Genomic DNA, 461,373 nt, shown 5'->3' with positions numbered 1-461,373 from the left:
GGGGCACGGTAGGGCGTCCGCAGACCGGCGCGGCCGAACTCCGGCTCCGGCAACGCCGCGCGATCGATCTTGCCGTTGGGGGTGAGCGGGAACGCGGTCAGGAACACGAACGCCGACGGCACCATGTACTCGGGCAGGCTGTCCCGCAGGAAGGCGGCGACCTCCGCGGGCGCCGGCGCCTCGGCACAGGCGAGGTGGGCGACCAGCCGGGTGTCCCCCGCGTGCTCGCGGGCGGTGACCACCGCGGTGCTCACCGCGGGGTGGGCGGTGAGCGCCTGCTCGATCTCCCCGAGCTCGATGCGGAAGCCGCGGACCTTCACCTGGAAGTCGATGCGGCCGAGGAATTCGATGCTGCCGTCACCGCGTCGGCGCACCAGGTCGCCGGTGCGGTAGAGCCGCTCCCCCAGGCCGTTCGGGGCCGGGTGGGCGACGAAGCGATCGGCGGTCAGCTCCGGCCGGTTCAGGTAGCCGCGGGCCAGCCCGGCGCCGCCGATGTGCAGCTCGCCCGGCACGCCCGTGGGCACCGGCTGTCCGCGCCGGTCGAGGACGAGCAGCTCGGTGTTCGCGATCGGCTCGCCGAGGGAGATCGGCCCGGTGTCGATCCGGGAGACCGCCGACCAGATGGTGGTCTCGGTGGGGCCGTACATGTTCCAGAGTTCCGCGCCCAGGGGGAGGAGCCGGCCTGCGAGACTCGGCGGCAGTGCCTCGCCGCCGCACAGCATCCGCAGGTGCGGCCGGCCCGCCCAGCCCGACTCGGCGAGCATCCGCCAGGTCGCGGGGGTGGCCTGCATGAGCGTCGCTCCGACGGCGTCGAGCGCCTCCGCCAGCGCCGGGCCGTCGGCGGCGACGTCCCGCGGGACCACCACCACGCACGCGCCGGCCACCAGGGGCAGCAGGAGCTCCAGGACGGAGATGTCGAACGAGAGGCTGGTGACGGCGAGGAGGACGTCGTCGCGGGCGATACCCGGGCGCTCCTGCATGGAACGCAGGAAGTTGGCGAGAGCACCGTGGGTGATCTGCACACCCTTCGGCCTGCCGGTCGAGCCCGAGGTGTAGATCACGTACGCGAGTTCGCCGGGGCCGACCTGCTCGCCGGGCGCGTCGGTCGGCTCGTCGGCGAGCTCCTCGCCCAGCTCGTCGAGGCAGAGCACGGTGGCAGCCCCGGCCGGCACGTGCTCGACCACGCTGCGCTGGGTGAGCACCACCGGGGCCCGCGAGTCCTCGATCATGAACTCCAGGCGTGAGCGGGGGTAGACCGGGTCGAGGGGCAGGTAGGCACCGCCGGCCTTGTGCACAGCCAGCAGGGCGACCACCATCTCGGGCGAGCGCTCCAGGCAGAGAGCGACCAGCACGTCCCTGCCCACCCCGAGGCGGCGCAGCCGGTGGGCGAGCTGGTTGGCACGCCGGTCCAGCTCCGCGTAGGACAGGTCGTGGTCCGCGAAGCGGACCGCCTCGGAGGTGGGCGCTTCCTGTGCCCGGCGAGCGAACCGCAGGTGAGCGAGGTCGCCCTCGGGCCAGGTGCGGCGGGTGTCGCCGCCCGGCGCCAGCAACGACCGCCGCTCCTCGTCGCCGAGCAGCGGCAGCGCCCCGATGGGCCGGTCCGGGTCGGCCACGGCCTCCCGCGCCAGCCGGCACAGGTGGTCCGCCAGCCGGGCGACGGTCGCCTCGTCGAAGAGGTCGCTGTTGTACTCGAACAGTCCGCTCAGGCCGCCCTCGTCCTCGACGAGCTGCAACTCCAGGTCGAACCGGGCCGTGCGGCTGCGGACAGTGACGCGGGAGAACTCGAGCCCCGCCACGTGCAGGGTGGGCAGCGGCTGGGTCTGGTAGGCGAAGCTGATCTGGACGATCGGCGGCCGGCCGAGATCGCGCGGTGGCTTCAGCTCCTCCACCAGCTTCTCGAACGGCACCTCCTGGTGTGCGTAGGCGCCGAGGCAGGCGTCACGCACCCGCTCCAGCAGTTCGCCGAAGGTCGGGTCACCGGAGAGATCGGTGCGGACGGGCAGGGTGTTGACGAAGAAGCCGATGAGCCGTTCCAGTCCGGCCCGCTCACGGCCTGCGACCGGGATGCCGACGACCACGTCGTCCTGTCCGGCGTAGCGGTGCAGCAGCACCTGGAACAGCGCGAGGAGAACCATGAACGGTGTGGCGTCGCGTTGCCGGCCGACGGCGGCCAGGTCGCGTACCAGCCGGCCAGGCAGGTCGAAGTGCCACGAGCCGCCGCGGAAGGACTGCACCGAAGGACGCGGGTGGTCCGGCGGCAGCTCCAGCACCGGCGGGGCTCCGGCGAGGCGCTCCTTCCAGTAGAGCAGTGCTCCGGCCGATGCCTCCGGCTGCGCGTTCCGCCGCTCCCACAGGGCGACGTCCCCGTACTGGATCTCCAGCGGGGGCAGCGGGGAGGGACGGCCCTCGGCGAAGGCCGCGTAGAGCTCGGCGAACTCCGCGAAGAGCACGGTCACCGACCAGCCGTCCGAGACGATGTGGTGCAGGACCACGACGAGGAGGTACTCGTCGTCGGCCGTCCGCAGCAGCCGCATCCGCAGCAGCGGCCCGGCCGTCAGGTCGAACGGTGCCGAGATCTCGGCTGCGATCCGCTCCGTGCAGGCCGCCTCGCGCTCCGCCGCGGGCAGTGCGCGCAGGTCCTCCTCCGGCATCTCCACCGCCATGCGCGGCGCCACCACCTGCACCGGGGTGTCGTCGCGTTCGGCGAAGGTGGTGCGCAGCGACTCGTGCCGGTGGACCAGCTCGGTGACGGCGGCGCGCAGCAGGCTGCGATCGAGGGCACCGCGCACGCGTACGGCCGCGGGCACCACGTACGCCGTTGTGCCGGGCGTGAGCCGTTCCAGGAACCACAACCGCTGCTGCATGGCGGAGAGCGGATAGACCTTCTCCCGCGGCTGTGCCTCCAGCCGCTTCACGAGGAGTTCGCGCTGCTCGGGTGAGAGACTCGCCAGCCGTTCACGCAGGCTCGCCATCAGCGTCCCTCCTCGAGCAGCGCGCGGGCCTCGGCCTCGGGCAGGCGCTCCAGCTCGGCGAGGAGCGCGTCGGTGTCGTCGGCCGGCGCCTGCGCGGTGCCGGTCTCCGCGTCGTCCAGCTGCTCCAGGACCTGCTCCGCCACCCGCCGGACCGATGCGCCCTTGAGCAGCGCGACGAGCGGCAGGGTGACCCCGAGCTGCTTCCGGATCTGGACCCGCAGGCCTGTGGCCATCAGCGAGTCCAGGCCCAGGTCGAGCAGAGGCTGGTCGAGCCCCACCTCGACGGTGGCGGCGCCGAGGCGGCGGCGCGGGCCGCTGCCGGACCCCAGGGCCGCCCCGACGCCGCGGGCGAGATGGCCGGCGAGGATGTCGAAGCGCTCGTCCTCCTTCAATGCCAGCAGCGCCTCGCGGGTGAGCAGCGAACCGTCGGCGGCGGACGCGGCCGTACTCTCCCCTGCGACCGGCGTCTCCTGCCGGCCGGCCTCGTCACCGACCGTCGTGGCCACGGTGGTCGCCGGCGCGTCGTACCAGTGGCGCGTCCGGACGAAGGGCGAGGTGGGCACCGGCACCCGCGTACGCGAGTAGCCCCGGTCGAACCCGGCCCAGTCGACGTCGGTGCCGTGCTCGTACAGCTCGGCGAGGGTGGACAGGACGGTACGCCAGTCGTCCTCGCCGGCCCTCAGACTCGGCGCGGTGAACAGCTCGTCGCCGGGCTGTTCCACCCGTATCCGGTCGACGAGGGCGGCGTCCGGGCCGATCTCGACGAAGCGGGTGTACCCGAGGCTTCTCAGCGTCGACACGGCGTCTGCGAACCGGACCGGCCGGTGGATCTGCCGGCACCAGTGCTCGGCATCGGGGGCCTCGTCCCACGGCCAGAGCGCTCCGTCCAGGCCCGAGACGAACGGGATGCGCGGCGGCAACTGGGTGATCTCGCCGGCGACCTGACGCAGCGGCGCGAGGTCCGCCTCGGCCGGCGGTGAGTCGGGCGGGAACTGCAGGCGGGCCCGCTGCGTCACGAGCCGCAGCGCGTCCTCAAGGCTCATCACCCCGGCCGTGCAGGCGGCCACGATCTCGCCCGGGCCGTGCCCGAACACCGCGGCCGGCCGCACGCCCCACGTGCGCCACAGCTCGGTGAGCGCGTACTGCACGGCGAAGAGCGCCGGCTGCGCCAAGGTGGGCCGGCCCAGGTGCGCCGCGCCCGGATCCTCGGCGAACAGGACGTCGAGGAGCGGAACCTCCAAGTCGGCCCGGAGCAGTTCGTGACAGCGGTCCAGTGCCTCCCGGAAGGCCGGCGCGCTCTCGTACAGGGCGTGGGCCATGCCGGGACGCTCGGTGCCCGCACCGCTGTAGAGGAACGCCACCTCGGGCTCGCGCCCGTCGGCGGAGACGGCCCGGTTCGGCGCGGAGCGGTCCAGGACGCCGACGAGCTCCGCGTCGAGTTCGGCCGCCGACCTGCCCACCACCGCCAGGCGGTGCGGGAAGTGGGACCGCCCGGTGTTGGCGGAGTAGCAGTGGTCCGCGACCGGCACCGGAGCCGTGCGCCCCAGCCGGTCGCGGTGCCGCTCCACGAGCAGGCGCAGTCCGGCCTCGCTGCGGGCGGAGAGGGAGAGAACGTTCAGCGGCCGGCGCTCGTCCGCGGTGGCCGGCGCCCGGCCGGGGCCCTCCTCGACGAGGAGGTGCACGTTGGTCCCGCTCAGGCCGAAAGCGCTGACGCCGGCGATACGGCGGCCGTCCCGCGGGGTCCACTCGGTCAGCTCGGTCGGGATGGCGAAGGGGGGCCGGTCGACCGCGATGTGCGGATTGAGGCGCTCGAAGTGCAGGTGCGGCGGGATCGAGCGGTGACGCAGCGCCAGGACCACCTTGATCAGTCCCGCGATCCCGGCGGCCGCCTCGAGATGACCGAAGTTGGTCTTCACCGAGCCGAGGTGCCACTCGCCGCCCGGTGCCGCCGGGTAGACGTCGGCCAGCGCCTCCACCTCGATGGGGTCGCCGAGAGTGGTGCCGGTGCCGTGCGCCTCGACGTACGACACCTGCCCGGCCTCGACACCGCTCGACTCCAGGGCGCGGCGCAGCAGCTCGCGTTGGGACAGCACGTTGGGGGCGGTGAGGCCGGTGCTGCGGCCGTCCTGGTTGACCGCACCGCCGCGGATGACGGCGAGGACCTCGTCGCCGGCGGCGACGGCGTCGGAGAGGCGCTTCAGGACCACCATCCCGCAGCCCTCGCCGCGGACGAAGCCGTTCGCCCCGGCGTCGAAGGTCCGGCACCGCCCGTCCGGCGACATCATGCCGAACTGCGAGAAGCCGACGGTGGCCAGCGGCGAGAGGATGACGTTCACGCCGCCCGCGAGGGCCATGTCGCACTCGCCGGTCCGCAGGCTCTGGCAGGCGAGGTGAACGGCGAACAGCGAGGAGGAGCAGGCGGTGTCGACCGACACCGCCGGGCCACGCAGGTCCAGCAGGTACGCGAGGCGGCCCGAGACGATGCTGTGCGAGTTGCCGGTCACCGCGTACGGCGTCAGGTCCTCGGGGCGGGAGAACCGCTGGATCCCGTAGTCACTGCCGATCACGCCGACGAACACACCGGTCCGGCTCCCCGCCAGGTCGGCGTACCCGGCGTTCTCCAGCGCATCCCAGGCCACCTCCAGCACCAGGCGCTGCTGCGGGTCCATCGCCTCGGCCTCGCGCGGTGAGATGCCGAAGAAGGCGGCGTCGAACTCGTCGATCCGGTCGAGGAAGCCGCCCCACTTCGTGGTCATCTTCCCGGGGCGGCCCACCTCGGGGTGGTAGAAGGCGTCGGTGTCCCAGCGGTCGGCCGGAACCTCGCGGATGGCGTCTACGCCACCGGCGAGCAGCCGCCAGTACGAGTCGGCATCGTGCACGCCACCCGGGAAGCGGCAGCCGACGCTCACCACCGCGATGGGCTCGGTGCGTCCGCGGCGTGCCGCCTCCAGCTCGCGCTGGAGCCGGTCGATGGCGACGAGCGCCCGCTTCAGCGTGGGGGACGACTTGGTGTCGGCCGGCTGGCTCATCTCAGGCCCTTTCTTCGACAGCGTCATGTCGGCCTCCCTCGAGGGATTCCAGTCGTTGCAGGAGAAGCGCCTCGACGTCGTCGTCGCTGAGCGCCTCGACGTCGAGCGCCGGCTCGGCGGCCTCGGGCGGTGCGGCGGGAGGGCCGTCGGCGGCGGCCGCGTCGAGCGGGATCCCCATGCGCTCGGCGAGGAAGGGCGCGAGCGCGTCGATGGTCGGGTAGCGCCAGGCGAGCGTGGCCGGCAGGGCGACCTCGACGGCGGCCTCCAGGCCCTTCCTGACCTCCAGGGCCATCAGCGAGTCGAGGCCCATGCTGGTGAACGGCACGGTGGCGTCGACGCGGGCCGGGTCGAGCCTCAGCACGCGGCCGACCTCCCGCCGGCACCGGTCGACGAGGACGCCGCGGCGCCGTCGTCCCGGCTCCACCGCGAGCAGCGCCCGGCGCAGCTCACCCGTCCGGCTCTCACCCGCCGCCGGAGCGAGCCCGCCCGGCCGGAGGGCCCGCTGCGCTTCGGGCAGGTCGTCGAAGAGCGGACGGGGGCGTGCCGCGGCGTAGGCGGGAGCGAACAGCGACCAGTCCATGTCGGCGACGACGGTGGTGGTCTCGTCCCGGCCCAGTGCGCGGTCCAGCGCCACGAGGGCCGGGCCGGCCTCCATGAGCCGCAGTCCGCGGCGCGCCAGCTCGTGCTCGTGCTCGTCGTGTGCCCGCCCGGCCCACGGGCCCCACTGCATCGAGGTGGCCGTCAGCCCCAGGCCGCGACGGTGCTCGGCAAGCGCGTCCAGATAGGCGTTGGCGGCGGAGTAGGCACACTGGCGCCCGCTCCCCCACACCCCTGTGATCGAGGAGAAGAGCACGAAGGCGTCGAGCGGGCGGCGCAGGAGATCGTGCAGGTGCAGGGCGCCCGCGTCCTTGCCCGCGACCACCTGGGCCAGCTCGGCGGTGGTGGTGTCGGCGAGCGGCTTCACCAGCGAGACGTCGCCGGCGACGTGGAACACGGCACGGACCGGGTCACCGTCCGCCTCCAGCCCGCCCAGCAGCGCGGCGAGGGCGTCTCGGTCGGCCGCGTCACAGGCGGCCAGCGTGACCCGGGCGCCCAGCCCGGTGAGCTCCGCCTCGAGGTCCGCGGCGCCCGGGGCGGCGGGACCCCGCCGGCTGGCGAGTACGAGATGTTCCGCGCCCCGCCGCGCCAGCCGCGCGCCAGCCGGACGCCGAGGGCGCCCGTGCCGCCGGTGACGAGAACGGTCCCCTCGGGCCGGTACGCCGGGGGCTCGGAGTCGTCGGACGGCGCCCGTACCAGCCGCCGGGCGAGGAGGCCGGCGGGCCGCAGCGCGATCTGGTCCTCGTGGTCCGGGTTGCTCAGGGCGACGGCCAGCCGGTCGCCCGCGGCCTCGTCGAGCGGACCTTGGACGTCGACGAGTCCACCCCAGCGCTCCGGATGCTCCAGGCCCACCACCCGGCCCAGTCCCCAGGCGAGCGCCTGCACCGGGTGGGTGACCGGGTCGTCCGGGCCGGTGCCGACGGCGCCGCGGGTGAGGAGCCACAGCGGCGCGCTCACGCCGATGTCGCCCAGCGCCTGCACCAGCGCCAGGGTCAGGGCGGCCCCGCGTGCCAGCCCGGGTTGACCGGGCACCGGCGTCTCGTCCAGGGCGAGCAGCGACACCACTGCGCGCAGGGCGGGCTCGCGCCAGGCCGGGCCGTCGAGCGCCGCGGCGAGCGCCGCACGGTCGGCGTCCGCGGCGACGGCGATCTCGGCGACCGTGCCGCCCCGCGCGGCGATCGCCGCGCGCAACCATCCGGTCAGCTCGTCCGGGACCGGCCGGTCCGGGGCCACGACCAGCCAGGTGCCGGGCAGCGCGGCCGTGGCCATACCGGCCTGCGGGGTCCAGGCGACCCGATAGCGCCAGGCGGCGGCGGTCTCCCGGTCGAGGCTCTCCCGGTGCCAGGCCGAGAGCGCGGGGAGCACGGCGGCGAGGGCGTCGCGCTGAGCGGCGCCGGCGATTCCCAGCACACCGCTGAGCGCCTCCGCGTCGCCGCGCTCGACGCTCTGCCAGAGCGCCTCCTCGGCGCCGGAGCGCGGCGGAGCCGTCCCCTCCAGGGGGCCGGTCCGGCCCGCGGCCGGTGCTTCCTCGATGCCGGGGAGCCAGCAACGTTCACGCTGCCAGGGGTACGCGGGGAGCCGCACCACCGGCGGTACGGCTCCGTACAGACGCGTCCAGTCGACCGGGAAGCCGGCGCAGTACAGCCAGCCGAGCTCGCCGAGCAGAGCGGCGCGGCCGGGACGGTCACGGTGCAGCGACGCCACGGCCACGCCCTGCGAGCCCCGGGTCTCGAGCTTCTCGGTGAGCGCGCCGACCAGCATGGGATGGCCGGAGATCTCCACGAAGACGTCGTGCCCGGCGTCGAGGAGGGTGTCGACGGCCTGGTCGAGCAGCACCGGCCGGCGCAGGTTGGTCGCCCAGTACCCGGCGTCCAGCTCCGTGCCCTCGATCGCCCGTCCGGTGACGCTGGAGACGACGGTACGGTCCGTCGGGCGCGGCGTGAGACCGGCGACCGCATCCCGCAACTCGCCCTGCAACGGCTCCATCTGGGGGCTGTGCGATGCGTAGTCGACCGACTCGAGGACCCGGCAGAACACCCCTTCCTCGTCGAGGGTGGCGGCGAGGCGTTCGATCGCCGTGGTCTCGCCCGAGATGACGGTCGACGTCGGGCTGTTGCTCGCGGCGACCGAGACGGATCCGTGGTCCAGCCGGTCCAGGATCCGTTGCGTCTCGTCGAACGTGGCGCCGACGACGGCCATCTTGCCCCGGCCGATCACGGTGCGGATCACCCGGCCACGGTGCAGGGCCACGCGGAGTGCGTCGTCGAGGTCGAGCGCGCCGGAGACGTGCGCGGCCGCGATCTCCCCCACGCTGTGTCCCACCACCGCATCCGGCTCGACGCCCCATGACCGCCACAGGGCGGCGAGGGCGATCTGCAGCGCACAGGTGGCGGGCTGCACCACGCCGGGGTCCGCGAGCCGGGAGCGCTCCGGCGCCATGGTGAGCTGATCGATCAACGACCACTCGACGTGCTGCCGGAGCGAGGCGTCGCAACGCTCCAGGGCCTCGCGGAACACCGGCTCCTGGTCGAGCAGCTCCGCGGTCAGTGGCCACCAGCGAGGTCCCTGACCGGAGAAGACGAACGCCACCCGGGAACGGCGGCCCGTGCTCCGGCCGCTCCGGGCCACGCCGGGGTGGTCCTCGCCGCGCACGAACGCGGCCAGGCCGTCACGGAGTTCGGCCGCCGATCGGCCGACGCAGGTCAGTCGCTGCGCGTGGTGGGTCCGGCGCACCGCGGCCGCGGCGCAGTACTCCGCCACGGTGGCTTCGGCGCCCGGTGCGTCCAGCTGAGCCATGTGCCGGGCGGCGAGCTCGCGCAGGGCCTGCTCGGTCGGGGCGGAGACGGTGAGCAGGTGGGCCCGGTCGCCGAAACGGTTCGACTGCGGCGCGACCGACGGCGGGGCCTCCTGCAGAACCAGGTGGGCGTTGGTGCCGCCGAAGCCGAAGGCGCTCACCCCGGCCAGGGCGGGACCGTCCCCGGCCGGCCAGGGCTGCGCGGTGTCGGCCACCCGCAGCGCCAGCTCCTCGAAGGGGATGTGCGGGTTGGCCTCGTGGAAGTGCAGGCTCGCCGGGATCCGGCGGTGGCGCAGCATCAGGGCGACCTTGATCAGACCCGCGACGCCCGCCGCGGCCTCCAGATGACCGAGGTTCGACTTGACCGAGCCCACCAGGCAGGGCTGGGCGCGGTCGCGGCGCGCGGAGACCACGGCCGCGAGCGCCTTCGCCTCGATGGGGTCGCCGAGCAGCGTGCCGGTGCCGTGCGCCTCGACGTAGTGGACATCCTCCGGCGCGACGCCCGCCCGGGCGTACGCGGTGTGCAGGACCGCTTCCTGGGCGCGCGGGTTGGGCGCCATGAGGCCGTTGGTCCTGCCGTCCTGGTTCACCGCGCCGCCGCGGATGACGGCGTACATGGGATCCCCGTCGCGCAGCGCCGCGGACAGCGGCTTCAGCACCACCACACCGGCACCCTCGGCGCGGACGTAACCGTCGGCGCGCGAGTCGAACGTCTTGCAGCGCCCGTCGCGGGCCATCGCTCCGGCCTTGGCGAAGTTGATCGCCAGCGCCGGGGAGAGGATGAGGTTCACGCCGCCCGCGAGGGCGAGCGTGCAGTCGCCCTGCGCGATGCTCGCACAGGCCTGCTGCACGGCGACCAGGGAGGACGAGCAGGCCGTGTCGATCGCCAGGCTCGGCCCGCGCAGGTCGAACAGGTAGGAGAGGCGGTTCGCGGCGATGCTGAGCGCGTTGCCGGTGCCGGTGTGCGCATCGATCTGGTCGAGCCGCTGGTACTGCAGGTGACCGTAGTCGTTGGTGGCGACGCCCATGAACACGCCGGTGGCCGAGCCGGCCAGGCGCTCCGGCACGATGCCCGCGTCCTCCAGGGCCTCCCAGGCGACCTCGGCGAGCAGCCGCTGCTGAGGGTCCATGCGGGCGGCCTCACGCGGGGAGATCCCGAAGAAGGTCGCGTCGAAGCGGTCGACGTCCCGGAGGAACCCGCCCCACCGGGTGGTGGTCTTCCCGGGCACGGTGGGGTCCTCGTCGAAGAAGTCCTCGGCCTTCCAGCGGTCGGCGGGCACCTCCGTCACCGCGTCCCGGCCCTCGCCGAGCAGTTGCCAGAACTCGTCCGGCCCGTCGGCACCGCCGGGAAGGCGGCAGCCGATACCGATGACGGCGACCGGTTCGGTGCCGTCGCCGCCCGCGGCCGGGGTGGGCAGCGGCGCGGCGGCCTCGGCGCCGTCCGCCAGGAAGGCCGCCAGGGCCTCGACCGTCGGGTATTCCCAGGCCAGCGTGGCCGGAAGCGAGCGTCCGGACCACCGCTCCAGTTCGCCGATCATCCCGACCAGCTCCACGGACTGCAACCCGTAGCCGGCGAGCGGCATCCGGGGGTCGAGGCTTTCGGGGGCGACGCGCAGACGCCCGGCGAGCTCCTCGAGGAGGCGCTTCTCATACGTCGCGCGAAGCTCGCCGTTCGCCCGGGTGGCCGGCGCGCCGCGCACCTCGGGGGAGTCGGCGGGGGCCGAGGGAGCGCTCCACCGCCCGACCGCGTCGAGCGTACCGGCGAGGTACGCCTCCTTGCAGGCGTAGCGCTGCAGTTTGCCGCTCGACGTCTTCGGGATGCTCCCCGGCGTGACCAGCACGATGTCGTGTACCTGTAGGCCGTGATGTTCGGCGACCGCCGCCCGGACGGCCGTGAATATCTCCTCGGCCGCGGCGCCGGCGGCGCCCCGCACGGCCTGCACCACGACGAGTTCCTCCGCCTCGCCCGAGTCCACCGAGAACGCGATGCCGGCGCCACGGCGCAGGGCCGGGTGCGCCTCCTCAACGGTGCGCTCGATGTCGTGCGGGTAGTGGTTCTTGCCGGCGATGATGATCAGGTCCTTGATCCGGCCGGTGACGTACAGCTCGCCGTCGTGCAGGAAGCCTAGGTCGCCGGTGCGCAGGAACGGCCCTTCGCCGCCGGCGAGGCGGGCCTCCAGCCGCTCGGCGCTCTCCTCGGGACGGCCCCGGAATCCCCGCGCGATGCTGGGACCGGCGACCCAGATCTCGCCGACCTCCCCGTCCGGCAGCGGGGTACGCGCGTCCGGCGCGACGATCACCAGCCGATGTCCGGAAATGATCTGTCCGCAGCTGACCAGGGTCCGGGTGCCCGCACCGGGCTCGGCGGGCTCTGCACGGTTCTGTTCCAGCAGGTCGGCACGTACCCGCAGCAGGGGCGGTTCGGTGGTGCACGCGCCGCCGGCGACGAGCAGCGACGCCTCCGCCATCCCGTAGCAGGGATAGAACGCCGAGCGGCGGAACCCGTTGGGCGCGAAGGAGCGGGCGAACCGCTCCAGCGTCTCCGCGCGTACCGGCTCGGCGCCGGAGAAGGCCACCTGCCAGTTGCTGAGGTCGAGGCCGGCGCGCTCCTCCTCGGAGATCTTCGATACGCAGAGGTCGTAGCCGAAGTTCGGGCCGCCGCTGTGGGTGGCCTTGAAGTCGGAGACGGCGCGGAGCCAGCGGGCGGGCCGCTTGAGGAAGGCCAGCGGCGACATGAACGTCACCGGGTATCCCCGGTAGGCCGGCTCCAGCAGGCCGCCGATGAGTCCCATGTCGTGGTAGGGCGGCAGCCAGACGACACAGCTCGGCTCGGCGCCGTCGAACATGTGCTGGTCGATGGCCGCCAGGTTGGCGAGCAGGTTGTCGTGACTGAGCATCACGCCCTTGGGGCTCCCCGTGGAGCCGGACGTGTACTGCAGGAAGGCGAGATCCTGCCCGCGCACGCCCGGCCGGCGCCAGTCCGCCGCCCCCGCCTCGTCGACCTCGTCCACCGCCAGCCACGGCAGCGCCGCCATCTCCGGTGCCAGCTCCGCGATCTGACCCGCCATCGCCGCCGCGGCGGCGGGCGCCAGCACCACCGACGGCGCGGCGTCCTGGACCACGCCCAGCAACCGGCGAAGCATCCGGGGGACGACGCCGGAATCCGGCGGATAGGCCGGCACCGCCACCACTCCCGCATAGAGGCAGCCGAAGAAGGCCGCCACGTAGTCGATGCCCGGGGGGCAGAGGATCAGAGCCCGGTCACCGACCGCCGCGCGTTCACTCAGCGCCACCGCGACGGCGCGCGCACGCCGGTCGAGCACCGCGCCGGTGAGCAGCTCGGCCTGGTCCTCCCCATCGACCAGGAACCGGTAGAACGGTTCCTCGGCGCGCCCCAGCAGGACGGCGCCGAAGCGGTCGATGAGCGTCTGGTTGGAGGAAGCCCCCGTCATGTCCATATCTCCACCTCATGCGGCGTAGGTCCTGCCTTGGAATCAGGCCGTGGGAAGGCGGCCGAGCCCGGAACACACCCGGCTCGCCGCGCGGCGGCCGGCGCACCGGCCCGGGTCCTCAGTCGGGTCCTCAGGCGAGCGAGGCCCCCCACTGTTCGGCGCGGTCCACTTCGCCGTCGGCCAGCGGACCCTGAGTCGAGGTGACGAGGAAGCTCGAGCGCTCGACCACGCTGACGGAGCGCCGGCGAAGTCGCTTCTCGATCGCCTTCGCCGCGGATCCGCAGAAGAACCCCGTGCCGGTGACGGTGTCGAATGCCGCCACGCGGCATCCCGGGTCACCCGGAAGCGCCTCGAGCCACTCCGCCACACCGGTGGCGGGCACCTGGCCGCCCTTCTCCCGGGCCTGCCGCCGCGAGGCCGGTGAGGGAAGCCCCATGTTGTGTGTGGCAGCGCCCAGGATCAGCAGGTCGACACCATCGAGCGCCGGTCCGAAGCCCGCGGCGGCGACGGTCACGGTCGCGTTGCGGGACCGCAGGCCCGTGGCGATCGCCTCGGCGACCCGCGAGGTGTTGCCGAAGTAGGACTCGGTGATCACCAGAACGTTCATGTTGGCTCCTCAGGGCGGACCGCCGCCGGGTTGCCCGCCCGGCACACGGCACGGTCCGCAGGTGTACGAAAGTCAGGAGGCCGGCCGAGATGTTCGACGGCGTCGGCCCATGGGTTCATCGATCCCCCGGAAAAAACGAAAATCCTCGCGCTGAAAGAGTCACTGCCGCATCGGCAGCTAATCCTGAAAAGGCGCCAGTACGAACATGCACTTAGGACATTACGTTCGTGTGCGGGCTGGTCAGATGTACTTGACGGATAGTCTCGATGTCCGGTGGAAGTGTCAACGCCTCGTTTGTTGACCCCGGATCCCTTGGTCACCTACTGGGCTTGCCTCAATTCGTCGGCGAGGCCGGGTCGGGACCTGCCCCCCTATGTCCGAATTCCACCCGAATTCTATCCGTGAGAGAAATTTGGCGAGTTGAGGGTGAGCGATGGGGGGTGGACGGGATAGCAATTATTGCGCCATAAACTCGCGATTTCCAAGAGCGGACCGCACCTGCATCATTCGGAACTTCCCGCAAGTGCCATCCGGCTCTCATCGTGTTCAACCGTCCAGCTTGGCCGGTTGAACACCCAAGGAACCCGGCTCACTTGGGGTTCCTCGGCGCCTGTGGCCCCGCCGGCGACCGCCGCCCGCAGCCGCTCTTGCAGGATCGGGCGACCCGATGTTCTTATCGAGGTGCGCCGCCAGGCCCGCCGCCCAATAGCACTTCATTTCCCTCGCGTTCTCCCGGGCCGGGGCAGTCCTGTACCACTGGCGTGCGGACGTGAGGAGGACCCGTGCCGGAAGACCTCGGACGGGCAAGCCGTGAGTTGATTCACCCTCACATAACGAAAGATGCTGCCAAGTTGTGCAATCTTGTCAGCATGCATGCAATCGAAGCGGAAGCTCTCTGTAAGAGGTTCGGGCGCACGCAGGCCCTGGACGGCCTTGATCTCACCGTGCGGCAAGGCGAGGTGCACGGGTTCCTCGGGCCGAATGGCGCGGGAAAGAGCACCACAATCCGCGCACTGCTGGGTCAGATCAAGCCGGATTCGGGCCGCGCCACAATCTTCGGGCTGGACTGCCGGAGCCAGTCCGTGCAGGCGCACCGGCGCCTCACCTACGTGCCCGGCGACGTGGCTCTCTGGCCGGGGCTCAGTGGCGGCAGCTGCATCGACATCCTCGGCCGGCTGCAGGGTGGCCTCGACCCGAAGCGGCGCGACGCCCTCGTCGAGCGGTTCGAGCTGGACCCCACCAAACGGACCAGGACGTACTCCAAGGGCAACCGGCAGAAGGTCGCCCTGATCGCGGCGCTGAGCGTTGACGCGGACCTCTACCTCTTCGACGAGCCGACCTCCGGGCTCGACCCGCTGATGGAGGACGTGTTCCAGCAGTGCGTCCGGGAGTTGAAGGACGCCGGCCGCACCGTCCTGCTGAGCAGCCACATCCTGTCCGAGGTGGAGGCCCTCTGCGACCGGGTCAGCATCGTCCGGCGCGGCGTGGTGGTCCGCGAGGGTACGCTGGCCGACCTGCGCAGCCACACGCTGACGACGGTGACCGCCATAACCGGGACCGCCGTGACGCGGCTGGCCGACCTGGACGGCATCGTGGACCTCACCGCCGAACAGCAGCCGGACGGCGTGCACACCCGCTTCCGGGTCGGCCCCGCCGCGCTGGCAAGCGCGGTCGGACACGTTGCCGCGGCCGACCCGACGGCCCTCACCGTGGAACCGCCGAGCCTGGACGAGCTGTTCCTGACGAACTACCGCACCGATACGGTGGCCGACCAGGGGGCCCCGGCATGACGGGATACTGGCGCCTGCTCGCCCTCAGCCTGCGCACCGCGCCGGCCCAGATCCTCGGCTGGGCCCTGGCCGTCTCCGCGCTCGTTGCCAGCAGCGCGTCCACCATCAGCGACAACTACACCGAGCAGGCGGACCGGGCCGCCTACGCGGCCACCTACGTCGGCACGCAGAGCAGCGCCGCTCTTCAGGGCCGCGGCTACAACTTGGAAACCCTGGGCGGCATCCTGGCCAACGAGATGGGTTACCTGACCCTCATCATGCTGCCGCTGATCGGCCTGCACCTGGCAATCCGCTTCACCCGCAGCGTCGAGGACACCGGCCGGCTCGACATTCTGACCGCGGGGTCGGTCCACCGGCTCGCCCCGGCCGCCGCCGGGCTGACCGCCGCCGCCCTCACCGCCGTCCTGACCTTCCTCCTCAGTGCCGCCGCGCTGGTCACGCTCGACTATCCGGTCGCCGGATCGCTGCGGTACGCGGGCGGCCTCGGTGCGCTCATGCTGGCCTTCACCGGCATCGGCGCCCTGGTGGCCCAGTGCTGCCGGGACGCGCGCACCTCATACGTCCTCGCCGTCGCGTGCTGGATGGTCAGCTACCTGGCCCGTGCCGTGGTGGACGCCCGCGGCGTCGATCTGACCTGGGTGAATCCGGAGTCCTGGCTGTCGGAGATCCATCCGTTCGCGGACCGGCCGCCGCTGTGGCCGTGGCTTGCCATCGCAGCGACGGCTGCGGTCTCGTTCACAGCCGCCGGCGTGGTGGCCACTCGTCGCGACCAAGGTGCCGGGCTCATCCCACCGCGCCCCGGACCAGCCACAGCGCCGTCCTGGATGACGAAACCGCTGCATCTGCTGATCCGGCTCACGCGCGGGAGCTGTCTCGGCTGGACCATCGGTGGGGGCCTTTTCGCCTTTTCCTTCGGATACCTGACCAAGCAGATAAGCGTCCTGAGCGCGCTCTCCGGCGCCACACGGGACGACAACATCGACGCCGCTCTGTCGCTCTTCGTCCAGATGAACGCGGTGCTCGCGGCCGCGGCTGCGATCCAGCTCACCCAGTGGCTGGCCACCGAGGAGACTGCCGGACGTGTGGGGTACGCCCTCGCGAGCCCGGTGAGCAGGCGACGTTGGTGGGGAGCCTCCGCTTCGCTGGTAACCGCCTGGTCGGTCATCCTGCTGATCTGCATGGGCGTCTGCACAGGTCTCGGACTCGCGGCCGGACTCGGAGACGTCGGCTATCTCGATGACGGCCTGCCGGCCACACTCGCCTACACGCCGGCGGTGCTGCTCCTGGCGGTGACCGCTGTGACACTGCAGTCGGTGAACCCCCGCACGGTCAGCGTCATGTGGCTCGCCGTCGGCTGGGGCATCGTCGTGTGCCTACGTGCGGACCTGCTCGACCTCCCGGAGTGGGCACGGCGGCTGTCTCCGCTGCATTGGGTGGGTGCCGTTCCTCGAGACGACTGGGACCGGCCTGCCGCGCTGGTCATGGCACTCCTGGCGCTCGCCCTGGCAGCAGCTGCCGTTCTCGCCTTTCAACGCAGAGATCTGCGGGCCGGCTGAGCCCGGTCAATCCTCCAGAAAGGAAGTTCTACCGCATGGAGACGGACAGCAACTGCGCCGTAGTCGGAAGCGGTCTCTTCGGCATCCAGGCCGTCCGCGAGCTCACGCGCCGAGGGATCTCTGTCGACTGGTACTCATCGGATCCCGAACCGGGTGGAATCTGGCAGCCCATGCCGTGGGGCAAGACCCGCGAAAGCACTGAGCTGGTGAATCCGGGATGGTGCATCGCCCCCGAATTCAGAACGAAGCCGACGGTGACGGTCCAGGAGTTTCGTGCTCTCCTGAAGTCCTGGTCCGACGAGAGAACCAACCTCCAGCGCAGACGTTTCCTCACCCGCGTCGACAGTGTCGTGGAGCACGACTCACACGTGCGCGTCACCACCCCTGACAGCGAGACATCGTACGCGTTCGTCGTCGTTGCGACGGGTCGCTACGGGGCGCCGCGCATCCCGGACGAGTGGAGGGACAACTGCTACCACGCCTCCAGCCTGCAGGACCTGTCGTGCATCCAACCCCACGAGTCGGTCCTCGTGATCGGCGGTGGACAGAGCGGGGTGGAGCTCTGCGAGGAGATCATCGAGGATCGGCCCGACATACGACTGTCGTGGTGCACCGGGCGCAAGGTGAGGCTGATATCCCGGCACTCCCCCCTCGCCATGCTGGGGACGTGCGTGCGATATTCCACGAAGGATGAAGCGCCTCGCGGATTCGTGATCACCAAGAGCCCCTCCATGGTCTCGACCCGCTGCAAAATCACGCCGACCCGTGTCCTCCAGGTCGATGGAGGTCGAGTTGAGTTCTCCGACGGGAGTATTCAAAAATTCGACCGCATCATCGCTGCGACCGGGTACGCGTCGCCGGTCGGCTTCGACTTCCCTGCCCCGAATCCGGGCAGGACCAAGGGCATGCGTCTTTCCCCGCGCAGTCGAATCGCCTCCCTGAACCACGACGGCGACGGCTGCGGGGGCGCGTCGATGACCTGTGCCCGCAAGCAGGCAGCTGCGGCTGCCCGGCTCTACGCGGACTTGGGATCCCCGGAGAAGTCGCCGGCGTGACCGGAAGCCGCTCCAGCCTGGAGTGACCCCCAGGGTGGCAGAGCGGAAGAACTGTCCCGAAGAGTTCAAGCGGGACGCGGTGGCCCTGGCGCGATCCTCGAAGGAAGGCCCGCGCCCAGGCGGCCGACGGCGGAGGAGATGCCGGCACGACTCCCGCCGAGAAGGAGGAGCTCGAACATCTGCGGCAGGAAGAAGCCGACGCGGAAGAGGAGTTGCTCCACCGCATTCGGGAGATTCACACCGACTCTCGAGGGGCCTACGGCGCACGACGGATCACCCTGAAGCTGCATCACCAAGGCCACGCCGTGAACCACAAACGTGCCCTGCTGGGAGAATTCAACCGGGAGCGGCTCCACTCGACGATCGGCCACATCACCCCGTACCAGGCGAGGACCCGCTGACACAAAGCGGAAGTGTTCGGGACCTGAGGGGGCACTTCAACCACCGCCCTGCCCGTATGCGTCCCCCGTCGCATACCGGTGGGGCGGTTCCCCTGTGGTCGCGACGTCCCTCAGCCGGCCCGAGCGGCGTCGAAGTCGACGAGCAGTGCTTCGAGGGCGAAGTCGATGCGTGACGCCGTATCACGCCGCTCGTCAACACCCGCACCATCGCCGGAAGCATCGCGTCCGGCCTCGCCGAGCCGCTCGGCGCCGGTGCCGTCACCATGGCCGCGGCGAGCGAGCACCCGGCGAACTCGACCCGGACATCACGCTGTTGCTGGTGGGTGCCCCCGCCCATGAATACTCGCTGCCGAAGCGGGGAACGCCTGCGCAGGCCGCCGCCAAGGGCGCGACCGGGCTGGACGGCATCGGGGTCCGTGAGTGGATCGCCCACGTCACGCCGCGGGCCGAGCGGCCGTCGGCGAGGAGACCCGGGCCCGGACCTGGGGGCCGCACGGGCGGCATCGCTGCACCCCTGACCCGCCGGCACGGGCACAGGCCGTCCGCAGTCGACCGTTTTCGGGTGCCGCTCGTCCCATCTCCCCGGCTCCTCCCCCACCTGACTTCCCTCGCCGCGCTCGGCCACTCTGCCCTCAGGACGCGCCAGGGCAAGGGATGTCGTTGGTTTTAAGCCATAAAACACTATGTCTCAAACGTTGACCTTTGTTCGAATAGGCAGGTCAGCGACGCATAGAGAAGATACACAGTATCTCAAACTTCAAATGCGCTTTACTTGAATCGCCTCACAAGTTGTTGCAAGCCCTCAGGGAGGCTTGTAATCTCACGCCCGGCGGTTTCCGGACAAGGCGTCGGTCCCATCACCGCATCGGCAGTCGCATCGGCACCACAGCCACTGAAGTCCTCAACACCCGCTGAACCACCGGCACATGCCACCGAGGTAGTCATCGGCGTCGGATCGCACCCGGGATGACACTGAGCAGCCGAATACGGGGGGAACGTCAATGATTGCTGTCCACTTCGAGCCACCGCTGCGTGCCCGCACCACGCGTGAACCGAGCACCCCGCCCCGGGAACGGGGCCGGCACCCGGACCTCCCCGCGGTCACCACCGTGCCGATCGCGCTGCTGCTGCCCGCGGACTCGCCCCGCCTGTCGGGTGAGAACCTGGAGCACGCCCACACGCTGGCGGCCTCGGAGCAGGAACTGCCGCCCATCATCGTGCACCGCCAGACCATGCGCGTCATCGACGGGATGCACCGGCTCCGGGTGGCCGTGCTGCGCGGGCAGCCGGAGATCCGGGTCCGCTTCTTCGAGGGGTCCGCGGCCGACGCCTTCGTGCTGGCGGTGAAGTCGAACGTCGGACACGGTCTGCCGCTGACGCTGACCGAACGGGTGAGTGCCGCCGAGCGCATCATCGCCTCCCACGCCCAGTGGTCCGACCGTGTCATCGCCTCGGCGACCGGGCTCTCGGCCACGACCGTGGGGGGACTGCGGCGCCGCAGAAGCGAGACGGGCACGGCCCCCGCCTCCCGCATCGGCCGGGACGGCAGGGTCCGCCCGCTCAGCACGGCGGAAGGGCGCCGGACCGCGGGCAGACTGATCGCCGCGTCGCCCGACGCACCGTTAAGGGAGATTGCGAAGCAGGCGAACCTCTCGCTGGGAACCGTGCGCGATGTGCGCAACAGGGTCCTGCGGGGCGAGGACCCGGTACCCGCCCCCCGCCGGGCGGCGTCGAGGCAGCGGACGCGGCCACCGGCGCAGAACTCGGTGCCCCGGCTTCCCGGGGCGATCGGTGAGAAGGAGCAGCCTCGCGTTGCTGGGCCGGACGCGCCGTCGAACCCGTCGGCCGCGAAGGCTCCCGGCGGCGGCCCACAGGCAGATCTGACCGCGGTCTTCAAGAACCTGTGCGGAGACCCGTCCCTTCGCTACACGGAGACGGGGCGACTGCTGCTGCGGATGCTGGAGACGCAGATCGCCGGCGTACGGCGCTGGGACGAGATCGCGGAATCCGTCCCCTCCCACCGGGCCGCGATGGTGTCCGCCGCAGCCACGGAATGTGCCAGCGCCTGGCAGAAACTCGCGCGGAAGATCTCACAGCAATCTCCTGCATGAACAGCGAACCCCGCGCCGCATTTATTTTCGCCGAGCCGGACAATCAAGAAAATCTTGATCATGGCATATAAGAGTCGGTAGCATCTGAGACCGGTCCAGCCATGGCATGCCCATTCTTTCTTCAACTCGCGAGACTGCCATTTGGGGTATCGCATGCCTTCACACGAAGCCACTGCACGCAGCTCGACCTTACCTTCCGATTCTTCCGAATCCATGGGATCCTCGGAATCCTCCGAATCCGGACCACAAATGTGGCGTGGCCTGGTGCGACTGTCCAAGATCGGAGTGATCCAGCACTACTTCGGCCTGTTTCTCGCCTGGCTCCTGCTGAACCGAGCAGCTCTGGAACGCCCCGGGACGACCCCGGCGATGCTCCTGTTCCTGCTGGGCTCGGCCGCGATCGTGGCCTGCGCCTGCGCCGCGGACGACGTGGTCGGCTACCGCAACGGCAGCGACGCCATCAACTACCAGGAGGGCGAAACCCTCCGGGACATCCGCAAGAAGCCCCTGCTCAGCGGTGCTGTGACGGAGCGGCAGGCGATCGGCTTCGCCATCTCGGCAGGGGCCGCAGCCCTGCTCGCCGGCGCCCTGGCCTTCTGGGTGCTCCGCTGGCAGGCACCCGCCGAGGCCTACGTCATCTATGCCGCCGGTTTCTTCTTCAGTGTGCAGTACTCGGTCGGAATGAAGGTGAGCTACCGGCGGGGCGGCGGGGAAACCCTGCTGTGTCTGTCGACGGCCGCGGGGCTGCTCGCCCCGTTCCTCGCGGTGAACCGGGAATGGACCCGGGCCGCGGTCATCCAGTCCCTGCTGCTCGGCCTGTGGCTGGTCATGGTCAGCAGCTACTCGAACATGAACGACGCCGAGGGCGACCGGTCGGTCGGCCGCAAGACCCTGGCGGTCACCGCCACTCCGACCGTGATAACCGCCATGCAGATGGTGCTTTTCCTGACGTCCACATCCCTGCTGATCTGGATATCCCTCGGCGACCTGCCCCGGTGGACCCTGCTCGCGAGTCTGCCGACTATCGCCCTGCATGGCGCGCAATTGTTCCACGGGCCTCACAAGAAGAATTGGCTCCGGGCTCGCAACCTGGGGCTCATCGCCTACAATTTCGGCTTCGCGGGCCTCGCCTTACCGATGCTGTTCAGTTGAGCGGGGGGAAGAATTCACATGGAATTGAAAGTACCCGAAAAGACAGCAGTAGCGGAAGATCTTGCCAGGCTGCCCGCCCTGTACGACGGCTGCTTCCATGAGATCGCCTGCGCCTCGCGGTCGTCCATCTCCCGGACCGGACTGCGCGGTCTGCGGAAGCTGGATCAGTTCAACGAGGAAGCGGTCGAGGCGCGCAAGGACATCCATGGCGTACTGCGGTCCTGGGCCTGCGTGGCCGCCGAACGGCACGGCATGGCCCTCCCGGAGAGCAGCGTCGGCGCGCTCGTGGCCTTCCTCGTGTCCCACCTCGACTGGCTGACGAGCTTTGCGGCCGCACCGGAGTTCGCCGCGGAAGTCGCCGGCCTGTGCTCCCGGGCCGAGCAGGTCACCAGACGTGCCGCCGCCACCCCCCTGCAGCACGATCTGGGTCGTTGCGTCGAGACGGCTTGCGACGGCCGGCTCACCGCCCGCGCGGTCGCCGGCCGTTCGGCCGCCTCGACGATCGGATGCGACCGCGGACACACCTGGCGGCCGCAGGAGTGGCTGACGTTGTCGGCCCGCCTCAGTGAGCGGGAGACGTCGTGAGCGGGCCCCCGAGACGCCGCCGCGTCAACACCGAACTGGCGGCGCTCGCCGCGGGGGTCTCGCCCGCGACGATCCGTCAGTGGGTCCGGCGCGGCAAACTGACCCGTTACGGCTCACCCAGCCGGGCCGAGTTCGATATCGCGGAGTTGCTTGCGGTTACGCGGCGCGGCAAGGGGTGATGTCGGCTCTGTTGTCCGGTGGGCGTTGGCTTGCCTTGCCGGTGCTGGGGGCTGCCGCCCCCAGACCCCCGCTTCGGCCCTTGAGGGGCACTGCACGGAGATCGGGGTGTGTCCGCCGACGGGCACGCTGCCGACCTCGATCCGCCGCGAGGCGCGCCGCACGGCCGGCCCGATCGGTACGGACGGCATGCCGAGACGCACCGGCGGCGCCATGCGAGAGACCGTGCTCATGAAAGCCCCCTGTGGGTCGCCGTGATGTCGCGGGCGATGTCAGCCGCGGTGACTCCCGACTCCTCGAGCACCTCGCCCCGTGTTCCGTGCTCGAAGAAGCGCTGGTCGAGGCCGAAGTGCCGCACCGGCACCTGCACGCCGGCCGCTTTCAGCGCCTGGGCCACGGCCGAACCGGCCCCGCCGATACGGCCGTTGTCCTCGACCGTGACCACGAGGTCATGACGTGCGGCGAGCGCGCACAGCCCCTCGGCCACCGGCTTCACCCAGCGCGGATCGACGACCGTCACCCGGATTCCGTCCTGGGCGGCCCGCTCGGCCGCCGCCAGGCAGAGGCCGGCCACCGCGCCGACCGAGACGATCAGGACGTCGGAGTCCCCGGCCGGGCGTGCGAGCACGTCCATCCCGTTCTCCACGCAGACCGCTTCGTGATCGGCGGACACCGCTCCCTTCGGGAAGCGGACCACCGTGGGCGCGTCCCTGACGGCCACGGCCTCGCGGAGCAGCCCGCGCAGCCTCGCGCCGTCCCGTGGCGCCGCGATGCGCAGCCCCGGCACCACCTGGAGGATCGACAGGTCCCACATGCCGTTGTGGCTGGCTCCGTCGCTGCCCGTGGCACCAGCCCGGTCCAGTACGAAGGTCACCCCGCACCGGTGCAGCGCCACATCCAGCAGTACTTGGTCGAAGGCCCGGTTGAGGAACGTCGCGTAGAGCGCGACCACGGGGTGCATCCCGCCCAGGGCGAGTCCCGCCGCGGAGGTCACGGCGTGCTGTTCGGCGATGCCGACGTCGAAGGTGCGCTCGGGGTATGCCTCGGCGAAGCCGGCCAGGCCCACCGGCCGCAGCATCGCCGCCGTGATCGCGACCACGTCGGGCCGCTCGGCGCCCACCTTCACGAGTTCGTCGGAGAAGACGGAGGTCCAGGATTCGACGGGGGGCTTCGCCAGCGCGGCGGCGGCGTCGACCGCGTGGAAGCGGTCGGCCTCGTGCTCCTCGGCGGGCCGGTGTCCCCGGCCCTTCTCCGTGATGCAGTGCACGATGACGGGGCTGCCGAATCTCTTGGCCCGCCGCAGCGCGGCCTCGACGGCCGCGAGGTCGTGCCCGTCCACCGGGCCGATGTACTTCAGTCCCAGGTCCTCGAAGAGGCACTGCGGAGCCATCAGGTCCTTGAGCCCCTTCTTGAGCCCGTGCAGCGCGGAGTACAGCAGCCCGCCCACGGCCGGAGTCCGTCCGAGTCCGTCCTTGCCCCACTCGAGGACCCGCTCGTACCGCTGCGTCGTGCGCAGCGCCGTCAGGTGGTCGGCCAGGCCGCCGCGTGTCCTCGCGTAGGAGCGGCCGTTGTCGTTGACCACGACGACCAGCGGGAAGTCCTTGATCAGTGCGATGTTGTTGAGTGCCTCCCAGGCCATGCCTCCGGTGAGCGCCCCGTCGCCCACGACGGCCACGACGCTGCGGTCCGTCTCGCCGCTGAGCCGGTACGCCTTCGCCAGGCCGTCGGCGTACGAGAGTGCCGTCGAGGCATGGGAGTTCTCGATGATGTCGTGCGGCGACTCCTGTTGGGAGGGGTAGCCCGACAGGCCTCCCCTGCTGCGGAGCCGGCCGAAGTCCTGACGCCCTGTCAGGAGCTTGTGGATGTACGCCTGGTGGCCGGTGTCCCAGAGCAGGCGGTCGTGGGGGGAGTCGAAGACGCGGTGGAGGGCGATCGTCAGTTCGACGACGCCGAGGTTGGGCCCGAGATGGCCACCGGTGCGGGACACGTGGCACACCAGGAAGTCGCGTATCTCCCGGGCGAGAGCCGGCAGCCGCTCGGGAGGGAGTGCCCTGACGTCGGCCGGCCCCTCGATCGTGTCGAGCAGTGCGTGCTCGTACGGATGCGTCATGAGCGCCGCCTACCTGTCCCGGAAGGCGACCATGTGGGCCATGGCGCCGAGTTGCTCCCGCCAGGCATCGTCGAGTGCCGCCTCGGCGAGGGCCCCGCGCCCCTTCTGCACCAACTGGCCGATGTGGTCCTCGATGTCGGCGCGGACCCCGGACTCGACCAGCACGCGGCGCAGTTGTTCGGAGCCGTGCTCGTCGTCGAGGAACAGGTCACGCACGCGTGCGTCGCGCTCCATGGCCAATCCCATGAGGAGCGTCATCTTGTGGCGCTCGAAGTCGAGGCCCGCCGGTTTCCCGGTCACCTCGCTCTCGCCGAAGGCGTCGATGAGGTCGTCGCGCAGCTGGAACGCCTCGCCGACCGTGACGCCGTACTCCTGGAACGGTGCGGCGAGATCGGGCCGGCCGGCCAGCCGGGCGCCGACGGCCAGTGGCCGGTGGATGGTGTAGTGACCGGACTTGGCCACGGCGATCCAGCGGGCCAGCTGGGGGTCGGCCGAGAACTCGGCGGCGGCGAGGACGTCCATGTACTGGCCGATGATCAGCTCGGTGCGCAGTTCGCACCAGATGTCGCGGACGGTCGCCGGGGCCTCGGCCATGATCCGGTCGGAGTAGATCAGCGCCAGGTCGCCCGCGAGGATCGCGACGTTCTCCCCGTACCGCTCCGCCGCGCCCTGCCACCCGCGCTCACGGTGTTCGTCCCGGTGGCGCACATGGGCCGTCGGCTCGCCCCGCCGCTGGTCGGACTGGTCCATGACGTCGTCGTGGATGAGCGCGCAGGCGTGCAGCACCTCGAGTGCCACCGCGGCCGAGACGACCCCGTCGTATCCTTCGGGGCCGCCCTCGCCGGCGAGGTAGCCGGCGATGCAGAACGCGGGCCGCAGCCGCTTGCCGCCCGCCTGGACGAGCGCCGCGATGGCGTCGATGGGCACGCGGGCCCGCGGGCTGACCCTCGCCCAGATCTCCGCCTCGGCGGACAGGAAGTCGTGAAGCCGCCGCTCCGTTGCGGCGAGCAGGTGGTCGAGGGCCTCGCGCTGGGTGCCGGAGAGCCTGGATCCGCCCTGTTGCGCGGGCGCGTTGGTGGTCATGTGACACTCCTGTGGGTGGATTCCGCGGCGGCGCTCGGCCGAACGCTCGCGTGGTAGCGGGTGAGGACGCGGTTCACCAGTGCTGCCGCCGAACCGAGGTAGGCCTCGGGGGCCATGAGCACCCGTACCTCCCGCTCGGTGACGGCGGCGGGCCAATCGGGGTCGGCGGGCAGCGCGGCGCCGAAGGGCGTGCCGTCCGTCGTGCCGTGCAGGGCGACCCGGGCGATCAGCTTCTTCGCGCGGGTCCTGCCGAGATGGGGGGCAAGCGCGGCGTTGAGCCGCTCCGAGACGATGGCGCCGTCGCTCAGGGCGAGGTTGCGCCGCATGGTCCCGGGGTGGACGTGCCATCCCCGGGCGAGTTCATGTGCCGTCTCGACCAGGCCGGCGACGGTGCGCAGGCACTCGCGCAGCGGCTGCCGCTCCGCGTGCCAGGCGCCCGGGGCGCGTTCGTCCTCGTGCAGCAGGCACTGGTGCACCGTGGCGGCGAGGCCGGGCAGTTGCCGGGCCGCGGCGATCACCATGGTGGCCGGCAACGGGTTCCGCTTCTGGGGCATCGCGGACGACACGCCGCGTCCCTCGGCGGCCGGCTCGGTGACCTCGGCGAACTCGGTGCGGGACAGGGTCTGTACGTCCAGGCCGAACTTGCCGATCGCCCCGCCGACGTAGGGCCGCGGTCGCCGCGATGTCGGCGACCGGGGTGCGCAGCGCGTGCCACGGCACGTCCGGCGCGCCGAGCCGCAGCTCCGCGGCGAACCCGCCGAGCAGTTCCGCGCCGTGGTCGACGGCCGCCGCGTCGCCCGCGGCCGGCGCGGCGTACTCCTGGTAGGAGGCGAGCGTGCCTGCGGCGCCGCCGAGTTGGTGAACTGCCGTACCAGCTCGACCACCTGGTTCGCGGCGCCCCGGGCGGCCCTGGCCGGCTGTGCCACGTCCAGCCGCTCGGCGCGCGCCGCGTCGGTGATCGGGCCGAGCGCAGCAACGGGTACGACATCCAGCCGTACCTGTGCGCGGGTGAGGGCGACCTCGGTGTCCGGCATGGCCTGCGGCCACGCCTCGTGCGTGACCGGCGCCGCGCCCCGCCGCGACCAGCCGGGCCCACTCGTACAGCGTCGGCCCGGCCACCAAGGGCACCTCGCACTCGACGCTGGGATCCGGGCAGCGGTGCGTTCGCCAGGAGCCGTTCCACGGCGCACATGCCGCGCGGCCCGGCTCCCACGACGCAGATCTCGGCCGAGTCCGCCATGGTCAGAACTCGCTGATTTCCTCGTCGACCTTGATCCCGACGTGGCGGCCCGGCTCCGTGACCCGGCCGAGCAGCAGGGTGCCGGGGACCACCTCGGTGAGGTTCAGCGGCTTGCCCTCGGCGCTCATCACCCGTACGTGCCAGTCGTCCTGGAGGAAGGCGTTGACCGTGACGTCGCCGTAGCGGGCCTCGACCAGCCGCAGCGGGCGCAGTTCGACCTTGATCCGCCCGACCATCGCCTCGCGGAACCGGCCGTCGGTGTTGACGGCGTAGCACTTCTCACCAGCCGCGAGATCGGTGATGTAGGCCGTGGTCCCGGTCCCGAAGACGTACGAGTGCACCGCACCGGCGTTGACCCGGAAGGGCCGCAGATTCATGTACGGCAGGTAGTGCACCTCGGCGCAGACGAAGATGCCGCCGGACGAGGTGGAGCCGATGACCATGCCTTCGTCGTCGTCGAACAGGTGGGTGGTGTCGATGCAGCCGCGGTAGCCCATGCCGACCGGCTCGGAGCGGACGACCTCGAGCGGTACGAGGTCGAGCTGTGCGTGCCGCTCCGCCCGCAGTACGGCGGCGACCTTGTCCAGGTCCGCGAGGTGCCCGGCGCCGACGACGAGCCCGGCCGGTCCGGTCTCCAGCACCCCGGCCACGCTCGCGGTCTCGGCGCTGGTCAGCAGCTGCTTGTAGACCTGTGTCCGGGTGCCCTGCGCGCGGGCCAGGAGGAGCTCCAGCGGGATGTTGGTCTCGTCGGCGAAGGCCGCCACCAGGAAGTCGGCGGTCCCGCAGAGCGAGGCCGCCTCGTTCATGGTGTCGCCGTCGGTGATCTCGCAGCGCACACCGACCGCCCGGTTGCCGGCGGCGGCGCGCACGCCGTCGAGCTCCTGCGGGGAGGCTGCGATCAGCGTCTGGACGCGGTCGTCGTCGAGGCGGCCGGCCTCCTCGGCGGTGACGAGGGACGCGACGGCGATCCGGGCCAGCGGCTCCCAGCCGTCGAGCTGGTCGGGACGCACGAGTACGCCGCTCGCGTCCGAGGTCCGTATGAGAGCGAGGGCGACGTCCGTGGCGCCGCCCTTCATCAGTGTGACATCGGCCCAGAGTCTGGTGTCCATCTTCGCGTCCTGCCTTTCGCTGACGGTGACGGGGAGGTGCCGGCGGCCCGCTGCGGGGGCGGCGTCCGGGCACGACAACGCGTTCCGGCGCCGGCCGCGGCGGGCCGGCGCCGGAACGCGCAGGGTGTATTGGTGAGTTGTACGAGCGAGGTGTGCGAGCGGGCCGCTACCGGACGCCGGCGTACGGCGGGGCACCGGGTGAGCGCGGCGCGTCGGGGGCCTGCGACGACTCGTGGAGGCCGAACCTCACGTGCACTCGCCGCAGGAAGCCCGGCGCCCACCAGGTGGCCTTGCCGCCGAGCCGCATGAGCGCGGGGAGCAGGGCGCCGCGGATCAGGGTGGCGTCCATCAGCACGGCGAGCGGGAGTCCGACGCCGTATGCCTTGACGTAGGAGATGCCGGAGACGGTGAAGCCGAGGAAGACGATGGAGATCAGTACGGCGGCTGCCGTGACCATGCGTCCGATGCGTTCGAGTCCCTGGGCCACCGCGGTGGTTCCGGAGCCGGTGCGGACGTACTCCTCGCGGATCCGGGCCAGCATGAACACCTGGTAGTCCATGGCCAGTCCGAAGGAGAGCGCGAACAGGACGACCGGGATCGTCGAGGCGATGCTGCCGGTGACGGTGACGTCGCCGAGCAGCGACACGAGGTGGCCGTCCTGGAAGATCCAGACCAGCGCGCCGAAGGTGGCGGTGAGGCTCAGAGCGCTGAGTGCCAGGGCCAGGAACGGCAGCATCACGCTCCCGGTGAGCAGGAACAGCAGGACGACCATGGCCACCATCACCGCGCCGAGGGCGTAGGGCAGCCGGTCGAGCAGGGTGTCGGTGGTGTCGATGCTGTCCGCCGCCATGCCGCCGACGAGTGCCTTGAACGGCGCGTGCTGCGCCCGTACGTCATGGACCAGTTGCTGGGCTGCGTCCGGGTCGCCCGATGCGGGGACCACCGAGAGACAGCTGCCGTCGTCCAGGGCGAAACGTCCGTGCGCCGGGGTCCTGGCGACGGCCTGTGCGCCCTTGACGTAGCTGCCGGTCGGGCCGTCCACGCGGGCGACCCCGGGCAGCTTCGACAGGGCGGCGGCGTACCCGGGAAGGTCCTTGTCGCTGTCGGTGACGTCGGGCAGGACGACCTGCGCGGCGTTCTGCTCCGCGCTGTCGAACTCGGTCCTGATGATCGTGGCGACCTGCCGTGCCTCGGAGGACGCGGGCATGGAGCGTTCGTCGGGCATACCCACCTCGACGCCCAGGAAGGGCGCCCCCAGCAGCAGGAGGAAGGCGATCACCACGGTGGCGACGGGCACCGGGCGGCGCATGACGAAGGTGGCGAGGCGGTGCCAGAAGCCGTGCTCGACCTCCCGCCCGGCGCGTGCGTCCCGGCGCCTGCCGAAGACGCGTCCCTTCTCCACCCGCGGGCCGAGCGTCAGGAGCAGCGCCGGCAGCACGGTGAGCGCGCCCAGGGCCGAGAGCAGGGCCGTCACCATGCCCCCGATCCCCATGGACCGGACCGCCTCCAGGGGGAAGAACAGCAGTCCGACGAGGACCAGGGCAATGGTGACCGCGGAGAAGAGGACCGTACGCCCCGCCGTGTTCATGGTGGTGCGGATGGCCTGTTCGGGTGACGCCCCGTCCCGCAGTTCCTCGCGGTGGCGGTTGACGATCAGCAGGCTGTAGTCGATCGCGAGCCCGAGACCGAACAGGGTGACGACGCTGACCACGAAGACGGAGAGGTCGGTGAGGTTGGCCATCACCCACAGCACGCCGAAGCCGAGCATCATCGACACCACGGCCACGGCCAGCGGCAGACAGGCGGCGACGATGCTGCCGAAGACCAGCACGAGGACGATCATCGTCAGGGGGAAGGCTATGGTCTCCCCCTTGGTGCCGTCCTCCTGGCTGATCTCGGTGGTCTCCTTCTGGAACATCGCGTAGCCGCCGACCCTGACGTCCAGGCCGTCGTGGGTTCCCTCGTACCGCGGGGCCAGTTCGTCGAGCAGCTTGGGCACGGACGTCTCGTCGCCGCGGATCGTCGCCCCGACCAGCGCCTTGTCGCCCTTCTCACTGCGCAGTTGGGGAGGGCGTCCCGCCGTCCAGTAGGAGGTGACGTTGATGACGTCCTTCTCCTTGGCGAGCCGTTCGGTGAGTCGGCTGCCCGCCTCCGCGGCGGCGGGGGCGTCCACACCGGCCGGGCCGACGGTGACGACGAGGGTGAGATTGGGCTGCCCCTGGCCGTTCTTCTCCAGGATGCGGGTCGCCTGCCCGGACTCCGATCCCTTGTTCGTCAGCCCTCCTGCCGTCAACCTCCCGAACAGGGTCGCGCTGGCCGCGCCCCCGAGGAGCGTGAACAGCAGGGCGACGACGAGCACCGACCTGCTCCGCCGTAGGACGAGCTCGGACAGGTACTTCATCATGGTGGCGGTCTTCCTCTTCCTGTGTTGCTTTCTCTGTTTCTTCTCGGTGGCACGAGGCGGTGGCACAAGGCGCCGAGCAGCGCGCGGTGACGCCCCCGGTCAGGCGACGGCCGGGGCGGTCGACGGCTCGTGGACGACCGGATCCGTCACAGGCGGCCTGTTGAGCGCCCAGGGAGACTGGCCCTCGGCCCGAATCTGCCGGAAGACCATCCGGACGTAGGTCAGGTCCAGCACGAGAATGATGACGAACCAGAACAGCACGAGGGCGCGGCTCGGGAAGATGATGAGCACGTTCAGGCCGGCGAGGAAGGACCCCAGCGTCTTGCAGACGGCGATGTGCACCGACTGGCCGGCGGACGACCGGCGCTGTCTGAGGGTGATGATGAAGGACGCGCTGAGACCCACGTTGAGGGCCACACCGCTGTACATGCCGAGCACGTCACGGAATTCATAGGCCATCAGGTAGTGCTGCACCGCGCAGTAGCCGCAGATCCCCCAGAACAGCCGCTGGAAGTTCCGCTCCGTCAGCTTGGGGAAGTCCTTCTTCCCGTACTTCATCACCTGGTACACGATGATGATGTCGAAGAAGAACCAGATGAAATTGGCCGGACGCTGCGCGGGCTCCTGGTCGATGACGAAGGAATGCACGAACTCCCAGGAGAAGTTGATCGCGACCACGACCGTGGGGATTCCGGTGCGCTTGTCCACATAGGCCCGGTGGATGGCAAGGCAGTAGGCGAGGAACCAGAACAGCGCGATCCCCACGACGATGGCCCAGAACCAGCCGTTCCTGAAGTCCCTCGGCTCCGAGGCCGAGGGAGCGACGGAGGGGAGGTCGACGAGTGCCGGCGGCAGCCAGTTCACGGCACACCTGCTTTCCAGTCTTGTCGGTTCATGTCCATTTCCCGCTGCCGACAGTCGCGTTCGTGCCGAGAACCTGCTCACGCAGTACGGCCCTGCGGACCTTCCAGGTGGCCGTCCTCGGGACCTCTTCCCAGGGCACGACGCGCGGCTCCGCGAGTTCCGGCAGCCCGGTGACGGCACGCTGCCATTCCTCCGGGTCCAACCGGTTTCCGCGCATGCACAGAACGGGGACGGGAGCCTGTCCCGGAACACCGAGAATGGTGACGTCCGAGGCGTTGTCGAGCCGCTCCAGCAACGTGCTCTCCAGCTCTATGCAGCTGATGCCCGGGATCATGTCCACCTCCCGGTCGAGCAGGCGGACCCGCCCGAGTCCCACCCGCTCGCCGAGGTCACCGCTGTTCCACCACCGGCCGTTGAGCTTGGCTCGATAGCGGTCGTCCTCCCCCAGGTAGCTCAGGCACCGCGCCTTCGTGGAGACCATGATCATCCCCGGCTTGCCCCGTGGCTGCCGACGGCCGGTCTCGGGGTCGACCACCTTCAGCCGCAGCAGCATCGGCCAGCCCAGGTTGGTCGCCTCCGGACGGCCGGCGCGCACCGTGCGGCGGGTGAACAGGTTGGCGACGATGCCGGTGATCTCGGACTGGCCGAGGCCCCAACCCCAGGTGGGGAACCGGCCGGCCGAGGCGCTGAGGAACTTGCGGACGGTCCGCGGGTGCACCGCGTCGAAGGTGCTCACGTACAGCCGCGTCTGGGCGAACAACTCCGGCCGTTCGTCCACCAGTTGCTCCCAGTACTGGAACACGTTGGGGAACGCCTCGATGGAGGTGGGCCGGTGTTCCTCCAGGATGCTCTCCATGTTGGCCACGAGCGGGTCCGAGACGGCCACCAGTTTGCGCGGTGCCATCTTGAGCTGGGACGCCGTCCACGCCATGACCCGGATGTGCGCGAAGGAGACCGCCGCGGCCACCACGTCGCCGCGGCGGGTGGTGAGAAACGGAAGCCGGTAGCGCTCCATCCGTGGGGGAAACCTGCCGATGGCCGTGTTCGCCGTGTGCAGCACGAGTTTGGGCACTCCGGTCGTGCCGGACGTGTGCGTGGCGACCATGGGATCGTCGTCGCCGCCGAGCCGCACGGGCGCCGTCGCCCCGCCGCGCAGCTCGTCCAGCGGCACCGCGGTGCCGGTGCCGCTGCCCTCCGGCCCGACGCGGACGATCCGCACGCTCCGGTCGGCGAGTTCGACCCCGGCCTCGACGGCCCGGGAGAGCAGACCAGGACCCGTGATCAGGAGCCGCGGGGCGGCCCGCTCCACCATGGTGCGCACTGCCTCCGGCGAGTTGGCCGCTGCGACCATGACGGGAACGGCGCCGATCCTGGCCGCACCCGCCGCCAGCAGAACCATGTCGAAGTGGTTCTCCTTGGCCACGACGACCCGGTCGCCCTGCCGCAGACCGCCGACGTGCAGACAGTCCGAGAGCTCCCGCACCGTCGCCGCGAGCGCGGGCCCGTCGTGGACGAGGCCCGCCTCGGGTGCGATGTCGAACGGCCGGTCGAGGTGCAGCACGCTCTGGGCGGACCGCTCGGCATGCCACTCGAAGATCCGGCCGAGATGGAAGTACGACGTGGTACGCCGCTTCATGCCCGGTCGCCCTCAGCCTTCACCATGGACGATCGCCCGCAGGTCGGCGGTGGCGCGCACGGGATCGGCGGCCCCGAACATACGGCGGCCGACGCACAGGCCCGCGACGCCGGCGCCCATCGCGGCCTTCGCGGACTCGCAGAACTCGTCCCAGCCGCTGTCCGCCTGACCGCCCGCCAGCACGACCGGCGCGGGCACGGTGGCCGCCAGTTCCGCCACATGCTCGTCGCCCGGATGAGCCGCCTTGACGATGTCCGCGCCCAGTTCGGCCGCGATGCGCGCCGCGTGCAGCACGGCGGGACCGGGGTCGGGCGCCTCGGTGCGCACGTACGTCATCGCCAGCAGCGGTATGCCCAGCCGGTCGCAGTCTGCGGCGAGCGAGCCGAGATCGGCGAGCGCTGCGCGGTCCTCGGCCGAGCCACCGCCCAGCGTGACGTGGGCGGAGAGGGCGTCGGCCCCCAGCGCGAGCGCCGCCTCCGGGGCACAGACCCGCGTCTTCAGCTCCGATCGCGGGCTCAGCGCCGTGGCGCCCGAGAGATGGACGACGAGCGCGGTCCCGCGCTGCACGGGCATGCAGCGGGCGGCGGAGCCACGGTGACTGACCACGCCGTCGGCGCCGCCCGCCACGGCCGCGTCCATGACGGAACCCATGTCCGTCAGACCGCCGATGGCACCGAGCGTCAGGGAATGGTCGACGGCGACCAGCAGGGTCTTGCCGTCCTCCCCGAGGAGCCGGCGAAGTCGGCGTTCTTTTCCAGTCACCATCCGGTGCTCCTTCAACTCACGGTGGATTTCGGGCACATGAAGAAGCCCCCGGGCACATGCACGGGGGCACTTCGAAACTGAGGGTGGATCAGCGGCGGCCTCGTCGGCGCGGAGGGCGAAGCGGGCGACGCCGCCCGGAGATCGTCTTCGTCGGCACAAGGCGCCGGGCACACCCGCTTTCGGGCACGGGAGACGTGCGGCAAGCGTGACACACGAGGGTCACCCCGCCCCAGCCCTCTCTGATGTGGCCTACATCACATACACCTATGGGCCGAACGGCTCTGGCAGCGCAAGGCCGAAACGCGTTGCATGGGGGCCGCCAGACCTCAGTGGCACCGACCCTGTGCGGCGGACGAGTACCGCCGTGCGCGAAGGACATCCGCTCATGACGCATCGGCTACCTCCCGAGCCGCGCCGCACCGTAGAACTGGCCCCCGACGAAGCCCTGCGCCTGCTCAGCAGCGTCCCCCTGGGCCGCATCGTCCTACCGATCGACTTCCCGCAGCGGGCGCTGCCCGCCGTACGCCCCGTCGACCACATCCTCGACGACGGCGACATCATCGTCTGCGCCCGCAACGGCGCCGCCCTCACCGCCCCCACGGAGCAGGCGGACTCCCAAGGCGTCGCCGTCGCCTACCATGCCGACGAGATCGACCACAACACCGGCCTGCGGTGGAGCGTCGTCGCCACCGGCCACTGCCACCTCGTCACGGACCCGGAGCAGGTGGCGCGTTACCGCGCGGCACTGCGCCCGCAGTCGGCCCACGGCCCGGACCACCTCGTACGCATCCACCCCGACCTGGTCACCGGCATCCGACGGGCGGTGAGCGACTAGGGCCTTGTCCCACGAGGCTCCGGCCTCGGACGACCACTGCGACAAAGCCGCAGGTCAGCCACTCTTCGCCGCAGGCTCAAGGATCGCCGTGCACTCCACATGATGCGTCATCGGAAGAATGTCGGCCTGAACGGAAACCAGAAAAGCCCTGGTCACAGCCGTCTTCTCGGCTCATGGCCCTTCGTGCAGACGCCCAGAGCGTCACACGGGCGTCAAGGCCGGGAGTCCGTCCCGCTCAGGGCTGAGCAGGACGGCGGCAACCAGCTCACCCGGGGATCCGCCCCCGCTCGCTCCCACAGCACCCCGCATCCACCCCGCATCCACCCCGAGGGACGTCTCGGGCACGGACGCCGAGGTCCTCGCGCTGTACCGGGAGAAGTTCCGCCGCCGTCTGCCGGAGTCGCTGGACGACCCGGCGATCCGCCACCGCTCGGTCCGAACGCCGGCTCGCACATCATGACCCTCCCGACGGGCTGACGGGGAGCTGCCGACCTGCCGGGCCGCGTGGGCGTACGGCGAGGTTTTCGGCGATGGCGCGCAGGGGGTCGTCGCCGCCGGAGCCTCCGGGGTCTTGAGCACCAGCGGGGTGCCGGCGTCGCCCGCTTCGCGGAGGCGGGGGTCGAGAGGTACCTGGCCGAGGAGGGGGACGTAAGTGCCGACCTTGCGGGAGAGCGAGCCGGCGACTGTCTGGCCGCCTCCGGAGCCGAAGGGTTCGGCCCGTGACCCGTCCGGCATCAGGAGCCAGGACATGTTCTCCACGACGCCGGCCACTCGCTGGCCCGTCTGCAGGGCGATGGCGCCGGCCCGCTCGGCGACCTCGGCAGCGGCGGGCTGCGGGGTGGTCACCACCAAGAGCTCCGCGCGCGGAAGCAGTTGGGCGACCGAGATCGCGATATCGCCGGTGCCCTGCGGCAGGTCGAGGAGGAGGACGTCCAGGTCGCCCCAGTAGACGTCGGCGAGGAACTGCCGCAGCGCGCGGTGCAGCATCGGGCCACGCCAGACCACGGGTGCGTTGCCCGGGGTGACATTCCGATGGAGATCACCTTCACGCCGTTGACCCGTGGCGGCGTGATCATCTTCTCGACCTGGGTGGGATTGGCCCAGGCGCCCAGCATCCGCGGGACCGAATGACCGTGGATGTCGGCGTCCAGACGCCCACCGACAGCCCGCGGTCGGCCGTCGCCGCGGCCAGGTTCACCGTGCGGGCGCGCCAGGCGCCGATGAGCCAGAAGCGGCAAGATCACTGATGGGTCCGGCCGCCGCAAGGTGACAACCCGTCAGAACGAGCGTCATCTCAGCGTCGAGACGACCTGCCGCCGTCCGCGCCGAGACGGAAAGCATCTACCCGCCATCCCGGCGCGAGTCAGGAAAACGGGGGGCAGCGTCACTCGTGTTCGGCGCGGCCGAACAACAGAACGTAGCCGGAGGGGAGTTGATGCAGGATGCGGGTGAGGAGGTCGGGGCCGGCCAGGGCTGCGACGACACAGAGGACGGATCCGGTGTCCCAGCGGGTGGTGCCCAGGGTGGCGCCGGTGCGGGCGGCGAGGTCTTTGACGAAGGCCCAGCCGGTCAGGGGCTGGGTGTCGGGGATCTGCGCGGTGAGGATCGTTGCGGCTTCGAAGGGGAGGCGGGCGGCGAGGTCGACGCGTTCGTCGCCCGTCAGCTGGCGTCCGAGTCCTGCGAGGACCAGGCGGACGGCTTCCTCGGCTCTTTCCCGGGTGGGGTAGGCGCCTTCGTAGCGGACCTTCTCCAGCAGCTGCTCGTACGTCATCACGGGTGTGTGCTGGAGTGGTGCACGCCGGTCGGTCATCACTGGGGTCGTTTGCCCTTTCTGTCGCCGGAGGTCGTGGTGCCTGTGCGAGGGCACCGGGGTGTGGGTGGTCAGGCGGGCTGGGGGTGACCGAAGAGGAGGTCGTAGCCGGCGGGGAGCTGGAGCAGGATCTGGCCCAGCAGGTCGTCGCCGACCGCGTCGGCGACCGTGCTGAGGACGGCGCTGACGTCCCAGGCGGCGGTCTGCTCGGTGGCCCCTTCGATCCAGGCGGCGGTCGCGCGCAGGAACCGCTCCGGCGGCAGGGGCTCTCTGCTCTGCAGCGGGTTGAGGAGGATCAGGGCGAAGTCTTCCGGCAGCCGCGCGGCCAGCTCGGCGCGGACCTCGCCGACCAGGCGCGCGCCGAGCAGGGCGAGCACCACGCGGGCCGCGCGTTCTGCTTCTGACAGGCTGTCGTACTCGCCGCGTTCCCTGACATGTTCCAGGAACGCTTCTTGTCGCAGGGGCACGTTCATCGCCGCCCTTCTTCGAGTCCGTCCCGTGGGGTGCGGAGGACGGGGTGAGGGGGAGATCAGGTGCCCGTCCTCCGCCGGCGTTCGGCCCGGATCGTTCGGCTCAGCCGGAGATCTCCTTGCGGTCGGATCCCGAGCCGATGGAGATCTTGCGGGGCTTGGCGCGCTCGGCGATCGGGATGCGCAGGGTGAGCACGCCTGCGTCGTAGTCGGCCTTGATCTGCTCGGTGTCCAGCGTGTCCGCGAGCACGATCTGGCGGGAGAAGACGCCCAGCGGCCGCTCGGAGAGTTCCATCTGCACGTCGTCGCCCTTGGCCACGGGGCGGCGTTCGGCCTTGACGGTCAGCATGTTGCGTTCGACGTCGATGTCGATCGCGTCCGCGCTGACGCCGGGGAGGTCGAAGGCCACCACGTACTCGTGCCCCTCGCGGTACGCGTCCATCGCCATCGCGGACGGCCGCGACCAGGTGCCCGGGCCCATCAGCTGCTGAGCCAGCCGGTCGAGCTCACGGAAGGGGTCGGTGCGCATCAACATCGAAAACACCTCCAGAAGGTTCGGGCAGTTGCTGCCAATGCGCCTCACTGAAACCGTTGTAACATGTCATCCGATGGATGACAAACAAGAGCGTCGTCGGAAAGATGACAGTCTGAGGGAGGTGCACGTGACAGCAGCCGACCAGCCAACTTCTTCCAGCACCGGCGCGCAGAACCCGGCATCGCTTCTGGCCGCCGCGGCGGCCCTGCACGCCATAGACGACGCCCTGCGCGCCGCCCGGCACGAGGCCCCCGGCTCCCCCGATGTCCCCGGCGTCGGCCCTGAGCAGGCCCTGGCCTCCCTGCTACTGCTGCGGCAGGTGCGCGAGCAGCTCGCCGGATGGGAAACCGGCCTGATCGAAACCGCTCGCCACGCAGGCGCCAGCTGGGCCGACCTCGCGCACCCCCTCGGCGTCGCCAGCCGCCAGGCCGCCGAGCGCCGCTACCTGCGGGGCCCCCGGCCCCGCAGGCACCACCGGCGAACAACGCGTCCAGGCCACCCGCGAACATCGCGCCGCCGAACGCAGCGCCGCCACCTGGGCCCGCCGCAACGCCGCCGACCTGCGCCGCATCGCCGGCCAGATCACCGCCCTCACCGACCTTCCGGCTGCCGCGCGTTCCCCGCTCAGGCGGCTGAACGCGGCCCTCGCCGACGACGACCCCGCCGCCCTCATCCGCCCCCTGGGCGCCACCCGCCCCCACCTGGCCACCACCCACCCCGGCCTCGCCGCCCGGCTCGACGCCCTCACGGACGCCGCCAGAGCCACAGATGCCGCCCCCGACTGACATCCGATGTACAGCTCCATGTGCGACGTCGGAACTCACGCGGCAGGCTCCTGTCGACTGGCCGTCGCCTGCCGCTCTCCAAGAGATCAACTTCAGCAAGCCATGGTTGCCCCTTGGCGGCGCTGTCACCGTGGCAGGCGGGCATGGATGGTTTTGCCTCGCCCGGGGCCAGGAGTGACGGTCGCCTCGCTGGTGAGGCGGCGGACCGTGGGCCACCCGAACCCGCCGGCGCCACCGCCCAGGTCGGGGCCACATTCCCGCGGGGGTGACGGGTTGAGGTCGGTGACGGCGACGTGCACCGCGTCGACGGTGGCGCCGAGTCGGAGGGTGTGCGGCCGCCGCCGTGGCGCAGGGCGTTGGTGGCGAGTCCGGAGACCATGAGAGCGAGGGTTTCCGCCGTCTCGGAGGCCGGAGGCGGATTCAGGCCTTCGACGCCCTGCGTGCGTGTCGTCTCCATGTCGGTCATGCGCTGTCACCCTGCCCTGGATCGGTTGTGCTTCTCGGCTCGGCGCGTGCCCGCCGAGCCGGGAGGCAACGCCGTGACAGCACTCTTTCGGGTGTAAGTGCGGCAGGACTCCACTCGTGACACTTGGAGTAAATCTGTCGTGGCAGCAGTAGACATTGGTTCGTCGCGGAGTTACCGTTGTGTTGTACCCAGGAAGTCCAAGAGGGCACGGCAGGTACGAACTGCCGTGCAAGCAGGACGCGGCCCGCAGAGGCCGCGAGCGGTACCAGCGGTATCCAGCAGTACAACCGAGTAACCGAGGTAAAGGAGCGAGACGCCATCAGGATCGCCCGGGCGAGGAAGGAAGTCCGCCCGGGTATCGCAGGCCCCGGATTGGAAGGTGGTCCCCGGTCACGCATTCACGATCCCCGCAGCCCCGCCCTCCCAGGCGGAACCTGCGGACACAAAAGTCCGGCACAGTCAGCCGGTAGATGGTGTTGAAAGCTCGGGGCCCGGGTGCCACTACGGCACCCGGGCCCCCCGACGCGTCCGCCGAAAGAAGAGGTTTATGCCCCCTGCCGCATCCCGTCCCGTCGACAACCTCGACGACGACGACTACCCGGCCTACACCATGGGCCGAGCCGCCGAGATACTCGGCACCACCCCCGCCTTCCTCCGCTCCCTCGGTGAACACCGCCTGATCACCCCCCTGCGCTCCGAAGGCGGCCACCGCCGCTACTCCCGCTACCAGCTGCGCATCGCCGCCCGCGCCCGCGAACTCGTCGACCAGGGCACCCCCATCGAGGCCGCCTGCCGCATCGTCGTCCTTGAAGACCAGCTCGAAGAAGCCCAGCGCATCAACGAGCAACTGCGCACACAAGGCCGCGAGAACCGATCGAAGCCCTCAACCTGACAGGACGCCTTGTCCGAGTTGGACACCGACCGCCGGCGGGCGAGGCCGCCATCACAGGTCTGCACAGTCAAAAACCGGCAGTGGGCGGGCAGGGACCGAAGCCCCTCGATCGAGGCAACGGGGCCTTCCCCACCGAGTAGGAGCCTGCCGGACGCGCGATGTGGGCTCCCTGCAGGTGCAGAGTTGGTGTGATCAGCGGTGGCAGGCAGTGGGCTGCTCGGACCAGATGGTCTTGCGGTTCTGGCCATGGCGGCAGCCCCAGCGCTCGGCGAGTTGGGCGACGAGGAACAGGCCGCGTCCGCCCTCGTCGGTGGTGCGGGCGCGGCGCAGGCGGGGCTGGGCGCCGCTGGAGTCGGTGACCTCGTAGACGAGAACGTCGTGACGGATCAGTCGAAGCTCGCCGGCGGACGACCGTAGCGGATCGCGTTGGTGACCAGTTCACTGACGATGAGTTCGGTCGGGAAGAGGAGGTCGCCCAACCCCCACGCGGCGAGTTGGCCGGTCGCCCATGCTCTGGCATCCGATACAGCGGCCGGATCGTCCGGGATCCGCCGGCGCGCGGGTGTCCTCGGCCGGTACGGCGCGGGTAAGGGCCGGCAGCAGGGTCGCGTCGTCACGCGGTGCTTCGTCCACCAGAGCGTCCAGGAGGGCCCTGCCGGTCTCGTCCAGGGCGCGGTCCGGGCGGCAGGACGTGGTGAGCGCGTCGGTCAGCCGATGGAGCCCGTCGTCCACGTCGTGCGGGCCCCGGTGGACCAGGCCGTCGGTGTAGAGCGCGAGGACGCTGCCCGGCTTAGCTCGATCACCGTGGTCTCGTACGGCATGCCGCAGACGGTGAGGGGTGGCCCCGGGAGAAGGCCGACGGCTTCGGCTCTCCCGTCGGGCCGGACGAGCACGGGCGGCGGGTGCCCGGCACTGGCCATGGCGCAGCGCCGGGTGACCGGATCGTAGATCGCATAAAGGCAGGTGGCAGCCATGACGTCATGGCTGCCGGGAGGTGCTTCCGCCGCGAGACGCTGGACCAGGTCGGCCATGCGGGTGCAGCCGGACCGACGCCGCCCTGGCCTGGCGCCTGGGGATGCCAAAGCCGTCAGCATCGGCCGACCCGGCGACGACCGAGGAGACCAGGCGGTGCGACGGCTGGTGCCGACTCGTAGGCTGCCGACATGAGCGAGATCAAGACCCCGACGCCCCGCGACGCCTTCGAGCTGCTGCTGGCCGGTAACCAGCGCTTCGTGGCCGGCACCCCAGAGCACCCGAACCAGGACGCCGCTCGCCGCGCCGAGACCGCACCGTCCCAGCAGCCCTTCGCCGTGCTGTTCGGGTGTTCCGACTCCCGGCTGGCCGCCGAGATCATCTTCGACCGAGGTCTGGGCGACCTGTTCGTGGTGCGCACCGCTGGCCACGTCATGGGCCCGGAGGTGCTGGGCAGCATCGAGTTCGGCGTGGAGGTGCTGGGCTGCCCGCTGGTCGTGATCCTCGGGCACGACTCGTGCGGCGCGGTCGGCGCGGCGTGCGCCGCGCTGGAGGACGGCGTGACGCCGGCCGGGTACGTCCGGGACGTCGTCGAGCGAGTGACCCCCAGCGTGCTGGCCGCCCGGGCCGCCGGACGGGTCGAGCCGGAGGAGATCCTCGCCGAGCACATAAGGCACACCGCCGACCTGCTGCTGGACCGCTCCCGGGTCCTCGCCGACAAGGTCGCCGCCGGCCAGACCGCTGTGGTGGGCCTGCGCTACCGCCTGGCCGACGGCAGTGCCCGACTCGTCGCCGTTCGCGGCCTCGACGCGGCTGTGCCCACGGCGTCCTGACCGCCGCGACGCGGCCCCTCAGCGTGATCTGCCGTGGTCGGCCGTCAGGAGACGGGAGGCACAGCGCGGGTCGGGGGTCCCAGGTCTCCGTACAGGGCGGCGTGGAGTGCAGCCGCGAGTTCGCGGGCTCGGTCTTCGCTCCGCACGCCGTGCATCATGAAGTAGATCGGTCCGGCTTAGGCGTCCAGGTCGACCTCACGGTTTTCGACCAGGCAGGTGATCGCGGCCCGGACCGCATCGTTCACGGCATCGTCGACAGCGTGGCCGGAGCCAGCAGTGAGCGTGTCTGCCTTCACGGTCCACCGCTGCCGTCTTTCGGATTCGATGGCGACGAACACAGCCTGCTGCCATGGCCGTCCGGTACACGTCGTGGAAGGCGTCGGTGCCGGTGGCGTCCGGAATGAGGTGGGCGGGGCAAGGAATGGGCAGCAGCTGCACGAGGGCATTGTGCACAGAGGAGCAGATCAATCGCGTCCGGTGACGCGAGAGGTCCAATGTCGGTGCTGGTCACGCGGCGAGCCGGGGCCCCGCGGCGCGGCGCAGCCGGTTGGCGATCGCCAGTCCCAGCCCCTCCTCCACCGGCAAGGAGGCGACGATGAGATTGCACCCCCGCCGGTCGAGTTCGCGCAGGAACCCGTACAGCTCGCGCGCGTAGTCGGCCAGGGACGCTGGGACATCCACCACGGCGTGCGCCTTCACCGGGGTGTCGGCGAGCAACGGGGGAAGAAGGACGCCGACCTGGTGCCCTTGCTCCTGCGCGAGCCGCGCTTCGTCGACGACCTTCTCCGGCTCGACCAGGACGACCCGCGCAGACGGCGCGTAGTGCGACGGGTGCTGACCCGGCACCCGGATATGGCTCATGGACGGGACCTCGATCGGATGTCCCAGCACCGCTTCGAGGTCCTCGCGGGTCACTCCGCCGGGCCGGAGGACGGCCGGGGTCGCACCCGTGACGTCGACGATGGTCGACTCGACGCCGACGCCACAGGGACCGCCGTCCAGGACGAAGTCGACGGCATCGCCGAGCTCCGCCCGGACGTGGCCGGCCGTGGTGGGGCTCACCGAGCCGAAGCGATTGGCGGACGGGGCCGTGACACCGCCGTCGAAGGCCGACAGCAGCGCGAGGGCAACGGGGTGGTCGGGCACACGCACGGCCACCGTCTCCAGGCCACCCGTGGCTTCCAGGGGCACCCGCCGACCACGCCGCAGGACCAGCGTGAGCGGCCCCGGCCAGAAGTGCTCGGCCAGCAGGCGCGCCGTCGCGGGCACGTCCTGGACCCAGTCGTCCAGGTGCTGGGCGCCGCCGATGTGGACGATCAGCGGATGGGAGGGTGGACGTCCCTTGACCTGGAAGATTCGCGAGACGGCAGCGGGGTCTTCGGCGTTGGCGCCCAGTCCGTAGACGGTTTCGGTTGGGAGGGCCACCAGGCCGCCGGCGCGCAGCACACCGGCCGCCTTCTCGATGTCACTGGTTCTTGCCATCACCCTCGAAATCCTCTCACCGTTCCGCTCTCCCACGTTCCGCGGTCTCGTCGGCGCATAACGACCAGACCACGGCTCTCGGCACCCCGTGAGAAGCTCGGCAGAACGCTGCGGCCAGGGTTCCCGCCCCAGTGATCAATCTCGGGGTCGACCACGGTTGGCTGTCATTCCCATGCGGGAGTCTGGGGCTCCAGCGATCGAACACAACGACTTGCCACTGGAACGGGACGAACGTGGCCGCTGGGAAGCGGCCGCCCTGCTGGTGCGATGGCGGTGCGGCCACGGCATAGTCGGACCGCCAGACGAAGCCTCCACTGTTCGCTCGCCGTGCACTGATGACCAACACCGCACTCACCGGTGCGACCTGGGTTCGGGCACGATGACCGCCTCAGGGCGCCCGGCCCCGCCTGGTCGAGGGCGGCACGGCCGGCCATGAAGGCGCCGAGGGCGTGCCCTTGTCACCGAAGCGCCCTTGAGGCCCGCGGACGCGGTGAAGTCGATACGGGCGCCAGGCGCTGGCGGACCAGGGCGGCAGAAGATCACTCAATGCGTCCGACCGCAAGGTGACAGCCCATCAGCAGGAGCGTCATCTCAGCGTCGAGGCGACCTGCCGCCGTCGGCGCCAAAGGTGATCATTCACACGTCGCCCCGGCACGATGTTAAGAAACGCCAGGTCAGCGTCGTTCGTGAGGCATACGAAGCGCTTCACGTCATGCACTTCGGAAAACAGGTCGAGCAGAATCGGCCGCACCTGAGGAACCCAAGTAAGCCGCAGGTCAAAGACCCCTCTGGGCAGGCTCAAGAATCGCCACGCACTCCACGTGCGACGTCATCGGAAACAGATCGAACGCCCGCAGCGTCCGCACCCGGTACCCGCCCTGGCGGAAGTAGCCGAGGTCCCGGGCCAGGGCCGCCGGATCGCAGGCCACATACGCGATGCGGCGGGCGCCGAGTGAGGTCAGGTGGGTGACCGTCTGGCGGCCGGCCCCGGCGCGCGGGGGGTCGAGGACGATCAGGTCGACCTCGGTGATGCCGGTGCGGGGCAGGACGGACTCGACCTTGCCCTGTTCGATGCGGACCCGGGGGAAGTCGGCGAGATTGTGGCGGGCGTCCTCGACGGCGCGCTTGCCGGACTCGATGCCGAGGACCGCGCCCTTCTCGCCGAGGCGGTCCGCGAGGGCGCTGGCGAACAGGCCGACACCGCAGTAGAGGTCCAGGGCCATCTCGCCCTTGCGCGGGAGCAGACCCTGCATGACCGCCGTCACCAGGGTGTCCGCCGCCTTCGGGTGGACCTGCCAGAAGCCGCCGCTGCCGACGCGGTGGGTGCGGCCGTCGGCGCGTTCGCGGACGAAGGGGCGGCCGTGGACGCGGTGCACGCCGCCGTCCTTCTCGCCGATCCGCATGACCGAGACGGGCTTGTCGAGCTCGACGATCGGGAGGCGGGCGCCCGGCCGCGGCGTCAGGATCACCTGGCGGTCCTGCGAGCCCGTCGCCGCGATCGCCTCGATCGACTCCATGCCGGTCCAGTCGCGCTTCTCGATGCCCAGCTCGGTCACACCGGCCGCCGCGATCATGCAGTGGTCGATGCGCTCCACCTCGTGCGAGCGGTGGCGGCGCAGACCCGCGTGGCCTTCGGCGTCGACGGCGTACTGGACACGGGTGCGCCACTGGGGCACCTCGCCCGCCGGCAGCTTGTCGCCCTCGGCGGGCATCACCGTGCCGTCCCAGCCCGCCTCCTCGGGCGTGAGGCCCGCGAGCCGCCGCAGCTGCTCGGCGATGACCTCGCCCTTGAGGCGGCGCTGGGCGCCGGGCTTGGCGTGCTGCCAGTCGCAGCCGCCGCAGCGCCCGGGGCCGGCGTAGGGGCAGGGGGCCTCGATACGGTCCTTCGAGGCATCCAGCACCTCGACCGCGTCCGCCCGCAGATACCGGGCGCCCTCCTCGCCCTCCGTCACCCGGGCCACGACCCGCTCGCCCGGCAGCGCGTGCCGGACGAACAGCACCTGGCCCTCGGACGTACGGGCGATGCAGTGGCCGCCGTGGGCGACGGCGCCGACCTCGACCTCGTACTCCGCCCCCACGAGCGATGCCACCTGCGACTTCTTCGGTTCTGCCTGCATGGTGGGGTGACTCCAGATCGGGGGCGTACAACAGCCCACCAGTCTACGTCGTCACCCGCACCACTCAGTTCCCGGCGGTCGGCTCCTTCGGCCGCTGCTGGGCGGGACCGCGGCGCACCGCACCCGGCGCGTTCCACTCCTGGCGCTTACGGGCCCGGATCTTGGCGGCCTCGGAGGACTCCAGCTGGTACGGCACCGAGGTGACCATGACGCCCGGGGTGAACAGGAGACGGCCCTTGAGCCGCAGGGCGCTCTGGTTGTGCAGCAGATGCTCGTACCAGTGGCCGACCACGTACTCCGGGATGATCACCGAGACCGCGTCGCGCGGGGACTCCGCGCGCAGGCCCTTGACGTACTCGATGATCGGGCGCGTGATCTCGCGGTACGGCGAGTCGAGCACCTTCAGGGGCACGTCGATGCCGCGCCGCTCCCACTCCTCGCGCAGCGCCTTCGTCTCCGCCGGGTCGACGTTGACGGTGAGCGCCTCCAGAGTGTCGGAGCGCATCAGCTTGGCGTAGGCCAGGGCGCGCAGGGTGGGGCGGTGGATCTTGGAGATGAGGACGACGGAGTGGACGCGGGAGGGCCGCACGCTGTCGTCGCTCGGGCCCTCGGGGGCGGCGATCTCATCGGACACACGGTCGTAGTGGCGGCGGATCGCGGTCATCGTCGCGTAGAAGATGACCATGCCCAGCAGGGCCACCCAGGCGCCGTGCGTGAACTTGGTGACGAGGACGACGACCAGGACCAGGCCGGTGAAGAAGGCACCGAAGGTGTTGATCGCGCGGGAGCGGACCATGTGGCGGCGCTTCGCCTGGTCCTTCTCGACGGCGAGGTGGCGGTTCCAGTGCCGGACCATGCCCGTCTGGCTGAGGGTGAAGGACACGAACACGCCGACGATGTACAGCTGGATCAGCCGGGTCGAGTCGGCGCCGTAGATCACGACCAGCAGGGCCGCCGCGCCCGCGAGCAGCACGATGCCGTTGGAGAAGGCGAGGCGGTCGCCTCGGGTGTGCAGCTGGCGCGGGAGGTAGCGGTCCTGGGCGAGGATCGAGCCGAGGAGCGGGAAGCCGTTGTACGCGGTGTTCGCCGCCAGGAACAGCACCAGGGCGGTGGCGGCCGCGAGCAGGATGAACAGGAAGCTGCCCTTGCCGAACACGGCCTCGGCGACCTGGGAGATCACCGGGTTCTGGACATAGCCGGAACCGATCGGGACGCCGTTGTGGATCAGGTCGCCGGCCGGGTTCTCGGCCATGCGGACCTTGGTCGACATGGCGAGGGCGATGATGCCGCAGAACATGGTCACGGCCAGCAGGCCCATCATCGCGAGCGTGGTCGCCGCGTTCTTGGACTTGGGCTTGCGGAAGGCGGGAACGCCGTTGGAGATCGCCTCGACGCCGGTGAGCGCGGCACAGCCGGAGGAGAAGGCGCGCAGCAGCAGGAAGACGAGGGCGAAGCCCGCCAGGCCCTGGTGCTCCGCCTTGATGTGGTAGTCGGCGGTCGGCGCGCGCATGGTGTCGCCGAGCACCAGGCCGCGGAACGCGCCCCACGCGATCATGATGAAGACGCCGCCGACGAACACATACGTCGGGATCGCGAAGAGCTTGCCCGACTCCTTCACACCGCGCAGGTTCATCAGCGTCAGCAGCACGATCACCGCGCACGCGCAGAGTACCTTGTGCTGGACGACGAAGGGCACCGCGGAGCCCAGGTTCTCGATGCCGGAGGCGATGGAGACGGCGACGGTGAGGACGTAGTCGACGAGCAGCGCGCTGGCGACGGTGAGGCCCGCCTTGGGCCCGAGGTTGGTCGTGGCCACCTCGTAGTCGCCGCCGCCGCTCGGGTAGGCGTGGACGTTCTGCCGGTACGAGGCGACCACGGTGAACATCAGCACGACGACCGCGACCGCGATCCAGGGGCTGAAGTGGTACGCCGACACGCCCGCGATGGACAGGACCAGCAGCACCTCTCCCGGGGCGTAGGCCACGGAGGACAGCGGGTCGGAGGCGAAGACGGGGAGTGCGATGCGCTTGGGCAGGAGCGTTTCGCCCAGCCGGTCGCTGCGCAGAGCGCGCCCGATCAGGATCCGTTTGGGCACGTCGGTCAGTTTGGACACGACAGAGAATGCTAAGCCTTCGAACTGGCTGTCGCCCACCCGCGTCCACCGATCTGCCTCAGCGCGTCCACCGATCTGCCTCAAGAGTGAAAACAGCCACGACTGGAACTGCGGATTCCATGGCCGGGGCGATCACCGTGTCTAGATGACAGACGCCGCCTGTCGCCGACCCCGGAGGTCCCATGCCCACGATCGCAGAGCTCATCGGTGCCGCGTCCGCCGTCGTCGGCCTCGGAATCCTCACCCTGTGCAGCGTGCGCAGCATCACTCGGCGCCGGGCGGTCCGGCGGCCGTCCGGGTGTCCGGCCGAGTCCCGCTTCTGAACCCGGGTCCGGACCCGGACCCGGACCCGGCTCCGCGCGCCGGGCGGTCGGCCGGGCCCTCACCCGCGCGGTCCAGGCTCCCTGGAGGCACCGGCCGGGCTGTCGGTCCGTGCCGTTACGGTGGACTTGGGCACACACGGGCAGCGATCCGTACCCGCGGGGGATCACTGAGGCGATTCCCCGGCATGATGTTGCCCGGTGGACCGCGAAACAGGTCCCCCGACCCGTTGCCCCGGCGAGCCGAGAGAAGGATATGAGCACTGCGTTCACGCAAGTCAGCGGCCTACCGAGGAGTGCGGGGTAAAGACCGTGCACATCGTCATCATGGGCTGCGGAAGAGTGGGCTCCGCTCTTGCCCAGACCCTGGAACAACAGGGCCACACGGTCGCCGTGATCGACCAGGACCCCACGGCCTTCCGTCGGCTGGGCCCGGGATTCGGCGGGCGCCGGGTCACCGGCGTCGGCTTCGACCAGGACACCCTGCGCGAGGCCGGCATCGAGGAGGCGGGCGCCTTCGCCGCCGTCTCCAGCGGCGACAACTCGAACATCATCTCCGCGCGCGTGGCCCGCGAGATGTTCGGTGTGGAGAACGTCGCGGCCCGTATCTACGACCCCCGCCGCGCGGAGGTCTACCAGCGCCTGGGCATCCCCACCGTGGCGACGGTCCGCTGGACCGCCGACCAGATGCTGCGCAGGCTGCTGCCCTCCGGGGCGGAGCCGCTGTGGCGCGACCCCACCGGCGGCGTCCAGCTCGCCGAGGTGCACGCCTCCGCGAAGTGGGTCGGCCACAAGATCAGCAAGCTGCAGGAGGAGACGGGCGTCCGCGTGGCGTTCCTGACCCGCCTCGGCGAGGCCATCCTGCCCACCTCGCAGACGGTGCTGCAGGAGGGCGACCTCGTGCACGTGATGATGCGGACGGACGACGTCGAGAAGGTCGAGGCGGCGTTCGCCGGGGGCCCCGAAGAGGAGGGCGGTCACTGATGAGGGTCGCCATTGCCGGTGCCGGCGCGGTCGGCCGTTCGATCGCCGGCGAACTGCTGGAGAACGGCCACGAGGTCCTGCTCATCGACAAGGCGCCGACCGCCATCTCGGTCGAGCGCGTCCCGCAGGCGGAGTGGCTGCTGGCCGACGCCTGTGAGATCACGTCCCTGGACGAGGCGGCGCTCCAGCGCTGCAACGTGGTGATCGCCGCGACCGGCGACGACAAGGTCAACCTGGTCGTCTCCCTGCTCGCGAAGACGGAGTACGGCGTCCCGCGTGTCGTGGCCCGGGTGAACAACCCCAAGAACGAGTGGCTGTTCAACGAGTCCTGGGGTGTCGATGTCGCCGTCTCCACGCCGCGTCTGATGTCCGCCCTGGTCGAGGAGGCGGTGAGCGTCGGCGATCTGGTCCGCCTGCTGCGCTTCAGCCACGGCGACGCCAACCTCGTGGAGCTGACCCTGCCGGAGGAGTCGGCCCTGGCCGGCACCCAGGTCGGCGACGTCGAGTGGCCCGAGGACACCTCGCTGGTCACGATCATCCGCGGCACCCGCGTCCTCACCCCTTCCAGGGACGACTCCCTGGAAGCGGGCGACGAACTCCTCTTCGTGGCCGCACAGGCCCGGGAGGAGCAGTTGGAGGACCTGCTGTCGGTCCGGCGGGAGAACGGCTGACAACGGCTGGGGTTCGAGGGGTACCACGACGGGGGCGCCCGGAGATCGATCTCCGGGCGCCCCCGTCGTCGTATGCGAAGTACGTGAACTCCGTGGGGTGGGCGAACTGTGCGGAACTACCCGTCCCGGCGGTGTCGTCCGCCCGTCGTCTCGCCCCGCTCCGCCGTCAGTGCCGCCCTGCGCTCCTCCTCGGCCTTCTCCTCCGCCTCCATCTCCGCGAAGACATCGATCGGCGCGGGCGCCTTCGCCAGGAAGACCCAGGTCAGCCAGACGGCGAGCAGGAAGGGCGGGATCTTGAGGGCGACCAGGACCCAGCCGAGCTGAGCGGTGTTCGCCCACCAGTAGAGCGGGAAGAGGATCGCGCACTTGGCGAGCAGGATCAGGCCCCAGGCCCAACTCGCCTTGGCGTAGGCCTTCTTGCGGCCGGGGTTGCGGGTGCGCCAGGAGAGGTTCTCCTTGAAGACCGGGCCGAGGATCAGCCCGATCAGGGGAACGCCCGCGAGGGTCGTGATGATGTACGCCAGCGCCAGGCCCAGCGTGTAGAGCATGCCGGGGAGGTAGAAGTCCTTGGCGTTGCCGGTGAACATCGCGAAGACCACACCGAAGGCGACGCCGAAGACACCGCTGAAGGCGTGCTTGACGGTGTCCTTCATCGCCAGCCGGACCACGACCAGGACGAGCGACACGGCCAGCGCGGCGATCGCGGACCAGTGCAGATCCTTGTTGATCGTGAAGATCGTGACGAAGAGAAGGCCGGGCAGGACCGTCTCGACCATGCCCCGGACACCGCCGAACGCCTCGAACAGCGCGGCCTCGGTGACCGCCCGGGCCTCGTCCTGCTGAGTGGTGTCTTCGGTCGGCTTGTCGAGTGACGTCACGGGCTACTCCCGTCCGAGGGGTCTCAGTTCGTACTTGGGGTTGAACAACACGCGGCGGCCCCGGCTCATCGAGATCCGGCCCGACGCGATCAGCTTGCGCCCCGGTTCTATCCCCACGATGGAGCGCCTGCCGAGCCACACCACGTCCAGGGCGGCGGAGCCGTCGAACAGCTCGGCCTCCAGGGCCGGCACTCCGGCGCGCGGCCGCAGGGTGACCGTGCGCAAGGTACCAGTAACCGTGACGATCTGCCGGTCGTGGCAATCGCCGATCCGGATACAGCCCGCGATGTCGGCGTCCTCCCGCAGCTCCTCGGACTCCAGGTCCTCCTGGGACGAGGAAAGCCGGTCGAGCATGCGCCGGAACCGGCCCACCGGCTTTTCGGAACGAGGAACAGCACTCATATCTGAAGCGTACCGGTGAGCACTGACGGCCACGCACCCGCGGCCCCGCGCCCCGGACCCGCGCCGCCCCGGCTCAACCGATACTCCCCGGCCGCCCCGCGGCTCACCTCTCGAACCGATACCCCATCCCCGGCACCGTGACGCTGCATTCCCCCGGGGCACAACCCCCGGGACCCCCGGCCGCCCCGCAGCTCACCTTTCAAACCGATACCCCATCCCCGGCTCCGTGATGAAGTGCTTGGGGTGCGAGGGGTCCGCCTCCAGCTTGCGGCGCAGCTGGGCCATGTACACGCGCAGATAGTTGGACTCGGTCCCGTACGACGGCCCCCACACCTCCTGCAGCAGCTGCTTCTGGCTGACCAGGCGGCCGGTGTTGTGCACCAGCACCTCCAGGAGATGCCACTCGGTCGGAGTCAGCCGTACGTCCTTCCCGGCCCGGTTGACCTTCTTCGCGACCAGGTCGACCGTGAACCCCTCGGTCTCCACCAGCACGTCGTCCTCACCGCCCCCGGCGACCGGTTCGGCCCGGCGCACGGCGGCCCGCAGCCGGGCCAGCAGTTCGTCCATACCGAAGGGCTTGGTCACGTAGTCGTCGGCACCGGCGTCGAGCGCCTCGACCTTCTCGTCCGAGGTGTGCCGGGCCGACAGGACCAGGATCGGCACCCGGGTCCAGCCGCGCAGGCCCCTGATCACCTCGACGCCGTCCATGTCGGGCAGGCCCAGGTCCAGGACCACCGCGTCGGGGTGGCGGGAGGCGGCGAGTTCGAGGGCGGTGCGGCCGTCGGCGGCCGCGTCCACCTCGTACTGGCGTGCCTTGAGGTTGATCACGAGGGCGCGCACGATCTGCGGCTCGTCGTCGACCACGAGCACCCGGGTCATGTGACCTGCCTTTCCGGTGGTACGGGAGTGAGCTGTCCGGTACGGGATCCGGCCGCACGCAGGCTCAGGACCATGGTGAGACCGCCGCCGGGCGTGTCCTCGGCGTCGAGGGTGCCGCCCATGGCCTCGGCGAAGCCGCGCGCGACCGCCAGGCCGAGGCCGACCCCGGCCCCGCGCGGGGCGTCGCCGTAGCGCTGGAAGGGTTCGAAGATGCGCTCCTTGGCCGAGTCCGGGACGCCGGGCCCCCGGTCCACGACGCGCACCTCGACCCGGTCGGCGATGGCGCTGCCGGAGACGAGCACGGGCCGGTCCGGCGGGCTGTACTTGACGGCGTTCTCCACCAGGTTGGCCACCGCGCGCTCGAGGAGCCCGGCGTCGACGGCGACCATCGCCAGGCTCTCGGGGATGTCCAGGTCCACGCTGCCCTCCGGTACGCCGCCCAGCGCCATCGGCACGACCTCGTCGAGGTCTATCTCGCGGATGATCGGGGTGACCGTCCCGGTCTGCAGCCGGGACATGTCGAGCAGGTTGCCCACCAGGTGGTCGAGCCGGTCGGCGCCCTCCTCGATGCCCTCCAGGAGCTCCGCCTGGTCCTCCTCGGACCAGGCCACGTCGTCGGAGCGCAGCGAGGAGACGGCCGCCTTGATACCGGCCAGGGGCGTACGGAGGTCGTGGCTGACGGCGGCCAGCAGTGCCGTGCGGATGCGGTTGCCCTCGGCCAGCGTGCGGGCCCGGTCGGCCTCCTCCTGGAGGCGCCTGCGGTCCAGCGCGACGGCGGCCTGCGCGGCGAAGGCGGCCAGCACCCTGCGGTCCTCGGCGGGCAGCACCCGGCCGGTCAGCGCGAGTGCCAGGTGGTCCCCGACCGGCATGTCGACGTCGGCGTCCTCCGGCCGCTCCAACGTGGGCCCGAATCCGGCGCGGCCGGCGCAGGTCCAGGGCTCGGTCTCGCCGGCCCGCTCCAGCAGGGCCGCCGACTCCATCCCGAAGGTCTCCCGGACCCGCTCCAGCAGTTCCTCCAAGCTGGTCTCGCCGCGCAGCACATTGCCGGCCAGGAAGGAGAGGATCTCCGACTCGGCGCGCAGCCGGGCCGCCTGATGGGTACGCCGGGCCGCGAGGTCGACCACCGACGCGACGGACACCGCGACCCCGAAGAAGATCACTATGGCGACGATGTTCTTCGGGTCGGCGATCGTCAGCCGGTGCAGCGGCGGTGTGTAGAAGTAGTTCAGCAGCAGTGATCCGAAGGCCGCCGAGGCCAGGGCCGGCAGGAGCCCGCCGAGCAGGGCCGCCGCGACCGTGAGGGTCAAGAACAGGAGCATGTCGTTGGCGAGGCCGAGGTTGACGGTGGTCAGCAGCACCGCCATGACGGCGGGGCCCGCCAGTCCCACGGCCCAGCCCCAGATGATCCGGGCGCGCCCGAGCCGTGCGCCCCGGGCCACGGGCAGTCCGCGGCCCTTGGCCACCTCTCCGTGGGTGACGATGTGGACGTCGAGGTCGGGTCCGGACTCGCGGGCGACCGTGGCGCCGACGCCGGGCCCGAAGACGTACTGCCAGGCCTTGCGGCGCGAGGAGCCGAGAACTATCTGGGTGGCGTTGACCCCGCGCGCGAAGTCGAGCAGGGCGGTGGGTATGTCGTCGCCGACGACGTGGTGGAAAGTGCCACCGAGGTCCTCGACGAGGGTGCGCTGGACGGCAAGTTCCTTCGGGGAGGCCGAGGTCAGGCCGTCGCTGCGGGCTATGTAGACGGCGAGCACCTCGCCGCCGGCGCCCTTCTCGGCGAGGCGGGCGGCCCGGCGGATCAGCGTGCGCCCCTCGGGGCCTCCGGTCAGGCCGACGACGATCCGCTCCCGGGAGCCCCAGATCGCCGAGACCTGGTGCTCGCTGCGGTACTGCTTGAGGTACTCGTCGACCCGGTCGGCCACCCACAGCAGCGCCAGCTCGCGCAGCGCGGTCAGGTTGCCCGGCCGGAAGTAGTTGGACAGGGCCGCGTCGACCTTGTCGGGCTGGTAGATGTTGCCGTGCGCCATCCGCCGGCGCAGCGCCTGCGGCGACATGTCGACAAGTTCGATCTGGTCCGTCCGCCGTACGACCTCGTCCGGCACGGTCTCCCGCTGCGGTACACCCGTGATCGACTCGACGACATCACCGAGCGACTCCAGGTGCTGGATGTTGACGGTCGAGATCACGTCGATGCCGGCGGCGAGCAGTTCCTCGACGTCCTGCCAGCGCTTGGCGTTGCGCGAGCCCGGGACGTTGGTGTGGGCGAGTTCGTCCACCAGGGCGACGGCGGGCGCGCGGCGCAGGACGGCGTCGACGTCCATCTCGGTGAAGACGGCGCCGCGGTACTCCAGCTCCCTGCGCGGGATCTGCTCCAGGCCGTGCAGCATCACCTCGGTGCGCGGCCGACCGTAGTGCTCCACGAAGGCCACCACACAGTCGGTGCCCCGCTCGACACGCCGGTGCGCCTCGGACAGCATCGCGTAGGTCTTGCCCACGCCCGGTGCCGCGCCGAGGTAGATCCGAAGCTTGCCGCGTGCCATGGCCCCATTGTCTTCCGGTTACTGCCGCATACGCAGCGTCGACCTTACGGCCAACAATCCCGGCCAATGGGGCACGGGGCCCGGCAGCGGGCATCTTTGACGCAACCCTGACGGGCTGCCCTGATGCGCGCTCAGTGCTCGACGATCTCCCCATCGCCCGGTTCCAGCGCCCGGTCGGCGCTGCTGCCGGCCGCCGGACAGCTCGCCGGGCCGCTGGGCAGGACGTTCTCGACGCGCACGATGGTCTTGGTGACCACCTGACTCATGTCGCCTCCCCCGTGGACGGGCGCCGGTATCACCGCCGGACGCCCGGCCGTTCAACGGGTTCGCCGGAGGGGCTGTCAGCCGGGGTTGTCTCCGTGGGTGAGGGTCTCCCAGGCAACGAAGAGGTTGTTGCTGCCCGCCGGGCGGTTGTTGAGGGTCAGCGCCTGGGTGTCGGTCATGGCGATGCCTAGACGGTTGTGCAGGGCGTTGTAGCCGACCTCGGTGACCGGCCCGAGCCCGAGCTTGAGCGACCCGCCGCACAGCCAGCTGGGGGCGGCCGTGCCCAGCTGGTACTTGGACTGGAACCCGAGCGCCTGCCGCAGCCGCTCGCCGACGTCGGTGCCGTACAGGTCCTGGCCCTGGATCCGGCTGGTCTCGGCGATGTGCGAGATCGCGGAGATGCCGTAGCCGGTGTGCACGAAGTCCCGGCAGGTCTCCTGGGTGAGCCCGGTGACGAAGGTGGACTGGCCCTGCCAGTAGGCGACGATCTTGGCGGTGGTGTCGAGGTGCTGGCTGGGCACGGTCTTCGGCACGGAGCCGTCGGAGGACAGATAGACGTAGGCGGCCGCGCGGGTGCGGAACTTGGCCATGGCCATGTCGTACGACGTCTTGTCGTCCAGGAAGACGGAGATGCCGACGGCGGCCTCCATCATCGACAGCTCCCAGTTGCCGTTGGAGTTGGAGCCCTTGATGAGGACCGGGAGGTAGACGTTGCGGAGCATGGTCGCGAAGCGGCCCTGGTTGGCCCAGCCGCCCGTGTAGGTGTACTTGATGATCTCGGCGGCCTTGGGCCAGGAGGAGCCCGCCCAGCCGGTCTGCAGGGGCGCGTTGCTGTTGGTGTGACGGGTGATCGTGCCCGACCAGGCGTCCATGATCTGGATGGCCTTCTGGGCGTAGCGGGCGTCCCGGGTGATGTACCAGGCGAGGGCGTCGGTGTACGCGGCGACCGCGTCCTCGCGCTCGTCGGTACAGCCGTGGTCGGGGTTGGAGTAGGAGCCGCACTCCACGGTGGCGCGGGGTTTCGGGGTGCGGTTCAGGTCGGCGTACTTGCTGGCCAGCATCCGGTCGTAAGCGCCCTTCCAGGGCTGGGCACCGGCCAGGACCTTGTCGCGGGCGAAGTCCAACTGACCCTTGGAGACGGTGACTCCGGGATGGACGAAGGTGCTGGGGGCGGTAGGGGCGGAGCGGGCGGCGGGTGCCATTAAGCCGCCCAGCAGCAGGGAGGCCACAACTGCGGGCAGTGCGGTTCGACGCACGGGGACTCCGTTCTCATACATGAACATGGGGCGCCTTCATGAACACAGGCGCTGGCCGGAGACCGTAGGTACAGACCATTCACCCGTCAAGGGGTCACGCATACGAAAGGACCGCACCCGACATCGGAATACGGCCCTGAATGCCTCAGCCGAGCCCGGCACCCAGGTCCAGTCGCCCGCGGGACGGGCCCAGCAGCGTCAGGGCCCCCGCCCGAGCACAGCCGACGCGAAGAGCTCGGGGGAGCGCGCAGGGCGTCGCGGGGCAGACGGGAGCCTGGCGACGGCAGGCGAAAGGGCCGCACCCGACTCGGGGTACGGCCCCTGAACCGCCAAGCCGAGCGCAGCGCCTAGCAGACCTCGGTGATCTCCGGGCCGCGCTGCAGCCGACCCATGTCACGCGGGCACGGCCCTGAACCGCTCAGCCGCGCGCAGCGCCCACGTCCTGGCGTCTGACTCACGTCGTCGACCGCCGGGTCGACGGGAGTTTGACGACGGCACGCCAAAGGGCCGCACCCGGCACCGGGGTACGGCCCCTGAACCGCCAAGCCGAGCGCAGCGCCTAGCGGACCTCGGTGATCTCCGGGCCGCGCTGGAGCTGGCCCATGCCGCCGGAGAAGCGTGAGGACTCCTCCTGCTGGACACCCTCGGGGACCATCTGGGCGTCGTTCGGCAGCTTGAGGACGATCGGGTCGCGGGGCGCCATCGGCCCCTCGCCGCGGACCACGACCGTGTCCCGGAAGATCTGCTCGAGCAGACCGGCCGCCTGCGGCTGCACCGCGCCCTGGCCGGAGATCACACCGCGCAGGAACCAGCGCGGGCCGTCCACACCCACGAACCGCACGACCTGGAAGCCACCCGTGCCGTCGGGCAGCTGCACCGGCACCTGGGCGCGCAGCTCCCAGCCCAGCGGACCCTCGACCTCGTCCACGATGCCGCCCTGCTGGGTGATGCCGGTCGCGATCTCCTCGCGCACCTCGCCCCAGATGCCCTCGCGCTTGGGCGCGGCGAAGGCCTGCAGCTGGACCGCGCTGTCGCGCAGCACGACCGTCGCCGCGACGATCGCGTCGCCCGCGACCTCGACCCGCAGCTCCATGCCCTCGACGCCGGGCACGAGCAGACCGCCGAGGTCCACCCGCCCCTCGCCCGGGTCACGCACCTCGGAGTCGTCCCACGGCCCGTCGGGCCGGGGCTTCGGCTCCAGGCGTACGCGCTCGCGCTCGCCCTCTTCCTCGTCCGCCTCGGTGTCGACGTTGTCGACGACCTGCTCGGCCTCGCCGGCCGCGTCCTCGGCGGCACCCTTCTTGTTGCGACGTCCGAACACGTCACTGTCCTTCCCGGTCGGATACGGCCGAAGCGTATCGATTCCCACCCGTCTGACCGCCTTCGACGGTCTGACCGTTTGTGCCGCTCACGTCGCCCACCGCGGCATGACCGCCGGTGGACCCGAAGCCCCCCTCGGCCCGTGCAGAACCGGGAAGCTCCGCGACCTCCTGGAAGCGGACCCTCTCGACCTGCTGGACGACCAGTTGGGCAATCCGGTCGAAGCGCTCGAACCGCACGGACTCGCGCGGGTCGAGATTCACCACGATCACCTTGATCTCCCCACGGTACCCGGCATCCACCGTCCCCGGGGCATTCACGAGGGCGACACCGCAGCGGGCCGCGAGACCGGATCGGGGGTGCACGAACGCCGCGTACCCCTCCGGGAGGGCGACAGACACTCCCGTGGGCAGGACGGCCCGCTCCCCCGGCTTCAAGTCGCAGCCCTGAGTCGTCCGCAGGTCGGCTCCCGCGTCACCGGGGTGCTCGTACACCGGAAGCGGTACGTCGGGGGCGACGCGGCGGATCAGCACGCTCAGGGGTTCACGGCTCACGGATTCACGGCTCACGGATTCACGGCTCACGGATTCACGGCTCACGGGTTCACCTCGAAGGCACGAGCGCGCCGGATCTGGTCCGGGTCGCTCATGGCCGCCTGGATCTCCTCCTCGCGGCCGTTCTTGACGAAGTGATCGACGTCGACCTCGATGAAGAGGGCGTCGGCGCGGACGGCGACGGGCCCGTCCGGGCCGCCGATCCGGCCGGTGCCCGTGGAGTAGATCTTCCGCCCGGCGACGGCGGTCACCTCGGCCTCCAGATGCAGCGTCGTCCCCACCGGCACGGGCCGCACGAAGTCCGTCTCCAGCCGACCGGTGACGGCGATGGTCCGCAGCAGCCAGTTGAGCGAACCGAGGGTCTCGTCGAGGGCGGTGGCCAGCACCCCGCCGTGCGCGAGGCCGGGCGCGCCCTGGTGGGCGGGCTGCACCGTGAACTCGGCCGTGAGGGACACGCCCTCGCCGGCCCGCGCCTCCAGATGCAGTCCGTGCGACTGCCCGTGGCCACAGCCGAAACACTGTTCGTAATGCGCGCCGAGCGGCTCACCGGGCGCGGGGGCATCGGGGTGCCGCACCGGCTTCACGGCATCGGCGGGAGGCTTGAGACCTGCGGAACTACCACTCACAGGCGCAGACCTTACCCGCGCGTCGGCGGTACCCGGACACCGTGCCAAGCTTGGCTCCATGCAGCTCTCCGCCAGCCCCTACGAAGAACGCCTCACCGCCCCCCGCTCCTGGTGGCTGATCAGCTTCCTGGTCGGGGTCTCGTTCGCCCTGATCCTGCTCCCGTTCGGCCCGTTGCCGGCACTGGGCGGCCTGGCGGGCGGCACGGCGGCGGCCGCGGTGGTCGCCAGCTCGTACGGCTCGCTCCGTATCCGTGTCGTGGGCGACTCCCTGATCGCCGGCGAGGCCAAGATCCCGGTGTCGGCCCTGGGCAAGTCGGAGATCCTGGACCCGGAGGAGGCCCGTGCCTGGCGCACGTACAAGGCCGACACCCGCGCCTTCCTCCTCCTGCGCGCCTACATCCCCGGGGCCCTGCGGGTCGAGGTCACCGACCCGGACGACCCGACGCCGTACCTGTACCTGTCCACACGGGAGCCGGAGCGCCTGGCGGCGGCCATCGAGGCGGCACGCGGGGAAACGACGGCGTAGGCCTCCCACGGAGGCGTGTGGCAGGAGGTGGCGGGGCGGGGCGCACAACGGTGGGACTGGGCGCCCGGCACGGCGGGACAGGGCGCTCAGCGCCCCAGTTCCTTGGTGATGTCCCCCATCGTCAGCGGATGCTCAGGCGCCTCCAGCGGGGGCAGTTCGGCCAGGGCCTCCCACGGGACCTGGACCTTGCGCAGGTCCGCACGGATCCGTGCCGCGAGTCTCCTGGTGTCCCTACGGTTCATGACCGCACCGACCGCCGCGCCGACCATGAACGGCATCAGATTGGGCAGGTCGCGCACCATCCGCTTCATGATCTGCTGACGCAGCTCACGCTTCATCTGGCCGCCGAGGGCGCGGTCGTACGTCGACGGCCTCAGCATCTGGATCCCGCGCTCCCCCGACCAGGAGGACAGATACGCGGTACTGCGGTCCTTGAGGCTGCCCGGCGGCCGTACGCCGTAGACCTCGTGCAGCTCGGCGATGAGCTTCAGCTCGATCGCCGCGACCCCGGTGATCTCCGCGGCCAGCTCGGTCGGCATGGCGGGCGGCACCGGAAGCATCGCCGCGGCCCCGATCCCGGCCCCGACGGTCGAGGTCCCGTAGGCCGCGCCCGCCACGAGCCTGTCCGCCAGTTCCTCGGGTCCGAGGCCCGGGAACTGTCTGCGCAGCGTGGCGAGGTCACGTACGGGAATCCGCGGGGCGATCTCGATGATCCGGTCCGCGAGGTACCCAAGGCCCGCCTTGGCGCGGCTGCCGCCCTTACGGGCGCCTTCCCGGGCCATCTCCCAGGCCTTGTCCCGGATGACCGCGACCCGCCGCCTCGCGACGGGCGCGGGCACCTCGGCCGACGCCGGGAGGTCACCCCGGTCGGCCACCGGTTCGAGCGAGGCTCCCTTGCCGGATGAGCCCCGCTCGTCGTCACGCGCACCGATCGGGCCGTCGGACGGCCCCTGGTCCGCTCCCGTCGGACGGAAGCGGCGCTTCCTGGGAGGGGTCGAGCCAGTCACGGCCGACCCGTCCTCAGTCGCAGTCGCGGCAGATCGGCTGACCGTTCTTCTCCCTGGCCAGCTGGCTGCGGTGATGCACCAGGAAACAGCTCATGCAGGTGAACTCGTCCTGCTGCTTCGGCAGCACCCGGACGGCCAGCTCCTCGTTCGAGAGGTCGGCGCCGGGCAGCTCAAGACCTTCGGCGGCCTCGAACTCGTCGACGTCCACCGCGGAGGTCGACTTGTCGTTCCTCCTGGCCTTCAGCTCTTCGAGACTGTCCGAGTCGACGTCGTCGTCGGTCTTGCGTGGAGTGTCGTAATCGGTTGCCATGTCGCTCTCCCCCTCTGGGTGTCTGCGGTGTCTCCAGCGCACGTAACGCGTGAGAGGCCGGACTTGTGCCCGACCCGAGGCGGAGATTTTGCCTCACATCAAGGTCTGTTACTCAATCGACACCCAACCGGACTCCTCAAGAGTGATCGGCTTGGATGGCGATGGGGACCGTACACGGTCCTGATGCCGCACCTCAAAGGCGTCTCACCGTGTACTTCCCGTGATCAAGACCCCTGAAAACCCGGATTTTCCCGGCTTTCTGCCCACAGTCATGATCACGGAGAGTAGATGGCCTGAAAACCGCTCATGTGATCGATCACACACGGGGAAGCCCGTCCCGTCTCGCGAGAATTCCGCGCAAAGCGAACACCCCCGCGTGTGTCGAGATGCGACAAGTTGTGGATCACACCGGCAAAGTGACCCGCATCACGAGCCCGCCCCCCTCGCGCGGCTGCGCCGCGATGTGGCCGCCGTGGGCGCGCGCCACGGACCGCGCGATCGACAGGCCGAGGCCGACACCCTTGTCGCTGCCCGTACGCTCCGTACGGAGCCGTCTGAAGGGCTCGAAGAGGTTGTCGATCTCGTACGCCGGCACGACCGGCCCGGTGTTCGACACCGTCAGCACCGCCTGCTCGTGCTGGATCTCGGTGGTGACCTCCACCCAGCCGTCCTCGGGGACGTTGTAGCGCACCGCGTTCTGCACCAGGTTCAGGGCGATCCGCTCCAGCAGGACTCCGTTGCCCTGGACGACCGCGGGCTTGCGCTCGCCCTCGATCCGCACGCCCTTGGCCTCCGCCTCGGCATGCACTTGGTCGACGGCCTGCGAGGCGACCTCGGCGAGGTCGACGGGCTTGCGCTCGATGATCTGGTTGTCGCTGCGGGCGAGCAGCAGCAGACCCTCCACGAGCTGCTCGCTGCGCTCGTTGGTCGCCAGCAGCGTCTTCCCGAGCTGCTGCAGCTCCACGGGCGCGTTCGGGTCGGACAGGTGCACTTCCAGGAGCGTGCGGTTGATCGCGAGCGGGGTCCGCAGCTCGTGCGAGGCGTTCCCGACGAAGCGCTGCTGGGCGGTGAAGGCGCGCTGCAGCCGCTCCAGCATGTCGTCGAAGGTGTCCGCGAGCTCCTTCAGCTCGTCGTCCGGGCCGTCCAGCTCGATCCTGCGGGACAGGTCCGAGCCGGCCACCGCGCGGGCGGTGCGGGTGATCCGGCCGAGCGGGGAGAGCACCCGGCCGGCCATCGCATAGCCGAACGCGAAGGCGATGATGGCGAGGCCCAGCAGGGCCAGCAGGGAGCGGCTGAGCAGGTTGTCCAGGGCCGCCTGGCGCTGGTCTTCGGCGCATCGGCTGATCGCGCCGTTGAAGTCCGCCAGCTGCAGGGTGTTGGTGATCGCGGGACAGTTGTCGCTGGAGACCTGCAGCTTCTGGAAGCTGACGATCTTGAACAGAGGCGCGTTCCCGGTGGTGATGGCCTGCGCGGCCAGCAGATAGATGATCGACAGCAGCAGGATGCCGGCGATCAGGAACATGCCGCCGTACAGCAGCGTGAGCCGTATGCGGATGGTCGGGCGCAGCCAGGGGAACGGGGGCTGCGGCCGCCGGGGGTCCCAGGTGGGTTTCGGTGGCGCCTGCGGGGGCGCGGGTGCGGCTGCCATGGCGGATCAGATCCGGTAGCCGGAGCCGGGGACGGTCACGATGACGGGCGGCTCACCCAGCTTGCGGCGCAGAGTCATGACCGTCACACGCACCACGTTGGTGAACGGGTCGGTGTTCTCGTCCCAGGCCTTCTCCAGGAGCTGCTCCGCGGAGACGACCGCGCCCTCGCTGCGCATCAGCACCTCCAGGACCGCGAACTCCTTGGGCGCCAGCTGGACCTCCTTGCCCTCGCGGAAGACCTCGCGGCGGTTGGGGTCGAGCTTGATGCCGGCACGCTCCAGGACGGGCGGCAGCGGGACGCTGGTGCGCCGGCCGAGCGCACGCACGCGCGCGATGAGCTCGCTGAACGCGAAGGGCTTGGGCAGATAGTCGTCGGCGCCGATCTCCAGGCCCTCGACGCGGTCGCTGACGTCGCCGGACGCGGTCAGCATGAGCACGCGCGTGGGCATGCCGAGCTCCACGATCTTGCGGCAGACGTCGTCACCGTGCACGAGGGGGAGGTCGCGGTCGAGGACGACCACGTCGTAGTCGTTGACGCCGATGCGCTCCAGGGCGGCCGCACCGTCGTACACGACGTCGACGGCCATGGCCTCCCGGCGCAGTCCGGTGGCCACCGCATCGGCGAGCAGTTGCTCGTCCTCGACGACGAGTACGCGCACGTCGCTTGTCCTTCCTGTGTCCACCCGCGTAGCGCTCCGTGAGCGCACGCGGGCAGGGGGCTTCGTGGGGTGTGACTCCATCCTGCCCTTTTCGGCCATAAGTCGGCTGTAAGACGGGGGCGCCGGCCGGAGGGATCGGGCCGGGCGGACGGGAATGCGAGATTTTCTCCTCCGGTTGAGGTTTCCGCGGAAGGGAGTGGGGGGAGGACGGCTTTACACCCCACGATCACGCTCTGCATGTGCCGCAACACCATGCGGTACATCGCGATCCGCTTTTCCGTGGAGCGGGCGTGGGTGTCCGGCACCGTCGCCGCCCAGCAGGGCAGCGCTGGGCACCCGCAGGAGACGTGATCGTCCCTTCCGAACGGCACACCCCCGTGCCACCGACCCACGACCCAGGACGAGGGGGCGCAGCATGGACGCATTCACCGCAGGACTTCTGCAGCGCATAAAGGCGACCGAGTCCGACCTCACGCGGGCTCGTGACGAGGGCGACGACTTCCTCGTCGAGGTGGAGCAGGCAGAGCTCGACGACCTGCACCGCCTCGCCGCCGAACACGGTGTGGAGGTCAGCGCCTAGCGTCTGATCGCGCGTATGCACGACAACGGGACCCCCGGCGAATCCAGCGCCGGGGGTCTCCTTTTTTGGCTCGTCCGCCTGCGGGGGCGCCAAAGCCGGTGACGAGAGGGCGATCGTGCTCAGCCCTTCGGGTCTCCGCGCTCCCCCAAGCTCTCAACTTCGTTCGAGCAGGGGACCCCATGCCCTCTCGACACCGGCGCGCCCCCTACGGCTCTCTCGCGGCCGACGCGTTGGGGCAGTGGGCGTTGGTGGGCCCGTGCCGTGGGCTGCCGTGGGCAGCCATGGGCCCTCCGTCGCCGGGGCCCCACCGGGAGCCGCCACAGTGGGCCCTCGCCCTGCGTGCCCCGTCGGCGAACGGGCCGTCCGACCCAGTCGGGTGAGCGGGCGGCTCAGTCGTGCCAGGCGCCGAAGTCCTCCAGGAGGCGCTGGAGGGGTTCGAAGACGCCGGGTGTGCCCGCGACCGTCAGATCGCGTGCGGGGCGCTCTCCGGGGCGTCCGCCCGTCAGCGCGCCCGCCTCCCGGGCGATCAGGTCGCCCGCGGCGAAGTCCCAGGCGTTCAGCCCGCGCTCGTAGTAGCCGTCGAGGCGGCCCGCGGCCACGTCGCACAGGTCGACCGCGGCCGAGCCGCTGCGCCGGATGTCGCGCAGCAGCGGGATCAGCCTCGCGGCGACCTCGGCCTGGTGGGCGCGGACCTCGGAGACGTAGTTGAAGCCGGTGGACACCAGGGCCTGCTCCAGGGGCGGCGCGGGGCGGCAGGACAGGCCGCGCTCGCCGTCCCAGGTGCCGGTGGCCCAGGCGCCGGCGCCGCGCACCGCGTGGTACGTCTCGCCGCGCATCGGGGCGGCGACGACCCCGACGACGGTCTCCCCGTCCTGCTCCGCCGCGATCGAGACCGCCCAGGTGGGCAGACCGTAGAGGTAGTTGACCGTGCCGTCGAGCGGGTCGATCACCCAGCGGATGCCGCTCGTGCCCTCGATGGAGGCGCCCTCCTCGCCGAGGAAGCCGTCGTCGGGGCGGTGGTCGGCGATCAGGTCGGTGATCAGCTTCTCCGCCGCGATGTCCATCTCGGTGACGATGTCGATCGGGCTGGACTTGGTGGCGGCGACCGCGAGGTCGGCCGGGCGGCCGTCCCGCAGCAGCGCGCCGCGCGGCGGCGGCGGCCTCCTGCGCCAGCCGCAGCAGGTCGGAATGCGGGGCGTCGGTCACGGGGCTCCTCATGCGTAGGGGCTGTCGGCGCCCGCGGCGGCGGGGCGGGGGGTGCGGGCCGGGCAGCAGCCGACCGGGCAGAGGTTGTGGCTCGCGCCGAGCGTACCCAGGGCGCACGGCGTGACCTCCTGCCCCTTCTCCGCGGCGGCGCGCTCCAGGATCAGCTCGCGGACGGCCGCGGCGAACCGCGGGTCGGCGCCGACGGTGGCCGAGCGGCGCACCGGCAGGCCCAGTTCGTCGGCCTTGGCCTTCGCCTCGGTGTCGAGGTCGTACACGACCTCCATGTGGTCGGAGACGAAGCCGATGGGGGCCATGACGACGGCCGGCACCCCGGCTCCGTGCAGCTCCTCCAGGTGGTCACAGATGTCGGGCTCGAGCCACGGGATGTGCGGGGCGCCGGAGCGGGACTGGTAGACGAGCCGCCAGGGGTGGTCGACGCCGGTGTGCTCGCGGACGGCCTCGGCGATCAGCTCTGCCACGTCCAGGTGCTGTTCGACGTACGCGCCGCCCTCGCCGTGGTCCTCGACCCGGCCGGAGGTGTCCGCGGCGGAGGTGGGGATCGAGTGGGTCGTGAACGCGATGTGGGCACCGTCCCGGACGTCGTCGGGAAGGTCGGCGAGGGACTCGAGCACCCCGTCGATCATGGGCTGCACGAAGCCCGGGTGGTTGAAGTAGTGCCGCAGCTTGTCGACCTCGGGCAGCTCCAGGCCCTCGGACTCCAGCACGGCCAGCGAGTCGGCGAGGTTCTCGCGGTACTGGCGGCAGCCCGAGTAGGAGGCGTAGGCGCTGGTGGCCAGGACCAGGATGCGGCGGCGGCCGTCGGCGGCCGTCTCGCGCAGGGTGTCCGTCAGATAGGGGGCCCAGTTGCGGTTGCCCCAGTAGACGGGCAGGTCCAGGCCGTGCTCCGCGAAGTCCTTGCGGAGGGCGTCCAGCAGGGCGCGGTTCTGGTCGTTGATGGGGCTGGCCCCGCCGAACAGGAAGTAGTGCTGCCCGACTTCCTTGAGGCGTTCCTTGGGGATGCCGCGCCCGCGCGTCACGTTCTCCAGGAACGGGACCACGTCGTCCGGGCCTTCCGGGCCGCCGAAGGAGAGCAGGAGCAGGGCGTCGTAGGGGGTGGCATCGAGCGCGTCTGGCATGGATCCGATCCTGCCACCCGGCACTGACAGGCGGGAAACAGCGGGGTGACGAGTGCGGTTCGGGGCGGTGCGTCAGGCTCGCCTGACCCGTAAGCTGTAACGACTCTCTTCACACCTTACGGAGCCCCGCGTGCCCAGCCCTTATCGCGCTCTGTTCGACGCTCCAGGCACCAAGGCCTTCTCCGCCGCGGGCTTCGTCGGCAGGATGCCGCTGTCGATGATGGGCATCGGCGTGGTCACGATGATCTCCCAGCTCACCGGGCGGTACGGGCTCGCGGGGGCGCTGTCGGCCACCATCGCGCTGGCCGCGGCGGCGGTCGGGCCGCAGGTCTCGCGGCTGGTGGACCGGTACGGGCAGCGCCGGGTGCTGCGCCCGGCGACGCTGGTCGCGCTCGCGGCGGCGGCCGGGCTGCTGGTCGCCGCGCACTACGGGTGGCCGGACCGGGTGTTGTTCGTCTGTGCCGCGGGGATCGGCTCCGTGCCGAGCCTGGGCGCGATGATCCGGTCCCGCTGGGCGGCCCTGTACCGGGGCACCCCGAAGCTGCACACCGCCTACTCGTTCGAGTCCGTGGTGGACGAGGTCTGCTTCGTCTTCGGACCGATCGTCTCCATCGGACTGTCCACGGCCTGGTTCCCGGAGGCGGGGCCGCTGCTGGCCGGCTGTTTCCTGGCCGCCGGTGTCTTCTGGCTGACGGCCCAGCGCGCCACCGAACCGGAGCCGCACCCGCGCGAGCACCACGGCGGGGGTTCGGCGCTGAGCTCCGCGGGGCTCCAGGTGCTGGTGGCCACTTTCGTGGCCACGGGGGCGATCTTCGGGGCGGTCGACGTGGTCACCGTGGCCTTCGCCGACGAGCACGGCCACAAGGCCGCCGCGAGCGTCGTCCTGGCGCTGTACGCGGCGGGTTCCTGCCTGGCCGGGGCCGTGTTCGGGCTGCTGCGCTTCGCGGGGGCGCCCGAACGCCGGTGGCTGCTGGGCATATGCGCGATGGCCGTGAGTATGATCCCCCTCCTACTGGTCGGAAACTTGCCGCTTCTGGCCGTGGCGCTGTTCGTTGCGGGCCTGTCCATCGCGCCGACGATGATCACGGCGATGTCCCTCATCGAAGAGCACGTACCTCGCGCGAAGCTCACCGAGGGGATGACCTGGGTGAGCACCGGCCTCGCGGTCGGGGTCGCCGTCGGTTCCTCCGTGGCCGGCTGGGTGATCGACGCGTTCGGCGCACGCGCCGGGTACGGGGTTCCGGCCGTGTCCGGAGCCGTCGCGGTCGCGGTCGGTTTCCTCGGGTACCGCCGGCTCAGCAGGCCGGCCGCGGGTCGGGGAGGCACCGTTGAGCACCGCAGCGAGCGGGAAGAACGGCACGTGGCGTAACTGGGGCGGCAATGTCGCCGCCCGTCCGGCCAGAGAGGTGACGCCCGCCTCCGTGGAGGAGCTGGCCGCGGCCGTGCGCCGGGCCGCCGAGGACGGCCTGAAGGTGAAGGCCGTCGGCACCGGGCACTCCTTCACCTCCATCGCGGCCACCGACGGCGTGTTGATCCGCCCTCAACTGTTGACCGGCATCCGCACCATCGACCGTGAGGCCATGACCGTCACGGTCGGGGCCGGCACCCCGCTCAAGAGACTCAACATGGCTCTGGCGCGCGAGGGTCTGTCGCTCACCAACATGGGCGACATCATGGAGCAGACCGTCTCCGGGGCCACCAGTACCGGCACCCACGGAACCGGCCGCGACTCCGCCTCCATCGCCGCCCAGATCAAGGGCCTGGAGCTGGTCACGGCCGACGGCTCGGTGCTCAGTTGCTCGGAGAAGGGGACCGAAGAAGAACGCGCCGTTTTCGCGGCCGCCCGAATAGGCCTGGGCGCCCTGGGCATCGTCACCGCGATCACCTTCGCCGTGGAGCCGCTCTTCCTGCTGACGGCCCGCGAGGAACCGATGTCCTTCGACCGGGTGCTCGCCGAGTTCGACGAACTCTGGGCCGAGAACGAGCACTTCGAGTTCTACTGGTTTCCGCACACCGACAACACCAACACGAAGCGCAACAACCGCAGCGCGGGCCCGGAGAAGCCGGTGGGGCAGCTGGCCGGGTGGTTCGAGGACGAGTTCCTCTCCAATGGCGTGTTCCAGGTGGCCCAGTGGGTCGGCCGGGCGGCGCCCGCCGCGATCCCGACGATCGCCCAGGTCTCCAGCAAGGCCCTGTCCGCACGCACCTACACGGACATCCCGTACAAAGTCTACACATCGCCGCGCCGGGTGCGGTTCGTGGAGATGGAGTTCGCCGTCCCGCGCGAGGCGGTGGTGGACGCGCTGCGGGAACTCAGGGCGATGGTCGACCGTTCACCCCTCAGGATCAGCTTCCCGGTGGAGGTCCGCACCGCGCCCGCCGACGACATCACCCTGTCCACCGCCTCCGGCCGGGACAGCGCCTACATCGCCGTCCACATGTTCAAGGGCACGCCCTATCAGGCGTACTTCACCGCCGCCGAGCGCATCTTCACCGCGCACGAGGGCCGGCCGCACTGGGGCAAGGTGCACACCCGGGACGCCGAGTACTTCGCCGAGGTCTACCCGCGCTTCGGCGAGTTCACCGCCCTCAGGGAGCGGCTCGACCCGGAACGACTGTTCCAGAACGACTACTTGCGGCGGGTTTTGGGAGCGTAGGGAGGCTTACGAGGGCATACGCCCGGAACCATTGATTCCGCTTGCGGTAATTGTGTGGAACATGTCCCGTTCATGATCGGGAAAATCCGCTTGCGCACGACCAAGTCCCGTCCCTTGCCAGAAGTTGGGCGGCGCGCCAATCCACGCACGTGGCCCGAATGGAGTACTGTTGCGAGCCTTGGGCCGGGCCTCCCGTCAGGGTGTCCGCGGCCCTGCAGGACCGCCGGGAGGGGGCTAGTTGCACAGGGTGACGGAGTTGGTCACTTAGCGTTGCGAATAGGTAACCGTGCCATAACGGCGGTCCAGGGCCCGTGCCCGACACGCCAGGCAACTCGGCAAGGTTGTGGCAGGCTGCACCCGGGCAGGCCACACTCGACTAGCGGAAGCAGCGACGCACGTGACGTCGGCAGGCACCACCCGGGAGGTCCCCATGCCCGAACTGCGTGTCGTGGCCGTCTCGAATGACGGCACACGGCTGGTGCTCAAGGCTGCCGACTCCACGGAGTACACGCTTCCGATCGACGAGCGGCTGCGCGCCGCCGTGCGCGGCGACCGGCCCCGCCTCGGCCAGATCGAGATCGAGGTCGAGAGCCATCTGCGCCCCCGCGACATCCAGGCGCGTATACGTGCGGGCGCGACCGCGGAAGAGGTCGCGCAGCTCGCCGGCATCCCCGTGGACCGCGTACGGCGGTTCGAGGGCCCGGTGCTCGCCGAGCGCGCCTTCATGGCGGAGCGGGCCCGCAAGACCCCGGTGCGCAGACCCGGCGAGAACTCCGGTCCCATGCTGGGCGAGGCCGTCCAGGAACGACTGCTGCTGCGCGGCGCCGAGAAGGACACCGTGCAGTGGGACTCGTGGCGCCGCGACGACGGCACCTGGGAGGTCCTGCTGGTCTACCGGGTCGCGGGCGAACCCCACTCGGCGAGCTGGACGTACGACCCGCCCCGGCGGCTCGTGCAGGCCGTCGACGACGAGGCACGCTCGCTGATCGGCGAGTCCGACGACCTCGCCGTACCGGAGCCGAGCTTTCCGTTCGTACCGCGCATCGCCCGGCTGCCCCGCGATCGCCCGCTGGACCGTTCCGTGGACCGCGAGCGGCCGAGTCTGCCGGCGCAGGCGTCCGAGCCCGCCGAGGAGAGCGCGGGCGAACGGGACTCGCTGACCAGCCTGTTGGAGGCGGTGCCGAGCTTCCGGGGCGACATGGTGGTCCCGGAGCGCCCGGCGGAGGTGCCGGAGGAGCCCGTCACCGAGCCCGAGGCGGAGGAGCCTCCCGCCCCCGCGGCCTCGGCCGGATCCGCCTACGCGGACGTCCTCATGCCGCGCTCCGTCGGCAGCCACCGCGACCGTCTCATCGGCGCCACCGACCGCCAGGCCGAGGCCGACGGCGTCCGCCCCGGCCGCCGGGCGGCCGTCCCCAGCTGGGACGAGATCGTCTTCGGGACGCGCCGCAAGAAGCAGGAGTAGCCGGTCGAGCAGCAGGAGTTGGCCGGTCTCGTACGACCGCGCACAGAAGGGGCCCCGCTCGCGAGCGGGGCCCCTTCTCCTGCCGCTACCGGAGGTCAGGTTCTTCTGCCGCTACTGGGGGTCGGGCCCCACGGCCACCGGCCGGGACGGATCCGAGGACCACTCCGACCAGGAACCCGCGTACAGCGCCGCGTCAATGCCCGCGACGGCGAGCGCCAGGACCTCGTGCGCCCCCGAGACACCCGAGCCGCAGTACACGCCGACCTCGGCGTCCTCGGACGCCCCGAGGGACTTGAAGCGGGTCCGCAACTCCTCCGCGGGCAGGAACCGCCCGTCCGCCGTCACGTTCTCGGTCGTCGGCGCGGACACGGCCCCCGGGATGTGCCCGCCGACCCGGTCGATCGGCTCCACGTCGCCCCGGTACCGCTCCCCCGCCCGTGCGTCGAGCAGCACACCGGAGCGGGCCAGCGCGGCGGCGCCGTCCGCGTCCAGCAGCCCGACGGCGCCCGGCGCGGGCACGAAGTCGCCCTCGGCGGGCGTGGACACGTCCGTCGACAGCGGCCCCTCCCAGGCGGGCAGTCCGCCGTCCAGGACCCGCACATCCGGATGCCCCGTCCAGCGCAGCAGCCACCAGGCACGGGCCGCGGCCCAGCCCTGACCGCCGTCGTACACAACCACCGGCCTGCCGGTGGTCACACCCGCCCGGCGCATGACGGCGCCGAAACCGGCCGTGTCCGGCAGCGGATGCCGGCCATTTCTGCCCGGGGGCGAGGCGAGTTCCCGGTCCAGGTCGACGAAGACCGCGCCGGGGATGTGCCCGGCCTCGTACTCGGCCCGGCCGTCGAAGGCCGGCGCTCCCGCCGCCTTGGCCAGGCTGAGCTGCCAGCGGACGTCGAGCAGCACCGGCGGGTTGTCCCCGGTCAAGTCGTGCGCGAGCCGCGTTGCGGTGATGATGGCTTTCATGGCCTCCATCCTTACGTCAGGGGTGGCCGCATCGTCCAGGTCCGACTACTGTGCTCGGCCGGACAGGCTCGATCACCAGGCGTACGGGATCGGGCACATGCTGTGCAGCTGATGGACACCCGGCGGCAATCACCCGGAAACGGGAGAGAAAAGGCAGAGCAGGCATCCTCGCGGCGGCGCCGCACGGCGACGGCGCGGCCGCGACGCGTGGTGTCACGGAGGGTGCGAGCATCGGCACGGGGCGTGCGCGTGACTGCGGCACACCGATCCGGAGAGCGGAAGCGACACGGCCACCGCGAGGGGCCGGGGAGAGAGTGACGATGACCGAGGCACGGGGGTCGGCGGGCCCGAACGGCACGCGAACTCGGCGCGAGCCCGGCACGCCCTGCTGGGTGACCCTGATGGCACACGGGCTGGCCGCGACCGAGGAGTTCTACGGAGCTCTGTTCGGCTGGGAGTTCGAGCCCGGTCCCCAGCAGCTCGGCCCCTATGTGCGGGCTCTGCTCGACGGGCAGGAGGTGGCGGGCATCGGTCAGCTGCCGCCGGACCGCCATCTGCCGATCGCCTGGACGCCGTACCTCTCCTCGGACGACGTGGACCAGATGGCCGAAACGGTACGGCTGTGCGGCGGCACCGTGGGCGTGGGCCCCCTGGACATGGCCGAGGCGGGTCGGCTGCTGATCGCCTCCGACCCCTCGGGGGCGGTGTTCGGCATCTGGCAGGCGGCGGAGCACCACGGCATGGCCGTCTCCGGTGTGCCGGGCACGCCCTCCTGGAACGAGTTGCTCACCTTCGAGACGGCGAGCGTCGCCAAGTTCTACAAGACGGTGTTCGGCTTCCAGGAGGAGGCGGTGGTGTCCGCCGGCTTCGACTATGTGACGCTGCACGTCGGTGGCCGCCCGGTGGCCGGCATCCACGGCGTCGGCAACGCGCTGCCCCGTGACCGGGGCCCGCACTGGCTGACGTACTTCGAGGTCGCCGACACCGACGAGACGCTGCACCGGGTCGCCGAACTGGGTGGCCAGGTCCTGAAGCCGGCCCATGACACCGAGCACGGCAGGGTGGCGACGGTGGCGGACCCGGAGGGCGCGGTCTTCTCCGTGGTCCAGAGCCCGCGCTGAGCCCCGGCGGGGCGCCTCAGTCCGTCGGGACCGGCAGGACGTCCGGGGACAGTGCCGCCGCACGCGCCGTCGCGGCCGTCATACGGCGCCGGTGGTGCCGGCGGCACAGCACCTCGTAGCCGACCTCGTCCATGGACTGGTTGACGTCGCCGACGACCACCTGGGCACCCTCGACGACCATTTCGCCGCCGACCGTGCGCGCGTTGTGGGTGGCACGGGCTCCGCACCAGCACAGGGCCTCGACCTGGAGGACCTCGACCCGGTCGGCGAGTTCCACCAGCCGCTGGGAGCCGGGGAACAGCTTGGAGCGGAAGTCGGTCGTGATGCCGAAGGCATAGACGTCGACGGCCAGGTCGTCGACGACGCGCGCCAGTTGGTCTATCTGCTCCGGGGCGAGGAACTGCGCCTCGTCGGCGATCACGTAGTCCGCGCGGCGGCCCTGGGAGAGATGGTCGACGAGGTACGCGTACAGGTCCTGGCCGTCCCCGACCTCCACCGCGTCGGTGACCAGGCCCAGACGGGAGGACAGCTTGCCCTCACCGGCCCGGTCGTCGCGCGTGAAGATCATGCCGACGAGACCGCGCGCGGAGCGGTTGTGCTCGATCTGGAGAGCCAGCGTCGACTTCCCGCAGTCCATCGTTCCGGAGAAGAACACCAGCTCGGGCATGGGGAGTTGAGCACCTTTCAGCGAGGCGAGGACGGGCGGGGCGACGACGGGCGGGACGGCGGGCGGTGCTTCGAAAGCGAACTTCGAGCTTCAGGAGCGTACTTCGAGCAGGGGCACCAACTGCTCGGCAGGGGTCATCGAACCGTGGTTGCCGATCAGCGCCGACTCCTTCGGCTCCCGCTCGGAGGCGATGATCAGGACGTCGTCGTGCGCGGCCGCGACCACATCGCCGATCCGTGCGTACACCCGGTCGTCGATCCGGGGGCCGAACCAGCCCGCCGCGATCGCCTCGTCCCGCGAGGCCACCCAGAACTGCTCGCCGAGCACCTCGCGCCAGCAGGTGAGGACGTCGTCCTCGGCGCCCGGCAGCGCGTAGACGTGGCGGGCGCGGCCCTCGCCGCCCAGCAGGGCGACCCCGGCGCGCAGTTCCCAGTCCTCGTCGAAGTCGATGCGGTGCTGCTCGTCCGAGGGCACGTCGACCATGCCGTGGTCGGCGGTGACGTACAGCGCGGTGCGCGGCGGGAGCTGCTCGGCCAGCCGCTGGACGAGGCGGTCGACGTACATGAGCTGGCCACGCCAGGTGTCGGAGGCGACGCCGTAGCGGTGCCCGGCGCCGTCCAGCTCGGCGTAGTACGTGTAGACCAGGGAGCGGTCGGCGGCGGCCAGTTGCTCGGCCGCGATGTCCATGCGGTCCTCGCCGGTCAGCCGTCCGTGGAACGCTCCGCCGCTGAGCGCGATCCTGGTCAGCGGGGTGTTCTGGAAGGCGGGGGACGACACCTGGGCGGCGTGCACGCCCGCCTCGTGGGCCAGCTGGAAGACGGTGGGGTACGGCTGCCAGGCACGCGGGTCGGTGTACGGCTGCCAGCGGAGCTGGTTCATCAGCTCACCGGTCTGCGGGTTCCGGGCCGAGTAGCCGGGCAGGCCGTGCGCGCCGGGCGGCAGGCCCGTGCCGACGGAGGCCAGCGAGGTCGCGGTGGTCGCCGGGTAGCCGGCGGTGATCGGGCGTCCCGTACCCCCGCGTGAACTCGCGAGCAGCGAGGTCATGAAGGGGGCCTCGTCCGGGTGGGCCCGCAACTGCTCCCAGCCGAGCCCGTCGATCAGGAAGACACAGTTGCGGTCGGCCGCGGTCAGTTCCCGGATCCCGGCGGTCATACCCGGTACGGCCATACCGGCGGCCAGGGTGGGCAGGAGGTCGGCGAGCGAGCCGCTGCCGTACTCGGGGAGCGGCGCGGTGCCGAGGGCCAGGGGTTCCGGGTGGTCCCAGGCGGTGGAATCAGGAGGTGTGGGCGCGGAGCGCCCTCGATCATGGGCGGCGGGGGGAGACGGGTGGGCCATCAGCTTGTGATGTCCGCTGTCGCTTCGGAGACGGCCTGCGCGAAGGTGAGTGCCTGGCGCACCGTCTCCGGGCCGTCCCCGGCCTCGCTGACGCGCAGGCTCAGGTCGTCCGCCGTCGAGTTGCCCGTGTAGCCGTGGTCGGCCTCGCAGTTGGGGTCGCCGCAGGCGGCGGGCTCCAGGTCGATGCGGGAGACGGCACCCCAGCCGATGGTCAGCACGACCTCGCGGGGCAGCGTGCCCGGCGCGTACTGCTCCGGGTTGGCGACCACCCGGCTGACCACGACGGACGAGATCCGGCCGAGCTTCACGGACTCCGTGGACGTCGTGGCGTACGGCGTCGGGGAGGTGCTGTCGGCGGCCTGCTCGTCGGTGTGGCTGACGATGAAGCGGTTGCCGGTGAGGACGAGGACGGTCACATGCCGCCGCACCTCGTTCTGGTCGAACGTCGTCTCCTGGTGGACCAGGTACGACCGGATGGGCTCGCCGCCCACAGCGGCCTCCACCGCCTCGGCCACGAGGGCCGGGTAGTAGCCGCTGCGCTCGATCGCCGCGCGCAGCCCCTGGGTCGTCGTACTGGTCTTGGCCATGACGTCCATCCTAATCCGTGGGCAAGGGGGGTCCGGGCCAGTCGTGGGCGGCCGGGGCGGCATGGGCACCCGCGCGCGGGTGCCGGAGGACGAGCCCGGGCCGGATGTCGAGCCGTTCCGCGGCGATCAGGCAGGTGACGGGCTCACTGCCGTCGGCGTCCGCTTCGAACGCGACCACCAGGGGCGGTGTTTCGCCGAGCGTCCGCACGAGACGTGCCGTCTCCTCGGTGGTGGGCGGGCGGAAGACGGGGTCCTGGAAGCCGAGCGGACAGGACACGAGGGCCGGGGCGACGAAGACCAGCTCCAGGCCGTGGTGGTAGGTGAGGTCGTGACCGGCGGCCAGGCGCAGCTGCCCGGCGTCCCAGACGATCACTTCCCAGTCCCACCAGCTGCCGTCGGGCAGCTCCCGTCCGGCGATCTCCATGCGGTACCCCCTCCCCGCTCAGTAGGCCGGCAGCGTGCGCGGGCCGAGGTCGTCACGGGCGGGCGGCGGCGCGAGCCGCAGGGTGGCGCCGAGGACGCTCACCCCGTGCGGGGCGACGACGACCGGCTCCAGGGTCACGGCGACGACCTCCGGGTGGTCGTCGACCAGTCGGGAGACGCGCAGCAGCAGCTCCTCCAGGGCGGGTGTGTCGACCGGGGTCGACCCGCGCCAGCCGAACAGCAGCGGCGCGGTCCTGATCGACCGCACCAGCGAGGTCGCCTCCCGGTCGGTGACCGGGACCAGCCGGTGGGCCATGTCGCCGAGCAGCTGGGAGGCGGCTCCGGCGAGCCCGAAGGACAGCACGGCCCCGGCCGCCGGGTCGATCACGGCCCGTACGACGGTGTCGACGCCCCGGGGTGCCATCGCCTGTACGACCGGCCGCAGCCCCTCCGGCTTCCCGAACAGCTCTGTCAACTCGGCGTACGCCCGTCGCAGTTGCTCCTCGTCCGCCAGATCGAGCCGGACGCCGCCCAGGTCGGCGCGGTGGCGCAGATGGGGGGCGGTGGCCTTGAGGGCGACCGGGTAGCCGAGGGTCCGGGCGGCCTCGGCGGCGGTGTCGGGGGTGGGGGCGGGCAGTGCGCGGCGGACGTGGATGCCGTACTTCCCGAGCAGCTCGCAGGTGTCCTCCGAGCCGAGCGTGAGTCCCTGTCCGCGCTCGAGCAGCCCGCCGATCAGCTCCGCGGCGCCCTTCTCGTCGATGTCGTCGTACTCGGGGACCCGGCCCGGATCGGCGGTCTCGCGGCGCCACTGCGCGTACTTCACGGCTTCGGCGAGGGCCCGGGCGGCCCGCTCCGCGGCGGGGTAGGCGGGGATCAGGCGGGAGCCGTCCGGGGCGGCGTCCGCCGGAACCGGTGCGGCGCCGGGGGACGGCTGTGCCGCTCCCGCGCCGGGCGTGCGTTCCGTGGGGCGGTTCGGTGCCGTACTGGCCGCGGCCGACAGCGCCTCCGCGAGCCCGCCGAGCTCCACGTGCACGACGAGCGCCGGTTTGGAAGGCGCGGCAGCGGCGGCGGACCGCAGTGCCTCGGCCAGCTCCGCGTCCCCGGGTGACCCCTCCCCGATGGCCGGGATGGCCGTGACGACCACCGCGTCGCACGAGTCATCGGCCAGCGCCTGGGACAGGGCCCGCCGGAAGTCCTCCGCGGTGGCGCCCGTCGTCAGGTCCAGGGGTCGCTGCGGCCGCAGCCCCTCGGAGAGGCACGCGTCGTACGTCAGCTGTCCCAGGGACTCGGAGTTCCCCAGGATCGCCACCCGCGGCCCGCCGGGCAGGGGCTGCCGGGCGAGCAGCAGCCCCGCGTCGACCAGTTCGGTGATCGTGCCGACCCGGATCACCCCGGCCTGCCGCAGCAGCGCGGAGACGGTCTCGTGCGACAACTGCGTGGCCCGGACCGCATGGCCCTGTGGAGCGGACCCGGCCCCCTGCACCACGACCAGCGGCTTGGCGGCGGCCGTCCGCCGGGCGAGGCGGGTGAACTTGCGCGGGTTGCCGATGGATTCCAGGTACATGAGGACGACGTCGGTGTCGGGGTCGTCGTACCAGTACTGGATGACGTCGTTGCCGGAGACGTCGGCGCGGTTGCCGGACGCGACGAAGGTGGACACGCCCGTGACCCCGGTGACCCCGCCGCCGCGCCGGTGCAGCCGGGACAGCAGCGCGATGCCGATCGCCCCGGACTGGGCGAAGAGCCCGATCCGGCCGGGGCGGGGCAGCTCCGGTGCCAGGGACGCGTTGAGCCGCACCTCCTCGGAGGTGTTGATGATCCCGAAGGCGTTGGGCCCGATGATGCGCATGCCGTACGCGCGCGCGTGCCGGACGAGTTCACGCTGCCGCTCACGGCCCTCGGGTCCGCTCTCCGCGTATCCGGCGGAGAGTACGACGAGCCCCTGCACGCCGTGTTCCCCGCACTCGGCGACCACCTCGGGCACGCGCTCGGCCGGTACGGCGACGACCGCGAGGTCGACGGGGCCGTCGATGTCCCGCACCGAGCGGTGGGCGGGCACGCCGTCGATCTCCTTCAACTCGTCCGGGAAGGCCTTGTTCACGGCGTGCAGGCGGCCGGTGAACCCGGCGTCCCGGATGTTGCCGAGGACGCCGCGGCCCACCCCGCCCGGCGTGCGTCCGACGCCGACGACCGCGACGGAGCCGGGCGCGAGGAGCCGCCGTACGGACCGCGCCTCCGCGCGCTGCTCCCGCGCGCGCTGCACGGCGAGCGAGCGGTTCGTGGGTTCGAGGTCGAATTCCAGGCGTACGACGCCGTCCTCGAAGCTGCGTTTCTGGGTGTAGCCGGCGTCCGTGAACACCTTGATCATCTTGGAGTTGGCGGGCAGCACCTCGGCGGCGAACCGGCGGATGCCGCGCTCGCGCGCGACGGCCGCGATGTGTTCGAGGAGGGCGGAGGCGACTCCGCGCCCCTGGTGCGCGTCCTGCACGAGGAAGGCGACCTCGGCCTCGTCGGCGGGGGCGGAGGCGGGCATGCCGCCGGCACCAATGCGGTCATAGCGTACGGTTGCGATGAACTCGCCGCCGATGGTGGCCGCGAGTCCCACCCTGTCCACAAAGTCGTGGTGCGTGAAGCGGTGGACGTCCTTGGCGGACAGTCGTGGGTACGGCGCGAAGAAGCGGTAGTACTTCGACTCGTCCGAGACCTGCTCGTAGAAACTGACCAGGCGGTCGGCGTCATCAACGGTGATGGGCCTGATGCGCGCGGTACCCCCGTCGCGCAGCACTACGTCCGCCTCCCAGTGAGTGGGGTACTCGTGCCGGTCCTGCCGGCCCGCCGAGGTCTGCATGGGCCCCAGAGTACGGCTCGCGTCGGACAACGGCGCGAGGCAGTCTGTGGAGGACGGAAGTCGGATCGAGGCCGAGGTCCGACGTCATCTCCGGAGCGGAGCACAGGCCCGCTCCGGGCATGCTTCACGATATGGGAAACTGGTCTAGACAACCCTGAAACAGTGAAGGGCAGCATCACATGGCTGAGCGCCGCGTCAACGTCGGCTGGGCCGAGGGCCTCCATGCCCGCCCCGCCTCCATCTTCGTCCGGGCCGCCACGGCCTCCGGCATCCCCGTGACGATCGCCAAGGCCGACGGCAACCCCGTCAACGCGGCCTCCATGCTGGCCGTCCTCGGGCTGGGCGCCCAGGGCGGCGAGGAGATCGTTCTCGCTTCCGACGCCGAGGGCGCGGACGCCGCCCTCGACCGTCTCGCGAAGCTCGTCGCCGAGGGCCTCGAGGAACTGCCCGAGACCGTCTGAGCCACCGCGCCGAACGCCGGAGCCGCGTCTGCCCTTTCGGGCGGCGCGGCTTCGCCGTATTCGCACGGAAATTCCGGACGCACGGAAATCAGGGCAGCACGCACAGAAATCAGGGCAGCGGAAATACACCTCCGCCGAATACCCTTCTTTGTATACGGCGCTCGTGTTAATGCCGCAGGCCCGACATGTTTACGGCATGTTGCGAAGTCCTCACACGGTCCGAACGGTCCCCGCCGCCGGGAAAGCGCAATCGGTGCGCGGATGTCGCGCGCTCGGTGTGCAGTGCCGTGATCGCCCGCGCGCGCTCGCCGTCGCCGCGCGCCACCGCGTCCACGATGGCGCCGTGCTCCGTCCAGGACTCCACCGGGTCGGCGGGCGCCTCCACCGTGTACATCCAGGCGATCTTGTGCCGCAGCTGGGTCAGCATCGAGGTCAGCGCGTGACTGCCGCAGGCCTGCGCGAGCGTCTCGTGGAACCAGCCGCCCAGGGAGCGCAGATCCTCGCTGTTGCCCCGCCTGGCTCGCTCCTGGCCCAGCCTCACCAGGCCGCGCAACACCTTGAGATGGGCCTCGGTGCGCCGCTGCGCGGCCCGGGAGGCGCCGAGCGGCTCCAGCAGCATGCGCATCTCCAGCAGATCGGCGGCCTCCTGCTCGGTCGGTTCGGCGACGCACGCGCCCGCGTGCCGCCGGGTCACCACGAAGCCCTCGGCCTCCAGGGTGCGCAGTGCCTCGCGGACGGGGACGCGCGAGACGCCGTAGCGGCGCGCGAGGAGTTCCTCGGTGAGCCGGCCGCCGCGCTCGTAGACACCGGCGACGATGTCGTCCCTGATCGCCGTGCATACCGAGCTCGCCGGAATACGCATGACCGACCTCCGCTTTAATCCCCGTGAAACGTCGCCGCTTGACGTGTGTTCCGTGACTCTATTGCAATCAACGGGAATTTCCGATGGCGTGCCGGAATCCATGGATATTTTTTGGACAGCCAGGCGGCCGAAACGGCGAAAGCCCCGGCTCGGGGAGCCGGGGCTTCGGGAAGCGGTGCGCCGTGCCGTCAGACGTTCACGCCGTGCTTGCGGAGGTAGGCGAGGGGGTCGACGTCCGAGCCGTACTCCGGGGTCGTCCGGGCCTCGAAGTGGAGGTGCGGCCCGGTGACGTTGCCGGTCGCGCCGGAGAGGCCTATCTGCTGGCCGGGCAGGACCTTCTGGCCCACGGAGACGCCGATGGACGACAGATGGCCGTACTGGGTGTACATGCCGTCCGCCATCCGGATCACGATCTGGTTGCCGTACGATCCGCCCCAGCCGGTCGACACGACCGTGCCGGAGCCCACCGCGTGCACGCTGGTGCCGCTGGAAGCGTGGAAGTCGATGCCGGTGTGGGAGCCGGAGGACCACAGGGATCCGCCGGTCTTGTAGCCGGTGGAGACATACGAGTTCGCGATCGGTGTCACGAAGGCGTTGAGCCGCTTGCGCTCGGCCTCGCGGGCGGCGCGCGCCTTGGCCTCGCGCTCCTTCTCCGCCAGCGCGACGGCCTTCTTGCGCGCGGCCTCCTCGGCCGCCTTCTGCTCGGCGGCCTGCTCCTGGGCCGCGGCCTGGGCGTCGATCTGCTCGGCGACCGAGTCGCCCATGGTGATGACCGGCGTGAGACCGGTGTCCGCGGGGGCGGGCTCGGCGGCGAGGGCCGGGGAGGCCGCGAGGGTGCCGATGGCACCGGTGGTGGTGAGGGCCGCGACGCCCGCCGCGCGGGCGGTGGTGCGATGCATCCGGCCGGGACGGCGGTGCTTCCCGGTGGCGCGCGTGAACGCCATGTAGTGGCTGGTCCTTTCCTTCCCTCTCGCCTACCGGGTTAGCTGACGGGTTCGGAGCAGGAAGGTCTCCTACGGACCCCCTCGCGGCACGCGCGGGTGTCCGATTCACCCCAGGGACTGCGTGGGTCCCCGGCTCCCCTGGCTCGCGCCGTACGGGGACTCGGCGATGACTGTCCGGTGCCGCGGGTGCGGCGCACTGCCCGACGAACAGCCTGGACGACGCTATGCGGGCGGTCTTTCGATCCCCAAACCGATCACTGTTTTTGTAGCGCATCCCACAGGGCAGACAGGCAACCTCCACCCCAATTCGGACATCTTGGGGAAAGGTCCGTGGGGTCCTGACGGCCCGTCGGCCGTCAGGACCCCACGCGCAGGACCCACGCGCGCGTGCCCCTACTCGGCGGAGACGACGGTGACTTCGCCGATGCCGAGAGCCTCGACCGGCTCCTTGATCTGGGCGGCGTCGCCCACCAGGACCGTCACCAGACGGTCCACCGGGAAGGCGTTGACCGCCGCGGCGGTGGCCTCCACGGTGCCGGTGGCGGCGAGCTGCCGGTACAGCGTCGCCTGGTAGTCGTCCGGCAGATACTGCTCGACCTGGTCGGCCAGCGTGCTCGCCACGGCTGCCGCGGTCTCGTACTTCAGCGGCGCGACCCCCACGAGGTTCTGCACGGCGACGTCGCGCTCGGCGTCGGTGAGGCCCTCCTCGGCGAGCTTGCGCAGCACCGCCCACAGGTCCTGCAGCGCGGGACCGGTGTTCGGGGTGTCCACCGAGCCACTGATGGCGAGCATCGAGGCACCCGTGCCGTCCGGGGCGGACCTGAGGACCTGCCCGAACGAGCGCACACCGTAGGTGTAGCCCTTCTCCTCGCGCAGGACGCGGTCCAGACGGGAGGTGAGGGTGCCGCCGAGGCAGTACGTGCCGAGCACCTGGGCGGCCCACACGCGGTCGTGCCGGTCCGCGCCGACCCGGCCGATGAGCAGCTGCGTCTGGACGGCTCCGGGTCGATCCACGATGACGACCCGGCCGGTGTCGTCGGCGGTCACCGGCGGCACGGGCCGCGGCTGCGCCGAGGAGCCGCTCCAGGCGCCCAGGGTCTCGCCGAGCAGCGCGTCCAGGTCGATGCCGGTGAGGTCGCCGACGACCACGGCGGTGGCCGTGGCGGGCCGCACGTGCCGGTCGTAGAAGCCGCGGACGGCCGCCGCGTCGATCTTCTCGACCGTCTCCTCGGTGCCCTGGCGCGGGCGCGACATGCGCGCGGTCGCCGGGAACAGCTCCTTCGAGAGCTCCTTGGCGGCACGGCGGGAGGGGTTCGCCAGCTCGTGCGGGATCTCGTCGAGGCGGTTGCGCACCAGCCGCTCCACCTCGCTCTCGTCGAACGCGGGTGCCCTGAGGGCGTCGGCGAGCAGGCCCAGCGCCTTGCCGAGGCGGGAGACGGGGACCTCCAGGCTCAGCCGGACGCCCGGGTGGTCGGCGTGCGCGTCCAGGGTCGCGCCGCAGCGCTCCAGCTCGGCGGCGAACTCCTCGGCGGAGTGCTTGTCGGTGCCTTCGGAGAAGGCGCGCGCCATGATCGTGGCGACGCCGTCGAAACCGGCCGGCTCGGCGTCCAGCGGCGCGTCCAGCAGCACCTCGACGGCGACGACCTGCTGGCCGGGGCGCTGGCAGCGCAGAACGGTCAGGCCGTTCTCCAGCGCGCCACGCTCGGGGGCCGGGAAGGCCCACGGCTTCGCCTCGCCCGCACGGGGCTGGGGGTGGAACTCCATCGCGGCGAGCTCGGTCACTTGGCCGCCTCCTCGTCCTCGTTCTGGTCGGCGGTGGACGCTTCCACGGTGGCTTCCGACTCCGGGTCCTCGGGGAAGTCCTCGTCCTGGGTGTGCTCCGCGGACTCGGCGGAGAGCGGCTCGTAGACGAGCACCGCGCGGTTGTCCGGGCGCAGGCGGGCCTTGGCCACCTCCTGGACCTCCTGCGGCGTCACCTCCAGGACGCGCTGGACGGCGGTCAGGGCGAGCTGCGGGTCGCCGAACAGGACCGCGAACCTGCACAACTCGTCGGCGCGGCCCGCGACCGTGCCGAGCCGGTCCAGCCACTCGCGCTCCAACTGGGCCTGGGCGCGCTCCATTTCCTCGGGGGTGGGACCCTCCTGAGCGAAGCGGGCGAGCTCCTCGTCGATGGCGGTCTCGATGACCGGCACCTCGACGTCACCGGAGGTCTTCACGTCCAGCCAGCCCAGCGAGGGCGCCCCGGCCAGCCGCAGCAGACCGAACCCGGCCGCCACGGCCGTACGGTCGCGGCGCACGAGCCGGTTGTACAGGCGGGAGGACTCGCCGCCGCCCAGGACGGTGAGCGCCAGGTCGGCGGCGTCCGACGCGCGCGTGCCGTCCTGCGGGAGCCGGTAGGCGGCCATCAGCGCGCGGGCCGGGACCTCCTCCACGACGACCTCGCGCAGCTGCTCGCCGATGACCTCCGGCAGCGAGCCGTCGCGGGGCTCGGGCTTGCCGTCGTGCGAGGGGATCGAGCCGAAGTACTTCTCGATCCAGGCCAGGGTCTGCTGCGGGTCGATGTCGCCGACCACGGAGAGCACCGCGTTGTTCGGCGCGTAGTACGTCCGGAAGAACCGGCGCGCGTCCTCCAGCGTGGCCGCGTCCAGGTCGGCCATCGAACCGATCGGCGTGTGGTGGTACGGGTGGCCCTCCGGGTAGGCGAGGGCGGTCAGCTTCTCGAAGGCGGTGCCGTACGGCACGTTGTCGTAGCGCTGCCGGCGCTCGTTCTTGACGACGTCCCGCTGGTTTTCCATGGACTCGTCGTCGAGGGCGGCCAGCAGCGAGCCCATGCGGTCGGCCTCCAGCCAGAGGGCGAGCTCCAGCTGGTGGGCGGGCATGGTCTCGAAGTAGTTGGTGCGCTCGAAGCTGGTGGTGCCGTTGAGCGAGCCGCCGGCGCCCTGCACGAGTTCGAAGTGGCCGTTGCCCTTGACCTGCGCGGAGCCCTGGAACATCAGATGCTCGAAAAGGTGAGCCAGGCCCGTACGGCCCTTGACTTCGTGGCGGGAGCCGACGTCGTACCAGAGGCACACCGCCGCGACCGGGGTCAGGTGGTCCTCGGAGAGCACCACGCGCAGACCGTTGGCCAGGCGGTGCTCGGTCGCTGTCAGGCCCCCGGAGCCTGCCTCGGCCTTGGTCGTGTGACCCATGGGCATGTACGTCCCTTCGATCGCGGACGCGGTCGTGAAACCGCGGCGTTCCTGCCGGTCCTGCCACTGTATGCAAGCGACCGGAGCCTCGGTGAAGTTCCCGCCGGACGTACGCCCACAGCGGATCGCGTAGCCTGCGGGAGTCGTGCCGCGGGGCGGCTCCTCCGGCGCCGCGCGCCACCGGGAAGGGCCACCGGCACCGGGTCCTGGCCCGGCTTGTCAGTACCGCGGTCCACAATGGTCCGATCAGACCCGTTCACGCTTCAGAAAGAGTGAGCCGAAGGGGTGCGTCGACACCGACGTGAGCGACCCGTAGGCGAGCGACCAGAAAAGAGGAGCCGGCAGCGATGGCCCGCCGCAGCACGAAGACCCCGCCGCCCGACGACTCGTACGAGGAGAAGATCCTCGACATCGACGTCGTGGACGAGATGCAGGGCTCCTACCTCGAATACGCGTATTCGGTCATCTACTCGCGTGCCCTGCCGGACGCCCGTGACGGCCTCAAGCCGGTGCACCGCCGGATCGTCTACCAGATGAACGAGATGGGCCTGCGCCCCGACCGCGGCTATGTGAAGTGCGCGCGTGTCGTCGGCGACGTGATGGGCAAGCTCCACCCGCACGGCGACGCGTCGATCTACGACGCCCTGGTGCGCATGGCCCAGCCGTTCTCCATGCGCGTCCCGCTGGTCGACGGACACGGCAACTTCGGCTCGCTGGGCAACGACGACCCGCCGGCCGCCATGCGGTACACCGAGTGCCGGATGGCCGAGGCCACGAGCCTGATGACCGAGTCGATCGACGAGGACACGGTCGACTTCGCCCCCAACTACGACGGCCAGGAGCAGGAACCGGTCGCCCTGCCCGCCGCCTTCCCGAACCTGCTGGTGAACGGCGCTTCGGGCATCGCGGTCGGCATGGCCACGAACATGCCGCCGCACAACCTCGCCGAGGTCGTCGCGGCCGCCCGGCATCTGATCCGCCACCCGAACGCGGACCTGGACACGCTGATGAAGTACGTCCCGGGACCCGACCTGCCCACGGGCGGCCGGATCGTCGGCCTCTCCGGGGTCCGGGACGCGTACGAGACGGGCCGCGGCACGTTCAAGATCCGCGCCACGGTGGCGGTGGAGAGCGTGACGGCGCGCCGTATGGGCCTCGTCGTCACCGAGCTGCCCTTCACGGTCGGCCCGGAGAAGGTCATCACCAAGATCAAGGACCTGGTCAACGCGAAGAAGCTGCAGGGCATCGCGGACGTCAAGGACCTCACGGACCGCGCGCACGGCCTGCGTCTGGTCATCGAGATCAAGAACGGCTTCGTGCCGGAGGCGGTCCTGGAGCAGCTCTACAAGCTGACGGCGATGGAAGAGTCCTTCGGCATCAACAACGTGGCCCTGGTGGACGGCCAGCCGCTCACGCTGGGCCTCAAGGAGCTCCTCGAGGTCTATCTCGACCACCGCTTCGACGTGGTGCGCCGCCGCTCGGAGTACCGCCGCGGCAAGCGCCGCGACCGGCTGCACCTGGTGGAGGGCCTGCTCACCGCCCTCGTCGACATCGACGAGGTCATCCGTCTGATCCGCTCCAGCGAGAACAGCGCGCAGGCGAAGGAGCGCCTGATGGAGCGCTTCTCGCTGTCGCAGATCCAGACCCAGTACATCCTCGACACGCCGCTGCGCCGCCTCACCAAGTACGACCGCATCGAGCTGGAGGCGGAGAAGGACCGGCTCAACGCGGAGATCGCCGAGCTGACCCGGATCCTGGAGTCGGACGCCGAGCTGCGCAAGCTGGTCTCCGCCGAACTGGCCCAGGTGGCCAAGAAGTTCGGCACCGAGAGGCGTACGGTCCTGCTGGAGTCGTCGGGCGCCCCGGCGGCGGCCGTGCCGCTGCAGGTGGCGGACGACCCGTGCCGGGTGCTCCTGTCGTCGACGGGTCTGCTGGCCCGTACCGCGAACGGCGAGCCCTTCGCGCGGGACGCCGAGGCCAGACGCACCAAGCACGACGTGATCGTCTCGGCGGTGCCGGCCACGGCGCGCGGCGAAGTGGGCGTGGTGACGTCGGCGGGCCGTCTGCTGCGGCTGAACGTGGTCGACCTCCCGCAACTGCCTGAGACGGTGGCGGCGCCGAACCTCTCCGGAGGGGCACCCATCGCGGAGTTCGTCTCCCTGGAGGACGACGAGACGGTGGTCTGCCTGACCACGCTCGACGAGTCGTCCCCGGGCCTCGCGCTCGGCACGGCACAGGGTGTCGTCAAGCGTGTGGTGCCCGACTACCCGTCCAACAAGGACGAGTTGGAGGTCATCACGCTCAAGGAGGGCGACCGGATCGTCGGCGCGGTGGAGCTGCGCACCGGCGAGGAGGACCTGGTGTTCATCACGGACGACGCGCAACTGCTGCGCTACCAGGCGTCCCAGGTCCGTCCCCAGGGCCGGCCGGCGGGCGGTATGGCGGGCATCAAGCTCGCCGAGGGCGTGAAGGTGATCTCCTTCACGGCGGTCGACCCGGCGGTGGACGCGGTGGTCTTCACCGTCGCGGGCTCGCGCGGCACGCTGGACGACTCGGTCCAGACGACCGCCAAGCTGACCCCGTTCGACCAGTACCCGCGCAAGGGCCGTGCCACCGGCGGTGTGCGCTGCCAGCGGTTCCTGAAGGGCGAGGACTGCCTGTCGGTGGCCTGGGCGGGCGCGTCCCCGGCGCGGGCGGCACAGAAGACCGGCACCCCGGTCGAGCTCCCGGAGATCGACCCGCGCCGGGACGGCTCGGGCACGTCGCTGGCGAAGACCGTGTCGGTGGTGGCGGGTCCGGTCTTCTGACCGGCCGGTCCGGTCTGTCAACCCGCCGGTCGGGTCTGCCGACTAGACCGGTGGGGCCTCTTCTTCGGGGTCCCGTACGTAGCGCAGGACGCTCCACATGCCGTGCACGTCGGCGTGTGGAGCGTCGTTCCCGCACGCCTGCAGTTCCTTGGCGAGGGTGGCGGTGTCGATGCCGGAGCCGATCAGGACGAGCTGGGTGAGGCGTGCGTCGGCGGACGTCCATGGCTGCGGGTAGAAGCGCAGGAACCGCCCGACGGCGTGGACGGCGTAGCGGTTCAGGGCGTCGTGGGGCCCGAAGTCGACGTACCCCTTGATGCGGTAGAGCCCTTCGGGCCGGCCGTCGAGGAACTCCATCAGCCGACGGGGGTCGAGGGGGACCTCGGAGACGAACGGCAGGCTGTCGTACGCCGTGTGCGGATGCCCGGCGTGCTCGGCGTCGCTGTCGTGGTCGTGGAGGTCGTCGAAGGACAGCTGCCCGACGCGCTCCTCGCTCGGCCTGCAGTCGAAGAGGAACTCCGGGTCGATGCGTCCATAGGTGGCGGGGACGACGGCGGCACGGTCGGTCAGCGAGCCGACGAGGCCGAGGACACGCTCGGCATCGGCCGCCCGGTCGAGCTTGTTGACCACGACCAGGTCGGCGAGGGCGAGGTGCCGGTCGATCTCGGGGTGCCGCTCCCGGGTGGCGTCGAACTCGGCCGCGTCGACGACCTCGACGAGTCCGCCGTACACGATCCCGGGATGCTCGCTGGCGAGCACCATCCGCACGAGCTCCTGGGGTTCGGCGAGTCCGCTGGCCTCGATGACGATGACGTCGATGCCGGCCGACGGGTTCGCGAGCCGCTCCAGATACAGATCCAGTTCGCTCGCGTCGACGGCGCAGCACAGGCATCCGTTGCCCAGGGAGACCGTCGAGTCGCCGAGTGCGCCGGCCACGGCCATCGCGTCGATCTCGATGGCCCCGAAGTCGTTGACGATCGCCCCGATGCGGCTGCCTCCGCTGCGGTGCAGGAGATGATTGAGCAGCGTGGTCTTCCCCGAGCCCAGGAATCCGGCCAGTACGACGACCGGGATCTGCTGCGGACCTCGGCTGTGCCCCACTCTGCGACCTCTCTCACGCGGACGCGTGCACCGGCCCTCGGCCCGGCGCACGAACGACGATGGAATGCCGACCCAGGATACGAGCGGGAAGAAACACCGCGAAGTGAACGATTGTTAGCACCTCTCGCGGGGCAGACGATGGGCAGGCGCCGGAGTGTGCGACCCTTGCTTCCCTCCGTGCGCCTCCTCTCCGCCTCCCCGCCGATCAGAGCCGCTCGGCACACTCTGGGAGACGGCAAGCGCCGCCCACCGCTCGCCGGTCCCCTCCAGTCGACCCGCACCCCGACGACCGGCGGACGGCCGCCTGATTCGGGGGTTGACATGGCCACACAGAGTTCAGGGATAGGGAGGATCGTTTCGGCTGCCAAAGCAAAGCTTGCAGCCGTCACCGACTCCATCGGCACGCGGAGGTTACGTCACCGCAGAAGGGCCGCTCTCACTCAACAACACCGGCTCCACTTCGACTTGATGTGCAAGGCCATGGACGATCCCGCCCTGGCCGCGGTGCTCGACACCTACGAAACCGACATTCCGCTGGACAAGCAGCGCCAGTTCCTCTTCGCGAACGCGCTCTACATCAACGCCCTGTACTTCCATCGGATCGAGGCCCTGTCCAAGGCGGAGCTCTACGGACACCTGCGGATCATGTGTCAGAACAGAGTCTTCCGTGAGTACTGGGAGGCGACCCGCCACCACAGGAAGAGCCTGCCCGAAACGTCGGAGGAGTTCCTTCTGGGCCGGATGATGGACGACCTCATCCAGGAACTCGCCGATTCCGACACGGACGAGTGGTGGGTTGTGGGCGAACCCCCCAGTGACCCGTCCTGATCGCACCGGTCCCTGCTTCACCCCTTCCCGGGGGATCCGTCAAGAGGCAGCGACCGAACTTCACTCGACTGCCTTGTCGCAACTCGGCCCCCGCGAGCACCAAAGTCGCTATCTTGTCGCTTGCCCTCTCCGGGCACTCCGATCCGGGCACTCCGACGAACACCCCTGCGCTCGGAGACAGATCGCTCCGACGCACACACCTGCCCGGAGACCGCCAAGCTCGGAGGAGACCTACTTACTCTGAGCCACAAGGCGGGTATCTCCCTGTGAAGATCGTGCGACGTGTCGGGGCCTCGCCTCGCGAGCGTGGCAGCACCACCGGTCAGTCATGCCCCGACATCTTCGAACTCAGTAACGGCGACTTCGCCGTCATTGGGCGAGAAGCCACCGCGGAACTCGACCCCGAGCTCCCTCCGGACGCCGCACGTGCCGACTATGAGCGCATCGTCGTCATCACACGCGAGACCTTGGTACGGGCCAAGAACGAGATTCCCGACGCCTGACAACGCCTGGCACAGTACAACGAGTTCTGCCGAGCACGGCACAACGAGTTCTTTCGCCACCGCCCTCGGTTGCCAGGTACGGCACTTGACTGGTCACGGCGGTCATCCCGATCGCCTTGGTGTGCCTGGCCTCCGTTGCCGTCACGAAGGCTGGTGCAAAGCCCCTCGTTCCGTCGCTACTGGCTCCTCTCCCGTCGGACAGCGTCGAAGGACGCTTGTTCCGGCTCTTCGACCGGGCCGTCAGTGAAACACGGACCGGAGATTCACCACCTGCCTGACTGCCGCTCGTGTCATCCCACCGTGGGCACCGCCGCCGGCTCCGGGCCCACATACCGGGCAACCGGACGGATGATCTTCGAATCCTGGGCCTGCTCCAGGATGTTGGCGCTCCAGCCCACCACGCGGGCCGCGGCAAACGTGGGGGTGAACATCTCGCGCGGCAGGCCGCACAGTTCCATGACCACGCCCGCGTAGAACTCGACGTTCGTGTGCAGTTCGCGTCCGGGCTTCAGCTCGGCGAGGATCGCCTCCACCTGGCGCTCGACCTCGACGGCGAAGTCGACGCGCGGGCCGCCGAACCCCCGGGCGATGTCCCGGAGCATCCGCGAACGGGGGTCCTCCGTGCGGTAGACGGCATGCCCGAAGCCCATGATGCGGTCACCGGCGAGAACGCGTCCCCTGATCCAGGAGTCGATCCGGTCCGGGGCCCCTATCGCGTCCAGGGTGTCCAGCGCGCGGCTGGGCGCACCTCCGTGCCGCGGCCCGGACAGCGCACCCACCGCTCCCACGAGACACGCCGCCACATCCGCGCCCGTCGACGCGATGACCCGGGCCGTGAAGGTTGACGCGTTGAAGCCGTGATCAATGGTTGAGATCAGGTACTGCTCGATCGCCCGGGCCCGCCGGGCATCCGGCTCCACACCCGTGAGCATGTAGAGGTAGTTGGCCGCGTACGACAGGTCTTCGCGCGGCTCCACCGGGTCGAGCCCCTGCCCGAGCCGGTACAGCGCGGTGAGCAGGGTCGGTACGGCCGCGCAGGCGGCGAGGGTGTCCGCGCGGCGCCGGTCCGCGTCGATGTCGTACACCGGCCGGAATCCCTTCGCCGCGCCCAGCAGCGACAGTGCCGTGCGCAGCCCGGCCAGCGGGCCGGACGTGCGGCTCGCGGCGGCGACGGCGGGCAGGGCAGCCCGGACCTCGTCGGGCAGGCGCCGCAGCCACGCGGTCCGGGCGGTGAAGGCGGTGCGCCGCTCGGCGTCCGGCAGTTCGCCGTGGACCAGGAGATGCCAGACGTCCTCGAAGCCGCGGGTCCGCGCGAGTTCGACGGCCGAGTACTGGCGGTAGTGGTAGAAGCCCTCGATCCCCCGGACGTCGCCGATCTCGGTGTCGGTGACGACGACGCCCGCGAGTCCGCGCGGGACGTCGACGAGGGTGGCCGCGGCCCTGTTGATGGACATGGTTCTCCTCCCTGGACTTGATTCAACTGTCAATGCTTGACTATTGCTCTGTCAATATTGATCCAGTCAATATATCGGGAGGCGGCTACGGTGATCCCCATGCGCGATCAAGAACCGGCTTCCGGCCGCCCCGGGCGGAGGCTGAGTACCAAGGAGACCGCCGAAGCGCTCGGTGTGAAGCCGGAGACCGTGTACGCGTATGTGAGCCGCGGTCAGCTCAGTAGCAGGCGCGAGCCCGGCGGCCGCGGCAGCACCTTCGACGCCAAGGAGGTGGAGGCCCTCGTCCGGCGCAACAGGCGGGAGAGCAGCGTGCGTTCGGGTTCCGGCGGTGAACTGTCCGTACGCACCCGCATCACACTGATCGACAAGGACCGGTACTTCTTCCGGGGCGTGGACGCCACCCGGCTCGCCGCCGACCACTCCTACGAGGAGGTCGCCGAGTGGCTGTGGACCGGGCGGATGCGCGCCGGCGTGACCTTCACCGCGCCAAAGGCCGTCGTCGCCGTCGTCCGCCGCGCCGTGGACGCCCTGCCCGAGCACACGGCACCCACCGACCGGCTGCGGGTCGCGGCGATCGCCGCGGCGGCGGAGGACCCGCTGCGCTTCGACCTGTCCGAGGAGTCCGTGCTCGGCACCGCGCGCGTCCTGATCCCCACGCTGGTCGCCGCCCTGCCGCCCCAGCCGTACGCCCACCACCACGACGACGGTCCGCTGGCCCACCGGCTGTGGGGCAGGCTGACCGGGCTCGAGGCCGACGAGGCGTCACTGCGCGCCCTGGACACGGCACTCGCCCTGCTCGTCGACCACGACCTGGCCGCCTCGACGCTCGCGGTGCGGGTCGCCGCCTCGGCCCGCGCCCACGCGTACGCCGCCGTCTCGGCCGGACTCGGCGTGATCGAGGGCCCGTTGCACGGCGCGGCCAGCGGACTCGCCCACCGGATGCTGCAGGACGTGCTCGAACGGGGCACCGCGGTCCCGGTGATCGCGGACGAACTGCGCGCCGGCCGCCGCATCCCCGGACTCGGCCACCGGCTCTACGCGGGCGAGGACCCACGCGCGCGTGCCCTGTTCGCCCTCCTGGAGCGGGTCCCGCGCGCGGAACCCGCCCTGCTCGCGGCCCGCGACGTCGTCGCCACCACCGCCCGCCACACCACGCTGCACGCGAATGTCGACCTGGCCCTCGCCGTACTCACCGTGTCCTCGGGCATGCCCGCCACGGCAGGCGAGACGATCTTCGCCGTGGCCCGGACAGCGGGCTGGATCGCCCACGCCCTGGAGGAGTACGGGGAACGCCCCTTGCGCATGCGGCCCAGCGGACACTACGTGGGACCGAGACCACCTCAACCGCTGCCTGAGTAGGACACCAGCCCGGCTGGAAGTCGCTCCGAGGAAAGTCAGGTTAGGCTCACCTCTGTGAGTAGGTGTGCGACCGTCTCCAGGAGCCTCGAAGAGCCCGTTTCCGGCACCGCGGCCACTGCGACGACATGGCTGCTGCTGGAACAGCCCGGTCCCTGGGGTGCCAAAGCGCTCGCTTCGAGCCACCTGGACCCCGCACTGGGACGCGCGCTGGAGGCAGCCACCGAGGGAACCGGCGTACGGATCGCGCTGATCCGGCGTCCCGGACGCCACGCCGACCTCGGCAGGACCGCCATGCGGCAGGTCTACGCCGCCCACACCGTTCCCGGGAACACCTGGCTGCGCAGCGCCACGACCTGCGACCCGGAACAGCTGCGCGCCCTCGACTTCACCGCCCTCGGCGCGGGTGACCACCGTTCGTTCGACGTGGCACTGCGCGCCCAGGCGTACCCGGACGGCCCGCTGGCGCTCGTCTGCACCAACGGCAAGCGCGACCGCTGCTGCGCCCTTCTGGGCCGCCCGCTCGCGGCCGAGCTCGCCGCGTCCGGTGTGCGCGGCACCTGGGAGGTCACCCATCTGGGTGGTCATCGTTTCTCGCCGACCGTGCTCGTGCTGCCGTACGGCTACGCCTACGGCAGGGCCGAGGCGCACGCCGTCAAAGAGGTCATGCACGGCGCGCGGGAGGGCCGTGTCGTCGTCGAGGGCTGCCGCGGGTGCTCGGCCTGGGAACGTCCCGGCCAGGCGGCCGAACTGGCCGTGCGCACGGCCGCCGACGAGTACACGGCGGGCACGCTGAGCGTCGTACGGACAGAAGGCGGGGCGCAGCGCTGGGAGGTGACCGTGGCCCATGCCGACGGGCGCCGGTGGCGCGTCACCGTGGCCCAGGGCGCCTCGCTGCCGCCCCGGCCGGAGAGCTGCGGGGCGTCGGTGCTCGGTACCCCGGCCCGGATGGACGTGGTGGCGGTGCACGAGCTGACCACGACGGCCCTGGCGAGCTGACGGCCCGGGGCGAGGCCCACCCGGATCTCCCACGATCCGGTCAAGAGATCCACGCCACACCCCCTACGGCAGGGCGCGCCCGTCCACGCACCGTCGTGGGTATGAGCCCCACTCCCCCCGCAGCCGTCTGCGCCGGTCTGCCGCGGCGGGTGTTCTCCCAGGTGCTGCTGATGCAGGTGGCGATCGCCGCGGGAGTCGCCGTGCTCGCGACCGGGCTGTTCCTGGCGCCGCTGAGCAAGCAGCTCGACAACGAGGCCATGCGTCGTGCGCTGGCGATCGCGCAGACCACCGCGCAGAATCCGCAGGTCGCGACGGACCTCCAGAACTCTCCGCCGACCGCCGACGGCCCGGTGCAGCGGGAGGCGGAACGCATCCGGCACATCACCCACGCCGAGTACATCGCGGTCATGGACCTGCGGGGCAACCGCTGGTCGCACACGAACCCGCGGCAGATCGGTCTGAAGGTCTCGACCGACCCGGAGGATGCCCTGGCCGGCAAGCAGGTCATGGAGATCGACACCGGCACCCTGGGCCGCTCCGCCCGCGGCAATGTGCCCCTGTACGACGCCGACCACCGGATCGTCGGGGCGGTCTCGGTGGGCATCGCGTACGACAGCGTGCGGGCCCGGCTGATCAGCTCGACCCCGGGCTGCTCGCCTATGCGGGCGGCGCGCTCGCGGTCGGCGCGCTGGCCGCCTGGCTGATCTCCCGCCGGGTCCAACGGCAGACCCGGGACCTGGCCTTCTCGGACATCTCGGCGCTGCTCGCGGAGCGCGAGGCGATGCTGCGCGGTATCCGAGAAGGTGTCGTCGCCATAGACCGCACCGGCCGCATACGTCTGCTCAACGACGAGGCGCGGCGGCCGCTGGGCATAGGTGACGAGGCCGTCGACCGGACGCCGGACGACGCGCTGGGCGAGGGCCGTACGACGGACGTCCTGACCGGCCGGGTGACCGGCACCGACCTGCTCACGGTCCGAGGCCAGCGGGTTCCCGGCTTCCGGGTGGCCGCCCGCGCACAGCGCCACTCAGGCCCTGGCCAGCGTGGAACGCGGTGGCATCGACCTGGTGCTGCTCGACCACTGTCTGCCGGACCGGACCGGCCTCGAACTCGTCCACCTGATGCGGGAACAGGGCCATGGCCCCGACGTCATCATGATCACGGCGGCCAGCGATGTGACGACAGTGCAGAAGGCGATGCGGCTGGGAGCCCTGCGCTATCTGGTCAAGCCGTTCACCTTCGCCGCCCTGCGCACCCGCCTGGACTCCTACGCCGCCCTGCGCCGCACCGTCGACCTGGTCGGCGGCCGGGGCCTGACCGGGCAGGAGCAGGTCGACCGCATCTTCGGCGCGCTGCGGACCACGCCCGCGCCGAGCGCGCCCGGCCTGCCCAGCGGTCAGTCCGAGCCCACCACGGACCTCATCTGCGGCGTCCTGCACCGCGCCGGCCACCCGCTGTCCGCCCACGAGGTCGCCGCCGAGACCGGCCTGAGCCGCTCCACCGCCCAGCGCTACCTCCGCCACCTGGAACAGGCGGGCCGGCTCCGCCTGTCCCTGAAGTACGGCGACGCGGGACGCCCCGAGCACCGGTACGCATGGGTGGCACCGTGACGTGTCGTCGCCCGGGCGCACGGATGTCTCCGCGGCGGATCACCGCCCTGGCACGCGGGCCGCACTACACGGCCCCCGCTCCGGTCAGCGACCGCACCTCGGTCTCCGCGTGCTTGGCCTCGTCCGGGACCTCGGCCGAGGTGACCGTCCCCAGCCAGCCCGCGAGGAAGCCCAGCGGGATGGAGACGATGCCGGGGTTCTGCAACGGGAAGTACTGGAAGTCGACGGCCGGGAACAGCGAATCCGGGCTGCCGGACACCACCGGGGACAGCAGGACGAGCCCCAGGGCCGGAACAAGCCCTCCGTAGACGGCCCATGCCGCGCCGCGTGTGGTGAAGGCACGCCAGAACAGCGAGTAGAGCAGCACCGGCAGATTCGCCGACGCGGCCACGGCGAAGGCCAGGCCCACCAGGAAGGCCACGTTGAGGTCTCGGGCCAGCAGGCCCAGCCCGATCGCGACCACACCGATACCGACCGCCGCGACCCGGGCCACCGCCACCTCGCTGCGCGGCCGGCCACCCCCGCGCCGCAGGGAGGCATACAGGTCGTGGGCCACCGACGCGGAGGAGGCGAGGGTGATCCCGGCGACCACGGCGAGGATCGTGGCGAAGGCGACGGCCGCCACGACCGCGAAAAGCACCGTTCCGCCCGTGGAGTCGGCGCCGCCGCCCAGGTTGAGCGCCAGCAGCGGAACCGCCGTGTTCCCGGCCGCGTTCGAGCCGCTCACAGCCTTCGGCCCGACGATCGCGGCCGCCCCGAAGCCGAGCACGATGGTCATCAGGTAGAACCCGCCGATCAGCCCGATCGCCCACACCACCGAACGGCGCGCGGCCCGCGCGGTCGGCACGGTGTAGAACCGGGACAGGATGTGCGGCAGTCCGGCCGTGCCCAGCACCAGTGCGAGGCCCAGGCTGACGAAGTCGAATCGTGCCGTCCAGTCCCCGCCGTACTTGAGGCCGGGCGCCAGGAACGCGTCCCCGTGACCGCTGCGCTCGGCGGCCGTGAGCAGCAGTCGGTCGACGTCACCGTGGAACCGCAGCAGGACCAGCACGGTCAGCGCGATCGTCCCGCCGAGCAGCAGAACAGCCTTCACGATCTGAATCCACGTCGTGGCCCGCATCCCTCCCAACGACACATAGATCACCATGAGCGCACCGACCCCGATGACGGTCCACGCCTGCGCCGCCTCGCCGCTGCGCCCGAGCAGCAGCGCGACCAGGCTGCCCGCCCCCACCATTTGCGCCACCAAATAGAGAACGGACACGGTGACCGAGGACGTTCCCACCGCGATCCGCACCGGACGCTCGTTCATCCGCGCGGCCACCACGTCGGCCAGCGTGAACCGTCCGCAGTTGCGCACCAGTTCGGCGACCAGGAACAACACCACCAACCAGGCCACCAGGAAGCCCACCACGTACAGCAGTCCGTCGTAGCCGAACAGGGCGATGAGACCGGTGACTCCGAGGAACGAGGCGGCCGACATGTAATCGCCTGCAATGGCAAAACCATTCTCCATAGGGGAGAAGAGCCGCCCGCCGGCATAGAACTCTTCGGCGGAACCCCGCCGGTTACGGCTCACCCACGTGGTGATCGCCAGCGTGATCGCCACAAATCCGCTGAACAGCAGCAGTGCCAGCGTCTGGTGATGGCTCGTCATGAAGCACCACCGCGCACACCACGCGTCAACTCCTGTGTGTCCCAGCGCAGATCAAGCGCCGCCCGGTCCCTGTGCAACCGCGCATGCCGGGTGTAGGCCCAGGTGAGGAGGAAGGTGGTGACGAACTGCCCGAGTCCCGCGAGTATCGCCACGTTCACCGCGCCCACCACGGGCCTGGCCATGAACCCGGGCGCCGTCGTCGCCGTGACCACGTACCCCACGTACCAGGAGAAGAAGACCGCGACCCCGGGCACCACGAACCTGCGGTACCGACTGCGCACTTCCTGGAAGGCCGCGCTGCGCTGCACCTCCAGGTACACGTCGCGCGCCCGAAAGGCCACCCGCTCCTGCCCTTCGCGCGCGGCCGGCACCACCGGAGTGGGCACGCCCGTACCGTCCAGCTCGCCCCAGCCGGAGGCCAGTGCGTCGTACCAGGGGTCTTCATATCCCACGTTGCGGGAAGCCGGGCCATGGTCTTCGTGATTCCCGGCCGAACTCTCGGGGCCGCCTCCGCCTTCACGGGGACGGCCGTTGCTTGACTGCATGCCCAAGGATGGACAGATCGGGAAGATCCCTGACTCTTCTTCCCCCGGCTCTCACCCCATCAGGTGACTCAACCGGCCGGTGGACGCACCAGTCCCTTTCCGTACGCGTAACGCACCGCCTGGGCACGGTCCTTGAGCCCGGTCTTGGCGAAGAGGTTGTTGATGTGGGTCTTCACGGTCGCCGTGGAGACGTGCAGCCTGCGGGCGATCTCCTGGTTGGTGAGACCCTCGGCGATCAGCACCAGCACCTCGGTCTCCCGCGCCGTCAGTCCGTCGGGCGCCTCGGCGCGCTCCGGTCTCGGCTCGGGCTCCGACAGCCGCTCCAGCAGGCGCCGTTGGACACTCGGCGACAGCCCGGCGTCACCCGAGAGCACGCTCTCCACGGCCCGCACGATCTCGTCGCCGCCCGCGTCCTTGGTCAGGTAACCGCGAGCCCCCGCTCTGAGCGCGGGGAACAGCGACTCGTCGTCTGCGTACGTGGTGAGCACCACGACCTGGGTCCCGGGGTGCTCCGCCCGGATCCGCCGGGTTGCCTCGACACCGTCGCAGCGGGGCATCCGCAGGTCCATCAGGACGACGTCCGGGGCGAGTTCGGCCACCAGCTTCACCGCCTCCTCACCGTCGCACGCGGCCCCGACGACCTCGACGCCCGGCAGCAGCCCGAGCAGCATCACGATGCCCTCCCGGACCACGGTCTGGTCGTCCGCCACGACCACCCGCGCGGGCCTCCTGCCTGCCTCCTCCGTCATACGGGCACCTTCAATGTCACCGCGAACCCCTCCTCGTCCGGCCCGGCCTCCAGCGACCCGCCCAGCAGCTCGGCACGCTCCCGCATGCCCAGCAGACCGTACCCGGCGCCCGACCCGGTGAGTTCGCCCGCCGCACCGCCCGAGTCCCGCACGTCCAGGGTCACTTCACGGTCGCTGTAGTCCAGCCACACCCGGACCTTGGCGCCGTGGGCATGCTTGCGCACGTTCGTCAGCGCCTCCTGGGCGACCCTGCGCACGGCCTGGGACGCCTCCGCGGGCAACGGTCTGCGCTCACCCGTGACGGTGACCTCGGCGCCGTCGGCCGCGCTGACGAGCTCGCCGAGGAAGTCCTCCAGCGGGGTCAGGTCACCGCGCAGCGCGGAGAGTGCCTGCCGGGTCTCGGCGAGACCGTCCCGGGCCATCCCCCGCGCCGCCACCACCCGTTCCAGGATCTGCTCCCGGTCGGCGCCCCGCTCGATCAGCAGGCGGGCCGCCTCCAGGTGCACGAGCTGCGCCGAAAGGCTGTGCGCGAGCACGTCATGGATCTCCCGCGCGATCCTGGCCCGCTCCGCCAGCGCCGCCGACTCCGCCTCGGCCACCCGGGCGGCACGCTCCTGCGCGAGCAGACGCTGGGCGTTGCCACGCGCTTCGGCGTCGAGGCGCAGGACATAGCCGGCGAGGGCCATGCCCGCGACGGTGGCGGCGGTGGTCAGCCAGACGTCGTTGTTGAAGGCCGAGTACGAGGCGAGGGCGACGGAGGTCACCGGCAGAGCGGCGGCGAGTGGCAGTCGCTCCAGGGCGGAGATGCCGCACCCGCACCAGATCACCAGGGCGGGCGCCTTGAAGCCCGTGGCCTGCGCCGCTACCGCGATGCCCAGCAGCACTCCGATGAGGGCCAGGGAGGGCAGGAGCCGGTGCGCGTACGTCGTGCGGAAGAAGGCCCAGGAGACGACTGCGGCCACTATGACGGCCACGGTGGCGGCGACCGCGCCCAGGACATGGACGTGACGAGCGTCGAAGGCTTCCCAGAGGAGTATGGCGAGCACCAGGAGCCGCACGGCCCAGGCGAGCATCCTCCGGGGCCGGGAGATACCCGTGCGACCGAGCGCCTCGCGGGACGGCCAGCGCGTCCAGGCGTTCTCCGTCATACACTCTCCTTCCACGCCGGCCCGGCCACGCCGTCACCGTACGCCGCGGCCTGTGCGACGGGTGTCCTCAGCGACTGCGCACGCCAGGCCAGGATCCCGGAGCGGACCAGCAGGGTGCCCGCGAGTGCGACCATGAGCGCGGAGGTGTCCTGGCGCACGCCGATCACGGCGCCGAGCGCGAAGAGTCCGACGCGCGCACCGATGCCCACGGCCCAGACGAGCACGCTCGCCTTGGTGCTCTTGGTCCAGACGACGCCGTCCGGCTCCTCCCACACACGGGTGGTCCAGGCCCAGCCGACGCCGGTGGCCAGGCCTATGAGCACCTCGGCGGCGAGCAGCAGAGCGGATCCGGTGCGGTGCTGGGCGCCGAGTATGCCGGGCCCGCGCAGCGCGAGGACCGCGAGGATCACGGGCACGACCCACCATCGCCGGTCGGTGTCGATCGGACGGGCACGGAACTGCCGTACGACCACCAGCGCGACAACGGCCGCGATCACCAACGCGTTGACGAGCCCGGACATCAGAGCCTCCGTGAGCGGGAAGGGGATGCCGGCAGCGAGTCCTGCCGACGCCTTCGACGCTACGGAAATTCGCAGGTCAGCAGATCGGAGCGGGGGTGGATCGTGGGTGGATCCCCGCGGGCGGGCCTCATCCACCTACGGGTGGAGATGCGCCGAAGCCGCACGAGTACCGCGAGGCCGCACGAGTACCGCGAGGCCGCACGAGTACCGCGAGGCCGCACGAGTACCGCGCAGTGAGGCGAGCCCCGTTGGACCAGGCCAGCCTCGCGGAACCAGGCGAGTGCCGGCAGAGCCCGGCGAGTACCGCCGAGTCACCCACCTGGGCCGGTCAGGCGACCGGCCCAGGCCCGGCGCAGCCGCTACGCGTCGATCCGCGACCGGTCCAGCGTCGCCGCCGAGCTGGAGATGAACTCCTTGCGGGGCGCGACGTCGTTGCCCATCAGCAGATCGAAGACCTGTTCGGCGGCCTCCAGGTCGGAGAGGTTGATCCGGCGCAGGGTGCGGTGGCGCGGGTCCATCGTGGTCTCGGCCAGCTGGTCCGCGTCCATCTCGCCCAGACCCTTGTAGCGCTGGATGGAGTCCTTGTACCGGACGCCCTTGCTCTGGAACTCCATGAGCTTGTCGCGCAGCTCACGGTCCGAGTAGGTGTAGACGTACTTGTCCTGGCCCTTCTTCGGCTGGACGAGCTCGATGCGATGCAGCGGCGGCACCGCGGCGAAGACACGGCCGGCCTCGACCATGGGCCGCATGTAGCGCTGGAACAGCGTCAGCAGCAGGCAGCGGATGTGGGAGCCGTCGACATCGGCGTCCGTCATCATGATGATCTTGCCGTACCGGGCCGCGTCGAGGTCGAAGGTCCGGCCCGAGCCCGCCCCTATGACCTGGATGATCGCGCCGCACTCGGCGTTCTTCAGCATGTCCGTCACGGACGACTTCTGGACGTTGAGGATCTTGCCGCGGATCGGCAGGAGCGCCTGGAACTCGGAGTTCCGGGCCAGCTTCGCCGTGCCGAGCGCGGAGTCTCCCTCGACGATGAACAGCTCGCTGCGCTCGACGTCGTCGCTGCGGCAGTCGGCGAGCTTGGCGGGCAGGGACGAGGACTCCAGGGCCGTCTTGCGGCGCTGCGCGTCCTTGTGCTGGCGGGCCGCGATGCGCGTACGGGCGGCGGCGACCACCTTCTCCATGACGACCCGGGCCTGGGCGGCCGCGTCGCGCTTGGTGGAGGTCAGGAAGGCCTTGAGCTCCTTGGTGATCACGTTGTTCACGATCCGGCGGGCGGCCGACGTACCGAGGACCTCCTTGGTCTGGCCCTCGAACTGCGGCTCCGCGAGACGGACGGTGACGACCGCGGTGAGCCCCTCCAGGGCGTCGTCCTTGACGATGTCGTCCTCGGCGACGCGCAGCAGCTTCTTGGCGCGCAGCACCTCGTTCATCGTTTCCTTGACGGCCTGCTCGAACCCGGCGACGTGGGTGCCGCCCTTGGGAGTGGCGATGATGTTGACGAACGACCTGAGGGTCGCGTCGTAGCCGGTCCCCCAGCGCAGCGCGACGTCGACGCCGAGCTCGCGCGTGACTTCGGTGGGCGTCATCTGGCCGTGGTCGTCCAGGACCGGGACGGTCTCCTTGAAGGTGCCCTGTCCGGTGAAGCGGAGGACGTCGCAGACCGGCTTGTCGGTCGCCAGGTACTCGCAGAACTCGCTGATGCCGCCGTCGAAACGGAAGGATTCCTCGCCCTTGCTGCCGCCCTCGCCCAGGCCGTACTCGTCACGGACGACGATGGTGAGGCCGGGCACGAGGAACGCGGTCTGGCGGGCGCGCTGGTGCAGCGTCTCCAGGGCGAGCTTCGCGTCCTTGAGGAAGATCTGGCGGTCGGCCCAGTAGCGCACGCGCGTGCCGGTGCGGGTCTTGGGGATCCTCTTGGCCTTGGCCAGGCCGCTCTTGGCCTCGAACTTGGCATCCGGGCCGTCCTTCGCGAAGACGCCCGGGACACCCCGGCGGAAGCTGATGGCGTGGGTGTGGCCGCCGCGGTCCACCTCGACGTCGAGACGGGCGGACAGCGCGTTGACCACGGAGGCACCGACGCCGTGCAGACCGCCGGAGGCCGCGTACGAGCCACCGCCGAACTTGCCGCCGGCGTGCAGCTTGGTCATGACGACCTCGACTCCGGACATGCCGGTCTTGGGCTCGACGTCCACGGGAATGCCGCGGCCGTTGTCCCGCACTTCCACGGAGCCGTCGTCGTGGAGGATCACCTCGATGTGGTCGCAGTAGCCACCGAGGGCCTCGTCCACGGAGTTGTCGATGATCTCCCACAGGCAGTGCATGAGGCCGCGGCTGTCGGTTGATCCGATGTACATACCGGGGCGCTTGCGCACGGCCTCGAGGCCCTCAAGGACGAGCAGGTGCCGCGCGGTGTAGTTGGAACCGTCCCGGTCTGCTCCTGCCAGCAACGCTGTGGACGGCACGGACTTATCGGCGGTCACGCGGTTCGCTCCTCGCTGAATTTCAGTTGGGCCCCTTCTGGGTAAGGGCCCGGCTTCGGTCGCCGCTCAGAGGGTACCGAGGCCTGGTAGAGCCGTTGTAACGCCACCCTCACTCTGAACTCAGACTAGTCCAGAGTCGCATGCATGTTCGATCCCTCGATGGAGTGAAGTACATATCACGTTCCCTTCGAGGCATGAACCATTTAGGCTCCGGGCACGTCCTCATGAACAACCGGCAACCCAGCCGGGGGACCCAAACCGATAGACAGCGCGAACCCGTAAGCACACAAGACACGCAATACGGCACATTCGCCGCCAACCGGCAGCAGACAGCCGCCCCGGAAAGATTTTTTCGAGGAAAAGCCACGAGCGGGAACGTTTTCGGGCTGGTTGGATGTTGACCCTGGTACGACAGCTCGTCGAGCTAGAGAAGAGGCGACGTGACTACTGTTCTGACCCCCGCGAGCCCCCTGACGGCCGCCGATCGCTGCGACCGCTGTGGCGCCCAGGCCTACCTGCGCGTAGTCCTGCTCAGCGGCGGTGAACTGCTCTTTTGCGCCCACCACGGCCGCAAGTTCGAGCCGGAACTCAAGAAGATCGCCGCTGAGATACAGGACGAGACGGAGCGGCTGACGTCCGTTCCGGCATCCGTCTCCGAAGAAGAGCGCTGACCTCTCGCATCCACGACGAGCCAGCCCCGGCACTGGCCGGTGTTCGGGCGGTCGCTCCCCCAAGGAGCGACCGCCCGTCCTCGTCCCCACGGCGTCTCAGGCCCCCCGGTGCGCCTTCGGCGACCCGCTCCCGCCGACCTGGCCCAGCGTCCGCACGACCTCGGACACGCGGGTGTAGACCCCCGGGCTCCCCGCGCGGCCACAGCCGTCCCCCCAGGAGACGAGCCCGATCAGCCGCCCATTGGCGACCAGCGGGCCCCCGCTGTCACCCTGGCAGGCGTCGGGGCCGCCCTGTGTCTGCCCCGCGCACAGCATGGAGCCGGCCTGGTACGTGCCTTCCTCGCTGCCGGGATAGGCCTCCTTGCACAGCTCGTCGGGCAGCACGCGCACGCGTGCGGCATGTAGTTGCCTCGTGTAGTCGCCCGTGCCCGTCGTATCGCCCCATCCGGTGACCATGGCGCTCGTTCCGGGCGTGTAGGCGGCGTCACCCGCGGCCGCCATGGCGATGACCGAGCTCTGCGGCAGGGGCTTGGCAAGGGTGAGCACGGCGAAGTCTCCGGAATTGCCGACCGGGTCGTAGTGCGGATTGATCCGGACCGAGCGCACGGCGATCTCCTCGCCCCGGCCCGACAAGAGGTCCGTACGGCCGGCGATGACCCTGAGATCGCGCGCCTCGTCCGGCGGGCCGCCCAGGACGTCCTCGCCCAGGCAGTGGGCGGCGCTCAGCACAGTGCTGCGGTCGATCGCCACGCCGCCGCAGAACTGTCCCGCACGCATACCCCCGAACCGGTCACGGCTGGACAGCGCGACCGTCCAGGGAACCTGGGACACATCGACAGGGAAGCCACCTACAACAATGCTGTCCGCGGCGACCGGGGCCGCGGACACCAGCGGTATTGCGGCCGCGGCAGCCGCCATGACCAGCGGCTGGACCAGTGCCCGCGCAAACGTACGACGCATGCTCGCTCCTCACTCAGGGTGCTCTCGGAACACCCAGAGTCGTCCAGAGCGCCGCACCGCGCAGCGCGACGGCCCGGCCCCCCACGGGGAGACCAGGCCGTCGAGGTCGTACGAGGGTGACCTAGTCGAGGTAGTCGCGCAGCACCTGGGAACGCGACGGGTGGCGCAGCTTCGACATGGTCTTGGACTCGATCTGGCGGATCCGCTCACGCGTCACGCCATACACCTTGCCGATCTCGTCGAGGGTCTTCGGCTGACCGTCGGTGAGACCGAAACGCATGGACACGACGCCCGCCTCGCGCTCGGACAGGGTGTCGAGGACGGAGTGCAGCTGCTCCTGGAGGAGCGTGAAGCTGACCGCGTCGGCCGGGACGACGGCCTCGGAGTCCTCGATGAGGTCACCGAACTCGCTGTCGCCGTCCTCGCCCAGCGGGGTGTGCAGCGAGATGGGCTCGCGGCCGTACTTCTGGACCTCGATGACCTTCTCCGGGGTCATGTCGAGCTCCTTGGCCAGCTCCTCCGGGGTGGGCTCGCGACCCAGGTCCTGGAGCATCTGGCGCTGCACGCGCGCGAGCTTGTTGATGACCTCGACCATGTGCACCGGGATACGGATGGTGCGGGCCTGGTCGGCCATCGCGCGGGTGATGGCCTGACGGATCCACCAGGTGGCGTACGTGGAGAACTTGTAGCCCTTGGTGTAGTCGAACTTCTCGACCGCGCGGATCAGACCGAGGTTGCCCTCCTGGATGAGGTCCAGGAATAGCATGCCGCGGCCGGTGTAGCGCTTGGCCAGAGAGACCACCAGACGGAGGTTGGCCTCCAGGAGGTGGTTCTTGGCGCGGCGGCCGTCCTCCGCGATGATCTCCAGCTCGCGCTTGAGCTTCGGCGCGAGCTTGTCGGCGTTCGCCAGCTTGTCCTCGGCGAACAGACCGGCCTCGATGCGCTTGGCGAGCTCGACCTCCTGCTCGGCGTTGAGCAGGGGGACCTTGCCGATCTGCTTGAGGTAGTCCTTGACCGGGTCGGCGGTGGCGCCGGCCGCGGCGACCTGCTGCGCGGGCGCGTCGTCCTCGTCCTCGTCGGACAGCACGAAGCCCGCGCTCTCGGTGCCCTCGGGCTCCTCGGTGCCCTTGGCGTCCTCGAGCACCTCTTCCTCGATGAGCTCGCCGTCGTCCTTCTTGGCGGTGGTCTTCTTGGCCGCCGTCTTCTTGGCGACGGTCTTCTTCGCGACAGCCTTCTTGGCGGTCGTCTTCTTGGCAGCGGCCTTCTTGGCGGGTGCGGCTTCCTCGGCGGGGTCGACGGCGGCAGGTTCGGCGGGCGCGACCGGGGCAGCCGTGCTGGCGGTGGCCTTCCTGGTGGTCACCGTCTTCGCCGCGACTGTCTTGGTGGCGGTGCGCTTGGCCGGACTCTTCGCTGCGACGCTCTTTCGGGTGCGCTTGGGCTCCGCGGCACTGACCATCAGCGTCACACCCTCTTCCTCGAGGATCTGGTTGAGGCTGCGCAGTACGTTCTTCCACTGAGTGGCCGGAATCTGGTCAGCTTCGAAGGCCCGACGCACGTCATCGCCGGCGATCTGCCCCTCAGCCTTTCCCCGCTCGATGAGCGCCATGACAGAGACGGATTCGGCAATCTCCGGCGGGAGCGTACGGGATGTGCTGGCCGACACGAACAACCTCTCGGAACGTTGGAAAACGGCTTCCGGCCCCGTCCAAACGGACTGGAGCCGACCGCCGGCTTGGGGATGGGCCGACGGCGCGGGCGGGGGCCGGGAAGACTCACAGCGCCATGAACGGCGTCCATATTCCCTCCGCGGCTGTCACCTCTTAAGTCATCGCGCTGATCCCGTGAGCGTTACGTCCAATCTGCGTGGCCCGAGTCACACCGCGTAACCACTCAAAAACGGTCAGACACGGGCAGAGGATGTCACCGATGCCCTTGACCGGGGCCGCTCCGACGCATATGCCACCTCGTCGCACCGCCGGACCCCGCCGGACTTCTGAGGGTCCGGCGGGGTCCGGCGGCAGACGGGTTCCGGGGCCCGGCGCAGCCACAAGAACGCGGCACTCACCGACCGCACCGCCCGCGGGGCGGGCTCAGTGTTCGCGTGGCGCGGGCACCACGCGCTCCACCTCGGGATGAACGGTCAGCAGTTGCCGCATGGCCGCCTCGGCCGCCGCGCCGTCGCCGGTGCCCAGGGCGTCGACGATCCGCGCGTGCTGGGCCAGGGACCCCTCGTTCGGCCGATCGCAACCGGTGACTGGGCCGCCGGAGACCTGCAGGGCGGCCGACACGATGCCGGAGAGGTGCTCCAGCATGCGGTTGCCCGCGATCTGGATGAGCAGCGTGTGGAACTCGGAGTCGGCGCGGGAGAAGGTGAGTGCGTCACCCTGTCCCATGGCGTGGCTCATGATCTCGACCATGTCGGAGAGGCGCTGCTGGACGTCCTCGCGCCCGTGCCCGGCGGCGAGGCGCGCGGCGAGCGGCTCGATCGTCCAGCGCAGCTCGCTCAGCTCGCGCCGCTGGTCGTCGCGCTGCGGCCCGAAGGCCCGCCACTCGATGATGTCCGGGTCGAGAAGGTTCCAGTCGCTGACGGGACGCACGCGCGTGCCGACGTTCGGGCGGGCGCTGACCAGGCCCTTGGCCTCCAGGACCCGGAGGGACTCGCGGACTACGGTGCGGGAGACCTCGAAGCGCTGGCCGATCTCCTCCGGGACGAGCGGGCGGTCCGCGCCCAGGTCGCCCGAGACGATCATCTGGCCCAGTTGCTGAACGAGTTGGCCGTGCAGTCCGCGTCCGCGGCTGCCCGCGGCACGCCGGCCCACCCGGCCCAGCTCGGGTTCCGCACCGTCCCAGACAGGCGCTCCGACGCGGTCGGTGGCGGGGGCCTCCGCGTAGGGGTAGCGGTCGAGTTCGCCCGGGCCGACCAGACCGGAGTCTGCGGGGCGGGCGGCGGTCATCATGGTGTGCGCAAGGGTACTCACGGATCCTTTGTCGGCGCCGTCTCCAACTCCCTTGAGGTCTTTGGTGAAAAGCACACGAAAGGGTGATCGCTCACCCCGTCGCAATTGACGCCTTATCGGAAAGAAATGGGCGTTCTCCGGGAGGTTGTGTGCACGGGCGGACCCGAAGCGTACGGAGGTCGTCATCGGACCCTGCTCCGCAGGGTCGTCAGCACATACGCGCAGAGCAGGGCGGTCAGCGACAACGTGAGGGCGCCGCCCACGGGTTGGACGAGCACCCGGGCCGCCACGGTCAGATATCGCTCCCCCCCGAACGGCCACTGCAGCAGGAACACCTCCCGCATCCGTCCGGGAAACCCCGCCGCCATCCGCACCGCGGGCCCCTGCAGCACCTTCTGCACCAGGGGCACGACCACGACGGGCACGGCGAGCACCGCGGCGAGCCCGGCCGCGGTGGACCGGAAGACACCCGCGGCCAGCACTCCGGCCCAGGCACACCCGATCACGAGTCCGAACCAACTCGCGGTCGCCGAAAGCCAGTCGGCGGGAACCTGCGTGAGCTCCCGGCCGTATACGAGATAGAGCGACTCGGCGTCGCAGCCCACGGTGAGGAAGGCCAGCATCAGCGCCGTGGCACCGGAGACGACGAGTTTCGCGGTGAGCAGGCCCAGCCGACGGGGCACGGTGCCGCGGTCGGCCGCCAGGGCGGGATGACGGAACTCGTCACCGAAGGCCAGCGCGCCGAGCAGCCCCGCACCGAGCGCCGCGGGCGGCAGGGGCAGCTCCTCGGGCCACGCCGCGAACAGCCGAGCCTGCGTGGTGTGGCCGAGTCGGGCCAGCAGTACGGCGGTGAGCGCGGACACCACGAGCACGGCACCGCAGGTAACGAAGCCCGTGCCGATGCCGGCGGCCCGGCGGAGTTCGTAGCGGAGGGGGCGGAGGGGGCTGGGGGCGGGGCGGACGGAGATGGGGGGCGGGAGGGGGGACGGATCACCGGGAGCGAGGGAGTCGGCGGGGCGTGAGTGACCGGTCCGGAGCCGGGTTCCGGACGCGTGGTGGCGATGCGCGGCAGTGGTGGACGGGGCGCTGTCGTCGGTTACCTCCACATCGGCGGTGCGCACGCCGCTAACCTGGGGCTGCTCGCTCTCGGCGGCGGAGACCGGGGCGGCGGGAGGCCCTGCGGGTACTGCGGCCGGCGGAGCGGGCGGACCGGGGTCGGACCGCGACTGATGCGGCACGTTGGGCTCGTCGAGGGTCTGCGGTTGGCTCAGTTCAGGGAGGTCGTCGAGGATCTGCGACCGGTCGGTGGCGGCTGCGTCGCCGGGCTTTTCCGGTCGGTCTGCGGCGGCGGGATCATCAGGCGTCTTCGGCCCATGTGCCGCAGCCGGACCGTCCGACGTCGTCGTCTGATCCGTCGTCACCGCACGGCCGAACGCCTTGGGCCCATCCGCCGCCCCCGGGCCGCCAACCTGCTCCGTCTGCTCCACGGCCGGCGCGCCGCCGGGAGTCCTCGCCTGTTCGGCGGTCGCCGGCTCGTCGGCGGCTGCCGGACTGTTCGCCTCCGCCGATCCGTCGGCCGGGTGGGATCCGTCAGCCGTCGGCACTCCGGCCCCGGGGCCCATGTCACCCGTCTCGTCCGCGAGTTGATGGACGAGGATGCCGTGGCGGAACGCGGCCTCGCCCACGTCGGCGGTCGTACTGCCGTACACGGAGAGGCGGTTGCCGCCCTCGTGCACGACCTCGACGGAGCGCCGGGCAGTGCGGGCCTCCTTGGTGAGTACGGCGGCCAGGCGGGCGGCATGCGGGCTGCGGACGGCCACGCGGGGGCGTAGGCGGGTGCGGCCGAACTCCGCCGCCTCCTGGTCGGCGACGAGCCTTCCGCCCTCCAGGGTGACGACTTGGTCGGCGGTGCGCGCGGCTTCCTTGGGGTCGGCCGTGGCGAACAGGACCGTGCCGCCCTGGCTCGCGTGCGCCCGAAGCATGCCGTGCAGCCACCGGGCCTCGCGGGCCGACAGCCCGCGCGCGGGGTCGTCCAGCACGAGGGTGTGCGGATCGGACAGCAGGACGCAGGCCAGACCGAGCCGGCGGTCCATGCCCCGGGACAGTGTGCCCAGGCGCTCCTCGCGCAGGCCTGCGAGGCCGACCACTTCGAGGACCTCGTCGGCGCGCCGGGCGGGGACCCCCGCCGCGGCGCACAGCATGCGCAGGTGCCCCCGGACCGAGCGGGCCGGATGCCCGGGCACATCGCCGAGGAGGACGCCGACTTCGCGTGAGGGGTGGGTGATGCGGTGCAGAGGCCGGCCCCTGAAGCAGGTGATCCCGCGGCCCTGTTGGAGTTCGAGCATCAACCGGAGTGCCGTCGTCTTGCCCGCGCCCGATGCCCCGAGGAGCGCGGTGACACGGCCTGCGCACGCCTCGAACGAGACGTCGTCGACGGCGGGCGGGTTCGCCTTGCGGGGGTTGCTGGTCAGTCCGAAGGCCTGGATCACCTGAAGCAAGATAGCGCGCTTCGTCCAATATTTCGGGTATCACCCCATCCACCCGCCGGAGCCGCCGGTCCGGTCTCCGTCGCCGCGGTGTCAGACCTCCGGGCGCAGCATCGGGGGGTTGAGCAGTGTGGCGCCGCCCGCGCGGAAAAGCTGGGCCGGGCGGCCGCCCTGGCGTGTGGTCGTACCACCGGCGGGGACGAGGAATCCAGGAGTGCCGGTCACCTTGCGGTGGAAGTTGCGCGGGTCGAGGGCCACGCCCCAGACGGCCTCGTACACACGGCGCAGCTCTCCGACGGTGAACTCGGGCGGGCAGAACGCGGTGGCCAGCGACGAGTACTCGATCTTGGAACGGGCCCGCTCGACCCCGTCGGCCAGGATCTGGGCGTGGTCGAAGGCGAGCGGCGCCACCGGCTCGCCGTCACGGCCGTATCCGCCCTGCTGGAGCAGTTCCTCCACCGGTGCCCAGCGCGCGTTGCTGGCGTCGCCTCCCGCCCGGGGTGCCGGCAGGTCGGGGGCGAGGGCGAGGTGCGCGACGCTGACCACTCGCATGCGCGGGTCCCGCTTGGGGTCGCCGTAGGTGGCGAGCTGCTCGAGGTGGGCGCCGCCGCCCTGGACGGGGGCGGAAGGGTCGTGGGCGTGCAGCCCCGTCTCCTCGGCCAGCTCGCGGGCCGCGGCCTGCGCCAGGTCCTCGTCCGCCCGTACGAAGCCGCCGGGCAGCGCCCAGCGCCCCTGGAACGGCGGCTCACCCCTGCGCACCGCCAGCGCGCACAGGGCATGGCGGCGCACGGTCAGCACGACCAGGTCCACGGTGACGGCAAAGGGCGGAAACGCTGACGGGTCGTAGGGCATGCGGCGATCATAGTCGTCTGCCTGACGATAAACACTCCCTTCTTGAGCCGCATCGACGGCTGATCCACTTCCGTCCGGCACGGGAGCCACGAGTCTGCTCGCGCGCTTCGCACGGGTCGTGTCGTACGACGTCACAGTCCCAACTGCAGGCCCTCCGCCGCCTCCTCGACCATGGCGAGTCCGAGTCGGCTGACCCGTACGGCGAACGGGGCCCCGGCGATCCGCAGCCCCGTGAAGCCGATCTCGCCCAGGGGCACACTCCGCACGGGGCGCAGCGTGATCGTCCGGGCCGGGGCATCGGGGCGGATACCCGCGAGCGCGGTGAGCAGCAGGACCCCGGAGGCCGCCGCCACGGCCGCCGGACGACAGGCCGCCGGGTGGGGAACGGGTGCGCTCCCCTCGCAGCGCTGCTCGCCCGCGTACATCTCGGGCAACCGGTGGCCGAAGCGCTCGGCAGCCGCCAGGACACCGCGCAGCAGGCCGCACGCCTCCTGCTCATGGCCCGCGGCGGCCAGTCCGGCGACGGCGAGCGCCGTCTCGTGGACGCGTACGGCCCCGGTCCGGTGGCCGAACGGGTTGTGTCCCGCCTCCTTCGTGCCCAGTCCGCGCAGCCCCCAGCCCGAGTCCAGCGCGGGGCCGCCGAGCAGCCGGGCGAGCTGGTCGGTCTGCGCTCTGTCGAGCAGACCGGGCGCCAGTTCTCCAGCACCGAGCAGACCGGTGTCGAGGAGGTGGGCGCTGGTGGCGCCGAGGTGCGGGAGCAGGCGTCCGTCCGGGGCACGGGCCGCCGCCGGACGACCACCGCCACGGTCCTCGAACCAGAAGTCGCTTTGGAACGCCGTCCGAAGTTGCCCCGCCCACTGGCGTAGTTCGGTGCCGCCGGGTCTGCCATACGCCTCCAGGAGATCGGCGCCGAGCAGTGCCGCGCGATGGGCGTGGGCCTGGGTCTCGCAGCGGACGGGGCCTGCGGGCTGTGGGTCGCACAGGTACGTGCTGCCGCGCACGGTGGTGCGCAGCCAGGTCAGACACCACTCGGCCGTGGGCACCAGTTCCTCGGCCTCCTGTTCCGGGAGCCCCCAGCGGCGGGCCTCCGCGAGCAGAACCGGGAACAGCAGTGTGGCTTCCGTGCCCGTGCAGCCGGGCGGCACATGCGTGCCCGCATCGCGTCGCGGTCCGGGGATCATGCCCGTCTGCGGTCCCGCACCGGTGAGTTGGGTACGGGCGAGGGTGCGCAGTGTGCCGACGGCGAGCCTGGTGCCGAGTGGCAGCGTCATGCGCGCGGCGGCGAGTGCCTCGGCCGGGGCCGTGCCGCAGCGCCAGGGCGCCCCTGCCGCGAGATAGGTGTCGGTGGGGTGGGCCGGATCCCGCAGCAGCAGGGCCCGGAGATCCTCGATGCTCGTCCGCATCAGGGGCGCGACCCTGGGGTCGTCACCCGCCGCCCGGGCGTGCGCCAGGGGGTTCGTCGCCGCACGGCCCGCCGCCCTGAGCAGTCCCGCCCCGCCCGGCCGTACGCGCAGTTCCACGGTCACCGTTGCACCTGGTGGCAGTTCGAACTCCCAGCGCAGCAGTCCCGCCGAGGCCAGGGCGTCGGCAGGTGGCGGGGCGGCCGTGACGGTGGAGGTCCCCGTGGCGCAGGTCCAGCGCAGGCCGGCGTCGTGGACGGTGGCGGGCAGTTCGGGGCCCGCGTTGCCGGAGGCGATGGCGCTCAGGTCCGTGAGGTCCGTCCCGAGGGACACCTCGACCGGCAGCCGCAGCGGGCGCAGGGCAGCGCTGTGGAAGGAGATGCGTTCGGCGCCGTCGGCGTGCCGGATCCGCTCGACGACGACGTCCGGGTCCGGTCCGGCGGCCGAGGCGGTACGCACCGTTCCCACGAAGCGGGCCTGATCCGCTCCGGCCATCCTGGCCTGCACCGCCAGCGGTTCTCGTCCGCCCACACGGACCTGGCAGCGCGCAAGAAGCCGTCGGCCCGCCCGGAAGAACCCCTCCAAGCCCCGCCCGGAAAGCTGCCCGTCCTCCATGGAGATGGCGAGGCCCGGCAGGGCGACGCAGATCAAGGCCGTGTGGGTGGGCGGAAGGTCGGCGGAGCGGCGGAGGGTCGATTGCGGCGTGCCTGCGGTGGCCCCCTGAGGCGGGGGCGCGAGCGGACGTGGGACCCGGCGCGCAGGCACGGACGAGGGCCGGTCCCGGGGCGTCGAGGAGGCTGGAGGCCTGCCTTGCCGCGCGGACGACCGGTGGGGGTCTTCCGTGAGCCGGGGATCCGTGAGCCGGGGAAAAGACCCGGTATGCCACAGCGCAGGCATGGGGTCGGCTCCCGGGGCCTGTGGCAGGGCCGGCGCCGCCGTGCTGTTCGGTCGCTGGGGGACTGCGTCGACGGGTGGTGACGGTGCAGGGCTGTCAGGGACAGGTCCAGGGCTGTCAGGGACAGAGGGGTGGTCGTCGGTTGCGAAGGGCGGAGTCGGCTGTTGCATGGGGCGGTTTCTTCTGCGCTCTGTGCGCCTCGGACGTGCTCGGCGCCGGGTGGCGTGCTCCGGAGGAACATCGGACGTGCGGCGGCGCGGCCCGTCCGGGGGTACCACCACCCAGGTGAACGGACCGGAAGTCCGCCTGGTCACGCCTCCCATCAGGGAAGCGACCGAATGGCGGCGGTTCTTGAGTGCGGTTTCACCCTTCGGACCCACAGCCCGGCGCCGACACCGATGCGGCGGCAGCCGGCCACCGGGCCACGTCGGCCCGGTCAGTCGCCACCGGCCCCGACCGGACAGCAGGCACCAGGCGACCAGCAGGCACCAGGCGAGGGAGGCAACGCCCCAACCGTTGCTCATGCATCCGCCTCTGAGCCATTGCTTCCGGACCGATTGCCTCCCGATGCGGCGTCGTCACGCCGCGTGTCGCCCTTCCCGGCAGCACGCGTGCGCGTACTGGCCGGCCTTGAGGCACCAGGGCGCGTACGGCCTGGTGCCGGGGTGCGCGGACGCGTGCCGTCCGTCCGGGGCCGCCGGCCCTTCGCACGTGTCGGGCGCGGCTGACGGTCGGCGCCGTCGGCGGCACGAGGGCGGTCGTGTCGGCGGGAGACACCCCCCGAGGCACCCGGCCGAGTCGGGGCCGCGTCCGCCTCCGTCCCCTCCTCCTCAGCGGCCTCCCTCTCCGCGCCTCCCGTACGTCCCGCACGCAGGCAGCGACGGATCGCCTCCGGGTCCAGGCCCTCGTTGCAGGCCTGGTGCAGAAGGCGGGCGAACAGGTAGTCCGGGTCCGCGCCCAGGGCCATCGCCAGGGCCTCCCTGGCCTCGAGGTCGTCGCCGCTCGACCAGGCGACCCAGCCCGCGAGGGTGAGGGGCGCGGCGGCGTGTTCGCCGTACGGTCCGACACATCGGCGGGCCAGCGCACGCCACAGACGCAGCGCCGGACCGGCCTCGTCACCTTCCATCCATGCCGCGGCGCGGTCCCGGGTCGTGCGGTCCTGCAGGCCGAGGATCAGCGTCGCCGCCTCCTCGTGCGTGATCAGTTCGTCGTCGCGAAGGTCCGCGGGGAGCATGCCGGACACCGACGGCGCTGCGGCAAGCCGGGCCATGACCCGCTCGGCGAGGCCGAGGGTCTCCTCGGCGACCTCCGCGCGCGTCGCGTCCTCGATGATCCTGGGCACCACGGTCATGCCCATGGTGTCCAGGACGATCTCCTGTTCCAGTGCGGCAGACGTCTCCCAGGGCAGGAACCTGGCCCGCAACTCGCGCAGCGTGCCGCGCACTTGGATACCGGCGTAGGTGGCCGCGGCCGCGAGTACGGAGGTGCCGGGCAGGCCCATCGGTGTTCCGTCGTCCGGACAGCACCCCTCGTTCGGGCAGCAGTAGGACCAGAAGCGGCCGTCCGAGATGCACACCGCCTCGATGACCGGCACGTCGAGGTGCCCGCACTCTGTGCGCAGCAACTGGGCGAGCGGACGCAGTCGCCGCATGACGTCCCGGCCCGACTCACCCTCCACCGGTTCCTGACAGACGTAGGCGACCATCCGCTCGGGCCGGGCGCCCCTGCGCTCGCCGCCGGCCACCAGGCCCTGGGCCAACTGACGGGCGGCCGACTCCCAGTCGTCCGTGCTCGCGGGAATGCCGAGCCGGGCCCGGCCGCCGAAACGGCCGCGACCGCCCCGGTCGTGCAGGGCCACCAGCACGATGCTGTCCTCGGGGCGGTAGCCGAGCAGATAGGGCAGGGCGTCGGCCAGTTCGGCCGGGGTGCGCAGGGTGACCTGGCTTTCGTGTGCCGTGGGCCCGAGGTCCGCGAAGCGCGCTGGCTCCGCTCGCTGCGCGTCCGCGGAGCGCCCGCTGTGCGCGTCTCGTCCTGCGATGTCGCCGTTTTCGGAGGGTCCTGTCGTTTCGCTGTGATTCGTCATACGCAGACGATCTCGCGGATCCCGAGATTCCGCTTGGGCCTGTGGATAAGTCCGAACAGGAACACGACAAACAACCGGTGCGCTTCCGCCCGCCGTCCCGCGGACCGCCCGGATGTCAGTGCCGTCCTGTTGTATAGGACGCATGGAGCACACGAGCAACGCGGACCTCAGGACGCAGGCCGACGCCGTCCTCGCCCGTCTCGTCGGGGACGCCACGGGCACGGCCGGACTGCGCGAGGACCAGTGGCGGGCGATCGAGGCGCTGGTCGCCGACCGGCGCCGGGCCCTGGTCGTCCAGCGCACCGGCTGGGGCAAGTCCGCCGTCTACTTCGTGGCGACCTCGCTGCTGCGTGCCCGGGGCAGCGGTCCGACCGTCATCGTCTCGCCGCTCCTCGCGCTGATGCGCAACCAGGTGGAGGCGGCAGCCCGCGCCGGCATCCACGCCCGGACCATCAACTCCTCCAACACCGAGGAATGGGACACCATCCAGGGGGAGATCGCGGCGGGCGACGTCGACGTGCTGCTCGTCAGTCCGGAACGCCTCAACAACCCCGACTTCCGCGACCAGGTCCTGCCCAAACTGGCCGCCGCGACCGGACTGCTCGTCGTGGACGAGGCCCACTGCATCTCCGACTGGGGCCATGACTTCCGCCCCGACTACCGGCGGCTGCGCACCATGCTCGCCGACCTCCCGCCGGGTGTGCCCGTACTGGCCACCACGGCCACGGCCAACGCGCGGGTGACCGCCGACGTCGCGGAGCAGCTCGGCACCGGTGGCGCGTCCGACGCACTGGTGCTGCGGGGCCCGCTCGACCGGGAGAGCCTGAGCCTGAACGTGCTGCGGCTGCCGGACGCCGCACACCGCATGGCCTGGCTCGCCGACCACCTCGACGACCTGCCGGGTTCCGGCATCGTCTACACGCTCACCGTAGCCGCGGCCGAGGAGGTCACCGCCTTCCTCAGGCAGCGGGGACACGCCGTCGCCTCGTACACGGGAAAGACGGAGAACACCGACCGGCAGCAGGCCGAGGACGATCTGCTCGCCAACCAGGTCAAGGCGCTGATCGCCACCTCCGCACTCGGCATGGGCTTCGACAAGCCCGACCTCGGCTTCGTGGTGCACCTCGGCTCGCCCTCCTCCCCCATCGCCTACTACCAGCAGGTCGGCCGTGCCGGGCGCGGTGTCGAGCACGCCGAGGTACTCCTGCTGCCGGGCAAGGAGGACGAGGCGATCTGGGAGTACTTCGCGTCGCTGGCCTTCCCTTCCGAGGAACTGGTGCGCCGCACCCTGGATGTCCTCGCCCGCGCGGCCGGCCCCTTGTCCCTGCCCGCCCTGGAACCGCTGGTGGAGCTGCGCCGGTCGCGTCTGGAGACCATGCTGAAGGTCCTCGACGTCGACGGGGCGGTCAGGCGCGTCAAGGGTGGTTGGATCGCGACCGGTCAGCAGTGGACGTACGAGGCCGAGCGGTACGCCTGGGTGGCGCGGCAGAGGCAGGCCGAGCAGCAGGCGATGCGCGAGTACGCGTCCACGACAGGCTGCCGGATGGAGTATCTGCAGCGCCAGCTGGACGACGAGGGTGCGAAGCCCTGCGGCCGCTGCGACAACTGCGCGGGGGCGCGTTTCACGGCGGACACCTCAACGGCCGCGCTGGACGCGGCGCGTGTCGATCTGGGCCGCGCGGGAGTCGAAGTGGAACCCCGTCGCATGTGGCCGACGGGGCTACCGGCGATCGGCATTGATCTCAAGGGGCGCGTTCCGGCCGGGGAACAGGCTTCGGCGGGGCGGGCGTTGGGGCGGCTGTCGGACATCGGCTGGGGCAACCGGCTGCGGCCGATGCTCGCGCCGCAGGCGCCGGACGCCCCGGTGCCGGACGATGTGGCGAGGGCCGTGGTGGGCGTCCTGGCCGACTGGGCCAAGGGCCCCGGCGGCTGGGCTTCCGGCGAGGAAGGCGCGCTGCCCCGCCCGGTGGGCGTCGTCACCGTCGCCTCGCGCACCAGGCCGCGGCTGATCCAGTCCCTGGGTGCGCACATCGCGGAGATCGGCAGACTGCCACTGCTGGGCACCGTGGAGTCCATGGGCGAGGTGCCGCGCGGCTCACGCAGCAACAGCGCGCAGCGCCTGAAGGTCCTCGACGGCGCGCTGACCGTTCCACCCGCCCTGGCCGCGGCTCTGACCGAGGCAAGGGGCTCCGTTCTGCTCGTGGACGACTACACGGAGACCGGCTGGACCCTGGCGGTCGCGGCCCGGTTGCTCAGGAGGTCCGGGGCGCAGGGGGTGTTGCCGCTGGTCCTGGCCGTGCAGGGCTGATCCGCGGATGCGCGGGCGCCGCCCCCGTCCGCGACGTACGCACGTGTCGTGCTCGAACGTCACGTACGTTGCCAGGCGCCTCACAAGGTAGGGATATAAGCCACGCACCACCAGATAACAGTCGGTGGCCCCAATTGCTCGTTGCCGCATCCAAGTTCGACAGGAAGAATTGAAGTCCGCTCCCCGCACGGCTCGCTCGTGATCCGGATGGGCTTCGCTGCGGTGTGCGCTCCCCCGAATCCGACCCCGCCCGCTGTATGGGCGCGTAGCCGAAGGGAGGAACGTGACCTTCGGATTCGCTCCGTCCTCGGTGGCCTCGTTGTCGACGTCCGCGTCCGCCGCGTCCGCCAGCCGTCTGCTTGAGCCTGCCGAGTGGGCGGCCGCCGGCATTCCACTGCTCCGCAACCCCCGCGAGGTCGTCAGCGGGCTGCACACGCGGCACCGCCCCAGGGCGGCGACGGCGATCGTGGCCGTCCTCGACCCTGAGGAACGGCTCCTGGCGAGCGCCTCGTTCACCCGGCGCCCGGCCCCGGCCGACGGCTGGATGTTCCGCAACGCCCTGCTGGACCAGCTGCGCCGCGTCATACCGCACGATCTGCGGCGCCGCACACCGGTGCGCACCGCTGTGCTGCTCTACTGCCGCGAGGGGGACGCACGTTGGACGGAGGAGGACGGGGCGTGGATGTGGGGGCTACGTGACGCCTGCACGCTGCACGGGCTGCGCTGCGGGGCGTACATCACGCTGACCCGCGACGGCTGGCAGGTGCTCGGCGAGGGCCGTGGTGGCCGCCGCCCGAACTCGGACTCGACACCTGAGCCCTTCGGCATATCGGACGTGCCGCCCCCGTCGCCCCGCACCGGCGGCGCCATGTCGGACGTCCTGCGCCGCGCCGCGGCGCGCTGAGGAGTACCGGGCCCGCGTTCGTGTGGCGCCGACCGAGCCTGCACCGGGTCGACCGCTCTCGAAGCGCTGCGCGCCGCGCAGGTGAAGGCGGGTCCACGGCGGCTCGGGGAGGATGCCCCCGCCCGTCGGCCCCGACGGCGCCGATGCGCCCCGGGAGTCCTCCGCGCGCGGGACACGGGACCCGCGTACGCACCGGTTCACAGCGAGTGGGTACGGCGCCCGCGCGATGCCGCACCGCGGAGCGGGGACGGGTACGACACCCCGGACCCGCGGCCCGAAGGGCGCGTCGGCGTCCTCACGCCGCACGCCCCCACCAAGCCCTGAGCCGCCCGTCCATCCGGAGGGCGCCCTTCAGCGGGGCAGGGCCGCCACCGGATTCCGGACACGCCAAAGGCCACACCGTGCCGGTGCCATCGCTACGGCACCTTCGGCACCTCCGGTGCTCCCGGAGGTGCCCGACAGGGCTCAGACGCCCGCGCCCAGCATCGAGTTGATCTGCTGCGGGTCACCGCAGACGATCAGCAGGGCACCGGCCCGGGCGTGGGCCAGCGGAAGGGCGGTCGCGGCAGCGGCGGCAGGACCACCGTTGACGGCAACCACGACGACAGGACGGGACGCGGCACGCGAGGCCATGGCGGCACCCGTGTAGAAGACGTCGTCGCCCGAGTCGTGCTGGGCCCAGTAGGAGGCTTCGCCGAAGGACAACTCGTGGTCGGCCCACGGGTGCGGTTCGCCGGTGGTGATCACCAGCACGTCACCGGGGGCACGGCCCGAGTCCAGGAGCAGGTCCACTGCCTCCTCGGCGGCGTCGAGGGCGCCCTCGACAGAGGCCGGGATCAGCTGGATCTGCGGGGTCGCCGCGGCCGCGGCGGGAGCGGCCGGACCCGACGGGCCCGGCTTGGCGGCCATGTCGCGCGGCGTACGTTGCACCGGTTGCCCGGGCCGGAGAGGGCCGGGGCGACCGGGACGCGACGGAGCCGCGGGGCGGGGGCCGGGTACGGGGCGAGGGGTCGGCGCGGTACGGCCACTGGCCGGAGTGACGCGGGGACCCTGGGCACTCTCGTGAATCTGAGGCTCCTCGGGAATGAGAGGCATGAGCTGATTTTTATCAAACGTTGGTGCGACTTGCGCGACCGGGTGGCACAACAGTGCGGGAACGGTCAGAAATCGAAGCCCAGCTGACCCTCGATCTCAGGAACGCTTCCCTCCGCCCAGCTGCGGACCTTCTTGAGGTGCCGCCACTGGGGCAGCGCATCAAGATACGCCCACGACAACCGGTGGTACGGGGTGGGGCCCCGCTCCTCCAGTGCGGCCTTGTGGACGGGCGACGGATACCCGGCGTTGTCCGCAAAACCGAAGTCTGCATGGTCGATACCCAGTTCGGCCATCATTTTGTCGCGCTGAACCTTGGCGATCACCGAAGCCGCCGCCACCGCCACGCACGAGCGGTCGCCCTTGATCACCGTGCGGACCTTCCAGGGGGCTCCGAGGTAGTCGTGCTTCCCGTCGAGGATCACCGCGTCCGGGCGGACCGGTAGGGCATCCAGGGCCCGTACGGCGGCGAGCCGCAGCGCCGCCGTCATCCCCAGAGCGTCGATCTCCTCCGGGGAGGCGTGTCCCAGGGCATAGGCCGTCACCCAGTTCAGCAGTGCCGCGGACAGCTCCGTGCGGCGCTTGACGGTGAGCAGCTTGGAATCGGTGAGGCCCTCGGGCGGCCGACGGAGTCCGGTGACCGCCGCACAGACGGTGACAGGTCCCGCCCAGGCGCCGCGTCCCACCTCGTCGACACCGGCAATGACCTTCGCTCCGGTCGTGGCGCGGAGGGAGCGCTCGACGGTGTGAGTGGGCGGTTCGTACGGCATGGCGCCCTCAGCCTACGCCGCCCGGATCCCCGAGCGACACCCCGGCTCACTCGTCGGCCACGGGGCCGACACGGCCCCGGATCAGGCCCCGTCCGAGCGCAACAGCGGAAGCATCAACTGGTCGATCATCTCCTCGAGATCCTGGTCACTCCATTCGCTGGAGCACATCTTGGACCGGTACATCATCATCGCCGGAATGGCATCGAAGACATAACTGTTCGCCGCATCGGAGCGAACCTCTCCCCGCCCTATTCCACGGGTGATGACCTCGCGCAGCAGTCTGACGGTCGGCTCCACGACCCCTTCGAAGATCAGGCCATGGAAGCGCTCGGCCTGCACTGGATCACATTCGTGAATGACGGCCCGGAGGGCGAAGCCGGGTCGCGAGAACATCGCGCGACGCGCCTGGCGGCACAGGGCGAGCAGTTCCTCGCGCACCGTGCCCAGGTCGGGCGCCTCCTCCAGACGCGGCAGTCCGGCCTGGAGCGCGTCGGCGACAAGATCCTCCTTGGACGGCCAGCGGCGGTAGACGGCCGCCTTGCCGGTCTGGGCGCCGGCGGCGACACCCTCCATCGTGAGGCCCTTCCAGCCGACCGTGCTGAGCTGCTCCAGCGCGGCGTCCAGGATCGCGCGTTCGAGCACGGCGCCGCGCCGGCGAAAGGAGGCCGTCCGAGCGGGGGCGGCCGTCCAGCGCGAGGTAACCATCTGAGTTTCTCCAGCGAGCAGGGTGAAGCGGGGATTGCGGGACTGGGGACACATCGCGCGACGCCAGAGGGGGACGCGAGGCGCGACGGTGAGCTAAGTGAACGCTTGCGTTCTCTGTCGAGAACTCACTACCGTTGACCGGACAGTGAACGCCTGCGTTCACTAACACCTTCGTGGGGGATCCATAGTGACAACCTCTCAGCTGATACAGAACGAAAAACCAGGAGCAGCCCGCCGGGAGGGTCACCCCGGCATCGCGCTCACCGTCATCGCGGCCTGCCAACTCATGGTGGTACTCGACGCGACGATTGTGAACATCGCTCTCCCGCACATTCAAGACGCGCTCAAGTTCAGCACCACGGACCTCACATGGGTGGTCAGCGCCTACACGCTGACCTTCGGAGGCCTCCTCCTGCTCGGCGCACGAGCCGGTGACATCCTCGGCCGCCGCCGGGTGTTCATGACCGGCATCCTGCTGTTCACCTTCGCCTCGCTGCTCGGCGGCATCGCCCAGGAGCCCTGGCAGCTGCTCGCCGCGCGCGCCTTGCAGGGCATGGGCGGCGCCATCGCGTCGCCCACCTCGCTGGCGCTCATCACCACCACGTTCCCCGAAGGGCCGGAGCGGAACCGGGCGTTCGGCGTCTTCGCCGCCGTCTCCGCCGGTGGTGGCGCCATCGGCCTGCTCGCGGGCGGCATGCTGACCGAGTGGCTCGACTGGCGCTGGGTGCTCTTCGTCAACGTGCCGATCGGCGTGCTCATCGCAGCGCTCACCCCTATCTACATCAACGAGTCCGAGCGGCACCCCGGGCGCTTCGACATCGCGGGCGCGCTGACCTCGACAGCCGGTATGGCATCGCTCGTGTACGGCTTCATCCGGGCCTCGGAGGACGGCTGGCGCGACAGTCTGACCCTCGGCTCCTTCGGCGCCGCCGTGGTCCTGCTGGTGGCCTTCGCCCTCACCGAGATGCGGGCCAAGGAGCCGATCACCCCGCTGAAGATGTTCGCCGACCGCAACCGCTCCGGCACGTACGTGATCATGCTGAGCCTGGCGGCCGCGATGTTCGGCATGTTCTTCTACATCGTGCTGTTCGTGCAGAACGTGCTGGGCTACAGCCCGATCAAGGCCGGTCTGGCGTTCCTGCCCGTAACGGTCGCCATCGCGGTCGGCGCGGGTCTCTCGCAGCGGTTCCTGCCCACGCTCGGCCCCAAGCCGTTCATGATGACCGGTGCGACGTTCGTCGTGATCGGGCTCGTCTGGCAGTCGTTGATCACCCCCGACAGCTCGTACGCCGGCGGCGTGCTCGGCCCGATGCTGGTGTTCGGCTTCGGCATGGGGCTGAACTTCGTGACGGTGACCGTGACAGCCGTCTCCGGCGTCGCCCAGCACGAGGCGGGTGCCGCGTCCGGACTGCTCAACGCCACCCAGCAGGTGGGCGGTTCGCTGGGTCTGTCGATCCTCACCACGGTCTTCGGCTCGGCCAGCAAGGACGAGGCGAAGAAGCAGCTGCCGAAGTTCCTCGCCAACGGCTCGCCGGAGCAGAAGGCGGAGTTCGCCAAGACCCATCAGCTGCCCGCACCCTGGGGTCACGAGGTGCTCGCCCACGGCATCTCTACCGCGTTCATTCCCGCCGCCTCGATGGCCGTGCTCGCCCTGGCCACCGCGTGGTTGGTGATCAAGGTCCGCAAGAGCGACCTCGATGCCCTCGCCGGCACGGCGGGCCCGGCGGTCGGCTGACACGACCGGATCCGCACAGGACCGCGGAGGGCCGGACCGCGCCCGGGGGACAGCCGGCGAGGGCGACGGTCCGGCCTTCCGCACTTCGGCCGACAAGGCCACGAGAAACACCAGCACCAGCACCAGCACCAGCACCAGCACCAGCACCAGCACGAACGACACCCCAACACCCCCTGCCACCCACGGAACCCCTCGCCCGTGCGCATCCACACGCCACACGGCTGATGCCAGGACAACGCCCGACCGTCACGCAGAGTTCCCGACGGACACAGAGAGTTTTCGAGACAGGCTCGGCCCCACGGGCATCAGCGCGGCCCCACGGACGTCAGCGCGGCCCCCACGGGCATCAGGCGGACGCGGCCACCCACTCCGGCAGCGTCTCCGTACGCTCCACCCACGTGGCTGGCGGTGTCCCCGCCTTGCCCGACGCGAGCACACCGCCCACGATGGCGCAGGTGGTGTCCACGTCCCCGCCGACCTGTGAGGTCGTCCAGAACGCCGTCTCGTAGTCGCCGAGGGCCCGCGCCGCCGACCAGAGGGCGAAGGGGACGGTGTCATGGGCGCTCGTACGCCGTCCGCAGCCCAGAACGGCCGCGACGGTGCCGGCGTCGCCGTAGTCGAGCATGTCCCGGGCGCGACGCAGGCCCGCACCGACGGCGCTCTTCGGCACCAGGGCGACGACCCCGTCGAGAAGTGCCTCCGGGGTGGGCGGGCCGCTGGGGGAGGCGGCCAGCGCGGCCGCCGCGGCGACGGCCATGGCGCCGACGACGGCCTCACGGTGCTGATGCGTGGGGTACGCCGAGATCTCGGCCTGGTGGGTCGCCTGCTCCGGGTCGTCCGCGTACCAGGCGCCCAGCGGCGCGATCCGCATCGCGGCGCCGTTGCCCCAGGACCCCTGCCCGTTGAACAGGCCGGAAGCCAGCTCACGCCAGTCGCCGCCCTCCCGCACGAGGCGCAGCAGCCTGTTGACCGCGGGGCCGTAGCCCCGGTCGAAGTCGTGGTGCTCGGCGAAGGAGAGCGCCAGCGCGTCCTGGTCGACGCGGTGGTGTGCGGCAAGGACGGCGACCACGGAGCAGGCCATTTCCGTGTCGTCCGTCCACTGCCAGGAGCCGGGCGGCAGCTCGCGGCGCTTCAGCAGCGGATAGTTCGCCGGAACGAAGAACTGTGAGCCCAGCGCGTCTCCCACCGCGAGTCCGCGCAGGCTGGCCAAGGCGCGGTCCAGGCGCCCGAAGGAAGAGGAGTCAGCGGTCATCGCCCGCCACTCTAACCGGTGACCCAGTGCGGCACCGGGTCCCGCCAGCGCTCGAAGGGCCGGTCCAGTGTGTACTTGCCGTCGTCCCCGAGAACGAGCATTCGCATTTCGGCGTTCCCCGGGTTCGAGAGCGACTCGAATTCGGCGACCGTCCAGTGGAACCATCGCATGCAGAACAGCCGCATGGCCAGACCGTGGGTCACCAGCAGGACGTTCGGCGGATGGTCGGGGGCCTCGAAGCTGCGGAACAGACTCTCCAGGAAGCCGCCGACCCGGTCGTACACATCGGCGCCGGACTCTCCCTGGGGGAAGCGGAAGAAGAAGTGCCCGTAAGCGTCCCGGTAGGCCTTCTGTACGCGTACGTCGTCGCGGTCCTGCCAGTTTCCCCAGTCCTGCTCGCGCAGCCGGGGTTCCTCGCGCACCCGTATGAGCTCGGGGTCGAGATGGAACGCGCGGAAGGTCTCGTGCGTGCGGCGGTACGGGGAGACGTACACGCTCACCCGCTCCCGCCCGAAGATCTCCCGGATCCGCTTGCCGGTCTCCTCCGCCTGCCGCCAGCCCCGCTCGGTGAGTGCCAGAGCGTGGTCGGGTTCACGCTCGTACACGGAGTCATCAACATTGCCCGTTGACTCGCCGTGCCGGACAAGGACGATGCGCCGTGGTCGTGCCATGCCAAAACCCTAGATCGGCCGACGCCCGATCGAGCACTCGTACGGGCTCCATACGGCGTACGTCACACGAATCCCGCACCATGAGTCACAAAGAGGCACACATTTTACGCGTTCGGATTTCAAACCGTCCAGGACGGTTCCAGCTCCACGATGTCGCCGGTCAGCGATGCGATGTCCGTCTCCGTCTGGGCCCGCAGGGCGAGGCGCTCCACCCGCTCGGTGCGGTACTTACCGTGCTCGGCGGCCGACCGCCACATCGACAGGACGAGGAACTCGTGCTCCGGGGCCTCGGCGAACATCCCCCGGATCATGCCGGGTGAGCCGGCCATCGCGGGGTTCCACACCTTCTCCTGCATCAGCGTGAAGTGCTCGACGCGCTCCTCGTGGACACGACAGAGGGCGACACGGATCAGGTCGGAGTCCGTGAACCGCGGCTCGAAGCCGGTCTTCACGTCGAACCGGTACTCGAAGAGTTTGGCCTGCGCGTCCTTGAACGTGCCGGACTGGGCAGCCGCCAGCCGGTCATGGGAGCGGGCCATGAAGGAGTCGTAGAAGGCACGGCTCTCCCAGAAGGCGAAGATGTGCGCCACTCCCGGCCGCTGCCGGCTCCAGCCACCCCCCTGTCCCCGAAACCCCGGCTCCCCCAGAAGCCCCGCCCACTTTCGCTGCCCCCGCTCGAAGCCGCGGCGGTCCACCACGGTGCAGCGAATCCACTTGACCAGCACCGCGCCATCGTAAGGCCATGGGGCGTGGCGTCGGTCACGCTCCGGCAGAGATCACCCGCGCGCACTCCCCCGCGCGCATGGCACGATGGACAACGTGTCTCAGCCGCCCGGGAGTTGGGGCACGAGGCCGCGAGGGGGAAGGGGACGCCTGTTGAACGGCTTCAGCAAGGGGATCCGCAAGGTCGAGGTCGCACTGAAGTGGGACCCGAGTCCGGCGGGCCAGTCGCCCACGGATCTGGATATCGTCGCCGCTCCGTACGCGGCGAACGACCCGTACGGGGCACCGGCGTACCTGGTGCACTTCGACAGTCGCTCGCCCGACGGCACGATCTTTCTCAACCGGGACAGCAAGGACGGCAAGGGTTTCGGCTGGGACGAGGTCATGACGCTCGAACTGGACCGGCTCGACGCCCGGTACGCGCGCGTGGTGGTCGGTATCGTCATCCAGCAGCGCACGGCGGAACGGACCTTCGTCAATGTCCGGAGTCCGTCCGTGCGCATTCGGGAGGGCTACAACGTCCTGGCCGAGGACGACTTCGGCTCCGTCCTCGGATCGACGGCGGCGACGGTCGCGGAGTTCGTGCGCGACGGGTCCGGCGGGTGGAGCTTCCACCCCGGCATACACGGCTCCGACGACGACCCCGCGGCCTTCGCCCGGAACATGGGCAGGGCGCATCAGCCCTGAGGGCCGCCCGGCGTAGGGGGCGAAGCTCGCGATCGTCGCCACGCCCGGTGTTGGAGGCCCCGCCGGGGACCGGTCCGGGCTCGCCCGTCCGGAAGGCACGGGCCCGCCCGGACAGTTCCCCAATATCACCGTCGTACCTCGGCGGTGTCGTCACGAGCGGAGGCCGCGGTCTCGTCGGGCGCAGGGACACGGAAAAGGGGCGCCGGCACATGGCCGGCGCCCCTCAGCTCAAGGGCTTGCCGTCGGCGTCAGCTGCAGCCGCTCGTCGAGCCGCAGCCCTCGCAGATGTAGCAGGAGCCGGCCCGCTGCATCTTCGTGCCGCAGGAGAAGCAGAGCGGGGCGTCCGCCTGGATGCCCAGCTGCATCTCCACCAGTTCGGCGCTGGTGTGGGCCTGCTTCGGGGCGGGCTGGGCCGCGCCGGACTCGGCCTTCGGCGTGGTGACGGCCTTGAGGTCCGTCTGGCGCGGCGCCGACTGGGCCAGGCCCTCGACGTCCACCTCGTCCTCGGAGGGCTCGTACGAACCCGTCTCCAGGTGGCGCTGACGCTCCTCGGCGGAGTGGATGCCGAGCGCGGAGCGCGTCTCGAACGGCAGGAAGTCCAGCGCAAGGCGGCGGAAGATGTAGTCGACGATCGACTGCGCCATCCGCACGTCCGGGTCGTCCGTCATACCGGCCGGCTCGAAGCGCATGTTCGTGAACTTCGAGACGTACGTCTCCAGGGGCACGCCGTACTGGAGACCCACCGAGACGGCGATGGAGAAGGCGTCCATCATGCCCGCGAGGGTGGAGCCCTGCTTGGACATCTTCAGGAAGACCTCGCCCAGACCGTCGTCCGGGTAGGAGTTGGCGGTCATGTAGCCCTCGGCGCCACCGACGGTGAAGGACGTGGTGATTCCGGGACGACCCTTCGGGAGGCGCTTGCGGACCGGTCGGTACTCAACGACCTTCTCGACCGTCTCGCGGATGGTCGCCTCGGCCTTCTCCGTGATCTCGGCCTTCTCCTTCTCCTTGGTCTTGGCGGAGAGCGGCTGGCCGACCTTGCAGTTGTCGCGGTAGATGGCGAGCGCCTTGACGCCCATCTTCCAAGCCTCGAAGTAGATCTCCTCGACCTCTTCGACGGTCGCCGACTCCGGCATGTTGACCGTCTTGGAGAGGGCGCCGGAGATCCACGGCTGGATCGCGGCCATCATGCGGACGTGGCCCATCGGGGAGATGGCACGCTCGCCCATGGCGCAGTCGAAGACCTCGTAGTGCTCGGGCTTGAGGCCGGGGGCGTCGATCACATTGCCGTGCTCGGCGATGTGGGCGACGATCGCCTCGATCTGCTCCTCCTGGTAGCCCAGGCGGCGCAGGGCCTGCGGAACGGTGCCGTTGACGATCTGCATCGAGCCGCCGCCGACCAGCTTCTTGAACTTGACCAGGGCGAGGTCGGGCTCGAGGCCGGTGGTGTCGCAGGACATCGCGAGACCGATGGTGCCGGTCGGGGCGATGACGGACGCCTGGGAGTTACGGAAACCGTTCTGCTCGCCGAGGCGGACGACGTCCTGCCAGGCCTCCGTGGCGGCGGCCCACACCGGCGTGTCCAGGTCGTCCATGCGGACGGCCGTCTCGTTGGCGTCGGCGTGCTGCTTCATGACGCGCTTGTGGGCATCGGCGTTGCGGGCGTAGCCGTCGTACGCGCCGACGACCGCGGCGAGTTCGGCGGAGCGCCGGTACGACGTGCCGGTCATCAGGGAGGTGATGGCGCCGGCGAGGGCGCGGCCGCCGTTGGAGTCGTACGCGTGACCGGTCGCCATCAGCAGGGCGCCGAGGTTGGCGTAGCCGATGCCGAGCTGGCGGAACGCGCGCGTGTTCTCGCCGATCTTCTGGGTCGGGAAGTCCGCGAAGCAGATGGAGATGTCCATCGCGGTGATGACGAGCTCGACGACCTTGGCGAAGCGCTCGGCGTCGAAGGACTGGGTGCCCTTGCCGTCGTCCTTGAGGAACTTCATCAGGTTCAGCGAGGCGAGGTTGCAGGACGTGTTGTCCAGGTGCATGTACTCGCTGCACGGGTTCGAGCCGTTGATACGGCCGGACTCCGGGCATGTGTGCCAGCGGTTGATCGTGTCGTCGTACTGGATGCCCGGGTCGGCGCAGGCCCACGCGGCCTCGGCCATCTTGCGGAACAGGGACTTGGCCTCGACCTCCTCGATGACCTCGCCGGTCATCCGCGCGCGGAGACCGAACTTGCCGCCCTGCTCGACCGACTTCATGAACTCGTCGTTCACACGGACCGAGTTGTTGGCGTTCTGGTACTGGACGGACGTGATGTCGTCGCCGCCCAGGTCCATGTCGAAGCCCGCGTCGCGCAGGGCGCGGATCTTCTCCTCCTCCTTGACCTTGGTCTCGATGAAGTCCTCGATGTCGGGGTGGTCGACGTCGAGGATGACCATCTTGGCGGCGCGGCGGGTGGCACCGCCGGACTTGATCGTTCCGGCCGAGGCGTCGGCACCGCGCATGAAGGACACAGGACCGGAGGCGTTGCCGCCGGAGGAGAGCAGTTCCTTGGAGGAACGGATACGGGAGAGGTTCAGGCCGGCGCCGGAACCGCCCTTGAAGATCATGCCCTCTTCCTTGTACCAGTCGAGGATCGACTCCATGGAGTCGTCGACGGACAGGATGAAGCAGGCGGAGACCTGCTGGGGCTGCGGGGTGCCCACGTTGAACCACACGGGGCTGTTGAAGCTGAAGATCTGGTGCAGGAGGGCGTACGCCAACTCGTGCTCGAAGATCTCGGCGTCGGCGGGCGAGGCGAAGTACTTGTAGTCCTCACCGGCCTTCCGGTACGTCTTCACGATGCGGTCGATCAGCTGCTTGAGGCTGACCTCGCGCTGCGGGGTGCCGACGGCACCACGGAAGTACTTGCTGGTGACGATGTTGACCGCGTTCACCGACCAGGAGTCGGGGAACTCGACGCCACGCTGCTCGAAGTTGACCGAGCCGTCGCGCCAGTTGGTCATGACGACGTCACGGCGCTCCCAGGCCACCTCGTCGTACGGGTGCACGCCGGGGGTGGTGTGGATGCGCTCGATACGCAGCCCCTTGGTGGCCTTGGCGCCCTTGGCTCGGGAACCTCGTGCCGGACCGCTCGCCGTCTCTGTCATGCCGCCTCCCTGTACGGGCTAAAACGCCCTGAAGTGCCACGATGTTCCCGTGACACGGTGTTCTGTCATGTGTTGCGGGCACCCTCACGCTGCCGCCCGCAACAGGTCTTGGATGCCGCCGTCCGGCCGGATCCGGGACCTGGGCCCGGCTCCGCTCCGCCGGTCAGTCGGCGGCGTGGGCGGGCACCGGAACCTGGCTGGTCCCTCCGGCCCCGCAGTCGTCTTCCTGGCTCCCCGCTCCCGCGTCTTCGTCGTCCACGGCGGGGCCTCGCCTCGTTTCCCTGAGCTCCGCGATGGCTGCCTCGAAGTCCTCCAGCGAGTCGAACGCCCGATAGACGGAGGCGAATCGCAGAAAGGCGACGAGGTCGAGCTCCTGCAACGGACCGAGTATGGCCAGCCCCACGTCATGGGTGGTCAGCTCGGCGCTTCCGGTGGCCCGCACCGCCTCCTCGACGCGCTGGCCGAGCTGGGCGAGCGCGTCCTCGGTGACAGGCCGCCCCTGGCATGCCTTGCGCACGCCGTTGATGACCTTGGTACGGCTGAAGGGCTCGGTGACTCCGGACCGCTTGACCACCATGAGCGAGCACGTCTCCACGGTCGTGAAACGACGGGAGCAGTCAGGACACTGGCGGCGCCTGCGGATCGACGTGCCGTCGTCGGTCGTACGACTGTCGACCACACGGCTGTCGGGGTGCCTGCAGAAGGGGCAGTGCATGATCTCCAACCCTCCTCACAGCAGACTGAACAGCCTCGCGAGACCACTTGGGCCCCTCGAAGCAGCCCCAAGCATAGGCGATCTCGGAGACACCGGAGACCCGGGGGACCACAACTTGTGGGCTGCTGCTGCAATCCAACCACTAGATGTGGGGCTTGGCTGATACATCGACCGTACGCGCGTGTCGCACGCGCGCGTGCCCGCACGACACGGCAGGCAGGCCGCTACGGAACACACACGTGCGCCTGCGTAACGCTGCGGCGCTTACGGAGATACGGTGGGCGCCGCACGGAGGTCACGTAGGACTCCGGCACAGAAGGGGACCGGATCCTGGCTGACCGGGTTCCGGATGGCAGACTTGGGACACAACCCACGAGGTCATCACCCCGGCGGTGAAGAGTACAACAATGGGCCCTTTTGTCCGCCAGGTGCCGCGTTAGCCATACACCCAGACACATGATCGCGTCAGGTGAATCGAGGTTTTTCACTCGAACGTGTGTTTGGCGCAACCTTTCGAAAGCAACTACCGTTGTGCAGCAGGGAGACCATCGAGAGGGGCCGACGTGACCACCACCGCAGACAGTGCCACCATCACTGCCCAGGACCGCTCCCAGGGCCGACTGGATCCGGTGCATGCGATGAACGAAGCCACGAATCCCGAGGCGCACAAGCGCTCGCTGCCGGGCCGACCTCCAGGCATCCGGGCGGACAGTTCGGGGCTCACCGACAGGCAGCGCCGGGTGATCGAAGTCATCAGGGACTCCGTGCAGCGGCGCGGCTACCCGCCGTCCATGCGGGAGATCGGCCAGGCCGTCGGACTGTCCAGCACCTCCTCGGTCGCGCACCAGCTGATGGCACTGGAGCGCAAGGGCTTCCTGCGCCGCGACCCGCACCGCCCGCGCGCGTACGAGGTGCGCGGTTCCGACCAGGCGGTGACGGTGCAGCCGACGGACACCGCGGGCAAGCCCGCCGCGTCGTACGTCCCGTTGGTGGGCCGTATCGCCGCCGGCGGTCCGATCCTCGCCGAGGAGTCGGTCGAGGACGTGTTCCCCCTGCCCCGACAGCTCGTGGGTGACGGGGAGCTGTTCGTCCTCAAGGTGGTCGGCGACTCCATGATCGAGGCCGCGATCTGCGACGGCGACTGGGTCACCGTGCGCCGTCAGCCGGTCGCCGAGAACGGCGACATCGTGGCCGCCATGCTGGACGGCGAGGCCACCGTCAAGCGCTTCAAGCGCGAGGACGGCCATGTCTGGCTCCTCCCGCACAACTCGGCCTATGAGCCGATCCCCGGCGACGACGCGACCATCCTGGGCAAGGTCGTCGCGGTGCTGCGGCGCGTGTGACGGCTGCGGCAGGCGAGCACTTCAGGCTCGTCACCTGACCGGGCCCCGGGACCCCTGCGCCGGTTCCGGGGCCCTGTTCTGTCACGGCCCGGCTCCCTGGCCGCTTGGTGTCGCTGGGTAGCCTGTCCCGGCGCCGGGACAGGCTACCCAGCGATCACTCCGCTTCCTTCTGATTCGCCGCCGCGTCGATGGCGGCGAGCGACTTCCGGACCTGGTTACGATCCGTGGTGAACCAGAAGTCGGGCAGTGACGCCTTGAGATAGCCGCCGTACCGCGCGGTGGCCAGCCGCTGGTCGAGCACGGCGACCACACCACGGTCCCCGGACGCCCGCACGAGACGCCCGGCGCCCTGCGCCATCAGAAGCGCCGCGTGAGTCGCGGCGACCGCCATGAAGCCGTTGCCGCCGGCGTCCTCCACCGCCTTCTGGCGGGCGCTCATCAGTGGGTCGTCGGGACGCGGGAACGGGATCTTGTCCATGACGACCAGCTGGCAGCTGGGCCCGGGGACATCGACACCCTGCCACAGCGACAGCGTGCCGAAGAGACAGGTCTTCGGGTCCGCGGCGAAGTTCTTGATCAGTTCCCCGAGGGTCTCCTCGCCCTGGAGCAGGATCGGGAACTCGGGAATCCGCGAGCGCAGTTCCTCGGCGGCTAGTTGGGCGGCGCGCATCGAGGAGAACAGACCGAGCGTGCGGCCGCCTGCCGCCTGGATGAGCTCGGTCAGCTCGTCGAGCATGTCGGCACGGTCGCCGTCGCGCGCCGGGCGCGACAGATGCCTGGCGACGTACAGGATCCCCTGCTTGGGATAGTCGAAGGGTGAGCCCACGTCGACGCCCTTCCACTGGGGAAGGTCCTCGCCCTCCGTGCCCTCGGGGGCGAGCCCGAGGGAGGCGCCCACTCCGTTGAAGTCACCACCGAGCTTGAGCGTCGCCGAGGTGAGGACCACGGAACGGTCCGCGAAGAGCTTCTCCCTGAGGAGGCCGGAGACGGACATCGGGGCGACACGCAGCGAGGCCCCGAAGCGGTCGTGCCGTTCGTACCAGACGACGTCCCACTCCGAGCCGTTCACCACGCGCTCCGCCACGTCGTGCACCGTCTCCACCGAGGCCAGCGCCTGCTTGCGGACCGCGTCCTCGTCCTGAACGGACTTGTCGCGGGTCGCGCCGATCGCGGAGATCACGGTCCGGGCGGCATCCCGGAGCGCCATCAGGGCATAGGCGAGGTCCTCCGGGATCTCCTCCAGGCGCCCCGGCAGGGCCAGCTCCATCAGCCGCTCGAAGCCCTCGGCGGCGGTCTGGAGCTGATCGGCGGCCTTCTCGTTGACCAGCTTCGCCGAGCGGCGCACCGCACGGTTGACCTGCCCGGGCGTGAGCTCGCCGGTCGCGGCACCCGTCACGCGCGAGACCAGCTCATGGGCCTCGTCCACGATCAGCACCTCGTGCTGCGGCAGGACCGGGGCGCCCTCGATGGCGTCGATCGCGAGCAGGGCGTGGTTGGTGACGACGACCTCGGCCAGCTTGGCGCGCTCGCGGGCCATCTCGGCGAAGCACTCGGCGCCGTACGCGCACTTCGAGGCGCCCAGGCACTCCCGGGAGGACACCGACACCTGGGCCCAGGCCCTGTCGGACACTCCGGGCGTGAGGTCGTCGCGGTCACCGCTCTCGGTCTCATCGGACCAGTCCCGCAGCCGCAGCAGGTCCTGACCCAGCTTGCTGGTGGGCGCGGCCGCCTCGAACTGGTCGAAGAGGCCCTCCTCCTCGTCCTGCGGCACACCCTCGTGGAGCCGGTGCAGGCACAGGTAGTTCGACCGGCCCTTGAGCATCGCGAAGTCCGGGCGGCGGCGCAGCAGCGGACGCAGCGCGTCGACGGTGCGCGGCAGGTCGCGCTCCACGAGCTGGCGCTGCAGGGCGAGGGTGGCGGTCGCCACCACGACGCGCTCCCCGTGCGCGAGTGCGGGCACCAGATAGCCGAGCGACTTTCCGGTGCCGGTGCCGGCCTGGACCAGCAGGTGGGATCCGTCGTCGATCGCCTCGGCGACCGCTTCGGCCATGGTCACCTGGCCGGGGCGCTCCGTACCGCCGACGGCTGTGACGGCGGCATGCAGGAGTTCGGGGAGTGAGGGCTTCGTCATAGCGCGACCACCCTACGGCCCACCACTGACAAACGGGTGATCAACGCTGGGAACGGGGGCGCGACCAGGGGCGGGACCAGGGGTCGGAGCACGGCCGGGACTCCTCGGGCGGGACGGGGCGAGGGCTGGAACGGGCCAGGGCCGGAACGAGGCCACAGCTGGGACGGGCCAGGGCTGGGACGGGGCCGGGCTGGGCCGGAGCGAGAGGTGGTCGCCACTGGGGCCTACATCAGGCCGCGCAGGGACCGGTCCCGGATCATGAGGGCGGCCCGCTTGGCGGGCAGGTCGACCTCGGCGGCGAACCGGAACCCGGCCTTCAGGAACGCGGCCACGGAAGGGGTGTTGCGAAGATCGGGTTCCGCGACGACACGCGCGCAGGCGGGGCGTCGGTCGAGCACCAGGTCGGCCACGGCTCTGAGCAGGGCGGATCCCAGGCCCCGCCCACGGTCGGCGACACCCCCGACGAGGAGGTGGACACCGGTGTCGTGCGGGCGGGCCGGATAGTGCCGGGCGAGCGGGTCCAGGTCCGCCCGGTAGATCTCCCAGTAGCTCATCGGGGTGCCGTCCAGGACGCCGACGCACGGGACGCTTCGCCCGTCCCCGTCGAGCTGAGCGCGCACATGCGCCTCGGTCTGGGTGCGGGAACCGGCCAGCTCCCAGAACGCGGCGACGGCCGGATCGTTCATCCAACGGCTGATGAGGGGAAGGTCGCGGTCGAGCTGGACGGGAACCAGTTGGAACGGACCCACCGGTGTGACGAACGGGCCCCAGTCGCCGACGCGGTCCAGCAGGTCGTCGGCGGCGGACGCAAAACGGTCCTCGACGGGCGCGAGCTTGTCCTCGACCGGTGCAAGCCTGTCCTCGACCGGGACTAGACCCTCCGCCGCCTCCCCGGCGATGAGGGCGAGGAGTTCGTCGGGAAGGCGCAGGTCCAGCGTGTCCTCACTGTCCCCGCCAAGACCGGAGCAACCGGGGTGACCGGGAACAGGGACGGCATCGGCGCTCGCGTCGGTGGGAGGCACGGCTGGCTCCTATCAAGAGACGAGTCAAGAGACGAGGCGGGTCGTGCGGGTTCAGCTGTGAAGGGGGTTGGCCACGGTGACGTAGACGGACTGGGTGTCGACCGGGCCGACCAGCTCGTCGAGCCCGTGCAGCCGCGTCAGCAGGTTGGCCTTGCAGCGCAGCACGGGTGAGTCCAGCAACCGGGCCGGCAGGGACGTCCGCAGCGGGGCGGGTCCCGAGGCGACGTCGGTGAGGAAGCGGCGGAAGGCGGCGAGCAGCAGCTGTTCGTCGACGAGGCGCTGGGAGCCGAACGCGCCGATCAGGCCGAGCACATTGTTGATGGCGAGGTAGTACGCGAAGCGTTCGTCGGTGACCTCGTCGGAGACGAACGTGTCGCTGTGCTCGCCGATGCCGGGCAGTCGGGCATCGAGTTCGGCGCGCCGGGACTCGCGGAAGTAGTAGCCCTGGTTGTCGCGGTAGCGGCCGCCCGCGGGCCAGCCGTCGCCGTCCAGCAGGAGCAGGGTGTTCTGCTGGTGTGCCTCCAGGGCGATTCCGGCCTCGCCGTCCAGCCACAGCACGGGGCGCACGACGTGTTCCAGGTAGCGCAGGAACCACTCAGCGGCGACGGCTCCCCGGGGCCGGCCCGTCCTTTCGGCGAGCCTCGTGACGACGTGGGCGAGACGGGATCCGATCTGCGGCGTCCCCTCCGGCATGGGGCTGTCGACGGAGGCGGAAGCAGAAGCGGCGGCAGGACAAGGCCGGGGCGAGACCAGACCGGCGATGCAGGAGACGTCGTCGGACGGGGCGAACGGGTTGTGCCGGATCACCACGTCGAGTCCGGGCACGGGGCGGCCGTCCGGGCCGTCGACGGCCAGCCAGGCCGGGTCCCGGACGATGTCGAAGCCGGGGTGCACGGCCTGCCACGCCTTGGACAGGCCGGCACGCAGCAGGCGGTGCACCTCGACACCGCGGTGGAGCTCCTTGCGCAGGTTCTCACGGCGGGAGTTGGTGATCCGCAGACCCAGCGACAGCTTGAGCATCACGGGAGCGCCGGACCGGTGAACGGTGCGTACGGAGGATGTGGGGTGCCACGGCGAGCCGTGGGGGCCGAGGTCGCGGAGCAGTCCGGCGTCGAGCAGGGCGGCGGTCTCGTCGCGGTGCCGGACTTCGCGTGACTGCCAGGGGTGCAGGGGCAGGGCGGCGTAGCCGTCGGGCAGCGGTAGTCCGGGGCCGGCGAGCCGTGTCGTGAGCAGGTCCGCCGGAATGGGCCGGCCGCGCTCGGTCCAGGCCGAGTCGACCGCGAGCACGGGGGGGGCGACAGCCATCCAGTGCAGGGGGAAGGAGCCGCTCAACTCCGGTGAGTACAGGCGGGCCTCGCCTTCGGACAGGCCCTCGCGACTCTTCGGAGTCGGGTGGAAGGGGTGGCCGAGCAGGAGTGCCTGTTCGGCGTCGAGGAAGAGGTCAGGACCGAGGAAGAGGTCGGGGCCGTCGGCGGGTCGCTCTCGCCGGTCGGTGATGAAGGTGAGGGTACGGCGTACGGATTCGGCGACCCGGGCCACGAGGTCACCGCCGTCCGTGCTCACGACGGCCTGCGGACCGGTGGAGGCGGGCTCCGGCCTGCCGGGCGTCTCCCGGGTGAGAAGCGCCGCGAGCGTGACCGCGTCGAGGGGTGGGGCGTCCTGCGGGGCACCGGCCAGGCGCGGAAGCCCGAAGCGGTGCCAGCCTGTCGGAGACCAGTAGTGGACGGGTGCGGTCAGGGAGACACCGCTGGTGGGCAGCGGGATGTGGAGGGTGTCGGTGTCGGGAGCGGCCAGGTTCGTCTCCCGCACCCAGCAGCGGAGCAGGTTCTCCACTGCGGCGGCCTGGGCGGCGGTGTGCGGGTCGGGGTGGTCCAGGAGGTCGGTGGCGGTACTTCGTGGGTGCGCGGCTTCCGACGTGCGGGGCTTCTGCTGGGGTACCGGCTCGGCCTGCGGCGCGGGCGGGGCCTGGGTGCCGTGGGCGTCGTCGTACTCGGGGGTGTGGGAACGGCCGTTGGGGAGGGGGATCGCGTTCAAGACTGTTCCTTGGGGCGTTCGGATGTGCTGGGGGACTGCGTCGGCGGTGCCGGAACAGGGGCGGAGGCGCCTGGTTCAGCGTTGCGACCGAGGTGGGACGACCTGTGCGGTGGCGCCGCGGGCCACCGCCGCCACCGCGTCGGTCAGCCGGTCGAGTACGGCCGCCGCCTGCTCGTCGCTGATGGTGAGGGGCGGGAGGAGCCGTACGACGCTTGAGTGGCGGCCGCCGATTTCCACGATCAGACCGCGGCCCAGGCACTCCCGCTGGACGGCGGCGGCGAGTTCGGGGGCGGCGGGACGAGGAGTGCGGGCGGGCTCCAGCCCGGCGACCGCCCGTTCGGGAGCTTCCGCGGGACCCGGCCCGAGTCCACCCGGGCCGCCCTCCCCCACGAGATCCGTACCCACCGGGTCCGCCCGCTCCGGATCCACCAGCTCGACGCCGATCATCAACCCCCGCCCCCGGACATCCCCCACGCACGGGAACGCCCGCTCGAGTTCGCGAAGTTGGTTCAGCAGCTGGGAGCCCAGCAGGGCCGCGCGCTCCGCGAGGCCGTTCTCGCGGACATGGGCGAGGGTGGCGGCGCCGGCGGCCATGGCGAGCTGGTTGCCCCGGAAGGTCCCGGCGTGGGCGCCGGGTTGCCAGACGTCGAGGTCTTCCCGGTAGACGACCACGGCCAGCGGGAGGCTGCCGCCGATGGCCTTGGACAGGACCATCACATCGGGGATGACACCGCTGTGCTCCACGGCCCAGAAGGCGCCGGTGCGTCCCACGCCGGTCTGGATCTCGTCCGCGATCAGCGGGACGGACCGGGCGGCGGTGATCTGCCGCATGCGCCGCAGCCAGTCGTCGGGGGCGGGAATCACCCCGCCCTCGCCCTGAACGGGTTCCAGGATCATCCCGGCCGGGAGCGGTACCCCGGACTTGGGGTCGTCCAGGACGGACTCGGTCCAGCGAGCGGCGAGTTCGGCGCCGCGGGGGCCGCCGACCCCGAAGGGGCAGCGGTAGTCCTGGGGGTACGGGAGACGGGCGACCCGTACATCACAGGCGCCGCCGGACGCGGCCAGGGCTCCGCTGGTCATCCCGTGGTAGGCGCCGGTGAAGGCCAGGATTCCGGTGCGTCCGGTCGCCGCTCGGACCAGCTTGAACGCGGCCTCCACGGCGTCGGTGCCGGCCGGTCCGCAGAACTGGACGCGGGCACGATCGGCGAGGCCTGGTGGCAGGGTGCGGAACAGTTCGGTGATGAAGGCGTCCTTGACGGGGGACGCCAGGTCGAGCACGGAGAGAGGTGCGCCCGAGTCGAGAACCTTGCGGATGGCCTCCAGGACGACGGGGTGATTGTGGCCGAGGGCGAGTGTTCCGGCGCCGGAGAGGCAGTCGAGGTAGCGGCGGCCGTCGGCGCCCTCGATGGTCAGCCCGCGGGCTCGGACCGGCACGATCGGGAGGGCGCGCGCATAGGTGCGCGCTGCCGACTCGCGCGCCGACTGGCGCCTCAGGATCCCCTCGTGCGCGGCGCACGCTCCCCCGGATGTCCCCCCGGTCACCGATTCGGTCACGGCCACGGCTCGCTGTCCTCCCGCTGTACAGAGGCGAGTTGATGCGCGGGGACCGGACGTGGGCAGCGGCCCCCACACCGCTACAACCCCGAACCGCCCAGCTGGTTACGGGTTGCTTCAAGATCCTTGCCGTGACGGAACCGTTGCCGTTCCGTCGGAAGTCCCCCACAGCGAGCGCATAGTGTGTGATGCCGTTCCCGGACGTCCCTGAGAGCGTCGTGAACTCCCCATGAGTTCCGGCCGGTGTCGCGGGCACAGCGCCCAGTTCCTTTACAGCAGGGGGAGTCAAGACCATGCGATCCATACGGCCGTCGTTCACCGTTCGCCGAGGAGGGAGCGCGCCTCGCAGAACCTCCCCCGTGCTGGCGGCCGTCGCCCTCGCCTCGGCGCTGGCGCTGACCGCCACTGCCTGCAACGGCTCCGGTGACGACAACGCCGGCGGGCAGGCGACCGCCTCCGCGACCGGCGGAGACAGCAGCGACGGCAAGATCCAGATCCCGGACGACATCAAGAACAAGCTCAAAGAGCACGGGATCGACATCGACAAGTGGAAGAACGGCGCCTGGAAGAACTGGGACAGGGACGAGTGGCTGCGCGAGGCCAACGACTTCATCAACCCGATCATCAAGGGTCTGTGGGACCCGGACCGCATGCGGGACTCCAACGACCCCGACAAGGGTGTCGACGAGAACGACATCTCCGGTGACCAGGGCGTGACCGATCCGACGCCGGCGCCGGTCAAGGCGCAGCAGGTGCAGCCGGCGTACCACGCCCATGCGGCCACCGCCGGAAAGGTGTTCTTCGACGCCCCCGAGGGCAAGATGGTCTGCTCGGCGACGGTGGTGAAGGACCCGGCCCACCCCGGCAAGTCCAACCTCATCTGGACGGCGGGCCACTGTGTGCACGCCGGCAAGAAGGGCGGCTGGTACCGCAACATCGTGTTCGTGCCGTCGTACAACGACAAGGGCATGACGAACGAGCAGCTGCGGAAGGCCACCAGGGAAGAGGTCGCACCGTACGGCGTCTGGTGGGCCGACGGGGCCCAGACCTCGCAGCAGTGGATCGACCAGGGCGGGGAGACGGGTGGCGACGGCGCCTCGTACGACTACTCCGTGATCCATGTGACGCCCGAGCAGGGCAGCGGCGGCAAGTCGCTGGAGGAGACGGTCGGTTCGGCGCTGCCGGTGAACTTCAACGCCCCGGCCGTGCCGAAGGCGCAGGACATCACGGCCACCGGCTACCCGGCGGCGCCGCCGTACGACGGAAGTTTGCTCTACCAGTGCCAGGACAAGCCGGGACGGCTGTCGATCAACAAGTCGGACCCGACGATGTACCGCATCGGCTGCACCATGACCGGTGGTTCCTCCGGCGGCGGCTGGGTGGAGACGGGCTCGGACGGCAAGCCGGCACTCGTGTCCAACACCTCCATCGGACCGGTCACCGCGGGCTGGCTCGCGGGTCCGCGGCTGGGTGATGTGGCCAAGGGCGTCTACGACTCGGTCAGCAAGAAGTTCGCCGGGCAGTAGCGGCCGGCCGGCACGGCCAGGTCACGGACGGCGGCGCGGCGGGTGCGGAAACCTTCACCGGCTCGCCGCCGTTCGTCCCCAGCCCCACGGGCATAGTGGGGTGTCACCATCGCTTCAACGGGGGTAATCGCAGCATGCGTTCCATACGTACGCCCTTCGCGCACCGGCGCGCACGGCGGCGCACCGTCCTCGCCACCACCGGTCTGGTCGCGGCCCTGACACTCACCGCCACGGCCTGCAACGGCTCCGACGACGACAAGTCGGGCGACAAGGCCGGCGCCACGGCCACCTCGGCGGACGGCGACGCCGGCAAGGTCGAGATCCCGGCCGACATCGCGAGCAAGCTCAAGGAGCACGGCGTCGATGTCGACAAGTGGGCGGACGGCGGCTGGAAGAACTGGGACAAGGACAAGTGGCTCAGTGAGGCCAAGGACTTCGTCAACCCGGTGATCGAGGGCCTCTGGAAGCCGGAGCGGATGCGGTCCGCGAAGGAAGCCAACAAGACGGTCACGGCGAAGGACGCAGCCGCCGACCAGGGCGTCAGTGACCCGGATCCGCAGCCGGTGCGGGCCACGGCGGAGAAGACGCCGTACCACGACAACGCGGCCCCCGTCGGCAAGGTCTTCTTCGACTCCCCCGAGGGCTCGATGGTCTGCTCCGGCACGGTCGTCAAGGACGTCAACCACCCGGGCAAGTCCAACCTCGTGTGGACGGCGGGCCACTGTGTGCACGCCGGCAAGAAGGGCGGCTGGTATCGCAACATCACCTTCGTGCCGTCGTACAACGACCTCGGCAAGCCGGAGTCGCAGCTGGCCGATGCCACGAGCTCGCAGATCGCCCCGTACGGCACCTGGTGGGCGGACTGGGCGTCCACCTCGAACGAATGGATCCAGGGCGGCTCGGAGACGGGCGGCGCGGGTGCCGCGTACGACTACGCGGTGCTGCACGTGAAGCCGCAGTCCGGGTCGAAGTCCCTGGAGGAGACCGTCGGCGCGGCGCTGGACGTCGACTTCTCGGCCCCGTCCGCGACCGAGGTAGCCAAGATGGGCGCCTGGGGATACCCGGCGGCACCGCCGTACAGCGGTCTGAAGATGTTCAAGTGCATCGACCGGCCCGGCCGGCTGTCGCTCAGCCCGGCGCTGCCGACGATGTACCGGATCGGCTGCACGATGACCGGCGGTTCGTCCGGCGGCGGCTGGTTCCGGGTGGTGGGCGGAAAGACCGAGCTGGTGTCGAACACCTCGATCGGTCCGGCGGACAACACCTGGCTCGCGGGCCCGCAGCTGGGCAAGGAGGCCGAGGGGCTCTACCAGAACATGAGCAGGACGTACGGCGGTCACTGACCCGGCACACCGAAGGCCCGTCCCCCGCACCGAGCGGGAGGCGGGCCTTCGGCCTGTACGGGTCAGGCCGCGGGAGTGGGCACGTACGGTGCCAGCTCCGCGGCCAGCTCCTCGTGCACCCGCACCTTGAGCAGCGTGCCCTCCGCGGTGTGCTCCTCGGAGATCACCTCGCCCTCGGTGTGGGCACGGGCGACGAGCTTGCCGTGGGTGTACGGCACGAGCGCCTCGATCTCGACGGACGGCCGCGGCAGCTCGTTGTCGATCAGCGCGAGCAGCTCGGCCATGCCCTGGCCGGTGCGGGCCGAGACCGCGATGGAGCGCTTCTCGATGCGCAGCAGCCGCTGGAGCACCAGCGGGTCGGCCGCGTCGGCCTTGTTGATCACGACGATCTCGGGCACGTCGGTGGCGCCGACGTCCCGGATCACCTCGCGCACGGCGGCCAGCTGCTCCTCCGGCATCGGGTGCGAGCCGTCCACCACGTGCAGGATGAGATCGGAGTCGCCGACCTCCTCCATGGTGGAGCGGAACGCCTCGACCAGGTGGTGCGGCAGGTGCCGGACGAAGCCGACGGTGTCGGCCAGTGTGTACAGCCGGCCGCTCGGGGTCTCCGCCCGGCGGACGGTCGGGTCCAGGGTCGCGAACAGGGCGTTCTCGACCAGGACGCCGGCTCCGGTGAGGCGGTTGAGCAGGGAGGACTTGCCGGCGTTGGTGTAGCCCGCGATGGCGACGGACGGCACCTTGTTGCGCTTGCGCTCCTGGCGCTTGATCTCGCGGCCGGTCTTCATCTCCGCGATCTCCCGGCGCATCTTCGCCATCTTCTCGCGGATCCGGCGCCGGTCCGTCTCGATCTTGGTCTCACCGGGACCACGGGTGGCGAGGCCACCGCCCTTGCCGCCGCCCATCTGACGGGACAGCGACTGACCCCAGCCACGGAGCCTCGGCAGCATGTACTGCATCTGCGCGAGCGCGACCTGCGCCTTGCCCTCTCGGGACTTGGCGTGCTGGGCGAAGATGTCCAGGATCAGGGCCGTACGGTCGATGACCTTGACCTTGACGACGTCCTCGAGGTGGATCAGCTGGCCGGGGCTCAGCTCACCGTCGCAGATCACCGTGTCCGCGCCGGTCTCGATCACCACATCGCGCAGCTCCTCGGCCTTGCCGGAGCCGATGTAGGTGGCCGCGTCGGGCTTGTCGCGGCGCTGGATCACACCGTCGAGCACGAGCGCGCCCGCGGTCTCCGCGAGGGCGGCGAGCTCCGCGAGGGAGTTCTCCGCGTCCACCACCGTTCCCGAGGTCCAGACGCCGACGAGCACGACCCGCTCCAGGCGGAGCTGGCGGTACTCGACCTCGGTGACGTCCTCGAGCTCGGTGGACAGGCCCGCCACGCGGCGCAGGGCCGCGCGCTCGGAGCGGTCGAACTGGTCGCCGTCCCGCTCTCCGTCGGTCTCGTGGCTCCAGGCGACGTCCTCTTCCATCAGGGCATCGGCCCGAAGACCTTCGGGGTAGGCGTGCGCGAAGCGCTTGGTGTCCTGGGAAAAGGAAGAAGAGGAGGTCATTGGGTCCTTACGTCGATGGGGATTCCGGTACGGCGGTCATTGTGCTACGGCGGTCACTGTGCACAACGTACGAGCCTCCTGGGAGATTCCCGGGCCCGTACCAGGCCAACCCGAAAATGGTCGCACGGGACTCCCCGTCTCGTCACCGCCTTATTCGCCGTGCGCGGCCTTGCCGGGCAGGGCCTTGCCGTGTGCGTTCTTGGCGGGTGCGTCCTTGGTCTGTGCACCCTTGGTCTGTGCGCTTTTGGCGGGTGGCGTGGACTTCCAGTCCGGGTGGCCCGGCATCGGCGGGGTCTTTTCTCCGTAGAGCCAGTCCTTGAGGAACCCGCCGAGGTCGCGGCCGGCGATCCTGGAGGCCATGTCCACGAAGTCGGCCGTGGTCGCGGTGCCGTCCCGGTGGTCGCGCACCCACGTCCGCTCCAGACGCTGGAAGGCGTCCTTCCCGATCTCCTGCTGCAGGGCGTACAGCGCCAGCGCGGCTCCGTCGTAGACGTTGGGCCGGAAGATGCTGATCTTCTGGCCCTCCTTGGGCGGCTTGGGGGCAGCGGGCGGGCCGCCCGAGGCACGCCAGCGGTCCGAGGCACTGTAGGCGGCCTTCATGCGGTCGACCATGGGCTTGTTCCCCTTCTCCTGCGCGTACAGGGACTCGTACCAGGTGGCGTGTCCCTCGTTCAGCCACAGGTCGGACCAGCTGCGGGGGCTGACGCTGTCGCCGAACCACTGGTGGGACAGCTCGTGCACCATGACCGACTCGATGTACCACTTGGGGTAGGCCGGCTCGGTGAACAGCTCCTTCTCGAAGAGGGAGAGGGTCTGTGTCTCCAGTTCGAAGCCGGTGGAGGCCTGGGCCATGAGCAGGCCGTACGTCTCGAAGGGGTAGGGACCGACCTTGTTCTCCATCCAGGCGATCTGGTCGGGGGTCTTGGCGAGCCAGGGTTCGAGGGCCTTGCCGTCGGCGGCGGGGACCACGTCGCGCACCGGCAGCCCGTGGGGTCCGGTGCGGTGCAGGACGGCGGAGCGCCCGATGGACACCTGGGCGAGCTCGGTGGCCATCGGGTGCTCGGTCCGGTACGTCCAGGTGGTCGAGCCACCGGCCCGGCCCACACCGGCCGGTACTCCGTTGGCCACGGCCGTGAAGCCGTCGGGGGCGGTGACCCGGATGGTGAACATCGCCTTGTCGGACGGATGGTCGTTGCACGGGAACACCAGGTGCGCGGCGTCGGCCTGGTTGGCCATGGCGAGGCCGTCGGAGGTCCGCACCCAGCCACCGTCCCGGCCCTTGGCGGGCACCGGGTCACTGGTGTGCCGCACGGTGATCCGCATCCACGAGCCCCTGGGCAGCGGGACCTGAGGAGTCACAACCAGATCCTCACCGGCGGCGGCGAAGCCGGCGGGCAGGCCGTCGACCTCGACGGACTCGACCTTGCCGTGCGCGAAGTCGAGGTTGAGGCGGTCCAGGTCGGCGGTCGTCCGGGCGTCGATGGTGGTGACGGCCTGGACGGGCTTGTCGTTGGTGCCGGGATAGGTGAAGGAGAGGTCGTACGACGTGACGTCGTATCCCGGGTTGCCCAGGTACGGGAAGAGGCGGTCACCGACGCCCAGCGGCCCGGCGGGTGCGCTCGCGGCCAGGAGGCAGACGGAGACGGCGGAGGCGAGGAGGGCCGCCGTGCGGTGCCGGGAGGTCCACGTCCTCTTCGGCCGGGGAGGGCGGGTGCGGAGGGTGAGCAGCATGCACCACCGCTACCAGCGCGCGCCCGCCCCGCGGCGGCGACGCGCGCCCGGCCCACCCGAACGGGTTGATGGGGCCGGTTCCTCAGGAGGCCTGCGGTGTCATCCCTCAGGAGGAGGCGGGAGCCTGGTGCTGGGCCCGGCCCACGTCGTACACGCCGGGCACGTTCCGCATCGCCCGCATGAGGGCCGGGAGGTGGGCCGCGTCGGGGAGTTGGAGGGTGTACGTGTGGCGTACGCGCTGCTGGCTGGGTGGTTCGACGGTCGCGGAGACGATCTCGGCGCCTTCCAGGGCGATCGCTTCGGTGAGGTCGGCGAGCAGATGGGGGCGGCCGAACGATTCGGCGACCAGTGTGACCCGGCACTCGGTGGTGTCGCCCCAGCGCACGTCGACCTCCGCGCGCCCTGTGCTCGTCATCCGGGCCACCGCGGCGCACTCCACCCGGTGCACGGTCACCACTCCGCCGCGCACGGCGAATCCGGTGATCCGGTCGGGCGGTACGGGGGTGCAGCACCCGGCGAGCCGTACGGCGGCTCCCGGCGGGTCCACGAGGACGTCGGCGCCTCGGGTGCGTGCGGCTCGGGCGTCGCTCCCGGGGTGAGCGCCGGGGGCATCCGTGGTGACGCGCGCGGCGGGGGCGTCGGGACCGGCTGTGGGGCCGTCCGCGCCCGCACCGGCCTCGGCCTTCTGGGCGTGCGTGCCGTCGGTAGCGTCCCGGGGTGCCTCGGCCGCGCGGGTCGCGGTGCCGTCGGACGAGTGTGCCGCCTCGCTCGTACGGGCCCCGGCGTCCCCTGCCTCGCCCTCCGGGTGCGCCGCCAGCCAGCGCTGGATGGCGATGCGCGCGGCCGGGGTGTGGGCGTGCTCCAGCCACTTCCTGGAGGGCTCGGAGGCCGGGTCCTGGCCCATGAGGAGCTGGACGCTGTCGCCGTCCTTCAGGACGGTGCTCAGCGTCGCGAGGCGGCCGTTGACGCGGGCGCCGATGCACGCGTGCGCGTCCTCGCCGTACTGGGCGTAGGCCGCGTCGACACAGGTGGCGCCCTCGGGCAGGCCGAGCGTGCCGCCGTCGGGCCGGAAGACGGTGATCTCGCGGTCCTGGGCCAGGTCCTCCCGCAGGGTGGACCAGAAGGTGTCGGGGTCGGGCGCGGCCTCCTGCCAGTCGAGGAGGCGGGAGAGCCAGCCGGGGCGGGTGGGGTCGGCGCGCTCGCCGTCGCTCGCGGACTGCTCCTCCGAAGGAGGAGCGTAGGGATTGCCGAGCGCGACGACCCCGGCCTCGGCCACCTTGTGCATCTGGTGGGTGCGGATGAGGACTTCGGCGACCTGGCCGTCCGGGTGGGCCACCGCGGTGTGCAGCGACTGGTACAGGTTGAACTTCGGTACGGCGATGAAGTCCTTGAACTCCGAGACGACGGGCGTCATACAGGTGTGCAGCTCGCCCAGGACGCCGTAGCAGTCCGCGTCCTCACCCACCAGGACCAGCAGGCGGCCGAAGTCGGCCCCGCGCAGTTGTCCGCGTTTACGGGCCACCCGGTGGACGGAGACGAAGTGGCGCGGACGGATGAGGACTTCGGCCTGGATGTCGGAGTCGCGCAGGACCGTGCGCACCTCGTCGGCGATGTCCGCGAGCGGGTCGTCGGGGCGTGCCGCGTTGTCGGCGATCAGACGGCGGGTGTGTTCGTACTCCTCGGGGTGGAGGATCGCGAAGACGAGGTCCTCCAGTTCGGTCTTCAGGGCCTGGACGCCGAGCCGTTCGGCGAGCGGGATGAGGACGTCGCGGGTGACCTTGGCGATGCGGGCCTGTTTCTCGGGGCGCATGACGCCGAGGGTGCGCATGTTGTGCAGCCGGTCGGCGAGTTTGATCGACATCACACGGACGTCGCTCCCGGTGGCGACGAGCATCTTGCGGAACGTCTCGGGCTCGGCCGCGGCTCCGTAGTCGACCTTCTCCAGCTTGGTGACGCCGTCGACGAGATACCGCACTTCCTCGCCGAACTGCTCCCGCACCTGATCCAGCGTCACGTCGGTGTCCTCGACGGTGTCGTGGAGCAGAGAGGCCGTCAAGGTGGTGGTCTCGGCACCGAGTTCGGCCAGGATCAGGGTCACGGCGAGCGGGTGGGTGATGTACGGCTCGCCGCTCTTGCGCATCTGGCCGCGGTGCGAGGACTCGGCCAGGACGTAGGCCCGGCGCAGCGGTTCGAGGTCGGCGTCGGGGTAGTGGGCGCGGTGGGCCTCGGCGACATGGCCGATGGCGTCCGGCAACCGGTCGCGGCCGGCGGGACCGAGCAGCGCGACACGGCCGAGTCGACGCAGGTCGATCCGGGGGCGGGCCTTCCTGCGGGCCGCTGTAGGGGCTACAGGGCCTGGGGTCGCAGGGTTCGTGGCCTCCGCACTCATGGGCACCTCCGGCTTGTGGACCGGCGGACGGGGCCCCAGGGCATACACGGCTCAGGGTTGGCGACGTTCCCCCGTCCGTGCCGGTGCTTGATGCTACCGAGCCCATCACGCCCGACCGACCTGCTCCCGCCGAGCGTGAAACGGATCACCCATTCGAGCGACGATGTGGAGGTTTACGGTTTTGCGCCACCTGCCTCGCGCACTGCCGTTGTTTCGCACCGCCCCGGACGCCGGGATCCACGGATCCATGCGCCCAGGGCTGCGGGAGGTGCGTTTCTCGCGGTCAGCGAACCACGTTTTCCAGCCACTCGGCGTCGATCCCGCCCTCGGCGACGATCACCGCCGGGCCGGTCATCTCGACCTCGCCGTCGGGCCGCTCGGTGATGACCAGACGTCCGCCGGGCACGTCCACGGTGTACGTCGCCGGGGTTCCGGTGGCTGTGGGGTCGGCGCCGTCCCGGCGCGCGGCGGCCACGGCGACGGCGCACGCGCCCGTGCCGCAGGAGCGGGTCTCGCCGGAGCCGCGCTCGTGCACGCGCATCGCGACATGGCCGGGCCCGCGGTCCACCACGAACTCGACGTTGACCCCGTCGGGGTAGGCGGCGGCCGGGCCGAAGGGCGGCGGGTCGAGCAGATTGCCGGCGTGCGCGAGGTCGTCGACGAAGGCGACCGCGTGCGGATTGCCCATGTTCACGTTGCGCGCGGGCCAGCTGCGCTCGCCGACGCTCACCGTGACGTCCCCTTCGGGGAGGCGCGCTCTGCCCATGCCGACGGTGACGTCACCGTCCTTGGCGATGTGGACGGTCTTCACTCCCCCGCGCGTGGCGATCGAGAGGTCCCCTTCGGCCACATGTCCGGCGTGCTGGAGGTAGCGCGCGAACACACGGACACCGTTGCCGCACATCTCCGCGATCGAGCCGTCGCTGTTGCGGTAGTCCATGAACCATTCGGCGTCGGCGGCCATGTCCCTGGCCTCCGGGTGCGTGACGGAGCGCACGACGTGCAGCACGCCGTCACCGCCGATACCGGCGCGGCGGTCACACAGGGCGGCCACGGCGGCCGGGGTCAGGTCGATGACGTTCTCGGGGTCCGGAACGATCACGAAGTCGTTCTCGGTGCCGTGACCCTTGAGGAAGGCGATCCGCGTGCTCATTCCTCGATCGTACGGGGTCGGTACGACAGCAGTACGACGATCAGCAGGCGGGATACGACGGCTAGCGCAGCCGGGCCACGCGCCACACGGCGAGGACCGCAATCACCGCCACCAGCAGGACGTAGCCGATGACGACCCGCCAGTCCGGGCGGCGGCCGGAGCCCCGCGGGGGCAGGCCGGGGAAGGTGTAGCCGACGCGGCGGGCGGCCATCATGCCCCAGCCCGCGGCGCACGAGCAGATCAGCAGGCCCAGCATGGCGATCACCGCGCCGCTGTCGCCGAAGTCGAAGGCGAGGGGGAAGGCGAACATCAGGGAGCCGACCGCGGCCAGGCCCACGATGGGCGCGAGCTGCCAGATGCGCAGCCGACGCTGTGGCCGCAGCTCGACCTCGACCTCCGGTCCGCCGGCGAACATCTCCTCGGGCTCCGGACCGTCGTCGGTCACACCGCCCGCGGTCTCGTCGGGCCCGTCGGAGCTCAGACGGGCCTCGCCCGGTTCCGGTTCCACGCCGTCGACGCCGACGTGCCCGGTGTCTTCTTCCGCCTGTGCGGTGTCGCGAGGGCCGGCCTCCATCGCCACGCGCCCTCCCAACTAGGACTCCACTTGGTCGATCGAAGCTCGATGATGGCACGGCGCCGGAGGCCTCGATGACCGGCGGCGCATCCCGATGCCATCACGTGATCAGGCTGTAACCGGTCGTTCGACCAACGCCAGTGCGAGGTGCGGAAGTTCTGTGAGATCCGTCGCGGCCCCACTCAACCACTGCACGCGGGGATCGCGCCTGAACCACGAATCCTGACGGCGCGCGAAGCGCTTGGTGGCGCGCACGGTCTCGGCCCGCGCTTCGTCCTCGGTGCACTCCCCGCAGAGCGCGGCGAGCACCTGCTGGTAGCCGAGCGCGCGCGACGCCGTACGCCCCTCGCGCAGGCCCTGCGCCTCCAGTGCGCGCACCTCCTCCACCAGACCCGCGTCCCACATCCGGTCGACCCGGCACGTGATGCGCTCGTCGAGCTCGGGACGGGCGACGTCGACCCCGATCTGGACGGTGTCGTAGACGGAGTCGTGACCCGGGAGGTTGGCGGTGAAGGGCTGGCCGGTGATCTCGATCACCTCGAGAGCCCGGACGATGCGGCGGCCGTTGCTGGGCAGGATCGCCCGCCCGGCCTCGGGGTCGGCGGCGGCGAGGCGCGCGTGCAGCGCCCCGGAGCCGCGCAGCGCGAGCTCCGCCTCCAGCCGGGCCCTGACCTCGGGGTCGGTGCCGGGAAACTCCAGGTTGTCGACGGCTCCACGGACATAGAGGCCGGAGCCGCCGACGAGGACCGGCCAGCGCCCCCGGGCGAGCAGGTCGTCGATCCTGGCACGGGCCAGCCTCTGGTACTCGGCGACTGAGGCGGTGACGGTCACGTCCCAGATGTCCAGCAGATGGTGCGGGACACCGCCGCGTTCCTCGGGCGTCAGCTTGGCGGTGCCGATGTCCATCCCACGGTAGAGCTGCATGGAGTCGGCGTTGACGACCTCACCGCCGAGCTGCTGGGCCAGGAAGACGCCCAGATCGGACTTTCCGGCCGCGGTGGGACCGACGACGGCGATGACGCGGGGGGCGGAGGGTGCGCTGCTCACCGCACCAGTCTCGCAAACCTCGCACCCACGTCTCGAACGGGTTACGTGACGCACCGGGTTCGGCGTCGTTGCCCGTTGCGAGGTTCCGGCCGCCGGTTTCGAGGGGCGGTGACCCGGGCGACGCAAACGGACGCTCCGGGTGACGCGGGATTTCGCCCGCACGAGTAACGTATGGAGTGGATATGGGCGTTTTTGCACGACTTCTTGGGAAGTCGAAGGCGACGGAGGAGACCTCGGCCGCCGAGGCGCGGACCGGCACGGAGCCGGCCGGGGCCGAGGCACAGGAAGCGGCGAAGGTCACGGCGGAGGACGCGGCAAAGGGACCGTCGGACACGACGGGACCCGCGGGAGACCGCGACGAGAGTGCGACAGAAGCCGCGACCGACGCAGCCAAGGGTGCCGCCGCCGAGAGCGCCGACATTCCCAAGCAGCAGTCGGCCGAGAAGGCCGCCGACAACGACGCCGGTGAGGACGCCCGTGCATAGCTGACCCACGAGGGAAGGTGGATCATGCATCTCTTGGACACCCTGAAGGCCAAGCTCGCCCCGGCCAAGGAGAAGGCGGCGGACCTCGCACACCATCACGAGGACAAGATCGACAAACTCGAGCACGGTCTCGACAAGGTCGCGCAGGTCGTCGACGAGAAGACCAAGGGCAAGTACAGCGAAAAGATCCATGCGGGCACCGACAAGGCCAAGGGCGCCATGGACCGCTTCACGCAGAAGAGCGGCACCGAGCCGGGTGAGGGCACGGCGACACCGCCCGAGGCGCCGCCACCGGCGTCCTGAGCGGTCGCGGCGGTGGCCCGGCGGGTTGATCGGCGGACGGCCGAGGAGCGTGGGGGCTCCCGGCCGTCCGCCGTTCCGGGACGTGCTCAGGACCAGGCGGCGACCAGGTACCCCACCCCATAGGGCGCGTCGTCGTAGAGCAGCGCGCCCGCGAGGTTCACGCCCTCGGCCGCGCCCGCGAGAACCTGCCAGGGGGCACGGCCGGAGACCTTCAGCTCGTACGCCAACTCGACGTCCAGGGCCTTCAGTGCCGCCACGTCCGCCGTGCCCAGCGCACGCGCGACCTGCGCGTCGAAGGGTGCCGCCCGTTCGTCGAGGTAGCCCGGCGCCTTGAGCGTGCGGCAGGCGCTGGCATCGCCCATCACCAGCAGTGCCACCCGGTCGGCCCGCGCTCCGATCGCCCTTCCGACTTCCGTGCACCGCTCGGGCGTGAGCGATTCCTCCACGCCGAGTCCCTCGATCGGGGCGTCCGCCCAGCCGGTCCGCTCCAGCAGCCAGGCGGCGACGGCGAGCGACGGCGGCAGCTCCCGCTCGGACTCGGCGGCCTGCCCCTGGCCGAGCCGTACGTCGAGGTCGACGCCGAAGCCGCGGAAGGAGCCCCGGGCGCCCTGCGGATAGGGACCGCTTCCGCTCTCCCCCGCGGGCCCGACCACCACCAGCCGGTCGGGACGGGCGGCGGCGAGCACCCCGAGCGCGTCCGTGCACGCGACGCGTGCGGCGTCCAGCTCGGCCGCGGCGCCCGAGGCGACCTGGGGCACGAGGAGCGGTGGACAGGGGCAGACTCCTGCGGCGACAAGCATGATCGGCAGGGTAACGCCGTACGGCGGTCCTGACGTCACTCCTCGTCGAGCACGTCCGCCGGATCGATCACCGACGCGTCGAGCTCGCCTGCCGGATCGATCACCGCGGCACCGAGCACGCCCGCCGAACCGATCACCGCCATGCCGAGCACACCCGTCGCCGCGTGTCGGTCACCGCCGTGCGTCAGGCGTGGCCGCAACCGCTCGTGGCCACCGGCAGCGGCGCCGGGGCGCCGATCGTCGGCAGGCCGAGCATCACGCCGGCCGGCTTCGCCGCCTCCGCCGCGTTGCGCTTCGCCCAGGCGTCACCCGCACGCGTGGGACACACGTCGAGGACGGCGCCCTCGGCGAGGAGGTGGTGCGGGGCAGCGTAGGTGACCTCGACGGTGACCACGTCGCCGGGGCGTACGTCCTGCTCCGGCTTGGTGAAGTGGACGAGGCGGTTGTCGGGGGCGCGGCCGGAGAGGCGGTGCGTGGCGCCGTCCTTGCGGCCCTCGCCCTCGGCGACCATCAGCTCCAGGGTGCGGCCGACCTGCTTCTTGTTCTCCTCCCAGGAGATCTCCTCCTGGAGGGCGACGAGACGCTCGTACCGCGCCTGGACGACCTCCTTGGGGATCTGGTTCTCCATCGTGGCGGCCGGGGTGCCGGGCCTCTTGGAGTACTGGAAGGTGAAGGCCTGCGCGAAGCGGGCCTCGCGCACCACGTGCAGAGTCTGCTCGAAGTCCTCCTCGGTCTCGCCGGGGAAGCCCACGATGATGTCGGTCGTGATCGCCGCGTGCGGGATGGCGGCCCGCACCTTCTCGATGATCCCGAGGTAGCGCTCCTGCCGGTACGACCGGCGCATCGCCTTCAGGACGGTGTCCGAGCCGGACTGGAGCGGCATGTGGAGCTGCGGCATCACGTTCGGCGTCTCGGCCATGGCCGCGATCACGTCGTCGGTGAAGTCGCGCGGGTGCGGAGAGGTGAAGCGGACGCGCTCCAGGCCCTCGACGGTGCCGCAGGCGCGCAGCAGCTTGCTGAAGGCCTCGCGGTCACCGATGTCGGAGCCGTACGCGTTGACGTTCTGCCCGAGCAGCGTGATCTCGGAGACGCCCTCGCCGACCAGCGCCTCGACCTCGGCCAGGATGTCGCCGGGGCGGCGGTCCTTCTCCTTGCCGCGCAGGGCGGGGACGATACAGAAGGTGCAGGTGTTGTTACAGCCGACGGAGATCGAGACCCAGGCCGCGTACGCGCTCTCGCGCCTGGTCGGCAGTGTGGAGGGGAACGCCTCCAGGGACTCGGCGATCTCGACCTGTGCCTCCTCCTGGACGCGGGCGCGCTCCAGCAGGACCGGCAGCTTGCCGATGTTGTGCGTGCCGAAGACGACGTCCACCCAGGGCGCCCTGTTCACGATGGTGTCGCGGTCCTTCTGCGCCAGACAGCCACCGACCGCGATCTGCATACCGGGCCGGGCCGCCTTCTTCGGCGCGAGGCGACCGAGGTTCCCGTACAGCCGGTTGTCGGCGTTCTCCCGTACGGCGCAGGTGTTGAAGACGACGACGTCCGCGTCCCCGTCCGACCCCTCGGGGGCGCGCACATAACCGGCCTCTTCGAGCAGCCCGGACAATCGCTCGGAATCGTGGACGTTCATCTGACACCCGTAGGTGCGTACTTCGTAGGTCTTCACGCCCACGGGCCGGCTCCGGTCGATGCTGCTCATGTGACAAGGGTAGGGGGTTCCCGGAGCACCCCCTCCCGAAGCACCCCCTGCCGGAGCGATGGAGCTGCTTAATTGCGAAACTCGGCAATTACCTGCTGACCCCGGTGCACTGGTCACCGCGTTCGGATCCGACGCGGTCGCACGAGAGGATGGGCCGTATGTTCCTGACAAGTGGGCGGACACGATGCGCCGAGGTCCGGCAGGCGGTGCCGTGCCGCCATGCCGGAGAAGGGGCGACACCGTGAGTGCGCCGCTGTACCAACTCAAGGCCGAGTTCTTCAAGACACTCGGCCACCCGGCACGCATCCGCGTCCTGGAGCTGCTGAGCGAGCGCGAGCACGCGGTCGCCGAAATGCTGCCCGAGGTGGGCATCGAGCCCGCGCACCTGTCCCAGCAGCTGGCGGTGCTGCGGCGCGCCAACCTGGTCAGGACCCGCAAGGAGGGCGCGAACGTGTACTACTCGCTGACGAGTCCGCACGTCGCCGAGCTCCTGCGGGTGGCCCGCACCATCCTGTCCGGCGTCCTGGCCGGACAGGCCGAGCTCCTCGCCGATCTGCGGGCCGCACAGGGTGAGGAGAAGCCGTCGTCGTAGCGGCGGGGTCGAACGGCGATACGGGTGGGTGATCCGGCCTGCACCGCGGCCTGAAATCGCCGTGGTTCAGGTCACGTTCATATGTGGCCGGATTGTGGACGTCGCCCGTGCAGGGCCATGGCATGCTCATGGCTCGTCACAGAGTTACCGGCCAGTACGACGCATTGCCGCTGTCCGCCGGTACCTCCTTGCCACCCCCCATCCTCAGGAATCACCTTGCGCAGACGCACGAGGCACACGCATGCCCTCATGCCCGCCGTCGCCGTGACCGCCCTCTTGTTCGCCGCCGGATGCTCCTCGGCCCCGCCGCAGGCCGAGCAGCCCGCCGCGGGCCGGAGCCAGCAGACCCAGGGCACGGACAGCACCGCCACGACCGCCGCGGACCACTCGCTCACGGTCGCCGCCGCTCCCGCCACCACCCCGACCGCGGCCGCGGGCCCGGACGGCTCGGGCAGGGCGGCGCACAAGACCACACTCACCGTCAGCTCGTACGACAACAAGACCCGACGGGCCGTCATCTCCCAGCAGAAGAAGCCCGGTTCCCCCTCCCCTTCGGTGTCCTCCCCCTCCCCCGGCGCCTCCGCCGGCCGGCACGAGGCCGCCGTCGGTGACGTCATCGCCAGTGCCCCGGCACCCGGTGCGCCGCACGGTCTGCTCGCCAAGGTCACCAAGGTGATCGGCGAGACGGACAAGGGCACGGAGGTGCAGACCGAGCCCGCCGCGCTCAACGCCCTGCTCGGCGACGACACGGCAAAGGGCACCGTGCCCGTCGACCCGGCCTCCTTCGACATCGACAAGCTGCTGCCCGACGTCAAGGTCTCCTGGTCCAAGACCGGTGATGTGCACGTCGGCCCCAAGGGCGCCACAGTCCCGCTGGGCAGCCTGCGGCTCGACGTCTCCGCCGAGGTGCCCACGCCCGAGGGCGCCCCGGTCTCGGCAGCCGCCTCGGTGTCCGGCTTCGTGCAGGTCGCTCCGCAGGTCGACTTCAAGTACGGCGGCCAGGGCACCGACACCGCGCCCGGCTCCGCGTACCTGGGTGTGTCCGGCGACTGGACCTCGGGCTGGGCCGTCAAGGGCCGCGCCGCCGCCTCCGCCACGCCGCTGCGCATCCCGTTCGCGAAGCTGCACGCCGACCCGGTGCTGCAGGTCGGCCCCGTCCCTGTCGTCGTCAACCTCGACCTGACCTGCTACTTCCAGATCAGCGCCGACGGCAAGGTCACCGTCGATGTGCAGCAGAGCCTCAAGGGCGACTTCAAGGCCGGCGGTACCTTCGGCGCGGGCAAGGGCTGGACCCCGGTGAGCACCTCGGACATGACGAGCACACCGGTCCGGACCTCGGTGACCGCCGACGGGAACGTGAAGACGGCGCTCGGCGCCGAGGCCTCGGTCGGTCTCTACGGCACCGTGGGCGTCACCGCCGACCTGGCGCCGTACCTGCGCGGCGAGGCCTCGGGGACGGTGGAGGCCTCGTCGGACACCACCGGCACGAAGACCACCGGCAAGTGGGGGCTGTACGGCGGCGTGGATCTGTCCGGCACCCTGCGCCTCCAGCTGTCGATCTTCGGTACCCCCGTCCTCCAGCGGAGCATCCCGCTGGGCGCGCTGCACCGTGAGTGGCAGCTGGCGGGCGACTCGCTCTGAGCGACGTCAGGCGCCGCCGGGTATCCATCCCTGGCGGCGCAGGACGGCCGTCACGTCCGGCGCCGCGTAGTGCTCGCCCTTGAGCACCTTGCCGTCGGCCCGGCGGGCGACCTGGCCGTCGGGGCCCAGCTTGCTCATGTTGGAGCGGTGCACCTCGGCGATCACCGCGTCCAGGTCGACGCCGTGGACCAGGGCCGTGCCATAGGCCACGTAGACGACGTCGGCCAGTTCGTGCGCGAGCCGGTCGAGCGGGCCGGAAACCGCGACCTCGGCAACCTCCGCGGCCTCCTCCGCGAGCAGCTCCCCGCGGTGCGCGGCCAGCTCGGCGGACACCTCCGTCGGCCTGCTGCGGGCGTCGAGGCCGAAGGCGAGGTGAAACTCACGGACGAGGTCGGCGGGCGAGGAACTGCTCATACGGCGACTCTAGCGGCCGCCACCGACATTCCCCCCGCGGCGAACCCGGCGCTGGTCAGGACCGCGGGCGGCTGGCAGGATCGCGCGCATGTCCAAGGTCTTCCCCGGTATCGGCAGGCGCCACGCGCTCCAGGGCGCGGCCGCCGGCTTCGTCGCGTTCGGGCTGCTGCTGTGGTGGCTGCTGCCGCTCGGCGAGGAGCCGCCGAGCGGGACGATCGTCTTCAGCACCGGCACACCCCGGGGCGTCTACCAGCAATACGGCGAGCGGCTGCGCACCGAACTCGGCAGGGACATGCCGGGTCTGACAGTGAAGCTCCTGAACAGCGCGGGTTCGCAGGAGAACGTGCGGCGGGTGGCGACCGGGAAGGCCGACTTCACCATCGCGGCGGCCGACGCGGTGGAGTCGTACGAGCTCCAGCGCCTCAGCGGTGCCGGGCGGCTGCGCGGTGTGGCGCGGCTGTACGACGACTACGTCCAGCTCATCGTGCCGCGTGACTCGAGTGTCAGGTCCCTCTCCGACCTGAAGCACAAGCGGGTGGCGATAGGGCTGCCGAACTCGGGGGTGCGGCTGATCGCCGTCCGGCTGCTCAAGGCCGCGGGGATCGATCCCAGGAAGGACATCACGCCGGTGTCCGACGGCATCGACACCGGGCCCGGCAGGCTGGCGCAGGGGAAGATCGACGCGTTCTTCTGGTCCGGCGGGCTGCCCACGAACGGTCTGGCCCAGCTCACCAAGACCTTCGACTTCAGGTTCGTCCCGATCGACGGCGGCGTGGTCAGCAGGCTCCACGCCGAGGGGGACACCACCCGCTACTACCGGGCCACCAACATGCCCGAGTCGGCGTACCCGTCCGTCCAGGAGGGGTCGACGGTGGCCACCATCGCGGTGTCCAACGTGCTGATGACCCGCAAGGACATGGACCCCCGGCTGACCGAGTGGGTCACCCGAACCGTCATCAAGAGCCGCGACGACATCGGCGCCCACGTCCACTCCGCGCAACTGGTCGACCTCCGCACGGCCATCTACACCGACCCGCTCAGGCTGCACGAGGGGGCACGGCGGTACTACCGGTCGGTGAAGCCGTAACGGGGAGCGTGCGCGGCCTCCGCCGCCTCAAGCCACCGTCTCGCTCCTCGGCACCCGCACCGTGACGCTCAGGCCGTGCGGGGCATGGTGCTCGTACTCGATGGAGCCGCCGCCGGCCGCGAGGAGGGCGCGGGTGATGGAGAGGCCGAGGCCGGAGCCCTTGACGTTCTGGTGGCGGCCGCTGCGCCAGAAGCGGTCGCCGACGCGGGCGAGTTCCTCCTCGGTGAGGCCGGGGCCGGTGTCGGTGACCACGACCGTCGAGGACTCGCCGTTGGAGGCGACGGTCACCGTGACGGTGCCGTCCTCCGGTGTGAACTTCACGGCGTTGTCGATCACCGCGTCCAGCGCGCTGGACAGCGTGATCGGGTCGGCCCAGCCGGTGGTCGGCGGGCAGTCGCCGGTCAGCCGGACCCCCTTGGCCTCGGCCGCCGGCGACCACGCGGCCAGCCGCTCGGCGGCCAGCTGTCCGACGTCCGTCAGCCGCAGGTCCGCCTCGGCGTGCTCGGCCAGCGCGAGGTCGAGCAGGTCGTCCAGGACCTGCGCGAGCCGCTTTCCCTCGGTACGGACCGAGGCGATCTCCTCGTTGCCCTCGGGCAGTTCGAGGGCGAGCAGTTCGATGCGCAGCAGCAGCGCCGAGAGCGGGTTGCGCAGCTGGTGCGAGGCGTCGGCGACGAAGGCACGCTGCTGCTCCAGCACGTCCTCGACGTTGTCCGCCATCTCGTTGAACGAACGGGCGAGCCGGCGGAGTTCCGGCGGCCCGCCGGCCACCGCGACCCGGGACTTCAGCCGCCCGGTGGCGATGTCGTGCGTGGTGGCGTCGAGCACGCGTACCGGCTTGAGCACCCAGCCGGTCAGCCGTAGCGCGGCGCCCACGGCCAGCAGCATCGCGGCGATCTCACCGGCCCCGATCAGCAGCCAGCCACTCAGCGTCCGCGACCGCATGGGCCCCGTGGGCGAGTCGGTGAGCACGACCGCCACGACGTCCCCGTCCCGGATCACCGGCGAGGCGACGATGAGGTGGCTGCGCTGCCAGGGCCACACCTGCTCGGGGTCGTGGCTGCGGCGGCTGAGCAGCGCCTCGTCGAAGGCGTCCCGCGCCTCCCCGCTCTGGGGCAGGAACCAGTCGTCGGGGGCGTTGGCCATCGGCACACCGTTGCGGTAGAAGACGCCCGCACGAATGCCGTAGACCCCGTAGTAGCTGGTGAGTTCGCGGCGCAGCATCTCCTGACGGTCGTCCTCGGTCGAGCGCGGGGACCCGGTGCCGTCGGTGACGAACTGGGCGAGCGCCGCGAACCGCGCCGTGTCGTCGATCCGGTCGACGACCACCTTCTGCTGCTGGGCCGCGGCCACGCTGACCGCGAGCGGCAGGCCCAGTGCGAGCAGCACGGCCGCCATCAGGACGATGAGCAGCGGCAGGAGACGTGTGCGCACCCGTCCCCGCTACCCGGCCGGGGCGACGAGTCGGTACCCGACGCCGCGTACGGTCTCGATCAGCGCGGGCATGCGCAGCTTGGCGCGCAGGGAGGCGACGTGCACCTCAAGGGTGCGTCCCGTTCCCTCCCAGCTGGTGCGCCACACCTCGCTGATGATCTGCTCCCGCCGGAAGACGACTCCGGGGCGCTGGGCCAGCAGCGCGAGAAGGTCGAACTCCTTGCGGGTCAGTTGGACGACCGAACCGTCGACGCTGACCTGGCGCGTGGGCAGTTCGATGCACACGGGCCCCAGGCGCAGTGCGTCCTCGGTGCCCGGCACGGCGTCTTCGTGGGCGGTGCGCCGGCTGACGGCGTGGATCCGGGCGAGCAGTTCCCCGGTGTCGTACGGCTTCACCACGTAGTCGTCGGCACCGAGGTTGAGGCCGTGGATGCGGGAGCGCACGTCGGAGCGGGCAGTGACCATGATCACCGGGGTGCTGGTGCGCTTGCGGATCTTGCTGCAGACCTCGTATCCGTCCTGGTCGGGCAGGCCGAGGTCGAGCAGGACCACGCCGAAGCCGGGGCCCTCGGGGACGAGCGCCTGGAGTGCCTCCTCGCCACTGCGGGCGTGCGTGACATGGAATCCGTGTCGCGCGAGGACCGCGGAAAGCGCCGCGGCGACGTGGTTGTCGTCCTCGACGAGCAGCAGTCTCATCCCGGCCCCCTCCGGTTCCGTGGTCGTACGGTTCTGGTTCGTTCTCGGCTTGTAGAAAACGCGCGCACGCGCGCGTGCACCATGTGCAGTCACTCCGATGGATGATGATGGCGTCAAGCGGGTTCCGGTTGCCTGCGGGTTCCGTTACCCGGCCGATACGTGCCCAGGGCACCACTGCTACGACACGTGTCCGATTGCTATCGGATCGTGATGCTCAGATTCCCCTCAGATGTAATGACGCTGGTCATGCGGGGTTACTACATTCCTCCGAAACCGAGGAGGACGGAGCCCGAAAGCGATGACCGAAGTATCGGTGGCCAAGCAAGACATGGCCGCGACCGGCGACCTGGTCGTCCTGCAGAGCGTCAACAAGCACTTCGGCGCGTTGCACGTACTCCAGGACATCGATCTCACGATCGCCCGCGGCGAGGTCGTGGTGGTCATCGGGCCCTCCGGGTCCGGGAAGTCCACCCTGTGCCGCACCATCAACCGCCTGGAGACCATTGACTCGGGCACCATCACGATCGACGGAAAGCCACTGCCCCAAGAGGGCAAGGAGCTGGCCCGGCTGCGGGCGGACGTCGGGATGGTCTTCCAGTCGTTCAACCTCTTCGCGCACAAGACCGTGCTCGAGAACGTGATGCTGGGCCAGATCAAGGTCCGCAAGACCGACAAGAAGCAGGCCGAGGACAAGGCCCGCACCCTGCTCGACCGGGTCGGCGTGGGCACCCAGGCCGACAAGTACCCGGCACAGCTCTCCGGTGGCCAGCAGCAGCGCGTCGCCATCGCGCGCGCTCTGGCCATGGGTCCGAAGGTCATGCTTTTCGACGAGCCGACCTCGGCCCTGGACCCCGAGATGATCAACGAGGTCCTCGAGGTCATGCAACAACTCGCCCGCGACGGGATGACGATGATCGTCGTCACCCACGAGATGGGCTTCGCACGATCGGCTGCAAACCGAGTGGTCTTCATGGCCGACGGCCGGATCGTCGAACAGGCTGCGCCCGACCAGTTCTTCAGCAATCCGCGCAGCGACCGGGCCCGGGAGTTCCTGTCGAAGATCCTGCACCACTGATACCGACTCGGCGCCACCCCCGCCGACCGGTGCCCACGACCAGCCGGAACCACGCAACGCCGAACCTGCCGAATCGAAGGATGTCCACCATGAAGTACCGCACCTCTGCCTCCGCGGCAGTCCTCACCGCCCTCGCGCTCGCCCTGACGGCCTGCGGCGGTGAGTCCGGCAACGCGGGCGACCAGCCCGCCGGCGAGAGCACGGGAGCGAACGCGCCGAAGTTGCCGACGTACGCCGTCGCCACCGGCGTGAAGATCGACTCCCCCACTCTGAAGAAGGCTCAGCAGGCCGGCAAGCTCGTCATCGGCGCCAAGAACGACCAGCCGTTCCTCGGCTTCGAGGACACCACCGGCAAGCGGTCCGGCTTCGACATCGAGATCGCCAGGATGGTTGCGGCGGACCTCGGCTTCAAGCCCGACCAGATCGAGTTCAAGACCGTCGACTCCAACGTCCGCGAGACCACCATCTCCAAGGGCGAGGTCGACCTGTACGTCGGTACGTACACGATCAACGACGAGCGCAAGAAGCAGGTCGGCTTCGCGGGCCCGTACTTCAAGGCCGGCGCGGACCTGCTCATCCGTAAGGATGAGAAGGGCATCACCGGTCCGGACTCGCTCAAGGGCAAGACCGTGTGCTCCATCAAGGGATCGACTCCGCTGCAGGAGATCAAGAAGCCCAAGTACGGTGCGAAGACGGTCGAGCTGTCGAAGTACTCCGAGTGCGTCCAGCAGCTTCTCAACAACGAGGTCGACGCCGTCACCACGGACGACGCCATCCTCAAGGGCTACGCCGCGCAGCGCCCCACCAAGCTCAAGGTGGTCGGCAAGCCGTTCACCCAGGAGCCGTACGGCGTCGGCATGAACAAGGACGACAAGGCCTTGCGCGACGCGGTCAACGACGCGCTGGAAAAGCACGAGAAGAACGGCGACTACAAGAAGGCGTACGAGGCGACGCTCGGTCTGTCCGGCTCGCCGTACGCGGAGCCGCCGGCCGTCAACCGCTACTGAAGCGCTGCTGAGACGTCGCCGCCGAGGCGTCGACTGAGCCGGCCGCTGCCGATCCGGTTGGTTGTGGATCGGCGGCGGCCCGTCGGCCCCTGCCGGCGACGCCGCCCGGCGCACCGTCCCGGACGCGGCCTTCCCTGCCCGTACACCGCCACGAGGACCTCCCCGTGAACGTATTGCTCGACCATCTCGCGGACTTCCGCGAGGGGTTCATCGGCACAGTACTGCTGACCCTGGCCAGCGGACTCGTCGCGATGATGCTGGGGGTCATCATCGCCGGGTTCCGCGTCTCTCCCGTGCCTCCGCTGCGGATGTTCGGCACCGCGTGGGTCACCCTCTTCCGGAACACGCCCCTGACGCTGCTCTTCCTCATCGCGTGGTTCGTCGTGCCGGTCATCTTCGTGCCCGGTCTCAGCCCCTGGATGAAGGCCCTGCTGGCCCTGAGCTTCTACACCTCGGCCTTCGTCTGCGAGGCCGTGCGGTCGGGCATCAACACGGTGCCGCTGGGGCAGGCGGAGGCCGCCCGCTCCCTCGGCATGACCTTCTCCCAGACCCTGCGTCTGATCGTCCTGCCGCAGGCGACGCGGACCGTGATCGCCCCGCTCAGCTCGATCTTCATCGCCCTGACCAAGAACTCGGCGATCGCGGGCGCGTTCAGCGTCACCGAGTTGTTCGGCGTGCAGAAGCTGCTGAGCGACAAGGGCTTCCCCATCACCTGGATCTTCCTGTGGGTGGCTCTGGCCTATCTCGTCATCACCTTCTCGATCAGCGGTCTGTTCCGACTGCTGGAGCGGCGCCTGGGGGTCGCGCGATGACTGCAAGCGTTCTGTTCGACGCGCCGGGCCCCAAGGCCCGCCTGCGCAACCGCCTCTACTCGGTGCTCGGCTCACTGGCGCTGCTCGCGCTGCTCGCCTTCGCCGTGTACCGGCTCGACGCCAAGGGGCAGCTGGACCCCGCGGTCTGGAACATCTTCAACAACGCGGGCGTGCGCACCAACATCCGTGACGGCGTGCTGACCACCTTGAAGGTGTTCGCCGTGGCGGGCGTCCTGTCCCTGGTCCTGGGGCTGCTGCTCGCGGTGGCGCGGCTGTCGGAGCACCGGCCGGTCCGCTGGTTCGCGACCGGCTTCATCGAGCTGTTCCGTGCCGTCCCACTGCTCATCACGATCTATGCCCTGTGGGTGCTGTTCCTGACCTACAAGAACGACCTCGGGGTAGTGGGGGACAACACCGCGTTCTGGGGTCTCGTCATCGGTCTGACCGTCTACAACGGCTGTGTCCAGGCCGAGGTGTTCCGCGCCGGCATCAACGCCGTGCCCCGGGGACAGGTGGAGGCCGCGTACGCGCTCGGCCTGCGCAAGCATCAGGTGATGACGACGCTGCTGCTGCCGCAGGCGGTCCGCTCCATGCTGCCGACGATGATCAGCCAGCTGGTCGTCACCCTGAAGGACACCTCGCTCGGCTACGTCATCACGTACACGGAGCTTCTGTACGCCACCCGGACGATGGCCAACAACATCGTCGTCAACGGAGAGAACCCGTTCACGGCGGTCACCATCGTCGTCGGCGCGATCTACATCGCGATGTGCCTCACCCTTTCCTCGCTCGCGACCTGGATCGAACGTCGGGGGCGCCGTGCGAAGACCGGGGTCGCCGTGGCGGCCGCGGCGGAGCCGGCGGAGCAGCCGGGTGTGCTCGATGTGGCCCATGGGCCCTTGGGGCCGGTCGACGGGGACGCGGACCACACACGGTGAAGTAGTCACGGAGCGCATGTGCGGGCGACAACCAGTGTGCCGCCCGCACATGTGTTACGCCTCAGCCGCCGTCAGTGGACGGGCTTGATGACAGTGCTCGCTGTCATGTCCAGGGGGTCTTGATGGATGGTGGGATGCACGCCGCCCGCATCGCCCGGCAGGCGGACACCGCCGTACCTCCGGCCTGAGGCATCGCTCCGGGCCGTCGGTCGCCCTGATCAACACTCAGCCATGCGGCGGCCCCCGTCACTTGACGCAAACCCCGCCAATGGGTTGCATACGTTCTGTGATCGTGCACCCTGCCCCAACCTCTTGTTCACGCATGTCCGTCAGGGCACAGCTGCGGACAGGGGGCGGCGCGCCGTGGACCCGGTGATCATCGTCGGTGCGGGGCCCGTCGGGCTCACGACGGCCCTGGCGCTGGCCCGTCACGAGGTGCCGTCCGTCGTCCTCGACGAGGGCCCCGGCAGGAACGATCCACGCGCCGCGCGCACGGTCGTCCTGCGCGAGGAGACCGCCGCGCTGATGGAGCGGCTGACCGGGTTCCCGCTCTCCGAGCGGGGCGTGCGCTGGGCCGGATGGCGGTCTCTGCGGCGCAAGCAGGTGATGCGCGAACTCGTCTTCGACGACACCGAACCCGCTCCGCTGCACCTGGCACAGCACGTGCTGACCGAAACCCTGCGCACCGCCCTCGCCGACGAGCCGCTGGTCAGGATCGCCGTCGACAGCCGGCTCGACACCATCGAACAGGAGCGCTCGGGAGTCACCGCGCACACCCGGGGCCCCAAGGGCACCTGGTGGCGGGGCAGTTATCTGGTCGGCTGCGACGGCCCACGCTCGACCGTGCGCAAGCTGCAGGACATCCGCTTCCCCGGCCGTACGGCGGTGGAGCGACACGCCGTCGCCGCGCTGCGCGTGGAACTTCCGTGGCCCGGCCAGGCGTTGCTCCATCGGATGCCGCCGTGGCGGACGTCCTGGCCCTCGGCCGGGGAGGTGACCGCCCGCCCCCTCCCGGACGGCGTGTGGCGCCTGGACTGGCTGCTGCCGCCGGGCAAGGACCTGGTCACGCCCGACCTCCTGGTGACCCATGTCCGCGAGACCCTCGTGGGCTGGACGGACGGCCCCACACCGACGTACGAACTCCTCGACACCGGAGTCCACACGGTGCACCACCGCCTCGCCCGCCGGTGGCGCGCCGGCCGGGTCTTCCTCGCCGGGGACGCGGCGCACCTGCTCGGCACGCTGGGCACCCAGGGGCTGGACGAGGGGCTCAGGGACGCCGACAACCTCGCCTGGAAACTGGCCGTGGCCTGGCACCACGGACCGCACGAGGCACTGCTCGACAGCTACCAGGCGGAGCGGCGCGCGGTGGTCGCCGCCCGGTTGCGCGCCGCCGACCAGGTGCTGCCGGTGCTGCGCGGCAGTGGCGGGCTGCGCTCGTACGTCCCCGGCTCGGGCCGGGGCCATGAGGCACTGCTCACGGACGGTCACCTGGGGCGCGGGACGCTGGGCGCGCCGGGCTCGTACGCCGGTTCACCGCTCGCGCCCCGGCACCTGGAGGCGGAGGTCTCCATCGACACGCCTCCCGGCGCGCCGGTGACCGATGTGCGGGTCACGGCGGAGGACGGCTCTTTCGTACGGCTGCGGGACCGGCTCGGGCGGGGCGCACTGCTCGTCGTGCTGATCGCGCCGGGCACGGGTGTGTGGGACCGCAAGCACTGGGTCTCCGCGGGGCTCATGCCCCGGCTGGCCGCCGCGGTGACCGCGCTGCCGTACCCCGCGGAGCTGCTGGTCGCGGAGGAGTATCCGGGCGCGCCGGCGCACACCGTGCTGCTCGTGCGCCCCGACGGTCACCTGGTCACCGCGCTGAGCGGGGTCCGGCCGGCCGACCTGTACGCGGCGGCGGAGGCGACTCTCGGTGGGGCGGTGAAGGCCGAGAAGGAGACAGAGACAGAGACGGAGTCGGAATCGGAGGCGCAGGCAGAGGCCGGGGCCGGGGCGGGCTCCCGCGCGCGTTGACCGTGAGTGCGGTCACCCTCCGGTCCACATAGTGACTGTCGGTTGACCGCCATGCACCGGCGTGGTCTACTCCGGATCGTGACCGACACCGATGTGCGCCTGTGGCGGAGGGTCCATATGGACCTGGTCCGCTATGCGGGCTGCGTGTGTCGCACGTCCTGCTGAATTCGCATCGCTGAATTCGCCATCCCTCTCTCTTCCCGTCGCACGCCGTTGCCCACATCGCCGCGCGACACCTCAGCGAACGCACCTCAGGACGGTGTATGTGTCTGCCTCTCCCGCTCTTTCCGCCACTCCCCCCGCCCAGGGGTCCGCTTCCGCGCCCACGCAGGCGGACCTCCTCGACTTCGTACGGCGGGTGGCCGCCGACGCCGAGCTGATCGCCTCGCTCCCGCTCGACCCGGAAGGCCGCACCTGGGTGCGACTGGAGGGCCCCGGCGGCAGCGAGGCCTGGCTGATCGGCTGGCCGCCCGGCACCGGCACCGGCTGGCACGACCACGCCGAGTCCGTCGGCGCCTTCATCGCCGCGACGGGCGAGCTCAGGGAGAACTCCCTCGCCGTCCGGCTGCCCGCCGACGGCTGGAGGACCCTGGAACTGACCGACGACGTGGACCGCGAGCGGCAGCTGCCGGCCGGGCAGGGCCGCTCCTTCGGCCGGCACCACGTCCACGAGGTGCTGAACGAGTCCACCGACCGGCACGCGATCTCCGTGCACGCCTACTACCCGCCCCTGCCACGGATCCGCCGCTACAGCCGCACCGGACCGGTGCTGCGCCTGGAACAGGTCGAGCGCCCGGAGGACTGGCAGTGAGCGGGGCGGAGGAGCAGCCGGAAGAACAGCCGGCGGGCATCGACGAGCTGCTGCAGCGGGTGCGCGACGGCTACCGGCGGATCGAGCCGCTGGAGGCGTACGACGCGGTACAGGCCGGCCAGGCCCTGCTGGTCGACATCCGCTATGCGGCCCTGCGCGAGAGGGACGGACTGATCCCCGGCGCGCTCGTCGTGGAGCGCAACGAGCTGGAGTGGCGCCTGGATCCCCGCGGCAGCCATCGCGCCCCCGAGGCGACCGGCCACGACCTGCGTGTCGTGGTGGTCTGCAACGAGGGCTACGCGTCCAGCCTGGCGGCGGCCTCCCTGCACCGCCTTGGCCTGCACCGGGCGACGGACCTGGCCGGTGGCTTCCAGGCGTGGAGGGCGGCAGGGCTGCCGGTCACCTCCTGACGCGCGGTCACTCCTCGGGCGGGCAGTACAGCGGGGCCATGTCCGTGGTCGGCGAGGCTCTTGAGCGCCGGTGCTACTCCTTCGCGGTCGCCACCGTCACCGCGCGCACCCTGAGCGCCACGCGTCCCGGGAGCGCGGTGGCCACGAGGGCGAGAACGGCGGCGACCGCGACGACGGTGACGTACAGCAACGGCGTGACAGTGGGCGCGGCGCGGCCCGTCATACCGATGCCGAACGCGGTCAGCACCGCGAGGGCGATGCCGCTGCCGAGCGCCGTGGCGAGGAGCAGGACCGACAGCGCCTCGGTGCGCAGCATCCGGAGCACCTGGCGCCGGGTCGCCCCGGCCAGGCGGAGCAGCGCGAACTCCCGGACGCGTTCGGAGACCGACATCGCGAGCGTGTTGACCACGGCGATGGCCGTGAAGGCCAGGACGAGCCCCATGGCCAGATAGTTGACCTCGGCGTTCGCCTGCTGCCGGTCGGCCTGGAGCGAGTCGGCGGCGGCCGGAGAAAGAATCCGGAGTCCTGGGAACTTACGGAGAGTAGTCGCGAGTTGTGTCTGTGTACGGGTCGTGCTGACGAGGACGGAGGAGGCGAGCGGGTTGTCGACGTGGTGGGCGACGAGGTCGTGCGCGAAGGTGATGTCGCCGAAGCCGAGACCCCTGGCGTAGACGGCGGCGACGGTGAGCGTGGCGGGCGTTCCGTCGCCGAGAGTGAGTTCCAGAGTGCTGCCGGGCTTCAAGTGGAGCTGATCCGCGGCGAGTTCACTGACCGCGACGGTGTTCCCGGTCAGCCGGTCGAGGGAGCCGGCGGTGACCTTCGGGTCCCAGGTGCGGGTGAGTCCCTCGGGGGTGAGGCCCTGGGCGGCGTACTTGTCCAGGCCGACGCGGACGGTCGTGCGGACCACTTCGGTGACGGCGTCGTCGTGGGTACGAAGCTGCCGTGCGGCCCCGGCCGGGACGCCCGGCCCCTGGGCGGCGACGACCCAGTCCGCGGTGACGCCCTCGCGGGCCTGGGCCCGGGCGGCGCCGCCGAGGGTCGACTGGACGAACAGGACGGTGCAGGTCATGCCGATGAGAAGGGTGAGGGGGGTGACGGCGGAGGCCATCCGGGCGGCGTTCCCGCGCAGGTTGGCGGTCGCGAGCCGCCCGCTGTGACCGGTGAGCCGCAGCGGGCCGGCGAGCAGCAGCGCGGCTGCCCTGACCAGCAGGGGACCGAGCAGGGCGACGGAGGTCGACAGGACCACGACGGCGAGGAAGGTCACGGGAGTCGAGGCGGGCTCGGTGCGCAAGGAGGTGAGGACGACGACGAGGACGACTCCGCCGGCGAGCAGCAGCAGACCGGCGACGATACGCCCCCAGGGGGTGCGGGCGCGCTCGGTCCTGGCCTCGGCCAGTGCCTCGGCCGGGCGGATCCGGGCGATCCGGCGCGAGGCGATACGGGCCGCTGCCCACGCCCCGAACAGGGTCGCCGCCAGGGCGGCGAAGGGCGGGAAGACGCTGACGGTGTGCTGCAGCGTGTCGGGGACGGCCCCCAGGGCGACGAACCGATCGTGCAGCAGACCGCCCAGGGGAAGCCCGAGGAGCGCGCCGACCGTGCCCGCGGCCGCGCCGACGACCAGGGCCTCGTGGCCGAGCAGCCTGCGGATCTGGCCGGACGTGGCGGCGATGGCGCGGAGCAGGGCGAGTTCGCGGTGGCGCTGCTGGACGGAGAGCGCGAAGGTGCCGACGACCACGAGGACGGCCACGAGCAGCGAGGTTCCCCCCATCGCACCGCCCATGCTGACGAGCCGGGTCCGGGCGGCTGCCGCGTCCAGGAACTCGACGGGGCCGCGGGCGTCTCCGCTGCTGACCTGGGCGGTGGTGCCGTGCAGCGTCCGCGCCACCGCCTGTCGCAGCCGGTCCGGGTCCGTGCCCTTGGCGGGGAGAACGCCGTATGCGGTCACCTGCCCTGGGTGCGCGGCCAGTCGGCGGGCCTCGGCGGTGGAGAAGAACAGCGACGTCTGATGGCGTACGTCCGTGGCGGGAGCGGCGATTCCGGAGATCCGGTAGCGGCGCGGGGACTGCGTCGACTGCACGGTGAGGTGGTCACCGGGCCGAAGGCGGGCGCGTGCGGCCAGGTACCGGTCGACGACGAGGTCGGTGGCGGTCTTGGGGGCGGTGCCGGCGATCAGCCGGTACGGCGTGAGCGCGGCGGAGTCCCAGGCGTGTCCGTAGGCGGTACGGCCGCCGGTTCCGGCCGGGGTCAACGGCTCGGCGAGAAAGGTCAGTTCGGGGACGACCCGGGCCGCGCCCGGGGTGCGGGCGAGGGTGCGCTCCAGGCCGACCGGGAGCCAGGCACGTTCGGCGATGGGTTTCGCCTTGTGCTTGATCTTGGTCTTGCCCTTCTTGTGCTTGACGGTGGTCTGGTGGACGTTCTGGTCGGCGGAGACCACGACGGGGGCCGCCGCGTAGCGCTCGGTGCGGATCGTGCCGCGCAGGCCGGTGTCGAGAAGCGTGCCGCAGGCGGTGATGAGTGCGGCCGCGCACATCAGGGCGAAAAAGGCGCCGAGGAATCCGGCCTTGCGGGCACGGACGGTCCGGAGGGCGTAGCGCAGCATCATGAGGGCCGGGTCTCTTTTCTGTTGTCGGTCCGGGTGTTGTGGTCTGCCGGGGCGGGGAAGGCGAGCAGGCGTGTGAGTACGGTGCGGGCGTCGGGCGGGGTGTCGGCCTCGGGGCGCTTGTAGCGGTTGAGGAGGGCGATGTACTCCTCGAAGAACTCATGGAGTTCGGGCAGGGTCAGCCGGATGGTGCCGCGCGAGCAGGGGAAGGCGTCCGCCCATGGGTCGCCCTCTTCCGCGTCCAGCTGGAGCTGCTCGAAGAGCTCCAGATCGGCGGCGTAGGCGTGGTGGTTCAGCTCGTCCATGACGTGCCGGAGTTCCGCGCTCTGTCGGCTGCGCGGCGGGAAGCGCAGGTCGCCGGGGACGGCCCGCCACCAGCGTTCCCGACCCTGGCCGACGGCCGCGGTGGTCTCCTCGACGAAGCCGTACCTGGCGAGTTCACGCAGGTGGTAGCTGGTCGAGCCGGTGTTCAGCCCCAGTGCGCGGGCGAGCGTGGCGGAGGTCGCCGGGCCGTGCAGGGTGAGGTGCTGGAGCATGCGCTGCCGACGCGGGTGGCCGAGCGCCTTGAGCGCGGCAAGGTCGGAGAGCTCGACGGGAACGGGCGGTAGGGGCATGCATACACAGTCGTCTGTGCACAGGTGCCTGTGCACTGCGGTGCTCCGGCCTCTTCGGACGGGGGTTAACCCCACCCCGTCCATGGAGGAGCGGCCCGGCAGGCGTCGCCAGGGGCGAGTGGGCGATGGTCGCCGGGAAGCGGTACGCCCGGTCGGCGAGCACGCGGCGGATCACGTGAGGGATCTAGGCCCTCACGAAGGCCCCTCGGTCGAAGGCCCTCAACCAAGAGGAGCGGGCCACCAATAGGAGCGGACCGCCCGGTCGGGCGGCCGACGGTGGCTCAGGACTCCTCGCCCTCGAGGAACTCCATGTCCTCGCCCTCTTCTTCCAGCGCCTGCCGGACCACCCGGAGAGCCATGCCCTCGGAGTACCCCTTGCGGGCGAGCATCCCCGCGAGGCGCCGTATCCGCTTGTCGCGGTCGAGGCCGCGGGTGGCGCGCAGCTTGCGGACGACGAGTTCGCGGGCGGTCGCCTCCTCCTGCTCGGAGTCGAGCCGGCCGACGGCCTCGTCGATCAGCGTCGAGTCGACGCCCTTGGTCCGCAGTTCACGCGCGAGCGCGCGCCGGGCCAGCCCCCGGCCGTGGTGCCGGGACTCCACCCAGGCGTCGGCGAACGCGCTGTCGTCGATCAGGCCGACCTCCTCGAACCGCGACAGCACTTCGCCCGCGACCTCGTCCGGGATCTCCCTCTTGCGCAGGGCGTCCGCGAGCTGCTTCCGCGTGCGCGGGGTCCCGGTGAGCAGGCGCAGACAGATCGCCCGCGCCCGCTCAGCCGGGTCCCCCGGGTGCTCCTTCTTCTCGGCCCTCGACGAGGAGAAGGAGTCCCCGTCCTCATCAGGCACCGCACCGGATGCCTCACCGAAGCCACCGCGCCCGCGCCGTCCGCGCGAGCCGCCCCGGGCACGCGTCCCACGGCCACCGCGCCGTGAACCGCCGCGCGGATCGTCGCCGTACGGGCCGTCACCCCCGTACGGCCCGGTGGCGGACGCGCCGTCGCCCCCCGCGCCGTCGCCCGTCCAGGCAGGACCCGCGCCGGCTCTCCCCCGCCGCTCCCGCGGAGCGTCGGGGTGCGCGTACTCGGCCCAGTCGGTTCGTCGTGTCACGGGTCAGCTCTTGGCTGCGCCGGCCTTGGGCTTGGCGGCCTTGCCGGCTGCCGGGGCGGGCGCCGTCTTCCCGGCGTCCGTACCGGCCGCGACCACGGCGTCGGCGCCCGGCTCGGCCGTGGGCTCCTCCGGCCGCACTCCGACGCCCAGCTTCTCCTTGATCTTCTTCTCGATCTCGTTGGCCAGGTCGGGGTTGTCCTTCAGGAAGTTGCGCGCGTTCTCCTTGCCCTGGCCGAGCTGGTCGCCCTCGTACGTGTACCAGGCACCGGCCTTGCGGACGAAGCCGTGCTCGACGCCCATGTCGATCAGACCGCCCTCGCGGCTGATGCCCTGGCCGTAGAGGATGTCGAACTCGGCCTGCTTGAAGGGCGGCGCGACCTTGTTCTTGACGACCTTGCAGCGGGTGCGGTTGCCGACCGCCTCCGTGCCGTCCTTCAGGGTCTCGATGCGGCGGATGTCGATGCGCACCGAGGCGTAGAACTTCAGCGCCCGGCCACCGGTCGTGGTCTCCGGGGAGCCGAACATCACGCCGATCTTCTCGCGGAGCTGGTTGATGAAGATCGCGGTGGTCTTCGACTGGTTGAGCGCGCTGGTGATCTTCCGCAGGGCCTGGCTCATCAGACGGGCCTGCAGACCGACGTGGCTGTCGCCCATCTCGCCCTCGATCTCCGCGCGCGGGACGAGCGCGGCGACGGAGTCGATGACGATGAGGTCGAGGGCGCCGGAGCGGACCAGCATGTCCACGATCTCCAGGGCCTGCTCGCCGTTGTCGGGCTGGGAGAGGATGAGGTTGTCGATGTCGACGCCGAGCTTGCGCGCGTACTCGGGGTCGAGGGCGTGCTCCGCGTCCACGAACGCGACCTGACCGCCGGCCTTCTGTGCGTTCGCCACGGCGTGCAGGGTCAGGGTCGTCTTACCGGAGGACTCCGGGCCGTAGATCTCCACGACGCGGCCGCGCGGCAGTCCGCCGACGCCCAGGGCCACGTCGAGCGCGGTCGACCCGGTCGGGATGACCTCGATGGGCTCCTTCGACCGCTCGCCCATGCGCATGACCGCGCCCTTGCCGAATTGCCGTTCAATCTGTGCGAGCGCGGCGTCGAGCGCCTTCTCGCGGTCGGTTCCTGCCATGGGTTCCACCCGGTTTGCTTGAGTCGATCGCTTCACGTCAAAGACGCTAACGCCTGCCACTGACAATGCGCCCCGACGCCGGCCCGGCCTGTGGATAACTCGGACACTTCTCCACCCAAACCGTGTCGAAATCCCCGTCGAGAGCCTCGCCCGAGCCTCCATAAGAATGGATGTTCGATTTTTATGTCAAGCGCACCAGGCGCCACCTGCGATGCTTCGTCGTGGCCCTGGCGAAGCCCCTGCCGAAGCCACTGCCGCGCACCCGACACCGGCCCAACGCCGCCCGGCCCGCGCGGCTACTCCGGGCGGTGTACGACAGTTGTCTTCGACCGGACGACGACCGCGCGGGACGCCCCCGGGAGCCTTGAGCCATGCTTCCGTCCCCGTCACAGTCCCAGAGGAACCCGCGGTCCATGAAGGACCTGCCGTCCATCGACGCCCGGCACGCCGTCGAGCGTCTCTGTCACGCGACCGGTCTGCTTCTCGTCGCCTCCGGTCTGGCGCACCTGGTGGTGTTCGCGGTCGACGGCGGTCCCTGGGACGGTCCTGTCTCCTGGCGCAAGCCCGTCACGTTCGGGCTCTCCTTCGGGGTGACGCTGATCGCGGTCACCTGGGTCACGTCGTATCTGCGCGTCGGGCAGCGGCTGCGCACCGTGCTGCTCGTCGTGATCGCCGCCGACTGTGTGGTGGAGGTCGGCGGCATCACCCTTCAGGCGTGGCGCCGGGTGCCCTCGCACCTCGACATGGAGACCCCCTTCGACACGGCTGTGTCCATGACGCTCGCGGTGGGCGGCGGTGTGCTCGTGGTGCTGCTCACCGTCTTCGCCGTGGCGTCGTTCCGGAACCGGGCGACGGGCCCGGCGGGCATGCCGCTCGCGGTGCGCTCCGGGTTCGCGATCCTGCTCGTGGGGCTGGCCTCGGGCGCCGCGATGATCGCCCGCGGTGTGGTGCTCACCCGGACCGGTCACCAGGAGGCGGCGTACCACTCGACGGCCCCGCTCAAGCCGCTGCACGGAGTGAGCCTGCACGCCGTCCTGATCCTGCCGACGCTGGCGTGGCTGCTGTCGCACACGTCCTGGAGCGAGCGGACACGGCAGCGCATCGTGGCCGTCGCGGTCGGCTGCTACGCGGCCGCCGTGGCCGGTGCCGGGGTGTGGGCGGTCCTCACGTACTGAACCCGTGCGTCAGGAAGACTCCTCCGGAAGCCCCGCCCCGGGCTCCGTCGGCCCCGGCTGCCCCGCCCACAGCCGACGCGCACGCGCCATCAGGCCGGGACCGGACGCCCCGCGTGTGCGGTGCCCCTGCACCCGGGGGTCGTCCGTGACCTCGTACCTCTTCACATACGCGCCCAGGAAGGCCTGCAGCGTGGCGACCGCGGGGATGGCGATCAGGGCGCCGACGGCACCGAGCAGTGCGGTGCCCGCGATGACGGACCCGAAGGCGACCGCCGGGTGGATGTCGACGGTCTTCGAGGTCAGCTTGGGCTGCAGCACATAGTTCTCGAACTGCTGGTAGACCACGACGAAGGCCAGCACCCACACCGCGTACCAGGGGTTGACCGTGAACGCGATCAACATGGGCAACGCGCCCGCGAGATACGTGCCGATGGTGGGGATGAACTGCGAGACCAGACCCACCCAGACGCCCAGCACGGGCGCGTACGGCACGCCCAGGGCCTGGAGCAGGATGTAGTGCGCGATCCCGGAGATGAGCGCCATGAGGCCGCGCGAGTAGAGGTAGCCGCCGGTCTTGTCCACGGCGATCTCCCACGCGCGCAGCACCTCGGCCTGCCGGGCGGGCGGCAGGACGGAGCACAGGGTGCGGCGCAGCCGCGGCCCGTCGGCGGCGAAGTAGAACGAGAAGAGGGTGACCGTCAGCAGCCGGAACAGACCGCCGAGCACCTGGGCGGAGACGTCGAGCACACCGGCCGCGCTGGTCTGCGCGTACTTGCGCAGCCAGTCGGAGTGGAGCAGCCCTTCCTGGACGTCCACGCGTCTGAGGTCGGTGTGGAACGTCTGGTTGACCCAGTTGATCAACGAGTCGAGATAGCCGGGGAAGCCCTCGACCATCTTGACGATCTGGCCCGCGAGCATCGACCCGAGCAGCGTGATGAAGCCCGCGGTCACGATCATCAGGCCGAGGAAGACCAGGAAGGTGGCGAGTCCCCTGCGCATTCCGTGGGCGGACATCCAGCTCACCGCGGGTTCTATCGCGAGGGCCAGGAAGAACGCGATGAGGATGTTGATCAGCAGCCCGGTCAGCTGGTGGAAGGCCCAGCTGCCGAGCTGGAACACGGCGACGAGGGCGAGCGCGAGCACCATGGCGCGCGGCAGCCAGCGCGGCATGCGGGCGGCCGGTCCGGCGGCGCCCTCGGCCGGGGTCCGGGCGGGCGGCGTCGTACCGAACGGGGATGCGTGCTGGGCGAGCTGCCCGGTGTCGTCAGTGGGGGCCACGGTGCAAGTGTCGCCCACGCCGCTGACAGCCCGCTGTCGGCCCGCGATCTTCGTTACCGGTCAGCGCCTCTCCCCCGGCACGTTCATGACGGTGCAGACCACCCGCCATACGTCCTTGGCCTCCCAGCCGGCGTTCAGCGCCTCGTGCACCGTGCGTCCGCCCAGCTCCGACATCACATGATCGCGCGCGAATGTCTCGGCGTACCCCACTCCGAAGTGTTCCGCCATCCGCTGCCAGAAGACCGTCAACCGCATGACACCAGTATCCCGCCCCTTGGGGTGGGCCCTGCCGGGGACCGCCTTGCGAGACCGCTTTCCGTCCTACGGTCTGACGCATGCCCGAAACAGGAGCTTCTCCACTCCACCCTGTGTCCCCGGCGCGCACACCGCTCATCCGCGCCGAACAGTTCGTCTGGCTCACCGCGCGCGTGCTGGAGCAGCGCCTGTTCGCCTTCCACTTCCTGAACGGCGGTGCCGATCCGGTGGAGACGGCGCTGGACGCCTACCGCAACGAGGACGGCGGGTACGGCCATGCTCTCGAGCCCGATCTGCGCGGCCCGGTGAGCCAGCCGCTGCACACGGGCCACGCGCTGCGCGTCCTGGACGCCGTGGGACGGTGCGGCGGGCAGCGGGTGGAGCGGGTGTGCCGCTATCTGACGTCCGTCTCCACCTCCGACGGCGCCCTGCCGGCGATCCATCCCAGCCAGCGCGGCTATCCGGCGGCCCCGTTCATCCCGATCGTGGACAACCCGCCGAGCGAGCTGCTGGCCACCGGACCGGTGGTGGGCCTGCTGCACCGCAACGAGGTGTGGCACGCCTGGCTGTTCCGGGCCACCGACTTCTGCTGGCAGGCCGTGAACGGCCTGGAGGAGTCCCACCCCTACGAGGTAGAGGCCGCGGTGGCTTTCCTGGACTCGGTGCCCGACCGCCCGCGCGCGGAGGCGGCCGCCGACCGCCTGGGCCGCCTGGTGCGCGAGCAGCGGCTCGCGGCACTGGACCCGGAGCGGCTCGAGGAGTACCCCGTCGCTCCGGGCTATGCCCCTGGCGAGCATCACTTCCCGCACGACTTCGCGAGGACACCGCAGTCGCTCGCGCGCGCGTGGTTCACGGACGAGGAGATGACACGTTCCCTGGACTTCCTCACGGCCGAGCAGCAGGAGGACGGCGGCTGGCCGGTGCGCTGGCGTCAGTGGGCGCCCGGCACGGCGCTGGAGGCCCGCCCCGTGGTGACGATCGAGGCCCTGCGCACCCTCAGGGCGTACGGCCGGTTCGTGGGCTGAGCCGGGGCACCGTCATCCTCCGACGGCCCGCACCCCCGCCGTGACCACCACGGCCGCCGCGACGACGAGCAGGAACGGGGCACGCAGCACCAGCGCCACGGCGGCGGCCGCGAGCCCCGCGGCCCGGGCGTCCAGCACCAGCGCGTGCCCGTGGGCGAAGGTCTGCTGGGCCGTGAGGGCGGCGAGGAGAGCGACAGGCAGCAGGGCGGCGAGCCGCTTGACCAGCGGGCGCTCCAGGGCTCCCGCGGGCACGAGCAGTCCGGCGAGCTTGACGGCGTAGCAGCCGAGGGCGGTCACGCCGATCGCGATCCAGGTGTTCAACGGTCTTCCTCTGGTGCGTCGTCGGGTACGTCGTGTCGGGTACGGCCCCTGCGGCGGCCCTCCGCCCACAGGACGACCGGCGCCGCGAGCGCGGCCACCAGGACGGGCACACCGGCGGGCAGGACGGGCAGCAGGCCAAGTCCGAGCAGCACCGCCAGGGCCGCGACGGCGCGCTCGGTGGCGGTCTTCACCATGGGGGCGAGCAGCGCCAGGAACACGGCGGGTCCGGCCGCGTCCAGGCCCCACGCCTCGGTGTCGCCGATGGCCTTGGCACCCAGGGCGCCGAGCAGCGTGGTGAGGTTCCACAGCAGGTACAGGCTGAGGCCGGTGACGGTGAAGCCGATCCGCACCGCGCGCCGGGTCGGCTGCGCCAGCGCCACCGCCGTCGTCTCGTCGATCACCCACTGGGCGGCGAACGGCCGCACCGCGCGCGGGAGGGCCAGCAACTGCGACAGCCGCAGCCCGTAGAACGCGTTGCGCACCCCGAGGAAGAAGGCACCCGCGGCCGCCGTGAGCGGGTTGCCTCCTGCGGCCAGCGCCCCCACCAGGGCGAACTGCGAGGCGCCGGTGAACACCAGGAGGCTGAGCGCACAGGTCTGCAGCAGGCTCAGTCCGCTGCCGGCCGAGGTCACCCCGAAGGCGAACCCGGACAGTCCTACGGCGACCCCGACTCCGAGGGCGTCGCGTACGACGGCGGCATCCGGTTTCCCTCCGTCGTCGGCGCGTATGTCTGCGAGAGCTGTCTGTTGTGCCACGCGTCGGACGTTACGAGCGGTCCGCGCCCCAGGTCTTGTACGTTCTTGCGCTCTCGCTGGTACGCCCCCGGGGGCACGCCGACGATCCGGGCGAAGTGCCGGTTGAGGTGCGACTGATCGGTGAAGCCGACGGTGACGGCCGCCTCCGCGGGTGCGGTCCCGGCGTCCAGCAGGTGCCGTGCCCGGCGCACCCGGGCGTCGGTCAGCCAGGCGTGGGGCGGCATGCCGTAGGAGTCACGGAACGCCCGCAGCAGCGCGAAGGGACTGGTCCCCAGGTCGGCGGCCAGCCGCTCCAGGGTGGGCGGCTCCGTCATCCGCTCCTCCAGCACGGCACGCGCCCGTGCCGCGGTGCGGGCCCCGGCCGTGCGCACCTCGCGCCGCGGCAGCGGCCCGCCGTTGAGCCGCAGCAGCCGGGTCACGGCCACCCGCAGCAGGGTGTCGGCGGCCAGCGCGTTGCCCTCGTCGGCGGCGCGCAGCACCTGGTGCACCAGGCCGACCGTGTACGGATCGTCGAGCACGGGACTGACGAAGCCGGGGGTGCCGCGGATCATGGTGGTCTCGGCCGCGATGGCGCCCACCACCTCGGGCGAGGGGTAGACCGCCCCGTACCGCCAGCCCTCCGGAACACCCGCCCGTCCGGTGTGCGGGGTGTCCGGATTGACCAGGGCGAGCGCTCCCGCGCCGACCTGGACGTCGGACCCGCCGTGGTGGAAGACCTCGACGCCGTCGGCGATGGCGGCGATCACGAAGTTCTCGTGGGTGTGCCGGACGAAGGTCTTGCGGATGTACCGGGCCCACAACAGGTCGACGCCGGGCAGTTCCTCGTACTGCCAGTGCCTCGCCCGCTCACCCGATCCCGCCATGCGGTCATTCTCCTGCACACCCACCGACCAGCGGCCGCCCGCGGGCGGACCGGCCATCGGGTTCGGTCCGGTTTTCCCAGGTCAGCGGGATTGTCAGTGCGCGGGTGCAGGATGGACGCATGGTCAGCTCCGCACACCGAGCCCTCGACGGCTTCTCCCCCGCGACCCGCGGCTGGTTCACGGGGGCCTTTTCCGCGCCCACCGCGGCCCAGGCGGGCGCGTGGCAGACCATCGGCGAGGGCTCGGACGTGCTGGTGGTGGCCCCGACCGGCTCCGGCAAGACGCTGGCCGCCTTCCTCGCCGCGCTGGACGAGCTCGCCTCCACGCCCGCGCCGGCCGACCCGAAGAAACGCTGTCGCGTTCTGTACGTGTCACCGCTGAAGGCCCTCGCGGTCGACGTCGAGCGCAACCTCCGCAGCCCGCTGACCGGTATCCGCCACGAGTCCGTGCGCCTGGGCCTGCCCGAGCCCGAGATCAAGGTCGGCATCCGCTCCGGCGACACCCCGGCCGCCGAGCGCCGCGCCCTGTCCACACGCCCGCCGGACATCCTGATCACCACCCCGGAGTCCCTGTTCCTGATGCTGACGTCGGCCACGCGCGATGCGCTGACCGGCGTGGAGACGGTGATCCTGGACGAGGTGCACGCGGTCGCGGGCACCAAGCGCGGCGCGCATCTGGCGCTCTCCCTGGAGCGGCTGGACGAGCTGCTGCCCCGGCCCGCCCGCCGCATCGGTCTGTCCGCGACGGTCCGCCCGGTGGACGAAGTGGCCCGCTATCTCTCCCCGCGCCGCAAGGTGGAGATCGTCCAGCCGAAGTCCGGCAAGGAGTTCGACCTCTCCGTCGTCGTCCCGGTCGAGGACCTGGGCGAGCTGGGCGGCTCCCCGGTGGCCGACGGCAACGAGGGGGGCGAGCGGCCCTCGATCTGGCCGCATGTCGAGGAGCGGATCACCGACCTGGTCCAGGCCCACCGCTCGACGATCGTGTTCGCGAACTCACGCCGTCTCGCGGAGCGGCTGTGCAACCGGCTCAACGAGATCGCCTACGAGCGCGCGACCGGCGAGCCCCTGGAGGAGCACCACTCCCCCGCCGAGCTCATGGGCGGCTCGGGCGCGGCCCAGGGCGCGCCCCCGGTGATCGCCCGCGCGCACCACGGCTCCGTCTCCAAGGAGCAGCGCGCCCTGGTCGAGGAGGATCTGAAGGCGGGCCGCCTGCCCGCCGTGGTGGCCACCTCCAGCCTCGAACTGGGCATCGACATGGGTGCGGTGGACCTGGTCGTCCAGGTCGAGTCCCCGCCGTCGGTGGCCTCCGGACTGCAGCGGGTCGGCCGTGCGGGACACCAGGTGGGCGCGGTCTCCACCGGCGTGGTCTTCCCGAAGTACCGGGGCGACCTGGTGCAGGCCGCGGTGGTCACCGAGCGGATGCGTTCCGGCTCCATCGAGTCCCTGAGGGTGCCCGCCAACCCCCTGGACGTACTCGCGCAGCAGCTCGTCGCGATGACGGCCCTGGACAGCTGGCAGTTCGACGACCTGCTCGCCGCGGTCCGCCGCGCCGCGCCCTTCGCCTCGCTCCCCGAATCGGCCTTCACGGCGGTCCTCGACATGCTCGCGGGCCGCTACCCGTCCGACGCCTTCGCCGAGCTGCGTCCGCGCGTGGTGTGGGACCGCGTGACCGGGACGATCACCGGCCGTCCGGGCGCCCAGCGCCTCGCCGTCACCTCCGGCGGCACGATTCCCGACCGCGGTCTGTTCGGGGTCTTCCTCGCCGGGGCGGATCCCAAGAAGGGCGGCGGGCGGGTCGGCGAGCTCGACGAGGAGATGGTCTACGAGTCCCGGGTCGGTGACGTGTTCACGCTCGGCACCAGCTCATGGCGCATCGAGGACATCACCCGCGACCGCGTCCTGGTCTCCCCCGCCCCCGGCGTGCCCGGCCGCCTCCCCTTCTGGAAGGGCGACCAGCTGGGCCGCCCGCTCGAACTGGGCCGCGCGGTGGGCGCGTTCCTGCGCGAGGTCGGCTCGCTGCCCAAGGACGACGCCCGCCTGCGTCTCCTCGCCGCGGGCCTCGACGCCTGGGCCGCGGACAACGTCCTGTCCTACCTCGACGAGCAGCGCGAGGCCTGCGGCCACGTCCCGGACGACCGGACGATCGTCGTGGAGCGCTTCCGCGACGAACTGGGCGACTGGCGGGTCGTCGTGCACTCCCCGTTCGGCGCCCAGGTCCACGCCCCGTGGGCGCTCGCCCTCGGCGCCCGCCTCTCCGAGCGGTACGGCATGGACGCGCAGGTCATGCACGCCGACGACGGCATCGTGCTGCGGCTGCCCGACGCCGATCTGATGGGCCTGGACCTGCTCGACCAGGAGCCGCGGAAGGCCGGCACGGAATACGACGCCGACCAGGCTCCGGTCGGCGCGGCGGACGTCGCCTTCGACAAGGGCGAGGTCGACCAGATCGTCACCGACCAGGTCGGCGGCTCAGCCCTGTTCGCGTCCCGGTTCCGCGAGTGTGCCGCCCGCGCGCTGCTGCTGCCGCGCCGCAACCCCGGTAAGCGCACCCCGCTGTGGCAGCAGCGCCAGCGCGCGGCCCAGCTGCTCCAGGTGGCCAGCGAGTTCGGCTCGTTCCCGATCGTTCTGGAGGCGGTGCGCGAGTGCCTCCAGGACGTGTTCGACGTCCCCGGCCTGGTCGAGCTGATGGGCGACCTCGAGTCCCGCAAGGTGCGCCTGGTCGAGGTCACCACCCCCGAGCCCTCCCCCTTCGCGCGCTCCCTCCTGTTCGGGTACGTGGCCCAGTTCCTGTACGAGGGAGACTCCCCGCTCGCCGAGCGCCGTGCCGCGGCGCTCTCCCTGGACTCGCGGCTGCTGGCCGAGCTACTGGGCCAGGCGGAGCTGCGCGAACTGCTCGACGCGGACGTGCTGACCGAACTGGAGCGGGAGCTCCACTGGCTCACCGAGGACCGCCGCGTCAAGGACGTCGAAGGCGTCGCCGACCTGCTGCGGATGCTGGGCCCGCTCACGGACGCCGAACTGGCGGAGCGGGGTGCCGAGCCACAGTGGGCCGAGGAGCTGGCCGGAGCCCGCCGCGCCATCCGGGTGCGGATCGCCGGCGCCGAGCACTGGGCGGCCGTCGAGGACGCGGGCCGGCTGCGCGACGCCCTGGGCACGGCGCTGCCGGTCGGCGTCCCCGAGGCCTTCACCGAGCCGGTCAAGGACCCGCTGGGCGACCTTCTGGCCCGGTACGCCCGCACACACGGCCCGTTTACCTCGGCCACGGCGGCCGCCCGCTTCGGCCTGGGCGTGGCGGTCACGGAGGGCACTCTGCAGCGGCTCGCCGCGGGCGGCCGTGTCGTGCAGGGCGAGTTCCACCCCGCGGGGATCGGCCAGGAGTGGTGCGACGCGGCCGTGCTGCGCCGACTGCGCCGCCGCTCGCTGGCCGCCCTGCGGCACGAGCTGGAGCCGGTGCCGCCCGCCGCGCTGGCGCAGTTCCTGCCGCAGTGGCAGCACATCGGCAAGGGCCACGGCCTGCGCGGTATCGACGGACTGGTGCGTGCCATCGAGCAGTTGCAGGGCGCGTCCGTGCCCGCGTCCGCCCTGGAGAAGCTGGTCCTGCCGTCCCGCGTCGTGAACTACACCCCGGCGATGCTCGACGAACTCACCTCCGCGGGCGAGGTGGTGTGGGCCGGAGCGGGCGCGCTGCCCGGCAAGGACGGCTGGGTCTCCCTCCATCTGGCGGACGCAGCCCCGCTGCTCCTGCCGCCGCCCCATCCCCTGGAGCTGACCGCACTTCACCAGTCCGTCCTGGACGCGCTGTCCGGCGGCTACGGCCTGTTCTTCCGTCAGATCGCCGACCAGGTGAGGGCCACCACACACCCTGACGCCACCGACCCTCAACTGGCCGACGTCGTCTGGGACCTGGCCTGGTCCGGACGGCTCACGAACGACACGCTCGCACCGATGCGTTCCCTCCTGGGCTCCGGCCGGACCGCGGGCTCCACGGCCCATCGCGCCAAGCGCACGGTCCCGCGCGGGCGTTACGGTTCCCTGACCGCGGCCGCCCGCACCGCCTCGCGCACCGGACCGCCGACCGTGGCCGGCCGCTGGTCGCTGCTCCCCCAGCGTGAGCCGGACGCCACCGTGCGCGCCCACGCCCTGGCCCGCGCACTCCTCGACCGGCACGGCGTGGTCACCCGGGGAGCGGTCTCTGCGGAGGGCGTCGAGGGCGGCTTCTCCGCCGTGTACCGGATCCTGTCCGCCTTCGAGGAGAGCGGCCAGGCCCGGCGCGGCTATGTCGTGGAGGGGCTCGGTGCGGCCCAGTTCGCGATGGACGGGGCGGTGGACCGCCTGCGCACGGTGGCCAATGCCCGCGAGCGGGGCGAGGGCCTGCCCGGTACGGGCCCCGGGAACGGCGGCTCGCCGGGCTTCGGGCAATCGGACGACACCGTCTTCCCGGCTCCCTTCGGCCAGGCCGACACCGGATTCGACCCGGCCGCCCTCGACGCCGACTTCGACGGCTACTTCGACGGGCCAGCAGACCACCGCACCGCACCGGGCGACCATGTCTCCCCCCGGGACTTCGCCGCGCCCGGTTACGGCGGCCCCCGGGGCGGTCCGACCGCCCCTTACGCTTCCGGCTACGGCGACCGCCGTACCCGTACCCCCTCCGCCGACACGCGGGCCGTCGTCCTCGCCGCGGCCGACCCCGCCAACGCCTACGGCGCCGCCCTCGCCTGGCCCGAGCCGCCGACCGGGGCCGGGCACAAGCCGGGGCGCAAGGCGGGCTCGCTGGTGGTGCTGGTGGACGGCGAGCTGACCCTCTACATGGAGCGCGGCGGCAAGACGCTGCTGGCCTGGCCCTCCGCCCCGGACACGGAGGCGGGCGACGATCCCCGCCTGCGGTCAGCCGCGGAGGCCCTGGCGGCGGCCGCCCGCGCGGGCACCCTCGGCACGGTCACGGTGGAGCGGGTCAACGGCGCCTCGGCCCTGACCTCCCCCATAGGTGCCCTCCTGGAAGGAGCGGGCTTCATCGCGACCCCGCGCGGACTGCGGCTCAGGGCATGATCCGCGGGGCAACGGCGGGACGACCGGCATGTCACCCTTGAGCCATGCCCGAGGGTGACACGGTCTGGCAGACCGCGAGGCGGTTGCACGACGCGCTCGCGGGCCGGGTGCTGACCCGCAGCGACCTACGGGTGCCCAAGTACGCCACGGTCGACCTCACCGGCCGTACGGTGCTGGAGGTCACCCCGCGCGGCAAGCACCTGCTCACCCGGATCGAGGGCGGCCTGACGCTGCACTCGCACCTCAGGATGGACGGATCCTGGAAGGTCTACGCCAACGCCCAGCGCTGGAGCGGCGGCCCGGCCCACCAGATCCGCGTGATCCTCGGCAACGCGGAGCGGACCGCGGTGGGGTACCGGCTCCCGGTCCTCGACCTCCTGCGCACCACCGACGAGTCCCGTGCCGTGGGGCACCTCGGCCCCGACCTCCTGGGCCCGGACTGGGACCCCGACCAGGTCCTGGCCAATCTCCTCGCGGACCCCACCCGCCCCCTCGGGGAGGCCCTGCTCGACCAGCGCAATCTGGCCGGCATCGGCAACGTGTACAAGAGCGAGCTCTGCTTCCTGCTCGGCGCCACCCCCTGGCTCCCGGTGGGCGCACTGCCCACCGACCGGGCCGCCAAGCTGCCCGCGCTCGCCAGGAAGCTCCTGGAGGCGAACCGCGACCGCCCGGTGCGCAGCACCACGGGCCGACGCGGCCAGGACCTGTTCGTGTACGGCCGCGCACCCCGCCCCTGCCTGCGCTGCCACACCCCGGTCCGCGCGGCCGACCAGGGCGACGGCTCCCGGGAGCGCCCCACCTACTGGTGCCCGGGCTGCCAGCAGGGCCCCGCCCCGGCACCGGGCTCCCCGCAGGCCCGCCGGTTCCGTCCCCGTACCGGCAATTGACGATCCATCAGAAACACTCGTACCGTCGCTTCATGCCCGTCAAGGCGTACGACCTCACCGGACGCACCGCTTTCGTCACCGGCGCCGCCGGGGGCATCGGCCGGGCCTGTGCCGTCCTGCTCGCCGAGGCGGGTGCGACCGTGCACCTGGCCGACCTGGACGCGGACGGACTGCACGGCACGGCCACCCTGATCAAGGACCGGGGCAGCAGCGCCCGGACCCATCTTCTCGACGTCACCGACCGGGTGCGGTTGGCTCAGGCCGTGCGGTCCTGCGAGCGCCTGGACGTGATGGCGGCGATCGCCGGGATCATGCACAGCAGCCCGGTCCTGGAGACCCGGGACGAGGATCTCGACCGGGTGCTGAACGTCAACTTCAAAGGCGTGCTGTACGCCTGCCAGGAGGCGGCCCGGCTGATGCTCGCCCAGGGCACCGCGGGCAGCATCATCACCATGGCCTCGGGCGCCGTCGACACCGGCGGACCGGGGCTGCTCTGCTACGGCGCGGCGAAGGCGGCCGTGGTCCAGTTGACGAAGACCCTCGCGAACGAGGTCGGCCGGCACGGCATACGTGTCAACGCCGTCGCCCCGGGCTGGGTCCGTACGCCCATGACCGAACGTCACGACCGTGAGACACAGGCGCATGTCGAGTCGCGCATGGCCCGGATGTCACCGCTCGGCAGGGTCGGCGAGCCGGACGACATCGCGCATGCCGTGCTCTATCTGGCGTCCGACGCCTCGTCGTTCACGACGGGTCAGATCCTGCGCCCGAACGGGGGTGTGGCGATGCCGTGGTAGCGGTCGTCACGCTCCCCGCCCGCCAGGCCGCCACCCATCGCCCCGAACCCACGGCCCTCACGGCCCGCATCTTGGGCACACAGTGCACCGGCAGCAGGCTCAGCCCCCACCCGCCTGCCACCACGGTTCCCTCCAGCACCCCCGTGTCCGCCCCCGACGCCAGCCGAAGCGCGGCCCACCACCACACCACCCCGAGCCCCAGAGCAGCCCCCCACCGCACTATCCGCCCCACCATGGCCGCCACCTCCAGCCGGACGCCAGATCGCCGCCTCACACTCCTGAGAGGCGCACCAAGGGCTCATCGATGCAACACAGGGCGACAACAGGGCTGGGTGTCCGGGCGGCAGCCGTCGTCAGAGGCACGCTCATGCGTTCTCCGCCTGGAACATCCAGTGATGCTTCTCGAGATCCGCCGTGATCGAGATGAAGATGTCCTGCGACACCGGGTCCGCCTCCCCGGTCGCCTCCATCCGCTCCCGCATCCGTGTGATCACCCGTCCGAGTGCATCCACGAGCGTCCCCACCGCGTCCGTGTCCTTGACCCAGCCTGCGGGTGTCGCCCCGATGCCGCTGCCGGCCGCCACCGTGGAGGCGCGTCCGTCGGGCGGGACTCCCAACGTGGACGCCCGCTCCGCCACCGTGTCGGAGTGGGTCCGGGCGGAGTCGACCACCTCGTCCAACTGGAGGTGGATCGACCGGAAGCGGGGACCGACGATGTTCCAGTGGATCTGCTTCGCGGCCAGCGAGAGGTCCACCAGGTCGACGAGCGCACCCTGCAGCGCCTCGGACACGGTCTTGCGGTCCGCGTCGGACAGCGTGCTCTTCACGACGTACATGCGCATCCTCCGTTGGCTCCGCCCCGCCACATCCCTCCACCATGACGGCTCCACCCCATACCGGCAAATGGACGCAAACCAGACCACCGGAAAGTGTGGCGAACCGCACGAAGGCCCCGGCGGCACTCCCCCGGGTCTCCCCGGAGAAGCCCCGGCCGGGGCCTCACACGTGTTGCGTCACAGAGCCACGCGCGTGAACGTCACGCGGCGACCACGTCCACCGCTTCGGCAGGCGCCTTGATGGTCACCCGCTCCGGTGGCACACCGGTCACCGAGACGGAACCCAGCATCGGGCGAACCGGCGTGGGTACGGGCTCGGTGGCCGCGGCAGACTGGGCCAGCTCGGCGAGGGCGAGCTCGTCGCTCACTTCCCGCATGAGCTCGGACATCCGTACGTCCAGCGCGTCGCAGATGGCGGCGAGCAGTTCGGAGGAAGCCTCCTTCTGCCCCCGCTCCACCTCGGAGAGATAGCCGAGTGAGACTCGGGCGGACGAGGAGACTTCGCGCAGAGTACGGCCCTGGCGTTGGCGCTGCCGACGCAGCACGTCACCAAGCAGGCGACGGAGCAGAATCATCGGTGGCTCCCTCCTCGGACCGCGTAGCCGCATCCTTCACGCCCCACCGTACCGCCTCGCGCCGCGGCCGTGCGGGGAGCGATGTCGTGTTCACTCAGGGCTGCAAACATCAAAACCCCCCGTTCTGTTCCGTATCCTGTGCCCGCTCATTTCCGGTCTGTTCGCCCGCAAGCTCCTTCAGGAGCAGTGCGAGTACGCTCCGTACACTCTCCATACGAATTTCCGCGCGGCCACCGTTCAACCGCAGGGCCTCGACTTTTCCGCCACCGGCGGAACCGGAGTGCGCCCCGAAGGGGCCGTCGACGGCCACGAAGACCGTCCCGACGGGCTTGCCGTCCTGTGGATCGGGACCGGCCACACCGGTCGTCGCAAGGCCCCAGTCGGCCCCCAGCGCCTTCCGTACTCCGGCCGCCATCTGGGCCGCGACCTGCGGATCCACCGCACCTGACTGGGCCAGCAGGGTGGCGTCGACGCCCAGCAGCTCATGCTTCAGCTCGGTGGCGTAGGCGGTGACCGATCCACGGAAGACCTTGGAGGCCCCGGGGACCGTTGTGATCTCCGCGGCGACCAGACCGCCGGTGAGCGACTCCGCGACGGCGAGCGTCTCACCCCTCACCGTGAGTAGTCGCACCAGTTCGGCGGCCGCAGAATTCACGCTTCCGTCTCCTCCGACGCCGCCTCGCGCTCGGCGATTCCCTGCCTGCGCAGCACAATGGCCTGTCTCACATAGTCGACGCCGGTCACCACGGTCAGGACGACCGCCGCGGCCATCACCCACCACCTCAGGGTCGCCAGCCATCCCGTCAGTGCCAGCACGTACATGCCCACGGCCACGCCCTGGGTGAGGGTCTTGAGCTTGCCGCCGCGGCTCGCGGGAATGACGCCGTACCGGATGACCAGGAAGCGCAGCAGCGTGATCCCCAGTTCCCGGCCGAGGATGACCCCCGTCACCCACCACGGCAGATCGCCCAGCGCGGAGAGACAGATCAGCGCCGCTCCCATGATCGCCTTGTCGGCGATGGGGTCGGCGATCTTCCCGAAGTCGGTGACGAGGTTGTAGGTGCGCGCGATATGGCCGTCGAACAGGTCGGTGATCATGGCGATGGCGAAGGCGGCCCAGGCGAGCGAGCGCCACGCCGGGTCATAGCCACCGTCCGCCAGCATGAGCGCCACGAAGCCGGGGACGAGAACCAGCCGGAGCATGGTCAGCAGATTGGCCACGTTCCACAGGCTGGCCTCGTTGACGGCCGCGGCCGCCAGCTTCCCGCCGCGCGCGGGCCTCGCCCCGCCCTGCGGGTCGGAGCCCTTACCGGACGTACCGGAAGCAGAGGCAGAAGCAGAGCCGGGGGCGGCACCGGAAGCGGCGGCGGAGCCCGTGGCGCCCTGCGCGCCCGGGGAACCACCCGCGGCGGATGCCGGTACTCCGGTCATCTGCCCGCCTCCTCACCGCACGCGAACGAGTCCTGCAGGGGCTCGGCCACCAGGTCGACACCCTCCGTACCGACCACCTTCGCCTCGACCATACGACCGACGGACAGACCTTCGCCCCTCGTGAGCAGGACCTGGCCGTCCGTCTCCGGGGCCTGGTGCGCCCCACGGCCGTGGACACCCTCCTCCTCGTCGACGGACTCGACGAGCACGTGCACGGTCTCGCCGAGGCGCTCCTCGGCCCGCTGCGAGACGAGTTCCTCGGCCAGCCGCGAGATATGGGCCAGGCGCTCGGCGACGACGTCCTCGTCGAGCTTGCTGTCGTACGTCGCCGCTTCCGTGCCCTCCTCGTCGGAGTAGCCGAAGACGCCGATGGCGTCCAGGCGCGCATGGTTCAGGAAGCGCTCCAGTTCGGCCAGGTCGGCCTCGCTCTCGCCGGGGAAGCCGACGATGAAGTTCGAGCGCACACCGGCCTGCGGGGCCTTGCCGCGGATGGTGTCCAGGAGCTCCAGGAAGCGGTCGGTGTCCCCGAAGCGGCGCATCGAGCGCAGCACGTCGGGCGCGGAGTGCTGGAAGGACAGGTCGAAGTACGGGGCGATCTTCGGGCTGGAGGTCAGCACGTCGATCAGATCCGGGCGCATCTCGGCCGGCTGGAGGTAGCTGACGCGCACCCGCTCGAGGCCGTCGACCTCGGCGAGCTCGGGCAGCAGGGACTCCAGGAGACGGATGTCGCCCAGGTCCTTGCCGTAGGAGGTGTTGTTCTCGGAGACCAGCATGATCTCCTTGACGCCCTGCTCGGCCAGCCAGCGCGTCTCGTTCAGCACATCGCTCGGGCGGCGGGAGATGAAGGAGCCGCGGAAGGACGGGATGGCGCAGAAGGAGCAGCGCCGGTCGCAGCCGGAGGCGAGCTTCACCGAGGCGACCGGGGCACCGTCCAGCCTGCGACGCAGGGGCGCACGGGGGCCGGACTGCGGGGCAAGGCCCTCGGGGAGGTCCGTGGGGGCGCCGTGACCCGGCAGGGCCACCTCCGTCGCCGAGTCCTGGCGCTCGGCCGGGCTGATCGGCAGCAGCTTGCGCCGGTCGCGCGGGGTGTGGGCCGCGTGGATGCCGCCGCCCAGGATGGTCTGCAGGCGGTCGGAAATGTTCGCGTAGTCGTCGAAGCCGAGCACGCCGTCGGCCTCGGGGAGGGCGTCGGCGAGTTCTTTGCCGTACCGCTCGGCCATGCAGCCCACGGCCACGACGGCCTGGGTTCTGCCGTGCTCCTTGAGGTCGTTGGCCTCCAGGAGGGCGTCGACGGAGTCCTTCTTGGCGGCCTCGACGAAGCCACAGGTGTTGACCACGGCGACATCGGCGTTCGAGGCGTCCTCGACGAGCTGCCAGCCGTCCGCCTCCAAACGGCCTGCGAGCTCCTCCGAGTCCACCTCGTTACGGGCGCAGCCAAGAGTGACGAGTGCGACGGTACGGCGTTCAGGCATGGGCTCAAGACTACTTCGTCCCACTGACAGCCCACGTCGACGGGGTTGGCCGATCTTGGCCAACCCCGTGCGTTCTCGACCGATCGGACCTCTTATCCGACCTCGGGGTCACCCTTCGTGTACGTCAGGCGCTCCACGGCGCCCGGCTGGAAGGCGTCCTCGATCTTCTTGCCGTTGACGTAGAGCTGGATCGCGCCGGCGTCGCCGAGGATGAGGTTGATCTTCGAGCTGTCCTGGAAGGTCTTCGAGTCGCCCTTCTTCAGGAGCCCGTCGAAGAGCATCCGGCCGTTGTGGTCCTTGGCGGAGATCCAGCTGCGCCCGTTGACGGCGCTCACCTGGACCGTGACCTTGTCCTGCGGCGCGGCCGCGATGGCGCTGTCCGACGGCTCGGGCTTGTCGGCGGGCTTGCTCTTCTTCGGTGTGGGCGAGGCGGACTTGTCGGCCGTCGGCGAGGCGCCCTGGGCCACCTGGTCCTTGGCGTTGCTGCCGTCGTCGCCGCCCTTGAACGCGGTGAAGCCGACGAAGCCGATCACGACGACGATCGCGGCGACCATGGCCGCGGTCCAGTTGGGTCCGCGGCGCTCGGGGCGGATACGTTCCGCCTCGAACAGCGGGGCGGCCGGCGTCGGCGCGGGGCGCCCGCCGTGCTCGGCGTCGTACTGCTCGATCAACGGGGCCGGGTCGACGTGCACGGCCCTGGCCAGGGTCCGGATGTGCCCGCGGGCGTAGACGTCTCCGCCACAGGGAACGAAGTTGTCGGCCTCGATGGCATGCACGATGGCGATACGGACGCGAGTGGCACTGCTGACGTCGTCGACGGTGAGCCCGGCCGCGATGCGCGCCTGCTGGAGGGCGCGCCCGACCGAGGTGCGGGCTTCCTCGGACACGTCGTGGAACGGACGCTCGTCTTCAGGGGAGTTGCCGATGGACACGGGGGCGCCTTTCGAGCGTTTTAGCCACCTGTGCTGGAGATTCAGTCTAGGGGGGGTACGAAAGGGTGAGGCAACCGGGCGGTATGACTTTGTACGCCATCGGTATGGCCGGTCATCCCGATGACGGGCCAGGCACGAACCCAGTGTGGAACCCGCGCCTGTCCTCTCGCTCAACTTGACGTACGTTGCAGGGAAACGGTTGCCCGCGGATCACTAACGGGTGGATCACGACCGTGTCTCCACCCGGCTCCTACCGGTCCGGCGGGCGGACATATCCCTACCCTTCAGACTCCCCGCGTATCACAGCGAGGACGCCGTCCAGCTCATCGGGTTTCACCAGAACGTCGCGCGCCTTGGAGCCCTCGCTGGGTCCGACGATGTTCCGGGACTCCATGAGGTCCATCAGCCGCCCGGCTTTGGCGAAGCCGACGCGCAGCTTGCGCTGGAGCATGGACGTCGAGCCGAACTGTGTGGTGACCACCAGTTCGGCCGCCTGGCACAGCAGGTCGAGGTCGTCGCCGATGTCCTCGTCGATCTCCTTCTTCTGCTTGGTGCCCACGGTGACGTCGTCCCGGAAGACCGGTGCCATCTGGTCCTTGCAGTGCTGGACGACGACGGCGACCTCGTCCTCGGTCACGAACGCGCCCTGCATACGGGTCGGTTTGTTGGCGCCCATCGGCAGGAACAGACCGTCGCCCTTGCCGATGAGCTTCTCGGCGCCGGGCTGGTCGAGGATGACGCGGGAGTCGGCCAGGGACGAGGTCGCGAAGGCGAGCCGCGAGGGCACGTTGGCCTTGATCAGGCCGGTGACGACATCGACCGAGGGGCGCTGCGTGGCCAGCACCAGGTGGATGCCGGCCGCGCGCGCGAGCTGGGTGATGCGCACGATCGCGTCCTCGACGTCACGCGGCGCGACCATCATCAGGTCGGCGAGCTCGTCGACGATCACCAGCAGGTACGGGTACGGCTGGAGTTCCCGCTCGCTGCCCTCGGGCAGCTTCACCTTGCCGTTGCGGATCGCCTCGTTGAAGTCGTCGATGTGCCGGAAGCCGAACGCGGCCAGGTCGTCATACCTGAGGTCCATCTCCCGTACGACCCACTGGAGCGCCTCGGCGGCCCGCTTCGGGTTGGTGATGATCGGCGTGATCAGGTGCGGAATGCCCTCGTAGGCGGTCAGTTCGACGCGCTTGGGGTCGACGAGGACCATCCGGACGTCCTCGGGGGTCGCGCGGACCATGACGGACGTGATCAGGCAGTTGATGCACGAGGACTTGCCGGAACCGGTGGCTCCGGCGACCAGGATGTGCGGCATCTTCGCGAGGTTGGCGGTGACATAGCCGCCCTCGACGTCCTTGCCGAGCGCGACGAGCATCGGGTGGTCGTCCTCGGACGCGTCCGCCAGGCGCAGCACATCACCGAGGTTGACCATCTCCCGGTCGGTGTTCGGGATCTCGATGCCGACCGCCGACTTGCCGGGGATCGGACTGATGATCCGCACGTCCGGGCTGGCGACGGCGTACGCGATGTTCTTGGTGAGCGCGGTGATCCGCTCGACCTTCACGGCGGGGCCGAGCGTGACCTCGTACCGGGTGACCGTCGGTCCGCGGGTGAAGCCCGTGACGTCGGCGTCCACCTTGAACTCGGCGAAGACCTGGCGCAGCGAGTCGACGACCACGTCGTTGGCGGCACTGCGCGCCTTGCCGGGTCCGCCGCGGGCGAGGAGGTCGAGCGAGGGCAGGGAGTAGGTGATGTCGCCGGAGAGCTGGAGCTGCTCGGCGCGCGGCGGCAGGTCGCGCGCCTCCTCGGGGGCCGCCTTGGTCAGGTCGGGTACGGCCTGCTCGACCGCGAGCTTCTCCTGCCGGGGCCGCCTGGCCGGGGCCGGGACGGGGGTGGGGGCCGGTGTCGTCTCCTCACGGTCGCCGATGCTCACGCCGTGGGTGAGGTCGGCCACCAGCGGGGAGGGCGGCATGCCGTGCAGCACGGCGCCGTCGAGGTCGGCGGCGGCCGCCGCGGCGATGTCCACGGCGTCCAGCTGCCGGTCCATCGCGGGCTGCGGCACCGCGGAACGCCTGGGGCGGCCGCGGCGCTTGGCCAGGACCTCCTGCTCGGCGCCGTCGGGGTCGTAGTCCTCCGGGGCGCTCCGGCGCCTGCGGGAGCGTGCGGGCAGCGACTCGCGCCACTGTTCCTCGTAGCGCTCGTCGTCGTCGGTGAGGCCGTCCTCCACGGGATCGTGTACGACGCCGAGCCGCACGCCGAGGGCCCGCAGCCGCTGCGGGATGGCGTTGACCGGGGTGGCGGTGACGACGAGCAGCCCGAAGATCGTGAGCAGGACGAGCAGCGGTACGGCGAGGACCTGGCTCATCGTGTAGGTCAGCGGGGTCGCCGCTCCCCAGCCGATGAGACCGCCGGCGTCCCTTATCGCCTGCATGCCGTCACCGCGTGCGGGCGAACCGCAGGCGATGTGGACCTGCCCGAGCACGCCGATGACGAGCGCGGACAAGCCGATCACGATGCGGCCGTTGGCCTCGGGCTTCTCGGGGTGGCGGATGAAGCGCACCGCGATGACCGCGAGCAGTATCGGCACGAGCAGGTCGAGACGCCCGAAGGCGCCGGTCACCAGGATCTCGACGAGGTCGCCGACGGGACCGCGCAGATCGGCCCAGGTGCCGGCGGCGACGATCAGCGCGACGCCGAACAGCAGCAGAGCCACGCCGTCCTTGCGGTGCGCCGGGTCGAGGTTCTTCGCGCCCTGCCCTATGCCGCGGAAGACTGCGCCCACGGCATGCGCGAGCCCGAGCCAGAGGGCGCGCACGAGCCGGTAGATGCCCCCGGTGGGGCTCGGCGCGGGCTTCGGCGGCGGCGACTTCTTCGCCGCGGCCTTCTTGGCGGGGGCCTTCTTCGCGGCGGCCTTCTTCGCCGGTGCCTTCGCGGGAGCGGCCGCCTTCTTGGCTGGCTGCTTCTTCGCTGCGGAGGGACGTGAGGCCATGGAAATGAGATTACCGGTGGAGACGACAGTGGACACGTGTGCTTGGTGCTTCACCCGATCGTGTCGCCCTTGCCGGAACGCGAAACTGACGCGCTCTCATGCGCAACTGCGGGCGAGACGGGCGTCAGTTCTGCGTGGGGACCGAGGGGGCACCGGTGCCCGTGCCCGGTTCCAGGGCGTCGAGTGCGCGACGCAACCCGGTGAGTTTGCGTTCGAGATGGGCCGCGGTGGCCACCGCGGCCGCGTCCGCGGAGTCGTCGTCCAGCTGTTTGGACAGCGCCTCGGCCTGCTCCTCGACGGCAGCGAGCCTCGCGGACAGCTCCGCGAGCAGCCCCGCCGGCTCCTTGCCGGCTCCGACCGTGCCCTTGCCGCCGCCCTCCAACTGGAGCCGCAGCAGCGCCGCCTGCTCCCGCAGCTGGCAGTTCTTCATGTACAGCTCGACGAACACGGACACCTTGGCGCGCAGCACCCAGGGATCGAACGGCTTGGAGATGTAGTCGACCGCGCCCGCCGCGTATCCGCGGAAGGTGTGGTGCGGGCCGTGGTTGATCGCGGTGAGGAAGATGATCGGGATGTCCCGGGTCCGCTCCCGTCGCTTGATGTGCGCGGCGGTCTCGAAACCGTCCATGCCCGGCATCTGGACGTCCAGCAGAATGACCGCGAAGTCGTCCGTGAGCAGTGCCTTGAGCGCTTCCTCCCCGGACGATGCCCGCACCAGCGTCTGATCGAGCGCAGAGAGGATGGCCTCCAGCGCCAGCAGATTCTCCGGCCGGTCATCGACCAGGAGGATCTTGGCCTTCTGCACCATGGCCCGCCCTCCTCGCCCCGGCGGTACACCGGGCGCCGCCCCAGGGGACGACTCCCTATCGCCGCCCGTCCTTGTGCCGGTCATGGTAGCCGCACCCCGACCGTCGCCACACCCTGTCACCGCGATGTCACTGTGCACGTAGCAGAAACGCAGCGGGAGACCAGAAGGTTCCCCGAATCCCGCACTTCTACACGGGTTCGGCCACCCTGAGTCAACAACTCCGCTCGTACACCGAAGGTTCCCACGGCGTTCGCCCCGGGCCCGCGCCCGCCCGTCACTCCTCTCGCATCCACTGCCGCATCACCGTCAGCAGGTGGTCGGGATCGACCGGCTTCGTCACATAATCGGATGCACCCGACTCGATCGCCTTCTCCCGGTCGCCCTTCATGGCCTTGGCGGTCAGCGCGATGATCGGCAGCCCGGCGAACTGCGGCATCCTGCGGATCGCCGTGGTCGTCGCGTACCCGTCCATCTCGGGCATCATGATGTCCATCAGCACGACCGCCACGTCGTCGTGCTGCTCCAGGACCTCGATGCCCTCGCGGCCGTTCTCGGCGTACAGCACGGACAGGCCGTGCTGCTCCAGAACGCTGGTGAGCGCGAACACATTGCGGATGTCGTCGTCGACGATCAGCACCTTCTCACCGCCGAACCGCACCCCGCGGCGCGTCCGGGGCGCCGCGTGCTGCTCGCCGACCGTCCACGCCTCCGTCCGCTCCTCGGCCCCCGGAGCGCCCCGGCGGCGGCGCCGGAAGAGCGCGGCGGCGCCGTTCTGCGTCTCCTGGTACGACTTCACCTCGGCCGGCATCTCGACGTCCGAGCCGGCCAGCTCCAACCGCGCCGCGGAGGCGACCAGGTCGCCCGCCTCCAGCGCGGGCACCGGCTGCTGATAGCCCTGCGGCGGCAGTTCACTCGGGTGCAACGGCAAATACAGCGTGAACGTCGAACCGCGTCCCGGCTCGCTCTGCGCGTGGATCTCACCACCGAGCAGCTGTGCGATCTCCCGCGAGATCGACAGCCCGAGGCCCGTGCCGCCGTACTTGCGACTGGTCGTGCCGTCCGCCTGCTTGAAGGCCTCGAAAATCACCCGCATCTTGCTCGCCGCGATACCGATACCGGTGTCGGTCACGGAGAACGCGATCAGCTCCGCGTCCGGGTCGCTGACCGACCCTGCCTCCAGCAGCTGCTCCCGGATCGCCACCGGCACTCCCGAGCCGGCCGGCCGGATCACCAGTTCCACCGACCCGGAGTCGGTGAACTTCACCGCGTTGGACAGCAGGTTGCGCAGCACCTGCAGGAGGCGCTGTTCGTCGGTGTGCAGCGTGGCCGGCAGCTCCGGCGACACCCGCACGGACAGATCCAGGCCCTTCTCGGCGGTCAGCGGCCGGAAGGTGGCCTCCACGTAGTCGACGAGCTGGACCAGCGCGATACGCGTCGGAGAGACGTCCATCTTGCCCGCCTCGACCTTCGACAGGTCGAGGATGTCGTTGATCAGCTGGAGCAGGTCGGAGCCGGCGCCATGGATCGTTTCGGCGAACTCGACCTGCTTCGGGGAGAGGTTCCCCTCGGCGTTGTCGGCGAGCAGCTTGGCCAGAATCAGCAGTGAGTTGAGCGGCGTACGCAGTTCGTGCGACATGTTGGCGAGGAACTCGCTCTTGTAGCGCATCGACACGGCCAGCTGCTCCGCGCGCTCCTCCAGGACCTGCCGCGCCTCCTCGATCTCGGTGTTCTTCACCTCGATGTCGCGGTTCTGCTGGGCCAGCAGCTCGGCCTTCTCCTCCAGTTCGGCGTTGGACGACTGGAGCGCCTTCTGCCGGTTCTCCAACTCGGCCGACCGCTCCCTCAGTTGCTCGGTCAGCTCCTGGGACTGCCTCAGCAGCACCTCCGTCTTGGTGTTGACGGAGATGGTGTTGACGCTGGTCGCGATCATCTCGGCGATCTGGTTGAGGAAGTCCTTCTGGATCTGCGTGAACGGCGTGAAGGAGGCCAGCTCGATGACGCCGAGCACCTTGCCCTCGAACAGCACCGGCAGCACGATCACCTGTGCGGGCGGCGCCTCGCCGAGCCCGGAGGAGATCTTCAGATAGCCGCTGGGCGCGTTCTCCACCAGGATCGTGCGTTTCTCCTGGGCGGCCGTCCCGATCAGCGCCTCACCCGGCCGGAACGACGTCGGCATGGAGCCCATCGAGTAGCCGTACGAACCGAGCATGCGCAGCTCGTACGCGTCCTCGCCCTCCGCGCCCGGGTCCTTGCCGTCGACCAGCGGCATACCGAGGAAGAACGCGCCGTGCTGCGCGGAGACCACCGGGGTCAGCTCGCTCATGATCAGCGAGGCCACGTCCTCCAGATCGCGACGGCCCTGCATCAGTGCGGAGATGCGGGCGAGGTTGCCCTTGAGCCAGTCCTGCTCCTTGTTGGCGATGGTGGTGTCCCGCAGGTTGGCGATCATCTTGTTGATGTAGTCCTGCAGCTCCTGGATCTCACCGGACGCGTCCACGTCGATCTTCAGGTTCAGGTCGCCGCGGGTCACCGCGGTCGCCACGCGCGCGATGGCACGCACCTGCCGGGTCAGGTTTCCGGCCATCTCGTTCACGGACTCGGTGAGGTCGCGCCAGGTGCCGTCCACGTCACGCACGCGTGCCTGGCCGCCGAGCTGTCCCTCCGTGCCCACCTCGCGGGCGACCCGGGTGACCTCCTCGGCGAAGCTGGACAGCTGATCAACCATGGTGTTGATCGTCGTCTTGAGTTCGAGGATCTCACCACGGGCGTCAATGTCGATCTTCTTCGTCAAGTCACCCTTGGCGATGGCCGTGGTGACCATCGCGATGTTGCGCACCTGACCGGTCAGGTTGGACGCCATCTGGTTCACCGACTCGGTGAGGTCCTTCCAGGTACCCGCCACACCCGGCACATGCGCCTGACCGCCGAGGATGCCGTCCGTGCCCACCTCACGGGCCACCTTGGTGACCTGGTCCGCGAACGAACTCAGCGTCTTGACCATGGTGTTGATGGTGTCGGCGAGCTGGGCCACCTCGCCCCGCGCCTCGATCGTCACCTGCCGCGTCAGATCGCCGTTGGCGACGGCCGCCGAGACCTGGGAGATATTGCGCACCTGCATGGTCAGGTTGTTCGCCATCAGGTTCACGTTGTTGCTGAGGTCCTTCCAGATGCCCGTGACACCCGGCACATGCGCCTGACCGCCCAGGATGCCCTCCGTGCCCACCTCACGGGCCACCCGGGTCACCTGCTCGGCGAAGCTGGACAGCTGATCAACCATGGTGTTGACCGTCGTGACGAGCTCAAGGATCTCGCCCTTCGCGTCAACAGTGATCTTCTTGGACAGGTCGCCCTTGGCGACCGCGGTCGTGACCTCGGCGATGTTGCGGACCTGGATGGTCAGGTTGTTCGCCATGAAGTTCACGGACTGCGTGAGGTCCTTCCAGGTGCCCGCGACCCCCTGCACCTCGGCCTGACCGCCGAGGATGCCCTCGGTGCCCACCTCGCGGGCCACACGCGTGACCTCCTGGGCGAACGACGACAGCTGGTCGACCATCGTGTTCAGGGTGTTCTTGAGCTCCAGGATCTCCCCGCGCGCGTCCACGGTGATCTTCTGGGAGAGGTCACCCCGGGCCACCGCCGTGGCGACCTGGGCGATGTTGCGGACCTGGGCGGTGAGGTTGCCCGCCATGCCGTTCACGGAGTCCGTCAGGTCACGCCACACACCGGCCACACCGGGCACCTGCGCCTGACCGCCGAGCCGGCCGTCCGTGCCCACCTCGCGGGCCACCTTGGTCACCTGGTCGGCGAATGCGGAGAGCTGGTCGACCATCGTGTTGATCGTGTTCTTCAGCTCAAGGATCTCGCCGCGCGCGTCGACATCGATCTTCTGGGACAGATCGCCCCGCGCCACCGCCGTCGTCACCTGGGCGATCTGCCGCACCTGCGAGGTCAGGTTCCCCGCCATGAAGTTGACGGAGTCCGTCAACTCCTTCCATGTGCCCGAGACGCCGTCCACCCGGGCCTGACCGCCCAGCCGGCCCTCCGTGCCCACGTCCCGGGCCATCCGCGTGACCTGGTCGGCGAAGCTCGACAGCTGGTCCACCATCGTGTTCACGGTGTTCTTCAGCTGGAGCATCTCACCGGAGACGTCGACCGTGACCTTCTGCGACAGATCACCGTTGGCCACCGCCGTGGTCACCTGGGCGATATTGCGGACCTGGCCGGTGAGGTTGCGGAATGCAGTGTTGACGGAGTCCGTCAAGTCCTTCCATGTACCGGCCGCGCCCGGCACCTGGGCCTGACCGCCCAGCTCACCCTCGACACCGACCTCCCGGGCCACGCGCGTGACCTCGGCACCGAACGACGACAACTGGTCGACCATGCCGTTGACGGTGTTCTTCAGCTCCAGCATCTCGCCGGCCACGTCGACCGTGACCTTCTGCGACAGATCACCACTGGCCACCGCCGTGGTCACAGCCGCGATGTCCCGCACCTGCGTGGTCAGGTTCCGGAACACCGTGTTGACGGAGTCCGTCAGGTCCTTCCAGGTGCCCGCGGCACCCGGCACATTGGCCTGGCCGCCGAGCCGCCCCTCCGCGCCCACCTCGTTGGCCACGCGCGTGACCTCGTCCGCGAAGATCCGCAGCGTCTCGGTCATCTGGTTGATCGTCTCGGCGAGCTGAGCGACCTCACCGCGTGCCGGGACGGTGACCTTCTGCGACAGGTCACCGCTGGCGACGGCCGTGGTGACCTGGGCGATCCCGCGCACCTGGGCGGTCAGGTTGCCCGCCATCGTGTTGACGGAGTCGGTGAGCTCCTTCCACACACCGGCCACCCCGGGCACCTGCGCCTGACCGCCCAGAATGCCCTCGGTGCCCACCTCGCGCGCGACCCGGGTCACCTCGGAGGAGAAGGAGGACAGCTGCTCCACCATCGTGTTGACGGTGTTCTTGAGCTCCAGCATCTCGCCGGCCACATGGACGGTGACCTTGCGTGACAGATCACCCCGGGCGACCGCGGTGGTCACCAGGGCGATGTCCCGCACCTGCGCGGTCAGCCGGTTCGCCATCGTGTTGACGGACTCCGTCAGGTCCTTCCACGAACCGGACATACCGCGCACCCGGGCCTGTCCGCCCAGCTTGCCCTCGGTGCCGACCTCACTGGCCACACGCGTGACCTCGTCGGTGAAGGTCGACAACTGGTCGACCAGATTGTTGACGGTCCGCCCGACCCTGAGGAACTCGCCGCGCAGCGGATGCCCGGTCCCGTCCGGCGCCTGCGTCCGCAGCTCCATGCGCGGCGACAGATCGCCCTCGGCCACCGCCGTCAGCACCCGGCCGACCTCGGAGACGGGCCGTACGAGGTCGTCCACGAGCGCGTTGGAGGCGTCGATGGCGGCCGCCCAGGAACCCTCACAGGCCGCCGTCTCCAGCCGCTCCGTGAGTTTCCCCTCACGTCCGACCATGCGCCGCACACGCGACAGCTCACCCGTCAAATGAAGGTTGCGGTCGGCGACCTCATTGAAAACCGCGGCGATCTCCGACATCACGCCGTCACCGGACACCGTGAGCCGCTTGCGGAAATTCCCGTCACGCATCGCGACGAGAGCGGCCAGGAGACGGTTCAGGGCAGCCGTGTCCACCGCCGTCGTCCCGTTGCGCTGCTTGCTCAGGGACTGTCCGCCTTTCGCGCGCGTCTTCGTTCCACGCGTCGCTTCGCCAGACTCCACTGTGTCCCTCCCGCAGGGGTCGACCGTTACTGCCGTGCTCGGGCACTTCTGCTCGGTGTACCGGTTACCTCGGCGTACCGGTTACTGCTGCGTATTTCTGCCAGATGTATTCCGGCCACACCAGGGCTGCTGCCCCCCGTACACGGAACACACTCAGACTGGCCGGACCTTCACCAGAAGCTTGCCCAGTGTTTCACCCCTGCTGAACCCGGCCATAACAGTTCGGCAGCTTCGCACATCGTCCGCACACTCTGAGGGCGTAAACACCGACGACCGGCATCCGATCGGGCGGCGAAGGTAAGTAACCTTGCATGCGGCTGTCCAGCCGCACCGGTCCGTCCGGCCTGGGCGGCGGCACGAGAACGAGCGCGCATCGGAGGGGCGGCCGCAGACCATGACCACGGGAGTGATCCCCGGGGGACAGTCCCCGGAGCCGCGGCCGACGGGCACGCAGATGCCGCACCAGCGGCACGAGCAGGTCGGACACGGCGCCCACCACATCGACAACCGGTCGAGGAGTTCTGTGATCACCGCGCGCGCGGCCGCCAACTTCGAGCCCGTCGGACGGTCGGTCGCGACCGCCCGGTCCTTCGTCCGCGACACTCTCCAGGGATGGGGATTCGCCGACATCGTCGACGACGCCGTGGTCCTCACCAGCGAACTGGTGACCAATGCCGTGGTGCACGCGGGCACCCACGCCGACGTTCTGTGCCTGCGCAGCGAGGACGGCGTACGGATCGAAGTGGCCGACCGCTACCCGGAACGCGAGGTCCCGCTGCAGAGCTCGGCCGTCAACATGGGCAGCCCCGACCGCGAGGGCGGCCGGGGCCTCCAGCTCTGCGCCGCCCTGGCCGGCCGCTGGGGCGTGGAGTACACGCCCACCCACAAGAACGTCTGGTTCCAACTCGACCTCCCGGAGCGCCCGCTGGGCACCCGGGCCGCGGGCCCGTCCCTCCCCGCCGACCTCCTCCCGCTCGCCGACGGCCGGGTCCGCGTCGCGGTCGTACAGATCGACCGCAAGGGCTCGGTCACCGCCTGGAACGAGGACGCCGAGGAACTTTTCGGCCATCCTGCCCACCAGGTCACCGGCAGGCCGCTCACCGACCTCGCGGCCTGGCCGCACACCCCGGGCACCGGCACCGGCATCGCGGAGGCGCTCCAACTCTCGCGCTGGGAGGGCAGTTACGGAATCCGGGGCGCGGACGGCCGGGTGACACCGGTGTACGCCTCCCATCTCCGGGTCCGCGACACCGGCGGCGAGCCCTCCACGGTCTGCCTCCTGGTACGGGACCACGAACGCGCGGTCCTGCAGACGCCGTTGCGCGTCCCGGCCTCCGACGCGCCCGCCTCCTCCGACGGACAGAGCACCGACCCCTTCGAGGTGTTCATCGGCTCCCCCGCCCCGGACGACCTCGACGGCCTCCTCCAGCGCACGGTGGAGCGCGCCCGGGACATGCTCGACGGCGACTCCGCGTTCCTCCTGCTGGCCACGGACGACGAAACGGAGCTGGAGGTCCGCGCCTCCACCGGCCTGCCCTCCGCCCGCCAGCGCTTCGCCCGCGTCCCCGTCGAGGCCGGCCCCGGCCGCTACGGCTCCGCCCGGATGCCGGCCGTACACGACGACCTGGCGGCCGTACCAGGCGCCGTACCGCTGCTGAACGGCACGGGCATGCGCTCGGTCGTCACGGTTCCGCTGAAGGTCGAGGGCCGCCTCACCGGCTCCCTCGGCGTCGCGGCCGAGGCCCCCGGCAGATACTCCAACGAGGAGGCGCTGCGCCTCCAGTTCGCCGCCGACCGCATCGCGCTGGCCGTCGAATCGGCCCGCCTGGGCGAGCTCGAGCGCCTGCGCCGCGGCTCGCTCAGCTTCCTCGTCGAGGCCTCCGACCTGCTCGCCGGAACCCTGGACCGCGACCAGACCCTGGCCCTGATGGCCCAGATGACGGTCCCCACCCTCGCCACCTGGTGCGCCGTCTACACCATCGCCGACCAGGCCTCCGAGCCGTATCTGTCGTACGTCCTGCACGAGGACGAGGAACTCATCGACGGCATCAAGTCGTTGCTCTCCAAGATCTCCCCGCCCGACCCGGTGCCCACGCCCGGCGCCCGCGTCTGGACGGCCCCCGGCGAGGCCGCCCACGAAGCCGCCCTGCGCAGCTCGATGCGCAGCCTCGGCCTGACCGGCGGCCCGACCCGCCAGGTCGCCCCGGGCATCGGCCCGACCCTCGCGACGGCCTCCGCGGTCGGCGGCGAGACGGTCGTCCTTCCACTCGTCGCCCGCAACCGCGTCATCGGCATGCTGACGCTCGGCAAACCGACCGACGAACACTTCCGCCAGGAAATCCTGGAACTGGCCGAGGACTTGTCCCGCCGGGCCGCCCTGGCCCTGGACAACGCCCGCCTCTACTCGGAGCGCACGGCCATCAGCCAGTCCCTCCAGCGCAGCCTCCTGCCGCCCGAGACCCCCGCCATCCCGGGCGTCGAGGTCGAGGTCATCTACCGAGCGGCCGGCGAGGGCAACGAGGTCGGCGGCGACTTCTACGACGTCTTCCCGATCCGCGACGGCGCGTACGGCTTCGCCATCGGCGACGTCTGCGGTACGGGCCCGCACGCGGCGGCGGTCACGGGCCTGGCCCGGCACGCGCTCCGTCTGCTCGCCCGCGAGGGCCTGAGCGGCCCGGCCGTCCTGGAGCGCCTGAACTCCGCGATCCTCGACGAGGGCGCCCGCAGCCGCTTCCTGACCCTCCTGTACGGCGAGATGCGAATCCAGCAGGACGGCAGCGCGGAACTGAAGGTCGTCTGCGCCGGCCACCCGCTTCCGCTGCGCCTGCGCCAGGACGGCACGGTGGAGGCCGCGGCCGAACCCCAGCCGCTGCTCGGTGTCATCGAGGACCTGGAACTGTACGAGCAGACAGTCACCCTCGACCCGGGCGATGTCCTGCTCTGCGTCACGGACGGCGTCACGGAGCGCCGCGAGGGCAGCCGCATGCTGGGCGACGACGGCCTCGCCGACGTCCTCACCACCTGTACCGGCCTCACGGCGGGAGCGGTCGCGGCCCGCATCATGCGCGCGGTGGAGCGCTTCGCCTCCGACGCCCCGTCCGACGACATGGCGATCCTGGCGATGCGGGTGCCCGGCCTCCACGTGGAGTAGGACCAGGGCCACACCAGGGCATGAAAAAGGCCCCGCCCATGTGGGCGGGGCCTTTTTGGCTGAGCCCCCAAACGGAATCGAACCGTTGACCTTCTCCTTACCATGGAGACGCTCTGCCGACTGAGCTATAGGGGCCTGTCGCTTTTCGAGGTTTCCCTCGCGGCAACGGAATAGATCATACCCCGAACAGAGCCGTGTTCCCAAACCCGTTCAGTGATCGTCAGAAAGCGGGCTGAAGAAGTCCCCCGAGGGCATTACACGCGGAAACCACCCGCTGCATCTCCCGCTTCGTCAACGACGCGTCCACGGGCAGTGCCAGCGTCTCGTCCGCGGCCCGCTCGGTCTCCGGCAGCGACACGCACCGCCGGTACTCCGGCAGCCGGTGCACGGGCGTCTTGACCGGCACCCGGCACTCAACTCCCTTGGCCCGCACGGCGCGCGCGAAGGCGTCACGGTCCGGACGCCCGTTCCCGGGCACCCGCACGACGTACTGCTGGTACGTGTGTCCGTCACCACCGTCGGGGGTCCATACGCCCCGCAGCTTGCCGTCCAGGAACGCGGCACGCTCCCTGCGCTGCGCGATCTCGTCGTACGGCGCCTCGGACTCCCCCTGCTCCAGCACCAGGAGCCCGTTCCGCTGCCCGACACCGTGCAGCCGCGCGATGTCGGCCAGGCGTCCGAAGCGGTGGACGACAACAACCGCCGCGGAGCGCGGAGTTATGGCCGCCTCGACGGCCGACACATCCAGGCAGTACGTCACCGGATCTATGTCGGCGAACACCGGGAGCGCACCGGACAGCGTCACGGCCTCGGCGACTTCCACGTTCCCGAAGGCCGGGACGACGACCTCGTCACCGACGCCGACGCCGGCTGCCCTGAGCATTGCAGCAGTACCCATGCTGTGGATGTTCCTGTCGGAACGTGAACGTCAAGTTACGCATACCAGAAAAGGGTCGGTCCCCGAACCGAAGTTCGGGGACCGACCCTTTCAAAGTTTGTTCGGCGATGTCCTACTCTCCCACAGGGTCCCCCCTGCAGTACCATCGGCGCTGTGAGGCTTAGCTTCCGGGTTCGGAATGTAACCGGGCGTTTCCCTCACGCTATGACCACCGAAACACTATGAAACTGTGAACGCCGCACCATGCCTGAAAGCATGGGGCTGTTCGTTGCCTCAGAACATACACAGTGGACGCGAGCAACTGAGGACAAGCCCTCGGCCTATTAGTACCGGTCAACTCCACCAGTTACCTGGCTTCCATATCCGGCCTATCAACCCAGTCGTCTACTGGGAGCCTTACCCCATCAAGTGGGTGGGAGTCCTCATCTCGAAGCAGGCTTCCCGCTTAGATGCTTTCAGCGGTTATCCCTCCCGAACGTAGCCAACCAGCCATGCCCTTGGCAGAACAACTGGCACACCAGAGGTTCGTCCGTCCCGGTCCTCTCGTACTAGGGACAGCCCTTCTCAAGACTCCTACGCGCACAGCGGATAGGGACCGAACTGTCTCACGACGTTCTAAACCCAGCTCGCGTACCGCTTTAATGGGCGAACAGCCCAACCCTTGGGACCGACTCCAGCCCCAGGATGCGACGAGCCGACATCGAGGTGCCAAACCATCCCGTCGATATGGACTCTTGGGGAAGATCAGCCTGTTATCCCCGGGGTACCTTTTATCCGTTGAGCGACGGCGCTTCCACAAGCCACCGCCGGATCACTAGTCCCGACTTTCGTCCCTGCTCGACCCGTCGGTCTCACAGTCAAGCTCCCTTGTGCACTTACACTCAACACCTGATTGCCAACCAGGCTGAGGGAACCTTTGGGCGCCTCCGTTACTCTTTAGAGGCAACCGCCCCAGTTAAACTACCCATCAGACACTGTCCCTGATCCGGATCACGGACCCAGGTTAGACATCCAGCACGACCAGACTGGTATTTCAACGACGACTCACCGCGAACTGGCGTCCGCGTTTCAAAGTCTCCCAGCTATCCTACACAAGCCGAACCGAACACCAATATCAAACTGTAGTAAAGGTCCCGGGGTCTTTCCGTCCTGCTGCGCGAAACGAGCATCTTTACTCGTAGTGCAATTTCACCGGGCCTATGGTTGAGACAGTCGAGAAGTCGTTACGCCATTCGTGCAGGTCGGAACTTACCCGACAAGGAATTTCGCTACCTTAGGATGGTTATAGTTACCACCGCCGTTTACTGGCGCTTAAGTTCTCAGCTTCGCCCCACCGAAATGGAGCTAACCGGTCCCCTTAACGTTCCAGCACCGGGCAGGCGTCAGTCCGTATACATCGCCTTACGGCTTCGCACGGACCTGTGTTTTTAGTAAACAGTCGCTTCTCGCTGGTCTCTGCGGCCACCCCCAGCTCACCGAGTAAATCGGATCACCGGAGCTGGCCCCCCTTCTCCCGAAGTTACGGGGGCATTTTGCCGAGTTCCTTAACCATAGTTCACCCGAACGCCTCGGTATTCTCTACCTGACCACCTGAGTCGGTTTAGGGTACGGGCCGCCATGAAACTCGCTAGAGGCTTTTCTCGACAGCATAGGATCATCCACTTCGCCACAATCGGCTCGGCATCAGGTCTCAGCCGTATGCAAGGCGGATTTGCCTACCTTGCGGCCTACACCCTTACCCCGGGACAACCACCGCCCGGGATGGACTACCTTCCTGCGTCACCCCATCACTCACCTACTAACCGCTTGGTCCGGCGGCTCCACCACTCCCCTCAACTCCGAAGAGATCAGGGCGGCTTCACGGCCTTAGCATCACGATGCTCGATGTTTGACGCTTCACAGCGGGTACCGGAATATCAACCGGTTATCCATCGACTACGCCTGTCGGCCTCGCCTTAGGTCCCGACTTACCCTGGGCAGATCAGCTTGACCCAGGAACCCTTAGTCAATCGGCGCAAACGTTTCTCACGTTTGTATCGCTACTCATGCCTGCATTCTCACTCGTCAACCGTCCACAACTACCTTCCGGTGCTGCTTCACCCGGCAGACGACGCTCCCCTACCCATCACAGCACCCGTTGGGGCTTATGCTGCAATGACACGACTTCGGCGGTACGCTTGAGCCCCGCTACATTGTCGGCGCGGAATCACTAGACCAGTGAGCTATTACGCACTCTTTCAAGGGTGGCTGCTTCTAAGCCAACCTCCTGGTTGTCTGTGCGACTCCACATCCTTTCCCACTTAGCGTACGCTTAGGGGCCTTAGTCGATGCTCTGGGCTGTTTCCCTCTCGACCATGGAGCTTATCCCCCACAGTCTCACTGCCGTGCTCTCACTTACCGGCATTCGGAGTTTGGCTAAGGTCAGTAACCCGGTAGGGCCCATCGCCTATCCAGTGCTCTACCTCCGGCAAGAAACACACGACGCTGCACCTAAATGCATTTCGGGGAGAACCAGCTATCACGGAGTTTGATTGGCCTTTCACCCCTAACCACAGGTCATCCCCCAGGTTTTCAACCCTGGTGGGGTTCGGTCCTCCACGAAGTCTTACCTCCGCTTCAACCTGCCCATGGCTAGATCACTCCGCTTCGGGTCTTGAGCGTGCTACTGAAACGCCCTGTTCGGACTCGCTTTCGCTACGGCTTCCCCACACGGGTTAACCTCGCAACACACCGCAAACTCGCAGGCTCATTCTTCAAAAGGCACGCAGTCACGAGATACAGCAAGCTGCATCCGACGCTCCCACGGCTTGTAGGCACACGGTTTCAGGTACTATTTCACTCCCCTCCCGGGGTACTTTTCACCATTCCCTCACGGTACTATCCGCTATCGGTCACCAGGGAATATTTAGGCTTAGCGGGTGGTCCCGCCAGATTCACACGGGATTTCTCGGGCCCCGTGCTACTTGGGTGTCTCTCAAACGAGCCGCTGACGTTTCAGCTACGGGGGTCTTACCCTCTACGCCGGACCTTTCGCATGTCCTTCGCCTACATCAACGGTTTCTGACTCGTCCTGTCGCCGGCAGACGACAGAAGAGAGATCCCACAACCCCGCATGCGCAACCCCTGCCGGGTCTCACACGCATACGGTTTGGCCTCATCCGGTTTCGCTCGCCACTACTCCCGGAATCACGGTTGTTTTCTCTTCCTGAGGGTACTGAGATGTTTCACTTCCCCTCGTTCCCTCCGCACTGCCTATGTGTTCAGCAGTGGGTGACAGCCCATGACGACTGCCGGGTTTCCCCATTCGGAAACCCCCGGATCAAAGCCTGGTTGACGACTCCCCGGGGACTATCGCGGCCTCCCACGTCCTTCATCGGTTCCTGGTGCCAAGGCATCCACCGTGCGCCCTTAAAAACTTGGCCACAGATGCTCGCGTCCACTGTGCAGTTCTCAAACAACGACCAGCCACCCGTCACCCCACTGGAAACCAGCGAGTACACCGGGGCCGGCAACTGAAGGAAGTTCATTCCCTCAGACACCCAACAGCGTGCCCGACACCCTCGCCTCCCCATCTCGCGTTCCACGCCGAAGCAGTACTAGCGACCAGAGCAGGTCAAGTGTGCCGAGTAGTCAACGTTCCACCCATGAGCTGACCACCGTCGGACGTTTGCCGACGTAGTGGCTCTGGATCTCTTACGAGATCTAGATGCTCCTTAGAAAGGAGGTGATCCAGCCGCACCTTCCGGTACGGCTACCTTGTTACGACTTCGTCCCAATCGCCAGTCCCACCTTCGACAGCTCCCTCCCACAAGGGGTTGGGCCACCGGCTTCGGGTGTTACCGACTTTCGTGACGTGACGGGCGGTGTGTACAAGGCCCGGGAACGTATTCACCGCAGCAATGCTGATCTGCGATTACTAGCGACTCCGACTTCATGGGGTCGAGTTGCAGACCCCAATCCGAACTGAGACCGGCTTTTTGAGATTCGCTCCACCTCACGGTATCGCAGCTCATTGTACCGGCCATTGTAGCACGTGTGCAGCCCAAGACATAAGGGGCATGATGACTTGACGTCGTCCCCACCTTCCTCCGAGTTGACCCCGGCGGTCTCCTGTGAGTCCCCATCACCCCGAAGGGCATGCTGGCAACACAGAACAAGGGTTGCGCTCGTTGCGGGACTTAACCCAACATCTCACGACACGAGCTGACGACAGCCATGCACCACCTGTACACCGACCACAAGGGGGACCCTGTCTCCAGGGTTTTCCGGTGTATGTCAAGCCTTGGTAAGGTTCTTCGCGTTGCGTCGAATTAAGCCACATGCTCCGCCGCTTGTGCGGGCCCCCGTCAATTCCTTTGAGTTTTAGCCTTGCGGCCGTACTCCCCAGGCGGGGAACTTAATGCGTTAGCTGCGGCACCGACGACGTGGAATGTCGCCAACACCTAGTTCCCACCGTTTACGGCGTGGACTACCAGGGTATCTAATCCTGTTCGCTCCCCACGCTTTCGCTCCTCAGCGTCAGTAATGGCCCAGAGATCCGCCTTCGCCACCGGTGTTCCTCCTGATATCTGCGCATTTCACCGCTACACCAGGAATTCCGATCTCCCCTACCACACTCTAGCTAGCCCGTATCGACTGCAGACCCGAGGTTAAGCCTCGGGCTTTCACAATCGACGTGACAAGCCGCCTACGAGCTCTTTACGCCCAATAATTCCGGACAACGCTTGCGCCCTACGTATTACCGCGGCTGCTGGCACGTAGTTAGCTAAGCGCTTCTTCTGCAGGTACCGTCACTTTCGCTTCTTCCCTGCTGAAAGAGGTTTACAACCCGAAGGCCGTCATCCCTCACGCGGCGTCGCTGCATCAGGCTTTCGCCCATTGTGCAATATTCCCCACTGCTGCCTCCCGTAGGAGTCTGGGCCGTGTCTCAGTCCCAGTGTGGCCGGTCGCCCTCTCAGGCCGGCTACCCGTCGTCGCCTTGGTGAGCCATTACCTCACCAACAAGCTGATAGGCCGCGGGCTCATCCTTCACCGCCGGAGCTTTCCACCACCCGACCATGCGGTCAGTGGTTGTATCCGGTATTAGACCCCGTTTCCAGGGCTTGTCCCAGAGTGAAGGGCAGATTGCCCACGTGTTACTCACCCGTTCGCCACTAATCCACCCCGAAGGGCTTCATCGTTCGACTTGCATGTGTTAAGCACGCCGCCAGCGTTCGTCCTGAGCCAGGATCAAACTCTCCGTGAATGTTTACTCGGCCAGTAAATTAATACAGCCGGTTGAACACCACGAGAGCGGTGCGAGAGGAGGAATAGTCCCCTCGCACACAGCGTCCTCGCTGTGTTATTTCAAAGGAACCTCGTCCCAGTCATGACGACCGGAGACGGGGTATCAACATATCTGGCGTTGACTTTTGGCACGCTGTTGAGTTCTCAAGGAACGGACGCTTCCTTTGTACTCACCCTCTCGGGCTTTCCTCCGGGCGCTTCCCTTCGGTCTTGCGTTTCCGACTCTATCAGATCTTTTCCGACCCGATTTCCTCGGTGCTTTCCAGGTTCTCGCTCTCGCGTTTCCCTTTCCGGCGGCTCCGACTTTATCAGAGATTCTGAGTCGGAATTTCCACCCGCTTCGGGAGGGTCTCTTGCGCGCACAACGCGGCCGAGGTTCCCGTTCAGGCGGAGCCGTAAACGTACTGGAGCGGGGCGCCCCGATGCAAATCGAGGCGCCCCGCTCCGGGTTCACGCTTACGAGGGGTCGTACGTGTGTCAGACCTCCACGACGACCGGCAGGATCATCGGCCTGCGCCGATAGGTGTCGGAGACCCACTTGCCCAGCGTGCGGCGGATGAGTTGCTGCAGCTGGTGGGGTTCCACGACGCCGTCCTGAGCCGACCGCTCCAGTACCTCGGTGATCTTCGGGATGACCTCTCCGAAGGCCGAGTCGTCGATCCCGGAGCCGCGAGCGTGGACGTGCGGGCCGCCCGTGATCTTGCCGGTGGACGAGTCGACCACCACGAAGACCGAGATGATGCCCTCGTCGCCGAGGATCTTGCGGTCCTTGAGCGCCGGCTCGCCGACGTCGCCGACCGAGAGGCCGTCGACGTACACATAGCCGGCCTGGATCTTGCCGGAGATCTTCGCCTTGCCCTCGACGAGGTCGACGACCACGCCGTCCTCGGCGATGACGATCCGGTCGTGCGGTACGCCCGTCAGGGCGCCCAGCTCGGCGTTGGCCCGCAGATGGCGCCATTCGCCGTGGACCGGCATCAGGTTCTTCGGGCGGCAGATGTTGTAGAAGTACAGTAGCTCGCCCGCGGAGGCATGGCCGGAAACATGCACCTTGGCGTTGCCCTTGTGGACGACGTTCGCGCCCCAGCGGGTCAGGCCGTTGATGACGCGGTAGACCGCGTTCTCGTTCCCGGGGATGAGGGACGAGGCCAGGATGACCGTGTCGCCCTCGACGATGCGGATCTGGTGGTCACGGTTGGCCATCCGGGACAGAGCCGCCATCGGCTCTCCCTGGGAGCCCGTGCAGACCAGGACCACCTCGCTGTCCGGCAGGTCGTCCAGCGTCCTGACATCGACCACCAGGCCTGGTGGGACCTTCAGATAGCCGAGGTCGCGGGCGATGCCCATGTTGCGGACCATCGAGCGGCCGACGAAGGCGACCCGGCGGCCGTACTCGTGTGCCGCATCCAGAATCTGCTGGATGCGGTGGACGTGGCTGGCGAAGCTCGCCACGATGATCCGCTTGCGGGCACCCCCGAAGACCTGGCGCAGGACGTTGGAGATGTCCCGCTCGTGCGGGGTGAAGCCGGGGACCTCGGCGTTCGTGGAGTCGGCGAGGAGGAGGTCGATGCCTTCCTCGCTCAGGCGTGCGAACGCATGCAGATCCGTCAGTCGGTTGTCGAGCGGCAGCTGGTCCATCTTGAAGTCGCCCGTGTGCACCACCATGCCGGCGGGGGTGCGGATGGCCACGGCCAGGGCGTCCGGGATGGAGTGGTTGACCGCGACGAACTCGCAGTCGAAGGGGCCGACGCGCTCGCGGTTCCCCTCCGCCACCTCCAGGGTGTACGGGCGGATGCGGTGCTCCTGGAGCTTCGCCTCGATGAGCGCGAGGGTCAGCTTGGAGCCGATCAGCGGGATGTCCGGCTTCTCGCGGAGAAGGTACGGAACGCCGCCGATGTGGTCCTCGTGGCCATGGGTGAGGACGATGCCCTCGATGTCGTCGAGGCGGTCCCGGATGGACGAGAAGTCCGGCAGGATCAGGTCGATTCCGGGTTGCTCCTCCTCGGGGAAGAGCACGCCGCAGTCGACGATCAACAGGCGGCCGCCGTACTCGAAGACCGTCATGTTCCGGCCGATCTCGCCGAGGCCACCGAGCGGGGTGACCCTCAGACCGCCTTCGGGGAGCGGCGGGGGCGGGCCCAGTTCAGGATGCGGATGACTCAAAAGACTCTCCTCACCACGCACGCCACGTACCGGTAGGGCACGTGGCGCGCGTGACGTTCGTGCAGAAGCAGTTGTCGTTGTGGGGTGCAGGCACCGGTGTCCTGCCTATTCAGTTGTGAAGTCTGGTGTCAGAGCTGTACCCCGCCGGCGGCAAGATCGATCTTGAGCTGGGCAATCTCCTCGGTCGAGCATTCGACCATGGGCGCGCGCAGCGGCCCGGCGGGCAGGCCCTGGAGGGCGAGCGCGGCCTTCGTCGTCATGACGCCCTGGGTGCGGAACATGCCCGTGTAGACGGGGAGCAGCTTCTGGTGGATCTCGGTGGCCTTCTGGACGTCGCCGGAGGTGAAGGCCTCGACGAGGGCCCGCAGGTCCGGAGTGACCACATGGCCGACGACCGAGACGAAGCCGACCGCGCCCACGGAGAGCAGCGGCAGGTTGAGCATGTCGTCGCCGGAGTACCAGGCCAGGCCGGACTGGGCGATGGCCCAGCTGGCGCGGCCGAGGTCACCCTTGGCGTCCTTGTTGGCGACGATTCTCGGGTGCTCGGCGAGGCGGACGAGCGTCTCCGTGTTGATCGGGACGCCGCTGCGGCCGGGGATGTCGTACAGCATGACCGGCAGCTCGGCGGCGTCGGCGACGGCCGTGAAGTGCCGGTACAGGCCCTCCTGCGGGGGCTTGTTGTAGTACGGGGTGACGACCAGGAGGCCGTGTGCGCCCACCCGCTCGGCGGCTCGCGCCAGCTCGATGCTGTGGTGGGTGTCGTTGGTGCCGACGCCGGCCACGATGTGGGCCCGGTCGCCGACGGCCTCAAGTACGGCTCGTACGAGATCCGATTTCTCCGCGTCGCTGGTGGTGGGGGACTCACCGGTGGTGCCGTTGATGATCAGGCCGTCGTTGCCTGCGTCCACCAGGTGGGTGGCGAGCCGCTGCGCGCCGTCGAGGTCAAGTGCGCCGTCCGCCGTGAAGGGCGTGACCATGGCGGTGAGGACCCGCCCGAAGGGGGTCTGCGGAGTGGAGGTCGGAGCCATGGGTAACACGCTACTCGCTGCCCAATACGTGGTCTGCCCTTGGGGTGCGGGGAAAGTCATGACAAATGTGGAGCCCGGCACTGCCTGCTCGGGGGTTCAGGCAGTGCCGGGTCCGTTTGATCAGGCTAGATGAACTTCCGCAAATGCCGCAATACGGACACTTCACCTGGCTGACCCGTACACGTGTACCGGGCTACGGTGCGACGCGGCCGTTGGCGTTGAAGGCGGCGTGCGTCAGCGGCATGAGCTCGGCCCATGCGGCCTCCATCCTCTCGCCGACCATCTCGATCTCCCGCTGCGGGAAGGACGGCACCTTGGCAAGCTCGTGCTGGGTGCGCAGGCCGAGGAAGTGCATCAGCGAGCGGGCGTTGCAGGTGGCGTACATCGAGGAGAACAGGCCGACCGGGAGGACCGAGCGGGCCACCTCGCGGGCGACACCGGCGGCGAGCATCTCCTGGTACGCCTCGTACGCGTGGACGTACGAGTCCTCCATCACGCGGCCGACCAGTTCCTGCTGGGCCTGGGTGCCCTCCACGAAGACGTACTTGCCCGGGCGGCCCTCCTGGACCAGCTTGCGGGACTCGTCGGGGACGTAGAAGACCGGCTGGAGCTCGCGGTAGCGGCCGCTCTCCTCGTTGTACGACCAGCCCACGCGGTGCCGCATGAACTCGCGGAACACGAAGATCGGGGCGCTGATGAAGAACGTCATCGAGTTGTGCTCGAAGGGGCTGCCGTGCCGGTCCCGCATCAGGTAGTTGATCAGGCCCTTGGAGCGCTCCGGGTCCTTTGTCAGCTCGTCCAGCGACTGCTCGCCGGCGGTGGAGACGCGGGCGGCCCACAGCACGTCGGAGTCGGCCGCGCTGTGCTTGACCAGCTCGACGGTGACATCGCTCCGGAAGCTGGGCTTGAGGGCGTCGGCGGGGGTGTCGGTCACGGCTCGGAGGGTCCTTCCATCACTTCTCTCGGGCGGCGCCCACTCTACGGCCCGGCACTGACATCGGGGCGTTCGGTACCGGGGCGCGACATCTTCGGCGAACTTCGGATTCGGCGAACTTCGGAGAACTTCTGTGAATTCGGGGCAAGAGGGCACCATTTGCGTCTCTCGCTCGTCTGTGTTGGTGAGAGCCACTCGTTCGATCCCCGAAGGGAGACGCAGTCCGATGTCCCGTCGGCGCGAGCCCGTCCCGTTCGCCTTCCTCGCCGAGGCCGACACGTTCCGCAGCAATGTCGCTCCCCCGCCCCGCCGGCGGTCTTCCGTCGGTCAGGTGGCCGGGCGCTGGCTGCTGGGACTCACGATCGTCGCCGGGCTCGTGGGCTCCGTCGTCCTCGGTGGACCGGCGCTGTCCACCCCCTCCACCACGCGGACCCAGCAGTCCCAGGCGTCCCAGGGGCACTGACCCTTCCGGACCCCCACGGGTGGTGGGGGTTGCACACAGGCGGATAGCCTCACCGGGCACAGCCCATGTGGAATGAGTGAGGACCAGCCGTGCCCCTGCCCTTCCTGACGGCCGACCGCACCTTCGAGGCAGCCGACGACGTCGCCCTGCCCTACGACGACCGCACGCGCTGGCGGCGCCCCTACCGGCCCGGGCCGTGGCGGGTGGCCGTCGCCGCGCTGTGGCTTCTGCTCGCCTCGTATGTGCTGTTCGCGGCGGTCCTGATCGCCCTGACCGGCTCGTCGTCCTCCGCCACGGTGATCCTCTGCATCGCGCTGGCCTTCATCGCCGTGGCGCTGCGGCTGCTGCGCATGGGCGTGTGGGTGAGCGCGCGCGGGGTGCGCCAGGTGGCCTTCCTCGTGACGCGTACGGTGCCCTGGAAGCAAGTGGTCTCGGTGCGCACGGCGCAACAGCCGGTGCGCTGGCTGGGGCTGCCGCGCACGGTGCAGGGCCAGGCGCTGACCTTCGTACGCAAGGACCGCGCCGCCGGGGACACGGCCCCGCTGCTGACCACGCACGACCTCGACTTCCTGGGCCGCGCTTCGGCCTTCGACAGGGCAGCGGACGCGGTGGAGGCATGGGCGGCGGAGTACCGCCAGGGCTGACGGGGGCTGCCGCGACGGGGCTGCCGCCCGGGGCAACGCGAGAAGGCCGGCCTGCTGCAGCCTGCGGGCGAGCCTCTGCTCCATACAGGTGCACCGGGGACCCTGGGCTGCCGCTCGGGCGCCGCGAAGGGACCGGTCCGCGGTGGTGCGGGCCGACCCCTTCCTTCGCACCCGTGCGGCAGAGGGTCCTTTGAAGACCTCGGCGGTGGAATGCGGCGGGGCTGCCTCTCGCAGAACGCGAAAAGGCCGGTCCGCGGCAGTTCGGGCCGGCCTCTCTTACGCGCAGGTACGGCCGAGGGCCCGTCCGCGGTAGTGCTGGTCGGCCCCTACCGCGGGACGCGTCCGTGTCAGGTCTGAGCCGGCTTGCCCGCGTGGAGGGCGATGGCTCGTTGCATTGCCTTGCGGGCTCGCGGGGTGTCGCGGGCGTCGTGGTAGGCGACCGCCAGGCGGAACCAGCTGCGCCAGTCGTCGGGGGACGCCTCCGTCTCGGCCTTGCGCTTGGCGAAGACCTCGTCGGCCGAGTCACGGTCGATACGGCCGCCGGCGGTGCGTTTGAGCTCGTCGACGGGCAGGCCGCCCTCCGCGTCGAGCTCGGCGGCGAGCCGGTTGGCGTTGCGGACGAACTGGGTGTTCTTCCACAGGAACCACAGACCGATCACCGGCAGGATCAGCACCGCGACCCCGAAGGTGACGGTGATGAGCGTGCCGGACTGGATGAGCATGACGCCGCGGCTGCCGACCAGGACGAAGTAGAAGACCAGGACGGCGGCCGTCACGGCATAGGAGATCTTCGCGCGCATGTGCAGGGGTCCTCGGTCAGCCCAGGTCCAGGAAGTGCTCCAGGCCGAACGTCAGGCCCGGAGTCGACACCACGCGGCGGGCGCCGAGCAGGATGCCCGGCATGAAGCTGCTGTGGTGCAGGGAGTCGTGGCGGACGGTGAGGGTCTCGCCCTCGCCGCCCAGCAGGACCTCCTGGTGGGCCAGCAGGCCACGCAGCCGGACCGCGTGCACCGGGATGCCGTCGACGTCGGCGCCGCGGGCCCCCTCCAGGGCCGTCACGGTCGCGTCCGGCGCCGGGGCCGTACCGGCGGTGCGGCGGGCCTCGGCGATGAGCTGGGCGGTGCGCGTGGCGGTGCCGGACGGGGCGTCGACCTTGTTCGGGTGGTGGAGTTCGACGACCTCCACCGACTCGAAGTACGGTGCCGCGATCTGCGCGAACTTCATGGTCAGAACGGCCCCGATGGAGAAGTTCGGCGCGATCAGCACACCGACCTCCGGGGACTGGGCGAGCCAGCCCCTGAGCTGCGCCAGGCGCTCGTCGGTCCAGCCGGTCGTGCCGACGACCGCGTGGATGCCGTGGCGCACGCAGAAGTCGAGGTTGCCCATCACCGAGGCGGGGGTGGTCAGTTCGACCACGACCTGGGCACCGGTCTCCACCAGGGTCTCCAGCTTGTCGCCCCGGCCGAGGGCGGCGACCAGCTCCATGTCCTCGGCGGCCTCGACGGCCCGTACCGCCTCGGAACCGATCCGGCCCTTGGCACCGAGGACCGCCACGCGCAGCTTGCTCATCTTCATGCTTCCTAACCGGAGATGTTCGGCCGGGGGTGTTCAGCCGGAGGGTTTCAGGCGACGGCGTCGTGCAGCCGGGAGGCCTGCTTGTCCTTGAGCGGGCCGATGACCGACAGCGACGGACGCTGTCCCAGGATGTCGCGGGCGACCTCGCGGACCTCGTCCGGGGTCACGGCCGCTATCCGGGTCAGCATGTCGTCGACGGACATCTGCTCGCCCCAGCACAGCTCGCTCTTGCCGATACGGTTCATCAGCGCGCCGGTGTCCTCGAGCCCCAGGACGGTCGAGCCCTGCAACTGCCCTATGGCGCGGCCGATCTCGTCGTCCGACAGACCGTTGCCGGCGACATGGTCGAGCTCGTCGCGGCAGATCTTGAGCACGTCGTGGACCTGCGAGGGACGACAGCCCGCGTACACGCCGAAGAGACCGCAGTCGGCGAAGCCGGAGGTGTACGAGTACACGCTGTAGGCCAGGCCGCGCTTCTCCCGGACCTCCTGGAAGAGACGGGACGACATACCGCCGCCGAGGGCCGTGTTCAGCACGCCGAGCGCCCAGCGGCGGTCGTCCGTGCGGGCCAGGCCGGGCATGCCGAGGACGACGTGCGCCTGCTCGGTCTTGCGGCCGAGGAGTTCGACGCGGCCCGCGGTGCGGATGCTGCGCCGGCCGTTGCGGGGCGCGACGGGCTCGGCCGCGGTGGTCTTGAAGGCGCCCGCCCTGTCGAAGGCGGCACGGACCTGTCGTACGACCTTGTTGTGGTCGATGTTGCCCGCGGCCGCGACCACCAGGTGGGTGGGGTCGTAGTGCTTCTTGTAGAAGCGGCGGATGCGGTCGGCGGTCAGGGCGTTGACCGTGTCGACCGTACCGAGGACCGGGCGGCCGAGGGCGTTGTCGCCGAACATCGTGTGCGCGAACAGGTCGTGCACACAGTCGCCCGGGTCGTCCTCGGTCATCGCGATCTCCTCGAGGATCGCGCCGCGCTCGACGTTGACGTCCTCTTCGAGGATCAGCGAGCCGGTGAGCATGTCGCAGACGACGTCGATGGCGAGCGGCAGGTCGGTGTCGAGCACGCGCGCGTAGTAGCACGTGTACTCCTTCGCCGTGAACGCGTTCATCTCGCCGCCGACCGCGTCGATGGCGGAGGAGATGTCCAGGGCGGAGCGGCGCGTGGTGCCCTTGAAGAGCAGGTGCTCCAGATAGTGCGTGGCGCCGTTCAGCGCGGGCGTCTCGTCGCGGGAGCCGACGTGCGCCCAGATGCCGAAGGTCGCCGAGCGCACGGAGGGCAGGGTCTCCGTGACGATGCGCAGGCCGCCCGGGAGGGTGGTCTTACGCACCGTACCGATCCCTCCGGCGCCCTTGATCAGGGTTTGGGTACGGGCGACGGCCCGCGCCTCCGAAGAGGTGCGGGCCGTCGCCTTGGAGCTACTCGACGTCACTTGTCGGTGTCGTCCTTCTTGTCCTCGCCGCCCGCGGCGGAGCCGCTGTCGGCTGCGGATTCCTCGCCCTCGATCACGGGGATCAGGGAGAGCTTGCCGCGGGAGTCGATCTCGGCGATCTCGACCTGGACCTTCTGGCCCACGCCGACGACGTCCTCGACGTTCTCCACGCGCTTGCCGCCGGCCAGCTTGCGGATCTGCGAGATGTGCAGCAGACCGTCCTTGCCGGGCAGCAGGGAGACGAACGCACCGAAGGTGGTCGTCTTCACGACCGTACCGAGGTAGCGCTCGCCGACCTCGGGCATCGTCGGGTTGGCGATGCCGTTGATCGTGGCGCGGGCGGCCTCGGCGGACGGGCCGTCGGCGGCACCGATGTAGATCGTGCCGTCGTCCTCGATGGTGATGTCGGCGCCGGTGTCCTCCTGGATCTGGTTGATCATCTTGCCCTTGGGGCCGATGACCTCACCGATCTTGTCGACCGGGATCTTGACGGTGATGATCCGCGGGGCGTGCGGGGACATCTCGTCGGGCCGGTCGATGGCCTCCATCATCACGTCGAGGATGTGGAGACGGGCGTCGCGGGCCTGCTTGAGGGCCGCGGCCAGGACGGAGGCCGGGATGCCGTCCAGCTTGGTGTCGAGCTGGAGGGCGGTCACGAACTCCTTGGTGCCCGCGACCTTGAAGTCCATGTCACCGAAGGCGTCCTCCGCACCGAGGATGTCGGTGAGGGTGACGTAGTGCGTCTCACCCTCGATCTCCTGGGAGATCAGACCCATGGCGATACCGGCGACCGGGGCCTTCAGCGGCACACCGGCGTTCAGCAGCGACATGGTGGAGGCGCAGACCGAGCCCATGGACGTCGAGCCGTTGGAGCTCAGCGCCTCGGAGACCTGGCGGATCGCGTACGGGAACTCCTCGCGCGTCGGCAGCACCGGCACCAGCGCGCGCTCGGCGAGGGCGCCGTGGCCGATCTCGCGGCGCTTCGGGGAGCCGACACGGCCGGTCTCGCCGGTGGAGTACGGCGGGAAGTTGTAGTTGTGCATGTAGCGCTTGCGGGTCACCGGAGAGAGGGTGTCCAGCTGCTGCTCCATGCGGAGCATGTTCAGGGTGGTGACGCCCAGGATCTGGGTCTCGCCACGCTCGAACACCGCGGAACCGTGCACCCGCGGGAGGGCCTCGACCTCGGCGGCGAGCGTGCGGATGTCCGTCACGCCACGGCCGTCGATGCGCTTCTTCTCCTTGATCACGCGCTCGCGGACCAGCTGCTTGGTGAGCGAGCGGTACGCGGCGGAGATCTCCTTCTCGCGGCCCTCGAACTCCGGCAGGAGCTTCTCGGCGGCGAGCACCTTGACGCGGTCCAGCTCGGACTCGCGCTCCTGCTTGCCCGCGATGGTCAGCGCGGAGGCGAGCTCCGGGCGGACGGCGGCGGAGAGCGCCTCCAGGATGTCGTCCTGGTAGTCGAGGAAGATCGGGAACTCGGCGGTCGGCTTGGCGGCCTTCGCGGCGAGGTCGGCCTGGGCCTTGCACAGGACCTTGATGAAGGGCTTCGCGGCCTCCAGGCCAGCGGCGACGACGTCCTCGGTCGGCGCCTCGGAGCCGCCCTCGATCAGCTTGATCGTGTGGTCGGTGGCCTCGGCCTCGACCATCATGATCGCGACGTCGCCGTCCTCCAGGACGCGACCGGCGACCACCATGTCGAAGACGGCGTCCTCGAGCTCGGTGTGCGTCGGGAACGCGACCCACTGGCCGCGGATCAGCGCGACGCGGACGCCGCCGATCGGGCCGGAGAAGGGCAGACCGGCCAGCTGCGTGGACGCGGACGCGGCGTTGATCGCCACGACGTCGTACAGGTGGTCGGGGTTGAGGGCCATGATCGTCGCGACGACCTGGATCTCGTTGCGCAGGCCCTTCTTGAAGGACGGGCGCAGCGGGCGGTCGATCAGACGGCAGGTGAGGATCGCGTCCTCGGAGGGACGGCCCTCACGGCGGAAGAAGCTGCCGGGGATCTTGCCGGCGGCGTACATCCGCTCCTCGACGTCCACCGTCAGGGGGAAGAAGTCGAGCTGGTCCTTGGGGTTCTTGGATGCGGTGGTGGCCGACAGCACCATGGTGTCGTCGTCCAGGTACGCAACGGCGGAGCCGGCGGCCTGCTTGGCCAGGCGGCCCGTCTCGAAGCGGATGGTACGGGTGCCGAAGGCGCCGTTGTCGATGACGGCCTCGGCGTAGTGGGTCTCGTTCTCCACTAGCGTTTTCTCCTCGTCTTCGTCCCTGGCTGCCCGTATGGCAGGGGGACGGTTGCGGAGAAGCGCTCCGTGCGGTGCGGGCCGGTCTTCGATCGAAGCACCCGGGGTTCGCTTCCCCCCGGGGGCCACTACCGAGGACCGGCGGCGGCTAGGTGCGCTTCTCCTCTTCTTGTTGTGCTGTGTCGTCCGTAATGCGTTGTGCTACCACACTACAAAGCGTGAGTGACACTCCGCACGTTTCCGCACGTACGGCAAAGGGAGCGGCCCCCGAGTCGTATCGGGAACCGCTCCCTTCACGGCGTCTTACTTGGCGCCCGCAGCACCGCGGCGGATGCCGAGGCGGTCGACCAGCGTACGGAAGCGCTGGATGTCCTTCTTGGCCAGGTACTGCAGCAGCCGGCGGCGCTGACCGACCAGGATGAGCAGACCACGGCGGGAGTGGTGGTCGTGCTTGTGGGTCTTGAGGTGCTCCGTCAGGTCGGAGATCCGACGGGAGAGCATGGCGACCTGGACCTCGGGGGAGCCGGTGTCACCCTCCTTGGTACCGAACTCGCCGATGATCTGCTTCTTCGTAGCGGCGTCGAGCGACACGCGTACTCCTCATAGTCCGTGAGTGGCCGACCGAGCGCCCCCGGTCTTCTGCTCGGGGGAACTTCCATCACTCGGAAGGCGGAGATCCGCTGCGCGCGGCCTCCAGGGCATGCAGGGGGTGCCTGCGGGGCTCCGGGGGTGCGTACACATACGGCCGTCACTCAGGGTACCAGCCCGGACGGATGGCCCTGCCCCCGGCTCAGCGCACGCTCTCGATGCCGACCGCGACGGTAGCGATCTCGCCCACCTGGCCCTTGTTCTCCGGTCCGTCGACGCTCGTCTCGGCGAAGTAGGCCCGGCCGTGCTCGTACAGCACATCGCCCGTCGTCGGATCACGGAGAGGCTGCATGTCCACGTCGGGGCTCTCCGCGAAGAGCAGGAGGAGCTTCTCTCGTCCCGTGGCCGGGTCGATGGCGACGAAGACGCTGGGCGAATAGCCACCGCTCTCACGGTAGGCGATCAGTTTGCCGCCGCTCATTCTTATGGGGTACATCTGCCCGCCCGACGGGGAGTCGAACTTGAGCTCGCTCTTTCCGGTGGCCAGGTCGAAGGCGACGATGTCCTCGTCCGTGGCGATGTAGACCTGCCGCTCCCCCACGACGATCGCATGGCAGCTGTCGACCTCGGGGCTGAAGGTCTTGTAGCAGTCGACGGTCTGGTGCTGCCGGATCAACGGGATCCGCGCGCGGGCGCGGCCCCCGTCGTCGAGGGAGATCAGGTCGGTGACGAGGTCGTCACCCGCCGCGACGGCGATGACGGCCGGCGACGAGGAGACCAGGTAGACGTCCTTGACGCCGCGGGCCACTCTGTACGTCCACTTCGTACGGCCACTGCGGGGGTCGATGCGTTGTACCTGGTACGTGGGTGCGGCCGAGTCACCGCAGTTGAGGAGCGCGAGCAGGTGCCGTCCCCCGGCGAAGCCCTCGTCCGCGCAGGCCGAGGGGGTGGTGTCGGCCCACAGCCGCCGCCCGCTGGTCATGTCGTAGGCGGCCGAGCCCTGGCTCCAGGCGAGGGCGACGGCGCCGTCGGTCATGGTCACGGTGACGCCGGTGGGCGGATTCTCCCCGGGCAGCTTGGCCTGCCAGAGCTTCCTGCCCTTGTCGAGATCGACGAGCGCAAGGCCGTCGCAGAGCCGTGTCATGGTGACTTCGGGGGCTGCCGCGGGCTCGGCGGCCTCCGTGGAGAAGGCCACGGCTGTCCAGCCCGCCACGCTGACGTGGCGTGTCGTGGCGCAGAGGGGGCCGGGAAAGGTCAGCTTCCATGTCCTGGCCTTGGCGTCCTTCTTCTTCTCCTCGGGAACGTCCATGGCCACGCCCTGTATGTGGTTCCCGAAGCCCTTGGCGAATGTCTTGTCCGTGGCCCACGTGCCCGGTGCACCGACCTTCTTGCCCACCTCCTTGATCTGCTCGGTGTACTCGAACGCCGCCTTGCCCTCGACCGACTTCGGGGGAGTCTCCACGGTCTCCCTGATGTCGTCGGGATCCTGTCGGGCAGCCGCCCGACGCTCACCGGCCGATGTCCCGCCACCGGCCTCGGCAAGACCCCAGACCGCCAGACACGCGGCCGCGACCACCGCGGCCGTCACGCCCATGACGAGGTGTCTGCCGCGTCTTCTGCGCCGGTCGCCCTCCAGTGCGGACTGCGTGTACGGGGACGGCGGCGGGCCGAAACTCACGGGTGAACTCTTTCTGCCGGGAAGGCCGACGCCTGTGACGGTGTTGTCACCCTTCGCGAACGGGCGCACATCGGTGAACGTCTGACCTGGGACAACATTGGCAAGTAGGGTGACTGCGCAGCTCGTTGAGACAGCAGGAAGGACCTGGTCGCCATGACCGATGCCGAGGACAGGGAACTCAAGGCGCGCAAGGAGCGGGAACGGGACGAGCTGTACGCGCTCGACATCTCGGACGTCGAATGGCACTGCGCACCAGGAACGGAGGAGCACGAGGAGCGGGTCGAGATCGCGTACCTGCCCGAAGGTGCCGTTGCGATGCGGTCGTCCCTCGACCCGGACACCGTGCTGCGGTACACGGAGGCCGAGTGGCGGGCGTTCGTGCTGGGGGCGCGGGACGGGGAGTTCGACCTGGAGCCGATGGAGCACAACGGAGGGCTCACCCCGCAGTGACAGGAAACGGGCGGCACGCGCGCGTGCCGCCCGTCCACGCATCCCTGCGGCTCAACCGGCACTCCCGACACCGAGGGCCGACAGCACTGGGTCCTTGGGGTGCTTGGGGTCTGCGGACAGCTCCTGCTTCGCGAAGAAGACCCGGCCCCGCTCCACGACGATGTCCGACTGCTCGGGATCGCCCAGCATGTGGTTGTCGCCGCCCGAGAGGCTGAAGACGAGCAGGGCCGTCTCCTTGCCGGTGCGCGGGTTCCAGCTCACGACGGCGTCGGGTTCGATGTCGCTGAACGAACGCCGGTACACCAGCAGGTCGTCGCCTCCCATCCGCAGGGGGAAGACCGGTGACTGGGCACGCCCGTCGATCTTCCCTTCGGTCTTGCCGGTCTTGATGTCGAAGGCGACGATCCAGTTCTCCGGCTGGTCGATCTCGGTCTGGTCCTTGCTCATGACGAAAACCTGGCTTCGGCCGACGACCATGCCGGGGCACTTCTCGACGACGCCGAAGAAGCCCATCCCGTCACCGCACTTGGGGTCGTACGCACCGCTGTCCATGGAGATCGTGGCGAGGTGCCTGCCCTTGTCGTCGAGCGTGATCAGGTCGGTGACCGAGGTGTCCCCGGCCGCGACCGCCAGCACCGGCGGCTCGGACGACGGCAGGTAGACGGACTTGATTCCGGGGGCCGGCTTGTACGTCCACTGCGCCTTGCCCGTGCGCGGGTCGAGCTTCTCGACCTGGTAGGTGGTGTCGGGCGCGTCTCCACAGCGTTCCAGAGCGAGCAGCGCCCTCCCTCCGGCGAAACCCTGGTCCTCGCACTTGGAGCGGGTCGCGCTGTTCCAGAGCTGCTTGCCGTTCTTCATGTCGTACGCCACGGAGCCCTCGCCCCAGGCGACGGCGACCACGCCCTTGGTCAGGGTCAGGTTCGTGTTGGTGACGAAGGCCGAGTTCGCCGAGGGCATCGAGGACTGCCACAGCTTCTTGCCGTTGTTCAGGTCGACGAACACCACCTCGTCGCAGATGCCCGCGCCGGCGGTGCCCTTGCGCTTGGCGGGCTGCACCACGACAGCCGTGCGGCCGTCGACCGTGACGTGGCTGCTGGTGGCGCATATGTGCCCGTCCAGCTTGAGGGTCCAGGCCGTCTCGTCGTAGTGCGGCTCGACCTTGATGCCCACGATCCTGTCGGCCACGCCCTTGGCGAGGATCTTGCCTGTTGCCCAGGTGCCGGGCGCGTAGCGCGGGTGCGACTCGGTGACCCCCGCCAGTCCTTCCTCGTTGTGGTCGACCACCACCTGTCCCTCGGGCGCGGCCGGGACCTTCTCGACGGTATCCCTGACCTCGTCCGCGGCGGGAGCGGCCGCCTCCTGATGGGTGCCGGACGGTTCTCCGTCGCCGGCGCGCGTCAGGAGCCAGCCGAACACACCCAGGGCGACTGCGAGTACGGCCGCCGCAATGCCGAACAGACGCTTTCGATACCTCTTCCGCTTGTCGTGCGCCGTCAGTGAGGACTGTGTGAAGACGGAAGGAGGCGGGCCGAAGCTCACGCTGAAGGATCCCTTTCTCGACTCTCGAGGTTGCATCGCCGCGGGTGCGGTCCGTACCGGCGGGGCCGGCCGGGGGTCACTAGCTGGTCATCGCCCGAGCGGTGGCGTACACGTCGAACACGGCGAGCGCCAGAGGCACCAGCGTCAGGAGCACGAAGCCCTCGACGATCTCCAGGAATCGGCCCCAGAAGGGGCTGAGACCGCGGCGCGGGACGATGAGGCCGAGCGCGGCGACGAGAGCCGCCGCTGCCGCGATCGCGGCGACGAGCCAGATCGTACGGATGTCCAAAGCGCTGCGGTCCCCCGTGACGGCCTCGCGGATCAGCGGGTGCGGCGGGTTGAGCGCCAGGCCGAGACCGAGCAGGACGAGTGAGCCGAGCCCCGCGGCCAGGAGCGGGGCCACCTGACCGGTGTAGCGGAAGAGCTGGGCTCGCGTGAGCAGCGCGACGGCGGTGGCGAGGGCGAGGAGCTGGGCCCAGATGTCGTCGGAGAATCCGAGCACCGCGCACGCGGCGACACCGGTCAGCGCACAGCCGCCCACGAGCCCCACGAGGATTTCATGGCCACGGCGGGCCTGTGCCTCGATCCGGCCGAGGTCCACCGGCTCGGGTGCCACGCCCTCCGCGGCGTACACGCTGCGCGGTGCGGTGTCCGGCGGGTCGAAGCCGATCGGCAGCCTGGCGAAGCGCATGGAGAGGCCCGGCAGGAAGGCCAGGCCACCGACCGCGACGGGCGCGCACAGAGCGGCGATCTCCGTCGGTGTCCAGTGCACGAGGATCGCCACGAACACGGTGATCAGCCCGACCGCGGAGGCGACGACGAAGGCGACGAACGGTCCGTCGCCGCCGGGTGCGCACAGGGTGAGGATCACCGCGACGACCAGGACCGCCGCACAGGCGAGCAGGAACTGCAGCTTGCCGATGCCCTGGCCGTGGGCGAGGGAGAGAAGCCCGGAGCCCGCTACACCCACGTTGGGAAGGGCACCGAGGCCCAGGGCCGTGGCCGCCCCCCGGTCGTCGTATATCCGGCCGCGCACGACGGCGAACACGACCAGCAGGACTCCGGCGACTCCGGCGAGGACGCCGGGCAGACTGTGCATGTCGTGCCGCGGATCGGCCGTCCATGCGACGAAGGAGAGCAGGACGGCGAGGACGCCTGCGCCTACGAGTCCCGCGGCACGCGTCGGTTCGCCGCTCCACAGGGTGCGATGCGGGGTCACCGCCGAGGCGACCGCCTCCGAGACGTCGTCGAAGACCGCGGGCGGCAGCGACTCGGAGAAGGGGCGCAGGGTGAGGAGTTCGCCGTCGAGGATCCGCTGCGCGGTGAAGGAACGCGAGCTGTCGAGAACGGTGCCGTCCCGGCGTACGAGGTGATAGCCGACCGGTGCGCCTTCGGCGGGGCTCTGGCGGGAGAGCCTGAGGATCTCCGGGTAGATGTCGGCGACCGGGATGTCGTCGGGCAACGCGATGTCGATCCGGCTGTCGGGCGCGACGATCGTGACGCGGCAGAAACCGAGCCCCGACCCCGTCCCGGCGCCGGGCACAGCTGTCCCCGTGGCCGTCGTGCTCACCTTGTGCTCCCCCTCAGTGATGGTTCCGCGTCCGTGATGTGAGAACCCGCGTCTTGCTCCCGTCTGGGCTCGAGCGGACGACACACAGGGCGCCGCCCGGCCCCGCCAGGAGTGGCGTGCGCCGACGCCTCGCACGGAATACCCCGGTGCGCGGGGTCTGTTCGCATGTGCTCGAGCGAACACCCGGCACCCTACCGCCACCCGGTCATTCGTGGAGTCAGTAGGATCACGCGGCGGCCTGCGTTCGCCTGTAAACGGGGGGCGGACCTCATTCTTGGGGCCCGACAAGGGAATTGGGGAGCAGTGAGTCACATCGTCGTGAAGCGCCCGCCTCGGGCGCTGCCGTCCGAAGTGCCCACGGGAGAAGTCGCTCTTCAGCCTCCCCCGGAACTTCCGCGGGGCCAGCACGAGAGCGTGCTCATGCAGTTGCTGCCGACGCTCGGCATGGGTGGCTCGGTGGTGTTCTTCTTCACGAGCGGGCAGCCGTTCATGAGGATCATGGGCATCGTGATGATCGCGTCGACGATCGCCATGTCCATCGCGATGGTGGTCCGTTTCCGGCGTGGTTCCCAGGGCCAGTTGGCCGACCTGCGGCGCGACTACCTTCGGTACCTGTCGCAGACCCGGCGGGCGGCCCTGGACACCGCCGGGGCGCAACGCGACGCGCAGTACTACCTGCATCCCTCCCCCGAGCAGCTGTGGGCCCTGGTCGCCGAGGGCAGCCGGGTGTGGGAACGCAGGCCGGGAGACGAGGACTTCGCCCAGGTGCGCGTCGGATTGGGCGCGCAGGGGCTGGCTACGCCCCTCGTCGCCCCCGAGACCGGTCCGGCCGGCCGGCTGGAACCGCTCACGGCGGGCGCGATGCAACGATTCCTCAGCCTCCACAGCACTCTGGACGACCTGCCGATCGCGGTGTCGCTGCGCGCCTTCTACCACGTCACCGTCAGCGGCGCCCCGGATTCCGTACGCTCCTGCGTGCGTGCCCTGGTCGGTTCGCTGACGGCGCTGCACTCTCCGGAGGACCTGGTCGTCGCCATCGCGGCGGGACGGGACGGGTTGCCGAACTGGGAGTGGGTCAAGTGGCTTCCCCATGCGCAGACGACCGATGCCGTTGACGGGGCGGGCGCCCGCCGGCTGATCGGCACCGACGCGCAGGCCCTGGAGACGCTGCTGACCGCCCGGCTCACCGGCCGCCCCCGGTTCCACCCGGAGGCCGGGCCGCTCCCGGACGAGCCGCACATCGTCGTCGTGCTCGACGGTGCCTCCCTGCCGCCGGACTCCGCCCTGGCCAATCCCGAAGGCCTGCAGGGCGTCACCGTCGTCGAGGTCGTGCCCGGTGAACTCACCGGCGCCCGCGGCGACCTCGCGGTCGTCGTGCAGCCCACCGTGCTGCGCCTGGAGTCGGCGGGCGGCAACGTCTACGAAGGCACTCCCGACTTCCTGTCGTACGAATCCGCCGAAGCACTTGCCCGGCAACTGGCCCCGCTGCGCATCGCCTCCGGCGGCGACGACGACGAACCGCTGCTGGCGAACCTCGAGTTCACCGACTTGCTGAACCTCGGGGACGCGGCGTCCGTGGATCCCCAGCGCACCTGGCGGCCACGCGGGCTCGCCGAACGGTTGCGGGTACCGATCGGCATCGGCGAGGACGGCCGTCCCGTCATGCTGGACATCAAGGAGGCCGCTCAGGAGGGTATGGGCCCGCACGGTCTGTGTGTGGGCGCCACCGGTTCCGGCAAGTCGGAACTGCTGCGCACGCTGGTGCTGGGCCTGGCGGTGACCCACTCCTCCGAGACCCTGAACTTCGTCCTCGCGGACTTCAAGGGCGGAGCGACGTTCGCAGGCATGGCACAGCTGCCCCATGTGGCGGCGGTCATCACCAACCTGGCGGACGACCTCACACTCGTCGACCGCATGGGCGACTCCATCCGGGGCGAGCTCAACCGGCGCCAGGAGATGCTGCGCGACGCGGGCAACTACGCCAACATCCACGACTACGAGAAGGCCCGTGCGGCGGGCGCCCCCTTGGGGCCGATCCCCTCCCTCGTGCTCGTCATCGACGAGTTCAGCGAGCTGCTGACGGCCAAACCGGACTTCATCGAGATGTTCGTCCAGATAGGCCGCATCGGGCGGTCGCTCGGCGTCCATCTGCTGCTGGCCTCGCAGCGTCTCGAGGAGGGCCGGCTGCGCGGCCTCGAAACCTATCTCTCGTACCGCATCGGTCTGCGCACCTTCTCCGCGGCCGAGTCACGTGCTGCCCTGGGCGTGCCGGACGCCTATGAGCTCCCGAACATCCCCGGGTCCGGCTTCCTGAAGTTCGGCACCGACGAAATGGTCCGGTTCAAGGCGGCGTACGTCTCCGGCGTGTACCGCTCCGGTGCCCGGCAGGCGGCAGCGGCCGGGGGGCCGCTGCCCGCGGACCGGCGGCCGGTGCTGTTCACCGCCACGGAGGTGCCCCTGCGGTACACGTCGGTCCCGCGGCCGCGGGCAGAGACGACACCGCAGGTCGACGACGCGCTCGCGGACACGGTGCTCGATGTGATCGTGCGCCGTCTGGAGGCGCAGGGCCCGGCCGCCCACCGAGTGTGGCTGCCGCCGTTGGACAGCCCTCCCTCGCTGGACGGACTGCTGCCCAAGCTCACGGCCGTGCCGGGACGCGGCCTGACGCAGCCCGGTTACGAGGGTGCCGGGAACCTCGTCGTCCCGGCAGGTCTGGTCGACAAGCCGTACGAGCAGCGTCGTGAGCCGCTGTGGCTCGACTTCTCCGGTGCCGCGGGTCACCTCCAGATCCTCGGCGGTCCGCAGTCCGGGAAGTCGACGCTGCTGAGGACGCTGATGTGCTCCTTCGCGCTCACGCACACGCCGTACGAGGTGCAGTTCTACGGGCTGGACTTCGGCGGCGGCGGCATGGCGGCGGTGGCCGGCCTGCCGCACGTGGGCGGTGTGGCGTCCCGGCTGGACCCCGAGCGGGTGAGGCGGACCGTCTCGGAGGTGTACGGCGTGCTGCGGCGCCGGGAGGAGTACTTCCGGGCGTCGGGCATCGCCTCGATAGCGGACTTCCGTACCCGGCGTGCCCGCGGTGACATCTCGGTCGTCGACCAGCCGTGGGGCGACGTGTTCCTGGTGATCGACGGCTGGGGCAACTTCCGCACGGAATACGAGGGTCTGGAGCCGGCGGTCCTGGAGATCGCGTCGCGAGGACTCGGTTACGGCATCCACCTGGTCCTGACGGCGTCACGGTCGGTGGAGGTCCGGGCGAACCTCAAGGACCACATGATGAACCGCCTCGAGCTGCGCCTCGGTGACACGATGGACTCCGAGATCGACCGGAAGGTCGCGGCGAACGTCCCCACCGGGGTGCCTGGACGCGGGCTGTCGCCGCAGCGGCTGCATTTCATGGCCGCCATCCCGAGGATCGACGGCTTGACGTCCGACACCGATCTCGCCGACGCGACCGCGGCCCTGGCGACCGAGGTGTCCCGGCACTGGGAGGCACCGGGAGCGCCGGAAGTCCGGCTGCTGCCCCGCGAGTTCCCGGCCGAGCAGCTGCCGCCGGGGGATCGGTTCCCGCAACTGGGGGTCGCGTTCGCCCTCGACGAGAACAACCTGGAGCCGGTGTTCGTCGATTTCGAGCAGGACCCGTTCTTCCTGGTCTTCGGCGAGAGCGAGTCCGGCAAGTCGAACCTGCTGCGGCTGCTCATCAAGCGGCTCACGGAGCGGTATTCGGGCGACGAGGCGAAGTTCTTCGTGGTCGACAACCGACGGTCGCTGCTGGACGTCACCCCGGCCTCGCATCTGGCCGAGTACATCCCGATGTCCAATTCCATGGACCATCACATGGTGGCCCTGTCCGAGCTGATGAAGCGGCGCACACCCACCGCCGACGTCACCGCCCAGCAGTTGCGGGAGCGGAGCTGGTGGCAAGGGCCGACGGTGTACGTGGTCGTGGACGACTACGACCTGGTGTCGACCTCCAGCGGGAACCCGTTGGCCGGCCTCACCGAACTGCTGCCGTTCGCCCGCGACGTCGGCGTGCGGTTCATCATCGCGCGATCGACGGCGGGTGCGGGGCGGGCCTCTTTCGAGGCCTTCATGCAACGGCTCACAGAACTCGGCGCACAGGGAGTGGTCCTGGCCGGTGACCCGAGCGAGGGTGATCTGCTGGGCGGCGTGCGACCGCGGCCGATGCCGGCGGGGAGGGGCGTCTTCGTCTCCCGTCGCAAGGGCAATGCGTTGGTGCAGACGGGGTTGATGCCCGTTGAGTACTAGGTGGGAGGCAGGCGCTCGGCGAGGGCGGTCACGTCACCGCTTGGGCGCCACCCCTGATCGTGCACAGCACGTGCTCCCCCGCTCCCACGCCCTGAAGCCCCGCCTACAGCCTGTCCGAACCTGATCACCCTGAATGGATCCCGTCATGGCGAAAGTTCGTCTGTCCGCAGCAGCTTGGGGCCTCTCGGCCGTGGCCGCCGGCACACTGGTCGTCGGCTGCTCGGTCTCCGTCAACACGGGACACGCCAAGCCGAAGATACTCAAGGACAAACTGGGCGACACCGTCGCCACAAGGCTCGCCGCCACGACAGGCCAGCCGAAGCCGGACGTCACCTGCCCCGAGGACCTCGTCGGGGAGGCCGGTACCACCACCCGCTGCACACTCACGACGGGCGACGGCAGCACGCTGGGCGTGACGGTCACGGTGACGTCCGTCGACGGGGACAACGTCAACTTCCACATCAAGGCCGACGAGACGGCTACCCCGGCTGCGAACTGACAAGTCCTGACCTCGCGGGAACGCCATCGGGGCAGGTGCCGGGACCTTGTGGAGCCGCTCCCGCTCGGCCTGCGTCGGTGCCTACACGTTCTGGAGCACGGCGTGGCATCCCTGTGCCACGCACCCGACCTGGACCAACGACCAGGTCCTCCGCGTCATGCTCAACACCATCGGCATGGTGACGCTCTGCCGCTGCGATTGTCGTACGATGCGTCACTGTGGCGATACAGAATCCGTACCCGTGGGGAGCACCGTACGGCGGCCCGCCGCCTCCGCCGCCGAACATCCCGGCGAGGGACTTGCGGCCACGACGCATCTGGTACTTGGTGGCCGCATTGCTGGGTCTCGTACTGGTCGGTGCCGGTACCGCTTTCCTCGTGACGACGGTGAAGGGCGCGGTGCACTCGGTCGACACTGCCCGAAGCTTCTCCAGCGGGGACTCGCAGACGTTCAGCTTCGTGGAGGGGAAGACCAAGGCGATCTACGTCTCACAGTCCGGGAAGGGCCGGGTCGACTGCCGGATCCCGGAGATGCGGTCCGGGTCGATGACCCAGCCGGACAGCAGCTTCCGCATCACCGTCGGGTCCCGCACCTGGGAGCGCGTCCTGGAGGTGAAGCCCGGCAGCAGCGGCGACTACACACTCACCTGTACTTCAGAGCTGCCGGCCGAGTTCGCGCTGGGAGAGCAGCCCCGGGTGGGGGCCACGATCGGCAGCGTCGCCGCGGGGATCGGCTGCTTCCTTGCCGCGTTTGCCGCGGCGGCAACCATCGCCGTCATCACGGCTGTCCGACGCAGCCGCCACCGTCGACAGCTTGCCGCTGCATGGGTCCCTCCGCAGCAGTGGAGCCAGCCGCCCTCCGGTCCCGTCCCGGGGCCCCCGCCTGGCCCTCTGTCCTAGTCGGTCAGTGCGATGGGCTTGTCACAGATCAGTACCCATCACCCTGGAGGCAACGGGCGGATCGCTACCCTGGCAGGTGCACGCTAGGGACATCTCGACGGGGGCAAAGGCTTCGTGGCTGGCACAGCAGGAGAGCGGCACATAACCGGAAACGCGGCTGCCCAGCCGGTCGGCATGCGTCTGAACCAAATGGCCGATCCGGGAGGTGGGGGCGGTCCGTCGGGGCTGACGTCGTCGCCAACTGAGAAGCAGGCCGCGGCGAATGCGATCGAGCGTGACATCGAGCCGGACACACGCACGGCGGGGGCCTGGACGGACCACGAAACGAGCGCCGTGGTCAAGGCGTTCGGGGCGAAGGACGGGCATGGTTGGCTGACGTCCGGAGCCGTTCAGAGGGCGCACAAGACGTGGGGCGAGCAGGTCAAGGACCTCATGAACCTGTTGTCGGCAGACAAGGGGTCACTACGGGCCGCCAACACCACATTGCAAGGCACGGATGTCGATGTTGCCGCAGGAGTGCGCAGGCCGTCGATGCTCGACCAGTACTCACCGCCGCCGCAGAACTGACCTCTTCCTGATTCGACTCGTACGCCATCGCACTCAACGGGGACCCATGCCGACGTACCACGAGATCATGACGACCGACCTGTCCACGCTCACCACGGCGGCCGAACGTTGGGACGGGATGGCGAAGGAGTTCCACAAGCAGGAGACGGCGTACGGGAAGAACGTGCACGGCATCACCCTCGGTCCGTCGTGGACGGGGTTCAGCGGGGATGCCGCCCAGAAGCGCCTCGGCATCACTCTCAAGGAGTTCCAGAAGGCCCAGGTCGAGGCCAAGGCGATCGCCTCGCTCCTCCGCGATGCGCACACCCAGTTCGTGGACCTGCGCAAAAAGCTGGAGTCGGCCCGGGACGACGCGATCGCCGCAGGGATGAAGGTGTCGGACCAGGGAGTGGTCTCGTACGACACCGGGAAGCTCAGCCCGGGGGACCGCCAGGCACTGGCGCACGACCCCGACTACCAGGACAGTGTCCGTAAGTCCGTGGCCTCCTGGCAAGCCAGCGTCGACCAGTGCGTGAAGGATGTGGACGACGCCGACAAGGACGTCGAGTTCGCTCTCCGGACCGTGGTGGTCGATACCGACGCCACCGACGGCACCTTCAACGGCTTCAACGGCAAGGCGCAGGGTGACCTCGGCAAGTACAAGGCCGAGGAGCCGCCCAAGGACAAGGCCCACACGAAGACCGACGGGTGGCAGTGGCATGGCAAGGCCACGGCGACGGGGCCCAGCGCCGGCGCCTCCGCCAGTGGTCCCAAGTACGGAAAGGAAGGTACGGCCAAGGCATACGCCGACCTCGACCACATAACCGGGCAGGGAACACTGTCCAACGGCGACCTGGAGCTCTCCACGATTGGCGACCTTGTGGTGGGGGCCAGGGCGTCGGCATCCGGCGCCATGACGGACAAGGGCATCTCCGGATCCGTCGAGACGTCCGCGGGAGCACGAGCCCTCGTGGAAGGGCGAGCTGAGTACGGCTATGTCGGCGGCGCCTACGTGCGGGGGACGGGATTCGACGGTGCCGAGGCCCAGGCCAGTGCCGGGGCAGGTCTCGACGGCCTCAACGCCGGCGCGAAGGCGTTCGCCGGGGCGAAGGCCGGCGTCGCCGGGGGAGGCGAGGTCGCGGGTATCGGTGCCGGTGCCACGGCCGAGGGGTGGGCCGGTGTGGGCGCGGAGGCCAAGGTGACCTTCGGCAAGGGAGATGACGGTAAGTTCCATATCGGTACGAAGGCGGGCCTCGCGGTCGGACTCGGCGGCTCTGTGGGCGCGGAGTTCACCGTCGACCCACACAAGGTGAGCGCCGCCGCCAGCGATGCAGCCGATGCTGTGGGAGGCGCGGTCGACGCCGTCGGCGATGCCGCGAGCTCTCTCAAGGACGACATCACCAGTTTGCTCTGATGGACCACTCCGTGGAAGGTACGACCCTGATGGCCTCGACCCTGCCGGTACCGATCGAATTCCGCCTGCCCGACGGCTGGCGCCCCGCCCCTCCGGACGAGGTCGGCGCCTCCGAGGCTGCCTTTGTCGCGCTTCATCCGGAGCCTGACGCCGGTTTCACCGCGAACATCACCATCGATGGCGAGTTCCCGCCTGACGCGGTGGGGTTGCTCGAACTTGCGGATGAGTCGGTGCAGCGCTTGCACGAAGTCGCCGAGTCGGTGGTGGTGGTGAACCGACACGAGGTCGGCTCCGAGGCCGCGCCCGCCCTGACACAGAGGCTGACGTTCTCGGCCGTCATCGGCGGTGTGCACCGTGATCTCGTTCAGTCCCAGGTGTACTTGGCCATGCTGGACACCGATGACCCGCGCAAGCGTGCGGTGATCCGGACGTACCTGACCGCCACCGCGGCACAGCACGACACCGTTCTGCCGGATTTCCAGGAATTCGTTCGGACGGTCCGCCCGGACGCCGGAGCGGTGTCCTAGCCTGGCACTTCACAGGTCACCCGATCATGAAGATCAACCGGTCACGGCCGGTCGCCCTCGGGTAGCCGGTGCCGCGCGATCAGTCACGGCCGAGCTGATGCGGCCGAGACCAGCCGACAATCTTGAGTTGCGGCGTTCCTGAGGGCTGACCTGCGAAGTACGAGGCTGGCGTCCTACACCGCACCCAGAGATCTCACGTTGAGTGACTAGACCTTCATAGGTGGTAGCTTGATGGGTTTGTTCGACATATTCACCGGTACCAAGCGCCCGAAAGGCGGCGTCGCGCCGCGATCCGTCGAGGAGATCCGGGCGGCGTTGCTCGAAGTCAGCGGGCCGGACACGCCTCATGTTGTGCGCGATGGTGCCGTTGAGGGGGCCGATCTGGTCGCGGAATGGCGTATCCGGGATCCAGCCTGGCACACCTTCTTCGCCCGGACCCAGGTGAGCCGGACCGTTCAGATCAGGATGCGCCTGGTCCCGGAGAGCCGCGAAGTCCGCGCTCTCGACCGCGAGTGGGAAGTCACCTGGATCGGAAGTACGCCCAGGTTGGCGGTGCCGGCAGAGCAGTCCCGCGGGCAGGTGAAGACCGTTTCCCGGCGCTGGACGGTCGAGCGGGGGGCCGACGGCCGCCTCCAGAAGACGGAGGAGTTCCTCTTCGATTCCGCGGAGCTGAAGACACCCCTGCAGGAAGCGGTCCTCGGCGCGGGGTGGACATGGCGCGGGGTCCTGTTCAAACTGTGATCGCTCCGCCTGCGACTCGACCTGTCCCTGCCAGGCCTGACCGGGCCGGGCCGGATCCGGCCGCGGCCATCGCCGGGGCGAAGTCCTATGCCGCTCGCCAGTAAGCAGGTTGCCCGCCCCGTTTGCGTTCAGATGGCGGCCGTCTGGCGCGGCAAGCAGCTCAGGGGGTGGGCACCTCCCCGCGCGTGCCCACCCCCGCTGCATTGCCTCATCGGCTCACTCGAAGTAGCTGGCGCCCTTCAGGTCGCCGCCGCGGTAGTCGCCGCCGGCCTCGTGGACCCGGTGGGTGATGGAGAGCAGCGCCTGGTGGATGGCGTTGGCGTGTTCGTCCCACTTCTTGGACTTGGCCTGGAAGGCGCGGTACGCCTCGCCGTCCCAGCCCTCGGCGACGTCGAGGACGCCCTTCTTCAGGTGGCCGAGGTCGGCTTCGAGCTTCTTGGCCGCGTCACCGAGTTCGGTGGCGAGGGCGTCCAGGACGCCGTACTTGACGGAAAGATCCTGAAGGTGCGGTGTGCCGGTCATGTTGTCCTCTTCTCCCCGGGATCCGTCAGTAGTAGTTCAGCGCCGAAGTCGTCGCACCGGCGTCGACCTCGATCTTGGTGATCGTCGAGTGCAGCTCGTCCTCGAGCTTGTTCTTGTCCGACTTCGTGAGGTGGACGCCCTCGAGGAAGTCCTCGAGCATGCGCCCGATGCCGGCCATGTGCGTGTTGATCTCGTGCTGCTTCGTCTTGAACGCGTTGGCGCCGTGCCCAGTCCAGTTGGCCTCGATCATGTCGATCGTGCCCTGGAGCTGGCGGAGCTGGTTCTTGATGGACTCGTAGCGGTCGATGACGTTCGTCTGCAGCTTTTGTGCGTGTACGTCATCAAACTTGCGGCCGTCGGCCATTGCGGCACTCCCCTTCGTGAGAGCTTGTGCTTCGTCTTCCGTGCGCTGCATCACCGGGTGGTGATGGCTTCTCGGGTGCGCTGTCAGGCACGTCGCCGTGACCGGATGACGGCGAACGCCGCCCCACCGATCACCACGAGCGCGGCCACCGTGCCGACGGCCACCCATGGCAGAGTGTCGTCGGACGACTTGGAGGTTCCGTCGGCCGCAGAAGTCCCGCCGCCGGAAGCGGACTTGGCAGGCGGTGCCGAAAAGGACGCGGAGGCGGAGGGTGCGGCCCCCGCGTCGCCCACGGAGTTCTCCTTGGCGAGCGGGTCGGCGTGCGCCGGGCCCGGGTTGTAGTCGGTCTTCTCCAGCACCTTCCGGGGACGGATGAGGCCGTAACCGAGGTAGTTGCTGGGCGTGTCCTTGGGCCAGTCACGGCCGGCGGTGTCGATCAGGGCGCGCAGCACCTGGTCGGCTGTCCATTTGGGGTGGGCGGACCAGATGAGGGCGGCGGAGGCGGAGGCCACGGCGGTGGCGGCGCTGGTGCCCTTTCCGTGAGAGCAGTAGGAGTGGAAGGTCGCATCGCACCACAGGGGTACGTCGACGCCGGGGGCCGCGAGGTCGACGTAGCGGCCGTGGGTCGAGAACTTGCCCACGGTGCCTGTCTTGTCGGCGGCGGATACCCCCACGACGTACGGATACGAGGCCGGATACAGATTGGCGTTGGTGGTCTCAGCATCGTTGCCGGAACCGGCGAACATCAACTTGCCCTTGGACGCGGCATACTTGACTGCCTCCGCCTCCTGGTCATAGCTGACGTCGTCTCCGAACGACATATTGATGATCTTCGCGTCGCTGTCGGCGACAGCCTTGATCACCGCTGCGATGCTGGGAGCCTTCGCCATCTCCGACTTGCCCTTCAGCCCTCGCAGGGCGATCCGGTATGGCACGACCTTCGCACCTGGAGCAATGCCTCTGATACTGCCACCAGCACCCGTGCCAGCTATCAATTCGGCTATCGACGTTCCGTGGCCCGTGTAGTCCTTGGTCGCACCGTAAGCGACGGGCTTCGGTACCTCATCGGCCAGCACCTGGCCCTTCAGGGCAGGAGTCGCCGAATTGACGCCTGTGTCAATGACGGCAACCTTGACTCCCTTGCCGGTGCTCGTCTCCCACATCTGGTCGGCCTTCATGGCCGACAGGTACCACTGCTGCAACTGGACGTCGTCGGCAGCCGCGCCGGGGGCGAGGCCCACCGGCAGGGCCATCAGTGCACCGAGTGCTGCGCACACGGCGGTCACTCGTCTCCTGCTCGCTGACAACATGCCTCTCGTACGTCCTCGCTTCGTCTGGTTACTCGGTGCCCGGCTGTATGTCGCGCCGTGCCTCGGGTTTCTTGCGACCCGGTGTCTTCCTGCCCCGGTCTGCTGCGGAGCCGCGGTTGCCGACGGGTGCCCGCCCAGGGGCACCGGTGCCGGACGCCGACCCACCGTTCCCGGAACCTTGCGTCCTGTCGTTCGGCGTGCCAACGACGCCTTCTGCGGAACTCACGGGCGTGCGCGACGCCTGGCTTCCCCCCGTTCGCTGCTCAGGGGCCCTGATCACTCCTCGCTGACCCGGCCTCTCGACGGCCCGCGGGATGCGGGAGGCGTTCTCACCACCGATGACCGTGCCGCGTGGCACCTGGCTGCCGGTCACGCCTCGTGAGGGTCCCGTGGTGGGCTTCCCACCGATCACCCCGCTGGTGCGCTCTGCCCCGGTCGGGCCCGTCCCACGCATGCGGTCGGCCGGTAGACCTCCGGTTCTCGGTATTCCGCCAACGATGTTGCGGCTCGCGGGAGCCTTGCCTGCAGGACCGCCTCCCATGGGCGCCCTGCCCACTGGTGACACCGGCCCACGGGCTCCCACCTGGCCGGGCACAGCAGGTCGGCCCACCGGGCCGACAGGCGTGCGCCCTGTGCCGCCTCCGACTCGCGAGGCTCCACTGGCAGGCGGGGCCATGCGCGGCGGTGCCACGACGGGGCCTCTGGTTCCGCCCGACCCGCCACGGCCCACAGGAATGCCCGTGGTCGGGGGGATTGGCCCGATGGGAACAGGCGGGAGGTGGCCTCCGGCGCCGCCGCTGGGGGCAGGCGCGACCGGGGTCGCAGGCTTCGCGGTGTCCGGGGGAAGCGTGTTGACACTGTCGATGTTCGTGCCCACAGGCTGGGACGGGTCCGTGTCCATGTGCCGATCCGGCGCCGTGACAACGTCGTGCAGCTTCTTTCCGGAATCGAGATGCTCCGCCGCTCCAGGGCCTTCTGGTGCGGCCACAGCGTGATGAGACGGCGTCCCAGTATCACGAGCAGTTCCGCCGAGCGCGCCTGACGAGGTCCCCTGCCCTGTCACGTTGATCGGCGTTCCACGCGTGGGTTCCGCCTGCGGCACCCCCATCTCCGGCATCTTGCCGAAGACGGGCATCTCCTGCCCCCGCATCCCTTCTTCCGAGACCGTGTAGAAGGACGCCAACCGGTTCATCTGGTTGATCGCCTCCTGGCGGTGCCCCTCCGTCTTCAGGGCCGCCTGGTACTCCTTGTTGGTGTCGAGCTGTTCGACCACCGGGAAGGAGTCCGCGCTCTTGGCGACGAGTCTGTCGTCGCGGGGCGGCATCGACTTGCGGACGGAGACCAGGCCCTCTCCGGCCGCGGTGATGTGCGTGCCCACGTTCTCCGCGGCCAGGGCGAGGCTGTACGCGTTGGTGACGAGGCCGTTGGCCCAGTCGCGGAACGCGGTGGCCGCCTCGCCCTCCCAGTCGACGCGGCCGATGTGGCCGCTCAGCTCCTCGGCTGCGTCGTTGATCGCGTCCCGGGCGTCCCAGAGCGACTTGCCGGCGGTCTCCAGGTGTTCCGGATTCGCGGACTCCACCATGTCGATCATGTCGTTCAACTGGTGCTTGTCGAAGTTGGTCCGGCCGAAGCGGATCCCCGTACCGAAGCCGAGTGGATCGATAGCCCGGGACGCGGCCATGACCCCGTCAACGGCACCGATCTCCTGCTTGGCCTGCTGCATGTCCGCTGCGTGCTGATCCGGCTGTGTGTGGTGGTCGCCCATCAGTACCCCGCCTTGGCATGCCGCTGATCGGAGCGCTTCTGATCGCTGTGCGCCTCGGCCTGCTCCTCGTTGATCTCGGTACGGATCTCATGGAAGCGTCGCCGGAGATCGTCCTCCAGCTTGTCGTAGCCGACGTCCGCCCCGTGCACGGCGATCTGCATCGCCTCGATCTGCAGGGCCAGCGACTTGGACAGTGAGGTGATGCGCTCGTGGACGCGCTCGTACTCCCGGTGCAGACCGGTGGCCTCGGCGAACTCGCCCTTGCCGCACAGCGAGGCGGCCGAGAGGGTGTGCGCCGCCACCTTCGTGTAACTGCCCGGCGATCCCTCGAGGTCCGTGAGCAGAGTGTCCACACGCTTCTTGAAGGTCTTCAACGCCTCCAGCCCACGCTTCAGGCCGCTCCCGCCCGCGTCGTCAGGAAGCACGTTGCGCTACCCCCGTTTCCAATCCCCCGCTCGAGGCACCTGCGCACCTCAAGTATTCGTCTTCGCAACGGAATCACTCTAGTAAATCGAACTGACAGTCCCAACTCGCTTGTGCAACAACCCTGCTACTGCCGAGTCAGCCGTCCGGCCTCGTGCACGGGACCACCGCTCCCGCTGCGTCTGCGCGCGTCGCGGATCGCCACCGCCGCCCCGCCCAGGGCTGCCACCAGAACAGCCGCTCCCACCGACGCATACGTCGCCAGGCGGGCGTTGCGTTCGTCGGCCGTCTCCCCGAGGTGCAGTCGAGCCGGGGCCGGGGCCTCGGCCCGTCCGAGGCCCTCGTGCGGGTCGGGTGTCTCGATCGGGTGGTCGTCGTCGGTCAGGGCCCGGACCGGGTCGACCACTCCCCAGCCGACCAGACGGTCATGGCCGGCGACCGAGCGTTCCGCGGTCTGCTCGATCTGCGCGACGACCTCGCGTGGAGTCCACTTGGGGTGCTTCGCCTTGATGAGCGCGGCGACCCCGGCCACGTAGGGTGCCGAGAAGCTCGTACCGCTCTCGGAGCAGTGGCCGCCTTTGGGGACGGTGGAGATCATGTCGACACCGGGCGCCGCGACGCCCACGAAGTCACCGGACTGGGAGAAGGCCGCGCGCTCGTTGTTGCGGTCGGAGGCGGCGACTGCGAGGACACCGGGGAAGGACGCGGGATACGTGGGCTTGTCGTTGCCGTCGAGGCCGTCGTTGCCCGCGGAGGCGACCACCACGATGTTCTTCCGCAGCGCCTCGTTGATGGCCCGTTGCAGGTCCGAGGCCGGCTTCACCGCGTTCGTGGTGTCCTGGGAAATATTGATGACCTGGGCCTTCTCCCGGATCGCATACCGGACGGCGTCGGTGAGGGTCTTGGTGTCGCCGCTGCCCTCCGCGTCGTTCTGCTTGACAGGGATGATGGTCGCCTCGGGGGCCAGTCCCGCGAACCCCGTGCCGGCGATCGGGCGAGCAGCGATGATCCCCGCCACCCGGGTGCCGTGGCCGACCGTGTCCGTCGTACCGTCGGACCTGCCGCGGTCGATCTTCTCCCCCTTGGCGTTCTTCTGCGGGAGGAAGTTGGCGCCGCTCGACGCGTCCACCGCATGGGTGAGCTGTGGATTCTTGGTGTCCACACCGGTGTCGATGACGGCCACTCGTACACCCTTGCCCTTGGACTCGCTCCACAACTCGTCCAGCAGCACGCGTTGCAGGGCCCAGGGGCGGCCGGAGTACTTCTTGTTCGGGAAGGTGCACTGGTCGCTGAAGGAGTCCGCGGCGGCGGGCGGTGCAAGAGCGAAGGTGGCGGTGCACAGGGTCGCGGCCGCGATCGCCGCGGTACGGACGAGACGCGATGAAGGCGAGGACGAGGACGAAGGTGCGTACGACACTTCTCTCCCCCTACGAACCCTGCGGCTGGCTCGCAGCCGTCGTCGACAGACGCGGTCCCGTCGGCAGGAACACGGACCAGGCCGCCGGGATCGGGGCGGGATCCACGTCGGCGTACCCGAGACGGATCTGGGCCAACTGGGCCTCCTGCCGCAGTTCTTTGCGCTGCTTCTCCGTCATGCCGAACTCGGTGCCGTCCGAGTCGCTGTCGGCATTGGACTGCATGGCGTAGCGCAGGCCGGTGTCGGTGACGAGGAAGACCCCACCGACCTTGGTGTCCGTGCCCTGGAACTGACGGTAGAGCTGCCCCGAGCCGGGGGTCACGTAGGCACTCGACGACCCGGTGGGGAGCGTGGCGGGGAAGTCCGATCCCGCCCAGGTGCTCAGGGTGGTCTTCGTACCGTCGCTCTTGTCGACCTCGCGCAGGACGTTGCAGATGGTGTTGCGGCCGCCGGCCGTGAGGCCCGCGTCGTTGACGACCTTCGGGGTGAGGTTCGGCCAATTACGGTCCGACGCGAACGGGGTCTTGCCGGGCACGAACGCGCCCGCGCTGACGTCGAGGGCCTTGCCGGCCTGGCCGAGAACGGACAGGTCCTTGCTGTTGCGGAGCAGCGTTGCCGTGAAGTCCGAGACCGGGAGAACCTTGTCCTGGTCGACGATGTAGTACTGCTGATGGTCACCGTTGGGGGCGCGCAGCACCATGCCGACACGGTTCGCCTCGCCGGGCAGAGTACCCGGGATCCCAGCGGTGGCGCCCACGCGCCCCTTGATCCTCGGGAACTCGACGGGGTCCCCCCGGTGAAGGGTCTCGATCCACTCCTGCGACACGCGCTCGGGCTGCCGGCCCGCGCCGACCAGGGTGCGCAGCAGCAGTTCGTCGTTCTTGTCGACCTCGTACGCGGTGCCGTGGGCGTCCACGATGTAGCGCTTGCCGTTCTGAGCGGCAACGTACAGCAGCTCGCCGCCGTGGAGCTTTTCGCGTGACCCCTCGGTCCTGTGCAGGTCGCGGGCGGCGAGGACGAACGCCGCCTTCTGGATCGCCCGGCCGCCCGCGCTCGGGCGCTCGCAGACGGCCCAGCGCTTCTTGGCACCCGCCTCATCGCCGGAAGGCAGGCGATCGGGTGCGTAGGGGATGCCGATGGTGACACCGTGCGGGATCTTGCCGTTGTCCAGGATCGACTCGTCGACGGTGACCACGTCCCCCTTCCCGTCCTTCAGGAGGAGTTTCGCCGATGCCATGTTGAGGACCGGATGCAGTTGCCTCTTGCCGTCCGTCGTGAGGATGACGTAGCGGGTGGTGGACTTACTGGCGACGATCACCTTTTCACCCGGGGTGTCCCAGCCCTGCGGTGCGGTCGGCCGGAACATGCCCCAGGCGCCGAACACGGCCATGACGACCACCCCGACGATCGTCCCCGGCAGCACCGCCCGCAGCGGCCTGGGGGCTCCTTCCTCCGAGCCGTCGGAGGAAGGCTGGACGAACGCCGCGAGCATGCGCCGCTTCGCAAAGGTGTAGGCGTTGAGTTGATCCCGCCGAGATGCCATCTGCCCCTGATTCTCCCCGTGTCCCGTCCGAGTACGGGCCGGAGACCGACGCCTCCGCCCCTTTGTTGTCGGACCGACCCCCTACTATGCCTGGTGTCTGATCGATTCCGTGGAGCGGGTAGGGTGCCTGGGCTGTCAAGAGCCTTGCCAGGTGGCGGGATTCCAGCGAATTGCAAGGAAAACGGGGGGACGAATTGAGGGCTTCGGCAACGCGAGTCCGCTCTCGCCGGCAGGGGCCCACACGGAGCCCCTCGGCGCGGGGTCCGGAACCGGCCGGGCAAGGGCCGACGCCGCCCCCGCGCCGGTCGCAGCCGGACGCGTCGCAGCCAAGTATGCGTCCGGCACAGTCCAGTTCATTCCGCCTGCAACGCCTCGTGCTGCCCGAGCTCGCGGCAGCCGCAGTCCTCGTCGGCTGGGCGATCACCCCGGTGGCCCTGGCGCCCGCGGTCGCCGTCGCCCTGCTGCTGACGGGGCTCGCCTTCTTCCGCCGTCACGGCCGTTCGCTGCCCGACTGGCTCATGACGGCACGCGAATTGAAGGTACGTCAGAAGCGTGCGGCGAATACCCCGATACCACCGGGCACGGAACCGGCCCTGGTACCGGCCCTCGAATGCGACCCCGCCCTGCGCACCTACACGTACGGTGCCCGCGACCGGCGGTCCGTCGGCATAGTCGGGGACGGCACCTTCGTCACCGCCGTGCTCCAGGTGGAGGCCGACGCGACCGCGTTGCGGGCCGAGCGGAGTCGGCGGCCGTTGCCGCTCGGGCTGGTGCGGGACGCGCTCGAAGTGGACGGGATCCGGCTGGAGTCGGCGCAGATCGTGCTGCACACGCAGCCCGCGCCGGCGCTGCACCTGCCGCAGCAGTCCGTGGCCGTGGCCAACTATCTGCCGCTGCAGGAGCAGACCGGCGCTCCGGCGGTGCGTATCACCTGGATCGCGCTGAAACTCGATCCCGAGTTGTGCGCGGAGGCCGTCGCCGCGCGCGGGGGCGGGCTGCTCGGGGCGCAGAAGTGTGTCGTGCGGACGGCCGATCACCTCGCGAGCCGGCTGACGGGGGCCGGATTTCGGGCGACCGTGCTCGACGAGGAGGAGCTGATCGCCGCCCTCGCCACTTCGGCCTGTGCCAACCCCCTGGTGACGGCCGACGCCGGGCGGACCGAGGCCCGGGAGCGGCGGACGGAGGAGTCCGGCCGGAACTGGCGCTGCGACAACCGCAGACACACGACGTACTGGATCCGGCGATGGCCCCAACTGGGCGGCGGCAGCGAGGCGTCGCTGCCCCAGCTCGTCGCCCGGGTCACGGCCGTACCCGCGCTGGCCACCACCTTCAGTCTCACCCTCGCGCGCGGGGAGCGTCAGGAGGTGTCGCTGTGCGGGCACCTGCGGGTGACCGGACGCAGTGATGACGAACTGGTCGCGGCCCGGCGCGCGTTGGAGGGTGCGGCACGACAGGCCGGTGCCGGACTCGCCCGGCTCGACCGGGAGCAACTGCCCGGAGTACTGGCCACGTTGCCCCTGGGAGGTGCGCGGTGACGACTCCGGTGACACAGCGGACGGGTGGTCCGGAGGCCGTTCCGGAGGGTGGTTCGGTCTCCGCGGGGCGACGGATGGGTGAGCGGCTGCGCAACGGCTTCGGTCTGATCGGCCCCCGGCACGGGCGGCACGCGCTGTCCGCGCAGCTGCTGGACGCGCTCGCGCTGCCGATAGGTGACGACGGGGTCGTCGCCGGGGTGGACACGGAGGGGCAGCCCGCCGTGCTGGGGCTCAACCGGCCCACGCCGTACGACGTCGTGCTGATCGGCGGGCTGTGGACGGCTCAGGTCCTCGCGCTGCGTGCCGCCGCGACGGGGGCGCGGGTCGCCGTGGAAACGGGACGGCCGCAGGCATGGACGCAGATGGTGCACGCCATGGGCGGCGGCCAGAACGGTCTCGCCGTGTACGACGTGGGGCGCGTCCCGCCCCAGGGTGCGTCCGCCGGTACCCCCGTCCTGGTGGTACGGGATTGCGGCATGCGGCCTCCGCGCGGGCGGGTCGCGTCCGGTCCCTGGCAGTCGGTGGTGACGCTGCTGCCGTACCTCAGTCCGGTCGCGCCCCGGCTGCTGAAGCAGGCGCGGCTCGCCGGCATCCAGCGGGTCTCCCCGGACGAGGCCGCGGAACTGGGGCGCACCATGGGGCTGACCCGGAGCGAGGTGGAATCCCTGCCCGCGCTCCCCGACGGCGTGACGCTGTGGTGCACCGACCGGGACCGGCAGTACGTGATGACGCAACCCACCGAGGCCGAGACCGGACTGTTGGGTATGCCACGGCGGATGGACTGACCGGATGGCCTGAACTGGCCACTCTTGCCCGTTATGTTCACCAATTGTTCGCCAATAGGAAAGCTGCGTACGGCTCTTCTGGGCAAGGTGTGCGGTGATGGGCGGGTGCTGACAGGTGGACGGGCCTGCCGGGGTGGGGCATGCGGTGATTAGGCTGGTACCGGGCGCGATGCCAGAACCCGTGGACCGGGCGTCGGCGGCCCAGGGGGAGAGCCGGTGGATCGGACTGCCTCCAACGACTTCGGACGACTGAGAACGACACGAACATGGTCGCCCCGGCACGGCATGAGGGTGCTCGACCACACCAGGAGGAACTGTGAGCAGCGATCGGGACGGGATCCGCGGGGGCTGGGCCACACCCGGCGATGACCAGCCCGACGCCGAGTCCGCCATCGAGACGACGGGCGAGTTCACCATCGACTACGCACCGCCCGCCTGGTACACGCAGAACGCGTCGTCCGGGTCGTCCGGCGCGTCGGGGGCCTCGGGGGATTCGGGGAGTTCGGACGCGGGTGCGGGTGCCGGCGGGGCCTCCGGGGCGCAGTCCCGGCCCACGGGGGCGGCCGGGCCGGGGGGTTCGCCGTTCCCGGCGGGCGCTCCGCTTCCGGGGCTGACTCCTCCCCCGCACGCGAATCAGGCGGCCGAGGCTCCGGCACCCGGTGCGCCGTTCGCTCCGCCTTCGCCCGCCCCGGCGGCCCCTGCGCCGGGGGCGCCTTTCGCGCCGCCCGCTCCTCCGGCTCCGGGTCCCGGCGCTCCGTTCACGCCGCCCGCACCGGCCGCGCCGCAGGGTGGAAGTCCCGTCGCCGTGCCCAGGCTGCCGGTGGGAAGCGGGTTCGAGCCTCAGCAGCCAAAGCAGCAGGCGGAGGCGTCGGCGCAGGGGCCCGCGGAGCCCGCGTCGCCGACGGCCGTTCCGAACGTTCCGGCGGGCGGGTATCAGGCCCAGTGGGCTCCTTCCACGCCCGCGGCGCCTCCGGCTCAGCCCGCCGCTCCGGTTTCGGCTGCCGCTCCAGCTTCGCCTGCAGCTCCTGTCGCGGACGAGCAGGAGTCCGGGAGCGGTGACCTGGAGAGCGGCGCGACCATGCGGTTCTCCGCCGTTGTGCTGAAGCGCGAGATCGCCGAGGTCGCGCAGCGGCATGCTGCGGCCGAGGCCGCCGTCGAGCCCGAGACGCCTGAGGAGCCAGAGACGCCCGAGACGCCCGAGAAGCGTGCGGGTGACGACGACTTCGCGGACGTCGGCGTGGTCGCGAACGAGGCCGACGAGGAGGGCACCGGGTCCCTGTCCGCCGAGGCCGAGGCCGAGGAGAGCGCGCGGCAGGCTGCCGCCGCGGAGGACGTGGAGGCGGGCGAGGACGTCGAGTCCGCGCAGGCCACGGCCGACTCCGTGGAGATCGGGGCCGATGCCGAGCCCGAGACCGGGTCCGCCGAAGCGGAGCTCACGGAAGACACCCTTCAGGGTGACGCCGTGTCGGATGACGCCGTGTCGGATGACGATCATGACGTGGCTCTCGTCGTGACCGAGGACGCGATGACCGCTGAGGCCGAAGTCGCCGACGAGGCGCCCGCGGAGCCCGAGCCCGACGAAGACGCGTCGCCTCAGGACTCCGTCCCTGCCGACGTCGAGCCCATGGACGCCGTACCGCAGGACAGCGCGCCCGAGGACGAGGTCCCCCAGGACGCCGTACCGGCCGCGCCGCCCGCGCCGCAGGACGCGCCGCCCGCCTGGGCTCCCCCGCCGACCCCGCAGAGCGGGCTGCCGCCGCTGCCGCCGTCGTACCAGCCCGCCGCACCCGCTCCGGCGGCCCAGTGGCCCGTACAGCCCGCGCCGCAGCAGCCGGACCCGGTGCCCGGTCCGCCGCAGCCCGCGGCCGCGCAGGGGCCGTCCGTGCCGCCGGCCCCGCAGCAGCCGTTCCAGCCCCAGGCACCGCAGCCCGCACCGGCCGCCTGGAACCAGCCCGCGCCCCCGCAGCCCGCTCAGCCCTACGCCCCCGGTGTCCCGGCGGCACAGCAGCCTCCGGCGCCCCAGGCTCCCGTCGCACCCAACCCCCAGGCCGGCTACGGCTTCCCGAACCCCGGCACCCCGGCCCCGGCAGCTCCTCAGCCTCCGGCACCGCAGCAGCCCAACGCCGTTGCCCAGCCCCAGGCACAGCAGCCGGCCGCCACCCCCGCCCCGGCTCCGGCCCCCAACGCGCCCGCCTACTACGGCTTCCCGCAGCCGGGCGCCCCCACCCCGCCGGCACCGGGCGGTTACGGCTTCCCGCAGCCTCCCGCCCCGCAGGGTCAGCCCGGGCAGCCCGATGCCCCGCAGGCCTTCCCCGGGCAGCCACAGCAGGCGCAGCAGGCCCAGCAGCCCGGTCAGGCGCCACAGACTCCGCAGGCCCCGTACGACCCACACGGCCCCCAGACCCCCAGGCACCCCAAGCCCCCCAGGCGCCGCAGCAGCCGGTCGACCCCCGGGCCGGAGCCGCCTGGCCGCAACCCATCCGGCACGATCAGCGGCAGCCGACCAACCCCGGTGCCGCGCCGCTCGGTTACACCGCGGCCGTGGAGCTGTCGTCGGACCGGCTGCTCAACAACAAGAGGCAGAAAGCGAAGAGCGGACGACCCGCGGCGGTGCCGAGCCGGTTCAAGATCGGCGGCAAGAAGGAGGAGGCCGAGCGGCAGCGCAAGCTCGACCTGATCCGGACGCCCGTGCTGTCCTGCTACCGGATAGCGGTGATCAGCCTCAAGGGCGGTGTCGGCAAGACCACCACGACCACCGCCCTCGGCTCGACGCTCGCCACCGAGCGCCAGGACAAGATCCTCGCCATCGACGCCAACCCGGACGCCGGCACGCTCGGCCGCCGGGTGCGCCGCGAGACCGGGGCCACCATCCGTGATCTCGTCCAGGCGATCCCGTACCTCAACTCGTACATGGACATCCGGCGGTTCACCTCGCAGGCCCCCTCCGGCCTGGAGATCATCGCCAACGACGTCGACCCGGCCGTGTCCACGACCTTCAACGACGAGGACTACCGACGCGCCATCGACGTGCTCGGCAGGCAGTACCCGATCGTCCTCACCGACTCGGGCACCGGACTGCTCTACAGCGCCATGCGCGGCGTCCTGGACCTCGCGGACCAGCTGATCATCATCTCGACGCCGTCCGTGGACGGTGCGAGCAGCGCCAGTACGACGCTGGACTGGCTGTCCGCGCACGGGTACGCCGACCTCGTGTCCCGTTCGATCACGGTCATCTCCGGTGTGCGTGAGACCGGCAAGATGATCAAGGTGGACGACATCGTCAGCCACTTCGAGACGCGCTGCCGCGGTGTCGTGGTCGTGCCCTTCGACGAGCATCTCGCGGCCGGTGCCGAGGTCGACCTCGACATGATGCGGCCGAAGGTGCGGGAGGCGTACTTCAACCTCGCGGCGATGGTCGCCGAGGACTTCGTACGGCACCAGCAGGCGCACGGGCTGTGGACCAACGACGGCAACCCGCCGCCGGTGGCCGCCCCGCCGATGCCGGGCCAGCCCCTTCCTGGCCAGCCGGGTCAGCACGGGCAGCCGTACCCGGGCCAGCCGTACCCGCAGCAGGGCCAGCCCGGTCAGCCGTACCCGCCCCAGCAGCCGCAGCCGCCGGCCCAGCCCTACCCCCAGGCTCCGGCGCCCGGCCAGCCGTACCCGCCGCAGCAGGGGCAGCCGGGTCAGCCGTATCCGGGTCAGCCGTACCCGCCGCAGCAGTAAGGCGGCAGAGCGAAGGGCGGCCGGTGCCTCGAAGGCACCGGCCGCCCTTGTGTGACGCCGTCTGTCGTCGCGCGACTGCTACTCGTCCGCCGCGATCAGCTCGCGGCAGCGCTTCACGTCCTCGGCCATCTGCTCCAGCAGGGCCTCGAGGGAGTCGAACTTCGCCTGACCGCGCACATAGGTCAGGAAGTCGACGCCGACGTGCAGGCCGTACAGGTCGAGCCCCACACGGTCGATGGCGTACGCCTCCACCGTGCGCTCGGTGCCGTCGAACTGCGGGTTCGTACCGACAGAGATCGCGGCCGGCATGATCTCGTCCTGGGCGTGGAGGTAGCCCGCGTAGACGCCGTCGGCGGGGATCGCGGTGTGCGGCAGCGTCTCGACATTGGCCGTCGGGAAGCCCAGCTCGCGGCCGCGCTGGGCGCCGCGGACGACCACGCCCTCGACGCGGTGCGGGCGGCCCAGGATCTCGCGGGCGCCCTCGACGTCGCCCTCGGCGACCAGGCGCCGGGTCAGGGTCGAGGAGAAGGGCTCGCCGCCGCCCGCGGCGCCGGTGACGTACAGATCGACGACCTCGACCTCGAAGTCGTAGACCTTGCCCTGCTCGACGAGGAACTCGACGTTGCCCGCGGCCCGGTGGCCGAAGCGGAAGTTCGGGCCCTCGACGACCGCCTTGGCGTGCAGCTTGTCGACCAGGACCTTGACGACGAACTCGGCGGGCGACAGCTTCGAGAACTCGGTGGTGAAGGGGAGGATCAGCATCGCGTCCACGCCGAGGTCCGCCATCAGCTCCGCGCGGCGGTGGTGCGGGGCGAGCAGCGGCGGGTGGCTGCCGGGGCGGACGACCTCGCTGGGGTGCGGGTCGAAGGTGACGACGACGGAGGGAACGCCCAGCTCACGGGCGCGGTCCACGGCATGCTTGATGATCAGCTGGTGACCGCGGTGGACTCCGTCGTAGGAACCGATGGTGACGACGCTGCGCCCCCAGTCCTGGGGGATGTCCTCCAAGCCACGCCAGCGCTGCACTGTGACCGCTCCTCGAACCCGTGTCCGTATCTACCGACCTGTTACGCAGGTCTAAGGGTGCCATGCCGTGCGCCCCGGGCCCGCATCGGCATGGGGGCTGTGACGGGGCGCACGTGCGGAACCGGGGTCAGGCCGGGACCGGGACGCCCGCCAGGTTCCCGATCATGCGCCGGGTGCTGGGCCCCACGACCGCGGCCCACTCGTCCGGAGTGTCGGTGAGCCAGCGGGCCATCAGCGCGGCGAAGCCGGGGACGTGGCGGCCCAGGTCGACCAGGCCGCGGTCGAAACGGGTCGCTCCGTCCGGGGTGCGGACGAGGAGGAGGCCGGTGCGGTGGACCAGGTCGCGGACGTCCTCGCCGCGGTACGCGACGGAGTGCAGCAGGGCGTCCAGGACGTCCGGCTCGCGCTCGTGGGTCAGCAGGAACTCCAGGAGCTCGCGGCGCAGCGGGCGGGAGGCCGGGGTGCCGGGCGCGGCGAGCACGGCCGCGACGGCCGCCCGCACCCGCTCCGGTCCCGCGTCGAGCAGGCCGGTGACCAGAGGCAGGAGCACGGCGCGGGCGGCCGGGCCGTGGTCCAGGCCGCGGTCGACGTACGCCGCCACGTGCCCCGCGATGTCCGGCCGCAGCTCGACGGCCTCGCGGACGAGCGCGGCGATCCGGCGGGCCAGTGCGGGAGTGGTGACGTCGGCGAGGGCGCGCAGCGCCTCGCCCGCGTCCGGGCCGACGCGCACCCGGTCGCGGAAGGCGTCGAGGACCGGGTCCGGGTGGGTGGTCAGGGCGGGGACCAGGGCGCTCGGCGGGATCCGGGGGTCGCCGGACGCGAAGTGCCGCAGGGCCTGGAGGAGGTGGCGGGCCCGGGTGCGCGGGTCCCGTACGAGGAGGGCGAGCGCGCCGCCGTGCAGGCCGCTGTCCGCGGGGCGGGCGAGCAGGGCGAGCGCGGCGTAGCGCAGCAGCTCGCGGTCGGCCTCGGTACGGACGTGGGGTGCGGCACGCAGTCCGTACGCCACCGCCGCCGCCCGCCGGGCCGGCCGCGCGTCGTGCGCCCACCGGTCGACCGCCCGGCACACGGCCGACGGCTCGTCCTCGGCCAGCACGGAGAGCAGTTCGTCGGACCGCCGGTGCGCGCTGTTCACGAGCAGCTCGGTGAGCTCGTCCAGGGCGCCGTGGCGGTGGGTGTGCAGCAGCGCCTGCGCGGCCGTGGCCACGGTGGCGTGCGGGGTCGCGGGCAGCGGGCGTTCGTCGTCGAACCAGCGGGTCAGGTGGGGTTGTACGGCGGTGGGGTCGGCGGCGAGCAGACGGGCCACGGCGTCGAGGTACCGGAGGTACCTGAAGTGCCGGAAGTACCGGGTACTGCCGGGACGGGTCCCGAGGACGTCGAGGGCGCTTCCGCCGCGGCCTTCGGGCCGGTCCCCGTCCGCTCCCCCGGGCTCCGGCGGAGCCTCGTCCGCCAGGACCAGCCGGCGCAGCAGCTCGAAGCGCTCGGCGTCCGGGACGGGCAGGGCGGTCCAGAAGGAGGGGCCGAACTCGGCCGGTACCGGGCGCTGTCGGCGGCGCCAGGTGACGATCCGGTCGGCCAGCACGCGCAGCACATCGGTGTACGGCGTCGCGTCGGGCACGCGCAGCAGCGTCCGGGCGAGCAGTCGGGCGGCCCACCAGGAGGCGGGGTCGGTGTCCAGGGCGTGGATCAGCTCTTCCATGCGGCGGGCCAGTCGGCGGGCGCCGTGCTGACGGGCGAGGAGGAGCAGGGCCTGGACGACGGGGCCGACGCGGTGGCGCGGGACGGGCAGGGGGTCGGCGGTCGGCGGGGTGCGGCGGCGGTGGACCAGGGCCTCGAGTGCCTCGTCCAGGTCCAGGTGCATGCCCTGGATCCAGTCGGCGACCTCCTCGTGGGCGAAGCGGTAGCCGGCGCCGGCGGGGACCAGGAGGCCCTCGGCGAGCACGGCGTTCGCCCAGCCGGAGCCGCCGCCGAGCCGGGCCGGGGCGGGTCCCCAGGGGAACACCGCCTCGAAGGACTCCCGGTCCAGTTCGCCGTGCCCGGGACCCAGACTGCGCCGGGCGGCCTCGTGGACCTGTCCCGAGACCCGGGCCGCGAGGCGGCGTACGGCCGTGCCCCGCAGACCGTTCTCAGCAGCGAGCCGGACCGCGATGCGCAGGCACATCAGGTCCAGGTGGGCGGACAGGACGTCATGACGGTCGAGGCCGGTGACGGCCGGGGCGTCCGGGAGCGCGGCGCGGACCTCGGAGAGGAGGCGGAGGGTGAGGGGATGGCGGGCGTCACGCTCGGCGAGGGCGCCGTCCGGGACGGCGTAGCGGGAGCGGGCTCGCTGGGCCTCGTCGGGGGTGAGGTCGGTCAGATGCACGCAGGGCGGCAGGCTGTGCGGGGCGTCGGCCGGGACGTACGGATGCAGCAGCTCGCGCGGGAACCACGCCCCGGCGCCCTCCCAGTACTCCTCCCGGCACGCGACCACCAGCCGCGCCCCGGTCTCGCGCAGCCACACCGCCGTCCCCTCCGTCCACTCGCGCAGCCGGTGGGCGAGGACGGGCGGCATCTCCTCGGGGCTGTCGAGGAGGAGCAGCAGGGGGCGGCCGGTCTGCCGGGCGAGGCGGGCGAGGCGCTCCGGGGTGATGTCGCCCAGGTCGGGCGGGAGCAGGGACCGGGAGGCGGCGACGATACGGGCCGCACGCACCAGCGTCCGGCGCACCGCGTCGGCCACCGAGTCGTCGCCGTCCTTGAGATCGGCGCCGCGCAGCCACAGCGTGGGTGCCGGTTCCGTGCCACGGTTGCGGCGGGCGGCGAGGGCCGCGAGCTCCGTCGTACGACCGCTGCCCGGGGCGCCGACGAGACCGAGCACGCTCGCTCCCTGCAGGCCGAGCGCGGTGGCTCCGCCGGTCGCGAAGGCGGTCAACTCCCTTGCTGCCTCGGCACGTTGGACCGGCTCCACCGGCCCCGGTCCCCCGGCGCCGACCCGGCCGACGTGACCGTCCAGCGCTCCCGGCGGGCCGTCCTGGCCGATCGAGGTGGCCGTGAGTTCCAGTACTCCCGCCAGGTTGAGGTCGGCGCCGTAGGCGGGCACAGTCGCCGCGTTGCGGGCGAGCAGCTCGGCGAGCGGGCCCAAGGCGGGGTGCGGCCGCACCGCGAAGCCGGCGTCGCGCTCGCCCGACTGGAGCGCCGTACCGAGCACACCGAGCACGGCGCCCGTCTCGGCGTCGAGCACGGGCCCGCCGGCCGCCCCGCCACCCAGTCGCAGCGCGTCCCGCCCGGCCGTGCCGATCGCCAACTCCAGTGCGTCGCCGATCAGATGGAATCGGTCCGTGGCCGTGTACGTCACCCGGGTCGCGCCGAGCACCCGGGCCTCGCGCCAGCGGTCCGCGGCGATCCGCACATATGTACCGCTCCCGATCCGCTCCCGCACGGTGATCGGGAGCGGGTCCCCGCCCAGGCCCTCGGTGCGTACGAGGGCCAGGTCGAGGGCGGGCAGCGGAGTGACGGCGTCGGCCGTGACGACGCAGGTCCGCTCACCGGCAGCGTGCAGCACGAGCCGGGACAGGCCGTCGACGGCCTCGTGACTGGTGACGACCGTGCCGTGATGGTCGGCCAGGAAGCCGGTGCCGCGCGGCCGGCCGGCCAGGTCATCGATCCGCACCAGGGAGGCATGCGGAGGACTCGGCCGATCCGGAAGAGCCGACTGATCCTGGCGACCCGCTTGATCCGAATGGCTCGGGTGGCGCGCGCCGTCCGTACGGCTCGTGCTGTCCGCCGCCTCCAGCGCACCGGCCGCCGATCGGCGGCCGCACCCGGTCCTGGGGCCCCTTACCGCCATGATCGAACCTCCGCGCCCGTACATCCGTGCCCTGTCTTCGAAGGTAGGCGCGGAATGATCAGCGGGACAGATCGCGCGGGGAAAGCGCCCCCTTCCGCTCCCCCGGTTCACTCCAAGCGCCTGCTCGGTCGGGTGAATAGGCGGGGGCGGGTGGATACACCCTAGGGGTGGGGGAACCGAGGGGGGACCGTGGAGCGGCGACAATGGATGTACCCCGTGGTCGCCGCTCCACGGACAGACACCCACGGGGTCCCCGGCCCGACCCGGCCGGGTCGGGTCAGCCGAAGACGGCCAGGCTCTTCGCCTTGCCCTTCTGCTCCTCGACGAGCGCGAGGAAGCGGCCCTCGGGGTCGAAGACAGCCACGGGGCCGGTGCCCGCGTACTCGTCGGGCATCTCCAGCCGTACGCCGTTGGTGAGCAGCCGGGCCCGCTTGGCGTCCACGTTCCAGCGCGGGAACGCAGCCGCGGCGGCGTCCGCGATCGGCATCACGGTCAGCTCCTGCTGGAGCTGGTCGAGGGTGCGTGCCGAGTCCAGCTTGTACGGCCCGACGCGGGTACGGCGCAGGGCGGTGAGGTGTCCGCCCACACCGAGGTCGGCGCCCAGGTCACGGGCGAGGGCCCGGATGTAGGTGCCGGAGGAGCAGACCACCGAGACCACCAGGTCGAGCACCGGGGTGCCGTCCTCGGCGACGGCGTCCCGGACGTCGTACACGGTGAAGGACGAGACGGTCACGGGCCGCGCGGGGATGTCGAAGTCCTCGCCCTCGCGCGCTCGCTTGTACGACCGCACACCGTCGATCTTGATGGCGCTGACCTTGGACGGCACCTGCATGATGTCGCCGGTCAGCTTGGCGATGCCGGCGTCCACGGCTTCGCGGGTGACCTCGGAGGCGTCGGTGGACGAGGTGATGTCGCCCTCGGCGTCGTCGGTGACCGTGTTCTGGCCGAGACGGACGGTGCCGAGGTACTCCTTCTCGGTGAGGGCGAGGTGCCCGAGGAGCTTCGTCGCCTTCTCGACGCCGAGGACGAGGACGCCCGTCGCCATGGGGTCGAGGGTGCCGGCGTGGCCGACGCGGCGGGTTCTGGCGATGCCCCGCATCTTGGCGACGACGTCGTGCGAAGTGAAGCCCGACGGCTTGTCGACGATGACGAGGCCGTCGGGCGGGGTGGGCTTGCGGGTCATTCGGCGGTGTCGTCCGTCTCGTCGGCCTCGTCCTCGGCACCCGGCTTCTTGTACGGGTCCGCCTCACCGGCGTAGGCGGCGCCGGCGGAGGCCTCGCGGACCTTCGCGTCGGAGGCGCGCGCCTTGTCCAGGAGGTCCTCGATGTTCCGGGCGGTGTCCGGGAGGGCGTCCGCGACGAAGGCCAGGGTCGGCGTGAACTTCACGCCGGCCGCGCGGCCGACCTCGGAGCGCAGGATGCCCTTGGCGCTCTCCAGGCCCGCGGCCGCGGCCTTCCGCTCCTCTTCGTCGCCGTAGACGGTGTAGAAGACGGTCGCCTCCCGCAGGTCCCCGGTGACCCGGGTGTCCGTGATGGTGACGTGCGAGCCGAGCCGCGGGTCCTTGATCCCGCGCTGCAGCTTCTGGGCCACCACCTCTCGGATGAGGTCCGCCAGCCTTTTCGCCCGCGCGTTGTCGGCCACTGGTCCGTCTCCCGTTCTTTCTTCTCTGCGTTCTGTGGAGTTCTATGAAGTTTCGCGGAGTTCCGCGGTCTAGTCGTCGTCGCCGTGGAAACGCCGTCGCACGGACAGCAGTTCCACCTCGGGGCGCGCGGCGACCAGCCGCTCGCACCGGTCCAGCACGTCGGTGAGGTGTGCCGCGTCTCCGGAGACCACGGCGAGGCCGATGATGGCTCGCCGGTGGAGGTCCATGTGGTCCACCTCGGCCGCGCTCACGGCGTATTTCCGCTGGAGTTCGGCGACGATCGGGCGGACGACGGAGCGCTTCTCCTTCAGCGACCGTACGTCGCCGAGGAGGAGGTCGAAGGACAGAGTCCCCACGTACATGTGTGTAGCCGGTTCACCCGCCGGTACGGGATCGATGGCCCTGCGTTGGTGTGGGCAGGGACATCAGAACCGTACAACGAACCTGCCGGTGGCTCGACGGGGTTTATCTTTGCCCACCCACCTACCCGTCTCGGTCGGCCTTCCAGGCCGACCGAGACGGGTAGGTGGGTGGGCAGGCTGCTGGCCGACAGGGAACGCTCCCCGTCGGCCAGCATCAACCGTCGGCCGAAATCACACCCGCGGCTTCTCGCGCATCTCGTACGTCGCGATGACGTCGTCGACCTTGATGTCGTTGAAGTTTCCGAGGTTGATACCGCCCTCGAAGCCTTCGCGGATCTCGGTGACGTCGTCCTTGAAGCGACGCAGACCGGAGATGGTGAGGTTCTCCGCGACGACCTTGCCGTCGCGGATGAGGCGCGCCTTGGTGTTGCGCTTGACCTCGCCCGAGCGGATGAGAACACCCGCGATGTTGCCGAGCTTGGACGACTTGAAGACCTCGCGGATCTCCGCCGTACCGAGCTCGACCTCCTCGAACTCCGGCTTCAGCATGCCCTTCAGGGCCGCCTCGATCTCCTCGATCGCCTGGTAGATGACCGAGTAGTACCGGACGTCCACACCCTCGCGCTCGGCCATCTGCGCCGCGCGGCCGGCCGCGCGGACGTTGAAGCCGATCACGATGGCGTCCGAGCCCATCGCCAGGTCGATGTCCGACTCCGTGACCGCACCGACACCGCGGTGCAGGACACGGATGTCGACCTCTTCGCCGACGTCCAGCTGGAGCAGGGAGGACTCGAGAGCCTCGACCGATCCGGACGCGTCGCCCTTGATGATCAGGTTCAGCTGCTGGACCTCGCCGGCCTTCAGCACCTTGTCCAGGTCCTCCAGGGACACGCGGCGCGTGCGCTTGGCGAACGCGGCGTTGCGCTCACGGGCGGCGCGCTTCTCGGCGATCTGACGGGCCGTACGGTCCTCGTCGACCACCAGGAAGTTGTCGCCCGCACCCGGGACGTTGGTCAGGCCCAGGACCTGCACCGGCGTCGACGGGCCCGCCTCGGCGACGTTGTTGCCGTTGTCGTCGAGCATGGCGCGGACTCGGCCGTAGGCGTCGCCCACGACCATCGTGTCGCCGACCCGCAGCGTTCCTCGCTGGACGAGGACCGTCGCCACGGCACCACGGCCGCGGTCGAGCCGGGACTCGATCGAGATGCCCTGCGCGTCCTGGGCCGGGTTGGCCCGCAGGTCGAGCGAGGCGTCGGCGGTGAGGACGACGGCCTCCAGGAGGCTGTCGATGTGCAGACCCTGCTTGGCGGAGATGTCGACGAACATCGTGTCGCCGCCGTACTCCTCGGCCACCAGGCCGTACTCGGTCAGCTGACCGCGCACCTTGGTCGGGTCGGCGCCCTCGACGTCGATCTTGTTGACCGCGACGACGATCGGGACGTCGGCCGCCTTGGCGTGGTTGAGCGCCTCGACCGTCTGCGGCATGACGCCGTCGTTGGCCGCGACGACCAGGATCGCGATGTCGGTCGACTTCGCACCACGGGCACGCATGGCGGTGAACGCCTCGTGACCCGGGGTGTCGATGAAGGTGATCTTGCGCTCTTCGTCGTTGACCTCGGTCGCGACCTGGTAGGCACCGATGTGCTGGGTGATGCCGCCGGCCTCGCCCGCGATGACGTTCGTCTTGCGGATGGCGTCGAGCAGTCGGGTCTTGCCGTGGTCGACGTGACCCATGACGGTGACGACCGGCGGACGGACCACCAGGTCCTCCTCGTCGCCCTCGTCCTCGCCGAACTCGATGTCGAAGGACTCGAGCAGCTCGCGGTCCTCCTCCTCGGGGCTGACGATCTGAACTCCGTAGTTCATCTCGCCCGCGAGGAGCTGCAGCGTCTCGTCGGAGACGGACTGCGTGGCCGTGACCATCTCGCCCAGGTTCATCATGACCGCGACGAGCGACGCCGGGTTGGCGTTGATCTTCTCCGCGAAGTCGGTGAGGGACGCACCGCGCGACAGGCGAATGGTCTCGCCGTTGCCGCGAGGCAGCATCACGCCGCCGACCGACGGGGCCTGCATGGCCTCGTACTCCTGGCGCCTCTGCCGCTTCGACTTGCGGCCACGACGCGCGGGACCACCGGGACGACCGAAGGCGCCCTGCGTGCCTCCACGGCCACCGGGGCCACCCGGACGACCACCGAAGCCGGGACGGCCGCCGCCGCCACCGCCGAAGCCGCCGCCACCGCCGGCACCGGGGCCACCGCCACCGGGACGGCCGGCGAAGCCGCCGCCACCCGGACGGGCACCGCCGCCGCCACCGGGACGACCGGCGAAGCCGCCGCCGCCCGGACGGCCACCGCCGCCACCGGGACGACCGGCACCGGCCGGGCCACGGCCGCCACCACCGGGGCCACCGCCGGGACGGGGACCGGCAGCGGGACGCTGCGGCATCATGCCGGGGTTCGGACGCGGACCACCGGGACCACCGCCGGGACGCGGACCGCCCTGCGGACGGGGCATGCCGGACGGGCTCGGACGGGAACCGCCCGAAGCCTGCGGACGCGGACCGCCGCCCTGGGCGCCGGGCGCCTGCGGACGGGGACCGCCACCGGGGCCGCCGGGACCGCCATGGCCGCCGGGACGGGGTCCGCCCTGCGGACGGGGCGCCTGCGGGCGTGCCATGCCGGTGGAGCCACCGGACGTGAAGGGGTTGTTACCCGGACGCGGACCGGCCGGACGGGCACCCGGACGCGCGGCCTGGGCACCGGGACGCGGACCGCCCTGACCCGGACGGCCCTGACCCTGGCCGGGACCGGCCGGACGGGCACCGGGCTTCGGGCCACCGGGGCCCGGACGGGCACCGGGACGCGGACCCTGCGCGGCGGCCGGGGCCGGAGCCGGGGCCGACGGCGGGGCCGTGAACTCGGGCGCGGCCGGAGCCGGACGCGGCGCGGGCTTGGGACCCGGGACCGGACGCGGGCCGGATGCGGCCGGCGCGGGGGTCACCGGGGCAGGAGCCACGGGGGCCGCGGGCTGCGGGGCCGCGGGAGGCTTGGGGGCGGCCGGCTTGGGAGCAGCCGGACGTGCCGCCTGCGCCGGAGAGGGCGCGGCGGGCCTGGGGGCAGCCTTGCGCGGGGCGGGCCTGCCGGCGGACTTGCCGTTGCCACCCTGGAAGGCGTCAGTCAGTTTGCGTACAACGGGCGCCTCGATCGTCGAGGACGCCGAACGGACGAATTCACCGAGTTCCTGGAGCTTGGCCATGACGACCTTGCTCTCAACCCCGAACTCCTTGGCGAGTTCGTATACCCGGACCTTAGCCACTTCGCTCCTTTTAGGTCCGGGTGCGTCCGGACCGTCGCTACTTCATGGGCGTACTCATCGCGTGCTCATCGAGTGCTCATCGCAATCTCGACCTACTTCCAACTCGCGGGGTACCAGAGCCGCGCGGACGTTCCGTGCGACGCTTCTTACGGTGTTGCCTGCTCGGCAACTGTCGACTGTTCGACGTACTGGCGCAACGCCTTTGTGTCGAGCGCTCCCGGGGCGCGAAGCGCCCTCGTGAACGCCCGGCGGCGCACCGCCTGGTCGAGACAGACCAGGGCAGGGTGCACATAGGCACCCCGGCCGGGCAGCGTACCGCGAGGATCGGGGACACAGGTGTCCTTGATCGCCACGATGCGCAGCAGTTGCGTCTTGGCCGATCGCTCCCGACACCCCACACAGGTGCGTTCAGGGCATACTCGGGCGTGCATCCGGCCAGACACAGCTAAGTCTACCTCCCCGCGGCGACCTCACCCTTTTGGGTAAGGTCTCGAACAGTTGCCGCGTTGTAACCTGACGTAATCTGAGCCACCGCAGGCCGAGATCTATTCCTCGGACTGCTCCGTGTCCGGACGGATGTCGATCCGCCAGCCGGTGAGCCGGGCCGCGAGGCGGGCGTTCTGGCCCTCCTTGCCGATCGCCAGCGACAGCTGGTAGTCCGGCACGGTGACCCGGGCGGACCGGGACGCCAGGTCGACGACCTCCACCTTGGACACCCGCGCGGGCGACAGCGCGTTCGCCACCATCTCGGCCGGGTCGTCCGACCAGTCGACGATGTCGATCTTCTCGCCGTTCAGCTCGCCCATCACGTTGCGCACCCGGCCGCCCATGGGACCGATGCACGCGCCCTTGGCGTTCAGGCCCGAACGGGTGGACCGTACGGCGATCTTCGTGCGGTGACCGGCCTCACGGGCGATGGCGGCGATCTCGACGGACCCGTCGGCGATCTCCGGCACCTCCAGGGCGAAGAGCTTCTTCACCAGATTGGGATGTGTACGCGAAAGGGTGACGGACGGACCGCGCACACCCTTCGCCACCCGGACGACGTACGAGCGCAGGCGCATGCCGTGCGGGTACGTCTCCCCCGGCACCTGCTCCTGCACCGGCAGGATGGCCTCCAGCTTGCCGATGTCGACGAGCACGTTCTTGGGGTCGCGCCCCTGCTGGACCACACCGGTGACGATGTCGCCCTCGCGGCCGGCGTACTCGCCGAGCGTCGCGTCGTCCTCGGCGTCGCGCAGCCGCTGCAGGATCACCTGCTTGGCGGTGGTGGCGGCGATGCGGCCGAAGCCGGACGGGGTGTCGTCGAACTCGCGGGGCTCCTGGCCCTCTTCGAGGTCCTCGGGGTCCTCCTTCGCCCACACGGTCACATGCCCGGTCTCCCGGTTGAGCTCCACGCGCGCGTGCCGGCGGCTTCCCTCGGTGCGGTGATAGGCGATGAGGAGGGCCGACTCGATCGCCTCGACCAGCAGGTCGAAGGAGATCTCCTTCTCCCGTACCAAGCCCCGCAGGGCACTCATGTCGATGTCCACGGCTACGCCTCCTCTTCCTTCTCGTTCTTGTCCTTGCGGCTGAACTCGACCTGAACGCGCGCCCTGTCGATGTCGGGGAAGGCGAGTCTGCGGGCGGTGGCCCTGCGGCCCTTCACTCCGGGGACTTCCAGGTCGAGGCCTTCGTCGTCGACCTTCAGGATCCTGGCGACCAGTTCGCCGCCCTCGGCCAGCTGGAACTTGACCAGCCGGTCCACGGCGCGCGCATAGTGCCGGTGCTCCGTGAGGAGGCGCTCCGCGCCCGGGGTTCCGACCTCCAGGTCGTAGGCGCCCTCGCCCATCGCTTCCGTCTCGTCGAGCTTCGCCGAGAGCGCGCGGCTCACATCGGCGATCTGGTCCAGGTCCGCACCGGTGTCGGAGTCGACGACCACACGCAGCACCCGCTTGCGTCCGACCGAGTCCACGGCGATCTCTTCGAGATCCAGGCCCTGTGAGCTGACGAGCGGTTCCAGCAGTTCTCGCAGCCTCTCGCTCTGGGTGGTGCTCATCCGGGTGACTCCTCGGCCGCGTGTGCTGTTGTGGGATGGGTCGCGTGTCTGGTCAAAGGGTATCCGGTCGCGGACGGTGTTGCCGTCCACCTGCGGCCGGGCGGTGCCGATGACCGGTGCGGGGAGGTGCCGATGACTGGTGCCGGACGGGTGCGCGGGTACCGTGATCACTGGCGTGCCCGCCCCCTTCTTCGTACGAGTTCCCCGAGGACGTCTGCCGTGCCGTTCCCCCCGCTCCCGCGCACCCCCTCGGGGCCGCGCAGAAGGTCCCTGCTCGCCTCGGCCGCGGGGGCGGCCCTGCTCGTGGGCTGTTCCCCGGGCGCCGATCCGCACGGCGACACGGGCGGCGGTCCGTCGGCCACCGAGCGGGCACGCGCGCGTGCGGCCCGGGACAGTTTCGGGCTGGTGGAGCGGTACGACGCGGTGATCGCCGTACATCCGGCGCTCGCGGAGCGGCTGCGGCCGCTGCGGGCCGAGGTCGCGGCGCACGCGCAGGCGTTCACGGACGGCACGCCCACGCCCACGCCGTCGCGCTCGCCGAAGGAGTCCGGCTCGGCCTCCCCGACCGCCGCCCCGACCGTCCCGGCGGTCGAGAAGGACGCCCTCGCCGATCTCGCCGCCGCCGAGCGGTCGCTGGCCGACCGGCGGGCCAAGGCTCTCCTGGACGTCCCGGGCGAGCCGGCCCGGCTGCTGGCCTCGGTGGCGGCGGCCGGGGCGGCGCACGCGTATCTGCTGACGGAGGGTGGCAAGTGAGCGACGAGGCCGAGAACGGCGAACTGAAGGCCCTGCAGGCGGCGCTGGCCGCCGAGCACGCGGCGGTGTACGGCTACGGGGTCGTGGGCGGGCGGATCGGCAAGGAGCGGCGGTCCGAGGCGCAGGCGGCGTACGACGGCCACCGGGCCCGGCGGGACGCGCTGGTGCGCGAGGTGCGCGACCTGGGCGGCGAGCCCATCGCCGCGAGCGCCGGGTACGCACTGCCCTTCCCGGTGCCGGACTCGGCCGCGGCGGTCCGGCTCGCCGCCGAACTGGAGGACCGGGTGGCCGGGGTGTACTCCGACCTGGTGCGGGCGGCCGTGGGCGAACGGCGCGGCGCGGCCGCCGCGGCGCTGCGGGAAGCAGCGGTGCGGGCGGTGCGCTGGCGCGGGGGAGCGTAGCCTTCCCTGGTCTCGCCGAGCGGGCGGGCCAGGCGGCCGGTACGGCATCGCCCTCGGCCTCGGTCTCGGCCTCGGCGACCGCGTCGGCGTGACCGAACACGCCGCGCCGTACAGCAGGAAGGGAACGACTCGCGCATGGCTTTCGAACCGCCGCAGCGCCTGGCAAGGGCACTCGGTGAGACGGCGCCCGAAGGGGACGACTGGTTGGAGAAGCTGCCGCGGGCGGCACAACAGGCCGTCGCTCTACGCGAGTTGACCGTCGAGCGGGTGCAGGTGCCGGGCGGCCGCAGCAGCCTCGTCGTGCTGGTGCGGCAGCCGGACGGCACGCCGGCCGTGCTGAAGCTGGCCCCGCCCCGGGCCCGGCCGGAGAGCGAGCGGGCGGCGCTGCGGCACTGGGACGGCCTGGGCGCCGTACAACTGCTGGAACCCGTCGCGGCCGGGGGCGTGCTGCTGCTCGAACGACTGCATCCGGACGTGTCGCTGCGGTCGCTGCCGGAGGCGAAGGCGCTGCTGGAGGCGGCGGGGACGCTGAGACGGCTGTGGGTGGAGCCCCCGGGTGACGACGCCGCGCCTCGCTTCGAGACCGTGGCCGAACGGACCGGCCGGCAGGCGGAGGCGATGCGCGCGAGTGCCGCAACGGCTCCGCAGGCGGCACCACTGGTCGACGCGGCGCTCGCGGTCCGTGCGGAACTGCTGGCCGCACCGCCCGAGCACCGGCTGCTGCACGGCACCTTCCGGCAGAGCAAGGTCCTCGCCGGTGAACGCTCGCCGTGGCTGGCGGTGGGCCCGGACCCGGTGGTCGGCGAGTGCGCCTTCGACCTGGCTCGGCTGGTACGCGACCGCGTGGAGGACCTGATCGCCTCACCGTCGGGAGCGGCGACGACCCGCCGACGGGTCAAACGTCTCGCCGAGTCCCTGGACGTGGACCAGGAGCGGTTGCGCGGCTGGACCCTGTTCCGCGCCGTGGAGTCGGGGGTGCGAGCCCTCCGGGTGGGGCGGCCGAAGGATGCCGAGCTGTTGCTGGAGTTCGCCGGGTGGCTCTAGGGCGGCTCCGGTCGGCGGCCCAGATCCTGGCCGTGGCGCCCAGGTCGAGGCGAACGCCCTCCGGGCCGGTGTCCGTTCCGGTCGCGCGATCGAGCCGCACCCGGCGGCGGCCGTCGGTGTGACCGCCGCCGTCGGGTTCTGAGCGGTTCCGGCTACTGCGCCGTGAGGCGGGCGATCGCCTCGTCCACCGTCAGTTCCTCGCGCTCGCCCGTCTTGCGGTCCTTGAGTTCCAGGACGCCCTCGGCGGAGCGGCGGCCCGCCACCAGGATCTGGGGTACGCCGATGAGTTCGGCGTCCGTGAACTTCACGCCCGGGGAGACGCCGGCCCGGTCGTCGACCAGGACGCGCAGGCCGGCCGCCCGCAGCTTCTCGGAGACGTCCAGGGCGAGTTCGGTCTGGAGGGCCTTGCCCGCGGCGACGACGTGGACATCGGCCGGGGCGACCTCCTTGGGCCACACCAGGCCGTGCTCGTCGGCGCTCTGCTCGGCGATGGCGGCCACCGCACGGGAGACACCGATGCCGTAGGAGCCCATGGTCACGCGGACCGGCTTGCCGTTCTGGCCGAGCACATCGAGCTTGAGGGCGTCGGTGTACTTGCGGCCCAGCTGGAAGATGTGGCCGATCTCGATGGCGCGGTCGAGCTTGAGGCCGGTGCCGCACTTCGGGCACGGGTCGCCCTCCTGCACCACCACGACGTCGACGTACGTGTCCACCTCGAAGTCACGGCCCGCGACGACGTTCTTCGCGTGCGTGCTCTCCTTGTTGGCACCGGTGATCCAGGAGGTGCCGGGGGCGACGCGCGGGTCGGCGAGGTACGTGACCTTCTCCAGGCCCTGCGGGCCGACGTAGCCGCGGACCAGGTCCGGGCGTCCCGCGAAGTCGGCCTCGGTGACCATCTCGACGACCGCCGGGGCGAAGTGCGCCTCGACCTTGTCCATGTCGACCTCGCGGTCGCCCGGGACGCCGACGGCGACGATCTCGCCGTCGACCTTCACGAGGAGGTTCTTGAGGGTCGCGGAGGCCGGGACGCCGAGGTGGGCGGCGAGGGTCTCGATGGTCGGGGTGTCCGGGGTCGGGATCTCCTCGGCGGCGGGCACGCCGGTGGCGTCCACCGGCTTCAGCTCGTACGTGATCGCCTCGGTGTTGGCCGCGAAGTCGCAGTTCGGGCAGTCCGCGAAGGTGTCCTCGCCGGCCTCGGCCGGGGCGAGGAACTCCTCGGACTTGGAGCCGCCCATGGCACCGGCGGTGGCGGCACAGATGCGGTAGTCGAGGCCGAGACGCTCGAAGACCCGCTGGTAGGCCTCGCGGTGCAGGGCGTAGGACCGGGCGAGGCCCTCGTCCTCGGTGTCGAAGGAGTACGAGTCCTTCATCAGGAACTCGCGGCCGCGCAGGATGCCGGCGCGGGGGCGGGCCTCGTCACGGAACTTGGTCTGGATCTGGTAGAGGATGACCGGCAGGTCCTTGTAGGAGGACGCCTGGTCCTTCACCAGCAGGGTGAAGATCTCCTCGTGGGTCGGGCCGAGGAGGTAGTCGCCGCCCTTGCGGTCCTGCAGCCGGAACAGCTCGGCGCCGTACTCGTCCCAGCGGCCCGTCGCCTCGTACGGTTCCCTCGGCAGCAGGGCGGGGAGCGACACCTCCTGGGCGCCGATCGCGTCCATCTCCTCGCGGACGATCCGCTCCACGTTGGAGAGGACCTTCTTGCCGAGCGGCAGCCAGCTCCAGATGCCGGCCGCGGTACGGCGGACGTAGCCGGCCCGGACGAGGAGCTTGTGGCTGAGGACCTCGGCGTCCGCCGGGTCGTCGCGCAGCGTCTTCGCCATCAACTGGGACATGCGCTGGACCGGTGCGTTCGCCATGGTTCTCGTACTCCTGCCGGGAAAGGGTGATGGCAAGGAGGTTAGCCGGGCTTGCTGTGCCGGTGGAAATCGGTTAGGGCCTGCCCGGGATCCGCCGGGCAGGCCCTAACGACGGCGTAGGGGCAGCGGGGCGCCCATCACCGCGTACGGCTTGGGGGCGCTGGGGAAGAGGACCTGGCGGGCCAGGTCCTGGTAGCCCAGGGAGTGGTAGAGGCCGCGGGCGGGGCTGTCGGTGTCGATCGCCGAGAGGATCGAGCGGGGTTCGGTGGCGCCGTCGGTGATCGTGGTGATCAGGGCGCGGCCGATGCCGCGGTTCTGGTAGCGCGGGTGGACGTGAAGCTCGGTGATCACGAAGGAGTCGTCGAGCCATTCGTCGTGGCCCTGGGCGCGCAGATAGGGCTCCACGACGGTGGACCACCAGTGGGCGCGGTCGTTGGGCATGCCGTACACGAATCCGGCGAGGCCGCCGTCGGGGGTGGTGGCCCCGAGGGCGCGGGCTCCCGGGTAGGTCATGTGGCGCAGGACGATCTGACGGCGTACGGCGACCTCGTCCGCGCCGAGCCCGAAGGCGACGGCCTGGACGGCGAGGGCCTCGTCGACGCGGGCCGGCAGGTCGAGCGGGCCGATCACGATGTCCTCGTGATGGCGGTGCCCGTGACCGGGAAAGCGCAGCATGCGGGGAGACTACAGGTCTCGCACCGGGCCTTGAACTGCACTGTGGAGCACGGCTGGATCACGCCGCGCAGGAGCCGGAAGCAGGTGCGGGAAGCGGGAGTGGGAGGCAGGAGCTGGAAGCTGGAGCTAGAACAGGATGCTCATGAACGCGCCGACCTCCTGGAACCCCACTCTTCGGTAGGTCCGCCTGGCCGCCGTGTTGTAGTCGTTGACGTACAGGCTCACCATCGGCGCCACGTCCGCCAGCGCATACCGCAGCACCGCCGCCATGCCCGGCGCCGCCAGCCCCTTCCCCCGGTGCTCGGGGGCCACCCACACGCCCTGGATCTGGCAGGCCTGGGTGGTCGCCGCGCCGATCTCCGCCTTGAAGACGACCTTGCCGCTCTGGTCGATGCGGGCGAAGGAGCGCCCGGAGCCGACGAGTTCGGCGACCCGGGCCTGGTAGAGCAGCCCGCCGTCACCGGCCAGCGGGGAGACGCCGACCTCCTCGGTGAACATCGCCACGCACGCCGGCATGATCGTTTCCATCTCGTCCTTGCGGATGCGGCGGACGTAGGGATCCGGGGCGATGCCGACGGGCATGCGGTCGGTGACCATGAGCGGCTGGCGGGCGCGGACCTCGCGGGCCGGGCCCCAGTGCGGCTCGAGAAGGCGCCATAGTTCGGAGGTGGACTCGGCGGGGCCGACGATGGAGGAGCAGCGGCGGCCGGCCCTGCGCGCGCGGTCCGCGAAGGCGCGTACGGCCCTCGGGGTGGCGCAGATGGGGACGAGGTTGGCGCCCGCGTAGCACAGGGACGTCAGCATGCCGTCCTCGTACCAGCCCCACATCTCGCCCCCGAGCCGCCACGGGTCGAGGCCGGCGATCTGGACCCGGGAGGTCACGAAGGCATTCGCGACGGGCTCGCGGTCGAGGACCGCGAGCGCCGCGTCCAGGTCGCTCGGTTCGAGCACCCGAGAGGTGGTCTGGGTCAACACGTGCGGGGCCTCACCCTGGGGGTTCTGCTGATCTCCGCACTATAGCTGCGCTGCTTTGGCTGTGCGCCTCCTAGCTCGGGGGCTGTGCTTCGCCGGCGAGTGCGGGTCCGTTGTGGCTGGTCACGCAGTTCCCCGCGCCCCTCAAGGCGCTGCAGTTCAGCCCGCCACCGACACCGACGGTTCGCCCGACGCGGTGCCCTCCGCCTCCATCTTCTCGGCCAGCTTCATGGCCTCCTCGATGAGGGTCTCGACGATCTTGGACTCGGGCACCGTCTTGATGACCTCGCCCTTGACGAAGATCTGGCCCTTGCCGTTGCCGGAGGCGACGCCGAGGTCGGCCTCGCGGGCCTCGCCGGGGCCGTTGACGACGCAGCCCATGACGGCGACGCGCAGCGGGACCTCCATGCCGGTCAGGCCCGCCGTGACCTCCTCGGCCAGCTTGTAGACGTCGACCTGGGCGCGGCCGCAGGACGGGCAGGAGACGATCTCCAGGCCGCGCTGCCGGAGGTTGAGGGACTCCAGGATCTGGTTGCCGACCTTGACCTCCTCGACGGGAGGCGCCGACAGGGAGACGCGGATCGTGTCGCCGATGCCCTGGCTGAGCAGCGCCCCGAAGGCCACCGCCGACTTGATGGTGCCCTGGAAGGCCGGGCCCGCCTCGGTCACGCCGAGGTGGAGCGGGTAGTCGCACTGGGCGGCGAGCTGCCGGTACGCCTCGATCATCACGACCGGGTCGTTGTGCTTGACGGAGATCTTGATGTCCCGGAAGTCGTGCTCCTCGAAGAGGGACGCCTCCCACAGGGCCGACTCGACGAGCGCCTCCGGGGTGGCCTTGCCGTACTTCTGGAGGAGCCGGCGGTCGAGGGAGCCCGCGTTCACACCGATGCGGATCGGGGTGCCGTGGTCCTTCGCCGCCGTGGCGATCTCCTTGACCTTGTCGTCGAACTGCTTGATGTTGCCGGGGTTGACCCGGACCGCCGCGCAGCCCGCCTCGATGGCGGCGAAGACGTACTTCGGCTGGAAGTGGATGTCCGCGATCACCGGGATCTGCGACTTGCGGGCGATGGCGGAGAGCGCGTCGGCGTCGTCCTGGGTGGGGCAGGCGACGCGGACGATCTGGCAGCCGGACGCGGTCAGCTCGGCGATCTGCTGGAGGGTGGCGCCGACGTCGGACGTACGGGTCGTGGTCATGGACTGCACCGACACCGGCGCGTCTCCACCGACCGCCACGGAGCCGACCATGATCTGCCGGCTCTTGCGGCGCTCGGCGAGCGTGGTCGGAACGGACGGCATGCCGAGAGAAATCGCAGTCATCTGCTGTGCAACCCCAAGTCGTGGATCAAGGTCCGGTCCCGTGACCGGCGGGCTCCAGGCTTCGAGATTACGGCACCGGCGAAGGCCCGAGCACATCCCACCCGGTTAAACCCACTCGGTGGAAGGCGGCCCGGAGCACAGGGCTGCGGGCCGCCTCGAACGTGGCGTGGCTAGGAGATTTTCACCGGGTTGACCACGTCCGCGATCAGCACCAGGATCGTGAAGCAGATGAAGATCCCGGCCACTACGTAGGCCACCGGCATCAGCTTGGCGACGTCGAACGGACCGGGGTCCGGGCGGCGCAGCACCTTGGCCAGGTGACGGCGGACGGACTCCCACAGGGCGCCCGCGATGTGCCCGCCGTCCAGCGGGAGCAGCGGGAGCATGTTGAAGAGGAACAGGGAGAGGTTGAAGCCGGCGACCAGCATCAGGGCCATGGCCAGCTGCTGGGTCGGCGGGATGTCCAGCGTGAAGATCTCGCCGCCGACGCGGGCCGCGCCGACCACGCCCATCGGGGAGTCGGGCTGGCGGGGGGCGCCGTCGAAGGCCGCGTTCCACAGGGCCGGGATCTTGCCGGGCAGGCCCGCGATGGAGTCGACGGCCTCGCCGAGCCGGTCGCCCATCCAGGTCAGGGACTGGCCGAAGTCCTGGCGGACGACGCCGCTCGCGGCGCTGAAGCCGAGGAAGCCGGCGTAGGTGTAGCCGTCGATGATCTGCCCGTGGGCGTCCTTCTTGGCGACCTTGTTCCGGACAAGCTTGGCCTGCAGGGTCACCTCGTGGCCCTTGCGCTCGACGACCATGGACACGTTCTTGTCCGGGTTGGCCCGGATCAGGTCGGAGAGCTGGTTCCAGCTGTCGGTCTTCACCCCGTTGAAGGAGACGATCTTGTCACCGGCCTTCAGTCCCGCTGCCGCCGCCGGGGATTCGGGGTCGGACTTCTTGCACGTGTCGCGCTTCTCGGTCTGTGCGATCACGCACTGGGAGACGGAGCTGACGGTCGTCGTCTGCTGGGAGATGCCGAAGCCCATCAGGACCGTGAGGAACAGGGCGACCGCGAGGATCAGGTTCATGAAGGGGCCCGCGAACATCACGATGACGCGCTTCCAGGGCGCGCGCGTGTAGAAGAGGCGGGTCTCGTCGCCCGGCTTGAGCTCCTCGAAGGCGGCCGAGCGGGCGTCCTCGATCATGCTGCGCCAGGGCGAGGTGGAGCGCGCGGTGATGCGTCCGTCCTCGCCGGGCGGGAACATGCCGATCATCCGGATGTAGCCACCCGCCGGGATCCCCTTGATCCCGTACTCCGTCTCGCCCTTCTTCCGCGACCAGATGGTGGGGCCGAAGCCGACCATGTACTGCGGTACGCGGATGCCGAAGAGCTTGGCGGTGGACAGATGCCCCAGCTCGTGCCAGGCGATCGAGACCAGCAGGCCGAGCACGAAGACGACTATGCCGAGGATCATCATCAGGGCTGTCATGCACGCGCCTCCGCGGTCGCCGTGTGTGCTGTCAGATCCCGGGCCCGGGCCCGTGCCCAGGTCTCCGCTTCGAGGACGTCCGACACCGTGAGTGGAGTTCCCGTTCCGGGCGTTCCGTGCTCCTCGACCACCCGTGTGACGGTCTCCATGATCCCGTTGAAGGGCAGGGCACCGGCACGGAACGCCTCGACGCACTCTTCGTTGGCCGCATTGAACACCGCGGGTGCGGTGCCCGCGAGCTGTCCGACGTGCCGGGCGAGGTCGACCGACGGGAAGGCCTGGTTGTCCAGGGGGAAGAACTCCCAGGTCGAGGCCTTGCTCCAGTCGAAGGCGGGCGCCGCGTCCGGTACCCGTTCGGGCCAGCCGAGACCGATGGCGATCGGCCCACGCATATCGGGGGGCGTCGCCTGGGCGAGTGTGGATCCGTCGGTGAACTCAACCATCGAGTGGACATACGACTGCGGGTGCACGACAACCTCAATGCGGTCGAAGGGAATGTCGTACAGCAGGTGTGCCTCGATGACCTCCAGGCCCTTGTTGACGAGGGTCGCGGAGTTGATCGTGATGACCGGGCCCATGGCCCAGGTGGGGTGCGCGAGGGCGTCCTCGACGGTCACCCGTGCCAGCTCCCCCTTCGTACGGCCGCGGAACGGGCCGCCGGAGGCGGTGACGACCAGCTTGCGCACATCCGCGCGGGCACCGGCGGCCAGCGCCTGGAAGAGCGCGGCGTGCTCGGAGTCGACCGGGATGATCTGGCCGGGCTTGGCGAGCGCCTTGACCAGCGGGCCGCCCACGATGAGCGACTCCTTGTTGGCGAGCGCGAGGGTGCGGCCCGCCTCCAGGGCGGCGAGGGTCGGGGCGAGGCCGATGGAGCCGGTGATGCCGTTGAGGACGGTGTGACAGTCGGAGGAGGCCAGGTGGGTGGCGGCGTCCGGCCCGGCGAGGATCTCGGGGAGCGCCTCCCCGACGCCGTACTGCGCGGAGAGCGCCTCGCGCAGTGCCGGTACGACGTCCTCGCGGGCGACCGCGACGGTCCGCACCCGCAGCCGGTACGCCTGCTCGGCGAGGAGGGCCACCCGTCCGCCGTTGGCGGACAGGGCGGTGACCCGGAAACGGTCGGGGTTGCGCAGCACGAGGTCGATGGCCTGGGTGCCGATGGACCCGGTGGAGCCGAGGATCACCACGTCCTTGGGGCCTTCCCCGGCGAGGGGGTCGTAGACGAGGTGCGGGTCGGCGAGGGGCGCTGGACTGTCGCTCATCCCCCCATTGTTGCCGCAACCGGTGTCCGGCAGGGCAAGCGCGTCCCTCGGGCGGGTGCCTTATCAGCTCTCGTTGCCGATTGAGGCGAAATCACCTTTGTGAAGCTGACGTGAAGACCTTGTGATAACACTTCTGTTCTGGCCGGTCGGACAACCGGCCCGCGGACGACATCCTTGGGGGGATCTCTCCATGCGTACCCTGCGCATACGCACTGCCCTGCCCGCTCTCGCGGGCGCGGCGCTGCTCACCGGCACCCTGCTCAGCAGCCCGGCCGAGGCCGCCGGCGGCGTGGTCATCCATCACGTCTGGTTCGACAGCCCCGGCTCGGACACCGGGTCCAACACGAGCCTGAACGGCGAGTGGGTGCAGATCAAGAACACCAGCGCCTCGGCGATCTCCCTCAGGGGCTGGATCCTGAAGGACGCCTCCAACCACAGGTACATATTCCCGAACGTCAGGATCGGCGCCGGGAAGTACATGAAGATCCACACCGGCAGGGGCACGGACACCGCGTCGAACAAGTACCAGGGCCGACGCGCCTACGTGTGGAACAACACCAGCGACACGGCGACGCTGACCAAGGCGAGCGGCGCCAAGGTCGACTCCTGCTCCTGGACGACGCGGGATCCGAGCGACAAGTACTGCTGACCTACCGGATGGGGCGGTGCACGTTCTCCCGCGTGCTCGGGCCCGGGGTCGCGTCGGCGATCCACGGGCCCTCGCCCGAGGGGTCGACGATCCCCCGCTCCAGCCACTCGTAGTCGCCGCCGAGGACACCCTTGACGATCTTCCGGTCGTTGTCGTCGGTGTTGCTCCACAGGCGGCCGAAGAGCTCGTCGACCCGGATGCGGGACTGCCTGCAGAAGGCGTCGGCGAGCCGGTAGGCCTCGCGGCCGTGGTCGCCCTGGCCGCGCAGGAGCTCGGCCCGGACACAGGCCGCGCTCATCGCGAACAGCTCGGCGCCGATGTCCACGATCCGGCCCAGGAAGACCTGCTTGGTCTCCATCCGGCCCTGCCAGCGGGACATGGCGTAGAAGGTGGAGCGGGCCAGCTTGCGGGCGTGCCGCTCGACGTACCTCAGATGCGGGGCGAGGTCCACTCCGTACTTGAACCGGCCGTAGGAGGAGGGGAGCTGGCCGGGCCCGGCGACCAGCTTGGGCAGCCACTTGGCGTAGAAGACGCCCGCGTTCGCGCCGGCCTTCGCCTTGTCCGACAGGGACTTCTCGGGGTCGATGAGGTCGCCGGCGACCGAGAGGTGGGCGTCGACGGCCTCGCGCGCGATCAGCAGGTGCATGATCTCGGTGGAGCCCTCGAAGATCCGGTTGATGCGCAGGTCGCGCAGGATCTGCTCGGCGGGGACCGCGCGCTCGCCACGGGCCGCGAGCGACTCGGCCGTCTCGAAGCCGCGGCCGCCGCGGATCTGCACCAGCTCGTCCGCCATCAGCCAGCCCATCTCGGAGGCGAACAGCTTGGCGAGCGCGCCCTCGATGCGGATGTCGTTGCGGTTCTCGTCGGCCATCTGGCACGACAGCTCGCTCACGGCCTCCAGCGCGAAGGTGGTGGCCGCGATGAAGGAGATCTTCGACCCGACCGCCTCGTGCTGGGCGATCGGCTTGCCCCACTGCTCGCGCGCCGCGGACCACTCCCGGGCGATCTTCAAAGCCCACTTGCCCGCGGCGACGCACGAGGCGGGCAGCGACAGCCGCCCGGTGTTCAGCGTGGTCAGCGCGATCTTCAGGCCCGCGCCCTCCGGCCCGACCCGGTTGGCGGCGGGCACCCGGACCTGGTGGAAGCGGGTGACGCCGTTCTCGATGCCGCGCAGTCCCATGAAGCAGTTGCGGTTCTCCACGGTGATGCCGGGCGAGTTGGTCTCCACGATGAAGGCCGTGATGCCGCCCTTGTGGCCGTCGCTCTTCGGCACCCGGGCCATGACCACCAGCAGGTCGGCGACCACGCCGTTGGTGGTCCACAGCTTGACCCCGTCGAGGACGTAGTCGTCCCCGTCGGGCACCGCGGTCGTGGCCAGGCGGGCGGGGTCGGAGCCGACATCGGGCTCGGTGAGCAGGAAGGCGCTGATGTCGGTGCGGGCGCAGCGCGGCAGGAAGGCGTCCTTCTGCTCCTGCGTGCCGAACAGCTTCAGCGGCTGCGGTACGCCGATCGACTGGTGCGCCGAGAGCAGCACGCCGACCGCGGGGCAGGCCGAGCCGACCAGCGCGAGCGCCTTGTTGTAGTACACCTGGGTGAGGCCGAGCCCGCCGTACTTGGTGTCGATCTTCATGCCGAGGGCGCCGAGCTCCTTGAGCCCGTCGATGACCTCGTCCGGGATCCGCGCCTCGCGCTCGATGCGGGCCGAGTCGATCCGTGTCTCGCAGAAGTCGCGCAGTTTGGCGAGGAACTCCTCGCCGCGCTGCATGTCCTCGTCCGCCGGGAGCGGATGAGGGTGGATGAGGTCGAGCCGGAAGCGGCCGAGGAACAGTTCCTTGGCGAAGCTGGGCTTGCGCCAGTCCTGTTCCCGGGCGGCCTCCGCGACCTGACGGGCCTCCCGCTCGGTGACCGTGGGTTTGGTGATGGGGGCGGACATGAGGCTCACCTCGCCGCGAATAGGGTTGTAGGGGACCGTTCGCTACTGGCCAGTGCTACTGGATCGTTGGTACCCGAAACGGGCCGCCCCCACCAGTCCTCGCGCGCCCGATCGACGCGTTTATCAGCCGATGTCGACGGAGTACGACTTCGTGTCGAGCCGCCCGGAGCCCTTGAACACCTCGGTCCCGGACTCGATGCCGGAGACGTACTTGTCATTGCTCATCAGCTTGCGCCGAACGAGTGCCTGGGTGAAGTCGTCGAGGTTCAGTGTGGCGCTGGTGGTGTTGGTGCGCCGGACGAAGGAGTAGACGTTCCAGCCGATGTTGCCCCGGTAGATGTCCCACATGGAGCCGCCCAGGCTGACGCTGCCGTACTTGGTGCCCAGCGGTCCCGCGCCGCCCTGGCGGTTCAGCCAGATCATGACCTCGTCGGTGGGCCGGTCCTGCCAGTCCGCGGTGCTCTTGGCGTGCAGCCACAGGTCGTAGGCCACGTTCATGGTGCCGGGGTTCGAACCGACCGAGAAGCTCCACTTGGCGGTGACCTTCTTGCGGTCGCCGACCCGGATCGGCAGCCCGGTGCTCGCCTTGTCGGCCTTCCAGCCCCAGTGCCAGCCCAGGACCGTACTGGCGTACGACTTCACGTCCGAGTCGGTGCCCTTGGCGCTGTTCGCCCAGCTGTAGCTGGTGCCCCAGGAGATCGTCGAGCCGCTTCGGGAGTTGTCCCAGACGCACTGGGTGCCGGTGCCCTTGTCCTGGCCCCACAGGTTGTTGTTCACGTAGTACTTGCCGAGCGCGATGGTGTCGAAGGCCGCGCACTTCTTGCTCGACTCGCCGGCCTGCGCCACGGTGACGCCCGCGGCGGCCGCCAGGGCGACCGAGGCCGCGACGAGCGTCTTCGCCTTCGTGGACAGGCGCGGTCTGCGGTGTTGCATCAGGGGTCCTTCCGAGGGACGGTTCGTGTGCCGCCCGTGTGTGGTCGCCACCCGGCCGAAAGGTTGCCGCCCTCTCGCCACGGCAAAAACTGTCGAAGCGCTTCGACAACCTATGGACACCCACCCCGCTGAAGCTACTGTCGAGACACCCTCACTCACCCTTGTCAGCAATGCGCACTGTCGAAGCGCTTCACAAACCTTGGAGAGCTGGATGGTCACCCTCGCCGAGGTCGCCCAGCACGCCGGAGTCTCCGCGAGCACGGTGAGCTATGTCCTCAGCGGCAAGCGGTCCATCTCCGCCATCACCCGGCAGCGGGTCGAGCAGAGCATCCGGGAGCTCGGCTACCACCCGAACGCGGGCGCCCGCGCCCTGGCCAGCAGCCGGTCGAACATCATCGCGCTGATGATTCCGCTGCGGACCGACATGTACGTGCCGGTGATGATGGAGATCGCCATCGCGGTGGCCACCACGGCCCGCACCCACGGGTACGACGTCCTGCTGCTCACCGGCGAGGAGGGGCCGGACGCGGTGCGCCGGGTCACCGGCAGCGGGCTCGCCGACGCGATGATCCTGATGGACGTCGAACTGGAGGACGAGCGGCTCCCGCTGCTACGAGGCACCGACCAGCCGTCCGTCCTCATCGGGCTGCCCGTCGACACCACCGGTCTGACCTGCGTCGACCTGGACTTCGCGGCGACGGGCGCCCTGTGCGTCGAACACCTGGCCAAGCTCGGTCACCGCGACATCGCCGTCGTCGGAGAGGCGCCCGCGGTCTACGAACGGCACACCGGCTTCGCCGAGCGCACCCTCGACGGACTCCGTTCCCGCGCTCGGGAGCTGGGCCTTCGGGTGCTGCACCGCCCATGCGAGGGCGGGTACGACGCGATGGCCGTCACCCTCGCCCGGATCTTCGACGAGCGTCCGGGCACCACCGGGTTCGTCATGCAGAACGAGTCCGCGGTCGAGCCGCTGCTCGCCCTGCTGCGCCAGCAGGGCCGGGCCGTGCCCGAGGACGTGTCCGTGGTCGCGATCTGCCCGGAGCAGGTCGCCGTCCAGGCGTCGGCGCGGCTGACGTCCGTGGCCATCCCCGCCCAGGAGATGGGCCGGTACGCCGTGGAGCATCTGGTGGCCAAGCTCGACGGCCGCGGAACCGACGAAGTCGTGCTGATCGCACCCGAGTTGACGGTGCGAGCCAGCTCGGGTCCGGCCCCGGCCGCCCCCGCCTCCTCCTGACCAGCCCTCGCTGCCCTGCGGGGCACCTCATGTCGTTTCGGGAGCACCCTTCGTGAATCCGCCTGCCGAAAACCAGTCCCAGGTGAGCCTCGCGCAGTCGTCACCCACCGTCGGCACCTTCCGCGAGCGGGACGGCGCGCTGGAGTGGAGCGGCCGTCAGGAGAGCGTGCGCATCGAGCCGTGGGGTCCGGGCGCGTATCGGTGGCCCGGTGCGGCGCGTGGGCGAGGCGGTGTCCAGGGAGGTCCGAGCGATGCGCGCCCACGACGAGCGCGTGGGCCTCAACGTCTGGTCCCCGACGGTCAATCTGCTGCGCCACCCGCTGTGGGGCCGCAACGAGGAAGGCTACTCCGAGGACCCGAAGCTGACCTCGGCGATCGCCACCGCCTACACGCACGGCCTGCGCGGCGACCACCCGGTGTACTGGCGCACCGCGCCGGTCCTCAAGCACTGGCTGGCGCACAACAACGAGACGGGCGCACGGACGGAGCTGACCTGCCAAGTACCGCTGTCCGCCTTCGAGTTCTGGGACATGGCCCTGGGCCGGTGGCGTCTGGAGCCGTACGACCTGCTGGTCGGCGCGTCCAGTGAGGACGTCCGGCTGCGTACGACCGTCCTCCTCGACGGCGAGCCCGCGGTGCCGCGTCCGGTGTGCGAACTCGGCCTGGACGCGGCCGGCTTCGACGAGCAGTCCGGCATCGCCATAGTCGACCGCACGAAGGTGTCGGGGGACGCGGTCACCCCGGTGGACGGCGGCAGCGGCGAACTCGCCTACCGGGACTGCGACTTCGGTGACGGCGTGACGGAGGTGACGGTCCAGGTGGCGGGCGAGGGCATGGTCGAACTGTTCCTGGACGGCGGCCCGGTGGCTGGTCACGCTGGTGCCGGACACGCCCGGTCCGTACGAGTACCGGACGCTCGGCGCCGGGATCGTCACCGAGGGCGTGCACGACGTCCGCGTCAGGCTGCGCGGGCCGGTGCGCGGCTCGCGCACGTCGGCTTCTCCGGTTGAGGGTCCGGAGGGGGCCGGCACGGAGAAGGGGCCCGGCACCGGAAGGCATCGGTGCCGGGCCCCTTCGGGGGACCTGGGTGAAATCGGTCCCGTGAACTACGTGGTCTAGAGGGCGAGTCCGGTGAGGACCAGCACGCGCTCGTAGGTGTAGTCGTCCATCGCGAACTTCACGCCCTCACGGCCGACACCGGACTGCTTGGCACCGCCGTACGGCATCTGGTCCGCGCGGTAGGACGGCACGTCGCCGATGACCACACCGCCGACCTCCAGCGCGCGGTGGGCGCGGAAGGCGACCTGGAGGTCATGGGTGAACACGCCCGCCTGCAGGCCGTACTTGGAGGAGTTGACCGCCGCGAAGGCCTCGGCCTCGCCGTCCACCTTCTGCACGGTGAGGACCGGTCCGAAGACCTCCTCGCAGGCGATGGTGGTGTCGGCCGGGACGTCGGTGAGGACGGTCGGCGCGTAGGAGGCGCCGTCGCGGTCACCGCCGGTGAGCAGGGTGGCGCCGGCCTCGACGGCCTCCTTCACCCAGGACTCGACGCGCTCGGCGGCGGCCTCGCTGACCAGCGGGCCGACGTCCGTCTTGTCGTCGGACGGGTCGCCGGTGGCCTGAGCCTCGACGGCGGCGACGATGCGCGGCAGCAGACGGTCGTGGACGGAGGCGTCGACGATCACGCGCTGCACCGAGATACAGGACTGGCCGCCCTGGTAGTTGGAGAAGGTCGCGATGCGGGTCGCGGCCCAGTCCAGGTCCGCGTCGCTCGCGAAGTCACCGAGGACGACGGCCGCGCCGTTGCCGCCCAGCTCCAGGGTGCAGTGCTTGCGCGGCACCGAGTCCATGATCGCGTAGCCGACCTTGTCGGAGCCGGTGAAGGAGATGACGGGCAGACGCTCGTCCTGGACCAGGGCGGGCATGCGGTCGTTGGCGACCGGCAGCACGCTCCAGGAACCGGCCGGCAGGTCGGTCTCGGCGAGCAGCTCGCCGAGGATCAGGCCGGAGAGCGGGGTGGCCGGGGCGGGCTTCAGGATGATCGGCGCGCCGACGGCGATCGCCGGAGCGACCTTGTGGGCGCACAGGTTCAGCGGGAAGTTGAACGGCGCGATGCCGAGCACGACGCCCTTCGGGAAGCGGCGGGTGAGCGCGAGGCGCCCCTGGCCGCCGAGGTCGGTGTCGAGGCGCTGGGCCTCGCCGCCGTTGAACCGCCGGGCCTCCTCGGCCGCGAACCGGAACACGGACACGGCACGGCCGACCTCGCCGCGCGCCCACTTGATCGGCTTGCCGTTCTCGGCGGAGATCAGCTGGGCGATCTCCTCGGTGCGCTCGGCCAGGCGCTTGCTGACGTGGTCCAGGGCGGCGGCGCGCACATGGGCCGGGGTGGCGGCGAACTCGTCCCGCACGGCGTACGCGGCGGCCACGGCCTCCTCGACCTGGGCGTCCGTCGGCACGCTGACCTTGCCGACGAGTCGGCCGTCCCACGGGGAGGTGACGTCGAAGGTGTCCTCGCCGGTGACCTGGCGGCCGGCGAGCCAGAAGGCGTGGGTGGAAGTCATTGTGCGAGTCCCGGCCTTTCCGCGTTGGGGATGTGCGTTCGTGTCCCACGGTAGGGCGGGGGTGCGCGGGGGGCGCTTGTCCGAGTCGTAGTGGTGGGGGGTGGGGATGTGCCGGATTGGCGTGGTGGGGGGCTGGGGCCGGGAGTTTTCCGCCCCCGCCGCCCCTACCCGTCCCGTCCCAGGGGCTCCGCGCCTTCGACCCCGCCAGGGGGCTCCGCCCCCGGGACCCCCATAGGCCTGAACGGCCTCGTCCTCAAACTCCCCCAAGCTCTGCGAGCAGGGGGTACCCCCAGACGGGCTGTCTTTGTGCGGCTACTCGGGGGTGGTCGCCTTCAGGGCCAGCCACAGCTCCATCCGTACGTCCGGATCGTCCAGGGAGCGGCCCAGGATCTCCTCGACCCTTCGCATCCGGTACCGCAGCGTGTGTCGGTGCACACCGAGGTCGGCCGCGGCCGCGTCCCACTGGCCGTGCCGGGAGAGCCAGGCGCGCAGGGAGGCCACCAGGTCGCCGCGCCCGATCGCGTCGTGCTCGTACAGCGGGCGCAGCAGGCCGTCCGCGAACGCCTTCACCGCGTCGTCGGCCAGCAGCGGCAGCACCGAGCCCGCCGCCAGCTGCTCGTGCTCCACGAGCACCCGCCCGCGCCGCCGGGCCACCGACAGCGCCTGTTCGGCCTGCTTGTACGCGGCGGCCGCGGCGATCGGCCCGGCCGGCGCCGACAGGCCCACGACCAGCTCGTCCTCGTCCACTGCGGCCTGTTCGGGTACGGCCCGTGCCGCCTCCAGCGCCTGCGCGTACTCCGTGCATGCGGTGACCGCCGCTCCCCCGTCCCCGGCCAGCACGACCAGCCGCTCCCCCTCGGGGACGACCAGCACGGCCTCCCCGGAGCGCGCGGCGGCGGCCTCCACGGTCTCCGCGAGCCCGCCCAGCGGATCGCCGCCCGCGTCGGCGGCGGCCAGCGCGCCGGCCGGGCTGGGCTTGGCCACCGGTACCGGCACGCCCGAGTGGGCGTGGGCGTCCGCGTGTGCTCGGGCGGCCGACGCGGACACCGGCTCGGCGAGGATCACCCGGAACGGCGCGTCCAGGAGCCCGCCGTACAGACCCCCGGCGACGGCACGGGCGTGGTCCGGCTGCCCGGCCAGCAGCATCCGCAGCACGGCCGCGCCGATCCGCTGCTCGGCCGCCTGCAGCGAGCGGGAGCGCTCGGTGGTGAGGGTGAGCAGGGCGATCGCGGAGTGGACGGCGTACCGCTCGGCGGTGCCGAGGGCGGCGGCGGTGCCGACGGCGAGTGCGGCCCGCGGGCGCCTGCCGGTGCCCAGGGAGTGCAGTTCGACGCGGTCCTCGGTCTCCGGGCTGCCGACCACCGAGGAGGCGGGCGCGGGCCGCTCCCGCAGCCGCTCCACGTCCGCGGTGATCCGTGCCGCGCGCCGCCCGGCCCATTCCGGCGCGGTCGCGACGACGGCGCCCGAGGCGTCGTACAGGGCCGTCCAGCCGTCGACCTGCGCGGCGAGCGCGGCGAGCAGTCCCTCCGGGCCCGCGATCAGCGCCTGCCTGGTCAGCTCCCGCTGGGCGGCGAACCCGGCCGTGACCGCGCGGTACTGGTCGGCGGCGATCGCGGCGGACACGGCCTTGCTGATCGCGAGGAAGGGGGTGCGGCGCGGCACCTCCAGCAGGGGCAGGCCCTCCTGTTCGGCCGCGTCGACCAGGGCCTGGGGGATCTCGTCGTAGTTGACGCCGACGGCGAACCCGAGCCCGACGACTCCGGCGCCGACCAGCCGCTTCACATACCGGCGCATCGCCTCGGGGTCCTCGGCATCCAGCTTCAGCGCGGTGATCAGCAGCAGTTCCCCGCCCTCCATGTAGGGCACGGGGTCGGCCAGCTCGCTGCCGTGCGCCCAGCGGACGGGTACGTCCAGGCGGTCCTCGCCCGCCCGCACGGTCAGCTTGAGCGCGGAGTGGTGGACGAGCGAGGCGAGCGTCGGGGGCATGAGGCCTTCAGGTCTGGGGAGATCGGGTGACCATTGCGATCATTTGGCCGCTTCGTATGAACAGCCTATGCCGATTCTGCCTCACCGTATGGAGACCGGGTGGCCTCATGGTCGGACCTCAGCCCGTGAGATCCACCAGCAGGGGCGGGGCGTGCTCGCCCTTGACGTTCGTCAGCGACAGCACCGCGTGCCCCGGCGGCACCCCGTGCGCCAGCTCGGACGCGGACCAGCGCTCCCGCTCGACCTGCCGGACGGTCACCGCCCGGGCGGTCGGCGCCTTGCCGGTGATCACCCGGCGCAGCACATGCACCGCCTTGCCGGCCGGAGTCTCGGCGATGATCTGCCGGTCGGTCACGTCCCGCGCCTCGGTCCACTCCTTGCCCCACACCTCGGCGAAGTCCTGACCGTCCCACGGGGTGAGCCCGGACAGGGCCATCCGGCATCCCGCGGCACCCAGCAGCGGCCCGCGCAGCGGGCGCGGTACGTCGTCCAGGGTGCGCAGAGTGAGCACGGCACCGGCATTGGCGGAGCGCAGCCGCTGGATCCCACGCACGGCCTCCGGGGTCACCGCTCCGGTCGCGTCGTCCAGGAGCAGACAGGCGAACAGCGACCGGTCCTCCCGCACCGTGACGCTCGCCGTGAACTGGGCGAGCACCAGCCGCGCCAGGATCCGCGAGGCGTCCGCGTGCCCGCGCTCGGGCAGGTCGATACGGACCCGCACCGGGTGGTCAAGCGCCTGGAGCGAGAAGGGCCGGGACTGCCCGGAGGTGTCGAAGAACCCGGCGAAGGCAGGCCGGTCGAGCAACGCGATCCGGTCGGCGAGCACCGCACCCACGTCCCCGGGGTGGTCCATCTGCCGCTCGCGCGCGTCGAGTTCGCGCAGCAGCAACTCCTGCCCGGTGTCCTGCAGCGCCTTGCGGAGCGCGGCCAGCGGACCAGGGGTTCCGTCGAGCAGCTGACGCAGCTCCGGTACGGAGGGGAAGCGGGCGTGGACCGCCCGGAAAGGTCCGAGCAGCTGGGCAAGGACGGTGGTGGAACGACGGCTGTCGCCTCCCGGGTGCGGGTCGGCGAGGTCGCCGACGAGGGCTTCGGCGAGTATGGCGGCGGCCTCATCCGGGTCGGTGGTGCCGCCGTAAAGGTCAAGGTCGTACACGGATTCGGGGTGGGCGATCCGTACGACGACGTCGTACGCATCGGCCGTGCCGAGCCCGGCGCCTGCCCCGCCGACCACCACGACGGAGGCTCGTCCGGCGAGCGCATGCAGGCACAGCGACTCCGCGAGCGGCCGTACGACACTGCCGGTCTTGCCGGAGCCGGCCGGGCCCACGGCGAGCAGGGAGGTGCCGAGCAGGTCGGGGCCGAGGGCGAGTCCGGAGCCGCGGTAGTGGTAGGGGTTGCGCGGGTCGTCCGCGGTGGTCCCGAGCCGCACCTGCCCCGTGACCAGGTCGTGCCGGGCGAGGCGGCCTAGCAGGTCTCGCTCCCCCGAGGGGTGCAGACAGGCGGCGGCGCCGTCCTTGACGACGGCGGCGGTGAAGGCGGCGAGGCTGTGCCGACCGCTGCGCACGCCCTGCCAGGCGCGGGCGATGCGGGCCAGGTCGACGTCCCGCATGAGCCCGGAGCGGGCATCGGCGGCGAGCCGGTCGGCGGCGTCGGCAGCCCCGGCGGCGCGCAGGTGGGGCCACTGGGCGGGGTCTTCCTCCGGAGCGGGCGGTTTCTCCATCGTGGGCTCGGCCTGGGTCCAGGCAGGGGGCCCGTAGCGCCGCCAGACCTCACCCCAGCGGCCGAGTCGGCCCACAGTGATCATGATCGCAAGCGCAACAACGACGTACCACGCATAACCGAACATTACGCGGCTGTACGAGTTGGGCGCCGTCCAAGAGTCCACCATGGCATTGAAGGGCAGCAGCCACCAGCCGCCGAGGTAGCCGTTCCACAGCAGCGACCAGAGCAGCCATCCGACGAGGAACGCAATCAGCGCCCCGCTCAGCAGTTGCCTAGCCGGGATGAGCTCCGGCTCCTTCTCCGGCCGCGGCCGGTGCCCGAACCGCCACATTCCCGGGGCCGCCTCCGGCCGGGGCGCCCGCAGCCAGGCCAGGAACGCCGATCCGTCGGGCAGCGGCGGAACCCCCGGGGCATGAGTCGGCCGAGGCGGTACCGAGGGCGCCTCGCGGGGCATCGCGGGAGCGTCCTGTGGCATCGCCGGACGCGGTACGGGATTCGCATGCATACCCCGCGTGTCCTGCGTCCCGTCGCTGTCCATCGCCCTTTCCCCCTGACCAGCCGTACCGTGCACCATCAGCGAGTCAATCTAACGCCCCCGCAAGGGGAGTTCACCGCTTACGCGGCCGAGCGGGCCGAACCGGGTCCGGCCGCGCCGTCGCCCCGCTATGTCCACCGCGGACAACCGCGGGTCCCGACAACGCCCACATGGAGCATGCCCGCCCCCCATTCCCGGTCCTAGCCTGCGAGAAAAGAAAAGTAGACAAGAGTCCGTAATACCCCCGGGAGCCCCTCATGAGCGCACTTCCGCAGGAGCGCCGCGTCGTCACCGCCATCCCCGGCCCGAAGTCGCAGGAGCTGCAGGCCCGCCGCAGCGCCGTGGTCGCGCAGGGCGTCGGCTCCGTGCTGCCCGTGTTCACCGCGCGCGCCGGCGGCGGCATCATCGAGGACGTCGACGGCAACCGCCTGATCGACTTCGGCTCCGGCATCGCCGTGACCTCGGTCGGCGCCTCCGCCGAGGCCGTCGTACGCCGTGCGAGCGCCCAGCTGGCCGACTTCACCCACACCTGTTTCATGGTCACCCCGTACGAGGGCTATGTGGCGGTCGCCGAGGCCCTCGCCGAGCTCACCCCGGGTGACCATGCCAAGAAGTCCGCGCTGTTCAACTCGGGCGCCGAGGCCGTCGAGAACGCCGTCAAGATCGCGCGTGCGTACACCAAGCGCCAGGCCGTCGTCGTGTTCGACCACGGCTACCACGGCCGGACCAACCTGACGATGGCGCTCACCGCCAAGAACATGCCGTACAAGCACGGCTTCGGTCCCTTCGCCCCCGAGGTCTACCGCGTCCCGGTCGCCTACGCCTACCGCTGGCCGACCGGCCCGGAGAACGCGGGCCCCGAGGCCGCCAAGACGGCCATCGACCAGATGTCCAAGCAGGTCGGCGCGGACAACATCGCCGCGATCATCATCGAGCCGGTGCTCGGCGAGGGCGGCTTCATCGAGCCGGCCAAGGGCTTCCTGCCGGAGATCGTGAAGTTCGCCAACGACAACGGCATCGTCTTCGTCGCCGACGAGATCCAGTCGGGCTTCTGCCGCACCGGCCAGTGGTTCGCCTGCGAGGACGAGGGCATCGTCCCCGACCTGATCACCACGGCCAAGGGCATCGCGGGCGGTCTGCCGCTCGCCGCCGTCACCGGCCGCGCCGAGATCATGGACGCCGCGCACGCGGGCGGCCTCGGCGGCACCTACGGCGGCAACCCGGTCGCCTGCGCCGGTGCGCTCGGTTCCATCGAGACCATGAAGGAGCTCGACCTCAACGCCAAGGCCAAGAACATCGAGGCGGTCATGAAGGCGCGCCTGGGCGCGATGGCCGAGAAGTTCGACATCATCGGCGACGTCCGCGGCCGTGGCGCGATGATCGCCATCGAGCTGGTCAAGGACCGTACGACGAAGGAGCCGAACCCGGAGGCCACCGCCGCCCTCGCCAAGGCCTGCCACCAGGAGGGCCTGCTGGTCCTGACCTGTGGCACCTACGGCAACGTGCTGCGTTTCCTGCCCCCGCTGGTCATCGGCGAGGACCTGCTGAACGAGGGCCTCGACATCATCGAGCAGGCGTTCGCGCGTATCTGAGTCACAGTCCGGCGCCCAGCGTCAGGCCGTGTGAAGAAGGTGTGCGAGGTGGATGGCGGGACGCGATTCCGTCTGTCTTGGAGCCACCCCCTGCCGTAGGTTCTTCCTCAGATGAGAGATACACCCCGCCCACAGGGGACTGTGGGCGACATCAGGCCGTCGCCTCCCCAGCTTCGACCTGGTCGTGCCCTCGCGCACACAACCGGGGCCTTCGGCCTCGGAATCTCCTCACCGATCGGACAGTCGCCCGCCCCAAACCCCCCGGGGCGCGCGGCGTTCCGATCCGGACGGCCGCCTCGGAACTACCCCCCCTGTTCCGGGGCGGCCGACCTCCTTCTCCCACACTGGTGACCATGCGTCGCATTCCGACATGTGTTCTCAGTGCCTCCGAGCCGCCGAGCGTCAGCAACGGCCATGCCGTCGACCGCTTCGTACAGATCGGCTCCCTCACCAAGGTCCTCACCGGCACCGCGCTCATGCGCCTGGCGGCAGCCGGCGCCCTCACCCTCGACGACCCCGTGGAGCGCTGGCTGCCCGCCGCGCCCGGGACCGGGATCACCCTGCGGCAGCTGGCCGAGCACACCTCCGGCCTCCCCCGGCTGCCGCCGCAGGCCGCCGGCCGGGACCCGTACACGCCGTTCGACGACCGCGCGCTGCGCGACGTGCTGAACCGGCTCGACTCGATCGCGGTCCGGCCCGCGGGCCAGGAGGAGGAGTACTCCAACCTCGGCTACGCCGTTCTCGGTGCGGCCCTGGCCGCCGCGACCGGCACCTCGTACGAGGAGCTGGTCACCGAGCATGTGCTCCGGCCGCTGGACGTGGCCGAGGTGAGCGCCGACCCCGATCCCGCGCGACGCCTGCTGGCGCCCGGCCTGTTCGGGGGAACCCGCAGGCCCTGGACGATGGCGGGCCCGATCCTGCCGGCCGGCGGTCTGTGGGCCACTCCTCGCGCGGCGGCCGATCTGCTCGTACGTCTGCTCGTGGAGCGCCGGCTGGGGGATCCCGCCCCGACCTGGCAGACGGCCGGGCCGCTGCGCTGGCACAACGGGGCCACCCGCGACGCGTCGGTCTTCGCCGGGGCGACGAACGACGGCCGCTGGGTCGTGGTCCACCGGCTCAACGGCGATCCGGATGACACCGATCGGGTGGGAATCGGCGTTCTCAAGGAGTCCCGGCAGCGCTGATGAGGACTCCTGAGAGGCTGTGGCCCGTGACCGCCGTACCCCTCCTCCTCTTCGTCCTGATCACCTGGCAGGTGATGGCCGACGGCCCGCTGCTTCGCGTGGACGAGCGGGTGAGCCGCGCCCTCGTCCATCCCGACCGGTTCTCGGCGGCCCTGTCCGACCTGGGCAATGTGCAGGTGGCGGTGCCGGTGCTCGCGGTCGCCATAGGCCTCGTCCTCTGGCTGGGCCGCCGCGACGGCGCCGACCGCTGGTGGCTGCCACCGGTCGCCGCCGCCGTCCTGATGGCCCTGGTCCCGGCGATCGTCGTGCCGTTGAAGGCCTGGACCGACCGTCCGGGAACCCCGGTCATGCCCTGGGCGGGCGGCTTCTACCCGTCCGGCCATACGGCCACCGCGGCCGTCGCGTACGGCGCGGCGACGCTGATCCTCCTCCCGTGGCTCGTCACGGCGCTCGCCCGGCGGCTGCTGGTGGCCGGGTGTGCCGTGGTCAACCTCGGTGTCGGTTTCGGGCTGATCCGGCGCGGCTACCACTGGCCGCTGGACGTCGTGGCCAGTTGGTGTCTGTGCTTCGTGCTGCTGTTCGCGCTGTGGGTGTTCCTCAGCCGAAGTACGCGTCGAAGTTCTTCTGGAACTCCCAGTTGGCGAACCGGTCCCAGTTGACCGACCAGGTCATCAGGCCGCGCAGGGCGGGCCAGCTGCCGTGGGTGGCGTACGAGCCGCAGTTCGACCTCTTCGTCAGACAGTCGAGGGTCTTGGTGACCTCCGACGGGGAGACATAGCCGTTGCCCGCGTTGGTGGACGCGGGCATGCCGATCGCCACCTGGTCGGGGCGCAGTGGCGGGAAGACGTTGTTCGCGTCGCCCGCGACCGGGAAGCCGGTGAGGAGCATGTCGGTCATGGCGATGTGGAAGTCGGCGCCGCCCATCGAGTGGTACTGGTTGTCGAGGCCCATGATCGGGCCCGAGTTGTAGTCCTGGACGTGCAGGAGCGTCAGATCGTCGCGCAGGGCGTATATGACGGGGAGGTAGGCCCCGCAGCGCGGGTCCTGGCCGCCCCACTTGCCGGTGCCGTAGTACTGGTAGCCCATCTGCACGAAGAAGGTCTCGGGGGCCATCGAGAGGACGAACTTCGCGCCGTAGCGGGCCTTGAGGGTCTTCAGGGCCGAGATGAGGTTGACGACGACGGGTGTCGTCGGGTTCTTGAAGTCCGTGTCGTTGACGTCGAGCGACAGCGAGTGGCCCTCGAAGTCGATGTCCAGGCCGTCGAGGCCGTAGTCGTCGATGATCCTGGAGACGGAGGAGACGAAGGTGTCACGGGCCGCCGTGCTGGTCAGCTGCACCTGGCCGTTCTGGCCTCCGATGGAGATCAGCACCTTCTTGCCGACCGCCTGCTTGGCCCTGACCGCCGCCTTGAAGTCGGCGTCGCTCTCGACGTTCGGGCACTCGGTGACCGGGCAGCGGTTGAAGCGGATGTCGCCTGACGTCACCGAGGTCGGCTCGCCGAAGGCCAGGTCGATGACGTCCCAGCTGTCGGGGACGTCGGCGAGACGGGTGTAGCCGGAGCCGTTGGCGAAGGTGGTGTGGAGGTAGCCGACCAGGGCGTGGGTGGACAGGTCGGTCGAGCCGCCGGGTCCTGCGGTCGTCGTGGCGGTCACCGTCGCGGACTTCGCGGACTCCCCCGCGTCGTTGACGGCGGCGACCTGGAAGCCGTACGCCGTCGAGGGCGTCAGGCCGCTCACGGTCGCCGAAGTGCCGCTCACCGTCCGGTCCTTGACCCCGTCGCGATAGACCGTGTAGCCGGTGGCGCCGGTGACCGCCGTCCAGGACAGGGCGACGCTGGAGGAGGTGACGGTGCCCACCTTGAGGCCGGTCGGGGCCGCGGGCGGCTGTCCCGGGTCGACGCCGGGGCCGGTCAGGGAGATGTCGTCGGCGTAGTAGGCGCCGGTGCCGTACCACCCGTGGGTGTAGATGGTGACCTTGGTGGTGGCGGCACCGGTACGGAAGGTCGTGCTGAGCTGCTGCCAGGCGGGGGCCGACTGGGTCCAGGTGGAGACGTCGGTGGTGCCGGTGCCGCTTGCGCCGAGGTAGACGTAGGAGCCGCGGACGTAGCCGGACAGGGTGTACTGGGAGTCGGGTTTCACCGTCACGGTCTGCGCGCACTGGGCGTTGTCACTGCCGGCCGGGGTCGCCTGGAGGGCCGAAGTGCCGCCGTGCACAGGAGAGTTGACGTTCGTTCCACTGTTCGCCGTACAGCTCCAGCCGTCGAGACCGGACTCGAAGCCACCGTTCTTGGCGAGATCCGCGTCGGCCGCACGTGCGGCCGACGAGAGCACGGTGATACCGGGTACGGCCAGGAGCGCTGCCGTGAGCGCGGCGAGGAGGGACCTGGTACGGGGTCTGACGCGATCCACAAGTGCCTCCGGGCATGGGGGGAATGGGAGGGGTGGAGTGCGCTCAACTTGGTCCAGACCAATCCGGTTGTCAAGACCTCCGACGGCAGCTGCGGGACACGGTGCCCTGGGCCACACCCGGGTGCGGCGGCGGGCATGGCCGAACTGCGCGCCACACCCGGTGACGGCCCGTGCCGGTACGCCGCCGGGATCACCGCGCCCATGTGCACCCGCGATCTCACGCCCGGCCCAGGCGTGCTGCACGCCGGTGGCCGCGACGGACAGAGCGTCAAAGACACGTAAACAGGACCGCCGTACCCACTACCCGGCCTCATCCGTCACCAGACGAGCCACCGCCTCATGCAACGCCAGCTCCAACAGCACCGGATCAGTGAGCGTGCCCAAGCCGTCCGGCCCGACCAGCCAGCGGACCCCGCCGGACGGCCGGCCCGGGTGCGGCACGACGATCCAGGTGCCCGTGCCGACCGTGCGGATGCCCGTGCCGAGCCAGCGTTCGGCTGTGCCCGGGGGCACGAAGAAGCCCATCCGTTCGTCGCCGGGGTAGGCCAGCACCGGGCCGGGCCGGTCGAGTATGCGGGTGAGTACGTCGAGCGTCGGGCGGCCGAGGGCAGCCGGCACGACGAGCACGTCCCACGCCTTGCCGGCCGGCAGCAGTGTCAACCCCCGGGGGTTGCGCTCCCACTCCCGGCGGCAGGCATCGGGATCCGGTGCGACGGATGCCAGCCACTCGACCGCCCTCTTTGCTCCAGTCATGAGAAGACCTCCCCCTCTCCCGTCGACGCGGTCGCGTCAGCAGGAGAGAGGGAGGTCCTCAGCAGGCATTACGCGGGTTGTGGTCCCTCCTTGGAGTGAACCAGGCCACTCCCGGCCGGGCTCAGCTGTCGAAGCCCAGGCCCAGCCGGTCCATCGTCCTCAGCCACAGGTTGCGCCGCCCGCCGTGTGCGTCCGCGCGGGCCAGCGACCACTTGGTGAGGGCGATGCCGGTCCAGGCGAAGGGCTCGGGCGGGAAGGGCAGCGGCTTCTTGCGGACCATCTGCAGGCGGGTGCGCTCGGTGTCCTCGCCCGCCAGCAGGTCCAGCATCACATCGGCGCCGAACCGGGTGGCGCCCACGCCGAGGCCCGTGTAGCCCGCCGCGTACGCCACCTTGCCCTGGTGGGCGGTGCCGAAGAACGCCGAGAAGCGTGAGCAGGTGTCGATCGCGCCGCCCCACGCGTGCGTGAAGCGGACGCCCTCCAGCTGCGGGAAGCAGGTGAAGAAGTGCCCGGCGAGCTTGGCGTAGGTCTCGGGGCGGTCGTCGTACTCGGCGCGGACGCGGCCGCCGTAGGGGTAGATCGCGTCGTACCCGCCCCACAGGATCCGGTTGTCGGCCGACAGCCGGAAGTAGTGGAACTGGTTGGCGCTGTCCCCGAGGCCCTGGCGGCCGCGCCAGCCGATCCCGGCGAGCTGCTGCTCGCTCAGCGGCTCGGTCATCAGGGCGTAGTCGTAGACCGGCACGGTGTACGCCCGGACCCGCTTGAGCAGGCTCGGGAAGATGTTGGTGCCCAGCGCGACCCGGCGGGCGCGCACCGAGCCGTACGGGGTGCGTACGGCCATGCCCGCGCCGTACGGCTTCAGGTCCAGGGCGGGCGTGTGCTCGTAGACACGCACGCCCAGCTGGAGGCAGGCGCGCTTCAGGCCCCAGGCGAGCTTGGCCGGGTGGAGCATGGCCACGCCCCGGCGGTCCCACAGGCCCGCCTCGAAGGTCGGCGAGTTCACCTGCTCGCGCACGGCGTCCGCGTCCAGGAACTCGATGCCGTCGGCCAGGCCCTTCTCCTGCATCTCGCGGTGCCAGTCACGCAGTTCCGACGCCTGGTAGGTCTCGGTGGCGACGTCGATCTCGCCCGTGCGCTCGAATTCGCAGTCGAGGGAGTGCCGGGCGACCGCCTTCTCGATCTCGTCGAGGTTGCGCTCGCCCAGCTCGTGGAGCGTGTGGATCTCGTCCGGCCAGCGGGCGAGACCGTTGGGCAGTCCGTGCGTGAGGGAGGCGGCGCAGAAGCCGCCGTTGCGGCCCGAGGCGGCCCAGCCCACCTCACGGCCTTCCAGCAGCACCACGTCCCGCTGCGGGTCGCGCTCCTTGGCGTTGAGCGCGGTCCACAGTCCGCTGTAGCCGCCGCCGACGACCAGCAGGTCGCAGGTCTCGGCGCCGGTCAGGGCGGGCTCGGGGTGGGGCTTGCCGGGGTCTTCGAGCCAGTACGGGACCGGCTGTGCTTCGGAAAGAGACTTGGTCCAACGGGTCATGGCGCTTGGGGCCATGATTTCAACTCCCTACAGAGTTCTTCCGGTCATGCCTTTTGCTTGTTGCGGCGGTTCGTGACGACCATCGAGGACAGCACGAGCAGTACGGCGACCAGGAACATGGCCGTACCGATGACATTGATCTGGACGGGCGTGCCGCGCTGCGCCGAGCCCCACACGAACATGGGGAAGGTGACGGTCGAGCCCGCGTTGAAATTGGTGATGATGAAATCGTCGAAGGAGAGCGCGAAGGAGAGCAGCGCGCCCGCGGCGATTCCGGGGGCCGCGATGGGCAGGGTGACCCTCAGGAAGGTCTGCGCGGGACCGGCGTACAGGTCCTGTGCCGCCTGCTCCAGGCGCGGGTCCATCGACATCACGCGCGCCTTGACCGCGGTGACGACGAAGCTGAGGCAGAACATGATGTGCGCGATCAGGATCGTCCAGAAGCCCAGCTGGGCGCCCATGTTGAGGAACAGGGTGAGCAGCGAGGCGGCCATGACGACCTCGGGCATGGCCATGGGCAGGAAGATCAGCGAGTTCACGGCGCCGCGTGCGCGGAAGCGGTAGCGGACGAGCGCGAAGGCGATCATCGTGCCGAGCAGCGTGGCGCCGATCGTCGCCCACAGGGCGATCTGGAGGCTGAGGGACAGCGAGCCGCACATGTCGGCGACGCCGCACGGGTCCTTCCAGGCGTCCGTGGAGAACTGCTGCCATTCGTAGTTGAAGCGCCCCTTCGGTTTGTTGAAGGAGAACACCGTGACGACGACGTTGGGCAGCAGCAGATAGGCGAGCGTCAGAAGTCCCGCGATGACGACGAGATGGCGCTTGAGCCAGTTGACGAAGGGCATCAGACCAGGTCCTCCGTCCCGGACCGGCGAATGTAGATCGTGACCATGAGAAGGATCGCGGCCATGAGGATGAAGGAGAGAGCGGCGGCCGTCGGATAGTCCAGAATCCGCAGGAACTGTGTCTGGATGACGTTGCCGATCATTCGGGTGTCGGTGGAGCCGAGGAGTTCGGCGTTGACGTAGTCACCGGCCGCCGGGATGAACGTCAGCAGCGTCCCGGAGACCACACCGGGCATCGACAGCGGGAAGGTGACCTTGCGGAAGGTCGTCCAGGGCTTGGCGTACAGATCGCCCGCGGCCTCGTGCAGCCGGCCGTCGATCCGCTCGAGCGAGGTGTAGAGCGGCAGGATCATGAACGGCAGGAAGTTGTACGTCAGACCGCACACCACGGCGAGTGGCGTCGCGAGGACACGGTCGCCCGCGGTCCAGCCGAGCCAGCTGGTGACGTCCAGGACGTGCAGCGTGTTGAGGGCGCCCACGACCGGGCCGTTGTCCGCGAGGATCGTCTTCCAGGCCAGGGTGCGGATCAGGAAGCTGGTGAAGAACGGGGCGATCACCAGGATCATGATCAGGTTCCGCCAGCGGCCGGCGCGGAAGGCGATCAGATAGGCCAGCGGGTAGCCGAGCAGCAGGCACAGGACGGTCGCGCCGGCGGCGTAGAACACCGAGCGGAGGAACTGCGGCCAGTACTCGGCCAGCGCGTCCCAGTAGGTCGCGAAGTGCCAGGTGACCTTGTAGCCCTCCTCCAGGGAGCCCGTCTGCACGGACGTGGAGGCCTGGTAGATCATCGGCAGCGCGAAGAAGATGATCAGCCAGAGGATGCCGGGCAGCAGCAGCCAGTAGGGGGTCCACTTGCCGCGCTTGCGCGGGGGCTTCTTCTCGGGGGTCGGCGTCAGGGGTGGCGCCTCGGTGACAGCGGCCATCTCAGGCGGCCTCCTCGTCGACCGTCTCCACACCCGCGTCGATGTCCTGGTCCGCGTCCAGACCGAAGGTGTGGGCGGGGCTCCAGTGCAGGACCACGTCCGCTCCCGGCACCAGCCGGGCGTCGCGCTCGATGTTCTGGGCGTAGACCTCGAACTCGGGGCAGACGGCGCTGTCGATGACGTACTGCGTGGAGACGCCGATGAAACTGGAGTCGGCGATCTTTCCGCTGATGTGGTTGCGGCCCTCGGGGATGGAGCCCGCGTCGTCGGCGTGCGTGAGGGAGATCTTCTCCGGGCGGATGCCGACGAGGACCTTGCCGCCGGTCCGCGTCGGGGCCGAACAGCGTGCCTCGGGCAGCACCAGCTTGCCGCCGCCCGCCTTGAGGACGATGTCCCCGCCGTTCTTGCTGTCGACCTCGGCCTTGATGAGGTTGGAGGTGCCGAGGAAGTTGGCGACGAACGTGGTCTGCGGGTTCTCGTACAGGTCGGCGGGCGAGCCGAGCTGCTCGACGCGGCCCGCGTTCATCACGGCGACCGTGTCGGCCATGGTCATGGCCTCCTCCTGGTCGTGCGTGACATGGATGAAGGTGATGCCGACCTCGGTCTGGATGCGCTTGAGCTCCAGCTGCATCTGGCGGCGCAGCTTGAGGTCGAGGGCGCCGAGCGGCTCGTCCAGGAGCAGCACCTTGGGGTGGTTGATCAGCGCGCGGGCGACCGCGACGCGCTGCTGCTGACCGCCGGAGAGCTGGTGCGGTTTCTTGCGCGCCTGCTCGCCGAGCTGGACCAGGTCGAGCATCTCCTCGACCTGCTTCTTGACGCTCTTGATCCCGCGCCGGCGCAGACCGAAGGCGACGTTCTCGAAGATGTCCAGGTGCGGGAAGAGCGCGTACGACTGGAAGACGGTGTTCACCGGCCGCTTGTACGGCGGCAGATGGGTCACCTCCTGCTCGCCGAGGTGCACGGTGCCGGAGGAAGGCTCCTCCAGACCGGCGATCATGCGCAGGGTGGTGGTCTTGCCGCAGCCCGAGGCGCCGAGCAGGGCGAAGAAGGAGCCCTGTGGCACGGTCAGGTCGAGCGGGTGTACGGCGGTGAAGGAGCCGTAGGTCTTGCTGATCCCGGTGAGGCGGACGTCGCCGCTGGTGTCTGTCGTCATCATCGTCACGCCCCTGTGAGCTTCGCGAACTTCTCTTCGTAGGCCGTCTCTTCCTTCTGGCTCAGCGAGCGGAAGGAGTGGGACTTGGCCTGCATGGCCTTGTCGGGGACGATCAGCGGGTTGTTCGCCGCGTCCTTGTCGATCTTGGCAAGGTAGGGCTTCACGCCTTCTACGGGAGTCGCGTAGTTGATGTACGCGGCGAGCGCGGCGGCCTGCTCCGGCTCGTAGTAGAAGTCGATCAGCCGCTCGGCGTTCGTCTTGTGACGCGCCTTGTTGGGAACCAGCATGTTGTCGGTCGACGTCATGTAGCCGCTGTCCGGGATGATGAAGTCGACGTCCGGGCTGTCGTGCTTCAGCTGGACGATGTCGCCGGCCCAGGCCACGCAGGCCGCGATGTCGCCCTTGGTCAGGTCCGAGGTGTAGTCGTTGCCGGTGAAGCGGCGGATCTGGCCCTTGTCGACGGCCTTCTGCAGCCGGGCTATGACGGCGTCGAAGTCGTCGTCGGTGAACTTCGCCGGGTCCTTGCCCATGTCGAGCAGGGTCATGCCGATGCTGTCGCGCATCTCGGACAGGAACGACACACGGCCCTTGAGCTTGGGGTTGTCGAGCAGGTCGGAGACCGACTTCACCTCGATGCCGTCGAGCGCCTTCTTGTTGAAGGCGATGATCGTCGGGATGCCCTGCCACGGGTACGAGTAGGCGCGGCCCGGGTCCCAGTCGGGGTTGCGGAACTGCGGCGACAGGTTGGTGTACGCATGCGGCAGGTTGGACGGGTCCAGTTTCTGGACCCAGCCCAGACGGATCATCCGGGCGGCCAGCCAGTCGGTGAGGACGACGAGGTCGCGGCCGGTGTCCTGGCCCGCGGCGAGCTGCGGCTTGATCTTGGCGAAGAACTCGTTGTTGTCGTTGATGTCCTCGGTGTACTTGACCTGTATGCCAGTCCGCCTGGCGAACGTCTCCAGCGTCGGGTGGTGCTTGCCGCTGTCGTCGAGGTCGATGTACTCGGTCCAGTTGGAGAAGTTGACGACCTTCTCCTGCTTCGAGTGGTCCTCGGCGGACGTGCCGCCCTGGGTCTTGCCGGCCGCGGGGATGCCGCAGGCGCTCAGCGCCCCGAGTCCACCGACCGTGAGCGCGCCCCCGGCGGAGGCGCGCAACAGCGACCGGCGGGTCATGGCCGCCCTGCCGTTGCGGAGGCTGCGCCGCACGGCGGCCGCTTGGGCCGGGGTCAGGCGGTCGGGCTCGTACTGCTCCATGCGCTTGGTGCCCTTTCGGGAGGTGGCGGCCGCGGGTCATGCGGCCTGTTGTCGCTAGCGGTCCCCGAAGATCGTGCGGTGCCAGTCCTTGCGGACCACCGCCGCGTTGTCGAACATAACGTGCTTGACCTGCGTGTACTCCTCGAACGAGTACGTTGACATGTCCTTGCCGAAGCCGGACTGCTTATAGCCGCCGTGCGGCATCTCACTGATGATCGGAATGTGGTCGTTGACCCATACGCATCCCGCCTTGATCTCGCGGGTGGCGCGGTTCGCCCGGTAGACGTCCCGGCTCCAGGCCGAGGCGGCGAGGCCGTACGGGGTGTCGTTGGCCAGCCGGATGCCCTCATCATCACTGTCGAACGGCAGAACGACCAGCACCGGACCGAAGAGCTCGGACTGGACGATCTCGCTGTCCTGGGGCGCGTCCGCGACGAGGGTGGGCCGATAGTACGCGCCGTTCTTGAGCTCCCCCTGGGGAGCCTCACCGCCGGTCACCACGCGCGCGTAGGCACGCGCCCGGTCGACGAAGGCCGCCACACGGTCGCGCTGGACGTGCGAGATGAGCGGGCCGAGATCGGTGCCGGCGGCGAACGGGTCGCCGAGCCGGACGCTGTCCATCAGTTCCGCGGTCTTCTCGACGAACGCGTCGTACAGCGGCCGCTGCACGTACGCGCGCGTGGCCGCCGTGCAGTCCTGCCCGGTGTTGATGAGCGCGCCGGCGACCGCGCCGTTGACCGCCGCCTCCAGGTCCGCGTCGTCGAAGACGACGAAGGGGGCCTTGCCGCCGAGCTCCAGGTGGATGCGCTTGACGGTGGCGGTGGCGATCTCCGCGACACGCTTGCCGACCGCGGTGGAGCCTGTGAAGGAGGTCATGGCCACGTCGGGGTGGCCGACGAGGTGCTGACCGGCCTCCTTGCCCGCGCCGGTCACGATGTTGACGACACCCTCGGGGATCCCGGCGTCCGTGGCTGCCTGGGCGAAGAGCAGTGAGGTCAGCGGCGTGAGCTCGGCGGGCTTGAGCACGATGGTGTTGCCCGCGGCGATCGCCGGGAGGATCTTCCAGGCGGCCATCTGGAGCGGGTAGTTCCAGGGTGCGATGGACCCGACGACGCCGATGGGTTCACGGCGGATGTAGGACGTGTGGTCGCCCGAGTACTCACCGGCGGACTGCCCCTGCAGATGCCGGGCCGCGCCCGCGAAGAACGCGATGTTGTCGATCGTGCCCGGGACATCGAACTCGCGGGTCAGCTTGAGCGGCTTGCCGCACTGCAGGGACTCGGCACGGGCGAATTCCTCGGCGCGGTCGGCGAGCACGGCGGCGAAGCGGTGCAACGCGTCGGAGCGCTCGCCGGGGGTGAGGCCGGCCCAGCCCGGGAAGGCGGCACGGGCCGCGGCGACCGCCGCGTCCACGTCGTCCGTCCCGGCCAGTTCATAGGTGTACACCTCCTCGCCGGTGGCGGGGTCGACCACGGGGTGGCGGCGGCCGGACGTGCCCTTGGTCAGACGTCCGGCAACGAACTGTGCACCGTCCGCGAGGCGCTCCCGCGCCGGGAATCGTTCCGGGGTCGCGGTGCCCGGGTTGTCCATGTCGCTCTCCTCCGCCGTCGTCCCGTCCCAGGGGGTGGGTGGCGTAGCTCCAGCTCGATTTGAGTGCCGATCCTGACAGAGCAAGGGGAGTCCAACAAGTGATTCCGTTGTTGCCTTTTGGTTACGCGACGGAATCTGTCGACCAGGTGTCGAGTCGGCGCGGAAAAGGCAGGACGGAGTGTCAGTGGTGCGTGCCACACTCGCGTGCATGGGGAAGATTGACAGTTTGGACGCCCTGACCAGGGAAGTTCACGCAGGCACGCGCATCAGGTACCTGTGCTTCTGGGGGCACCGGCCGCGCCCGGACGGGCAGATCGGGGCGGGCTGTCTCAGTCAGTGGTGGCCGTCACCGTTCGTGGTCGACGATGTCGCCTACGCGACGGCCGAGCACTGGATGATGGCGGGCAAGGCGCGGCTCTTCGGGGACGCGGAGGCGGAGCGACGGATTCTGGCGGCCGGCCATCCCTCCGAGGCCAAGAAGGCCGGGCGGCTGGTGCGCGACTTCGACGAGGCGATATGGGAGCGGGAGCGCTTCCGGATCGTCGTGGAGGGCAGCGTCCACAAGTTCACCGCGCACACCGATCTGCGCGGGTTCCTGCTGAACACGGGCAACCGCGTCCTGGTAGAGGCGAGCCCCGTCGACCGTGTGTGGGGCATCGGGCTCGCGGCGGACGACGAGGCGGCGATGCACCCGGAGCGGTGGCGGGGTCCGAACCTGCTGGGGTTCGCGTTGATGGAGGCGCGGGAGAGGATCGCCCAGGGTGCCTGAGGCCTCGCGTACGGGCGTCAGGTGCAGGTTGTACGAGCGTCAGGTGGCGTTCGCGATCTCGAACGCCACCATCACCAGGGCGAGGACGATGCCCGCGGAGCCGCAGATGATGCCGGCCAGGGACTGACCCGGGTTCGTGGCCTCACCGCGGCGGGCCTTGGCACGGCCGATCCCGCCGAAGATCACGCCCAGCACGCCGAGCACGAGGGCCAGGGGCCACAGGCAGAAGGTGATGGCCGCCAGAATGCCCAGCACCAGTCCGGCCGTACCCATGCCGTTGCTCGGCATGGGCTGCACACCGGGCCATCCGTAGTAACCGGCCGGGGCGCCGTGCGGTGCCGGGTAGCCGTACCCGGGGGGCCCGCCCGGGGCGCCATGAGGTGCCGGATAACCGTACCCGGCGGGCCCGCCCGGGTAGCCGTACGGCACCTGACCCGGGCCGTCGGGGGCTATGGGCGGCGGCGGAACGAGGGCGTCCTGGCGGTGAGGGCCTGTCGCAGCGGGCGGGGCGAAGGGATTTCCCGCGGCCGAGGCGGGGGCGGGCGGGGGAAGGGGGTCCCGGCAGGGGACTCGGGGGTCGGCGGGGCGAACGGGTTCGGTGCCGGGGACGCGGGGCTCGGCGGGGCGAACGGGCTCGGTGCCGGGGGCGTCGGGGACGCGAAGGGGTTGGCCCAGGCCGGGGGTGCGGGCTCGTTCGGGAAGGACGCGATGGTCTGCTGGTCGTGGACGGAGGGCGGGGGCGGGGTTCCGGTCCCGGTCCCCCCGGAGAACACCGTGTCACCGGGGCCGGGGCGGGCCGCCGGGGCGTCGTCGGCGGGGGGCGCCCAGGGGTCGGGGTCGGGCCGGTGCGTTGCCGGTGGGACGGGGTCTTCGGCCGCAGTCTCGCCGGCGGGCTTGTCCAGGGGCACCCCGGGAGCCGCGCCCCACGCGGGCGATCCGGGCGTCCCGGACGACGGGACATCGTCGGCAGGTCCCCGGTCGGCTGGCGGCGCCCAGGGACCCGGGGAGCCCGAGTCGTGCGAACCCGGGGAGCCTGAGTCGTACGAGGTGTCGTCCCGAGGAGTCGACCGGTTCTCGGCGGTGTTCTCCGGTGACTGCGGCACCTCGTCGGCCATTGCCTGGGATCCCCTCTGCTCTGCGTCCCGTCATGCTACGGGTCGCTCCTGCCGCTGTCGGGCCCGGCCTACGATGACCCGGATCACCGATCAGCCGATCACCCGCGCCCGGACCACGGTCCGCCGGCGCCGTTCCCGGGGAGGAACCCTTGACCGACACCGCCGCCCGCGATCCGCACGCCTTCATCGCCGGACTGCCCAAGGCCGAACTGCATGTCCACCACGTCGGCTCCGCCTCCCCCCGTATCGTCTCGGAACTGGCCGCCCGCCACCCCGACTCCAAGGTCCCCACCGACCCCGAGGCCCTGGCCGACTACTTCACCTTCACGGACTTCGCCCACTTCATCGACGTGTATCTGTCCGTCGTCGACCTCATCCGCACTCCGGAGGACGTACGTCTGCTGACCTACGAGGTGGCACGTGACCTGGCCCGGCAGCAGGTGCGCTACGCCGAGCTGACCATCACGCCATTCTCCTCGACCCGGCGCGGCATCGACGAGCGCGCCTTCATGGACGCGATCGAGGATGCCCGGAAGGCGGCCGAGGCCGAGTTCGGGACCGTGCTGCGGTGGTGCTTCGACATCCCGGGCGAGGCGGGTCTGGAGGCCGCCGAGGAGACGACACGGCTCGCCACCGACGACCGGATCCGCCCGGAGGGGCTGGTGTCCTTCGGGCTCGGCGGTCCGGAGATCGGCGTACCGAGGCCGCAGTTCAAGCCGTACTTCGACCGTGCCATCGCCGCCGGGCTGCGGTCCGTACCGCACGCCGGCGAGACGACGGGCCCCGAGACGGTCTGGGACGCCCTGCGGGAGCTGGGCGCCGAGCGCATCGGGCACGGCACCAGCTCGGCACAGGACCCGGAGCTGCTCGCCCACCTCGCCGAGCACCGCATCGCCCTGGAGGTCTGCCCGACCTCCAACATCGCCACGCGCGCGGTCCGCACGCTCGACGAGCACCCGATCAAGGAGTTCAGCCGGGCCGGGGTCCTGGTCACGATCAACTCCGACGACCCGCCCATGTTCGGCACCGACCTGAACACCGAGTACGCGGTGGCCGCCCGGCTGCTCAAGCTCGACGAGCAGGGCCTGGCCGGCCTGGCGAAGAACGCGGTCGAGGCCGCCTTCCTGGACGCGGCGGGCAAGGCCCGGATCACGGAGGAGATCGACACGTACACCTCTGCGTGGCTCGCGCCCTGACGCCCCGCACAATGGGCCCATGCAGACCCTGACCGCCGTGGCCCACCGCGGCGACCCCTACCGCTTCCGCGAGAACACGCTCGACTCGCTGCGTTCCGCGCTCCAGCAGGGCGCGGACGCGGTCGAGTTCGACGTACGGCTCACCCGTGACGACGTACCCGTACTACTGCACGACGAGACGCTGAAGCGGCTGTGGGAGCACGACCGGCCGCTGCGGTCACTGTCCGCGGACGAGGTGCGCGGGCTGACGGCGGGCGGGGTGCCGACGCTGGCGGACGCGCTCGCCGCGACGGACGGCAGCCGGGTGCTGGTCGACCTGCCGGGGCGGGTCGACCGCCGGACCGCACGCGCCGTCCTGGACGTCGTCCACCAGTGCGGCGCGCGGGACCGGGCCTACTACTGCGCGGGCGCCGAGGCGATGCTGGCGGTGCGCGCCGCCGACCCGTCGGCCGAGATCGCCCTCACCTGGACGAGCCTCGCGCCGCCGCGTCCGGCGGTGCTGGAGGCGGTGCGCCCGCGCTGGCTCAACTACCGCTTCGCGCTGGTGGACCACGACCTCGCCGCCCGTGTCCACCGCGGCGGCCACCTGCTGTCCGTCTGGACCCCCGACACCCGCCGCTCCATGCGCCGCCTGGTCGACCTGGGCGTGGACTCGATCACCACGAACCGCATCGACACCCTGTGCGCGCTGCGCGAAGCCGACGGAGGCTACACGCGCGAGCGCTGAGCGACCGTCGCCGCATCGGCCGGGGTCGTCCGGGTGACGTACTGCGGTACGGGTGCGGAGTCCTTGCCGTTGTCGCGCACCAGGCCGTAGCGGATCGCGCCCTGGGCAGGCCCGGTGCCGATGTCCTGGTCGACCGCGTCCCAGGTCGACGGGAAGACGATGATGCCGTAGTCGCAGCCCCGTTCGTTCTGGGTGAGGGTGACCGTGCCGTCGAGGTAGAAGTACTCGTTCTGCCACATCTGCTGGGTGCCGTCGGGCGGCACGGCGTACCCGATGGCCGGGCCGCCCATGCCGGTCGCGTAGCCGTCAGGGCTGCCCGCGAGCGCGTCGTCCATCCGGCGCCCGCCGCCCGACGCGACATGGAACAGCCTGCCCTCCAGTCCGGTCCAGGCCCGCATGACCAGTGCTCCGGACCGGTTCTTCGGCGATATCTGCCAGCGGACCAGGACGTACCCCTTGCCGCTGAGGGTCACGTTGTCCCCGCGGTGCTGCATGACGGCCTTGGCGCCACCGGTGCTGGTGATCCCGGTCTCGGGGCCGCGCGCTCGGGCTGGGGGCCCGGTCGACGGCGTCGACGACCGATCCGTAGAGCTCCGCCTTCCCGGTCCGGCGCGGGACAGAGGGCGAGGCGGACGGCGCCCGCCGGTCACCCACCTGCGCGGCCTCGATGGTGGCACGCCACTGCCGCCCGTGCACGTCCGTCCTCACGCCCGCACCCTCTCAACCGGGGACGTGATGTTGGCAATGTCCGGGATCACAGTGCGGAGACGGAGTGGGTGCCTCCGGAATAACACTTTTTCGCCGCCCGCGCTCTCCGCCCTAGCGCACGCTGTCCGACGCCTTCTCCGGAATCCGCGGCACTTAGGGGGCCACCCGGACAACCCCCTTATGGAACCGGCGACTTAGTGGGGGGACACATCAGGGCCACATGCCCTCCCCGCCGACGATCCGGGCGCCGGCGCGCGGCCGGAGGATGATCACGAACTTCCCGCAGTCCGGCCCCGATCTCCTCAGGAGCACCCGATGCGTGTCAGTCACCGCACCACCGTCCTCGCCGCCTCCTCCCTCGTCCTCACCCTCTCCCTCGCGGCGACCCCGGCCTTCGCCACCACGGCCCCGGCCTCCGCACCCACCATGACCGCCAAGGCCGCCCCGGACGCCGAGTCCCTGCGCGCCGCGATCGCGAGTCTGCCCGACGCGGACGCCACCGTCGCGCTGGTCCGGGTCGGCGGCACCGACGGCAGCTGGCGCGGCAACGCGGGCGTGCACGACCTGGCGAGCGGCCGGGCGGCGGACCCCGACGCCCGCTTCCGGGCCGGCTCGACGACAAAGGTGGTGACGGCGGCGGCCGTTCTCGAACTGGCCGCGCAGGGCCGGATCGACCTGGACACGCCGATCCAGCACTACCTCCCGGACCTGCTCACCCCGGCCTTCGAGCCGATCTCGGTACGGCAGCTGCTGAACCACACCAGCGGCATCCGGGCGGGCGACGGCTGGGGCGACTCCTTCGAGGACCAGTACGCGCACCGCTTCGACACGATCACCCCGGAGCGGGTCGTGAGGTCGGCGGTGGCCAAGGGGCCGGAGTTCTGCCCGGGCCGGAAGCAGGACTACCTCAACATCAACTACACGATCCTCGGCCTGCTGATCGAGAAGGTGACGGGACACTCGTACGCCTCGGAGGCCACGCGGCTCGTGCTGCGCCCCGCCGGAATGCGGGACACGTACTTCCCGGGCACCGACCCCGGTATCCACGGCCCGCACAACCACGGCTACCAGACGGTGAAGCGGCCCGACGGGACGACGGAGTTCGTCGACGTGACGGAGTGGAACCAGGCGGACCGGTGGGCGGCCGGTGACATGATCTCCACGACGGCGGACCTGGAACGCCTGCTCACCTCTCTCTTCCGGGGCCGGATCGTGCCCGGACCGCAGCTGGAGGAGATGTTCACGGTCCCGGCGGGCATCAAGGGCGCCACCTACAGTGCGGGGCTCCAGCGGTTCGAGTACCAGGGCCGGGTCTACTGGCTCAAGTCCGGTGCCCGGTACGGCTACAGCGCGGTGCTCGGCGGGACCCGTGACCTGAGCCGCACCCTCGTCTACTCGGTCGGCTCGACGGACGCCAAGGGCGAGGACATGAACCCGGTGGCCCAGCGGATCGCCCTGGCGGCGCTCAGGTAGCGAGCGCGGTCGCGGGAGCCGGGGTCAGCGCCTCCAGCCGCTTGATCTTCTTCCGTACGACGTACAGCGGGACGACCCCGAACACCCCGAACGACATGTCGATCAGGGTCCACCAGAAGGGGATCTGACGGACCGGTCCGCAGATCAGCGCGAGCGGGATGATCCCTGCACAGGCGATCATCCCGAATTCGACCACCCAGATGTTGCGGACCGGATCCCGGTAGGGCCCGTAGAAGGCGACGGCGATGACGAGGTGCGCGAACGCCAGCCAGTCCGTGCCGTACAGCACGAAGGGGTACTCGGCATCGGCGGTGTCCAGCCCCTGCCTCACCCGCGAGATCCAGTCCATCAGTCCGGGCAGATGCTGCGGCACGGACAGGGACCGCAGGACGTCCTCCGTCCACCGCAGTTCGTGCACCAGCGGAAAGGCGGTGGCACCACTGAGCACCAGACACACGACGAAGAAGACCAGCCAGACGCGAATGCCCTTGAGCAGGGTGGCTCTGTCGCTCATGAGCAGAGCGTACGCCGAGAATTGAACATGTTCAAAACTGAGGAGTCTCGTCGGTCTCGCGACACTGAGAGAGCGTGCCGCCGGCGGGCGGCACGCTCTTGCGCTGGTGCAGGGGTGAGAGGGGGCGGCGGTTGCCGTTGCTCTCCCCCTCTTTCGGGGTCAGCGCAGGCGGAGTGCCTCGCGGATGGTGGTGAACAGGTCGGTCTGGTTGGTGACGCCGAGCACGCGGTAGGCCAGCGGGCCCTGGGCAGCGATGCGGACCTGGGTGCCGGTGTGCTCCTGGGACCGGCCCGGGGTGTTGGTCGAGTAGTTGACCTTCAGCTGCTGGCCCTCGTTGGTGACCAGGGTGGAGGACAGGCCGGGCGGGGTGGCCTCCAGCGGGACGATCTGGCTGGTGTGGCCGTGGTCGGCGGTGGTGACGACAAGAGTGTCGGGGTGCTTGGCGGCGTAGGCGCGGGCGACCTTCACCGCACGGTCGAAGGCGGCCGTCTCGCCGATCTGGCCACAGGGGTCGGCGGCGTGGTCCTGCTTGTCGATCGAGGCACCCTCGACCTGGAGGAAGAAGCCCTGCTTCGAGTGCTTCTGCTTCTGCTTGGCCTCGAGCAGCTGGATTGCCCTGGTGGTGGAATCCACGAGGCTCGGGGTCGTCGACGACCGGTTCGGGTTGGAGGTCACGCACCGCTGCGGGTCCGTGCCGCCGACGGCCGCCGCCTTGCCGGTCCACTCGACCGGGACGTTGCCGGAGGCGAACAGGCCCAGCACCGGCTTGCCGGACTTCACGCTCTTCAGGCCGGAGTTGTCGGTAACGACCTGGTAACCCAGCTTCCGCGCCTGCTGGGTTACGGTGAGGCCCTTGTACTCGCCGTCGGTGACGGTCTGGTCGAACCGCTGCTTGCCGCCGCCGAAGAGCACGTCGACCTTGTGGTTGACCTCCTGCTCGGCGATCGAGCCCGGACCGTCGGCGGCGATCGTGTCGGCGGGGCACTTGGCCATGTCGGCCGGACCCTGGCAGGAGCGGTCGGTGGCGTGGGAGGCGAGCACGGCCGGGGTGGCGTCGGTGAGTTCGGCGGTGGTGACGTTGCCGGTGGCGTACCCGTTCTTCTGCGCCAGCTCCAGGAGGGTCCGCACCGGCTTGTCGGTGCCGGGGGTCTTGGAGATGCGACCGTTCATGGTCTTCACGCCGGTGGCCCAGCCGGTGCCGCTGGCGGCGGAGTCGGTGACGTAGTCGGGGGTGCCGTCGGCGTGGACCGCGTACGTGGTGTAGGCGCCGGTCAGCGGGAACTTGTCCATGTTCAGGCGGCCGTTGGCGCCGACGGTGTAGTCACGGGCGAGGGTGATCTCCGAGTCGCCCATGCCGTCACCGATGAGCAGGATGACGTTCTTCGCCTTCCCGCCCTTGATCGCGTCCTTCGTCTGCTGCGCGTTGTCGAAGGCACCGGCGGCGGAGGTGACAGCCACGGCGGCCGTGGTCGCGGCGACCAGGACAGTCGCGACCATGAGGTGACGGCGGGTGGGTCTGTGCATGAAATGACTCCTGGAACGTCCGATGGAAGTTGCGGGTACCAACGGGAGCCAGATGACCAGGCGTTGGCAAAGCAGAGGTAAACGACTGATCATCTGAATGCATCCAGGGCATGACACACATCAGGGCGGCCCAAACCGTGTCCAGTGCTGTCGCCCACGCAGGGCATGAAGGGCGACGGGCGGGAAGAAGCGGAGCGTCAGTGCCCGTGTGGGCCCGGGACGCGGGCTGGGCCCCACCTCGGCGGTCGCCGACTCGAAGCAGACGTGCTGTGCACCTGTCTGTCAGCCGCACGCTCGCCGGACTGCTCACCAACTCCCTCATGGGTTGGTCGTGGGCCGACCCGGTTGCCGCCGTAGTCATCTCCACCGTTGCCCTGAAGGAGGGCGTGGCGCTGCCCACCGCTGGACCAGACCGGCTTCATCGTCGCCCGTCGTGGAGCCAGGTCGGGTTCGTCCCCACCGCGCCGGGATGAGAAAACTCCTCGTCACAACGGCTGTGACCAGGATTGCTAGTTGACACAAGGCACCCTTCGCGACCTGCGCGGATGCCAAGTAGTTCCAGCAACCGCAGGGACAGCATCAGAGAGATGGTCGGCACCTTGGTACAGCGCAGGCCAGGAGGGGTGTCGATCGGAGACATGTGGTTCACGAGCTACTTCTTCGAGATCGAGGAGATCGAGTTCACCTTCGACCCTTGCGACGTTGTGGATCCAAAGACCTTCGAGTCTGTGCGCGACTTCGTTACATGGCTGGGAACTGCCACGGGCCGAGAAGTCATCGTCACTATGGAGACCACCGACCACTCCACCATCCCCGCGCTCCTTCGATGGCGGCCGCAAGACTCTTGATATCCGCTCTTCCTGCAGCCTTGACGCAGAGTCGATCTTGGTGTCAGGAATCGATTGCGAGTGTCACCCAGAAATCCTCGCCACAACGTGTGACCAGGATTGCTAGTTGGCATCAGGCAATGTTCGTGACCTGCACTGATGCCAAGTAGCTTCACTGACTGGCGGCGCCGAATCAGAGAGATAGTTGGCACTTTGGTACAGCGCAGGTCACGAGCGTGTCGCCGCAGCCCGGGATCGCTCGACGGCGTCGCCGGCGCGGGGCGGCGACCCGGACAGGGGACCAACCTGGCTCCGACAGCGGTGACTTCCGTCGCGTAGCCCCGCACGGTGGCAGCGGAGCCGCCTTATTTGATGTTCCGTGCCGGCCGGGTGGCGAGATGGAGAAGTTGTTCCAGGGGGCCGCGCCGGAACAGCCGGGTCCATACGGTCGCCAGGAGCGTGGCGGCTGCGATGAAGCCGAGCAGCACCGTGAGGGCGGACAGGGTCTGGCCCTCGATCGCGGCCACGTACCAGACGTCGCTGAAGAACCACAGCGCGACGATGTGCAGGGCGTAGACGGTCAGCGCCATCATGCCCACCGCGGCAACGGGTCTGGCCAGGCGCGTCAGGCGCGGCATCCGGTCGGCGACGGTCAGGCACGCGGCGACCACGGCGAGGGCGACCCCGGTGTTACCGACGATGGAGAAGGTCGTCTGGCTGTGCGGTGCGGCCACGAGCAGCCAGGCGAGCGGGGGGTGGTCCTCGGGTTCGCCGACGGTGTCGGACCACCACGCGGACGATGCCGAGCCGCCGTCCGTGGCGGAGGCGACGGCGGACAGGGCGTGGGGGACCAGGCGCAGGGCAAGCCAGGAGCCGCCGTAGCCCAGCACGGAGAGCGCCCCGCCGGCGAGTGCGAGGCGAGATCTGATGCCCGGCCGTGCGAGGTCAAGCCTGGCAACCGCCATGCCCGCGATCAGGAACGGGATCCAGGTGAGCACCGGATACTCGCCATTGAACAGGAGTTCGATGACGCCGTCGGTGCCGGTGGTCAGGGCCAAGGGGTCACGGGCAGTGACGATGTCGGCCCAGTTCCCGTCGTCGATGGACGTTCTGATCACGTACAGGACCTGGGGCAGTATCAGCGCACTCGCGGCAGCGATGAGGGCGAGCGTCCCCGCCCGCAACCGGTACAGCGGGAGGACGGTCAGGAAGAGCAGAGCGTAGAAGCTGAGGATCACGTCGACCTGGGTGTCCAGGGCGGTCAACGCGTAGCCGAGCGCGAGGAGGACGACGGCACGGATCACGATCCTGGCCACTGCCTGCCGGCCTGAGCGCCCGGTCCGGGGATGCGGGCGGCCCGTGATGATGACCACCGAGAAGCCGGCGAGCAGCGCGAAGAGGGCGGAGGAGCGGCCACGTGCCGTCTCCAGCAGGAATCCCACCGGGCCGCCGACCGTCACGTCGGGGCCGACGTGGGCGGAGTACATGCCGAAGACCGCGAGGCCGCGGGCCAGGTCGATGCCGATCAGTCGCCTCGTCGAGGGCCTGTCGGAGGGGACGGAGGTTTGGTCACCCTCAAGCGGCGGTGACACGTCTGTCGGGAACACCGACGGTGCTTTCTGACTCATGCCCAATGCATTCACCCAAGACCCGCCCTATCCTCCCCGGCAGCTTTCCGGAGGCACCCCGCCGACCGGCCGAGGCCACGCCGCCAACCGACGGGAATCTCGCTTCGGTCGCGGACGGGTGGCGCCCACAGGGGTAGGGATCGAGCAGCAGGCATGCGACGAGCGGAGCGCACGTGATCCGTGTACTGGTGGTCGACGACGAAGCCTTGGTCCGCACGGGCTTCACGCACATTCTCAACAAGGCGGACGACATCGAGGTCGTCGCGGCTGTACCCGGCGGCCAGGCCGTGCAGACGGTGCGGGAGCTGCAGCCCGACATCGTCCTGCTCGACATCCGGATGCCGGACGTGGACGGGCTCACCATTCTGGCGGACCTTCGCCGCATGCCACAGGCCCCGGTGGTGGCCATGCTCACCACGTTCGACACCGACGACTACGTGGCGACCGCCCTGCGCTCGGGCGCCGCCGGGTTCCTGCTCAAGGACACCGACCCCGAGCAGCTTCCCCACCTGGTGCGCACCCTGGCCCAGGGCGGGACGGTGCTGTCGTCCGAGGTCACGCGCATGGTGGTGGACAGCTACCTCAACAACGGCGTCCGCGAGCCCGCCGCCGTCCGCCTCGCCGCCCGGCTGACCGAACGCGAGCAAGCTGTCCTCCTCCTCATGGCCGAAGGACTCGCCAATCCCGACATCGGCGAACGGCTGCACCTGAGCACCGGCACCATCAAGGGCCACGTCACCAACGTCCTCGGCAAACTACAGGTCAGCAGCCGCCTGCAGGCGGCCCTGATCGCCGAACGCGCGGGCCTGCTCACACCGGCCCAGAACGAGGGCGCCCGGTGAACGCCCGACGGACGCGAGCCCTACTACTCGACACCGCCCTCGTCGCGTTCGCGCTGGCGGACGCCTGGGCTCATGTCGATGCCGGGGAGCAACCGGCCACGGCTTGCGCGCTGCTCGGCGCCCTCGCCCTCATGTTGCGTCGCCACCTGCCACTGACGACCTTTCTTCTCACGCTTCCCACCGCCCTGGTCACCGAGGCGGCGGTCGCCCCCATGGCCGCGCTGTACACACTCTCCTCACTCAGCCGCAACCGCCTCCTGCTGGGAGGCTGCGCCCTGAGCTATGCGATCACCGACTTCTTGCCGTGGCCGTGGTCGTCCCTGAGATCCACCGAACTGGTCCAGACGGACGGCCTGTTCCACGTCAGCCTCGCCCTGGCCACAGCGGCCGCTCCCGTCTTCCTGGGCCAACTTGTCCAGGCCCGGCACGAACTTTCTCTGCGGCTCGCCGAGATTTCCGAGGCCCGCGAGCACGAGCGGCTGCTGACCGCCCAGAGCGTGCTGGCGAAGGAGCGCGCACAGCTTGCCCGGGAGATGCACGACGTGGTCTCCCACCAGGTCAGCCTCATCGCCGTACAGGCGGGAGCACTCCAGGTCGGCGGCCGGGACGCCGAGACGAGACAGGCCGCGGCCACGATCCGCCGCCTCAGCGTACAGACCCTGGAGGAACTGCGGCACATGGTCAGCGTTCTGCGGGCCTCCGGCAGCAGTCCCACGGAACTCACCCCCCAGCCTTCCCTCGCCGATCTGAAGCGCCTCGTCGACGCAAGCGGCATCGAAGCGCAGTTGGAGACCGACCTGCCCGACGAGCTTGCACCCACGGTCCAGCGCGCCGTTTACCGCACTGTGCAGGAAGCGCTGACCAACGTCCGCAAACACGCCCCTGGCGCCACAGCGACCGTGCGTATCCACCGCAGGGACGGCGCCCTCCGGACCACCATCACCAACACGGCACCCACGCGAAGTGCACTCGCCCTGCCGAGCGCGAACCACGGCCTGGTCGGCCTGACCCAACGGGCCGAGCTCCTCGGCGGCACCGTCACATCCGGCCCCACGCCTCAGGGGGGCTACGAGCTCTGCCTGGAACTGCCCGTCGAGCGGAACCGGTGAACGCCCGTGCCGAGAGGGCGGGATTCGGCTGCCCCCAGCCGCTCATGGTGTCTCCTTCCATGGACGAGAGTTCTCCCCTCGCCGTGCCATCACGTTCCTCGCCCCGGATGAGCCCTTCAAGTCGGAGAATCGGGACGAAGCCGTCTCTTTACTGATCCGGATGGACCGGGGCGTGCGGGGGTGCCTACTGGCGCCAGACGCAGTGGAGCGCGAGGGCGGAGCAGCAGTATGGCGAGCGGGAGACTCCCGGTGGGTCGCGCGGCGCGGCGCCGCCCGTGCCGGGCGCCGAGGCCGGGGTGACGGCGAGACAGTCGGTCCCGGGCTCAAGGAAGTGGCTCGCGGGCTCGAGGAAGCGGTCGTCGAGGGCTACGGACCGCGGCCGGTCGGCGGCGTGATCGATGTGCCCGTCCGCGTGGTGGGGAGCGAGCCTGCCGGCGTCCGCAGCGTGCTCCCAGACATCGACCGCCAAGGCGCCGATGTGCGGGCCCTCGAACGACGCACCATGCACCGCTCCCCCCAGGTGAACAGCGACTGCCACAACGAGGCCGAGCAACAGGCCGAGCCGGCCCGAACCCCTGCCGGTTCCCGTGCAGGTCCGCAGTCCGATCACATGCGCAGCGTATTCGACCGAGCACTGTCCGTCATACGCTCAGCCATCGCAGGCCCCTTCTCACGGGCGTCGCAGGACTGTCTTGACAGCGTTATGAACGCACGCTCATTATTGAGTTATGAGCCTGCGCTCATAACTCTGGCAGGGAGGATGCATGCGGTTGAGGCTGCGACGGGACCTGGTCATCGCGGTGTCCGCGATTGCGGTGGTCGTGCTCGTGCACGTCCTGCTGACCTTGGAAATCGTGCGGGTGGGCCAACGGTGGCTCGGCGGCATCACTGTCGGGCTGCTGGTCGCCGTCGCGGCCGCCCTGCACGTGGCCGCCTTCCGTCGGCTCGCCGTGCGCCGCGGACGGAGGTCCCCGTGAGCAGACCACTGCCCGCCCGCGTCCAGTCCGCAACGGGCGGTGACACCGAGGCCGTACGCGAGCACATTCTCACCGCCGCCTACCGGGTCGTCGCCCGGGACGGGCTCGCCGCGGCCTCGACCCGGGCCATCGCCGAGGAAGCGGGCCTGGCGGGCGGCACGCTGTACAACTACTTCGGCAACCGGGTCGGGCTCGTGGCCGCCGCGATCGTCCACCGTGCGCGCACTATCACCGACCCCGTCGCCGATCTGCCTGCCCGGGCCGGAATCGGCACCCTCGCCGAGAACCTGGAGTACTTCGCCGACCAGGCGTCGACGGTGCTCGGCGAACTGGTGCCCCTGTTCGCCGCCGCGTTCTCGGACACCGCGCTGCTGGCGGAGGTCCGCCGCCGGATGGCGGAAGTCGGCATGCTCAGCGACCCGGCCACAGCCGTCGAGCAATACCTCGTCGCGGAGCGTCGTCTCGGCCGCATCGCCGCCGACGCGGACTGCAGGGCCGCCGCATCGATCGTCGTGAGCATGTGCCACGACGACGCCTTTCAGAGCTATTTGCACGGGGACGGCGCGGGGCGGCGGTCCCGGCGGCGGGAGATCGAGCTGGTCGTGCGCTCGCTGACCGGCTCCCAACCCTCAAGGAGTGGAAAGTGATCTACCTTGCGATAGCTGTGACCGCGGTCGCGGTGTTGACGCTGCTTGTGCTCGCGGTCGTCTACCGCGTGCTGAAGTCCGCCCACAGCCGGCCGACCGGCGCCGCGCCGCACCAGCACAGCCGCTTCGACCGCGCAGTGCTTTCCCAGGTAACGCGCGCCATCAGGCTCCTGGTCCGCTCCGGCGTCCGGCTCGGCCCGGTGATGATGCTGACGGTGCGCGGCCGCAAGAGCGGCGAGCCGCGCACCAACCCGGTGGACCTGTTCGAACGCGACGGACGCCGGTGGCTCGTCGCCACCCACGACGCGGACGCGCAGTGGGTGCGCAACCTCCGTGCGGCCGGCGAGGGATCAGTCTCCCGCGGACGCCGACACTACGCCTTCACCGCGGTGGAGTTGTCGCAGGATGAGGCCGCGGTGGTACTGCGAGAAGTCCTGGGGCCCCGGCTGGCCCGGCCCATCGGCGGCTTCGTCCTGCGCCGGACACTCGCCCTGCCGCCGGGCGCCACGCCCCAGGCGTTCACCGCGGCCGCTGCAGAGCACCCCGTGTTCGAACTCACCCTGCGCGGTGCGGGCGTGGGCGAGCAGCAGGAACGGCCCGTCGCACGGCGGCCGGTCAACGTCCCCGCTCTCACCATCGGTGCCGGCGTCCTGGTTGCTCTCGCACACGTCGTCCTGGGGGCAAGCGGCGTGATGACCACCGGGCAGTGGGCGAGCGGGGTCGTGGTCGGCCTGCTGGTGGCCGGCCTCGGCAACCACCTGCGGATCTTCGGACGCCGATCCTGAAGCCCCGGGGCACCGGCCCACGGAGGTATTCGGGCCGCACCGGTCGTTGACCCGCTCTTCGGCGAGGTCGTCCCGGTCTCACGCGGCACGCGTAGCCGTCGTCGTCTTGGCGATCTCCTGCAGGACAGGGCTGCAAAGAGAAAAGGGCCCGCTGAACCCCCGCGGAAGCGAGGGCAGCGTTCCCTTTTCCAATTTCCGAACCGACCGCCTGCACGGCTCGGGGTCGGGTGTCAGAGTTCCTTGATGCGGATGTTCCGGAAGGCGACCTTTCCCGTGTGGGCCTGGAGTCCGATGAAGCCCGAGGTCGGGTCTGCGGTGGCCGGCTTGCCGCGCCAGGTGTCGGTGTTGGTGAACAGCGAGGTCTGGGTGCCGTTCACTCGGACCGTGTACGTGTCGCCGCGGACCTCGATCTCGTAGTCCGTCCACTGCGAGGGGAGCAGCGGAGCGGGCCGTTGGTAAGCCTGGCCGGCCGGGACGGTAATCCCGTAGACGGCGCCAGTGCGGTGCATGTCCTGGCCGTCCGGTGCTGCGGTTTCGTCGATCTGGATCTCGAAGCCGGTGTCGACGGCGACCCAGTGCTGGTTGTTGTAGGGGATCAGGCGGGTGGGGTCGGCCCGGTCGGGGACGGGCTGTCGTGGGTCGCGAGAGCGTACGAAGATTCCGGAGTTGTCCTGGACCGTTCCGATGCGGAATTGCAGCCGGAGGACGAAGTCGCTGAACGGCTGGCGCGCGTAGTAGAGCAGCCCCAGTTCGGCACCGCCGGGCTGGGCGACGATGGCGCCGTCGACCAGGGCGAAACTGCCCCCGCCGACACCGCGCCACAGGCGATAGGTCCGGTCGGTGCCGTCGAAGAGGTGACGGAAACCGGCTTCGGGAGCCGGAGGTTGCGGGCGGGGCTGGATGTGGTCGGCCGTGCGGCGGGACAGGGCGACCCCGGAGAGCATGGGGTTCGGCGAGCCGATGGTCGGCAGGACGCACGGGCCCACCGCGTGGAGGTTGTCGCTCTCGTGCAGACGACCCCAGACATCGGTCACCGAGGATGCCGGGTCCTCCCCCATCCAGAGGGTGCCGCTCTCGTGGTGGGTGGAGGAAAGCGCGTCGCGGCGGGCGTCGGTCGACGGCGGGGTGTTCTGCCAGCCACCGCTGCCGAGGTACTGGACCGGCCCGCCGTTCGCCAGGATCAGTGCGACCTCGTCGGCGGCGCGGTCCAGAGCCTCCCACAGCGCCATGTTGCGTCCGATCGGATCGGCCGGGTCCTGCGCCTCCAGGCGTACGAGTGCCCGGGGCTGGCCGTAGTCGTAAGGGCCCTGCGGGCCGAGCACGTCCAGGGCGACCCGGTTCTCCGGGTCGGGCGACGTCTTGTCGCCGGTCATCTCGCCGATACCGCGCAAGGTCACGACGACCCACTCGTCCGTCAGGTCGCGGAAGCTGTCGAGCGTGTCGATGTCGGGGATCTTCTTGAACAGCTCCGCCTCGGAGTCGGTGCCCAGCGCCCCGACGCCGGAGGCCGTGATCTGGAGGTGGAAGTGCCCGAGGCTGCCGTCGGTGTGGGTGTGAACGCCCTTGACGAACAGGGCTGAGACGGCGAGTTCCTTGACGCCGGCCAGGGCGTTGCCAAGGGCGGTGCGCGGCACGCGGATCGTCACGTTGGAGCGCAGGTGTGCCATGAGGTTGCGGCCGATCAGGCCGTGCGTGTTCGGCAGTGTGGCCAGGGCGACCCGGGTGTTTTCCACCGTGCCCAGGCCGAGGAAGACGTGGCCGCTCGCGGGGACGTCGATCGTGCCCCGATTGGTGACCACCCGTGTGATGCGGCCGCCCTGCCGTTCCAGGCGGATGACCCTGGTGCGGTCGACGAGCATGAGCCGCTTCATCACGTCCCGCTCGCCGGGACCGCCCACGGCGCTGTTTTCCGCTTCGGCTTGGGCCAACCGAGCGGCCCGGATGAGCAGTTGCATGGCGTTGAACTTGTTGAACGGGAAGAAGCCGGGGCGCGGGGAGGCTGACTGCACGGCGAGCGGGGCATCGAGTTCGTGCAGCAGTTGTTTCTTCGGTCGGCTGGCGGTCATCGGCGTGCCCCGGTTGCCCACCAGGGCAGTCGAGTTGTTCGCGCGGGCGCGCAATCCGTCGAACAGGCGCTCTTTCAGCGCCTGGTGGAATGGGCCGTAGACGAAGTCGTTGGTCTGGGCAGTGCCGATCTGCTCGGCTGCCGTATCGAGGTAACCGCCCGCGGTGAGATCGTCGCTCACGGACTTGGGCCATCCGGCCAGTTCGGAGTCGATGAAATACGGTGACCATCCGCCCCAGAACAGCGACCGGCCGCCCGGACAGAAGGCGAGACCGGGGAAGCGCTGATTCCATGGCTGGGGACTGTCCGAATTCCACGGAACTCCCCACACTTCTCCGGGGCTCAGCTGGGGCGGGAGATTCTGCACGTGTTCCGGGAGCGCGAACGACCCAGCCTCTAGTACAAGAATTCGATGTGCGTGCGAAGTGTCGTTGTAGAACAGGTGGCCGGCGAGGATCGACCCGAAACTCCCGCCACCCAGCACGATCAGATCGAAGGGCCGTGCATCGACATGAGCAGTCGTATCAGTGCTGGCCAGGGCCTCGTCAAGGCCGTTGCAGACGTAGCGGCCAAGGACGTCCAGGGTGAAGTCGGTGGTCTGGGGGACGAGACTGGTCGCCATGGGCGATCCCTTCGCCGGGAAGCTGTGCGGCGGATCAATTTCCGGCGCATCTGGCTGACTGGTTTAACCCTCAATACGCAAACCGTCAACGAGACGGAAGAAGTGCAAGAACCTCTTCCGCTCTTCCTCATTCCCTCGCGTGTCCCGGAGTTTCACCCACAACAGGTGCACCAACGAAGATACTGCGCTCAGACCAACGAGGCGTCCCGAGAAAGGGTCAGCATTTCTCAGCCCAGGGAGCCGGAAGTGGCCCTGGCGCCTTCAGCCCCTTCAAGGGGACGCAGTCGGTGGGCATCGTCGAACAGGGCGCGTTCGGCGAGGCGGACGGCAGTGAGCGCGGCGAGCGCCGCTGCGGCGAGCAGCATGTACATCACGACGATCTGGTAGCGGATCGCCGTGAAGGGGTCGACTCCGGCGAGGATGAGGCCGGTCATGGCGCCGGGCAGGCTGATGACGCCGACGGTCTTGGTGGAGTCGAGGGCAGGGATCAGAGCCGTACGGACGATGGTGCGCTGGTGCGGGGCGAAGGCGTCGGTGGCGGAGAGGCCGAGGCTGAGGCGGGCCTCGATGGCAGGGCGGGCCGTGCGGACCTCGTCGTGCAGGCGGGTCAGGGCGAGGGCGGTGGCCTGCATGGCGCCGGAGACGACCATGCCGCCGACGGGGATAACGACGCGGGCCTGGGTGGCGATCACACCGAGGGCGAGCAGGGTGCCCATGGTCGCCGCCGTACCGAGGGTGATCGCGACGGTCGCCGTGAGGAGGGCTTTGGGCAGGGCGGGGGTGCGGCGGGCGGCCACCTGCCCGGCGACGAGCACCATGATGCCGAGCCAGCCGATGGCACCCGCCAGTCCGGTGTGACGGAACACCAGCAGCAACAGGGCACCGACCGCGGCGAGTTGAAGTGCAGCGCGGACGGCGGCGACGGCGATGTCACGGGCCAGGTGGAGGCGTCCGTGCCAGGCCACGGTGATGGTGAGGGCGATGAGGGCGGCGGAGGCGGCGACTCCCGCCCAGGTGGGGACGGCGGGGTTCACGCGGGCTCCTTCAGGTAGTCGACGCGGTGGGCCTCGCCCTGTTCGGCGAGGCGGCCGTCGTCGAGGACGAGGACGTGGTCGGAGAGGCGGCGGGCCTGTGCGGTGTTGTGGCTGACCAGGACCACGGTCAGGCCGTCGGTGACCAGTTCGTGTACGACGCCTTCGACGGCGGCGGTGCCGACCGCGTCGAGGGCGGAGGTGGGTTCGTCCAGGAGCAGTGCCTGGGGAGTGATGGCGAGGGCTCTGGCCAGGCAGACGCGTTGGGCTTCGCCGCCGGAGAGGTTCGTGGTGGCGCGGTCGAGGTAGGTGGCGGGCAGGTGGGCGCGGTCGAGCAGGGCAGCGGCTTCGTGCCGGTCGAGGTCGGGGCGGCCGACGCGCAGGTCGTTCAGGACGGTGTCGGTGAGCAGCACGGGTTGCTGGCCTACGAGGGTGACCTGGCGGCGCAGGGTCAGGACGTTCCAAGCCGGCAGGGGGCGGCCCCGGAAGGCGACGGTCCCGTCGTGGGTTCTTCGAGCCGGTTGAGGAGGCGCAGGAGGGTGGTCTTGCCCGCGCCGCTCGGTCCGACCAGAGCGGTGCAGGCCGAGGCGGGGATGGAGCAGGTGATCTCTTCCAGCAGGGTCGCGTCGCCGCGGCGGACCGTGACCTGGTCCAGGGCGAACGCGCTCGTCTCCGCGGACCCATCTCCACCTATCACCGCAGTCATGCAACCATGGTTACATCAATTTGGCCGATGCCGTCAGAGGGGTCACGGTCCGGGCCGGTACACGAGCAGCGCGGGGTGTCCGTCGGAGCCGTCCGGGACGGGGTAGTAGCTGCGGTGGGTGGTGGGGTCGACGGCGACGACGTGGGCGCCGTCCGCGAGGTGGGCGCGGCCGGTGACGGTCAGGCGCCCGTTTCGGTTGTCGGCGGTGGTGACCCAGCCGGACTCGGCGGCCACATACAAGTGGCGGGCGCCGGGGTCGTAGGCGAGCACGTCGGGGTCCTGCCCGACCCGGTCGCTGCCGGTGATGCGCCAGGTGGTCAGGTCGACGGTCAGCAGGCGGGCGTTGCCGTCGCAGGCGACGAAGGCCAGGTGATCGGTGGGGGCGAGGGTGAGGCCGTGGTCGTGGTCGCAGCCGGGCAGGGGCACGCGGCGGGTGATGTGGAGGGTGGTCGGGTCGATGACGGCGAGTTCGTTGCGGCTCTGGACGTCGACGAGCATCTGCCGGGTGGTGGGGTCGTAGGCGACGTTTCCGGCCTCGCCGCCGAGGGTGACGGTGCCGCGGGATGCTCCGGTCGCGGCGTCGACGACGGTCTCCGAGCCGCCGGACTCGTTGGTGGTCCACACCGTGCCGTGTAGCGGGTCGTAGGCCAAACCGTCGGGGTAGTCGCCGGTGGGGCTTCGGTGCAGCACGGTGCCCGTGGCCTCGTCGATGGCGGCCACCTGGTTGGCGTCGGTGGAGGTGGCGTACACCGTGTGGCGGGACGGGACGACCAGCACGCCGTGGACGCCGGGCAGTCCGTCGATGGTGCGCACGACGCGGTCCGTGTGAACGTCCACCTCGATGACCTGGCTCGCGCCGAGGTGGGCGATGAACAGCAGCCCGCGGTCGGGGTCGAGGCTCGCGTAGTCGAAGCGGGAGCTGTCGCCCGGCAGGGCGATCTCCTTCACCAGGCGGAGCGGCAGCGCCACCTTGGGCGGCTGGCCACCGCCCCGCGTGAGGAGGACGCCGGCCACGGCGGCGACGACGGCGAGGACCAGACCGGCAGTCAGGGCGAGCAGGGCGCGGGGGCTGGGACGACGGATCATGTGCGGGCTTTCCCGGTTCGGTGGTGAAGCGGCCCGGTCGTCCCGCCGCTCGCTGTCCACCGAGAGCGGCGGGACGACCGAGGGCCGTTCAGTACAGGTAGATGTCGACGAGCAGGGCCGCGGCGGCGGCCAGGAGTGCGTAGCGGAGGCTGGTGCGGCTCGGCTGCGCGGCCAGCGGGCCGAGCCCGTAGCCGAGGGACGCGGCGGCGAGGGTGAAGACGCCGGAGCCGGTGTCCTGCCAGCTGACGGGGAAGACGATCACGGGTGCGTCGGTGAAGAACTGATCTCCGTGAGCGGCCCGCAGGATCGCGTTCCAGGCCAGGGGCCCGACCGCTGCGGCAAGCGCACCGGTCACCAGGACAGCACGGCTGCGGCCCCGGGCAGCGGCGATGAGGACGGCCGCGAAGATGGCCGACAGCACGGCGCCGTAGACGATCTGCCCCCAGCCGATCACGCCGGAGCCAGGGCGGTCGCGTCAAGGGCCGGTCGGAGTGCCTTGGCCAGGGTGACGCCGTCACCGGTGGCCCAGAAGTGCAGGTAGAACAGGCGCGGCTGGTCGGTCAGAGAGTGGTTGTGGAGCTCGACGATATCGATGCCTCCCTTGCGCAGAGCCTGGATGACCTTCTGCACCTCAGGTGCGGTCATCACGAAGTCGCCGTTGATGGCGGCCTTGTTGCCGCCCAGGGGCTGGAAGTTGATGCCGGTGGTGATGCCGAGCGCGGGCGGCAGCACGTGGGTGCCGTCGGTGACGGTGTTCGCGCGGGCGATGGAGAACTTGTAGATGCCGCCGTCAGCCGTGCCCTTGCGACCGAGTGCCTTGTCGATGCCGGCGGTGTTCAGGTCGATGGGCGGCTGGGTGGCCGGGGGCGGCGAGGCGGGCGGGATGGCGGTGGCGGCGAGCGCGGGCTTCAGGCCCTTGGCCAGAGTGACCGGGTTGCCCATGGCGTCGATGTGCGTCCACCAGATCGCTGGGGACTGCTGGAGCAGGTGCTTGTGCAGGGCCGTCTGCTCGATCCCGGCGGCCTGCAGCGCGTCGGTGACCTTGGGCAGTTCGTCCTCGGTGACGACCAGGTCGCCCATGAGCATGGTCTCGTGCTCGTACTTGGCGAAGGCCACGTAGCCGCCGAGCGACAGGCCCGGTTTCACGGTCACGCCCTGGGTGGTGACCGTGAGGTCCTTGCGGGGCAGCGGGACGCGGTACACGGTGCCCTTCATCAGCGTTCCAGTGCGGCCGAGGGCATCGGCGACCGGCTTCCAGTCCGCCTCGGTGGTCTGGACGGGCTGTTCAAGGTGCTGGTGCCGGGAGGCGGCCTGCGCCGCGACGACACCGGTACCGCCGCCGGCGTGGCTTCTCGTCTGGGTGCCGCAGCCTGCCATCAGGCCGGTGCTCGCCACCAGCAGGAGCGCAGCCGCCGTCCCTGCGGTCGGCTTCGTGCGCGAACGGGGTGACATGACCACTCCTCGTCGGGGTCGTTGTCGAAGGTGCCTGTGTAACTCAGCGAAGCCGCCGCTGATGAAGTTGCCATGAAGACCCACCCACTCGGGTGACTTCATGCCACCTTCATCAGCGGCGGGGATCGTGAAGGGTGCGACGACGTGCGCGGTGACGGCGGACGAGGGAAGGTGCGATGCGGATCCTGGTGGTCGAGGACGAGCCCAAGATGCGGGACCTGCTGTGCCGGGCCCTGACAGAGGAAGGCTATGCCGTCGACACGGCTCCCGACGGCCCGCAGGCCCTCGCCCTCACCGACGTGGCCGCCTACGACGCGATGGTGCTGGACGTGACGCTGCCGGGCCTGGACGGCTTCGAGGTCTGCGTAACCCTCCGGCAACGCGGTGTGTGGCTGCCGGTGCTCATGCTGACCGCCAAGGACGCAGTCGCCGACCGCGTGCGCGGCCTGGACGGAGGAGCGGACGACTACCTGACCAAACCGTTCAGCCTGGAGGAGCTCTTCGCACGGCTGCGGGTGATGATCCGCCGTGGTCCGTTCGAGCGCCCGGCCGTCCTCACCGCCGGCGATCTGCGTCTGGACCCGGCCACGCGCACTGTGCAACGCGGCGAGGAGGAGATCTCGCTGACCGGCAAGGAGTACGCGCTGTTGGAGGCGCTCCTGCGCCGCCCCGGCACCGTGCTGACCCGCGCCATGCTCGTCGAGCACTGCTGGGACCTGGGCACAAGCCCCGGCTCCAACGTGGTCGACGCCCACATCAAGGCCCTGCGCGACAAGATCGACCGCCCCTACGGCACCCGGGCCGTCGAGACCGTCCGCGGCGCCGGATACCGGATCCGCCGCGACGGCGGCCGCACCACCACCCGCACACCATGAACCGCATCCCGCTCCGCATCCGCCTCACCGCGATCTTCGCCGCCGTGATGGCCCTGGTCCTGACCGGCGCCGGCTACCTCACCCTCAGCCGCTTCCGCGAGGCCCAGAGCGAATACGGCACCGCCACCGGCATCGCCCAACAGGCCCAGCAGGAAGCCCTCGACGACCTGCTGCGCGAGCTGCTCACGGCACTGCCCATCGTGTTCGTGCTGGCCGCCATCGGCGCCTACCTGCTGGCCGCCGCGGCCCTGCGCCCGGTGGAACGCATGCGCACCCAAGCCGCCGCCGTCACCGAGGACACCCCCGGCTACCGCCTCGACGTGCCCCCCAGCCGCGACGAGATCGCCCGCCTCGCCACCACCCTCAACGACATGCTCACCCGGCTTCAGACCGCCCTGGACCATGAGCGGCTCTTCGTCGCCGACGCCAGCCACGAACTGCGCACCCCGCTCAGCCTGCTACGCACCGAGATCGAACTCGCCCTACGGCACCCCCGCGGCGCCACCGAACTGCACGCCGCCCTCGTCTCCGCGCACGAGGAGACCGAACGGCTCGTCCAGCTCGCCGAGGACCTGCTGCTCCTGGCCCGCACCGACCGTCGCGACACCACCCCGGCCGGGTCGACGGTGCACGACCTGGCCCCTCTCCTGCGCAGCGTGGCCGCCCGTCTCCGCAACGGCTCCCCTGGCAGGGCCGTCACCGTCGACTGCCCCGCCGGACTGACCGCCGCCATCCCGAGCGACCGGCTGGAGCGAGCGGTGACGAACCTTCTCCACAACGCCCAGCAGCACGGCCGCGGCCCCGTTGAAGTGACCGCCCGCCCCTACGAGAAGCAGATCCGCATCGAGGTCCGAGACCACGGCCCCGGCTTTCCGCCCGACTTCCTTCCACACGCCTTCGACCGCTTCACCCAGGCCGACCGCTCCCGCGCCACCACGGGAACCGGCCTCGGACTGGCCATCACCGCCGCCATCGCCCGCGCAGCCGATGGCGCGTACGGCGCCTTCAACCACCCCGACGGAGGCGCCGTCGTATGGATCACCCTCCACACCCTTCCGCTCCCGCCCGTGTCCACTTGATGCACCCCAAGCAGCATGCAACCATGGTTGCATTCGATCTGACTGTGGGGAGCATCGATGGGCCGGACAACGTCCGATGCAGGGATCGGTACACGCCGTGACCGCTGACCGGCCGACCCGCAACCCGGGCGAGTGGGTCCTGCTCTCCTACCGGATGCCCCGAGAACCCTCCACGCCCCGCATCAAGATCTGGCGCAAGCTCAAGCGCCTGGGAGTCGCCCAGCTCTCCGACGGCCTGGTCACACTGCCCGCCGACGCCCGCACCCGCGAACAGCTGGAGTGGATTGCCGACGAGGCCATCGAAGCCGGTGGCTCCGCCTCCATCTGGCTGGCCCGGCCGGCAACCCACGCCCAGGAGCGCGAACTGGCGACGGCCATGGCCACCGCCCGCGCCGCCGAGTACCAAGCCGTCATCGACCAGGCAACCCAAGCCGCCGGCGCGGCCAACGCCGCATCGGTCGTCCGCAGGCTGCGCGCCGAACTGCGACGTATCGGCCGACGCGACTTCTTCCCGCCCCTCGAACGCGACCGCGCACATGCCGCCGTACGCGCCCTCGCCGACGAGCCAGGCGGCAAAGCCGGCGCAGCGCCGAAGACCGCAAGCCATCCGGGGAAGAGCGCATGAAGTGGGCGACCCGCGCCGGGATCCACATCGACCGGGCCGCCTGCGCCTGGCTGATCCGCCGGCACGTCGACAAGGAGGCGCAGTTCGTCTTCGTCACCGACCCCGCCGAAGTCCCGGACGACGCGACCCCGTTCGACATGCGCGGTGTGGAACTCGGCCACCACGGCGGCGACTGCTCCTTCGAGACGATCCTGCGCCACTACGAGCTGGCCGACCCCGTGCTGTGGAAACTCGCGGAGATCGTCCACGAGGCCGACCTCGACGACGAACGCTACGACGCCCCCGAAGCCCCCGGTGTGGACGCAGTCCTGCGCGGCCTGTCCATGATCTGTGACGACCAGCGGATCCTGGAGCTGACCGGCCCCCTCTTCGACGGCCTGTACGAGTACCACCACCGGGCCATGTTGATAGGGCGCGCCCCCTCCTGAAGTCGTTCGACCATCTGTACGAGTCATCCGGGAGCAAGCCAGGTCCCTCGTCATCGCCTCGTTGCCCGAAACGGCATGCGGCCCGGGTCCAGTCCGGACGTCCCGATGGTGACCGCAGCATGGTCGTGGCGAACCGACGGAATTCGCTGACCTGCTGAAACGCGGCCTCTGCGGAGTGGAGGTCCCACGATGGAGTGTCGAGTTTCCCGGCGAACTGCGGTACGCCGGTGTCGTCGGTCTGGGTGGTCATGGCGGGTTCCCAGGTTGGGAACCAGATGGTGGCGAAGACTTCGAGCGTGGTGAGGAAGACCTCGAAGGCGGCCGGGAAGCCGCGTCCGAAGCGCCCGCTGATCCGTCTGGGGGAGATCAAGACCGGTCGAGTCGTGAACCGGCTGCGGGAGCTGCACGAGCTGGGCAGCGCGCAGGTCGATGACCCGTTTGTGAGGGAGCTGCACGGGCTGAAGGTGCGCACTGGTCTCAGTCTTTCGGCCCTGGCCGCGCGCACCCCGTACAGCAAGTCCGCCTGGCACCGCTATCTCCGCGGCGTCCAGCGGCCCCCTCGTTCGGCCGTGGAGGAACTCGCCCGGCTGGCGGGCGTCGACCCCGCGCCGGTGCTGGTCCGGTGGCAGGAGGCCGATCATGCGCTGGTCCCGGGGGCGCCGCCGGGCGGCGCCCCCGTGGCACGGCCCGCCCGTTCCCGGTTGCTGCTGTCGGCGTTTGCCCTGGTCGTCACTGCTGCTGCGGTGGCCGTGATCCCATTCCTGGCCAACCGCTCCGGTGATCCAGGCGAGCGGCCCGCCGTGGGCTTCTCGCCCGGTGGTCCGGGCGAACGGCCCGCGGTGGGCTCCTCGTGCCGGGGCAGGGCCTGTGAGGGACAGCTACCTGACCTCTCCGACTGCGACCGCGATGCGCAGACCAAAGCCCACGTCCATGCCGACTCGTACGTGGTGCGGCTGGAGTACTCCCCGTCCTGCGGCACCGCTTGGGCCGAGCTCCAGGCGCGGAGTTCGGCCGCTCGCGTCATCTCCGTCCGGTCCGGGAGCAACGTGCTGTCCGTGACGTATCCGGGCGACGGTTCGGGTGGCTGGGCCAGCCCGATGCTTGCCGTGGCATCACCCCAAGGAGTGGAAGCCTGCGCCAAAGTGGACAGCAGGCTGGCGTGCACCGGCCTGGGTGCGTAACCACCGCAGGGGCGTTGACCGGTGTCCTCGCCTATAGGCCCAGGCACATCCCGTGTTCCCTGTCCCGCCGGGCCCGCAGCGGCCCGCTCCGAGGTACGACAACCACGTCGCCGAACTGCTGGAGCAGGCCCTGTATCACGTCGAGCACCTGCGCCTCGGCCTGCGTGACACCCCGGCCGCGGCAGTCGCCGCCTCCAAGGCTCACTGAGCGGATCGGATGGATCACACCGAGTTCGCCCTGGTGGCGGAGCCGCGTCGGCCGACTGGCGGGGTGGTTCCGGACATCAGGCGGATGGTGCGCCGGGAGGGTTTCCGACGACCCTGGAGCGCACGAGTCCCGACGTGGCGGCAGCCGTGCCGGGCCAAGAAGGAGGTCCGTCCGATGACGATCTGCCTGACGTTCCTGTGTGCGCCCGGCGGTGACGCCACCCTGGATCCGGTTCTCGGTGACGCTCCCCTGAGCGAGTGCAGCCTGCGCAAGGCAGGCGCCGCGGCAGAAGCGCTCCCTCCCCACGGCCCGACTGTCCGGGCCCCTTCGGTCCGCTGCACGCAGACCGCTGACGCCCTCGGCCTGGCGGCAGTCTCCGAGCCTGCGCTGCGCGATCTCGGCCTCGGTGAATGGTGCGGTCGTACTGTCGACGACGTCGCCGCAACCGATCCTGACGGGTTCACCGCCTGGCTCACCGATCCGGATGCCGCACCACACGAAGGTGAGTCCGTACGCCGGCTCTGCCGCCGAACAGCGGACTGGCTGAGCTTCATGGAGCCCGCCACGGGCCACACCGTGGCCATCACCGAAGCAGCCGTGATCCGGGCAGCGCTCATCCATGCTCTGGGCGTACCGGCAAGAGCCTTCTGGCACCTCACTGTGCCGCCGCTGTCCACGGTCACCCTCACCTGGCGAGGTGGCCACTGGGACGTACGGCTCGGCTACGTCGCCACTGCGCGGGAGGTCGGGCGAGGGCCGGCCTCTCCCCGGATCAGCGGAGCCAGGTCGGCACACCGGCAGGCTCGAAATGCCTCGTCCAGCACGGGTGTCATCGCGGCCGGACAGTCAGCGGTTCGGCACTCCTGAGAAGACGCGCCCGGGCCCGCATTCCGCAGCACTTCGTCCTCCACGCTGACCCGGCCGCCCAGGCCACATGCCCATGACTGTCCTGGTCGAGCAGTGCTGGCGCGAGATCAGCACGGGCCTCGCCCAACATGCGCAGATCGCAGAGGCCGTCAAGAGTTGAGGTCCGCCCGCGGCTCCAGATCGAAGCATCCGGGCCCTTACGCGGCCCTCGTCGCTACGGCCCGAGCAGATGCCGGAGCGCAGATGAACCTCGCCTGGCAGCAGGCGTCGATCACCACCGACAGCGGAATGAACCTCGGCACCCCGTATCCGCGAGATCGCTCAAACGCCGCCCAGGCCGTGCATCGAAGTGATGCGCCGTCAACTCTGCAAGTGGCAGCCGATCATGGTGCCAACTATCCCTCTTTTGTGCCAACTAAAAATCCTCGTCACACAACGGCATCGCTGTCGTCACAGCCCCACGAGCTTGTTCCAGCGCTTCGCGAACTCCACCCGCTCCGTGGACTTGATGTCCCGGGCGATCGCCAGGCGGCGGCGCATCGCGGTGTCCGGGAAGATCAGTGGGTTGTCCGCGAGGGCCGCGGTGTCCTTGTCCTTGGAGGACGCCAGGACGTCCCTGGCCGCCGGGACCGGGCAGACGTAGTTGACCCAGGCGGCGAGTTCCGCGGCGACCTCGGGCTCGTAGTAGTAGTCCACCAACCGCTCGGCGTTGGCCTTGTGGCGGGCGCGGTTGGGGATCATCAGGGAGTCCGACCAGAGCTCCGCGCCCTCCTCGGGGACGACGAAGCGGATGTCGGGGTTGTCGGCCTGGAGCTGGATGACGTCGCCGGAGTAGGCCTGGCAGGCCAGTACGTCCCCGCTGACCAGGTCCTTGGTGTAGTCGTTGCCGGTGAAGCGGCGGATCTGGCCCCGGTGGACCTCCTTCTCCACCTGGTCGCACACCCCGTGGAAGTCGTCCGCCGTCCACTTGGTGATGTCCACGCCGTTGCCCTGCATGAGCAGCGCGAACGCCTCGTCCAGGCCGGACAGGAGGGTCACCCGGCCCTTGAGGTCGCTCGCCCAGAGGTCGGAGACATGACGGATCTCGCGGCCCAGCTTGCGGCGGTTGTACGCGATACCGGTGATGCCGGACTGCCACGGCACCGTGAACCTGCGGCCGGGGTCGAAGGCGGGCGAGCGCAGAAGCGGGTCCAGGTACTTCGCCACGTTGGGCTGCCGGGCTCGGTCCATCTTCTGGACCCAGCCCAGCCGCACGAACCGCGCGCACATCCAGTCGCTGATGACGATCAGGTCGCGGCCCGTCGACTGGTGGTTCATCAACGACGGGCTGATCTTGCCGAAGAACTCGTCGTTGTCGTTGATCTCCTCGATGTAGTCGACGGATATCCCGGTGCGCTTCTCGAAGGCCTCGAGCGTCGGCCGCTTGTTCGGGTCGTCGTCGTCCGTATCGATGTAGAGGGGCCAGTTCGCCCAGGTCAGCTTCTTGTCCTTGGCGGACAGATCGGCTACGGCGCGGTCGCCGGGCTTCACGTACGCGGCGGGCACCCCGCAGCCGGCGAGGGCGCCGAGCCCGGCGGTGCCGCCCAGCGCGCGCAGCAGGGAGCGGCGGGAGAGCGCGGGCGTGTGGGAAGAAGTCTGGGGCACCCTGGCAGCATGCCTCCCCGGCCTGCGGCCGGACAATCGACGGTGCGTCGAGCGGGCCCGGACGTAGCCGACACCTTGTCGATACGATCAGGTCCCCGCGCGGGGACGCGGACCGACCGGAGCCGGACCGACCTCCACGGTCAGCCCGCAGTGCGGATGCGTCGCGTCCGCCCGGTCCGGACAGAAGCCCAACTGCCCTCCCCCGCCGGGCGGTCATGCCGTACGGCATTGTCGGCGATGTTGACGACCAGGCCTCCGGCCACGACGCACTCCAGCCCCCGCACCCGCGGCAGCCCCCTCAAGGGCGGCGGGCCCCCTCGTCGCGCGGCCCCGCGACGGTCCGCCCGCCGCGCAGAAAGACACCGCGGCCCCGGACGGGCTGTCCTCCGTCCGGGGCCGCGGGTTTGTGGCGTCAGCCGTCCAGCGACGTCATGACGTGCTTGACGCGGGTGTAGTCGTCGAAGCCGTACGCCGACAGGTCCTTGCCGTAGCCGGACTTCTTGAAGCCGCCGTGCGGCATCTCGGCAACCAGCGGGATGTGGGTGTTGATCCACACACAGCCGAAGTCGAGCTTCTTGGACATCCGCATGGCGCGGCCGTGGTCCTTGGTCCAGACGGAGGAGGCGAGGGCGTACTCGACGCCGTTGGCCCACTCGACGGCCTGGTCCTCGTCGGTGAAGGACTGGACGGTGATGACCGGGCCGAAGACCTCGTTCTGGATGATCTCGTCGTCCTGCTTCAGGCCGGAGACGACGGTCGGGGCGTAGAAGTAGCCCTTGTCGCCGACCCGGTGGCCGCCCGCCTCGACCTTGGCGTGGGCAGGGAGGCGCTCGATGAAGCCGGTGACCTGCTGGAGCTGGTTCGGGTTGTTGAGCGGGCCGAACAGCACGTCCTCGTCGTCCGGCTGGCCGGTCTTCGTCTCGGCGGCGGCCTTGGCGAGCGCCGCGACGAACTCGTCGTGGACGGACTCCTGGACGAGGACGCGGGTGGCGGCCGTGCAGTCCTGGCCGGCGTTGAAGAAGCCCGCCACGGAGATGTCCTCGACGGCCTTGGCGATGTCGGTGTCGTCGAACACGACGACCGGCGCCTTGCCGCCCAGCTCCAGGTGGACGCGCTTGACGTCCTTGGCCGCGGACTCGGCGACCGACATGCCGGCCCGGACGGAGCCGGTGATGGAGGCCATCGCCGGGGTGGGGTGCTCGACCATCCGGCGGCCGGTGTCACGGTCGCCGCAGATGACGTTGAAGACGCCCTTGGGCAGGATCGAGCCGAGGATCTCGGCGATCAGGACCGTGGAGGCCGGGGTGGTGTCCGAGGGCTTCAGGACGACGGTGTTGCCCGCGGCGATCGCCGGGGCGAACTTCCACACGGCCATCATCATCGGGTAGTTCCACGGCGCGACCTGGGCGCAGACGCCGACCGGCTCGCGGCGGACGATGGAGGTCATCCCCTCCATGTACTCACCGGCGCTCCGCCCCTCCAGCATGCGGGCGGCGCCCGCGAAGAAGCGGATCTGGTCGACCATCGGCGGAATCTCTTCGGAGCGGGTCAGCCCGGTCGGCTTGCCCGTGTTCTCCACCTCGGCCGCGATCAGTTCCTCGGCGCGCTCCTCGAACGCGTCCGCGATCTTCAGGAGGGCCTTCTGCCGCTCCGCGGGCGTCGTGTCGCGCCAGCCGGGGAAGGCCGCGGCGGCGGCCGCCATGGCGGCGTCGACGTCCGCCTGCCCGGACAGCGGTGCGGTCGCGTACGCCTCGCCCGTCGCGGGGTTGACCACCTCGGTGGTCCGTCCGTCGGCGGCGTCCCGGAACTCGCCGTCAATGTAGTTCCGTAGTGTGCGCAGCCCACGCAGCTCGGTGCTCACTGCCGGCCTCCTGATCAGGTTCAAGCTGTCCAATCGCTGAGACACCCACCCTAATCCGCGGTCCCACGTTTTCAACACCCCCATCGGGGCCACTTCTGCGAAATCCGCAGGACTGGGTCACACAAACAACGAATTTCATCGATACGGCCTTGCGGAAGTGTCGAGACGTCGTGCACAGTGAGCTCGTGGCCAGTCGAAGCGCAGACCAGAGGGACTCCCGCGAGTCCAGGAACGGCACCCCCCAGCTGGACGCCGTCTCCCTCGCCATCATTCAGCAGCTCCAGGAGGACGGCCGCCGTCCGTACGCCGCCATCGGCAAGGCCGTGGGCCTGTCCGAGGCGGCCGTGCGCCAGCGCGTCCAGAAGCTGCTGGACCAGGGCGTGATGCAGATCGTGGCCGTCACGGACCCGCTCACCGTGGGCTTCCGGCGGCAGGCGATGGTGGGTATCAACGCCGAGGGCGATGTCGAGTCGATCGCGGAAGCGCTGACTGACATGTCGGAAGTCGAGTACGTGGTGATGACCGCGGGCTCGTTCGACATCCTCGCCGAGATCGTCTGCGAGGACGACGACCACCTGCTGGACGTCATCAACAAACGCATCCGGGCGCTGCCCGGCGTGCGCTCCACCGAGAGCTTCGTCTACCTCAAGCTCAAGAAGCAGACCTATATGTGGGGAACCCGATAACCGTGAGCCAGAAGGACCTCAGCCGCACCGCGTACGACCACCTGTGGATGCACTTCACCCGCATGTCCTCGTACGAGAACTCCCCCGTCCCGACCATCGTCCGGGGCGAGGGCACCTACATCTACGACGACAAGGGCAAGCGCTACCTGGACGGTCTCGCGGGTCTGTTCGTGGTCCAGGCCGGTCACGGCCGCACGGAGCTCGCCGAGACCGCCTTCAAGCAGGCCCAGGAGCTGGCGTTCTTCCCGGTGTGGTCCTACGCCCACCCGAAGGCCGTGGAGCTGGCCGAGCGCATCGCCGACTACGCCCCCGGCGACCTGAACAAGGTCTTCTTCACCACTGGCGGCGGCGAGGCGGTCGAGACCGCCTGGAAGCTGGCCAAGCAGTACTTCAAGCTCACCGGCAAGCCGACCAAGTACAAGGTCATCTCCCGCGCAGTCGCCTACCACGGCACCCCGCAGGGCGCCCTGTCCATCACCGGCCTGCCGGGCCTGAAGGCCCCCTTCGAGCCGCTGGTGCCGGGCGCGCACAAGGTTCCGAACACCAACATCTACCGCGCCCCGATCTTCGGCGACGACCCGGAGGCCTTCGGCCGCTGGGCCGCCGACCAGATCGAGCAGCAGATCCTCTTCGAGGGCCCCGACACCGTCGCCGCGGTCTTCCTGGAGCCCGTGCAGAACGCCGGCGGCTGCTTCCCGCCCCCGCCCGGCTACTTCCAGCGGGTCCGCGAGATCTGCGACCAGTACGACGTGCTGCTCGTGTCGGACGAGGTCATCTGCGCCTTCGGCCGCCTGGGCACGATGTTCGCCTGTGACAAGTTCGGCTACGTCCCGGACATGATCACCTGCGCCAAGGGCATGACCTCGGGCTACTCCCCGATCGGCGCCTGCGTGATCTCCGACCGCCTCGCCGAGCCGTTCTACAAGGGCGACAACACCTTCCTGCACGGCTACACCTTCGGCGGCCACCCGGTCTCCGCGGCCGTGGGCCTGGCCAACCTGGACCTGTTCGAGCGCGAGGGCCTCAACCAGCACGTCCTCGACAACGAGTCCGCGTTCCTGTCCACCCTGCAGAAGCTGCACGACCTGCCGATCGTCGGCGACGTCCGCGGCAACGGCTTCTTCTACGGCATCGAGCTCGTCAAGGACAAGGCGACGAAGGAGTCCTTCAGCGAGGAGGAGACCGAGCGCGTGCTGTACGGCTTCCTCTCCAAGGCGCTCTACGAGAACGGCCTGTACTGCCGTGCCGACGACCGCGGTGACCCGGTCGTCCAGCTCGCCCCGCCGCTGATCTCCGACCAGGACACGTTCGACGAGATCGAGCAGATCCTGCGTGCGACGCTCACGGAGGCGTGGACGAAGCTCTGATCTTCCGCCTGGATGATCAACGTCGGCCCCGGTGCCGTCCGTTCGAGTGAGAACGGACGCCCGGGGCCGTGTGCTGTCCGGCCTCCCGCCGGGACCTGCCTAGCGTGCCAGTGACCGATCGGCCCGGCTTTCGTTCCCCCGGAAGGCCCTTTCGTCATATTCCCGTCGCCCGTCCGGAGGGCAGGCGGGCGTGCGACGACGGGGCCTCACGGGGGATCGAGCACGGGAAAACGGATCAGAACCGAGGTGTACGCCATGGAGGCCCCGCCGGACAACGACGTGCTCTGGGCACGCTCCCTGCACCACCGGCACCCCGACGGCTCGCCCGCGCTCGCCGGCGTCTCGCTCGGCGTACGGGAGGGCGAGATCCTCGCCGTCAGCGGCCCGCGCGGCAGCGGCAAGACCACCCTGCTGCGCTGTCTGTCCGGCCTGGTGCCGGTGCGGCACGGCGAGGTCTGGTTCAACAGCGTGCCCCTGCACAGCATGGGCCCCGTCGGCCGCGAGCGGCTGCGCCGGGACCGCTTCAGCTGGATCGATCCGGCACCGCTGCTCCTGCCCGAGCTGAACGTCTGGGAGAACGCGGCCCTCCCCCTGATGCTGCGCGGCACCAGCCGCCGCCGGGCCAAGACCGCCGCCCTCGAGTGGCTGGAGCGTCTCGACATCGGCGACAAGGCCCGCAGGCGCCCGCACCAACTGCACCAGGCCGAACGGCAGCGCGCCTCCATCGCCCGCGCCCTGGCCCCCGCCCCGACCGTCCTGTTCGCCGACGAGCCGACGGCGCCGCTGCACCGCGCCGACCGCTCCCACGTCCTGCGCACGCTGATGACGGCGGCCCGCTCGCACGGCATCACGGTGGTGCTGGCCACGCACGACGCCGAGACCGCGGCCCTCGCCGACCGCACGGTGTCCCTGCTGGACGGGCGGCGCGTGAACACCGTGCATCTGCCTCCGGCGCCCGATACGGAAGGCCGGGCCGCGTGCTCGCTCTCCGCCTGACCCGGGTCGCCCACCCCGCGGTCCAGCTGCGCCGCCTCCTCGTGGCCACGGCCGCCGCGGGCACGGGCTTCCTGCTCCTGGCCGCCCTCGGCTACGCGCTGAGCCACCCCGATGACCCCGCCGCCCCCGCCGCCCCCGCCGCCGGCTCCCTGCGCCTGGCCTGGTGCGCGCTGCCCCTGGCGGCCACGGTGTACCTCGCGGTCGGGGTCGCCCGCACCGACCCCGGCACAAAACCCCGCCCCGGCCTCTCGGCCCTCGGTCTCGGCCCGGCCCGGCTGATGGCGATCTCCGTGGTCACGACGGCCCTGTCCTGCGCCCTTGGCTCGATGCTGGCGCTGCTGCTCTTCCTCCATCTGCGCGGCGACCTCACCGGCATGCCCTTCGACGGCGCCGCGAAGGAGTTCCTGGCGGCAGGCGAGCCCCTCCCACTGCCGGGCACGCTCACCCTGCTCGCACTCGTACCGGGGATCGCGTCCGCGGCGGTGGCCTTCACGCTGCGCCCCCGGGACACCCGCCCCGCGGCCGGCCGCACCGCTCGCGGGGACGGCCGCTTCGGGTCGTACGGCCACGCGGCATCGCGGGAGACCTTCGGGGCGTACGGCCGCTTCGGCACACGCCTGAGGATCGGCGCCGCCGCCCGGCCCCGGGCGGCCGGAACACCGAGACGGACGCACACCCGGCCACGGACGCCCACCCGGCCACGAGCGTCCCGGCACCGGGCGCCCCGGCCACGGGCGTCCCCGCACCGGCCGACGGCACCTCGCACGACCCGGACCACGAGACCGACCCCCACGCGGCGGCGCCGCACGCCCCGGGATGGACCGGCACCCTCGCTCCCGACCCGCACGGCTCCCCGGCCGGGCTCCCCTGGGGCTTCGCCGTCCTCGCCGCCGGCCTCGCCGTCGAGGCGTACACGAGCCGCTCCGGCCCCGTGGCCCTCCCCGGCGACGCCGTCGGCGGTACGGCCGGAGTACTGGCCGGCTGGGCCCTGACGGCCCTGGGCCTGATCCTGGCCGCCCCGGGCCTCACCCATCTGTGCGGCCGCCTGCTGCAGGCGGCGCACCCGGGAGCGCTCCGCCTCCTGGCCGGCCGTGTCCTCATGGCGGAGGCCGGCCGCATCGGCCGCCCCGTGGGCGTGGTCTGCGCGGTCGCGTCGGGCACGTACGCCATGACCGCGCTGTACGGCGGCGCCGTACCCTCCTTCTTCGGCCCGCTGACCGTCCTCGGCACCCTCCTGGTCACCGGCTGCACCACGGCCACGCTGTTCACGGCGGCCGTGGCGGCCAGGCAGTCCCGCGCCGACACCACCGCGGCCCTGCTCCGTCTCGGTGCGCCCGCGCGCATGCTGCGCAGCGCCGCCGCCCTGCGCGCGGGCGCCCTGCTCGCCCTCTTCGCCCCGCTCGCGCTGGTGACCGCGCAGCTGACGGCGCTCCCGCTGGCCCACTGAGAATCCGCGGAAAAAGTTCGCGGACCGCCGATGATTTCTCCGGCGGCCCGGTGTCTACCCCTGCGAACGGCACGACCCCCGAGGGAGAGAACGGCATGTACCAGCAGATGATCTTCGTGAACCTGGCCACCAACGACGTCGACGCCGCGAAGAAGTTCTTCACGGAGCTCGGCTACTCGATCAACCCGCAGTTCAGCACCGACGACAACGCCTGCGTCGTGATCAGCGACACGATCATCGCGATGCTGCTGAGCAAGCAGCGCTACGCCGACTTCACGAAGAAGGAGATCGCCGACTCGACGAAGACCAGCGAGGTGCTGATCTGTCTGAGCGCCGAGAGCCGCGAGAAGGTCGACGAGCTGGTCGACAAGGCGATCGCGGCCGGCGGCTCGGCGACCGGCGAGACCCAGGACCAGGGCTTCATGTACGGCCGCGCCTTCGACGACCTCGACGGCCACACGTGGGAGGTCGTGTGGATGGACCCGGCCGCGGTGCAGGGCTGACGGGATACCGGTTCGCCACCCCGAACGCCTGTGCCGGCATGGGCGGGTGCATCCGGCACCCGCCCAGCCCGACCGTGCCGCCCACGACCATGAGATCGAGTCGCCCGCCGAGTTCGACGAGGTCGTCGCCGGACACGGCTCGCTCGCCCGGTTCCGTGTCCAGGCCGTCGATCTGACCGGCCGTACGGACGCCCTGCTCTCCGTCGACTCCACCGGGGCCGTCTTCCTCGGCTGCCCGATGGACCCCGAGGCCGCCGCCCGGGTGCGGGTGGCGGGCGCGCTGGTGTTCCCGCCCGTACCGGACCTCCCCTTCGACCCGTACCGGGGGTTCGTCTACTCCCCCGACGAACTGTTCGACTCGCTCGACAACGGATACGAGGCGACTCCGGACGCGCGGGCCTACGGCTGGTTCCAGCGGACGAAGGCCGACGGGGACGTGTACGCCTCCATGCCGCGCGCCGTCCACGACGACGCCGTCTCCGACGCGCTCGACGAACTCCTCGTGGACACACGGGTGGTGGGGGATGGGGGCACCTCCCGCGCGAGCTGATTCGAGCGTGGGGGAGGGCGGACACGCCATGGCCCGCGGCACGGAGGCCTACGGCGGCGCCGCCCGCCTCGGCCGTGAGCTGGCGCGCACCGGTCTCACGGTGGCCACCGGCGGCGGACCGGGCGCCATGGAGGCGGCGAACCTCGGCGCGTACGCCGCCCCGTTCGACGACGACATGCTGACGGAGGCGCTGCAACTCCTCGCCAAGGCACCGTCGTTCCGGCCGTCCGTCACCGACTGGGCCCGCGCGGCCTTCGAGGTGCGCGACCGCCGGCCGGGCGGCGGGGGCTCCGTGGGCATCCCCACCTGGTTCTACGGCCATGAACCGCCCAACGCCTCGCCGCGCACTCCCCCAAGCTCTCAACTTCGTTCGAGCAGGGGGTACCCCCACCAAGTACTTCGCCAACTCCGTCCGCGAGGACGGCCTGCCGGCCCGCCACCGGGGGCGTGGTGTTCCTGCCGGGCGCCGCCGGGACCGTACAGGAGATATTCGACAACGCGACTCCCAACTACTACGAGTCGCGGGGCGAGCCCACGCCGATGGTGCTGGTGGACCGGGCGCACTGGACGGAGCGGCTGCCGGCCTGGCCGTTGCCGCAAGCGCTCGCCGGGGAACGGCGGATGGAGGCCGGAATCGCCCTGGTTGACCGGATCGAGGAGGCTCCGGAGGCGTTGAAACGTCTCGGCGGTTAACGAGCGGGCAAAGTCAACACCTGTAGGCGGCATATGCATTGACACTGCCGATGGAGCGCTTATAAACCTGTGAGTCACCTGGGGCGCTGGAGCCTCACCTCATCACTGCTTCATCTGCCCCTCAACCCCCCGCAGTTGTGCAATACGTAAAGGACAAACGTGTCCATAACCCGCCGCAGTGCACGTTCCGTGCGCATCCTGGGTGTCGCCTCCGCTTCCGCCGCGCTGGTGCTGGGCCTCGCCGGCAACGCGCTCGCGTGCGACATCAAGGAGTTCTCCGCCGAAGCCACCTGTGACGGCTCCAAGGGCGTCATCGTCGTCACCGACAAGGACGGCTCCGGTACCCCGGCCGTCGTCACCGTGTTCCTGGAGAACAACGGCGCCGACGCCAAGAAGGTCGGCAAGCCGGAGAACATCAAGGGCTCCAAGGAAGGCACCACGGTCACCTTCGCCGAGGACTGGAAGCCGAACGCGACGTACCGTATCCACGTCAAGGCCGGCAACCAGGTCGACGCGGACATCGCGCCGAACCTGACCACCCCGTCCACTGCCTGCAAGGCCGAGGACAGCCCGACCCCCACCCCGTCGGCCACCCCGTCGCCGTCGAAGTCCGCTCCGGCCGAGACCGACTCCCCGACCCCGTCGGCTTCTCAGAGCACCAGCACCGCCCCGGCACAGACCTCGAGCAACGCGCCGTCCCCGGCGGCCGGTGACTCGAACCTCGCCGAGACCGGTGCGAACTCCAACACCGGTCTGATCGCCGGCATCGCGGCCGCCCTGGTCGTCATCGGTGGCGGTGCCGTGTTCTTCGGCATGCGCCGCCGTGGGGCGAACAACGGTCGCTGACGCCTCACTTCACTCCCGTACACCGTCGTGGCCCGTCCCCGTATCCCCGGGGGACGGGCCTCGGCCGTTCAGCCGAACGTGGTCTTCTCCAGGGCGCAGATGATCAGCCGAGTACGACGATCTCGGCCGGGTCGAACTCCACCCCGACCGCCGCCCCGACCTCCGGCGCCGCCCGCAACGCGCATGCCGCCTCAAGGCGCGGGCCGTCGTCCTCGGGCCGGAGATGGACCGCGACATGGGTGCCCTTGAAGGTGCGGGCGGTCACCGTGCAGCGCAGTCCCTCGTCGGCCGCCACGAGCCGCACCCCGGCGGGCCGTACGAGCAGCGAGCACGCACCCTGCGGCGCGTCCTGCGGCACCGGGAGCTTGCCCCACGGCGTGACCGCGGCCGCCCCCGCGACCGTCGCCGGCACCAGGTTGTCGAAGCCGAGGAAGCGGGCCACGAACTCGTCCGCCGGGCGCTGCCAGACCTCGAGGGGCGTTCCGGACTGGGCGATGCGCCCGTCCCGCATCACCACCACCCGGTCGGCGAGCGCGAACGCCTCGCCCTGGTCGTGCGTCACGGCCAGCACGGTGGTGCCCAACCGGCCGAAGAGCTCCCGGAGTTCGACGACCAGCCGCTCCCGCAGCGAGCGGTCCAGCTGACCGAGCGGCTCGTCCAGCATCAGCAGCCGGGGCCGGGGCGCGAGGGCCCGCGCCAGCGCCACCCGCTGCTGCTCACCGCCGGACAGCCCGGCGACGGCCCGGCGGGCGGCGCCCGGAAGGCCCACGAGCTCCAGCAACTCCCCTACCTGGGCGTCCCGTTCCCCCTTGGCCGCCCCGCGCATCCGCAGCCCGAACGCCACATTGCCACCCACGTCCCGCTGCGGGAACAGCTGATGGTCCTGGAACATCAGCCCCACCCCGCGCTTGTGCGCGGGGACCCCGCCCTGGTCGCGCCCGTCCAGCGACACCCGTCCGAGGTCCAGCGGCTGGAGCCCGGCCACCGCCCGCAGCAGCGTCGACTTGCCGCTGCCGCTGGGCCCGAGCACACACACGATCTCGTGCTCGGCGACCTCGAGGTCGACGGCGTCGAGCACGGCCCGCCCGCCGAAGCGCACGGTCGCGGCCTCAAGGCTCAGCAGCATCAGAACTCCCCCGTCCGCTCGGTCCGCAGCCGCTCGAGGACCAGCAGCGCCACCGCGCACACCACCATCAGAATCGTCGACAGGGCCATCGCCTGCCCGTAGTTGAGATCGCCAGGCCGTCCGAGCAGCCGTGCCACCGCGACGGGCAGTGTCGGGTTGTCGGGCCGCGCGATGAACACGGTCGCGCCGAACTCCCCGAGCGACACGGCGAAGGCGAACCCGGCCGCGATCAGCAGCGCCCGCCGCACCATCGGCAGATCGACCTCCCGCCACACCCGCCAGGGCGACGCCCCGAGCACGGCCGCCGCCTCACGAAGCCGCCCGTCCACCGCCCGCAGCACGGGCAGCATGGTCCGTACGACGAAGGGCACACCGACCAGCGCCTGGGCGAGCGGTACGAGGATCCAGGACTGGCGCAGATCCAGCGGCGGTTTGTCGAGGGCTATGAGGAATCCGAAGCCGACGGTCACCGCGGACACGCCCAGCGGCAGCATCAGCAGCGCGTCGAATCCGCGGACGATCCGGCCGGCGTCCCGGCGGGCGAGCGCGGCGGCGGCGAGAGCGCCGATGAACACCGCGACGGCGGTGGCGGCGACGGCGTACTGGAGCGAGTTCTGGATCGCGCTGATCGGCGCCACCAGGAACGTACCGCCGTCCTCGCGGGTCAGCGCCCGGTAGTAGCCGAAGCCGGGGGTGTCGAGGGACCGCTGCACCAGCACGGCGAGCGGCAGCACGAGGAGTACGGCGACGGTGGCGAGCACACCGGCCAGCAGCGCCCACTGCCCCGCCCCGCGCGGCCGGCGCGCCGTCACCGACGCGTCCACCAGCCGCAGCGCGGTCTCCCGGCGTCGTACGGTCCACGCGTGCACGGCGAGGATCGCGCCCACGGCGACGAACTGGACGATGGTGAGGACCGCGGCCGTGGAGAGGTCGAAGATCTCGGAGGTCTGCCGGTAGATCTCGACCTCGAGGGTGGAGAAGGTGGGACCGCCGAGGATCTGCACCACACCGAAGGAGGTGAAGGTGAACAGGAACACCATCAGGGCGGCGGCGGCCACGGCGGGGGCGAGCGCCGGGAGGGTCACCTTGCGCCAGGCCGTCAGGGGCGAGGTGCCCAGCATCCGCGCGGCCTCCTCCTGGCGCGGGTCGAGCTGCGCCCACAGGCCGCCCACCGTGCGGACGACGACCGCGTAGTTGAAGAAGACGTGCGCCAGCAGGATCGCCCACACGGTCGTGTCCAGCCGTACGCCCCACAGGTCGTCGAGCAGTCCGCCCCGGCCGACCAGCGCGAGGAACGCCGTGCCGACGACGACGGTGGGCAGCACGAACGGGACGGTGACGACGGCCCGCAGGACCTGCTTGCCCGGAAAGTCGAGGCGCGCGAAGACATATGCGGCGGGCAGCGCGACCAGCAGGGTGAGCGCAGTGGAGGCGAGCGCCTGCCAGGTGGTGAACCACAGCACGTGCCGGATGTCGGACTGCGCGAGTACGTCCGTGATCCGCCCGAACCGCCAGACCCCGTCGGCCTTCAGACCGCGGGCGACGATCGCGGCGACGGGGTAGGCGAAGAACAGCGCGAAGAACGCGACCGGCCCGGCCATCAGCCCGAGCCGTGCCGCGTTGCCCGTACCGCCCTTGCGGTGGGCTACTTCAGTACGAGCGAGGTCCACGACTTGACCCACTGGTCACGGTTGGCGGCGATCTTGTCGGGGGCCATGGTCTCGGGGTCCTTGGCGGCAGAGCCGTACTTCGTGAAGTCGGCGGGCGTCTTCGCGCCCTGGACCACCGGGTAGACGAACATGTTGAGCGGCATGTCCTCCTGGAACTCCTTGGCGACCAGGAAGTCGATGAGCGCCTTGCCGCCCTCGGTGTTCTTCGCGTTGCTCAGCAGCCCGGCGAACTCGATCTGCCGGAAGCAGGTGCCGTACGACACTCCGGTCGGGGCCGTGTCGGGCTTCGGCTTCGCATAGATGACCTCGGCGGGCGGGGAGGAGGCGTACGACACGACGAGCGGCCGGTCGCCGTGCGCCTTCCTGCCTCCGGCCGACCCGGAGAACTCCTCGTTGTACGCCTGCTCCCAGCCGTCGACGACCTTGACGCCGTTGGCCTTCAGCTTCTTCCAGTAGTCCTGCCAGCCCCCGTCGCCGTACTTGGCGGCGCTGCCGAGCAGGAAGCCGAGGCCTGGCGAGGACGTGGACGCGTTCTCGGTGACGAGGAGGTTCTTGTACTCGGGCTTGACCAGGTCGTCGAAGGACTGCGGCGGGGTCAGCTTGTGCTTGCTGAAGTACGTTTTGTCGTAGTTGACGCAGATGTCGCCGTAGTCGATGGGTGTGACCCGGTGCTTGCCCTGGTCGAGTTGGTACTCGGCACCGACCGTGCCGAGCCCCTTGGCCTCGTACGGCTGGAACAGCCCGTTGTCGAGGGCGCGGGAGAGCAGGGTGTTGTCGACGCCGAAGAAGACGTCACCCTGTGGGTTGTCCTTGGTCAGGATCGCCTTGTTGACGGCCTGGCCGGCGTCGCCGTCCTCGAGGAACTTGACCTTGTACCCGGACTGCTTCTCGAAGTCCTTGAGCACGTTCTTCGAGATGGCCCACGAGTTGTGGCTGACGAGGGTGACGGTCTTGGAGTCCGCCGCCGGCTCCTTGTCGCCGGACGACCCGCACGCGGACAGCGTGACGAGGCCGAGCCCGACGGCGACGGCGACAAAGGTCTTGTTGTGCACTGGATTCCTCCTGGGGTGGACCAGGAAGAGACGCGGCCCTGCCCGGATTGTCCGGGCAGGGCGCAACAGCTTGAGTAGTGACCGAACTTCCTACCCAGAATGACCTGGGCGAGGTTCAGAGGGTCTGCGGCCCGATCGCCGCACTCTCAGCGCTGTGGCGCTCCCCTGTCGGAATATGAAGATGTGGTAAGACGCGACCAGATTACCGCTCGGTGGCCGCGAGCTGACCACACGCCCCGTCAATCTCCTGGCCACGGGTGTCCCGGATGGTGACCGGCACCCCATGGGCGGCGATGGCCTCGACGAACGCCTTCTCGTCCTCGGGCCGCGACGCGGTCCACTTGGACCCCGGCGTCGGGTTCAGCGGGATGAGGTTGACGTGCACGGGCTTGCCCTTGAGCAGCCGGCCGAGCCGGTCGCCGCGCCAGGCCTGGTCGTTGATGTCCCGGATCAGCGCGTACTCGATGGACAGCCGGCGCCCGGACCTGGCGACGTACTCGAACCCGGCGTCCAGCACCTCGCGCACCTTCCACCGCGTGTTCACGGGGACGAGGGTGTCTCGCAGCTCGTCGTCGGGAGCATGCAGGGAGATCGCCAGCCGGCACTTGAAGCCCTCGTCGGCGAAGCGGTGGATGGCCGGCACGAGCCCGACCGTCGACACGGTGATTCCGCGCTGCGACAGCCCGAGCCCGTCCGGCTCGGGATCGGTGAGCGCACGGATCGCCGCCACGACCCGCTTGTAGTTGGCGAGCGGTTCGCCCATGCCCATGAACACGATGTTGGACAGCCGGGCCGGGCCGCCGGGCACCTCGCCGTCCCTGAGCGCCCGCATCCCGTCCACGATCTGGTGCACGATCTCGGCGGTGGACAGATTCCGGTCGAGACCCGCCTGCCCGGTCGCGCAGAAGGGGCAGTTCATACCGCACCCCGCCTGCGAGCTGATGCACATCGTCACCCGGTCCGGGTACCGCATCAGCACCGACTCGACGAGCGTCCCGTCGAACAGCCGCCACAGTGTCTTGCGCGTGGTCCCCTGGTCGGTCGACAGATGCCGCACGACGGTCATCAGCTCGGGAAGCAGCGCCTCCTGCAGCTTGGCACGCGAGCCGGCCGGAATGTCCGTCCACTCCGCCGGGTCATGCGCGTACCGCGCGAAGTAGTGCTGAGACAGCTGCTTGGCACGAAACGGCTTCTCCCCGACCGCGGCAACGGCGTCCTTGCGCTCGGCGGGCGAAAGATCGGCGAGATGCCGCGGCGGCTGCTTGGCTCCGCGGGGGGCGACGAATGTGAGTTCTCCGGGCTTAGGCATGGCTGTACCAGTGTCGCAGATCCACATGGGTGACCCGCGTGCTCAGCCGATCACCGCGTACGCCGACGAGCCTCCGTCCTCATCGGTGAGGGCAGGGGCTCGCTCGGGATGGTGGGTCGTGGTTATGCCGAGCCGACGAACAGGACCAGCAGGAGCCATACCACCGGTGCCGTCGGCAGTAGTGAGTCCAGGCGGTCCATGATGCCGCCGTGGCCGGGGAGCAAGGTGCCCATGTCCTTGATGCCCAGGTCCCGCTTGATCATGGATTCGCCCAGGTCGCCGAGCGTGGCGCTGGCCGCGACCGCGAGGCCCAGCAGGAGGCCCTGCCACCAGCTGCCGCCGTCGATCAGGAACTGCATGCACAGCGCGCCGGCCACCATCGCGAAGCCGACCGCACCGAGCAGGCCCTCGCGGGTCTTGCCGGGGCTGATGCGCGGGGCGAGCTTCGTCCTGCCGAAGCGCCAGCCGACGGCGTACGCGCCGGTGTCGCTGACGACCGTCAGCAGGAGGAAGGTCAGGACGCGGAACGGGCCGTCGTCGGCCGTGAGCATCAGCGAGACGAACGTGGCCAGGAACGGCACGTAGAACGCCGCGAAGACACCGGCCGTGACGTCCTTGAGGTACCCCTCGGGCGGCTCCGTCATACGCCAGACCAGCACCGCGAGCGACGTCAGCGCCATCGCCACCCAGGCGCCCTCGACGCCCCGGACGTACCCGGCGACGACCATCGCCGCGCCACCGACCGCGAGCGGCACCAGGGGCGCCTTGATGCCCTTGCGCTCTTGGAGGCGGCTGGTCAGCTCCCACAGGCCCACCACGACGGCGACCGCTACGACGCCGACGAAGACGGCCTTGACGATGAACAGAGAGGCGACGATCACCACACCGAGTCCGACGCCGACGCCTATGGCAGCACTCAGATCGCGGCCCGCACTCTTCTTCTGCGGTGCGGGCGCCGGCTGCGGGGCGTCGGGCATGGGCTCCGGATTCTGCGGCGCCACCGGGTGTGGCTGCGCCGTCGGGGTCTCGTCTCGGAACAAGGGGCCGCTCAGCCGGGCGGCCCCCCGGTCCTCATCCTGGTCTCCGCCGTACGCGGGTACGTCGTCGGGCACGATGGGCATGGGGCGAGTGTGCTGCGCGTCATGCGCATCGTACGTGGGACCCGCCGGGGCGGCTCCCGGGGCATGGCCTTGGGCGTAGCCGTGGACATGCCCCTGGTCGGTGGGCCCCCAGTACCCGGTCTGTGGCGGCGCCCCCCAGGAAGAGTCGTTCATCAGACCTCGAGCAGCTCCGCTTCCTTGTGCTTGAGGAGCTCGTCCACCTGGGCCACGTACTTGTGCGTGGTGTCGTCGAGTTCCTTCTCGGCGCGGCGACCCTCGTCCTCGCCGGTCTCGCCGTCCTTGATCAGCTTGTCGATCGCGTCCTTGGCCTTGCGACGGACGGAGCGGATGGACACGCGCGCGTCCTCGGCCTTGCCCTTGGCGACCTTGATGTAGTCGCGGCGGCGCTCCTCGGTGAGCTCGGGGAACACCACGCGGATGATGTTGCCGTCGTTGCTCGGGTTGACGCCCAGGTCGGAGTCGCGGATCGCCTGCTCGATGTTGCGCAGGGCGCTCTTGTCGAACGGGGTCACGACCGCCATGCGCGGCTCCGGCACGGAGAACGAAGCCAGCTGGTTGATCGGCGTCGGCGCGCCGTAGTAGTCGGCCACGATCTTGTTGAACATCGCCGGGTGCGCACGGCCGGTGCGGATCGCGGCGAAGTCCTCCTTGGCGACCACGACGGCCTTCTCCATCTTCTCCTCGGCTTCGAGGAGGGTCTCTTCGATCACCACTTGCTCCTGCGTGTCTTGAGTAGGCCCGGCTGCGTTCCTTGGCGGTGGCGGCGGCCGGCTGCGTCGCGTCTTCTTCCTGCACGGTTCCCGACCGGCAGGACATTGTCCATCCCCCGGTCAGGGACCGGGTGCATCTACGGTCAGTCCCGGGTGCCCTGGTCACCCACCAGCGTGCCGATCTTCTCACCCTTGACGGCCCGCGCGATATTGCCCTCCCCGAGGAGCTCGAACACGAGGATCGGCAGCTTGTTGTCGCGGCACAGCGTGATGGCGGTGGCGTCGGCGACCTTGAGGTCGCGCGTGATGACCTCGCCGTAGCCGAGGGAGTCGAACTTGACGGCGTCCGGGTTGGTCTTGGGGTCGGAGTCGTAGACCCCGTCCACGCCGTTCTTGCCCATCAGCAGCGCCTCGGCGTCGATCTCCAGCGCGCGCTGGGCGGCGGTGGTGTCGGTGGAGAAGTACGGCATGCCCATACCGGCGCCGAAGATGACCACACGGCCCTTCTCCAGGTGGCGCACGGCGCGCAGCGGGATGTACGGCTCGGCGACCTGGCCCATGGTGATGGCGGTCTGCACCCGGCTGTCGATGCCCTCCTTCTCCAGGAAGTCCTGGAGGGCGAGGCAGTTCATCACGGTGCCGAGCATGCCCATGTAGTCCGAGCGGGCCCGGTCCATGCCGCGCTGCTGGAGTTCGGCGCCGCGGAAGAAGTTGCCGCCGCCGATGACGACGGCGATCTCCGCGCCGTCCCGCACGACGGCCGCGATCTCGCGGGCGATCTTGTGTACCACGTCGGGGTCCACGCCCAGGCCCCCGCCGCCGGAGAATGCCTCACCGGACAGCTTCAGCAGAAACCGGCCGTGTACTTTGCCGTCGTCGCTCTTCTGGGCCTTGGTGGTCATGGAGATCCCGCCTCTTTCACGTCTTGCACATACGAAGAAGGCCATTGCCGATGGGGTCGTTTTTCGCTCCCATGCGCGGCAATGGCCTCCTCGTCAGATCTGCTGTCGTCCGTCACGCGCGTGTGCGGGGCGGCATACGCGAACGGAACGGCCGACTGCTGTCGACCCTATCGGGGTCGGGCGTCGATCGCGGTACGGACTCAGATGCCGACCTTGATGCGCGTGAAGCGCTTCAGGGTGACACCGGCCTCGTCCAGCACCTTCTGGACCGACTTCTTGTTGTCGAGCGCGTACGGCTGGCCGAGCAGCGTGGCGTCCTTGAAGAAGCCGTTGACACGACCCTCGACGATCTTGGCGATCGCGGCCTCGGGCTTGCCCTCGGCGCGGGTGGTCTCCTCGGCGATGCGGCGCTCGGACTCGACGACCTCGGCCGGGACGTCTTCCTTGGAGAGGTACTTCGGCGCGAAGGCGGCGATGTGCTGGGCGACGCCCTTGGCGACCTCGGCGTTGGGCTTGTCGAGCTCGACGAGGACACCGATCTGCGGGGGCAGGTCGGGCATCGTGCGGTGCATGTAGGCGGTGACGAAGCCGTCGGAGAACTGCGCGAAGCGGTCCAGGACGATCTTCTCGCCGAGGTTGGCGTTGGCCTCGTCCACGAACGCCTGGACGGTCTTGCCGGGCTCGATCTCGGAGGCGAGCAGGGCCTCGAGGTCGGCCGGGGAGGTCTTGGCGACGTGCGCGGCGATGGTGTTGGCCACGGCCTGGAACTTGTCGCCCTTGGCGACGAAGTCCGTCTCGCACTTCAGCTCGACGAGAACGCCGGAGGAGTTGTCGTCGGCGATGATGGAGACCACGGCGCCGTTCTCGGCGGAGCGGCCCTCGCGCTTGGCGACGCCCTTCTGGCCCTTGATGCGCAGCGCCTCGACGGCCTTCTCGACGTTGCCCTCGGCCTCGTCCAGCGCCTTCTTGCAGTCCATCATGCCGGCGCCAGTGAGCTCACGAAGCTTCTTGACGTCGGCGGCGGTGTAGTTCGCCATGAGTCTGTGAATCTTTCTCGAAGTCTGGAGGATCGAAGATCAGGGGATCTGCAGTTCCCATGTAGCCGGGGCTGCTGACGCGCCGCTGATCCGCGGGTGAACGGCGGGGGCGGACTTCACCGCGCCGGAGGCGCGGTTGGGTGCAGTGCCGCCCCCGCCGTCAACACTGACGCTGGCGGGGTCAGGCCTGCTCGTCCTCGGCGGCCGGGGCCTCGGCGGCGGGTGCCTCGGCGGCAGGAGCCTCGGCGGCGGGGGCCTCAGCGGCCGGAGCCTCAGCGGCGGGGGCCGCGGCAGCCTCGGCAACCGGAGCCTCGTCCTTCTTCTCGCCCTCGAGCAGGTCGCGCTCCCACTCGGCGAGCGGCTCGCCGGCGGCCTTCTCGCCCTTGTCGCCGGTGGCGACGCCGGAGCGGGCGATGAGGCCCTCGGCGACGGCGTCGGCGATCACACGGGTGAGCAGGGTGACGGAGCGGATCGCGTCGTCGTTGCCCGGGATCTTGTAGTCGACCTCGTCGGGGTCGCAGTTGGTGTCGAGGATGGCGACGACCGGGATGTTGAGCTTCCGGGCCTCACCGACCGCGATGTGCTCCTTCTTGGTGTCCACGATCCAGACGGCGCTGGGCACCTTCTGCATCTCGCGGATACCACCGAGGGTCTTCTCCAGCTTGGCCTTCTCGCGCGAGAGCACGAGAAGCTCCTTCTTGGTCAGACCGGAGGCGGCGACGTCCTCGAAGTCGATCTGCTCGAGCTCCTTGAGGCGCTGCAGACGCTTGTAGACGGTCGAGAAGTTGGTGAGCATGCCGCCCAGCCAGCGCTGGTTGACGTAGGGCATGCCGACGCGGGTGGCCTGCTCGGCGATGGCCTCCTGCGCCTGCTTCTTCGTACCGACGAACATGACCGTGCCGCCGTGGGCGACGGTCTCCTTGACGAACTCGTAGGCGCGGTCGATGTACGACAGCGACTGGAGCAGGTCGATGATGTAGATGCCGTTGCGCTCGGTGAAGATGAAGCGCTTCATCTTCGGGTTCCAGCGACGGGTCTGGTGACCGAAGTGGACGCCGCTCTCCAGCAGCTCCCGCATCGTGACGACGGCCATGGCCGTTCTCCTTGAGTTTCTCGGTTGTGCCGCGGGTACCGGCCGGCACCCGCGCCTGACGCCCGAGTGCGCCTTGCCGCGAGGGACCGAGAGGCGCTGACACCTGTTTGTGATCTTCAGGTGTCGGGGCGTGCGAAGTCGACCCGGTGGCCCGGATCGCCAAAAGAAGTGTACGGGACCCGCGAGGCACCGGGTGACGCCGCTGTCCACAACCGGTGAGTTGTCCACAGATCCCGGCCATGATCGACGAGGCTGCGGGACCGTTCTGACATGCGACGAGTGATGCGACGAGCGAAGTCTTGCGGGTGGACGTGGGCGGGGTTGCTCCTGGGACCGGCGGCGGTGCTGCTCGCCCCGTTCGCCCGGGCGGACGTACCGCCGCCGGCTCCGCCACCGCCGGTACCCGCGATCGGCCGCGCCTGGCCGGTGGGGACCCGCCCTTCGGTGGTACGGGGCTGGGAGCCCCCGGCGACACCGTACGGTCCCGGCCATCGCGGAGTGGACCTGGCGGCGGCACCCGGGACACCGGTCCGCTCGGTGGCGGCGGGCCGGGTGTCCTTCGCGGGCCGGGTTGCGGGGAGAGGGGTGGTCGCCGTGGAGCTGGCGGGAACGGACCTGCGGACGACCTACGAGCCCGTACGCCCGTCGGTGAGGAAGGGCGACGAGGTGGCGGCCGGGGAGGTGGTGGGGACCCTGGAGCCGACGGGATCGCACTGCAAAAGCGCGTGCCTGCACTGGGGCCTCATCCGGGGCGAGACCTATCTGGACCCGCTGTCCCTGCTGCCGCCGTGGCTGCTGAACCGGGGGCCGTCGAGACTGCTCCCGGTGCTGGGCGTGCCGCTGCCCAGCTGAGCGGGGCTCAGCCCCGCACACCCCGCAGCGCCATCGCCACAGCCGCGTCCGTGATGTCGGCAGGGTCCTCGGCCGCACCCAGCTCGATACGGCGCACCGCCGCGTCCACGACCCCCTGGAGCAGCATCGCCGCCAGCCGGGGCTGCGCGTGTCCCATGTCCCCCAGCGCCTCGACGATCATCGCGACGAGCCCGCCGTGCGCGGCCCTGATCCTCTCGCGTGCCCCCGCGTCCAGCTCACTGGCCGAGATCGCCACGACGGCCCGGTGCCGGCGGTCCCCCACCAGCGCCAGCTGCCGGCGCACATACGCCTCGACCTTGGCCTCGGCCGACTCCGCCCGCTCCATCGCCGCCGAGACCTCGGCCGCCCACACCGGGAAGTCGACCTCGCACAGCTCCTGGACCACGGCGGCCCGTGACCGGAAGTACTCGTACACGGACGACCGCGCGAGACCCGTCCGCTCGGCGAGGGCCGGGAAGGTCAGTGCCTCCGTCCCGCCCTCGGACAGCAGGGACCGTGCCGCGTCCAACAGGGCGGCTCGCTGCATCGACCGGTGCTCGGCCACGGAGGCCGCTCGAATCCTTGGCACGTCAACCACTTTACGGATGTATCACCCCGGACGGGAGGCGCTCCGCCCTCACACGGCGTTTCCGCCCCTTCACCGACCGAAGCTCGCCAGCTTCGCCCGCAGCTGGAGCACCGACTTGGTGTGGATCTGACTCACCCGGCTCTCGGTGACCCCCAGCACGTTCCCGATCTCGGCGAGGGTGAGGCCCTCGTAGTAGTAGAGGGTGACGACGGTCTTCTCCCGCTCCGGCAGCGTGTTGATCGCCCGCGCCAGGAACCGCCGCAGCTCCCGGTCCTCGGCCACCTCCACCGGATCGTCCGCGGCGGTGTCCTCCAGCGTGTCCATCAGGCTCAGCCGGTCCCCGCCCTCACCGCCGACATGCAGCAGCTCCTCCAGGGCCACCACGTTGGCCAGCGACAACTGACTGAACACCGCGTGGAGTTCGTCGACCTCGATGCCCAGCTCCGACGCCACCTCGTACTCCGAGGGGGTGCGTCTGAGCCGCGCCTCCAGCGTGGCGTACGCCCGCTCCACGTTCCGCGCCTTCTGCCGCACCGACCGGGGGATCCAGTCCAGCGCCCGCAGCTCGTCGATCATGGCGCCACGGATCCGGGTGATCGCGTACGTCTCGAACTTGATCTCCCGCTCGATGTCGAACTTCTCGATCGCGTCGATCAGCCCGAACACCCCCGAGGACACGAAGTCGGCCTGCTCCACGTTCGGCGGCAGCCCGACGCTCACCCGTCCCGCCACATACTTCACCAGCGGCGAGTAGTGCAGGATCAGCTGCTCCCGCAGCCGATCGTCCCCCGTCGCCTTGTAGGACCGCCACAGCTCGTCGAGCGTCGACGGAGCGGGCGGCCGCACGCTGCCACCGTCGCGGGCGGCTGGGGGGATCGCCGCCCGGTCGGACCCGGAGGTGTGCTGGGGCATTCGTCGCCTTGTGCCGTTCTGCAGTGAAGTGCCGGGATAAGGGTGAAGGAGAGTGCCTGCGTGAGCTGTCGGTCTGGTGTCGAGTTGGCGCGGTCCGCGTCGGGGTCTTCGTGAGCGTAGCGTGACTGGGGAGTCGCGGTGTGCGAACAACGAGGCACCACCCCTGCGCGAACCCCCTCCGAGGCGCGCCCCACCGAGCTCCGCACGTCGCTCTGCGTGACGGAGCGGAAGTGTCAACTGGGCGAAATCCCAAGGGCGTCGGGGATTCCCCCGGACGGCCGAACCCATTCGGTCAGCACCGACCGTGACCGTCACGGACCGAGATCAGCGCCTGGCGTGTCAACTTCCAGCCATCGTCGTGTCGTTCGACATAGCCAAGTGATCGGAGTTCGTACAGCCTCGCGATCGCCTCGTCCTCCGTCGTCTGCGCGCCGCGCGCGATCTCCCCGGGCCGTGCGGCGCGGCTCCCGGGCACGGCGGCCAGGACCTGCCGCGCGGCCGGTTCCAGCAGGTCGCGCGGCAGCACCGGGCCGCGCCGGACCGGGGCCAGCTCACCCATGTCGCCGACCAGCTCGACGACTTCCGCGGCATCGGTGACCAAGGCCGCCTCCCCGCGCAGCAGCTCGTGCACGCCCGCGGAGAGTCCGCTGGTGACGGGTCCGGGCACACCCATGGTGAACCGCCCCAGGCGCTGCGCCGCCCGCGCCGTGACCAGCGAACCGCTGCGGTAGGCGGCCTCCACGACCACCGTGCCCCTGGTGAGCGCCGCGATCACTCTGTTCCGCAGGACGAACCGGCTCGGCGTCGGATGATCACCGGGCGGCAACTCCCCGACCACCAGCCCCTGTTCCGCGATCCTCGCGATCAGCTCGGTGTGCCCGCGCGGATAGGGCCGGTCGACCCCGCAGGCCAGTACGGCGACGGTGGCGCCGCTCGCGCCGAGGGCACCCCGGTGAGCGGCGCCGTCGACCCCGTAGGCGCCGCCGGACACCACCACCCACCCGCGCTCGGCGAGCCCCGCGGCCAGCGTGGACGCCATGTGGGCGCCGTATTCGGTACAGGCCCTGGCCCCGACGACGGCGACCGAGCGGAGCGCCCATATCCGCAGGCTGGGACTGCCGCGCACCCACAGTCCCATGGGCCGGGCGTCCCCCAGGTCGTCGAGCTGGGCGGGCCACTCGCCGCCCCCGGGGTACACGAACCGCACGCCGGCCTCCCGCGCGGTGTCCAGATCCCGTCGTGGCTCGGCCTGCGCGGCCCGCGCCACCAGCCCCGCCCAGCGCGTCCCGCTCACCCCCGGCAGCGGCTCCCCACCGACCCGCAACCGCCGGACGACCTCCCGCACCCCGTACTCCCGCAGCCAGCGGCCACCGACCTCGTCGCCGGGTTCGATGACACGGGTGAGCAGGACGCGGCAGAGCAGATCGCACGAGTGCGGATCGCGGGGGCGATCGCGGGACCGCAGGTCACGGGACTGCGGATCGCAGGGCGGCGGATCACAGGGCCGCGGATCGCCGCCGGGACCCTCGCCCGCGGTCACGTCAGTGCCCCGATGGCCATGGGCACGCCCCGTGGGACTCCGGTGCGCAGTTGCAGGGCGAGGGCGACGTCCGTGGCGTCGGGCCGGTCGTGGCCGGCGAGGTCCGCGACCGTCCAGGCGACCCGCAGGACGCGATCCAGCCCGCGGGCGGTCAATACGCCTCGCTCCAGGTTCCGCTCCGCCTCGTCCATGGCGCCGGTCGCCGCGTGCCAGGTGCCGCGCAGTTCCCGGCCCGGCACCTCGCTGTTGGTCCGCCACGGGGTTCCGACGAGGCGTGCCGCCGCTCGTTCCCGGGCTTCCCGGACCCGGTCGGAGACCGTCGCGGTGGACTCGCCCCGGGCGCCGGGCTCGGTGAGCTGTGCCCGGGTCACGGGGTCGACCTCGACGCGGAGGTCGACCCGGTCGAGCAGAGGGCCGGACAGCCGCGCCTGATAGCGGCGGATCGCCGACGGCGGGCATTCGCACAGGGTGTCCCGCCGGGAGAAGCGGCCGCAGGGGCACGGGTTGGCCGCGAGCACCATGAGAAACCTCGCCGGGAACCGCACCACGCCCGCGCTGCGCGCGATCACGACGTGCCCCGACTCCAGGGGCTGGCGCAGGGCGTCGAGGGTCTGGCCGTGGAACTCCGGGGCCTCGTCGAGGAAGAGCACTCCCCGGTGGGCCAGTGACACGGCTCCGGGCCGTGCGATGCCCTGGCCGCCGCCGACCAGCGACTGCATGGTGGCCGAGTGGTGCGGGGCGCAGTAGGGGGCGACGCCGATGAGCGGCTTGCCAGGCGGCAGGAGTCCGGCCACCGAGTGGACGGCGGTGACCTCCAGGGACTCCTCGCGGGTGAGCCGGGGCAGGACGGCGGGCAGCCGCTCCGCGAGCATCGTCTTGCCGGCACCGGGCGGCCCCTCCAGGAAGAGGTGATGGCCGCCCGCGGCGGACACCTCCACCGCCGTGCGCGCCGAGCGCTGGCCCACCACGTCGGCCAGGTCGTGGTCCTGCTCGTGGCGGCCGGTGCCCAGGTGCATGCCGGTGGCGGCTCCGGTGCCGGGCACGCGCAGTCCGGCCAGGAGCGGATCGGGGCGGCCCTGCTCGTCCGGCTCCTCCTCGGGCACCGGCTCGTCCGTCAGCACGGCGATCAGCTGCCGCAGGCTGCGGATGCCCAGCACCGACACCCCGGGCACTAGTGAGGCCTCCGCGGCGGCGCACTCCGGCACCACCACCTGCTCGTATCCGGCGTCGGCCGCGGCCAGCACCGCCGGCAGGACACCCCGGACCGGGCGCACCCGGCCGTCCAGCCCCAGCTCTCCGATCATCACGATGTCGGCGAGCACTCGCGGGTCGATCCGCTCGGCGGCGCCGAGCACCGCGCAGGCGATGGCGAGGTCGAACCCGCTGCCCGCCTTGGGCACCGACGCCGGGCTCAGGCCGACCGTGAGCTTCTTCGACGGCCAGGAGGCGCCGGAGTTGACCACGGCCGCCCTCACCCGGTCCTTACTCTCCGTCAGGCTCTTGTCCGGCAGCCCCACCAGGGTGAACGCCGCCACCCCGGGTTCCAGGTCTGCCTGGACCTCGACCACCACGCCCTCGACGCCCACCAGCGCCACCGAGCACGTACGGGCGAATCCCATGTCAGGCCACCCCCCGCGCATGTTCGACGACCGGGGCGCCGCGGTCGGGCAGGAGGATGCCGACGAGGTCGATCCGGACGCCTCCCGGTGGGGCCCCGCCGTGGGCGTGGATCCACCGTTCGGCCAGGCCGCGCAGTCGGCCTGCCTTCTCGGGCGTGACCGCCGCCATCGGATGCTCGAAGCCACCGCTCCTGCGGGTCTTCACCTCGCAGACGACCAGCACGTCGCCGTCCCTGGCAACGATGTCGATCTCGCCCGTCCTGCCTCCGCGCCAGTTGCGCTCCAGGACCGTCATCCCGGCCTCGGCCAGCCGCCGTGCGGCCAGTTCCTCGCCGTACCTGCCGAGTGCACCGCGTGCGTTCATGTCGGCACCACCTCCGGCGCCAACGTTCACGCATCCGTCCCCAAGAAGTGGATCTTGGTGGACGGCTCAGCCGTTGTGGACAACTCCGTCACCCGCCCGGAAGCTCCAGATCGGTCTTGTTCAGCTCCTCGATGTTCACGTCCTTGAATGTGAGGACACGCACCTGCTTCACGAAGCGGGCGGGCCGGTACATGTCCCAGACCCAGGCGTCGGCCATCGACACCTCGAAGAACACCTCGCCCTGTACCGAGTGCACCTGCATCTCGTAGTCGTTGGTGAGGTAGAAGCGCCGCTCGGTCTCGATCACGTATTTGAACAGACCGACGACATCGCGGTACTCCCGGTAGAGCTTGAGCTCCATCTCGGTCTCGTACTTCTCGAGGTCCTCGGCGCTCATGGCATGTTCCCCTTCACCCGTGCGATCCCACCATTGTGCGCCAGTCCCGCGGGCCCCTAGACGATTTCCGGGTCAAGGGTCACGGGCCCGGCCGGGGGACCTTCGTCGAGCAGCCTCCGCAGCAGCTCGGCAAGTCTGGTCGGATACACCGTCTCATGCGCCCGGGTCAGTTCCTGGCACGTCCACCATCGAGCTCCTGCGACGCTGCGCCGCTCCAGCTCGGTCAGACCGGCCGCCGCGGTCACCGTCTGGGCCGTACGAGCCAAGTAGTACCACTCGTCCTGGTCCCAGTGGCGGCCCGCGAACGGGAACGAACACACGCGCCGCCACAGCACGGGGCCGAGTTCGACCTCGGTGATACCCGTCTCCTCGGTGAGTTCCCGCAGCGCGGCCTGTTCACGGGTCTCGTCGCCCTCCAGGCCGCCGCCCGGAGTGAACCACCAGTCGTCGGCCGGATCGTCCGGCTCGTGCCCGTGCAGCAGCAGGATACGGTCCTCGGCGTCGAGCAGGACGACCCTGGCGACCTTGCGCAGACCGCCCTGGTACGAGTCCTCGTACGCGTTTGCGGGGCCCCCGTCGTCCCTGGCGGCCGTCTCGCCCGCGTCCGTGGCCTCAGCTGGCACTGGTGGGCTCCGGCCGCTTACCGGCGCGGGAGCGGGCCATCCGCTTGGCGATCGGGCCGTACGCGCCGCCGCCCAGGACGAGGACCGCACCGCCGACGACGCAAGAGAAGATGATGCGCAGCGGGCCGGGCTGGGACAGGGCGCCGAGGTCCTCGAAGCCGGTGGGGCGCTTGAGCATGCCGTTCATCGGCCAGATGACGGCGTCCACGCGGGCGCTCACGGCGTTGCGCGAGACGGTGCCGCTGGCCGCGTCCGTGAGGTGGGCGGTGGAGTCCAGGGAGCCCCGGCGCTCGTCGCCGAGGAGGAAGAGCCGGCCCTCGGGGACCTTCACGGTCGGGATGTTCTTGACCTCGGCCAGACTGCCCTTGGGCAGATACGGCTCCTCGATCTGCTTGCCGTTGACGGTGAGCTTTCCGTCGGTGCAGCAGGAGACCGTGTCACCGCCGACGGCGACCACGCGCTTGACCACGTTCGCGTTGGTGACCCAGGACTTGTCGCGGAAGACGACGACGTCACCGCGGCGCACCTCGTTGCCGTCGATGCGCTGGGCCAGGACGCGGTCGCCCATGGTGATCGTCGGCTCCATCGAGCTGGTGGGCACGGTGTACGGCCGGTAGACCACCGCTGCCCACACGAATCCGCCGAGGAACAGCACCAGGCCCAGCGCGACGGCCAGCCCCGACAACCGCTGTCCCAGCCGGCTGCCGACCTGCGCCGTGCCTCTGCCGCCGCTGCGCGGGGCCGTACGTGTAGTGCTCTCGCCACCCATGGACCCGCACCCTACCCGGCGGTACGGGACCGGGGGAGCCCCTCTTTCGCGACCCCGGTCACAAGCTCTCCAAAGCTTTCACCGCTTCCGGAGGGCTTCACCGCCTTCTGAGGTGTCACGAGCGTCATGCGTGGGCCCCCGACCCGTCACGGGACCGGGGGGCCGCATGGAGGCCGCCGCTCGCGGCCTACGCCTTGGTGCCGGCCGATGCCGACCGGGCGGCGGTGCGCCTGCGCCGCCACACCGCCACCGGCAGCACGCCCACGAGCGCGAGGGCCTGCGGCGCGACCGGGAGGGACGAGGCGGCGGAGGACTGCTGGTCGAGGGGCTGGTCGAAGGTGTCCGGGACCGGCAGCGTGCCCCAGCGGTTGATCGGCCAGGCCTTGACGATGGCACGGCCGACGACCTTGTCGACCGGGACCATGCCGTGGTTCTTGTCGTCCTGGTTGTAGCGGGAGTCACGGGAGTTCTGGCGGTGGTCGCCCATCACCCAGATGTAGCCCTCGGGGACCTTCACCTTGAACTGGCCGCCCTGGTCGTCGACGCTGCACGGCGTGTTGCCGGGGTAGACGTAGGGCTCGTTCAGCGCCTTGCCGTTGACCTTCAGCGGGCCCGAGCCCTTGCACTCGATCGTGTCACCGCCGACGCCGATGACCCGCTTGATCAGGTCCTTCTCCTCGGCGGAGGGCATCAGGCCGATCCAGCTGAGGACCTTCTGCACGGCGTTGGGGGTGGGCGTGGGCTCGCCCTTCAGCCACTCGGCCGGGTCGTGGAAGACGACGACCTCGCCGCGCTCGGGCTCGGAGCCGAACCACGGGGTGAGCTTGTCCACCAGGACGCGGTCACCCTGCTGGAGGGTGTTCTGCATCGAGTCGGACGGGATCGAGAACGCCTGCACCAGGAACGTCTTGATCAGCAGCGCCAGCACCAGCGCGATGCCGACCAGGATCGGCAGCTCCTTCCAGAAGGAGCGGGGCTTTTGGGGCCCGGCGGCCGAGCCGCCCGGCCCGTCGTCCCCGCTCCCCGGCTGCTGCCCGCCCGAGGACGGGCCGCCACCGGCCGGTCCGGGCTCATTCCCTGAGGTCATGTCTCCGTCCAGGCCGGGGACACTGTCTTCCGCGGGGCGCCCGGGGTGCTCCTCGCCGTCGTGTCCCGACCGTGCGCCAACCGCTACATCCCCCACGCCAACTCCTTACTCTGTGCCGCCGCCTGCCCCGTGCACGACGCAGGCCCACCACTCCCATAACGAGCGGGAGTTCCGCAGGGGTCGGGAGTTGGATGAATCCGTTCGGTTCGTCGGAGGCAACCCTATGCGACAGTTCGGGAGCGGCGGTCGACCCCGACACGGAGTTCGACACGCTTGCGAAGGTTTTAGGTTCCTGCAGCCTGGTCCAGTGGTCGACGGGCCAGCCGATCACCATGGCCCGGCCCACCACGGAGTCCACGGAGACCGTGCCGCCGTAGTCGGTGTTCTGGTGCGCGCGGGAGTCGGCGGAGTTGCCCCGGTGGTCGCCCATCACCCACAGCCGTCCCTGGGGGACGGTGATGTCGAACGGGGTGGTGGAGGGGGCGTTGCCGGGAAACAGATAGTCACCCTCGGTGAGGGGCACGCCGTTGACGGTCACGCGTCCCTGTGCGTCACAGCACTTGACGTGGTCTCCGCCGACACCGATGACCCGCTTGATGAGGTCCTTCTCGTTGTCGGAGGGCAACAGACCGATGAAGGTGAGCCCTTCCTTGAACTGCTTGACGACCACCGGGTCGTTCTTCTTCGTGGTCTGCTCGTCCGCCAGCCAGCCGCCCGGGTCGTGGAACACGACGACGTCCCCGCGCTGCGGCTTGGAGCCGAACCACGGGGTGAACTTGTCGACCAGGACACGGTCGCCGATCCGGATCGTCTGCTCCATGGAGCCCGACGGGATGACGAAGGCCTGGACGAGGAACGTCTTCAGTACGAGGGCTATCAGGACGGCCACACCGACCAGCAGCGGTATCTCACGGGCCGCGCTGCGCCTGCGCTTGCGCTTGACCTTACGCTGGAGTTTGCGCCGCTCCGCGCGGGAACGGCCGCCGGCCGGGCTCGCGGCGCGCCGGCTCCCGGTGGGCAGCAGGTTGTCCGCGGCGCTGCTCGGCATACCGCGCGGTTTTCCGCGGTTACCCATGCGCGCCCTCCGCCGCGGGCACGCGCGCGTAGGCGGCGGGGCGGTTCAGGTGCCTGACGTGGCCCGTCGGCCAGACGATCCAGTCGGCGCGGCCGATGACGTCCCCGACCGGGATCATGCCGCCGCCCGGAGAGCCCAGGTGGTCACGGGAGTCACTGGAGTCGCTGCGGTGGTCGCCCAGGACGAACAGTGTGCCGTCGGGCACGACGACGTCGAAGGGGACGGCGGAGGCGCTGTCCCCCGGATGGAGGAACGCCGTCTCGTCGACCGGCCGGCCGTTCACTTCGATCCTCCCCTTCTGGTCGCAGCAGACCACGTGGTCTCCCCCCACACCTACAACGCGCTTGATGTAGTCGGCGTCCCCGAAATACCCGGTGCCGTCGAACACGACGATGTCGCCGCGCCGCGGCTCGGCACCGAAACGGTACGCCAACTTATTTACGAGAACGCGGTCCCCGATCCTCAATCCCTGTTCCATGGATCCGCTGGGAATCTGGAAGGGTTGCACCACGAAAGTGTTGAGAAGCAGCAAAAACAGCAGGCAGACGAAGAGGGTGAGGGTGATCCACCCGCCCGGCAGCCACTCGGTGATCCGCGACACCAACGCGAAACGCGACCGTTCCTCCGCGGCCCCCGTGTCGGGGCGGGAGGAGCGGTCGCGCTCCGTCGGCTGTGCTTCGGTGTCCATCGGAGCCAGATGTTATCCGGCTCCGCTGTGACGTCCCAGAAGCGCTCAGCTCTCGCGCTTCTCCTTGATCTTCGCGGCCTTGCCACGCAGCTCGCGCAGGTAGTACAGCTTCGCGCGACGCACGTCACCACGGGTGACGAGCTCGATCTTCTCGACGATCGGGGTGTGCACCGGGAAGGTGCGCTCGACGCCGACGGAGAACGAGACCTTGCGGACCGTGAAGGTCTCACGGACACCGGAGCCCTGGCGGCGGATCACAACGCCCTTGAACTGCTGCACACGGGAGCGGTTGCCCTCGATGACGCGGACGTGGACGTTGACGGTGTCACCCGGGCGGAAGGCCGGGATGTCGCTGCGCAGCGACGCGGAGTCGACGGAGTCGAGCAGGTGAGACATTTCGTCTGCTTTCTTCGCTGATGCCACAGGTCATCAACGGGAACTAGGTTTCCATGAGGACTGCCGTGCGGGTCGGGGCGGGCGTCGTGTCCCCCTGTGGCAGGGGCGCTCGCCGGACGGACGCACAGCAGCGGTCTATTCTTCCATGCCCTCTGGCCTGCGCCAAAATCGGCCGTACGGCTCCCCGTCCGGGTCCGGGGCCCAGCCCAGGATGGAGAGCATCTCGCGGTCCTTCTTGTCGAAGGCCTTGGGGTCGCAGCGCTCGATGAGATCGGGCCGGTTGGCCGACGTACGCCTGAGGGCCTCGTCCCGGCGCCAGCGGGCGATCTTGCCGTGGTGGCCGCTGAGCAGCACGTCCGGGATGTCACGGCCGCGCCAGACGGGCGGCTTGGTGTAGACGGGGCCCTCCAGGAGGCTCGCCATCGCGCCGGGCGCGAACGAGTCGTCCCGGTGGGACTCGGCGTTGCCGAGGACGCCGGGCAGCAGCCGGGCGACGGCCTCGGTGACGACGAGCACGGCCGCCTCGCCGCCGGCCAGGACGTAGTCGCCGATGGACACCTCGTACACCGGTATCCGGGTGGCGTACTCGTCCATGACGCGCCGGTCGATGCCCTCGTAGCGGGCCGGCGTGAAGATCAGCCAGGGGCGCTCGGAGAGCTCCACGGCCAGTTCCTGGGTGAACGGGCGGCCGCTGGGGGTGGGGACGATCAGCGCCGGCGCGTGGGAGCCCGTCTCGTAGCCGTCGGCGAGGACGGAGTCCAGGGCGTCGCCCCAGGGGTCGGTCTTCATGACCATGCCGGGGCCGCCGCCGTACGGCGTGTCGTCGACCGTGTTGTGCCGGTCGTACGTCCAGGAGCGCAGGTCGTGCACGTGCACGTTCAGCTGTCCACGCGCGCGTGCCTTGCCGACCAGGGAGACGTTCAGCGGCTCCAGGTATTCGGGGAAGATCGTGACGACGTCGAGCCGCATCAGGACGCCTCTCCCGCCGAGTCCTGCGCCGCGTCCTGCTCGTCCCCCGGTTCCCGGGAGGAGGCGATCTCGGCCCGGTCGTCGATCAGGCCCGGCGGCGGGGCGACGACCGCCCGCTGCTCCTCCAGGTCGATCTCGGTGACGATCTCCTGGACGAACGGGATCATGACCTCGGTGCCGTCCGGCCGCTCCACGATGAACAGGTCCTGCGAGGGCAGGTGCGAGATCTCCGTGATCCGGCCGACCTCCGTGCCGTCCTCGGTCACCACGTCGAGGTCGATGAGCTGGTGGTCGTAGTACTCGTCCTCGTCCTCGGGGAGCTCGTCGGGGTCGACCTCGGCGATCAGGATCGTGTTGCGCAGCGCCTCGGCGCCGGTGCGATCGGTGACTCCCTCGAACCGCAGGAGGAGCCGACCGCTGTGCACCCGGCCCGCCGCGATGGTCAGCGGCCCCACGGAGGCGGGATCGGTGGCGAGTACGGCGCCGGGGCCGAGCCTGAGTTCCGGCTCGTCGGTACGGACCTCCACGGTGACCTCGCCCTTGATGCCGTGGGCGCGGCCGATCCGCGCGACTACCAGCTGCACTGTGCTTGCTCTCCTGTCATACGACTGCGGGCCGGGGACGGCCCAGTGGCCCTCCCCGGCCCGAGCCGGTGCTGCGAAACGTCAGCGGACGTGGTCCACGTCGACGAGGTCGACACGGACACCGCGGCCGCCGATGGCGCCCACGACGGTGCGCAGGGCGCGCGCGGTGCGGCCGTTGCGGCCGATCACCTTGCCGAGGTCGTCGGGGTGCACCCGGACCTCGAGAACGCGCCCGCGGCGCAGGTTGCGCGAGGCCACCTGCACATCGTCAGGGTTGTCGACGATGCCCTTCACGAGGTGCTCAAGCGCCTCTTCGAGCATGCTGCTCAGGCCTCGGTCGACTCGGACTCAGCCGCGGCCTCGTCCTTCTTCTCAGCCTTCTTCTTCTGGGTGATGGCCTCACCCTTGCCCTCGTCGTCACCGCCGAGAGCCTCGAACGACGGACGCGTGGCCTTCGACTCGGCGACGAGCAGCGGCGCCGGGGCGGGCTCGCCCTTGAACTTCTGCCAGTCGCCGGTCTTCTTCAGGATGGCGAGGACGGGCTCGGTCGGCTGCGCGCCGACACCCAGCCAGTACGCCACGCGCTCGGCGTCCACCTCCATGACCGACGGGTTGTAGGTCGGGTGGTACTTGCCGATCTCCTCGATCGCACGGCCGTCACGACGGGTGCGGGAGTCGGCGACGACGATGCGGTAGTGAGGCGAACGGATCTTACCCAGACGCTTCAGCTTGATCTTGACTGCCACGGGAGTGGATTCTCCTGGATTTGACGTGGTTGGGCACGGCGAGACTGCCGCGTGGGGTTGCGGTACCCGAGTGCCCGATGGACGCGTCAGCCGGAGGAGAGAGGGGTCCTGTGCGGCTGTCGAGTACAGCTAGCCATTGTGCCACACCCCGCGGGTCGCTTTTGGCCGAGGGGTCCGGGCGGGTGATCTTGGGCATGCCTGGGGGGCACCCGGCGTGGAGGTGACCGTACGTCGGGTGCGCCACTCGGCACCTGCGGGGCCTGCCGGCCGCGACTGCCACGAGCAGCCGCGGCCTCAGCTCGCCGCCGCTCCCACGACCTCCGGGATGCGGAACGGCTTTCCGCAGCCGCCGCACACGATCGGGGCCTGGGCCAGGACCGACGGAACCACCCGGACGTTGCGGCCGCAGTCGCAGACCGCCTTGACACGGACGCCGCCGCCGGAGGAGCCGTGGCGGGCGGCCGGGCCGCGGAAGGTGCGGGTGGTGTCGGCGGACGTGGCCACCGTGTGGGCCTTCAGGGCGCGCTGAAGGCGTTCGATCGTCGGCCGGTAACGCCGCTTCGCCTCGGCGTTCAGCGTGACCAGGGAGAAGCCACTGCTGGGGTGCGGTTCGTCGGGGTGGTCCAGGCCCAGTTCCTCGGCGATCGCGAGGAACCTGCGGTTGTGGTAGCGGCCGGCGCGGGAGGTGTCGCGGACCCCGCGCGCGGCAGCGATGCCGTGGACTGCCTCATGGAGCAGTCGTTCGAAGGAGAGCTCGTGACCGCAGGCGGACGACGACTCCCCGATCAGGGACTCTGGCGCGGCAAGGTCAGGCAGTTCGGGGTGGTACCGCTGAATGTCGGCCCACGCCTGTGCCAGCTCTGCGGCGAGAACAGGTGGTGTCTGTGTCGTGCTCACGTAATGACAACGAGCCTGAGGGCTCCAGTGTTCCGATTCCGGGCCATCCCAAATAATTTGCACTTACCCGTCAGTTGCCGCTGATGCGTCCTGACGAGGGCGGGTGCGCTGATCTGCGGAGAAGCCTCACAGCTCATACCAAGCCGGTGCGTAGCCTGACGTACGACCCAGCGCGTAGAAGAAGTCCGCGCGCCGGGGCGGGCGTAGTCGGCGGTTGCGCAAGAGGCGTTTCGGTCGCTCTCGTGGCGAAGGTCGCTACTTCAGTAAGCGCGCGCGACGACCGCGACGTTACTCGGGGCGTCCCCGTCCTCCGGCACCGACCCGTCCTCGGCGAGCAGACACCGTACGGTCATCGCGTGCTCGGCCAGCGCGGCCTCGCCCTCCTCGCCGAGCGTGGCCCACGGGATGCGCGCCCAGCCGCCGGCGGTGACCGCCTCGACAGCCTCCCCGATCGTCGACACGTCCGCGGTGCGCGACTCACGGCGCTCCCGGGACTGCTTCAGCAGCAGCGCCTGGTCCTCCTGGAGGATCGCCGGGAGGAGCCCGGCCACGGCGTCCAGGGCCACCGGTTCCTTGCCGCCCGGGATGCGGCGGACCAGCATCGCCGTGCCGTTCTCCAGGTCACGGGGGCCGACCTCGACACGGACGGGCACCCCCTTCAGCTCCCAGTCGACGGCGCGGCGGCCGAAGGGGATGTCGGTGCGGTCGTCCACGTGAACCCGGATGCCCGTCGCCCTGAGCCGCTCGCCGATCTCACGGACCTTGGCCAGAACCGCCTCCTCGCCCTTGATCGCGAGGACGACCGCCTGGATCTGCGCCAGCCGCGGCGGGACCCGCAGGCCGTTGTCGTCGCCGTGCGTCATCACCAGCGCGCCGATCATGCGGGTCGTCGAGCCCCAGGAGGTCTGCCAGACGTACTCCTGCGTACCGTCCTTGGACAGATACCGGGTGTTGAACGGCTTGGCGAAGTTCTGGCCCAGCTCATGGCTGGTGACCATCTGCAGGGCCTTGCCGTCCCCCATCATGCTCTCGAGCGTGAGGGTGTTGACGGCGCCCGCGAAACGCTCCTTGAGCGTCTTGCGGCCGGAGACGAAGTCCATCGCGAGCACGTGCTCCAGGAAGTCCCCGTAGACGTCGCGCTGGATGTGCGCGGCGAACTCCCGCGCCTCCTCGTACGTGGCGTGCGCGGTGTGTCCCTCCTGCCACAGGAACTCGGAGGTGCGCAGGAACAGACGCGGACGCAGCTCCCAGCGGACCACGTTCGCCCACTGGTTGATGAGCAGGGGCAGGTCCCGGTAGCTCTGCACCCACTTCGAGAAGTACTCGTTGACGATGGTCTCCGACGTGGGACGGACGACCGCGGGCTCCTCCAGCTCCTTGCCGCCGCCGTGCGTGACCACCGCGAGTTCGGGCGCGAACCCCTCGACGTGGTCGGCCTCCCGGGTGAGGTACGACTGCGGGATCAGCAGCGGGAAGTACGCGTTCTGAGTGCCCGTCTCCTTGATGCGGGCGTCCATCTCCGCCTGCATCCGCTCCCACAGCCCGTAACCGTACGGCCGGATCACCATGGTGCCGCGCACCGGCCCGTTGTCGGCCAGCTCGGCCTTGGCGATCAGGTCCTGGTACCAGCGCGGAAAGTCGTCCGCCCTGGGGGTGAGAATGGATGCCTTTGCCATGGCGCGATGCTACGGGCTCAGGTTGCGGGCATGTGAAATCTCGCCACGGGCGCCGCGAACCCACAAGGAGGGCCCCTGGACCCCTGGACGTCACCGCGAGCCGGGAGTTACCTGACATACGTGGGGAGTGCGAGCGCACATCACGGGGGCCACGGAATCGGGCACACCACCAACTCTCGGCGGATTGGGGCGCTTACCTATGACACCTACGCTCGTGCGGCACACCCTGTCTCACGCGGGATCCGCACCCCGCGTGAACCTGGACGCACGCGCGCGTGACTGGTCCGAGATCCAGGAGCGGATGCTCGTCCCGCTCTACGAGGCCGTCTACGAGCGACTTGAAGTGGGCCCCGCCAGCAGGCTGCTGGGCCTCGGCTGCGGCTCCGGGCTCGCCCTGCTGATGGCGGCCTCCAGAGGAGCGGCCATCACCGGTGTCGACTCCGCCCGTCCCGAACGGCTCGTCCTCGCACGGGCCCGGCTGCTGCCCGACACCTGGGGCACGCGCGCGCGTGCGGCCACCCGGATCGCCGAGCGCTTACCCGGGGACACGGCCGGCACCAGGACGTCCGCGTACACCCTTGTGACGGCCTTCGAGCCGATCGGATGCCTGGCGGGCGACTCGGAAGGACTCGGTGAGATGCTCGCCTCCGCGACACCGCTCGCCGAGCGCGGAGCGCCGGTGGTGCTGGTCGGCTGGGGCCCACCGGAACGCTGCGCCACGTCGTCCGTGCTGCGGGTGGCCACGAAACTGGCCGATCCGCTGCGCAGCGCGGGCAGTTGGCGCCCCGCCCTGCGCGACGACCTGGAGGAGGTCGCCCAGCGGGCCGGCCTGAAGCCGGACGGATCGGGCCGGGTCGCCTGTCCGTTCGGGTACGCCGATCCCGACAGTGCCGTACGGGGCCTGCTGTCGACGGGCCTGTTCGACGCGGCGATCGCGGCCACGGACCAGGAGCAGGTGGACAAGGAGCTGAGGGAGGCACTGCACCCGTACCAGCGGCCGGACGGGACGGTGTGGATGCCGAACGTGTTCCGCTATCTGATCGCCCGCACACCCTGAGCGTCGCGCACGCCCAGAGCGTCGCGCACGCCCAGAGCATCACGCACACCCTGAGCGTCGCGCACGCCCAGAGCATCACGCACATCCTGAGCGTCCCTCACGCCCAGAGCGTCCCTCACGCCTCCGCGTCCTTCGTCAGGCGCGTGATGCCCGCGATCCGGTACGCGTCCGCCTCCTCCAGCGTCTCGTTCTCCAGCAGGGCCTCGGTCAAGGCGTCCAGTTGGGAGCGGTGGTCGCGGAGCTTGCGGCAGGCCTCCTCGTAGCACTCGTCGACGATCCTGCGCATCTCGGCGTCGATCACGTCGAGGGTCTGCGGGGCGGCCGAGAGCCCGTACGCCTGCTGGGCGTCGCTCGGCAGGGCGGAGAGCCGGCCGATGCGCTCGCTCATGCCCCAGCGGGCCACCATCCCGCGCGCGATGGCGGTGACCTGCTCGAGGTCGTTCTCCGCGCCCGTGGTCACGACGCCGTAGACCACCTCTTCCGCGGCCATACCGCCCAGGGCGCCGATGATCCGGCCGCGCAGATACCCCTCCGAGTGCGCGTACCGCTCCACCTCGGGGGTCGACATCGTCACCCCGAGCGCCCGGCCGCGCGGCACGATGGTGATCTTGCGGACGGGGTCGGCGCCGGGCTGCAGCATGCCGAGCAGGGCGTGCCCGCTCTCGTGGTAGGCGGTGCGCCGGCGGTCCTCCTCGGGCATCACGAGGGTGCGCTCGGCACCGAGCTGCACCTTCTCCAGCGCCTCGGACAGGTCCGACCGGGTCACCGTCTCCTGCTTGCGCTTGACCGCGAGCAGCGCGGCCTCGTTGGCGAGATTGGCCAGATCCGCGCCTGTCATGCCCGGGGTGGTCCGGGCCACCTGGGCCAGGTCGACGTTCGGATCGAGCGGGATCTCACGGGTGTGGATCCGCAGGATCGCCTCACGCCCGCCCCGGTCCGGCGGGGAGACGTGGACCACCCGGTCGAAGCGGCCGGGCCGGGTCAGCGCCGGGTCCAGGATGTCGGCGCGGTTCGTCGCCGCCACCACGACCACGCCCTCCGAGCCGGAGAAGCCGTCCATCTCCGTGAGGATCTGGTTCAGCGTCTGCTCGCGCTCGTCGTGGCCGCTCACCGACGGGCCGCCGCCGCGCTGCCGGCCGATCGTGTCGATCTCGTCGATGAAGATGATCGACGGGGCCACCTTGCGGGCCTCGGCGAACAGCTCACGGACCCGGGACGCACCGACACCGACGATCATCTCGATGAACTCGGACGCGGAGGCGGAGAAGAACGGCACGCCCGCCTCGCCCGCCACCGCGCGCGCCAGCAGGGTCTTGCCGGTGCCGGGCGCGCCCGCGAGCAGCACACCGCGTGGCATCTTCGCGCCCATCCTGCGGTAGGCGTCGGGGTTCTCCAGGAAGTCGACGACGTCGTCCAGCTCGCCCTTGACCTCGTCGATGCCGGCCACGTCGGCGAACGACGTGCGCTGGGTGCCCGGCCGGAGCCCGACCGGCTTGGGCGGGGCCTTGCGGCCGAGCATGCCGCCCACACCGCCCGGTCCCCCGCCGATCCGCCGCGCGAAGAAGATCCACACGGCGACCAGCAGCACGATCGGCACCAGCGAGATCAGCAGGTTGGACAGCAGACTGCGCTCCTGCACGACGGGCTGCGCGGTCACCGTGACGCCATGGCTGCTCAGGTTCTGCCAGAGCCTGTCGTCCGCGAAGGCCGGGCGCTGCGTCCTGAACTTGGTGTACTGGCCACCGCCGCTGGGCTTGGCCTGGGACGTCCTGAGCTCGCCCTGGATCGCGTCGCCCTTGGAGTAGATCTTGGCGACGTTGCCGTCGCTCACCTGCCTGCTGAACTCCGTGTACGAGATCGTCGGCTCGTTGCCCTGGCCCAGGTAGTTCAGCCCGATGTAGGCCAGCAGAAAGACGATCACCGCGGTGACGGCGAGGCCCCACCACTTCCCGCGTATCCGTCGGCCACCGGGCCGCCGGGGCGGCTCGTCCGGGGTGCCCTCGGTACGCCACGGCTGCTCAGGGTCCTTCCGCGGCGGCGCGGCATTGCTCATATCTGGACGTTACGGCACACAGCGAGCCGCGGCACGCGCTGAGGGCGCCCTCCTCGAAGGAGGACGCCCTCAGTGCCGTACGACGTGGGTACGCGCCGGGCCGTGACCGTCGGGTCAGCCCATGAACTTCTTGAACTCGTCCGGCAGCTCGAAGTCCTTGCCGCCCTGCTGCGGCAGGCCGAAGGCGCCACCGCCCTGGGCGGCCGCCTCACGGCGCTGGGCCTCCTCCAGCTCCTGCTGCTTGCGCTTCATCGGGTTGCCGGAGCGCTGCTTGCCCTTGGCCTTCTTGGGCTGCTTCTTGGTGCGGCCGGGGCCGCCGCCCATGCCCGGGATCCCCGGCATACCGGGCATGCCGCCGCCCTGGGCCATGCGGGACATCATCTTGCGGGCCTCGAAGAACCGCTCGACCAGGTTCTTCACGGCGCTGACCTCGACGCCGGAGCCCTTGGCGATACGGGCGCGACGGGAGCCGTTGATGATCGTCGGCTCCTGGCGCTCGCCCGGGGTCATCGACTTGATGATCGCGGCCGTGCGGTCGACGTCCCGCTCGTCCAGGTTGTTGATCTGGTCCTTGATCTGGCCCATGCCCGGAAGCATGCCGAGCAGCTTGCTGATGCTGCCCATCTTCCTGACCTGCTCCATCTGGGCCAGGAAGTCGTCCAGGGTGAAGTCCTGGCCCTTCTTGGACGCCAGCTTGGAGGCCATCTTCTCGGCCTCTTCCTGGCTGAACGTCTTCTCCGCCTGCTCGATCAGGGTGAGCAGGTCACCCATGTCGAGGATGCGGGAGGCCATCCGGTCAGGGTGGAACGCGTCGAAGTCGTCGAGCTTCTCGCCGTTCGACGCGAACATGATCGGCTTGCCGGTGATCTGGCGGATCGACAGGGCCGCACCACCGCGGGCGTCACCGTCGAGCTTGGAGAGCACCACACCGTCGAAACCGACGCCGTCGCGGAAGGCCTCCGCGGTGTTGACGGCGTCCTGACCGATCATCGCGTCGACGACGAAGAGGATCTCGTCCGGGGAGACCGCGTCCCGGATGTCCGCGGCCTGCTGCATCATCTCCTGGTCGATGCCCAGGCGGCCCGCGGTGTCCACGATCACGATGTCGTGGACCTTGGTCCTCGCGTGCTCGATGGAGTCCTTGGCGACCTTGACCGGGTCGCCGACGCCGTTGCCCGGCTCGGGCGCGAAGACCGCGACACCGGCGCGCTCGGCGACGACGCTCAGCTGGTTGACGGCGTTGGGGCGCTGGAGGTCGGCGGCTACGAGCAGCGGCGAGTGGCCCTGCCCCTTGAGCCAGTGGCCCAGCTTACCCGCGAGGGTGGTCTTACCGGCACCCTGCAGACCTGCCAGCATGATCACGGTGGGGGGCTGCTTGGCGAAGCGCAGGCGCCGGGTCTCGCCGCCCAGGATGGTGACGAGCTCGTCGTTGACGATCTTCAGCACCTGCTGGGCAGGATTCAGCGCCCGGGAGACCTCGGCGCCGAGGGCCCTTTCCTTGACGTTCTTGATGAACGTCCGGACGACAGGCAGGGCCACGTCCGCTTCGAGGAGTGCGATGCGGATCTCGCGGGCCGTGGCGTCGATGTCCGCCTCGCTGAGGCGCCCCTTGCCGCGGAGATTTTTGAAAGTCGCGCTGAGGCGGTCGGAGAGGGTATCGAACACGGTGGCGTCGGTCCTCGGGGTCGGGGTCGTCTTGGGCTGCCCTCCAGAGTATCTGGCCCGGCAAGTGAATCGTCCCCGCCTGCTCAGTTCGGCCGGCGGAGACGATGGAAACCCCGCAGTGGCGGGGAGCATGTTCGGTGGCCTCGTCGGCCGCCTCAGCACGACGGACCACCCCCGCATCAGCGGGGAGCGCACCCGATCAACGCTTGACACGACCGCAAGGTCACCCCCGCAGCGTCTCCTCCAGCTTCCGCGCCACCGAGGCCGCCTCCTCCCCCGGCAGCGGAGTCCCGGCGGCGGATGTCACATAGAAGGCGTCCACAGCGTTGCTGCCCAGCGTGCTCACATGGGCGCTGCGCACCCGTACGCTCGCGTCCTCCAGGGCCTGGCCGATACGGAACAGCAGTCCCGGCGCGTCCTGCGCGCGGACCTCGATCACGGTCGCGTGCCGGGAGGCCGCCGACGCCACCGCCACCCGGGCGGGCGGTGCCACCCAGCCGCGGCGCCGGGGGTAGGCCGCGTCGCGCTCGGCGAGGCGGGACGCGATGTCCAGGGAGCCGTCCAGGGCGCGGACCAGGTCGGCGCGGAGCCGGGCCGCCTGCGGCAGGGAGCCGTACTCCGCCGCGACCCGCCAGTTCAGCAGCAGGACGGAGCCCTCGTCGACGTCGTCCGGGAGGCGCAGGGCGCGCAGTTCCGCGGTGCGGACGGTCAGCCGGTGCACGGCGAGCACACCGGCCACCGCGGGCAGCACGCGCGGCTGGTCCGGTACCGCGATGACGAGCTCCACGCCGAGGGGCTCGGGCTCCCCGGTGGGTTCGTCCTCGGGCCGGGGTTCGGTCTGGGCGCGCAGGGCCAGAACCGGGCCGCGCGTGCGGAACGCCTCGATGGCGAGCCGTTCCTGTTCCGCGGTGGGCGCGGCGGGCTCGGGCTCCTCGGGGGTGTCCCCGGCGAGCACGGCCGAGACCCGTTTCACCAGGTCGGCGACGAGGGAGCCGCGCCAGGTCGACCAGGCGGCCGGGCCGGTGGCCAGCGCGTCCGCCTCGGTCAGCGCGTGCAGCAGTTCCAGCGTGCTCTGCGAGCCGACCGCGTCGGCGACCGAGCGGACGGTGACGGGGTCCTCCAGGTCGCGCCGGGTGGCCGTCTCGATCAGCAGCAGATGGTGCCGTACGAGGGTGGAGAGCACCGCCACGTCCGCGCGGTCGAAGCCGATGCGCACCGCCACGTCCTTGGCGATGATCTCGCCGGCCACCGAGTGGTCGCCGGGCCAGCCCTTGCCGATGTCGTGCAGCAGCGCGGAGACCAGGAGGAGGTCGGGGCGGCTGACGCGGCGGGTCAGCTCGGAGGCGCGGACCGCCGTTTCGATGAGGTGGCGGTCGACCGTCCAGATGTGGACGGCGTTGCGCTGCGGGCGGCAGCGGACCCGCTCCCAGTCCGGGAGCAGCTGGGTGATCAGGCCTTCCGCCTCCAGCGCCTCCCAGACGTCGATGGTCGGGCGGCCCGAGCCGAGCAGGGTCACGAGCTGCTCGCGCGCCTCGGCGGGCCAGGGCGTGGGCAGGGGGCGCACGGTGGCCGCCAGATGCCGTACGGCGTGCAGGGAGAGCGGGAGACCGGCCTGTGCGGCGGCGGCCGCGGCGCGCAACGGCAGCACTGGGTCGCGTTCGGGGCGTGCGGCGCGGGCGAGCACCGCCTCACCGTCCTGCTCCACCACGCCCTCGGCCAGCGGAGATCTTTCGGCGACGGGCTTGCCGCCGCCCAGCATGGCCCGCAGTCGCGGCCGCACGGCGCGTGAGCGCAGAACGCGGCCCACTTCACGCCAGGTGACATCACTGGCGTACGAAATGACGCGCGCGGCCTCGTAGACCTGGCGCAGCAGGGTGTCGGCGTCGAGCAGGCCCAGCTCGGCCGCGACCTGGTCCTGTTCCTGCAGAGCCAGCCGGTCGGTGGCCCGCCCGGTGGTCAGGTGCAGTGCGTCGCGCACGTCGAGCAGGCGCCGCCGGGCGTCCGCGAGGCCCTCGCGGGGGCGTCGGCCAGCCAGGACGCGGCGACCGCGCGCAGGGCGGTGGCGTCCCGGAGGCCACCGCGGGCCTCCTTGAGGTCGGGTTCCAGGAGGTACTGGAGCTCGCCCTGGCGCTCGGCGCGCTCGCCGCACAGCTCCTGGAGTTCGGGGAGGCGCTTGGGGGCCTGATTGCGCCAGTCGGCGAGGACGGCCGTGCGTAGTCCGGCGGTGAGGCCGAGGTCGCCCGCGACATGGCGGGCGTCGAGGAGACCGAGCTGGACCTTGAGGTCCTCACCGGCGGTCTTGCGCGCCTCGGCCGGGGTGCGCACCGAGTGGTCGAGGGCGAGGCCCAGGTCCCAGACGGGATACCAGACGCGGTCGGCGAGGGCGGCGACCTCCTTGTTGTCGGCGCCCTCGTGCAGCAGCAGGAGGTCGAGATCGCTGCGTGGGGACAGCTCGCCGCGTCCGTAGCCGCCGACGGCCACCAGTGAGACGCCCTTGAGGCCGTCGGCGGCCGCGGTGAACAGTCCCGTCAGCCACTCGTCCGTCAGTTCGGCGAGGGCCGCGCGGCGCGGCGGCCCGGACCGCGCCCCCTCAGTGAGGAGGCGCAGCCGGGCCGCCGCATAGCCGCTGGGTCCCGAGTCATCCGCGTCTTTTCGAACATCCGTACTCGTCACCCGGCGACTCCTGTCCATCTTCTGTGGTGAGCGGGTCCGCCGTCCGCGGTGGCGGATCCGCTCCGAGCGGGTCGGCTCAGAGCGCGTCCGGGCCGCGCTCGCCGGTCCGTACCCGGACGGCCGTCTCGACCGGCAGGGACCAGACCTTGCCGTCACCGATCTTTCCCGTACGGGCCGCCTTGACGACGACCTCGATCAGCTGCTCGGCGTCGTCGTCCTCGGCCAGCACCTCGATACGGATCTTGGGGACCAGGTCGACCGTGTACTCGGCACCGCGGTAGACCTCGGTGTGTCCTCTCTGACGACCGTAACCGCTCGCCTCGGTGACCGTCAGTCCGTGGACGCCGAAGGCCTGAAGGGCCTCCTTGATCTCGTCGAGCCGGTGGGGCTTCACGACGGCGGTGATGAGCTTCATGCGTCCACCTTCTTGGTCTCGGCGGTGGGAACGGAAGCCGCGGCGACGCCGGAGAGCCCGCCTCCTGCCCCGCTGTAGTCGTACGCGGTTTCGGCGTGGGCCGTCTGGTCGAGACCCGTGACCTCGTCCTCCTCAGTGGCCCGGAACCCGATCGTCTTCTGGATCAGGAAGGCCAGGATGAGGGTCACCACGAAGGTGTAGCCCATGACCGAGAAGGCGCCGATGGCCTGGGAGCCGAACTGCTTCCATCCGCCGGCCCCGCCGGTCGCGAGGAATCCGACCATGAGCGTGCCGATCACGCCGCCGACCATGTGGACGCCGACGACGTCCAGGGAGTCGTCGTAGCCCAGCTTGAACTTGAGACTGACCGCCCAGGAGCAGAACGCTCCCGCGACCACGCCGATCAGGAGTGCGCCGAACACGTTGACGTTGCCGCCGGACGGGGTGATCGCGACCAGGCCGGCCACGGCTCCGGAGCAGGCACCGAGCGTGGTGAAGGCTCCGTGGCGGATGCGCTCGTAGGCCAGCCAGCCGAGCATGGCCGCACCCGTGGCGACCTGGGTGTTCAGGGCCATGTTGGCGGCAGTGCCGTCAGCCGCGAGCTCGGAGCCCGCGTTGAAGCCGAACCAGCCGAACCACAGCAGAGCGGTGCCGATCAGAACCAGCGGCAGGTTGTGGGGCCGCATCGGGTCCTTCTTGAAGCCGACCCGCTTGCCGAGCACCAGGACCGCTGCCAGAGCGCCGGCACCGGCGTTGATGTGCACCGCGGTACCGCCGGCGAAGTCGATGACCGCCGGGTCCAGCTTGGCGAGCCAGCCGCCGCCCCAGACCCAGTGGGCGACCGGGAAGTACACCACGGTGACCCACAGGCCGATGAAGACCATCCACGAGCTGAACTTCACCCGGTCGGCGAGCGCACCGCTCATCAGGGCCGGAGTGATGACCGCGAACAGCATCTGGAACAGCGAGAAGGCGAACAGCGGGATCTTACGGCCGGCGAAGTTCTCCATCAGGGTGTCGCCGTGGACACCCTTCAACCCGATGAGGTCGAGGTTGCCTACAAAACCTCCGACGTCGCCGCTGAAGGTCAGCGAGTGTCCGAACAGCACCCAGAGCACGCTGACGATGCCGAGGCTTACGAAGGACATCATGAGCATGTTCAGCGTGCTCTTGGTGCGGACCATGCCTCCATAGAAGAGGGCGAGGCCCGGCGTCATCACCATGACCAGCGCGGCGCTGATCAGTACGAATCCGGTATCTCCAACATTCAAGGCCTGAGACTCCTTCTGCGGAACGGCCCTGTGCGGATGCCTGTGACAACGGGCCGACTGTGTTCAGGAGACTGACCCAGACCGGTTTCACGTAGCGCGTAGAAGTGTTTCTTGGACGTGACGAAGCCCGCCACCGTGTTACGCCGAGGTGAATCAGGCCACAGCGCCGAGGGCCGGGCAGCCATCCGACCAACCCGGCCCTCGTACGCGTGCGAGCGTTATGGGATCAGCAGTGCCCGTAGGTCTGGCACCAGAGCTTCACGCCCATCTTGTGGTTGAAGTCCTGCCACTTGCCGGTGGCGAAGCTCTTGTTGATGGCGTCCGGCACCGTCGGGTGCGTGACGTACGCCCACACATGGAGCATCAGGTAGTGCGTGTTCTTCTCCGAGTAGAACTGGAAGTAGACCTTGGAGCCGGCCCCGTCGAAGTGGCCCTTCTCCGCGGTGAAGTACCAGCCGTTCTTGACGCCCCCGTGGTAGCGGACGGGGGCGTTCCTGCAGCCGAAGGGGCCGGCCGCGCACGCCTTCAGGGAAAGGTGCTGGTTCTCCTTCGGGTACTTCTTCGGTGCGCCCTTGATCGGGAAGGTGCAGTTGAAGCACCTGTGCAGTTCCTTGATCGCCAGGCTGGGCGCCCAGGCGACGCCGACGTGTCCGCGGAGGTTGTTCGGCTTGACGCGCATGCGAATGTCGTAGAGCTTGCGCGCCTTCTTCGCCGAAACGGCGCCTTGCGCCTCCACCGCCGTGGACCGAGTGACGCTCTGCGTCTTCGTGACCGCGCCGGCTTCGGCCGCCGGGCCGAGCGCGATCAGCACGGACGCAACGCCTGCCGCGAAAGCGGACAGGACTGATTTCATCTTCATGTGTCCCCGTGAATCCCCGTTGTAACGGTCGTCTGTCGCAACTGAGTCAACTTCAGTGACTTGTATGCGAGTTGCCGCGAAGATCGACTCCGCGACAGCCGTCACAGTACTCACACGGGCGCCACGTCGACCAACGTGTAACGCAGGTTTAACATCCAAGATCCGATCACCCCGGCAACGGACCGGTCCGGCCGCGGCGGGCCTTCCGAGGACCTGGCGTGGGGGAGCCGAGTCGGACAGTTCGGGAGGGCCGGCCGCGGCCGGGGCTATGGGTTTCCTGCGATTCCCGGGGCCTCAGACCGCCTCGGCCGTCTCGGGGAGGTCGACGGCGAGCTGCTCGGTGAGGTCGATGACCTCCGCCAGGTGCCCGAATTCGCGCACGGCCGTGTCGACGGTCTTTCGGATACGAGTGTTCACCCGCTCGGAGCGGACCTTCTTGGCGATGCCCATGGCCGTGGAGGCATAGGCGGTGCTCTGCTCGGGCTCGCGGCGCAGCAGATGCACGGTGGCCATGCCGATCAGGTTCAGTGCGTACGACCGCTGGTGCTCGGAGTCCTTCGCGAACCGCTCCACGGCCTGCTCCATCAGGGGCTCGGCCAGGGAGGCGTAGGTCGGGCTGCGGCCGGCGACATACGCCAGGTCGCGGAAGGAGTGGGAGTTCTCGCCGTACAGCTCGGCCTCGGAGAAGAAGCGGATCCAGTCGGGGTCCGGTTCGTCCCACTCGTCGACCTCGGCGAAGGTGTCCTCGGCCATGCGGACGGCCCGCTTGCACTTGCCGGGCTGGCCCATGTTGGCGTAGGCGCGGGCCTCCATCGCATACAGCATGGACTGGGTCCGCGGGCTCGCGCAGTCCCGGCTGCCGTACTGCGCGAGGTGGATCAGCTCCAGGGCGTCGTCGGGCCGGCCGAGGTGGATCATCTGGCGGCTCATGCTGGACAGGACGTACGAGCCGAGCGGCTTGTCACCCGCCTCCTTGGCGGCGTGCAGGGCGAGCACGAAGTACTTCTGCGCGGTGGGCTGGAGTCCGATGTCGTAACTCATCCAGCCGGCCAGCTCGGCGAGCTCGGCGGCGACCTTGAAGAGCTTTCTGCTGGTGGCCTCGGGCTGGGGCTCCTGGAGGAGGTCGGTGACCTCGTGCAGCTGGCCGACGACCGCCTTGCGGCGCAGACCGCCGCCGCACTGGGCGTCCCACTGGCGGAACATCACCGTGGTGGACTCCAGCAGGTCCAGCTCGGGCTTGGACAGCCGGCCCGGACGACGGGAGTCGTGGTACGGCTCGGGCTCGGGCTCGGAGAGCTGTCCGGACGGTGCGGGGACGAGCCAGCGCTGCATGGGTTCGATGAGGGACGGGCCCGCGGACAGGGCCAGCGAGGTCCCGAGGAAGCCGCGCCGCGCCAGCATGAGGTCGCTGCGCGAGAACTCGCTGAGCAGGGCCACCGTCTGCGGGCCCGTCCAGGGCAGGTCGACCCCGGTCGCGGAGGGTGACTGGCGGGCGGGCCGCAGGCCGAGGTCCTCGACGGAGACGACACAGCCGAACCGCTCGGAGAACAGCTCGGAGAGGATTCTCGGGATCGGCTCGCGCGGGTTCTCCCCGTCCAGCCAGCGGCGCACCCGGGACGTGTCCGTGGAGATGTGGTTGGCACCCAACTGGCGTGCCCGCCGGTTCACTTGCCGGGCGAGCTCGCCCTTGGACCAGCCACTGCGCACGAACCACGAGCCGAGCAGCTCATTGGGGCGCTTGTCAGCGTTCGTCCCGCCACCGCCGTTGCCGCCCACTGGAACGCCCCCATCCCTGAGACCACTTGTCGCCGAGTGCGCCAAGCCCTATCAGAATGCCGTCAAACAGGGCCGCCCGTCCGCTGGTTCTCATCCTTCGAACGGGATGCCGAGTTGCCTCCGGCATACCCACGAGGGCATGTGCCCCCAGGCCTCGTGCACTCAAAGTAATCCTACGATCACGGGTCCAGCCATGGCGATCCCGGAAACGCCACCATTCGCCACCCCTTCGAATGAACTCACGGTCGCCCAGGCGCGATTCACTTGACACAGGACGGCCACGAGTGGATGCAGGAGTGCACTCGGGGGCGCACATCGCCGGGTGCACCACCGAAGTCACCTCGGCGCGCCGCTTGCCTTCAGTGAGCGTGGGCACCTGTGGTGACATGGAGTCACTTTCCGCGTCCGTCCCGTTCCGTGGCGTAACCACCGGCGCGCTGGACCCGTTGGAGGGGGCATGGGCTTCACGATCGGCGGTATTCGCGAGATCCGCACCGGCGCGCGTCGGCGCGGCCGTTCGTCGGAGTGCACCGACGTCGCCGAGTTCACCGGGCTGTGGGGCTGGGACGTGGTGCCGGGAGCGCGGGCCGCAGCGGGCGCCTGTTCGTGCGGCCGGGCGGACTGCGGTGCGCCGGGCGCGCATCCGCTGGAGTTCGCGCCCCAGATCTCCTCCGGGGCCACGCTCGACGAAGTGACCAAGGCCTGGGGCGAGTTCCCGGGTGCTTCGGTGATGCTGCCGGTCGGGCGGGCATTCGATGTCATCGAGGTCGCCGAGCCCGCCGGGCGCCGCGCCCTGGTCCGCCTCGAGCGCATGGGCCTTCCTCTCGGCCCGGTGACCGCGACTCCGGACGGCCGCGCCCAGTTCCTCGTCGCCCCGGGCGCCGCCGCAGAACTGCCCGCGCTGCTCTACCGCATGGGCTGGGACGACCCGTCCTCCCTCGACCTGCACGGCCTCGGCCCCGGTACGTACCTCACGGCGCCGCCCTCCGACCGGGGCGGCCTCGGCCCGGTGCGCTGGCTGCGGCCACCGGCCCTGGACTCGGTGTCGAAGCCACCCGCAGCCCGCCTGCTGCTGGGGACGCTGGCCTATGTGGCGCATCGGTCGCGGGCCTAGGGCCCTGCCTGGTGATTCCCCGGTCGTACGCGCAGACGGCGAAGCGCCCGTCCCAACTGGACCTTGGGGCGGGCGCTTCTCGACGGCGTAGCGAATACGGTGGGTGACTTCACTCCCCGATAAGGGCGTCAACGAACGCCTCCGGCTCGAACGGCGCCAGGTCGTCGGCCCCCTCGCCGAGACCGATCAGCTTGACCGGCACACCCAGCTCACGCTGGACCGCGACCACGATGCCACCCTTGGCGGTGCCGTCCAGCTTGGTCAGCACGATGCCGGTGATGTCGACGACCTCGGCGAAGACGCGGGCCTGGACGAGGCCGTTCTGGCCGGTGGTGGCGTCGAGGACGAGCAGCACCTCGTCGAGCGGGGCGTGCTTCTCGACGACGCGCTTGACCTTGCCCAGCTCGTCCATGAGGCCGGTCTTGGTGTGCAGCCGGCCGGCGGTGTCGATGAGCACCACGTCGACGCCCATCTCCTTGCCCTCCTTCACCGCGTCGAAGGCGACGGAGGCGGGGTCACCTGCCTCCGGCCCGCGCACGGTGTAGGCGCCGACCCGCTCGCCCCAGGTCTGCAGCTGGTCGGCGGCGGCGGCACGGAAGGTGTCGGCGGCGCCCAGCACGACGGTGCGCCCGTCGGCCACCAGGACCCGGGCGAGCTTGCCGGTGGTGGTGGTCTTGCCGGTGCCGTTGACGCCGACGACCATCACGATGCCGGGCTTGCGGTCCTCGGGCTCGGTCCTCACGGTGCGGTCGACATCGGTGCCGACCAGTTTGAGGAGCTCGTCGCGCAGCAGGCCGCGCAGCTCCGTGGGGGTGCGGGTGCCGAGCACCTTGACGCGCTCCCGCAGGCCCTCGACCAGCTCCTGGGTGGGCTGGACGCCGACGTCGGCGGTGAGCAGCGTGTCCTCGATCTCCTCCCACGTCTCGTCGTCGAGGTGCTCGCGGGAGAGCAGGGTGAGCAGGCCCTTGCCGAGGGCGTTCTGCGAGCGGGAGAGCCGGGCGCGCAGCCGCACCAGACGTCCCGCGGTGGGCTCCGGGATCTCGATCGCGGGAGCCTCGACGGCTTCGGCGGCAGGGGGTTCCTCGACGGCGACGGAGGCCGAGCCGTCCGGGAGGTCCACCTCCTCTATCGTCCGGCGCGGTTCGTCGCGCGGCGTCTCGGCCTCGTCGCCGACGTGCGGCTCGGCCGGAGGTGCGGTGATGTCGGGCGTGGCGGGGGGCGGCGGGGGCAGCTGCTTCTTGCGCCGGCTGCCGACGACGAGCCCGCCGAGCACCGCGAGCACCACCACGGCGATGACTACAGCAAGGATGACGGTTTCCATAACGCGTCCAGTATCCATCCCTCCCCCAGCAGGGCCCTTGATCCGCCGGGAGGGTTTTTTCGTAGATTCCTCCAAGGCGGCCTGGGCGGCTCGATACCCACGCCACCGCCATGGTGATCTGACGAACCGTCAGCTAACCTCCTCCCTCGCCGACACCCCACCCGGCGAAGGGGGACGTCCCATGCCCGTCACGGTCGTACGTTTCAATCTCGTCGAACCCGGCGCGACCCCCGCCTCGCTCGCCGCCCGCTACCGGGCCGCCCTGGAGATGGCCGCGTACGCCGACGAGCACGGCATCACCACCGTGCAGACCGAGGAGCACCACGGAGCCGAGAACAACTGGCTGCCGTCGCCGTTCGCCTTCGCGGGCGCGGTGTTCGGGGCGACCCGGCGGATCGCGGTCACCGTCTCGGCGATCATCGGCCCGCTCCACACCCCGCTGCGGCTCGCGGAGGAGATCGCCGTGCTCGATCTGCTGAGCGGAGGGCGGCTGGTCACCGTCGCCGGGATCGGGTACCGCCCCGAGGAGTACGCCCTGTTCGACGTGGACTGGAAGCGGCGCGGCAGGCTCCAGGACGAGCTGCTGGAGACCCTGCTGAAGGCCTGGACCGGCGAGGAGTTCGAGTACCGGGGCCGTACGGTACGGGTCACCCCGCGCCCGTACACCGATCCGCACCCCCTGCTGCTGGTCGGCGGCTCCTCGAAGGCAGCCGCCCGCCGGGCCGCCCGGTTCGGCCTGCCGTTCTTCCCCAGCGCGCATCTGCCGGAGCTGGAGACGTACTACAAGGAGCGGCTCGTCGAGTACGGCACGGAGGGCTGGACCATGATGCCCGCCGCCGAGACCCCGCTCCTGCACATAGCCGAGGATCCGGACCGGACGTGGGCCGAGTACGGCCGGCACTTCCTGCACGAGGCCCGGACGTACGCCTCCTGGCAGTCCGGTGACATCCGCTCGGCGGTGCGGTCGGCGGCCACGACGGTGGACGAGCTGCGCGCCGAGGGCGTCTACCGGATCCTCACCCCACAGCAGTGCGCGGCCCAGGGCCTGGACAGCCTCGTCCTCCATCCGCTGGCGGGCGGGATGCCGGTGGAGGAGGGGTGGCGGAGCCTGCGGCTGTTCGCGGAGCGGGTGGTTCCGGCGGTGGGTGGCTGACCGGCGGCGATATCCGGTGGTCCGGTCGGGGCCGCCGGTGATCCACTGGGGTCATGAGCCTGACAGTGGAAGTGTTCGTCCGGGAGCCGGACGGTGGGATACGGATCCTCGACGTGCCGGACGACGCGTTCCACTCCGGCGGCTTCGAGTCCTGGCGTACGACGGTGTGGGGATCGGAGTTCGTGCGCTCGCCGGCTGCCCGCTTCCTGCCCGTGCTGGCCGAAGGCGATCTCTACGTCGAGGCCGGGGAGGTGCCGGACCTGCTGCGTGAGGTGGCCTCGCTGCGCACCCACCTGGACGCGATCGCCGTCGGCACGGAGCGCCCCCGGACACTGGAAGAGCACCGCGACAACCTCGACGTCAGGTTGCGGATCATCGAGGAGAGCTCCCACAGGGCCCTGGAGATCGGCGGCGGCGTCCTGATCTGGTGAGACCCCGGACGTGACACCTGGTGAACCCCCGGACATGACACCGCCGCCCCGGTCCGGGCAGTGGCCGGGCCGGGGCGGCGGAGGGGTACGAGGAGAGGGGCAGCGGGGACTTGGCCCTTCTCCTCGAGTCCGTGGGGCGGGTCAGCCCATCTCCTCCAGCGACTTGCCCTTCGTCTCCTTGACGAACTTCAGGACAAAGGGGATGGAGAGTGCCGCGAAGGCCGTGTAGATCACGTAGGTGACGGAGAGGTTCCAGTCGGCCAGGGACGGGAAGCTCGCGGTGATGGCCCAGTTGGCGATCCACTGCGCGGCGGCGGCCACGCCCAGGGCGGCGGCGCGGATCTTGTTCGGGAACATCTCGCCGAGCATGACCCAGACGACCACACCCCAGGACAGGGCGAAGAAGAGGACGAAGACATGGGCGGCGATCAGGGCGATCCAGCCCTGGGTGGCCGGCAGCCTGCCGTCGACCAGGTCGTAGGAGAACGCCCAGGCCTCCAGCGCGAGACCGACGGCCATGCCGATGGAGCCGATGAGGGCGAGCGGCTTGCGTCCGACGCGGTCCACGAAGATCATCGCGATCACGGTGCCGACGATGTTGATGATCGACGTCGTGAAGGAGTAGAAGAACGAGTCCGTCGGGTCGACGCCGACCGACTGCCACAGCGTCGAGGAGTAGTAGAACGCGACGTTGATGCCGACGAACTGCTGGAAGACCGACAGGCCGATGCCGACCCAGACGACCGGCTTGAAGAAGAAACCGCCACCGAGCAGGTCCTTGAAGGTGGACCTGTGCTCGCTGGTCATGGCCTGCTCGATCTCGGCGACCCTGGCATCGAGGTCACGGCCCCGGCCCTCGACCTCGGCGAGGATCTCGCGGGCGCGCTCGCGCCTGCCGACGGAGATCAGGAAGCGGGGGGACTCGGGGATCGCGAAGGAGAGCAGACCGTAGAGGACGGCCGGGACGACCATCACGCCGAGCATGACCTGCCAGGCCTCCAGGCCCATCAGACGGCCGCGCTGGTCGCCGTCGGCGGCGTTGAGCAGGCCCCAGTTGACCAGCTGCGAGATGGCGATGCCGATGACGATCGCGGCCTGCTGGAAGGAACCGAGGCGGCCGCGGTAGGCCGGCGGGGCGACCTCGGCTATGTAGGCGGGGCCGATGACCGAGGCCATGCCGATGGCGAAGCCGCCGACGACGCGCCAGAGGGCGAAGTCCCACAGCGAGAAGGGCAGGGCCGAGCCGACGGCGCTGACCGTGAACAGCAGGGCGGCGATCTGCATGACGCGGATGCGGCCGATCCGGTCGGCCATGCGGCCTGCCGTCGCGGCACCGATGGCACAGCCGATCAGGGCGATGGCGATGACCTGGGCCAGCGCCGCGGAGCCGATGCCGTAGCGGTCCCGGATGGCCTCGACGGCGCCGTTGATCACGGAACTGTCGTAGCCGAAGAGGAAACCGCCCATCGCGGCCGCCGCCGCGATGAAGATGACGTGCCCGAGATGTTCGGGTTGAGCCGTCCCGGCTCCTGACTTGGGTACCTGCGCTGTGCTGGTCACGCAAAACTCCTCGGGCACCCGGCAACGCTGCCGGGGTGGGGTGAGCCCTTCAACCTGAAGGTAAAAGCAACGTTGCAGAGACTATGCCTTCAAGTATCGAAGTCAATAGGGCTAGTGATGTGACTTTAGAACGTAGTCCGGCGAGGTTGGCTTCAAGAAGTAAAGAAATCAAGAAGTGCAGGTCGTGATGCGCGTAGTCCGCACCGGTCTAGCGCAGACGCTGCGAGATGACCTTCGACACACCGTCACCCTGCATGGAGACGCCGTAGAGCGCGTCGGCGACCTCCATGGTCCGCTTCTGGTGGGTGATCACGATCAGCTGCGAGGACTCCTGCAGCTCCTGCATGATGCGGATCAGCCGCTGCAGGTTGGTGTCGTCGAGCGCGGCCTCGACCTCGTCCATGACATAGAACGGGCTCGGCCGGGCCTTGAAGATCGACACCAGCATCGCGACGGCGGTGAGCGACCTCTCGCCGCCCGAGAGCAGGGAGAGCCGCTTGACCTTCTTGCCCGGCGGCCGGGCCTCGACGTCGACGCCGGTGGTCAGCATGTTGTCGGGGTCGGTCAGGATCAGCCGCCCCTCACCGCCCGGGAACAGGCGGCTGAAGACGCCCTCGAACTCCCGGGCCGTGTCCCGGTAGGCCTCGGTGAAGACCTGCTCGACGCGCTCGTCGACCTCCTTCACCACCTGAAGCAGGTCGGCGCGGGTCTTCTTCAGGTCCTCCAGTTGCTCGCTGAGGAACTTGTGCCGCTCCTCCAGGGCCGCGAACTCCTCCAGGGCGAGCGGGTTCACCTTGCCGAGCTGCTGGTACGCCCGCTCGGCCGCCTTCAGTCGCTTCTCCTGCTCGGCCCGCACGAAGGGCCTCGGCCGGTTGCGCGGGTGCTCCGGGTCCTCGGGCAGCACCTCGCCCTCGGCGGGCGGGGACGGCGGTACGAGCTGATGCGGGCCGTACTCGGAGACGAGCCCGGCCGGCTCCACGCCCAGCTCCTCCAGCGCCTTGCTCTCCAGTTGCTCTATGCGCAGCCGCTTCTCGGCGCCGAGCACCTCGCCGCGGTGCACCGAGTCCGTCAGCTTGTCGAGTTCCGCCTTGAGATCGCGTCCGGTGCCGCGGGCGGCGGTCAGTTCCTGCTCCCGGCGGGCCTTGGCGGCCTCGGCCGCGGCCCGCTCGCGCTCGGCCCGGCCCAGCGACACCTCGACGTGCGCGAGCAGTTGCCGCGCACCGGAGCCGACCGCCTCCGCGACGGCTGCCTCGTGGCGCAGCCGCGCCCGCCGCTGCTCGGCACGCGCGCGTGCCTCGCGTTCGGCGCGGGCGCCCCGGTCGAGCGAGTCGGCCCGCCCGGCGAGCCCCTTGACCCGCTCCTCGTGCGTACGCACCTGGAGCCGGGCCTCCATCTCGGTCTGCCGGGCGTTGGCACCGTCGGCGGCGAGCCGGTCGCGCGCCGAGGTGTCCGGCTCCTCCTCGATGGGCATCTCCTCGGCGACGGCGAGCCGTTCGGCGAGCTCCTCGGCGTCCTGTACGGCCTTGTCGAGCGCCTCCTGCGCGCGTGCCGCCGCCGCGGTGGACCGCTCGGCCTCACCCGCGGCACCGCGCGCCTGCCCGGCGAGCCGTCCGAGCTGCTGGGCGACGGCCGACTTCTCCCGGTCGGCCGCCCGCCGCCGCTCCCCCAGCTCCTCGACCAGCGCGGCACACTCCCCGCGCCGCTCGGCGGCCCGGCCCTGAGCCTCGGACAGCTCCTCGCAGCGCACGGCCAGCTCGGCCAGCTCGGCCGCGGCCTCGTCCACGGACGCCTGCACCTCGAGCAGACTGGGCGCCCCCGCGGACCCGCCGTGTGCGAAGTGCGCCCCCAGCAGGTCGCCTTCGGCGGTGACGGCGGTGAGGTCGGGGTGGGCGTAGACGAGATCCTCGGCGTCCTCGAGGGTGCCTACGACGACGATCCCGCGCAGCAGGCGCCGTACGGCAGGCATGAGATCGGCGGGACCACGGACGAGGTCGGCGGCGAAGGGGTGCCCGTCGGAACGGAAGCCGCCCGCCTGCCGCCCACCGGAGCCGACGGCATGAACGTCGGCTGGGGCACCCATTCCGCCCGCAGTACTGGTCATGGCACCCGGATCGAACCCGCCCACGCGTGCCTCGCCGGAGCCGGGGGCCCCAGCGGCACGCACGCCATCCGGCGAACCCGCCCCACTCAGCGCACCCGTACCGAAGCGACCGGTCCCGTCGCCCGCGACAGCCCGGGAGGCCGGTCCACCTGCCGCACCGGTCATGGCTCCCGGATCGAACCCGCCCACGCACGGCTCGCCAGAGCCAGGGGCTGCCAGGGCTCCGGCGCCACGCACGCCATCCGACGAACCCGCCCCACTCGCCGCACCCGCACCGGACCCATCCACGCTCAGCTGGCCGGAGCCGGAGCCGGAGTCGACGCCCGGGTCCCCGGCGCCGGCAGGTGGCCGCGGGTTCGCCGCGCCGTGGGCACCCGGTCCGGGCCCGTCGGCGCTCAGCCCGACGGGGCCGGGAGTACCCGTGGCTTCCGGGGAGGCGGGTCGGCCCGGCCTACCCTTCGGCGCCACGTCCTCCGGTGCTCCCGCCAGCAGGAGGGACGCGCGGCCGGCGTCCTGTTTGCGGAGGAGTCTGATTGCCTCGGCCGCCGAGGCCGGGGTCGTCACCGCGATCGCGTCCGCCGCAGCGCCGAACGCGGCGGCCAGGGCGACCTCGTGGCCCGGGGTCACCGTCAGCAGCTCGGCCGCCGGGCCGAGCAGGCCGCTGAGCCGGTCCTTGGCGCCGAGCAGCACGCCGGTGCCGTCCTTGCGCCGCAGGCCCAGGGACAGTGCCTCGTGGCGGGCCTGGGTCGCGGCACGTCGGCGCTCCGCCGCGGTGACGGCCTCGCGGGCGGCGGTGAGGGCGGACTCGGCCTCCGCGAGCTGCCGCTTGGCCGTGTCGTGCCGCTCGCCGAGTTCGGCGTCGCCCGCGTCGAGGCCGTCGACCTCGGCCTTCAGTGCCTCGTACTCCTCCTGCGCGGCGACGGCCCGCTCCTGGGCCTCGTCCCGTGCCGCGGCCAGCCGGTCGATCTCGGACTGGGCGGCCGCGGCACGCGAACGGGCCGCGTTGACCTGCCCGTTCAGCCGGGCCAGGCCCTCACGACGGTCGGCGATGGCACGGGCGACGTCCTTGAGGCGCCGTTCCTCGAGGGCCAGTTCGCGTTCCAGTTCGGCGCGGTGGGCGACGGTGTCGTCGAGCGCGCGCTGGGCCGCTTCCAGGGCGGCCTCCAGCTCGGCCTCCTGCTCGCGGATGCGGGCGGCCTCGCGCTCCATGTCCTCGGGGTCGCGGCCGCGCCGTTCCTCGGCGGGCACGGAGGTGGCGCTCTTCACCCGGGCGTCGGCCAGCGAGATCGTGCCGCGGACGCGCTCGGCGAGCTGGGAGAGTTCGTACCAGGTCTGCTGGGCGCGCTGCAGGCGCGGCGTGAGTTGCCGTACCTCGTCCTCCAGGAGCGCCTCGCGCTGGAGCGCCCTCTTCAGCTCCTGTTCGGCGGTCTCCTTGCGCTCCTTGAGCGCGGCCTCGTCGGCGATCTCGCTCTTCAGGGCTTCCCGGAGCCGTACGAGGTCATCGGCGAGCAGGCGCAGCCGGGCGTCGCGCAGGTCGGCCTGGATGACGGCGGCCCGTCGGGCGACCGCGGCCTGACGTCCCAGCGGCTTGAGCTGCCTGCGCAGCTCGTCGGTGAGGTCCTGCACGCGCGCGAGGTTGGCCTGCATCGCGTCCAGCTTCCGCAGCGCCTTCTCCTTGCGCTTGCGGTGCTTGAGGACACCGGCCGCCTCCTCGATGAAGGCGCGGCGGCCCATGGGGTCGGCGTGCAGGACGGAGTCGAGCTGGCCCTGGCCGACGATGACGTGCATCTCGCGGCCGATGCCGGAGTCCGAGAGGAGTTCCTGGATGTCGAGGAGACGGCAGGTGTCGCCGTTGATCTGGTACTCGCTGCCGCCGTTGCGGAACATGATCCGCGTGATGGTGACCTCGGCGTACTCGATGGGGAGAGCCCCGTCGGAGTTGTCGATGGTCAGCGACACCTCGGCGCGGCCCAGCGGCGGACGCCCGGTGGTGCCGGCGAAGATGACGTCCTCCATCTTGCCGCCGCGCAGCGACTTGGCGCCCTGTTCGCCCATGACCCAGCTGAGCGCGTCCACGACATTGGACTTGCCCGAGCCGTTCGGTCCCACGACACACGTGATCCCCGGTTCGAACCGGAGTGTGGTCGCCGAGGCGAACGACTTGAACCCGCGGAGGGTCAGGGCCTTGAGGTGCACGCCGCTGGACTCTACCTTCCGCCGGTATCTCACTCCATGAACCCTCGCAACCCCGCGGTTTCGCCCATGAACATGCAGGGCACATCAGACGTTAAAGAGGGTGAAAGGATGCGCGGGGTAGGTAAAGACAGAGACGGGGGCAAGAAAGAAGGGACGCCGAAGCGTCCCTTGCAACTCTGACAACTTAGCGGTTGATACGGGCAGCCCAACCACTGCGTGTGCTGTCGTGGAGCGATGCAGCGATCAGGTGAGCGCAGGCTCCGCCTGGTGTGCGTCGATGCTCTCCATGATCCTGTCGTGAGAAGCGGCAGCCGTCAGCGCGTCGTTCTCCGCCTGGATTCGTACGAGCTCCGATTCCAGGTCCTGTACGCGCTGCTGGAGCCGTCGCATCTCGGCGAGGAGTCGCGGGTCGGAGCCGCCGACGTAACCGAGAAGCGCCTTTGCCATGATGGATGGTCCTCCACACTGAGTGACCGACCGAAGCGGTGTGGGTCGTGAGGGATTCGCACCCGCGGTGCTTGACACACTCGAGTGTTGCTCTGCCATTGCTACATGCCAAACAGCTAAGGTGCGCGGGGCTTTCAGCGTCTCACCAAAAAGTTTGACGGTCAACACGATCACGCCCCGTATTGGCGGGCAACCCGGGCGTGCGCGGCCGGGAAGCGGCGGCGCTGCGAGTCCTGCGGGGCCCTCGGGGCGTAGCGGTGATCCGTATCTGCGGAGCCTGCCACGACAAGCGGTTCTTGGCAACCACCAGGTGGTTTCTGCTGTGGGCACCTGCCAGTGGCATGCCCCTCCCCTTCGGCCTGCGGGGCTTTACGGAAGGGGGTCAGCGGACGGCGAAGCCGTCGTAGCCGCCGCGGGGTGTGTCCCAGATCTCGGTGACACCGTCCACATGCCCGGGCGTGTCGTTGCCCTGGAGCCAGTCGAGGAGTCCCTCGCATCCCTCGCGCGAGCCCTCGGCGACCACCTGGACCCGTCCATCGCCCAAATTGAGAGCAAAACCACTCAGGCCGCCGATCTCCAGCGCCTTGGCCCGCGTGAACCAGCGGAAACCCACACCTTGGACGCGGCCACGTACCCAGGCGACCAGTCGCACATCCTCGCTCATGGCTGCAACCTAACCAACCAATGTCACTCGCGGCACTTCTTCCTCTGGCGCCATGCGGTACCGTCCCCACCCAATGAATCTCATATGAAACTCACTCGATCGAGTGAGTTGGGTTGGCCCACAAGATCGTATGGGTGCGGTTGACCGCGAGACGAGGAAGGCAAGGACATGGGACGCCACCGACGCTCCGCCGCCGGCCGCGCCGCCACGAGCCGCGCCACGGGGGTCACACAGACGCACGGCTCGTACTCGGGGAGCCACGACCCGCAGGACTCGTACGCGGGCGATCACGCCACCATGGGCATCGCTCCGTATCTGAACCCGGAGGCGTACGCCGACACCAACGCGAGAAGCTCGGCGTATCTGTACGCGACGGATCCGTACTCGACAGATCCGTACACGACGGAAGACGGATACGGGCCGGTCACGGAGACGGCTCTCTTCCCCGCGGACGGGTTCAGCCCCGCACTCGCCCCCCGGGAACGCGGACACCGACGCAAGAAGAAGGCCGCCACGCCCGTGCGTACGGGGCTGCTCGGGGTCTCCGCCGCCGTCGCCCTCGGCACGGTCGCGGTGGCCACGGGCGCGGTGCCCGGCCTCGACAACTACCGGCTCGGCGGCACCACCAGCACCTCCGGCAGTGACAACGTGCAGGCCGCGGGCTCGCCCAGCAACACGGCCGCCGAGCAGGGCGGCACCTCCGGCGCCGCCGACAACGGCGATGGCGGCGGGGCCGCCGGCTCCTCGACGGGCCACGGCGCCGCCGCCGCTCGGTCGCGCCGACGCCGTCCGCCTCGGCGTCCTCCGCGCCCACGCCGACGAAGCCGCCGTCCGCTGAGCCGTCGGCCACCACGCCGTCGAAGAAGCCGAAGGGCAAGCCGCAGAACAAGGCGCCGAAGGCCCCGCCGAAGAAGTCGTCGCCGGTCACGATCTCCGCCTCGGCCGCCGCGGAGGCACATGTGCTGAAGCTCGTGAACCAGGAGCGGGCGAAGGTGGGCTGCAGCCCGGTGTCCGCGAACAGTTCGCTGTCCAAGCTGGCCGAGGCCTTCAGCGACGACATGGCCCTGCGGGACTTCTTCGACCACACCGACCCGGACGGGGCGACCCCGTGGGACCGGGCGGCCCAGGCCGGCATCACCGGTCTCGGCGGCGAGAACATAGCCCGGGGCCAGGCCGACGCGGCCGCGGTCATGGACGCCTGGATGAACAGCCCGGGGCACCGGGCCAACATTCTGAACTGCGACTTCAAGACCCTGGGCGTCGGCGTGCACCTCGGCGCCGGCGGTCCCTGGTGGACGCAGGACTTCGGGTACTAGACCCGCTGCCCCCGGTGCCGTTGACGACGGTCGCTCAGGCGGCCGTCGCGCGTCCCTGAAGGAACACCCTCGTCGTCTCGGCGACCCGGCGACCCAGGTGCTCGGCCGTCGCCACGTCCGCCTTGTGCACGGCCTCCGGGCCCTCGTCGACGTTGGTCTGCGCGGCCGCACCGGCGAAGACGCCGAGGCGGTTGAGGTCGTGCTCGGAGCCGGCGCTGTTGTTCCAGCCCGGGTGCAGGCCGAGGTTGACCCAGTTCATGCCGTGCTGGGCGGCGAGGATCTGGAAGAACTGCAGGGTGTGCAGCTTGTCGCCGCTCTTGGACCCTGAGTTGGTGAAGCCGGCGGCGAGCTTGTCCTTCCAGTCCTGTCCGAACCAGCGCTTCGAGGACGCCTCCGCGAAGACGTGGAAGGCGCCGGACGCCGTGCCCATATAGGTCGGCGAGCCGAAGACGATCGCGTCGGAGGCGTCGAGGGCCGCCCACTGCTCGTCGGTGATCTCGTCGACCTTGATCAGGTGCACCTCGGCTCCGGCCTCGGCCGCTCCGGCGCGGACGGCCTCGGCGAGTACGGCGGTGTGGCCGTAGCCGGAGTGGTAGGCGATGGAGACAACAGGGGTGGTCATGATGAGTACTCCTCGAATGGGCAGCTCAACTGCGGTGAGCAAAGGAAAGCACTAACCATGAGTTAGCGCAACCTGCCGGTTGGCGCTGCGTTCGAGTACGCTGGGGACATGAACAGCACCGGGGAGCGCACGGAGGAGCAGGACCTCGCCTACGACGTGTTCGCCAAGGCCTGCCCGTCGCGGGGCACGCTGGAGCACGTCACGGGCCGCTGGGGCGGCCTCACGCTCGGCGCGCTGCACGAGGGCTCGATGCGCTTCAACGAACTGCGCCGCCGTGTCGACGGCGTGAGCGAGAAGATGCTGTCCCAGACCCTGCAGGCGCTGGAGCGCGACGGTCTGGTGCACCGCGAGGCACAGCCGACGAACCCACCGCGCGTGGACTACGAACTGACCCCCCTGGGCCATCAGATCGCCGAACGGCTGCTGGGCCTCATCCACTTCGTCGAGGACTCCATGGACAACGTCCTCCGGGCCCGCCAGGAGTACGACTCCCGGCAGCCGTGAGCGGCCGGGTCGGTTCAGGCGGCCCGCACACGCGGTGGCCGCTGGCACTTCGGGCAGAAGTAGCTGGAGCGGTTCATCCAGGGGCGGCGGCGCATCGGGGTGCCGCATCTCTTGCACGGCAGGCCCTCACGCCCGTACGCGTCCAGTGAGCGGTCGAAGTAGCCCGACTCGCCGTTGACGTTGACGTACAGGCTGTCGAAGCTGGTGCCGCCGACGGACAGGGCCGCGTTCATCACGTCCCGCACATGGCCGAGGAGTTCGGCGGTGCGCGGGCGGGTGAAGCCCGCGGTCGGGCGCTCGTAGTGGACCCGGGCCCGCCACAGGGCCTCGTCCGCGTAGATGTTGCCGACTCCGCTGATCAACGACTGGTCCAGCAGGGCCCGCTTGATGGTGGTCCGCTTGCGGCGCAGCGCCTGGTGGAAGGCCTCGTCGTCGAACAGCGGGTCGAGGGGGTCACGGGCGATGTGCGCGATGACCGAGGGCAGTCCCTCGGGGGTGTTGTCGTGCAACGACAGCCCGCCGAAGGTGCGTTGGTCGACGAAGCGCAGCTCCGTGTCCACCTCGTCCGCGAAGCGGATGCGGATGCGCAGGTGCTTCTCGTCCGCCGCCTCGTGCGGCTGGACCAGCAGCTGGCCGCTCATGCCGAGGTGGGCCAGGACGGACTGGTCCGTGTCCTCCAGGGGCAGCCACAGGTACTTGCCACGGCGGCTCGGGATGCCGATGCGACGGCCCTTGAGACGGTGCGCGAAGTCGTCGGCACCTGCCACATGACGGCGTACGGCGCGCGGGTGGAGCACCTCGGCGTCGGCGACGGTGCGATGGGCGACCCACCGCTCCAGGCCACGCCGTACGATCTCGACCTCGGGCAACTCGGGCATGGTGACCCCCGTAACGGACCGTATGTGAGCCGAGCGCCCGCCCCCGGGGCGGGAGCGGGCGCTCGGGTCGCGCTGTTCTGTTCGTCAGGCGGAGGCGGAGGGCGGTACGGCGTCGCCGCCGGCGGCCTCCATGGCGGAGTCGAGGGCCTCCTTGGCCTCCTTTGCCGCCATGGCCCGCTCGTCCGCCGCGGCCCGGATGGACCGCCAGGCGGACTCGGCGGCCTGCTGCTCCGCCTCCTTCTTGCTGCGGCCGGTGCCGGTGCCGTACGAGACGCCTCCGACGCGGGCGGCAGCAGTGAAGGTCTTCTCGTGGTCGGGGCCGGTCTCCGTGACCAGGTACTCGGGCACGCCGAGCCCCTCGGTCGCGGTGAGCTCCTGGAGACTGGTCTTCCAGTCCAGTCCGGCTCCGAGGTTGGAGGACTTCTCGATCAACGGGTCGAAGAGCCGGTGCACCAGCTCCGACGCCGAGTCGAGGCCCTGGTCGAGATAGACCGCGCCGATCACCGCTTCCAGGGTGTCGGCCAGAATGGACGCCTTGTCCCGGCCGCCCGTGCCCTCTTCACCACGGCCGAGCCGGATGAAGGAGCCCAGGTCGAGACCGCGGCCCACCTCCGCGAGCGCACGCGAGTTCACCACCGCGGCCCGCAGCTTGGCCAGCTGGCCCTCGGGCAGGTCGGGGTGGGTGCGGTACAGCGTGTCCGTGACGACGAGGCCGAGCACGGAGTCCCCGAGGAACTCCAGGCGCTCGTTCGTCGGCAGACCGCCGTTCTCGTACGCGTACGAGCGGTGGGTCAGCGCACGCACCAGAAGGGCGGACTCGAGCCGGTAGCCGAGCCGCCCTTCCAGAAGCGTGTGGGACGAGGCCGTGCTGTCCGTCTTCTTCTTGGCGGATGGGTCCGCCTTGGCGTCTTCCGCCTTCTTGGGACTGGACACAGTGCCTCTCACCTAGCCACTCAGACTTCGAGGACCTGGCGCTTGTTGTAGGTGCCGCAAGACGGGCACGCGATGTGCTGCTGCTTGGGCTCGTGGCAGCGCTCGCACGCAACCAGGGTGGGGACCGCAGCCTTCCACTGCGACCGGCGGTGGCGCGTGTTGCTGCGCGACATCTTCCGCTTCGGAACAGCCACGGCTACTTCTCCTGCTTCTCGTCGACGCCCGCTTCCGCGTCAGCGCCGCTCATCTCGTCCTTCTCGCCGTCCTTCATGGAACCGGCGAGTCCCTGCAAAGCCGCCCAACGGATGTCGACGGCGTCGTGATGGTGGTCCGGGTCGTCCGCAAGGCGTGCCCCGCACTCGGCGCACAGTCCTGGGCAGTCTTCCTGGCACACCGGCTGCATCGGCAGTGCGAGCACCACCGCATCGCGCAGCACCGGTTCGAGGTCGAACAGTCCGTCCTCGAGGAAGAGCCTGTCCTCGTCGTCCTCGGCGTCGTCGCCCGGCTCCGCGATCACGCGGCCCCGGTCGTCGGCGTCAGGGTACGAGAACATCTCCTGGAAGTCCGCTTCGAGCTCGTACCCGAGCGGCTCCAGACACCTTACGCACTCCCCCTCGGCCTGTGCACGGGCGGTGCCTGTGACGAGCACACCTTCCATGACCGACTCGAGTCGGAGTTCGAGCTCCACCGGGGCGCCTTCCGGCACTCCGACGACTCCCTTGATACCGAAGTCCTTGGGAGCGTCGATCGTGCGGGTCAGCCGCTGCAGCGCACCAGGACGCCTCCCCAGCTCGTGCGTGTCGAACACGAGAGGGTTGCGGTGGTCGAGGCGGGCGTTAGAGGCCATTCCTGCTTTCGATCTTTGAGCTCAGAGGGACACTGCCCTTCGGTATTCCCGGGCAGCGCTGATCGCGGACGTACACGCGACCGAAGAGCCAGGATACTGGACCTTTCGCTCTCGGCCCAATCCGGGTGGGTGCCCCCGGCCCGCGAGGGCGTTCCGGGGCGCCCCCTACAGGCCGCGTTCCCGCTCGTAGGCCCGCAGCTGCTCGGGCGTGATCATGCTGGTGTCGAAGAGGCTGGTCTCGTCGAGCGAGTAGCCCTGGTGCCCCTGCTGCCCCTGGTGCGGGACCTGCCCCTGGTGCGGGACCTGCTGCTGGTCGTAGCCCGCCTGCCCGCCGTCGTAGCCCTGGAAGGAGGCGCCCTCCGCCGGGGCATAGCCGGGGGCGGGGGCGTACGGGTCGGCCTGCTGATAGCCGTACGCGTCCTGCTGGGCGTAGTCCTGCTGCTGGTAGCCGCCGTAGACGTCCTGCTGCTGATAGCCGTAGGCCGGCTGCTGGTCGTACTGCTGCGCCACGGGCTGCTGCGGCGACGCCGACTGCTCGGCCGCGGCCTCCTCCTGCTCGGCGAGGGCCGCGAGGTCGGCCAGGTAGTCGGAGTCGCTGGAGTGCTGGAAGGTCGTGTTGTCGTCGGCGAGGGCGCCGAGGTCGTCGGAGGCGATCCGGCCGTGCAGCTTCTGGCGGCCGCGGCCGACGGCCTCCAGGGTCTTGGCGAGGACCGCCTCGAAGGCGCCCAGCTTCGCGTCCACATAGGCGTCCGCGTCGCGGCGCAGGGTCTCCGGGTCGTGGCTGCGCTCGGGGGCGTCCTCGTCCTCGTAGCCCTGCTCGTCGAGGCCGGGGCCGGTGCCGAGGAGCTTCTCGCGGCCGCGGCCGACCGAGCCGAGGGTCTTGGTGAGGACGACCTCGAAGTTGGCGAGCTTGGAATCGACGTAGTCGTCGGCCTCCACGCGCACGTCCTCGGCCTCCTTGCGGGCCTCGGCCAGGATGCGGTCGCCCTCGGCCTGGGAGCGGCGGGCGACCTCGGTGTCCGAGATCAGCGAGCCGCGCTCGGCGTGCGCCTGCCCGATGATCCGCTCGGCCTCCTGGCGGGCCTGCTCCACCATCTGCTCGCGGCCGCCGATCAGCTCCTCGGCCTGCGCGAGGGAGCCGGGCAGGGCCTCGCGCACCTCCGCGAGCATCGCGAGCAGGTCGGCGCGGTTGATCACGCACGACGCCGACATGGGCATGGCCCGGGCGCCGGAGACCATGGCCACGATCTCGTCGAGCTTCTTCTGCACGTCCACCTGTGCTCGCCACTCTCTACAGCTGTGTTGGAGACGGACGGGACGACTGTACGGCCATGGGGCGACCGTCCGACACCGGGTGATGGATTGTCAGGATCCGGCGGATTTCGCTGTGCGCCCTCAGTCCTGCTTCAGGCGCTCGGTGAGGGCCTGGAGGACCACCGGCGGGACCAGGTGGGAGACGTCGCCGCCCCAGGTCGCGACCTCCTTGACCAGGGAGGACGACAGGAAGCTGTAGGTGGGGTTGGTGGGCACGAAGAGGGTCTCGACGCCCGAGAGGCCGTTGTTCATCTGGGCCATCTGCAGCTCGTAGTCGAAGTCGCTGACGGCTCGCAGGCCCTTGACGATGGCGGGGATCTCACGCTGCTTGCAGAAGTCCACGAGGAGGCCCTGGAAGGCCTCGACCCGGACGTTCCCGTACTCGGCGGTGACCTGGCGGATCAGGTCGATCCGCTGGTCGATCTCGAACAGGCCCTTCTTGGACTTGTTGATCATGACCGCCACATAGACCTCGTCGTACAAGCGCGAGGCACGGGAAATGATGTCGAGGTGTCCGTTGGTGATGGGGTCGAACGACCCGGGACAGACGGCGCGGCGCACTTGTGATCCCTCGCTCTCCGGTCCGGTCATCGTGCGTCTTCGCACGTAGAGGCGGCGCGACCGTACCAAAACGTTCCCTCGCCATAGCGACGGGCCCGGAGCGCTTCGAAACCGTCCGGCCAGCGGAATTCGCCGCCTCTGGTGCTGCGCTCCACGGTGACGAGGGCTTCCTCCGTGAGCCACCCCTCCGTGCGGAGTGTGAGCAGAATCTCGCGAAGATCGTCGTCCGAGACGGCGTAGGGAGGATCGAGGAAGACGATGTCGTACGGCTCGGCCGGCGCCGGTGTCCTGATGATCTGTTCCGCTTTGCCCGCCCTGACCTCGGCGCCGGGGAGGCCGAGGCTGCGTACGTTCTCGCGGACCGTACGGGCCGCCCGCGCGTCGGCCTCGACGAGCAGGGTGTGGCTCGCGCCGCGGGAGAGGGCCTCCAGGCCCACGGCCCCGGAGCCGGCGTAGAGATCCAGAATCCGCTCGCCGTCCAGGGGGCCGCCGAGCAGGGACTGCCAGGTGGAGAAGAGACCCTCGCGCGCACGGTCGGACGTGGGGCGGGTGCCAGTTCCTGGCGGAACGGCCAGGCGGCGTCCACCGGCTGCGCCGGCGATCACGCGGGTCATTTCGGGGTCCTTGTTCGTGGACGGCTTTGCGTTCAGTTTGGCAGGCGAAGGGGGTGGGCGCGTGATGACCGTCGGCCTGTGCGGGTGTGCGGGGGCTGGTCGCGCCCGCGCGGCGGTAGCCGCACAGTCCATACAGCCCCGCGCCCCTGGGCGGGCCCCGCTCAGCCCTTTTCCAAGTACTGCTCCCTCTCGTCGTCCAACAATGCGTCAAGGGCCGTGCGCAGGCCCGGCAGCCGCTCCAGGTCCGGGTCGGCCGCGACGACCGATGCCGCCTCCTCGCGGGCCTCGGCGATGATCTCCTCGTCCTCGATGACCGCCAGGACCCGCAGGGAGGTGCGGGCGCCCGACTGGGCCTGGCCCAGGACGTCGCCCTCGCGGCGCTGTTCCAGGTCGATGCGGGAGAGCTCGAAGCCGTCGAGGGTGGCGGCGACCGCGCCCAGCCGCTGACGGGCCGCACTGGCCTCGGGCATCTCGGTGACCAGGAGACACAGGCCGGGGGCGGAGCCACGGCCGACGCGGCCGCGCAGCTGGTGGAGCTGGGACACACCGAACCGGTCGGCGTCCATGATCACCATCACGGTGGCGTTCGGCACGTTGACGCCGACCTCGATCACCGTCGTGGCGACCAGGACGTCGGTCTCCCCGGCCGCGAAGCGGCGCATGACGGCGTCCTTGTCGTCGGGGTGCATACGGCCGTGCAGCACCTCCACCTTCAGGCCGGTGAGCGGGCCCTTGGCCAACTGGTCGGCCACGTCGAGGACGGCGAGCGGCGGGCGCTTCTCGGCCTCGTCCTCCGGGGACTTCTTCTTGGGGTCCACGTCCTCGTCCCCGATCCGGGGGCAGACGACGTACGCCTGATGCCCGCCCGCCACCTCTTCGCGGACCCGCTCCCAGGCGCGGGCCAGGAAGTGCGGCTTGTCGGCGGCCGGGACGACATGGCTGGCGATCGGCGAGCGCCCCGCCGGGAGCTGGTCCAGGACCGAGGTCTCCAGGTCGCCGAAGACGGTCATCGCGACCGTGCGCGGAATGGGCGTGGCGGTCATGACGAGCAGGTGCGGCGTCCGCCTTTCCCCCTGGGAGTGCGCCTTGCCGCGCAGGGCGTCGCGCTGCTCGACCCCGAACCGGTGCTGCTCGTCGACCACGACGAGCCCCAGGTCGTGGAACCGCACCTTGTCCTCGATCAGCGCGTGCGTGCCGATCACGATCCCGGCCTCCCCGGTGACGAGATCGAGCAGCGCCTGCCGGCGTGCGGCCGCTCCCATGGATCCGGTGAGCAGCACCACCTTGGTGGCCTGCTCGGCCCCGCCCAGCATGCCGCCCTCGGCGAGCTCCCCCATCATCTCGACGACCGACCGGTGATGCTGCTGGGCGAGCACTTCGGTGGGCGCGAGCATGGCGGCCTGACCACCGGCGTCGACGACGGCGAGCATGGCGCGCAGGGCCACCATCGTCTTTCCGCTGCCGACCTCGCCCTGCAGCAGGCGGTGCATCGGATGCTCCGTCGCCAGGTCGTCGAAGATTTCCTTGGAGACCTTCTGCTGGCCCTCGGTGAGGGTGAACGGGAGGCGGTCGTCGAAGGCCGTGAGGAGGCCGTCGCTCTTCGGTCTGCGGGGCACCGCCGGGAGTTGGGCGTCGGCGTGGCGGCGGCGGGCCAGGGCGATCTGGAGGACGAAGGCCTCGTCCCACTTGAGGCGGGCGCGGGCGTCGGCGATGTCCGCCTTGGTGTGCGGGCGGTGGATCTTGAGGAGGGCCTCGGGGAGGGAGACCAGGCCGCGGCCCTCACGCAGGGAGTCGGGCAGCGGGTCGAGGGCCTCCTGGGCGCTGAGCAGCACCGTCTGGATCGCCTTGCCGATCTTCCAGGACTCCAGCTTGGCGGTGGCGGGGTAGATGGGGATGAGGGCTCCGGCCCAGGTCTCCACCGCTTCCTCGGTGTCTCCCTTCAGCAATTCATAGGCCGGATGAGCCAGTTGGAGCCGGCGGTTGAACACGGAGACCTTGCCCGCGAACATCGCGCGTGTGCCCGGCAGAAGCTCCTTGTGGGGCTTGTGAACGCCGTTGCCGAAGAAGACCAGTTGGAGGCGGCCGCTGCCGTCCGTGATGGTGACTTCCAGGCGCTGGCCCTTGCCGCGCGGGGCCTTGGCGGAGGCGAAGGAGTGCAGGCGGGCGTCGGCGACCTGGGCGACCACCGTGACGTGCTCGTCCATGGGGAGGTCGGCGAGGTGGGTGAGCTGGCCGCGCTCCTCGTATCTGCGCGGGTAGTGGTGCAGGAGGTCGCCGACGGAGTGCAGGCCGAGATGCTCGGCCATCACCTTCGCGGTGGCGGGGCCGAGCACTGACTTCAGTGGCTGTTTCAGTGGTTCTTGCAGTGCGGGCACGAGATCCATTGCACACCACGCCACTGACATTGCCGTATACGTCTCGTGAAACCCCTGGTCAGACGGGCTGTTCGGGCTCTAGGATAGCCCGCTCCGGCCATCCCCCGCGGTCACCGCTCCACCAGGGACCGCCCGACCCCGCGCCGAAGCACCTCCCCCACCGGCGCTGCGACGATGGACTTCCAGACCTCACAGTCATCCCAGGCATCACAGTCACCTCATACGTTCCAGGTCGACCTGCGTGGTCTGGTGGACCTGCTCTCCCATCACCTGTACTCCAGCCCCAAGGTCTACCTGCGCGAGCTGCTGCAGAACGCCGTGGACGCCATCACCGCAAGGCGGGCCGAGGAGCCCGAAGCCCCGGCCCGGGTGCGGCTGTACGCGGACGGCGGATCGCTCCGGGTGGAGGACTCCGGCGTCGGGCTCACCGAGTCCGATGTGCACAGCCTGCTGGCGACCATCGGCCGCAGCTCCAAGCGCGCGGACGGGCTGCAGGAGGCCCGTTCGGACTTCCTGGGCCAGTTCGGCATCGGGCTGCTCGCCTGTTTCGTGGTCGCCGAGCGGATCCGGGTCGTCAGCCGCAGTGCCCGTACGCCGGATGCCCCGCCCGTGGAGTGGACCGCGCGCGACGACGGCTCGTACACCGTGCGGACCCTGCCGGACGAGGCACGCCCCGAACCGGGCACGACCGTGCACCTGGTGGCGCGGGCCGGGGCCGCGGAGTGGCTCTCGCCGGAGCGTGTCCGCACCCTGGCGCGGGACTTCGGGTCGCTGCTGCCGTACGACGTCCGGGTGGGCGACGAGGCGGTCACCGACCTTCCGGCGCCCTGGGACCGCGCCTACCCCTCACCCGCCGGCCGCCGGGTGGCCCTGGCCCGCCACTGCCACGAGCTGTTCGGCTTCACCCCGCTGGACTCGATCGAGCTGAACGTGCCGCTGGCCGGGATCCGCGGGGTGGCCTATGTGCTGCCGTCGGCGGTCAGCCCCGCCCAGCGGGCCACGCATCGCGTGCACCTGAAGGGCATGTTGCTGACCGAGCGCGCCGAACAGCTGCTGCCGGACTGGGCGTTCTTCGTGCGCTGCGTCCTGGACACGGACAGCCTGCGGCCCACGGCCTCGCGCGAGTCGCTGTACGAGGACGAGACCCTCGCCGCCGTACGGGAGGCGCTCGGCGAAAGGATTCGCTCCTGGCTGACGGGGCTCGCGGCGGGCGATCCGGAACGGCTGTCCGCGTTCCTGTCGGTGCACCACCTGGGCGTGAAGTCGCTGGCGCGGCACGACAGCGAGATGCTGCGCACGATGCTGCCGTGGCTGCCGTTCGAGACGACCGACGGGCGGCTGTCCCTGGAGGAGTTCGCGCAGCGGCACCCGGTGGTGCACTTCACGCGGACGGTCGAGGAGTACCGGCAGGTCGCGCCGATCGCGTCCGCGCAGGGCGTCGGGGTGATCAACGGCGGCTACACCTACGACAGCGAGCTGGTCGAGGCGCTGCCGTCGGTGCGCCCCCGGACGGTGGTCGCCGAGCTGGACGCGGACACCGTGACCGCCCATCTGGACGGGGTCGACCCGGCCGAGGAGCTGGCGTTGTCCGGCTTCCTGGCGGCCGCGCGGGCCAGGCTCGACCCGCTGGGCTGTGACGTCGTACTGCGCGCCTTCCATCCGCTGTCCGTGCCCGCGCTGCACCTGGACGACCGGGCGGCCCGGCACGAGCAGGCGCGGGCCGAGGCCGAGGAGCGGGCCGACGACCTGTGGGCGGGCATCCTCGGCTCGCTGCGCGGCAGCGCCCCGCGCGCGCGTCTGGTTCTCAACCATCTCAACCCGCTGGTCCGGCGCATCAGTTCCCTGACGGAACCGGAGCTCATCGGCACCGCGACGGAGTCGCTGTACGGGCAGGCGCTGCTGATGGCGCAGCGTCCCCTGCGGCCCGCCGACTCCGCGCTCCTGAACCGGGCGTTCATCGGCCTCCTGGAGTGGGCCACACACGGGGAGGACGGTCACCGATGACCGACGACACCGGGATCACGGACTTCGACGAGCTGCGCCGGGCGATGGCCGAGAACGGCGAGCAGCCGGAGGGTCCGGCCCGCAACGCGCGCGCGGAGCGCCTGCTCGCCGAGGCCGAGCGGCTGAACATCCCGCTCGCCGTGATCGAGGCGCTCGGGCACCAGCTGAAGGTCTACAACTACAGCTCCGAGAAGGACAAGATGTTCGTCCCGTTCGCGCGGCTGCTGCGCATGTGGGACGAGCGGCCCGAGGACTTCGACGAGTACGAGGCACACTCGCTGCACTGGGTCTTCAAGTGGATGTCGGCCGGGATGCTGGACCAGCCGCACATCCCGCTCGCCTCGATCGAGAAGTGGCTCGGCGAGATGGAGCACCGCTACCGGCTGGCCGGGCACTCGGAACGGGCGGTGCGCGGCGCCGAGTTCAGTGTGGCGGCGCACGTCGGGGACCTGGACCGCGCGGGGCGGGCGTACGACGCCTGGCTGGCCGCCGACCGGGACCGGATGGCGGACTGCCATGCGTGCGAGCTGCACGGGCAGGGCACCTGGCTGGTGGAACTGGGCCAGGACGCCGAGGCGCTGGAACTGTGGCGGCCGGTCCTGGAGGGCGAGTACACCTGCGCCCACGAGCCGCACACCGTCCTCGCGTCCTCGCTGGTGCCGCTGCTGCGGCTGGGCCGCGTGGACGAGGCCCGCGCCCACCATCTGCGCGGTTTCCGGCTGGTACGGCCCATGGAGAGCATGCGCGGCGCGTACGCGGACCATGTGGAGTTCTGCGCGCTGACCGGCAACGAGGCGCGTGGTCTGGAGCTGCTCGCGGAGCGGCCGGCGTACTTCACGGACTCGGGACAGCCGCGCAGCCGGCTGGACTTCATGGCCGTGGTGACCCTGCTGATGGACCGGATGACCGGGCTCGGGCACGGCGATCAGCGGGTGCCGGGGCCGGCCGGGCGGGCGTGGACCGCCCGGGAGCTCGCCGCGCACGCGCGCGGGGAGGCCCTGGAACTGGCCGCGCGGTTCGACCGGCGCAACGGCACGCCGTCCGTCGGCGAGCGGGTACGCGCGCGCATGGCACAGCGGCCGCTGGTGGAGCGGCTGCCGCTGGGGGTGCGGACGGCCGCCGCGCAGTCCCCCGTGGCACCCCCGCCCGCCCCCGTCACGGACCCGGCGGGCGAGCCGGACCTGCCCGCGCTGCTCGCCGAGGCCCGTCGGCTGTCGGACGCTCTCAGGCCGCACGCGATCGAGGCGTGGGCGGCGGTCGCGCGGGCCGCCGAGGGCGTGGAACTGGACGCGCGGGACCGCGCGGAGATCGCCGACCACGAGGCGATGGACCGCGGCCCCGACGGCGTCGGCCTCTTCGAGCGGGCCGCCGGGCTGTACGCGGAGGCGGGCGACCCCGGGGAGGCACTGGCGGCACGCACGCGTGCGGCGTACGTACGCGCCCTGTCGGGTCAGGTCGACGAGGCGCTGGCGGCGGTCGCGGAGCCGTACGACGAGGTCCTCGCCCTGTACGCCGACGAGGCCACCGGTGTACGGCAGACGGCGGCCGTGCTGATGGGGCGGGCGCGCATCCTGATGCGGCGGGTGCACGAGGACGCCCCGGGTGCCGTCGCCGCGGCCGAGCAGGCCGTACGGGAGCTGCTGGCGCTGGTGAACGGGCACATCGGCGACGACGTGCGGCTGGCCTCCCGGGCCGCCGAGGGGCGGGCGATGCTCGCGGAGCTGGCCGAGCACGCCGGGGACGCGGAGCGCGCGGCGGAGCTGTTCCGGCGGGCCGCGCGGGGGTTCGTGGAGGCCGGGCTGCCGTGGTTCTGCGTGGAGTACGAGGTGCGGGTGGCCGCTCTCGCGCACCAGGGCGGCGACATGGCGGAGGCGGAGCGGGCGCTGCGGGCGTCCCTGGAGCACGGCGGGCCGTACATCGAGGCGACCGGACGGGCCCAGCTGCACCTCCAGCTCGCCGAGGTGGTGGGCGGCCGGGGTGCGGTGCCGGAGGCCGCGGAGCACGCCCTGCAGGCCGCGCACTGGGCCGACGAGGCGGGCGAGAGCGCGACGCTGGGCGCCTGGGCGCGGCACCAGCTGGGCGGCTTCCTGCTGCGGCAGGGGCGGTTCGCCGAGGCCGCCGAGGTGCTGGAGTCGGCGCTGCCCGACCTGGACGCGGACACGCACGGCGACGGCGCGGTCGTGCAGACGCAGTGGTGGCTCGGTGACTGTCTGAGCGAGCTGGGCGAGCACCGAGCCGCCGCCGAACGCCGGCTGCGGGCGGCCGAGATTGCCCGGCACTGGCCCGAGCAGCAGGACCACGCGACGCTCGCCCACCTCGCCGCCGAGTCCCTCGGGCAGGCCGGGCTGCGGGAGGAGGCGGACCGGGCCTACGCGCGCGCGGGCGGCCTGTGGCGCTCGCTCGGCAATGTGCACGGCCTCGTCCGCTCGCTGCGTGCCCGCGCATGGCTGGCGCTGCGCACGGAGGCCGGGCCGGCCGGGGCGCGGGAGCTGATGACGGGCGCGGTCGAGGAGTGCGCGACGGCGCTGGCGGCGGCCGGCGACGAGGAGACGCGCGGGCGGCTGCTCGCCGAACTCGGGCACACCCACCGTCAGTTCGGCGACCTGCTGGCCCGCTCGGTGTCCGAGGAGGCCGAGGAGGAGCTGATCCGGGCCGCGTTCGAGGAGGCGCTGGCCCAGATGGAGCGGGCGGCCGCGGTATTCGGCTCACTCGGCGACGACGCCCTGCACAGCCGCACGGGGGCGGAGCTGGCCGCGGGCTGGCTGGAGGCCGACCTCGGCCACCCGGCCGACGCGGCCGCACGCGCGCGTGCGGTACTGACGGCCTACGAAGGGGCCGACGACACGGACGAGACCGTACAAGCACGCAGGGCCGAGGCGAGCCAGATGCTGGAACTGCCGGAGCCGTGAGCACAACTGGCCGCAGGGTGGCTGGAAGCCGACCTCCGCCACCCGGCCGACGCGGCCGCACGCGCGCGTGCGGTACTGACGGCCTACGAAGGGGCCGACGACACGGACGAGACCGTACAAGCACGCAGGGCCGAGGCGAGCCAGATGCTGGAACTGCCGGAGCCGTGAGCACAACTGGCCGCAGGGTGGCTGGAAGCCGACCTCCGCCACCCGGCCGACGCGGCCGCACGCGCGTGTGCGGTGCGTGCGTGGTCCCTGCTCCCTGCGGGAAGCTGAACGATCAGGACGCGGCCGCACGCGCGCGGTGCTCATGTCGCGCGCGGTGCTCATGTCGGGTGGCGCTGCCGCACGGCGGGCGTGCGGTTCATTCCACGCCGATGAGCAGCAGGGCTCCCTGCCGACCGCCCCGGTACACCACCGTGTCGACGGCGAGGTAGGTCTCGCGGACGCGGGCCTCCAGGCGGTCGGCGATCTCCTCCGGTGCGTCGTCGCCGAGGACCAGGGTGACCAGTTCTCCGCCGGCCTGGAGCATGCGGTCCAGGACGGTCTCGGCGGCGGCGGTGACGTCCGAGCCGATGACCGCGACGTCGCCGTCGATGAGGCCGAGGACGTCGCCGGCCTGGCAGATGCCGGCCATGGTCCAGGACTGGCGCTCGGCGACGGTGATCTCGGCGTAGCGGGTGGCGCCGGCGGCCGAGGTCATCTGGACGACGTCCTCGTCGAAGCGGCGCTGCGGCTCGTGGACCGCGAGCGCGGCGATGCCCTGGACGGCCGAGCGGGTCGGGATGAGGGCGACGCGAATGCCCTCGGCGCGGGCCTGTTCGGCCGCCGCGGCCGCCGTGTGGCGCAGGTCGGCGTCGTTGGGCAGCAGCACCACCTCGCGCGCGTGGGCACGTCGTACGGCCTCGACGAGCTCTCCGCTGGCGGGCGGCTCGCCGGGGCGGGCGAGCACGGTGGTGGCGCCGGCCTCGGTGTACAGCCCGGCCAGGCCCTCGCCGGGCACGACGGCCACCACGGCGCGCTGGATCCGCTCGCGGGGCGGCCGGGCGCCGCCGGTGTGCACATCGCCGAGCCCGAAGTGGGTGATCCGGATCCGGTACGGCCGCCCGGCCTCGACGCCCGCCTCCACCGCGGCGCCCGCGTCGTCGACGTGCACATGGACGTTCCACAGCCCGTCCCCGCCGACCACCACGAGGGAGTCCCCGAGGGCGTCGAGCCGGTCCCGCAGCCGTGCCACGGCGTCGTCGTCGGCCTCCAGCAGATAGATCACCTCGAAGGCGGGACCGCCGTCCTCCGCCCCGTCGCCGCACCTTGTCGCCTCCGCGGAAGCGGCCACCCCGCGCGCGTGCGCCTCCGCGACGGCCGCCAGGTGCCCCACATAGGCGGGCGCCGCCCCCTGCGCGCCCGTCGGCGCCTCCCCCGTGAACGTCTCCACCAGGGCGGCCAGGACCGCCACCAGCCCCCGCCCGCCCGCGTCGACCACTCCGGCCCGCTGCAGGACGGCCAGCTGCCCCGGAGTCGCCGCGAGAGCCGTACGCGCCCCCTCGTAGGCCGCGCGGGCAACCGTCCCGCAGTCCCCCTCGGTGCCCTCGGCCGCGGCGGCGGCGGCCGTGGCGACGGACAGGACCGTGCCCTCGACGGGGTGGGCCACGGCCCGGCGGGCCGAGTCGGCAGCGTGCCTCAGGGCGAGTCGCAGCCCTTCGCCGTCCGTGTGGGCGGCCGCACCGTCGGCGGTGAGCACCTGGGTCATGCCGCGCAGCAGCTGGGCGAGGATCGTCCCGGAGTTGCCCCGCGCCCCGATGAGGGCCCCGTGCGCCATGGCGTGCACGGCATCGGCCAGCGACGGCCCCGTGCCGTTCGCCGGGGCCGTCTCGTACCCGGCGAAGACCGCCTCGACCGCCGCCTCGGCCGACTCCAGGGTCAGATACAGGTTCGTGCCGGTGTCCCCGTCCGCCACCGGGTACACGTTGATCGCGTCGATCTCCTCGCGCGCCTGCCCCAGCGCCCGGAGCGCGAGACCGCACCAGGTGCGTACCGCGAGAGCATCGAAGAATGTCTGCGGCACCTGCGCCACCTGCGCCTCCCTGAGCTGCTGGACGTCGGACGCAGCGTAGACCCCGGGTCGCCGTCCACCGGAAGAGGGCCGGGAGCGGGGCCCTGAGCTGCCATGGTAGTTTCGTTGTACGGGCGCAGTCGTTGTATGCTGCTCCGGTTGCCCGATCCGATCGGGCCATTCCCCTGGCAACGCCACTCAAGATCTCAGGTTCTAGAATCTAGGTCCCGGCTTGCCGGGATCAACCGTAAGTGCATCTGAAGTCTTTGGAGTGACCCGTGGCTGCCAACTGCGACGTCTGCGGCAAGGGGCCGGGCTTCGGCAACAACATCTCGCACTCGCACCGCCGTACGTCCCGCCGCTGGAACCCGAACATCCAGCGTGTGCGTACCGTGGTCGGCGGGACGCCGAAGCGCGTGAACGCCTGCACCTCGTGCATCAAGGCCGGCAAGGTCTCGCGCTGACACATCGCAGCGCGCGGCCACTGCTGGTTCGCTGCATCGAGCCGGTCCACCTGCGGGTGGGCCGGCTTTTTGCCGTTCCTACGAGTCAGGCGCGGAACCGCCAGGCGTGATCCACCGGCCCGATCCCCCCGCCCAGCGCGAACCCGCCCGCGATCGCCCCGGTGACGTACGCCTTCGCCTCGGTGACCGCCTCCGGCACGGAGCGCCCCTGCGCCAGCCCCGCCGCGATCGCGGACGCGAGTGTGCAGCCGGTGCCGTGCGTGTGCCGGTTGTCGTGCCGAGGCGCCCGCAGCCAGTGTTCCTCTGACCCGTCGGTGAGCAGGTCCACGGCGTCTCCGGGCAGATGGCCGCCCTTGATCAGCACCCAGCGCGGGCCGTGGGCCAGCACGGCGGCCGCGGCCTCCCGCAGCCCCTCCTCCGATTCGACCCGCACGCCGGTGAGTTGGGTCACCTCGTCGAGGTTCGGGGTGGCCACGGTCGCCACCGGCAGCAGCTTCGTGCGCATCGAGTCAAGCGCGGAGGCGGCCAGCAGCGAGTCCCCGTGCTTGGAGACGCCGACCGGGTCCACGACCGCGGGGGCGTCCGTGTCGCCGATCAACGCGGCCACGGTCTCGACGAGTTCGGCCGAGGCGAGCATGCCGGTCTTCACGGCCTGTACGCCGATGTCGTCGACGACGCTGCGGTACTGGGCCCGCACCGCCTCCGCCGGCAGCTCCCAGGCCCCCCGCACGCCGAGGGAGTTCTGCGCGGTGACCGCCGTGATCACGCTCATGCCGTGCACACCGAGCGCGAGCATCGTCTTCAGGTCGGCCTGGATGCCCGCGCCGCCGCCGGAGTCGGAGCCGGCGACGGTCAGGACCCTCGGCGGGGCGCTCACGGCTCCATGTCCCCGAAGTGGTCCCAGCCGCCCTTGCTGGTCCACGGTGCCCCGTCGACCGTCACCTGGGGCAGCGCCGAGGGGTTGAGGACCTCGCCGATGACCTTCCAGCGGGCCGGCAGCTTCACGTCCGGCGGGAAGGTCGCCACGATCGCGTGGTCCTCGCCCCCGGTCAGCACCCACTGGAGCGGGTCGACGCCGACGGCCTGACCGATGTCGTTCATCTGGGACGGGATGTCGATCGCGCCGGAGCGGATGTCTATGCGGACCTTGCTGGCCTCGGCGATGTGCCCGAGGTCGGCGATCAGTCCGTCGCTCACGTCGCACATCGCGGTCGCGCCGAGCCCGGCGGCCGCGGGACCGGCGTGGTACGGCGGTTCGGGGCGGCGGTGGGCCTCGACGAAGGCGCGCGGCGAGCGGAAGCCGCGCGAGAGCACCGCGTACCCGGCCGCGGACCAGCCGAGCCAGCCGGTCACCGCGACGAGGTCGCCGGGCTGCGCTCCGGCCCGGGTCACCGGCTCCTGGTTGCGCAGATCGCCGAGCGCGGTGATCGACACCATGATCGTGTCGCCCCGTACGACATCCCCGCCGACCACGGCGGCGCCCGCGACCTGGCACTCGTCGCGCAGGCCGTCCATCAGCTCGCTGGGCCAGGTGACCGGGAGTTCGGCGGGGACGACCAGACCGAGCAGCAGCGCGGTCGGTACGGCGCCCATGGCCGCGATGTCCGCGAGGTTCTGCGCGGCCGCCTTGCGCCCCACGTCGTACGCCGTGGACCAGTCACGGCGGAAGTGCCGCCCCTCCAGGAGGATGTCGGTGCTCGCCACGACCCTGCGGTCGGGCGCGGCGACCACCGCGGCGTCGTCGCCGGGACCGACCCGGACCACCGGGGTGGTCGTCAGACGGGAGGTGAGCTCCCTGATGAGCCCGAACTCCCCGAGCTCACCAACAGTGCCCTTCATTGACCCTTCGCCCCTTCTGTCCCTGTCCGTGCCCGTTCGCGCACCATCATCGTCCTCGATACGGTCGAGGTGACCGTCAACTTCTGTCGTGCCTGCACCCCGGCGCGGATGTCCGGGCCTGCGCAGGTCTCCCCGCGGCGAGCGACGACGCGATACCGTGGCGTTCCTTTTCCCCACATGATCCTCGTGGCCGCCCTGGAGGTTCCGTGGTACAGGCGTACATCCTGATCCAGACGGAGGTCGGCAAGGCGTCGACCGTCGCCGAGACGATCAGCAAGATCCCTGGAGTCATCCAGGCCGAGGACGTGACCGGACCGTACGACGTCATCGTGCGGGCGCAGGCCGACACCGTCGACGACCTCGGGCGCATGGTGGTCGCCAAGGTCCAGCAAGTGGACGGCATCACCCGCACCCTGACCTGCCCGGTCGTGCATCTGTAGCCCCCGTCTACCCTTGGCCGGTGAACATGTTCCGTCACCGGCTCATCGGTCTGCCCGCGCTGGCCCTGCTGATCTCCGTCGCGGGCTGCTCATCAGCAGACGACAGTGCCACCGTCGCGGTTCCCAGTCCCGACGCGAAGACGGCCGGGTTGTGCCGCGAGCTGCACGAGGTGCTGCCGAAGAAGCTGGACGGACGGAGCCGCAACGACCCCGAACCCCGGTCCGCCTACACGGCGGGCTGGGGAAGCCCGGCGATCATACTGCGCTGCGGTGTCGTGCGGCCGCCCAAGATGATCGACCCCAAGGTGGCCCACGGCACCGACCCGAACGCGATCGGCGGCGCCGTCGACGGCGTCGACTGGCTCATGGAGAAGCAGGACGACGGGACGTGGCGGTTCACCACGGCCCAGCGCGAAGCCTATGTGCAGCTGATCCTGCCGAAGGAACTGTCGAGTCAGGACGACAGCGCCCGGGTGCTCGCCGAGATGGCGGCTTCCGTCAAAAAGGCGATCCCCACGGGGATCGCCTCCATGACTTGACTTCTCCCCCAGCCGGAGCAGGGGATTCAACCCCCACGGGTTGGCCTTCTGCTTCATCGACAGCTGCCGACCCGAACTGACGGCGAAGGGTTGGAGTGCCAACCATCGGTCTTACACCAGCTCCACAGACCTGACATCCCGCCGGCCCGGCGGCAGGCCCAGCCAGCTTGGTTTTCGCCGACCGGGCAGGCCCGACCCCATCGCCACGGGCCGACTCTCTAGCGCAGCCCGGTCGAGCGGCGCAGCGCGGCCTCGACCAGCCGGTCCACCAGTTCCGGGTAGCTGATCCCGGTCGCCTGCCACATCTGCGGGTACATCGAGATCGGCGTGAAGCCGGGCATCGTGTTGATCTCGTTGATCACGAACTCGCCGTCCTCGGCGAGGAAGAAGTCGGCGCGGACCAGACCCTCGCACGAGGCCGCCTCGAAGGCGTCCACCGCGAGCCGCCGCACCTCGGCGGTCTCCTCGTCGGTGAGCGGCGCCGGGACGATGCCGGGCGTGGAGTCGATGTACTTGGCCTCGAAGTCGTAGTAGGCGTGCGCGTCCGGCGGCGGGATCTCGGCCGGCACGGAGGCCCGCGGCCCGTCCTCGAACTCCAGGACGCCGCACTCGATCTCGCGGCCGCGCACCGCGGCCTCCACCAGGATCTTGGGGTCGTGGCTCTGCGCCTCGGCGATCGCCTCGTCCAGGCCGGACAGGTCGTCGACCTTGGTGATGCCGATCGACGAACCCGCGCGCGCGGGCTTCACGAACAGCGGCCAGCCGTGCTCGCCGGCGAAGTCGATGATCTTCTTGCGGGCGGCGGACTCGTCCTGCTGCCACTCGCGGGGCCTGATCACCACGTACGGGCCGACCTTGAGCCCGAAGGAGGTGAACACCCGCTTCATGTACTCCTTGTCCTGGCCGACGGCCGAGGCGAGCACACCCGCGCCCACGTACGGCACGCCGGAGAGTTCCAGGAGGCCCTGGAGGGTGCCGTCCTCGCCGTAGGGGCCGTGCAGCACCGGGAAGACCACGTCGACCTCGCCGAGGGCCTTGGGCACCGATCCGGGCTCGCTGTAGACGACCTCGCGGTTGGCGGGGTCGACGGGGAGCACCACGCCGCCCTCGCTGGACTCCGCGAGCTCCTCGACGGTCGGGGTGCGGCGGTCGGTGATGGCCATCCGGTCCGGCTCGTCGGCGGTGAGCGCCCAACGGCCGTCCCGGGTGATGCCGATCGGGAGGACGTCGTACTTCGTCCGGTCGATGGCGCGTAGTACGGCGCCAGCGGTGACCACGGAGATCCCGTGTTCGGAGCTGCGCCCGCCGAACACGACGGCCACGCGCGGCTTGCGGGACGGCTGCTCAGGGCTCTGGGGGAGGTTCTCGGTGCTCATATCGCGTTGAGAGTACCCGGTGGTAGGGCCCCGAGACAGCGTCCTACAGGCGGGATCGCTCAGCGTCGTTCCGGCTTTGCGCTGCGCGACATCAGCTCCTTGAGGGCCACCACCGGCGGCTTGCCCTCGTGCACGATGTCCACGACCGTCTCCGTGATGGGCATGTCGACGCCGTGCCGGCGGGCCAGATCCGCCACGGACTCGCACGACTTGACGCCCTCGGCGGTCTGCTTGGTGACCGCGATCGTCTCCTCCAGGGTCATGCCCTTGCCGAGGTTGGTGCCGAAGGTGTGGTTGCGGGAGAGCGGCGAGGAGCAGGTGGCCACCAGGTCGCCCAGGCCCGCGAGTCCGGAGAAGGTCAGCGGGTCGGCGCCGAGCGCCAGGCCGAGCCGGGTGGTCTCGGCGAGGCCGCGGGTGATGAGCGAGCCCTTGGCGTTGTCGCCGAGGCCCATGCCGTCGGCGATGCCGACCGCGAGGCCGATCACGTTCTTGACCGCGCCGCCGAGTTCGCAGCCGACGACGTCGGTGTTGGTGTACGGGCGGAAGTACGGCGTGTGACAGGCGGCCTGGAGCCGCTGGGCGACCGCCTCGTCGGTGCAGGCGACCACGGCGGCGGCGGGCATGCGCGCGGCGATCTCCCGGGCCAGGTTGGGCCCGGTGACCACGGCGATACGGTCCTGGCCGACCTTGGCGACGTCGTCGATGACCTCGCTCATCCGCATCGCGGAGCCCAGCTCGACGCCCTTCATCAGGGAGACGAGAACGGTGTCGGGGGCGAGCAGCGGAACCCATTCCGCAAGGTTGGCGCGCAGGGTCTGGGAGGGGACCGACAGGACCGTGAAGTCGGCGCCTGCGGCGGCCTCGGCCGGGTCGGTGGTGGCCCGCAGGTTCTCCGGGAGCTCGACGCCCGGCAGGTAGTCCGGGTTCGTCCGGGTGGAGTTGATCGCCTCGGCGACCTCCGCGCGGCGCGCCCAGACGGTGACCTCGCAGCCCGCGTCGGCGAGCACCATGCCGAAGGCCGTGCCCCACGAACCGGCGCTGAAGACCCCTGCCTTGACCGGCTTGCTCACTTGCCCTGTCCCTGCCCTTCTGCCTGCTTGCTCTGGGTCTGCGTCTGCGCCGCGGTCCTGCGTCGCTGCTCGATCCGCTCCCGGCGCGGGTCGTAGGGCGTTTCGGGCGCCTTCTCGCCGCGGATCTCCTCCAGCAGGCGGGTGATGGCGGCCATGATGACCTCGGTGGCCTCCTTGAGGAGCTCCGGAGTCATCTCCTGGTCGTAGAAGCGCGACAGGTCGACCGGCGGGCCCGCGAGGACGCGGTGCGTCTTGCGCGGCCAGAGGTCGGGCTTCTTGGCGTACGGCGCCAGCAGTTCGTTGGCGCCCCACTGGGCGACCGGGATGACCGGGCACTTGGTCTGCAGCGCCACGCGCGCGGCACCGGTCTTGCCGGTCATGGGCCAGCCGTTCGGGTCGCGGGTGAGGGTGCCCTCGGGGTAGAAGGCGACGCACTCACCGCGCTCCACGGCGTCGATCGCGGCCCGGAACGCGCTGAGCGCGTCGGTGCTCTCGCGGTAGACGGGGATCTGCCCGGTGCCGCGCATCGCGGCCCCGACGAATCCCTTCTTGAAAAGCCCGCTCTTCGCCAGGAATCGCGGAACCCGTCCGGTGTTGTACTGATAGTGCGCGTACGCGAAGGGGTCGACGTGTGAATTGTGGTTCACCGCGGTGATAAATCCGCCGTCGGCCGGAATGTTCTCCATTCCATGCCAGTCCCGCTTGAGCAGAACCACCAGCGGCGGTTTGCAGAGGACCGCTGCGAAGCGGTACCAGAACCCGATTCTGCGGCGGGACACACGGACACCTTCCTCTAGGCCTTCTCCCCGGGTGCGGGGGCCGCACAAGTGTCGCCCCGGGCCGCCGGTCTGTCGAGGACACCGTACGCCCGATGACCGGAACCGCCGGATGACCCGGGTGACAATGTCCGCAACAAGAGAGGGACGGTACGTCGGTGCAGTGGACCTTGGTCATACCCCTCAAGCCCCTCGCGCGGGCCAAGAGCAGGCTCTCGGACACCGCCGCCGACGGGGTGCGCCCGGCACTGGCACTCGCGTTCGCGCAGGACACGGTGGCCGCGGCGCTGGCATGTCCGCAGGTCAAGGATGTGGCGGTCGTCACGGACGACGAGCTGGCCGGGCGCGAGCTGGCGGCGCTGGGTGCCCGGATCGTCCCGGACGAGCCGGCCGGCGGCCTGAACGCCGCGCTGGCGCACGGAGCGGGGGTCGTACGGTCGTCGCGTCCGGGAACTCCCGTGGCGGCCCTGAACGCCGACCTGCCGGCCCTGCGGCCCGCGGAATTGTCCCGGGTGCTGGCGGCCGCGGCGGAATTCCCGCGTGCCTTTCTCGCCGATGCGGCCGCAATCGGGACCACCCTGCTGGCGGCGGCCCCGGACCGGGAATTGGACCCGGCATTCGGCACCGATTCCCGGTCCCGGCACCGCGCCTCGGGGGCGGTGGAACTCCGCCTCGAAGCGGTCGACTCGGTACGACAGGACGTGGACACGGGCGATGACCTACGAGCGGCCCTGGCCCTCGGGGTGGGCCCCCACACGGCGTCGGTATCGGCGGGCTTGCTGATACCGGGGTCCTGAGACGCCCGGCGCGGGGCGCCGGGCCCAGGGGCGCGGGGAACCGCGCGACCAGCCACGACAGACCCGCAGTCGGCAGACGGCCCGCAGCCCGACGGCGAGCCGCCGGGGGCACTACGCTGACCGTCATGCACGCGACGGCATACACGTACGACCCGAACACCCGCAGCGGTCAGGTGCTGCTCGACGACGGCACCCCGCTGCCCTTCGACGCCCCCGCATTCGACGCCGGAGGCCTCCGCCTGCTGCGCCCCGGCCAGCGCGTACGGATCGAGACGGAACCGGCGGAGGGCTCCGGAAAGGACCTCCGCATCACGCTGGTGACCCTGCAGACGTTCTGAACGCGCCGCGGGCCGGGCTCCCGAGGGGAGTCCGGCCCGGCGTGTGAGTGCCCTGCGCCCTGCTGATCAGCGGGCGGTGGCCTTCTTGGCGGTGGTCTTGCGTGCCGTCGACTTCTTGGCGGGGGCCTTCTTGGCCGTGACCTTCTTCGCCGGGGCCTTCTTGGCGGTGGTCTTCTTCGCCGCCGCCGTGGTCTTCTTCGCCGCGGCCGTGGTCTTCTTGGCGGTCGTCTTCTTCGCCGTGGTCTTCTTCGCGGTGACCTTCTTCGCGGGTGCCGCCTTCTTGGCGGTGACCTTCTTGGCCGCCGCCTTCTTGGCGGTGACCTTCTTCGCGGCGGCCTTCTTGACCGTCGCGGCCGCGCCGCCGGTCAGGCTGCCCTTGGGTGCCTTCTTGACGGCGACCTCGCCGCCGCGCGGGAGCTTCTTCGTGCCGCTCACCAGGTCCTTGAAGCCCTGACCGGCGCGGAAGCGCGGCACGGAGGTCTTCTTGACCCGAACCCGCTCGCCCGTCTGGGGGTTGCGGGCGTAGCGGGCGGGACGGTCCACCTTCTCGAAGGAACCGAAACCGGTGACCGAGACCCGGTCCCCGGCGACCGTCGCGCGGACGATGGCGTCCAGGACCGCGTCGACAGCGTCGGCGGCCTGCTGGCGGCCGCCGAGCTTGTCGGCAATCGCTTCTACGAGCTGCGCCTTGTTCACGTCTTCCCCTTCGGAGACATCGCCAGAACGAAAGTGTTCAAGCTTTTTCGCACGTTAGGCAGATATATACCGCAAATCAAACACGAAACGGGCTTATCACCCGTGCGCCGCAACGGACTCGGCTGTCTCGTGCGGTTCAGCCTTCCTCGTCGGGGAATCGACCCTCGTCGAGGTCCGCCGTGAACCGCTCCAGACGCCTTGCCGCATCGGCGAGATCGTGCTTGGCCGCGGCCGTAATGACCAGCAGCTTCCGGGTCAGCGCCATCCGTACGCCCTCCGGGACTTGCAGTGCGCGCACTCTTGTGTGCGCTTCCTTCAGTTGGTCCGCGACCGCCGCATAGAGCTCGAGTTGGCCGTCGTGTTCCATGCACAGATTGTGCCATCTGGGGCGAGTTGTCGCCTGCGCAGGGTGCAACTGCCGCCTCAAATGGCCTTCCGGGCACTTGCGAAGGACGCGGATACTGCACTCACGTACCCCGGCAACAGCCTTCGTAACGTGGGAAGTTGGGCCGACGTGCGAGAACGCGCGGGGCCGTTCGGGTGCAGACATGGCTGTACCCCCAATCGTGGCGATCGGGGGTACAGAAGAGGCGCTGCGGTGGCCGAAATCAGACCTGGATCAGGCGCCGGTCAGCTCTGGAGCGTCCGCGGCTTGTACGACGGGCGCTTGGCCTCGTACGTGGCGATGTCGGCCTCGTTCTGGAGGGTGATGGAGATGTCGTCCAGGCCGTTCAGCAGCCGCCAGCGGGAGTTCTCGTCCAGCTCGAAGGAGGCGGTGACGCCCTCGGCGCGCACCTCACGGGCCTCAAGGTCCACCGTGATCTCGGCCGTGGGGTCCTTCTCGGTGAGCTCCCACAGCGCGTCCACGGTCTTCTGCTCCAGAACCACTGTGAGCAGGCCGTTCTTCAGCGAGTTGCCCCGGAAGATGTCGGCGAAGCGGGACGAGATCACCGTCTTGAAGCCGTAGTTCTGCAGCGCCCAGACTGCGTGCTCACGGGAGGAGCCGGTGCCGAAGTCGGGGCCCGCGACCAGGACCGTGGCGCCCTTGCGCTCGGGCCGGTTGAGGATGAAGCTCTCGTCCTTGCGCCAGGCCTCGAACAGCCCGTCCTCGAAACCGTCCCGGGTCACCTTCTTGAGCCAGTGAGCAGGGATGATCTGGTCCGTGTCGACGTTGCTGCGGCGCAGCGGGACGGCCCGGCCGGTGTGGGTGGTGAATGCTTCCATGACTGATCAGACTCCAGCGGGCGCGGGGGTGTCGGCGGACAGGTCGGCGGGGGACGCCAGGTGGCCCAGGACGGCCGTCGCGGCCGCGACCTGCGGCGACACCAGGTGCGTACGGCCGCCCTTGCCCTGCCGGCCCTCGAAGTTGCGGTTGGAGGTGGACGCGGAGCGCTCACCGGGGGCCAGCTGGTCCGGGTTCATGCCCAGACACATCGAGCAGCCCGCGTGCCGCCATTCGGCGCCGGCCTCCTTGAAGACCACGTCCAGGCCCTCGGAGACGGCCTGCAGGCCCACGCGCGCGGAGCCCGGGACGACCAGCATCCGTACGCCGTCGGCGACTTTGCGGTCCTTGACGATCTCGGCGGCGGCGCGCAGGTCCTCGATGCGGCCGTTGGTGCAGGAGCCTACGAAGACGGTGTCCACCTTGATGGAGCGCAGCGGCTGACCGGCCTCCAACCCCATGTATTCCAGGGCCTTTTCGGCGGCCAGGCGCTCCGAAGCGTCTTCGTACGAAGCCGGGTCGGGGACGGACGCCGAAAGCGGCGCGCCCTGGCCGGGGTTGGTGCCCCAGGTGACGAACGGCGAGAGGGCGGCGGCGTCGATGTGCACCTCGGCGTCGAAGACCGCGTCCTCGTCCGTCTTCAGGGTCTTCCAGTACGCCACGGCGGCGTCCCAGTCCTCGCCCTCGGGGGCGTGGGCGCGGCCCTTGATGTACGCGAAGGTCGTCTCGTCGGGGGCGATCATGCCCGCGCGGGCGCCGGCCTCGATCGACATGTTGCAGATGGTCATGCGGGCCTCCATCGAGAGCTTCTCGATGGCGGAGCCGCGGTACTCCAGGATGTAGCCCTGGCCGCCGCCCGTACCGATCCTGGCGATGATCGCCAGGATCAGGTCCTTGGCGGTGACGCCCTCGGGCAGGTCGCCGTCGACCGTGATGGCCATGGTCTTCGGGCGGGCCAGCGGGAGCGTCTGGGTGGCCAGCACATGCTCCACCTGGGAGGTGCCGATGCCGAACGCCAGCGCGCCGAAGGCACCGTGCGTGGAGGTGTGGGAGTCACCGCAGACGACCGTCGTGCCGGGCTGGGTCAGACCCAGCTGCGGGCCGACGACGTGCACGACGCCCTGCTCGACGTCGCCCAGCGGGTGCAGCCGCACACCGAACTCGGCGCAGTTCTTGCGCAGGGTCTCCAGCTGGGCGCGGGAGACCGGGTCCGCGATGGGCTTGTCGATGTCGAGGGTCGGGGTGTTGTGGTCCTCGGTCGCGATGGTGAGGTCGAGACGGCGCACCGGGCGGCCGCTGAGGCGCAGGCCGTCGAAAGCCTGCGGGCTGGTCACCTCGTGCAGCAGGTGCAGATCGATGAAGAGGAGGTCGGGCTCGCCCTCGGCGCGCCGGACGACATGGTCGTCCCAGACCTTCTCCGCGAGTGTCCTACCCATCGCTTTCCCTCCGGCCGGCAAAGGTGCGCCGGCCCAACTAGAGATCTTGGGAGGCGGTCCCCGCACCCTGTGCCGGGCGCCTGCCGCCAGGCCCGTTCGGTGCGCGGGCCGCTGTTCGTACAAGGGTTGCGCGTCTCACGGAAAATTGAACTTGCGTTTCACAGAGTGAGACGTGAGTATCGTTGCATGGACAACAGTAGCGGCGTCGGCGTTCTGGACAAGGCAGCCCTTGTCCTCAGCGCTCTGGAGTCCGGTCCGGCCACCCTCGCGGGTCTGGTCGGGGCCACCGGACTGGCACGACCCACGGCCCACCGGCTTGCCGTGGCTCTGGAACACCACCGCATGGTGGCACGCGACATGCAGGGCCGGTTCATCCTCGGGCCGCGCCTGGCCGAGCTGGCCGCGGCGGCGGGCGAGGACCGCCTGCTGGCGACGGCGGGCCCGGTGCTCACGCATCTCCGCGATGTCACCGGCGAGAGCGCGCAGCTCTACCGGCGCCAGGGTGACATGCGTATCTGTGTGGCCGCGGCGGAGCGGCTGTCCGGCCTTCGGGACACCGTCCCGGTCGGCTCCACCCTCACCATGAAGGCCGGCTCCTCGGCGCAGATCCTGCTCGCCTGGGAGGAGCCGGAGCGCCTGCACCGGGGACTGCAGGGGGCTCGCTTCACGGCGACGGCCCTGTCGGGCGTACGGCGCCGCGGCTGGGCCCAGTCCATCGGCGAGCGCGAGCCGGGCGTCGCGTCCGTCTCCGCGCCCGTGCGCGGCCCGTCCAACCGCGTGGTGGCCGCGGTGTCCGTCTCCGGCCCCATCGAGCGCCTGACGCGCCACCCGGGCCGTATGCACGCCCAGGCGGTCATCGACGCCGCCGGCCGCCTCTCCGAGGCACTGCGCCGCTCCGGCTGACCCCTTCGCACCCTCGGAACACGCACCGGGGAGGCCCGCCCCAACGCCGCGGCAGGCCCTCCCCCACGCCCCCGTTCCACGGCAACAGCCCTGTCAGGCGTACGGCGCCGCGGCTGGGCCCAGCCCATCGGCGAGCGCGAGCCGGGCGTCGCGTCCACCTCCGCGCCCGATGCGCGACCCATCCAACCGCGTGGTGGCCCCGCCCCGTCGAGCGCCTGACACGCCACCCGGGCCGTATGCACGCCCAAGCCGTCGTCGACGCCGCGGCAGGCCTTCCCGCCGTCCCCCCGCCTCAGCCGGCCTTCTCGGTCTCGGGCGTCCGCCGCGACCGGTATGCGAGCCGGTCCTTCGCGTATCGGCCCCGGCGCTCCAGCGGTACCTGTCCGTGCGCCGCTGCCAGGCCGAACGGCGGCATGTCGCCGTAGACGGACTCGTACGAACCCTCCGGCACGACATACGTCTCGTGCCAGATGCCCACGTGCCCCCGGACCTTCCCGGCCTTCTCCTTGCGGTTGATCAGCGCCCAGGCCCGGTGGTGGAAGGCGTCGGGCGCGGTCGCGTACGCGTAGAGCTTCTCCTTGGACTCCCAGTACTGCACGACGTAGTACGTGCGCGGCGAGGCGGTCAGCAGGATCCGCCCCAGCAGTCCCCGGCTCCGGTCGCGAGCCAGCTCCCGCAGCATGCGCAGCATCGCCAGCAGGACCGGGAGCCACTGGTGCACCGCCCAGAAGCGGTTGATGCGCATGCCGATCAGCAGGACCACCACGTCACCCTCTGCCGCCGCGGTGGTGCGGTCCGGAACCGGTCTGGTGGACATTCGCGACCCTCTCGTCCGATCGGATAGCAGCACTATCCTTCCATTCAATGCTTGGATAGTGGCACTTCCCAAGGAGAGGCGCAAGGCATGCGGCTTGCCGAGCTGAGTGAGCGCAGCGGTGTGTCGACCGCGACGATCAAGTACTACCTGCGCGAAGGGCTGTTGGCGCCCGGCCACCAGGTCAACGCGACGACCGCCGAGTACGACGAGGAGCATCTGCGCCGGCTGCGGCTGGTGCGCGCGATGATCCAGGTCGGCCGGCTGCCGGTGGCGACGGTGCGGGAGGTGCTGGAGCATGTCGACGACGACTCACTGGGCCGCACCATCAGGCTGGGCGCCGCCCTGTGGGCGCTGCCGCAGGTGCCGGAGCCGGACGAGGACGACGAGTACGTGCAGGCCGCCCACCGTGAGGCGGACGGGCTGCTGGAGGTGCTGGGCTGGGCCAACGCCCGGATGCTCACCACCGTCTCCCCCTCGTACCGCTCCCTGGTGGTGGCGATCGCCGCGTTCCGCCGGCTCGGCTACGACTGGGACGCCCAACGACTGGTCTTCTACGCGATGTTGATGCACGAGGCGGCGCGGTACGACCTGGACTTCGTGGAGGCGCAGCCGTCGGAGGCGGAGAAGGCGGAGAGCGCGGTGATCTCGGCGGTGCTGGTCGAGCCGATGCTCCAGGCGCTGCACCGGCTGGCCCAGGAGGAGGAGTCGGCGCGGCGGTACGGCTTCGGGTGACGGTGAGGGCCCTCCAACGCCGAAGGCCCTCCACCGAGGTGGAGGGCCTTCGTCCTGTTGTACCCCCGACCGGATTCGAACCGGCGCTACCGCCTTGAGAGGGCGGCGTGCTAGGCCGCTACACAACGGGGGCGAGGATCTTACGTTTCCGCAGATCCGAGCTGGTCTACCTGGACTCGAACCAAGACTAACTGAACCAGAATCAGTCGTGCTGCCAATTACACCATAGACCAATGATGGTTTAGACCAGTCAGTACCCCCGACCGGATTCGAACCGGCGCTACCGCCTTGAGAGGGCGGCGTGCTAGGCCGCTACACAACGGGGGCCCTAGCGATTCCGAGTTGATCGGAACCAGTACCCCCGACCGGATTCGAACCGGCGCTACTGCCTTGAGAGGGCAGCGTGCTAGGCCGCTACACAACGGGGGCTTGCGGATGTGATCCGCGGTGCAGATGAGCTCTGCGAGCTGGCCTACCTGGACTCGAACCAAGACTAACTGAACCAGAATCAGTCGTGCTGCCAATTACACCATAGGCCACTGGAACGCAAGCCCTTGAGCGGACCTTGTTCTAGTTTTGCGCCCCGGGGTCCTGGTCTTCCGACCCGCTCCCCTCGGCGCAGGAAGAACATTACCCGAAGGTGGACGGCGCTCCAAAACGGGTATCCGCGCCGACGATCGCGGGGAGTTCGGCGAGAGTGGAGATCCGGTGGGGTACGGCGGCCCCGACACGGTCGGCGTACACCCCGCCGCGATCGATCCACACGGACAGCAGACCGGCCTCGGCGGCGCCCCGCCCGTCGATCTCCGGGTGGTCGCCGACGTACGCGACCTGGTGCGGGGCGAGGGCCAGGGCGTCGCACGCGGCGAGGAACGCCTCGGCCTGCGGCTTGGAGACGCCCAGTTCGGCCGCGCACAGGACGGCCTCGAAGCGGTCACGCAGGCCGAGCACACGCAGCTTGCGGTCCTGGACGATGAGGCTGGAGTTGGACAGCACCGCGTGCCGGTGGCTGGCGGCGAGGGCGTCGAGGGCGGGCAGGACGTCCGGGAACAGGGTCCAGGCGGCCTCGTAGTGGCCGATGTAACGCTGGAACCAGGCATCCGCCTCGGCGTCGGTCAGCTCCTGGTCCAGGAACACCCGTACGCGGTCGCGCCGCTGGCCCTCGAAGGAAATCTCCCCCGCCGAGAACCGGGCCCACTGCGCATCGGTGATCTCCCGCCAGCGCACCAGGGCCCGCTCCGGGGTCCCGTACCCGTGGAGCATGCCCTCCGCCGCCAGATGGGAGCGCATGCCCTCGCGATCCGCGCTCGTGTAGTCGAAGAGGGTGTCGTCCACGTCCCAGATCACGGCCCTGATCGTCATGCCCCCAGCCTAGGCCGAACGAGCCGGACGACGCCGGGCGAAGGCCGAGGGGCGGCAACCGGTGACCCGGTTGCCGCCCCTCGGTGTGCGTGCTAGGCCGTCAGCTTCGCCAGGGCCGCGTCGATGCGGGCCAGGGTCTTCTCCTTGCCCAGGACCTCCAGGGACTCGAAGAGCGGCAGACCGACCGTGCGGCCGGTGACGGCCACGCGGACCGGGGCCTGGGCCTTGCCGAGCTTGAGGCCGTGCGCCTCGCCGGCGGCCAGGACGGCCTCCTTCAGGGACTCCGCGGAGTTCCAGTCGGCCGCGTCCAGCTTCTCGCGGGCGGTACGCAGCAGGGCGTCCGAGCCCTCCTTCATGGCCTTCGTCCAGCTCGCCTCGTCGAAGACCGGCTCGGCGAGGAACAGGAAGTCGACGTTGTCGGTGATCTCGTCGAGGACCTTGAGGCGGGTCTGCGCATGCGGGGCGATGGCCTGCCACTTCGTCTCGTCGAAGGCCTCCGGGGCCCACGGGGCGAACGGGGCCTGGAGCCACGGCCGGCAGCGCTCGGTGAAGTCCTTCACGTCGAGCAGACGGATGTGGTCGCCGTTGATCGCCTCGGCCTTCTTCAGGTCGAAGCGCGCCGGGTTCGGGTTCACGTCGGAGACGTCGAAGGCCGCCACCATCTCGTCCATCGAGAAGATGTCCTGGTCGGCCGAGAGCGACCAGCCCAGCAGCGAGAGGTAGTTGAGCAGGCCCTCGGGGAGGAACCCGCGCTCGCGGTAGAGGTTCAGCGAGGACTGCGGGTCGCGCTTGGACAGCTTCTTGTTGCCCTCGCCCATCACGTACGGCAGATGCCCGAAGGACGGGATCCGCTTGGCGATGCCGAGCTCGATCAACGCCTTGTAGAGGGCGATCTGGCGGGGGGTGGAGGAGAGCAGGTCCTCGCCGCGCAGGACGTGGGTGATCTCCATCAGCGCGTCGTCGACCGGGTTCACCAGCGTGTACAGCGGGGCGCCGTTCGCCCGGACGATGCCGTAGTCCGGCACGTTCTCCGGGGTGAAGGTCAGCTCGCCGCGGACCAGGTCCGTGAAGGTGATCGTCTCGTCGGGCATCCGGAAGCGGACGATCGGGGTGCGGCCCTGGGCCCGGTACTGCTCGACCTGCTCGGCGGTCAGGTCGCGGCAGTGGCCGTCGTAGCCGGAGGGCCTGCCCGCAGCGCGCGCGGCCTCGCGGCGGGTGTCCAGCTCCTCCTGGGAGCAGTAGCACTGGTAGGCGTGACCGCCGTCCAGGAGCTTCTGCGCGACGTCCTTGTAGAGGTCCATGCGCTGCGACTGGCGGTAGGGCGCGTGCGGGCCGCCGACCTCGGGGCCCTCGTCCCAGTCGAAGCCCAGCCAGCGCATCGCGTCGAGCAGCTGGTCGTACGACTCCTCGGAGTCGCGGGCCGCGTCGGTGTCCTCGATGCGGAAGACCAGGGCGCCCTGGTGGTGCCGGGCGAACGCCCAGTTGAACAGGGCGGTGCGGACCAGGCCCACATGGGGGTTACCGGTGGGCGAGGGGCAGAAACGGACGCGTGGGGATACCCCCTGTCCGAGCGGAGCCGAGGACTTGGGGGAGGGAGTGCCGGATGCGCTAGCCACGCTTGACAACCTTGTTGGTGAGAGTGCCGATGCCTTCGATGGTGACGGCGACCTCGTCGCCGACGTGCAGGGGGCCGACGCCGGCCGGGGTGCCCGTGAGGATCACGTCGCCGGGCAGCAGCGTCATGGCCTCGGAGATGTTGACGATCAGATCCTCGATGGGGTGGATCATCTCGCTCGTACGGCCCAGCTGGCGCTGTTCGCCGTTGACCGTGAGCTGGACGGTCAGATCGTTCGCGGCGGCGAGGTCCAGGTCCGTCTCCACCCACGGGCCGAGCGGGCAGGACGTGTCGAAGCCCTTGGCCCGGGCCCACTGTTTCTCGCGTCGCTGGACATCGCGGGCGGTGACGTCGTTGGCGCAGGTGTAGCCGAAGATCACGTCCTTGACGCGGTCGCGCGGCACCTCGCGGCACATACGGCCGATGACCACGGCCAGCTCCGCCTCGTGGTGGAGCTCCTCGGAGAAGGAGGGGTACTGGATCTCGTCGCCGGGGCCGATCACCGAGGTGGACGGCTTGAAGAAGGCGAACGGGGCGTCGGGGACCTCGTTGCCCAGCTCCCTGGCGTGCTCCGCGTAGTTGCGGCCGAAGGCCACGACCTTGTTGGGGAGCACCGGCGGGAGCAGCCGGACCTTGCTCAGCGGCACCTTCGTACCGGAGAGCTCGTGATCCGCGAACGGGATGCCCTTGATGATGTCCAGGACGAGCTCGTCCTGCTTCTCGCCCTCGACCGCGCCGAAGGCGACGTTCCCGTCGATGGAGAACCTGGCGATGCGCACGGGATCCTTGCGCCCCTTAACTGAGCCGGCTGGAGTCTGACGCTCCAGGCTAACGCGGCAAAGGGGGGCGCCCCGGAACTTCCGCGCCGACCGCCTTGAGCATCCGGCGGCCGTCCGTCGTACTACTGCGCGACGGAGGAGGTCACGGGGACCTCCATGAGGACGGTGCGCTTGGGGTTGGCGGTCTGGGCAGGCAGGTCGACGGAGTGTTCCGGCTGCTCCGGGGTCTGCAGTTCGCCGGCGTCCTCGAGGTGCGCCAGGGTCGTGCGACGCGGGTTGGCTATGTTGCGGAACATCATCGTCTTCACGGTTGTACGAGGCCCTGTCGTGAGTGGTTGTCAGAGAGTTACGTCCTGTAAAGCGCCAGGCTAAACATCCAATTCCCCGGCGAAGTCGCCAAGTGCCCTGGATCCGCATGTGAGTTTGCTCACGACTCCGCGCGCAAACCGGTCAATTCAGGCTCGCAATCCATGCCCACGAAACGGACATTCGCCCCCTGAAGCCATCATTCCGCTCCTGATCATGGCGACTGGGACACCGCCACGACTCCCGCCACTCGCGCGGATTCGTCCGTTATGTACGAGATCATCTTCTACGTCTCGTAACCTCCCGCTCACATATTGTCACTCAGGTCACAGCTCGGTCCACGGCCCTTGTTGGAGATCCTGCACTGTGCTGGAATTCCACGGACCGCCGCGGGATCGAGCCGGCGCGCAGGGCGCAGAGCAGCGCCGAGCGGCGGCGAGAAGGGGGAGCCAGCGTCGGTAGCCCACGAACACCCGGGGGGCGTATTCAGGACGCTCCCCACAACGCCGACACCGTGTCCTTCCGCTCGCGCGGAGGGGCGCCTGGTCCAGAGGTTGCGACGCTAGTGCAGGGACGTTTCAAGAGGGATGGCAGCGCTTCGGCGGAGCCGGAGCCGCACGGCGGGACCGACCGCGGTTCCTCGCCCCAGCACGCCCAGAACCCCCCGGGCCCGGTTCCCATCGGCGACGGCGGTGAGCGCTCCGGGCGCCCCGGCGCGGCCGGAGCACCGAGCCCCGCGCCGACAGTCAGCTCCGTCCAGGGTCCGACCGGCCCCGGGGCCCGAATAGCACTGCGCAACTGGCGCATCTCCACGCGCCTGGTGTCGCTGCTCGCGCTCCCCGTGGTCGCGGCCACCTCGCTGGGCGCGCTGCGCATCAGCGACTCCATGACCGACATCCAGCAGCTCGACAACATGAAGCTGCTGACGGACATGACCAAGCAGGCCACCGAACTGGCCAACGCGCTCCAGGAGGAGCGCGACCAGTCCGCCGGTCCGCTGGCCCACGGCCTCAAGGCGACCGACTACACGGTCAAGGGCTACCAGGACAAGACCGACCGGGCGAAGCAGAACTTCATCAACTCCTCCGAGGAGATCGACGCGGCGAGCAAGAACGGACAGCTCCAGGGCGTCCGTGACAGCCTCGTCGGCCTGGTCGGCCAGCTGGAGGGTCTCGCGAAGATCCGCCGCGGCGCCTACGAGTCCAAGGACAACTCGACGCAGACGGTCGAGTCGTACCACCGGCTGATCACCCAGCTGGTCGATCTCTCGCAGGACATGGCGGAGGCCTCCAGCAACCCCGAGATGATCCAGCGCACCCGCGCCCTGGCGGCGTTCTCCACCGCCAAGGAGTACGCGTCCGTGCAGCGTGCCGTCATCGCCGCGGCACTGCCCGACAACAACACGACGGCCGGCCGGCTCTCGGACAACGACCGGCTCTACGGCCAGTCGGCACTCTCCAGCGAGGGCTCCGAGCTGACGATCTTCCGGAAGATCTACGCCGGCGGCAACGTCGCCGAGCTCCTCAAGCCCATCGACTCGGGCAACTCGATCATCGAAGCCTCGGACACCTACGCCAAGCGCGCCCTGAGCGGCCCCAGCGGCCTCACCGACCAGAGCAAGCGCTCCTACCGCGACTGGGTGGACGACAGCTCGACCAAGCTGCTGCAGATGAAGAAGATCGAGCACTCACTGCTCGAGGACATGGAGCAGAAGGCCCGCGAGCTGCGCAACGCCACCGAGCGCGACGCGATCATCTCCGGTGCGCTGATCCTCATCGTCCTCGGCGTGTCGCTGGTCGGCGCCTTCGTCGTGGCCCGCTCCATGATCCGCTCGCTGCGCCGCCTCCAGGAGACCGCCACCAAGGTCGCCCAGGACCGGCTGCCCGAGCTGGTCAAGCAGCTGTCCGAGTCCGACCCGCAGGACGTCGACACGTCGGTGGAGTCGGTCGGTGTGCACTCCCGGGACGAGATCGGCCAGGTGGCCGCGGCCTTCGACGACGTGCACCGCGAGGCGGTCCGCCTCGCCGCCGAGCAGGCCCTGCTGCGGGGCAACGTCAACGCGATGTTCACCAACCTCTCGCGCCGCTCCCAGGGCCTCATCCAGCGCCAGCTGTCGCTGATCTCCGAGCTCGAGTCCCGCGAGGCCGACCCGGACCAGCTGTCCTCGCTGTTCAAGCTCGACCACCTCGCGACCCGCATGCGCCGTAACGGTGAGAACCTTCTCGTGCTCGCCGGTGAAGAGCCCGGCCGCCGCTGGACCCGCCCGGTCCCGCTGGTCGACGTCCTGCGCGCCGCCGCGTCCGAGGTGGAGCAGTACGAGCGCATCGAGCTGGCCGCCGTGCCGACCACCGAAGTGGCCGGCCGCGTGGTCAACGACCTCGTGCACCTGCTCGCCGAGCTGCTCGAGAACGCCACCTCGTTCTCCTCGCCGCAGACCAAGGTCAAGGTCACCGGTCACGCGCTGCCCGACGGCCGCGTGCTGATCGAGATCCACGACACCGGTATCGGCCTCTCCCCCGAGGACCTCGCGGCGATCAACGAGCGGCTCGCCTCGCCGCCCACCGTGGACGTCTCGGTGTCCCGCCGCATGGGTCTGTTCGTGGTCGGCCGTCTGTCGCAGCGCCACGGCATCCGCATCCAGCTCCGCCCGTCCGACTCCGGCGGCACGACCGCGCTGGTCATGCTCCCCGTCGACGTCGCCCAGGGCGGCAAGAAGCCCACTCCCGGCAAGCCCGGCGCCCCCGCGGCGAGCGGCGGTCCGGCGGCCGCGCAGGCAGCGGCCGGTGCGGCCGCGGCCCGCCGCAACAACCAGGGCGGCTCCTCGGTGCCGGTGCCCCCGGTGGCGCCCTCGGCGCCGGCGGCGGACGGCTCGGCTCGGGCCCCGGCGCGCGGGGCCAGGTCGGCTCCGGTCAGGGTCCGCGGGCGGCGCTGCCCGGCGCGGGCCAGGGCGGCCGTCCCGGTGCCCCGGGCGGCGCGCGTGGTCAGCAGACCCCGGCCGCGAACCAGCAGGGCGGCCGACCCTCCCCCAAGCTCTCAGCTTCGTTCGAGCAGGGGGCACCCCCATCGGCCGGTGCCGGCTTCGGCGGACAGACGCCGGGTGCCCCGCAGGGTCTGCAGGCGGCCGGTACGGGCGCGTCCCAGCAGGACATGTTCGGCGGCCGCGGTGGTCCCGCGGCGCCGAAGCGCGGCAACAACGCCTCCGACCAGGGCCGGCAGATCCCGCCGCGCGGCGGTGCGCGGGCCGAGCTGCCCGGCGGCAACCCGCAGCAGCGCACCCCGAGCTGGAGCGACGACAACGCGCAGCCGCAGGTCTCCCGCGCCTCGCTGGACGCCCCGCGCGGCCACGACGAGCAGGACCCGGCGCAGACCTCGCGCATGCCGCGCGTCGACGACCGGCAGGGCCCGGGTTCGACGGCCGAGATTCCGGTGGTTCCCCGCCAGGACTTCAACAGCTCGCAGAACACCGGTCAGTTCGCCCGTCCCGGTGCGAACGGCCAGCAGGACACGGGCTCCTTCGTCCGCCCCGACGTCTTCGGCGCTCCGGCCGGGCAGCCGAACGGCTCCGGCACGGGCCAGTTCGCCGCCCCGCAGGCGTACGACGCCGGTTCCACCGGCCAGTACCCGGCGCCGGGCTACGACGGCGGGTCCACCGGTCGGCACTCCCTGCCCGGCCGCCAGAACCTCGCCCAGCCGACGGGCCAGTACGAGCGGCCGCAGGCGGGCGACTTCGGCGGGCAGCGTCCGCCGGCCCCGCAGCACCGTCCGGCCCGTCAGGAGCCCGAGGCGCTGCCGCCGGCGAGCGGTCCGGGCGACGGTCGTACACCGCTGTACGACACCCTGGAGACCAACTGGTTCCACGGCGGCCAGCAGGCGGGGCAGCAGGGCAACGGCTCGGCGCCGGCCCCGCAGCAGTCGCAGGCCTCCGCTCCCTCGGCCGCTCCGGCGGCTCCCCAGCGTCCCGCTCCGAGCGCCTGGCGCAGCTCGCCGAACGACGATCTCGTCCGGCAGGCAGAGCGCGTACGGCAGCCGGCGGCGGGCGGCGTCACCACCTCCGGCCTGCCGCGCCGGGTGCCCCGGGCCAACCTCGTACCGGGCACGGCTCAGCAGCAACAGCACCAAACCGGTCCGCAGGTCTCACGTGCGCCTGACGACGTACGCGGCCGACTGACCAATCTCCGTCGGGGTATCGCACAGGGTCGGCAGGCCAACAACGGCCAGACCGGCAGCTACCCGAACCCCACTCACCAGCAGGAGCGTTAGTTGAGCCAGATGAGCCAGGCGGCACAGAACCTCAACTGGTTGATCACCAACTTCGTGGACAACACCCCCGGTGTGTCCCACACCGTCGTCGTGTCCGCCGACGGTCTCCTTCTGGCGATGTCGGAAGGCTTCCCGCGGGACCGTGCCGACCAGCTGGCGGCCGTCGCGTCCGGGCTCACCTCGCTGACCGCCGGGGCGTCCCGGATCTTCGAGGGCGGCAACGTGGCGCAGACGGTCGTCGAGATGGAGCGCGGGTTCCTCTTCCTCATGTCGGTCTCGGACGGCTCGTCCCTCGCCGTCCTGGCCCACCCCGAGTGCGACATCGGCCTCGTCGGCTACGAGATGGCACTGCTCGTCGACCGTGCAGGGGCGGTCCTCACGCCGGACCTGCGCGCCGAACTCCAGGGCAGTCTGCTCCACTGACCGGCCCCGGTAACACCCACCTCACGAAATCACCGTCCGGCCGCCACAATCCCCCCACCGGCCCTGTCAGACGGCAAGACTGACCGACCTGCTGTCCCGCCCGGAGGATTCATGACCCCGCCCACCGCCTCTCATGATCCGTACGCGGAGCCGTACGGGGACGAGGGCGACCAGCCGCTGGTACGTCCGTACGCGATGACCGGCGGCCGGACGCGGCCGCGCTATCAGCTCGCCATAGAGGCGCTGATAAGCACCACGGCCGACCCGGCAGCGCTCATGGGGCTGCTCCCGGAGCACCAGCGCATCTGCCACCTGTGCCGTGAGGTGAAATCGGTCGCGGAGGTGTCGGCGCTCCTCTCCATGCCGCTCGGTGTGGCCCGGATCCTGGTCGCCGACCTCGCCGAGGCCGGCCTGGTCGCCATCCACCAGCCGGGTGGCGACGAGAACAACGGCGGCGCTCCGGATGTGACGCTGCTCGAAAGGGTGCTCAGTGGACTTCGCAAGCTCTGACGCGGGCCGGGCCACCACCTCCGCGAAGATCGTGGTGGCGGGCGGCTTCGGCGTGGGCAAGACCACGTTCGTCGGCGCCGTCTCGGAGATCAACCCGCTGCGCACGGAGGCCGTCATGACGTCCGCCAGCGCGGGCATCGACGACCTGACCCACACCGGAGACAAGACGACCACCACGGTCGCCATGGACTTCGGCCGTATCACGCTCGACCAGGACCTGATCCTGTACCTGTTCGGCACGCCCGGACAGGACCGTTTCTGGTTCATGTGGGACGATCTGGTGCGCGGCGCGATCGGTGCCGTCGTACTGGTGGACACCCGGCGACTGGCCGACTGCTTCCCGGCGGTGGACTACTTCGAGAACAGCGGTCTGCCGTTCGTCGTCGCGCTCAACGGTTTCGACGGGCATCAGCCCTACCAGCCGGAAGAGGTGCGCGAGGCGCTGCAGATCGGACCGGACACCCCGATCATCACGACCGACGCCCGGCACCGGGCCGACGCCAAGAGCGCGCTGATCACGCTGGTCGAGCACGCCCTGATGGCACGGTTGAGGTAGCACGCAAGTCGAAAGTGGCATACGGCAGTTGTCGTAAACGTTTCGGAGCCGGCTGTGGCCTTTGACACGGTCGGCTCCGGTGTTCATAACGTTTCGGCAGAGGAATCAGGTGGTATCGCCACGCGTCGCGGTCGATCGGTGCCGCTGCGCTCACAAAAGCCCCGCCTTTTGGCGGGGCTCGCTCTTTTTGACCGTTTTATCTGGGGCTTACATCCCTCCCAATCCGAGGTTTGCACTGTTTGGAAGTGCGCTGGTCGACGTGCTGGAATGCCTGAACTGCCCAATAGTCAAAGACGTACTCAGTAGTGGTCTGTGACACACCGGGCTTGAGAGACTGCGGCACGTCGTAGGTGCCCGCCGCCGAGAGGTTGTTGGTCGAGTGAGGCGAAGCAAGAACGGTCCCGAGCCGTCGGCACGGGGCAACTTCACCCCGCCGCCGCGCGCTGCGGCGCCCACCCCTGTGCCGGGCTCGGAGCCGACGGCCGCCCCCGCGAAGAGCGGCGGCCGTCTCTCGCCGCGCAACTGGCGAGTGCCGACCAGGCTGAACGCGATCCTGCTCATACCCGTGCTGGTCGGCCTCGTCATGGGCGGCTTCCAGGTGAAGAGCTCGATCGACACCTGGCAGGAGGCCCAGGACGCCGAGAACACCGCGCGCCTGGTGCGCGCCTCCCTCGGCTACGCGGACGCCCTCTACAACGAGCGTGACATCACGGCGGCGCCGCTGCTGCAGGGCAAGGGCCAGAGCAACAGCACCGTCGTCTCGGCCCGCAAGCAGACGGACGAGGCCGCCGACGCCTTCGACCAGGCCGCGCAGAACATGCCGCAGAAGCCGGGCCTGCAGCGCCGCCTGAAGCTGTTCCGCGAGGAGGAGCCGAAGCTCCAGGACCTGCGCGCCGCGGCCTACACCACCAAGATGACCGGCGTGAACACCGAAGAGGGTTACGTCGGGATCGCCCACCCCCTGATGGAGTTCGCCAACGAGCTCGGCCTGGGCACCGGCAACATCACCTCCTACGGCCGTACCGTCTACGCCATCTCGCTGACCAAGGCCGCCCTCTCGCTGGAGCGGTCGATCGGCATGCACCTGCTGGTCAAGCCCGGCCCGGACCAGCCGAACCTGGCGACCCAGCGGGTCTCCCTGTCCTCCTACGCCTACCTCGAGCGGATCGCCGTCGAGGAGTACGTCGGCGGTGGCACCGAGGCCGACGCGCAGAAGCTCACCGACGCCGAGGCGAAGATCAAGACCGACGGCGCGGCGATGGCCGAGGCGGCCAAGGGCAAGGACCCGAGCTACGTGCCCCCGCCCAGCGTGACGAAGATGGTCGCGGCCCTGGCCCAGCTGCCCGACACCAGCACCACCACCCGCGCCGCTCTGGCCGCCAAGGGCACCACCGCGCAGAACTGGTGGGCGGTCAACACACTCAAGTACGACGCCTACCGCAACATCGAGTTCGGTCTCGCCGACAAGGCGGTGGACGAGGCCTCCGGCATCGCCGACGACGCCAAGACCTCCGCGTTCATCACCGGTGCCACGGTCGTGGTCGCCCTGCTCGCCGCGTTCATCCTGGCCGGCATGGTGGCCCGCCAGATGAGCCGCTCGATGCGCCAGCTGCGCAACGCCGCCTTCGGCATCGCCGAGCAGCGTCTGCCGATGCTGGTCGACCAGCTGTCCCGCACCGACCCCGGCCGGGTCGACACCCGGGTCGCGCCGATCCCGATCACCTCGACCGACGAGATCGGCGAAGTCGCCCGCGCCTTCGACCAGGTCCACCGCGAGGCCGTCCGGCTCGCCGCCGAGCAGGCCCTGCTGCGGGGCAACATCAACGCGATCTTCACCAACCTCTCGCGCCGCAACCAGTCGCTGATCGAGGGCCAGCTGACCCTGATCACCGACCTGGAGAACAACGAGGCCGACCCGGACCAGCTGGAGAACCTCTTCCGCCTGGACCACCTCGCGACCCGTATGCGCCGCAACGGCGAGAACCTCCTGGTCCTCGCGGGCGAGGAGCCCGGCCGCCGCTGGGACCAGCCGGTCCCGCTGGTCGACGTCCTGCGCGCCGCCTCCTCCGAGGTGGAGCAGTACGAGCGCATCGAGCTCTCCGGCGTCCCGGAGGCCGAGATCCACGGCCGCGCCGTGACCGACCTCGTGCACCTGCTCGCCGAGCTGCTGGAGAACGCCACCACGTTCTCCTCCCCGCAGACCAAGGTCCGCGTCACCGCGACCCGTCTGCCCGACGGCCGCGTGATGGTCGAGATCCACGACAAGGGCATCGGCCTGACGGCCGAGGACTTCGCGGACATCAACCACAAGCTGGCCAACCCGCCGACCGTGGACGCCGCGATCTCCCAGCGCATGGGCCTGTTCGTGGTCGGCCGGCTGTCCGACCGGCACGGCATCCGCGTCCAGCTGCGCCCCTCGGGCGAGCAGGCCGGCACGACCTCCCTGGTCATGCTGCCCGACGCGATCACGCACGGTGGCGGTGGCGAGCAGCCGCTGGACCGCGAGGACTTCACGGTTTCCCAGATCATCCCGGAGCAGCAGTTCCAGGGCGAGAGCTTCAACCAGCTGCAGCAGCCCGCGATGCGTACGGCGGCCGAGCTCGGCTTCGACGACAGCCGCTACGCCGACGTCCCCGACGACATCCGCGAACTGGACCCCGTGGGCCGCTCGCTGATACGCGAGGAGCGCCGTGCGGCCCTGGAGTCCCAGTCCGCGGCCGGACAGGCCCCCCAGGAGGCCCCGCAGGCCCCTGAGGCCCCCGTGTACGACGAGTTCGATGCCCGAACGGGCTACGACGGCAGCCGTACGGGCTACCAGGAGCAGCCGGCGGCCTACGACCCGCAGGCTGCGTACCAGGAGCAGCAGAGCGCGTACGCGGAGCCGCAGCAGCCGTCGTACGACGAGCAGTACTACGCGCCGAACGGTGGTCTGCAGAACGGCGGCTACCCGGAGCCCACGTATGCGGAGGCGGCCCAGGAGGGGCCCGGCGCCGCGGGCAACACGGCCCCCGAGGGCTACCCGGCCTACGAGGAGCAGTCCTACCAGGACGACTGGCCGCAGCAGGACGGCTACCGGAACGGCTACCCGGCCCAGTACGCTCCCGAAGCGGAATCCGCGCAGGCCGGTGACGTGAACGAGCGTGACCGCGTAGGCTTCGACCGTCCGGGCGGGGCCTCCTCCGCCTCCCACCAGCTGACCGACGCCGGGTTGCCCCGTCGCGGATCCATCGCGAGCGGTACGAACGGTTCGAATGGTGCGGGCCGCGCACGCCAGGAAGCACCGGCCTCCGTGCCGGAGACCAACGGCGACGGCTGGCGTTCGGCGAACGACGAGCGCTGGCAGCAGGCCTCGCAGCTCCGGAAGCCCAAGGCGGGCGGAGTCACCTCCTCCGGACTGCCGCGGCGCGTGCCCAAGGCCAACCTGGTCGAGGGAGCCGCCGAGACCACCCCTCAGGGAGGCCCACAGGTCTCCCGCGCCCCGGAGGACGTCCGGGGCAGGCTGAGCAACCTGCGTCGGGGCGTCCAGCGCGGACGCAGCGCAGGCAGTGAAACGAACGGCCAGGGCTTCGGCCCTGACAGCACCTACAACCAGGAGCGTTAGTGTGAGCCCGATGAGCCAGGCGGCACAGAACCTGAACTGGTTGATCACCAACTTCGTGGACAACACCCCGGGGGTGTCCCACACGGTGGTGGTCTCCGCCGACGGACTCCTTCTGGCTATGTCCGAAGGCTTTCCGCGCGACCGCGCCGATCAGCTCGCGGCCGTCGCCTCCGGTCTGACGTCTCTGACGGCAGGCGCCTCCCGGATCTTCGAGGGAGGCAGCGTGAATCAGACGGTTGTGGAGATGGAGCGGGGATTCCTGTTCCTCATGTCCATTTCCGACGGTTCGTCGCTGGCGGTCCTGGCCCACCCCGAGGCGGACATCGGCCTCATCGGGTACGAAATGGCACTCCTGGTCGATCGCGCGGGCACGGTTCTCACCCCGGACCTGCGCGCCGAACTCCAGGGAAGCCTTCTCAACTAACAGTCAGACGGTGCGTTTTCGCGTCCCGGGGCCGTAAGGTTTCGGGACGCGGCTCCACAGGGATGGGTGCCCGGCACGGTCGGAGGAGGAGAGAAAGTGGCAACACCCCCAGGCGGTTCGAATACGGGCAACTGGTCGTACGGCCCTGCCCAGGGCCAGGGCGACGGATCCGCGAACCGGTACAACTTCCCCTCCGCCCCCAGCCACCGGCAGCCGTACGCGCCGCAGGGCCCCGGCCCTTCGCCGTACGACCAGCCGCCGGCACCGCGCATCCAGCCGGTGCAGCCGCAGCGCCGTCCCGAGCCGGCGCCCGCCGGGGCGTCGAACAACCCCTTGGTGCGTCCGTACGCCATGACCGGCGGCCGGACCCGCCCGCGGTACCAGCTCGCCATCGAGGCGCTGGTGCACACCACCGCGCAGCCGCACCAGATGCAGGGCCAGCTGCCCGAGCATCAGCGGATCTGCAACCTCTGCCGAGAGATCAAGTCGGTGGCCGAGATCTCGGCCCTGCTGACCATTCCCCTCGGCGTGGCCAGGATCCTCGTCGCCGACTTGGCGGAGGCGGGCCTGGTCGCCATCCATCAGCCCGGCGGCGACGAGAACGCCGGTGGCCAGCCAGACGTGACACTGCTCGAAAGGGTGCTCAGTGGACTTCGCAAGCTCTAGCGGCGGTCCTTCCCGCTCCACCACCTCCGCGAAGATCGTGGTGGCGGGCGGCTTCGGCGTGGGCAAGACCACGTTCGTCGGCGCCGTCTCAGAGATCAACCCGCTGCGCACAGAGGCCGTGATGACGTCCGCGTCTGCCGGCATCGACGACCTCACCCACACCGGAGACAAGACCACCACCACGGTGGCCATGGACTTCGGCCGTATCACCCTGGACCAGGACCTGATCCTGTACCTGTTCGGTACGCCCGGTCAGGACCGCTTCTGGTTCATGTGGGACGACCTGGTGCGCGGCGCGATCGGCGCGATCGTCCTGGTGGACACCCGGCGTCTCGCCGACTGCTTCCCCGCGGTCGACTACTTCGAGAACTCGGGCCTGCCCTTCGTCATCGCCCTCAACGGCTTCGACGGCAACCAGCCGTACCAGCCGGACGAGGTCCGCGAGGCCCTGCAGATCGGCCCGGACACCCCGATCATCACGACGGACGCCCGCCATCGCGCCGACGCCAAGTCGGCGCTGATCACGCTGGTGGAGCACGCCCTGATGGCCCGCCTCCGCTAGCCCGGTACGCCGAATGGATGGGCGGGCCCTCCCCGGTGGGAGGGCCCGCCCATCCATATGGCACAGACCGCTTCGACAACACTGGAAAAGGGGCCCCTCTGCGAAGAGGGGCCCCTTTCCTACGGCTGAGCGGCGCAGCCTAGCCGTGCCAGCTGTGCGGGGCGCGGAAGCCGGGCTCGCGCTCCAGACGGCGCCAGCCGGCCTTCAGGCGGCCGCGGTGGCTCTGGGCGGTGGAGTCGGAGTCGGTCGGCTGAGCGGCCGCGCGGGCCAGGAGGACGGCCGTGATGGCGGCCACTTCCTCGGGCTCGGCGTGGCCCTTCTCGACGCGGATGTCAGGGGTGTTCATAAGTGTCAGTCTCCGTGAGAGAGGTTTCCGCGGGGGTACCGCGGAGGATCCGCCGGGTTACTGCGGGGGGTTGCCGTGCTTGCGCGACGGCAGGTCGGCGTGCTTGGTGTGCAGCATCGCCAGTGACTTGATGAGCACCTCGCGGGTCTCGGCCGGGTCGATGACGTCGTCGACCAGGCCGCGCTCCGCCGCGTAGTACGGGTGCATGAGCTCGGCCTTGTACTCCTTGACCATCTTCTGGCGCATCGCCTCGGAGTCCTCGGCCGCGGCGATCTGACGCCGGAAGATGACGTTGGCCGCGCCTTCCGCGCCCATGACGGCGATCTCGTTGGTCGGCCAGGCGTACGTCAGGTCGGCACCGATGGACTGGCTGTCCATGACGATGTAGGCACCGCCGTACGCCTTGCGCAGGATCAGCGAGATCCTCGGCACCGTCGCGTTGCAGTACGCGTACAGCAGCTTCGCGCCGTGCCGAATGATCCCGCCGTGCTCCTGGTCGACACCGGGGAGGAACCCCGGAACGTCCAGGAACGTGACGATCGGGATATTGAAAGCGTCACACATCTGGACAAAGCGCGCAGCTTTTTCACTCGCCTCGATGTCCAGGACACCCGCCAGCACCTGGGGCTGGTTGGCGATGATGCCCACGACCTGGCCGTCCATCCGGGCGAGGGCGCAGATGATGTTGCGGGCCCAGCGCTCGTGGACCTCGAGGTACTCGCCGTCGTCGACGATCTCCTCGATCACCTTGGCCATGTCGTACGGCCGGTTGCCGTCCGCCGGAACCAGGTCCAGCAGGACGTCGCTGCGCCGCTCGGCCTCGTCGGAGCACTCCACCCGCGGCGGGTTCTCCCGGTTGTTCTGCGGGAGCAGGGAGAGGAGGTAGCGCACCTCGTGGATGCAGGTCTCCTCGTCGTCGTAGGCGAAGTGGCACACACCGGAGGTCTCCGCGTGCACGTCCGCGCCGCCCAGACCGTTCTGGGTGATCTCCTCACCGGTGACCGCCTTGACCACGTCCGGCCCGGTGATGAACATCTGCGAGGTCTCACGCACCATGAACACGAAGTCGGTGAGGGCGGGGCTGTAGGCCGCGCCGCCCGCGCAGGGGCCGAGCATCACGCTGATCTGCGGGATGACACCCGACGCCTTCGTGTTCCGCTGGAAGATCCCCCCGTAGCCCGCCAGGGCCGAGACACCCTCCTGGATCCGCGCGCCCGCACCGTCGTTGAGGGACACCAGCGGCGCACCCGCCGCGATGGCCATGTCCATGATCTTGTGGATCTTCGTCGCATGGGCCTCGCCCAGCGCACCACCGAAGATCCGGAAGTCATGCGCGTACACGAAGACCGTACGGCCCTCCACCGTCCCCCAGCCGGTGATCACACCGTCCGTGTACGGCTTCTTCGCCTCCAGCCCGAAACCCGACGCCCGGTGCCGCCGCAGCTGCTCGACCTCCTGGAAGGAACCCGGGTCCAGGAGCAGCTCGATCCGCTCCCGCGCCGTCAGCTTGCCCTTGGCGTGCTGCGCCTCGGTCGCCTTCTCGCTGGGGCCCGCCACTGCCTGAGTACGAATCTCGTGCAGCTCGGCGACCCGCCCGCGCGCGTCCGTCGGCTCGCCGGTCGGCTCGCCCGTCTTCTCTTCCACAACGGTCATGTAGCGACCTTACGAAGGACAGCAAGCAAAGCGGGCCGTCGACTCCGTACAGTCTCCGGACCGTTTTCCTGGTACCCCTGAACAGAACCTCGACGGCATGCAGGCCTTCCGACTGCTCAGAGGGCGTCGTCGTTGTGGAGGTGCCACAAAGCGGTCACCGAAGAGCCACCTCACATTCTTGTGTGGCACATGCCATCCCCGGAGTGACACGGAGCCTCAAACGGCGGCCTGCCGACAGTACCTCGACCGTGTCGTCCGCCCGGACCACCGAGCGCACGGGACGATCCCAGACGATCTCCAGCGGCACGCCCGTACGCTGCGGCTCGCTGACGCGGACGGTGGCCGTACGGCCGTGCCGCCGGACCATGACGCTCGCTCCCCCGGACGCCCTCAGGGGCCCTGCCGAACCGGCCTGCCAGAAGTTGGCCGCGGTCAGGCCGAGGGACGGGACCGCGACCGCCTGCGCCCGGGGGTCGTTGGCGAGGACGGACAGCCAGTGGCGGTCGGCCGCGCGGGCGGCGACGGCGTGGCGGGAGGCGCCGGGCAGGAGGAGGTAGACGTAAGTGGCGTCCGTGGGGTCGGTTCCGTGGTCGAGCCACAGTGTCTGCCAGCGCCGGGTGCGGCGCTCCGCCGTGCTCGTGGCGTTGATGTCCGACCAGGCGCCGGTGCGGTCCTCGCGCAGGACGCGCAGATCGCCTCCGCACGGCAGGACCCAGCCGCCGTGCCCCTCCAGGTGGGCCCAGGACCGGCCGCGTACGAAGGCCTGGGTGCCGCCCTCCCCCAGGTTCCGGTTGTCCACGACCGTCTCGACGGCCACCCCGTCGGCGCAGGTGATCCCGGCGCCGAGGCAGATCACGGCGTCCGCGACGCAGAACCACGACTTGCGGGCCTCCAGCGTGGAGCCGAGGCCCTTCAGATGCTGCCCGACCGCCGCGTACTCCCCGTCCGTCGTGCCGCCGACCCACCGCACGTCCGGCTTGGGCGCGCCCCACTCGCCGCCGGCCCGGTCGGCGAGGCGTCTGGTGGAGACGGTGGTGCCCGGCAGCCGGTACCAGTCCACCGTGGGCCAGAACCAGTCGGTGTACTGATCGCTCGGGCCGTCGGCCCACCACTGGAGCATTCCGGCGCCGGTGTGCCAGCCGCGCGGGTTCTCGCCGTTGCCGCACTCGTAGTGCGCGATCCGGTCGCTGCTCATGGAGAGGCAGGCGACGAACCCGGGGCGACGGTGCACGGCACGGTCCATGGCGGCGAAGAGGTGATGACCGACGGGCTCGGGGGCGGCCGGTACGGGTGAGTCGGCGACGGCGTGCAGCCGGGCCAGATCGCCGACCCCGAGCTGACGACCGGTCAGGATCGTTGTCACATCGTCCCGTTGGATCCATCCCTTGATCCGGCCGTACCACCGCTCCCGCTCCCCCTCGTCCACGCCGCCCGCGAACAGTGTGACGGCCGCAATGAGCGCCTGCCCGTGGAAGTGGTCGCTGCGCATGACGTGCAGGTCGTCGTCGGCCAGGTAACCGCGGCTGATGGCACGGCCGTTGACGCCGTCCATCACCAACCCGTCGTGGATCAGCGGCGCGTAGGCCCTCTCGACGCTGTCCAGGACGTTGTGCCTGCCGGGGTCGGTGACCTCCCACGCAGAGCCGGCGAGGAGCGCGAAGAGCCGGCCGAGTCCGTCGAGCATGACCTGTCCGTACGTGCCGGAGTAGGCGACCCAGGTGTGCTGGACGAACGAGCCGTCGGCGTACAGCCCGTCCCCCTTCGTCACGTACGGAAAGACGGGCGACAGGGCGTCGCGGGCGAGCGCGATGCGGTCGCCGGACCGGCCGAGGACGCCGCGCAGGGCGACGGAGCGGCACAGGTCGACACGGTTGGCACCGGTGGATGTGCCGGAGTAGTCCGTGAGCGCGCTGTCCGGGATGAAGTGGTCGACGGCCGCGCAGGCCGCGCTGACGCGGGCGTCGCCGAGGTGGTCGTACAGGGCGGCCGTGATGTCCATGAGGAGGCGGGGGCTGCCGATCTGCCATTCCCACCAGTTGCCGTAGCGGGTGGTGGAGGGGTTGTAGACGGTGACGGAGAGGTGGTCGAGGCCGCGCAGGACGTCCGCGAGGAGACCCGCATCGCCCGTCGAGCCGGTGCCGGCCTGGACGTAGGCCTGGGTCATGGTCCACAGGCGGCTGTAGCTCCGGGTGATACCGGCGGGCGGGTCGAAGGAGTGTCCGGGCCACAGGGAGGTGGCCGTCGGGGTCATGGTGGCGCGTAAGGCGCGGGCCAGTTCGCCGGTCTGGGCCAGGCGGGAGGCGTAGGGCTCCGCGGCCGGGTCGTAGCCGGTGCCGAGGGCGATGTCGAGCCAGCGCCGGCGGAGGGCCGCGTGGGGGTCGGCGCCGGTGGCGCGGGCTGTCGTGACACCCGGGGCCAGGGCGCTCGCGAGCAGGGCGGCGGTGAGGAAGGTACGACGCGTGGAGGTCATGCCCTTGGCGTCTACCACCCACTCTTCACCCGGTCACCACGTGACGCACCGTATAGGTGGAAACACGCCGGTGGACTATGTTGAACATTGAACGGAATAGGTCTACGGTCATCCGTGTTGACCTCATTGAACATTCAACATCAAGACCTCCGTCCCCAAAGGAGCACCGTCATGGGCATCTTCGGCCGCAAGAACACCTCCGAGTCCACCGCCGCCGCCCCCGCCGCCGCGCCGGCCGCCGTGAACCCGGACCTGGCCGCGCTCACCGGCGAGTACACGATCGACCCGGCCCACACCACGATCGGCTTCGTGGCCCGCCACGCCATGGTCACGAACGTCAAGGGCGGCTTCCTCGAATTCACCGGCTCCCTGCACCTGGACGGTTCCGACCCGACGAAGTCCACCGCGTCCCTCGACGTCAAGATGGACAGCATCGACACGGGCAACGCCGACCGCGACGGTCACCTGAAGTCGTCGGACTTCTTCAGGACGGACGAGTTCCCGGCGATGACCTTCCGCTCGACCAAGGCGGAGGCCCTGGGCGGCGACGACTACCGCATCACCGGCGACCTCTCGATCCTCGGCGTCACCAAGCCGCTCTCCATCGACCTGGAGTTCAACGGCTCCGCGAAGGACCCCTTCGGCAACGAGCGTGTCGGTTTCGAGGGCAGGACGGAAATCCTGCGCTCGGAGTGGGGCCTCACCTGGAACGCCGCGCTGGAGACCGGTGGCGTCCTCGTCTCCGACAAGATCAAGCTGAACTTCGACATCTCGGCGATCAAGAACGCGTGAGCCTCCGGCGGTGGGCGGCGCAACCCTGCGACCGCCCGCGCCGTCTCTCAAGGCAACACCGTTGGGGGAGGCACATCGATGGCCATGGTCGGCCTGTTCTGGATCACCGAGGACTGCGTGTACGTGGGGACCGAGCCGGTCGGCACCGCGTCTGGCGTACGTCTGACGGAACACGGCGTCGAGGCCCTGGGCGTCGATCACGGCACGTCCTGGAACTGGAGCGAGGTACGGCGGATCGAGGCCCGTGACGTGGCCGTGCGGTCGGCCGCGCGGCGCCTCGCTTCCGTCGCCTTCGACTCGCTGATCGTGCTGGTGACCGGCGACGGCGTCCTCCCGCCCGCCTACACCGTGCGCGTGGAACCCGTTGCGGACGACGCCGACCCCGTCGATGTGAGCGTCCACTCCGCCGTCTCGGGTGGGATCTACACCCCGGAGGAGTACGACCTCTCCCGCACCCTCCTGGAACACCTCACCGACGGCCGCACACCCCTCACCGACCTGCTCGCCTGGCGCCGCGACCACGCCACCGAGAGCACCCCGCCCCGCGAGGAGCGCGAGGCGCTGCTGCGGAAGTGGACCGGCGGCTAGGACCCGCGCACCTCGAACTCGCACCACACGAACTTGCCGGGGTTCCTCTCCCCCACGCCCCACTTGTCGGCGAGGGCACTCACCAGCAACAGCCCCCGGCCGTGCTCCGACTCCGGGGACGGATCCGGGACGCGGACCGTGCCGGGGCCGCTGTCGTGGAGTTCCAGCCGCAGCACGCCGTCACCGTCCAGGACGAGACGCAGACCGAAGCCCCGGCCCGGCGGTACGCCGTGGAGCAACGCGTTGGTGGCCAGCTCGCTCACACAGAGCAGCACGTCGTCGCCGCGCTCGGCCACTGCCCAGTCGGCGAGGGCGTCGTGCGTGAACTCCCGGGCCAGGCGTACGGATCTGCGGTCGCGGCGGTAGAACGCCTCGCGGGTGTGGGGGTGTTGATTTTCCGCGTTCATGAGGCGAGTGTCACTGTGTGTCACTAGAGTGGACCAATGAGTGAAGTCGTAGTTCTGATCGCTACGACTCCACTACGAGGACTTCGGGTGCGCACGGGGGAAAGGACTTCCCAATCGTGATGTCAAGCCGCAGCCGTGACGGGAGGTGAACCTTGATAGCACTCTCCGTCACGGATCATCGCCCACAAGACGTTGAGCCTGCGGCGAGCGAGGGCCAGCAGGGCCTGCTTGTGTCCTTTCCCCTCGCTGCGCTTGCGCTGGTAGTACGCCTTGGAGGCGGAGCATGTCGTGATGCTGACCATCGCCGAGAGGTACATCGACCGCAGCAGGCCACGGTGGTACCGCTTGGGCCTGCGCAGGTTGCCGCTGACGCGGCCGGAGTCGCGTGGTCTGGGGGCCAAGCCGGCGAAGCCGGCCAGTCGGTCGGCGCTGCCGAAGGCGTCCATGTCACCGCCGGTGGCGGCGATGAACTCGGCACCCAGCTTGGTGCCCATACCGGGGAGGCTGCGGATCACCTCGGCGTGCGGATGCTCGCGAAACCTGGCCTCGATCAGGGCGTCGAGCTCGGCGATCTCCTCATCGAGGGCCATCACCCCCTTCGCGAGGCGGACCACCATGGCGGCGGCCAGCCTCTCGCCGGGCAGCGCAGTCTGCTGGGCTTGCGCGGCTTCCACCGCCTTCTTCGCGAGCGTGGCGGCGCCGCGGACCTTGCGGTGCTTCAGCCAGGTCTCGATCCGCTTGACGCCGCGCGGCGGATCGCGGCCGGGGTCTGGTAGCCGGTCAGCAGCGTCACCGGGCCCTTGTTGACCAGGTCCAGCGACCGTTCCAACGCGGGGAAGATCTCCAGCAGTTGAGCCCGCAGACGGTTGATCTGCCGGGTGCGGTCGAAGACCACGTCCAGCCGCCGGGTGGTCAGAGTGCGCAGGTCGACGGCGATCTCGTCACCGGGCCGCAGCAGCCCGAGGTCCCGGCGGACCCGGGCCTGGTCGGCGATGACGAAGGCGTCCTTCGCGTCGGTCTTGCCCTCGCCCTTGTAGGTGGCCGAGGCCCGGTGGACCGCCAGGCCGGTGAGGTAAGCCATCGGCTGGCCGTGATTGAGCAGCAGGCCAATCAGCAAAGCGGCGCCGCCGTGGTTGAGGTCGACGGCCCACAGCACGTCGGTGGATATCGCCAGGACATCGCCGATGAGCTGCAGCAGCTCGGTCTCGTCGTTCAGGACCCGACGGGACAGCAGACGTTCGCCATCCGCGTTGATCACCACGCAATGGTGGTGTTCCTTGCCGATGTCCACTCCGGCCCAGATCTCGGGCACGTTCCCCTCCGCCAGCTCGCCATCACATCGATCCCGCAGACGACCTCGCCGACGTTGTCCTACAGCAGCGATCGAGTCGCGTCTCCCAATTGGCGGTCGAGTCGTCGCGGGGCTCCGGGCGGCCAAGTCCTTTGAGCCGTCGAACCGGCGCTCGCATGACAGCCATACCGAGAACCCCTGGGCCCTCCGATCTTACGAATGACCAGAGCAACCACCCTTGAAAGGTAGGACCACGCATGCACGTGGCGAAGAAGCCCAAGAAGGTCGGTTCGTGGCAGGCGGTCGGGGCGCTGGTCGCCCACTATCGGAGGCAAGCGCGGCTTACGCAGGAGCAGTTCGCCGAGATGGCGAACGTGCACGTGGACACGGTGAGGTCGATCGAGCAGGGGAGGCTGGCTCTTCAGCCGGATCGTGCCGATCAGTTCGATGAACTGCTAGGTACGGGTGGGGCGTTTGCCGTGCTGGTGGCGAAGATGCCGGTGCGTGAGCGGATCGTGCAGTTCGCGCAGGGGCTGGTGGATCACGAGCAGGAGGCGGTCAGTCTTCTCTCGTACGAGGTTCAGGTGGTGCCGGGGCTGATTCAGACCCGGGACTACTGTCGCGCCGTATTCGGCTACCGGTATCCGGCAATCGGGAGCGAGACAGCCGAGCAGTGGGTGAACGCGCGCATGGAGCGGCAGTTGGTCTGGCAGCGGGAGCGGCCGCCTGTGGGTCACTTCGTCATCGAAGAGGGCGTCCTGCGGCGAAAGGTCGGCAGTTCGGAAGTGATGCGGGAGCAGTTCCGACAGATCCTGGAGTACACCGAGCCGATCCACATGAGCTTTCAGATCATGCCTGAGGACCGGACACCGCACGCCGGTCTCGGCGGCCCCATGGTTCTGCTGGAGACACCCGAGCACGAGCGTCTGGCGTATCTGGAAGTGCAGAGCGCCAGCTTCCTCGTGGACGACCCAAATGAGGTCAGCAACTATCACCACAAGTATGGAATGCTGCGGTCACAGGCACTCTCTCCGGACGAGAGCGTGCGCCTCTTACGCGAACTGCTAGGAGACCGATGAGCACCGCACTTCAGTGGTTCAAGTCCAGCTACAGCAGCAGTGAAGGCGGCAACTGCCTCGAAGTCGCGTACACATGGCGCAAGTCCAGCTACAGCAGCAACGAGGGTGGCGACTGCGTCGAGGTAGCCACCACCCCCGCCACCATCCACATCCGTGACTCCAAGACCCCCGACAGCCCCTTCCTCTCCGTCTCCCCCTCCACCTGGAGTGAGTTCCTTGACCGTGTCACCCGCGACTGAGCAGATCGACTGGGTCTACGTCCTCTCCTTCGAGAACGTGCCGAGGCGTCCTCGCGGCGTCGTCGCCCTCTGCGCTTGACTGCGTGAACACGGCATCGACTGGATGCCGTTCGCGATGGAAGAGATCCGGTTCGATACCTGGTGCCGGCGTGAGCCCTCGGGGCGGTGGAGCGATTCGATCGGCCTCTCCATCGACGCCCGTGCCCTGTGGCGGCTTGGACTCCATCCCGATCAGCCGAGCTCCGTCGTCGTCAACGGGCCCTCGCCGCCTGCCTGGTGGCACGCCGCCGGTGAGCGTTACGCCCTCCGACGGGAGCCCGTCGTCAAGCGTCACGCGTCCTGAACAGCGGGCCGGCGCCCGTCGGCAACCCGATCACGTCGGCCGCCAGGGCCTCCAGGCCTTGTCGGGACCGGCAGCAGCCACCAGGCCGCCGCGACGGACAGGACGGCGCCGACGGCGATCGCGGCCAGGCGGGTGGGGAGCAGGCTGCTCGCGTCCTGGCCGAAGTAGCCGAGCAGGAGAGACAGGGCCGTGGTCATGCCGGCTGCCCAGTAGGCGTAGTTGAGCGGGCGCAGCCACAGGGCCACGGCCAGGACCGCGAACATGACGGCCACCGCGGTGTGCCCGGAGATTCCCAGCGCCGCCACGCCGGTGGCCAGCAGCGTGCCCGCGCAGGCTCCGGCGAAGCGCTCGACTCCCTTGCGCAGTACGTCGGTTCGGCCTCGGTTGCCGCTCCCGACAACGTACGCGGTGAGTACGGCCCACGGCCAGTGGTGGTCGAAGAGGAGCCGGCCGAGGGCGAAGGAGGCCGCGACGGCCACCGCCATCTGGACGGCCATCCGAGTGCTGGGGCGGGGGCGGAGCCGGGACGGCCGCCGTGGGGAGGGAGCGGTCGCGGGTTCGGCGGGCCAGGGGCCGTATCTGTCGGCGAGCGCCTGCACCAGCCAGACGCAGCCGCACGCCAGCACTCCGATCAGAGCCGACCAGGCCCAGCTCACCAGCGCGCCCTGCGCCGCGGACGGCAGTGCCGGGCCGGGGACGACGAGCAGCGCGACGAACGGCAGGGTCATCAGCGTGCCCGCCCTGGTGGCGACGGGGCCGTAGCGGCGGATCCAGATGGGCAGCGAGATCCCGGCGGTGAAGACGGCGGCGCCCACCGCGTAGTGCGCGGCGATCAGATGGCCGATCAGCGCGCAGACCGCGGCGACGGCGGGGAGCAGGACGAGTGCGGTGAGCCGTTCGCGGGTGTCGGCCGTCCGCCCGATTCTGGCGAGGGTGAGGGACAGGGCGACCGCGAGGACGACGGAGTCCGTGTGCAGCCCGGCGGCGCCCTCCAGGCGGAGGGCGGCGGCCCAGCAGAGCAGCACGGCCGTCATCGTCAGCGCCGCTTCGTACGCGTTACGTAATGGTTTGGCGGTCACTCAGTCGATCGTACGGGGGATTCTGGTGCGCGGATAGTAAGAGTTGGCGTACGATTCCGGTCATGGATGACCTCTCCGAAGCCGCCCACATCCGACGCGGCGTCGTACGGCTGAACCGTCGGCTGCGTCAGGAGCGCGGGGACGGCAGCCTCAGCCCCAATCAGCTCGCCGTCCTCGGGCATCTGCACCGGCACGGTCCCGCCACCCCCGGAGAGATCGCGGCAGCGGAGCGGCAGCGGCCGCAGTCGCTCACCCGGGTCTTCGCGGAACTGGAGACGGAGGGGCTGATCGCGCGGGAGCCGGGCACGGAGGACCGGCGCCGGTCGGTGCTGACGCTCACGGCCGACGGACGGCGGGCGCTGGAGCGGGACATGGCCGACCGCGACGCCTGGCTGGCCACCGCGCTGGCGTCCCTCGGCGAGACGGAGCGGGGCGTGCTGGCGCTGGCGGGCGCGCTGCTGGAACGGCTGGCCGACCTGCCCGGACCGGAGGCCTGAGCAGCCGGACAAGGCGAGGGCCTCGGCTCACATCCCCCCGCCGAAGTCCCCTCCGCCGAAGTCGCCGCCGCCCCCGAAGTCCCCGCCCCCGCCGTCCCCGAACCCGCCCCCGAAGTCGCCGGGGTCGAAGTCCGCGCCGGAGACGTCGCCGCCCTCGTAGCCGCCGCCGAAGTCGCCGTACCCGGTGCCGTAGTCGGCCGCGTAGGACGGGGTGGCCATCGCGCTGCCGAGCAGGGTGCCGACGAGCAGTCCCGGCAGGATGCCGCCGCCGAAGTAGCCGCCCGCCCAGGGGCCGTAGGCCGGGCCCGCGTCCCAGTAGGGGCGGCGCCCGTAGTCGGTGTCCACCTCGCGGACGACCGGGTCGCGGCCGTCGGCCAGCCGGGTCTGGTCCGCCGCGCAGACCGGTACCTCACGGGACGAGCCTCCGGGCGGTGTCCAGATCGCGTCGGCGACCGAGGGGCCGTGGCGAGGGTCGAAGAAGCAGGGCGGACGGCGTTCGGGCAGCGCGCGGCCCTCGCGGCGGGCGGCCAGCTGGGCGAGGGAGAAGCGGCCGTCCTCCAGGGCCTGGGTGACGGCCCGGACGTCCTCCGGTCTGCGGGCCTCGGCCATGGACTGCTTCGCCTGTTCGTAGGCGTCCAGCGCGCGCTCGTAGTCCGCGCGCATCGCGTCGTCGGCGCCCGCCTCCGCCGGGTGGAAGTCCAGCCGGTCCAGCTCCTCGCCGAAGGCGGTGATGTCCTCGTCGACCACCACCCGCAACCGCTCCAGGGCGGCCCGCTGCTCCTCCTCGCGCCGCCGGCGGCCGCGCCGGACCACCGCGTACGCGCCCGCGCCGACCGCCACGACCACGACACCGGCCGTGATCACAGCCGTGCTGGAGACTCCCTGGCCGCTTCTGGAGGAGCCCCAGGAGGCGGGGGCTCTGCCGCCCATGTTGGCCAGGGCGCGGTCGGTGAAGTCGGTCAGCTGGGTCCTGGCGTCCTCGCCCTGGACGCTGGTGACCAGGTTCCGTACGGCCGTCCGCGGCAGGACCGAGGAGTCTGCGCGGGCGTCGAAGCCGTTGCCGAGGCGGACGGCGTAGAGGCCGGTGATGCCGGTGGCCGTGCGCAGGTCGACGAAGAGGTTCCGGGTGGGGTAGCCGGTCGGCAGGACCGCGATGAAGAGCGGCTTGTCGGCGCTCTTGATCTGTCTGTCGAGCGCCTGCACGGACGCCGCCGACAACTGTCCGGAGGCCGCCGGGTCGACGTACACGGGGTTCTTGCGGAGGGCTTCGGCGATCGTCGAGACACTGGTGACGCCGGTGGCGTCGGTGGCCGCCGAGGCGCCCGGCGCGAGCACGGTGAGAAGGGCAAGCGCCAGGGCCAGCAGCAGCCCGGCCGGGCCTCGGGTCCGTACGACGGCCTTCATGTCTCGAAGCTACCCGAACCCACAGAAATTGGTCAGATATCGCGGGAATGGTCATATATGCAGCTGGGAGGCGCCCACCGCCGGATGCGCCTCCCAGCTGCGGCTCAGGCCGCCCGATAGGCCGCCGTCAGCTCCCGCACCGCCTGTCCGTACCGTCCGGTCAGCAGCAGATGGTCCGCGGCGGCGAAGGGTTTCGCCACCGCCGCGGTGATCCGCTGCCCGATCTCGTTCTGCACGATCAGCCGCGCCTTGGCGACCAGCGCGCGCCCCGTGCCGTCCGCGCCCTTCTTCTCGGCCACCGTGGCGGCGGCCCCGAGCGCCCGCAGCGCCTTCGCCCCGCCCCGCGGGACCTCGGTCCGGGTCGTGAGCCCCCAGCCGTAGGGGAACTGCGGGTCGTACGACGCGTCGCCGACGTTGATCGGCAGCTGGGCCTCGGACCGGGGCCAGGTCACGGGGAGCTGCCCGGTGAAGGGCCGCCTGCCGTACAGCACGTCGGCCACGCCGTCGCCCTCCGTGCCCGGCAGCCAGGACGCGACCAGCGCGTCTATCTCGCCGAGCCGGTCGCCGATCAGCTGCGGCCGCCCGGAGACGATCAGCACGACGCACTTCATGGCCGCGCACACCTTGTCCACGGCGGCCTGGTCGGCGGCGGACAGCTGCAGGTCGTGGCCGTTGCCGACGTCTCCGACGCCCTCGGCGTACGGGGTCTCACCGACGACGACCACGCCGACGTCATAGCCGGACGTGGGCGCCGAGGCGTCCTTGGAGTAGGTGACGGACCCGCCGGCATCGCGCAGGCCCCGCAGGACGGTCGTGCCCTTGGTGATGTTCCCGGAGGAGCCCTGCCAGGTGAGCGTCCAGCCGCCGCTCTGGCTGCCGATGTCGTCGGCATTGGAACCGGCGACGTAGACCTTCTGCGACTTCTTCAGGGGCAGCACGCCCCCGTCGTTCTTCAGCAGCACCTGGGACTCGGCGGCGGCATGGCGGGCGACGGCCCGATGCTCCGGCGAGCCGATCCGCGCGGCGCCACCGGTGTCGGCGTACGGGTGCTCGAAGAGGCCGAGGCGGAACTTCTGGGTGAGGATGCGGGAGACAGCGTCGTCGACGCGCTTCTCGCTGATCCGGCCGGCCTTCACCTCATCCACGAGCTTCGCGCCGAAGTCCTTGTAGGAGTACGGCACCATCATCATGTCGACGCCCGCGTTGACCGCCGTGCGGACGTGGGACCCGTAGTCGCCGGGGAGTTGGTCGATGGCGTTCCAGTCGCTGATGACGAAGCCGTCGAAGCCCATCCGGCCCTTGAGCACACCGTTGATCATGTCGGCGCGGGCGTGCATCTTCACCGGTCCCTGTCCGTCGCCGAGGATGTCGAGCGAGGAGTACGAGGGCATGACCGTGCCGATGCCCCGGTCGACGGCGGTCTCGTACGGCGCCAGGTGGACGGCCTCCAGCTGCTGCCGGGTGACCTTGGTGACGCCCTGGTCGATCGTGTACGACCCGGTGGTCGACGAGCCGAACTCGGTGCCGCCGTCGCCGACGAAGTGCTTGGCGGTGGCGAGGACCTTGTCGTTCCGGCTCAGGTCCTTGCCGTTCGCGCGTCCTTGGAGGCCCTGGATGATCGTCTCCATGGACTCGACGAGCGCCGGGTCCTCGCCGAAGGACTCGTAGGAGCGGCCCCAGCGTTCGTCACGGGTGACGCAGAGGCAGGGCGCGAAGTCCCAGGGGATGCCGGTGGCGCGCACCTCGGCCGCCGTCACCGAGCCCGCCTGCTGGGCGAGTTGAGGATCCCGCGTCGCGCCGATGCCGATGTTGTGCGGCATGATCGTGGCGCCGGCCAGGTTGTTGTGGCCGTGGACCGCGTCGACGCCGTAGATCAGCGGGATCTGGTAGCGGGTCGCCTGTGTCCTCAGCTGGAAGGCGTCGATCATCTTCGCCCAGGCCTCGGGGATGTTGGGCGTGGGGGTGGAGCCGCCGCCGGAGAGCAGGGAGCCGAGACCGTAGGTGGCGATGTCACCGCCGTTCGCCACGGCACCGCGCTCGGCCTGGGTCATCTGGCCGGCCTTCTCCGCCAGGGACATACGGGAGAGCAGATCGGCGACGCGCTTCCTCACCGGCAACTTGGCGTTCAGGTACGGCAGTCCGTGCGCGTCGACGACGATCTGCGGGGTCTCGGCCGGGGGTTTGGCGCCGGTCACCGTGAGCTTGAGGGGGATCGCCTCGGCGGACTCGGCCGCCTTGTCCTTGAGGGTGGGGACTCGGACGGTCTGCGCGGCGCCGGAGGCCGTGCCCGCCGGGAAGGTGAGGGTGCCGGAGACCGGGGTGTAGTCCTTGCCGGGGTCGGCGCTGCCGGTGGCCGCCGTCTCGTACGCAACGGTCACGGGCTCGTCGAGAGGGGCGGAGCCGGTGGTGGCGAGGGTGACCTCGACGGTGGCCGTGTCGCCCTCGCGGACCGGGTAGACGGCAGCGTCGGTGGTGACGGAGGCGCGCAGGGACTGGTCGGCCTTGCCGTACAACTCGACTTCGTCCATGGCGAATTGCCCGTGTACGCCGACGGGGAGCGTGAGGGCGTACCCCCACATCTGCGTCAGTCCGAGGACGTGGTCGATGCCGCCGACGGGCTGGTAGTCCGTGCGGTACACGAAGTCGGTGAAGGGGATCTCGATCTGCTTCCAGCCGGTGAAGTCGTCGGTGAAGGAGGTGGTCCAGAGCTCGGAGGCCTCGCCGCCCGCGCCACCGTCCTTGATCTCGAAGGCGATCTTCTTCCCCTTGTCCTGGCCGTCCCACCAGAAGCGGATGCCCTTGTGGGCGGACCAGTCGTGGGCGGGCTGGTTCGCGGCGTAGTCGTGGGTGAAGCCGCCGTAGCCGCTGATGTCGTACGTGCCGGAGAGGACCTTGGCGCCCTCGGGGGCGTCGGTGCGGTCGGCGAGGGTGAGGGTGGGCGGGTCGTCGCTGTCGCCGCCCCAGGTGAAGATGCCCTCGGCGGGCTGGGAGGCGAAGGGGACCTCGCCCTCGAAGCGGTCGACGGGGACGGGCGGGGGATCGTCGGCCGCGTGGGCCGACGCGACCGGTAGGAGCGCGGTCAGCAGACCGGCGGAGGCGAGCAGGGCGGTTCTTCGCATGGACCTTCCCTTGGCTCTCGTGGTTCACTCATGACTTAGCTCACGTCATGAGTTAACTAGCGCCCCGGAAGCCCGTCAAGACGTCACGTCAGCACGGATTCGGGTCCAAATCCCCTCTGCGACAGGCTTGTTGTCCCCCACGAGAAGGGCTGCGCAGAATGCGAAGAACACCTCCCACGGTCCGGCTGCTGTTGGCCGGACTGCTCACCGCGGCGGGCTTCACCGCGGCCGTACCCCCCGCGCACGCGGCCGGCGAGCAGGTCACCGCCTGGCTGACCACCACCGACGACGACGCCGGACGCCATGTGGTCCGCGGGCTCCAGGCGCAGACGCCGTTCGCCTTCCAGTCCGGTGCCGGAGGCGGCGGCGAGAACATCACCGTCGACGAGAACACCCGCTACCAGAGCTTCACCGGGGGCGGCGCGTCCTTCACGGACACCGCGGCCTGGCTGATGAACGGCAGCGGGGCGCTGTCGCAGTCGACCCGGGACGCGACCATGCGGAAGCTGTTCTCGCCGACGGACGGGATCGGGCTGTCGTTCCTGCGCAATCCGATGGGCGCCTCGGATCTGGCGCGGTACGGGTACACGTACGACGACGTGCCGGCCGGGCAGAGCGACCCCTCCCTGGCGAAGTTCTCGATCGCGCACGACCTCGCGGACGTCGTCCCGCTGACGAAGCAGGCGCTCCAGCTGAACCCGTCCCTGACGGTGATGGCCTCGCCCTGGACGGCACCGGCCTGGATGAAGGACAGTGGCTCCCTCAACGGGGGCTGGCTGAAGGCGGAGGACTACGGGGCGTACGCCTCGTACTTCGTGAAGTACCTCCAGGCGTACCGGGACCAGGGCGTCGACGTCTCGTACGTGACCCCGCAGAACGAGCCGACCTGCTGTTCCGGCTACCCGTCGATGAGCTGGAACGCGAGCGGTCTGGCGTACTTCTTGAAGAGCGAGCTGCTGCCGAAGCTCCAGTCGGCGGGGCTGAAGACGAAGGTGCTGGCGCACGACTGGAACTGGGACGTCTACGACTCCTACGCCGCCCGGTCGGTCGACGACGCGGCGATCCGCAACCACCCGAACTTCGGCGGGATCGCCTGGCACGGCTACGGCGGTGACGTCGGCAAGCAGACGTCCGTGCACGACCAGTACCCCTCGCTGGACGCCTTCGGCACCGAGCACTCGGGCGGCACCTGGATCGCCGACCAGCAGCGCGAGGACATGCTCGACATCGTGGACTACACCCGGAACTGGGCGAAGTCGGTGACGAAGTGGTCGCTGGCCGTGGACCAGAACAAGGGCCCGCACAACGGGGGTTGCGGCACCTGCACCGGCCTGATCACCGTGCACAACGGGGACGGGCAGAGCGGGACGGTCGACTACACGGTCGAGTACTACACGATGGGTCACCTGACCAAGTTCGTACGGTCGGGAGCCCAGCGGATCGCCTCGACGGCCTCGTCATCGGTCCCGAACGTGGCCTGGCGCAACCCGGACGGTTCGAAGGCGCTGATCGCCTACAACGACGCGTCCGCCGCGAAGACGATCACGATCAACTGGGGTTCGCAGCACGCGACTTACTCGCTGCCCGGCAAGACGTCGGCCACCTTCACCTGGTCGGGCACGCAGTCGGGCGGGGGCGACAGGTCGGGAGCGTTCATCGGGCTCGCCGGCAAGTGCCTGGACGTGGCGGGCGCGTCGAGCGCCAACGGTACGGCGGTGCAGCTCTACGACTGCAACGGCACCGCGGCCCAGCAGTGGACCGTGGCGGCCGACGGTTCGGTCAGGGCACTGGGCAAGTGCCTCGACGTGACGTCGGGTTCGACCGCCGACGGGGCGAAGACGCAGTTGTACGACTGCAACGGGACCGGTGCACAACGGTGGTCGTACAACTCCTCCACCGGTGATGTCGTGAACACGGCGGCAAACAAGTGCCTCGACGTGACGGACAACTCGTCGGCGAACGGGGCACGGGCACAGATCTGGTCGTGCACCGGGGCCGCCAACCAGAAGTGGCGGTTGCAGTAGGACGGGTCGTGTCCCGTCCGTGAGGGGGACGGGACATGAGACGTGCCGGTGCGGCAGCGGTGGGCATCGTCGCCGGGGCGCTGCTGCTCAGCGGGTGTGCCGCCGTCGATCTGCCCCTGGCCGGGGTCCGGATGGGGGCGGACGGGGTGCCGTACGCGCTGATCCGGCCCTGTGGGAGCGACAGTTACCGGACGCCGTCGCTCGACGGGTGGGCGGAGGGGGCCGAGGACGGGCCGGTCACCACCGGGTGGGACGTGCGGAAGGAGAAGCTGAGCGGGGACGCCGAGTTCCCGCTCTTCTCGCCGCCTCACGCCTGGCGGGCCCGGCACCGGGGCGCGCAGCGGCTGCTGCCGGAGCACCGGTACTCGCTGGCCTTCGGCCACTACGTCGCCGGCGACTCCTACAACGGGGTCGTCGAGTTCACCACCGCCCGGATCGCCCGGCTGAAGCCCGGCCGGGTCTGGGCCGACGGCCGGGCGATGAGCCTCGGCGAGTTCGAGAGGCTCGCCGAGGACTCCTGCTGAGCACCGGTCACTGGGCGGGCTCCACGCCGGCCCGCAGCAGGCCGTACGTGTAGGCGTCCTCCAGGGCCTGCCAGGAGGCGGCGATGACGTTCTCCGCGACGCCCACCGTGGACCACTCGCCCGTGCCGTCGGAGGTGGAGATCAGGACCCGGGTGGTGGACTGGGTGCCGTGCACGCCCTCCAGGATGCGGACCTTGTAGTCGACGAGGTCCAGCTTGGCCAGCTGGGGGTAGATCTTCTCCAGGGCGACGCGCAGGGCCCGGTCCAGGGCGTTGACCGGGCCGTTGCCCTCCGCCGTCGCGACGATGCGCTCGCTCTTGGCCCAGAGCTTGACCGTGGCCTCGTTGGCGTGGGTGCCGTCGGGGCGGTCCTCGACGATGGCGCGCCAGGACTCGACCTGGAAGTACTTCAGGGGCTTGCCCTCGACCTCGGCGCGCAGCAGGAGTTCGAAGGAGGCGTCCGCCGCCTCGTACGTGTAGCCCTGGAGCTCGCGCTCCTTCACGCGCTCGACCACCCGGCCGACCAGCTCGCGGTCGCCGCCGAGGTCGACGCCGAGCTCCTTGCCCTTGAGCTCGACCGAGGCGCGGCCCGCCATGTCGGAGACCAGCATCCGCATGGTGTTGCCGACCTGCTCGGGGGCGATGTGCTGGTACAGGTCCGGGTCGACCTTGATCGCGGAGGCGTGCAGGCCCGCCTTGTGGGCGAACGCGGAGACACCCACGTACGGCTGATGGGTGGAGGGAGTGAGGTTGACGACCTCGGCGATGGCGTGCGAGATGCGGGTCATCTCGCGGAGCCGGCCCTCCGGCAGGACCTTCTTGCCGTACTTGAGCTCCAGCGCCGCCACGACCGGGAAGAGGTTGGCGTTGCCGACGCGCTCGCCGTAGCCGTTCGCCGTGCACTGCACATGGGTGGCGCCCGCGTCCACCGCCGCGAGGGTGTTGGCGACCGCGCAGCCGGTGTCGTCCTGGGCGTGGATGCCGAGCCGGGCGCCGGTGTCCACGAGGACCGTCGAGACCACGGCCTGGACCTGGGCCGGGAGCATGCCGCCGTTGGTGTCGCAGAGGATGACCACGTCGGCGCCGGCCTCCGAGGCCGCCCGGACGACCGCCTTCGCGTACTCCGGGTTCGCCCGGTAGCCGTCGAAGAAGTGCTCGCAGTCGACGAACACCTGGCGGCCCTGCTCGCGCAGGTAGGACACGGTGTCCCGGACCATTTCCAGGTTCTCGTCGAGCGTGGTGCGCAGCGCCAGTTCCACATGCCGGTCGTGCGACTTGGCGACCAGGGTGATCACCGGGGCGCCGGACTCCAGCAGCGCCTTGACCTGCGGGTCGTCCGCGGCCTTCGCGCCCGCCCGGCGGGTGGCGCCGAAGGCGACCAGCTGGGCGTTCTTGAAGTCGATCTCCTGCTGGGCGCGGGCGAAGAACTCGGTGTCCCGCGGGTTGGCCCCGGGCCAGCCGCCCTCGATGAAGCCCACGCCGAAGTCGTCCAGGTGCCGTGCGATGGCGAGCTTGTCCGCGACGGTGAGGTTGATGCCCTCGCGCTGCGCGCCGTCGCGCAGCGTGGTGTCGAAGACGTGGAACGAATCGTCGAGCTCGCTGGTTGCGGTCATGGTCTCAAGGCTCCTGTGTTCAATCTCGGTCTTACCGGAATGACCGGCTCCACCGTCCCTCCATACTCCCTCGCGCTCCGCCCCCGGCTGAAGGTGGGCCAGGAAAACGAAAAAACCCCTCGCGGGTGCGAGAGGTCTGCGCGCGGGTCTAGGACGACGGTGGCCACCCGTACCTGGTCGTACGTGGTGGTCACTGCGGACCGGCGCGCCTGCTGCCAATAATCATGGCGAACGTGAGCACGGGGGCAGTCTGGCACAGCCCCGTCTCCGACTCACCGGTTGTCTCAGGATGCGGTACGTACGAAGCGTCCCGCTCGTCTCTCATGTCCCGTTCGGGCGGCGTCAGGCGCCGGGGGCGAGCAGGGCGTCCGCGATGAACTCGCGCACATGGGTCATGATCTGCTCGCGGTCCGTGCCGCGCAGCCCGACCGCGACATGGATGGAGAAGCCGTCGAGCAGGGCGCGCAGCCGGGCGGCGAAGCGGTCGGCGTCGACGGGGCGGAACTCGCCGCGCGAGATGCCCTCCGCGATCAGGGCGACGAGGTCGCGGTGCCAGGCGCCCTCGATGGCGGCCTGGCGGTCGCGGGCGTTGTCGTCGGCGTTCTGCGAGCGGTTCCAGACCTCCAGCCACAGGGTCCAGTGCGGGTCACGGTGCCCGTCGGGAACGTACAGGTCCACATAGGCGTCCAGGCGCTCCCGGGCCGGGACCCCGCGCAGGAGCAGCCGCCCGCGCTCGACGCCCAGCCTGCCCTCGCTCCACTCCAGGGCCTGGAGCAGCAGTTCGTCCTTGGAGTGGAAGTAGTACAGAAGATGGCCACTGCTCATACCGACCGCACGACCCAGCGCCGCCATGGTGAGCTTCTCCAGACCACGCTCGGCGATCATGCCCATGGCGGCGGCGAGGACCTCCTCGCGCGGCGGGGCGTTCTTGCGCGCACGGGCCGCACCTGCCATCTGCTGCTCCTGTGCTGTCAGACCTTGGGCTGCTGCTGAGTGATGCAGTGGATGCCACCGCCACCGGAGAAGATCGTACGGGCGTCCACGAGTGTCACCGTCCGCTCCGGGAAGAGGCGGCGGAAGATGCCGGCGGCCTGCTCGTCGCGCGGGTCGTCGAAGGCGCAGAGCACGACGCCGTCGTTGCAGAGGTAGTGGTTGATGTAGGAGTAGTCGGCCCAGTGGCCGTCGGCCTCCAGGACGGTCGGGGCGGGCACCTCGACGACCTCCAGGCGGCGACCGTGCGCGTCCGTCTGGGCACGCAGGATGCCGATGACCTCCCGGGTCACCTCGTGGTCGGGGTGTGCCGGGTCCGGCTGGTGGTGGGCGACCACGACGCCGGGGCGGGCGAACGCGGCGACGATGTCGACATGGCCGAGGGTGCCGAAGCCGTGCGGGGGATAGTCGCCGGTGAGGCCGCAGGGCAGCCAGATCGCCTTGCGGGTGCCGAGGTGGGCGTGGATCTCGGCCTCGACCTCCTCGCGCGACCAGCCCGGGTTGCGCTCGGGGCCGAGCTGGACCGTCTCCGTCAGCAGCACCGTCCCCTCGCCGTCGACATGGATCGCGCCGCCCTCGTTGACCAGCCGCGAGGCGTACGTCCGCGCCCCCGCGAGGTCGGAGACGTACGAGGCGATCTTCGCGTCGTGCTCCCAGCGGGCCCAGCTCTGGGCGCCCCAGCCGTTGAACGTCCAGTCCACGGCGGCGAGTTCACCGCTGTTGGTCAGGAAGGTGGGACCGATGTCGCGCATCCAGGCGTCGTCGAGGTCGCGCTCCACGGTGTCGATGTCCGGGCCGAGGAGCGTGCGGGCCTCGGTGGACTGTCCGGGGCCGCACACGACCGTCACCGGTTCGAAGCGGCGGACGGTGCGGGCCACCGACGCCCAGGCGGTGCGGGAGGCGGCGAGGTCGTCCGGGTCGTCGAAGGTGGGGTTGGGGCTCGGCCACGCCATCCAGGTGCGCTCGTGCGGGGTCCACTCGGCGGGCATGCGGAAGCCGTCGGCTGCGGGGGTGGTCATGTCGCGGGTCCTTAGAGGAAGTAGAGGCGGTTGAGGGAGACCGAATCGGCGGGTTCCGAGGCGAGCGGGTCGCCGTCGAGGGTGACCAGTCCGGTGCGCCCGTCCACGTCGACGGTTCCGGTGCGGGAGTTGAGGCGCAGGTCGGCGGGGCCGATGCCCCGGGTGCCGCGGACGGCGACCCTTCTTCTGCGCGTCGGCATCGAGTCGTTGCCCTGGTCCAGGGCGGCGCGGGCGACGAAGGCGACGGAGAGGTCGGCGGGCGTGGCGCCGTGCGCCCCGAACTGCGGGCCCAGCACCAGGGGTTCGCAGGTGTCGGTGGCCGCGTTGGGGTCGCCGGTCACGCCGTACGCCGGGAAGCCGGCCTTGAGGACGAGCTGCGGCTTGGCACCGAAGAACTCCGGGCGCCACAGCACGATGTCGGCGAGCTTGCCGGCCTCGATCGAGCCGACCTCGTGCGCGAGGCCGTGCGCGAGGGCGGGGTTGATGGTCAGCTTGGCGATGTAGCGCAGCACGCGGGCGTTGTCGTCGCCCTCGCCGTCGCCCTCCATCGGGCCCAGCTCGGCCTTCATCTTCCCGGCCATCGCGAAGGTACGGCGCACCGTCTCCCCCGCCCGGCCCATGCCCTGCGCGTCCGACGAGGTGATGCCGATCGCGCCCAGGTCGTGCAGCACGTCCTCGGCGCCCATGGTCCCGGCCCGGATGCGGTCGCGGGCCATGGCGGCGTCGCCGGGCAGGTCGGTCTTCAGGTCGTGGACGGAGACGATCATGCCGTAGTGCTCGGCGACCGCGTCCCGGCCGAAGGGCAGGGTCGGGTTGGTGGAGGAGCCGATGACGTTCGGCACGCCCGCCATCTTCAGCACGTTGGGCACGTGTCCGCCGCCGCAGCCCTCGATGTGGAAGGCGTGGATCGTACGGCCCTCCAGGACGCGCAGGGTGTCCTCGACGGACAGGCACTCGTTCAGTCCGTCGCTGTGCAGGGCGACCTGGACGTCGTGCTCCTCGGCGACCCGCAGCGCCGTGTCCAGGGCGCGGGTGTGGGCACCCATGTCCTCGTGCACCTTGAAGCCGCACGCGCCGCCCTCGGCGAGGGCCTCGACGAGGGGCGCGGAGCGGGACGACGACCCGCGGCCGAGGAACCCGATGTTGACCGGCCAGGCGTCGAAGGCGTTGAACGCGTGCCGCAGCGCCCACGGCGAGTTGACCCCGACCCCCCACACCGGCCCGAACTCCTGTCCGATGATCGTGGTCACGCCGGAGGCAAGCGAGGCCTCCATGACGCGCGGGGACAGCAGATGGACATGCGTGTCCACGGCACCGGCGGTGGCGATCAGCCCCTCGCCGGACACGATGGACGTGCCGGTGCCGACGACGACGTCGACCCCGTCGAGGGTGTCGGGGTTCCCGGCCCGCCCGATCGCGTGGATGCGTCCCTCGCGGATGCCGATGGAGACCTTCCGGATGCCCTGCACCGAGTCGATCACGACGACGTTGCTGATCACGACGTCACACGTCTCGCGGACGGTGGCGGCTTTCAGGTGCAGCCCGTCCCGGGCGGTCTTGCCGAATCCGGCCAGGAACTCGTCGCCGTACCGCTGGGCGTCGGACTCCACCCGGACGGTGAGGCCCGAGTCACCGAGGCGGATCCGGTCGCCGGCCCGGGGGCCGTGGGTGGCGGCGTACTCGTACGGATTCACCGCTCCGCCCCCAGGTATCCGCAGGCGGCGGCCCTGCGCAGGGCCTCTTCCCGGGCCCCGGGGGCGTCCAGCGGCCCGTCGACGAGCCCGGCGAAGCCGATCGCGATCCGCTCGCCCCCGATCGGCACCAGGCCGACCTCCACTCTCTCCCCCGGCCCGAACCGCACGGACGACCCGGCGGGTACGGCGAGCCGCATCCCGTAGGCGTCGGCGCGGGCGAAGTCGAGCCGTGGGTTGGCCTCGAAGAAGTGGAAGTGGGAGGTGACGGAGACGGGCACGGTCGCGGTGTTGGTGACCGTCAGCCGTACCACCGGCTCGGGCTCGGTGTGCCCGGGCCCCGGCAGCAGCGCGCCCGGGGCGTCCGCGCCCAGCCCGCCCCCGATCGGGTCGGTGACGACCGCGAGCCGCGAGCCGTCGTCGAAGACGGCCTCGACGTGGACCTCGGTGACGACGTCGGCGACGCCCGGCAGGACGTCGGCCGGGCCGAGCACCGCACGGGCGCGCTCGACGGCCTCGGCGAGCATGGCGCCGTCCCGGGCGGCCTCGCAGACGGTGTCCGCGATGAGCGCGGTGGCCTCCGGCACGTTCAGCCGCAGTCCGCGGGCGCGGCGGGCGCGGGCCAGCTCGGCGGCTCCGAAGAGCAGCAGCCGGTCACGTTCCGTCGGGGTCAGTCTCATGACGCGGCACCTCCTTGCTTCCAGCAGATTAGAGCATCACTCTAAACGGAGGATTCCGCAATCAGAAGCACTGACGGCTGGAATGGAGGCGTCGACGGATGAAGCAGAGGGACTGGTGGATGAAATCAAGCACGCTCCATTGAACGTCGCTCTAACTGGGTGACGAGCGGGCACGCGCGCCCCCTCCCCCGTGGACTCGGGAGATGCCCGCACGAGGGAGGCGAAGCGCGTCGGACGGACGGCTGGGATTCGCTCAGCCCAGCGGGTGCATCCAGCCGTGCTTGTCCTCGGCAATGCCGCGCTGGATGTCCAGGAGGGCCTGGCGGAGCCTGAGGGTGACCTCGCCGGGCTCGCCGTCGGACTGCTTCCACTCGGCGCCGGCCCGCTTGACCGTGCCGACCGGGGTGATGACGGCGGCGGTGCCGCAGGCGAAGACCTCGGTCAGGGTGCCGTTCTCGGAGTCCGTCTGCCACTGGTCGATGGAGACGCGGGCCTCCTCGGAGACGTAGCCGAGGTCGCGGGCGACGGTCAGCAGGGAGTCGCGGGTGACGCCCTCCAGGATGGAGCCGGTGAGGGTGGGGGTGACGATCCGGTCGCCGTACACGAAGTACAGGTTCATGCCGCCGAGTTCCTCGACCCACTTGTGCTCGACAGCGTCGAGGTAGCAGACCTGGTCGCAGCCCTGGGCGGCGGCCTCGGCCTGGGCGAGCAGGGAGGCCGCGTAGTTGCCGCCCGTCTTGGCGTCGCCCATGCCGCCGGGGACGGCGCGGACGCGGTCCTCGGACGCCCAGATGGAGACCGGCCTCACCCCGCCCGGGAAGTAGGCGCCGGCCGGGGAGGCGATGACGATGAAGAGGTACTCGTTGGCGGGCTTCACACCCAGGCCGACCTCGGTCGCGATCATGAACGGGCGCAGATAGAGGGACTCCTCGCCGCCGTGCGCGGGCACCCAGCCCTTGTCCTGCTGGACCAGGACGTCGCAGGCCTCGATGAACGTCTCGACCGGCAGCTCGGGCATGGCCAGACGCTTGGCGGAGCGCTGGAAGCGCTTGGCGTTCTGGTCCGGGCGGAAGGTGGCGACCGAGCCGTCGGGGCGGCGGTAGGCCTTCAGGCCCTCGAAGATCTCCTGGGCGTAGTGCAGGACGTTGGTGGCCGGGTCGAGGGGGATCGGCGCGTACGGAACGAGCTGGCCGTCGTGCCAGCCCCGGCCCTCGGTCCACTTGACGGTCACCATGTGATCGGTGAAGTGGCGGCCGAAGCCGGGGCTGGCCAGGATCGCCTCCCGCTCGGCGGCGGGCAGCGGGTGGGCGGAGGGCTTGAGCTCGATCGTGGGCGTCGTCATGGGTGCTTTGTCCTTCACCGGTTGTAGTGACGGGCCGCGCTCACGCCCGCACGGCCGGTGGCCAGTGTTAGGACGTCCGAGCATTCCCTCATACCGCGGCTCCGTGTTCGATTATCGCCCGGGGGCGACGGCGGAAGGAATCGGGGTGAATGCGGCCCAGGGGTCGATGGTGGCACCCGGCGGGGACATGGGGAAGCCGCCGGGGGCTGGTGTGACCCGGCGGCTTCGAATGGTTTCGAGTGGCGCGGGTCAGCCGGCTACTCGTACGGAGAGGGCGTCGCCGATCTCGGTCGTGCTGCGGGCCGGCAGCTGGCCGCGCTCCGCGAGGTCGGCGGAGACGGCGTCCTCGATGCGGGTGGCCTCGGTCTCGTAGCCGAGGTGGCGCAGCAGGAGGGCGACGGACAGGACCGTGGCGGAGGGGTCGGCCTTGCCCTGGCCGGCGATGTCGGGCGCGGAGCCGTGCACGGGCTCGAACATCGAGGGGAAGTCGCCGGAGGGGTTGATGTTCCCGCTCGCGGCGACGCCGATGCCGCCGGAGACGGCCGCGGCGAGGTCGGTGATGATGTCGCCGAAGAGGTTGTCGGTGACGATGACGTCGAACCGCTCGGGCTGGGTGACCAGGTAGATCGTCGCCGCGTCGACGTGGATGTAGTCGGTCTCGACCTCGGGGAACTCTGCGGCAACCTTGTTGAAGATGTTCGTCCACAGGTGCCCGGCGAAGGTCAGCACGTTGTTCTTGTGGACCAGCGTGAGCTTCTTGCGCGGGCGGGCCTGGGCGCGGGCGAAGGCGTCGCGGACCACCCGCTCGACACCGAAGGCCGTGTTCACGGAGACCTCGGTGGCGACCTCGTGCGGCGTGCCCTTGCGGATGGTGCCGCCGTTGCCGGTGTACGGGCCCTCGGTGCCCTCGCGGACGACGACGAAGTCGATCTCCGGCTGGCCGGCCAGCGGGGTGGCGACGCCGGGGAGGAGCTTCGACGGACGCAGATTGACGTGGTGGTCGAAGGCGAAGCGGAGCTTGAGCAGGAAGCCGCGCTCCAGGACGCCGGACGGCACCGACGGGTCGCCGATGGCGCCGAGCAGGATCGCGTCGTGCTGCTTCAGCGCGTCGAGGTCGGCGTCGGTGAGGGTCTCACCGGTGGCGTGGTAGCGCTTGGCGCCGAAGTCGTACTCCTTGGTCTCCAGCTTCACATCCTGCGGGAGGACGGCGGAGAGGACCTTGAGGCCTTCGGCCACGACTTCCTGGCCGATGCCGTCACCGGGGATCACTGCGAGATTGATGCTGCGAGACATGCCCGGCACCCTACCCCTCGTCCCATGGGATGACATGGCCTGTCCGCCATCCGGACACTCCGAAAGAGGGACGGCGTCATCCCGTTGGATGGCGTTCACCCGTACGTGTAGCGGGCGTTGGCCTTCGCTGGGAAGTTCACCTCCATGGAGACCCCCGACGTCGGCATTCCGCCGCAGCTGGCCCGCCGGATGAGCATGGCCGAGCAGTACGAGTACCTGCACACCCGGCTCACCCGGCGCCGCACCCTGGTGACGGCGGGCGCGGTGGCGGGCGGGCTGCTGGCCGGCTGCTCGACGGCGTCCGGCAGCACGACGGCGAACGCGGCACCGGCCACGACGACCTCCCGGGTCCGCGGCTCCGCGATCCGCCCCTTCGGCCGTCATCTCGCCTTCGGCTCGGACCCGAAGACCCGGATGCGGATCTCCTGGCAGGTGCCGTTCGCGGTCAAGCGACCGTTCGTGCGGGTCGGGTTGCGCCCCGACGACCTGGGCCGCCGTGTCGAGGCCGAGGTACGCGCCCTGCACACGCCGGGCGTGCAGGGGGTGCGCTCGGCGGTCGAGCAGTACTACGTGCACGCGGCCCTGGACGGCCTCAAGCCCGGCACCACGTACTACTACGGCGTCGGCCACGACGGCTGGGACCCGGTCTCCCCCGCCCACCGCTCGACGATCGCCTCCTTCCGCACGGCTCCCGCGACCCCGGAGCGGTTCGTCTTCACCGCCTTCGGCGACCAGGGCGTGAGCACGAGCGCGAGCGCCAACGACAAGCTGCTGCTGCGCCAGAAGCCGGCCTTGCATCTGCACGCGGGCGACATCTGCTACGCGAACGTCAACGGAACGGGCACGAAGTCGGACGGGTACGACCCGCGGTTCTGGGACCTGTTCCTGAAGCAGACCGAGTCGGTGGCGAGGTCGGTGCCGTGGATGGTGACCACCGGCAACCACGACATGGAGGCCTGGTACTCACCGGAGGGCTACGGCGGCCAACTGGCCCGCTTCTCCCTGCCGGACAGCGGCTTCGACCCCCACCACGCGCCGGGCGTGTACGCGTTCACCTACGGCAACGTCGGCTTCGTGGCGCTGGACGCCAACGACGTGTCGTACGAGATCCCCGCCAACCTCGGGTTCACCCAGGGCCGGCAGACGCGGTGGCTGGACCGGAAGCTCGGTGAGCTGCGGGCGGCGAAGGGAGTCGACTTCGTGGTCGTCTTCTTCCACCACTGCGCGTACTCGACCTCCCAGCACGCCTCCGACGGCGGCGTCCGCAAGGAGTGGCTGCCGCTGTTCGCCAAGCACGAGGTGGACCTGGTGATCAACGGGCACAACCATGTGTACGAGCGGACGGACGCGATCAGGAAGGGCGAGGTCGGCAGGACCGTGCCGATCGGCGCGTCGACGGATCCCACGCGCGACGGGATCGTGTACGTGACCGCGGGCGGGGGCGGGAGGAACCTCTACTCGTTCCCCTCGGGGGTCAAGGACAGCTACGAGGGGCACGTCACCCGGCACGACGCGGTGAAGACCTTCCACTGGACGAAGTCCCACGGTCCCAGCGCGGAGTCGGTGGAGTGGTCGAGGGTGCGGTACACCGGCTTCTCCTTCCTCTCGGTGGAGGCGGAGGCGGGTACGACCCCGAGGCTGAAGGTGTCGGCGCTGGCGCAGAGCGGGGAGCGGATCGACCACTTCGAGGTGCGGCGCGGCGGATGAGACCGCCGCGGCCGCACCCCGATCGGGTGCGGCTCCCGGCTGTGGGGTGTCGCACGAGCCACGCGAGCGGGCGAGTGGCACGTGTAACAGGTGAGGCGAGCGGCTCAGTGGCCGGTCTCGCCGCCGTTGTCACGGCGGTCGAGGGCGCGCTGGAGCGCGGCGGCGGCGTTCTTGCGGTCGGACTCGCTCGTGCGGGTCACGTGGCGGACTCGGCGGCGGACGGTCGTCTCGGCCATGGGAAATCGACTCCTTCGACGAACGTGGAGTTCGGCAGGGGATACGAGACGCCGGAAGGGGCGGGGAGCGGTGCCGCAGGGGTTGCCTGCACGGGGCCCGGCTCACGACCGCCATTCGCTTGGTCGAGCGAGACGTTCGGCTTCTACAAAACTAAGCGAGGGACGCGCTTCTGTCTCCACAATTACTCGGACTTCCTACTATCTGAGACGGCGGATCGCGTCACACCGCTGTGAGCTGGGCTTTCGCCCCGCGTGGAGGGCAGGACCCACTACTCCTGTCAGAGCACATCCCCGTCACGCCAGTCGAAGACCAGCTCCTGGCCGGGGTCGAGCGGACCGGCGAGCGCGGGGCGCAGACAGACGCTCCCCTCCTCCTCCGGCAGATGGACGATGCCGTCCGGGGAGAGCGCGCAGACACGGCCGGTCCAGGGCTGCCAGCCGCGGGCCGCGTAGAGCCGGGCGCCGTCGTCGCTGGCGGACAGCGCGCCGAGGTCGTAGGCCCGGTCGACGAAGCGCTCCAGCGCCTCCATCACCCGCCCGCCCAGTCCGGTACGGCGCACATCGGGCCGTACGCCGACGGCCTCGACATAGCCGACCCGCAGCCAGCGCCCCCGGTGCCGGGCACGGCGCATCACCACCGACCCGTGGGCGAGGAGCCCGGAGCCGTCGTGCACCAGGGCGTGCATACCGCCCAGCCCGTGCTCGAAGTCCTCGTCGTCGAGCTCACCGTCGAAGGCGTCGCGGAGGAGGGCACGGACTTCGCGGAGTTCGGCGGGGGTGAGGTCGGCGGTGTGGGCGGTGCGGAGGCGGGTGGTCATGGATCGAATGTCCCCGTCGTGCGTGCCGGGAATTGGAGACGGGCCGGGAAGCCTGCTCGGGGGTCAGGCTTCCCGGCCCGTGTTCGGGAGGGCCGGTCAGCCCATGTGCGGGTACGAGTAGTCGGTCGGCGCGACCAGCGTCTCCTTGATGGCGCGGGTCAGGGTCCAGCGCAGCAGGTTCTGCGGGGCGCCGGCCTTGTCGTTGGTGCCGGAGGCGCGGCCGCCGCCGAAGGGCTGCTGGCCGACGACGGCGCCGGTCGACTTGTCGTTGATGTAGAAGTTGCCCGCCGCGTAGCGCAGCTTCTCCATCGTGTACGCGGCCGCCGCACGGTCGTTGGAGATGACCGAGCCGGTGAGGGCGTAGTCGGACACCGACTCCATCTGCTCCAGCATCTCGTCGTACTTGTCGTCCTCGTAGACGTGGACGCCGAGGAACGGGCCGAAGTACTCGGTGCGGAACACCTCGTTGGCCGGGTCGCTGCACTCCACGACCGTCGGGCGGACGAAGTAGCCGACCGAGTCGTCGTAGGTGCCGCCCGCGACGATCGTGCAGGTCGGGTCCTCCTTGGCGCGGTCGATCGCGGCCTTGTTCTTGGCGAAGGCACGGTCGTCGATCACGGCGCCGATGAAGTTCGACAGGTCGGTGACGTCACCCATGGTCAGGTAGTCGACCTCGGCCGCGAACTCCTCCTTGAAGCCCGAGTTCCAGATGGAGGCCGGGATGTACGCGCGGGAGGTGGCCGAGCACTTCTGGCCCTGGTACTCGAAGGCACCGCGGGTCAGGGCGGTCTTCAGTACGGCGCGGTCGGCGCTCGGGTGGGCGACCAGGAAGTCCTTGCCGCCGGTCTCGCCGACCAGACGCGGGTAGGAGCGGTACTTCTCGATGTTGTTGCCGACCGTCTTCCACAGGTACTGGAAGGTCCTGGTCGAGCCGGTGAAGTGGATACCGGCGAGGTCACGGTGCTCGAGAGTGACCTTGGAGACCTCGATGCCGTCACCGGTGACGAGGTTGATGACGCCCTTGGGCAGACCGGCCTCCTCCAGCAGCTGCATCAGCAGCACGGCGGCGTGGGTCTGCGTCGGGGACGGCTTCCAGACCACCACGTTGCCCATCAGCGCGGGCGCGGTGGGCAGGTTCGCGGCGATGGCGCTGAAGTTGAACGGCGTGATCGCGTAGACGAAGCCCTCCAGCGGGCGGTGGTCCAGACGGTTCCAGACGCCCGGGGAGTTGGCCGGGGGCTGCTCGGCCAGGATCTGGCGGGCGTAGTGGACGTTGAAGCGCCAGAAGTCGACCAGCTCACAGGGGCTGTCGATCTCTGCCTGCTGGGCGGTCTTGGACTGGCCGAGCATGGTGGAGGCGGCGATGGTCTCGCGCCAGGGGCCGGCCAGCAGTTCGGCGGCGCGCAGGATGATCGCCGCGCGGTCGTCGAAGGACATCGCGCGCCAGGCCGGCGCGGCCGCGAGGGCGGCGTCGACGGCGTCCCGCGCGTCCTGCTGGGTGGCGTTGCGGAGCGTGCCGATGACGGCCTTGTGGTTGTGCGGCTGGACGACCTGGAAGGCCTCGCCGCCGCCCATCCGCTTCTCCCCGCCGATGGTCATCGGCAGCTCGATCGGGTTCTCGGCCAGCTCCTTGAGCTTGGCCTCCAGCCGGGCACGCTCGGGCGAGCCGGGGGCGTAGCCGTGCACCGGCTCGTTGACGGGGGTGGGGACCTGGGTCACAGCGTCCATCGGTTACCTCTTCCGAGTGTTTCTCGGGCTTCAGCACGGGAGAGCCGAAGCGGTTGCGTATGGTGAGCAGCGGTTAGGGCTTGACCATCACGGACTCGCTGCGGCGAGCTCGTGAGAAGCCCCCTCGGGGGCGGAGTCACGAGATCCGTAACTCCTTCCACACGGATCTGGGTCCGGCTCAGCCGACCTCAGGGCGGCGGCTGTTGGTCTCCGAAACTCCTCGGGGACCGACAGTCGCGGCTCATCCAGCGCATCACCCCTTGCTGACCATCGAGCGGAGGAAGAACCGGAGGTTGGCCGGCTTCTCCGCGAGCCTCCGCATGAAGTAGCCGTACCAGTCGGTGCCGTAGGCGGTGTAGACACGCATGCGGTGGCCCTCGGCGGCCAGGCGCAGGTGCTCGTCGCTGCGGATGCCGTAGAGCATCTGGAACTCGTACTCGTCCATCTTGCGCCCGGCCTCGTGGGCGAGCTCCTGGGCGATGGAGATCAGCCGGGGGTCGTGGGAGCCGATCATCGGGTACCCCTCGCCCTCCATCAGCGTCTTCAGGATGCGGACGTACGCCTTGTCGATCTCGTGCTTCTGCTGGTAAGCGACCTCGGCGGGCTCCTTGTACGCGCCCTTCACGAGCCGTACCCGGCTGCCGGCCTCGGCGAGGCGGCGGGCGTCAGCCTCGGTGCGGAAGAGGTAGGCCTGGATGACGCAGCCGGTCTGCGGGAAGTCCTTCCGCAACTCCTCGTGGATGGCGAACATCGAGTCGAGGGTGGTGTGGTCCTCGGCGTCGAGGGTGACCGTGGTGCCGATCGCGGCGGCGGCCTCGACGACCGGGCGGACGTTCTCCAGGGCGAGCTCGTGGCCGCCCTGGAATGCAGGGGTGGGCCCGGAGGGCCCTTCGATCAGGGCGGTGGTGGGCGACGGGAGGGCTTGGCCGAACATCGAGAGCTTGACCGACATCTCGACCTTAGGGCCGAGCTGAAGGTCCTCGAGGCGCTCGATGAGCTGCAGGTACGCGTCCCGGGCGGCGGTGGCCTGCCCGGGGGTGGTGATGTCCTCGCCGACGACGTCCATGGTCAGTTCCAGGCCCCTGGTGGTGAGCTCCTGGATGATCGGGACGATCTCGTCGACGGTCTCGCCCGGGATGAAGCGGTCGACGACCTGCTTGGTCACCGGGGCCGCCGAGATCAGGCGACGCATCCGGTCGCTGCGCGACGCGGCGAGAATCACGGGACCCAGCACGGGGCACCTCCACAACAAGACCTACGGAATGCCGACCCGAAGCAGATGATTTTTTGGGTACGGCACGGAGAACCACCGTGAAACCTAAGGATCCCTCCGATCGTCTGCCATCGACAGCTGTCACGCATCCGTTCCCCGGATCTCAGACAGTTGTATGAAGGCGGTACGGAAATGCGGGAGAATGCCCGTGTGACGGCCGATTACAAGGGTGACTACCAGGAACTGGTCGACGAGATCTCGGAGCTCCTGGACGCGCCCGCGACGCTGGAGAACCGCGACTTCGAGCTGATCGCCTTCGGTGCCTACGACAGCGAGGGCGAGCTCGACCCCTCGGCCCTGGACCCGGTCCGCACCCGCTCGATCCTGACCCGGCGCTCCACGGCGGCGGTCCGCACGTGGTTCGAGGGCTTCGGCATCACCCGGGCGACGGGACCCGTCCGCATCCCGCCCACCCCGGAGGCGGGGGTGTATCGGGGACGCATCTGCCTTCCGGTACGCCATCGGGGTGTCGTCCTCGGTTACGTCTGGCTCCTGGACGACGATCCTGGCCCGAGCGAGCGGCAGCTGACGGCGGCCATGGCGGTCACGGTCCGTATCGGCGCGCTGCTCGCGGACGAGGCGCAGGCCGGAGCCGATCTCACCCGGGAGCTGCGGGCGGTGCTGACGGCCGAGCCCGGCTGGCAGCGGGACATGGCGGTGGCCGAGCTGCGCACGGCCCTCGGTACCCGCGCGGACGGCCCGCACACGGTGGTGTGCGTGGCCCCCTGGCCCTCGGCCGACCCCGAGGACGCGCCGTCGGTACGTACCCTGCCGGGCGCCACGGCCCTGTGCACCGTGCCCTGGGGTACGTCCGCGCAGTCACTGGCCCTGCTGGTGCGGCTGCGCTCGACGGACACGGTGACCCCGGCGGTCTCGACGGCGGGACGGCTGCTGGAGCGGGTCGGCGGCGCGGGCGGGAGCAGGGGCTCCGCGGCGGCCGCCGGGATCGCCGCCCCGCGCCTCGGACTCGCCGAGCTGGGGACCGCCTGGCACGAGGCGGTCGGGGCGGCCCGGGCGGCGCTTGCGGAGTCGCGGTTCGGGCCAGTGGCCGAGTGGGCGCGGATCGGGCCGTACCGGCTGCTGACCTCGCTGCCCGCCGAGGCGGCCCACGACGGGGCGGTGGCCCCGCTGCTCGCCCCCGCCCACCAGGAGCTGGCCCGCACCGCCGAGGTGTACCTCGACCGCGCGGGCCAGGCCGGCCGCACCGCCGCCGAACTGGGCATCCACCGCCAGACGCTGTACTACCGCCTGTCCCGGGTGGAGCAGCTGACGGGCCTGGACCTGGACGACGGCGAGGACCGCCTGCTGCTGCACATGGCGCTGAAGGGGGCCCGGATCTAGAGGGGCCCGGCCGGCAGGTCCCCCGCGGCGGCGATCTCCTCCTGTCGTCGGTCCCGTGAGACAGGTCACGGGTGGAAGCCGGCGGCCGAACCCGTCAGCCGCGCGGCCAGGGCGTGCCGGTCGAGGGCGGCGCGCAGGGCTTTGCGGCGGGCCGCGCAGAGGGCACGCAGGCGGTGCGGAGGGCGGTCGTAGCGGCCGGACTCGATCAGCCGGGCGAGGGCAGGGGAGCCCCACGCCCCGTCACGTCCTGGTGGCGGCCTCGATGATCCGGCGCAGGCCCTCGGTGAGCGATGCGCCGTCCGGTGCGGTCTTCGGGTCGAAGGTCCACTGGGCGATGAGGCCCGTCATCAGGGTCATGTAGAACCGGCCCAGGGTGTCGGCGGTCTCGTCCGACACCTCCTCCTCCGGGACACCCATGAGCAGGGCGACCAGGCCGCGCCCGCCCTCCCGCTGGGCGCGGGCCAGATGGTCGCGCACCTCGGGCAGGTCGATGGTCATGACCTCCATGCTGAGCCGCCAGATGGAGCCGGGGTCCCGCATGGAGTCGGCGATGTTCGACCACACCTCGCGGAACCGCTCCAGCGAGCCGGGCGCACCGCTGAGCCCGGCGTCCCCGTCGCCCTCGAAGGACATCTCCTCCACCAGCGCGATGTACGCCTGTGCCAGCAACGCGTCCTTCGAGCCGTAGTGATAGCCGATCGAGGCCAGGTTCGTCCCCGACTCCTTGACGATGTCGCGCGCCGTGGTGCGCGCGAACCCCTTCTCCAGCAGGCAACGCTTGGCGCCTTCGAGCAGATCCTCACGGTGTCCCATGATGGCCAGCCTATCGCCGATCCATACAGCCGTCCTACACGCATGACTTATACAAGCGTTCTAGACAATCGTTTAAGACGCTTGTACATTCACCGTCATGACAGACACGACGAGCACCACCACGACCCCGACCGCCCGTGCCGGCCGCCGCGAATGGACGGCGCTCGGTGTGCTGATGCTTCCGCTGCTGCTGGTCTCGATGGACGTCTCGGTCCTCTACTTCGCGATCCCCGCGATCAGCGCCGGCCTGGAGCCGAGCGGCACACAGCAGCTGTGGATCTTCGACATCTACGCGTTCGTACTGGCCGGCCTGCTGATGACGATGGGCTCGCTGGGCGACCGCATCGGCCGCCGCAAACTGCTCCTGCTGGGCGCGGCCGCCTTCGGCACCGCCTCACTGGTGGCGGCGTACGCGAACAGCGCGGAGACCCTGATCGCCGCCCGCGCGGTCCTCGGCATCGGCGGCGCGACCCTGATGCCCTCGACCATGGCGCTGCTGCGCACGATGTTCACCGACCCCGGCCAGCGCGCCAAGGCGATCGGCATCTGGTCCGGCGTGATGACGGCGGGTATCGCACTGGGCTCGGTGATGAGCGGTGTGCTGGTCCAGTACTTCTGGTGGGGCTCGGTCTTCCTGGTCAACCTGCCCGCGATGGCACTGCTCCTGGTCCTCGGCCCGGTCCTGCTCCCCGAGTCCAGGAACCCCGAGCCCGGCCGCTTCGACTGGCTGAGCGTCCCGCTGTCGATGGCCGCCGTGCTCCCCGTGATCTACGGCCTGAAGGAGATCCCCTCGCAGGGCTGGCACCCGCAGTACGTCGTCTCGATCACGCTCGGCCTGCTGTTCGCGGCCCTCTTCGTCCACCGCCAGCGCACCGCGGACTCCCCGATGATCTCCCCGGCCCTGTTCCGCGGCCACGGCTTCGCCCCGGCCGTCCTGCTGAACCTCGTCTCCGCCTTCGGCATGATGGGCTCGGCGTTCTTCACCACGCAGTACCTGCAGTCGGTGCTCGGCAAGAGCGCGATGGAGGCGGCCCTGTGGGCGCTGCTCCCCTCGGTGCCGATCGGCATGGCGGCCCCGCTCGCGACCGCACTGGTGCAGAAGGGCGTCAACCGCGGCTACGTCGTCGCGGCGGGCTTCGCGACCGCGGCGGCCGGGTACGCGATGCTGGTCCTCACCGGCACGGACTCCCTGTGGCTGTCCCTCGCGGCGGCCGGCGTGCTCGCCTCCGGCATCGTCATGGTGATGTCCCAGATGACCGACCTCGCCATGGGGGCCGCCCCGGTCGAGCGGGCGGGCGCCGCGTCCTCCCTCCTGGAGACCGGCGCGGAGTTCGGCGGCGCCCTCGGGATGGCGGTCCTCGGCTCCATCGGTACGGCCGTCTACCGCCACGACATCCCGGCGCCGGCCCCCGCCGAGGCCAGGGAGACCCTGGGCGGCGCCCTGGCGATCGCCGGTCATCTCCCCGGCGACACGGGCAGGGCCCTGGCCACGACGGCACGCCAGGCGTTCACCAGCGGGATGCACGCGGCGGCGATCGGCGGGACGGTGGTGCTGGCGGCAGCGGCGATCGCCTCGGCGGCGACGCTGCGCAGGATCGGCGGCGGCGACAAGCCGGACGCCTGAAGCGTGTGAGGCAGGCGACGAACAGGACGCCTGGAACACAAGACGCCGGGCGGGCTGAGAGACGATCTCTCAGCCCGCCCGGCGTTGGTGCGCAGGGCTGTTCGGGCCCCGGTCGCTCAGACCAGGTTCACCGAACGGGCGAACGTCGCCCCGATCTCGTCGGCGACCTCGGCCAGCACGGTGGCGCCCACCGTGTCGTCGACCGTCAGTACCGCCAGCGCCTCGCCGCCGGCCACCGCGCGGGCGACCTGCATACCGGCGATGTTGATGCCCGCCTCGCCGAGGATGCGGCCGACCGTGCCGACGACACCCGGACGGTCCTCGTAGCGCAGGACGGCCATGTGCTCGGCGAGCGCGAGGTCCACGTCGTAGTCGCCGACCGCGACGATCTTCTGGAGGTGCTTGGGGCCGGCCAGGGTGCCCGAGACCGACACCTCCTCGCCGTTGCCGAGCGTGCCGCGCACGGTCACCACGTTACGGTGGTCCGTCGCCTCGGAGCTGGTGGTCAGCCGGACCTCGACCCCGCGCTCCTGGGCGAACAGCGGCGCGTTGACGTACGACACCGTCTCGTCGACGACGTCCTCGAAGACGCCCTTGAGCGCGGACAGCTCCAGCACCTTCACATCGTGCTGGGTGATCTCGCCGTACACCTCGACGTCGAGGCGGACCGCGACCTCGCCCGCGAGCGCGGTGAAGATGCGGCCGAGGCGCTCGGCGAGCGGCAGCCCCGGCTTGACGTCCTCGGCGATGACACCGCCCTGCACGTTCACCGCGTCCGGCACCAGCTCGCCGGCGAGGGCGAGGCGGACGGACTTGGCGACGGCGATGCCCGCCTTCTCCTGGGCCTCGTCGGTGGAGGCGCCGAGGTGCGGGGTGCACACGACCTGGTCGAACTGGAACAGCGGGGAGTCGGTGCACGGCTCCTTCGCGTAGACGTCCAGACCGGCGCCCGCGACGCGGCCCTCCTTGAGCGCCGAGTACAGCGCCTCCTCGTCGACGATCCCGCCGCGCGCGGCGTTGACGATGCGCACGCTCGGCTTGACCTTGCGCAGCGCGTCCTCGCCGATGAGGCCGAGGGTCTCGGGGGTCTTCGGCAGGTGCACGGTGATGAAGTCGGCGACCTCGAGCAGCTCGTCCAGCGAGAGGACCTTCACGCCCATCTGCGCCGCGCGCGCGGGCTGGACGTAGGGGTCGTACGCGACGACCTTCATGCCGAACGCGGACATGCGCTGCGCGACGAGGGCACCGATGCGGCCCAGACCCACGACGCCCAGCGTCTTCTCGGCCAGCTCCACGCCCGTGTACTTGCTGCGCTTCCACTCGCCGTTCTTCAGCGCGGCGTTGGCCTGCGGGATGTTGCGGGCGGTGGCGACGATCAGACCGCAGGCCAGCTCGGCGGCGGTCACGATGTTGGAGGTGGGGGCGTTGACGACCATCACGCCGGCCTTGGTGGCGGACGAGACGTCGACGTTGTCCAGGCCGACGCCGGCACGCGCGACGACCTTCAGCTTCTTGGCGGCGGCGATCGCCTCGGCGTCGACCTTGGTGGCGGAACGGATCAGGATCGCGTCCACCTCGGCGATGGCCGGGAGCAGTTCGGCGCGGTCCGCGCCGTTGCAGTGCCGGATCTCGAAGTCGGGGCCGAGTGCGTCCACGGTCGCGGGCGACAGCTCTTCAGCGATGAGTACGACAGGTTTCGAGCTCACGTGAGGTCCTCACAAGTCCAAAGCATGCGGACGGCCGTCCCGACGGCCGCAGGCGGAGGAGGGGCTAGCCGCGGAAGACGCACGACGCTGTGGGCCTGACGCGTTTGTTGAGCAGCAGTGTAGTTGTGCGGCTGAGGTCATCATGCGCCTCTGCGGAAGGATCACCCGTCCGGGGCTGGACGGGATGGACAACGGGGCCGGAGCTTTTCGCCCCGGCCCCGGCCCTGAGGCCTACGCCTCCTCGTTCACCCAGCTCATCAGCTTGCGCAGCTGCTTGCCGGTGGTCTCCAGCAGGTGCTCGGAGTCCTGGGTCTTGTACTCGTTGTACTTCTTCAGACCGCCGTGGTACTCGTCCATCCAGTTCTGGGCGAAGGTGCCGTCCTGGATCTCGGCGAGGACCTGCTTCATCTCGGCCTTGGTGGCGGCCGTGATGATGCGCGGGCCGGTGACGTAGTCGCCCCACTCGGCGGTCTCGGAGACGGACCAGCGCATCTTCTCCAGGCCGCCCTCGTACATGAGGTCGACGATCAGCTTCAGCTCGTGCAGGCACTCGAAGTAGGCGATCTCCGGCTGGTAGCCCGCCTCGACGAGGGTCTCGAAGCCGGCCTTGACCAGGGCGGAGGTGCCACCGCACAGCACGGCCTGCTCACCGAACAGGTCGGTCTCGGTCTCCTCGGTGAAGGTCGTCTTGATGACGCCGGCGCGGGTGCCGCCGATCGCCTTGGCGTACGACAGCGCCAGGTCGAAGGCGTTACCCGTGGCGTCCTGCTCGACGGCGGCGATCGCCGGAACGCCGCGGCCCTCCTCGTACTGGCGGCGGACCAGGTGGCCCGGGCCCTTCGGGGCGACCAGGGCGACGTCCACGCCGGCCGGGGGCTTGATGAAGCCGAAGCGGATGTTGAAGCCGTGGGCGAAGAACAGCGCGTCGCCGTCCTTCAGGTTCGGGGCGATGGACTCCTCGTAGACCTGGGCCTGGATCGGGTCCGGGATGAGGATCATGATGACGTCGGCCTCGGCGGCGGCCTCGGCCGGGCTCACCACGCGCAGACCCTGCTCCTCGGCCTTGGTCTTCGACTTGGAGCCCTCGTGCAGACCGACACGGACGTCGACACCGGAGTCGCGCAGCGACAGGGCGTGCGCGTGGCCCTGGCTGCCGTAGCCGATGACCGCGACCTTGCGGCCCTGGATGATGGACAGGTCGGCGTCGGCGTCGTAGAACAGCTCGGCCACTTTGGGTTCTCTCCTTGGTGTGCAGATGTTGCTCCCACCGTATGACGGCGGGCGGAAGTGACGTTTCGGGGTCTCGGCATACGGGCGGCGCGAAACCGCCCGTACCCAGCCTTACGCGGATCGGTCCAGAGCGCGCAGCGAGCGGTCCGTGATCGAGCGGGCGCCGCGGCCGATCGCGATCGTGCCGGACTGGACCAGCTCCTTGATGCCGTACGGCTCCAGCATCTTGAGCATGGCGGTCAGCTTGTCGCTGCTTCCGGTGGCCTCGACGGTCACGGCCTCCGGGGAGACGTCGACGGTCTTGGCACGGAACAGCTGGACGATCTCGACGATCTGGGAGCGCGTCTCGTTGTCGGCGCGCACCTTCACCAGAACGAGTTCGCGCTGAACGGCCTGCGCGGGCTCCAGCTCGACGATCTTCAGCACGTTGACGAGCTTGTTGAGCTGCTTGGTGACCTGCTCCAGCGGCAGGTCCTCGACGTTCACCACGATGGTGATGCGGGAGATGTCGGGGTGCTCGGTGACGCCGACCGCGAGCGAGTCGATGTTGAAGCCACGGCGCGAGAAGAGGGCGGCGATCCGGGCCAGGATGCCCGGCGTGTTCTCCACCAGGACGGAGAGCGTGTGCTTGGACATTTCTCTGTGGTCTTCCTCGCTCAGTCGTCTTCGTTGTCGCCGAAGTCGGGGCGGACGTCCCGGGCGGCCATGATCTCGTCGTTGGAGGTGCCGGCGGCGACCATCGGCCACACCATCGCGTCCTCGTGGACGATGAAGTCGACGACGACCGGGCGGTCGTTGATGGAGTTCGCCTCTTCGATGACCTTGTCCAGGTCCTCCGGGCTCTCACAGCGGATCGCGTAGCAGCCCATGGCCTCCGACAGCTTCACGAAGTCGGGGACGCGGGTGCCCCGGGCGGCCGGGTTGACGTCGTTCGGGCCGCTGTGCAGGACGGTGTTGGAGTAACGCTGGTTGTAGAACAGGGTCTGCCACTGGCGGACCATCCCGAGGGCGCCGTTG

Annotated in this window: 374 protein-coding genes, 6 tRNA genes, 3 rRNA genes, 22 pseudogenes and 1 riboswitch (2 of these 406 only partly in view); of the genes and pseudogenes, 141 read left to right on the top strand and 264 right to left on the bottom strand. The window is 70.4% G+C overall.

Annotated elements, in window-relative coordinates:
* From N8I87_RS30575 to N8I87_RS30555, 5 genes and pseudogenes are all read right to left on the bottom strand, one after another.
* On the bottom strand, window positions 1–2,972 hold the 5' portion of the coding sequence (locus tag N8I87_RS30575) for a non-ribosomal peptide synthetase (protein ID WP_263213557.1). Its footprint begins 3,550 nt before the window's first position; 2,972 of the gene's 6,522 nt are visible here — the first part of the coding sequence; its start codon is at window positions 2,970–2,972; its stop codon lies beyond the left edge, outside the window.
* Window positions 2,972–6,028, bottom strand: coding sequence for a type I polyketide synthase (locus N8I87_RS30570; RefSeq protein WP_263213555.1), 3,057 nt, complete (start codon window positions 6,026–6,028; stop codon window positions 2,972–2,974). The genes N8I87_RS30575 and N8I87_RS30570 overlap by 1 nt, the downstream gene beginning before the upstream one ends.
* Window positions 6,003–7,190, bottom strand: coding sequence for a beta-ketoacyl reductase (locus N8I87_RS30565; protein ID WP_491743950.1), 1,188 nt, complete (start codon window positions 7,188–7,190; stop codon window positions 6,003–6,005). Before N8I87_RS30565 ends, N8I87_RS30570 begins: the two co-directional genes overlap by 26 nt.
* Window positions 7,191–7,354: 164 nt before the next feature.
* Window positions 7,355–12,844: pseudogene (locus N8I87_RS30560) on the bottom strand (beta-ketoacyl synthase N-terminal-like domain-containing protein); the annotation flags it as partial.
* Between the two features lie 130 nt (window positions 12,845–12,974).
* Window positions 12,975–13,451 (bottom strand): flavodoxin family protein, encoded by a 477-nt coding sequence (locus N8I87_RS30555; RefSeq protein WP_263213554.1) that lies wholly within the window; start codon window positions 13,449–13,451, stop codon window positions 12,975–12,977.
* Between the two features lie 869 nt (window positions 13,452–14,320).
* Here N8I87_RS30555 and N8I87_RS30550 point away from each other — a divergent pair.
* Genes N8I87_RS30550 through N8I87_RS30540 form a run of 3 tightly spaced genes read left to right on the top strand, consistent with a single transcriptional unit; the run spans window position 14,321 to window position 17,852 of the window.
* Window positions 14,321–15,241, top strand: coding sequence for an ABC transporter ATP-binding protein (locus N8I87_RS30550; protein WP_263216741.1), 921 nt, complete (start codon window positions 14,321–14,323; stop codon window positions 15,239–15,241).
* Complete coding sequence (locus N8I87_RS30545) at window positions 15,238–16,797, top strand: ABC transporter permease (RefSeq protein WP_263213552.1); 1,560 nt, start codon at window positions 15,238–15,240, stop codon at window positions 16,795–16,797. Before N8I87_RS30550 ends, N8I87_RS30545 begins: the two co-directional genes overlap by 4 nt.
* A gap of 35 nt (window positions 16,798–16,832) precedes the next feature.
* Window positions 16,833–17,852 carry an NAD(P)-binding domain-containing protein gene (locus N8I87_RS30540; protein WP_263213550.1) on the top strand — a complete coding sequence of 340 codons (1,020 nt, stop codon included), beginning with the start codon at window positions 16,833–16,835 and terminating at the stop codon, window positions 17,850–17,852.
* A 65-nt stretch (window positions 17,853–17,917) separates the two neighbouring features.
* Here N8I87_RS30540 and N8I87_RS30535 read toward each other — a convergent pair whose 3' ends face one another.
* Window positions 17,918–18,091: a hypothetical protein gene (locus N8I87_RS30535; RefSeq protein WP_263213548.1), complete on the bottom strand. Its 174-nt coding sequence runs from the start codon at window positions 18,089–18,091 to the stop codon at window positions 17,918–17,920.
* Between the two features lie 272 nt (window positions 18,092–18,363).
* Entirely contained in the window at window positions 18,364–18,537 is a 174-nt protein-coding gene (locus N8I87_RS30525) for a hypothetical protein (RefSeq protein ID WP_263213546.1), read from the bottom strand.
* A gap of 717 nt (window positions 18,538–19,254) precedes the next feature.
* On the opposite strand from N8I87_RS30525, the gene N8I87_RS30520 reads away from it, so the two are divergent.
* The 4 genes from N8I87_RS30520 to N8I87_RS30505 all read left to right on the top strand — a co-directional run bounded on the left by N8I87_RS30520 (window position 19,255) and on the right by N8I87_RS30505 (window position 22,280).
* Window positions 19,255–20,364, top strand: coding sequence for a ParB/RepB/Spo0J family partition protein (locus N8I87_RS30520; protein WP_263213544.1), 1,110 nt, complete (start codon window positions 19,255–19,257; stop codon window positions 20,362–20,364).
* 264 nt (window positions 20,365–20,628) lie between these two features.
* Complete coding sequence (locus N8I87_RS30515; RefSeq protein WP_263213542.1) at window positions 20,629–21,516, top strand: UbiA family prenyltransferase; 888 nt, start codon at window positions 20,629–20,631, stop codon at window positions 21,514–21,516.
* An 18-nt stretch (window positions 21,517–21,534) separates the two neighbouring features.
* Complete coding sequence (locus tag N8I87_RS30510; RefSeq protein WP_263213540.1) at window positions 21,535–22,101, top strand: hypothetical protein; 567 nt, start codon at window positions 21,535–21,537, stop codon at window positions 22,099–22,101.
* Complete coding sequence (locus N8I87_RS30505) at window positions 22,098–22,280, top strand: hypothetical protein (protein WP_263213538.1); 183 nt, start codon at window positions 22,098–22,100, stop codon at window positions 22,278–22,280. The genes N8I87_RS30510 and N8I87_RS30505 overlap by 4 nt, the downstream gene beginning before the upstream one ends.
* Window positions 22,281–22,507: 227 nt before the next feature.
* Here N8I87_RS30505 and dxs read toward each other — a convergent pair whose 3' ends face one another.
* From dxs to N8I87_RS30460, 8 genes are all read right to left on the bottom strand, one after another.
* Entirely contained in the window at window positions 22,508–24,388 is a 1,881-nt protein-coding gene (dxs, locus tag N8I87_RS30495) for a 1-deoxy-D-xylulose-5-phosphate synthase (RefSeq protein ID WP_263213536.1), read from the bottom strand.
* 9 nt (window positions 24,389–24,397) lie between these two features.
* Window positions 24,398–25,471 carry a polyprenyl synthetase family protein gene (locus N8I87_RS30490; RefSeq protein WP_263213535.1) on the bottom strand — a complete coding sequence of 358 codons (1,074 nt, stop codon included), beginning with the start codon at window positions 25,469–25,471 and terminating at the stop codon, window positions 24,398–24,400.
* Entirely contained in the window at window positions 25,468–26,505 is a 1,038-nt protein-coding gene (locus N8I87_RS30485; protein ID WP_263213534.1) for a lyase family protein, read from the bottom strand. The genes N8I87_RS30490 and N8I87_RS30485 overlap by 4 nt, the downstream gene beginning before the upstream one ends.
* Window positions 26,506–26,713: 208 nt before the next feature.
* Window positions 26,714–27,820, bottom strand: a complete 1,107-nt coding sequence (locus N8I87_RS30480) for a 3-dehydroquinate synthase II (protein WP_263213532.1) — start codon at window positions 27,818–27,820, stop codon at window positions 26,714–26,716.
* Between the two features lie 166 nt (window positions 27,821–27,986).
* Complete coding sequence (locus tag N8I87_RS30475) at window positions 27,987–30,224, bottom strand: MMPL family transporter (protein ID WP_263213531.1); 2,238 nt, start codon at window positions 30,222–30,224, stop codon at window positions 27,987–27,989.
* A gap of 99 nt (window positions 30,225–30,323) precedes the next feature.
* A complete protein-coding gene (locus tag N8I87_RS30470) occupies window positions 30,324–31,088 on the bottom strand; it encodes a transmembrane-type terpene cyclase (protein ID WP_263213530.1) in 765 nt (254 codons plus the stop codon).
* 28 nt (window positions 31,089–31,116) lie between these two features.
* Window positions 31,117–32,724 (bottom strand): class I adenylate-forming enzyme family protein, encoded by a 1,608-nt coding sequence (locus N8I87_RS30465; RefSeq protein WP_263213529.1) that lies wholly within the window; start codon window positions 32,722–32,724, stop codon window positions 31,117–31,119.
* Between the two features lie 12 nt (window positions 32,725–32,736).
* Window positions 32,737–33,489 carry a beta/alpha barrel domain-containing protein gene (locus tag N8I87_RS30460; RefSeq protein ID WP_263213528.1) on the bottom strand — a complete coding sequence of 251 codons (753 nt, stop codon included), beginning with the start codon at window positions 33,487–33,489 and terminating at the stop codon, window positions 32,737–32,739.
* A 385-nt stretch (window positions 33,490–33,874) separates the two neighbouring features.
* Here N8I87_RS30460 and N8I87_RS30455 point away from each other — a divergent pair, with 385 nt between their 5' ends.
* The gene (locus N8I87_RS30455; RefSeq protein WP_263213527.1) at window positions 33,875–34,324 is read left to right on the top strand and encodes a pyridoxamine 5'-phosphate oxidase family protein; all 450 of its coding nucleotides are present in this window, start codon (window positions 33,875–33,877) and stop codon (window positions 34,322–34,324) included.
* Window positions 34,325–34,778: 454 nt separating this feature from the next.
* Here the strand turns inward: N8I87_RS30455 and N8I87_RS30450 are convergent.
* The 4 genes and pseudogenes from N8I87_RS30450 to N8I87_RS30435 all read right to left on the bottom strand — a co-directional run.
* Window positions 34,779–35,525: pseudogene (locus N8I87_RS30450) on the bottom strand (P-loop NTPase); the annotation flags it as partial.
* A gap of 183 nt (window positions 35,526–35,708) precedes the next feature.
* Window positions 35,709–36,137, bottom strand: coding sequence for a DUF2267 domain-containing protein (locus N8I87_RS30445; RefSeq protein ID WP_263213526.1), 429 nt, complete (start codon window positions 36,135–36,137; stop codon window positions 35,709–35,711).
* A gap of 68 nt (window positions 36,138–36,205) precedes the next feature.
* Window positions 36,206–36,607: a DUF2267 domain-containing protein gene (locus N8I87_RS30440; protein WP_411577305.1), complete on the bottom strand. Its 402-nt coding sequence runs from the start codon at window positions 36,605–36,607 to the stop codon at window positions 36,206–36,208.
* Between the two features lie 100 nt (window positions 36,608–36,707).
* Window positions 36,708–37,139: an Hsp20/alpha crystallin family protein gene (locus N8I87_RS30435; RefSeq protein WP_263213524.1), complete on the bottom strand. Its 432-nt coding sequence runs from the start codon at window positions 37,137–37,139 to the stop codon at window positions 36,708–36,710.
* Between the two features lie 127 nt (window positions 37,140–37,266).
* Between N8I87_RS30435 and N8I87_RS30430 the strand changes: the two are divergent.
* The 3 genes and pseudogenes from N8I87_RS30430 (at window position 37,267) to N8I87_RS30420 (ending at window position 39,699) form a co-directional block, all read left to right on the top strand.
* Window positions 37,267–37,924: pseudogene (locus tag N8I87_RS30430) on the top strand (type III effector protein).
* A gap of 1,013 nt (window positions 37,925–38,937) precedes the next feature.
* On the top strand, window positions 38,938–39,282 hold the full coding sequence (locus N8I87_RS30425; protein ID WP_263213522.1) for a MerR family transcriptional regulator: 345 nt from the start codon (window positions 38,938–38,940) through the stop codon (window positions 39,280–39,282).
* Between the two features lie 246 nt (window positions 39,283–39,528).
* Window positions 39,529–39,699, top strand: a complete 171-nt coding sequence (locus N8I87_RS30420; protein WP_263213521.1) for a hypothetical protein — start codon at window positions 39,529–39,531, stop codon at window positions 39,697–39,699.
* 21 nt (window positions 39,700–39,720) lie between these two features.
* On the opposite strand, the gene N8I87_RS44485 is transcribed toward N8I87_RS30420, so the two are convergent.
* Window positions 39,721–40,110 (bottom strand): SpoIIE family protein phosphatase, encoded by a 390-nt coding sequence (locus N8I87_RS44485; protein WP_491743949.1) that lies wholly within the window; start codon window positions 40,108–40,110, stop codon window positions 39,721–39,723.
* A gap of 51 nt (window positions 40,111–40,161) precedes the next feature.
* Window positions 40,162–40,256, bottom strand: a pseudogene (locus tag N8I87_RS44870) (SpoIIE family protein phosphatase); the annotation flags it as partial.
* Between the two features lie 189 nt (window positions 40,257–40,445).
* Between N8I87_RS44870 and N8I87_RS30410 the strand changes: the two are divergent.
* The gene (locus N8I87_RS30410) at window positions 40,446–41,087 is read left to right on the top strand and encodes a carbonic anhydrase (protein WP_263213519.1); all 642 of its coding nucleotides are present in this window, start codon (window positions 40,446–40,448) and stop codon (window positions 41,085–41,087) included.
* Between the two features lie 176 nt (window positions 41,088–41,263).
* On the opposite strand, the gene N8I87_RS30405 is transcribed toward N8I87_RS30410, so the two are convergent.
* The 4 genes from N8I87_RS30405 to N8I87_RS30390 all read right to left on the bottom strand — a co-directional run bounded on the left by N8I87_RS30405 (window position 41,264) and on the right by N8I87_RS30390 (window position 46,799).
* Window positions 41,264–41,425 (bottom strand): hypothetical protein, encoded by a 162-nt coding sequence (locus N8I87_RS30405; protein ID WP_263213518.1) that lies wholly within the window; start codon window positions 41,423–41,425, stop codon window positions 41,264–41,266.
* 169 nt (window positions 41,426–41,594) lie between these two features.
* The gene (locus N8I87_RS30400) at window positions 41,595–42,569 is read right to left on the bottom strand and encodes an L-threonylcarbamoyladenylate synthase (RefSeq protein ID WP_263213517.1); all 975 of its coding nucleotides are present in this window, start codon (window positions 42,567–42,569) and stop codon (window positions 41,595–41,597) included.
* Between the two features lie 776 nt (window positions 42,570–43,345).
* Window positions 43,346–44,686 (bottom strand): class I SAM-dependent RNA methyltransferase, encoded by a 1,341-nt coding sequence (locus N8I87_RS30395; RefSeq protein ID WP_263213515.1) that lies wholly within the window; start codon window positions 44,684–44,686, stop codon window positions 43,346–43,348.
* Between the two features lie 64 nt (window positions 44,687–44,750).
* Window positions 44,751–46,799: an APC family permease gene (locus N8I87_RS30390; protein ID WP_263213514.1), complete on the bottom strand. Its 2,049-nt coding sequence runs from the start codon at window positions 46,797–46,799 to the stop codon at window positions 44,751–44,753.
* 182 nt (window positions 46,800–46,981) lie between these two features.
* Between N8I87_RS30390 and N8I87_RS30385 the strand changes: the two genes are divergently transcribed.
* The 3 genes from N8I87_RS30385 (at window position 46,982) to N8I87_RS30375 (ending at window position 48,774) form a co-directional block, all read left to right on the top strand.
* Window positions 46,982–47,122, top strand: a complete 141-nt coding sequence (locus tag N8I87_RS30385; RefSeq protein WP_263216992.1) for a hypothetical protein — start codon at window positions 46,982–46,984, stop codon at window positions 47,120–47,122.
* Window positions 47,123–47,431: 309 nt separating this feature from the next.
* On the top strand, window positions 47,432–48,103 hold the full coding sequence (locus N8I87_RS30380; RefSeq protein ID WP_189305041.1) for a potassium channel family protein: 672 nt from the start codon (window positions 47,432–47,434) through the stop codon (window positions 48,101–48,103).
* Window positions 48,103–48,774: a potassium channel family protein gene (locus tag N8I87_RS30375; protein WP_263213512.1), complete on the top strand. Its 672-nt coding sequence runs from the start codon at window positions 48,103–48,105 to the stop codon at window positions 48,772–48,774. Before N8I87_RS30380 ends, N8I87_RS30375 begins: the two co-directional genes overlap by 1 nt.
* Window positions 48,775–48,890: 116 nt before the next feature.
* Here the strand turns inward: N8I87_RS30375 and N8I87_RS30370 are convergent, their stop codons facing one another.
* From N8I87_RS30370 to N8I87_RS30330, 9 genes are all read right to left on the bottom strand, one after another.
* Window positions 48,891–49,652, bottom strand: a complete 762-nt coding sequence (locus N8I87_RS30370; protein ID WP_263213510.1) for a DUF3159 domain-containing protein — start codon at window positions 49,650–49,652, stop codon at window positions 48,891–48,893.
* A gap of 3 nt (window positions 49,653–49,655) precedes the next feature.
* The gene (locus N8I87_RS30365) at window positions 49,656–50,054 is read right to left on the bottom strand and encodes an OB-fold nucleic acid binding domain-containing protein (RefSeq protein WP_263213508.1); all 399 of its coding nucleotides are present in this window, start codon (window positions 50,052–50,054) and stop codon (window positions 49,656–49,658) included.
* Between the two features lie 192 nt (window positions 50,055–50,246).
* Window positions 50,247–50,933: a response regulator gene (locus N8I87_RS30360; protein WP_263213507.1), complete on the bottom strand. Its 687-nt coding sequence runs from the start codon at window positions 50,931–50,933 to the stop codon at window positions 50,247–50,249.
* Complete coding sequence (locus N8I87_RS30355) at window positions 50,930–53,473, bottom strand: sensor histidine kinase (RefSeq protein WP_263213505.1); 2,544 nt, start codon at window positions 53,471–53,473, stop codon at window positions 50,930–50,932. Before N8I87_RS30355 ends, N8I87_RS30360 begins: the two co-directional genes overlap by 4 nt.
* A gap of 131 nt (window positions 53,474–53,604) precedes the next feature.
* Window positions 53,605–53,739, bottom strand: coding sequence for a hypothetical protein (locus tag N8I87_RS30350; protein ID WP_263213503.1), 135 nt, complete (start codon window positions 53,737–53,739; stop codon window positions 53,605–53,607).
* Window positions 53,740–53,814: 75 nt separating this feature from the next.
* Window positions 53,815–55,014 carry an alginate lyase family protein gene (locus tag N8I87_RS30345; protein ID WP_411577394.1) on the bottom strand — a complete coding sequence of 400 codons (1,200 nt, stop codon included), beginning with the start codon at window positions 55,012–55,014 and terminating at the stop codon, window positions 53,815–53,817.
* Window positions 55,015–55,552: 538 nt separating this feature from the next.
* Window positions 55,553–56,314, bottom strand: coding sequence for a DUF3710 domain-containing protein (locus N8I87_RS30340; protein WP_263213502.1), 762 nt, complete (start codon window positions 56,312–56,314; stop codon window positions 55,553–55,555).
* A 1-nt stretch (window position 56,315) separates the two neighbouring features.
* A complete protein-coding gene (dut, locus tag N8I87_RS30335) occupies window positions 56,316–56,867 on the bottom strand; it encodes a dUTP diphosphatase (RefSeq protein ID WP_263213500.1) in 552 nt (183 codons plus the stop codon).
* 41 nt (window positions 56,868–56,908) lie between these two features.
* Window positions 56,909–57,493: a PaaI family thioesterase gene (locus tag N8I87_RS30330; RefSeq protein WP_263213498.1), complete on the bottom strand. Its 585-nt coding sequence runs from the start codon at window positions 57,491–57,493 to the stop codon at window positions 56,909–56,911.
* A gap of 58 nt (window positions 57,494–57,551) precedes the next feature.
* Here N8I87_RS30330 and N8I87_RS30325 point away from each other — a divergent pair, with 58 nt between their 5' ends.
* A complete protein-coding gene (locus N8I87_RS30325; protein ID WP_263213496.1) occupies window positions 57,552–58,019 on the top strand; it encodes a DUF3093 domain-containing protein in 468 nt (155 codons plus the stop codon).
* Window positions 58,020–58,105: 86 nt separating this feature from the next.
* On the opposite strand, the gene N8I87_RS30320 is transcribed toward N8I87_RS30325, so the two are convergent.
* The 4 genes from N8I87_RS30320 to N8I87_RS30305 all read right to left on the bottom strand — a co-directional run bounded on the left by N8I87_RS30320 (window position 58,106) and on the right by N8I87_RS30305 (window position 61,644).
* A complete protein-coding gene (locus tag N8I87_RS30320; RefSeq protein WP_263213494.1) occupies window positions 58,106–59,026 on the bottom strand; it encodes a hypothetical protein in 921 nt (306 codons plus the stop codon).
* A 13-nt stretch (window positions 59,027–59,039) separates the two neighbouring features.
* A complete protein-coding gene (locus N8I87_RS30315) occupies window positions 59,040–59,336 on the bottom strand; it encodes a DUF4193 domain-containing protein (protein WP_005481602.1) in 297 nt (98 codons plus the stop codon).
* Between the two features lie 403 nt (window positions 59,337–59,739).
* Window positions 59,740–60,984, bottom strand: a complete 1,245-nt coding sequence (locus tag N8I87_RS30310) for a sensor histidine kinase (protein WP_263213490.1) — start codon at window positions 60,982–60,984, stop codon at window positions 59,740–59,742.
* 6 nt (window positions 60,985–60,990) lie between these two features.
* Window positions 60,991–61,644, bottom strand: a complete 654-nt coding sequence (locus tag N8I87_RS30305; protein WP_055494404.1) for a response regulator transcription factor — start codon at window positions 61,642–61,644, stop codon at window positions 60,991–60,993.
* Window positions 61,645–62,059: 415 nt separating this feature from the next.
* On the opposite strand from N8I87_RS30305, the gene N8I87_RS30300 reads away from it, so the two are divergent.
* Window positions 62,060–62,224, top strand: a complete 165-nt coding sequence (locus N8I87_RS30300; protein ID WP_263213488.1) for a hypothetical protein — start codon at window positions 62,060–62,062, stop codon at window positions 62,222–62,224.
* Between the two features lie 389 nt (window positions 62,225–62,613).
* On the opposite strand, the pseudogene N8I87_RS30295 reads toward N8I87_RS30300, so the two are convergent.
* Together N8I87_RS30295 and N8I87_RS30290 are read right to left on the bottom strand one after the other, a co-directional pair.
* Window positions 62,614–63,430: pseudogene (locus N8I87_RS30295) on the bottom strand (inositol monophosphatase family protein).
* An 8-nt stretch (window positions 63,431–63,438) separates the two neighbouring features.
* Window positions 63,439–64,566, bottom strand: coding sequence for a ferrochelatase (locus N8I87_RS30290; protein ID WP_263213486.1), 1,128 nt, complete (start codon window positions 64,564–64,566; stop codon window positions 63,439–63,441).
* Between the two features lie 130 nt (window positions 64,567–64,696).
* Here N8I87_RS30290 and N8I87_RS30285 point away from each other — a divergent pair, with 130 nt between their 5' ends.
* From N8I87_RS30285 to sepH, 3 genes are all read left to right on the top strand, one after another.
* Window positions 64,697–65,935 (top strand): MFS transporter, encoded by a 1,239-nt coding sequence (locus N8I87_RS30285; RefSeq protein ID WP_263213485.1) that lies wholly within the window; start codon window positions 64,697–64,699, stop codon window positions 65,933–65,935.
* Window positions 65,895–67,223: a D-arabinono-1,4-lactone oxidase gene (locus N8I87_RS30280; RefSeq protein WP_263213484.1), complete on the top strand. Its 1,329-nt coding sequence runs from the start codon at window positions 65,895–65,897 to the stop codon at window positions 67,221–67,223. The genes N8I87_RS30285 and N8I87_RS30280 overlap by 41 nt, the downstream gene beginning before the upstream one ends.
* A gap of 430 nt (window positions 67,224–67,653) precedes the next feature.
* Window positions 67,654–68,685 carry a septation protein SepH gene (gene sepH / locus N8I87_RS30275; RefSeq protein WP_263213482.1) on the top strand — a complete coding sequence of 344 codons (1,032 nt, stop codon included), beginning with the start codon at window positions 67,654–67,656 and terminating at the stop codon, window positions 68,683–68,685.
* Between the two features lie 111 nt (window positions 68,686–68,796).
* Here the strand turns inward: sepH and N8I87_RS30270 are convergent, their stop codons facing one another.
* Window positions 68,797–69,648 (bottom strand): sulfurtransferase, encoded by an 852-nt coding sequence (locus N8I87_RS30270; protein WP_263213481.1) that lies wholly within the window; start codon window positions 69,646–69,648, stop codon window positions 68,797–68,799.
* Window positions 69,649–69,968: 320 nt separating this feature from the next.
* Between N8I87_RS30270 and N8I87_RS30265 the strand changes: the two genes are divergently transcribed.
* On the top strand, window positions 69,969–70,769 hold the full coding sequence (locus N8I87_RS30265) for a VOC family protein (protein WP_263213479.1): 801 nt from the start codon (window positions 69,969–69,971) through the stop codon (window positions 70,767–70,769).
* Between the two features lie 16 nt (window positions 70,770–70,785).
* Here N8I87_RS30265 and N8I87_RS30260 read toward each other — a convergent pair whose 3' ends face one another.
* The 5 genes from N8I87_RS30260 to N8I87_RS30240 form a co-directional block, all read right to left on the bottom strand.
* Window positions 70,786–71,436, bottom strand: coding sequence for a thymidine kinase (locus tag N8I87_RS30260; RefSeq protein ID WP_263213477.1), 651 nt, complete (start codon window positions 71,434–71,436; stop codon window positions 70,786–70,788).
* Between the two features lie 90 nt (window positions 71,437–71,526).
* Window positions 71,527–72,771, bottom strand: a complete 1,245-nt coding sequence (locus tag N8I87_RS30255; RefSeq protein WP_263213476.1) for an alkaline phosphatase family protein — start codon at window positions 72,769–72,771, stop codon at window positions 71,527–71,529.
* A complete protein-coding gene (locus N8I87_RS30250) occupies window positions 72,771–73,367 on the bottom strand; it encodes a DUF5998 family protein (RefSeq protein WP_263213474.1) in 597 nt (198 codons plus the stop codon). Before N8I87_RS30250 ends, N8I87_RS30255 begins: the two co-directional genes overlap by 1 nt.
* A gap of 1 nt (window position 73,368) precedes the next feature.
* Complete coding sequence (locus N8I87_RS30245) at window positions 73,369–73,782, bottom strand: hypothetical protein (protein ID WP_263213473.1); 414 nt, start codon at window positions 73,780–73,782, stop codon at window positions 73,369–73,371.
* A gap of 18 nt (window positions 73,783–73,800) precedes the next feature.
* Entirely contained in the window at window positions 73,801–76,629 is a 2,829-nt protein-coding gene (locus tag N8I87_RS30240; protein ID WP_263213471.1) for a bifunctional acetate--CoA ligase family protein/GNAT family N-acetyltransferase, read from the bottom strand.
* Window positions 76,630–76,808: 179 nt separating this feature from the next.
* Between N8I87_RS30240 and N8I87_RS30235 the strand changes: the two genes are divergently transcribed.
* Window positions 76,809–77,090 (top strand): HPr family phosphocarrier protein, encoded by a 282-nt coding sequence (locus tag N8I87_RS30235; protein WP_028802270.1) that lies wholly within the window; start codon window positions 76,809–76,811, stop codon window positions 77,088–77,090.
* Window positions 77,091–77,256: 166 nt separating this feature from the next.
* On the opposite strand, the gene N8I87_RS30230 is transcribed toward N8I87_RS30235, so the two are convergent.
* The 4 genes from N8I87_RS30230 to N8I87_RS30215 all read right to left on the bottom strand — a co-directional run bounded on the left by N8I87_RS30230 (window position 77,257) and on the right by N8I87_RS30215 (window position 82,090).
* Window positions 77,257–77,952 carry a GntR family transcriptional regulator gene (locus tag N8I87_RS30230; RefSeq protein ID WP_263213468.1) on the bottom strand — a complete coding sequence of 232 codons (696 nt, stop codon included), beginning with the start codon at window positions 77,950–77,952 and terminating at the stop codon, window positions 77,257–77,259.
* A gap of 188 nt (window positions 77,953–78,140) precedes the next feature.
* Window positions 78,141–78,896: a M23 family metallopeptidase gene (locus tag N8I87_RS30225; protein ID WP_263213467.1), complete on the bottom strand. Its 756-nt coding sequence runs from the start codon at window positions 78,894–78,896 to the stop codon at window positions 78,141–78,143.
* Between the two features lie 12 nt (window positions 78,897–78,908).
* A riboswitch (cyclic di-AMP (ydaO/yuaA leader) is annotated at window positions 78,909–79,072 on the bottom strand.
* Between the two features lie 217 nt (window positions 79,073–79,289).
* Window positions 79,290–80,678: a M16 family metallopeptidase gene (locus N8I87_RS30220; RefSeq protein ID WP_263213466.1), complete on the bottom strand. Its 1,389-nt coding sequence runs from the start codon at window positions 80,676–80,678 to the stop codon at window positions 79,290–79,292.
* Window positions 80,675–82,090 carry a M16 family metallopeptidase gene (locus tag N8I87_RS30215; protein WP_263213465.1) on the bottom strand — a complete coding sequence of 472 codons (1,416 nt, stop codon included), beginning with the start codon at window positions 82,088–82,090 and terminating at the stop codon, window positions 80,675–80,677. Before N8I87_RS30215 ends, N8I87_RS30220 begins: the two co-directional genes overlap by 4 nt.
* 341 nt (window positions 82,091–82,431) lie before the next feature.
* Here N8I87_RS30215 and N8I87_RS30210 point away from each other — a divergent pair, with 341 nt between their 5' ends.
* Window positions 82,432–84,891 carry a DNA gyrase/topoisomerase IV subunit A gene (locus N8I87_RS30210; RefSeq protein WP_263213464.1) on the top strand — a complete coding sequence of 820 codons (2,460 nt, stop codon included), beginning with the start codon at window positions 82,432–82,434 and terminating at the stop codon, window positions 84,889–84,891.
* Between the two features lie 42 nt (window positions 84,892–84,933).
* On the opposite strand, the gene N8I87_RS30205 is transcribed toward N8I87_RS30210, so the two are convergent.
* Window positions 84,934–85,989, bottom strand: a complete 1,056-nt coding sequence (locus N8I87_RS30205) for a CobW family GTP-binding protein (RefSeq protein ID WP_263213462.1) — start codon at window positions 85,987–85,989, stop codon at window positions 84,934–84,936.
* Here N8I87_RS30205 and N8I87_RS44100 point away from each other — a divergent pair.
* Entirely contained in the window at window positions 85,903–86,817 is a 915-nt protein-coding gene (locus N8I87_RS44100; RefSeq protein ID WP_317633504.1) for a DUF6082 family protein, read from the top strand. The two genes, N8I87_RS30205 and N8I87_RS44100, sit on opposite strands and share 87 nt — an antisense overlap.
* Window positions 86,818–87,083: 266 nt before the next feature.
* A complete protein-coding gene (locus tag N8I87_RS30195) occupies window positions 87,084–87,320 on the top strand; it encodes a hypothetical protein (protein ID WP_263213460.1) in 237 nt (78 codons plus the stop codon).
* Between the two features lie 290 nt (window positions 87,321–87,610).
* On the opposite strand, the gene N8I87_RS30190 is transcribed toward N8I87_RS30195, so the two are convergent.
* Entirely contained in the window at window positions 87,611–88,774 is a 1,164-nt protein-coding gene (locus N8I87_RS30190; protein WP_263213459.1) for a citrate synthase/methylcitrate synthase, read from the bottom strand.
* Between the two features lie 99 nt (window positions 88,775–88,873).
* Here N8I87_RS30190 and N8I87_RS30185 point away from each other — a divergent pair, with 99 nt between their 5' ends.
* The 4 genes and pseudogenes from N8I87_RS30185 to N8I87_RS30170 form a co-directional block, all read left to right on the top strand.
* Entirely contained in the window at window positions 88,874–90,133 is a 1,260-nt protein-coding gene (locus tag N8I87_RS30185; protein ID WP_263213458.1) for a citrate synthase, read from the top strand.
* A gap of 54 nt (window positions 90,134–90,187) precedes the next feature.
* Window positions 90,188–91,129, top strand: coding sequence for a ferredoxin family protein (locus N8I87_RS30180; protein WP_263213456.1), 942 nt, complete (start codon window positions 90,188–90,190; stop codon window positions 91,127–91,129).
* Between the two features lie 101 nt (window positions 91,130–91,230).
* A pseudogene (locus N8I87_RS30175) lies at window positions 91,231–92,120 on the top strand (sensor histidine kinase); the annotation flags it as partial.
* Window positions 92,115–92,739: pseudogene (locus N8I87_RS30170) on the top strand (response regulator); the annotation flags it as partial. The pseudogenes N8I87_RS30175 and N8I87_RS30170, both read left to right, overlap by 6 nt.
* Window positions 92,740–92,803: 64 nt before the next feature.
* Here the strand turns inward: N8I87_RS30170 and N8I87_RS30165 are convergent.
* From N8I87_RS30165 to N8I87_RS30140, 6 genes are all read right to left on the bottom strand, one after another.
* A complete protein-coding gene (locus N8I87_RS30165; protein ID WP_263213455.1) occupies window positions 92,804–94,396 on the bottom strand; it encodes a monocarboxylic acid transporter in 1,593 nt (530 codons plus the stop codon).
* A complete protein-coding gene (locus tag N8I87_RS30160) occupies window positions 94,393–94,941 on the bottom strand; it encodes a DUF485 domain-containing protein (RefSeq protein ID WP_263213454.1) in 549 nt (182 codons plus the stop codon). Before N8I87_RS30160 ends, N8I87_RS30165 begins: the two co-directional genes overlap by 4 nt.
* Window positions 94,942–95,009: 68 nt before the next feature.
* On the bottom strand, window positions 95,010–95,690 hold the full coding sequence (locus tag N8I87_RS30155) for a response regulator transcription factor (RefSeq protein ID WP_263213453.1): 681 nt from the start codon (window positions 95,688–95,690) through the stop codon (window positions 95,010–95,012).
* Complete coding sequence (locus tag N8I87_RS30150) at window positions 95,687–96,838, bottom strand: sensor histidine kinase (protein WP_263213452.1); 1,152 nt, start codon at window positions 96,836–96,838, stop codon at window positions 95,687–95,689. Before N8I87_RS30150 ends, N8I87_RS30155 begins: the two co-directional genes overlap by 4 nt.
* Window positions 96,835–97,359: a DUF1453 domain-containing protein gene (locus N8I87_RS30145; RefSeq protein ID WP_263213451.1), complete on the bottom strand. Its 525-nt coding sequence runs from the start codon at window positions 97,357–97,359 to the stop codon at window positions 96,835–96,837. Before N8I87_RS30145 ends, N8I87_RS30150 begins: the two co-directional genes overlap by 4 nt.
* A gap of 359 nt (window positions 97,360–97,718) precedes the next feature.
* Window positions 97,719–99,842, bottom strand: coding sequence for a DNA gyrase/topoisomerase IV subunit B (locus N8I87_RS30140; RefSeq protein ID WP_263213449.1), 2,124 nt, complete (start codon window positions 99,840–99,842; stop codon window positions 97,719–97,721).
* Window positions 99,843–100,282: 440 nt separating this feature from the next.
* Here N8I87_RS30140 and N8I87_RS30135 point away from each other — a divergent pair, with 440 nt between their 5' ends.
* Window positions 100,283–100,513 carry a DUF7455 domain-containing protein gene (locus tag N8I87_RS30135; RefSeq protein ID WP_263213447.1) on the top strand — a complete coding sequence of 77 codons (231 nt, stop codon included), beginning with the start codon at window positions 100,283–100,285 and terminating at the stop codon, window positions 100,511–100,513.
* Between the two features lie 96 nt (window positions 100,514–100,609).
* On the opposite strand, the gene N8I87_RS30130 is transcribed toward N8I87_RS30135, so the two are convergent.
* From N8I87_RS30130 to N8I87_RS30100, 7 genes are all read right to left on the bottom strand, one after another.
* The gene (locus N8I87_RS30130) at window positions 100,610–101,473 is read right to left on the bottom strand and encodes a S1 family serine peptidase (protein ID WP_263213445.1); all 864 of its coding nucleotides are present in this window, start codon (window positions 101,471–101,473) and stop codon (window positions 100,610–100,612) included.
* Window positions 101,474–101,594: 121 nt separating this feature from the next.
* Window positions 101,595–103,136 (bottom strand): RNA polymerase sigma factor, encoded by a 1,542-nt coding sequence (locus tag N8I87_RS30125; RefSeq protein WP_263213443.1) that lies wholly within the window; start codon window positions 103,134–103,136, stop codon window positions 101,595–101,597.
* A gap of 427 nt (window positions 103,137–103,563) precedes the next feature.
* Window positions 103,564–104,451: a FadR/GntR family transcriptional regulator gene (locus N8I87_RS30120; RefSeq protein ID WP_263213442.1), complete on the bottom strand. Its 888-nt coding sequence runs from the start codon at window positions 104,449–104,451 to the stop codon at window positions 103,564–103,566.
* 161 nt (window positions 104,452–104,612) lie between these two features.
* On the bottom strand, window positions 104,613–106,919 hold the full coding sequence (locus N8I87_RS30115) for an ATP-binding cassette domain-containing protein (protein ID WP_263213440.1): 2,307 nt from the start codon (window positions 106,917–106,919) through the stop codon (window positions 104,613–104,615).
* 90 nt (window positions 106,920–107,009) lie between these two features.
* Window positions 107,010–107,768 carry an NUDIX hydrolase gene (locus N8I87_RS30110; RefSeq protein WP_263213438.1) on the bottom strand — a complete coding sequence of 253 codons (759 nt, stop codon included), beginning with the start codon at window positions 107,766–107,768 and terminating at the stop codon, window positions 107,010–107,012.
* Window positions 107,769–107,899: 131 nt separating this feature from the next.
* On the bottom strand, window positions 107,900–109,783 hold the full coding sequence (locus N8I87_RS30105; RefSeq protein WP_263216737.1) for a glycogen debranching N-terminal domain-containing protein: 1,884 nt from the start codon (window positions 109,781–109,783) through the stop codon (window positions 107,900–107,902).
* An 800-nt stretch (window positions 109,784–110,583) separates the two neighbouring features.
* Window positions 110,584–112,146, bottom strand: coding sequence for a DUF4192 domain-containing protein (locus N8I87_RS30100; RefSeq protein WP_263213437.1), 1,563 nt, complete (start codon window positions 112,144–112,146; stop codon window positions 110,584–110,586).
* Between the two features lie 142 nt (window positions 112,147–112,288).
* On the opposite strand from N8I87_RS30100, the gene N8I87_RS30095 reads away from it, so the two are divergent.
* Window positions 112,289–114,454: a RecQ family ATP-dependent DNA helicase gene (locus N8I87_RS30095; protein WP_263213436.1), complete on the top strand. Its 2,166-nt coding sequence runs from the start codon at window positions 112,289–112,291 to the stop codon at window positions 114,452–114,454.
* 283 nt (window positions 114,455–114,737) lie between these two features.
* On the top strand, window positions 114,738–115,358 hold the full coding sequence (locus tag N8I87_RS30090; RefSeq protein WP_263213434.1) for a hypothetical protein: 621 nt from the start codon (window positions 114,738–114,740) through the stop codon (window positions 115,356–115,358).
* Between the two features lie 465 nt (window positions 115,359–115,823).
* Here the strand turns inward: N8I87_RS30090 and N8I87_RS30085 are convergent, their stop codons facing one another.
* The 3 genes from N8I87_RS30085 to N8I87_RS30075 all read right to left on the bottom strand — a co-directional run bounded on the left by N8I87_RS30085 (window position 115,824) and on the right by N8I87_RS30075 (window position 117,925).
* Entirely contained in the window at window positions 115,824–116,453 is a 630-nt protein-coding gene (locus N8I87_RS30085) for a hypothetical protein (protein WP_263213433.1), read from the bottom strand.
* A 65-nt stretch (window positions 116,454–116,518) separates the two neighbouring features.
* Window positions 116,519–117,220, bottom strand: a complete 702-nt coding sequence (rnhB, locus tag N8I87_RS30080) for a ribonuclease HII (RefSeq protein ID WP_263213431.1) — start codon at window positions 117,218–117,220, stop codon at window positions 116,519–116,521.
* A gap of 81 nt (window positions 117,221–117,301) precedes the next feature.
* A complete protein-coding gene (locus tag N8I87_RS30075) occupies window positions 117,302–117,925 on the bottom strand; it encodes a TetR/AcrR family transcriptional regulator (RefSeq protein WP_263213429.1) in 624 nt (207 codons plus the stop codon).
* Between the two features lie 187 nt (window positions 117,926–118,112).
* Here N8I87_RS30075 and N8I87_RS30070 point away from each other — a divergent pair, with 187 nt between their 5' ends.
* Window positions 118,113–119,660: an MFS transporter gene (locus tag N8I87_RS30070; RefSeq protein ID WP_263213427.1), complete on the top strand. Its 1,548-nt coding sequence runs from the start codon at window positions 118,113–118,115 to the stop codon at window positions 119,658–119,660.
* Window positions 119,661–120,006: 346 nt separating this feature from the next.
* On the opposite strand, the gene N8I87_RS30065 is transcribed toward N8I87_RS30070, so the two are convergent.
* The 3 genes from N8I87_RS30065 to N8I87_RS30055 all read right to left on the bottom strand — a co-directional run bounded on the left by N8I87_RS30065 (window position 120,007) and on the right by N8I87_RS30055 (window position 122,308).
* Window positions 120,007–120,912, bottom strand: a complete 906-nt coding sequence (locus N8I87_RS30065) for an ADP-ribosylglycohydrolase family protein (protein ID WP_263213426.1) — start codon at window positions 120,910–120,912, stop codon at window positions 120,007–120,009.
* An 11-nt stretch (window positions 120,913–120,923) separates the two neighbouring features.
* Entirely contained in the window at window positions 120,924–121,583 is a 660-nt protein-coding gene (locus tag N8I87_RS30060) for a histidine phosphatase family protein (RefSeq protein WP_263213425.1), read from the bottom strand.
* A 119-nt stretch (window positions 121,584–121,702) separates the two neighbouring features.
* The gene (locus N8I87_RS30055; protein WP_263213424.1) at window positions 121,703–122,308 is read right to left on the bottom strand and encodes a YdbC family protein; all 606 of its coding nucleotides are present in this window, start codon (window positions 122,306–122,308) and stop codon (window positions 121,703–121,705) included.
* 151 nt (window positions 122,309–122,459) lie between these two features.
* Between N8I87_RS30055 and N8I87_RS30050 the strand changes: the two genes are divergently transcribed.
* Window positions 122,460–122,993: a TerD family protein gene (locus tag N8I87_RS30050; RefSeq protein ID WP_263213422.1), complete on the top strand. Its 534-nt coding sequence runs from the start codon at window positions 122,460–122,462 to the stop codon at window positions 122,991–122,993.
* A gap of 248 nt (window positions 122,994–123,241) precedes the next feature.
* Here the strand turns inward: N8I87_RS30050 and N8I87_RS30045 are convergent, their stop codons facing one another.
* Together N8I87_RS30045 and nrdR are read right to left on the bottom strand one after the other, a co-directional pair.
* On the bottom strand, window positions 123,242–126,136 hold the full coding sequence (locus tag N8I87_RS30045) for a vitamin B12-dependent ribonucleotide reductase (protein ID WP_263213420.1): 2,895 nt from the start codon (window positions 126,134–126,136) through the stop codon (window positions 123,242–123,244).
* Between the two features lie 163 nt (window positions 126,137–126,299).
* Window positions 126,300–126,851 carry a transcriptional regulator NrdR gene (nrdR, locus tag N8I87_RS30040; protein WP_263213419.1) on the bottom strand — a complete coding sequence of 184 codons (552 nt, stop codon included), beginning with the start codon at window positions 126,849–126,851 and terminating at the stop codon, window positions 126,300–126,302.
* A gap of 563 nt (window positions 126,852–127,414) precedes the next feature.
* Here nrdR and lexA point away from each other — a divergent pair.
* Window positions 127,415–128,194 carry a transcriptional repressor LexA gene (lexA, locus tag N8I87_RS30035; protein WP_263213418.1) on the top strand — a complete coding sequence of 260 codons (780 nt, stop codon included), beginning with the start codon at window positions 127,415–127,417 and terminating at the stop codon, window positions 128,192–128,194.
* Between the two features lie 154 nt (window positions 128,195–128,348).
* Here the strand turns inward: lexA and N8I87_RS30030 are convergent, their stop codons facing one another.
* From N8I87_RS30030 to N8I87_RS30015, 4 genes are all read right to left on the bottom strand, one after another.
* Window positions 128,349–130,325: an ATP-dependent DNA helicase gene (locus N8I87_RS30030; RefSeq protein ID WP_263213417.1), complete on the bottom strand. Its 1,977-nt coding sequence runs from the start codon at window positions 130,323–130,325 to the stop codon at window positions 128,349–128,351.
* 224 nt (window positions 130,326–130,549) lie between these two features.
* Window positions 130,550–131,347 (bottom strand): GNAT family N-acetyltransferase, encoded by a 798-nt coding sequence (locus tag N8I87_RS30025; protein ID WP_263213416.1) that lies wholly within the window; start codon window positions 131,345–131,347, stop codon window positions 130,550–130,552.
* Window positions 131,348–131,398: 51 nt separating this feature from the next.
* On the bottom strand, window positions 131,399–133,381 hold the full coding sequence (locus N8I87_RS30020) for an IucA/IucC family protein (RefSeq protein ID WP_263213415.1): 1,983 nt from the start codon (window positions 133,379–133,381) through the stop codon (window positions 131,399–131,401).
* A gap of 75 nt (window positions 133,382–133,456) precedes the next feature.
* Entirely contained in the window at window positions 133,457–134,941 is a 1,485-nt protein-coding gene (locus tag N8I87_RS30015) for a diaminobutyrate--2-oxoglutarate transaminase family protein (protein ID WP_263213414.1), read from the bottom strand.
* A gap of 287 nt (window positions 134,942–135,228) precedes the next feature.
* Here N8I87_RS30015 and N8I87_RS30010 point away from each other — a divergent pair, with 287 nt between their 5' ends.
* Window positions 135,229–136,461 (top strand): trypsin-like serine peptidase, encoded by a 1,233-nt coding sequence (locus N8I87_RS30010; protein ID WP_263213413.1) that lies wholly within the window; start codon window positions 135,229–135,231, stop codon window positions 136,459–136,461.
* Window positions 136,462–136,595: 134 nt separating this feature from the next.
* Window positions 136,596–137,804: a trypsin-like serine peptidase gene (locus tag N8I87_RS30005; protein ID WP_263213412.1), complete on the top strand. Its 1,209-nt coding sequence runs from the start codon at window positions 136,596–136,598 to the stop codon at window positions 137,802–137,804.
* A 62-nt stretch (window positions 137,805–137,866) separates the two neighbouring features.
* On the opposite strand, the gene hflX is transcribed toward N8I87_RS30005, so the two are convergent.
* From hflX to miaA, 6 genes are all read right to left on the bottom strand, one after another.
* A complete protein-coding gene (gene hflX, locus N8I87_RS30000) occupies window positions 137,867–139,360 on the bottom strand; it encodes a GTPase HflX (RefSeq protein ID WP_263213411.1) in 1,494 nt (497 codons plus the stop codon).
* Between the two features lie 150 nt (window positions 139,361–139,510).
* Window positions 139,511–141,091, bottom strand: coding sequence for a M1 family metallopeptidase (locus N8I87_RS29995; RefSeq protein WP_263213410.1), 1,581 nt, complete (start codon window positions 141,089–141,091; stop codon window positions 139,511–139,513).
* Between the two features lie 106 nt (window positions 141,092–141,197).
* Entirely contained in the window at window positions 141,198–143,480 is a 2,283-nt protein-coding gene (locus N8I87_RS29990) for a RelA/SpoT family protein (protein ID WP_263213408.1), read from the bottom strand.
* Window positions 143,481–143,763: 283 nt separating this feature from the next.
* A complete protein-coding gene (dapF, locus tag N8I87_RS29985; protein ID WP_263213407.1) occupies window positions 143,764–144,633 on the bottom strand; it encodes a diaminopimelate epimerase in 870 nt (289 codons plus the stop codon).
* Window positions 144,634–144,694: 61 nt separating this feature from the next.
* The gene (locus N8I87_RS29980) at window positions 144,695–145,207 is read right to left on the bottom strand and encodes a hypothetical protein (protein ID WP_263216736.1); all 513 of its coding nucleotides are present in this window, start codon (window positions 145,205–145,207) and stop codon (window positions 144,695–144,697) included.
* A gap of 108 nt (window positions 145,208–145,315) precedes the next feature.
* Window positions 145,316–146,254, bottom strand: a complete 939-nt coding sequence (gene miaA, locus N8I87_RS29975) for a tRNA (adenosine(37)-N6)-dimethylallyltransferase MiaA (protein ID WP_263213405.1) — start codon at window positions 146,252–146,254, stop codon at window positions 145,316–145,318.
* A gap of 182 nt (window positions 146,255–146,436) precedes the next feature.
* Here miaA and N8I87_RS29970 point away from each other — a divergent pair, with 182 nt between their 5' ends.
* On the top strand, window positions 146,437–146,739 hold the full coding sequence (locus tag N8I87_RS29970) for a hypothetical protein (RefSeq protein WP_263213403.1): 303 nt from the start codon (window positions 146,437–146,439) through the stop codon (window positions 146,737–146,739).
* 24 nt (window positions 146,740–146,763) lie between these two features.
* Window positions 146,764–147,042 carry an antitoxin gene (locus tag N8I87_RS29965; protein WP_263213401.1) on the top strand — a complete coding sequence of 93 codons (279 nt, stop codon included), beginning with the start codon at window positions 146,764–146,766 and terminating at the stop codon, window positions 147,040–147,042.
* A gap of 86 nt (window positions 147,043–147,128) precedes the next feature.
* Here N8I87_RS29965 and N8I87_RS29960 read toward each other — a convergent pair whose 3' ends face one another.
* Together N8I87_RS29960 and miaB are read right to left on the bottom strand one after the other, a co-directional pair.
* Window positions 147,129–147,842 carry a class III extradiol dioxygenase subunit B-like domain-containing protein gene (locus N8I87_RS29960; protein ID WP_263213399.1) on the bottom strand — a complete coding sequence of 238 codons (714 nt, stop codon included), beginning with the start codon at window positions 147,840–147,842 and terminating at the stop codon, window positions 147,129–147,131.
* A 184-nt stretch (window positions 147,843–148,026) separates the two neighbouring features.
* Window positions 148,027–149,541, bottom strand: a complete 1,515-nt coding sequence (gene miaB, locus N8I87_RS29955) for a tRNA (N6-isopentenyl adenosine(37)-C2)-methylthiotransferase MiaB (protein WP_263213397.1) — start codon at window positions 149,539–149,541, stop codon at window positions 148,027–148,029.
* Between the two features lie 241 nt (window positions 149,542–149,782).
* On the opposite strand from miaB, the gene N8I87_RS29950 reads away from it, so the two are divergent.
* Together N8I87_RS29950 and N8I87_RS29945 are read left to right on the top strand one after the other, a co-directional pair.
* On the top strand, window positions 149,783–150,133 hold the full coding sequence (locus N8I87_RS29950) for an ArsR/SmtB family transcription factor (protein ID WP_263213396.1): 351 nt from the start codon (window positions 149,783–149,785) through the stop codon (window positions 150,131–150,133).
* 249 nt (window positions 150,134–150,382) lie between these two features.
* Window positions 150,383–151,774 (top strand): hypothetical protein, encoded by a 1,392-nt coding sequence (locus tag N8I87_RS29945; protein WP_263213394.1) that lies wholly within the window; start codon window positions 150,383–150,385, stop codon window positions 151,772–151,774.
* Between the two features lie 6 nt (window positions 151,775–151,780).
* On the opposite strand, the gene N8I87_RS29940 is transcribed toward N8I87_RS29945, so the two are convergent.
* Complete coding sequence (locus N8I87_RS29940; protein ID WP_263213393.1) at window positions 151,781–152,188, bottom strand: pyrophosphohydrolase domain-containing protein; 408 nt, start codon at window positions 152,186–152,188, stop codon at window positions 151,781–151,783.
* Between the two features lie 88 nt (window positions 152,189–152,276).
* Between N8I87_RS29940 and N8I87_RS29935 the strand changes: the two genes are divergently transcribed.
* Window positions 152,277–153,275, top strand: coding sequence for a TAXI family TRAP transporter solute-binding subunit (locus N8I87_RS29935; RefSeq protein WP_263213391.1), 999 nt, complete (start codon window positions 152,277–152,279; stop codon window positions 153,273–153,275).
* Between the two features lie 27 nt (window positions 153,276–153,302).
* Here the strand turns inward: N8I87_RS29935 and N8I87_RS29930 are convergent, their stop codons facing one another.
* Both N8I87_RS29930 and N8I87_RS29925 read right to left on the bottom strand, forming a co-directional pair.
* The gene (locus N8I87_RS29930; RefSeq protein WP_263213389.1) at window positions 153,303–154,706 is read right to left on the bottom strand and encodes a sensor histidine kinase; all 1,404 of its coding nucleotides are present in this window, start codon (window positions 154,704–154,706) and stop codon (window positions 153,303–153,305) included.
* A 9-nt stretch (window positions 154,707–154,715) separates the two neighbouring features.
* On the bottom strand, window positions 154,716–155,402 hold the full coding sequence (locus N8I87_RS29925; RefSeq protein ID WP_263213388.1) for a response regulator transcription factor: 687 nt from the start codon (window positions 155,400–155,402) through the stop codon (window positions 154,716–154,718).
* A 298-nt stretch (window positions 155,403–155,700) separates the two neighbouring features.
* Here N8I87_RS29925 and N8I87_RS29920 point away from each other — a divergent pair, with 298 nt between their 5' ends.
* From N8I87_RS29920 to N8I87_RS29890, 8 genes are all read left to right on the top strand, one after another.
* A complete protein-coding gene (locus tag N8I87_RS29920; RefSeq protein WP_263213386.1) occupies window positions 155,701–156,477 on the top strand; it encodes an amino acid ABC transporter ATP-binding protein in 777 nt (258 codons plus the stop codon).
* An 89-nt stretch (window positions 156,478–156,566) separates the two neighbouring features.
* The gene (locus tag N8I87_RS29915; protein WP_263213384.1) at window positions 156,567–157,484 is read left to right on the top strand and encodes a glutamate ABC transporter substrate-binding protein; all 918 of its coding nucleotides are present in this window, start codon (window positions 156,567–156,569) and stop codon (window positions 157,482–157,484) included.
* Between the two features lie 164 nt (window positions 157,485–157,648).
* Complete coding sequence (locus N8I87_RS29910; protein WP_263213383.1) at window positions 157,649–158,296, top strand: amino acid ABC transporter permease; 648 nt, start codon at window positions 157,649–157,651, stop codon at window positions 158,294–158,296.
* The gene (locus N8I87_RS29905; protein WP_263213382.1) at window positions 158,293–159,234 is read left to right on the top strand and encodes an amino acid ABC transporter permease; all 942 of its coding nucleotides are present in this window, start codon (window positions 158,293–158,295) and stop codon (window positions 159,232–159,234) included. The genes N8I87_RS29910 and N8I87_RS29905 overlap by 4 nt, the downstream gene beginning before the upstream one ends.
* A gap of 363 nt (window positions 159,235–159,597) precedes the next feature.
* Entirely contained in the window at window positions 159,598–161,253 is a 1,656-nt protein-coding gene (locus tag N8I87_RS29900) for an FAD-dependent monooxygenase (RefSeq protein ID WP_263213381.1), read from the top strand.
* A gap of 51 nt (window positions 161,254–161,304) precedes the next feature.
* Window positions 161,305–161,418, top strand: a complete 114-nt coding sequence (locus N8I87_RS44480; RefSeq protein WP_411577393.1) for a putative leader peptide — start codon at window positions 161,305–161,307, stop codon at window positions 161,416–161,418.
* Between the two features lie 100 nt (window positions 161,419–161,518).
* Window positions 161,519–162,064 carry a cupin domain-containing protein gene (locus N8I87_RS29895; RefSeq protein WP_263213379.1) on the top strand — a complete coding sequence of 182 codons (546 nt, stop codon included), beginning with the start codon at window positions 161,519–161,521 and terminating at the stop codon, window positions 162,062–162,064.
* A complete protein-coding gene (locus N8I87_RS29890; protein WP_263213377.1) occupies window positions 162,061–162,474 on the top strand; it encodes a rhodanese-like domain-containing protein in 414 nt (137 codons plus the stop codon). Before N8I87_RS29895 ends, N8I87_RS29890 begins: the two co-directional genes overlap by 4 nt.
* 73 nt (window positions 162,475–162,547) lie before the next feature.
* Here N8I87_RS29890 and N8I87_RS29885 read toward each other — a convergent pair whose 3' ends face one another.
* The 4 genes from N8I87_RS29885 to recA all read right to left on the bottom strand — a co-directional run bounded on the left by N8I87_RS29885 (window position 162,548) and on the right by recA (window position 167,918).
* Window positions 162,548–165,076, bottom strand: coding sequence for an ABC transporter permease (locus tag N8I87_RS29885; RefSeq protein ID WP_263213376.1), 2,529 nt, complete (start codon window positions 165,074–165,076; stop codon window positions 162,548–162,550).
* Window positions 165,073–165,687: a winged helix-turn-helix domain-containing protein gene (locus tag N8I87_RS29880; protein ID WP_263213374.1), complete on the bottom strand. Its 615-nt coding sequence runs from the start codon at window positions 165,685–165,687 to the stop codon at window positions 165,073–165,075. Before N8I87_RS29880 ends, N8I87_RS29885 begins: the two co-directional genes overlap by 4 nt.
* Before the next feature lie 281 nt (window positions 165,688–165,968).
* The gene (gene recX / locus N8I87_RS29875) at window positions 165,969–166,790 is read right to left on the bottom strand and encodes a recombination regulator RecX (protein ID WP_263213373.1); all 822 of its coding nucleotides are present in this window, start codon (window positions 166,788–166,790) and stop codon (window positions 165,969–165,971) included.
* Between the two features lie 3 nt (window positions 166,791–166,793).
* Entirely contained in the window at window positions 166,794–167,918 is a 1,125-nt protein-coding gene (gene recA, locus N8I87_RS29870; RefSeq protein WP_263213371.1) for a recombinase RecA, read from the bottom strand.
* Between the two features lie 413 nt (window positions 167,919–168,331).
* Between recA and N8I87_RS29865 the strand changes: the two genes are divergently transcribed.
* Window positions 168,332–169,093 carry a hypothetical protein gene (locus tag N8I87_RS29865; RefSeq protein WP_263213370.1) on the top strand — a complete coding sequence of 254 codons (762 nt, stop codon included), beginning with the start codon at window positions 168,332–168,334 and terminating at the stop codon, window positions 169,091–169,093.
* A gap of 9 nt (window positions 169,094–169,102) precedes the next feature.
* On the opposite strand, the gene N8I87_RS29860 is transcribed toward N8I87_RS29865, so the two are convergent.
* Together N8I87_RS29860 and N8I87_RS29855 are read right to left on the bottom strand one after the other, a co-directional pair.
* Window positions 169,103–170,371, bottom strand: coding sequence for an AI-2E family transporter (locus N8I87_RS29860; protein ID WP_263213368.1), 1,269 nt, complete (start codon window positions 170,369–170,371; stop codon window positions 169,103–169,105).
* 60 nt (window positions 170,372–170,431) lie between these two features.
* On the bottom strand, window positions 170,432–170,626 hold the full coding sequence (locus N8I87_RS29855) for a DUF3046 domain-containing protein (RefSeq protein ID WP_263213367.1): 195 nt from the start codon (window positions 170,624–170,626) through the stop codon (window positions 170,432–170,434).
* Between the two features lie 80 nt (window positions 170,627–170,706).
* Between N8I87_RS29855 and N8I87_RS29850 the strand changes: the two genes are divergently transcribed.
* Window positions 170,707–171,651, top strand: a complete 945-nt coding sequence (locus N8I87_RS29850) for a prenyltransferase/squalene oxidase repeat-containing protein (protein WP_263213365.1) — start codon at window positions 170,707–170,709, stop codon at window positions 171,649–171,651.
* 12 nt (window positions 171,652–171,663) lie between these two features.
* Here the strand turns inward: N8I87_RS29850 and N8I87_RS29845 are convergent, their stop codons facing one another.
* The 3 genes from N8I87_RS29845 to N8I87_RS29835 are packed head-to-tail and all read right to left on the bottom strand — an operon-like array spanning window position 171,664 to window position 173,590.
* Window positions 171,664–171,972, bottom strand: a complete 309-nt coding sequence (locus tag N8I87_RS29845) for an AzlD domain-containing protein (protein WP_263213364.1) — start codon at window positions 171,970–171,972, stop codon at window positions 171,664–171,666.
* Window positions 171,969–172,727, bottom strand: coding sequence for an AzlC family ABC transporter permease (locus N8I87_RS29840; protein WP_263213363.1), 759 nt, complete (start codon window positions 172,725–172,727; stop codon window positions 171,969–171,971). Before N8I87_RS29840 ends, N8I87_RS29845 begins: the two co-directional genes overlap by 4 nt.
* Complete coding sequence (locus tag N8I87_RS29835) at window positions 172,628–173,590, bottom strand: helix-turn-helix domain-containing protein (RefSeq protein ID WP_263213361.1); 963 nt, start codon at window positions 173,588–173,590, stop codon at window positions 172,628–172,630. The genes N8I87_RS29840 and N8I87_RS29835 overlap by 100 nt, the downstream gene beginning before the upstream one ends.
* 119 nt (window positions 173,591–173,709) lie before the next feature.
* On the opposite strand from N8I87_RS29835, the gene N8I87_RS29830 reads away from it, so the two are divergent.
* From N8I87_RS29830 to N8I87_RS29820, 3 genes are read left to right on the top strand one after another with little or no spacing between them, the layout of a single operon-like run.
* Complete coding sequence (locus N8I87_RS29830; RefSeq protein WP_263213360.1) at window positions 173,710–178,638, top strand: ATP-dependent helicase; 4,929 nt, start codon at window positions 173,710–173,712, stop codon at window positions 178,636–178,638.
* A gap of 44 nt (window positions 178,639–178,682) precedes the next feature.
* Window positions 178,683–179,525, top strand: a complete 843-nt coding sequence (locus N8I87_RS29825) for an Fpg/Nei family DNA glycosylase (protein ID WP_263213358.1) — start codon at window positions 178,683–178,685, stop codon at window positions 179,523–179,525.
* Window positions 179,526–179,557: 32 nt separating this feature from the next.
* The gene (locus tag N8I87_RS29820) at window positions 179,558–180,322 is read left to right on the top strand and encodes an SDR family NAD(P)-dependent oxidoreductase (protein WP_263213357.1); all 765 of its coding nucleotides are present in this window, start codon (window positions 179,558–179,560) and stop codon (window positions 180,320–180,322) included.
* Here the strand turns inward: N8I87_RS29820 and N8I87_RS29815 are convergent.
* From N8I87_RS29815 to N8I87_RS29770, 10 genes are all read right to left on the bottom strand, one after another.
* Window positions 180,270–180,557, bottom strand: a complete 288-nt coding sequence (locus tag N8I87_RS29815; protein WP_263213355.1) for a hypothetical protein — start codon at window positions 180,555–180,557, stop codon at window positions 180,270–180,272. The genes N8I87_RS29820 and N8I87_RS29815 overlap by 53 nt on opposite strands.
* Before the next feature lie 130 nt (window positions 180,558–180,687).
* A complete protein-coding gene (locus tag N8I87_RS29810; protein ID WP_263213354.1) occupies window positions 180,688–181,158 on the bottom strand; it encodes a Dps family protein in 471 nt (156 codons plus the stop codon).
* A gap of 200 nt (window positions 181,159–181,358) precedes the next feature.
* Complete coding sequence (locus tag N8I87_RS29805; protein ID WP_053666341.1) at window positions 181,359–181,733, bottom strand: helix-turn-helix domain-containing protein; 375 nt, start codon at window positions 181,731–181,733, stop codon at window positions 181,359–181,361.
* A gap of 109 nt (window positions 181,734–181,842) precedes the next feature.
* A complete protein-coding gene (locus tag N8I87_RS29800; protein ID WP_263213353.1) occupies window positions 181,843–182,388 on the bottom strand; it encodes a CinA family protein in 546 nt (181 codons plus the stop codon).
* Window positions 182,385–183,164, bottom strand: coding sequence for a CDP-diacylglycerol--glycerol-3-phosphate 3-phosphatidyltransferase (gene pgsA, locus N8I87_RS29795; protein ID WP_263213352.1), 780 nt, complete (start codon window positions 183,162–183,164; stop codon window positions 182,385–182,387). Before pgsA ends, N8I87_RS29800 begins: the two co-directional genes overlap by 4 nt.
* Window positions 183,161–184,636, bottom strand: coding sequence for a 30S ribosomal protein S12 methylthiotransferase RimO (gene rimO, locus N8I87_RS29790; protein ID WP_263213350.1), 1,476 nt, complete (start codon window positions 184,634–184,636; stop codon window positions 183,161–183,163). The genes pgsA and rimO overlap by 4 nt, the downstream gene beginning before the upstream one ends.
* Window positions 184,637–184,728: 92 nt before the next feature.
* Entirely contained in the window at window positions 184,729–185,568 is an 840-nt protein-coding gene (locus tag N8I87_RS29785; RefSeq protein WP_263213349.1) for a helix-turn-helix domain-containing protein, read from the bottom strand.
* Between the two features lie 277 nt (window positions 185,569–185,845).
* Complete coding sequence (locus tag N8I87_RS29780) at window positions 185,846–188,554, bottom strand: DNA translocase FtsK (protein WP_263213348.1); 2,709 nt, start codon at window positions 188,552–188,554, stop codon at window positions 185,846–185,848.
* Window positions 188,555–188,678: 124 nt separating this feature from the next.
* Window positions 188,679–189,362, bottom strand: coding sequence for a response regulator (locus N8I87_RS29775; protein ID WP_263213347.1), 684 nt, complete (start codon window positions 189,360–189,362; stop codon window positions 188,679–188,681).
* A 274-nt stretch (window positions 189,363–189,636) separates the two neighbouring features.
* The gene (locus N8I87_RS29770; protein WP_263213346.1) at window positions 189,637–195,090 is read right to left on the bottom strand and encodes a HAMP domain-containing protein; all 5,454 of its coding nucleotides are present in this window, start codon (window positions 195,088–195,090) and stop codon (window positions 189,637–189,639) included.
* Between the two features lie 394 nt (window positions 195,091–195,484).
* On the opposite strand from N8I87_RS29770, the gene N8I87_RS29765 reads away from it, so the two are divergent.
* Window positions 195,485–198,241 (top strand): SpoIIE family protein phosphatase, encoded by a 2,757-nt coding sequence (locus N8I87_RS29765; RefSeq protein ID WP_263213344.1) that lies wholly within the window; start codon window positions 195,485–195,487, stop codon window positions 198,239–198,241.
* Between the two features lie 62 nt (window positions 198,242–198,303).
* Here N8I87_RS29765 and N8I87_RS29760 read toward each other — a convergent pair.
* The 8 genes from N8I87_RS29760 to thyX all read right to left on the bottom strand — a co-directional run bounded on the left by N8I87_RS29760 (window position 198,304) and on the right by thyX (window position 208,550).
* Window positions 198,304–198,376 (bottom strand) — tRNA-Thr (locus tag N8I87_RS29760).
* A gap of 85 nt (window positions 198,377–198,461) precedes the next feature.
* Window positions 198,462–199,124 (bottom strand): DegT/DnrJ/EryC1/StrS family aminotransferase, encoded by a 663-nt coding sequence (locus N8I87_RS29755; RefSeq protein WP_263216735.1) that lies wholly within the window; start codon window positions 199,122–199,124, stop codon window positions 198,462–198,464.
* 114 nt (window positions 199,125–199,238) lie between these two features.
* Window positions 199,239–199,355 (bottom strand): 5S ribosomal RNA (gene rrf, locus N8I87_RS29750).
* An 87-nt stretch (window positions 199,356–199,442) separates the two neighbouring features.
* Window positions 199,443–202,561 (bottom strand): 23S ribosomal RNA (locus N8I87_RS29745).
* A gap of 295 nt (window positions 202,562–202,856) precedes the next feature.
* Window positions 202,857–204,384: ribosomal RNA gene (locus N8I87_RS29740) — 16S ribosomal RNA — on the bottom strand.
* The 16S, 23S and 5S rRNA genes sit together here, the layout of an rRNA operon.
* Before the next feature lie 518 nt (window positions 204,385–204,902).
* Window positions 204,903–206,588, bottom strand: a complete 1,686-nt coding sequence (locus N8I87_RS29735) for a ribonuclease J (protein ID WP_263213343.1) — start codon at window positions 206,586–206,588, stop codon at window positions 204,903–204,905.
* Between the two features lie 128 nt (window positions 206,589–206,716).
* Window positions 206,717–207,616: a 4-hydroxy-tetrahydrodipicolinate synthase gene (dapA, locus tag N8I87_RS29730; RefSeq protein WP_263213342.1), complete on the bottom strand. Its 900-nt coding sequence runs from the start codon at window positions 207,614–207,616 to the stop codon at window positions 206,717–206,719.
* Window positions 207,617–207,809: 193 nt separating this feature from the next.
* On the bottom strand, window positions 207,810–208,550 hold the full coding sequence (gene thyX, locus N8I87_RS29725; RefSeq protein WP_263213341.1) for an FAD-dependent thymidylate synthase: 741 nt from the start codon (window positions 208,548–208,550) through the stop codon (window positions 207,810–207,812).
* A 226-nt stretch (window positions 208,551–208,776) separates the two neighbouring features.
* Between thyX and N8I87_RS29720 the strand changes: the two genes are divergently transcribed.
* Together N8I87_RS29720 and N8I87_RS29715 are read left to right on the top strand one after the other, a co-directional pair.
* Window positions 208,777–209,013, top strand: coding sequence for a hypothetical protein (locus N8I87_RS29720; protein ID WP_263213339.1), 237 nt, complete (start codon window positions 208,777–208,779; stop codon window positions 209,011–209,013).
* Window positions 209,014–209,102: 89 nt separating this feature from the next.
* Window positions 209,103–209,657: an SCO5741 family PH domain-containing membrane protein gene (locus tag N8I87_RS29715; RefSeq protein ID WP_263213337.1), complete on the top strand. Its 555-nt coding sequence runs from the start codon at window positions 209,103–209,105 to the stop codon at window positions 209,655–209,657.
* A gap of 347 nt (window positions 209,658–210,004) precedes the next feature.
* On the opposite strand, the gene N8I87_RS29710 is transcribed toward N8I87_RS29715, so the two are convergent.
* From N8I87_RS29710 to N8I87_RS29685, 6 genes are all read right to left on the bottom strand, one after another.
* Window positions 210,005–210,457 carry a tetratricopeptide repeat protein gene (locus N8I87_RS29710; RefSeq protein WP_263213336.1) on the bottom strand — a complete coding sequence of 151 codons (453 nt, stop codon included), beginning with the start codon at window positions 210,455–210,457 and terminating at the stop codon, window positions 210,005–210,007.
* 16 nt (window positions 210,458–210,473) lie between these two features.
* Window positions 210,474–211,226: a 4-hydroxy-tetrahydrodipicolinate reductase gene (dapB, locus tag N8I87_RS29705; protein ID WP_263213334.1), complete on the bottom strand. Its 753-nt coding sequence runs from the start codon at window positions 211,224–211,226 to the stop codon at window positions 210,474–210,476.
* A 53-nt stretch (window positions 211,227–211,279) separates the two neighbouring features.
* The gene (locus N8I87_RS29700; RefSeq protein WP_263213333.1) at window positions 211,280–212,659 is read right to left on the bottom strand and encodes a M16 family metallopeptidase; all 1,380 of its coding nucleotides are present in this window, start codon (window positions 212,657–212,659) and stop codon (window positions 211,280–211,282) included.
* Window positions 212,656–214,902: a polyribonucleotide nucleotidyltransferase gene (locus N8I87_RS29695; protein ID WP_263213331.1), complete on the bottom strand. Its 2,247-nt coding sequence runs from the start codon at window positions 214,900–214,902 to the stop codon at window positions 212,656–212,658. The genes N8I87_RS29700 and N8I87_RS29695 overlap by 4 nt, the downstream gene beginning before the upstream one ends.
* 303 nt (window positions 214,903–215,205) lie before the next feature.
* A complete protein-coding gene (gene rpsO / locus N8I87_RS29690) occupies window positions 215,206–215,493 on the bottom strand; it encodes a 30S ribosomal protein S15 (RefSeq protein ID WP_263213330.1) in 288 nt (95 codons plus the stop codon).
* A 199-nt stretch (window positions 215,494–215,692) separates the two neighbouring features.
* Window positions 215,693–217,168 (bottom strand): PQQ-like beta-propeller repeat protein, encoded by a 1,476-nt coding sequence (locus N8I87_RS29685; RefSeq protein WP_263213328.1) that lies wholly within the window; start codon window positions 217,166–217,168, stop codon window positions 215,693–215,695.
* Window positions 217,169–217,321: 153 nt separating this feature from the next.
* On the opposite strand from N8I87_RS29685, the gene N8I87_RS29680 reads away from it, so the two are divergent.
* Complete coding sequence (locus tag N8I87_RS29680) at window positions 217,322–217,618, top strand: DUF397 domain-containing protein (protein WP_263213326.1); 297 nt, start codon at window positions 217,322–217,324, stop codon at window positions 217,616–217,618.
* A gap of 51 nt (window positions 217,619–217,669) precedes the next feature.
* On the opposite strand, the gene N8I87_RS29675 is transcribed toward N8I87_RS29680, so the two are convergent.
* Together N8I87_RS29675 and eccD are read right to left on the bottom strand one after the other, a co-directional pair.
* Entirely contained in the window at window positions 217,670–219,157 is a 1,488-nt protein-coding gene (locus tag N8I87_RS29675) for a PQQ-like beta-propeller repeat protein (protein ID WP_263213325.1), read from the bottom strand.
* Between the two features lie 79 nt (window positions 219,158–219,236).
* Window positions 219,237–220,727, bottom strand: coding sequence for a type VII secretion integral membrane protein EccD (eccD, locus tag N8I87_RS29670; protein ID WP_263213324.1), 1,491 nt, complete (start codon window positions 220,725–220,727; stop codon window positions 219,237–219,239).
* 303 nt (window positions 220,728–221,030) lie between these two features.
* Here eccD and eccCa point away from each other — a divergent pair, with 303 nt between their 5' ends.
* The 7 genes from eccCa to N8I87_RS29635 all read left to right on the top strand — a co-directional run bounded on the left by eccCa (window position 221,031) and on the right by N8I87_RS29635 (window position 229,622).
* Complete coding sequence (gene eccCa / locus N8I87_RS29665) at window positions 221,031–224,996, top strand: type VII secretion protein EccCa (RefSeq protein ID WP_263213323.1); 3,966 nt, start codon at window positions 221,031–221,033, stop codon at window positions 224,994–224,996.
* 145 nt (window positions 224,997–225,141) lie between these two features.
* Complete coding sequence (locus tag N8I87_RS29660) at window positions 225,142–225,495, top strand: DUF4333 domain-containing protein (RefSeq protein ID WP_263213321.1); 354 nt, start codon at window positions 225,142–225,144, stop codon at window positions 225,493–225,495.
* A gap of 326 nt (window positions 225,496–225,821) precedes the next feature.
* Window positions 225,822–226,394 (top strand): serine/arginine repetitive matrix protein 2, encoded by a 573-nt coding sequence (locus tag N8I87_RS29655; RefSeq protein WP_263213320.1) that lies wholly within the window; start codon window positions 225,822–225,824, stop codon window positions 226,392–226,394.
* 114 nt (window positions 226,395–226,508) lie between these two features.
* Window positions 226,509–226,961 (top strand): hypothetical protein, encoded by a 453-nt coding sequence (locus tag N8I87_RS29650; RefSeq protein ID WP_263213318.1) that lies wholly within the window; start codon window positions 226,509–226,511, stop codon window positions 226,959–226,961.
* A 67-nt stretch (window positions 226,962–227,028) separates the two neighbouring features.
* Complete coding sequence (locus tag N8I87_RS29645) at window positions 227,029–228,354, top strand: hypothetical protein (RefSeq protein WP_263213317.1); 1,326 nt, start codon at window positions 227,029–227,031, stop codon at window positions 228,352–228,354.
* A 29-nt stretch (window positions 228,355–228,383) separates the two neighbouring features.
* Window positions 228,384–228,881 (top strand): hypothetical protein, encoded by a 498-nt coding sequence (locus N8I87_RS29640; RefSeq protein WP_263213316.1) that lies wholly within the window; start codon window positions 228,384–228,386, stop codon window positions 228,879–228,881.
* 231 nt (window positions 228,882–229,112) lie between these two features.
* Window positions 229,113–229,622, top strand: coding sequence for a hypothetical protein (locus tag N8I87_RS29635; RefSeq protein WP_263213315.1), 510 nt, complete (start codon window positions 229,113–229,115; stop codon window positions 229,620–229,622).
* A gap of 216 nt (window positions 229,623–229,838) precedes the next feature.
* Here the strand turns inward: N8I87_RS29635 and N8I87_RS29630 are convergent, their stop codons facing one another.
* The 7 genes from N8I87_RS29630 to eccB form a co-directional block, all read right to left on the bottom strand.
* Window positions 229,839–230,144 (bottom strand): WXG100 family type VII secretion target, encoded by a 306-nt coding sequence (locus tag N8I87_RS29630; protein WP_263213313.1) that lies wholly within the window; start codon window positions 230,142–230,144, stop codon window positions 229,839–229,841.
* A gap of 25 nt (window positions 230,145–230,169) precedes the next feature.
* Entirely contained in the window at window positions 230,170–230,508 is a 339-nt protein-coding gene (locus tag N8I87_RS29625) for a WXG100 family type VII secretion target (protein WP_263213312.1), read from the bottom strand.
* A gap of 83 nt (window positions 230,509–230,591) precedes the next feature.
* Window positions 230,592–231,818, bottom strand: coding sequence for a S8 family serine peptidase (locus N8I87_RS29620; protein ID WP_411577304.1), 1,227 nt, complete (start codon window positions 231,816–231,818; stop codon window positions 230,592–230,594).
* Window positions 231,819–231,846: 28 nt separating this feature from the next.
* Window positions 231,847–233,541: a hypothetical protein gene (locus tag N8I87_RS29615; RefSeq protein WP_263213310.1), complete on the bottom strand. Its 1,695-nt coding sequence runs from the start codon at window positions 233,539–233,541 to the stop codon at window positions 231,847–231,849.
* Window positions 233,542–233,582: 41 nt separating this feature from the next.
* On the bottom strand, window positions 233,583–234,008 hold the full coding sequence (locus N8I87_RS29610; protein WP_263213308.1) for a DUF2563 family protein: 426 nt from the start codon (window positions 234,006–234,008) through the stop codon (window positions 233,583–233,585).
* Between the two features lie 125 nt (window positions 234,009–234,133).
* The gene (gene mycP / locus N8I87_RS29605; RefSeq protein WP_411577303.1) at window positions 234,134–235,423 is read right to left on the bottom strand and encodes a type VII secretion-associated serine protease mycosin; all 1,290 of its coding nucleotides are present in this window, start codon (window positions 235,421–235,423) and stop codon (window positions 234,134–234,136) included.
* A 10-nt stretch (window positions 235,424–235,433) separates the two neighbouring features.
* Window positions 235,434–236,966, bottom strand: coding sequence for a type VII secretion protein EccB (gene eccB, locus N8I87_RS29600; protein WP_263213306.1), 1,533 nt, complete (start codon window positions 236,964–236,966; stop codon window positions 235,434–235,436).
* Between the two features lie 332 nt (window positions 236,967–237,298).
* Between eccB and eccE the strand changes: the two genes are divergently transcribed.
* From eccE to N8I87_RS29585, 3 genes and pseudogenes are all read left to right on the top strand, one after another.
* Window positions 237,299–238,501 carry a type VII secretion protein EccE gene (eccE, locus tag N8I87_RS29595; RefSeq protein ID WP_263213304.1) on the top strand — a complete coding sequence of 401 codons (1,203 nt, stop codon included), beginning with the start codon at window positions 237,299–237,301 and terminating at the stop codon, window positions 238,499–238,501.
* A gap of 74 nt (window positions 238,502–238,575) precedes the next feature.
* Entirely contained in the window at window positions 238,576–239,286 is a 711-nt protein-coding gene (locus N8I87_RS29590) for a hypothetical protein (RefSeq protein WP_263216730.1), read from the top strand.
* A gap of 316 nt (window positions 239,287–239,602) precedes the next feature.
* A pseudogene (locus N8I87_RS29585) lies at window positions 239,603–243,009 on the top strand (SCO5717 family growth-regulating ATPase).
* A 78-nt stretch (window positions 243,010–243,087) separates the two neighbouring features.
* Here N8I87_RS29585 and N8I87_RS29580 read toward each other — a convergent pair.
* The 9 genes from N8I87_RS29580 to rimP form a co-directional block, all read right to left on the bottom strand.
* Window positions 243,088–244,035: a bifunctional riboflavin kinase/FAD synthetase gene (locus N8I87_RS29580; protein WP_263213302.1), complete on the bottom strand. Its 948-nt coding sequence runs from the start codon at window positions 244,033–244,035 to the stop codon at window positions 243,088–243,090.
* 127 nt (window positions 244,036–244,162) lie between these two features.
* The gene (locus N8I87_RS29575; RefSeq protein ID WP_411577302.1) at window positions 244,163–247,855 is read right to left on the bottom strand and encodes a trypsin-like peptidase domain-containing protein; all 3,693 of its coding nucleotides are present in this window, start codon (window positions 247,853–247,855) and stop codon (window positions 244,163–244,165) included.
* 277 nt (window positions 247,856–248,132) lie between these two features.
* Complete coding sequence (gene truB, locus N8I87_RS29570; RefSeq protein WP_263213299.1) at window positions 248,133–249,038, bottom strand: tRNA pseudouridine(55) synthase TruB; 906 nt, start codon at window positions 249,036–249,038, stop codon at window positions 248,133–248,135.
* Window positions 249,035–249,496, bottom strand: a complete 462-nt coding sequence (gene rbfA / locus N8I87_RS29565; RefSeq protein ID WP_263213297.1) for a 30S ribosome-binding factor RbfA — start codon at window positions 249,494–249,496, stop codon at window positions 249,035–249,037. Before rbfA ends, truB begins: the two co-directional genes overlap by 4 nt.
* A 69-nt stretch (window positions 249,497–249,565) precedes the next feature.
* A complete protein-coding gene (locus N8I87_RS29560) occupies window positions 249,566–249,859 on the bottom strand; it encodes a DUF503 domain-containing protein (RefSeq protein ID WP_263213295.1) in 294 nt (97 codons plus the stop codon).
* Between the two features lie 231 nt (window positions 249,860–250,090).
* Window positions 250,091–253,174, bottom strand: a complete 3,084-nt coding sequence (gene infB, locus N8I87_RS29555) for a translation initiation factor IF-2 (protein ID WP_263213293.1) — start codon at window positions 253,172–253,174, stop codon at window positions 250,091–250,093.
* A gap of 146 nt (window positions 253,175–253,320) precedes the next feature.
* The gene (locus N8I87_RS29550; protein ID WP_263213291.1) at window positions 253,321–253,617 is read right to left on the bottom strand and encodes a YlxR family protein; all 297 of its coding nucleotides are present in this window, start codon (window positions 253,615–253,617) and stop codon (window positions 253,321–253,323) included.
* A 102-nt stretch (window positions 253,618–253,719) separates the two neighbouring features.
* Window positions 253,720–254,706, bottom strand: a complete 987-nt coding sequence (gene nusA / locus N8I87_RS29545; protein WP_263213290.1) for a transcription termination factor NusA — start codon at window positions 254,704–254,706, stop codon at window positions 253,720–253,722.
* Between the two features lie 2 nt (window positions 254,707–254,708).
* On the bottom strand, window positions 254,709–255,212 hold the full coding sequence (gene rimP, locus N8I87_RS29540; RefSeq protein WP_263213289.1) for a ribosome maturation factor RimP: 504 nt from the start codon (window positions 255,210–255,212) through the stop codon (window positions 254,709–254,711).
* A 219-nt stretch (window positions 255,213–255,431) separates the two neighbouring features.
* Between rimP and N8I87_RS29535 the strand changes: the two genes are divergently transcribed.
* From N8I87_RS29535 to N8I87_RS29525, 3 genes and pseudogenes are all read left to right on the top strand, one after another.
* Window positions 255,432–255,965: a hypothetical protein gene (locus N8I87_RS29535; RefSeq protein WP_263213288.1), complete on the top strand. Its 534-nt coding sequence runs from the start codon at window positions 255,432–255,434 to the stop codon at window positions 255,963–255,965.
* Window positions 255,962–256,458, top strand: a pseudogene (locus N8I87_RS29530) (ferritin-like domain-containing protein). The gene N8I87_RS29535 and the pseudogene N8I87_RS29530 overlap by 4 nt, the downstream one beginning before the upstream one ends.
* Window positions 256,459–256,501: 43 nt before the next feature.
* A complete protein-coding gene (locus tag N8I87_RS29525) occupies window positions 256,502–257,410 on the top strand; it encodes an aminoglycoside phosphotransferase family protein (protein WP_263213286.1) in 909 nt (302 codons plus the stop codon).
* Window positions 257,411–257,562: 152 nt separating this feature from the next.
* Here the strand turns inward: N8I87_RS29525 and N8I87_RS29520 are convergent, their stop codons facing one another.
* From N8I87_RS29520 to dxr, 6 genes are all read right to left on the bottom strand, one after another.
* Entirely contained in the window at window positions 257,563–259,266 is a 1,704-nt protein-coding gene (locus N8I87_RS29520; protein ID WP_263213285.1) for a proline--tRNA ligase, read from the bottom strand.
* Window positions 259,267–259,371: 105 nt separating this feature from the next.
* Window positions 259,372–259,941: a GNAT family N-acetyltransferase gene (locus tag N8I87_RS29515; RefSeq protein ID WP_263213284.1), complete on the bottom strand. Its 570-nt coding sequence runs from the start codon at window positions 259,939–259,941 to the stop codon at window positions 259,372–259,374.
* Window positions 259,942–260,067: 126 nt separating this feature from the next.
* On the bottom strand, window positions 260,068–260,916 hold the full coding sequence (locus N8I87_RS29510) for a GNAT family N-acetyltransferase (protein WP_263213282.1): 849 nt from the start codon (window positions 260,914–260,916) through the stop codon (window positions 260,068–260,070).
* Window positions 260,917–261,072: 156 nt separating this feature from the next.
* A complete protein-coding gene (ispG, locus tag N8I87_RS29505; RefSeq protein WP_263213280.1) occupies window positions 261,073–262,230 on the bottom strand; it encodes a flavodoxin-dependent (E)-4-hydroxy-3-methylbut-2-enyl-diphosphate synthase in 1,158 nt (385 codons plus the stop codon).
* Between the two features lie 170 nt (window positions 262,231–262,400).
* On the bottom strand, window positions 262,401–263,690 hold the full coding sequence (locus N8I87_RS29500; protein ID WP_263216728.1) for a M50 family metallopeptidase: 1,290 nt from the start codon (window positions 263,688–263,690) through the stop codon (window positions 262,401–262,403).
* A gap of 8 nt (window positions 263,691–263,698) precedes the next feature.
* A complete protein-coding gene (gene dxr / locus N8I87_RS29495) occupies window positions 263,699–264,961 on the bottom strand; it encodes a 1-deoxy-D-xylulose-5-phosphate reductoisomerase (protein ID WP_263213279.1) in 1,263 nt (420 codons plus the stop codon).
* A 190-nt stretch (window positions 264,962–265,151) separates the two neighbouring features.
* Between dxr and N8I87_RS29490 the strand changes: the two genes are divergently transcribed.
* Entirely contained in the window at window positions 265,152–265,610 is a 459-nt protein-coding gene (locus N8I87_RS29490) for a lamin tail domain-containing protein (protein WP_263213278.1), read from the top strand.
* A gap of 1 nt (window position 265,611) precedes the next feature.
* Here N8I87_RS29490 and N8I87_RS29485 read toward each other — a convergent pair whose 3' ends face one another.
* Complete coding sequence (locus N8I87_RS29485; RefSeq protein WP_263213277.1) at window positions 265,612–267,543, bottom strand: acyl-CoA dehydrogenase family protein; 1,932 nt, start codon at window positions 267,541–267,543, stop codon at window positions 265,612–265,614.
* 123 nt (window positions 267,544–267,666) lie between these two features.
* Complete coding sequence (locus tag N8I87_RS29480; protein ID WP_263213276.1) at window positions 267,667–268,476, bottom strand: GH12 family glycosyl hydrolase domain-containing protein; 810 nt, start codon at window positions 268,474–268,476, stop codon at window positions 267,667–267,669.
* Between the two features lie 211 nt (window positions 268,477–268,687).
* Here N8I87_RS29480 and N8I87_RS29475 point away from each other — a divergent pair, with 211 nt between their 5' ends.
* Together N8I87_RS29475 and N8I87_RS44475 are read left to right on the top strand one after the other, a co-directional pair.
* Window positions 268,688–269,710, top strand: coding sequence for a LacI family DNA-binding transcriptional regulator (locus N8I87_RS29475; RefSeq protein ID WP_263213275.1), 1,023 nt, complete (start codon window positions 268,688–268,690; stop codon window positions 269,708–269,710).
* A 209-nt stretch (window positions 269,711–269,919) separates the two neighbouring features.
* A pseudogene (locus tag N8I87_RS44475) lies at window positions 269,920–270,234 on the top strand (glycoside hydrolase family 3 N-terminal domain-containing protein); the annotation flags it as partial.
* A 591-nt stretch (window positions 270,235–270,825) separates the two neighbouring features.
* Here N8I87_RS44475 and N8I87_RS29460 read toward each other — a convergent pair.
* The 3 genes from N8I87_RS29460 to N8I87_RS29450 form a co-directional block, all read right to left on the bottom strand.
* Complete coding sequence (locus N8I87_RS29460; RefSeq protein ID WP_263213274.1) at window positions 270,826–272,271, bottom strand: aldehyde dehydrogenase family protein; 1,446 nt, start codon at window positions 272,269–272,271, stop codon at window positions 270,826–270,828.
* A 312-nt stretch (window positions 272,272–272,583) separates the two neighbouring features.
* On the bottom strand, window positions 272,584–274,257 hold the full coding sequence (locus N8I87_RS29455; protein WP_263213273.1) for a PucR family transcriptional regulator: 1,674 nt from the start codon (window positions 274,255–274,257) through the stop codon (window positions 272,584–272,586).
* A gap of 118 nt (window positions 274,258–274,375) precedes the next feature.
* Window positions 274,376–276,517, bottom strand: a complete 2,142-nt coding sequence (locus tag N8I87_RS29450; protein WP_263213272.1) for an ATP-binding protein — start codon at window positions 276,515–276,517, stop codon at window positions 274,376–274,378.
* 254 nt (window positions 276,518–276,771) lie between these two features.
* Between N8I87_RS29450 and gabT the strand changes: the two genes are divergently transcribed.
* The 3 genes from gabT (at window position 276,772) to N8I87_RS29430 (ending at window position 279,949) form a co-directional block, all read left to right on the top strand.
* On the top strand, window positions 276,772–278,106 hold the full coding sequence (gene gabT, locus N8I87_RS29445) for a 4-aminobutyrate--2-oxoglutarate transaminase (protein ID WP_263213270.1): 1,335 nt from the start codon (window positions 276,772–276,774) through the stop codon (window positions 278,104–278,106).
* Window positions 278,107–278,459: 353 nt separating this feature from the next.
* Complete coding sequence (locus N8I87_RS29435) at window positions 278,460–279,290, top strand: serine hydrolase domain-containing protein (protein WP_263213269.1); 831 nt, start codon at window positions 278,460–278,462, stop codon at window positions 279,288–279,290.
* Complete coding sequence (locus tag N8I87_RS29430; RefSeq protein WP_263213268.1) at window positions 279,290–279,949, top strand: phosphatase PAP2 family protein; 660 nt, start codon at window positions 279,290–279,292, stop codon at window positions 279,947–279,949. The genes N8I87_RS29435 and N8I87_RS29430 overlap by 1 nt, the downstream gene beginning before the upstream one ends.
* Here the strand turns inward: N8I87_RS29430 and N8I87_RS29425 are convergent.
* A complete protein-coding gene (locus N8I87_RS29425; RefSeq protein ID WP_263213267.1) occupies window positions 279,888–281,699 on the bottom strand; it encodes a chitinase in 1,812 nt (603 codons plus the stop codon). The two genes, N8I87_RS29430 and N8I87_RS29425, sit on opposite strands and share 62 nt — an antisense overlap.
* A 135-nt stretch (window positions 281,700–281,834) precedes the next feature.
* Here N8I87_RS29425 and N8I87_RS29420 point away from each other — a divergent pair, with 135 nt between their 5' ends.
* Window positions 281,835–281,981, top strand: a complete 147-nt coding sequence (locus N8I87_RS29420; protein ID WP_263213266.1) for a hypothetical protein — start codon at window positions 281,835–281,837, stop codon at window positions 281,979–281,981.
* Window positions 281,982–281,999: 18 nt separating this feature from the next.
* Here N8I87_RS29420 and N8I87_RS29415 read toward each other — a convergent pair whose 3' ends face one another.
* The 7 genes from N8I87_RS29415 to N8I87_RS29385 form a co-directional block, all read right to left on the bottom strand.
* Window positions 282,000–282,452, bottom strand: coding sequence for a bifunctional DNA primase/polymerase (locus N8I87_RS29415; RefSeq protein ID WP_263213265.1), 453 nt, complete (start codon window positions 282,450–282,452; stop codon window positions 282,000–282,002).
* 121 nt (window positions 282,453–282,573) lie between these two features.
* Window positions 282,574–283,992, bottom strand: coding sequence for an NAD(P)/FAD-dependent oxidoreductase (locus N8I87_RS29410; protein ID WP_263213264.1), 1,419 nt, complete (start codon window positions 283,990–283,992; stop codon window positions 282,574–282,576).
* Between the two features lie 29 nt (window positions 283,993–284,021).
* Window positions 284,022–284,822 carry an ABC transporter permease gene (locus N8I87_RS29405; protein ID WP_263213263.1) on the bottom strand — a complete coding sequence of 267 codons (801 nt, stop codon included), beginning with the start codon at window positions 284,820–284,822 and terminating at the stop codon, window positions 284,022–284,024.
* Complete coding sequence (locus N8I87_RS29400; RefSeq protein WP_263213261.1) at window positions 284,822–285,745, bottom strand: ABC transporter permease; 924 nt, start codon at window positions 285,743–285,745, stop codon at window positions 284,822–284,824. Before N8I87_RS29400 ends, N8I87_RS29405 begins: the two co-directional genes overlap by 1 nt.
* Window position 285,746: 1 nt before the next feature.
* Complete coding sequence (locus N8I87_RS29395) at window positions 285,747–286,898, bottom strand: ABC transporter ATP-binding protein (protein ID WP_263216727.1); 1,152 nt, start codon at window positions 286,896–286,898, stop codon at window positions 285,747–285,749.
* A gap of 5 nt (window positions 286,899–286,903) precedes the next feature.
* Complete coding sequence (locus N8I87_RS29390) at window positions 286,904–288,151, bottom strand: ABC transporter substrate-binding protein (RefSeq protein WP_263213260.1); 1,248 nt, start codon at window positions 288,149–288,151, stop codon at window positions 286,904–286,906.
* A gap of 54 nt (window positions 288,152–288,205) precedes the next feature.
* Window positions 288,206–289,741 (bottom strand): gamma-aminobutyraldehyde dehydrogenase, encoded by a 1,536-nt coding sequence (locus tag N8I87_RS29385; RefSeq protein WP_263213259.1) that lies wholly within the window; start codon window positions 289,739–289,741, stop codon window positions 288,206–288,208.
* A gap of 208 nt (window positions 289,742–289,949) precedes the next feature.
* Here N8I87_RS29385 and ybiA point away from each other — a divergent pair, with 208 nt between their 5' ends.
* Window positions 289,950–290,510, top strand: coding sequence for a riboflavin biosynthesis intermediates N-glycosidase (gene ybiA / locus N8I87_RS29380; RefSeq protein WP_263213257.1), 561 nt, complete (start codon window positions 289,950–289,952; stop codon window positions 290,508–290,510).
* A gap of 39 nt (window positions 290,511–290,549) precedes the next feature.
* Here ybiA and N8I87_RS29375 read toward each other — a convergent pair whose 3' ends face one another.
* A complete protein-coding gene (locus tag N8I87_RS29375; RefSeq protein ID WP_263213255.1) occupies window positions 290,550–290,798 on the bottom strand; it encodes a DUF4190 domain-containing protein in 249 nt (82 codons plus the stop codon).
* A gap of 881 nt (window positions 290,799–291,679) precedes the next feature.
* On the opposite strand from N8I87_RS29375, the pseudogene N8I87_RS29370 reads away from it, so the two are divergent.
* Together N8I87_RS29370 and N8I87_RS29365 are read left to right on the top strand one after the other, a co-directional pair.
* Window positions 291,680–292,821, top strand: a pseudogene (locus N8I87_RS29370) (adenosine deaminase).
* Window positions 292,822–292,840: 19 nt separating this feature from the next.
* On the top strand, window positions 292,841–293,548 hold the full coding sequence (locus N8I87_RS29365; protein WP_263213251.1) for a glycerophosphodiester phosphodiesterase: 708 nt from the start codon (window positions 292,841–292,843) through the stop codon (window positions 293,546–293,548).
* Here the strand turns inward: N8I87_RS29365 and N8I87_RS29360 are convergent.
* A pseudogene (locus tag N8I87_RS29360) lies at window positions 293,530–294,187 on the bottom strand (sigma-70 family RNA polymerase sigma factor); the annotation flags it as partial. The gene N8I87_RS29365 and the pseudogene N8I87_RS29360 sit on opposite strands and share 19 nt — an antisense overlap.
* A gap of 384 nt (window positions 294,188–294,571) precedes the next feature.
* Here N8I87_RS29360 and N8I87_RS29355 point away from each other — a divergent pair.
* Entirely contained in the window at window positions 294,572–295,729 is a 1,158-nt protein-coding gene (locus N8I87_RS29355) for a serine hydrolase domain-containing protein (RefSeq protein WP_263213250.1), read from the top strand.
* Here the strand turns inward: N8I87_RS29355 and N8I87_RS29350 are convergent.
* A complete protein-coding gene (locus tag N8I87_RS29350) occupies window positions 295,722–296,243 on the bottom strand; it encodes a hypothetical protein (RefSeq protein ID WP_263213248.1) in 522 nt (173 codons plus the stop codon). The two genes, N8I87_RS29355 and N8I87_RS29350, sit on opposite strands and share 8 nt — an antisense overlap.
* Window positions 296,244–296,402: 159 nt before the next feature.
* The gene (locus N8I87_RS29345; RefSeq protein ID WP_263213246.1) at window positions 296,403–297,767 is read right to left on the bottom strand and encodes an alkaline phosphatase; all 1,365 of its coding nucleotides are present in this window, start codon (window positions 297,765–297,767) and stop codon (window positions 296,403–296,405) included.
* Window positions 297,768–297,984: 217 nt separating this feature from the next.
* Here N8I87_RS29345 and N8I87_RS29340 point away from each other — a divergent pair.
* Window positions 297,985–298,240 (top strand): annotated as a pseudogene (locus N8I87_RS29340) (hypothetical protein); the annotation flags it as partial.
* Between the two features lie 114 nt (window positions 298,241–298,354).
* Window positions 298,355–298,615, top strand: a complete 261-nt coding sequence (locus N8I87_RS29335) for a hypothetical protein (RefSeq protein WP_263213245.1) — start codon at window positions 298,355–298,357, stop codon at window positions 298,613–298,615.
* A 344-nt stretch (window positions 298,616–298,959) separates the two neighbouring features.
* Here N8I87_RS29335 and N8I87_RS29330 read toward each other — a convergent pair whose 3' ends face one another.
* Entirely contained in the window at window positions 298,960–300,222 is a 1,263-nt protein-coding gene (locus N8I87_RS29330) for a DUF418 domain-containing protein (RefSeq protein WP_263213244.1), read from the bottom strand.
* A gap of 173 nt (window positions 300,223–300,395) precedes the next feature.
* Between N8I87_RS29330 and N8I87_RS29325 the strand changes: the two genes are divergently transcribed.
* Entirely contained in the window at window positions 300,396–301,064 is a 669-nt protein-coding gene (locus N8I87_RS29325; RefSeq protein ID WP_263213243.1) for a response regulator, read from the top strand.
* Window positions 301,061–302,173, top strand: a complete 1,113-nt coding sequence (locus tag N8I87_RS29320; protein WP_263213241.1) for a sensor histidine kinase — start codon at window positions 301,061–301,063, stop codon at window positions 302,171–302,173. Before N8I87_RS29325 ends, N8I87_RS29320 begins: the two co-directional genes overlap by 4 nt.
* A gap of 184 nt (window positions 302,174–302,357) precedes the next feature.
* Here N8I87_RS29320 and N8I87_RS29315 read toward each other — a convergent pair whose 3' ends face one another.
* Window positions 302,358–302,681, bottom strand: a complete 324-nt coding sequence (locus N8I87_RS29315; RefSeq protein WP_263213240.1) for a hypothetical protein — start codon at window positions 302,679–302,681, stop codon at window positions 302,358–302,360.
* 256 nt (window positions 302,682–302,937) lie between these two features.
* On the opposite strand from N8I87_RS29315, the gene N8I87_RS29310 reads away from it, so the two are divergent.
* From N8I87_RS29310 to N8I87_RS29300, 3 genes are read left to right on the top strand one after another with little or no spacing between them, the layout of a single operon-like run.
* Entirely contained in the window at window positions 302,938–303,150 is a 213-nt protein-coding gene (locus N8I87_RS29310; RefSeq protein ID WP_263213239.1) for a hypothetical protein, read from the top strand.
* Window positions 303,147–303,797, top strand: a complete 651-nt coding sequence (locus N8I87_RS29305) for a TetR/AcrR family transcriptional regulator (RefSeq protein ID WP_263213238.1) — start codon at window positions 303,147–303,149, stop codon at window positions 303,795–303,797. Before N8I87_RS29310 ends, N8I87_RS29305 begins: the two co-directional genes overlap by 4 nt.
* A complete protein-coding gene (locus tag N8I87_RS29300; RefSeq protein ID WP_263213237.1) occupies window positions 303,794–304,582 on the top strand; it encodes a nitroreductase family deazaflavin-dependent oxidoreductase in 789 nt (262 codons plus the stop codon). The genes N8I87_RS29305 and N8I87_RS29300 overlap by 4 nt, the downstream gene beginning before the upstream one ends.
* 230 nt (window positions 304,583–304,812) lie before the next feature.
* On the opposite strand, the gene N8I87_RS29295 is transcribed toward N8I87_RS29300, so the two are convergent.
* The 6 genes and pseudogenes from N8I87_RS29295 to N8I87_RS29270 all read right to left on the bottom strand — a co-directional run bounded on the left by N8I87_RS29295 (window position 304,813) and on the right by N8I87_RS29270 (window position 311,544).
* Window positions 304,813–307,269 carry a 3-keto-alpha-glucoside-1,2-lyase-like domain-containing protein gene (locus N8I87_RS29295; RefSeq protein ID WP_263213236.1) on the bottom strand — a complete coding sequence of 819 codons (2,457 nt, stop codon included), beginning with the start codon at window positions 307,267–307,269 and terminating at the stop codon, window positions 304,813–304,815.
* Window positions 307,270–307,496: 227 nt separating this feature from the next.
* Window positions 307,497–308,303, bottom strand: a complete 807-nt coding sequence (locus tag N8I87_RS29290) for an ABC transporter permease (protein WP_263213235.1) — start codon at window positions 308,301–308,303, stop codon at window positions 307,497–307,499.
* A pseudogene (locus N8I87_RS29285) lies at window positions 308,300–309,006 on the bottom strand (ABC transporter ATP-binding protein). The gene N8I87_RS29290 and the pseudogene N8I87_RS29285 overlap by 4 nt, the downstream one beginning before the upstream one ends.
* Before the next feature lie 42 nt (window positions 309,007–309,048).
* Complete coding sequence (locus N8I87_RS29280) at window positions 309,049–310,092, bottom strand: YncE family protein (RefSeq protein ID WP_263213234.1); 1,044 nt, start codon at window positions 310,090–310,092, stop codon at window positions 309,049–309,051.
* An 88-nt stretch (window positions 310,093–310,180) separates the two neighbouring features.
* The gene (locus tag N8I87_RS29275; RefSeq protein ID WP_263213233.1) at window positions 310,181–310,546 is read right to left on the bottom strand and encodes a hypothetical protein; all 366 of its coding nucleotides are present in this window, start codon (window positions 310,544–310,546) and stop codon (window positions 310,181–310,183) included.
* Entirely contained in the window at window positions 310,543–311,544 is a 1,002-nt protein-coding gene (locus N8I87_RS29270) for a DUF1259 domain-containing protein (RefSeq protein ID WP_263213232.1), read from the bottom strand. The genes N8I87_RS29275 and N8I87_RS29270 overlap by 4 nt, the downstream gene beginning before the upstream one ends.
* A gap of 176 nt (window positions 311,545–311,720) precedes the next feature.
* On the opposite strand from N8I87_RS29270, the gene N8I87_RS29265 reads away from it, so the two are divergent.
* From N8I87_RS29265 to N8I87_RS44090, 8 genes and pseudogenes are all read left to right on the top strand, one after another.
* Window positions 311,721–312,419, top strand: a complete 699-nt coding sequence (locus tag N8I87_RS29265; RefSeq protein ID WP_263213231.1) for a response regulator transcription factor — start codon at window positions 311,721–311,723, stop codon at window positions 312,417–312,419.
* Window positions 312,416–313,498, top strand: a complete 1,083-nt coding sequence (locus tag N8I87_RS44095; RefSeq protein WP_317633503.1) for a sensor histidine kinase — start codon at window positions 312,416–312,418, stop codon at window positions 313,496–313,498. Before N8I87_RS29265 ends, N8I87_RS44095 begins: the two co-directional genes overlap by 4 nt.
* Window positions 313,499–313,595: 97 nt before the next feature.
* Window positions 313,596–314,123: a Chromate resistance protein ChrB gene (locus N8I87_RS29250; RefSeq protein ID WP_263213230.1), complete on the top strand. Its 528-nt coding sequence runs from the start codon at window positions 313,596–313,598 to the stop codon at window positions 314,121–314,123.
* Window positions 314,120–314,551 (top strand): chromate resistance protein ChrB domain-containing protein, encoded by a 432-nt coding sequence (locus N8I87_RS29245; protein WP_263213229.1) that lies wholly within the window; start codon window positions 314,120–314,122, stop codon window positions 314,549–314,551. The genes N8I87_RS29250 and N8I87_RS29245 overlap by 4 nt, the downstream gene beginning before the upstream one ends.
* Window positions 314,552–314,847: 296 nt before the next feature.
* Entirely contained in the window at window positions 314,848–315,732 is an 885-nt protein-coding gene (locus tag N8I87_RS29240) for a helix-turn-helix domain-containing protein (protein ID WP_263213228.1), read from the top strand.
* Between the two features lie 94 nt (window positions 315,733–315,826).
* Window positions 315,827–315,940, top strand: a pseudogene (locus N8I87_RS29235) (transcriptional regulator); the annotation flags it as partial.
* Between the two features lie 174 nt (window positions 315,941–316,114).
* Entirely contained in the window at window positions 316,115–316,807 is a 693-nt protein-coding gene (locus tag N8I87_RS29230) for a histidine phosphatase family protein (protein ID WP_263213226.1), read from the top strand.
* A gap of 67 nt (window positions 316,808–316,874) precedes the next feature.
* A pseudogene (locus tag N8I87_RS44090) lies at window positions 316,875–316,940 on the top strand (ATP-binding protein); the annotation flags it as partial.
* Between the two features lie 317 nt (window positions 316,941–317,257).
* Here the strand turns inward: N8I87_RS44090 and N8I87_RS29225 are convergent.
* A complete protein-coding gene (locus N8I87_RS29225; protein ID WP_263213224.1) occupies window positions 317,258–318,451 on the bottom strand; it encodes an ABC transporter substrate-binding protein in 1,194 nt (397 codons plus the stop codon).
* Between the two features lie 412 nt (window positions 318,452–318,863).
* Window positions 318,864–320,312 carry a gamma-aminobutyraldehyde dehydrogenase gene (locus N8I87_RS29220; RefSeq protein ID WP_263213222.1) on the bottom strand — a complete coding sequence of 483 codons (1,449 nt, stop codon included), beginning with the start codon at window positions 320,310–320,312 and terminating at the stop codon, window positions 318,864–318,866.
* A 170-nt stretch (window positions 320,313–320,482) separates the two neighbouring features.
* Between N8I87_RS29220 and N8I87_RS29215 the strand changes: the two genes are divergently transcribed.
* The 8 genes and pseudogenes from N8I87_RS29215 to N8I87_RS29185 all read left to right on the top strand — a co-directional run bounded on the left by N8I87_RS29215 (window position 320,483) and on the right by N8I87_RS29185 (window position 327,400).
* Window positions 320,483–320,998 carry an Lrp/AsnC family transcriptional regulator gene (locus N8I87_RS29215; protein WP_263213220.1) on the top strand — a complete coding sequence of 172 codons (516 nt, stop codon included), beginning with the start codon at window positions 320,483–320,485 and terminating at the stop codon, window positions 320,996–320,998.
* On the top strand, window positions 320,983–322,365 hold the full coding sequence (locus N8I87_RS29210; protein ID WP_263213219.1) for an aspartate aminotransferase family protein: 1,383 nt from the start codon (window positions 320,983–320,985) through the stop codon (window positions 322,363–322,365). Before N8I87_RS29215 ends, N8I87_RS29210 begins: the two co-directional genes overlap by 16 nt.
* A 255-nt stretch (window positions 322,366–322,620) precedes the next feature.
* A complete protein-coding gene (locus N8I87_RS29205) occupies window positions 322,621–323,361 on the top strand; it encodes an ABC transporter ATP-binding protein (RefSeq protein ID WP_263213218.1) in 741 nt (246 codons plus the stop codon).
* Window positions 323,343–324,353 (top strand): hypothetical protein, encoded by a 1,011-nt coding sequence (locus N8I87_RS29200; protein ID WP_317633502.1) that lies wholly within the window; start codon window positions 323,343–323,345, stop codon window positions 324,351–324,353. The genes N8I87_RS29205 and N8I87_RS29200 overlap by 19 nt, the downstream gene beginning before the upstream one ends.
* Window positions 324,293–324,808 (top strand): hypothetical protein, encoded by a 516-nt coding sequence (locus N8I87_RS44085; protein WP_317633501.1) that lies wholly within the window; start codon window positions 324,293–324,295, stop codon window positions 324,806–324,808. Before N8I87_RS29200 ends, N8I87_RS44085 begins: the two co-directional genes overlap by 61 nt.
* Before the next feature lie 95 nt (window positions 324,809–324,903).
* The gene (locus tag N8I87_RS29195; RefSeq protein ID WP_263213217.1) at window positions 324,904–325,311 is read left to right on the top strand and encodes a VOC family protein; all 408 of its coding nucleotides are present in this window, start codon (window positions 324,904–324,906) and stop codon (window positions 325,309–325,311) included.
* A 46-nt stretch (window positions 325,312–325,357) separates the two neighbouring features.
* Window positions 325,358–326,554 (top strand): annotated as a pseudogene (locus N8I87_RS29190) (LOG family protein).
* 159 nt (window positions 326,555–326,713) lie between these two features.
* Window positions 326,714–327,400 (top strand): LAETG motif-containing sortase-dependent surface protein, encoded by a 687-nt coding sequence (locus N8I87_RS29185; RefSeq protein ID WP_263213215.1) that lies wholly within the window; start codon window positions 326,714–326,716, stop codon window positions 327,398–327,400.
* Window positions 327,401–327,503: 103 nt separating this feature from the next.
* On the opposite strand, the gene N8I87_RS29180 is transcribed toward N8I87_RS29185, so the two are convergent.
* From N8I87_RS29180 to rpsB, 9 genes are all read right to left on the bottom strand, one after another.
* The gene (locus N8I87_RS29180) at window positions 327,504–328,526 is read right to left on the bottom strand and encodes an ABC transporter ATP-binding protein (protein ID WP_263213214.1); all 1,023 of its coding nucleotides are present in this window, start codon (window positions 328,524–328,526) and stop codon (window positions 327,504–327,506) included.
* Window positions 328,526–330,127, bottom strand: coding sequence for an ABC transporter permease (locus N8I87_RS29175; RefSeq protein WP_263216723.1), 1,602 nt, complete (start codon window positions 330,125–330,127; stop codon window positions 328,526–328,528). Before N8I87_RS29175 ends, N8I87_RS29180 begins: the two co-directional genes overlap by 1 nt.
* Before the next feature lie 44 nt (window positions 330,128–330,171).
* Window positions 330,172–331,248 carry a thiamine ABC transporter substrate-binding protein gene (locus N8I87_RS29170; protein WP_263213213.1) on the bottom strand — a complete coding sequence of 359 codons (1,077 nt, stop codon included), beginning with the start codon at window positions 331,246–331,248 and terminating at the stop codon, window positions 330,172–330,174.
* 202 nt (window positions 331,249–331,450) lie between these two features.
* On the bottom strand, window positions 331,451–332,557 hold the full coding sequence (gene rlmN / locus N8I87_RS29165; RefSeq protein ID WP_263213212.1) for a dual-specificity RNA methyltransferase RlmN: 1,107 nt from the start codon (window positions 332,555–332,557) through the stop codon (window positions 331,451–331,453).
* Window positions 332,558–332,679: 122 nt separating this feature from the next.
* A complete protein-coding gene (locus N8I87_RS29160; protein WP_263213211.1) occupies window positions 332,680–333,831 on the bottom strand; it encodes a phosphatidate cytidylyltransferase in 1,152 nt (383 codons plus the stop codon).
* Window positions 333,831–334,388 carry a ribosome recycling factor gene (gene frr / locus N8I87_RS29155; RefSeq protein WP_037781101.1) on the bottom strand — a complete coding sequence of 186 codons (558 nt, stop codon included), beginning with the start codon at window positions 334,386–334,388 and terminating at the stop codon, window positions 333,831–333,833. The genes N8I87_RS29160 and frr overlap by 1 nt, the downstream gene beginning before the upstream one ends.
* A 143-nt stretch (window positions 334,389–334,531) precedes the next feature.
* A complete protein-coding gene (gene pyrH, locus N8I87_RS29150; protein ID WP_263213209.1) occupies window positions 334,532–335,290 on the bottom strand; it encodes a UMP kinase in 759 nt (252 codons plus the stop codon).
* Between the two features lie 200 nt (window positions 335,291–335,490).
* Window positions 335,491–336,327 (bottom strand): translation elongation factor Ts, encoded by an 837-nt coding sequence (gene tsf, locus N8I87_RS29145; RefSeq protein ID WP_263213207.1) that lies wholly within the window; start codon window positions 336,325–336,327, stop codon window positions 335,491–335,493.
* Between the two features lie 181 nt (window positions 336,328–336,508).
* The gene (rpsB, locus tag N8I87_RS29140) at window positions 336,509–337,420 is read right to left on the bottom strand and encodes a 30S ribosomal protein S2 (RefSeq protein ID WP_263213206.1); all 912 of its coding nucleotides are present in this window, start codon (window positions 337,418–337,420) and stop codon (window positions 336,509–336,511) included.
* A gap of 282 nt (window positions 337,421–337,702) precedes the next feature.
* Between rpsB and N8I87_RS29135 the strand changes: the two genes are divergently transcribed.
* Window positions 337,703–338,272: a murein hydrolase activator EnvC family protein gene (locus N8I87_RS29135; RefSeq protein WP_411577392.1), complete on the top strand. Its 570-nt coding sequence runs from the start codon at window positions 337,703–337,705 to the stop codon at window positions 338,270–338,272.
* A gap of 7 nt (window positions 338,273–338,279) precedes the next feature.
* Here the strand turns inward: N8I87_RS29135 and N8I87_RS29130 are convergent, their stop codons facing one another.
* The 18 genes from N8I87_RS29130 to proS all read right to left on the bottom strand — a co-directional run bounded on the left by N8I87_RS29130 (window position 338,280) and on the right by proS (window position 353,203).
* A complete protein-coding gene (locus tag N8I87_RS29130; protein WP_263216722.1) occupies window positions 338,280–338,837 on the bottom strand; it encodes a TetR/AcrR family transcriptional regulator in 558 nt (185 codons plus the stop codon).
* A gap of 93 nt (window positions 338,838–338,930) precedes the next feature.
* Window positions 338,931–339,773, bottom strand: coding sequence for an RNA polymerase sigma factor WhiG (whiG, locus tag N8I87_RS29125; protein WP_263213204.1), 843 nt, complete (start codon window positions 339,771–339,773; stop codon window positions 338,931–338,933).
* A 292-nt stretch (window positions 339,774–340,065) separates the two neighbouring features.
* Complete coding sequence (gene dprA / locus N8I87_RS29120; protein ID WP_263216720.1) at window positions 340,066–341,238, bottom strand: DNA-processing protein DprA; 1,173 nt, start codon at window positions 341,236–341,238, stop codon at window positions 340,066–340,068.
* A gap of 71 nt (window positions 341,239–341,309) precedes the next feature.
* Window positions 341,310–342,932 (bottom strand): YifB family Mg chelatase-like AAA ATPase, encoded by a 1,623-nt coding sequence (locus N8I87_RS29115; protein ID WP_263213202.1) that lies wholly within the window; start codon window positions 342,930–342,932, stop codon window positions 341,310–341,312.
* Window position 342,933: 1 nt separating this feature from the next.
* Window positions 342,934–343,296 carry a YraN family protein gene (locus tag N8I87_RS29110; protein WP_263213200.1) on the bottom strand — a complete coding sequence of 121 codons (363 nt, stop codon included), beginning with the start codon at window positions 343,294–343,296 and terminating at the stop codon, window positions 342,934–342,936.
* A gap of 88 nt (window positions 343,297–343,384) precedes the next feature.
* Window positions 343,385–343,693 (bottom strand): DUF2469 domain-containing protein, encoded by a 309-nt coding sequence (locus tag N8I87_RS29105; protein ID WP_008745401.1) that lies wholly within the window; start codon window positions 343,691–343,693, stop codon window positions 343,385–343,387.
* A 56-nt stretch (window positions 343,694–343,749) separates the two neighbouring features.
* A complete protein-coding gene (locus N8I87_RS29100; RefSeq protein WP_411577301.1) occupies window positions 343,750–344,316 on the bottom strand; it encodes an NUDIX hydrolase in 567 nt (188 codons plus the stop codon).
* A complete protein-coding gene (lepB, locus tag N8I87_RS29095; protein WP_263213198.1) occupies window positions 344,306–345,085 on the bottom strand; it encodes a signal peptidase I in 780 nt (259 codons plus the stop codon). Before lepB (N8I87_RS29095) ends, N8I87_RS29100 begins: the two co-directional genes overlap by 11 nt.
* A gap of 187 nt (window positions 345,086–345,272) precedes the next feature.
* The gene (gene lepB, locus N8I87_RS29090) at window positions 345,273–346,268 is read right to left on the bottom strand and encodes a signal peptidase I (RefSeq protein WP_263213196.1); all 996 of its coding nucleotides are present in this window, start codon (window positions 346,266–346,268) and stop codon (window positions 345,273–345,275) included.
* Window positions 346,156–347,247, bottom strand: a complete 1,092-nt coding sequence (gene lepB, locus N8I87_RS29085; protein WP_263213194.1) for a signal peptidase I — start codon at window positions 347,245–347,247, stop codon at window positions 346,156–346,158. The genes lepB (N8I87_RS29090) and lepB (N8I87_RS29085) overlap by 113 nt, the downstream gene beginning before the upstream one ends.
* Window positions 347,240–347,935 carry a signal peptidase I gene (gene lepB, locus N8I87_RS29080; protein WP_263213192.1) on the bottom strand — a complete coding sequence of 232 codons (696 nt, stop codon included), beginning with the start codon at window positions 347,933–347,935 and terminating at the stop codon, window positions 347,240–347,242. The genes lepB (N8I87_RS29085) and lepB (N8I87_RS29080) overlap by 8 nt, the downstream gene beginning before the upstream one ends.
* 45 nt (window positions 347,936–347,980) lie before the next feature.
* Window positions 347,981–348,331: a 50S ribosomal protein L19 gene (rplS, locus tag N8I87_RS29075; RefSeq protein WP_030612790.1), complete on the bottom strand. Its 351-nt coding sequence runs from the start codon at window positions 348,329–348,331 to the stop codon at window positions 347,981–347,983.
* A 135-nt stretch (window positions 348,332–348,466) separates the two neighbouring features.
* A complete protein-coding gene (gene trmD / locus N8I87_RS29070) occupies window positions 348,467–349,300 on the bottom strand; it encodes a tRNA (guanosine(37)-N1)-methyltransferase TrmD (RefSeq protein WP_263213190.1) in 834 nt (277 codons plus the stop codon).
* A complete protein-coding gene (gene rimM / locus N8I87_RS29065) occupies window positions 349,300–349,884 on the bottom strand; it encodes a ribosome maturation factor RimM (protein ID WP_263213188.1) in 585 nt (194 codons plus the stop codon). Before rimM ends, trmD begins: the two co-directional genes overlap by 1 nt.
* A gap of 81 nt (window positions 349,885–349,965) precedes the next feature.
* Window positions 349,966–350,205, bottom strand: coding sequence for an RNA-binding protein (locus tag N8I87_RS29060; protein WP_003973401.1), 240 nt, complete (start codon window positions 350,203–350,205; stop codon window positions 349,966–349,968).
* Between the two features lie 5 nt (window positions 350,206–350,210).
* A complete protein-coding gene (rpsP, locus tag N8I87_RS29055) occupies window positions 350,211–350,630 on the bottom strand; it encodes a 30S ribosomal protein S16 (RefSeq protein WP_263213185.1) in 420 nt (139 codons plus the stop codon).
* Between the two features lie 294 nt (window positions 350,631–350,924).
* Window positions 350,925–351,527, bottom strand: coding sequence for a hypothetical protein (locus N8I87_RS29050; RefSeq protein WP_263213184.1), 603 nt, complete (start codon window positions 351,525–351,527; stop codon window positions 350,925–350,927).
* Between the two features lie 260 nt (window positions 351,528–351,787).
* Complete coding sequence (proS, locus tag N8I87_RS29045; RefSeq protein ID WP_263213183.1) at window positions 351,788–353,203, bottom strand: proline--tRNA ligase; 1,416 nt, start codon at window positions 353,201–353,203, stop codon at window positions 351,788–351,790.
* Window positions 353,204–353,402: 199 nt separating this feature from the next.
* On the opposite strand from proS, the gene N8I87_RS29040 reads away from it, so the two are divergent.
* Window positions 353,403–354,260, top strand: a complete 858-nt coding sequence (locus N8I87_RS29040; protein WP_263213182.1) for an SAM-dependent methyltransferase — start codon at window positions 353,403–353,405, stop codon at window positions 354,258–354,260.
* 115 nt (window positions 354,261–354,375) lie between these two features.
* Here N8I87_RS29040 and ftsH read toward each other — a convergent pair whose 3' ends face one another.
* The 7 genes and pseudogenes from ftsH to nsdA all read right to left on the bottom strand — a co-directional run bounded on the left by ftsH (window position 354,376) and on the right by nsdA (window position 364,972).
* Entirely contained in the window at window positions 354,376–356,313 is a 1,938-nt protein-coding gene (gene ftsH / locus N8I87_RS29035; RefSeq protein ID WP_263213181.1) for an ATP-dependent zinc metalloprotease FtsH, read from the bottom strand.
* A 114-nt stretch (window positions 356,314–356,427) separates the two neighbouring features.
* Window positions 356,428–357,978, bottom strand: a complete 1,551-nt coding sequence (gene ffh / locus N8I87_RS29030; RefSeq protein ID WP_263213180.1) for a signal recognition particle protein — start codon at window positions 357,976–357,978, stop codon at window positions 356,428–356,430.
* A gap of 223 nt (window positions 357,979–358,201) precedes the next feature.
* Window positions 358,202–360,651 (bottom strand): annotated as a pseudogene (locus tag N8I87_RS29025) ([protein-PII] uridylyltransferase).
* Between the two features lie 76 nt (window positions 360,652–360,727).
* The gene (locus N8I87_RS29020; RefSeq protein WP_039656487.1) at window positions 360,728–361,066 is read right to left on the bottom strand and encodes a P-II family nitrogen regulator; all 339 of its coding nucleotides are present in this window, start codon (window positions 361,064–361,066) and stop codon (window positions 360,728–360,730) included.
* The gene (locus tag N8I87_RS29015; protein ID WP_263213179.1) at window positions 361,063–362,337 is read right to left on the bottom strand and encodes an ammonium transporter; all 1,275 of its coding nucleotides are present in this window, start codon (window positions 362,335–362,337) and stop codon (window positions 361,063–361,065) included. The genes N8I87_RS29020 and N8I87_RS29015 overlap by 4 nt, the downstream gene beginning before the upstream one ends.
* Before the next feature lie 226 nt (window positions 362,338–362,563).
* Entirely contained in the window at window positions 362,564–363,196 is a 633-nt protein-coding gene (locus tag N8I87_RS29010) for a hypothetical protein (RefSeq protein WP_263213178.1), read from the bottom strand.
* Between the two features lie 294 nt (window positions 363,197–363,490).
* Window positions 363,491–364,972, bottom strand: coding sequence for a transcriptional repressor NsdA (gene nsdA / locus N8I87_RS29005; protein WP_263213177.1), 1,482 nt, complete (start codon window positions 364,970–364,972; stop codon window positions 363,491–363,493).
* Between the two features lie 457 nt (window positions 364,973–365,429).
* Here nsdA and N8I87_RS29000 point away from each other — a divergent pair, with 457 nt between their 5' ends.
* The gene (locus tag N8I87_RS29000) at window positions 365,430–366,086 is read left to right on the top strand and encodes a bifunctional DNA primase/polymerase (RefSeq protein WP_263213176.1); all 657 of its coding nucleotides are present in this window, start codon (window positions 365,430–365,432) and stop codon (window positions 366,084–366,086) included.
* A gap of 109 nt (window positions 366,087–366,195) precedes the next feature.
* Here N8I87_RS29000 and ftsY read toward each other — a convergent pair whose 3' ends face one another.
* Complete coding sequence (ftsY, locus tag N8I87_RS28995) at window positions 366,196–367,407, bottom strand: signal recognition particle-docking protein FtsY (protein ID WP_263213175.1); 1,212 nt, start codon at window positions 367,405–367,407, stop codon at window positions 366,196–366,198.
* Window positions 367,408–367,588: 181 nt separating this feature from the next.
* Between ftsY and N8I87_RS28990 the strand changes: the two genes are divergently transcribed.
* Window positions 367,589–368,560, top strand: coding sequence for an LLM class flavin-dependent oxidoreductase (locus tag N8I87_RS28990; protein ID WP_263213174.1), 972 nt, complete (start codon window positions 367,589–367,591; stop codon window positions 368,558–368,560).
* Window positions 368,561–368,613: 53 nt separating this feature from the next.
* On the top strand, window positions 368,614–368,991 hold the full coding sequence (locus tag N8I87_RS28985; RefSeq protein WP_263213173.1) for a hypothetical protein: 378 nt from the start codon (window positions 368,614–368,616) through the stop codon (window positions 368,989–368,991).
* A 141-nt stretch (window positions 368,992–369,132) separates the two neighbouring features.
* On the opposite strand, the gene N8I87_RS28980 is transcribed toward N8I87_RS28985, so the two are convergent.
* From N8I87_RS28980 to N8I87_RS28965, 4 genes are all read right to left on the bottom strand, one after another.
* The gene (locus tag N8I87_RS28980; RefSeq protein ID WP_263213172.1) at window positions 369,133–370,551 is read right to left on the bottom strand and encodes a sugar porter family MFS transporter; all 1,419 of its coding nucleotides are present in this window, start codon (window positions 370,549–370,551) and stop codon (window positions 369,133–369,135) included.
* Window positions 370,552–370,759: 208 nt separating this feature from the next.
* Window positions 370,760–374,848, bottom strand: coding sequence for an AAA family ATPase (locus N8I87_RS28975; RefSeq protein WP_263213171.1), 4,089 nt, complete (start codon window positions 374,846–374,848; stop codon window positions 370,760–370,762).
* Between the two features lie 243 nt (window positions 374,849–375,091).
* The gene (locus tag N8I87_RS28970) at window positions 375,092–375,295 is read right to left on the bottom strand and encodes a hypothetical protein (protein WP_058922942.1); all 204 of its coding nucleotides are present in this window, start codon (window positions 375,293–375,295) and stop codon (window positions 375,092–375,094) included.
* Between the two features lie 382 nt (window positions 375,296–375,677).
* Window positions 375,678–375,959, bottom strand: coding sequence for an acylphosphatase (locus N8I87_RS28965; protein WP_263213170.1), 282 nt, complete (start codon window positions 375,957–375,959; stop codon window positions 375,678–375,680).
* 168 nt (window positions 375,960–376,127) lie between these two features.
* On the opposite strand from N8I87_RS28965, the pseudogene N8I87_RS28960 reads away from it, so the two are divergent.
* Window positions 376,128–377,275 (top strand): annotated as a pseudogene (locus N8I87_RS28960) (CAP domain-containing protein).
* 34 nt (window positions 377,276–377,309) lie between these two features.
* Here N8I87_RS28960 and N8I87_RS28955 read toward each other — a convergent pair.
* Window positions 377,310–377,897 carry a flavodoxin family protein gene (locus N8I87_RS28955; RefSeq protein WP_263213169.1) on the bottom strand — a complete coding sequence of 196 codons (588 nt, stop codon included), beginning with the start codon at window positions 377,895–377,897 and terminating at the stop codon, window positions 377,310–377,312.
* A 108-nt stretch (window positions 377,898–378,005) separates the two neighbouring features.
* Between N8I87_RS28955 and N8I87_RS28950 the strand changes: the two genes are divergently transcribed.
* A complete protein-coding gene (locus tag N8I87_RS28950) occupies window positions 378,006–378,401 on the top strand; it encodes a winged helix-turn-helix transcriptional regulator (RefSeq protein WP_263213168.1) in 396 nt (131 codons plus the stop codon).
* A 14-nt stretch (window positions 378,402–378,415) separates the two neighbouring features.
* Here N8I87_RS28950 and mutM read toward each other — a convergent pair whose 3' ends face one another.
* From mutM to recG, 8 genes are all read right to left on the bottom strand, one after another.
* The gene (gene mutM, locus N8I87_RS28945) at window positions 378,416–379,279 is read right to left on the bottom strand and encodes a bifunctional DNA-formamidopyrimidine glycosylase/DNA-(apurinic or apyrimidinic site) lyase (RefSeq protein ID WP_263213167.1); all 864 of its coding nucleotides are present in this window, start codon (window positions 379,277–379,279) and stop codon (window positions 378,416–378,418) included.
* 84 nt (window positions 379,280–379,363) lie between these two features.
* Window positions 379,364–380,224: a ribonuclease III gene (gene rnc, locus N8I87_RS28940; protein ID WP_263213166.1), complete on the bottom strand. Its 861-nt coding sequence runs from the start codon at window positions 380,222–380,224 to the stop codon at window positions 379,364–379,366.
* An 8-nt stretch (window positions 380,225–380,232) separates the two neighbouring features.
* Complete coding sequence (gene rpmF, locus N8I87_RS28935) at window positions 380,233–380,406, bottom strand: 50S ribosomal protein L32 (protein WP_003951102.1); 174 nt, start codon at window positions 380,404–380,406, stop codon at window positions 380,233–380,235.
* Window positions 380,407–380,408: 2 nt separating this feature from the next.
* Complete coding sequence (locus N8I87_RS28930; RefSeq protein WP_263213158.1) at window positions 380,409–381,059, bottom strand: YceD family protein; 651 nt, start codon at window positions 381,057–381,059, stop codon at window positions 380,409–380,411.
* A gap of 165 nt (window positions 381,060–381,224) precedes the next feature.
* Window positions 381,225–382,334, bottom strand: coding sequence for a cell division initiation protein (locus N8I87_RS28925; protein ID WP_263213157.1), 1,110 nt, complete (start codon window positions 382,332–382,334; stop codon window positions 381,225–381,227).
* 120 nt (window positions 382,335–382,454) lie between these two features.
* Complete coding sequence (coaD, locus tag N8I87_RS28920; protein WP_263213156.1) at window positions 382,455–382,934, bottom strand: pantetheine-phosphate adenylyltransferase; 480 nt, start codon at window positions 382,932–382,934, stop codon at window positions 382,455–382,457.
* Between the two features lie 26 nt (window positions 382,935–382,960).
* Complete coding sequence (gene rsmD, locus N8I87_RS28915) at window positions 382,961–383,548, bottom strand: 16S rRNA (guanine(966)-N(2))-methyltransferase RsmD (protein WP_263213155.1); 588 nt, start codon at window positions 383,546–383,548, stop codon at window positions 382,961–382,963.
* Between the two features lie 161 nt (window positions 383,549–383,709).
* On the bottom strand, window positions 383,710–385,932 hold the full coding sequence (gene recG, locus N8I87_RS28910) for an ATP-dependent DNA helicase RecG (protein WP_263213154.1): 2,223 nt from the start codon (window positions 385,930–385,932) through the stop codon (window positions 383,710–383,712).
* A 165-nt stretch (window positions 385,933–386,097) separates the two neighbouring features.
* On the opposite strand from recG, the gene N8I87_RS28905 reads away from it, so the two are divergent.
* Both N8I87_RS28905 and N8I87_RS28900 read left to right on the top strand, forming a co-directional pair.
* Window positions 386,098–387,927 (top strand): HSP90 family protein, encoded by a 1,830-nt coding sequence (locus N8I87_RS28905; protein WP_263213153.1) that lies wholly within the window; start codon window positions 386,098–386,100, stop codon window positions 387,925–387,927.
* Window positions 387,924–390,836, top strand: coding sequence for a tetratricopeptide repeat protein (locus N8I87_RS28900; protein WP_263213151.1), 2,913 nt, complete (start codon window positions 387,924–387,926; stop codon window positions 390,834–390,836). The genes N8I87_RS28905 and N8I87_RS28900 overlap by 4 nt, the downstream gene beginning before the upstream one ends.
* Window positions 390,837–391,200: 364 nt before the next feature.
* Here the strand turns inward: N8I87_RS28900 and N8I87_RS28895 are convergent, their stop codons facing one another.
* Complete coding sequence (locus N8I87_RS28895) at window positions 391,201–392,910, bottom strand: DAK2 domain-containing protein (protein WP_263213150.1); 1,710 nt, start codon at window positions 392,908–392,910, stop codon at window positions 391,201–391,203.
* A gap of 257 nt (window positions 392,911–393,167) precedes the next feature.
* Here N8I87_RS28895 and rpmB point away from each other — a divergent pair, with 257 nt between their 5' ends.
* Entirely contained in the window at window positions 393,168–393,353 is a 186-nt protein-coding gene (gene rpmB / locus N8I87_RS28890) for a 50S ribosomal protein L28 (RefSeq protein ID WP_003993230.1), read from the top strand.
* Window positions 393,354–393,438: 85 nt separating this feature from the next.
* Here rpmB and thiD read toward each other — a convergent pair whose 3' ends face one another.
* Together thiD and N8I87_RS28880 are read right to left on the bottom strand one after the other, a co-directional pair.
* Window positions 393,439–394,230 (bottom strand): bifunctional hydroxymethylpyrimidine kinase/phosphomethylpyrimidine kinase, encoded by a 792-nt coding sequence (gene thiD / locus N8I87_RS28885; RefSeq protein ID WP_263213144.1) that lies wholly within the window; start codon window positions 394,228–394,230, stop codon window positions 393,439–393,441.
* A complete protein-coding gene (locus N8I87_RS28880) occupies window positions 394,227–395,192 on the bottom strand; it encodes a thiamine-phosphate kinase (RefSeq protein WP_263213143.1) in 966 nt (321 codons plus the stop codon). The genes thiD and N8I87_RS28880 overlap by 4 nt, the downstream gene beginning before the upstream one ends.
* A 206-nt stretch (window positions 395,193–395,398) precedes the next feature.
* On the opposite strand from N8I87_RS28880, the gene N8I87_RS28875 reads away from it, so the two are divergent.
* Window positions 395,399–395,632 (top strand): Lrp/AsnC family transcriptional regulator, encoded by a 234-nt coding sequence (locus tag N8I87_RS28875; protein WP_003997603.1) that lies wholly within the window; start codon window positions 395,399–395,401, stop codon window positions 395,630–395,632.
* A gap of 20 nt (window positions 395,633–395,652) precedes the next feature.
* Complete coding sequence (locus N8I87_RS28870; RefSeq protein ID WP_263213139.1) at window positions 395,653–396,171, top strand: DUF3515 domain-containing protein; 519 nt, start codon at window positions 395,653–395,655, stop codon at window positions 396,169–396,171.
* A gap of 218 nt (window positions 396,172–396,389) precedes the next feature.
* Here N8I87_RS28870 and N8I87_RS28865 read toward each other — a convergent pair whose 3' ends face one another.
* From N8I87_RS28865 to N8I87_RS28855, 3 genes are read right to left on the bottom strand one after another with little or no spacing between them, the layout of a single operon-like run.
* A complete protein-coding gene (locus tag N8I87_RS28865) occupies window positions 396,390–397,547 on the bottom strand; it encodes a D-alanine--D-alanine ligase family protein (RefSeq protein WP_263213138.1) in 1,158 nt (385 codons plus the stop codon).
* Window positions 397,548–397,606: 59 nt separating this feature from the next.
* Window positions 397,607–398,617 (bottom strand): NAD(P)H-dependent glycerol-3-phosphate dehydrogenase, encoded by a 1,011-nt coding sequence (locus tag N8I87_RS28860; protein ID WP_263213136.1) that lies wholly within the window; start codon window positions 398,615–398,617, stop codon window positions 397,607–397,609.
* Window positions 398,614–399,396, bottom strand: coding sequence for a lysophospholipid acyltransferase family protein (locus tag N8I87_RS28855; RefSeq protein WP_263213135.1), 783 nt, complete (start codon window positions 399,394–399,396; stop codon window positions 398,614–398,616). Before N8I87_RS28855 ends, N8I87_RS28860 begins: the two co-directional genes overlap by 4 nt.
* 155 nt (window positions 399,397–399,551) lie before the next feature.
* Between N8I87_RS28855 and cofC the strand changes: the two genes are divergently transcribed.
* Window positions 399,552–400,190: a 2-phospho-L-lactate guanylyltransferase gene (cofC, locus tag N8I87_RS28850; RefSeq protein ID WP_263213133.1), complete on the top strand. Its 639-nt coding sequence runs from the start codon at window positions 399,552–399,554 to the stop codon at window positions 400,188–400,190.
* A 125-nt stretch (window positions 400,191–400,315) separates the two neighbouring features.
* Window positions 400,316–400,528, top strand: coding sequence for a hypothetical protein (locus N8I87_RS28845; protein ID WP_263213131.1), 213 nt, complete (start codon window positions 400,316–400,318; stop codon window positions 400,526–400,528).
* 66 nt (window positions 400,529–400,594) lie between these two features.
* Here the strand turns inward: N8I87_RS28845 and N8I87_RS28840 are convergent, their stop codons facing one another.
* From N8I87_RS28840 to leuC, 4 genes are all read right to left on the bottom strand, one after another.
* Entirely contained in the window at window positions 400,595–401,224 is a 630-nt protein-coding gene (locus N8I87_RS28840) for an HU family DNA-binding protein (protein WP_263213129.1), read from the bottom strand.
* A gap of 136 nt (window positions 401,225–401,360) precedes the next feature.
* Window positions 401,361–401,591, bottom strand: a complete 231-nt coding sequence (locus tag N8I87_RS28835; RefSeq protein ID WP_263213127.1) for an SCO5555 family protein — start codon at window positions 401,589–401,591, stop codon at window positions 401,361–401,363.
* A 263-nt stretch (window positions 401,592–401,854) separates the two neighbouring features.
* Window positions 401,855–402,448, bottom strand: a complete 594-nt coding sequence (leuD, locus tag N8I87_RS28830; protein ID WP_263213126.1) for a 3-isopropylmalate dehydratase small subunit — start codon at window positions 402,446–402,448, stop codon at window positions 401,855–401,857.
* A 6-nt stretch (window positions 402,449–402,454) separates the two neighbouring features.
* A complete protein-coding gene (gene leuC, locus N8I87_RS28825) occupies window positions 402,455–403,882 on the bottom strand; it encodes a 3-isopropylmalate dehydratase large subunit (protein ID WP_263213124.1) in 1,428 nt (475 codons plus the stop codon).
* A gap of 186 nt (window positions 403,883–404,068) precedes the next feature.
* Here leuC and ndgR point away from each other — a divergent pair, with 186 nt between their 5' ends.
* Both ndgR and N8I87_RS28815 read left to right on the top strand, forming a co-directional pair.
* A complete protein-coding gene (ndgR, locus tag N8I87_RS28820; RefSeq protein ID WP_014675221.1) occupies window positions 404,069–404,785 on the top strand; it encodes an IclR family transcriptional regulator NdgR in 717 nt (238 codons plus the stop codon).
* A 72-nt stretch (window positions 404,786–404,857) separates the two neighbouring features.
* Window positions 404,858–405,060, top strand: a pseudogene (locus N8I87_RS28815) (IclR family transcriptional regulator domain-containing protein); the annotation flags it as partial.
* Window positions 405,061–405,077: 17 nt separating this feature from the next.
* Here the strand turns inward: N8I87_RS28815 and N8I87_RS28810 are convergent.
* Window positions 405,078–405,602 carry a DUF4188 domain-containing protein gene (locus N8I87_RS28810; protein WP_263213121.1) on the bottom strand — a complete coding sequence of 175 codons (525 nt, stop codon included), beginning with the start codon at window positions 405,600–405,602 and terminating at the stop codon, window positions 405,078–405,080.
* An 87-nt stretch (window positions 405,603–405,689) separates the two neighbouring features.
* Here N8I87_RS28810 and N8I87_RS28805 point away from each other — a divergent pair, with 87 nt between their 5' ends.
* Window positions 405,690–406,334, top strand: coding sequence for a MerR family transcriptional regulator (locus N8I87_RS28805; protein ID WP_263213120.1), 645 nt, complete (start codon window positions 405,690–405,692; stop codon window positions 406,332–406,334).
* A gap of 60 nt (window positions 406,335–406,394) precedes the next feature.
* On the opposite strand, the gene N8I87_RS28800 is transcribed toward N8I87_RS28805, so the two are convergent.
* From N8I87_RS28800 to N8I87_RS28760, 9 genes are all read right to left on the bottom strand, one after another.
* Window positions 406,395–406,467, bottom strand: a tRNA-Glu gene (locus N8I87_RS28800).
* A gap of 28 nt (window positions 406,468–406,495) precedes the next feature.
* A tRNA-Gln gene (locus tag N8I87_RS28795) sits at window positions 406,496–406,567 on the bottom strand.
* 21 nt (window positions 406,568–406,588) lie between these two features.
* Window positions 406,589–406,661: transfer RNA gene (locus N8I87_RS28790), tRNA-Glu, on the bottom strand.
* Between the two features lie 29 nt (window positions 406,662–406,690).
* A tRNA-Glu gene (locus N8I87_RS28785) sits at window positions 406,691–406,763 on the bottom strand.
* A gap of 38 nt (window positions 406,764–406,801) precedes the next feature.
* A tRNA-Gln gene (locus N8I87_RS28780) sits at window positions 406,802–406,873 on the bottom strand.
* A 91-nt stretch (window positions 406,874–406,964) separates the two neighbouring features.
* Entirely contained in the window at window positions 406,965–407,696 is a 732-nt protein-coding gene (locus N8I87_RS28775) for an HAD family hydrolase (RefSeq protein ID WP_263213118.1), read from the bottom strand.
* A gap of 92 nt (window positions 407,697–407,788) precedes the next feature.
* The gene (gltX, locus tag N8I87_RS28770) at window positions 407,789–409,312 is read right to left on the bottom strand and encodes a glutamate--tRNA ligase (RefSeq protein ID WP_263213116.1); all 1,524 of its coding nucleotides are present in this window, start codon (window positions 409,310–409,312) and stop codon (window positions 407,789–407,791) included.
* On the bottom strand, window positions 409,305–410,090 hold the full coding sequence (locus N8I87_RS28765; protein WP_263213115.1) for a fumarylacetoacetate hydrolase family protein: 786 nt from the start codon (window positions 410,088–410,090) through the stop codon (window positions 409,305–409,307). The genes gltX and N8I87_RS28765 overlap by 8 nt, the downstream gene beginning before the upstream one ends.
* Window positions 410,091–410,212: 122 nt before the next feature.
* The gene (locus N8I87_RS28760) at window positions 410,213–410,389 is read right to left on the bottom strand and encodes a hypothetical protein (protein WP_263213114.1); all 177 of its coding nucleotides are present in this window, start codon (window positions 410,387–410,389) and stop codon (window positions 410,213–410,215) included.
* A gap of 572 nt (window positions 410,390–410,961) precedes the next feature.
* Between N8I87_RS28760 and N8I87_RS28755 the strand changes: the two are divergent.
* The 8 genes and pseudogenes from N8I87_RS28755 to N8I87_RS28720 all read left to right on the top strand — a co-directional run bounded on the left by N8I87_RS28755 (window position 410,962) and on the right by N8I87_RS28720 (window position 421,398).
* Window positions 410,962–414,656, top strand: a pseudogene (locus N8I87_RS28755) (sensor histidine kinase).
* A 9-nt stretch (window positions 414,657–414,665) separates the two neighbouring features.
* Window positions 414,666–415,079 carry a roadblock/LC7 domain-containing protein gene (locus tag N8I87_RS28750; RefSeq protein ID WP_003973453.1) on the top strand — a complete coding sequence of 138 codons (414 nt, stop codon included), beginning with the start codon at window positions 414,666–414,668 and terminating at the stop codon, window positions 415,077–415,079.
* Window positions 415,080–415,190: 111 nt separating this feature from the next.
* Window positions 415,191–415,589, top strand: a complete 399-nt coding sequence (locus tag N8I87_RS28745; protein WP_263213113.1) for a DUF742 domain-containing protein — start codon at window positions 415,191–415,193, stop codon at window positions 415,587–415,589.
* Window positions 415,570–416,145, top strand: a complete 576-nt coding sequence (locus tag N8I87_RS28740) for a GTP-binding protein (RefSeq protein WP_263213112.1) — start codon at window positions 415,570–415,572, stop codon at window positions 416,143–416,145. The genes N8I87_RS28745 and N8I87_RS28740 overlap by 20 nt, the downstream gene beginning before the upstream one ends.
* Window positions 416,146–416,524: 379 nt before the next feature.
* On the top strand, window positions 416,525–419,746 hold the full coding sequence (locus N8I87_RS28735; protein WP_263213111.1) for a sensor histidine kinase: 3,222 nt from the start codon (window positions 416,525–416,527) through the stop codon (window positions 419,744–419,746).
* Between the two features lie 10 nt (window positions 419,747–419,756).
* Window positions 419,757–420,170, top strand: coding sequence for a roadblock/LC7 domain-containing protein (locus N8I87_RS28730; protein ID WP_030948713.1), 414 nt, complete (start codon window positions 419,757–419,759; stop codon window positions 420,168–420,170).
* Window positions 420,171–420,266: 96 nt separating this feature from the next.
* A complete protein-coding gene (locus N8I87_RS28725; RefSeq protein WP_263213105.1) occupies window positions 420,267–420,836 on the top strand; it encodes a DUF742 domain-containing protein in 570 nt (189 codons plus the stop codon).
* A complete protein-coding gene (locus tag N8I87_RS28720) occupies window positions 420,817–421,398 on the top strand; it encodes a GTP-binding protein (RefSeq protein ID WP_071369867.1) in 582 nt (193 codons plus the stop codon). The genes N8I87_RS28725 and N8I87_RS28720 overlap by 20 nt, the downstream gene beginning before the upstream one ends.
* Before the next feature lie 139 nt (window positions 421,399–421,537).
* On the opposite strand, the gene N8I87_RS28715 is transcribed toward N8I87_RS28720, so the two are convergent.
* The 3 genes from N8I87_RS28715 to N8I87_RS28705 all read right to left on the bottom strand — a co-directional run bounded on the left by N8I87_RS28715 (window position 421,538) and on the right by N8I87_RS28705 (window position 425,867).
* The gene (locus N8I87_RS28715; protein WP_263213103.1) at window positions 421,538–421,744 is read right to left on the bottom strand and encodes an acyl-CoA carboxylase subunit epsilon; all 207 of its coding nucleotides are present in this window, start codon (window positions 421,742–421,744) and stop codon (window positions 421,538–421,540) included.
* Between the two features lie 57 nt (window positions 421,745–421,801).
* Window positions 421,802–423,397, bottom strand: coding sequence for an acyl-CoA carboxylase subunit beta (locus tag N8I87_RS28710; protein WP_263213101.1), 1,596 nt, complete (start codon window positions 423,395–423,397; stop codon window positions 421,802–421,804).
* 154 nt (window positions 423,398–423,551) lie between these two features.
* The gene (locus N8I87_RS28705) at window positions 423,552–425,867 is read right to left on the bottom strand and encodes a polysaccharide lyase 8 family protein (RefSeq protein ID WP_263213099.1); all 2,316 of its coding nucleotides are present in this window, start codon (window positions 425,865–425,867) and stop codon (window positions 423,552–423,554) included.
* A gap of 171 nt (window positions 425,868–426,038) precedes the next feature.
* On the opposite strand from N8I87_RS28705, the gene N8I87_RS28700 reads away from it, so the two are divergent.
* Window positions 426,039–426,659: a YceI family protein gene (locus tag N8I87_RS28700; protein WP_263213098.1), complete on the top strand. Its 621-nt coding sequence runs from the start codon at window positions 426,039–426,041 to the stop codon at window positions 426,657–426,659.
* A 78-nt stretch (window positions 426,660–426,737) separates the two neighbouring features.
* Window positions 426,738–427,247, top strand: coding sequence for a hypothetical protein (locus N8I87_RS28695; protein ID WP_263213097.1), 510 nt, complete (start codon window positions 426,738–426,740; stop codon window positions 427,245–427,247).
* Here N8I87_RS28695 and N8I87_RS28690 read toward each other — a convergent pair.
* Window positions 427,244–427,654 carry an ATP-binding protein gene (locus tag N8I87_RS28690; RefSeq protein ID WP_263213095.1) on the bottom strand — a complete coding sequence of 137 codons (411 nt, stop codon included), beginning with the start codon at window positions 427,652–427,654 and terminating at the stop codon, window positions 427,244–427,246. The two genes, N8I87_RS28695 and N8I87_RS28690, sit on opposite strands and share 4 nt — an antisense overlap.
* Before the next feature lie 122 nt (window positions 427,655–427,776).
* Window positions 427,777–428,966 (bottom strand): annotated as a pseudogene (locus tag N8I87_RS28685) (IS110 family RNA-guided transposase).
* Between the two features lie 236 nt (window positions 428,967–429,202).
* Between N8I87_RS28685 and N8I87_RS28680 the strand changes: the two are divergent.
* Both N8I87_RS28680 and N8I87_RS28675 read left to right on the top strand, forming a co-directional pair.
* The gene (locus N8I87_RS28680; RefSeq protein WP_263213093.1) at window positions 429,203–430,024 is read left to right on the top strand and encodes a helix-turn-helix domain-containing protein; all 822 of its coding nucleotides are present in this window, start codon (window positions 429,203–429,205) and stop codon (window positions 430,022–430,024) included.
* Window positions 430,021–430,263 (top strand): DUF397 domain-containing protein, encoded by a 243-nt coding sequence (locus tag N8I87_RS28675; protein ID WP_263213092.1) that lies wholly within the window; start codon window positions 430,021–430,023, stop codon window positions 430,261–430,263. Before N8I87_RS28680 ends, N8I87_RS28675 begins: the two co-directional genes overlap by 4 nt.
* 330 nt (window positions 430,264–430,593) lie before the next feature.
* Here N8I87_RS28675 and N8I87_RS28665 read toward each other — a convergent pair whose 3' ends face one another.
* Window positions 430,594–431,685 (bottom strand): FUSC family protein, encoded by a 1,092-nt coding sequence (locus N8I87_RS28665; RefSeq protein WP_263213089.1) that lies wholly within the window; start codon window positions 431,683–431,685, stop codon window positions 430,594–430,596.
* A gap of 62 nt (window positions 431,686–431,747) precedes the next feature.
* On the opposite strand from N8I87_RS28665, the gene N8I87_RS28660 reads away from it, so the two are divergent.
* Window positions 431,748–432,182, top strand: coding sequence for a MarR family winged helix-turn-helix transcriptional regulator (locus tag N8I87_RS28660; protein WP_263213087.1), 435 nt, complete (start codon window positions 431,748–431,750; stop codon window positions 432,180–432,182).
* A 27-nt stretch (window positions 432,183–432,209) separates the two neighbouring features.
* Here N8I87_RS28660 and N8I87_RS28655 read toward each other — a convergent pair whose 3' ends face one another.
* Both N8I87_RS28655 and N8I87_RS28650 read right to left on the bottom strand, forming a co-directional pair.
* A complete protein-coding gene (locus N8I87_RS28655) occupies window positions 432,210–433,586 on the bottom strand; it encodes a hypothetical protein (protein ID WP_263213085.1) in 1,377 nt (458 codons plus the stop codon).
* 104 nt (window positions 433,587–433,690) lie between these two features.
* Window positions 433,691–436,705: a glycoside hydrolase family 3 protein gene (locus tag N8I87_RS28650; RefSeq protein WP_263213084.1), complete on the bottom strand. Its 3,015-nt coding sequence runs from the start codon at window positions 436,703–436,705 to the stop codon at window positions 433,691–433,693.
* Window positions 436,706–436,863: 158 nt separating this feature from the next.
* Between N8I87_RS28650 and N8I87_RS28645 the strand changes: the two genes are divergently transcribed.
* Together N8I87_RS28645 and N8I87_RS28640 are read left to right on the top strand one after the other, a co-directional pair.
* Window positions 436,864–438,729, top strand: coding sequence for a ricin-type beta-trefoil lectin domain protein (locus N8I87_RS28645; protein WP_263213082.1), 1,866 nt, complete (start codon window positions 436,864–436,866; stop codon window positions 438,727–438,729).
* A 35-nt stretch (window positions 438,730–438,764) separates the two neighbouring features.
* Entirely contained in the window at window positions 438,765–439,253 is a 489-nt protein-coding gene (locus tag N8I87_RS28640) for a hypothetical protein (protein ID WP_263213081.1), read from the top strand.
* A 7-nt stretch (window positions 439,254–439,260) separates the two neighbouring features.
* Here the strand turns inward: N8I87_RS28640 and cimA are convergent, their stop codons facing one another.
* The 7 genes from cimA to N8I87_RS28605 all read right to left on the bottom strand — a co-directional run bounded on the left by cimA (window position 439,261) and on the right by N8I87_RS28605 (window position 447,880).
* Window positions 439,261–440,865 (bottom strand): citramalate synthase, encoded by a 1,605-nt coding sequence (gene cimA / locus N8I87_RS28635; RefSeq protein ID WP_263213079.1) that lies wholly within the window; start codon window positions 440,863–440,865, stop codon window positions 439,261–439,263.
* A gap of 342 nt (window positions 440,866–441,207) precedes the next feature.
* Entirely contained in the window at window positions 441,208–441,819 is a 612-nt protein-coding gene (locus N8I87_RS28630) for a TetR/AcrR family transcriptional regulator (RefSeq protein ID WP_263213077.1), read from the bottom strand.
* A 17-nt stretch (window positions 441,820–441,836) separates the two neighbouring features.
* On the bottom strand, window positions 441,837–442,874 hold the full coding sequence (locus N8I87_RS28625; protein WP_263213075.1) for an agmatine deiminase family protein: 1,038 nt from the start codon (window positions 442,872–442,874) through the stop codon (window positions 441,837–441,839).
* 11 nt (window positions 442,875–442,885) lie between these two features.
* On the bottom strand, window positions 442,886–444,568 hold the full coding sequence (locus tag N8I87_RS28620) for an urease subunit alpha (protein ID WP_263213073.1): 1,683 nt from the start codon (window positions 444,566–444,568) through the stop codon (window positions 442,886–442,888).
* Window positions 444,565–445,245: an urease subunit gamma gene (gene ureA, locus N8I87_RS28615; protein WP_263213071.1), complete on the bottom strand. Its 681-nt coding sequence runs from the start codon at window positions 445,243–445,245 to the stop codon at window positions 444,565–444,567. Before ureA ends, N8I87_RS28620 begins: the two co-directional genes overlap by 4 nt.
* A 253-nt stretch (window positions 445,246–445,498) precedes the next feature.
* The gene (locus N8I87_RS28610; protein WP_263213070.1) at window positions 445,499–446,587 is read right to left on the bottom strand and encodes a branched-chain amino acid aminotransferase; all 1,089 of its coding nucleotides are present in this window, start codon (window positions 446,585–446,587) and stop codon (window positions 445,499–445,501) included.
* Between the two features lie 249 nt (window positions 446,588–446,836).
* Window positions 446,837–447,880: a 3-isopropylmalate dehydrogenase gene (locus tag N8I87_RS28605; RefSeq protein WP_263213068.1), complete on the bottom strand. Its 1,044-nt coding sequence runs from the start codon at window positions 447,878–447,880 to the stop codon at window positions 446,837–446,839.
* A gap of 144 nt (window positions 447,881–448,024) precedes the next feature.
* Here N8I87_RS28605 and N8I87_RS28600 point away from each other — a divergent pair, with 144 nt between their 5' ends.
* A complete protein-coding gene (locus N8I87_RS28600) occupies window positions 448,025–449,587 on the top strand; it encodes a purple acid phosphatase family protein (RefSeq protein ID WP_263213066.1) in 1,563 nt (520 codons plus the stop codon).
* Between the two features lie 104 nt (window positions 449,588–449,691).
* Here the strand turns inward: N8I87_RS28600 and N8I87_RS28595 are convergent, their stop codons facing one another.
* From N8I87_RS28595 to N8I87_RS28580, 4 genes are all read right to left on the bottom strand, one after another.
* On the bottom strand, window positions 449,692–449,823 hold the full coding sequence (locus N8I87_RS28595) for a hypothetical protein (protein ID WP_153545374.1): 132 nt from the start codon (window positions 449,821–449,823) through the stop codon (window positions 449,692–449,694).
* 278 nt (window positions 449,824–450,101) lie between these two features.
* Window positions 450,102–450,641 (bottom strand): GNAT family N-acetyltransferase, encoded by a 540-nt coding sequence (locus tag N8I87_RS28590; protein WP_263213064.1) that lies wholly within the window; start codon window positions 450,639–450,641, stop codon window positions 450,102–450,104.
* Window positions 450,642–450,737: 96 nt separating this feature from the next.
* Entirely contained in the window at window positions 450,738–452,369 is a 1,632-nt protein-coding gene (gene pruA / locus N8I87_RS28585) for an L-glutamate gamma-semialdehyde dehydrogenase (protein ID WP_263213063.1), read from the bottom strand.
* A gap of 253 nt (window positions 452,370–452,622) precedes the next feature.
* Window positions 452,623–453,603, bottom strand: coding sequence for a proline dehydrogenase family protein (locus N8I87_RS28580; protein WP_263213062.1), 981 nt, complete (start codon window positions 453,601–453,603; stop codon window positions 452,623–452,625).
* A 171-nt stretch (window positions 453,604–453,774) separates the two neighbouring features.
* Here N8I87_RS28580 and N8I87_RS28575 point away from each other — a divergent pair, with 171 nt between their 5' ends.
* Window positions 453,775–454,983 (top strand): PucR family transcriptional regulator, encoded by a 1,209-nt coding sequence (locus tag N8I87_RS28575; protein WP_263213060.1) that lies wholly within the window; start codon window positions 453,775–453,777, stop codon window positions 454,981–454,983.
* Between the two features lie 240 nt (window positions 454,984–455,223).
* Here the strand turns inward: N8I87_RS28575 and N8I87_RS28570 are convergent, their stop codons facing one another.
* Window positions 455,224–455,796 carry a TetR/AcrR family transcriptional regulator gene (locus N8I87_RS28570; protein ID WP_263213058.1) on the bottom strand — a complete coding sequence of 191 codons (573 nt, stop codon included), beginning with the start codon at window positions 455,794–455,796 and terminating at the stop codon, window positions 455,224–455,226.
* A gap of 97 nt (window positions 455,797–455,893) precedes the next feature.
* Between N8I87_RS28570 and N8I87_RS28565 the strand changes: the two genes are divergently transcribed.
* Complete coding sequence (locus N8I87_RS28565) at window positions 455,894–457,420, top strand: MFS transporter (protein ID WP_263213056.1); 1,527 nt, start codon at window positions 455,894–455,896, stop codon at window positions 457,418–457,420.
* A gap of 116 nt (window positions 457,421–457,536) precedes the next feature.
* On the opposite strand, the gene serA is transcribed toward N8I87_RS28565, so the two are convergent.
* The 4 genes from serA to N8I87_RS28545 all read right to left on the bottom strand — a co-directional run.
* Window positions 457,537–459,126, bottom strand: coding sequence for a phosphoglycerate dehydrogenase (gene serA / locus N8I87_RS28560; protein ID WP_263213054.1), 1,590 nt, complete (start codon window positions 459,124–459,126; stop codon window positions 457,537–457,539).
* A 231-nt stretch (window positions 459,127–459,357) separates the two neighbouring features.
* Window positions 459,358–460,356, bottom strand: coding sequence for a ketol-acid reductoisomerase (gene ilvC / locus N8I87_RS28555; protein ID WP_263213053.1), 999 nt, complete (start codon window positions 460,354–460,356; stop codon window positions 459,358–459,360).
* Window positions 460,357–460,467: 111 nt separating this feature from the next.
* On the bottom strand, window positions 460,468–460,992 hold the full coding sequence (gene ilvN, locus N8I87_RS28550; RefSeq protein WP_263213052.1) for an acetolactate synthase small subunit: 525 nt from the start codon (window positions 460,990–460,992) through the stop codon (window positions 460,468–460,470).
* 20 nt (window positions 460,993–461,012) lie between these two features.
* A protein-coding gene (locus tag N8I87_RS28545) for an acetolactate synthase large subunit (RefSeq protein WP_263213050.1) crosses the window boundary here: on the bottom strand, window positions 461,013–461,373 show its end. Its footprint extends 1,487 nt past the window's final position; 361 of the gene's 1,848 nt are visible here — the last part of the coding sequence; the start codon falls outside the window, past its right edge; its stop codon occupies window positions 461,013–461,015.

The organism is Streptomyces sp. HUAS 15-9, assembly GCF_025642155.1.
Classification (GTDB): Bacteria; Actinomycetota; Actinomycetes; order Streptomycetales; family Streptomycetaceae; genus Streptomyces.
This window is presented reverse-complemented; position numbering and strand designations above follow the sequence as displayed.

Excerpts from the sequence above, each read along its gene's own strand:
- N8I87_RS30570 (WP_263213555.1), bottom strand. The coding sequence starts at position 6,028 with ATGACGCTGTCGAAGAAAGGGCCTGAGATGAGCCAGCCGGCCGACACC.
- N8I87_RS30555 (WP_263213554.1), bottom strand. The coding sequence starts at position 13,451 with ATGAACGTTCTGGTGATCACCGAGTCCTACTTCGGCAACACCTCGCGG.
- N8I87_RS30550 (WP_263216741.1), top strand. The coding sequence starts at position 14,321 with ATGCATGCAATCGAAGCGGAAGCTCTCTGTAAGAGGTTCGGGCGCACG.
- N8I87_RS30545 (WP_263213552.1), top strand. The coding sequence starts at position 15,238 with ATGACGGGATACTGGCGCCTGCTCGCCCTCAGCCTGCGCACCGCGCCG.
- N8I87_RS30540 (WP_263213550.1), top strand. The coding sequence starts at position 16,833 with ATGGAGACGGACAGCAACTGCGCCGTAGTCGGAAGCGGTCTCTTCGGC.
- N8I87_RS30520 (WP_263213544.1), top strand. The coding sequence starts at position 19,255 with ATGATTGCTGTCCACTTCGAGCCACCGCTGCGTGCCCGCACCACGCGT.
- N8I87_RS30510 (WP_263213540.1), top strand. The coding sequence starts at position 21,535 with ATGGAATTGAAAGTACCCGAAAAGACAGCAGTAGCGGAAGATCTTGCC.
- dxs (WP_263213536.1), bottom strand. The coding sequence starts at position 24,388 with ATGACGCATCCGTACGAGCACGCACTGCTCGACACGATCGAGGGGCCG.
- N8I87_RS30490 (WP_263213535.1), bottom strand. The coding sequence starts at position 25,471 with ATGACCACCAACGCGCCCGCGCAACAGGGCGGATCCAGGCTCTCCGGC.
- N8I87_RS30485 (WP_263213534.1), bottom strand. The coding sequence starts at position 26,505 with ATGCCGGACACCGAGGTCGCCCTCACCCGCGCACAGGTACGGCTGGAT.
- N8I87_RS30480 (WP_263213532.1), bottom strand. The coding sequence starts at position 27,820 with ATGGACACCAGACTCTGGGCCGATGTCACACTGATGAAGGGCGGCGCC.
- N8I87_RS30475 (WP_263213531.1), bottom strand. The coding sequence starts at position 30,224 with ATGATGAAGTACCTGTCCGAGCTCGTCCTACGGCGGAGCAGGTCGGTG.
- N8I87_RS30465 (WP_263213529.1), bottom strand. The coding sequence starts at position 32,724 with ATGAAGCGGCGTACCACGTCGTACTTCCATCTCGGCCGGATCTTCGAG.
- N8I87_RS30460 (WP_263213528.1), bottom strand. The coding sequence starts at position 33,489 with ATGGTGACTGGAAAAGAACGCCGACTTCGCCGGCTCCTCGGGGAGGAC.
- N8I87_RS30455 (WP_263213527.1), top strand. The coding sequence starts at position 33,875 with ATGACGCATCGGCTACCTCCCGAGCCGCGCCGCACCGTAGAACTGGCC.
- N8I87_RS30440 (WP_411577305.1), bottom strand. The coding sequence starts at position 36,607 with ATGAACGTGCCCCTGCGACAAGAAGCGTTCCTGGAACATGTCAGGGAA.
- N8I87_RS30435 (WP_263213524.1), bottom strand. The coding sequence starts at position 37,139 with ATGTTGATGCGCACCGACCCCTTCCGTGAGCTCGACCGGCTGGCTCAG.
- N8I87_RS30425 (WP_263213522.1), top strand. The coding sequence starts at position 38,938 with ATGCCCCCTGCCGCATCCCGTCCCGTCGACAACCTCGACGACGACGAC.
- N8I87_RS30420 (WP_263213521.1), top strand. The coding sequence starts at position 39,529 with ATGGCGGCAGCCCCAGCGCTCGGCGAGTTGGGCGACGAGGAACAGGCC.
- N8I87_RS30410 (WP_263213519.1), top strand. The coding sequence starts at position 40,446 with ATGAGCGAGATCAAGACCCCGACGCCCCGCGACGCCTTCGAGCTGCTG.
- N8I87_RS30400 (WP_263213517.1), bottom strand. The coding sequence starts at position 42,569 with ATGGCAAGAACCAGTGACATCGAGAAGGCGGCCGGTGTGCTGCGCGCC.
- N8I87_RS30395 (WP_263213515.1), bottom strand. The coding sequence starts at position 44,686 with ATGCAGGCAGAACCGAAGAAGTCGCAGGTGGCATCGCTCGTGGGGGCG.
- N8I87_RS30385 (WP_263216992.1), top strand. The coding sequence starts at position 46,982 with ATGCCCACGATCGCAGAGCTCATCGGTGCCGCGTCCGCCGTCGTCGGC.
- N8I87_RS30375 (WP_263213512.1), top strand. The coding sequence starts at position 48,103 with ATGAGGGTCGCCATTGCCGGTGCCGGCGCGGTCGGCCGTTCGATCGCC.
- N8I87_RS30365 (WP_263213508.1), bottom strand. The coding sequence starts at position 50,054 with ATGAGTGCTGTTCCTCGTTCCGAAAAGCCGGTGGGCCGGTTCCGGCGC.
- N8I87_RS30360 (WP_263213507.1), bottom strand. The coding sequence starts at position 50,933 with ATGACCCGGGTGCTCGTGGTCGACGACGAGCCGCAGATCGTGCGCGCC.
- N8I87_RS30355 (WP_263213505.1), bottom strand. The coding sequence starts at position 53,473 with ATGGCACGCGGCAAGCTTCGGATCTACCTCGGCGCGGCACCGGGCGTG.
- N8I87_RS30350 (WP_263213503.1), bottom strand. The coding sequence starts at position 53,739 with ATGAGTCAGGTGGTCACCAAGACCATCGTGCGCGTCGAGAACGTCCTG.
- N8I87_RS30345 (WP_411577394.1), bottom strand. The coding sequence starts at position 55,014 with ATGTATGAGAACGGAGTCCCCGTGCGTCGAACCGCACTGCCCGCAGTT.
- N8I87_RS30325 (WP_263213496.1), top strand. The coding sequence starts at position 57,552 with ATGCAGCTCTCCGCCAGCCCCTACGAAGAACGCCTCACCGCCCCCCGC.
- N8I87_RS30315 (WP_005481602.1), bottom strand. The coding sequence starts at position 59,336 with ATGGCAACCGATTACGACACTCCACGCAAGACCGACGACGACGTCGAC.
- N8I87_RS30310 (WP_263213490.1), bottom strand. The coding sequence starts at position 60,984 with ATGGCAGCCGCACCCGCGCCCCCGCAGGCGCCACCGAAACCCACCTGG.
- N8I87_RS30300 (WP_263213488.1), top strand. The coding sequence starts at position 62,060 with ATGGACGCATTCACCGCAGGACTTCTGCAGCGCATAAAGGCGACCGAG.
- N8I87_RS30290 (WP_263213486.1), bottom strand. The coding sequence starts at position 64,566 with ATGCCAGACGCGCTCGATGCCACCCCCTACGACGCCCTGCTCCTGCTC.
- sepH (WP_263213482.1), top strand. The coding sequence starts at position 67,654 with ATGCCCGAACTGCGTGTCGTGGCCGTCTCGAATGACGGCACACGGCTG.
- N8I87_RS30270 (WP_263213481.1), bottom strand. The coding sequence starts at position 69,648 with ATGAAAGCCATCATCACCGCAACGCGGCTCGCGCACGACTTGACCGGG.
- N8I87_RS30265 (WP_263213479.1), top strand. The coding sequence starts at position 69,969 with ATGACCGAGGCACGGGGGTCGGCGGGCCCGAACGGCACGCGAACTCGG.
- N8I87_RS30260 (WP_263213477.1), bottom strand. The coding sequence starts at position 71,436 with ATGCCCGAGCTGGTGTTCTTCTCCGGAACGATGGACTGCGGGAAGTCG.
- N8I87_RS30255 (WP_263213476.1), bottom strand. The coding sequence starts at position 72,771 with ATGGCCCACCCGTCTCCCCCCGCCGCCCATGATCGAGGGCGCTCCGCG.
- N8I87_RS30250 (WP_263213474.1), bottom strand. The coding sequence starts at position 73,367 with ATGGACGTCATGGCCAAGACCAGTACGACGACCCAGGGGCTGCGCGCG.
- N8I87_RS30245 (WP_263213473.1), bottom strand. The coding sequence starts at position 73,782 with ATGGAGATCGCCGGACGGGAGCTGCCCGACGGCAGCTGGTGGGACTGG.
- N8I87_RS30240 (WP_263213471.1), bottom strand. The coding sequence starts at position 76,629 with ATGCAGACCTCGGCGGGCCGGCAGGACCGGCACGAGTACCCCACTCAC.
- N8I87_RS30235 (WP_028802270.1), top strand. The coding sequence starts at position 76,809 with ATGGCTGAGCGCCGCGTCAACGTCGGCTGGGCCGAGGGCCTCCATGCC.
- N8I87_RS30230 (WP_263213468.1), bottom strand. The coding sequence starts at position 77,952 with ATGCGTATTCCGGCGAGCTCGGTATGCACGGCGATCAGGGACGACATC.
- N8I87_RS30225 (WP_263213467.1), bottom strand. The coding sequence starts at position 78,896 with ATGGCGTTCACGCGCGCCACCGGGAAGCACCGCCGTCCCGGCCGGATG.
- N8I87_RS30215 (WP_263213465.1), bottom strand. The coding sequence starts at position 82,090 with ATGCCCATGGGTCACACGACCAAGGCCGAGGCAGGCTCCGGGGGCCTG.
- N8I87_RS30210 (WP_263213464.1), top strand. The coding sequence starts at position 82,432 with ATGGCCCGCCGCAGCACGAAGACCCCGCCGCCCGACGACTCGTACGAG.
- N8I87_RS44100 (WP_317633504.1), top strand. The coding sequence starts at position 85,903 with ATGATTGAGCAGCGTGGTCTTCCCCGAGCCCAGGAATCCGGCCAGTAC.
- N8I87_RS30190 (WP_263213459.1), bottom strand. The coding sequence starts at position 88,774 with ATGTCCATCAACAGGGCCGCGGCCACCCTCGTCGACGTCCCGCGCGGA.
- N8I87_RS30185 (WP_263213458.1), top strand. The coding sequence starts at position 88,874 with ATGCGCGATCAAGAACCGGCTTCCGGCCGCCCCGGGCGGAGGCTGAGT.
- N8I87_RS30165 (WP_263213455.1), bottom strand. The coding sequence starts at position 94,396 with ATGACGAGCCATCACCAGACGCTGGCACTGCTGCTGTTCAGCGGATTT.
- N8I87_RS30160 (WP_263213454.1), bottom strand. The coding sequence starts at position 94,941 with ATGCAGTCAAGCAACGGCCGTCCCCGTGAAGGCGGAGGCGGCCCCGAG.
- N8I87_RS30155 (WP_263213453.1), bottom strand. The coding sequence starts at position 95,690 with ATGACGGAGGAGGCAGGCAGGAGGCCCGCGCGGGTGGTCGTGGCGGAC.
- N8I87_RS30150 (WP_263213452.1), bottom strand. The coding sequence starts at position 96,838 with ATGACGGAGAACGCCTGGACGCGCTGGCCGTCCCGCGAGGCGCTCGGT.
- N8I87_RS30145 (WP_263213451.1), bottom strand. The coding sequence starts at position 97,359 with ATGTCCGGGCTCGTCAACGCGTTGGTGATCGCGGCCGTTGTCGCGCTG.
- N8I87_RS30130 (WP_263213445.1), bottom strand. The coding sequence starts at position 101,473 with ATGCGTCGTACGTTTGCGCGGGCACTGGTCCAGCCGCTGGTCATGGCG.
- N8I87_RS30110 (WP_263213438.1), bottom strand. The coding sequence starts at position 107,768 with ATGCCCTACGACCCGTCAGCGTTTCCGCCCTTTGCCGTCACCGTGGAC.
- N8I87_RS30105 (WP_263216737.1), bottom strand. The coding sequence starts at position 109,783 with ATGGAGGACGGGCAGCTTTCCGGGCGGGGCTTGGAGGGGTTCTTCCGG.
- N8I87_RS30100 (WP_263213437.1), bottom strand. The coding sequence starts at position 112,146 with ATGACGAATCACAGCGAAACGACAGGACCCTCCGAAAACGGCGACATC.
- N8I87_RS30095 (WP_263213436.1), top strand. The coding sequence starts at position 112,289 with ATGGAGCACACGAGCAACGCGGACCTCAGGACGCAGGCCGACGCCGTC.
- N8I87_RS30085 (WP_263213433.1), bottom strand. The coding sequence starts at position 116,453 with ATGCCTCTCATTCCCGAGGAGCCTCAGATTCACGAGAGTGCCCAGGGT.
- rnhB (WP_263213431.1), bottom strand. The coding sequence starts at position 117,220 with ATGCCGTACGAACCGCCCACTCACACCGTCGAGCGCTCCCTCCGCGCC.
- N8I87_RS30075 (WP_263213429.1), bottom strand. The coding sequence starts at position 117,925 with ATGGTTACCTCGCGCTGGACGGCCGCCCCCGCTCGGACGGCCTCCTTT.
- N8I87_RS30065 (WP_263213426.1), bottom strand. The coding sequence starts at position 120,912 with ATGACCGCTGACTCCTCTTCCTTCGGGCGCCTGGACCGCGCCTTGGCC.
- N8I87_RS30060 (WP_263213425.1), bottom strand. The coding sequence starts at position 121,583 with ATGGCACGACCACGGCGCATCGTCCTTGTCCGGCACGGCGAGTCAACG.
- N8I87_RS30045 (WP_263213420.1), bottom strand. The coding sequence starts at position 126,136 with ATGACAGAGACGGCGAGCGGTCCGGCACGAGGTTCCCGAGCCAAGGGC.
- nrdR (WP_263213419.1), bottom strand. The coding sequence starts at position 126,851 with ATGCACTGCCCCTTCTGCAGGCACCCCGACAGCCGTGTGGTCGACAGT.
- N8I87_RS30030 (WP_263213417.1), bottom strand. The coding sequence starts at position 130,325 with ATGACGAAGCCCTCACTCCCCGAACTCCTGCATGCCGCCGTCACAGCC.
- N8I87_RS30010 (WP_263213413.1), top strand. The coding sequence starts at position 135,229 with ATGCGATCCATACGGCCGTCGTTCACCGTTCGCCGAGGAGGGAGCGCG.
- N8I87_RS30005 (WP_263213412.1), top strand. The coding sequence starts at position 136,596 with ATGCGTTCCATACGTACGCCCTTCGCGCACCGGCGCGCACGGCGGCGC.
- hflX (WP_263213411.1), bottom strand. The coding sequence starts at position 139,360 with ATGACCTCCTCTTCTTCCTTTTCCCAGGACACCAAGCGCTTCGCGCAC.
- N8I87_RS29995 (WP_263213410.1), bottom strand. The coding sequence starts at position 141,091 with ATGCTGCTCACCCTCCGCACCCGCCCTCCCCGGCCGAAGAGGACGTGG.
- N8I87_RS29990 (WP_263213408.1), bottom strand. The coding sequence starts at position 143,480 with ATGAGTGCGGAGGCCACGAACCCTGCGACCCCAGGCCCTGTAGCCCCT.
- dapF (WP_263213407.1), bottom strand. The coding sequence starts at position 144,633 with ATGAGCACGCGGATCGCCTTCCTCAAGGGTCACGGCACCGAGAACGAC.
- N8I87_RS29980 (WP_263216736.1), bottom strand. The coding sequence starts at position 145,207 with ATGGAGGCCGGCCCTCGCGACACCGCACAGGCGGAAGAAGACACCGGG.
- N8I87_RS29970 (WP_263213403.1), top strand. The coding sequence starts at position 146,437 with ATGGGCGTTTTTGCACGACTTCTTGGGAAGTCGAAGGCGACGGAGGAG.
- N8I87_RS29965 (WP_263213401.1), top strand. The coding sequence starts at position 146,764 with ATGCATCTCTTGGACACCCTGAAGGCCAAGCTCGCCCCGGCCAAGGAG.
- N8I87_RS29960 (WP_263213399.1), bottom strand. The coding sequence starts at position 147,842 with ATGCTTGTCGCCGCAGGAGTCTGCCCCTGTCCACCGCTCCTCGTGCCC.
- miaB (WP_263213397.1), bottom strand. The coding sequence starts at position 149,541 with ATGAGCAGCATCGACCGGAGCCGGCCCGTGGGCGTGAAGACCTACGAA.
- N8I87_RS29945 (WP_263213394.1), top strand. The coding sequence starts at position 150,383 with ATGCCCGCCGTCGCCGTGACCGCCCTCTTGTTCGCCGCCGGATGCTCC.
- N8I87_RS29940 (WP_263213393.1), bottom strand. The coding sequence starts at position 152,188 with ATGAGCAGTTCCTCGCCCGCCGACCTCGTCCGTGAGTTTCACCTCGCC.
- N8I87_RS29935 (WP_263213391.1), top strand. The coding sequence starts at position 152,277 with ATGTCCAAGGTCTTCCCCGGTATCGGCAGGCGCCACGCGCTCCAGGGC.
- N8I87_RS29925 (WP_263213388.1), bottom strand. The coding sequence starts at position 155,402 with ATGAGACTGCTGCTCGTCGAGGACGACAACCACGTCGCCGCGGCGCTT.
- N8I87_RS29920 (WP_263213386.1), top strand. The coding sequence starts at position 155,701 with ATGACCGAAGTATCGGTGGCCAAGCAAGACATGGCCGCGACCGGCGAC.
- N8I87_RS29915 (WP_263213384.1), top strand. The coding sequence starts at position 156,567 with ATGAAGTACCGCACCTCTGCCTCCGCGGCAGTCCTCACCGCCCTCGCG.
- N8I87_RS29905 (WP_263213382.1), top strand. The coding sequence starts at position 158,293 with ATGACTGCAAGCGTTCTGTTCGACGCGCCGGGCCCCAAGGCCCGCCTG.
- N8I87_RS44480 (WP_411577393.1), top strand. The coding sequence starts at position 161,305 with ATGCACCGGCGTGGTCTACTCCGGATCGTGACCGACACCGATGTGCGC.
- N8I87_RS29885 (WP_263213376.1), bottom strand. The coding sequence starts at position 165,076 with ATGATGCTGCGCTACGCCCTCCGGACCGTCCGTGCCCGCAAGGCCGGA.
- N8I87_RS29880 (WP_263213374.1), bottom strand. The coding sequence starts at position 165,687 with ATGCCCCTACCGCCCGTTCCCGTCGAGCTCTCCGACCTTGCCGCGCTC.
- recA (WP_263213371.1), bottom strand. The coding sequence starts at position 167,918 with ATGGCAGGAACCGACCGCGAGAAGGCGCTCGACGCCGCGCTCGCACAG.
- N8I87_RS29865 (WP_263213370.1), top strand. The coding sequence starts at position 168,332 with ATGAAGGACCTGCCGTCCATCGACGCCCGGCACGCCGTCGAGCGTCTC.
- N8I87_RS29855 (WP_263213367.1), bottom strand. The coding sequence starts at position 170,626 with ATGCGGTTGACGGTCTTCTGGCAGCGGATGGCGGAACACTTCGGAGTG.
- N8I87_RS29850 (WP_263213365.1), top strand. The coding sequence starts at position 170,707 with ATGCCCGAAACAGGAGCTTCTCCACTCCACCCTGTGTCCCCGGCGCGC.
- N8I87_RS29835 (WP_263213361.1), bottom strand. The coding sequence starts at position 173,590 with ATGGCGGGATCGGGTGAGCGGGCGAGGCACTGGCAGTACGAGGAACTG.
- N8I87_RS29830 (WP_263213360.1), top strand. The coding sequence starts at position 173,710 with ATGGTCAGCTCCGCACACCGAGCCCTCGACGGCTTCTCCCCCGCGACC.
- N8I87_RS29825 (WP_263213358.1), top strand. The coding sequence starts at position 178,683 with ATGCCCGAGGGTGACACGGTCTGGCAGACCGCGAGGCGGTTGCACGAC.
- N8I87_RS29820 (WP_263213357.1), top strand. The coding sequence starts at position 179,558 with ATGCCCGTCAAGGCGTACGACCTCACCGGACGCACCGCTTTCGTCACC.
- N8I87_RS29815 (WP_263213355.1), bottom strand. The coding sequence starts at position 180,557 with ATGGTGGGGCGGATAGTGCGGTGGGGGGCTGCTCTGGGGCTCGGGGTG.
- N8I87_RS29810 (WP_263213354.1), bottom strand. The coding sequence starts at position 181,158 with ATGTACGTCGTGAAGAGCACGCTGTCCGACGCGGACCGCAAGACCGTG.
- N8I87_RS29805 (WP_053666341.1), bottom strand. The coding sequence starts at position 181,733 with ATGATTCTGCTCCGTCGCCTGCTTGGTGACGTGCTGCGTCGGCAGCGC.
- pgsA (WP_263213352.1), bottom strand. The coding sequence starts at position 183,164 with ATGACCGGAGTACCGGCATCCGCCGCGGGTGGTTCCCCGGGCGCGCAG.
- rimO (WP_263213350.1), bottom strand. The coding sequence starts at position 184,636 with ATGCCTGAACGCCGTACCGTCGCACTCGTCACTCTTGGCTGCGCCCGT.
- N8I87_RS29780 (WP_263213348.1), bottom strand. The coding sequence starts at position 188,554 with ATGGCCTCACGTCCCTCCGCAGCGAAGAAGCAGCCAGCCAAGAAGGCG.
- N8I87_RS29775 (WP_263213347.1), bottom strand. The coding sequence starts at position 189,362 with ATGGTGCAGAAGGCCAAGATCCTCCTGGTCGATGACCGGCCGGAGAAT.
- N8I87_RS29765 (WP_263213344.1), top strand. The coding sequence starts at position 195,485 with ATGACCACGGGAGTGATCCCCGGGGGACAGTCCCCGGAGCCGCGGCCG.
- N8I87_RS29755 (WP_263216735.1), bottom strand. The coding sequence starts at position 199,124 with ATGCTCAGGGCAGCCGGCGTCGGCGTCGGTGACGAGGTCGTCGTCCCG.
- dapA (WP_263213342.1), bottom strand. The coding sequence starts at position 207,616 with ATGGCTCCGACCTCCACTCCGCAGACCCCCTTCGGGCGGGTCCTCACC.
- N8I87_RS29720 (WP_263213339.1), top strand. The coding sequence starts at position 208,777 with ATGTCCCGTCGGCGCGAGCCCGTCCCGTTCGCCTTCCTCGCCGAGGCC.
- N8I87_RS29710 (WP_263213336.1), bottom strand. The coding sequence starts at position 210,457 with ATGCGCGCGAAGATCTCCTATGCCGTGACGGCCGCCGTCCTGGTCTTC.
- dapB (WP_263213334.1), bottom strand. The coding sequence starts at position 211,226 with ATGAGCAAGCTGCGCGTGGCGGTCCTCGGTGCCAAGGGCCGGATCGGT.
- N8I87_RS29680 (WP_263213326.1), top strand. The coding sequence starts at position 217,322 with ATGACCGATGCCGAGGACAGGGAACTCAAGGCGCGCAAGGAGCGGGAA.
- N8I87_RS29660 (WP_263213321.1), top strand. The coding sequence starts at position 225,142 with ATGGCGAAAGTTCGTCTGTCCGCAGCAGCTTGGGGCCTCTCGGCCGTG.
- N8I87_RS29645 (WP_263213317.1), top strand. The coding sequence starts at position 227,029 with ATGACGACCGACCTGTCCACGCTCACCACGGCGGCCGAACGTTGGGAC.
- N8I87_RS29640 (WP_263213316.1), top strand. The coding sequence starts at position 228,384 with ATGGCCTCGACCCTGCCGGTACCGATCGAATTCCGCCTGCCCGACGGC.
- N8I87_RS29635 (WP_263213315.1), top strand. The coding sequence starts at position 229,113 with ATGGGTTTGTTCGACATATTCACCGGTACCAAGCGCCCGAAAGGCGGC.
- N8I87_RS29630 (WP_263213313.1), bottom strand. The coding sequence starts at position 230,144 with ATGACCGGCACACCGCACCTTCAGGATCTTTCCGTCAAGTACGGCGTC.
- N8I87_RS29625 (WP_263213312.1), bottom strand. The coding sequence starts at position 230,508 with ATGGCCGACGGCCGCAAGTTTGATGACGTACACGCACAAAAGCTGCAG.
- N8I87_RS29620 (WP_411577304.1), bottom strand. The coding sequence starts at position 231,818 with ATGTTGTCAGCGAGCAGGAGACGAGTGACCGCCGTGTGCGCAGCACTC.
- N8I87_RS29615 (WP_263213310.1), bottom strand. The coding sequence starts at position 233,541 with ATGCAGCAGGCCAAGCAGGAGATCGGTGCCGTTGACGGGGTCATGGCC.
- eccB (WP_263213306.1), bottom strand. The coding sequence starts at position 236,966 with ATGGCATCTCGGCGGGATCAACTCAACGCCTACACCTTTGCGAAGCGG.
- eccE (WP_263213304.1), top strand. The coding sequence starts at position 237,299 with ATGCGTCCGGCACAGTCCAGTTCATTCCGCCTGCAACGCCTCGTGCTG.
- N8I87_RS29590 (WP_263216730.1), top strand. The coding sequence starts at position 238,576 with ATGGGTGAGCGGCTGCGCAACGGCTTCGGTCTGATCGGCCCCCGGCAC.
- N8I87_RS29575 (WP_411577302.1), bottom strand. The coding sequence starts at position 247,855 with ATGGCGGTAAGGGGCCCCAGGACCGGGTGCGGCCGCCGATCGGCGGCC.
- truB (WP_263213299.1), bottom strand. The coding sequence starts at position 249,038 with ATGACCCGCAAGCCCACCCCGCCCGACGGCCTCGTCATCGTCGACAAG.
- N8I87_RS29560 (WP_263213295.1), bottom strand. The coding sequence starts at position 249,859 with ATGTACGTGGGGACTCTGTCCTTCGACCTCCTCCTCGGCGACGTACGG.
- rimP (WP_263213289.1), bottom strand. The coding sequence starts at position 255,212 with ATGAGCACCACCCAGAGCGAGAGGCTGCGAGAACTGCTGGAACCGCTC.
- N8I87_RS29525 (WP_263213286.1), top strand. The coding sequence starts at position 256,502 with ATGGCTTTCGAACCGCCGCAGCGCCTGGCAAGGGCACTCGGTGAGACG.
- N8I87_RS29520 (WP_263213285.1), bottom strand. The coding sequence starts at position 259,266 with ATGGCGAACGCACCGGTCCAGCGCATGTCCCAGTTGATGGCGAAGACG.
- N8I87_RS29515 (WP_263213284.1), bottom strand. The coding sequence starts at position 259,941 with ATGCTGCGCTTTCCCGGTCACGGGCACCGCCATCACGAGGACATCGTG.
- ispG (WP_263213280.1), bottom strand. The coding sequence starts at position 262,230 with ATGACTGCGATTTCTCTCGGCATGCCGTCCGTTCCGACCACGCTCGCC.
- N8I87_RS29500 (WP_263216728.1), bottom strand. The coding sequence starts at position 263,690 with ATGATGATCCTCGGCATAGTCGTCTTCGTGCTCGGCCTGCTGGTCTCG.
- dxr (WP_263213279.1), bottom strand. The coding sequence starts at position 264,961 with ATGAGCGACAGTCCAGCGCCCCTCGCCGACCCGCACCTCGTCTACGAC.
- N8I87_RS29490 (WP_263213278.1), top strand. The coding sequence starts at position 265,152 with ATGCGTACCCTGCGCATACGCACTGCCCTGCCCGCTCTCGCGGGCGCG.
- N8I87_RS29485 (WP_263213277.1), bottom strand. The coding sequence starts at position 267,543 with ATGTCCGCCCCCATCACCAAACCCACGGTCACCGAGCGGGAGGCCCGT.
- N8I87_RS29480 (WP_263213276.1), bottom strand. The coding sequence starts at position 268,476 with ATGCAACACCGCAGACCGCGCCTGTCCACGAAGGCGAAGACGCTCGTC.
- N8I87_RS29475 (WP_263213275.1), top strand. The coding sequence starts at position 268,688 with ATGGTCACCCTCGCCGAGGTCGCCCAGCACGCCGGAGTCTCCGCGAGC.
- N8I87_RS29460 (WP_263213274.1), bottom strand. The coding sequence starts at position 272,271 with ATGACTTCCACCCACGCCTTCTGGCTCGCCGGCCGCCAGGTCACCGGC.
- N8I87_RS29455 (WP_263213273.1), bottom strand. The coding sequence starts at position 274,257 with ATGCCCCCGACGCTCGCCTCGCTCGTCCACCACTCCGCGCTCAAGCTG.
- N8I87_RS29450 (WP_263213272.1), bottom strand. The coding sequence starts at position 276,517 with ATGGACAGCGACGGGACGCAGGACACGCGGGGTATGCATGCGAATCCC.
- gabT (WP_263213270.1), top strand. The coding sequence starts at position 276,772 with ATGAGCGCACTTCCGCAGGAGCGCCGCGTCGTCACCGCCATCCCCGGC.
- N8I87_RS29435 (WP_263213269.1), top strand. The coding sequence starts at position 278,460 with ATGCGTCGCATTCCGACATGTGTTCTCAGTGCCTCCGAGCCGCCGAGC.
- N8I87_RS29430 (WP_263213268.1), top strand. The coding sequence starts at position 279,290 with ATGAGGACTCCTGAGAGGCTGTGGCCCGTGACCGCCGTACCCCTCCTC.
- N8I87_RS29420 (WP_263213266.1), top strand. The coding sequence starts at position 281,835 with ATGGCCGAACTGCGCGCCACACCCGGTGACGGCCCGTGCCGGTACGCC.
- N8I87_RS29415 (WP_263213265.1), bottom strand. The coding sequence starts at position 282,452 with ATGACTGGAGCAAAGAGGGCGGTCGAGTGGCTGGCATCCGTCGCACCG.
- N8I87_RS29410 (WP_263213264.1), bottom strand. The coding sequence starts at position 283,992 with ATGGCCCCAAGCGCCATGACCCGTTGGACCAAGTCTCTTTCCGAAGCA.
- N8I87_RS29405 (WP_263213263.1), bottom strand. The coding sequence starts at position 284,822 with ATGCCCTTCGTCAACTGGCTCAAGCGCCATCTCGTCGTCATCGCGGGA.
- N8I87_RS29400 (WP_263213261.1), bottom strand. The coding sequence starts at position 285,745 with ATGGCCGCTGTCACCGAGGCGCCACCCCTGACGCCGACCCCCGAGAAG.
- N8I87_RS29395 (WP_263216727.1), bottom strand. The coding sequence starts at position 286,898 with ATGACGACAGACACCAGCGGCGACGTCCGCCTCACCGGGATCAGCAAG.
- N8I87_RS29390 (WP_263213260.1), bottom strand. The coding sequence starts at position 288,151 with ATGGAGCAGTACGAGCCCGACCGCCTGACCCCGGCCCAAGCGGCCGCC.
- N8I87_RS29385 (WP_263213259.1), bottom strand. The coding sequence starts at position 289,741 with ATGGACAACCCGGGCACCGCGACCCCGGAACGATTCCCGGCGCGGGAG.
- ybiA (WP_263213257.1), top strand. The coding sequence starts at position 289,950 with ATGGGGAAGATTGACAGTTTGGACGCCCTGACCAGGGAAGTTCACGCA.
- N8I87_RS29375 (WP_263213255.1), bottom strand. The coding sequence starts at position 290,798 with ATGCCGAGCAACGGCATGGGTACGGCCGGACTGGTGCTGGGCATTCTG.
- N8I87_RS29365 (WP_263213251.1), top strand. The coding sequence starts at position 292,841 with ATGCAGACCCTGACCGCCGTGGCCCACCGCGGCGACCCCTACCGCTTC.
- N8I87_RS29355 (WP_263213250.1), top strand. The coding sequence starts at position 294,572 with ATGCGTGTCAGTCACCGCACCACCGTCCTCGCCGCCTCCTCCCTCGTC.
- N8I87_RS29350 (WP_263213248.1), bottom strand. The coding sequence starts at position 296,243 with ATGAGCGACAGAGCCACCCTGCTCAAGGGCATTCGCGTCTGGCTGGTC.
- N8I87_RS29345 (WP_263213246.1), bottom strand. The coding sequence starts at position 297,767 with ATGCACAGACCCACCCGCCGTCACCTCATGGTCGCGACTGTCCTGGTC.
- N8I87_RS29335 (WP_263213245.1), top strand. The coding sequence starts at position 298,355 with ATGGTCGGCACCTTGGTACAGCGCAGGCCAGGAGGGGTGTCGATCGGA.
- N8I87_RS29330 (WP_263213244.1), bottom strand. The coding sequence starts at position 300,222 with ATGAGTCAGAAAGCACCGTCGGTGTTCCCGACAGACGTGTCACCGCCG.
- N8I87_RS29310 (WP_263213239.1), top strand. The coding sequence starts at position 302,938 with ATGCGGTTGAGGCTGCGACGGGACCTGGTCATCGCGGTGTCCGCGATT.
- N8I87_RS29295 (WP_263213236.1), bottom strand. The coding sequence starts at position 307,269 with ATGGCGACCAGTCTCGTCCCCCAGACCACCGACTTCACCCTGGACGTC.
- N8I87_RS29280 (WP_263213234.1), bottom strand. The coding sequence starts at position 310,092 with ATGATCCGTCGTCCCAGCCCCCGCGCCCTGCTCGCCCTGACTGCCGGT.
- N8I87_RS29270 (WP_263213232.1), bottom strand. The coding sequence starts at position 311,544 with ATGTCACCCCGTTCGCGCACGAAGCCGACCGCAGGGACGGCGGCTGCG.
- N8I87_RS29265 (WP_263213231.1), top strand. The coding sequence starts at position 311,721 with ATGCGGATCCTGGTGGTCGAGGACGAGCCCAAGATGCGGGACCTGCTG.
- N8I87_RS44095 (WP_317633503.1), top strand. The coding sequence starts at position 312,416 with ATGAACCGCATCCCGCTCCGCATCCGCCTCACCGCGATCTTCGCCGCC.
- N8I87_RS29245 (WP_263213229.1), top strand. The coding sequence starts at position 314,120 with ATGAAGTGGGCGACCCGCGCCGGGATCCACATCGACCGGGCCGCCTGC.
- N8I87_RS29230 (WP_263213226.1), top strand. The coding sequence starts at position 316,115 with ATGACGATCTGCCTGACGTTCCTGTGTGCGCCCGGCGGTGACGCCACC.
- N8I87_RS29205 (WP_263213218.1), top strand. The coding sequence starts at position 322,621 with ATGGAGGCCCCGCCGGACAACGACGTGCTCTGGGCACGCTCCCTGCAC.
- N8I87_RS29195 (WP_263213217.1), top strand. The coding sequence starts at position 324,904 with ATGTACCAGCAGATGATCTTCGTGAACCTGGCCACCAACGACGTCGAC.
- N8I87_RS29180 (WP_263213214.1), bottom strand. The coding sequence starts at position 328,526 with ATGCTGCTGAGCCTTGAGGCCGCGACCGTGCGCTTCGGCGGGCGGGCC.
- N8I87_RS29175 (WP_263216723.1), bottom strand. The coding sequence starts at position 330,127 with ATGGCCGGGCCGGTCGCGTTCTTCGCGCTGTTCTTCGCCTACCCCGTC.
- rlmN (WP_263213212.1), bottom strand. The coding sequence starts at position 332,557 with ATGCCTAAGCCCGGAGAACTCACATTCGTCGCCCCCCGCGGAGCCAAG.
- N8I87_RS29160 (WP_263213211.1), bottom strand. The coding sequence starts at position 333,831 with ATGAACGACTCTTCCTGGGGGGCGCCGCCACAGACCGGGTACTGGGGG.
- pyrH (WP_263213209.1), bottom strand. The coding sequence starts at position 335,290 with ATGACCACCAAGGCCCAGAAGAGCGACGACGGCAAAGTACACGGCCGG.
- tsf (WP_263213207.1), bottom strand. The coding sequence starts at position 336,327 with ATGGCGAACTACACCGCCGCCGACGTCAAGAAGCTTCGTGAGCTCACT.
- rpsB (WP_263213206.1), bottom strand. The coding sequence starts at position 337,420 with ATGGCCGTCGTCACGATGCGGGAGCTGCTGGAGAGCGGCGTCCACTTC.
- N8I87_RS29135 (WP_411577392.1), top strand. The coding sequence starts at position 337,703 with ATGCGACGAGCGAAGTCTTGCGGGTGGACGTGGGCGGGGTTGCTCCTG.
- whiG (WP_263213204.1), bottom strand. The coding sequence starts at position 339,773 with ATGCCCCAGCACACCTCCGGGTCCGACCGGGCGGCGATCCCCCCAGCC.
- N8I87_RS29115 (WP_263213202.1), bottom strand. The coding sequence starts at position 342,932 with ATGGGATTCGCCCGTACGTGCTCGGTGGCGCTGGTGGGCGTCGAGGGC.
- N8I87_RS29110 (WP_263213200.1), bottom strand. The coding sequence starts at position 343,296 with ATGAACGCACGCGGTGCACTCGGCAGGTACGGCGAGGAACTGGCCGCA.
- N8I87_RS29105 (WP_008745401.1), bottom strand. The coding sequence starts at position 343,693 with ATGAGCGCCGAGGACCTCGAGAAGTACGAGACCGAGATGGAGCTCAAG.
- lepB (WP_263213198.1), bottom strand. The coding sequence starts at position 345,085 with ATGGGTGGCGAGAGCACTACACGTACGGCCCCGCGCAGCGGCGGCAGA.
- lepB (WP_263213194.1), bottom strand. The coding sequence starts at position 347,247 with ATGGGTAACCGCGGAAAACCGCGCGGTATGCCGAGCAGCGCCGCGGAC.
- lepB (WP_263213192.1), bottom strand. The coding sequence starts at position 347,935 with ATGGACACCGAAGCACAGCCGACGGAGCGCGACCGCTCCTCCCGCCCC.
- rplS (WP_030612790.1), bottom strand. The coding sequence starts at position 348,331 with ATGTCTCACCTGCTCGACTCCGTCGACTCCGCGTCGCTGCGCAGCGAC.
- trmD (WP_263213190.1), bottom strand. The coding sequence starts at position 349,300 with ATGCGGCTCGACGTCGTCACGATCTTCCCCGAATACCTGGAGCCGCTG.
- N8I87_RS29060 (WP_003973401.1), bottom strand. The coding sequence starts at position 350,205 with ATGCTCGAAGAGGCGCTTGAGCACCTCGTGAAGGGCATCGTCGACAAC.
- proS (WP_263213183.1), bottom strand. The coding sequence starts at position 353,203 with ATGGCAAAGGCATCCATTCTCACCCCCAGGGCGGACGACTTTCCGCGC.
- N8I87_RS29040 (WP_263213182.1), top strand. The coding sequence starts at position 353,403 with ATGACACCTACGCTCGTGCGGCACACCCTGTCTCACGCGGGATCCGCA.
- ftsH (WP_263213181.1), bottom strand. The coding sequence starts at position 356,313 with ATGAGCAATGCCGCGCCGCCGCGGAAGGACCCTGAGCAGCCGTGGCGT.
- N8I87_RS29020 (WP_039656487.1), bottom strand. The coding sequence starts at position 361,066 with ATGAAGCTCATCACCGCCGTCGTGAAGCCCCACCGGCTCGACGAGATC.
- N8I87_RS29010 (WP_263213178.1), bottom strand. The coding sequence starts at position 363,196 with ATGAAGATGAAATCAGTCCTGTCCGCTTTCGCGGCAGGCGTTGCGTCC.
- N8I87_RS29000 (WP_263213176.1), top strand. The coding sequence starts at position 365,430 with ATGGGCTTCACGATCGGCGGTATTCGCGAGATCCGCACCGGCGCGCGT.
- ftsY (WP_263213175.1), bottom strand. The coding sequence starts at position 367,407 with ATGGAAACCGTCATCCTTGCTGTAGTCATCGCCGTGGTGGTGCTCGCG.
- N8I87_RS28990 (WP_263213174.1), top strand. The coding sequence starts at position 367,589 with ATGCCCGTCACGGTCGTACGTTTCAATCTCGTCGAACCCGGCGCGACC.
- N8I87_RS28985 (WP_263213173.1), top strand. The coding sequence starts at position 368,614 with ATGAGCCTGACAGTGGAAGTGTTCGTCCGGGAGCCGGACGGTGGGATA.
- N8I87_RS28970 (WP_058922942.1), bottom strand. The coding sequence starts at position 375,295 with ATGGCAAAGGCGCTTCTCGGTTACGTCGGCGGCTCCGACCCGCGACTC.
- N8I87_RS28965 (WP_263213170.1), bottom strand. The coding sequence starts at position 375,959 with ATGAGCGAGGATGTGCGACTGGTCGCCTGGGTACGTGGCCGCGTCCAA.
- N8I87_RS28955 (WP_263213169.1), bottom strand. The coding sequence starts at position 377,897 with ATGACCACCCCTGTTGTCTCCATCGCCTACCACTCCGGCTACGGCCAC.
- N8I87_RS28950 (WP_263213168.1), top strand. The coding sequence starts at position 378,006 with ATGAACAGCACCGGGGAGCGCACGGAGGAGCAGGACCTCGCCTACGAC.
- mutM (WP_263213167.1), bottom strand. The coding sequence starts at position 379,279 with ATGCCCGAGTTGCCCGAGGTCGAGATCGTACGGCGTGGCCTGGAGCGG.
- N8I87_RS28930 (WP_263213158.1), bottom strand. The coding sequence starts at position 381,059 with ATGGCCTCTAACGCCCGCCTCGACCACCGCAACCCTCTCGTGTTCGAC.
- rsmD (WP_263213155.1), bottom strand. The coding sequence starts at position 383,548 with ATGACCCGCGTGATCGCCGGCGCAGCCGGTGGACGCCGCCTGGCCGTT.
- recG (WP_263213154.1), bottom strand. The coding sequence starts at position 385,932 with ATGGATCTCGTGCCCGCACTGCAAGAACCACTGAAACAGCCACTGAAG.
- N8I87_RS28905 (WP_263213153.1), top strand. The coding sequence starts at position 386,098 with ATGGACTTCCAGACCTCACAGTCATCCCAGGCATCACAGTCACCTCAT.
- N8I87_RS28900 (WP_263213151.1), top strand. The coding sequence starts at position 387,924 with ATGACCGACGACACCGGGATCACGGACTTCGACGAGCTGCGCCGGGCG.
- N8I87_RS28880 (WP_263213143.1), bottom strand. The coding sequence starts at position 395,192 with ATGAAGGGCACTGTTGGTGAGCTCGGGGAGTTCGGGCTCATCAGGGAG.
- N8I87_RS28865 (WP_263213138.1), bottom strand. The coding sequence starts at position 397,547 with ATGAGCACCGAGAACCTCCCCCAGAGCCCTGAGCAGCCGTCCCGCAAG.
- N8I87_RS28845 (WP_263213131.1), top strand. The coding sequence starts at position 400,316 with ATGCACGCGACGGCATACACGTACGACCCGAACACCCGCAGCGGTCAG.
- N8I87_RS28835 (WP_263213127.1), bottom strand. The coding sequence starts at position 401,591 with ATGGAACACGACGGCCAACTCGAGCTCTATGCGGCGGTCGCGGACCAA.
- leuD (WP_263213126.1), bottom strand. The coding sequence starts at position 402,448 with ATGGAAGCATTCACCACCCACACCGGCCGGGCCGTCCCGCTGCGCCGC.
- leuC (WP_263213124.1), bottom strand. The coding sequence starts at position 403,882 with ATGGGTAGGACACTCGCGGAGAAGGTCTGGGACGACCATGTCGTCCGG.
- ndgR (WP_014675221.1), top strand. The coding sequence starts at position 404,069 with ATGGACAACAGTAGCGGCGTCGGCGTTCTGGACAAGGCAGCCCTTGTC.
- N8I87_RS28810 (WP_263213121.1), bottom strand. The coding sequence starts at position 405,602 with ATGTCCACCAGACCGGTTCCGGACCGCACCACCGCGGCGGCAGAGGGT.
- N8I87_RS28805 (WP_263213120.1), top strand. The coding sequence starts at position 405,690 with ATGCGGCTTGCCGAGCTGAGTGAGCGCAGCGGTGTGTCGACCGCGACG.
- N8I87_RS28775 (WP_263213118.1), bottom strand. The coding sequence starts at position 407,696 with ATGACGATCAGGGCCGTGATCTGGGACGTGGACGACACCCTCTTCGAC.
- N8I87_RS28760 (WP_263213114.1), bottom strand. The coding sequence starts at position 410,389 with ATGATGTTCCGCAACATAGCCAACCCGCGTCGCACGACCCTGGCGCAC.
- N8I87_RS28750 (WP_003973453.1), top strand. The coding sequence starts at position 414,666 with ATGAGCCAGGCGGCACAGAACCTCAACTGGTTGATCACCAACTTCGTG.
- N8I87_RS28745 (WP_263213113.1), top strand. The coding sequence starts at position 415,191 with ATGACCCCGCCCACCGCCTCTCATGATCCGTACGCGGAGCCGTACGGG.
- N8I87_RS28730 (WP_030948713.1), top strand. The coding sequence starts at position 419,757 with ATGAGCCAGGCGGCACAGAACCTGAACTGGTTGATCACCAACTTCGTG.
- N8I87_RS28715 (WP_263213103.1), bottom strand. The coding sequence starts at position 421,744 with ATGAACACCCCTGACATCCGCGTCGAGAAGGGCCACGCCGAGCCCGAG.
- N8I87_RS28710 (WP_263213101.1), bottom strand. The coding sequence starts at position 423,397 with ATGACCGTTGTGGAAGAGAAGACGGGCGAGCCGACCGGCGAGCCGACG.
- N8I87_RS28705 (WP_263213099.1), bottom strand. The coding sequence starts at position 425,867 with ATGACCTCCACGCGTCGTACCTTCCTCACCGCCGCCCTGCTCGCGAGC.
- N8I87_RS28700 (WP_263213098.1), top strand. The coding sequence starts at position 426,039 with ATGGGCATCTTCGGCCGCAAGAACACCTCCGAGTCCACCGCCGCCGCC.
- N8I87_RS28695 (WP_263213097.1), top strand. The coding sequence starts at position 426,738 with ATGGCCATGGTCGGCCTGTTCTGGATCACCGAGGACTGCGTGTACGTG.
- N8I87_RS28690 (WP_263213095.1), bottom strand. The coding sequence starts at position 427,654 with ATGAACGCGGAAAATCAACACCCCCACACCCGCGAGGCGTTCTACCGC.
- N8I87_RS28680 (WP_263213093.1), top strand. The coding sequence starts at position 429,203 with ATGCACGTGGCGAAGAAGCCCAAGAAGGTCGGTTCGTGGCAGGCGGTC.
- N8I87_RS28675 (WP_263213092.1), top strand. The coding sequence starts at position 430,021 with ATGAGCACCGCACTTCAGTGGTTCAAGTCCAGCTACAGCAGCAGTGAA.
- N8I87_RS28660 (WP_263213087.1), top strand. The coding sequence starts at position 431,748 with ATGGATGACCTCTCCGAAGCCGCCCACATCCGACGCGGCGTCGTACGG.
- N8I87_RS28655 (WP_263213085.1), bottom strand. The coding sequence starts at position 433,586 with ATGAAGGCCGTCGTACGGACCCGAGGCCCGGCCGGGCTGCTGCTGGCC.
- N8I87_RS28650 (WP_263213084.1), bottom strand. The coding sequence starts at position 436,705 with ATGCGAAGAACCGCCCTGCTCGCCTCCGCCGGTCTGCTGACCGCGCTC.
- N8I87_RS28645 (WP_263213082.1), top strand. The coding sequence starts at position 436,864 with ATGCGAAGAACACCTCCCACGGTCCGGCTGCTGTTGGCCGGACTGCTC.
- N8I87_RS28640 (WP_263213081.1), top strand. The coding sequence starts at position 438,765 with ATGAGACGTGCCGGTGCGGCAGCGGTGGGCATCGTCGCCGGGGCGCTG.
- cimA (WP_263213079.1), bottom strand. The coding sequence starts at position 440,865 with ATGACCGCAACCAGCGAGCTCGACGATTCGTTCCACGTCTTCGACACC.
- N8I87_RS28630 (WP_263213077.1), bottom strand. The coding sequence starts at position 441,819 with ATGGCAGGTGCGGCCCGTGCGCGCAAGAACGCCCCGCCGCGCGAGGAG.
- N8I87_RS28625 (WP_263213075.1), bottom strand. The coding sequence starts at position 442,874 with ATGACCACCCCCGCAGCCGACGGCTTCCGCATGCCCGCCGAGTGGACC.
- ureA (WP_263213071.1), bottom strand. The coding sequence starts at position 445,245 with ATGAGACTGACCCCGACGGAACGTGACCGGCTGCTGCTCTTCGGAGCC.
- N8I87_RS28610 (WP_263213070.1), bottom strand. The coding sequence starts at position 446,587 with ATGACGACGCCCACGATCGAGCTCAAGCCCTCCGCCCACCCGCTGCCC.
- N8I87_RS28605 (WP_263213068.1), bottom strand. The coding sequence starts at position 447,880 with ATGTCTCGCAGCATCAATCTCGCAGTGATCCCCGGTGACGGCATCGGC.
- N8I87_RS28600 (WP_263213066.1), top strand. The coding sequence starts at position 448,025 with ATGGAGACCCCCGACGTCGGCATTCCGCCGCAGCTGGCCCGCCGGATG.
- N8I87_RS28595 (WP_153545374.1), bottom strand. The coding sequence starts at position 449,823 with ATGGCCGAGACGACCGTCCGCCGCCGAGTCCGCCACGTGACCCGCACG.
- N8I87_RS28590 (WP_263213064.1), bottom strand. The coding sequence starts at position 450,641 with ATGACCACCCGCCTCCGCACCGCCCACACCGCCGACCTCACCCCCGCC.
- pruA (WP_263213063.1), bottom strand. The coding sequence starts at position 452,369 with ATGGACGCTGTGACCCAGGTCCCCACCCCCGTCAACGAGCCGGTGCAC.
- N8I87_RS28575 (WP_263213060.1), top strand. The coding sequence starts at position 453,775 with ATGCGGGAGAATGCCCGTGTGACGGCCGATTACAAGGGTGACTACCAG.
- N8I87_RS28570 (WP_263213058.1), bottom strand. The coding sequence starts at position 455,796 with ATGGGACACCGTGAGGATCTGCTCGAAGGCGCCAAGCGTTGCCTGCTG.
- N8I87_RS28565 (WP_263213056.1), top strand. The coding sequence starts at position 455,894 with ATGACAGACACGACGAGCACCACCACGACCCCGACCGCCCGTGCCGGC.
- ilvN (WP_263213052.1), bottom strand. The coding sequence starts at position 460,992 with ATGTCCAAGCACACGCTCTCCGTCCTGGTGGAGAACACGCCGGGCATC.